Origin of the sequence: Klebsiella sp. 141198, assembly GCF_050600785.1 — a bacterium.
GTDB lineage: Bacteria > Pseudomonadota > Gammaproteobacteria > Enterobacterales > Enterobacteriaceae > Klebsiella > Klebsiella aerogenes.
In genome coordinates this window covers 169,779-631,151 of sequence record NZ_JAQIRM010000003.1, presented here as the reverse complement: position 1 = coordinate 631,151, position 461,373 = coordinate 169,779, and the positions used below count along the sequence as shown (strand labels likewise).

The window sequence follows — 461,373 nt, the reverse complement described above, 5'->3', positions numbered from 1 at the left end:
GCTGCAGGCGCTGAACGGTACGCTAAAGTTAAGCGAGAAGACGTTATCGTCATCGTATTCATCAGAATCGTTGCCATAACCGCCATCAACGTTTTTCGTGTGCGCATAGTTCAGCGAGTACGATACCGGCCCCAGCGTGCTGCTGAAGCCGAGGTTCAGCGAGTCGGCGTGCTGGCTGTTCCAGTAGGAGGCGTCATACATGGTCAGGGATAACGTACCGAAAGGCAGCGTCTGCGAGATAGTCACGTCGAAACGGTTACGTTCGCGACCGTTATCGATGGCGCTGTTGCCCGGGTCCCAATCATTGAGGAAATCCTGGAACGACAGATAACCGCGGGTTGAGAATTTGTAGCCAGCCACCGCAATATCGGTGTTGGTCTGCTGCAGCGTCTTGCTGTAGCGCACGCGGTACGACTGGCCGCTATGGTGTTCCATCTGCCGTATATTGTCCGGCTGCGGGACATCCGCCCACGACTGTGAAATATCAAAAGAGAGCGCCCCGGCGCTGCCGAGGTTAAAACCGGTACCGGCAATCAGGTTGGAGTATTTGTCTTCCGCCTGAATATAGCCGCCATACAGCGTCACGCCTTTACCGACGCCCCAGGCCGCCGATCCCTGGACAAAGTTAAAGTCTTCCGCCCGCGAATCCGAGCCGTCCTGGCGGGTTTTACCCGCCACCAGGCCATACTGCACCTGTCCTTCGCGCTGTAGCACCGGCAATGTGGCGTAAGGGACGATGAAGCTACTTTGCGAACCATCAGACTCCTTGATCACCACTTTCAGGTCGCCGGAGCTACCGGTCGGGTACATATCGCTGAATTCGAATGGCCCCGGCGGCACCGTAGCCTTATAGATGCTGTGTCCGTTCTGGTACACCGTGACCTCGGCGTTGCTGCGGGCGATACCGCGGATCACCGGCGCGAAGCCCTGCATGCTGTCCGGCTTCATATCATTATCGGAATACATCTGTACCCCGGTAAAACCCACGCTATCGAACACGCCGCCACGGGTGGTGCCCTGCCCGAGAACCAGTTGGCTTTTCAGAGATTTAATATCGCGGGAAGCGTAGGTGTACACCGAATCCCACTCACTTTCGGATTCAGAGTGGCTGTAGGTGGAATAGTTACGCAAACGCCACGCCCCCAGGTTCAGCCCCGGCTGTAGGCTGACGAACTGGTTGCTACTGTCCACGCCATTACGGTGGTGCAAATCCTGCTGACCAGAGACGCTGTAGTTAAGCAAACCGGCGGCAATACCTTCATCCCATCGCTCTGGCGAAACGTAGCCACGGGCGGTGTTGAGCAGGGCAACCTGCGGGATAGTGAGATCAAAGCGCTGATTCGCCAGATCCATTTTCTGTTCCAGACCCGGAATAGCCTGCAGGCTGGCGCACTCGCTGGCTTTGTCCTGTTCGCTAAAGTAGTTATCGACCCGCACATTCCAGGCTTTCAGCTCAGACACGCTCAGGCACGCTCCAACAACCTGCCCGGCGGTGGTGTTTTTGTCGTCCGACAGCTTGCGAAAGGAAATGGTTTTAGTATCCACCAGGCTACCGTTGATATAAATATCGACGTTATAGTCACCAGGCGGTACCTCATCTTTGGCAAACAGACTGAGATCCATCATTGGCCTCTCTGTACTATCCGTTTCCAAAAGACGAGGGTTAAAATGTTCCTGAGCATTGGTGCTGAAAGAACTGAAGGCAATACTGAGCCCCAGCCCTAAAGAAAGGACATAGGTATGCTTAACTTTTTCCATTATTACCCTGTATCCGTACGGGATACGTACCATGCCGATTAATATGAAGAGACTTTGTCCTGACCTTTCACGCCGTAATCATTAATCAGCGACCAGGTCACTTTGCCGTGGGAGGGGATCTTCCCTTCGGAAATATTCAGCGTGGAGAACGGTGCGACAAAATATTGGCCGCTGAGCGCATGATTATTAATTTCTATGCGGGAGAAGTTCATATAAAACGGCGTCGGGTTATTGACCTGCACACCGCCGACGGCCGGCTTCCATACCACTTTATTTGCACTGCTTTCCGGCGACTGGCCTTTGAGCGCAACCGGGCGATAGATCAGCTTAATTTTCGAATTGATGGCAATCTGCATGGTATTTTTGCCAGCAGAACTATCATCCGTAGCGGGAATACCTTTTACGTTTAGCCACAATAATGATTCGCGATCTTCCGCAACCGGCATCCCTGAACGAACAATACGGATCGACGCTTTTTTCCCGGCTTCGAGGCGAAACAGCGGCGGCGTAATAATCATAGTTTCTTTTTTCAGCGCGCTACCTTCGGCGGGACTGACCCAGGATTGCACAAGATTGGTAACTTTGTCCGAGTTTTCCACGGATAACGAGGCGGCCTGATGGGAGCCGTCAAAAATCACCCGCGTTCCGCCGGTAACGATACTGGCAGACGCATTCAGGCTGGCAACGGCGGCCACACAAAAAACAAAAGCTGCGATGGGTTTCATTATGCACTCACAAAAATATAAGGAGGGTTTCCCCTCCTTCAGGATTAGTTATAACGGACGTTATAGGTCACGACGGACTGAACCGTACCAGCAACAGCCTGATCAACAGCAATCATCGATGCGGTGTAGGTCTCGGTAGCAGAGCCAGAGTCCAGGGTAATAGGATCGTTGTCTGCATTGTTCTTCACGATGGTGCCATTAGAACCGCCTTGCTTCAGTTGAACGGCAACGTTTTGTGCAGCAGTGACACCAACCCCACTGGCAGTATTCGCGAAGTACGAGTCATCACCAGCCACCGGGTCAACCGGCGCAGAGAAGACAATATTGACATTGGACGCAGTCGGGCACTGGTCCAGATTAAAAACGAACTGTTTCGGCGCGCCGAGGTCACCTTTTGCTACCAAATCAGTTGCTGCCACGCTGCCCAGTTCAACGGTTGCATCCGGAGTACCGCCATCAACAGTGATATTGCAACCCGTCTCCAGCACTTCACCGTTAAAGGTAATGGTGTTAGATGCCATCGCTGCCGCGCTCATGCCAAAAGTCAGAACCAGAGCTGCGCCGATTTTAGTAAGTTTCATTCTTTAATATCCCAATAAAAATAATAAACATCGCAATTATTAACGCTGTCATCATGACAATCGAAAAGCATTATCACCAAACGCCCATTAAATAATGCACGTTCAGTGATAATGCTTATTAACTCGCTTCGAAAAAAATGGGCGTTAATATGTATTTCTAAATACTCGTTCGAGTCCATATTTAGACTACAAGATATTTACAGATTGATTCAAACTGGATGTATTTAATTAAAAACTTACGGAGGGTTGACTGTTTGAAAAAACGACCAGGGAGAAGAAAAAATGAGTAATGATAGCTGACAAGATGTGAATTATAACCATTAATGATTACGTCATTAGTTATAATCTAATTAAAAATACTTGTCACGCCCTTTAATTCTACATAAAAAGGCCCGGAATATCCGGGCCAGTCATTTAACGCTTATCTTCCGCCAACAGCGGTGGAATATGCGGCACCTGCGGCGCCTCATCAATATCTTTCTGCGTCATGCGAAACGCTTGCGGATAATGTTCACGGCTGGTACGACGCAGCGGTTCGGTATTACGCCAGGTATAGAGGCAGTGCTGGCACTGATAAACGATCCATACCCCTTTTACCGGCGACGTCGCCATCACTTCAATCTGTTCATCAGCGCAACGTGGACAAATCATCTTCTTCTCCTTATTTACGGTTGGCCAACATGGCGGTCAGTTTTTCAGCCCAGGCTTTGGTTTCCGGTAAATCCTGCACCGGCTGGCTGTAGTGACCGCGAAGGTCCGGCGCAACCGGGGTGGTGGCGTCGATAATCAGTTTGTCGGTGATCCCCGCCGGGCTGGAACCAGGGTCGAGCTCCAGTACCGACATGTTCGGCAACTGCACCAGGTCGCCCGCCGGGTTGACCTTCGAGGAGAGTGCCCACATCACCTGCGGCAGGTTGAACGGGTCGACATCTTCATCAACCATAATGACCATTTTCACGTAACCGAGGCCATGCGGGGTAGTCATCGCCCGTAATCCCACCGCGCGGGCAAAACCGCCGTAGCGTTTTTTGGTGGAGATAATCGCCAGCAGGCCATGGGTGTACATGGCGTTGACCGCCTGCACTTCCGGGAACTCGGCTTTCAGCTGCTGGTACAGCGGCACGCAGGTCGCCGGGCCCATCAGATAGTCGATTTCGGTCCACGGCATTCCGAGATACAACGATTCAAAAATCGGTTTTGTGCGATAAGAGACTTTATCGATACGCACCACCGTCATATTGCGGCCGCCTGAGTAGTGGCCGGTGAACTCGCCGAACGGCCCTTCAATTTCACGCTTGCGCCCTTCAATCACCCCTTCAAGGATCACTTCCGAGCCCCAGGGTACGTCAAAGCCGGTCAGCGGCGCGGTGGCGATGGGATACGGGCTTTCGCGCAGCGCGCCCGCCATCTCATATTCTGACTGGTCATATTTCAGCGGCGTGGCGCCCATCAGGGTAATAATCGGGTCGTTACCCAGAGTGATGGCAATGGGCAGATCCTCACCGCGCTCTTCCGCTTTATGCAGATGCAGCGCGATATCGTGCATCGGTACCGGCTGCAGGCCCAGCTTGCGCTTGCCTTTCACTTCCATCCGATAAATGCCGACGTTCTGTTTACCGAAGTTGTCCGGGTCAAGCGGATCGCGAGAAACCACGCAGGCTTTGTCGAGATAGAAACCACCGTCGCCATCGTTCAGGCGGAACAACGGCAGAATATCGAACAGGTTGATATCGTCGCCATCAACGGTGTTTTCCGCCCACGCTGGATTGGCGCGACGCTCCGGCGTTACCGGGAATTTATCCCAGCGGCGAATAAATTCATCAATCTGTTTTTTCACCGGCGTGTTTGGCGGCAGCCCCAGCGAAATCGCGTGGTTTTGCCAGGAACCGATGGTGTTCATGGCGACACGGGCATCGGTAAAGCCGCGAATGTTATCGAACCACAGCGCTGGCGCGCCGTCGCCGATGCGCCCTGTGGCGTTAGCGGCAGCGGCGAGATCCGGCTCGGCATTCACCTCTTCGCTAATTTTTAGCAGTTGCCCCTGCTCATCCAGCGCCTGCAAAAAGCTGCGTAAATCATCAAAAGCCATGACTAATTCTCCTGTGATAAATTCTCGACCGCGCGTAAGCCGTTCCAGCGGCGCGCTTTGCGGTATTCGAGACCGAACTGATCCAACACCCGGGTCACGATATGGTTGGTAATATCCTCCACCGTTTCCGGGTGGTTGTAGTAGGCAGGCATCGGCGGCACCATCGCCACGCCCATGCGCGACAGCGCCAGCATGTTCTCCAGATGAATGGTGCTCAGCGGCATTTCACGCGGCACCAGAACCAGCTTGCGCCCCTCTTTCAGCACGACGTCGGCCGCACGGCCGACTAACCCTTCCGCATAGCCTGCGCGGATACCTGCCAGCGTTTTCATGCTGCACGGGATAACAATCATGCCGTCGGTACGAAACGATCCTGATGAGATGGTCGCGGCCTGATCCGCCGGGCTATGGCAGAAGTCCGCCAGCGCGGCGACTTCACGAGCGCTATAGGGCGTTTCCAGCTCAATAGTGGTTTTTGCCCATTTCGACATCACCAGGTGCGTTTCCACATCCGGCATTTCGTTCAGCGCTTGCAATAGCGCGACGCCCAACGGCGCGCCGGTCGCCCCGGTCATCCCAATAATCAGTTTCATTCACTACCTCACACATTGTTCGTATGCGAACATTTGTATTAAAACTACGCTCATTTTTACGGGATCTCAATATCGTTCGTATACGATCCGCATCAATAATCAAAAAAATGAGATGTGAAAAGAAGCCGTAAATGCGGCTATCATAAAGGTGATATTTTTGTGACGGAGTGTTCATGGAGTTACGTAACGAGGCGTTCCACCTTCTGCGCCAGCTTTTTCAACAGCACACCGCGCGCTGGCAACATGAATTACCGGAACTGACCAAGCCGCAATACGCGGTGATGCGCTCGGTAGCCGAACATCCTGGTATCGAGCAGGTGACGCTTATCGAAGCGGCCGTCAGCACGAAAGCGACGCTGGCGGAGATGCTAAGCCGGATGGAAAAACGCGGGCTGGTGCGCCGCGAACACGATCCGACAGATAAACGTCGCCGCTTTGTCTATCTGACGAATGAAGGACAGGCGCTGCTCGCAAATTCCATGCCGCAGGGCAACCGTGTCGATGAAGAGTTTTTGAGCCGCCTTAACGAAGAGGAGCGCGCGCAGTTTTCCCGGCTGGTGCTGAAAATGATGGAAAGTAAAACCGCGGATTAAGCGGTTCGCTCGCGCAGAAAATCGATAAATGCCCGGACCTTGGTTGGCACATGCTGCGCGTCCGGGTAGACGGCGTATACCCCCTGAGAGGGAAAAATATACTCCGGCAATACCCGCACTAGCTCCTGCCGCGCGATGGCTTCAGCCACCAGCCACTCCGGGAGCAGCGCCACCCCGCTTCCCGCCAGCGCAAAGCCCATTAACGCTTGTGCGCTATCGGCTGAGATCCGCGGTGGTTGCGTAATTTCAAAAGCGATCGATTGCCCTTCGACGGTCAGGAGCTGCCAGCGTAGCGGGGTCGCTAAGCGCTCGTTAACAATCCACTCCGCCTGCGCCAGGTCGGCAAGCGTGCGCAGCGGATGTTTATCCAGCAAAACCGGCGAGGCCACGGGCACGATGGCGAAACGCGAAATCCGAGCCGCGTGATAGCGTGAATCGGCCAGGGTACCGAGGCGGATCGCGACATCAAACCGTTCAGAGATCAAATCCGCGTGATACGACGATGAGACGTGGCGCACCCGCAGCGCCGGATGTCGACGAGCGAATTCCGCCAGCGCCGGGATGATCACCTGCGCGCCATATTCCGGGGTGGTGGTGATCCGCAGTTCACCACTTAACCCGGTGTGGCTGGCGCGCACCTCGTCCTGTAAATTCTCCGCGGCTTTCAGCAGCCCAACGCCGCGCTGGTAAAACACCGCCCCGGCTTCGGTGAGCGTTAACCGGCGCGTCGAACGCAGAAGCAACGTCACCCCCAGCTCACTCTCAAGCTGGCGAACGTTAAAACTGACCACCGCTTTGGTCTGGCCAAGCGCCGTCGCCGCGGCGGTAAAGCTCCCGGCATCAACAACGGCGACAAACATGGTAACGCGCTGCAGGTTTAGCATTTGAATAGGGCTTATTGTCAAAAATTTTTAGACAGTATATCCCTGAAAAGCGCGTTTATCCGCCCCTGAGGCGCGGTTTACAGTAATCGCCTGCATTGCCTGCAGCTTAACCTGGAGTAAACATGAACCCATGGATTCAAGAAGTTATCGACGCCCACGTAATCATTGAACAATGGTTGGGCCGGAAAGAAGGTAGCGCGCAAGCGCTAATGAGCCGCTTTGCGCAAGAATTTACAATGGTCCCTATCAGCGGCGCAAAGATGGATTACCCAACGGTAAGCGGCTTTTTCCATAGCGCTGGCGGCAGTCGCCCGGGATTAAGTATCGTGGTTGATAATGCGCAGGTGTTGAGCGAATGGCATGACGGCGGCGCGGTGCTGTACCGCGAAAGCCAGACCCTGCCGGAACAAGGCGAAGTCGTGCGCTGGTCGACGGCGATATTTCAACGCATTGAGGGAAAAATCCTCTGGCGTCACCTGCAGGAAACCCGTATCGGTTAATACAAAGGAAAAGGCCCAATCGCTGGATTGGGCCTTTTTGAGAGAAAACGATTTATTCGCGGAATAGCGCTTCGATGTTTAGCCCCTGTCCCTGCAGGATCTCCCGCAGGCGGCGCAGGCCTTCCACCTGAATCTGACGCACGCGTTCGCGGGTCAGGCCGATTTCACGACCCACATCTTCAAGCGTTGCGGCTTCATATCCCAGCAGCCCGAAACGACGAGCCAGTACTTCGCGCTGTTTGGCGTTCAGTTCGAACAGCCATTTGACGATGCTTTGTTTCATATCATCGTCCTGCGTGGTGTCTTCCGGGCCGTTGTCTTTTTCATCGGCCAGAATATCCAGCAGCGCTTTTTCTGAATCACCGCCCAGCGGGGTATCCACTGAGGTAATGCGCTCGTTCAGACGCAGCATACGGCTAACGTCATCAACCGGTTTATCCAGCTGTTCGGCTATCTCTTCGGCGCTTGGCTCGTGGTCCAGCTTATGCGACAACTCGCGCGCGGTACGCAGATAAACGTTCAGCTCTTTCACAATATGGATAGGCAAACGAATGGTACGGGTTTGGTTCATAATCGCCCGTTCAATCGTTTGACGGATCCACCAGGTGGCGTAGGTTGAAAAACGGAACCCACGCTCCGGGTCAAACTTCTCAACTGCGCGGATCAGGCCGAGGTTACCTTCTTCAATCAGATCCAGCAGCGCCAGACCACGATTGCTGTAACGACGAGCAATCTTCACCACCAGACGCAGGTTACTTTCAATCATGCGACGGCGTGAAGCAACATCTCCACGTAGTGCGCGACGGGCGAAATAGACTTCCTCTTCGGCCGTCAGCAGCGGGGAATAACCAATCTCACCAAGATACAGCTGTGTCGCATCGAGAACGCGTTGGGTGGCGCCTTGCGACAGCAGCTCTTCCTCAGCCAGATCGCTATCACTGGGTTCCTCTTCTACTAAGGCTTTCTCGTCGAAAACCTCCATTCCGTTCTCATCAAATTCCGCGTCTTCATTTAAATCATGAACTTTCAGCGTATTCTGACTCATAAAGGTGGCTCCTACCCGTGATCCCTGAGCAAAGCACCTTCCGCGACCCATCACTAAACGACGCCGGAGTTATCCTCTTTATACCTCCACTGAAGGAGGCATATCGCGACCGCCCTGGCGCCTTTCATGGTGTTACGCTTATCCGTACTTTGCCAAATTATCGCTGCGGTAAGTACTGCAGCGGGTTGACGGATTTCCCCTTGTAACGAATTTCAAAATGTAATCTTGTTGAGCTGGTTCCGGTGCTACCCATGGTAGCGATTTTCTGCCCCGCTTTGACTTCCTGTTGCTCCCGAACCAGCATGGTATCGTTATGAGCGTAGGCACTCAGGTAATCATCGTTGTGTTTGATGATAATAAGATTACCGTAACCGCGCAGTGCGTTACCGGCATAGACGACGCGCCCATCGGCGGTCGCGACAATAGCCTGTCCTTTACTGCCTGCAATGTCGATACCTTTATTGCCGCCTTCCGCGCCGCTAAAGTTCTCGATAACCTTGCCATCAGTCGGCCAGCGCCATGATGAGATCGGCGAACTGGTAGACGTACTGCTTGCAGTCGGTTGGGTTGTGCTAACGGTTGATGGCGCCGTAACCGGAGCGACCGTTGTTGTGGTCGTTGCTGGTTTATTATTCGGCAACATCTTAGTAGCACTCTGTTCACCTGAAGATTCAGAATACGTAATAGTCGGTTGTGACGCAACCACTGCGGTGGATTTTTGTGCAGAAGTTGTGGTGGCCGTCGCACCGCCGCTTGCCTGCGCGCTAGCCTGAGATACCGGGTTTTCGCCGGTGATCGGCTGGCCTGCGGAGTTGCCGACCTGCAGCACCTGGCCCACGTTCAGCGCGTACGGCGCCGGGACGTTGTTGCGTTCCGCAAGGTCGCGGAAATCGTTGCCGGTGACCCACGCGATATAGAACAGGGTATCGCCGCGCTTAACGGTATAGGTACTGCCGCCGGTATAGCTACCTTTCGGAATATCGCCATATTTACGGTTGTAAACAATCTTACCGTTCACCGTCTGCACCGGTTGTTGAGCCATCGGCTGAACCTGAGTCGGCTGGGTCTGAATTGGCTGGGTCTGCATCGGTTGAATCGGCTGAGCCGGAGGAACTTGCTGCGCGCCGGAGGATGGCGGTGTAATCAGCATCCCGGAATTGGTGCTGGAGGACGCAGCGCCGCTTGCCGAATTCACCGGCGCAGGCGGATTATTGGTATTTGTACACCCGGCCAGCCAGAGTGAAACCAGTGACAACGCCGCAATACGGCTTACGGTAAATTTTGGGCTTCCCGCGCTCATTTATCCCCCAGGAATATGTTAACTGCCAATATCTTGCTTACCGGGCAGCGCCCGGCCAGGACACTGAAAAATGTGTCCACCCTACGCCTAAACTTAGGCAAAAAAAACCTGGAATAATCCGGGTTCAGGCCAGTTCCCCTCTGACGAGCGGAACAAAGCGAACGGCTTCGACGGTATCGATGAAAAATTCGCCGCCGCGGCGACGGATCCGCTTCAGGTACTGATGTTCTTCACCGACCGGCAAAACCAGCACGCCGCCTTCATCAAGCTGCGCCATCAGCGCGGCCGGAATTTCCGGCGGCGCGGCGGTGACGATAATCGCGTCAAAAGGCGCGCGAGCCTGCCAACCCTGCCATCCATCGCCATGACGGGTTGAAACATTATGTAAATCAAGTTGTTTAAGACGCCGACGCGCCTGCCACTGCAGGCTCTTAATCCGCTCAACCGAGCAGACGTGGTGCACGAGGTGCGCCAGGATCGCCGTCTGATAGCCGGAGCCGGTGCCGATTTCCAGCACCTTTGAGTCCGGCGTCAGTTCCAGAAGCTCCGTCATCCTCGCCACCATATAGGGCTGCGAGATAGTTTGCCCCTGGCCAATCGGCAGCGCGGTGTTTTCCCACGCCTTATGTTCAAAGGCTTCATCAACGAATTTCTCGCGCGGAACCTGCGCGATTGCCTCGAGGACTCGCTCATCGACGATGCCCTGAGTACGTAGCTGATTCAACAAACTTTCAACACGTTTACTTACCATTGCGTATCAACCCCGACGCGTTCTAACCAATCGGTTACCACCTCATGTGCCTGATGAGCGGTTAAATCGACATGCAATGGCGTGACGGAAACATAGCCTTCATCCACCGCCGCAAAATCGGTTCCCGGCCCGGCATCGCGCTTATCGCCCGGCGGGCCGATCCAGTACAGCGTATTGCCGCGCGGATCTTTTTGCGGAATGACCTGGTCGGCCGGATGCCGGTTGCCGCAGCGGGTCACGCGAATGCCTTTGATTTGCTCGAGGGGAAGATCCGGCACGTTGATGTTGAGGATCCGCCCGGTACGCAGCGGCTCGCGGCTTAACGCGCGCAAAATCGTGCACGTCACTGCCGCCGCGGTATCGTAATGTTGATAGCCGTTCAGCGAAACGGCGAGGGCGGGAAAACCAAGATGGCGGCCTTCCATCGCCGCCGCGACGGTACCGGAATAGATAACGTCATCGCCAAGATTGGGGCCCGCGTTGATTCCTGAGACCACGATATCCGGGCGCGGACGCATCAGCGCGTTAACGCCGAGATACACGCAGTCGGTCGGCGTGCCCATCTGGACGGCGATATCGCCATTTTCAAAGGTGAACGTACGTAGAGAAGATTCCAGCGTGAGCGAGTTTGAGGCGCCGCTGCGATTACGATCGGGTGCAACAACCTGGACCTCGGCAAATTCGCGTAAGGCCTTCGCCAGGGTTTGGATCCCCGGCGCGTGGATACCGTCATCGTTACTCAGCAATATTCGCATAGTCACCCGTTGTATTGATAAGTTCCCTTACCACGCTGGTGGCAAAACTTCCCGCTGGCAGCCAGAAGCGCAGTTCAACAGTGACATCATCCCACCAGTTCCAGCACAATTGCTGCGGATACAGCAGCATCGCCCGGCGCGCGGCTTCGACTTTTTCGCGCGCCAGCAGCGCCTGTAGCGACGTTTCTTCGGCTATCGCGGCTTGCTCGGCGGCCAGCGCGTCGCGTTGGCTGCCCCAGTCGCCGCAGCCCGGCAGCGCAGCGGTAATCATCAGCTCGCGGTTATCGACCCGCGCCTGCAATTCCGCCAACTCTTCGGTGGTTGCCACAAACCAGCTTCCGCGCCCCGCTAATTGTAGCGCATCGCCATCAACAACCTGATTAAATTCCGTTTTTTTTAATCTAATTGCAACTTGCTGATTAAACAACGCGCTGCGTGCCGCCGACAACCAAAAACTGCGTTTATTGCGATCGCGCACCGGCTCGCCGCTCTCGGCCCAGCGCAATGCGCCCTGCAGGTTACTGCCGCCGATACCGAAGCGCTGCGCGCCGAAATAGTTCGGCACGCCGGCGGCGGCTATCGCCTGCAAGCGCTTTTCGACATCGTCGCGATCGCTGATTTCCCGCAGGATCAGCGTGAACTGGTTGCCCTTCAGCGCGCCTAAACGCAGCTTACGCTTATGGCGGGCATACTCCAGCACCTGGCAGCCTTCGAGCTGAAATTTGCTCAGATCCGGCATCTCTTTGCCCGGCACGCGGGCGCACAGCCACTGTTCGGTGACAGCGTGCTTATCTTTTTGCCCGGCAAAGCTCACTTCGCGCGCATGGATTTTAAGGAATTTCGCCAGCGCGTCGGCAACGAAACGGGTGTTGCAGCCATTTTTCAGAATCCGCACCAGCACATGTTCGCCTTCGCCATCAGGGGCGAAACCGAGGTCTTCGACCACCAGAAAGTCTTCCGGATTAGCCTTCAGCCGCCCCTGGCCCAGCGGCCTGCCGTGCAGGTATGTTAAGTCATCAAAGGCGATCATTGCGCAGCCTTACGCAGCAGCGCCACCGCTTCACAGGCGATGCCTTCGCCACGGCCGGTGAAGCCAAGCTTCTCGGTGGTGGTCGCTTTCACATTGACGTCGTCCATATGGCAGCCGAGATCTTCGGCGATAAACACGCGCATCTGCGGGATATGCGGCAGCATTTTTGGCGCCTGGGCGATGATGGTGACGTCAACGTTGCCAAGGATATATCCCTTCGCCTGAATCCGCCGCCACGCTTCACGCAGCAGCTCGCGGCTATCCGCGCCTTTAAAGGCCGGATCGGTATCCGGGAACAGTTTACCGATGTCGCCGAGCGCCGCGGCGCCCAGCAGCGCGTCGGTCAGCGCATGTAGCGCGACGTCGCCATCGGAATGGGCGAGCAGCCCTTTCTCATAAGGAATACGTACCCCGCCAATAATAATTGGCCCTTCACCGCCAAAAGCGTGTACGTCAAAACCATGTCCAATTCGCATTAAGCCTTCTCCTGGTGTCGGGAACGGGTAAGGTAAAATTCGGCCAGCGCCAGATCTTCCGGGCGTGTTACTTTAATATTATCAGCTCGTCCGGCGACCAATTCGGGATGGAAGCCGCAGTACTCCAGCGCCGACGCTTCATCGGTGATGGTCGCGCCTTCATCCAGCGCGCGCGTCAGGCAGTCAAATAGCAGTTCACGCGGGAAAAATTGCGGCGTCAGCGCATGCCATAAATCATTGCGTTCAACGGTATGGGCGATCGCGGTTTTGCCCGGTTCGGCACGCTTCATGGTATCGCGCACCGGCGCCGCCAGTATGCCGCCGACGCGGCTGGTTGCGCTCAGCGCCAGCAGTCGCGAGAGATCGTCCTGATGCAGGCACGGCCGCGCGGCATCATGAACCAGCACCCATTGCGCATCCGCTAACGCTTTCAGCCCCGCCAGTACCGAATCGGCACGCTCGGCGCCGCCGTCAACGACGGTGACCTGCGGATGGTGGGCTAAGGGAAGTTGACTAAAGCGGATATCGCCGGGGCTAACGGCGATGACCACTCGCTGAACGCGCTCGTTCGCCAGCAGCGCGGCGACCGAATGTTCGAGAATCGTTTTGTTACCGATTGAGAGATATTGTTTCGGGCACTCCGTTTGCATACGGCGGCCAAAACCGGCTGCCGGCACCACGGCGCAAACGCCCGGAAAAGTGGCTGCCATATTGTCATCCTGGGCTTGTTTATCGATTATTCTGCGCAGAACCCTGATTGCGTTTTGATGCATCCGGCACCAGACGATAGAACGTTTCGCCCGGGCGGGTCATGCTGAGTTCATTGCGCGCGCGTTCCTCGATCGCCTCCTGACCGCCGTTGAGATCGTCAATTTCGGCGAAAAGCTGATCGTTGCGCGCTTTTAATTTGGCGTTAGTGGCCTGCTGAGCGGAGACATCGTCATTAACCCGGCTATAGTCGTGCAAACCATTTTTGCCAAACCACAGCGAGTACTGTAGCCAGACCAGCAAAGCTAATAATAGCAGCGTTAATTTACCCATCCTGCCCCCTGAAAAACGGCATCATCATCCCATAACTCGCCGGAGTACTCTACCCTGGCGCGCGGACGATGCCGCGTAACGCGGGGACTGTACCACATTTTTGCGATGGATACCCAGGCTTGATTCATCCCAAAAAGGCTATCCCAACAGCCAGAGGAACAGCAGACCAAACATTAGCCCGACGGTTAAAATCGTCGCGCAAACGCTGTAGATCAGTTTGCCGTCCAGTAATGAATGTAGCGCAATACCGACCACCACGGCGACCGGCATAATGGCAAGGAAGAAAGGCCAGGTATAGAGGAAGAAAAAGAGCGTATTACCGCCATACATGAGGAAGGGAATACCCAGCGCCAGCAGCCATGAAATAAAGCCCACGGCGGCGCCCGACAAAGACCAGGTGGTCTCGTCGCCGGCCGCCGGAGGCGGTTCTGAACGAATAATACTGAGGTTCTGGGTATTGCGCATATCGAATCCTGTTGACCGGGCGACCGGCACCCCTCGATGCCGTTGCCTTTTCAGGATCTGATAATATCGCTCTGTCGAAGCAGGTCTAATAGTTGGTGCACCAAATTTGTTACCAATTGTTCACCATTCAGATGAATTTCAGCGTTCTCCGGGGATTCATAGACCGAATCAATACCGGTAAAATTACGCAGCTCCCCTGCCCGCGCCTTCTTGTACAGTCCTTTCGGATCCCGCGTCTCACAAGTGGCCAGAGGAGTATCGACAAACACTTCGATAAAGCGTCCTTCCCCCAAACGCTCGCGCACCATCTGCCGTTCCGCTCGATGCGGAGATATAAACGCCGTCAATACAACCAGCCCGGCATCGACCATCAGCTTAGCCACTTCACCGACGCGGCGAATGTTCTCTTTGCGATCGTCGTCACTGAATCCCAGATCGCTGCACAGCCCGTGGCGCACATTATCGCCGTCAAGCAAATAGGTGCTCACGCCAAGCTCGTGCAGCGCCTCTTCCAGCGCCCCGGCGACGGTGGATTTACCCGACCCCGAGAGGCCGGTAAACCACAGCACCACGCCGCGATGGCCATGATGCTGTTCGCGCTGCTCGCGGGTGACAGGATGCGCATGCCAGACGACGTTTTCGTCATGCCGGGCCATTACTTACCTCCCAGCAGATCGCGCGCGTCCCAGTGCGGGAAGTGTTTACGAATCAATTGATTCAGCTCCAGCTCAAAGGCGCTGTACTGTGACGTCGGAGCCTGCGCCTGCAGGTGCGGTTCGTTGACCATTCCCGCGCCCACCGTCACGTTGCTCAGGCGATCGATAAAGATAAGCCCGCCGGTTACCGGATTGTCCTGATACGGATCGAGCACCAGCGGCTCGTCAAAGGTCAGCTCCACCAGCCCGATGCCGTTCAGCGGCAGGGTTTCGACTTCACGCTGGGTCAGATTATTGATGTCCACCTGATAGCGGATAGCGTCAACGCGGGCGCGGGTTTTCTTGCCAGCCACTTTAATGTCATAGCTCTGGCCCGGCGACAGTGCCTGTTCCGCCATCCACACGACGTCGATGCTGGCGCTTTGTACCGCAGGTAACGAGGCTTCAGCGTCAACCAGCAAATCGCCGCGGCTGATGTCGATTTCATCTTTCAGGACGATAGTGATCGCTTCCCCCGCTCCGGCCTGCGGCAGGTCGCCGTCAAAGGTGACAATACGCGCCACGTTCGACTCCACGCCCGACGGCAATACTTTCAGGCGCTGGCCAACGGTGACCGTACCGGAAGCGACGGTGCCAGAGAAGCCGCGGAAATCCAGGTTCGGACGGTTCACGTACTGCACCGGGAAGCGCAGCGGCTGGCTTTCAACCTCGCGCTGAATGTCAACGGTTTCCAGCACTTCCAGCAGCGTCGGGCCGCTGTACCACGGCATTTTATCGCTCTGGGTGGCGACGTTATCCCCTTCCAGCGCCGACAGCGGCACAAAACGGATATCAAGCTTGCCCGGCAGCTGTTCGGCGAAAGTCAGGTAATCTTCACGAATTTCATTGAAGCGCGCTTCGCTGAACTCGACGAGATCCATTTTGTTCACCGCGACCACCAGGTGCTTAATCCCCAAGAGCGTGGAGATAAAACTATGGCGGCGAGTCTGGTCGAGCACGCCTTTGCGGGCGTCAATCAGCAGGATCGCCAGATCGCAGGTGGACGCGCCGGTCGCCATATTACGGGTGTACTGCTCATGGCCCGGCGTGTCGGCAATGATAAATTTGCGTTTCTCAGTCGAGAAGTAGCGATAGGCGACATCAATGGTGATGCCCTGCTCGCGCTCGGCCTGCAGGCCATCCACCAGCAGCGCCAGATCCAGTTTCTCGCCCTGAGTACCGTGACGCTTGCTGTCATTGTGCAGGGAAGAGAGCTGATCTTCATAAATCTGGCGCGTATCGTGCAGCAGGCGGCCAATCAAGGTACTTTTGCCGTCATCGACGCTGCCGCAGGTCAGAAAACGCAGCAGGCTTTTGTGCTGTTGCGCGTGCAGGTAAGCTTCTACGCCGCCTTCATTAGCAATTTGTTGTGCAATCGTAGTGTTCATGGCGGCTCCTTAGAAATACCCCTGACGTTTTTTCAGCTCCATGGAGCCTGCCTGGTCGCGGTCAATGACGCGCCCCTGACGTTCGCTGGTGGTGGATACCAGCATCTCTTCAATAATTTCCGGCAGCGTTTGCGCGTTGGACTCTACCGCGCCGGTCAGCGGCCAGCAGCCGAGGGTACGGAAGCGCACCATCTGCTTTTTGATCATCTCGCCCGGCTGCAGATCGATACGGTCGTCATCGATCATCATCAGCATGCCGTCGCGCTCCAGTACTGGCCGCTCTGCCGCCAGATACAGCGGAACGATTTCAATATTTTCCAGGTAGATGTACTGCCAGATATCCAGTTCGGTCCAGTTAGAGAGCGGGAAGACGCGAATGCTTTCGCCTTTGTTAATCTGGCCGTTGTAGTTGTGCCACAGCTCCGGACGCTGATTTTTCGGGTCCCAGCGGTGGAAGCGGTCGCGGAAGGAATAGATACGCTCTTTAGCGCGGGACTTCTCTTCGTCGCGGCGCGCGCCGCCAAACGCGGCATCAAAGCCGTATTTGTTCAGCGCCTGCTTCAGGCCTTCGGTTTTCATGATATCGGTATGCTTGGCGCTGCCGTGAACGAACGGGTTGATGCCCATCGCCACCCCTTCCGGGTTTTTATGCACCAACAACTCACAGCCGTAGGCTTTGGCGGTACGGTCACGGAACTCGTACATCTCACGGAATTTCCAGCCGGTATCGACGTGCAGCAGCGGGAACGGCAGGGTTCCCGGATAAAACGCTTTGCGCGCCAGATGCAGCATTACGCTGGAATCTTTACCGATGGAGTACATCATCACCGGGTTAGAGAATTCGGCGGCCACCTCACGAATGATATGGATGCTTTCCGCCTCCAGTTGCCGCAGGTGAGTGAGTCGTTTTTGGTCCATAACCGTTCCTTAAGCCAGATTTACCACCGAAGAGTTAAACCCCTCGCTAGATGTTGTGTGTTGAAACCAGGCGAGCTGCTGATGCAGCTGTACCACTTCGCCCACCACCAGTAGCGCGGGCATTGGGGCATCTTTCGCCAGATGTTCGAGCTGTTGTAACGTGCCGGTCAGCGTCTGCTGATCCTCGCGGGTGCCGCGGGAAATCACCGCCACCGGGGTATTCGCGTCGCGGCCATGGGCGATCAGCTGAGCGCTGATGTCCGCCGCTTTCATGGTGCCCATATAAATCGCCAGCGTTTGTTGGCTCTTCGCCAGCAGCGCCCAGTCAAACGGCGCGCTGTCTGATTTATAGTGACCGGTGACAAAGACAGCGCTTTGCGCGTAATCGCGATGGGTCAGCGGGATGCCGGCATAGGCCGTCGCACCCGCCGCGGCGGTAACGCCTGGCACCACCTGGAACGGGATCCCGGCGGCAGCGGCGGCCTGCAGCTCTTCAGCGCCGCGCCCGAAGATAAACGGGTCGCCGCCCTTAAGGCGCACCACCGTTTTCCCCGCTTTGGCGGCCTCCACCAGCATCTGATTCGTTTCGTGCTGCGGCACAGAGTGCTCGCCCGCGCGCTTGCCAACGCAGATCATTTCGGCATCGCGGCGCACCAGTTCGCGCACGCTCTCGGTCACCAGGTGGTCATAAAACACCACGTCCGCCTGCTGAATCGCCTGCAGGCCGCGTAGCGTCAGCAGCCCGGCATCCCCCGGACCGGCGCCCACCAGAATAATTTCACCCACGCTGCGTTCCGGCCTGTCGAGTTCATCCTGTAGCGCACGTTCCGCCGCCGCATGGTTACCGGCCACCATCAGGCTGGCAAAACGCCCGGTGAAAACGCGCTCCCAGAAGCGACGACGCGCTTCGGTGGTGGTCAGACGGGTTTTCAGATGATGGCGCCAGTAGCTCGCCGTTTCGGCCAGCCGTCCAAGATTCGTGGGTAGTAGCGCTTCGATTTTTTCACGCAGAATGCGCGACAGCACCGGCGCCTTGCCGCTGGAGGAGATAGCCACCAGCAGCGGCGATCTGTCGACAATAGAAGGAAAGACGAATGAGCACAGTTGCTGGTCATCCACCACGTTCACCAGGCGGTAGCGCGCGTTAGCCGCGGCAAACACCCGCTGGTTGAGTTCACGATCGTCGGTTGCGGCAATCACCAGAAATACGTCGTCCACCTGCTGTTCATCAAAGGCGGTTGCCCGCCAGCTGATTTGCTGACGTTCAACCTGTTCAGCGAGCTCTGGCGACAGGACGGCGGCGACCACTTGTACCTTCGCCTGCGCCCGCAGCAAGAATTTAATCTTGCGGACGGCAATTTCACCGCCGCCGATAACCAGCACGGGTCTCTCTTTCAACTCGGCAAACAGGGGCAAGTAATCCACGGCGCAACAACTCTCTTACATTCAGCAATAGAAGGACTATAGGGGGCGGCTTTAAGCAAATGAAATTACGAAATGGAATGAGTTGTGACGCAAAAGAATAACGAGCTGGAAATCTAAATATCAAAAAGTGCTTAACGCGCGAGTTTTCCGCTATTTAAGAGCAAATGAAATTGTTTAAGCGGCGTCACAGTTTCATACTAACGCGGTCGAAATGTTTCGCTCGTGTAAGGACCCATTATGTTTTCCGCGATGTGCCGTCGTCTGCTTCCGCTGACGCTTGGCGCAGGTTTTGTCTTCTCCGCCGCCCCGGCATTCAGCGCTCTGGGCGACACCGCAAATACTCAGGCCCGCCATATTGCCACCGTCTTCCCCGGAAGAATGACCGGTACGCCGGCCGAGATGCTTTCAGCCGATTATCTTCGCCAGCAGTTTGCCCAGATGGGTTATCAAAGCGACGTGCGTAACTTTAATACCCGCTACATCTATACCGACAGCAACCAACGTAAGAACTGGCACAACGCCACCGGCAGCACGGTTATCGCCGCGCATGAAGGCCAGTCTCGCCAGCAAATCATTATTATGGCGCATCTCGATACCTATGCCCCGCAGAGCGATAAAGACGTTGAGAACAACCTTGGTGGCCTGACGCTGCAGGGTATTGACGATAACGCAATGGGGCTCGGCGTGCTGCTGGAGCTGGCGGAACATTTAAAGAACGTCCCCACCCGTTACGGCATTCGCTTTATCGCCACCAGCGGCGAGGAAGAAGGTCGCCTGGGCGCGCAAAATTTGCTGAAACGCATGAGCGAGGCGGAAAAGAAAAACACGCTGCTGGTGATTAATCTCGACAACCTGGTGGTCGGCGATAAGCTCTATTTCAACAGCGGGCGCAGTACGCCGGCGTCGGTACGCAAGTTGACCCGCGATCGCGCGCTGGCTATCGCCCGGAGTCACGGCATCGCCGCGTTCACCAATCCCGGGCTGAATCCGGAGTTCCCGAAAGGTACCGGCTGCTGTAACGACGCCAGCGTTTTTGACAGCGCCGGGATCCCAGTGCTCTCCGTGGAAGCGACCAACTGGTCGCTCGGTAAGAAAGATGGCTATCAGCAGCGCAGTAAAACCCGCAGCTTCCCGCAGGGTACCAGCTGGCATGACGTACAACTGGATAACCAACAATATATCGACAAAGCGCTGCCGGGAAGGATCGAGCACCGCGGGCGAGATGTCGTAAAAGTGATGCTGCCGCTGGTGAAAGAGCTGGCGAAGGCAGGCGCGCCTCATTCAGGAAAGTAGTCTCTCTTTTTTCGGATTGCGAGAATAGCGTCGCCCATTAACAATATTGTCTCTACTTAAGACGTTATGTCGTTTTAGCCAACATTAAGCGACGGCCTGGCAGGATGCCAGGCTTCTTAGCAAGGAATGCAACATGCCTTTACGCAAATTGTCTCTGGCTGTATTTCTGATCGCCGCGCTTGGTGCAGCCAGCGGCCACGCCTGCGAATCTCCATTGACGGAATGCCCGGACTATTTTTTTCTGACTAACCGCGAGGCCCGCCTGCTCGAATTGCCGCAGGGCAACTTTGCCTTTGCCAGCAGCCACCTGTTACCGCCCGACCCGCTCCTGCCGCAATGGCGCGACACCGCCAAAGATAAGCTCGCCACTTCCGCTCAGGGCGCCCAGCTGAAAGCGATCCTCGAGAGCGGCTCAGTAGAGGCCGCCGAGAAGATGACCGCGAACCTTCCCGCCGCCCAGCGCCTGTATGCGCTCGGCGCCGTTGCGTATGACGGCGATCGTGAACTAGCGCGTGAATATTTCCGCCAGCTGCTTGCGCTGCCAGCGGAGCGGCAAGGCGAATGGGGATTGAAAGCGCTTTTTGCGCTGGGGCAGGATTTAATCCAGGAGAATCCGCTAGCCAGCTTAAGCGATCTGGAAGCCTTGCCCGACACTAGAGATATTGAGGTTAGCCGTCCTGAATCAGCAGAGGCCTTTGCTCTCTTTCAGCAAATTATCGATGCTGTACGTAACGGCCAGGACGATCCGCAGTTACTTTCCCTGGCTAGTCTAGGGCAACAGGCCCGTATCGCGAGCGAAAGCGAAACGGACGCCTTTATCGATGAAGCCCATTTTTATGCCCGGCTGGCAGCGCAGGGATCGCTCTCCAGCAGCGTACGGCTATATCAAGTTGCCGAAAATATAAGCCATCCGGAAAATGAAGTTTTTCTGCAAAAGCATATTGCTGACCCGCTTATCCGGCAGTTGCTTATTGCCCATTTGAACGCCACTCCCGTTGATGCTTCAGCCAATGACGGCATCTTTCAGATTGGCGCTTACTACCCTAAAGTGGTGGCAGCGCTGTTAAAAGCGACCAATGATGATTTGCCTTCGGATGTTCATCTTATCGCCCTGGCCTACCGTTACGGGCAATATTCTACGGTTACGCAGCTATTACAACATGCGGAAGAGAATATGCTGACATCATGGCTGCGGGCTAAAATGGCATTGCGTGAAGGTGATGTAAAAAAAGCGACAGTCTGGTACGAAAAAGCGGCCAGCTCACTTCCCGTGGAAGGAGAGAATTGGGTAAACCCATTCTTCAATATGGCAATCGAGGAGTACTCATATGAGATTCCGAGTGAGCGAATTAGCGCCGAGCGAGCATTACTGGCGTTAAAAAATAATAACTACCCTCAAGCGATGGAGCTGTTGTATCGCCCAACATACTACTGGCGAGGCCCGTTCTGGATTGGCGAGCGGCTACTCACCATGGAAGAGTTAACGGCATTTGTAGACAAATATTTTCCGCCATCAGACTCGCCACAAACGCAAAATCCACAGCGCGATAAGGAAGATACATACGGTATCGAATTTCGCACCCTCCTCGCCCATCGCCTGATGCGCGATGGCCAGTATCAAAAAGCCTTACCCTATTTTGATAATCAGCAGGACCGCCAGCTTGCACAGTCATTTGTTGATACGCTTCCCGAAAGCGGCTCTAAAATCGACCAAGCCGAGGGCTGGTGGCAGGCTGCGGTCATTTTGCGCGAGCATGGCGACAACCTGATGAGCTATTTTTTGGAGCCTGACCAAAAGTATTTAAGTGACGCAAATACGTACCTGTCCTGCGCAGACGCCATAAACAATATCTCTGGAGTAAATTCATGGGTTGGTAGCGAGGAGCAATATCGCATACAGCAATCAGGAACCAAACCGTTTAACCATGTGGAGCATTATCGCTGGAGGGCGGCAAAATTTGCTGAAAAAGCAGCCAGTTTGCTTCCGCGTAAATCTCAGGCCTATGCCGCCATACTTTGCAATGCCAGCAGCTGGGTCTCGAGCGACCAACAATCGGTTAAGCGGCTGTACCAGCTTTACGTGAAAAACGGGGCGCCATTCCCCTGGGCTGAGAAATTTGGCCGACAATGCCCATCTCCGGATTTTTCTGAGCGAAAGGTTAGTGGGAAAAGCTAAAGAGTCGAGAATGAAATAGGAATGAGAAGTGGCGATCGTAACCTAAAACAAAACTACGGTTTATCCCCGCTGGCGCGGGGAACACAGACCGTTGGTAGCCTGGGCCAAATTGTTAGTCGGTTTATCCCCGCTGGCGCGGGGAACACCTATCCGCTTCAGCGCTAATAACCTTCTCCGCCGCTTTATCCCCGCTGGCGCGGGGAACACTGCTGATCGTCACGATTTAATGACGTCATCCACGGTTTATCCCCGCTGGCGCGGGGAACACAGAATACGCCGTTAATTCTCTCCTTCTTAATCCGGTTTATCCCCGCTGGCGCGGGGAACACCATTCCTCCAGACCTGCTGCAATTTTCAGGTACGGTTTATCCCCGCTAGCGCGGGGAACACCGCGTTCTGGTCTGGCCGTACCTGTTTAAGAACGGTTTATCCCCGCTGGCGCGGGGAACACCGCTGTCGCATCCGCGCCCGCTCACAATCTGACGGTTTATCCCCGCTGGCGCGGGGAACACCTGGAAGCCGCAACCAAAAAAGGGAAATAAGCCGGTTTATCCCCGCTGGCGCGGGGAACACATTTGCAGCCACTAAACAGCGCAAAATATACGCGGTTTATCCCCGCTGGCGCGGGGAACACTTGGCGATGATATCAAACAGGCTATTGACCAGCGGTTTATCCCCGCTGGCGCGGGGAACACCTGCCACACGTCCTCGGTTACCGGTTCCTCTGCGGTTTATCCCCGCTGGCGCGGGGAACACTTTTTCCGCCTGCTGCGTCAGGTATTCCAGGTCGGTTTATCCCCGCTGGCGCGGGGAACACAGGAAATTATTTGCAAATACGTGTGGGAGCGGCGGTTTATCCCCGCTGGCGCGGGGAACACGTCGACGACGTCCGAACGCGGATCCAATCCACCGGTTTATCCCCGCTGGCGCGGGGAACACTCAGATGAATTGAGTCCACACAGGCCAGAAATCGGTTTATCCCCGCTGGCGCGGGGAACACACTAAACATATATAACTGTTTTTTAATGTCTTTTTAAGACACCAACAATCTACCAACTTTATTCCAACAATTTCATATTATTAAAGAACATTCAACTCATTGATTTTCAATGGGAAGAAATGAAACCAGTCGTAAGCCATCCAAATCTACCGGCATGCGGCGGTTCTCTCCCCAGGTTTGAAACTCAAAACCAGATTCGCTGTTCGTTGCCCAGGCCATCACCACATTTCCGCAATCGCTAAGCTGTATCACCTGCTGCCAAATCATTTCTCGGATCCGCTTTGAGGTATCGCCAACGTAGACTCCCGCACGAACCTCCAGCAGCCAGATAGCGAGTCGCCCTCGCAGACGAGGAGGAACATTTTCCGTCACCACCATAAGCATACTCATCAGCCATGCCCTCGATGCCCGCTATCACCCATTGATTCAGGCTCCGGGATCGCCGGCGGCAGCATATCCGGCGGTGGTTGAGGTGGTTCGATTTCCCCTGCCGACAGCACCTCTTCAATCAACGGAATCAGTTTCTCGGTCAGTTGTGTGCTGCGGAAAATATCGCGACAGGCCAGCCTTACTTCTTTATCCGGTTCAGCAGGATGACGAGCGGCAATCTCAAATGCCTTGGGCACCACGGCATCAAATTTAATAATGTCAGCAATATCATAAACAAACGAAAGCGGCTTGCCGCTGTGGATAAAACCGATGGCTGGCGCATAGCCAGCCGCCAGTATCGCCGCCTCTGAAATTCCATACAGACACGACGTCGCCGCACTGATGCACTGGTTGACGATATCTCCTTTGGCCCAACCTTTCGGATCATAATTACGCCCGTGCCATTTCACGCCGTAACGCTTCGCCAACAGCGCATAGGTTTGGCGAACGCGAGATCCTTCAATGCCGCGCAGTTGTTCAACGGAACGCCGCGCGGGCGGCGCCTCGCGAAAACGCAGTTCATACATTTTGCGCACCACTTTCAGCCGCAAATCGTCATCCAGCGCCAGCTTAGCCTGGTACAACAGTTTGTCGGCCCGCGCGCCGCCGGGTTGCCCGGAAGAGTATACCCGTACACCGGCCTCCCCTACCCACACCAGCAGCGTCCCGACGGTCGAGGCCAGACGCACCGCCGCATGCGAAACCCGCGTTCCCGGCTCCAGCATAATGCAGGCTACCGACCCTACCGGGATATGGGTACGGATCCCGGTTTTGTCGATCAACACAAATGCGCCATCCAGCACATCGATCTGCCCATACTGGAGAAAGATCATCGACGTGCGATCTTTTAGCGGGATGGGATTTAGCGGCACAAAGGTCACTCGTCATCTCCGGGTTTGATCATCATCATTCCACAGCCGAAAGCCCGGCTTTTACCGTATCCCGACGCCAGCCGCTGCAAAAATAACGCTGGATCGTTAATCACCAGCGTGCCGGTATAGTCCACGCTGCTGAACTGGATCGTCTGGCGTGATTTTTCGCGGCGTATCAGCTGCTGACGATAAGCATCCACGTCGGTCTCCGCTAAAGTGAATCCACTTTGTTCACCCTGCCGGGTTAACCAGTCCAGCGCGGCCTGCCGTTGATGCGCCCAGATGTCCTTAGACTCAACGAGCCCTTTAACCTGCCGTTTGGCATCCATTAGCAAATCGTGGCGTTTGCCTGCTTTGCTAATCGTTGGGTTTGCCCGCAGGCTAAACCGCAATTTCTGCCCGACACGGAGCTGCGGATTGAACGCGCGGCTTTGGATCTCAAAAATCTCGCTCTTGGCAGGCAGCTGCGCTGACAGTACGAAGAAACGAAACGCCCCCTGTAGCTCTTCGCGCCGATACAAAAACTGCCGCTGTTGTTCTGCGGGAAAAAGCTGCCACAACCACTGGTGCATGACGTATTCACCGCGGTCCACCAGGTGCAATAGCTGTGGGGGAGAAAGCTGGCCGGTATGCAACGTTATTCTTGAGAGGTACACGTTTCCTCCTTGCTAAGCCAGGATCCCTGATTAACGGTACGCTCGCCAAATAGCCACTGCTGGCGGTTCAGCGGACAATCGCGACGGCGCAGTATTTTGTTCGCGACTAAACCGGCGTGCTCGCCCTCCCACCAGCATTGATCCTGCAACGGCCTCAGAGAAAGCCTCAATAGGCTAAATTTCTCCTGATACTGGCGATAAGCCTGGCGAAGTACATCCGCAGCGTGGCCCGCAAGCAGCAGCGGCATTAACGGTAGTGCCAACGGATGGCTTTTGCGCCCCAGATACAGCGGAAATACCGGATGGCGCAGCGCCTCCTGCAACTGCTCCAGCGTGTAAGGCGCATCCGGCGTAACCGCAACGGCAATCATCCACCAGGCATCGGTGTAATAATCGCGCCGGGAGATCAACGCGCTGAGCAATTCAGGATCCTGCAGCTCTTCACGGCGACTGAAATAGCGCGCGTTACGCACCTCTTTCGGCACCTGTACGGTGTGATAGTCTCGCGCCCAGCGCGGTTCGCTGCTGGCGCAGAGCAAAAAGGTATAGTGCTGGTTAAGGGCCCTTAACCGCTGCTCTTCTTCGCGGCGGATCCCTAATGACGCCGCCAACAGCCCCAGCAACGCAGACCGGGATGGCAGCTCATGGCTGTGGCGGACTTCGCCGGGGGCGTCCACGCCCCACGACGCCATCGGCCCATGAAGCTGAAAAACCAAATATTGGCTCATAAGCCGCCCCTTACGCGCAGATGAAATCAAGCACGTCGTTCATGCTTCCCTGCTTATTCATTACATCGAAGCGCTGAAATGCCGTCTGCTGCCCGTAGACCGTATTCATATTTTCCTGCAGGGTCGTAATGCGCTGCGCCGCGACACCCAGTTGATCGCCGCCATTAATAGGCTGATAAAATGCCGCCGCCAGTGAGCGCGGTTGCTCGGTACCTTTTTCCGCCAGCGCCCAGGACGCGTAGGCGCGGCTGGCGAAGCTGTTCTGTTTGCCGGTTGGAGAGACTTTTAGCGCTGCTTCGGTGAAGGCGCGTAGCGTTTTGTTCGCCAGTTCTTCATTACCATTGAGGTTTTTTACCAGCAGATCTTTATCAATGCAGATATAGGTATAAAACAGCGCCGAACCAAAACCCGTTTCGCCTAAGTGGCCTGCGCCAGCGTCTTCTGCCGATGCCTGGCGTAGATCATCTACGGCGGTAAAGAAATCATCTTCGACGATCGTTTCGCTGACACCGAACGCGTGCGCCACCTGGCAGGCAGCCTCAACGTTGAATTCCGGCTTATTGGCCAGCATGCGGCCAAACATGGCGATATCGACAGCCATACGGTCACGGCGTAACAGTGCGGCTTCCTCTTCCGTCGCCGGGCGTTTTTCTTCTGCCAAACGATGCGCCAGCGCTTTTACCGCCTCGAACTCTGCCGGGCTGATATGTGCCAGTTGCTCAGTTTCAGCATTCGTCAAATCGTCTTTTGGTTTCTTTTCTTCTTTTACCTTGCCAAAGCACTTGGCTATATTCTTGACGTATTCGACCGCTTTTTTCGGCTCAATACCTCGTTCCATCAGGATCTTCGCCGCCTCGCGGGCGATGCGGCCGCTGCGGATGCCAATATGACCGGCCAGCGCTTGCTCAAAAAGCTCGGAAGTACGCCATGCGCGTTTCAGGCTCTGCGATGAGATGCGCAAACGCGTCGCGCCGCCAAGCACAACGGTTTTCGGGGAACCGGTGTCGTCGCGGTTCAGGTTAGCGGCAGGATAAGCAGTCAGTAAATGAAGCTGAATAAAAGTCGTCATTTGAAGTTCCTTTTAAAATCATTCGGCATCGCCGGCCTGGTAATAGTCCAGCGCCCAGCGGATACGGATAAATTCGATTGGCCGCTGCTGACGGCGGCGGTGATTCAGTAAATCGTTTTGTTCCCTGCACCAGCGAAAGACATCATCTGCCAGCGACAACAAATTGACGGAGCCGTGCAGCAAACTTACCGCACGGCGCAGTTGGCGAAGCAGCTCGTCGGGGGTTTTGACCGCCGAAAGTCGGGCGAACCGCAACCTCGACATCACCGGGTTATCACCCGTTTTCTGTCCCAGTTGAGCGGCGAACGTCTGGCGTTCATCAATTGTTTTCACCTGCGCCGCCAGCGCCGCCACCAGCGCCAACGCGGTAAAGCGCCACTCCTTCCCCTCGGTATTCCACAGAGAATGCGTTTGCATCATCAGGGAGCGGAAGCCTTCCGACAAACAAACATCGTTCAGCGTCGCGCTACGCCGCAGGCTGGCCCGCAGCCCACGCTTCTCCTGCAGCTCTTCATGCCATTGACGCAGCGTGGCCTTATGTTCATCACTTACAACATTCATTGCGCAGCCTCCTGCTTTTTAGTCCTGGCGGCTTTTGCACTCTTCTTTTCGTCCGAAGTAGCGAAATATTTTTTTCGCGCGGTCATGCAGCGCGCCAGATCGTTGTTTTCATAGGGATTGGTAAAAACGCGATCGTCAAAGCAGCGACGAACGAATAACCACAACTCGCTTTGCCATTTATCCAGCCGCTCCTGCGCGGGTTGGCCATCCTCCAGTTCGTTGATGAGATTCAAAAAGCGCGGCTGGGTCTGGTTCCAGAAATCGATATCGATAAAGCTGAAGTCGCCGCGCGCGCCTTTGGGGTCGTCAAACCACGCCTCTTTTAGCGCGTTGCGCAGCAGGCTAAGCAGACGTATGGCGGTTTGCGTGGCTTTGCGTAAATGCGGGATCGTGCTTTCATCCATCAACAACGGGAAATGATGTTCGTACCAGCAGCGAATCTTCATGTTGTCGAAGTCGGCGCCGAATCCCCACAAGCCGGCTTTTATATTGTTGAGGCCGCGCGCGTTGAACGCCTTGACGACCAAGGCCGGGAATTCGCTGTTGTTTTCCGTTTGATTGTCCTGGCTTAACCCCAGCCAGTCGCGCCAGATAAGCCCGCCGGGCTGTGGTTTGACGGAAAAGAAGCCGCCATCGCCTTTCAGCGCCAGGCGATACGGCGTGAGCGGGTGGCGCCAGCCATCATAGTTTACGCCGTAGTTTTTGACCGCCATCTGACTGAGTAGCGCATCGCTTTCGCTGCCGCAGATATCGCAACTCCCTCGCTGGGTGGAGACGAAATCCAGACGGATACGGCGCGGCATTCCCCAGTACGCCTGCAGCTTATCAACCTGCTCAGGGGTGGTGATGGCGCTGGCCTGCTCGCTGGTGCGCGTCGGAGCAAGCCATGGGAAAACAGACTCATCCCAGGCGCCAGGTAACGGCATATCCGCGGCATCCTGCGGTAGTACGTTGAGCCACAACTTGCGCCACAATGGGGTGAGACGCTCACCTTTATACTCCTGCAGTTCGATAAGCGTGGTCAGCGGCCCGCCGCCGCGCAGCCCGGTGCGGTAGCCTTTGCCTCCCGACGGCGCATTAAGCTGCAGTGAGAATAACGCCAGCGCCGCGCAGTGCGGGCAAAAGCGCCCCGTGACGCCGCGTTTAACAAAATGGTCTTTATTAAACTTAATAGTCTGCGCGCCAGGAACATCCGGCAACAGAGAAGCAATCGGTATCTCACCCCCCGCTAACGAATCGAAATCCTGCATAAATGCGGGCGCATCCGGGCCAAACTGGAAGGCTGCCTCCAGCGGCGCTAATGCCGCGGCGAGCGTATCCGCGCATAACCCATCTTCCCAGATATCTTCCCAACCCTTGCGGTTTTTGGGCGCCATCGCGCTCTGCAACAGCCCCACCAGGAATTGCCAGGCAGCGCCTTGTAAATCCGCTCGCGTGGCGGCGATATCCACCACGTTTTCATCCGCCAACCCGATCGGCGCCAGCTTACCCGTGATGCCATCGCGATAACGGACCGGAAGCCAGGAAGTTGTTAAAAGAGAGAAACTATTCATGTGGTTAGCTGCTAGACCTCCATTATTCCGATTAATCCTTCACTGGCCGAATAACCGCAGGCGGGTGAATCCGTTACCATAATCACGATGGCGAAATCCGGGTTCTGGTGCTGCTCTACACACCACCGCTGTAGCGGTTCACCGTCCAGAAGCGCGAATTCTGACTTATGTTTACGCCACCAGCTTTCGCGTACCCGCAACATGCTCATTTCCCACGGATGCGCGCCGCAGGCATATGGCAGCAATTGCCCACCTTCGCTTTTCGCCAGCCACAGCGTGACTGATTCTTCCGCCAGGCGGGTCGAGAGTTTGTCAGCCAGGAAATCACTGCTATCGGGGCTATATCCCGGCTTAAAATTCAGGAGCATTTGATGGGCAAACGCGCGGTCGCAATAATATTTCGCCTGCTGCGTTTGCTCTGCTTTAGCTAATCCGTCGGGAATGGCGATATCTTCCCCGTAAACGGATTCAATCAACAATCGGGCAGATTGCGGCATCCGAATGGCCCCCTGCTGTCGCAAAACGCGCTGCGTCAGCCACAGACGGCCATGATCGGGATAGACATAAGCGCTGTTGGGCATCGCGCTGCTCAGCCACTCTTCCTGCGGCGCGTCATTCCATTGCGGAGCGAGGATCAGAAGCTGCGGCGCTGCACGCTCGTCTTTACCGCCGTCCTTCAGCCGACCGTGACGGTCGCGAATGTGGCGCTGTAGGCGGCCGGCACGCTGAATCAGTAAATCGATAGGCGCCAAATCGGAGATCATTTCGTCCATATCGATATCCAGGCTCTGCTCTATGACCTGGGTGGCAATGAGCACCCTACCCGCCCGTAGCGAGCAACCGCACTTACCAAATTGCGATAGCGTTTCCGTCTCAATTCGTTGGCGGTCATAAAAGGCGAATCGGCTATGAAATAAAGAGATTTTTTCGGCGGGAATCACGCCTCTCGCCAGCAGTTGGCGATAGATGCGCACGGCGTCGTCGATTGAATTGCGTATCCAGGCGATACAACGCCCTTCGCTGGCGGATTGCTCGATACGGGCAAGGCAGGCGTCTTCGTTATCCAGCCAGCCGATATCTACGCTGCGCTCGACCTCTTTGCGGGTCGCAACATGGCGGGAAATAATCTCCTGACCTGCGACTTGCGTCAGCCAGGGGTAGTCTTCATAACTCAATAACGGCGCGTCAGCGGTATAGCCGCTGCCGCGACTAAAGGCGGTCACAAGCTTTTCGCGCTGCTGTTGCGATAGCGTCGCGGAAAGCAGAATGACGCAATTGCCACTGCGCGCCTGTTGTTCAATCAGGCTTTCCAGGATCCGCGACATATAAGCATCGTAGGCGTGGATCTCGTCGGCCAGCAGCACTTTATTGTCAAGCCCCAGCAACCGCAGATTATTATGTTTAAAAGGCATCACCGCCATCATGGCCTGGTCGAGCGTACCGACGCCCACCTCCGCCAGCAGCGCTTTTTTATTGCTATCGGCAAACCATGCGGCGCAGCCCTGGCTAAAAGGTTGAGCATCATCAGGCTCTTCCGAACCGGAGAAATCGCCGGACCAGATGGTCTGATTAAAGCTATCCATCAAGCCGCGTGCGCTGTGGGCCAGCATCAGGCTTGGAAGCGCGCCGGGTTGATAGAGCGCCAGCCACGATTGCGCTAAACGCTCAAACATGGCATTGGCCGTAGCCATGGTCGGCAGACCGAAAAACAGCCCCTGCGCCTTTCCGGCAGACATCAAACGGTGGGTCAGGATTAACGCCGCCTCCGTTTTACCTGCGCCGGTAACATCCTCAAGGATAAACAACTGCGGCCCCGGTTGACTGATATCCAGATCCAGTACCGCCTGCTGAAGCGGCGTAGGGTGCTGAATAAAAGGAAATAATGCGTCTATTCCCCTAAATGGCGCAACCTCCGCTGCAGGCGGAAAAACGTGCATCGCTTGTTCTGCCTGCGAGTATGCCTTCCGCCAGTAAACTTCCAGCGGCATGCGTTGGGAAACTCGCGGGAAAAAGCGGGTCGAGGAGCCCGTCCAGTCGGCCAGCACGACCGCGGCGGAAATAAACCACGACAGCTGGTTGAACTGCTCAATACCTTCATCGTCATCCCAGCACGGCGGAATATTAACGCGCGGAAACAGCGCCTTAATGGCTAACAGAAAGTCGTGCGCCGCTTCAATATCAGCGGGAAGAAAATTATCCAGATCGCGCATCCCCACCGGTGGACGCCCATGGTGTCCGGTGGTTAACGGCATCCACATTGCAATAACGCGTTTAAGCTTTCGCGTAGGAAGCCGGGAGTTAGGGAATAGTTCAGGGCATTCGCTTAGACAGGTGTTCCATAACCAGTAACCCAGCGTTGAATGCGGTATTGTTTCATAGTCCCGACGGCTTTCGACAGTCGCGGCAAGATTGTCATTGGTATAGAGTTGCTGGAAGGAACGGGCAAACTTTCCACAGTCATGCCAGCATAATAACCAGGCAAAGAATTGAGCGGCAGCCTCAATATCGATGAGGCCCAAACGACGAAAATAATCCGCGAGGCCATAAATGTTATTCTTTACCATCCAGTAGCCCATCGCGGCTACATCCAAAGAATGCCAGCATAGCAGGTGATAATCGTCGCCTCCGCCAGCATCTCCCCGTCGGGTTTTCCCCCAGTGCTTATAAATTGACACGGCATATCCAGTGGTATAATAAAAATCGAATATGCAATTTACTCTTTTAAACCATTTAAAAGATGACCTCCCTCAATATAATTACTTATTATTCACACACATAAACAGCCATATAACATTCATAAAACCAATCAAACAACTGCATCAACACAAATATCATAACCAGGAAAACAGACATTCTTATGAAAAATGATATGAATCAGTCTAAACATCAAACAATGAAACCTCATTAATACAAAGATGATGTTATAGAAAAATATCATCTCTAAATTCACAAAACTCAACAATTCAAATTTCAGAATTATAAATTAACATTTAGCAATATCACCTACAAAAGCATTCACTCGGATTATTACTGACAATAAAAATCACCCGCCATCTTCGCCATCAACATACCCATAATAACTAATATGAGTTAAACACATTCTTCAAAAAAATGAGAGCAAAGCAAAGAAAACCATTCGACGTACTAAAGTGAATTTAGGAAAAACGAACAATATGTAAAATCAAAAAACGAACAAACACACGCATTCAGTTGAAATAAAAGGAATTTAACGACCTATAAAAAGAATAAAATTGAAGCTGATAAATAGAAATTCATATACCACACCCCTTAATCATAACCGTGCATGATTACATCACAATGTTGATGAAGACACCACATTGACTTGTTCATGTTAAGCGAATACATTTTATCTCATCGACAACACGCTATCTCAAAAAATAATAAGCCTTATTCCATTAAGCGTATAATTGATAACGTGACATTGCAGGTGTTTATAAAATTAATGGGTGCAATAAAATTAACACATATATTCATGTAACATAATTCATATACGCCAGTCGCAGGCAGCCCCATTACTTAAAAGGCCAATTAATAAAAGCCCGTTGATTTGATTATAGAAATTTAAAAACCTCTGGGATAAAGAACCATATAAAACATAGTCAGGATGGTTCTTTGAGTAATTAACTAAACCATTTGTATTACCGCGTATTAATGACTAATGCGTAATCTAGGGCTCCGGCCCTTAATTTTAAATCAGGATGAATTGTTATGAATAAAAAGGTTCTTGCTATAGCTCTGGTCGCTGCATTTGCAGGTATGGGTGTGGCTCAGGCAGCAACAAGCGTCACCGCGCAATCCGTTGCCACCTGGTCCGCAACCGCTAAAAAAGATACCACCAGCAAACTGGTTGTTACTCCGCTGGGAAGCCTGACTTTCCAGTATGCTGACGGCATCAAAGGCTTTAACACTCAGAAAGGTCTGTATGACGTCACCGTTGAAGGCGACACCACTGCAACTGGCTTCAAACTGACCTCCCGTCTGCTGACCAACACCCTGACTCAGCTGGATACTTCCGGTTCCACCCTGAGCGTGGGCATCGATTATAACGGCACCGCCATTGATAAGGCTTCCGATACCGTGATGATCGATACCGCGAACAACATTCTGGGCGGTAACCTGAGCGCCCTGTCCAACGGTTATAACACCGCGGGCCGTACCAGCGCACAGGACAGCTTCACCTTCTCCATCAACGGCGGCACCTCCGACGGTAAGACTGCTGTAACTGATTACAGCACCCTGCCGGAAGGTATCTGGAGCGGCGACGTTAGCGTGCAGTTCGACGCAACCTGGACCAGCTGATTTTTTTATATTGCATCAAGCAGGGGTCGCTCCCCTGCTTTTTCATGGATGAAATCATATGAAATATCGTCTTCTGGCAGTCTGTCTGTTTTTAAGCGGGATCGCTCCCGCCAGTGCGCTGGACGTGGGGGATATTTCCTCTTTTATGAACAGCGGCAGCAGTACGCTAAGTAAAGAAGTTAAGAATACGACCGATAGCGGTCGCCTGATTACTATTCAGCTTGAACGCCTCTCCTCCCCGCTGGAAGATGGCCGCGTGATCCCAATGTCATCGCGAGATGAAGTGCTACAAACTCCCGCCAGCCTGCTGATGCCGGCAAAGAGCAGCGAACAAATCCGCTTTTTCTATAAAGGCCCTGCCGATGACCAGGAGCGCTATTACCGCATCGTCTGGTTCGATCAGGCCCTGGGCGACGCGCAAAAAACCGGCGCCAGGCGCAATGCGGTAGCCACGGCTTCCGCCCGCATCGGCACCATTCTGGTCGTCGCGCCGCGCAAGGTGAACTTCCGCTATCAGTATAACAACGGCTTAATGACCAATACCGGTAACGCCACGTTGCGCATCCTGGCCTACGGCCCTTGCCTGAAGGCCGCCGACGGTAAGGAATGCAAAGAGAGCTATTTCCTGATGCCGGGCAAAGACCGCCGCTTCACCCGCGTAAATGTCGCAGATAAAAAAGGGCGAGTCGCGCTGTGGCAGGGCGAGCAGTTTGTACCAGTAAAATAGATTAATAACCATGGGATAGGGATATGTCCTCATTATGGAATCGTCATGGACGTCGTGTATTAATCACGTCCGGAATTGTCGTGTTTTCGTCTCCCTGTTTCGTTATGGCTGACGCAGAAAAAATATCGCAGATTGGCGGCGTTATTATTCCCCAAACGTTTCGCGTGGCGCTGCAAGACGGCATGAGCCTGCCGCTGTTTATTCACCTCGAAGGCAATAGTGGAACGCAGGACGACCAGCGCATCGGTAGCGCTTTTATCTGGCTGGATAACGGTAAGGTGCGCCTACGACAAATCCGTCTGGAAGATAAAGAGCAAAACGCCACCGTCAGCGATCAGATCAGGCAAACGCTGACGCAAATGGCGGATGAACCCTTTAACAAATCGCTGAGCATCCCGCTGTCCGCCGACGCTAAGCTTCAGTTCGACCTGCGCCGGCTACTGCTGCAGTTGGTGGTTAAAAAAGGGGCGCTTGGCACCGTGCTGCGCTCGCGTAGCGAAGATATCGGCCAGTCCAGCGTGGACGGCCTGAGCAGTAGCCTCACCTACAACCTCGGGGTCTACAACAACCAGATGAGCAGCGGCGGCGATAGCACCTCCAGCTATCTGTCATTGAACAACGTTATCGCATTGCGCGAACACCATCTGGTACTGGACGGTTCGATATACGGCGCCGGGACCAGCAATCAGAATCAGCAGTTGTATAAAGCAATGTACGAGCGAGATTTCGCTGGCCACCGTTTTGCCGGCGGTATGCTCGACACCTGGAATTTACAGTCGCTCGGCCCAATGACCGCCATTTCCGCGGGTAAAATATATGGCGCCTCTTGGGGGAACCAGGCCAGCTCTACGGTATTTGATAACAGCCAGTCGGTCACCCCGATCGTCGCCTTTTTATCCGCCGCCGGTGAAGTACATCTGAAGCGCGATGGCCGCCTGCTCAGCGTGCAGAACTTTGCGATGGGTAACCACGAAGTGGATACCCGCGGGCTGCCCTACGGGATCTACGATATTGAAGTTGAAGTCATCATTAACGGCCGCTCGGTCAGCAAACGCACGCAGCGAGTCAACAAGTTGTTCTCCCGCGGGCGCGGCGCGGGCGCGCCGCTGGCCTGGCAGGTATGGGGCGGCAGCTTCCATATGGACCGCTGGTCGCAAAGCGGCAGAAAAACACAAGAGGCGAAAGATACCTGGTTGGCCGGCGTGTCTTCCTCCGGCGCTATCAGCACCCTCAGCTGGTCCGCGACCGGTTATGGCTACGACACCAGCGCTGTGGCCGAAGCGCGCTTTACTCTGCCGCTGACCAACGCCATTAACGTCAATTTGCAAAATATGGCGGCCAGCGACGGCTCATGGAGCGCCATCAGCAGCGTGAGCGCTACGCTACCAGGCGGTTTCAGCTCTATTTGGGTCAACCAGGAGAAAACCTCGATTGGCGACACGCTGCGCCGTAGCGATGCCGATAACCGGGCCATTGGCGGCTCGTTAAACCTTGGTTCGCTGTGGTCAAAACTGGGTACTTTCAGCATCAGCTACAACGACGACCGAGAAAACAACAGCCACTACTATACCGCGGATTACTATCAGACTATCTATAGCGGCTCATTCGGCTCTCTGGGTCTGCGCGCCGGGATCCAGCGCTTTAACAACTCGGGAAGCAGCAGCAATAGCGGCAGCGATACCGGGAAATATATCGCCCTTGACCTATCTCTGCCGCTCGGCAACTGGCTCAGCGCCGGCATGTCGCACCAGAACGGCTATTCAACAGCTAACCTCTCCGCGCGTAAGCGCTTTAAAGAAGGCCCAATTCGTACCATCGGCGCCAATATGTCGCGGGCGGTTTCCGGCAATACCGGCGATGACAAAACCCTCAGCGGCGGCGCCTATGCGCAGTTCGAAACCCGCTATGCCAACGGCACGCTGAACGTCAACAGCGGCGCCGATGGCTATGTGAATACCAACCTGAGCGCCAGCGGCAGCGTCGGCTGGCAGGGAAAACATATCGCCGCCAGCGGCCGCACCGACGGCAACGCCGGGGTGATTTTCCATACCGGTCTGGAGGATGACGGTCAGCTGAGCGCCAAGGTTAATGGCCGCATCGTGCAGCTCTCCGGCAATCGCAACTATCTGCCGCTGTCGCCATACAACCGTTATGAAGTGGAACTGCAGAACAGCAAAAACTCGCTGGACAGCTACGACATCGTGAGCGGACGTAAAAGCCGCCTGACGCTCTATCCGGGCAACGTGGCGGTGCTGGAGCCGGAAGTGAAGCAGATGGTCACGGTGTCCGGGCGCATCCGCGCCGAGGACGGCAGCCTGCTGGCGAATGCCCACATCAGCAACCATATCGGGCGTACCCGCACCGACGATAACGGCGAGTTTGTGATGGATGTTGATAAGAAATTCCCGGTCATCGACTTCAACTACGGCAAAGGACAGAGCTGCGAAGTGGCGCTGGATCTGAACCAGGCGCGCGGCGCGGTATGGGTTGGCGACGTGGTGTGCAGCGGCCTGCAAAGCTATGCGGGCATGCAGGAAAAGGAAGATGGGCATGAAAGCTAATGGGTTGTTAGGGTTAATTTCGCAGAACACGCCGGATAACAGCGTGTGGTACGGCGACGTAAGCGCCTCAGGAGAAATTCATGTACAAACGACGTGGCGCGACAATAATTAGCCGCCTGCGGGCGGCAATTTGCCTGCTGGCGCTGGGTCTGCCGCTGGCCGCGCAGGCGATGTCGGTCGGTAATCTGACCTTCTCCCTCTCCCCGGAGGCGGCGTTTGCCGCCAAGCGGGTGCTGAACAACAACAAAAGCGCGCGCCTGTACCAGGTGTCGGTGAGCGCCATCGACCGCCCCGGCGGCAAAGAGGTGCGCTCCCGCCCGGCGGACGGCGAGCTGCTGTTCGCCCCGCGGCAAATAACCCTGCAGGCCGGAGAAGGCGAATATTTCAAATTTTACTACCACGGCCCGAAGGATAACCGCGAACGTTATTACCGGGTCATGTTCCGCGAAGTTCCCTCCTTTAACCACGTGGCGCGTAAGGCATCGGGTGCCGGCGTTAGCATGGAGCCGGTGGTGGTAATGGACACTATCCTGGTGGTGCGCCCGCGCGAAGCGAACTTCAAATGGACCCTCGACCGGGCGAGCGGCACCCTCAGCAATACCGGCAATACCTGGTTCAAGCTGCTGATTAAGCCGGGATGCAACACCACGGAAGAAGAAGGGGACGCCTGGTACCTGCGCCCTGGCGATGTCGTCCGTCAGCCGGGGCTACGCCAGCCGGGCAACCACTATATCGTCTATAACGAAAAATTTATCAAAATAACCGACGACTGCCCGGTGAAGTGAAATACCGGCGCGGTGATCGACATGGCAGGAGGCCAGTATGAAAATTAAAGGATTAGCAGGGTTAATGGCGCTGGTCGCGGCGCTGTACGCGGCGCAGGCCGGGGCGGCGACGAAAGTTGTCCAGGGGGCGAAGTCCAACGGCTTTTACTATATTGAGGACCAGATAGACGGCGGTTTCTTTGTAACCAACAACGGAACGCTTGAACCTGAAATCGGCGGGACGAACCACTGGATAAGCACCCTGGATTATGACAACGGCGGCGACGTATTTCTCCAGGAAACGCTGGGCTATATTAGCGCCAATAGTTTGAGTTTGAGGCAAAACACGACGAACCTGGGCTTGAGCGATATGTGGCTGGAAAACTCGCCGGTCTCCTATCCCATCGTGGGCCTGGTATGCGGTCATTTTAATGGTGGAGATTGCCAGAGTACTGGCACTACCCTTTCAGAGGCCACGGATGCGCAAGGCGTGTACGGCGCAAAGCCCTCGAATCTCGGTATAATATTCAGCCTGGACGGTGTTATGTCTGACGCCTTTTACTCCTACCTGCAGCAAATGGGCACAGGCGGAAGTTTCACCACCACCATTAATGAATGCGCCACTGTAAGTTCGAGCTACGACACCAGCGCCGGCGCCCGCTGTAAAGACCAGAGCGATGCGACATGGTACGCCACGGATGTCACCTACACCAAAGCCGGGCACCTGCGGCTGCTCAACACCAACGCCATGGATGAAGTCTTTATCAATAGCGACGGCGTCCCCACTCCCGGCGAAGGCAATACCAACTGCTGGGTGCAGACCGTCGGCGGTATTAACGGCCTCTCCTGTAAGATGGTGAACTATAGTCTGGAGAGCAACGGTTCAGGTGATAGTATCCGCTTCGCCCCGGTCATTAATAATCAAGCGTTGCTATCCTCAACGACCGTCGGCGATATGCAGTTCAGCCTTGACGGCAATAGCTGGAAAGCGGTGGATATGACCAGCCCCACGAAAGGAAGTTATTTTTCCAATTCTGCTTATTATTACACCCTAAATGAGCTAGCCTCTTCCAGCACAATATACGTTTTCTTCTCGCAGAATTTTTTCAAGAAGATGGTGGCTTCCGGCATCAGTGATATCGACAGCCGCGATATGCTCTATTTTCGTATGCTAAACGTAAAAGCTGACGCCCGCGTCACGCAAGGTGGCAGAGCCTTCGACTTTAACACCTCCAATTCACTGGAGATAAAACCCCGCGAATTCAGCATCAATATCTCCTCTGAAGACTACAGCGACGCCCCAACGCGCGAAGGCTACGTTGGCCGCGATGAACCCTCGCTGGACTTTAACTATATCGTTACCACCAGCGGTAAGACCGCCGCCGACGAGGTGCTGATTAAAGCCACCGGACCGACGCAGCAAATTAACGGCCGCGCCTACTGTATCTTCAGCGCCGACGACAGCACCATCAAGGTTCCCTTCCCGGCCACGCTCTCCTTCACCAAACAGGATGGCAGCATCAAGACCTATGACGCGGGCTGCGACGGCAGCTGGCGCGATATGACCGACGCGCTGTGGCTCACTTCGGCATGGACCGATATCTCCGGCGAACCCGGCGTTATGGAAAAAGCCACGGTGAAATTTTCGATTCCCATGAATGATGATATTTCGCAGAAAACGCTGGATAACAACGAGTGGTACGGCGACGTCAGCGCCTCAGGAGAAATTCACGTGCAGGCCACGTGGCGCGATATTAATTAACCTCCGGGCTGATTAAAGCCTGGAATTACTCTAAAAAATTGGTAAACAGAGCATTACCATGAAAATAAACCACTGGGGCATTTTGGGGCTGGCCGGCGCGTTATTTCACGTCGCGCCATCGGCTATGGCTGATACGCAGCAAACGACGTTATTCGTTGAAAATAATATCGACAGTAGCTTTTTTATTACTTACACCGGTAGCGAAGTTGTTATTTCCGGCTCCAACCGCTGGGGCAGCATGCGTTTGCGCTCGGCAGGATATCAAACTTCCCTCGGATATATTTCAGACAACCAATATTTTGCTACACAAACCGAGGGAGATTTATGGCTGGATAATCCGCCAATTTCCTATCTGATGACAGGACAAAGTTGTGATTCATATGGGCCGTCAGCCAGAAGCGGTTGTGATGAAAGCACCTCGACCCTACCCGGAGCTGTTGTGGAGAAGAACGGTATTTACGGTGCCAAAGTGGATACAAACCTCAGAGGGACCTTATCAGAGGCTTTTTACCAGTATATGCAGCAAATGCCAACCGGCAGCAGCTTTTCAATGGTGATGTATACCTGTGCGACAAGCACAACCTACGACCCGACGAGCACCTGGCGCTGTTCCCGGGTAGCCCCTTTCTATAGCTCTGCCACTGTAACTATTACTAAAAGCGCTCACCTTACGCTTATTAACACCAATTCTGTTGATGAAGTCTTTATCAATAGCGATGGCGTACCCACGCCCGCCGAAGGAAATACCAACTGCAAATTGCAAACCGTAGGCGCCCATTCAGGATTGGCCTGCAAGATGGTCTCTTATAGTCTGGACGGCGGTGGCGGGGCGCAAACCGTTCTGGTTTATCCGATGATCCTTAATAGTGCGCTGGCGGCAATTGTCCCTTCGCAGGGATCGTATGATATGCAGTTTAGTCTTGACGGCAGTACGTGGAAACCGGTGAGCAATTCGAGCGTACAGAGCTACACACTAGGGGAACTGACGTCGTCCAGCGCGATTTATTTCTTTTTTTCCGAAAGATTATTTAAAAAAATGGTGGAGTCAGGCATTACTGACACCGATAGCAAAGATTTGTTGAATTTACGCATCGAAAGGCCGAACGGCACTCCTACAATCAGTAGGATGTATGAATTTACCACGTCTAATTCACTGCTAATTAAGCCGCGCGATTTCAGTATTAGCATTACCGCTAAAGACTATAGCGACGCCCCTTCGCTTGCTGGTTACGTTGGCGAGGACGAACCCTCATTAGATTTTAACTACATTGTCACTACTACCGGTAAAACCGCCGCCGATGAGGTACTGATTAAAGCCACCGGCCCGACGCAGCAAATTAACGGCCGCGCCTACTGCATCTTCAGCGCCAACGACGGCAGCATTAAAGTGCCCTTCCCGGCTACGCTTTCCTTCAGCAAACAGGATGGCAGCATCAAGACCTATGACGCGGGCTGCGACGGCAGCTGGCGCGATATGACCGATGCGCTATGGATAACCTCGGCGTGGACCGATATCTCCGGCGAGGCAGGGACGATGGACAAAGCTACGGTGAAATTTTCTATTCCGATGAACGATGAAATTTCGCTGAAAACGCTGGATAACAATGAGTGGTACGGTGATGTCAGCGCCTCCGGAGAGATCTACGTTCAGGCCACGTGGCGCGATATAAATTAAGCCTTTGGCGGCTTTCGCCGCCAAGTCTGCCACATAACACTTAGCCTTCGTGTAATCCGCACTCGCGCTTGAGGCCAAAGAAGCGGGTCTCTTCTTCCGCCATACCGGGCTCCCATTTACGGGTGGTGTGAGTGTCACCGACGGACAAATACCCCTGCTCCCAGAGCGGGTGGTATTTCAGGCCGTGCTTTTGCAGATACTGATAAACCGTCCGGTTATCCCAGTCGATAATCGGCAGCAGCTTAAAGACGCCGCGCTGGATAGCCAGTACCGGTAAATGCGCCCGGCTGCCGGACTGCTCGCGGCGCAGGCCCGCGAACCAGGTGCGGGTATTGAGCTCCTTCAGCGCCCGGTTCATCGGCTCCACTTTGTTGATTTCATTGTACTTCTCAATGCCTTCAACGCCCTGCTCCCACAGTTTGCCGTAACGCGCTTCCTGCCAGGCGGCGCTTTCCGTCGCCCGGTAGACTTTAAGGTTCAGGTTGAGCTTCTCGGTCAATTCATCAATAAACTGATAGGTTTCCGGGAACAGATAGCCGGTATCGGTCAGGATCACCGGAATGTCCGGGCGCAGCTGGTTCACCAGATGCAGGCTGACCGCCGCCTGAATACCAAAGCTTGAAGAGAGCGCATAGTCGCCGGGCAGGTTTTCCAACGCCCATGCCACGCGTTCTTCGGCGCTGAGTTTTTCCAGCTGAGTGTTAACTTCCGCCAGCGCCATGACGCGTTCTACTTTCGGTAGCTCATTCAGCGCGTTTAGATCGAGTTTGGACATAGATTCCTCACTGTGTGCCTTGCCTGACGGCGCTTCGCTTATCAGGCCTACGCGAACGGTAGGCCGGATAAGGCATTCATGCTGCTATCCGGCAATTCAGGTTATTCCCAGAAATCACGCGCCGGGTCGAGCACCGGACGAATGATGCCCGCACGCACCGTAAAGTCGCCGAAGCCTTCACCCGCTTCGCGCTCTTTCGCCCAGCGCCCAACCAGCTCATCGAGCGAGGCCAGGATCTCCGGCTCGGTGATATTTTCGCGATACATCCGTGGGATGCGCGTCCCGCTGCGGTTGCCGCCGATATGCAGGTTATAGCGGCCAGGCGCTTTACCCACCAGGCCAACTTCCGCCAGCATCGCGCGGCCGCAGCCGTTCGGGCAACCCGTGACGCGGGTTACAATATGCTCATCACCGACGCCGTGCTGACTCATCACCTCTTCGACCTTGTCGATAAATGACGGCAGGAAACGTTCAGCTTCGGCCATCGCTAACGGACAGGTCGGGAACGACACGCAGGCCATTGAGTTCTCACGCTGCGCCGTGACGGCATTCATCAGGCCATGATCGCGCGCCAGTTTCTCAATCCGCGCTTTCTGATCTTCCGGTACGCTGGCGATGATCAGGTTCTGGTTGGCGGTAATGCGGAATTCACCTTTGTGAATCTTCGCGATCTCCAGAAGGCCAGTTTTCAGCGGGCGGCCCGGATAATCCAGAATACGGCCGTTCTCAATAAACAGCGTCAGGTGCCAGTTATTATCAATGCCTTTAACCCAGCCGATGCGGTCGCCGCGGCCGGTAAACTCGTACGGACGAATCGGTTCGAATTTGATCCCGGCACGACGCTCAACTTCCGCCTTGAAGGTCTCAACGCCGACGCGCTCAAGGGTATATTTGGTTTTCGCGTTTTTACGATCGGTACGATTACCCCAGTCGCGCTGGGTGGTCACGACCGCTTCCGCCACAGCCAGTGTGTGCTCCAGCGGCAGATAGCCAAACTCGCTGGCGGTACGCGCATAGGTTTTCTTATTACCGTGCTCGATAGACAAACCGCCGCCCACCAGCAGGTTAAAGCCGACCAGCTTACCGTTTTCCGCAATCGCCACGAAGTTCATGTCATTGGCGTGCAGATCGATATCGTTCTGCGGCGGGATCACCACCGTCGTTTTGAATTTACGCGGCAGATAGGTCTGGCCGAGGATCGGTTCCTCGTCGGTAGTGGCGACCTTTTCCTGATCCAACCAGATCTCAGCATAGGCGCGGGTACGCGGTAACAGATGCTCAGAGATCTTCTTCGCCCACTCGTAGGCCTCGGCGTGCAGCTGCGACTCAAACGGGTTCGAGGTGCACAGCACGTTGCGGTTCATGTCGTTGGCGGTCGCCAGCGCGTCCAGCCCAACAGAGTGCAGCATCTGATGCACCGGCTTCACATTCTTCTTCAGAATACCGTGGAACTGGAAGGTCTGACGGTTAGTGAGGCGAATACTGCCGTAGATGGTGTTATCCGCGGCGAATTTATCAATCGCCTGCCACTGTTTGGTGGTGATAACGCCGCCCGGCAGACGGCAGCGCAGCAGCATCGCGTGGCGCGGCTCCAGTTTCTGCGCCGCGCGTTCCGCGCGAATATCGCGGTCGTCCTGCTGGTACATGCCGTGAAAGCGGATGAGCAGGAAGTTGTCGCCTTTAAAACCGCCGGTCAGGCCGTCATTTAAATCTTCCGCAATGGTGCCGCGCAGGTAGTTGCTCTCGATCTTCATACGCTCGGCGTCGGAGAGTTTACCTTCGACCACCAGCGGGCCAGGATGTTTTTCGCTCATTAGTAGACATCTCGCTGATAACGGCGCTCAACGCGCAGCTCACTTAAAAATTCGTCCGCCGCTTCGGCGTCCATCGCGCCGTATTCGGCAATCACTTCCAGTAACGCCTGCTCGACGTCTTTCGCCATTCGATTGGCATCGCCGCAGACATAAATATGGGCGCCGTCGTTAATCCAACGCCACACTTCAGCCCCCTGCTCGCGCAGTTTGTCCTGTACATAGACTTTTTGTTGTTGATCGCGGGACCAGGCCAGGTCGATTCGGCTCAGCACGCCCTCTTTGACGTAGCTCTGCCATTCCACCTGATAAAGGAAATCTTCCGTGAAGTGCGGATTGCCGAAGAACAACCAGTTCTTCCCTTCCGCCCCTTCCGCTGCGCGCTGCTGCATAAAGGCGCGGAACGGCGCGATACCGGTTCCAGGGCCAATCATGATAACCGGCGTTTGCGGGTTAGCAGGCAGACGGAAGTTGTCATTGTGTTCGATAAAGATGCGCACTTCGCCATCTTCTTCCACGCGGTCAGCGAGGAAGCTGGACGCGCCGCCGGCGCGAGCGCGGCCTTCAATGTCATAACGCACGACGCCAACGGTGACGTGGACTTCGTTTTCCGCTTCCGCCTGCGAAGAAGCAATCGAGTAGAGGCGCGGCGTTAGCGGGCGCAGCAGGCCGATTAAGGCTTCGGCATCCAGCTGTGCCGGCGAGAAGCGCACCATATCGACGATAGGCGTCGTCGCGGCATAGTGCTGCAACTGCGCTTTATCGCCGACCAGCGGCAGCAGCGTTTCGCTGCGGGTCAGGGTGGCATAGTTCTCAACAATATTGGCGGTGTTGACCGTCAGCTCAAAATGCCACTCCAGCGCTTGCGCCAGCGGCAGCGTTTTGCCTTCTACCGTGACCGGTTCATCACCCTTAAGCCACAGCAGCTCCACCAGCTCTTTGACCAGCGCCGGATCGTTCTGATACCACACGCCTAGCGCATCTCCCGGCTGATAACGCAGGCCGGAATCACCCAGATCGATCTCGATATGACGGACGTCTTTTTCCGAATCGCGACCGGTTATTTTCTGATTCACAGCAAGCGTCGCCGTCAGCGGCGCTTCTTTGGTATACGGACTGGTATGAATTTCATTCACTGCGCCGCTGGTAGCAAGCTGGGCAGGCGCTGCCGTCGGCGCACGCGCTTTCAGCACATCCACTACGCGAGCGCGCCATTCCGCCGCCGCAGCTTGATATTCAACGTCGGCGTCAACGCGATCGAGCAGGCGTTCGCCGCCCAGTTCGGCCAGTTTGCTATCGAAATCTTTGCCGGACTGGCAGAAAAACTCATAGGAGGTATCGCCGAGACCAAACACCGCGAAGGCGGTGCCATCGAGCTTCGGCGCTTTCTTTGAAAACAGGAACTTATGCAATGCGACGGCTTCTTCCGGCGGCTCACCTTCACCCTGAGTCGACGTCACCACGACCAGCAGTTTTTCACCGGCGATTTGTTTGAATTTATAGTCGCCAGCGTTCACCAGTTTCACGTTCAGCTGCGCGGCCTGTAAATCGTCGCGCAGCGCTTCGGCAACCCGACGCGCGTTGCCGGTCTGCGAAGCGGAAATCAGGGTGATGGCCGGCGCTTCTACCGCCTGAACGGGCGCGCTTACCGCGGCGCCGGGCTGCTGATTCAGCATGCCCCAGAAGTAGCCGGACACCCAAGCCAGTTGGGTTGGCGTAAAGTCAGTCGTGGCCGCCTGTAGGCGCGCCAGTTGCTCCGGGTTTAGCGGCAGCAGATTGGAAGGTGGGGCCTGTGTCGTCATGCGTCGTTATGTTCCAGTAAGCAAAGCTGTTATTCACGCCCTGTCAGCGCGACAAAAACAGAAGAGATTGTAAGGTTAACGGCGGGCATACTAACAATTAAAGAAGGGATGGAAATATCAAATAACCAAATGGACTAACCTGTTTTAGTTATAGTTATTAACAACAAAAGCGATTAGTTAAATAATTGAAAAACAATAAATTAAATCATCCAAACACCACAAAAACGGCGATTTCGCGTTCAGGGCCGTTTTAGTTAATGCTAAAAAATGTACTTTCCGGTACCCTACGGCGGTTTTTTTCGTCCTGTTGAGAGTTAATGATGTCCACCACGCTGTTTAAAGATTTCACCTTCGAAGCCGCCCACCACCTGCCGCACGTACCGAAAGGCCACAAATGCGGTCGCCTGCATGGTCACTCTTTTATGGTGCGTCTGGAGATTACCGGTGAAGTCGATCCCCATACCGGGTGGATCATGGATTTCGCCGAGCTGAAAGCCGCGTTTAAACCGACCTACGATCGTTTAGACCACTATTACCTGAACGATATCCCAGGACTGGAGAACCCAACCAGCGAAGTGCTGGCCAAATGGATTTGGGATCAAATGAAACCGCTGGTTCCTCTGCTGAGCGCGGTAATGGTAAAAGAGACCTGCACCGCAGGCTGCGTCTATCGCGGCGAGTAATTCCCTGCCTTATCCGCCATCGGGCTGCTGCCATGGCGGTTTTCTATTTCATCCAACACCGTGTGAATCAGCGCACCAGATAGCCGCCATCCACTGCCAGAATATGGCCGTTGACGTAATCCGAGGCACGGCTGGCGAGGAACACAACGGCGCCCATTAAATCCTGCGCTTCTCCCCAACGGCCTGCGGGTATATGCGCCAACACGCGTCTGTTTTCCTTTGGGATACTACGGGTGATAGCGGTCATGGCGGTTTCATAATAGCCCGGCGCGATGCCGTTTACCTGAATATTATGCGGGCCCAGCTCATCGCAGTAGGCTTTGGTTAAGCCAGCCAGCGCATGCTTGGTGGCGGCATAGGCCGGCGACCAGCTGCCGCCGAGATAAGAAAACACCGAGCAGATATTAATAATCTTACCGCTTCGCCGCGGAACCATAATTTTCGCGGCTTCGTGGCTAAGCTCAAACGCTGCCGTCAGGTTAGTCTCGATCATCGGATCCCAGTCTGTGCGACCAAAGCGCAGCACCTTATTCAACTGGCAAATACCGGCATTATTCACCAAAACATCAACGGTACCGAAACGCTCGCAGCAGGCGGCGATAATACGCTGTGGCATACCGCCATCGGTGATATCCGCCAGCATGAATTCCATCTCAACGCCCTGCTGTTCGATAAGTTCTCGGGTTTGAGCGTGTTCTTCGCGCAGAGCAGGAATAAACAGATTCGCGCCGGCGGTCGCCAGGGCGACGGCAAAGGCCTGCCCCAGGCCGCTATTGCCGCCGGTAACGATAGCGGTTTTCCCCTTGAGCGAGAAGAAGTCCATAGAGAAGGCCGTGGGTGGATCAATTAGCTGCATGGTTAACTCGTTCCTTAAGTCAACGTATCAGCCGCCCGCCTCAGGCGGCTGAATTAACGCGCCAATGATAGCATTGCTGTCATTGGCGCGTATCTCAACACCATGCTGAAGTCGAGGGTTAAGATGAATTCATATATGAAGAAGAGAGCTGCCGGGCGGTGAGCACCCTACCCGGCAAAGAAAGCGGGGGTCAGGCGATGTTCAGATATTTATGCGTCTGCATGGATAACCGCCAGTTTCGGGCGATACAGGTCTCAATGCACAGCCGCGTGGCGTCTTCCTTTTGGCTAATCGGCTGTAATGCAATAATTCGCGGCTTTTCATCAGCCAGCGTTTCCAGCAGCTCATCAAGCGCTTCGATATCACGCACGCGGCCAACCGGATGCTTGATTTCATCGGCGCGCTGCAGCGCCTGCGACAGCACATCGTAGCCGCCGCGCATGTTCACTTTTGGCGAAACCGTGACCCAGGTATTGTGGCTGCAGCGGACTTCATGCGTGCCGCTGGTTTCAATCTGACAGCTGAAACCATTTTGCTCAAGCAACTCTGTCAACGGCGTGAGATCGTGAATACAGGGCTCGCCGCCGGTAATCACGACATGTCGGGCGGTCCATCCCTGACGGCCAATGATCGCCAGCAGATCGTCGCTGGTCGCCGGGCCCCATTTATCGCTCTCTTTGGTTTTAGCGAGGATACTAAATAGAGACACTTCCCGATCGGCCAGCTTATCCCAGGTATGTTTGGTATCGCACCAGGCGCAACCAACCGGGCATCCCTGCAAACGAATAAAAATGGCAGGCACGCCGGTAAAGTAACCCTCGCCTTGCAAGGTCTGGAACATCTCGTTAATCGGGTACTGCATAGTCATCTCTGTTCAGGTGGTAAAAAGGTATTATCGCAGATTCAGGCGCTCAGGTCTTGTCCTCAGCTGCGCTTACCAGAGCCCATTGTCAGCCGGGTGCAAGCCCTCTTTTTATATTAGTTAGCAAACTATGAAATAAGCACAAAATGTATTTACGATACATTGAGTATTATTTTAGCATGCATCGCGTCCAGTCATTAAGCCGCGCATTGATAACTTTCTTGCGACGTATCTTCTCGCGGATAAAGATGTAACAAAGAATGTTTTTCATGACCGTAACGGTCGTTATTTATTGCTGCTCAAACGAATAAAAAGAAACTATTAATCAAAGATGTACAAACCGATACATGAAACAATGAATCTTTTATCTACGCTCAGGGTCAAATTCAATTCACTTGATTTCCATAGCTTAAAATAAGCTTAAGAAACCGATTATTGCCGCCTGTTTTTATTTAATCTCCGTTTAATTTTCCGCGCCTAGAATCCAGTCGACCAACCATGAGAGACTGCATTCATGAATACATTATTAATTACAGGCGTTACCGGATTTCTGGGCGGAGCGGTATTAGAGAATATCCTTAATAATGAAAATGGGATTAATCTACTGCTCCTGGTGCGAGCCAATAACGATGAAGCGGCTCTGACCCGGGTGAAGGAAAACCTGCGTAAATTCAATATTGCAGAGGAGAAGCTGGCCGCATTAACCACCCGGCAGATCCTGCTCGGCGATTTGTCATCCCCGGAGGCATTTCTGGACGACCCCCGTCTGGAGCGGGTTACTCACGTTATCAACAGCGCTGCCGTTGCCTCATTTGGCAATAACCCGCTCATCTGGAAAGTAAATGTCGAAGGAACGTTCAAATTTGCTCAACGAATGTCCCGCGTGGTAGGACTACAGCGTTTTCTCCACGTCGGGACCGCGATGTCCTGCACCCCGGAGCCAGATTCACTGGTCGCAGAAAGCGCTGAATTCCGCGAGCACGCCGAGCATCTGGTGGAGTATACGCACTCCAAATCGACCATTGAGCGCCTGATGCAGGAGCAGTGTCCGACGTTGCCGTTAATCATCGCCCGCCCTTCTATCGTCGTTGGTCATACTCATCACGGCTGCCAGCCCTCCAGCAGCATTTTTTGGGTGTTCAGTATGGGGCTGATGCTGCAAAAATTCCTTTGTTCAATGGAAGACCGCGTTGACGTCATCCCGGTCGACTACTGTGCCGACGCGCTGCTAATGTTATTACAACGCCCGCTGGCGCGCGGTGAAGTGGTGCATATCTCCGCCGGTGAAGAGAATAGCGTCAAGTTTGCGGAAATCGATCGCGCGATGGCCTCGGCGCTGGAGCAAGCCCCGGTAGGCGACCGATACGCGCAGGTCAGCTATGAGACACTGGTAAAAATGCGCCGCGAGTTGAAGGATATTTTTGGCCCGTGCAACGAGCGCTTAATGCTTAAAGCGATGCGCCTGTATGGCGCCTTTGCGACGCTTAACGTCCGCTTCAGCAATGATAAACTGCTCAGCATGGGCATGCCCAAACCGCCGCGTTTCACCGATTATATCGACCGCTGCGTACAAACCACCCGCGGGCTTTCTATCCCGCAGCAAATGGCCGTCGATTTTAAGTAAACACGATGCGCAGGTAAAAAAAATGCCAGTCCGCAGACTGGCATTTTTATTTCACAAAAAGTCAGGATTACGCCTGGCCTTTGATCTCTTTACGACCGTTGTACGGCGCTTTTTCACCCAGAGCTTCTTCGATACGAATCAGCTGGTTGTATTTAGCAACGCGGTCAGAACGGCTCATAGAACCAGTTTTGATCTGGCCTGCAGCGGTACCAACAGCCAGGTCAGCGATGGTAGCGTCTTCAGTTTCGCCAGAACGGTGAGAGATGACAGCGGTGTAGCCAGCGTCTTTCGCCATCTTGATTGCAGCCAGAGTTTCGGTCAGAGAACCGATCTGGTTGAATTTGATCAGGATGGAGTTAGCGATGCCTTTTTCGATGCCTTCTTTCAGGATCTTGGTGTTGGTTACGAACAGATCGTCACCAACCAGCTGGATTTTGTCGCCCAGTACTTTGGTCTGGTATGCGAAACCGTCCCAGTCAGACTCGTCCAGACCATCTTCGATGGACACGATCGGGTACTGTTTGGTCAGTTCTTCCAGGAAGTGGGTGAATTCTTCAGAGGTGAAAGCTTTGTTGCCTTCGCCAGCCAGAACGTATTTACCGTCTTTGTAGAATTCAGAAGCTGCGCAGTCCATCGCCAGAGTGATGTCTTTGCCCAGTTCGTAGCCTGCTGCTTTAACCGCTTCAGCGATAACAGCCAGCGCTTCAGCGTTGGAACCCAGGTTCGGCGCGTAGCCGCCTTCGTCACCAACTGCAGTGTTCATGCCTTTGGACTTCAGAACTTTCGCCAGGTGATGGAACACTTCAGAACCCATACGTACGGCTTCTTTCAGAGTCGGCGCGCCAACCGGCTGAATCATGAATTCCTGGATGTCGACGTTGTTGTCAGCGTGCTCACCGCCGTTGATGATGTTCATCATCGGAACCGGCATAGAGTATTTGCCCGGAGTGCCGTTCAGTTCAGCAATGTGTTCGAACAGCGGCTGGCCTTTAGAAGCAGCAGCTGCTTTGGCGTTCGCCAGGGATACCGCCAGGATTGCGTTCGCACCGAAGTTGGATTTGTTTTCAGTACCGTCCAGGTCGATCATGATCTTATCGATGCCAGCTTGATCTTTAGCATCTTTACCCAGGACTGCCTGAGCGATCGGGCCGTTTACCGCAGCAACAGCTTTGGTTACGCCTTTACCCAGGAAACGGGATTTGTCGCCATCGCGCAGTTCCAGCGCTTCGCGGGAACCAGTAGAAGCACCTGACGGAGCAGCTGCCATACCGACGAAACCACCTTCCAGGTGTACTTCGGCTTCAACAGTCGGGTTACCACGGGAGTCGATGATTTCACGACCGATGACTTTAACGATTTTGGACATTAGGTTTTCCTCAGTACAAGTTAAACTAAAACTCCAGACAAACAATGCACCCAATTGGGTGCATTGCCGTTCTAACTCTTTTACTTCGCCTGACGCTTCTGGTACTCGCTCGCGGCTTTCACAAAGCCTGCAAACAGCGGGTGGCCGTCACGCGGCGTCGAAGTAAACTCCGGGTGGAACTGGCAGGCCACAAACCACGGATGGTTCGGCACTTCGATGATCTCGACCAACTGATCATCCCCGGAACGGCCCGCAACGCGCAGGCCGGCAGCTTCAATCGGTTTCAACAACATGTTGTTGACTTCGTAGCGGTGACGATGGCGCTCGGTGATTGTCGGCTCACCGTACAGCTGGCGAACCAGAGAATCATCACCCAGCTGGCACTGCTGCGCACCAAGGCGCATGGTGCCACCGAGGTCGCTCTTCTCGGAACGCACCTCAACGTTGCCTTCTTCGTCACGCCATTCGGTAATCAGCGCCACCACCGGGTACTTACAGTCTGGCACAAATTCCGTAGAGTTGGCGTTTTCCATGCCCGCTACGTTGCGCGCGAACTCAATCAGCGCAACCTGCATACCCAGGCAGATGCCCAGATATGGAATATTGTTCTCACGCGCATAGCGCGCGGTGGCGATCTTGCCTTCAACGCCGCGGTAGCCGAAGCCGCCCGGGATGAGGATCGCGTCCAAATCTTTGAGGATTTCGACGCCGCGCGTTTCAACATCCTGCGAATCAATAAGCTTGATGTTGACGGTCACGCGGTTTTTCAGACCACCGTGTTTCAGCGCTTCAATCACCGATTTGTAGGCATCCGGCAGTTCAATGTACTTACCGACCATACCAATGGTGACTTCGCCTGCCGGATTAGCTTCTTCATAGATTACCTGTTCCCATTCGGCCAGGTTTGCTTCCGGACAAGTTAAGCTGAATCGTTTACAAATATAATCGTCCAGACCCTGAGATTTCAACAGGCCTGGAATTTTATAAATGGAATCGACGTCTTTCAGAGAAATCACAGCCTTTTCCGGGACGTTACAGAACAATGCAATTTTTGCACGTTCGTTGGCCGGAACCGCGCGATCGGAGCGGCAAATCAGGATATCAGGCTGAATACCGATGGAGAGCAGCTCTTTTACAGAGTGCTGAGTCGGTTTAGTTTTGACTTCACCCGCTGCCGCCATGTATGGCACCAGGGTCAAGTGCATGAACAGGGTATGCTCACGGCCGATTTCTACTGCCATCTGGCGAATAGCTTCGAGGAACGGCAGGGATTCGATATCGCCTACGGTACCGCCGATTTCAACCAGCACCACGTCATGGCCTTCGCCGCCAGCCAGTACGCGCTCTTTGATGGCGTTGGTGATGTGCGGGATAACCTGTACGGTTGCGCCGAGATAGTCGCCACGGCGCTCTTTACGCAGAACGTCGGAGTAGATACGACCGGTAGTGAAGTTGTTGCGGCGAGTCATCTTGGTACGGATGAAACGCTCGTAGTGACCCAGGTCCAGATCGGTTTCAGCGCCGTCTTCAGTAACGAACACTTCCCCGTGCTGGATTGGGCTCATGGTGCCCGGATCGACGTTGATGTACGGATCCAGTTTCATGATAGTTACGTTGAGCCCACGGGCTTCAAGAATGGCTGCCAGGGAAGCTGCGGCAATGCCTTTACCCAGAGAGGATACGACCCCGCCGGTCACAAAAATATAGTTCGTTGTCATGCTGAACCTGAGAAGTTAGGGTAAAACGATGGAATAACCAGGACGGGAAAGTAGTATACCCGAACATGCGTGACGCCACAAACTTTCATTCTCCCCTCCTCTTCTTTCTACCAGCCGCACCTGCGTTGCGACTCGAACAACTCGAAGAGGCAGGCTACATGGTGTTTCAACAACATAACGGAATGAGAAAATAGCCGCTTTTGGCGAAATGTTTTTGACGTAAATCAAGCGCTTGTTATTTATAAAATCACACAAATAGCGCTTGATCACGAAAACTCGTTAGAGATCAGTTTCCTGGCGTTTTACTTCCTGCCACACTTCTTCCATGGTTTCGAGGTCAACGCCGGTCATTTCCAGGCCTCTGGCGGCGACAATACGCTCAACTTCGCGGAAGCGGCGCTCAAATTTGAGGTTCGCTTTCTGCAATGCGACCTCGGCTTTTACCCCTAAATGGCGGGATAAATTCACCGTGGCGAACAGCAGGTCGCCCACTTCTTCCTCGAGTTTAGCTTCATCAACCACCGCCTGCTGCGCTTCATGCATGACTTCATCTATCTCTTCATGCACTTTATCGAGCACCGGGCCAAGCGAGGTCCAGTCGAAGCCCACCGCCGAGCAGCGACGCTGAATTTTATGCGCGCGCATCAGCGCCGGCAGGCTATGCGGAATATCATCCAGCGCCGAGTGTTGCGCCTTTTCCGCTCGCTCCGCGCTCTTGATCTGCTCCCAGCGCGCCAGCACTTCCGCACTGTTCCCGGCTGAAGCATCGCCAAAAATATGCGGATGACGCCGTTCCAGTTTGTCGCTGATGGCGGCGCAGATATCGTTGAAATCAAAACGCCCTTCTTCCTGCGCCATCTGCGCATAGAACACCACCTGGAATAACAGATCGCCAAGCTCGCCGCGCAGATCGTCAAAATCTTCGCGCGCAATGGCGTCCAGCACTTCATAGGTCTCTTCAAGGGTGTAAGGGGCAATAGTGGCAAAGGTCTGTTCTTTATCCCACGGGCAGCCGTTTTCCGGGTCGCGCAGGCGGCGCATGATGCCGAGCAAGCGGTCAATTTGAGTCATGTGACAATCCTGGAAATTTAAAAAAAGGTAGGCCGGATAAAGCATTGATACCTTATCCGACGTTACGAAATTGCCGGATGGAGGCTTCGCCTTATCCGGCCTACGGACGAATTAACCGCCGTGCAGACGACGCGCGTCGATGACATCCGGCACCTGGTTCAGCTTGCCGAGCACCCGGCCCAACACCTGCAGGTTGTAGATTTCAATGGTCATATCGATGGTCGCCAGCTGCTGTTTGGTATCGCTGCGGCTGGCCACGCCCAGCACGTTCACCTTCTCGTTGGCAAGAATAGTGGTAATGTCGCGCAGCAGGCCGCTGCGGTCGTTGGCGACCACGCGCACCACCAGCGAATATCCCGCCGAATAGCTCTCGCCCCATACCGCATCAACGATACGTTCCGGCGCGTGAGACTGCAGCTCAGCCAGCTGATCGCAGTCGGCGCGGTGCACCGAGATCCCGCGCCCCTGGGTGATGAAGCCGACGATTTCATCACCGGGAATCGGCTGGCAGCAGCGGGCGATGTGATGCATCAGATTGCCAACGCCCTCAACCACCACCCGGCCATTGTCTTTGCTGCGGTTCTGCGGGGTATAGGTTTTCTGCTGCAGCTGCTTCAGCGCGGCCGCATCCTGCTCAGCGGCGCTCGGTTTGTTGAACTGCGCCTGCAGGAAGTTGACCATCTGATTAAGGCGAATGTCGCCGCCGCCGATAGCCGCCAGCAGTTCATCCAGTTCATTAAAGTTGTAGCGCGGCAGCAGATGTTTCTCGGCATCCTTCAGGCTGATGCCCAGATGCTCGAGCTCATCGTCAAGGATCTGCCGCCCGGCGAGAATGTTCTTGTCGCGATCCTGTTTACGGAACCAGGCGTGAATTTTTGAGCGCCCGCGGCTGGTGGTTACATAGCCGAGGTTCGGGTTCAGCCAGTCGCGGCTTGGGTTCGGTTGCTTCTGGGTGATTATCTCAATCTGATCGCCCATCTGCAGCTGATAGGTGAACGGCACAATGCGTCCGCCGATTTTGGCGCCGATGCAGCGGTGCCCGACATCGCTATGGATATGGTAGGCAAAGTCGAGCGGAGTTGAGCCCGCCGGCAGGTCAACCACGTCACCCTTCGGCGTAAACACGTAGACCCGGTCGTCAAAGACCTGGCTGCGCACTTCGTCGAGCATTTCGCCGGAGTCGGCCATCTCTTCCTGCCAGGCGATCAGCTTACGCAGCCAGGCGATACGGTCTTCATGGCCGCGACCGCCGCTCGCCCCGGCGCTGGCGCCCTCTTTATACTTCCAGTGCGCCGCCACGCCGAGCTCGGCGTCTTCATGCATCTGTTTGGTGCGAATTTGGATCTCGACCGTTTTCCCTCCTGGCCCGAGCACCACGGTATGAATAGACTGGTAGCCGTTCGGCTTCGGGTTGGCGACGTAATCATCAAATTCGTCAGGCAGATGACGATAGTGAGTATGCACGATCCCCAGCGCCGCGTAGCAATCCTGTAAACGTTCGGCGACGATACGAACCGCGCGCACGTCAAACAGCTCATCAAAAGCGAGATGCTTCTTCTGCATTTTGCGCCAGATGCTATAGATATGCTTCGGACGCCCGTACACCTCAGCTTTTACGCCTTCGGTTTTCATTTCTGAACGCAGATGGCCGACAAACTCATCGATGTAATGTTCGCGGTCGATACGGCGTTCGTGCAGCAACTTAGCAATGCGCTTGTATTCGGCTGGATGCAGATAACGGAAGCAATAGTCTTCCAGCTCCCACTTCAGTTGACCTATTCCTAAGCGGTTCGCCAGCGGCGCATAGATATTGGTACACTCTTTTGCGGCCAGTACGCGCTCATCTTCGGGTTCATCTTTTACCTCGCGCAGGTGAGCGATACGTTCCGCAAGCTTGATGACCACGCAGCGGAAATCATCGACCATCGCCAGCAGCATGCGGCGAATATTGTCGACCTGTTCTGAGGAGACGGTATCGGTGTGGGTGGCTTTGAGCTGGCGAATCGCCGCCATATCACGCACGCCGTGAATCAGGGTAACGACGGATTTGCCGACGCTCTCTTGCAGGACCTCTTCGCTGACAACATTGCCGTCCGCCAGCGGAAACAGTAAAGCGGCCCGCAAGGTATCGATATCCATATTGAGCATGGAGAGAATTTCTACCATCTCCACGCCACGCCATAACAGGAGATCTGCCTGCGGGTGTCCCTGCGTTGTTACGCGACAATAATCCCAGGTCTCGGCTAAGCGCTCACACGACTGCTGGCTGGAAATCCCCAGACTCGCGATCCATTTCTTCGGGTCAAACTCACCAGCTTTATTAAGATGTGCACTTCTTACCGCAACCATTGTCCTCTCCTTAAGGGACTCAGCCTACCGAAGTCAGCAAGCCATATTTTAAACCCGTCATCCTTCAGTCCACACCGCCATCAGGCATCTTCACTGTCGCCTCGATGCGGGCTGAACAATTTTATGTAAGCTCGCGTTCAAACAATACTATCGATTCCAGGTGCCCGGTGTGCGGGAACATGTCCAGCATCGCCAGACGTTGAATACGATATCCTGCCTGAAGCAACGCCTCACTATCGCGCGCCAGCGTCGCCGGGTTACATGAAACATAGACCACCCGCCGCGGAGCCAGCTTGATAATATGCGCCATCACGCCCGGCGCGCCGGCTCTTGCCGGGTCGAGCAGAATTTTATCAAAGCCATGCTTCGCCCAGGCCTGCCGGGTGACATCCTCTTCCAGGTTTTCATGAAAGAAAGTCACGTTCTGCAACCCATTGAGGGCGGCATTTTCTCGTCCCTTCGCCACCAGCGCGGGCACGCCTTCGACGCCCACCACGCTCGCCGCCGCTTTGGCCAACGGCAGGGTGAAATTGCCCATACCGCAAAACAGATCCAGAACGCGGTCCTGCGGCTGAATATCTAACCAGGCCAGCGCCGTACGCACCATCTTCTGGTTTACGCCATCGTTGACCTGGATAAAATCGCGCGGACTGAACACTAAGCGTAGTCCGTCTGACGTGTACCAGGGTTCATCGCCGCGAATATGTTCAAGTATCTCGCTTTGCGGCGCGAGGTACAGGGATAGACCGTGAGTTTGCGAAAAACGTTCCAGTTTTTCTTTATCCGCCGCCGTTAGCGCGGCGGTATGGCGTAAAACCATCAGCGGTCCATTGTCCGCCTGCACCAGTTCAACGTGGCCAAGTTGACGTTGTGATTGCAGGCTGGTTAAACACTCGCGCACCGCGGGTAACAACGCCTCAAGTTGGGGCACCAAAACAGGGCACTGCACCACATCGATGATTTCGCTGGAATTGGCCTTGCGAAAACCCATCTGCAGTTGTTGGGTCTTTGGCTGATAATTCAAGCTCAAACGCGCCCGACGACGGTAGCCCCAGGGTTCAGCGGCTATAATGTCGTCAACGTCACGTTTCATCAGGCGGGAGAGCGCGGCGCGCTTGCTTTGCTGCTGTAGTTCAATGCTCGCATGTTGCTGCTGACATCCGCCGCAGACGCCGAAATGCGGACAGCGCGGCGCGACGCGCTGTGGACTGTCGTTCAGGCGGCGTTTAACCTGAGCGCGGGCATACTGTTTTTTATCCTCTACCAGCACGACTTCCGCCTGCTCTTGCGGCAACAGGCCGGGGACAAACAGCGCCTTACCCTGATGACGGGCTACGCCCTGGCCAAAGGGATCAAGGTCATTTACCGTCACGGTTATGATCTGGCGCGTCGTCACACGCCGTTTTGCAGAGTAGAATTGCGCCATCGTAGAGGATTATCTCAAAAATATACTGACTCTATACATGAAATCATTCGGGCTACCAATGCAGAAGCCGTCTGAAGGTTGATATGTATATTCTCCCATAATGGAACCGCATGACCAACTACAGCCTACGTGCTCGCATGATGATTCTTATTCTGGCGCCGACCGTTTTGATTGGTTTGCTGCTCAGTATTTTCTTCGTCGCCCACCGCTATAACGACCTGCAGCGGCAGCTGGAAGATGCCGGCGCCAGTATTATTGAACCGCTGGCGGTATCCAGCGAATACGGTATGAATTTGCAAAATCGCGAGGCGATCGGCCAACTTATCAGCGTGCTTCACCGCCGCCATTCCGATATTGTGCGGGCCATTTCCATTTATGATGCTAAAAACCGGCTGTTCGTTACCTCTAACTTCCAGCTCGATCCGCGAGAAATACAGCTCCCGCGCGGCGCGCCCTTCCCTCGCCGCCTGAGCGTCACCCGCCACGGCGACATCATGGTGCTGCGCACGCCTATTGTGTCAGAAAGCTATCTGCCCGATGAGTCGCCGGAAAGCGATGCTAAAATGCCGGGCAACATGCTTGGCTATGTGGCGCTGGAGCTCGACCTTAAATCTGTGCGCCTGCAGCAGTACAAAGAGATATTTATCTCAAGCGTCATGATGCTGTTTTGTATCGGCATTGCGCTGATTTTCGGCTGGCGCCTGATGCGCGACGTGACCGGGCCGATTCGTAATATGGTCAACACCGTTGACCGCATCCGCCGCGGCCAGTTGGATAGCCGCGTTGAAGGTTTTATGCTCGGCGAGTTGGATATGTTGAAAAACGGCATTAACTCAATGGCGATGTCGCTTGCGGCATACCACGAGGAGATGCAACACAATGTCGATCAGGCGACCTCGGATCTGCGCGAAACGCTGGAGCAGATGGAGATTCAGAACGTCGAGCTGGATCTGGCGAAAAAGCGCGCCCAGGAGGCCGCGCGCATCAAGTCAGAGTTCCTTGCCAATATGTCGCACGAGCTACGAACCCCGCTTAACGGCGTCATTGGCTTTACCCGCCTGACGCTGAAAACCGATCTCAACGCTACCCAGCGCGACCACCTGACCACCATCGAACGTTCGGCGAATAATCTGCTGGCCATCATCAATGACGTGCTGGATTTCTCCAAGCTCGAAGCGGGCAAGCTGATTCTGGAAAGCATTCCTTTCCTGCTGCGCAATACCCTGGATGAAGTGGTGACCTTGCTGGCACATTCGGCGCACGATAAAGGCCTTGAGCTCACCCTCAACATCAAAAATGATGTCCCGGATAATGTGATTGGCGATCCGCTGCGCCTGCAGCAGGTGATCACCAATCTGGTGGGTAATGCGATTAAATTCACCGAGCACGGCAATATTGATGTGCTGGTTGAACAGCGGGCGATAAGCAATTCCAGAGTACAAATTGAAGTACAGATCCATGATACCGGTATCGGCATTCCGGAACGCGATCAGTCGCGGTTGTTCCAGGCCTTCCGCCAGGCCGATGCCAGTATCTCGCGCCGCCACGGCGGCACCGGCCTGGGGCTGGTTATCACCCAGCGTCTGGTCAAAGAGATGGGCGGCGATATCTCATTCCATAGTCAGCCGAACCGCGGTTCCACCTTCTGGTTCCATATCAGTCTTGACCTGAATCCGAACGCCATTACTGACGGTTTCGATACCCATTGCCTGGCGGGCAAGAAGCTGGCCTACATTGAAGCCAATGCTACCGCCGCGCAAAGCACGATGGAACTGCTGGCGACCACGCCGCTGGAAGTGGTCTACAGCCCGACGCTATCAGCGCTGCCGGATGCGCACTACGATATTTTACTGGCCGGTATTCCGGTGTCGATGCGCGATCTCAGCAACCAGCGGGATAAGCTGGTCCGCGCCTGCTCGCTATCCGAAACCCTGGTGCTGGGGCTACCTTGCCACGCGCAGGTTAGCGCCGAAGAGCTGAAAAGAAACGGTGTTACCGCCTGCCTGCTTAAACCATTGACCTCCACGCGGCTTTTCCCGGTGCTGATGGCCTCTTGCCGCGCGCAGCCGCCGGTGCCACAGCCCTATATCGATAGCGATAAACTGGCGATGACGGTAATGGCGGTAGATGATAACCCGGCCAACCTTAAGCTTATTGGCGCGCTGCTGGACGATCTGGTGCAGCATGTCATTCTGTGCGATAGCGGCCAGGATGCCGTAGAGCAGGCCAAACAGTCGCAGTTGGATCTCATTCTGATGGATATTCAAATGCCGGATATGGACGGTATTCGCGCCTGCGAATTGATCCGCCAGCTCCCGCATCAGCAGCAAACTCCAGTGATCGCGGTGACCGCTCATGCCCTTGAGGGGCAACGCGAGAAACTGCTGGCCGCCGGGATGAACGATTATCTGGCGAAGCCGATTGAAGAAGATAAGCTCAGCACCCTGCTGTTGCGCTATCAGCCCGGCATGCACGTCGCCGCCCCGCAAATCGCTGAACCGGTGGAGCCGGTTATCGATCATAACGTCACGCTCAACTGGCAGCTGGCGCTGCGTCAGGCGGCCATGAAACCAGACCTCGCTCGGGAGATGCTGCAGATGCTGCTCGCCTTTATGCCGGAGGTGCGCAATAAAGTTGAAGAACAGCTGGTTGGCGAGACGCCGGAAGGCCTGCTGGATTTAATCCATAAGCTGCACGGTAGCTGCAGCTACAGCGGCGTACCGCGGCTGAAAAAACTGTGCCATACCCTTGAAAGCCAGTTGCGCGCCGGTACCGCGCCGGAAGAGCTGGAGCCGGAACTGCTGGAACTGTTAGACGAGATGGATAACGTCGCCCGCGAAGCGTGCAAGATGGGAGTGTGATTCGGTGTTCCGGATCACGGCGCCACGGTCCGGTACTTGGTTGGTAGCCCCGGTAAGCGTAAGCGCCGCCGGGGAGGGTTCCCGGATCGCTGCGCTACGCGCCTTATCCGGGCTACAAATACCACTGCGCCGGCCGGGTTACCGCCTACCGCCCATCTGCAATACCGCGGCCACGTTACGTGCCGTCATCCGCACGTTGGCGGCGGCGTTCGCCAGCGCCTCTTCCAGGGTACAGACGGTATACAACACGCTAAAGACCGCATCCAAACCATGCTGATGCACGACGCCAACATCGGCGGTCAGGCTGCCGGCAATCCCAATCACCGGCACGTTGAAGCGTTTCGCGACCTTCGCCACCCCCACCGGTACCTTGCCGTGAATGGTCTGGCTATCGATACGCCCTTCACCGGTAATCACCAAATCGGCATCAGCCACTAGCTCTGCCAACCCCAGCGCGTCGGTCACAATCTCAATTCCCGGGCGCAGGTTGGCGCCGCAAAACGCATACAACGCCGCCCCCATACCTCCCGCTGCGCCGCCCCCTTCCAGGCTCAGCACGTCGATATCCAAATCGCGGGCGATAGTCTGCGCAAAGTGTTGCAGGCCGTGGTCAAGACGCTCAATCATCGCCGCCGTCGCCCCTTTTTGCGGGCCAAACACCGCGCTTGCCCCCTGCGGGCCGGTTAACGGGTTGGTGACGTCGCAGGCGACATCAATCCGGCAATCCGCCAATCTCGGATCCAACTCGCTAAGATCGATCCGCGCCAGCGTCTCCAGAGCGCCGCCGCCAGGCGCAATTTGCTGTTGCCCAGCGGTCAACAATTTCGCCCCCAGCGCCTGTGCCATACCGGCGCCGCCGTCATTGGTCGCGCTACCGCCGATACCAATAATAATCTGCGAAACCCCTGCATCCAACGCGTGACGAATCAGCTCGCCGGTTCCCCAGGAGGTGGTCAGTAGCGGATTACGTCGCGTGGGTGGCACGCTTTCCAGTCCGCTGGCCGCCGCCATTTCGATATAGGCGCAGCGCATATCGCCGGACAGGCCATAAAAGGCTTCGACCGGTTCGCCAAGCGGCCCGGTAACGCTGACCTGTACGATATGCCCTTGCGTCGCGGCAACCATCGCCTCAACGGTACCCTCGCCGCCGTCGGCAACCGGGACTTTAACGTACTCCGCATGGGGATAAATCTCGCGAAACCCCGTTTCTATCGCGGTAGCGACATCCAGCGCACTCAGGCTCTCTTTGTAAGAATCCGGCGCGATCACTATCTTCATAAGTGTCCTTAATATGAATAACCCCGGCGACCGGCAGTTGCCGACCCCAACAGGGTCGGCGTTATCTTAGCGAACCATGCAAGGACGTTTGTTATCAAAGGTCCAGTTCGGGATTAAATATTGCATCGCCATGGCGTCATCACGAGCGCCCAGGCCATGTTTCTTATATAGCTCATTAGCCTGCATCACGCGGTCCATATCCAGCTCAACCCCCAAACCTGGCGCCGTCGGCACTTGCACCATACCGCCTTTGATTTCAAACGGTTGTTTGGTCAGACGCTGGTTGCCCTCCTGCCAGATCCAGTGGGTATCGATAGCGGTAATTTTACCCGGCGCCGCCGCAGCCACATGGGTAAACATCGCCAACGACACGTCAAAGTGGTTATTGGAGTGCGAACCCCAGGTCAGGCCAAATTCATGACACATTTGCGCCACGCGCACCGAGCCCTGCATGGTCCAGAAGTGCGGATCCGCCAGCGGAATATCCACCGATTGTAACGACAGCGTATGGCCCATCTGCCGCCAGTCGGTGGCGATCATGTTGGTCGCGGTCGGCAGCCCGGTCGCCCGACGGAATTCGGCCATCACTTCGCGGCCGGAGAAGCCTTGTTCAGCGCCGCAAGGATCTTCCGCATAGGCCAGCACGCCTTTCAGCTGTTTACCTATCTGGATGGCTTCATCAAGCAACCAGGCGCCGTTCGGGTCGAGGGTCACGCGCGCATCAGGGAAACGCTTCGCCAGCGCGCTAATCGCTTCGGCTTCTTCAAAACCGGCCAACACCCCGCCCTTCAGTTTAAAATCATTGAAGCCATATTTTTCGTAAGCGGCTTCCGCCAGACGAACCACCGCCTCCGGCGTCATCGCCTCTTCATGACGAATACGGTACCAGTCGCACTGTTCATCCGGCTGGCTTTGATAATCCAGCGGTGTCGCGTGGCGGTTACCGACAAAGAACAGGTAGCCCAGCATTTCGACTTCGCTCCGCTGCTGGCCGTCGCCAAGCAGAGAAGCAACGTTCACGCCCAGATGCTGGCCCAGCAGATCCAGCAGCGCCGCTTCAATCCCGGTCACCACGTGAATGGTGGTGCGCAGATCGAAAGTTTGCAGGCCGCGGCCGCCGGCATCACGGTCGGCAAACTGGTTACGCACGGCGTTCAGCACATTTTTGTACTCGCCCAGCGTCTTACCTACCACCAGCGGCGCGGCATCTTCCAGGGTCTGGCGGATCTTTTCGCCGCCGGGGATTTCGCCAACGCCGGTATGCCCGGAGTTATCTTTGATGATAACGATATTACGGGTGAAGTACGGCGCGTGCGCGCCGCTGAGGTTCATCAGCATGCTGTCATGCCCGGCAACCGGGATTACCTGCATGGCAGTCACAATTGGCGTTGAAGATGATGTAGTCATAGCGTAATCCTTTTTAATTAATGACGGCCGAAAACGGGGCGTTTACGGTCGAATGTCCAACCGGGAATCAGGTACTGCATCGGGCCTGCATCGTTACGCGCGCCGCCTGGCAGCGCCTTATAGGCCTCATGAGCTTTATGCACCTGTTCCCAGTCCAGCTCCACGCCGAGTCCCGGCGCGTCTGGCACGGCGATTTTGCCGTTGATAATCTGCAGCGGATTTTGCGTCAGACGCGAATCGCCCTCCTGCCAAATCCAATGGGTATCGATAGCGGTCGGATTGCCCGGCGCCGCGGCGCCGACGTGGGTAAACATCGCCAGCGAGATATCAAAGTGGTTGTTCGAATGACAGCCCCAGGTCAGCCCCCAGTCATCGCACAGCTGCGCCACCCGCACCGCGCCCGAGAGCGTCCAGAAGTGCGGGTCCGCCAGCGGAATATCGACGGCGTTGAGCATGACCGCATGCCCCATCTCGCGCCAGTTGGTGGCTATCATGTTGGTCGCCACCGGCAGCCCGGTGGCGCGACGGAATTCGGCCATCACTTCCCGTCCGGAAAAGCCCTGTTCCGCTCCGCACGGATCTTCGGCATAGGTCAGGACATCCTGCAGACCTTTACACAGCGTAATCGCTTCATCCAGCAGCCAGGCGCCGTTCGGATCGACGGTAATGCGGGCGTCAGGGAAGCGTTTTTTCAGCGCGCGGGCGGTATCAATCTCCTGCTCGCCAGGTAACACGCCGCCTTTTAGCTTAAAGTCTTTAAAACCGTAGCGATCCTGCGCCGCCTCCGCCAGTCGCACCACCGCGTCGCTATTCAGCGCCTGCTGGTGACGAAGACGGTACCATTCGTGGTCGCCCGGCGTCCGCGCAAGATAGCCCAGATCGGTTTTTTCGCGGTCACCGATATAGAACAGGTAGCCCAGCACGGTCACCGCATCACGCTGTTTGCCCGGCCCCAATAGTTCGCAGACCGGGACATTCAACACCTTGCCAAGCAGGTCGAGCAGCGCGGCTTCCAGCGCCGCCACCGCATTGACTTTCAATTCGAAGGTCCATGCCCCTTTGCCGAAGGTGTCGAAATCCGCCGCCTGATTGCCTTTATGTACCTGCTGTACGACGCGGTTGAGGCGAGCGACCTCCTGTCCAACCACCTGGGGAATGGCATCGACCAACGTCTGGTAGATGACTTCGCCGCCGGGCGCTTCGCCGACGCCGGTATGCCCGGCGTTATCGGTTAACACCACTATGTTGCGGGTAAACCAGGCGTTATGCGCGCCGCCGATGTTCATCAGCATGCTGTCGTGCCCGGCGACAGGAATCACCTTCATTTCGGTAACGATTGGGCTGGATTGGGTATTCATGATTAACGCCCCGCAACCGGTTTAAGTTCGATACGTTTGATATCGCCAACCAGCACCAGGTAGCTGAGTACCGCCACCAGAGCGTGGATACCGACGTAAATCAGCGCGCCGTTGAAAGAGCCGGTGGTGCCGACGATATAGCCGATAGCGATAGGGGTGACGATGCCGGAAATATTGCCGAACATGTTGAACAGACCGCCTGAGAGGCCGCTAATCTCTTTCGGCGCGGTGTCCGCCATTACCGCCCAACCCAGCGCGCCAATGCCTTTACCGAAGAAGGCCATCGCCATAAAGCCGATGATCATCCATTCCACGTTGACGTAGTTACACATCAGCATGGTCATGGACAACAGCATACCCAGTACGATCGGCGTTTTACGCGCGATATTCAGCGAGCCGGTACGGCGCATCAACCAGTCGGAAATAATCCCGCCCAACACGCCGCCGACAAAGCCGCACACCGCCGGGATTGAGGCGACAAAGCCCGCTTTGAGGATCGACATGCCGCGCGCCTGCACCAGATAAACCGGGAACCAGGTGATAAAGAAGTAGGTTAACGCGTTGATGCAGTACTGGCCGATATAGATCCCGACCATCATTCGCGAGCCGATCAGTTGCTTGATTTGGCCCATTTTGACGTTAAAGGGCACCTTCTGCGCACTGCTCTTTTGATCCATATTGATCAACGCGCCGCCTTCGGCGATGTAGTCCAGCTCTTTCTGGTTAACGCCTGGGTGGTTATTGGGATCGTGGATCACTTTCAGCCACACGAAGCTAATGACAATACCCAATCCGCCCATAAAGAAGAAGACGTGCGACCAACCCACTTCATGGGTCAACCAACCCATAATCGGCGCGAAAATAACGGTGGCAAAATACTGCGCGGAGTTAAAAATCGATACCGCCGTCCCTCTCTCCTGCGCCGGGAACCAGGCGGCCACAATTCGGCTATTGCCAGGGAACGAGGGCGATTCGGCAAGGCCGACGAGGAAGCGCAGGGTAAACAGCGCGATGATAATGCCAAAACCGCTAAAGATATCGACGAAGCCCTGCAGCAGGGTAAATACGGACCAGATAAAGATGGACCAGAAATAGACGCGTTTAGAACCAAAGCGGTCAAGCAGCCAGCCGCCTGGGATCTGTCCGATCACATAGGCCCATGAAAACGCGGAGAAAACATAACCCATGCCAACAGGATCGAGGCCGATATCCCTGGCCATTTCAGAACCGGCAATCGACAACGTCGCGCGGTCGCCATAGTTAAAGGATGTGACGATAAACAGCATCACCACTATCCAATAGCGAGCATTGGTGCGCTTTTCAGCGGCGCTCGCAGCCTGACTTAATGAACTCATTGTTGTACTCCTGAATCATAGCGTTTAGCTACGTTCATTCTGAACAGCACAACCTGTAGGGTAATCAGAATGACGTGTTAGTGTTTTTTTCGTTATATCTGGCGTACTGCTTTTGTCACTGGCAGGAAAAGTATAAAAAGAGGCGTCGGCGGGCTCACCGTGCATATACACAGCTTTAGCGGGTGATACTGCGTTAGTTTGTGGCGTATGCCTAAGGTTGTGGGGAGTAGTTCACGGAAATGGAAAACCGTCGCCCGCTGATGGGTCGATGAACGACATTACCTTCAGAGTGTGAATCGGCTCTCTTGACGCCGGGGAAACGCAAAGAAAAAAGCCATAACGATGAAGTGGTTATCAGGCAGATGCCCGAAGCCGGGCGCGATGGAGAACGTTAAGATAACCCTGACCGTTTATCCGGCCACTGGCGGCTTAAGCGCGCCCTCTACGTAGGGAGAGGGCGTACTTAACATGATTACTCGAGCAGTTTAGCCCACGCTTCTACCCAAGAGTTGGAAACGCTTTCTGGTTCCGGGTCTTCGCTGGCGTCGATGGTGAGCATCTCGCCAATTCGACGCGCGCCCTGCTCCTGCAGCAGCGCATCAAAGGTTTTACCGCCGCCGCAGAAGTTAGCGTAGGTGCTATCGCCAAGCGCGATAATGCCGTAGCGCAGATGCGGCTGATACATATCTTTAATGCCTTCATACAGCGGAACGATGCTGTCCGGCAGATCGCCCTGCCCGGTGGTCGAGGTCACGACCAGCACGTATTTGCCGGTATAGGATTCCCAGTCTTTCACTTCCGGGTCCTCAAATACCGTCGCTTTATGCCCCAGCCCGCTCAGAATGGCTTCCGCCTCCTCGGCGACCAACAGCGAGTTTCCATACATCGTGCCGACAAAAATTCCGACTTCTGCCATAGTGATTATCTCCCTGGATTATCCGCGATACTCTCATCCTGACCGCTGTCGTCGGCAAACTCAACCCTTTCATTTAACGGGAGAAGCCCGCGCCAGCCAAACTGCGACAGCGCGCGCATCCAGACATCATCCAGACCCGCGCGAATCGTCAGCGGCTCGCCGGTAAACGGATGCGTTAATGACAGCTGACTGGCATGCAGCATCAGGCGATTACAGCCGAAATGTTCAGCGGCGCTGCGGTTTTGCCGTAGATCGCCATGTTTGCTGTCGCCGAGGATCGGATGGCGCAGATGGGCCAAATGGCGACGCAGCTGATGCTTACGCCCGGTTTTCGGCTCCAGCTCCACCAGCCCGTAGCGGGTGGTCGGGTAACGGCCGGTGGCGACCGGCATTTCTACCGTCGCCAGCCCGCGATAGTGGGTCACCGCCGGCTGCGGGCCTTTATCTTCACGAGCGAATTTATCGGCGATTTTGTCCAGCTCTTCTACAAGCGGATAATCCAGTACCGCCTCTTCAGTCAACCAGCCGCGAACGATGGCGTGATAGCGTTTTTGCATCTGGTGTTGTTCAAACTGCTGCGCCAGCAGCCTGCCCGCCTCGCTCGATAATCCCATCAGCAGCACGCCGGAAGTCGGCCGGTCCAGACGATGAGCGGTGAAGACGTGCTGGCCGATTTGATCGCGCACGGTCTGCATCACCACCACTTTCTCATCGCGATCCAGCCAGCTGCGGTGCACCAGCCAGCCGGAAGGCTTATTCACCGCCACCAGCCACTGGTCCTGATAAATAATCTCCAGCATCAGGCGTTTTCGTCCGCGAATAATGCATCCAGCAGCAGTAGTTCAGCCACGATAGCTTCGCGCGCCGGATGAGCTTTATCCAGCGCCATCTCGTAGTAGGGCGCGACGGCAAAGTTCTGCGGCAGCGGCATACCGCTGGCAATCAGTTGATGCATACGCGGGATAAGCACCCACTGTAGCCATTCCAGCGGCTCGAGCGTGTCCAGGCAAAACGGCTGCTCGCTGGCGAAAGCGCTGCTATCCGGCGCCTGTTCCTGCCAGTGGTTTGTTTCGCGCAGCAGCGCTTCAATGGCGTGCAGGCGATCGCGCACGCTAGCGTGAAGGGTCATGGGGAAACCTCGATGAATTGTAAACCGGGCGCAGGATAGCAAATCCGCGAGAGAAATAAAAAAAGGGAGCACTGTATAAACAGTGCTCCCGGTTCGTTTTGCAGCATTCCAGCTACATTGGTGCTCCCTGCTCGTCCTTGAAAACTTTTCCTGAGGTCTCCTGACCAAGTTCATCCATAAACTAGCGCATCCTGCTTTCACACCACCCCGATGTGAAATAACTTATCCCTAAGTGTGTCCAGATCTTCCTGATCCACCGTTCATCCTGAGCGGCTCTCGTTCTCCATCCTGGAGGTGTCCTTTACGCGTTCCTGCGTTATCCTTGCCTCATCCTGAAGCCTGTCCTTGCAACGCCATCCTGGCGGGTCCTGTAGAAGAGCCATCATCCTGATGTTCTCTTCATTTGCGACTTCCTGTCGACGTACATAGGATCACTGATTCCGCCTCTTCTTACAAGACTTACTACGACAATCTCTTAAGATTAGTGGCCAAACTAAAAGACCACATAATTACCAAATCATTTTATAACAATAAGTTAGATGTAATCACTACGTAAAAAATTGCTGAAAATGATGACGATCTCTTACAGGTCTTGTAAGAGATCTCTCACAAACCACCAGGGTAAATGGATTACAGAAGGGGCTCAAGCTGATTCAGGAAACTCGCAAGCGAGTGAGAAAGGGTCTCTCTTTTTCGGGTTCCGAGCGTCTCTTTAATGACTTCGCCGCTCAGGTTGCAGACCGAAATAACCTCCAGTTCGCTATCCAGCGTGGCGATAAACAGCGTCGGCGATAGCTTGAGGCGTTTTTGCACCACCAGGTGACCAATAAGGTTTTCCTGCACTCGCTGGAAATCATCCGGGCTCCAGGCCTGCAGCAAAGTAAGGTTCTGTGCCGCGAAGCGGGCGTGCATATCGCCAGCGAACTGAGTGGTATAATAACTATGAATTGGCTGTTGTACCACAATCTCCAGCGCTCGTTCAACTCCATCGAGATGGTGTTCTAACGTAAACGGCTGCGGCTGCCAGAAAACGGCATCGTCTTCACTGGCGCTAATACAGGGAGATGGGATGCCATAAAGGTCTTCGCTGCGCGGCAGGCTGGCATAACGCTGCTGCCAGGCATCGCAGTAACGTTGGGTAAATGATTGCAGCGCTTCTATGGTCTGATGATCCACCGGTTTCTCTCTTCACGTTAGACAGGATACACTTGGCATATAGTGTACCCGCTTTACTATGGTGAAACATGTCTTCTTACGATAATCATCAGGCGCTGGCCGGCCTGACGCTCGGTAAATCAACGGATTACCGCGATACCTATGACGCTTCGTTGCTGCAGGGCGTGCCGCGCAGCCTGAACCGCGACCCGCTCGGCCTGCACGCTGATAATCTACCGTTCCACGGCGCCGATATCTGGACGCTGTACGAGCTGTCGTGGCTGAACGCCAAAGGCCTGCCGCAGGTCGCCGTCGGCTACGTGGAGCTGAGCGATACCACCGTCAATCTGGTGGAATCGAAAAGCTTCAAACTGTACCTGAACAGCTTCAACCAGACCCGCTTCGCCGACTGGGAGGAAGTCCAGGCGACGTTGACCCGCGATCTCAGCGCCTGCGCCCAGGGCGAGGTCAAGGTTTCGCTGTACCGACTCGATGAGCTGGAAGGGCAACCGGTCGCCCATCTGCATGGCGCCTGCATCGACGATCAGGATATCGAGATTGATAACTATCAGTTCAGCGCCGACTACCTGCAGGATGCTGCCAGCGGCAAAGTCGTCGAAGAGACGCTGGTCAGCCATCTGCTGAAATCGAATTGTCTGATCACCCACCAGCCGGACTGGGGCTCGGTACAGATTCAGTATCGCGGGCCGAAAATCGATCGCGAAAAACTGCTGCGCTATCTGGTGTCGTTCCGCCACCACAATGAATTCCACGAACAGTGCGTCGAACGCATCTTTAATGATGTGCTGCGTTTCTGCCGCCCGGAATCGCTTTCCGTGTACGCTCGCTACACCCGCCGCGGCGGCCTGGATATCAATCCGTGGCGCAGCAACGGTGAATTCGTGCCGGCAACCGGCCGTCTGGCGCGGCAATAAGCGAAATTTTTCACACTTTGCGTGCGTTAACGCGTACGCAAGGTTGTGGAAAGACTACGGCCAGGGCTATTGTAATCACAGGAAGACGATAATCGTCCTGTAAGGAGTTCACTTGATTACACACGTTAGCCCGCTTGGTTCAATGGATATGCTGTCACAGCTGGAAGTGGATATGCTTAAACGCACCGCCAGTAGTGACCTGTATCAACTCTTTCGCAACTGCTCGCTTGCTGTGCTCAACTCGGGGAGCCTGACCGATAACAGCAAGGAGCTACTGTCTCGTTTTGAAAACTTCGATATTAACGTGCTGCGCCGCGAACGCGGCGTGAAGCTGGAACTGATCAACCCGCCGGAAGACGCTTTCGTCGATGGCCGTATTATCCGTTCCCTGCAGGCCAACCTGTTTGCCGTGCTGCGCGATATCCTGTTCGTCTACGGGCAGATCCACAACACCGTCCGCTTCCCGAACCTCGATCTCGAAAGCTCAATTCACATCACCAACCTGGTGTTCTCTATTCTGCGCAACGCCCGCGCGCTGCACGTCGGCGAAGCGCCGAATATGATTGTCTGCTGGGGCGGCCACTCTATTAATGAAAATGAGTACCTGTACGCGCGCCGCGTCGGTACCCAGCTTGGCCTGCGCGAACTGAACATCTGCACCGGCTGCGGGCCAGGCGCCATGGAAGCGCCAATGAAAGGCGCCGCCGTCGGCCACGCCCAGCAGCGCTATAAAGACAGCCGCTTTATCGGCATGACCGAACCTTCCATTATCGCCGCTGAGCCGCCAAACCCGCTGGTCAACGAACTGATCATCATGCCGGATATCGAAAAGCGTCTCGAAGCGTTCGTACGCATCGCCCACGGTATTATCATCTTCCCGGGCGGCGTGGGTACTGCGGAAGAGCTGCTTTATCTGCTGGGCATCCTGATGCATCCGGATAACAAATCACAGGTGCTGCCGCTTATCCTCACCGGGCCGAAAGAGAGCGCCGACTACTTCCGCGTGCTGGACGAGTTCATCATTCATACCCTCGGCGAATCGGCTCGCCGCCACTACCGCATTATTATCGACGATGCCGCGGAAGTGGCGCGCCAGATGAAAAAAGCGATGCCATTGGTCAAAGAGAGCCGCCGCGAAACCGATGACGCCTATAGCTTCAACTGGTCGATTCGTATTTCGCCGGACCTGCAGATGCCGTTTGAGCCAACGCACGACAATATGGCTAATCTCAAACTTTATCCGGACCAACCGGTGGAAGTGCTGGCCGCCGACCTGCGTCGCGCCTTCTCCGGGATTGTCGCCGGCAACGTGAAAGAAGTCGGTATTCAGGCCATCGAGAAATATGGCCCTTACAAGCTGCATGGCGATCCAGAAATGATGCGCCGCATGGACGATCTGCTGCAGGGCTTCGTTGCCCAGCACCGCATGAAGCTTCCGGGCGGCAGCGCCTACATTCCGTGCTACGAAATCTGCTCCTGATAACGTGATACCTCTCCCGGGCGGCGGTCGATACCCTGCCCGGGTACTCCCGCCCGCAATTTCCAGTTAATTAATTTTTCTAATTAATGATTCGTAGAGTTTCCACATAGCCAATCGTTTGCGTTTCCAAAAAGAGCAATAAAATTCACCATAAAAATAACATTATGGCGAAAAAACGTCGTTTACATCACTTTTTTGCAGCAAAAACCTCGTTATTTGGTAACAGAGCTTTTATCTCATGTGCTGCAAATGATAGCCTTCGCGCCACATTTATCTGGCTGATCACCATAAACAGACTGTTGGGCTAAAAACGTTCAGATTTAAAGTGGATTATTGCATTTGGGATCCCGATCACTGATGTATTTTCCATATAAATGTATCTTGCCGCCCAATTGTTACGGAGAAAATTTCTAAAAAACCGTAAAGCAACGAATTTCATATTATTTAATCGTTTTTATTTACTAGATTTTGTTGATTCCTCCAGGAGATACAGATGGAAACCACACAAACCAGCACTATCGTTTCGGGTGAAACCCGCAGCGGATGGCGCAAAACGGATACCATGTGGATGCTGGGCCTGTACGGCACGGCGATCGGCGCGGGCGTTTTGTTCCTGCCAATCAACGCCGGCGTCGGCGGTATGATCCCACTGATTATCATGGCTATTCTGGCCTTCCCGATGACCTTCTTCGCACACCGCGGTATGACCCGCTTCGTGCTTTCCGGTAAAAACCCGGGTGAAGACATCACCGAAGTGGTTGAAGAACACTTTGGCGTGGGTGCAGGTAAGCTGATTACTCTGCTCTACTTCTTCGCAATTTATCCGATTCTGCTGGTTTACAGCGTGGCTATCACCAACACCGTCGAAAGCTTCATGGCGCACCAGCTGCACATGACGCCGCCGCCGCGCGCCATTCTGTCCCTGATCCTGATTGTCGGCATGATGACCATCGTTCGTTTCGGCGAGCAGATGATCGTTAAAGCAATGAGCATCCTGGTATTCCCGTTCGTTATCGCGCTGATGATCCTGGCGCTGTATCTGATCCCACAGTGGAACGGCGCGGCGCTGGAAACCCTGTCGCTGAGCAGCGCGACAACAACCGGTAACGGTCTGCTGATGACCCTGTGGCTGGCGATCCCGGTGATGGTCTTCTCCTTTAACCACTCGCCGATCATCTCCTCCTTCGCGGTCGCGAAGCGTGAAGAGTACGGCGAAGGCGCTGAGAAGAAATGCTCCAGCATCCTGGCGCGCGCTCACATCATGATGGTGCTGACCGTTATGTTCTTCGTCTTCAGCTGCGTACTGAGCCTGTCTCCGGCAGACCTGGCGGCGGCGAAAGAGCAGAACATCTCGATTCTGTCTTACCTGGCGAACCACTTTAACGCACCGGTTATCGCCTGGATGGCGCCGATCATCGCGATGATCGCTATCACCAAATCCTTCCTCGGCCACTATCTGGGCGCTCGTGAAGGTTTCAACGGCATGGTGATTAAGTCTCTGCGCGGCAAAGGCAAAACCATCGAAATCAACAAACTGAACAAGCTGACCGCGCTGTTTATGCTGGTCACCACCTGGATTGTGGCCACGCTGAACCCGAGCATCCTCGGCATGATTGAGACCCTGGGCGGCCCGATTATCGCGATGATCCTGTTCCTGATGCCGATGTACGCTATCCAGAAAGTTCCGGCCATGCGCAAATACAGCGGCCACATCAGCAACGTCTTCGTTGTGATTATGGGCCTGATTGCCATCTCCGCGATTTTCTACTCTCTGTTCAGCTAATTCTCTTAAGACCTCCCCTCGCGCCGCTTAACGGCGGCGCGCTTTCCGACAGTACTGGAATACATCATGATCAGCGTATTCGATATTTTCAAAATCGGCATTGGCCCATCCAGCTCCCATACCGTTGGACCGATGAAAGCGGGCAAACAATTTACTGACGACCTGATTGCGCGCGGCCTGCTGGCCGACGTCAGCAAAGTCGTCGTCGACGTTTACGGCTCCCTGTCTCTGACCGGTAAAGGCCACCATACCGATATCGCCATTATCATGGGACTGGCCGGCAATCTGCCGGATACCGTCGACATCGACGCGATCCCGGGCTTTATTCAGGACGTTAACACCCACGGCCGCCTGCTGCTGGCGAACGGCCAGCACGAAGTCGCGTTCCCTGTCGACCAGTGCATGAATTTCCATGCCGACAACCTGTCTCTGCATGAGAACGGCATGCGCATTACCGCGCTGGGCGGCGACAAGGTGCTCTACAGCCAGACCTACTACTCCATCGGCGGCGGCTTTATCGTCGATGAAGAGCACTTCGGCCTGACCACCGAAGCGCCGGTTGCCGTGCCTTATCCGTACAAAAACGCCGCCGACCTGCAGAAACACTGCAATGAAACCGGCCTGTCGCTCTCCGGCCTGATGATGCAGAACGAGCTGGCGCTGCACAGCAAAGAAGAGCTGGAACAGCACTTCGCCGCGGTGTGGGAAGTGATGAGCGCCGGTATCGAGCGCGGCATCACTACGGAAGGCGTGCTCCCGGGCAAACTGCGCGTCCCGCGCCGCGCCGCCGCGCTGCGCCGCATGCTGGTGAGCCAGGACAATACTAACAGCGACCCGATGGCGGTCGTGGACTGGATCAACATGTTCGCGCTGGCGGTAAACGAAGAGAACGCCGCCGGTGGCCGCGTTGTCACCGCGCCAACTAACGGCGCGTGCGGTATCGTTCCGGCGGTACTGGCCTACTACGACAAGTTTATCCGTAAGGTGAACGCTAACTCTCTGGCCCGCTATATGCTGGTCGCCAGCGCCATTGGTTCGCTGTACAAGATGAACGCCTCTATCTCCGGCGCCGAAGTCGGCTGCCAGGGCGAAGTCGGCGTGGCCTGCTCGATGGCGGCGGCCGGTCTGGCGGAGCTGCTGGGCGCTAGCCCGGCCCAGGTGTGCATCGCCGCGGAAATCGGTATGGAACATAACCTCGGCCTGACCTGCGACCCGGTTGCCGGCCAGGTGCAGGTACCGTGCATTGAGCGTAACGCCATCGCGGCGGTCAAAGCGGTTAACGCCGCGCGTATGGCCCTGCGCCGTACCAGCGAACCGCGCGTGTGCCTCGATAAGGTTATCGAGACGATGTATGAAACGGGCAAAGATATGAACGCCAAGTACCGCGAAACCTCTCGCGGCGGCCTGGCGATGAAAATCGTCGCCTGCGATTAACGCCTCTGGCCCGGCACGCTTCGGCATGTCGGGCCAACTCTCCTCCAGCCCTGGCTCATTCTGCGAGCCTGCTTCCCGAACTTCGCTCTACCGATAGCCTCGCCTTGCCACCGATGTTACCCTTATAGCCTGAGAACAAAGGGAGGTATCTTGTGGCTGTTCATCTGTTAATTGTCGACGCGCTCAACCTGATCCGCCGTATTCATGCGGTACAGGGTTCACCCTGCGCGGATACCTGCCTGCACGCCCTGGAACAGCTTATCGTCCACAGCCAGCCGACGCACGCCGTGGCGGTGTTCGACGATGAAGACCGCGCCCACGGCTGGCGCCATCAGCGGCTGCCGGAATATAAAGCCGGGCGCGCGCCGATGCCGGAAACGCTGGAGGCGGAAATGCCGGCGCTGCGGGCGGCCTTCGAACAGCGCGGTATCCGCTGCTGGGCGCTGGCCGGCAGCGAAGCGGACGATCTGGCGGCCACACTCGCCGTTAAAGTTGCCCAGGCCGGGCATCAGGCGACTATTGTCTCGACCGATAAAGGCTACTGTCAGCTGCTGTCGCCGACCATCCGCATCCGCGACTATTTCCAGAAACGCTGGCTGGATGCGCCGTTTATCGCCAATGAATTCGGCGTGACGCCGGAGCAACTGCCGGACTACTGGGGTCTGGCGGGGATTAGCAGTTCGAAAGTACCGGGCGTTGCCGGAATTGGGCCGAAAAGCGCGGCGCAGCTGTTAACGGCTTATCAGGATTTAGAAGGCATCTACGCGCGGCTTGCGGATGTGCCGGAGAAGTGGCGTAAGAAACTTGAAGAGCATAAAGAGATGGCGTTTACCTGCCGGGAAATCGCCCGCCTGCAAACGGATTTACAGCTCGATGGCAACCTGCAACAGCTGCGTTTGCCATCCGCGTGATCCCCGGCCGCGCTGATTCGTGGCCGGGGCTGCTGAGCGCTAATTAGCGCTCGTCGCGGCGGCCGCCGACCGCCGCCCACAGGCGACGCACGTGTACGGTCACTTCTTCACGGTCGTGATACAGCTGACGGGCCTGAATCTGCGCGTTAATACCGTGCTCATCAAGCTGCGCCTGAATATAGGCCAGGTTTTGCGACACCTCTTCATAGCGCTTTTTCATCGGCAGCTTGAGGTTAAAAATGGTCTCGCGACACCAGCCGTTCACCAGCCACTGCGCCATTAACGCCGCCACCTTCGCCGGTTTCTCAACCATGTCGCACACCATCCACGAGATGTTGTTGCGGTTCGGACGATAGCGGAAGCCATCTTCACGCAGCCAGGTCACCTGCCCGGTATCCATCAGGCTCTGCGCCATCGGGCCGTTATCGACCGAAGAGACCCACATATTGCGCTTCACCAGCTGATAGGTCCAGCCGCCCGGACAGGCGCCGAGATCCACCGCGTACATGCCATTCGCCAGACGTTCGTCCCACTCATCCGCCGGAATGAAGACGTGAAACGCCTCTTCCAGCTTCAGCGTAGAACGGCTCGGCGCATCAGAAGGAAACTTCAGGCGCGGGATCCCCATATAAAACGGCGAGTTGTTATTGCTAAAGGAGTAGCCGGTATAGCAACAGCCGGGGGCGATAAAGAACACGTGCACCACCGGACGCTTTGGCGTTTCATAGTTGGTCAGCACGCCGGCTTCACGCAGCGCCGCGCGCAGCGGCACCGTGAACTTGCGGCAGAACTTCATCAGCTCCTTGCTTTCGTTGGTATCCGCCACCTCAACGCGCAGATCGCCGCCCTTTTCCACCACGCCCTGCAGCATGCCGACGATCGGCGTGATGCGGTCTTCCGGCGGCAGGTCGCGCAGCAGTTCGCCAACGACGAACATCTGGCGCGCGAAAATCAGCGAGCTAAACGGTAGATCGCGCACCAGCTTCTCGCCATCGCCCTGCTGATAGCACTCAAAAATCACATAGCCGGAGTCGTCTTTGACCCGGGCAAAACCAAATACCTCAAGGCGGGCTGCCTTATCGGTAATTTCTGCTGCGCACTCTTTCTCAAACCCGGGGCGACAATAGAGGACAACCTTATTCATGAACAACGCCCTTACGTTTCAGACGAATTGCACCAATTAACATTAATACCCAACCGGCAAGGAAGCAGACGCCGCCAACCGGGGTAACGAACGCCCACAGGCGTAAATGCGACAGCGCCAGGCAATATAAGCTGCCGCTGAACAACACGGTTCCCAGCGCCAAAAACACGCTGCTCCAGTAAAACCAGATGCTTATCCGCCGCTGCATGGCGACAGACAGGCCTAAAATCGCCAGCGTATGAAACGCCTGATACTCAAGGCCGGTGTGGATCCAGGCCATTTCGGCCGCACCCAGCGATTTACTTAATACGTGTGCGCCAAAGGCGCCCAGAGCCACAAAGATAAAGCCGCTGATGGCGGCAAAAATCAGCATAAAACGGCTGGTCATGTTGATACCCTACAAAGTCAGTTAACGCCTGGTCATCAGGCCGTTATTGTTCGTAACGAAAGCGGAATTTTTCTTGTTCGCTCGCCGCCTTCGCTAAAATCCACTGGCGGAAAGCGGCTATTTTACCCAGTTCAGCCTGACTGTCATGACAAACAAGGTAAAACGCGTTCTTACTGACCAGAACATCATTAAACGGGCAGACCAAACGGCCTGCTTCAATTTCGGACTGGGCCATAACGTTATTGGCCAGTGCGACGCCTTGTCCATGGATTGCCGCCTGCAGCACCATCGCGCTGTGGCTGAATATCGGTCCCTGTTGCACATTGATATGATTTAGACCCAGTTGCCGGGTATAAGTTTGCCAGTCGCGGCGAGACGCATCATGTAACAGCGTATGTTGCGCCAGATCGGCAGGCGTTTTCAACGCTTTGTCACCGGTTAACAACAACGGCGAACAAACCGGCAGTAAATATTCGGCGTATAGTTTTTCAACACGCAGCCCCGGCCAGTTGCCGCGGCCATAGAAAATCGCCACGTCGACGTCGTCGGCCAGTTTGTCTTCCTGACGGTCCACCGCCTGGATCCGCACATCGATCCCCGGATAAGCTGAGTTAAAGCTTGAGAGTCGCGGCACCAGCCACTGAATGGCGAAACTGGGCAATAAACTAACAGTTAGCGCTCCTTTCGCGCTGCGCGCCTGCAGTTTACGCGTCGCTTCGGTGAGCTGCGAAAAAATCTCTTTAATATCCTGAAAATAGCTTTGCCCCTCTTCCGTTAACAGCAGCGAGCGATTGCGTCGACGAAACAGCTTCAGGCCCAGAAAGTCCTCTAGTGACTTGATTTGGTGACTTACTGCGGCCTGCGTCACAAAAAGCTCATCGGCTGCGCGAGTGAAGCTCAGATGACGTGCGGCTGCATCAAAAACACGTAATGCATTCAGAGGTGGTAATCGCTTCGACATGGTTATTCTGACTGAGATGTTAACGAGTTTTAACAAATAGGAAACAACAGTTAACCTATTAGTTTTTTTTATCTGAGCCATTATAAATTGTCCGTTGAGGTTCTACCAGCAAATACCTATAGTGGCGGCACTTCCTGAGCCGGAACGAAAAGCTTTTTTTGGAATGCGTGTTCCAACAAGCTTTTGGCTTACGGTTGTGATGTTGTGTTGTTGTGTTTGCAATTGGTCTGGGTTTGCAGACCATGGTAGCAAGGCTACCTTTTCACTTCCTGTACATTTACCCTGTCTGTCCATAGTGATTTAATGTAGCACCGCAATGCGCGGTGCTTTTTTTTGCCGAAAAATCACCGTTCTCCCCGCCTCCTCGCTATCACCAGCCTTGCCCTAATGGGGAATTTGCGCGACGATCGTGATATCGATATGAGGAATTCCATGAACGCATTCAATCCCGCCCATTTCCGCGCCCAGTTTCCAGCCCTGGCGGATGCCGGCGTCTACCTGGATAGCGCGGCGACGGCGCTAAAACCGCTGGCCGTGATCGATGCCAGCGACCAGTTTTATCGCCTGAGCGCCGGCAACGTCCACCGCAGCCAGTTTGCCGCCGCCCAGCATCTTACCGAGCGCTACGAGGCGGCGCGCGAACGCGTCGCCAACTGGCTTAACGCGCCTTCCGGCAAAGATATCGTCTGGACCCGCGGCACCACCGAAGCCATCAATATGGTCGCGCAGAGTTACGTGCGCCCGCGCCTGCATCCTGGCGATGAGATAATCGTCAGCGAAGCCGAACACCACGCCAACCTGGTGCCGTGGCTGATGGTTGCCGAACAAACCGGCGCGCGGGTGGTCAAGCTGCCGTTGGGCGCCGATCGTCTGCCGAATGTCGCGCAACTCCCTTCGCTTATTTCTCCGCGCAGCCGGGTGCTGGCGATTGGCCAGATGTCTAACGTCACCGGCGGCTGCCCCGACCTGCAGCAGGCTATTGCTCTCGCCCATCAGGCGGGAATGATAGTGATGGTTGATGGCGCGCAGGGGGCGGTGCACTTCCCCGCCGACGTGCAGGCGCTGGATATCGATTTTTATGCCTTCTCCGCCCACAAGCTGTATGGCCCAACGGGTATTGGCGCGCTGTATGGCAAAAGCGACCTGCTGGCGGAGATGTCGCCGTGGCTCGGCGGCGGCAAAATGATTACTGAAGTCTCGTTCGATGGTTTTAAAACCCAGCCCGCCCCCTGGCGGCTTGAAGCCGGGACGCCCAACGTCGCCGGCGTTATCGGCCTCAGCGCCGCGCTGGAATGGCTGCAGGAGATCGATCTTGCACAGGCGGAAAACTGGAGCCGTAGCCTGGCGACGCTTGCGGAAGATGAACTGGCAAAACGGCCCGGCTTTCGTTCGTTCCGCTGCCAGGATTCGAGCCTGCTGGCCTTTGATTTCGAGGGCGTACATCATAGCGATATGGTTACGCTGCTGGCGGAGTCCGGCATTGCGCTACGCGCCGGGCAACATTGCGCGCAGCCGCTACTGGCGGCATTAGGCGTCAGCGGTACGCTGCGCGCCTCATTCGCGCCGTACAATACGCAAGATGATGTCTATGCGCTGGTACACGCTATCGACCGCGCGCTGGAAATACTGGTGGATTAATGATGACTTCCCAACCTTTAAGCGCCGCGCTCAGTGAAGCGATGCTGCGCCAGACCTTCGCCCCGCTGACCCAGTGGGAAGATAAGTACCGCCAGTTGATTTTAGTGGGTAAGAAACTGCCGCCATTAACGGATGACCAGCGGGCGCAGGCGAAAGAGATTGCGGGCTGCGAAAACCGCGTCTGGCTGGGGTATCAGGTTGATGCCGAGGGCAAGATGCGCTTCTTTGGCGATAGTGAAGGGCGTATCGTGCGCGGTCTGCTGGCGGTGCTGTTAGCCGCCTGCGACGGAAAAAGCGCCGCTGAGATTTTAGCGAAAGATCCGTTGGCGCTATTCGATGAGCTGGGTTTGCGCGGGCAGCTTAGCGCTTCACGCAGTCAGGGGCTGCAGGCGCTAAGCGACGCGGTGCTCGCCGCCGCCCGCGAGAACTAATTCAAACGCCGTCTCCCCGGCTTGCGCTACGCTGAGCCGGGCTACGGTTCTGCGCCCTCCGGGGAAACGCCTGCCGGGCTATTCCCCCTGACGCTGCGCTTTTGCCAACATCTTCTTCAACGCATGGGATACGGCGACAAAACCAAAGGTCGCCGTCACCATAGTCGCCGCGCCAAAACCGGAGGCGCAATCCATCCGCTTCGGCCCTTCCGCCGTGCTTTTCATTGCGCATACGCTGCCATCCGCCTGCGGATAAACCAACGCTTCGGTCGAGAAGACGCAATCGACGCCCAGCTTTCCTTTACTGTTCTTCACTACGCCGAACTGGCTTTTCAGACGCTCACGCAGTTTCGCCGCCAGCGGATCCTGAATTGTTTTCGCCAAATCGGCGACCTGGATCTGCGTCGGATCAATTTGCCCGCCGGCTCCGCCGGTCGTGACCAATGGGACTTTATAACGCCGGCACCAGGCGATCAGCGCCGCTTTTGGCCTGACGCTATCGATAGCATCGATAACATAGCTAAAGCCCGTTCCCAGGTATTCCGCTACGTTCTCCGGCGTGATGAAATCATCGATAACCGTAACCCGGCACTCCGGGTTAATGAGACGTATACGCGCGGCCATCACTTCCGCTTTCGCCAGCCCAACGTTGCCGCCAAGGGCGTGGATTTGGCGATTGGTATTGGTGACGCAGACATCATCCATATCAATCAGCGTAATCGCGCCAATCCCGGTTCGCGCCAGCGCTTCCGCCGCCCATGAACCGACGCCGCCGATCCCGACCACGCAAACATGTGCCTCGGCAAAACACTGCAGCGCCTTTTCGCCATATAAACGCGCCGTGCCGCCAAACCGCTGGCGCCAGGCATCGCTGATTACTACAGACATAAAACCTCAGAATAAAGTGGAGACCCCGGACCGGCGCGTTGCGCGGATCCGGGTTAGAAACATACGGACGTTTAAACGTTAACCGCTAAAGACGCTACCGGCGCCTGGCGCGTTTTTCAGTACCCACACGCGGCCATAGTGGTTATACCAACCGGCGCGATGACCCGCATCCGGGCCGATGCCCTGGTAGATATCGAAGTGCTGGCCTTTAATCGCCCCGCCGACATCCAGCGCCACCATCAGGCGTAGCTCGTATTGACCATTAAACTTACCGTTATTATCCAGCAGAGGCACCTCGGCCAGCAAGGTGGTTCCCGGAGGAATAATCGAACGGTCAGAGGCGACCGACGCGCGGCCAATCAACGGTACCGCGCTCGCTCCTTTCACCGGCGCGTAGGACTGCGGTTTAAAGAAGACGAAAGAGGGGTTCTGTTCCAGCAGCTCGCGGACTTCCGCTTCGCTATGCTTTTCGCCCCATTCACGGATCGCCTGCATCGACATATCTTCCCGCTTCACTTCGCCGCGGTCGATAAGCACTTTACCGATGCTACGGTAAGGCCAGCCGTTTTTCCCGGCGTAGCTGAAGAAGTTAAGCGGCGAACCGTCGCCAAAGTCGATATAGCCGCTGCCCTGAACGTCCATGATGAAGTTATCCATCAGCGAGTTGCTGTAGGCCAGCACGTAGTTATCGCTGAGCGCTCCGGCATAAATGCTGGCGCGGGAAGGCAGTTTGCCGTTTTTCGGCGGCATACGGTAAATAGGATACTGGAACTCGCCCTGGCGAGTGTGGCGGGCCTGCACGACCGGGGTGTAGTAGCCGGTAAACTGCACGTTGCCGTAGTTATCGGCCCCCTGCATCTGCCAGGCATCAATACCAAACTGGCGTAACGTGCGGGTATCGCCGCCGGAACGCAGCCACTCCTGAATCGCGTTATAAACGCTGCTCTGGCTATTATAGAGACGCGGAGAGGCGCTACGAATCTGACCAACCTGCTGAGAGAAGTCACCGGCGTTAATCGGCGCGCCGACCGCATCAGGTTGGTTTACCAATGAAAACGGCTGGGTAAACTTGCCATCACTATATTGCTGACCGCGATCGGTCGGTTTCGAGGAACAGGCGGCGAGCATCGCCAGCATTGCCCCCGTCGCTACATATTTTGCCCAACGTCCTTTCATGGTATCTCTTCTTTATTGCTGCTAAGCCTTAGTGCGTGATGAAGATAACAAACCCATGCGGCTAATGAAATGCGCGAAAGCGCGCCGCAGCCCAAATTGTGTAAAAATCCGCCCATCACTGTCTATTTCGCCGCCACTCCTTACAAAATTGACGATTTCTACGAAAAAAGGTTGCATCAGAACGCTAGCGGAGTATAGTGCGCTTCCACGGACGCGGGGTGGAGCAGCCTGGTAGCTCGTCGGGCTCATAACCCGAAGGTCGTCGGTTCAAATCCGGCCCCCGCAACCAATTAAAATCTGAAGTAAATCTACTCGATGGAAGAGTAGACGCGGACGCGGGGTGGAGCAGCCTGGTAGCTCGTCGGGCTCATAACCCGAAGGTCGTCGGTTCAAATCCGGCCCCCGCAACCAATTACAATCAGAAGCAAATTTACTCGATGGAAGAGTAAAGACGGACGCGGGGTGGAGCAGCCTGGTAGCTCGTCGGGCTCATAACCCGAAGGTCGTCGGTTCAAATCCGGCCCCCGCAACCAACACATTGAACACCCTAAAGGGTGTTTTTTTGTTTCTGCCATCCGTAAATACCGCTACAAAAAAAGCGCCCGAAGGCGCTATTTTTTTATCCGCGTCTGGCCAACGTCGCCCCATCGGCAAAGTAGGCTTTGATCCCCGCCAGAATCGACTCCGCCACTTCCTGCTGGAATTTCGCGGTCTTCAGTTTACGCTCTTCTTCGACGTTACTGATAAAGGCCGTTTCGACCAGAATTGAAGGAATATCCGGCGCTTTCAGTACCGCAAAGCCCGCCTGCTCCACCTGATTTTTATGCAGCTTGTTGATATTGCCCATTTTTTGCAGCACCGCCTTACCAAATTTCAGGCTGTCGGCGATGGTCAATGACTGCACCATATCGAACATGGTGTGATCGACGTAACGATCGCCGCTCTTGCTAACGCCGCCGATTAAGTCTGAGGCGTTCTGCGTTTGCGCGAGGTATTTTGCGGCGGTACTGGTCGCGCCCTTGGTCGAGAGCGCGAACACCGAAGAGCCGCTCGGCTGACGGCTGGTAAAGGCGTCGGCGTGAATCGAAACGAACAGGTCGGCACGCTGCTTCTGCGCCTTGGCGACGCGCACCTTCAATGGAATAAACACGTCTTCGTTACGGGTCATAAAGACCTTCATATTGCCTTCACGCTCAATGAGCGCGCGCAATCGACGGGCAATCTGCAGCACCACGTCTTTCTCACGAGTACGGTATTTACCAATCGCGCCGGAGTCTTCACCACCGTGGCCGGGATCGAGCATGATAACGATAGGACGATCGCGCCCGGCTTTCCCCGGCTGCGGCCCGCTCTCTGCCGGCGGTACCTGACGTTCCAGATCGCCTTTGTTGTAATCTTCCAGTAACGCCAGTAGCGGATCCTGCACATCGGTGGCCGTAGAGGGATAAAGGTCCATCACCAGACGCTCTTTAAAACCGGCGACCGGCGCCAGCGCAAACAGCTGCGGTTTGACGTTTTGTTTCAGTTCAAACACCATCCGCACGGTTTGCGGGTCGAACTGGCCCACGCGCGCGGATTTGATATACGGGTCGTCGTCGCGGATCTGCCCGCCCATCCCTTTCAGGACCGAATTCAGGTTAACGCCTTCAATATCAACCACCACTCGCTCAGGATTGCTTAACGCAAACTGCCGATATTTCAGTACATGATTGGATTCCACCGTGACGCGGGTGTAGGTCGACGACGGCCAGATACGCACCGCGACAACCTGCGCGGCGGCGGCCAAACCGACCGGACTTACACTCATTAACCACATGGCGCCCGCCCCTTGTAAAAAACGACGGCGGCTTAATCCCGACTTGTATCCCGACATGCCACTCCCAAGCAAAAAAACGCGTTTGAAGCCAAAATGAACAGATTGACCAGAAACTTTAACTAAAGCCGCATAACCTGTCATCTATAAAAGGGTAAACAAACTTTGACACCCAAGGTTTTGTCACAATGTTTTCGCAAATTAGTGACAAATTAGGGGTTGCGCCACGAAGCAAAACAGAATAAAAATACACTTATTACGAATAATCATGCATTGAGGGTTTGTCATGGTGAAGGAGCGTCGCACTGAACTGGTCGAGGGATTCCGCCATTCTGTTCCCTATATAAACGCGCACCGGGGAAAAACGTTTGTCATCATGCTGGGCGGAGAAGCCATCGAGCACGATAACTTTTCCAGCATAGTCAATGACATTGGCTTATTGCACAGCCTCGGTATTCGCCTGGTGGTGGTCTATGGCGCGCGTCCGCAAATTGACGCTAATCTCGCGGAACATCACCACGAGCCGGTTTATCACAAGCAGACCCGCGTCACCGACGCCAAAACCCTTGAGCTGGTGAAGCAGGCCGCCGGTATGCTGCAGTTAGAAATTACCGCCCGCCTGTCGATGAGCCTCGGCAATACGCCCCTGCAGGGGGCGCATATCAACGTGGTGAGCGGCAATTTCATTATCGCTCAACCCCTTGGCGTCGATGATGGTGTGGATTACTGCCACAGCGGCCGTATTCGCCGCATCGATGAAGAAGCCATTCATCGCCAACTGGACAGCGGCGCAATCGTGCTCATGGGCCCGGTCGCGGTATCCGTCACCGGCGAGAGCTTCAACCTCACTTCTGAAGAGATTGCCACCCAGCTGGCGATAAAGCTGAAAGCTGAAAAGATGATCGGCTTCTGCTCGTCGCAGGGGGTCTACGACCAACATGGCGAGATCGTTTCCGAGCTGTTCCCTAACGAGGCGCAGGCGCGGGTAGAGGAGCTGGAAGCGGAAGAAGACTATAATTCCGGTACCGTACGCTTCCTGCGCGGGGCGGTGAAAGCCTGCCGCAGCGGCGTGCGCCGCTGCCATTTAATTAGCTATCAGGAAGATGGCGCGCTACTGCAGGAGTTGTTCTCACGTGACGGCATCGGTACGCAGATCGTCATGGAAAGCGCCGAGCAGATCCGCCGGGCAACCATTAACGATATCGGCGGCATCCTCGATCTTATCAGCCCGCTGGAGCAGCAAGGCATTCTGGTGCGTCGCTCGCGCGAACAGTTGGAGATGGAGATAGATAAATTCACCATTATTCAGCGCGACAACACCACAATCGCCTGCGCCGCGCTCTATCCGTTCCCGGAAGAGAAAATCGGCGAAATGGCCTGCGTAGCGGTGCACCCGGATTACCGTAGTTCGTCACGCGGCGAGGTACTGCTGAGCCGTATCGCCGCCCAGGCGAAGCAGATGGGGCTCAGCAAGCTATTCGTGTTGACCACCCGCAGTATTCACTGGTTCCAGGAACGCGGCTTTACCCCGGTGGATATTGATTTGCTACCGGAGAGTAAAAAACAGATGTACAACTATCAGCGTCGTTCGAAGGTGTTGATGGCTGACCTCGGCTGACGGATACTCCCCCGGATAGCGGCTTGCGCCTTATCCGGGCTACCTGACTGCAAATAGGCATATCCCACGCCTTCAGAACAGTAATTTTGTTCTATCACCGCCACATCAGTGACACATTTCCAGCATCCGGGCTTTATTCCTGGTTTAATATCGATGTATATCTTTATCACTGCATCAACGCTATGATCCCTTCTAACGAATGAAATCCCAGAACATTATTGATAAACATGATGGATAATGCCTAAATCTGATAATTGGATTACTAGTCGATCGCGGAAGGTTGTTTCCACCATTGCTATATATCCATGGTTAATAATATTGATAGTACATATTAATCAGAGTCTCACCCCCGACAATTTTACGGAAGATGGATTACATCTACTGGCTCTTATCACTTTATTATCGATTATTAACCTTACACTTTCGCTTATCACTATCGGATGCATGAGCGTTTTTACATTGCTAAAACCGAGAAGGCTAAAAATCTATTTCTGCGCAATGAACACCATGTTACTTCTTTGGCTATATCTTTATACTTAACAGCAAATTACGATGTATTTTCGGTAAGAATAGTTCAAAAGCGCCATCAAGGACAGGTATAATTATGGAAAAGAAACCTAATTGGCTAATCAGACATATAAAGAAAATAACTTTCACAGTATCAATTTACCCGTGGGTTATTATTATTGCATTAATTTTGGATTGCTATCAGCATCCCATAAGCGGTTATGCGGCGATAGGTGAAGTTATGGCCATATTCTTTTTAAGCATAATTCTATCTGTTCTTAATTTAATTATATCATCAATCATTATCATCTCTGCCAAGAAATCAAAACCTCCGCTCGCCAAAGGCTCGCCTGCTTATTTTCTCGCCATGAATTCGATTTCAGCATCATGGATAATTCTTATGCTTTTATGGCAATAATAATCATAATGAGTATAGCATTAACTCTTTAAAGTATAATAATACATAAGGATATATACTTGTTATGGAAAAGAAAGGCAATTGGCTGGTCAGAAACATAGGATGCATTTCAACATTTATTGCATTGTATCCCTGGTTTTGCTTACTGCTGGTGCACTTAACGAATAATGGCGTTGCAGCATTTCTCGGCTATTTGATGGTTAGCTTTTTATTAGCTATAGCCAACTTAATCATTTCAACAATCATCATTATTATTGTAAAAAATTCCAAGCCACCACTAAGAAATGGTGCAACATTATATTTTTTATGCATGAATTCAATATCTGTGGCGTGGATGATATTAATGTCACTAATTTACTAAACAAATCAGACCAGAACGACTTCTTTAATTATATTAACAAGCCACTCCAAAAGATAAAGGTTAACAATGAAAAAGAAAACCAACGTAATTACCAGAAACATAAAAAAAATCACCGCCGTGATTTCTATTTACCCTTGGATATTATTACTTTTAGCAATGATGAACAGTGGACCGGCCTATGCAGCCCTTGCCGCTGCCGCTGCCGCTATGGTTATTCTTTTATTTATCGTTTTATCCATCGTTAATCTTATTATTTCAGTGGTAATTATTGTTATTGCTGATATATCAACACCAAGTACTCCCAAAAGCTACGTAGCCTATTTCTTTGCCATGAACTCAGTCTCTTTACTCTGGCTATTACTTTTATTTGCTTACTAATCAGAGGTGAAGAGCGTATTCACGCCCTTCCCCCCTACCCGTGTCCGGCGAAAATCTCCGCCAGGCCGCTGCGCCGTTCAGTCCGCGTCACGATGGCTTGCGCCAGTACCTGCTCGTCGGCGTAAAGCGACAGGCGCCGTTTGGCACGGGTTATCGCGGTATAAACCAGCTCGCGGGTTACCAGCGGTACGCTACGAGAAGGTAAGATCAGCGCCGCATGATCGAACTCCGAGCCTTGCGACTTATGCACCGTCATTGCCCATGCGGTATCATGTTCCGGCAAGCGGCTTGGCTGCACCGATTTAATACTGCCATCCGGCATCGGGAACCACACGCGAAGTTCGCCGTCCCTTTCCAGCGCAATACCGATATCGCCGTTAAACAGCCCCAGCGCGCTATCGTTGCGGGAAATCATCACCGGACGGCCATCGTACCAGCGTGAATGGCGCGGTAGCGTAATCGCCCGCTTACGGTGGAGCATCAGCTCCAGCTGTTCATTCACGCCGCTTACTCCATAAGGCCCTTCACGCAGCGCGCACAGCAGCTGAAATTCGCCAAAGGCGGCAATCATCTGTTCCGGCGCGGCCTGCTCGCGGCGAAGCTGCAGATAACGGCCGTAGCCCTCCTGCGCCGCCATCAGCATCGCTTCATACTCCTCGGTGGTACTGAGCGGCTGCAGAACGATATCCTCAAACGGCTGGCGTAACGTCGCTTTCACGTCCGCACGCGCACCGGCGTTGACCGCCCGCGCCAGGCTGCCGATACCGGAATGGCTGCCAAAGCGGTAGCTTTTTTGCAGCAGACACAGACTATCACGCAGCGCTCCGGCCATCTGCCCCTCGCCCGCCGGCACCGTTGCGCCAGTCAGCCGCGACAGCTCTTGCGCTCGCGCCGCGGTATAACCGGAGGTCGCCCAGGCACAGATATCGCCAAGCACCGCCCCGGCTTCCACGGAGGCAAGCTGATCGCGATCGCCGAGAAAGATCACCCGCCCGTGTTCCGGCAAAGCATCAATCAGGCGCGACATCATCGGTAAGTCGATCATAGACGCTTCGTCGACCACCAGCACATCCAGATGCAGCGGATTACCGGCGTGGTAGCGCATGCGCTGGCTACCGGGCTGCGCGCCCAACAGGCGATGCAGCGTACTGGCATCGGCGGGAACCAGCGCTTTTTGCTCCTCGCTAAGCGGAAGTTTTCTTAACGCCGCCCCAAGGGATTCCGTCAGACGCGCTGCGGCTTTGCCGGTCGGCGCCGCCAGCCGAATTCGACAACGCGGCGTGTCGTTGATCTGAATCAGCGCCGCCAGCAGCTTCGCGACGGTAGTGGTTTTTCCCGTACCCGGGCCGCCGGAGATCACCGAAATGCGCCGGGTCAGCGCCACCGCCGCGGCGACTTTTTGCCAGTCGATATCGTCGGTTACCGGAAAGAGTTCATTCAGGGTTGCCGTTAGCCGCTCTTCATCGACCTCAAGCACCCGGTTCGTCTCATTAAAGAAGCGGGCGACGGTGAGTTCATTACGCCACATGCGGTTCAGGTACAGCCTGTCGCCGCATAAAATCATCGGCGTCGGTTCGTCGCCGCGGCTCACCGCTGACGAAGAAAGCAACAATTGAGGCCAGTCCTGCGGCTCTCCGGCCATCGCCAGCAGCTGGTCACGGATCTCGCCGGCCTTGCCGCTTAGCGCTTCTTCAGCGTTGAGGCGCGACAGCGGCAGACAGACATGACCTTCTCCGGCATCCCGGCTCAGCAGCGCGGCGGCCAGCTTCACTGCCGGAGGGGCATCCTGCGCCACCATCAGCGCAAACTGAACGTCCAACGGTCGCAGCAGGCGCTGCTCGGCGGCGGCCAGCAGCAGTTCATCCATAGTCATGAGTCCACCTCCAGGGTAACGCCGGCAAATAGCGCGTCGAGACCGTCAATCAGCGGCTGCGCCGGACGGGTGGTGAAGATCCCCTGCCCGCCTTCCTGCCCATCCATGCCGCGTAAAAAAAGATAAATGACGCCGCCAAAGTGCCGCTCGTAGTGATAATCGGCAATACGGTGACGCAGATAACGATGTAGCGCCAGGCTATACAGCTGGTACTGCAGATCATAGCGATGCAGGCGCATCGCCTGGATCATCGCCTGCTGGGTGTAGGCTTCGCGGTCTTCGCCCAGCCAGTTCGATTTGTAATCCAGCAGGTAATAGCGGCCATCGTGACGAAATACCAGATCGATAAACCCTTTCAGCATCCCGCGGACCTGGCGGAAATCGAGCGCCGGGGTATCAGCCGACAACGGATCATAGCGGCGGATCAGCGCGTCCAACCGCAGCGGATCCAGCGGTTGTTCAATCGGTAGATAGAAGGCCATTTCCACCTGTTTATCCCGCGCGCCCAGCTGATTCAGAGCGATTTCCGCCCCCGGCAGGCGTGTTCGCAGCACGCCGTCCAGCCATTCGCTCAACACCGGCGCCCACTCTTCGCCAAAACCGTGCAACTGTAGTTTTTGCGCCATCCAGTCAACCGGTACCGGCTGGCTGAAATCAAGATCTTCAAACAGGCTATGCAGGAAAGTCCCCGGCGACGCGCCGCGCGGGAACTGATGAGGCGTGAGTTGCGGCTCTTCCGCCACCTCGCCCACGCCCGCGGCGTCGATATCGAGCCGCGGCAGCAGGTCCTGACCGGCGCTGGAACCATGCAGCTGCAGGCCGGAATAACTGGTCACCCGCCAGTCGTCCATAACCTGACGTTCAAGCGTCCGCGCCGAAAGCGGCGGTAGCGCGTTTTCCGGCGCCTGCCACGGCGTCTGATCCATGGTATCGGGAAGACATAACGCAATATCATCGTTGCACAATGCCTGTAGCCGCGCGGTCAATCCCGCCGCGTCCATCGGCTCGCCGTCCTGCAGCAGGCGGCCGAGGGCGCTATGATGAAAATCGCTGTTGCCAGGTTTGTCGCTACGACGGGTACTTAACGGCGCGATCCCGAGACTGCAGTGCCACACCGCGCGGGTCAGGGCGACGTACAACAGGCGTAAATCCTCCGCCAGGCGCTCGGCTTCCGCCAGCTCAAGGCTATTCTCCCCCTCTCCGAGGTCGAGTACCGCAGCAAAGGAATCGCGGTCGTGATAGAACGCCTGCTCCTGTTTGCGAAAGCGCGCAATAAAGGGCAGCCAGACCAGCGAATATTCCAGTCCTTTTGATTTGTGGATGGTGACGATTTGCACCAGGTGCTTATCGCTCTCCAGACGCATCTGCTGGCTGGAAGCATTGCTGTCCGGTTCGGCGATATGTTGCGTCAGCCAGCGCACCAGCGCGTGCTCGCTCTCCAGCTGATTCGCCGCCTCTTGTAACAATTCGCTGATATGCAAAATATCGGTCAAACGGCGTTCGCCGCCGTGGGTCGCCAGCAGGTTTTCGGCAATATGACGCGCCCCCATCAGCGCGCGCAGCATCGGCATTACGCCGCGCTGGCGCCAGATATGACGGTATTCACTGAACTCCTCTACCAGCGCATCCCAGGCACGTTCATCCTGATTGAGGTTTTCGATATCCTGCGCATTAAGGCCAAACATCGACGTCGCCAGCGCGCTGCGTAGCGTGTTTTCACGCTCTGGCGCCAGTACCGCCTGTAGAACCCACAGTAATTCCTGCGCTTCCGGGGTTTCAAAAACGCTGTCGCGGTTTGAGAGATAGACCGACGGGATCGACAAAAGCTGCAGCGCATCGCGAATGAGCGCCGCTTCGAGACGGTTACGCACCAGCACGGTGATATCGGAGGCGCGCACCGGCTCGGCTTTTTCGCCGCGCCACAGCAGCGCGCGCCCCTGCTGGCCGGCGCTGAGCCAGTCGCGGATCTGCGTCGCGCACAATTGCGCCATAAAAGACTGATAATCGCCAGAACCGACGGCTTCGCCAGGCATTAACCACATGTTCATCGCCGGGATCGGCTTCCCATCAATGGTAAAGCGCAACGTCTGATTTTTAGCGGCAGGCTTCACCGGCAAGAATGGGATCTCGCGGAACATGAATGGATTATCACTCAGGCCGAACAGGCGATTAACGCTCTGTACCATGCCCGGCGCCGAACGCCAGTTGGTATCCAGCGTATAGTGGGCAGCGACATCGCCGCGCGCTTTCATATAGGTAAAAATATCGGCGCCGCGGAAAGCGTAAATCGCCTGTTTCGGGTCGCCAATCAGCAGCAGGGCCGTATCCGGCTGACGGCGCCAGATGCGGCGGAAGATGCGATACTGCTGCGGGTCGGTATCCTGGAACTCATCGATCATCGCCACCGGGAAACGCTGACGAATAGCGCTGGCCAGCGCTTCGCCGCTGTCGCCGCGCAGCGCGTCGTCCAGGCGGCTGAGCATGTCGTCAAAGCCCAGTTCGCCTCGACGCCGCTTTTCGCGGGCGACCGCTTCGCGGATCTCCACCATCGCCCTGGCGATAACCAGATCGTTTAAGGTAAGCGGTGAGGCGAGCAGCGCTTCTACCGCGCTGAATAAGGGATGCAACGGTGGTTCGCCACCGTCTTTGGTGCGCTCAATGAGGAACGGTTGCGAGAATTTTTCCAGCGCATCAGGCAACTGATAACTCAGCGTTTCTTCCTGTGCCCAGGCGCTTACCTTTTCGATCCACTTGCCCTGGTTGCCGCGGTTGAACTTGCGGCGATCGAGCCCTGAGCTTTCCAGCACGTTTTCAATTTCACCCACCTGTTCTCGCCACTGCTGCTTCAGCGCATTGATACGTTCAAGGATTTGCTGATGGCGGCTTGCCAGCGTCTCTTCCGCGGGCGGCGGCGATTTTAGCTGCGGCGCTTCGCCCTGCAGCCAGCGGTCGATCGCCTTAAGCAGGTCACGCGGCCCTTTCCACTGTTCATGGATCACCGCGGCGATATCGCGCGGCAGCGGATAGCAGTGGCGACGCCAGAAGTCGGCGCAGGCCTGATAACGCAGGCGGGACTCGTCTTCGATCAGTTGCTGTTCAAACAACATGCCGGACTCGAAGGCGTTGAGGCTCAGCATTCGCTGACAGAAACCATGGATGGTAAAGACTGCCGCCTCGTCCATCTGGCGTTCCGCCAGCATCAGCGTTTGCGCCGCCTGGTTTTTATCGGCGATTTCCGCGAGCAAAGAGGCATAGAGCGGATCGCTGGCGCTTTCGCGCAGGCAGGCAATCCGTAGCTCGTGGATATTACTGCGAATACGTCCACGCAGCTCTTCCGTCGCCGCTTCGGTAAAGGTAACTACCAGCAGCTCTTCCACGCTGACCGGCCGGGGGAAAGCGGATTCTCCCCCCAGCCCCAGCAGCAGCCGTAGATATAGCGCGGCGATGGTAAAGGTTTTTCCGGTGCCCGCAGAGGCTTCTATCAGCCGCTCGCCCGTCAGGGGCAAGCGGAGTGGGTCAAGAGACTCAGCGGTTTCGGTCATTCATTCTCTCGCATCAGGGGTAAGGATTTCTGCAATGCGCTGACGCTTTCCCATACTTTACCGCCTTCAGGGGCGGCGTATTCCGTCTTGCCGTTCTGGCTGCCGGAAACCTGGGATAACAGTGCCATGCCTTGCGGATCCACCACCGTCTGATGGAAGAAATCGGCAAGTTTTTGCGGCGTCAGCAGTTTAATCTGAGCCACTACTTTATCACGTGAATCGAAGCGCATATTACCGCGATCGAAATCTTTGCTCAGCTTTGATGCTTCTTCGCTCAACGTTTGCGGCGCCTGCAGCATCTGGCTAATCGCCGCCTGCTGGATCTGAGCAAACTCTTCCGGTTTCATCGCCCGCAGTTTGGCTTCCGCCGTCGGGAAGAAGGCCTGGAAGCGCTGCCAGAGGAAAGCCGGCTGTTTATCGCTACTCTGTAACAGGAAGCCCATCCCCCACTGGCGGCCAACATTCATTGAGAAGGCGAAGACCGCATAGCCGAGTTGTTCTTCAGTACGTAACTGGTTATAGAACCAGGGCTGAATAATCTGCCCTAACAGCGAACTGGCGGCCATGCTGCTGTATTCATCGACGTTTGGCGGCGCGAAAACCGCCGCCAGCGCGGAGTCGGTGCTGCTGCCTGCTTTCTCAAACATCGCCAGCTGTTTGCTGTCGATCAGTACGTCTTTGTTGCGACACCACTCGTTGCCATCGGCGCCAAGCTGTTTTTGGATCTGGCGGGCCAGATCGGTGGACTGTCGGGCGCTCATGTTACCGATGACCAGCAGCTCCGGCCGCCCTCTTGCTTTCAGGTTATCGCGGTAGTTGATCACCTCTTTCAAGGTAATTGACGGCAGTAAATCGCGACGTGTTTTACGCTCGAAATAGGGTACCTGCGACAGCATCTGAATCGGCATGATCGCCTGGTCATAGGCTTTACCTTTGTCCGCCGAATCCATCATCTGGGCATACCAGGACTTCGCCTGCTCAAGCTGCTCTTCGGTCGGCGTATAGCTAAAGTAGCCGTCCAGCAGCGCGGTAAAGAGCTGCGGCAGGCGCTGGGTATAGCCATTGGCATTAACCATCAGACCGTTGTTGGCGCCGGTCGAGAAGCTTATCCCGCCTACCGCGGCCTGATTGCTAAGCTGGTCGAGAGCAATTCCGGCCAGGTAATCATTCAACGCGAACATCACCTGTCGGCGCGCGCTGTCCATCGCCTGCGGATTACGTAGCACCAGCGAGACGTCGGCCTTCGGTTCACTGGCAAAGTACTGGCTTGGCGCGTACACCACGCGCAGCGTCGGCTCATCGACGATAAGCTCCGGATGCGGGTACGCCTTATCGCTCTTAATCAGCGTGAAATCATCCGGAATATACGGGTTCAGCGTCGGCAGCTGCAGCTTGATGGCCGCAGATTTTTGCTGCCAGTCGGTGAAGGTCTGGGGGCTAATTTTATCAACCTGGTAAGGCGCGTTGACGAAATAAGCGGTTTTATTGTGCGGCTCATTCGGGCTGATGTACCAGATACGCGCATTTTGCGGCGTCATCATCGCCAAACGATCTTTAATCGCCTGGGCATCATAGCGGTCGGCGATATTAACCACGTCCAGTACGTGCTCTACCGGCACGCGAATCATGGTATCGGCCAGCCACTCCACATAATCCATATCGCGGCTAATCGACGGATAGCGGAAATCGAGCTCCAGCACGTGGGCTAATTCATCAAAGTAGCGCTTATCAATCCCCTGAGTACGCAGCAAATTCAGGTAGCTGAAGATAGCGGCGGTAACTTCATCGCGGTGCGCCAGGCCTTTATCGGTGAGGGTAGCGGAGATGGCCAGCACGCCGCTATTGCCGTTGACGGCCGGATCGGAATCCGCGCGAATCCCTTCCGCCAGCCCCTGCTTCTGCAGCCAGTCGGATAAGGTGCCAGGGCTGCGGTTGCCGATCATATAGGTCACCAGCTCATCGGTCTTGCTGCGAAACTGAGCGCTGTTGTTATCGATGCGGAATTCAACGCGCAGCACCTTACGCGGCATCGCCGGCACGTAGTGAATCACAATACCCTTCTGCGCATCGGTCACGACCGGTACGGTAATTTCCGGCTTACTGATGTCGTGATTTGGCACCCGTCCGTAGGTCGCGGCGGCAATGCTTGCCAACTCAGGCAGTGGCTTATTACTGTAGATGACCGCCTTCATCAGGTTTGCCGAGTACCAGCGGTCGCGGAAAGCGTGCAGCGCATCAAGCACCGGGCTACCAGGCTTGTCGCTCAGCGTATCGAGGTTACCGCCGGAGAATTGTGAAGCCGGGTGCGCAGGGTTGATGGTTTCGGCGCTCACCTGCGCCATGCGCATCCCGTCCCGGGTGCGCGCCATGGTCAATTCGGCGTTGACCGCGTTACGTTCGCGTTCGGCATATTTTTTATCCAGCAGCGGCGCGGCAATGGCATCGGCCAGCCGATCGACAGCGCCGTTGAGAGCATCGTTTTCCACTTCAAGGTAGAACGCGGTGCGATACGGCGCGGTGCTGGCATTATGGCTGCCGCCGTGCATTTTGAGGAATTCAGCAAGGCTGTCAGGCTGCGGATACTTCTGCGAGCCCATTAAGGTCATATGCTCGAGATAGTGCGCCAGCCCTTGATGATCGGCCGGATCCTGTAATGAGCCTACCGGCACCACCAGCGCCGACAGCGATTTTACCGCCTGCGGATCGGATACCAGCAGCACGACCATGCCGTTTTGCAGGCGAATGGCCTGATATTGACGGGGATCTTTTTCGCTTTTGCGGATGGTTTCCTGAATCGGTTGCCATCCGGTGTCTGCCTGACTTAACGGCGCCCAGAGGGCGACCACTACAACAAGAACTTTGAACCATAAACTGCGGGGCATTCACGGACCTCATCATTAACAAACTTCGCGCTGCATAGCGTCAGCGTGGATACCCATCATCAGGCAAAACGCCATCTTCAAGGTATTTACAACATCAGTCCGTGATTCGTTGCGCATAATAAATGAACAACCTTCTTTTGCGCAATTTTTATACTATTACAATTTTATTCGGACTGATGGAAACGAAATATCGGCAACAGATAACGCTGAGCCTGCGCGATAATCTCTTCATAGTACGCAGGCTCAAGAGTGCGCCACAGGCGTTGGTACCAGATATCGGCACCTTCGCCGCTCACCACCATATTACCTTCGTAGGCCTGAAGGAACTTACTGCGCGCTTTTTGTTGCGTTTCGTCATCCATTAACATGACATCCTTTTCCGCGTCGTAACAGGCTTTTAGCCACGCGCCGCCGCTTTCCGGCAACAGCAGTAGCGGTTTTGACATCCCCTGCAGGTAGCCTTCTACCAGCTCATTCAGGTACGCCTGCGCCTGCTCCGCCGCCAGTGGCGGGAAACGCCACTCGCCTTCTTTGCGCACGAACAACCGACTTTCGCCGAGACCGCCGCTAGCACAATAGACAAGATGTTCCAGCCAAAGTTGCACGCCCTGAGAGACGCTCAGCAGCGACGGTCGCCAGCGCAATAGCCCATCCGGCTGTACCTGCTGTAGCCAGCCAGTGAGATTGATACCGTTGCACTGTATGTCGATCTCCATACTTTGCGCGGGTTGACGACTGGCGATAACCCGCTCAGCCAGGTTCTGCATTTCCTGACGCTGCGCCTCCCATGCCAGTTCGCCAAACGCGCCAAAAGGCAGCTCACCCGCCGCACGAAAACGACGATACATCGCTGACGCATCCTGTTGTTCAATCAGCGTATTCAGCAACTGTTGGTTCAACTGGTAACGGCTTAGCCCTTCAAGCACGAAAGGCTCATCTTCGGGGATCTCGCTCTCTTCAGAGCGGAAATTCACCCGCAGACGCTGCTGGAAGAAAGCGCGCACCGGATGCTGCCAAAAGCGTAACAGCTGTTCGAACGGCAGCGTGTCGATATCGAGCGGCGCAAGCGGCTGGATAAATTCACTATGCGCCTCTCCCTGCTGGCTGGCGGCGGCCAGCCACTCTTTTGCATAGCTCTGATCTTCATCCGGCAGATAATTGGCGGCATCGAATGGCATACGCGTATGCAGATGGGTAATGTGCTCCTTAACGCGGCGTTCGCTGGCATCGCAGTCCAGCGCTTCATCGCCTTCAAGGCAGTGGCTCTGACCGATATAGTCAGCCAGTTCCTGTACCAGCACCGAAGGATAGCGCTCGCTGTTATCCTGAATTGAGCGGCCGATATAGCTGATGTATAGCTTCTGTTCGGCCGACATCAGCGCTTCCAGGAACAGGTAGCGGTCGTCGTCGCGACGGCTACGGTCGCCGCGCTGCGGTTTTTGGCTCATTAAATCGAAGCCCAGCGGCGCGAGTGTACGCGGGTAGACGCCATCGTTCATCCCCAGCAGGCAGACGACCTTGAAAGGGATAGAGCGCATCGGCATCAGGGTGCAGATATTCACCGGCCCGGCCAGGAAACGCTGGCTGATCCGCTGCTGATCGAGGCGCTGCGCCAGCTCATCGCGCAGCAGCGATAGCGGCACGGCAGCCCCGTACTGCGCATCCAGACCGCCATCGATGATGGCTTGCCATTGCTGTTCAATCAGCGCCAGCGCCGCTTCGGTGTCGCTATCCGGCAGGAAGAAATCCGTGAGTAGATCGCGGCACACCGGCAGCCACTCTGCCAGCGGGCGATCCTGCGCCAGACCGCGGCGCCACAGATTAAGCTGCATCAGTAACGACGCGAGATTCCCTACCAGTTCGGCAATCAGCCCGCTGGATTCATCATAGGGCAGCACCGACTGCCACTCGCCCTGGCTGCTGTCCATCGCATACCCCAGCAGCATACGCGTTAACCCAAAACGCCAGGTGTGCTGGCCGGTCGCCGGAAGATCCATTTCGCGCACGTTGTCGTCATCCATGCCCCAGCGTACGCCGGATTCATTGACCCACTGGCGCAGGTAGCGCAACCCCTCTTCATTAATATTGAAGCGCGCCGCCAGTACCGGCACATCCAGCAGCGCCAGCACATCTTCGCTGGCGAAGCGGCTGTCCGGCAGAGAAAGCAACGTGATAAACGCCTGTAACGCCGGGTGCGATTCCCGCGCCCGTCGGTCGGAAATCGCCCACGGCAGCCAGCGTTCGCCGCGCGCCGCGCCGAAAACCGCCTGAATATAGGGACTGTAGCTGTCGATATCGGCGACCATAACGATAATATCGCGCGGCGTCAGCGCCGGGTCTTCTTCCAGCATCGCCAACAGTCGGTCATGCAGCACTTCCACTTCACGTTGCGGGCTATGGCAGACGTGGATAGCCAGGCTGCGGTCGTCATTCGCCAGCGGACGCTTACTCTTACTGCTGGCGAACTCTTGCGCGGTGCGTCCCGCCACCGCGGCGTTGCGCAGTTCCAGAATATCGGCCTGGAGATTATGTAGCAGGTTATCGGGGGCGATATCGACAAAGGCGTCCAGCTCTTCATAGCGCTCCAGCCCTGCCAGCAGAAAGATATAATCGCGCCCGAGCTTGCCCCACGAGGCCAGCAGCGGATTGCCGACATCCTGCTCGCCATCATCATTAAACAATCCCGGCGCCTGTTCAGTGTCGCGGAACAGCGGCAGCTCGCGCGCCTCGCGGTGGTGGCGGCGCTGGCGCGACATCAGTTTGGCAAGAAACGCTGGATCTTTAATATCGCCCCAGTAGTAGCGACAGGGGTTGGTGAAGAGTACATAGACATCGACATGCTTACCCAGCGCCTGCAGGGCCTGCAAATACACCGGCGGCAGCGCCGAGATGCCGCAGATAAAGACCCGCGACGGCAGCCCGGCTGGCGGCTGGTCAGCATTTTCCAACGCGCTGATAAAGCGCTGGTACAGATTGGCGCGGTGCCACAGCGGTTGCCCAAGCTCTGCGGTGTATTCGACTAACGCTTTCCACAGCGGCGCCTGCCACTGCTGAGCGTCGCCCAGCCCGTCCACCCGTTCATCGGCCTCCCAGCGCATCAGCCACTCCGGGCGATAAACCAGATACTGGTCATACAGGTCGGCCACCCGCGCGGCAAGCTGGAACAGCTTACGTTTGTCGCTATCATCGCTCAGATAGTGGCGCAGTAATGTGAAGGCTTCATCGTCGAGATACTGCGGTAGCAGGGTCATCAGCTTCCAGCTCATGCTCTGTTTACTGAAGGCGCTCTCGCCGGGAATATCGTCTAGCACGCGAACGAACATATCCCAGATAAAGCTGGCCGGCAGCGGAAACTCGATATTCGCCGCAATACCGAAGCGCTTTGCCAGCGTCATCTGCAACCATTGCGCCATACCGGTACTTTGCACCAGCACCATTTCCGGCATGAAAGGGTCATCCAGCCGCTGGCGCTCGACGATAAACTCCATCAACGCTTCAAGCACATCCAGACGGTTTGAGTGGTACACCCTTAACATATTCGCTCCTGACTACTGATTTACCGGACAATGTAGCCGGTTCATCTGCACCCGCTTAGCGGCGGGCATGGTGATCGTTACCGTGATGCTGACACAACTTTGCCTGGATGTCTGCAAGCGGCTTATTTGCCCTTTCGCGGGCTGTGCCGGGGGAATGAGCTGGCTAAAGCGCCACGCTTCCCGCCACTGCTGGCGATAGGCGTTCAATTGAGCGGCGCCGCCGGCTAGCCCCCGATGATAACCGCCAAGCGCCGCGATGGTCATGATTAACAGCGCCATCGCTAATAATGTCTCCGCCAGGCTAAAACCGCGCTGGCGCGCTACGGCATCAGGCATAACGCACTCTCCTTTAACGGGCAAAAATCGCTCCATCCATGCGCTAAATAGCGCAGCTCGCCCTGTTCAACCCACGCTGACTGCCACAGCTGTACTGTACCGCTGCCGGCGATAAGCAGCGCGCGGCCATCATTAAAAAGCCGCAGGCATGCGCGCCAGCGTTGACTGTTTTCCAGTTGACACACCACAGCGCTTTGCAGCGGCCAGTTCACTCCTTTGCCCCACTGCAGCGCCGACTGCGCGGCGGCCGTATCGCGAATCGCCTGGGTTTCGGCGCTCACCTGCGCCAGCAGCGATCGCTGCTGCTGGTTCATTCCCTGCAGCAGCAGGCTGCCCAACGCCAGTAATAGCAGTACCATCAGTAGCGATGAAACTCCGCGCTGGCGTTTCACAGGTTGAACCCCGTTACCCGATATTGCGCCTCGGTGGAAATACGCGAGTCCGATTGCGCCTGCCCCCCCAGGGTAACGATAAGTTCAGGAGAGAACCCGCTTATCGCCTGCCGCTCAACGTGAAAACTCGTTACCGTTATGGCTGCGGGATTGGTCATTTTCTCCCAATTTTTACCGCCGCAGTCAGTGACGCCGCGCCGCGTTTCCAGCGCCCCATCGCGCAGGCGAAAACCGGTAGAATCGGCATCGGCCTCCGGCGCCAGCTCCCAAATGCCGTTGCCGTTACCATCCCAGCGAACAATAACGCACTGCCCGCCGTCGGCAATCACCAGCGCCTGACCATTACAGTGACCCGCGCAATATCCGGCGCGCTGCAAATGTTTGGCTAACGTATAGACCCGCTGCCATAGCTCATTTTCCAGCGCCTGCTGCTGCGTTTGGCGAAGAATCTGGCGCTGTAGCGCCGGAAGGAAACGAGCGGCTCCGAGCAGTAATACCGAGCCAATCGCCATAGCAATCAGCGTTTCAATGAGCGAAAAACCGCGCGCCGCTACTGGCATAATTCCTCCCCTTCCCGACACAGGCGTATGCGTCCCCAGTTAGAGACAACAATCCGCCACGCTTCGCCATCGCCTTGCAACAGGATATGTCCGGCCCAGGCGCTGTTGCGCAGGCCGTAAAAACCAATGCCCGCCGTCAAATGTTGCAGCGTAATTCCCGGCCATAGCGGCTGTAGGGTAAAAGGCGTTTTCGCGTGACAGTCAGCCTCCATCCCGCTTGCGCTCAGACACCAGCCGGCGGGCGATTGTCCGATGCTAATGACGCGGTCGCGGTTGTGCCAGTTGGCGTCATCGCGCAGCAGCACGAGATAATCGCGCACCTGGCAGGCGACCTGCCACAAGCGCTGTTGCTGTTGCCAGCGCTGCCAGCCGTACATACCGCTAGCGCTGAGGATGACCACCAGCATCATGGTGACCAGCATTTCAATTAGGGTGTAGCCATGCTGTCTGTTCATGGCGTCGAGTATGCGTTGCTCTGATTATCCATTCGAATGGTAAATCTACGGTTCGCGTCGCGGCTCGGGAAAAAATTCGCCAGTTGCAGGATATTGAGCGGCGTCAGAAATCAGGCTCGCAAAATTCTGCAAAGGGCATAAAAAAACCGGCGCTGCTGGCGCCGGTTTGTCATCACTACAGAGACGTTAAATCGCCACAGGCGCTTTAATTCCCGGATGCGGGTCATAACCTTCAATTTCGAAGTCTTCAAAACGGTAGTCGAAAATCGACGCCGGTTTGCGCTTAATGACCAGCTTCGGCAGCGGACGCGGTTCGCGGCTCAGCTGCAGGTTAGTCTGCTCCAGGTGATTGCTGTAGAGATGAGTGTCACCACCGGTCCAGACAAAATCGCCCACTTCCAGATCGCACTGCTGCGCCACCATATGCACCAGCAGCGCATAGCTGGCGATGTTGAACGGCAGGCCGAGGAACACGTCGCAGGAGCGCTGATACAGCTGGCAGGAGAGTTTGCCGTCGGCGACGTAGAACTGGAAGAACGCGTGGCACGGCGCCAGCGCCATTTTATCCAGCTCACCGACGTTCCATGCCGACACGATGATACGGCGGGAGTCCGGGTCATTTTTCAACTGTTCCATGACCGTGCCGATCTGGTCGATATGGCGGCCGTCCGGCGCGGGCCAGGAACGCCACTGTTTGCCGTAAACCGGCCCCAAATCGCCATTCTCATCCGCCCACTCGTCCCAGATGGTGACGTTATTTTCGTGCAGATAGGCAATGTTGGTGTCGCCCTGCAGGAACCACAGCAGTTCATGGATGATGGAGCGTAAATGACAGCGCTTGGTGGTCACCAGCGGGAAGCCTTCCTGCAGGTTAAAACGCATCTGATGGCCGAAGATAGAGATGGTGCCAGTGCCGGTGCGGTCATTTTTTGGCGTGCCCTCAGCGAGCACTTTCTGCATCAAATCAAGATACTGTTTCATGGTTCCTCAAGAGTTTTGTTGCTGCGGACGGTGACGATAAGCCCAAACCATCATAATGATACCCGCAAGCACCATCGGGATCGAAAGAATCTGCCCCATACTGATGTACTGCACCCAGCCGCCGGTAAACTGTGCGTCCGGCTGACGGAAGAATTCCACGATAATGCGGAACAGGCCGTAGCCAATCAGGAACAGGCCGGAAACGGAACCGGTCGGGCGCGGTTTACGGATAAACAGGTTCAGGATCAAGAACAGCACCACGCCTTCCAGCGCCAGCTCATAAAGCTGCGAGGCGTGACGCGGCAGCGCGCCGTAGGTATCGAATAATGATTGCCATTCCGGATGCGACGGCAGCAGCGCCAGATCCTCAGCGCGCGAGCCCGGGAAAATCATCGCATAATGGAAGCTCGGGTCAACGCGGCCCCACAGCTCACCGTTGATAAAGTTGCCCAGACGCCCGGCGCCGAGGCCAAACGGGATCAGCGGCGCGATAAAATCGGAGACCTGGAAGAAGGTACGCTTGGTGCGTTTGGCGAAGATAATCATCACCAGAATCACGCCGATCAGGCCGCCGTGGAACGACATGCCGCCATCCCAGACGCGGAACAGATATAGCGGGTCGCTAAGGAAGACCGGCAGGTTGTAGAACATCACATAGCCGATACGGCCGCCGAGGAATACGCCGAGGAAGCCCGCGTAGAGCAGGTTTTCCACTTCATTTTTCGTCCAGCCGCTGCCCGGACGATTGGCCCGACGGGTGGCCAGCCACATCGCAAAGACGAAACCAACCAGGTACATTAAGCCGTACCAGTGGAGAGAGACCGGTCCAATGGAAAATATTACCGGATCGAACTCCGGAAAATGCAGGTAGCCACTATTCATCTGTCACCATAAAGACTTGTTATTCCGCCGAAAGTGGACAGCGGTGATGATCCGTGCCCGCTTAAAACGGGCACTCCGAAGGAGGCGAATGATAGCATAAGCATGTAGTGCGATCCGCGCTGAACGTGTAAAAGATATGTATAAGGATGCTAACAGCGTGCGGTTGTTCCCCGGGCTCGCTACGCGGTGCCGTTTTTTTGTCGGGTGGCGGCTAACGCCTTACCCGACCTACGGCCGTGCGGCCTGCCTTTAATTTATTCACCATGATGGCTGACACTATTGGTGATGGCGATCTCAAAATGCCCCGGTGGCGATGCCGCCTACCAGGGGTACAGCGCGATGCGATTTGGTAGCCCGGAGAAGGCGCAACGCGCCGCGTCCGGGAAAACCCTTAAAAAGTTGCAAACCGATAACAGTATCTACGTTACCGTCCGCCGCGGATCAGGCCGCCGAGACCGCGGCGCTCCATAAATGCCGCCACCTGGTGGCGCACTTCCGTGGTCATCTGCGCTTCCAGACTGCGCCGTGACAGCTCCTGCGCTTCTTCGATATCGATACGGCGCAGCAGATATTTCACGCGCGCGACCGAACGGCCGTTCATCGACAAATGGCGATAGCCGAGGCCCACCAGGATGGTGACGCACATCGGGTCGCCGGCCATTTCGCCGCACAAGCGCAGATCGATACCAAAACGCTCGGCGTCATGGGCAATCATCGCCAGCGCCCGCAATACCGCAGGGTGCAGGCAGTCGTACATATTGGCGACGCGGGTATTATTGCGGTCGACCGCGAGGATGTATTGCGTCAGGTCATTGGTGCCGACGGAGATAAAGTCGATGCGGTTTGCCAACTGCGGCAGCATAAAGACCATTGACGGCACTTCCAGCATCACCCCAAGGCGCGGGCGCGGAATCGCGTAACCAATCATCTCTTCGACTTCGCGACTGGCGCGCTCGATCAGGCGGCGGGCTTCGTCAACCTCTTCGAGGCTGGTGACCATCGGCAGCAGGATGCTGAGATTGCCGGTGGCGGCATTAGCGCGCAGCATGGCGCGCACCTGGATCAAGAAGATCTCTGGCTGATCGAGCGTAATACGGATCCCGCGCCAGCCAAGGCACGGGTTCTCTTCGCTAATCGGCATATACGGCAGTTGTTTATCGGCGCCGATATCCAGCGTTCGCAGGGTCACGGGCTTGCTGTTAAACATCTGCAGCATGCCCTGATACTGGGCGACCTGCTCCTCTTCGGAGGGGAAGCCGCTTTGTAACATAAACGGAATTTCGGTGCGGTAAAGCCCGATACCATCGATAAAGCTGCCGAGTTTCTCTTCATGCTCCGGGCTCAGGCCGGCGTTGAGCATCACTTTTACCCGTTCGCCGCTTTTCAGCTCGGAAGCGCGTTCAAGATCGTCTTCCGCCAGCCGGCTCAGCTCGTTCTCTTCGCTGATTAACCGCTGATACTCTTGTAGCAGCACCGGTTCGGGATCGACCAACAGATCGCCGCGATAGCCATCAACGATCAACGTATGGCCATGCAGCAGTGACGGCTGAATGTCGGCGCCCATTACCGTCGGGATGCCCAACGCACGCACCATGATAGCCGCGTGGGAGTTGGCCGCGCCGTCGCGCACCACCACCCCGACTAAGCGGTCCTGCGGCACTTCCGCAAGCGTGGTTGCCGACAGTTCATCGGCCACCAGAATAATGCGCTCAGGCCAGGTATTCGGCCCCTGGGTGGTGTCGTCGAGATGAAACAACAGCCGCTGCCCGAGAGTACGCAAATCCCCCGCCCGCTCTTTAAGGTAGCCATCACTGAGCGCGGCAAACTGCTCGGCAAATTTCTCAATGACTTTTTTCACTGCCCATTCAGCGACGGAGCCTTTGTCGACTTCATCGAATAGCTCACGGCGCAGGCGCGCATCGGATAACAGGTGCGAATAGAGGTCAAAAATAGCCGCCGTCTCTTTTTGCGCTCCGGCGGCGTAGCGCTTGCTGTAGCGACGAAACTCATTCGCCGCCTCTTCCAGCGCGCCGGTGAGACGTTCGCGCTCGGAAGCGGTATCCAGCGTCGAGGCCTCGTAGACCTGCTCCATCAACGGCAGGCTGGCATCCATCCAGCCTTCGGCAATCGCCACCCCGGATGATGCCGGCAGCGCGCGGATGCGGGTCTGGCGATACTGCCCAAACAGCGCATTTAACTGCGATTGGGAGAGAATAGCGGCCATCTGGGTGGCGAGGGTGACAAGGAAGGACTCTTCGCTTTCATCGAACTGGCGCAGTTCGCGCTGCTGAACCACCAGCACGCCCAGCAGCTGACGCCGCTGGATAATCGGCACGCCAAGGAAGGCGCGGAAGCGTTCCTCCTTAACGGCTGGAATATACTTAAAGCTGGGATGTTTTTGCGCATCGGCCAGGTTGATAGGCTCGGCCAGACGCCCCACCAGCCCCACGAGACCTTCATCAAATGCGAGTGCGACTGTGCGCCCGCGAGGTTTTTTCAGCCCGCGCGTGGCCATCAGGTAATAGCAGCGTCGATCGTTGTCAGCCAGGTAAACCGAACAAACTTCCGTTTCCATCGCTTTACAGACATCCGTAACCAGGATATCCAGCGCCTCGTTTAAACGCGGCGCGCTGGCGACCTTCTCGACTATTTCTCGCAACCGAGTGAGCATAATGTGCGTGGCTTAACCTCTTTTACGTCGATAAGCAGGCGCGCTTTGCGGCTTGGGTGTGGTTTCAGCAAGCGACATCGTGACGCCCGCGAACTCTTTCATCACCCGGCGGTAAACGTCGCGCTTAAACGACACCACCTGACGAACCGGGTACCAGTAGCTTACCCATCGCCAGCCATCAAACTCAGGTGTACTGCTGGTTTGCATATTAATAGCCGTATCGCTGCCGACCAGTTGTAGAAGAAACCACTTCTGCTTCTGACCGATACAAACCGGCTTTGTGTCCCAACGCACCAAACGTTTAGGCAGCTTGTAACGCAGCCAGTTACGGGTCGAGGCCAGGATCCGCACATCTTTGCGGCTTAACCCAACCTCTTCGAACAATTCCCGATACATTGCCTGCTCGGCGGACTCGCCTGGATTAATGCCCCCTTGCGGGAACTGCCACGAGTGCTGACCATAACGCCGGGCCCACATCACCTGGCCCTGACGGTTACAAATTACAATGCCGACATTTGGGCGGTAGCCATCGTCATCAATCACCGGACTACCTCAAAATAAGCTTCAATGTGAATGATTGTTTCACACTCGTTGGAAACGGTAAACCACTCTCTGTGTGGCGTGATAACGAATAACATTTGAATAACTCACAGTAATCACCCGAGTTATAAACAGTGAACGCCATCCCCGGGCCATTTTATTCACTTTTTCTGTGGATAGAGTTGTGAAGAAGTACGGAATTAACCAGGGAAAACCCGGAGTAGTCCGAACGACGTAGAGATGGAACCATTTAATAATGACATACTATTCATTAAGTTATCATACTTCTCGCCGACAAATTACAGCATAACGTGATGATCATCACATATGCGATCCGGCAACTGATGAAAGATCGAACAATGCCGCTTTTATCCACAGATAAAGCACATTCGTCGGGCACATTTTGTCTAAAAATTCGATTTTCGTCGCACGTCAAGGCTGTAAATCGAACCAGTAGTGAGGCTTTTCCCCAGTTATCCCATTTTTCTGTGGATAACATGGTGTAAGATCCTGTTCATTGTCAGTGACCAGTTCTGGAAAACCCGTTTCCACTGTTTTCATAAACGGAAAAATGGGAGAAAAAACATATATAAATCATCATATTGGTATAGTTACCCATAAAAAGGTAAACTCTATCCACAACGCACAAAAATAGCGCTCATTTTTTAACCAGAGGTTTTCTATCATGCCAGCCATCGCTCCGCTTACCGCTCCGCCGCAAAGTCAGGAGCAACTTCTTGCTCAGGCCCAGCGGCTGGCGGGCTATTCGCTGGGTGAACTGGCGGCGCTGGCAGGGATCCCTATTCCTCGCGATCTGAAACGCGATAAGGGCTGGATTGGCATCCTGCTGGAGATTTGGCTGGGCGCCAGCGCCGGAAGCAAACCCGAGCAGGATTTCGCCGCCTTAGGCGTGGAGCTGAAAACCATTCCTATTGACCGTCAGGGCCGACCTCTGGAGACCACGTTTGTTTGCGTAGCGCCGCTAACCGGTAATAGCGGCGTGACCTGGGAAAGCAGCCACGTACGGCATAAGCTGCAACGCGTGCTGTGGATCCCGGTAGAAGGCGAGCGCGAAATCCCGCTGGCGGAACGCCGCGTCGGCGCGCCGCTGCTGTGGACGCCGGACGAGGAAGAAGATCGCCAGTTGCGCATGGACTGGGAGGAGTTGATGGATCTTATCGTGCTCGGCCAGGTTGAACGAATCACCGCCCGCCACGGCGAAGTACTGCAGCTGCGCCCAAAAGCGGCCAACAGCAAAGCGCTAACGGAAGCGATCGGCGCCCACGGCGAGCCGATCCTCACCCTACCGCGCGGCTTTTATCTGAAAAAAAACTTCACCGCCGCGCTGCTTGCGCGTCATTTTCTCTTAGGCCATGAATAATTTTTTGTTCTGCCATAACGCCTGCATATAATTACCACTTTATTTTTTGCAGGACTTTGAACAATGTTATTTGCATGGATAACCGATCCTAACGCCTGGCTGGCGCTCGGCACGCTGACGCTGCTGGAGATCGTTCTCGGGATCGATAATATTATTTTTCTCTCTCTGGTTGTCGCTAAGCTTCCCACCGCTCAACGCGCCCATGCGCGGCGTATCGGGCTAATGGGAGCCATGCTGATGCGTCTCGGCCTGCTGGCATCTATCGCCTGGGTCGTTAAGCTCACCAACCCGCTCTTCACCGTATTCGGGCAGGAGATCTCGTTTCGCGACCTGATCCTGCTGCTCGGCGGTCTGTTCCTTATCTGGAAAGCGAGTAAAGAGATCCACGAATCTATTGAAGGCGAGGAAGAAGGTCTTAAAACCAACGTCCACTCCTTCTTTGGCGCCATCGTGCAGATCATGCTGCTGGATATCATCTTCAGCCTTGATTCAGTCATTACCGCCGTGGGTCTCTCCGATCATCTGTTCATTATGATGGCCGCGGTGGTGATTGCGGTTGGGGTGATGATGTTTGCCGCGCGTCCGATCGGCGACTTCGTTGACCGTCACCCGTCGGTCAAAATGTTGGCGTTGTCGTTTCTGATCCTCGTCGGCTTCACCCTGATGCTGGAGAGCTTCGATATGCATGTCCCGAAAGGTTACATCTACTTCGCGATGTTCTTCTCCATTGCGGTCGAGACGCTCAACCTGATGCGCAATAAGAAAAACCCGCTGTAAGCCACAAAATTGCAGTCCGGAAGCGGGCTGCAATCCTTTTTAAGACTTTACTGCTTTTTATGTCTCACAAATCAGGCTATTAATATACTGGTACGAGGTGCGGCCATAAGAGAGGTAATGACGATGAAAAAATGGGCAGTATTGATTTCCGCCGTAGGACTGGCGTTCTCGGTTTCCGGTTGCAGCAGCGATTATGTCATGGCGACAAAAGATGGACGTATGATTCTTACCGACGGTAAACCGGCGGTTGACGATGACACCGGTTTGATAAGCTACGAAGATCAGCAAGGCAATAAAATGCAGATCAACCGCGACGACGTGTCACAAATTATTAAGCGTTAAGCTTTTTCGTCGGTTAACCGCATATTTTCCGACAACCACTGCCACAGAAAAGAGTCGGGATCCCCCTGCTATATCCCCAGGGCAGCCCCCTTCAGGATCTCCAGACCCGGCTTTTTTGATATTTTCCCTTTCTCTTTTTCTCTCCCTCTGCCATGTTGTTATTCCCATCAGCCTGCAAGCGCTTTGAAGTTTGTGGGGAGATAGTTTTGTCGGGAAACTCCTGACCTTGTTGATAAAAATAAGGAAGCCGGCTATGCAGTATCACCGTATCCCACACAGTTCTCTTGAAATCAGCACGCTGGGGCTGGGCACAATGACGTTTGGTGAACAAAATAGCGAGGCCGACGCTCATGAACAGCTCGACTACGCCGTAAGTCAGGGAATCAACCTGATTGATGTCGCCGAAATGTATCCTGTCCCGCCGCGCCCGGAAACCCAGGGTCTGACCGAAACCTACGTCGGCAACTGGCTGGCGAAACGCGGCAACCGCGAAAAGCTGATTATCGCCTCTAAAGTCAGCGGTCCGGCGCGCAATAACGACAGCAGCATTCGCCCGAATCACGCGCTGGATCGCAAAAACATTCGCGACGCGCTGCACGACAGCCTCAAACGTCTGCAAACCGATTATCTCGACCTCTATCAGGTACATTGGCCGCAGCGCCAGACCAACTGTTTCGGCAAGCTGGGCTATACCTGGAGCGACTCTGCGCCGGTGGTCACCCTGCTCGATACGCTGGAAGCCCTCACCGAATTCCAGCGCGCCGGTAAAATCCGCTATATCGGCGTCTCTAACGAAACCGCCTTTGGCGTCATGCGCTATCTGCATCTGGCCGATAAGCACGACCTTCCGCGCATCGTCACGATTCAAAACCCGTACAGCCTGCTTAACCGCAGCTACGAAGTGGGGCTGGCGGAAGTGAGCCAATATGAGGGCGTTGAGCTGCTGGCGTATTCATGCCTGGCGTTCGGTACGCTGACCGGTAAGTACCTCAACGGCGCGCAGCCGGCTGGCGCACGCAATACGCTATTTAGCCGCTTTACCCGCTACAGCGGCGTGCAGGCGCAGAAAGCGGTGGCCGCTTATGTGGACATTGCCAAACGCCACAATCTCGATCCGGCGCAAATGGCGCTGGCCTTTGTGCGTCGCCAGCCGTTTGTCGCCAGCACCCTGCTCGGGGCCACGACCATGGAGCAGCTCAAGACCAACGTCGAAAGTTTGCATCTTGAGCTGAGCGAAGAGGTGTTAGAGGAGATTGAGGCGGTGCATAAGGTGTATACCTACCCGGCGCCATAAGAGGGTAAAAACCCCGGGTAGCGGCTAACGCCTTACCCGGGCTACCGGAGAGCAGATATTTGTGAATCCGTCCCTCTCCGGCGATTATTTACGCCGTCCCCACCACCACAGCGCAGCGATGGCTAGCGCAAAGACCGCGCCAAATCCTATCCCCACGCCAACCGGCGGGATCCCAACGCTGACCGCCAACGAGTACAGCCCCAGCATGAGCAACATCGCCACGTTTTCACCAAGGTTCTGTACCGCAATGGCGTTACCTGCGCCAACGGTATGTTTCCCGCGCTCCTGCAGCAGCGCGTTCAGCGGCACGATAAAGAAGCCGCCACACACCCCAAGCAGTAGCAGTAGGCCAAATGCCGGTAGTAGCGACTGCTGTACCGCGAAGACGATCACCGCGACGCCAATCAATATCCCGGCGGGCATACAGCGCGAGACGGTTTCCAGCGTGACCAGCTTCGCCGCTGCGCCAGCGCCAACCACAATCCCGACGGCGACCATCGCATTGAGGTAGGTCGGCATCGCGTTACTGGTGATCCCAAGCGCCACCGGCACCCAAATCACCAGCAGGAAGCGCAGCGTCACCCCCGCCCCCCAGAACAAGCTGGTGCCCATCAATGAGAAACGCGTTTCACTATTACGCCACAACGTCTTACAGGCGCTGAAGAAGCTATGCGTCATCGGCCTGAAACGCCACGATTGTCCAGGACGAGCCGCCGGTAGTTTCGGGATCCACAGGTTAGCGACCACCGCGCCGCCATAAACCAGCGCACAAACGATAAGCGCCGCCAGCACGTGCCAGTCCGCAAGAATACCGCCCGCCATCGAGCCCAGCAGGATCGCCGCGATGGTCGACGACTCCATCAGTCCGTTAGCCTTCACTAACTTATCGCCGGTGGTCAGTTCGCCCAGAATACCGTATTTCGCCGGCGAATAGGCCGCCGCGCCAATACCCACCAGCGTATAGCCGATAAACGGATTGACGCCAAAGCAAATACACCCGGCGCCGAGCAGCTTCAGGCCATTAGCGACCATCATCACCCGGCCTTTGGCGAAGCTATCGGCAAATTGCCCGACAAACGGCGCAAAGAGAATGTAAGCGCCCACAAACAACATCTGCAATACCGGCTGACTCCACTCCGGATAGTAGAGCTGCTTCATCAACGCCAGGGTGGCGAACAGCAGCGCATTATCGCCGAAGGCCGACAGGAACTGGGCGCAGATCACCGCTATCATCCCTTTCGAGTACAGTGAAGCGTTAGTGTGCACTGACTCACTCATGTGTATGTTCCGCCTCTTCAACCATGCCTTTCAGGGTGACAAAGTCCGGCTTGCCGCTGCCCAGTACCGGCAGCTGTTTCAGCCAACGAATATCGCGCGGTACCGCCAGCTCCGGTACGCCGTGTTCACGCGCGTAGCGCAGCAGCTTTTCGCGATTGAGTTCATTATCGGTGGTAAACAGCACCAGCGCCTCGCCTTTGCTGGCGTCCTGCTTAATGGCCGTGGCGTGCATTTTGTCCGGCGAGACCGCCAAAGCGACCTGCTCGACCATCTCCAGCGAGACCATCTCACCGGCGATTTTGGCGAATCGCTTGGCGCGACCCTGAATACGAACGTAGCCCTGCTCGTCAAAGACGACGATATCGCCGGTGTCGTACCAGCCGCTCTCCACTTCACCGTGCTGGTTTTCCGCCGTCGGCGCTTCCAGCACGCCGGGGTTTTCTACCCGCAGATAGCCTTTCATGATGTTTGGCCCTTTCAACTGCAGGCGGCCCCCCTGCTCGATGCCCGGCATCGCCAGCAATCGGGCATCCATCCCCGGAAGAATGCGCCCGACGGTACCGACTTTCGCCGCCATCGGAACGTTGATGGAGACCACCGGCGCACATTCGGTCACGCCGTAGCCTTCAAGGATGCGCAGGCCAAATTTGTCCTGCCACAGCTGTTTGGTGCTGTCCTGCAGTTTTTCCGCCCCTGCCACCACATAGCGCAGACGATAAAAATCATATGGGTTGGCAAAGCGGGCATAGTTGGCGAGGAAGGTTGAGGTGCCGAACAACACGGTACAGTTACGATCGTAGACCAGCTCCGGCACCACCCGATAGTGCAGCGGGCTTGGATAGAGGAACACTTCCGCGCCGGTGAATAGCGGCGTCAGCAGGCCGACCGTCAGGCCGAAGGAGTGAAACAGCGGCAGCGCCGACATAAAGCGATCGTTGGCGGTAAAATCGGCGATGGTTTTAATCTGTTCCACGTTAGCCAGCAGGCTTTTATGGCTATGCACCACCCCTTTTGGGTTCCCCTCCGAGCCGGAGGTAAAGAGGATCATCGCCGCATCTTCCGGCTGCTGCTTGACCTGCGCCAGACGCGGCGCCAGCAGATGGCCAAATATCCACAGCTTGTCGGCGGTAGTGACATCGCCTTTCAGATCTTCCAGAAACACCCAGCGCACCTGAGTCAGCTGCTCCGGCAGGTGCCAGAGTTTGCCTTTATCGAGGAAGGTACGGGAAGTAAAAATGGTTTTGATTTCCGCGGCGGTAATCGCGCTGCTGAGTCCTTTGACGCCGGCGGTATAGTTCATCATTGCCGGGATACGCCCGCGGGCAATCGCGCCGAAAATCACCGCCGCGCTGATACCGGCGTTAGGCAGCATCAGGCCGATTTTCTCGCCCTGCGCGCTGTATTTTTCCAGAATACGCGCGACGAACAGCGTTTTGGTCAACAGTTTCCGGTAGGTATCCGGCTGGAAATTAATATCTTCCACGCAGTTTTTACGCGCGCCAAAACGGTCCTGCGCCGCCAGTAGCGACTCATACAGCGTTTCACGCGGGCGCACCGCCATGCGCGCTTCCATCATAATCTGGTGCAGCATTTCGCCGGCGATTTTTCGCCGATCGCGGGCGCGCGGCGCTTCCGGCATCGGCAGATGCGTCGGCGGCAGTAAATGGAGCTGAATACGCGGGAACAGACGGCGTTTTACCAGCCCCTTCAGACGGCTGAATGGCGTAAGTTCGGCGCCTTCGATTCGCAGCGGCACAATGGTCGCTTTCGACTTCGCCGCCACAAACGCCGCGCCGTCGTAGATTTTCATCAGCGAACCGCTTACCGAAATACGCCCTTCCGGAAAGATAACCACCGGGCGCCCCTGCTCAATCAAGCGCACCAGATGCTTAATTGACATCGGCTTGGTGGGGTCCAGCGGAACAAAGTCGATAAGCGGCGTCAGCGCCCGCATAAACCAGCGCTGGCTAATCGAGGTATAGACCGCAAACACTGGCCGAACGGGCAGAAAGAGCGCCAGTAAAATACCGTCGAGAAATGAGACATGATTTGGCGTAATTAATACTTTTTCCTGATAGAGCGCCTGAGTGTCTCCGGTCAATCGTACCCGGTACAATCCTTTGAACAGTAATCGAAAAAATCCCAACAGCATAACGACTCCGCGTGGCTGATTTAGTATTCCGAGCAGGTTACATGAGAAGGCGGGGAAAAGCAGTGTGGGGGAAGAAAATTCAGAATAAAAAAACCTGCGCATCCGCGCAGGTCGGTGCAAGATAATCAGTACGAAGTGCGTACTTAAGAAACTCACCAATCAATACCTCTGGGACCCTGATTGTCGCGTTTTTACCCGGGATCGCGCCAGCGCGAAAACGCAAGGGAATGAGCCTAAGTGCAACCAGGTATTACGATTCTCGCTATCTGTAACAGCATGAATAACAGGCAAAAAAAAACCTGCGCATCTGCGCAGGTTGGTGTAATTAAGTGGTCAACGTGACGTTGACTCCACCTATCAATACCTCTGGGATAGCCAGAGTATCAATGCAGCACTCAACGAAACCAGCGAACATTCGCAACAGCTAATCGCAAAGTGTAAGCAAAGATGAGAATTCTCTTTTCACCGTTGCATCCCACGCATTGTGCTGTGTAACTTTGTCACCGCTAATCCTTGTCTGCGTCACATTTGTATCAACCAGAATGGCCGTAGCCTTGAATCCGCTGCGCTTTCCCGTAACATAACTATCATGTAAACGCTTACCCTAAAAAAGGTCAGGTATGGCGACAATTAAGGATGTAGCCCGACTCGCAGGAGTCTCCGTCGCTACCGTCTCACGCGTTATCAACAACTCGCCAAAAGCGAGTGAAGCCTCTCGTCAGTCGGTAACGGCGGCGATGGAAACCCTGAACTACCACCCCAACGCCAACGCCCGCGCGCTGGCGCAGCAGTCAACGGAAACCATCGGTCTGGTGGTGGGCGACGTTTCCGATCCCTTCTTCGGCGCGATGGTTAAAGCCGTCGAGCAGGTGGCCTACAGCACCGGTAATTTTCTGCTTATCGGCAACGGCTATCACAATGTGCAAAAGGAACGTCAGGCAATTGAACAGCTGATCCGCCACCGCTGCGCGGCGCTGGTAGTGCACGCTAAAATGATCCCCGACGACGAGCTGGCGGGGCTGATGAAACAGATCCCCGGCATGGTGTTAATTAACCGCATCGTGCCGGGTTTCGAACAGCGTAGCGTGGCGCTCGATGACCGCTACGGCGCCTGGCTGGCGACGCGCCATCTGATTCAGCAGGGCCACAGCCGCATTGGCTATATCTGCTCTAACCACGCGATTTCCGATGCCGAAGACCGGCTGCAAGGTTATTACGATGCCCTGAAAGAGAGCGGCCTGCCCGTCAATGACCGGCTGGTCACCCTCGCCGAGCCTGACGAAAGCGGCGGCGAGCTGGCGATGACCGAGCTATTAGGCCGCGGCAGAAACTTTACCGCCGTCGCCTGTTACAACGATTCAATGGCCGCAGGCGCAATGGGGGTGCTCAACGATAACGGTATCGAGGTGCCGCAGGAAATTTCGCTGATTGGCTTCGATGACGTGCTGATCTCGCGCTACGTGCGCCCTCGCCTGACCACCGTGCGTTATCCGATCGTCACCATGGCGACCCAGGCGGCGGAGTTGGCCCTGGCATTGGCGGAACAGCGCCCGGCGCCGGAAATCACTCACCTCTTCAGCCCGACGCTGGTGCGCCGTCACTCAGTGATAACGCCCGCGGAAAGTGACAAGTCGTAGCGGTACAGGCTCACGGCGGTGGCCGGGTAATCCAGGCCCTCGCCGATATAGCGCCAGCCAAAGCGTTCGTAAAAGTCGCGGCAGGCGGAATAGAGATAAAGCTGCGGATAACCGCACTGGCGGGCATAGTCGATGACGTGCCGCTGCAGCTTCCCAGCCAGCCCCTGCCCGCGCGCCGTTTCGGCGACAAACAGTGCCGCCATCCAGGGAAACAGATCCTGACGGCTGAGCAAATCGCAACGCCACAGCCCTACGGTCCCCAGCAGCGCCTCGCCTTCGGTGGCGATAAAGGTCAGCGGCAGCGCCCCCGGCGTTTGGCTATGTTCAACAATACTGCTAAAAAACGCCTGCGGTAAGGCATCGCCGGCAAAAGCCTGCCATAGCCACTCCGCCACCTGCAGCCCATGCTGCGGCGCGGCGTACAACGGTTGAATCTGCATTTTTTCCCCCTGTGAATCGATGAATTCTAGCGCGCCGCGCCCGCCCGCGCATCAAGGGTCTGAAAATGCCTTCAACAGGATTTCCGCAAAAAGCGTGATCGCGATAGTCTTTGCCGTCGTCAGGTTCATATCCCTCTGAATGACTGTGATAAACTGCGCCCTATCACCGGTTATCAGGAATCGACGAATGGCAACAATGCTGGATGTCTCAATACGCGCAGGCGTCTCGAAAGCGACGGTTTCCCGCGTGTTGAACGGCACAGGTCAGGTAAAAGAGAGTACCCGTCAACAGGTCTTCAAAGCGATGGAAGAGCTGGGCTACCGGCCTAATTTTCTCGCCCGTTCGCTGGCGAATCGAACCAGCAACAGCATTGGCCTGGTGGTATCGACATTCGACGGTTTTTACTTTGGCCGCTTACTGCAGCAGGCCTCGCGTCAAACGGAAGCCTGGGGCAAGCAGCTTATCGTCACCGATGGCCACGATGCGCCCGAGCGGGAAGAAGAAGCGGTGCAAATGTTGGCCGACCGTCAGTGTGACGCCATCGTGCTCTACACCCGCCATATGAGCGAACAGAAAATCATGTCGCTTATCGAAACCATTGAAACGCCGCTGGTGGTGATCAATCGCGATGTTAGCCAGGCGCGGGAACGCTGCGTGTTCTTTGAACAGCAGGAAGCGGCGTTTCAGGCCGTCGACTATCTGATTTCCCAAGGGCATCGCGATATCGCCTGCCTGACCGTGCCGATGCATACCCCAACGGGTAAAGCGCGCCTGGCGGGCTACCGCAGCGCGCTGGAAAAACACGGAATTGCGTGGGAACCGGCGCGGGTCAAATACGGCGATTCAACGATGACCCGCGGTTATGAGCTGTGTCGGGAATTATTAGAAGAGAAAACGCCGTTTAGCGCGCTCTTCTCCTGTAACGATGATATGGCGTTGGGCGCCTCGAAAGCGCTATATCAGGCGGGGCTGCGCATTCCGCAGGACGTATCGCTCTTCGGCTTTGACGACGCTCCTAGCGCGAAGTGGCTGGAGCCGGGATTATCAACGGTTTATCTGCCGATCGACAATATGATTACCACCGCCATCGACCAGGCGATTAAGCTCGCCAACGCACAGCCGATCGAAACCATCCCGCCGTTCACCGGTACGCTGGTACTGCGTGAATCGGTGACGACGGGGCCATTCTTTAAATAAGCTCCAGCGCCAGCAGTTCTTCAATGGTCTGGCGACGGCGAATCAGGCGCGCGCTGCCGTTATCAAACAGCACTTCCGGTAGTAACGGGCGGCTGTTGTAGTTTGAAGACATCGATGCGCCGTAGGCGCCGGTATCGTGCAGCACCAGGTAATCCCCCGGCGAGACCGCCGGCAGCAGGCGAGTTTCCACTTTGCCGCCCTCCTGCTGGGTAAAGACGTCGCCGGATTCGCACAGCGGCCCCGCGACCACGGTTTCCAGCTGCGGCTCGCCGCTCAGGTCGCGCCCGTCCGCCGCCAGCGCGGTAATATGATGATAGCTGCCGTACATGGCCGGGCGCATCAGATCGTTAAAGCCGGCGTCGATCAGCACGAAGTGGCGGCTGCCCATCTCTTTCACGCTACGCACCTGTGATACCAGCACCCCGGATTCCGCCACCAGGAAACGCCCCGGTTCAATTTCCAGCTTCACCGGATGCCCCAGATGTTTGGCGATCTGCTCGCGCGCCGCATTCCACAGGCCAAAGTAGTGATCGGTATCGATCGCCTCTTCGCCTTCGTGATAGGGGATCGATAATCCGCCGCCGGCGGAGATCGCCTGCAGATCCTGACCAAACTCCACCACCTGGCGCACCATCGCGCCGCATACTTGCTCAAGATGACCGTAATCAACGCCGGAGCCGATATGCATATGGATGCCGACCAGCTGCAGCGAATGGCGGCGAATCACCTCCAGCGCCTGCGGCAGCTGGCTAAACCAGATACCGTGTTTGCTGTTTTCACCGCCGGTATTGGTCTTCTGGCTGTGGCCGTGGCCAAATCCTGGATTGACCCGCAGCCAGACGCGGTGGCCCGGAGAGACTTCACCCAGTTGGCTAAGCATATCCACGGATCCGGCATTCACTGGGATCTGTAACGCTTTCACCCGCTCGAGGGTCGCGCGATCGATCAGATCGGCGGTAAAGACGATATCGTCCGGATGCTGCACGGGATCGTAACCTGCCGCCAGCGCGCGTTCGATCTCGCCAAGCGACACCGAATCCACCTTCACGCCCTGCTCGCGCATCAGACGCAGAATATGAATATTGGAGCAGGCCTTCTGCGCAAAACGCACTACGTCAAACTGGCTAAGTTGGGCAATCTGGCGGCGGATAATCTGCGCGTCATAGACCCATACCGGGCAGCCGAACTCAGCGGGCAGGCGCAGTAGATTGTCGGCGGTCAGATCGGTATCGGTGGCGTTCAGCGAGCGTGGCATAAGGACTCCGGTGCGTGCGTGTGTTTGTCGATGTTTTTTCCGATTACGCCACAGCGGGAAGAGAATAAAAAATATCGTTTTGTCGCGAGTCTATGCAAAAATGATATGGCTATCTGATGCTAACCGGGAGCCGCCCATGCCTGCCGTCAACTTACGCCATATTGAGATTTTCCACGCGGTGATGACCACCGGCAACCTGACCGAAGCGGCGCGGATGCTGCACACCTCGCAGCCGACGGTCAGCCGTGAACTGGCGCGCTTTGAGAAAGTACTCGGGTTAAAGCTGTTTGACCGCGCCCGCGGCCGTCTGCAGCCGACGGTCCAGGGGCTGCGACTGTTTGAAGAAGTACAGCGCTCGTGGTACGGGCTGGATCGCATCGTTAGCGCCGCGGAGAGCCTGCGCGAATTCCGCCAGGGAGAGCTGTCGATAGCCTGTCTGCCGGTCTTTTCGCAGTCATTTCTGCCGCTGCTGCTACAACCGTTCCTCGCGCGCTATCCGGACGTCAGCCTGCAGATCGTGCCGCAGGAGTCGCCGCTGCTGGAGGAGTGGCTGTCCGCCCAGCGCCACGATTTAGGGTTAACGGAAACGCTGCATACGCCGGCCGGCACCGAGCGCACGCCGCTGCTGACCTTAAATGAGGTCTGCGTACTGCCACAAGATCACCCGCTGGCCGCGAAAACCGAACTCACCCCCGCCGACTTCCACGGCGAAAACTATATCAGCCTGTCGCGCACCGACAGCTACCGCCAGCTGCTTGATGCGCTGTTTATGGAGCACCAGGTAAAACGACGGATGGTGGTGGAAACCCACAGCGCGGCGTCGATCTGCGCGATGGTGCGCGCCGGAGCGGGCATTTCGGTGGTCAACCCGCTCACCGCCCTCGACTACGCTGAGAGCGGCGTGGTGGTGCGGCGATTCAGCGTCGATGTGCCCTTTACCGTCAGCCTAATCCGCCCGCTACATCGCCCCGGTTCCGCGCTGGTCGACGCCTTTGTCCAGCATCTGCAAACCAGCCTGCCGCGTATCGAACAGCCGCTGGCGGCGGTACTTAAGAGAGCATAAATTCCACCGCGTCGGCGGCATGGATCGCCGCGGTATCAAATACCGGCAGCGGGCTACTCGTTTCCGGTACCAACAGGCCGATTTCGGTGCAGCCGAAGATAACGCCTTCCGCCCCCTGCGCCGCCAGCGCCTCGATGACCTGCAGATAATAGTCGCGCGAGGCGTCGCTAAAGGTGCCGAGGCACAGCTCATCAAAAATAATCTGATTGATGCGCGCCCGATCGTCGGCCTGCGGGATCAGCGTCTCAATGGCAAACTGCTGCTGCAGACGGCCGCGATAAAAATCCTGCTCCATGGTGTAGCGGGTACCCAATAGCGCGACCCGACGCTGGCCTTTAGCGCTGATAGCCCGCCCGGTGGCATCGGCGATATGCAGGAACGGCACCTCGCAGCGGGCTTCAATCGCATCAGCCACCTTATGCATGGTGTTGGTGCACAGCACGATGCCCTCGGCGCCGGCCTGCTGTAGCCCCAGCGCCGCCGCGGCGAGGATCTCGCCGGCGCGATCCCACTCCCCTGCCGACTGGCAGGCTTCAATCTCATGAAAATCAACGCTATGAAGCAACAGGTTGGCGGAATGCAGGCCACCGAGCCGCGCTTTAATGCCTTCATTAATTAACCGGTAATAGGGAATGGTGGATTCCCAGCTCATGCCGCCCAGCAGGCCGATGGTTTTCATTATCTGCTCCTTTATGGTTTGCTCCAGTGAAGCAAACCTGCCGATAACTTTCCACTGTTGCTGTTGGGCGGCGGCCACATCAGAAGAAATATTTAAAGCGCACGCGCGCGCCATAGCGTTCGTCGGCGTTCCCGCCCTGCTGGGCCGACGAATCCAGCCATGAGGCATAGGCGCCGAGATAAATATTAAAGTTCGGCATATCCATGATATTCGGCAGTTGCCAGGAGGTATGAATCGTGTGGATGTCATAGCGGCCCGGCGTCAGAATCGCGCAGTCGCCATCGCACTCGCCGCTGACCCCCGCCATGTTGAACTGGTCGATTTTGTTGTGCGCGTAGATATATCCCAGCTCGACGCGATGCCACAGCGCGTTAATACCGGCGCTGAAATCCTCTTCATCCGCCGCGTCCAGATAAGCGGTGCTGAGATTCACCACCATGCCATCTTCGGCATCGGTTTTAAGCGTATTCCAGCTCATCGTCAGACCGTAACCGGTACGGCTGGACTGATCGACCCAGCGTCCATTCTGGTTTTGATAGCCATAAGCATTGTTCACCAGATTGCTCTCAACCGCCGCCGCCACCGACCACGGCCCGGACTGCCAGGCCGCCACCGGCCGCACGTAGACCACGTTTTTACGATTATCGAGCGCGTTGCCGTGGTAGTTTTGATCGACAAACAGCGAACTGCCGTCTTCCACCAGCGTGTTGAGCTCAAAGTACCAGTTATCGAGGTATTTGCTCAGCAGGAAATTACCGCCGCTGCTGCTACGCCCGCGCCCCTCTTTCATCATGTAGATATAACCGTAACCGTCGCTATAGAGATCGTTGGCGGTATTACCAGAGTATTCAATAAACGTATCCTGATTCAGCGGGAACATATCGTAGGCTTCAAAACGCCCCACTTTTATTTTCCAGTCATTTTCCTGACCAAAGAAAAATACGGCATCATCAAGATTCATTTTTCCGGTCATATCCGCCAGCGGCTGTACGCTAAAGCCGGAATATTTACCATTAGCGCCTTTACGTAAGCCATCGAACCCTAACAAAATACGCCCATTGATATCCCAACGTTCTTTATCCCCCGGCGCCCAGTTTTTATTCGCACTGGTTTTTACCGAGGTCAGGCTGCCGGTTCGGCTGGCGCCATCCATATTAAATTCAACATCACCGTAAAATTTTAAATCGACATCTTTATTCACCGCCAGCGCGGGCGCGGCAACCGTCGCGGGCGCAGGCACGCTGCTTTTAGCCGTCGCGCGCTCCTGCTGCTTCAGTTCGCGGATTTCCGCCTCGGCGTTTTGCGCCCGCTGCTCGGTGGCTTTTAAGCGCTGCTCCATCTGCGCCAGGCGCTCCTCAAGCGAAAGCGTTTGCTGCGCGCCGGCGGCGGGAATAAATAAAGACGAGATAAGACATCCAACCCAGATTTTATTCATCGTTAGACCCTGCTTATTATATATTAAAGGTATTGTTTTATTATTTTGGTAAATATTAAATACCCGCCAGCGATTGCTAACGGGTGATTCTGGTTAATGACTCTTTAATTAGATATTCCACGCTCCGCCATCAATTAATGCCGCACTGCCGCTCCAGGAAAATAAAGCTAATTCCCGGCGCCGGGCATCAGGATAAATACGGCTGCTGAGGCAGGCTTCGCCATCATTGACGAAAACCTCAACGGATGAGCTATCGAAAAATAGCCGCAGCTTCAACGCCGAACCGGCCGGTAACGCAACGCTGCGGGTGCCGCACAAACCATATTGCGGATAGCGGCGCTCCAGCACCAGACGCTGCATCTGATTGTCGACATATACCCTCAGCCCTTCGCCAAAGCTCAAACCGTACTGCTCGGCGCCGCTATTGGCCGTATCCCAATGCAGGTTGACCTCCATGGTTTCGCAGTGCTCTACCATCGTCAGTTGCTGATTCTTCAACGAACTGACCGGCCACGGGAACCAGTCGCGGCGCAGGCCTTCCACCTCTTTTGCCGGACGCATCAATAACCGATTATTCGCGCCGAGGCTTAACTCGCGCGGCAGCGACAGCATACCGGCCCAACCGTCCTGCTGCTCCGGCAGCGGCGACTCCCACATGTCCAGCCAGCCGATAACAATTCGTCGGCCATCGGGGGTGAGGAAGCTTTGCGGCGCATAGAAATCGTGGCCGCTGTCGAGTTCGACAAACGCCTCTTCGCGGACAAAAGGTTGCCCCGGCTGCCAGTCTCCCAGCAGGTAGCCGCTCTGGAATAAATTGCGCCGGGCAAAGCCGTCTGCGGCCATCCCCTGCGGCGAGAACATCAGCACCCGCTTGCCATCGAGTTCAAAGAAATCCGGGCACTCCCACATGTAGCCCATCCCCGCTTCGGCCTGGGCAAGAATACCGGCATCCTGCCAGTGGCGCAGGTCGGCGGAACGGTACAACCGCACCTGGCCGACGTCGTCTACCCGCGCGCCGACCACCATGTACCAGCTTTCACCTTCACGCCATACTTTCGGGTCGCGAAAATGGTGCATCCCCGGCGGGGTATCAATGACCATCCCCTGGCGCTCAAAATGGATGCCATCGCGGCTGGTCGCCAGACACTGGACCTGGTACAGATTATTTTCATCAGCGGGATCGCCATGAAATTTATGGCCGGTGTAGATAAGCGCCAGCGTATCACCATCAACCACCGCCGAGCCGGAGAAGCAGCCGTCTTTATCTTCCGGCCCTTCCGGCGCCAGCGCCACCGGCAGGTGTTCCCAATGCACAAGATCCTTGCTGCGCGCGTGGCCCCAGTGCATCGGCCCCCACTGGTTTGAATACGGGTGGTGCTGATAAAACGCGTGGTACCAGCCGTCGAACCATACCAGCCCGTTGGGGTCGTTGATCCAGCCCGCACGGGCCGCCAGGTGATAACGCGGATACCAGCGCGGGTTGAGATCCACGCTTTTCGTCTGCAGTTCCCGCTCCGCGTTACTAATGGAATACATCATATTCATTTCTCTTTTCAGTCAGATAGTGGATGGCTGCGACATGAGCGAATCCGAAGAGGCCTTATTGGATCGCAGCAGGAAGATGGAGATGAAGGTGGTACAGAACACCAGCAGTCCCATGATCAAATAGGAGTCGGCGAAACCGTATTTTTCGTAGCTATAGCCCGCCAGCGGCGACAGTACGGTGGCGATAACCGAACTGGTGCAGGCGAAACCAACCAAGTACAGGGTGGAAGAAAGGCGTTTATCAAAGTTCAGGCTGTTGTATTTAAAGATGGAAACCAGCAGCACCGGCAATTCCACGGCGTGCAGCAGTTTCGTAATCGAGATCAGAACCGGGCCTTCCACCAGCCCGGAGGCCACCATGCGCATCGCCATCACCATGCCGGCGAAGATCAGGCCGTTTTTCGCGCCAATACGATTGACCAGCCACGGGGCGCAGAACATCCCCGCCGCTTCGAGGAACACCTGGAATGAGTTGAGATAGCCATACATCGCGTTCCCTTCATGCAGCGTGGCGAACTGCGAAGAGAAATAGACCGGGAATTGCTGGTCGTAAACGCCGTAAATACAGGTGCCGACGACGAAAAACACCAGCGCCCAGAAGCGCGGCAGCGTCAGCAGGCGCAGCGCGTCTTCCAGCGTGACTTTACCGCCACTGACCGCCTCCTGCATGGCGTGCGGCGCTGAAGAAACCTTAAGCCGCGCCAGCAACATGAAGAAAACCAGACCGGAACAGCTGGCGACGGCGAAATTCAGCTGTGGGTTAATGTTGAACAGCAGCCCGGCGAAAAAGGTCGCCACCGCCCAGCCCAGCGATCCCCACATCCGCGCTTTACCGAATTCAAACTGGCTTTGCCGCGCCACGCGCTCGGTATAGGACTCCAGCACGCCAATGCCGCCGTTAAAGGTCAGGCCGATATAGATGCCGCCAAAAATACTGCCGAGCAGCACGTTGATTTTGAGCAGATAGCCAAACAGCAGATAGGCCGGCCCGGAAAGGATCAGTAAGACGGTGATATACCAGAGTAAATTTTTGCGCAGCCCCAGTTTATCCTGAATAAAGCCGTAGCAAATCTGGGCGAATAGCGCCGAGACCGACAGCACCGCGTAGATAATGCCGGTATCCCCGGCTTTCAGCCCTACCTCCTGATGTAGCCAGATGGAAAGCAACGAGCCGGAAGAAGACCAGGTAACAAAAAAGAAAAACAGTAAGGCACTGAGTAAGGGGTAGCTGTGAGAGTGATGTGTCTTCATCATGACATTCTCGTGTTGGAGTAATGTGCAAATGGTAACGTTAACAAAAAACAACTCTCATCTGGTTTTGTGACGATTCATGATGTTAATCACAAAAGTTAACGTTAACATAATGGAGATGAGATCGCGATCAACTATTCCTCGCCATGCTTCACCATCGGGCTGGGATAGACTATCGTATGATCCTTTTACATCAGCGACTTAGTTGTATACCGGAGTAATCACCATGGCATCCCTGAAAGATGTAGCGAAGCTAGCCAACGTCTCACTGATGACGGTATCCCGCGCGCTGAACAGCCCGGAGCGCCTGAAGGCGGAAACGCTCGCCCGCGTACAGGCAGCGATTGAACAGACCAATTACGTCCCCGACCTGTCGGCGAAGAAAATTCGCGGCGCCCGGGCAACGCCGAGCACCATCGGCGTACTGGCGCTGGACACGGTGACCACCCCTTTCTCGGTAGAGATAACGCTCTCTATCGAAGAGACGGCGCGGGCCCACGGCTGGAACAGCTTTGTGGTCAACATGTTCTCGGATGACAACCCTGATGCCATTCTCGACCTGCTACTTTCCCACCGCCCGGACGGCATCATTTACACCACCATGGGGCTACGCCAGGTTCCGCTACCGGCAAAATTGTTGACGCTGCCCTGCGTGCTGGCCAACTGCGAAAGCCTGAACGAGAACGTCGCCAGCTATATTCCGGACGATGAGCAAGGCCAGTACGACGCGGTGAAAGCGCTGCTGGCCGCCGGCTATCGCCGCCCGCTCTGTTTGCATCTTCCGGCCAGGCATCTGGCGACGATACGCCGCCGACAGGGGCTGGAACGCGCCTGCCGTGAGGCGCAGGTTGATCCGGATACGCTCGATCACTGCTATATGACCTACGGTGACGAACACTATCGCGATATTCCCGGCCAGCTGCTGGCCCATATTGAGCAGGGTAAACCGCGGTTTGATTCCGTGGTGTGCGGCAACGATCGCATCGCCTTTATGGTCTACCAGACGCTGCTGGCGCAGGGTTTGCGGATCCCGGAAGATGTGGCGGTGGTGGGTTATGACAATATGGTGGGGATTGGCGATCTCTTCCTGCCGCCGCTGTCAACGGTGCAACTGCCGCATTATGAAATTGGCCGCCTGAGCGCCCTACATATCATTAACGGCGACAGCCATCGGGATACCATTAAGGTTCCCAGCCCGTGGCTGCCGCGTGAATCCGTGTGATCAGTTGCCGATGTTACGCAGCTTTTCACCGGACATCAGCTTGCGTTCGATGTGCTCCAGCGTCACGTTTTTGGTTTCCGGGATCAGCCAGAAGGTCACGCCGATAAAGGCCACGTTCAGCGCGGTATAGAGCCAGAACGTGCCTGCCGCGCCAATCGCGTCCAGCAGCGTCAGGAAGGTCGCGCCAATAATCATGTTCGACACCCAGTTGGTAGTGGTCGAACAGGTGATGCCGAAGTCGCGGCATTTTAGCGGCTGGATCTCGGAGCACAGGATCCAGACTACCGGCGCGGCGCTCATCGCGTACCCGGCAATACACATCATAGTCATCCCCACCGATAGCCAGGAGAGGCCGCTGCCGGCGGTACCGTTATCAAACTGCATCAGGCAGTAGCCCAGCACCAGGGTGCCCAACGCCATCACGCTAAAGCCGATTTTCAATGCCGGTTTACGCCCGGCCTTGTCGACGGTAAACACCGCGATAAAGGTCGCGAACATGAAGGTCAGGCCGACCACCAGCGTGGCGATCATCTGCTGCTCGGTGGTGGTAAAGCCGGCCATTTTGAAGATCCGCGGCGCGTAATACATGATGATATTCATGCCGGTAAACTGCTGCATCGCCTGCAATAACATGCCAAGGAATACCGCCCGACGCACGTTGCGGTTCACTTTGAACAGCGCCCAGCCGCCCTGCTTGAGCTTCAGGCTTTCGCGGATTTCATTCAGCTCATCGCGCGCCTTTTCCGAGGTATCGCGCAGCATGCGCAGCACTTCTTCGGCCTCGATATGGCGGCCTTTTTCCGCCAGCCAGCGCGGGCTGTTAGGCAGGAACACCACCAGGATAATCAGCAATACCGCCGGCAGCGCCAGCACGCCAAGCATCGCCCGCCAGTTGCCGCTGTAGCTGAAGGCGGTATCGGATAAGAACGCCAGCACGATGCCAAGCGTGACCATCAACTGATACATGCTGATCATCTTGCCGCGAACGTTTTCACTCGCCATTTCAGAAAGATAGAGCGGCGCGGTATAAGAGGCGATACCGACGGCGACGCCAAGGACAATACGCGCCGCCAGCAGCATCTCGACGCTGGTGGCGAATGCCGAGCCGATAGAGCCCGCCACAAATAGCACCGCGCCGACCATCAGACTGTATTTACGGCCAAGACGGAAAGAGAGCCAGCCGTTGAACAGCGCGCCAATCGCCGCGCCAAGCATCATACTGCTGACCACCCACTCCTGCAGACGGCTGGATAAAACGAAATGATCGGTGATGAAAGGTAGCGCCCCGGCAATCACGCCGATATCAAGGCCGAATAACAAACCCGCCACCGCGGCGGCAATGGAGACAAACTGGTTCATGCGCCGGGTGTTGCGCTGCGCATTGGGGAGTAAACCCGGATCGGTGGTCAATGAAGTCATTTTTTTCCTGCCTCAACAGAGTATGCGTGCAGTGAAAGTACGGGATCGCAGGGCTAAGGTGTCAGGCGGGAGATGGCGAAGATATGGATAAAACGGCTGGTAGCATTGTTTTTGTGATGGACATTAAACTTTATCTTATGCAAAAAATGCTGTCCGTTCGTCAAAAAAACCCTGATGTATGGCGAGTATTTTATTTTCTATGACTAACGAGTATGGATTATTTAAACCTCATGATATGGACGATCATTGTTCAGAAAACAACCCGCCGGTTGGCGGGTTGTACGACTATGTCTGTTAGCGCGCCAGCCAACCGCCGTCTACCGCCACGGTGTAGCCGTTGATGTAATCGGATGCGCTGGAAGCAAGAAACACTACCGGACCCATTAAATCGCTCGGCAGCCCCCAGCGACCGGCCGGGATACGGTCGAGAATTTCCGCGCTGCGCTGTTCATCGGCACGCAGCTGCTGGGTATTGTTGGTTGCCATGTAGCCGGGGGCAATGGCGTTAACATTGATACTATGCTTCGCCCATTCGTTGGCCAGCAGGCGAGTTACGCCCATGACGCCGCTTTTCGAGGCGGTGTAGGACGGCACGCGGATCCCGCCCTGGAACGACAGCATGGAGGCAATATTGATGATCTTGCCGCCGTTACCCTGGGCGATGAAGTGCTTCGCCGCGGCCTGGGACATGAAAAAGACGCTTTTGATGTTCAGGTTCATCACGTCATCCCAGTCTTTCTCGCTGAATTCGATAGCATCCTGACGGCGGATCAGCCCCGCGTTATTGACCAGAATATCGATGTGGCCAAATTCCGCCACCGCGCGCTCAAGCAACTGCGGAATACCATCTATCTGCCGCAGGTCGGCGGTGAGGCTTAAAAAACGACGCCCCAGCGCGGTAACGCGCTCGATGGTTTCCGTCGGCTCAACGATATTAATACCGACGATATCGCAGCCCGCTTCCGCCAGCCCAACCGCCATGCCCTGGCCTAAACCGGTGTCGCAGCCGGTCACTACCGCGACTTTCCCCTGAAGAGAGAATGCATCAAGAATCATATCTGGTTCCTTTCTTTCACGGCCTGCTCACCACAGGCAAGGTTCTGAGGTTAAGAAGAACTCCTGGAACATCCCCATCATAAAAATAAAACAGAGTTCCGTTTTGCTAATGCTCACATAGTAGACCGCGGAAAAATCATTTTCAATGACAATTAAAACAACGTTTCATTTTTTATGATTAAAAATGATAAAAACGCAAAACGGATCACATCGCCAAGGAGCGGTGACCTGTGTAAACACTTAAAATACAACTGGTTAGCTTATCTTTGAAAAATAAGCGCAGAGAATGAAAATCAGGTAGAAAAACGAAGAAAGGAAGATCGGTGAGGATGATGGACCTCGCGCCAAAGACGGCGCGAGATCGTATTATGCGCGCTCCACCGCCAGCGCAACGCCCTGACCGCCGCCGATACACAGCGTCGCGAGCCCTTTACGCGCATCGCGCTTAATCATTTCATGTACCAGCGACACCAGAATACGGCAGCCGGAGGCGCCAATTGGATGGCCCAGAGCGATAGCCCCGCCGTTAACGTTAACCCGCCGTTCATCCCACTCCAGCACTCTGCCAACGGAAATCGCCTGGGCGGCGAAAGCTTCATTGGCTTCAATTAAATCCACTTCATCCAGCCGCCAACCCGCGCGCTCAAGACAGCGGCGGGTAGCGTGTACCGGCGCAATGCCCATTAGCGCCGGATCGACGCCGACGCTGGCGAAGGCGCGAATGCGCGCCAGAATCGGCAGCCCCAGCTCCTGGGCCTTTGACTCGCTCATCATCATCACCGCCGCCGCGCCATCGTTAATACTCGATGCATTACCCGCGGTCACCGACCCAAGCTGGTCGAAGGTCGGCATCAGGCTGGCTAACCCTTCAGCGCTGGCATCCATCCGCGGCTGCTCATCGGTATCCACCAGCCGTTTACTGCCGTTATGCTCGGTGGCGACTGGCACGATTTCATCGCGAAACCGCCCGGAGTCTATCGCCCGCCGCGCTTTTTGCTGCGAGCTAAGCGCCCAGGCGTCCTGTAATTCTCGGCTAATCCCATACTCTCGCGCCAGATTTTCCGCCGTTACGCCCATATGGTAATCATTGAAAGCGTCCCACAGCCCATCATGCACCAGGCTGTCGATAAGCTGGCTATTGCCCAGCTGCGCGCCGGTTCGGCTGTCGGTAAGCACATGCGGCGCGCGGCTCATGTTTTCCTGGCCGCCGGCAATCACTACATCCGCTTCGCCGCACTGGATGGCCTGAGTCGCCAGGTGCAGCGCTTTCAGTCCGGAGCCGCAAACGTCGTTGATGGTGATCGCCGAAACGGTATTCGGCAGCCCGCCGCGGATCGCCGACTGACGCGCCGGATTCTGCCCGGTGCCCGCGGTCAGCACCTGACCGAGGATCACTTCATCAATGCACTGCGGATCGATTCCGCTCCGCTCGACTAACGCCTTCACCACCACGCTGCCCAATTCCACCGCCGAGTGACGCGCCAGCGTTCCCTGAAAACAGCCGATGGGCGTACGCAACGCGCCGACGATCACGACATCTTTCATCCTTTACCTTCTGCGCAAAGAACCATCAATAGATGCCGTTATAGTAGAGAATTGTTATCAAAAAATTTCGCAATTGTTTAAAAAAAGTGAGGCGGTTCACAAAGTTCGCCGTCACGACTCGCGGCCTTGCCCTTCAAGGTGTTGGCGCAGCCAGCTGCCCGCTTCCCCCAGCGGTGCCCGCTTATTCCACAAGAGATCCACCGAGATCGACCGCGGCCAGCCGGCGATATTCAACGCTTTAAGCTTGCCGCTACCGGCGAACTCTTCCACTAGCGCGCAGGGCAAAATACACCAGCCAAAGCCCTGCACCGCCATACTCAGCAGCAGTAAATAGTTGGGCGCCGACCATACCTGGCCGCGAGAGGGATCCGGCGCGCTCTCAAGATAAGTGCTGAGACGCAGTTCACGCCAGCCGTGCAGATCATCCCAGAAAACCCGTTCCTGACCGGCCAGCGGATGCCCCGGCGCAACATAAATCCCCATTGCCGTTTGCAACGGTAAGCGCATGCTGCCGATCTCCATCGGATAGCTGTCCCTGGCTTCGATAAGCCCCACCTGCGCGCGCTCTTTTTGCAGCAGATCCACCACGTCTTCATCTTCGCCAATCAGACATTCAAACTCGGTATGCGGAAAACGCCGATCGAACTGTTCCAGCAAATTCTCCAGTACATCCGGGTGCAGAGTGTCCGACAAAACGAAGGTCAATCGCGGTTCAGTATTGCCAGATAAGGAGCGGGCAAGCTCATCCAGCCGCGAACTGGCGGCCAGTATTGCTTTCACATAGCCCAACACCTGCTCGCCCTGAGCGGTCAGCGTCGGCTGGCGAGTGGAACGATCGAACAGCACCACCCCAAGGTCGGTTTCAAGATTCGAAATCGCGGTACTGATGGTGGACTGGCTTTTACGCATCCGCCGGGCAGCGGCGGAGAACGAACCGCTGGCAGCGGCTTCTACAAAGGCGGTGAGAGCTTCGGGAGAATAATGCATAACCTATCTACTTTATCGATGGAATCTATCTTTTGTTTATCACATTTTTCCATAAAATGCCGGGTAAATCTGGATGACAGAACTAACACGAGGTATCCCAAAATGAAAACCAATAACCTGCAACGTAAGACGCTACTGGAACGCGTACTCCACGCGGCGAGCTTTGAAGGCCTCGCCACGTTAATTCTGGCCCCGACCGCTGCCTGGTTAATGCAGCGATCGGTGGTCGAAATGGGCGGCTTGGCCATTTTGCTCGCCACCATGGCGATGGTCTGGAACCTGATCTATAACGCCGCCTTCGACCGTCTGTGGCCGGTTTCACGACTGGCGCGTACGTTGTGGGTGCGCGCGCTGCACGCCATCGGCTTTGAGTGCGGCTTTATCATCATCGGCGTCACCGTCGTCGCGCTGGTACTCGGCGTGTCGCTGGTGCAGGCATTTATGCTGGAAATCGGCTTTATGCTGTTCTTCCTGCCCTACACCATGTTCTTTAACTGGGCGTGGGATACGCTGCGCGTGCGCGTCCTGAAGTATCGCCAGCCGCAGAGTCTGCCGAATAATTAACGTTCTCGATCGCGCGGATCGCCTAACCCTTTGGCGATCCGCAGGTTTATTTATCGCCGAAAACTATCACCGCAAACGATTCATAAATGTGGTAAATTGCACTCCTTTTTTTGGGTTATACGGTTGATAAATTCGCATAATGTCTAAAATTTGGTCTAAAGAAGAAACTCTATGGAGTTTTGCTCTATATGGCACTGCCGTAGGCGCCGGCACCCTATTCCTGCCGATTCAACTCGGTTCGGCCGGCGCCATCGTGCTGTTCCTTACCGCTTTGGTTGCCTGGCCGTTAACCTACTGGCCGCACAGAGCGCTGTGTCAATTCATCCTGTCGGCAAAAGTGGCGGCCGGTGAAGGGATCACCGGCGCGGTCAATCATTACTACGGCAAAAAAGTCGGCAATCTGATCACCAGCCTGTACTTTCTCGCCTTCTTCGTGGTGATCCTGATCTATGCCGTGGCAATCACTAATTCGCTGGCTGAACAACTGGCGAGACACGTGGCGATGACCCCTGGGATACGCGCTCTGCTGAGCCTCGCCGTGGTGCTGGTACTGAATCTGATCTTCCTGATGGGGCGCCATATGACCATCAAAGTGATGGGATTCCTCGTCTTCCCGCTGATTGGCTGTTTCCTGTTCCTCTCCATCTACCTGATTGGCAGCTGGCAACCGGAACACCTCACCAGTCAGATGCAGCTGAACGCAAAGACCTGGCACCAAATCTGGATCTCAATTCCCGTGATGGTTTTCGCTTTTAGCCATACGCCGATTATTTCGACCTTCGCTATCGATCAGCAGGAGAAATATGGTGAGCTGGCCATGGGTAAATGCAAAAAAATCATGAAGGTGGCCTACACCATCATCTGCGCCAGCGTGCTGTTTTTTGTCTTCAGTTGCCTGCTGTCCATTCCGCTGCCGTACATCGAAGCCGCGCGTAATGAAGGGGTGACGATTCTCTCTGCGCTCTCCATGGCGCCGGGCGCGCCGGGCTGGCTTGCAGTAACCGGCATTATCGTCGCGGTGGTCGCGATGTCGAAATCGTTCCTCGGCACCTATTTTGGGGTGATCGAAGGCGCCAGCGAGATCGTTAAAACGTCTCTCGGCCAGCTCGGCATTCGCAAGAGCCGCGCCTTTAACCGCGCCATGTCGATTATGCTGGTCTCGGCGCTGACTTTCATCGTCTGCTTTATCAATCCGAACGCCATCTCGATGATTTACGCCATCAGCGGCCCGCTTATCGCCATGATTCTGTTCATCATGCCGACGTTGTCGACGTATATCATTCCGGCGCTCAAGCCCTACCGTTCGCTGGGTAATCTCATAACCTTGATCGTCGGGCTGCTCTGCGTCTCGGTGATGTTCTTCAGTTAAATCGCTCTCGCGGCGACGCCTTCAGCGTCGCCGCACGTTCTGCCAACATTCTCGCCCATTACCTCTCCCTGACGGGATTACACTTACTCCTTGCCTATCATCGGAGGGAGTCATTATGTCCAACGTAACATTATCCGGGGTCGCAATCTTAGGCGACCGTCAGGTTTATCGGCTTGGATACGGCGCCATGCAGCTCGCCGGCCCCGGCGTATTTGGCCCGCCAAAAGATCCCGACGCCGCCATTCGCGTTCTGCAAGAAGCCGTCGCCGCCGGGGTGAATCATATCGATACCTCCGATTTCTACGGCCCGCATATCACCAATCAGCTAATTCGCCAGGCGCTGCATCCCTATGGCGATGATTTGTGTATCGTCACCAAGGTCAGCGCCCGCCGCGATGAGAAAGGCAACTGGCTACCGGCGATGTCGCCGGCGGAACTCACCCAGGCCGTCGAAGATAACCTGCGTAACCTCGGCCTGGAGAGGCTGGAGGTGGTTAATTTGCGCAGCATGCTCGGCACCCACGGCCCGGTGGAAGGTTCGCTGGAGGAACCGCTAACGACCTTACTGGAACTAAAAGCCCGCGGTCTGATTCGTCACATCGGTCTGAGTAACGTCACCGCCAGACAGGTTGCCGATGCGCAGAAGCTGACGCCCATCGTCTGCGTACAAAACCAATACAACATCGCTAACCGCGGTGACGACGCGTTAATCGACGCGCTGGCGCAGCAAAACATCGCCTACGTGCCATTCTTCCCGCTGGGTGGTTTTACGCCGCTACAGGCGCAGGAGCTTAACGAGGTTGCCGCCGGGCTCAACGCCACGCCGATGCAGGTGGCGCTGGCGTGGTTACTGCAGCGCTCGCCGAATATTTTGCTGATTCCGGGCACCTCATCGGTGGCGCATTTAAGGGAAAATCTCGCCGCCGCGACGCTTTCTCTGCCCGCCGAGGCGCTGGCGACGCTGGATAGCATCACCCGCTGATGGCGTCAACTCCCCCCTTTACGGCGTTTGTCGTAAAGGGTTATCCCCTTAATATTAAGCTGGAATTAGGCCATCTCTGCTGGCACTATATATCCTACAAATCGGGTTTTGCTGATTCCTTATCCGGGCAATAACCTTATAAATTGCATTGAGTTACGTTATTTCTTAGGCCTCCTAATTGGGAGGCTGTTGTCGTTTGTATTGTTCCATGGTTTTTGTTAACACTCTTGATTACAGGAAAAAACAATATCGGCTTCGACGTTTATACAAATCAATTTGGCCACAAAGATAGTCAATATCATCGAACGTTCACAAAAACATCTGGTTAACATAATCAGTATGTCGCTATTGCTGTAAAAAAAATTAACTATGCACAGTAACGATTCAACAAGGATTACCCATGATAGAGGGAACGATAAAAACCAGTAAGTATGAAATCATTGCTATTTTCAGAGAGGAACAGAGAAAGCAAACAGAGATAGAAATTTTCTTTAATAACAAAAGCATCAGTACTCAGATTGCGCGTGTCGATTTTGCCGAATTCCATATCCGCAGCGAGAGCAAAATCCCGGCGGGGAATAAATTCAAATTTATTCTGCATAGCGATTCAGGAAAGATCGAGTTCACCTCCCAGCGGCAGAAGAATTCCGCTGGCGGCGCGGAGAATAGCAATAAGGTGGCATTTGCGTTACCAGAATGCATCCAGGTTGTACAAAGACGACGAGATCCCAGATTTCGTTTGCGCGATGAGAATGATTTCTTTTGTCATGGCCGCCACAAAAATGGCGAAAACTATGCTTTTGATATCAAAGATATTTCTGATGGCGGCTGCGCGCTGATTGCGCAAAGTCCAAACCTGAAATTCCTTGCCAACAACTCAACGTTGAAAAACGCCATTCTGTCTCTGGCGGAATATGGCGAAATCACCGTTGATCTGGTTATCAAGAACGTGGCGATGGTCACGCTGGATAGCGAAGAGAAGAATCAGGAAAACTACTATCAGATTTCCTGTCAGTTTAAGTTCCGCCGCAGCGACGACAGGAAGAAAATAGAAAAAACGCTGATCGATTTGATTCTGGAAGCCAAGCGGAAGAAGAGAGTTTAATGCCCTTGAACAATATCTTGCTGTACACCGACGACAATATCATTGGCCAATCTATTCACGATTATCTGAGCGATATTCACCAGGATATCACCCAGGCCAGTTATCAGGACATCGTACAAGGGGGCGTCGCGCCCCTGGCTGAGACGGTGATCCTCAATATGATCCACAAGGATATATCCGCTGCCGATACGGTCGTATTACTCAACAAGCTGCGCTTTCATTTCTCGCGCTGTACATTGTTGGTATTGATGGTAAAAAGCGATATCGCCAATCTGTGCCGGGAATTAATAGATCTGGAAAACCTGTTAATCCTGACGGAAAAATCTTCCTTAGACGCATTTTCGGCAATTACCAGAACGCAGGATGAAAACCCACAGTCCCGGTATTTGCGCACGCAGCGAAAGCTGACGGCCAGAGAGCTGCAGGTACTGGAACTTATTATCGCCTGCAATAACAATAAGCGAATTGCCTCGCTGCTGAATATCGACCATAAGACGGTGCACAGCCATCGCATTCACATCATGAAAAAGTTGGGAATGAATAGCTCGCAGGTGATGCATAAGCAAATCGTCAATATGAATCACTGCTGAACGGGCATACCGCTGCCGGGTCTACAGCGCCAAACCAAAGTGTTGACGCAGCGCTCGCTTACCGGGCTCGCTAATTGTCACTTCTCGGTAGCCGGGCACCAGCATGAACCAACCTTTTTGCACGCCCCACTGCAACAAGGCAGCGCCCGCGGCACCACCAAGATGAAAACGGCGCTCGCTCCAGTCGAGGCAGGCGCAGCAGGCTTTGCGGCGGGAGCCGCCATCGCACGCAATACCTAAGCGGGCGAAATGCGCCTCCCCCGTCGCGGTAAGCGCTGCGCCATTAGCCGTGAGCCACGCTTGCTGTTGCAGAAAATCATAGATGGCGACGGCCACCTCACCCGCCAGATGATCGTAGCAGGTACGCGCCATACGCAGCGTCCCCGGCGTTCGTGTGGCCAGCGGCACCGCGCTTTTTCCGGCCATCGTCATCATATTTTCCAGCAATCCGGCGACATCACCACCCGCCAGGCGATAATAGCGATGCCGCCCTTGCGCCAGGCAGATCAGTAAGCGACTGCTGACTAACCGGCTAAGATGCGCGCTGGCGGTCGACGGCGAAATGTCCGCCGCGACGGAGAGCTCAGTCGCTGTCCATGCCCGGCCATCCATTAGCGCGCAGAGTATTTTCACTCGTGAAGGGTCAGCCATCGCCGAAGCAACCGCCGCCATCGCCACGGCCAGCGCTTCGTCATCATTAATCACAACCGCAGGTTGCAGCATAACGCCTCCACTTAATGTCGGTTACGCAGAGCGCGGACTCTGCATCTGATATTCACGCAGCACCTGCGCCACGCGAATCTGATAATCAGCAAAAATAGACTCCCGCCCTTCCCGCTGCGCCGCCTGATGACAAATATTGCGCTTCCAGTCCGCCACCGCCTGCTCATCCCGCCACCAGGACAGCGACAATATCTTCCCCGGCGCACTGAGGCTTTGAAAACGCTCAATGGCGATAAAGCCGTCGATAGTCTCCAGCAGCGGTTTCAGCTGTGCCGCCAGCGCAAGGTATCGTTCCTGCTGCACTGGCGTGACCTGTGCTTCAAAGAGTACCGCAATCATGGTTTTTTCCTCCAGTAACGAATGAAGCAGCACTGTAGCGCGCCGATGGCTAGCAATGCTTCGCCAGCGGGCGAAGTATCACCGTTACAGAAAGCCAAAAAACCACCAAACCATTCACACAATGAATGCCAAGCAAAATTCTGGCGAGGCTTAAACGCAGGTCAACGGAAATTAGCATTATCGAAGATGAGATATAACATTCTGTTTTTAAAGTTTTTTTCAATAAAAATTCCATTTGCAGTCATGCTACCGTCACAAAAATGTGATCTAAATCGCACTTTTTGCAACGTACGTTATAGTTAGCAGACTTATTATAAACCCATCGAAAGCACAACGCTTTCCACCATAAAAGTTAAAAGGATAAACACCATGAAAAACGTAAAATTACTTGCTGCTGCTGGTATGCTGTCTCTGGTTTCTTTCGCAAGCTTTGCGGCTCACCCGGTGAGCGTGACCTCTGATACCCTGGACAACGCAGAAGCAAAAATCGCTGCTATCGCTAAAGATCAGGGCGCCTCTTACCACATTACCGAAGCCTATACCGGTAATCAGGTACACATGACGGCGGAACTGTCTAAATAACCGAATGGTCGCAGAGGGAGCTGCCGGACAGGTCGTCTGAGGACGGCTGGTCTGGCTCCCGCCACGTAAAAAAACACGGCAATGTCGAGCCCCTTCATGGGGCTTTTTCACGTCAACGTTTCGCCAGCGCGCGCTGAATAGAGAGCACACTCGCCAGCACCACAATCAGCCCCGCCAACGCCATTCCCTCAATTCTCTGACCGAGAAAAATCCATCCCAGCAGTACCGCCGTCACCGGACTTAGCAGGCTCATTGCCGATACCGCCACCGGCGACAATCGACTGATACCGCGAAACCATAAGCCATACGCCAGCATCGCCCCGGCTACGCACAGCCAGACATAACCAGCGGCCTGTAATAGGGTGACGTTATGCAGCGGCGGGTCCACCAGCAGCGCGATAGGCAGTAAAACGATCCCGCCAATCAGCAATTGCCAGCCGGTCATCGCCACGACCGGCAACGATAGCGCCCAGCGCCGCGACAGCCAGGTGCCCAGTGCCATACTAACGGCGCCAAGAAAGGCGGCGCCGATACCTAACGAATCCAGCACCGTGCGCGGAGAAAGCAGCAACATCGCCATACCGATGATCCCGGCGCAGGCGGAAACCACCGCCAGCCACGGCGAACGCTGGCGATCCACGCACCAGGCCAGCAGCATCACCAGCAGCGGCTGAATCGCGCCGATCACCGCCGCCAACCCGCCGGGAAGACGATAAGCGGCGATAAACAGTAACGCCTGAAAGGCGCCGATATTTAATATTCCGGTGATGATCAGCTTCCACCACTCACCACGCTGCGGAAACTGACGGCTCCACAGTAACAACGCAATTCCGGCAGGTAATACCCGCAACAGCGCGGCGATAAAAGGACGGTCCGGCGGTAGGAACTGCGAAGTAACGATATAGGTGGTTCCCCAGATAGCGGGAGCCAGCGCGGTCAGCAGCAGATCGACCGCCAGATGACGAGTAAAAAAGGCCATGATTTTATCTTCATATCAAGTTAAATTGTGTAGCAAGTATGTATCGATAAATATCTTGATATCAAGATAAGTGAGCACGCATGGACAAATTACCGCCAACGGATGCCGTTGACCGCATTCTCGCCCAATGGCAGCGCGAGCGCCCGGATCTGGATTGCAGCCCGATGGGGCCAATCGGCCGCCTGAAACGCTGCGCCATGCTGCTGGAGCCGCGCGTTGAGACGGCTTTCATCAAACATTCTCTGGTACGCTGGGAGTTCGACATGCTGGCGACGCTGCGCCGCGCCGGCGAGCCATTCGTGCTGTCGCCGACCCAGCTCTTTTCGACACTGATGATTACCTCCGGCACGATGACCCATCGCCTCAAGGCGCTGGAAAAACGAGGGTTGATTACCCGCTTAGCAAATCCTCAGGATGCCCGCAGCATGCTGGTAGCGTTAACGCCAGAGGGACGAGCGCTGATCGATGAGGCGGTTGCCACCCACGTGGCGAATGAGCAACAACTGCTGGCGGGGCTTTCCGTCCCCCAACGCCAGCAGTTAGACGAGGCGCTGCGGGTATTGATGCGCCTGCTGGAAAACGACTAACATCCGGCGGCAATAAAATCGCCGTTGGCGCTGACCGGGATGACAGTTAGAAACAGCACTGTAGCAAACAAGATGAGCAGCACGCCGCCAATCATTTTCACCAACGGCACCAGCCAGCGTAGCTGACGGCTATCGGCGATAAACAAGTTGATCGCCCGATTGCGCGCATAGCGTACCACCAGCGACAATCCGAGGATTGAAAGCGCGGTGCCTAATGCCATGGTCATCACCGCGGCAATGCCCCAACTGACAATTCCCAGCGCATTAGCAAACATCAGGATCATGATTGCTCCGCTACAGGGACGCGCGCCAATCGCCAGCACGACGCCAAGGCGAGTTTTCCAGTCGACGCCGTGTAATTCGCGCCCAACGCCATGATGGCCACAGCCGCACTGTGCATCATGCCCATGCAAAGGCGTCACTGCGTTAATCGTCATTTTGCGCGGGCGCAGGCTTGCCTGCGCCCGGTAGATAACATATGCGCCAAAGGCGCCAATCATCAGGGCGCTAATTTTCTCCACGTACCAGCGGCTGGCGCTAAGGTCGCCAGAGGCCAGGTTCAGGCCAACCGCGAGGATAAAGACGAATAATATGGCGCTCACTCCCTGCATCAGGCTGCCAAGGAACGGGACAATCCGCGCTGCCGCCACGCTCTCCTGGTTGGTACTGAGGTACGTGGTGACGATGAATTTACCGTGCCCTGGTCCAATTGCGTGCAGCACGCCATAGAGAAATGCCCCAACCAGCAGCCAGACGCCGCCACTGTACTGGTTATCGTTGAGCTGCAACAGGTACATGACCAGGTAGCGATGCAGGGTAATTTGCATCGCCAGACACCACTGAATAAACGCTCCCCAATGGGCATGCAGCGTCATGGCGGCCCATAGCAGCGTAACCCCCAGCACGCCCGCCAGCAGCAAGCGTGTTTCGCGGCTTAAATAACGTATGGCTAACATAATGTCGTCACCTTTTAGAGGTCTCGCATTGTGCCGAAGTCAGCTTAATCACCTCAGCATCGCAGGGTCTTATTACAGCGTATTGCGTTTTGCAATAACCGCCAAATACGCATACCATCTGCACATTCTATCGTCGTCAGGCAAGGAGATGCTTGTGGATAAGACTCACTCTTCGACCCCGCCAGAGAGCCACGAAAGCCGCTTTCATAAAGAAGAGTTTCCCTTCTTTTGGGTGGTTAACGTTTACGCCCGTTATACCCAATTAATGGAAATCGAGCTCAAAAAAATCGACATCGACCTTTCCCGCTTTCGCGTACTGATGCTGGTGCATCAGTACCACCGCGCCAGTATTTCGCGGATCACCGAATATGCCGTTAGTAAGATGCCAACGGTGACCAAAATTGTTGGCCGTCTGCGCGATGATGGCCTGCTCACGACCCACGTTAGCGTCAGCGATGGTCGGGTCACCGAAGCGGAACTTACCGCCGCCGGTGAAGCCAAAGTTGCCGAAGCCCGGGCGTTAGCGGAAACCGTGTTTGCTAAAGCCTTCAAGGGCATCACCCCAGCGCAGGAAAAAAAGATGAATCAGGTGCTGGCGCTCATTCTGCATAATCTCGATGACTAATCCCCTGCAATAATAACCATTTTCTATAAATGGTTATTCTTTTTATTCTGCCCTCCCCTGCGTTTTTCGCACACTTTTTTATCATTTTTTTAACTTATATTTTTCATTTATTTTTGTGACGCCCCTCAAGAGATTAAAATTTAAACACATTTTTTTATCCATAAAAATCAATACATTAATAAAAATCATTGCCTTCATAGCGTCGTCTTATCATGAATTTCGATGTAAAAAACGGGTGACAAATTACTTGAAATTTCAAGTTTTACTGACAAGATTATCTCAAACGCCAGCGGGTCGTTTTTTAGTCATTTAGCGCGGTAATTATCACCCCTTACGGAGTTGTGAAACATGGTTACTGAACATCGTACAGAGACAGAAAACGCACAATCCGGGTTTATCTCGCGCTTTACCCTTGGCGACGGCGAGCTGACGTTTGCGGTCAAAGACAGCCTCGATATTGCCGGTTTCCCGACCCGCGCCGGCAGCCCGGTATTGCAGGATGCGCCGCCTGCCGTCCGCCATGCGGCCGTAGTCGCGGCGCTACTGGATAACGGCTGCCAGCTGCGCGGCAAAACGACCCTACACGAGCTGGCCTTTGGCGTTACCGGCATTAACCCGCATAGCGGTACGCCGCGTAATCCGCATTATCCGCAGTTAATCCCCGGCGGTTCGTCCAGCGGCTCTGCCGCCGTGATCGCGGCCGCTGAAGTCGACTTCGCCGTCGGCACCGATACCGGCGGCTCGGTGCGAATGCCCGCGGCCTGCTGCGGCGTGGCTGGCCTGAAGCCGAGCTTTGGCCGCCTGAGCCGCGCTGGCGTCATGCCGACTGAAAGTTCGCTCGACTGCGTCGGCCTGTTCGCCCGCGATATCGCCACATTGCGTCAGGCGCTGGCAAAAGCGCTGGGGGAATCAGTGCCTCCTGCGCGCCGGGAAGCCCCCGCGATAAGCTATCTGGCGGGCATGGCAACGCCGGAAATTGAGCAACTGATCGTATCACGTCTGCAGCAGGCGGGTCTGACATGGACTAGCGCTGAACTGCCGGGGTTCAACGAAGCGCATCAGGCCGGGCTTACGGTGATAAGCCAGGAAAACTGGCTGGCGTTTCACAACATTATCGACGCGCCGAATCTGGCGCCGGACGTCGCCCAGCGGATCCGCGCTGGCGCGGAGATCGGCCCTCAGCAGCGGCAGGCTGCGGAAAGCGTGCGTCAACAATTCAGCGCCGCGGTGGATGCGCAACTGGCGAAAACCCCGCTGATTCTGCTGCCGACCCTGCCAGAATGCCCGCCAACGCTGGAAGAAGCGGCGGATCCGCTCAAAGTGGTCAACCTGACTCGCCTGGTGCGCCCATTTAATTTAAGCGGTCATCCGGCCCTGAGCCTGCCGCTTGGCGAAGTTAATCATCGCCCGGTGGCTCTGCAATTAGTCGCCAATAAAAATAAAGAGTTCGATTTACTTAATTACGCTGAGTATTTGCTGGAAAAATTAAAATAATAAAACCGTACTTTCATTAACTGGAAGAGGCTAAATCGCATGTTAAACCCCTCTGCAACTTCGCGTGCGGAAAAGACCCTGCACGCCACGACAATAGAATTTGCCGAATTACTCGCGGATATTAAAAAACGCAGCGAGGAGTTCGAGCAGCAGAAATATATCTCGGCAGATATCATTTCCCGCTTTAAAAATATTGGTGTTTATCGCGCGCTGGTGCCAAAACGCTACGGCGGCGATGAAATATCACCTGCGGAGTTTTGTCAGTTAATTGAAACGCTCTCAACGGCGGACGGATCTGCCGGCTGGGTGGCGAGCTTCGGCATGAATCCGTTTTATCTTGGCGGCCTGCCGCCGAGCAGTCTCGATGAGCTTTACCGCCACGGGCCGGATATTGTCTTTGCCGGCGGGATCTTCCCGCCGCAAAAAGCGACGACTCAGGATGGCGGTTATCGCGTCAGCGGGCGCTGGAGCTTCGCCAGCGGCTGCAGCGGCGCCGAACTTATCGGCGTGGGCATTCTAACCGATGACGGTAGCGACCGTCCGCTACCGCGCATCGCGGTGCTACCCGCCGGGGAGTTCACCATCGATCCGGTCTGGAATACGGTCGGCCTCTCCGGTACCGGCAGCCATGACGTGGTGCTGAATAATGCCTTCGTGCCGCAGGAGTGGACCTTTATTCGCGGCGGCGAACTTAACCTCGAAGGCCCTTTGTATCGCTACCCGGTACTGTCGCTGGCCACTCAGGTGCTGTCGGTGGTCGCGCTGGGTATCGCCCGCGCGGCGTTATCGGAGATTTACGCCATTGCCGAACGACAAAGCTCGGTCACCGGCGCGCCGTGCCTGGCGGATCGTCAATTCGCGCAGATGGAAATCGCCCACTGCGAAGCGGAACTCCGTTCGGCGCGCTGCTGGTTCTACGACGCCATCGACGATGTCTGGCAGGCGATTCTGCGCGGCGATGAACCGGGAGAAGAGCGGATTAACGCCATGCGCCTCTCTTCCACCCATATTACCCGCGTCTCTGCTTCGGTCACCACCCGCGCGCTGAAACTGGCCGGGATGCCGGGCATTTCAATGCGCAGCCCGCTGCAGCGCTATGCCCGCGACTCCATGGTCATCACCCAGCACGCCTTTATGGGCGAGCTGACATACATCAACGCCGGCAATATGTTCTTCGGCCACTCGCCGCAGCCCGGCTATTTATAAGTCAACACGGAGCCGGTAATGAATGAAGAAATGCTGCAACGCCTCGAAAAGCTGGAAGCCGTGGTGCAGATCCGTAACGCCATCAGCCAGTATATGCATCTCTGTGATGATCTAACGCATCCGGATACCGCCCGAGAAATTGGCGCGCTATTTAGCGAAACGGCTATTTGGGAAGGTATCGGCGAATTATATCAACACAAGCTCGGGCGCTACTACGGCAGAGCGGCGATCGTCGGGATGATGAACGCTTATATTAGCGAGCCGTCGCACTTCGCCATCAACGTACATTATTTAACGGCCGAGCATATTCGCGTTGGCGAAAATAACCACGCGGTTGGCCGCTGGAAAATGCTGCAAGCTTCAACGTTTCGCCGCGGCGGCTCGCATTTAAATAGCGCGGAGCTCGTCATTGAATTTATTAAACAAGATCAACAGTGGTTAATTCATCATTTTACCACCCGTAATTTATTTAGCCGCCCGGTAGCTGACTGGCATTCGCTCGCCGATTTACCGGTGCCTGATGGTCATTAAAAGAGATATGTGGAGAGTGACAATGTCTGAATGTATTCCGGTAAAAAATATCGATACCAGCCATACCGCCGAAACGCTGGCGGCACTGGTGCAAAGCGACCGGGTCCATACCTGTCTCTATACTTCCGAGGAAATTTTCGACCTCGAAATCGACAACATTTTTAACCGTACCTGGGTATGGGTCGCCCACGAGAGCGAAATCCCTGACGCCGGCAGCTATAAATCCTCGATGGTGGGTACCCAGCCGGTGATCGTCGTGCGCGATCGCAAAGGCAATATCAACGTGCTGCTCAACCGCTGCCGCCACCGTGCCGCCACCGTTTGCGAACATCGCAGCGGGAAAACGAACGGTTTTACCTGCCCGTATCACGGCTGGGGCTATGGCCTCGACGGCGCGCTGCGCGGCGTGCCGCATCCGGAGAGCTACGGCGATACGCTGAACAAATCTGAGCTCGGCATGGTGCGCCTGCGCGTTGAAAGCTACGCCGGAATGATTTTCGCCAGCTTCAACCACGACATTGAGCCACTGACCGACTTCCTCGGCCCGGCGATGAAATGGATGGATCTGTTCATGAAACAGGGGGCTGGCTACGCGCTGCAGGCCACGGCCGCGCACCGTTTTCGCTTTCCCGGCAACTGGAAAATCCAGCTGGAAAATACCACCGACGGCTATCACTTCCCGATCGTTCATAAGTCGTTTTTAAGCTCGGTCGATAAACAGACCGAAGAGATGCTCAACTTCGTCGACGGCAAAGGTTTCGTGGAAGATCTCGGCAACGGCCACAGCGTGATGGTGATGATCCCCGAGCTTATCGATCTGGAAGACAATCTCGATGCGCCAATCCCGGAGCGCTTTAGCGAGCTGGCCCAGGCCCTGCGCGAGGAAGGCCACGACGAGCAGCAGGTGCGGCGTATCGTACGCGCGGTCGGCGGCAGCGGTTTTAACCTTAACCTGTTCCCCAATGTCGCCTGTTCAATGGCCTTCTTCCGCGTGCTGCAGCCGATATCGGTAAAAGAGACGGAAATTCATCACATGGTGCTGACCATGAAAGATGGCCCGGCGATCGCCAACCAGGCGCGCCTGCGGCTGCACGAACACTTCCAGGGGCCGATGGGCTTCGGCACCCCCGATGATTCAGAGGCCTGGGAGCGGGTGCAGCGCGGCGGCGGTGCGGGCGACGATCTGTGGATCATGCTCAACCGCGGCCTGCCCGGCGAAGTCCGCACCGCCGACGGCCTGCGCAGCGACGTCAGCGCCGAAACCGGCATGCGCGCCGCCTATCAACAATGGAAAAAGTACATGACCGCTGATAACCGGGGGCAATAATGAACACATCACCTATCCTCAACGCTGCCATTCAGTTTATTAACCTGGAAGCGGACCTGCTCGATCAAGGCGAATTCCGTGAATGGCTGGCGCTGTGGCGCACCGAGGGAATGTACATCATTCCCATCGACCAGCAGACCACCGATTTCGCCAACGTGCTCAACTACGCCTACGACAACCACGAGATGCGGGAAAAACGCGTGCAGCGTTTATACAGCGGCGAATCGATCTCCACCACCCCGCGCGCGCGCACTATCCGCATGAGCGGACGTTATCGCCTGCTCAGCGCCAGCGATGAGGTCGTCGAAGTACGCTGCGCCCAATTCCTTTACGAGTACCGCAAGGGCAATGAACAGCACTACGCCGCTGACGTCACCTGGACGCTGGCGCCGGAGGGCGACAGTTTCCGCATCCTGCAAAAGGTGGTGCGCCTGATTAACGGCGACGATTACCTGCATAGCATTGGCTACATCCTGTGAGGACTTTATGACACGTAGCGTACTTATTACCGGCGCGGCCAACGGCCTCGGGCTGGTTATTAGCCGCCATCTCTGGCAACAGGGCTATCAGGTGGCGATGGCCGACCTCAATCTCGATACGGTCACCCGCAGCGCGCAGGAGATCGATCCCAGCCAGCAGCGGCTGCTGCCGCTGGCGCTGGATATTCGCGAGCCGCAACAGTTCAGCGATGCGCTGGCGCAGATCCGCGCACGCTTCGGCGAACTCGACGTGCTGGTCAACAACGCCGCCTTAACCCTGACTACGCCGATCATGGAGATCGACGTAGAAGAATTCGATCGCGTCACCAGTACCAACCTGCGCGGTACCTTCGTCGGCTGCCAGACCATCGGCCGCTATTTCAGCCAGCGCCAGCAGGGCAGCATTATTAACCTCGCGTCGCTGGCCGGGCAAAACGGCGGCACCGCCTCCGGCGCCCACTATGCAGCCTCCAAAGGCGGCATTATTACCCTGACCAAAGTTTTCGCCCGCGCCCTGAGTAACGCCGGGGTGAGCGTCAACGCGATTGCGCCGGGGCCGCTGGATCTTCCTTCCGTTCGCGCCGCGGTGCCGGAAGAGAAAATGCCGGCGCTGCTGGAAATGATCCCGATGAAGCGGCTTGGCGATCCGCTGCTGGTCGCCCGCGCGGTAGAACTGCTGGCGGCGCCCTCCGCCACCTTTATCACCGGTGCGACCTGGGATATCAATGGCGGCATTTATATGCGTTAAGCCCTTCGCGGGTGGAGAAAAACTATGGCTGAAACATTGACGGTACGCGTCACAGAACGCGAAATTCAGGGAGCCGAGGTGGTAGTCCTGACGCTGGCCTCGCCGGACGGCGCTTCCCTGCCCTCGTTTAGCGCCGGGGCGCATATCGATCTGCATCTTGGCGATGGCATCGTGCGCCAGTATTCGCTGTGCGGCAGCGCCCATCACCCGCAGCGCTATCGGTTGGGGATCCTCAAGGATCGCGCCTCGCGCGGCGGTTCGCTGGCGGCGCATGCTTTACAGCCCGGCGACGAGGTGCAAATTAGCCCCCCGCGCAACCTGTTCGCGCTGGAGATGTCGGCGCCTCATAGCATTCTGATCGGCGGCGGCATTGGCATCACGCCGATGCTGGCGATGGCCGATACGCTATTTCGCGCCGGGAAATCCTTCGAAGTGCATTACTGCGGCCACAGCCGTGAGGGAATGGCGTTTCTGGCCGAGCTGGCGGATTGCCACTTTAGCGCGCACGTTCAGCTACATATCAGCGATGAAAACGGCAGGATCCGCCCTCAGGAACTCCTGACGCCTCATGCCGCCGCCGGCCACCTGTACGTTTGCGGTCCGGAGGGTTTTATGGCGTGGATTAATGAAACGGCGCAGGGGTGCGGTTTCAGCGCGGAGCGGCTGCATCAGGAGTATTTCAACCGCGAGGTCGAAACCAGCGGCGGCAGCTTTGAGGTTGAGGTTCCGGAACTCAACCTTAGCGTTACCGTCGGCGAAAACGAGACCATCGTCGCCGCGCTGCAAAAGGCCGGCATCAAAGTGAAAGTCTCCTGCCAACAGGGCGTCTGCGGCACCTGCCTCGCCAACGTTTGTAGCGGCGTACCTGACCACCGCGACGAGTATTTAACCGAAGAAGAACGCGAAGACAACGACCAGATCCTGCTGTGCTGTTCGCGGGCCAAAACCCCGCGGCTGGTTATTGAAGGCTTCGAATACGTCAAACTGAAATAACGGGTATGACTATGAACCTGACATCTGATTTTCGTAATGCCATGGCGCAACTGGGCAGCGCGATCACCATCATTACCACCGATGGCCCGGCGGGCCGCTTCGGCTTTACCGCCTCGGCGGTGTGTAGCGTGACGGATTCGCCGCCGACGCTGCTGGTATGCATGAACCGCTCGTCCTTCGCGCACGGCAAATTCCAGCACAACGGCGTGCTGTGCGTTAACGTGCTCTCCGGTCAACATCAGCAATTGTCCGGGATTTTCGCCAACGGCCAAATCCGCTCTGAAGAACGCTTCCTGCACGACGAATGGCTGGCGCTGGAGACCGGTTCGCCGGCGCTGGCTTCCGCCGTGGCGAACTGCGACTGCGTCATTGCCGACAGCCATGAAGTGGGCAGCCACAGCGTATTTTATTGCGAGGTCAAACAGATCCGCTTCGGCAACCCCAGCGACGGGCTGGTCTGGTTTAATCGCCAGTTCCACACCCTTAGCATGGCGTCGTGCCGTTAAGTTTCATCATAACCATAAAAACCCTGCCGACCCATCGCCCGGCGCCAGCAGGCGCCGCCTGATTCACCTGCACTGGAGTTAACCTTATGTCTGGAGCTGTGAGCGGTACAACGGTCCCCCCGGCGCAACCTATGCGCAAATTAATCATCGGGTCTTTTCTCGGCAACTCGCTGGAATGGTACGATTTTTTCCTGTACGGCACCGCGGCGGCGCTGGTCTTCGGGCCACTGTTTTTCCCCGCCACGAATGACCCGCTGCTCGGTTCATTTTTAGCCTTTTCCGGCTTCGCCATCGGCTTTATCGCCCGCCCGCTCGGCGGCGTGATATTCGGCCATCTCGGCGATCGCTACAGTCGCAAAATGACGCTAATCATCACCCTGACGCTGATGGGCGCCAGTACGTTCTTAATTGGCCTGCTGCCAACCTACGCCCACATCGGCGTGCTGGCGCCAATCGCCTTGATTACGCTGCGCTTTGTACAGGGAGTGGCTTCCGGCGGCGAATGGGGCGGCGGGGTGTTGATGCTCAGCGAAAACGCGCCGGAAAGCCAGAAAGGGTACTACACCGCCTGGAGCCAGGTAGGAGTCTGCGGCGGGTTTGTTCTTTCTTCGCTGGCATTCTATCTGGTACAGCTGCTACCACAGGAAGAGGTGATGTCGTGGGCGTGGCGTATTCCGTTTTTGCTCAGCTTGTTTATCTTTCTGGTCGGCGTCTATATTCGCCGTAACATCCAGGAAAACGCGGAATTCGTGGCGCGCAAAGCAGAAAACGACAGCCAAAATGAGGCCCATCATTTACCGGTACTCAGCGCCTTTAAAAATCATCCACGAGCGATATTGCAGGCGATCGGCCTGCGGCTGGCGGAAAACGGCGCGGTGTATATCTTCTTCACATTTTCAGTGGTCTATTGCAAACATATCGGCATCGACACCCGCGACCTGATCGCGGCGGTCACCATCGCTATGACGGTGGAGATCGCCACGATTCTCGGCTGGGGATGGCTTTCCGATCGCATTGGCCGTAAGCGGCTTTACTACATCGGCGTGATAGGCATGGCGCTGGTGGCCTTCCCCTTCTTCTGGCTACTGAATATGCACACCTTCCCGGCGATGCTGCTCGCCATGCTGTTGGCATTGCCATTGTGCCATGGCGCGATGATTGCCGCGCAGCCGTGTCTGATGGTGGATCTATTTCCGGTGGAGGTACGCTACACCGGGCTGGCGCTGGGACATGAGATTGGGGCGGTGATTTCCGGCGGTATTAGCCCGATGCTGGCGGTGGCTTTTCTCATGATGTGGGATAGCTATATCCCCATTGCGCTGATGCTGCTGGCTTTCGCGCTACTGGCGCTGGTGGCGCTGGTGAGTATTCGCCAGCAGCAGTTGCGACCTGAACCGGTCGCAACCACGTAAACCACGTACACCGCGCGCAAAGGAAGGCGCGCGGTACAGAGGGTTAGTTATTGTTCACCACGATAATGACCCGGCTTTTAATCGTACCGCCGCGGATATTCTCGCCATATTTCATCGGTTTGATTTGCAGATAGATCGGGTTGTTGCTGCCATGCCGGGCCTCCTCGTCGGAGTGATAAAGGAAACCGCTGCCGTACTGGAGTTCCCCGCCCTGGCTATCGCGCAGATGAAAACCGACTTCTCCGGCGCCGGTGGCGGCATCCTGATCGTCATTCTTCAATATTTTGCTGGTGCCGGCAAAGCCGGAGGCGGCGACAAAGTAATAATCAATTTTACCGGGCGTCAGTTCGAATACCGCCGACTCGTTCTGGCTACAGTCGATATCAACGCTTTCCATGCGATATTGCGCTTTGTCTTCTTTAATATCGAAGTAGCTGTAATCGCCCATATTGATGAGACGGCTCGGGACGTCAAAACCGCAGGTCATAATATTAATCTGCAGGGTGACGTTAAAGGTGTAATTGATGGTTATCACATGGCAATCTTTATTGCCTTTACAGTACTCAAAGCGCATCGAGTAAAGCAGTGGAAAGGATTCTCCTGGCCTCACCTGCGTCCCGACCGCCGCGCCTTCTTTAATCGTATAGCGAATACCGATCACGCTGTTGAAGATATCCGCTAAGTTATAACTCTGATTTTTTATGATATTACCATCCGCAAGCGCGTTGAGTTTTGCAGGATCGAGAGAAAACTCCATCACGTAGGTTTTACTGCCGACCACCACGTAGAAGTCTTTATTGTCAGGGGGCGACGATGCCACCGAGACGCTGACATTTTGCGTACTGTTGCAGATAAAGTGAAATCCGTCGGCCTGAATATCACTGTTTTGGACATTCAATTCACCGCTGGCCGCCAGCGGTTTAAATGTGTAATTACCACTAGCGTCAACCGTCAGCGATTTAACATCCGGGGTGACATCACAGTTCCCCGCCCGCGCTAAAAAAGAGCATAAGCTTAATACCAGCAAAATTATCCATTTCATGAAAATCGTCCTTTTAGCGGCAGACATAGGTCTTACCTTCATCAATGGTATGTTTAAATGTAATGGTGCAGTAATGGCCCTGCTGCTTATCGACCGCGATGGTTATCGACGGCGGTACGTTATCGGTGCGGATATACAGCATGCTGCCCTGACCGACGACGCCGACATTCTGTCCGTCGTTATCTTCAATTTCATAGCCAAATTTCAGCGGCGTACCGTCCGGGCGTTCGGCGTGAATAAGCCAGGGTTGACGTTGATCGGTATCGAAACGCGCCAGCACCACCGCGCCGCGGTACGGAGCGACCGCTTTACGGTTGCCAATCAACTCGGTTTTGCTCTGCGTATTGGCGGTATTCAGCAGTAACGAACTTTCGCGATAGGGCAATACATGATCGAAAATGACCGTTCCCTGACCGTTGGTGGTGCGATATTTCTGACCATTGACGAAAGCATTTTCCAGACCCGGCGCCTGAATAATGGCGAAGGTTTCCGATAGCTGGTTAGCGAAGTTGACGCCGCCGGACCAGGCTACCACTCCACCCGACAGGCTGCCGCTTGCCTGGGTATATTTCGACGACTGGCTGTAGCTGCCGCTCAGCGTCGCCAGCGGCGCGTTCCAGGTAAGGTTGCCGCCGGCGGTGGTTTCATGATTTTGCTGCTGCCGGCTAAAGTTCACACCATAATCAAACTGGTCTCGTTGGCCGCCGGTTCCGCTGATGCCGGTGTTATTGGAGGCAAAACCGTCGTTATCGAAAGTCGTCGAATTCGACAACGTCAGACGACGCGCCAGCACGCTATCACTCTCTCCCCAGATAAGCGGAATCGAAATGAAGAGGTTAAAGCGCTTATCTTCATGATGATCCTCATCATAGGTCTGGCTGGCCGAAATGGTCCAGGAAACCCGCTGCCAGTTATTAGTGTAGCTCAGTTGATAATCTTTATTGCTGCCGCTTTTTCCCCAGTAATCACGCCATAAAGCGCTCAGTGAGAAAGACCCTAATCCTTCCGGCAACGACTGGCTAATATTGGCGGAAAAACTATTTTTACGGCCAAAATCATAACGGTAATAATCATCAATGTTGTAAACGTCATTATCATCATGGTGATAACTATTACGGTTCTTCGCCCAGACATGATCGTTAAAGGTACGATAGTCGCTGGTTGAATAGCGATAAGCCGCCATACCGAAACGCGTTTTAGTCTGGGTGAGATATTTGTTGTAGGCAAGCTGATAACTTTGCCCTTCAAAAGTACCGTTATCCTGATCGCTGCGCGCCCAGGTACCGTCAACGGATACCGCGCCGAGATGAGTATTCCACCCGGTTCCCATAGTAAAAGCCTGATAGTCGGTACCGAGCATGGTACCGCCATACAGGGTCAGCAGGTTGTTCAGGCCATATTGATAGCTAGCCTGCATAAAGTCTTCCTGATTGCTGGCGCCTTCGATATGGCTGCGCCCGGCGGCAATGTCATATTTAGACACCCCCGGCTGCAACATATTAGGTACCGAGGAATAAGGCACGAGGTAGGTGGTTACCGAGCCGTCGGCTTCCCGGATAGTGACATCGAGATCCGCCCCGCCGCCGGCGAGTTGTAAATCGGCAATCGCGAACGGTCCCGGCGGCACCTCTTTCTGATAGACGGTGAAGCCGTTCTGCTCAATAGTCACCAGCGCGTTGCTCTGGGCAATCCCCTGTACGATCGGCGTAAAGTTCTGTTTTGAGTTTGGCAACATTTGCATGTCGCGGAACAGACGAACGCCGCGAAAGCGTACCGCATCGAAAATATCCGCTGAGGTATACATGTCGCCCGCGCGCAAGGTGCCTAAAATCGGCGCGAAGCCGCGTTCCAGATACAGGGTGTTGCTCTTCCAGTCGCCACCGCCGCTATCGGCCTTGCTGTAGGTGGCGTCAGAGTGCAACTGCCAGCTCAACAGGTTCAGCCCGCTGTTGAAACGGGCATAGGTGCTTTTGTTATTGCCGCTGTCTTTATAGTCGCTGTAATACTGGCTCAGATAATAAGAGGTATAGAGCGCGTTAACGCCGCGGTCCCAACTTTCCGGCGCGACGTAGCCGCGCTCAAGATCCAGAACGTAGGCCTGCGGAATTTCTAAATCAAGCTGAAAAATATTGATATTAAAGGTATAACTGCCGCTCCGCACCGCAGATTTTAGCGTCATACACTGGTTATCTTTCACCATCTGCGCGCTATCCGCTTTGATTCCCAGCTGATTTAATAATGCCGATGACAAGCAGGTATCATCCGGATTACTGGCGACTACGATTGGATATTTACCACGCCATTGTTTATTGACGTAAATATCCAATTCATATTCCCCAGGCAGCGGTTGATTATCCGCGAAGCGAAAGCTTGACGATTTCTCACCTTTCATTCCGCCGATCATAAAATTGGTATCAAAAGTCTCCTCAGCGGCCTGCAACTGGCCGGATAATAAAACCAACAATATCATTGAGGAAAGCGGCGTCATCCTTAACATGGCCAACTCCATTATTTATTATTTTACATTGAGCCTGTCGCTAATAAAGTTCCCATTATCATCAATCATCGTTAGCGAATACTGGCGGGCGAGATTATTTTTTAAAAAAACATCCTGACTGGATAACGGCGCAAGCATAACGCTGCGCTCATTGACTTTAACGTTACTGAGTTTAATTTCAGTAATCGTCAACCAATTTGCCGAACCATTGGCAATATGCAGAGCGTTTTTGCGCGAAGACAACGAAATACTTTTAAACGTATCTTTATTTACCGCCGCGATGCCTTTAGGGCGATAAAAAAGCTTAATACGGTTTTGCATGGCAAACCGTAGCGTATTCGCCCCCTCACTGCCTGGCGTATTCGGAGGAATATCGAGTACATTGAGATAAAACAGCGACTCTTTGTTCGCCGGAAGTTTGTTGGCTAACTTTTTAATTCGCAGCTGCTGACCGGAGTTACCCGTTATGCGCGCCACCGGCGGCGACAGCAGGAAAGGCACGTTGATTTTTTCCGGCGGCAACGAGGTATTGCCATCGTCTATCCACGACTGCACCAGTGAAGAGCGGGCGCCATGATTCATCAACTGTACGACCACTTCTTGTTTCTCAGCCGGATAGACAACCCGGGTACCGAAAATCACCACTCCGGCATGCGCGGGTTGCATAGCGATAAATAAGCCTGCTAATAAAATCCGTTTCATAGCACCACACCCTCAGCACAATAATTGCCGGCGAAACGCCGGCACAGGTCCTTACTCCGCAGATACGGCAATCGTTAACACCGAGCGGACTTCACCGGCGGTCACCGGAGTGGCGGCATCAATTCTGGCGTATTGCGCAGAGAAGTTCATTTGATAGACGCCATTGCCCACAGAAGTCACCGCCCGCGGCAAATTATTAACGTCATACATGGTATTTTCATTAATCTCCGAATCACCTAGTTTTAATTTAAAACCGACACCATTAGCAGAAGTTGTCGTCGCGATAGGATTAAGTACGCCGCCGGTAGTATAGGTCCCGCCGCTAATATCAATCGATTTCAATACTGTGCCTTCCGGGCAAACGATAGTTAATGGATCGCTACTGGTGGCGAAATTACCGGATAAGACGTCACCGGCCGCCATGCCGGCAAAACGGGTTGCATCAACATCAGCCAGCTGAATTGTACTGCTATAATCGGTTTCAAAACGACAGGAAGAATTAATAACATTACCAATAATAACTAACTCGCCCTGCTCTTCATTTGGCGCCGCAGCAAAAGCATTAACATTCATCAGCACGGTTGAAAATACTGCAGCAGCAATAATTGAACGCTTCATATAATATTCCTTTTATTAACAATTCCATTTAACTTCGCGGGGACTGAGAAAAATCTCATGCCGCGAGCATCGCACGGCTAAATACCCGCCACAACCTGATGAATAAGAATCGTTGATAAAAATCAAGGCAAATACTTAAAGCGAATGAGCCCTGATGCCATATACGTAATCTCTTTAGCGTAATAAGCTAAAATACGTAGCAACGAGAATAATAAAATGAGAATTTGCCGGGCGCGTTTAATAATAAACTAAAAAAAAGAGAATTCAGCACATTTTGTGTCGATTTACATAAGATTACGAACCACAATTATAACCTTCCGTTATTTATTTTTATATTTAAGGTTCCGACAATGAAAAAAATAATCCTGCCTCTGCTTACCGCCGCCCTGTTGCTGCCGCCCCTCAGCGCGCACGCCACCTACCGCGCGGAAAAACGCCAGGATGCTCGCGATATCCGTCAGGATGCGCGCCAGAGTGGACGTGAAGAAAAACGTGAATGCGTGAGAAATGACGATAAGAGCAATATGCGCTGTCGCGAAGATAAGCGTGAAAATCGGCGCGAAGGCCGCCGCGACGCGCGTGATGAAAAGTGGTAATTCGCCATTCTGATTGCCCTGCCTGCAGGGCATTAGCGGGAAGCGTTTAACGTCTCCAGTGGGAAAGGGCGATCCTGCACCACGGTTTTCATCACCAGCGTCGAGCGTAAATGCTGCACGCCGGGCATCGCCGATAGTTTGTCATCATAGAGTTTCTGAAACGCAGGAAGATCCCGGGTGACGACGTGCATCAGATAGTCCGGATCGCCAAACAATCGTTGCGCCAGCACAACCTGCGGGATCTCCGCCACCGCCTCCTCAAAAGCGCTGACCGCTTTCTTATCGCCCTCTTTTAACGTGGCGAACACGATAGCCAGAAAATTGAACCCCATTTTTCCCGGATCGAGATTGGCGCGATAGCCGGTGATTACCCCCTCTTGCTCCAGCGCGCGTAGTCGCCGGTGGCAGGGAGAGAGGCTCAAGTTTACCCGCTCCGCCAGTTCAGTTATCGACAGACGACCATCCGCCTGCAGCTCAGCAAGAATTTTTCGATCTATGCTATCCATTTGGAAGATTTTCTCTTTAAACGCCGGTTCAGGACATAACATTGAAAGCTCATTTCGCTTCTATGTCGATATTCTTTCTCACACGATAACCTAATTTTGCGAGTGTGTGATGCCTAATATCATTAAGGAGCGTTGCTGATGGAAATGAGCCTGATCGCCAGCTTCTGGGTAGTCTCGTTTCTGTTGATTATGACTCCCGGTGCCGACTGGGCCTATGCCATTAGCGCCGGTATCAACGGTCGTCGCGTGGTCCCGGCAGTGATGGGGCTGATGTCAGGTCATCTGCTGGCGACCATTGTCGTCGTCGCTGGCGTCGGCGTGTTGATCGCCGGCCATCCGCTGGCGCTATCAGCGATCACGCTGGCGGGCGCGGTCTATCTACTGTGGCTCGGGGTCATGATATTACGCCATCCGGCGGCGCCGAGCGCGGCGAAACAATCGGCTGGCAGCTGGAATAGATGGGCGGTTAAAGGGTTATGTATTAGCGGCCTTAATCCAAAAGTCTTTCTGTTGTTCCTCGCCCTGCTGCCACAGTTTACCGATCCCCACGGCAGTTGGCCGCTGGCACTGCAGATGTCGGCGCTGGGCGCGATGCATCTGATGACCTGTACGCTAATTTATCTGTTGGTCGGATACGGTTCACGCGCGGTACTGGCAGCCCGTCCGCAGGCGGCGAAGGGAGTAAGCATGGTTTCAGGGCTTATCATGATTGCCATCGCTATTATCCTGTTCTACCAGCAGTTAAGATAATTCGTAAGCGACGGCGCTCATAGGGTAACTTCTTTAGCGCCGCACCGTCTTACCAACTAATATAATCGTGGGTCACAGGTAGCTATTATGTTGCTAACCCAGGGAAGCTAGCTCATCTATTTCCATGAGCTCCTGAAGATGAATTATCTATGTATCATAAGCGGTTACGGCTGAGTGACCAACATCGATAACTTCCTAAAATTGCTGAAAAACTCCGATTAAGCCCCCCGTTAACTGATTACTTGAGCGGAAAATTCCGACTGCTCGATAATAAGTAAAATCTCTCTTTGAAACGTCTGCACATTTATTAACGCTATTCTCCCTACGATTTTTGCAGTATGGTTTAATCGCTGTTGTAGTGTTGCAGTGAATGCTAACAATCGCCGGACGCTGTTTGCCTACGGTAAAACATTTACGCAATACCAACCTGTTTATTGAGGCAATTATCCTCATGGATAACGGTCATAGCGTTATCCAGCCAGGACTCAGTTTATCAGCCGGTAGTCAATGACCTTGCTGTAAGCGCGCATACTCAAGAGGAGAAAGGATGAACAGGACGTGTAAACCCCCAGGAAAATCGATATACATCAAATGCCTGAGCGCATCGCATCAAAAATTCGCCAGCGCACTCCACTCCAACGGCGGGGAGACTTCATTATACCCACTGGATTTCGCGCAGCGTTACCGCGACACGGTCCTTGTTACTTGAGGAATATTAAAAACGATCCGCATCATGCTTACTTATAAAATGCGAAACCTATCTTCGGATCCTGTAATAGGCCAACCAGAGCCTATGGGATAGTAATGTACGCCTGCAATAGAAAGGGAACATAATGAAGAATAATAGCGAAATAAAAAAAAGGAACTTCCTGACTCAGAATGAAATCGAGTCACTACTTAACGCTGCCAATAGTGGACCACATGCTGCTCGTAATTATTGCCTGACATTGCTTTGCTTTATTCATGGATTTCGTGCCAGTGAAATTTGCCGACTGCGAATTTCGGATATTGATTTGCGTTCAAAATGTATTTACATCCACCGTTTAAAAAAAGGGTTCTCAACGACACACCCGTTGCTGAATAAAGAGATTCTGGCACTAAAGCGCTGGCTGGATATTCGTGATGAATATCCACAATCCACCAGCGAGTGGTTATTTCTATCACGTAAGGGTAACCCGCTTTCACGCCAACAGTTTTACCAGATTATTTCCGCCTCTGGCGATCAGGCAGGACTACCGCTGGAAATTCATCCGCACATGTTGCGTCACTCCTGTGGCTTTGCGCTGGCCAATATGGGCATCGATACGCGTCTTATCCAGGATTATCTCGGCCACCGTAACATTCGCCATACCGTCTGGTACACGGCCAGTAACGCCGGACGCTTTTACGGGATTTGGGATAAATCCCGCGAGAAGCAGAGAACGTCGCTTTTCCAGTAAGGTAACCTTACGCCACGGATGGCGTTTCGTTATCGGTGCATCGCATTTCCCCCTGCAGACATTGCAAACCCTTCCCACGGTCTGGCTGTTGCAAATTTGCTCTGTTTAGGCTGCGATAAATTGCAGCTTTCCTCATATATAGATTTTTTCTTGCGAAACATTAATAAAAATTAACCATACGTTAAATATGTTTATTGTTCTTAAAAGTTCTTATTTAGAACATGAAAAAAAACGTTCCTATGCACCTGTAATTCATCAGGATATTAGTTCGTTATTTATTGTTAAATTAATCCTTTCAGCACATGTTTTCCGTTCAATAAATAGCTGGCATTAACTTTTTTCCTTGCTATTTTATGCACCTGCCCGCGACCTTGCGCGGCTCTATTGTGGTAAAGAATAAAATAGATAAAAATAAGAATTATCGCGTGGCGATAATTTATGCATGTGTAAATGTAATGTGATACCTGTTTTGTCATTAGCCCCTTCAAATAATACGGCCTTTGCATTCAGATTGTTTTTTATCCAGCCAGGGATCTTTTTCCCAGGCTGTTCCTTGCGAGTAAACTTAAATTCAGGAGCTTAAAATTGTGAACCGACGTCGTTTTCTCACCGCCAAAGAAGTACAGGCAATGATGCAGGCGGCCCAGCACGGCCCAACCGGCGAACGAGATTACTGTCTGATCCTGTTGGCGTTTCGTCACGGGATGCGTATCAGCGAATTACTCGATCTGCACTATCGCGATCTCGACCTTAACGAAGGACGCATCAATGTCCGCCGCTTAAAGAACGGTTTCTCTACCGTACATCCGCTGCGTTTTGATGAACGCGAAGCGATAGAACGCTGGACGCAACAACGGGCCAACTGGAAAGCAGCAGGTAAAAGCGACGCGCTATTTATCTCGCGCCGCGGTACCCCGCTTTCACGGCAACAGGCTTATCGTATTATCCGCGCCGCCGGGGAAGAGGCAGGAACCGTGACGCATACGCATCCACATATGCTGCGCCACGCCTGCGGCTATGAGCTAGCTGAAAGAGGGGCAGATACCCGTTTGATCCAGGATTATCTCGGACATCGTAATATTCGCCACACTGTCCGTTATACCGCCAGTAATGCAGCGCGTTTTGCCGGGATATGGGAAAGAAACAACCTTTTAGAGGAAAATTTACAAGCGCGGAAGAAATAGGATAACCAATTGATAAAAAGGAAAATTTTTAAGATTGAACAAGTCAATTGGGGCCAAACTGTCTATATCATAAAAATGTTTTGTAATCTTTTGCAACTGACAAGTGCATATTTCATCAAAAAAAATCTTATCTGATTGATTTACATTAATTTCTATAACGACCTTTCTTTACTTATCCTCCTCCGACTATCTACCACACACTCACTTCTCAACATTGAACTCAAGCACGTCGTTTTTCCATACCCGGCAGAGCCGTAGTTTTTAAATCCATTAAATAAATAAAAATCAGTATATAAATCCAAGAATACACCAACACAAACAAAATAAAAGCCATAAATCCCGACGAGTCAAAATGGCCCCAATTGACTCATCAGTAGGGGCGAAAACTGTGCAGAACCGGCAGTCGCACCATTCGGCTGATTTATGGAATGCCTGGAAGGCAAAACGGCTGCCAATTTTGGTTCGTAATATCGATTTTGTTTAAAGGAAAACAGCATGAAAATCAAAACACTGGCAATCGTTGTTCTGTCAGCTCTGTCCCTGAGCTCCGCGGCGGCCTTGGCCGATACCACCACGGTAAATGGCGGTACAGTGCATTTTAAAGGAGAAATCGTCAACGCAGCCTGTGCAGTCGATGCCGGTTCTATCGATCAGACCGTTCAGTTAGGCCAGGTTCGTTCGGCAAAACTGGCTACCGCGGGCAGCACCAGCTCCGCAGTCGGTTTCAACATTCAGTTAGATGACTGTGATACCACTGTCGCGACCAAAGCCTCTGTCGCTTTCTCCGGTACCGCGGTTGATAGCACCAACACCAGCGTTCTGGCACTGCAGAGCTCCGCTGCTGGCGGCGCGACCAACGTCGGCGTACAGATCCTCGACAAAACCGGCACTCCGCTGGGCCTGGATGGCGCAACCTTCAGCGCGGCCACCACGCTGAACGACGGCACCAACATCATTCCTTTCCAGGCGCGTTACTACGCCACTGGCGCGGCTACTGCCGGTACTGCTAACGCAGACGCCACCTTCAAAGTGCAATACGAGTAATTCAAACATCAGACAGGGAAGCATTCCGGGCCAGGATGGCCCGTTATCCACTACGGGATTGGGGTGATAACGATGCAAGGCGTGAAGACAGGTCTGCTGATGTTTCTGCTTTCGCCGCTGGCGCAAGCCGGCAACCACTGGAACGTCACGGTCGCCGGGGGAAACATGCGTTTTCAGGGCGTCATCATCGCCGAGTCCTGCCGCGTTGAAGCCGGCGACCAGCAGATGACCGTCAATATGGGGCAGATCAGCAGCAATCGCTTTCATTCAGCCGGGGAAGATGCCAACCCCGTGCCATTCGATATTCACCTTCAGGATTGCAGCACCGCAGTCAGCCAGCATGTCGGCGTGTCGTTTCGCGGCGTGGCCGATGGCAAAAATCCGGATGTGCTCTCGGTTGGCGAAGGACCGGGTATCGCCACCGGCGTAGGCATCGCGTTATTTGATAATGAAGATCAATTGATTCCGCTGAATAGCCCGCCGGGCGCCTGGCGGCGGCTGTATACCGGCCCCACCACGCTACATTTTGTAGCCAAATATCGGGCGACCGGCAATCAGGTCACCGGAGGAGCGGCAAACGCGCAAGTTTGGTTCTCTCTGACCTATCAGTAATTAACCAGCAGACATCCGGAAACAGGAAACAACGGTGAGTACAAAAGGGGTAAACGTGAAAAAGAGACTGGGGATGACGCGCGGACTACTGGCGGGATTATTGATGATGGCCGCAAGCGGTTACTCCGCCTGGGCTCAGGCCGGCGTTGCGCTCGGCGCCACGCGGGTTATCTATCCGGCCGGGCAAAAACAGGTACAGTTAGGGGTAACCAATAATGATGACAGCAGCACCTATCTGATTCAGTCCTGGGTGGAAAACGCTGACGGCGGCAAAGATGGCCGCTTCGTGATTACGCCGCCGCTGTTTGCCATGCAGGGCAAAAAAGAAAATACCCTGCGCATCATTGACGCCACCAATAAACAACTGCCGCAGGATCGCGAAAGCCTGTTCTGGATTAACGTGAAAGCCATCCCGTCGATGGATAAATCCAAGCTGAGCGAAAATACCCTGCAACTGGCGATTATCAGCCGCATCAAGCTCTACTATCGCCCGGCGAAGCTGGCGCTACCGCCGGATCAGGCGGCGGAAAAGCTGAGCTTTAGCCGCAGCGGTTCGTCGTTAACGTTGACTAACCCTACCCCTTATTACCTGACCGTCACCGAACTTAACGCCGGCACTCGGGTGCTGGAAAACGCGCTGGTGCCGCCAATGGGTAAAACCTCCGTCAAGCTGCCGCCGGATGCCGGTAGCAACATAACTTATCGCACGATTAATGATTACGGCGCGCTGACCCCAAAAATGACTGGCGTGCTGCGTTAACACAGGTTTGGCCCGCCGGGCGGGCCATGCCGCGCATAACAATAAGAACTGACAGCCGGGCGAATTGAGACCGGAGGGACTATGTCACATCTCAAATATGGACTGGACCGTTTTGGTTCCCGCAGCGCCAGGCTCCGCCCACGCGCTATTTTAGCCATGGCGAAATTCCCCGTGGCACTCTGTTTTGTCCTGCAGGCGGGCCACGCGCAGGCTGAACTCTATTTTAACCCGCGTTTTTTGGCTGACGACCCTGCGGCGGTGGCCGATCTTTCCGGTTTCGAAAACGGGCAAGAGGTGCCGCCCGGCACCTACCGAGTCGATATTTATCTTAACGACGGCTTTATGACCACTCGCGATGTCACTTTTAACCGCGGCGAAAAAGGCCATGGGCTAAGCCCGTGTCTGACCCGCGGGCAGTTGGCCGGAATGGGGGTCAACACCGCGGCGGTGACCGGGATGAACGCCCTCGCCGCCGACGCCTGCGTGCCGCTGACCGAACTTATCACCGATGCCACGACGCGCTTCGACGTCGGTCAGCAGCGCCTGTATCTCACCGTACCGCAGGCCTTTATGGGCAACCGCGCGCGCGGCTATATTCCGCCAGAAATGTGGGATGACGGTATCAACGCCGGACTGCTGAACTACAACTTCACCGGCAACAACGTCCATAACGATACCGGCGGCAGCAGCAACTACGCCTATTTAAATCTACAAAGCGGCCTTAACCTTGGCGCCTGGCGACTGCGTGATAACACCACCTGGAGCTACAGCAGCGGCGGCAGCAGTTCCAGCAATGAGAACAAATGGCAGCATGTTAACACCTGGCTTGAGCGCGACATCACGCCGCTGCGCTCGCGTCTGACCCTCGGCGACAGCTACACCAACGGCGATGTTTTCGACGGCATTAACTTCCGCGGCGCCCAGCTGGCGAGCGATGACAACATGCTGCCGGATAGCCAGAAGGGCTTTGCGCCGGTGATCCACGGTATCGCCCGCGGCACCGCGCAGGTGTCGATCAAACAAAACGGCTATGAGATTTACCAGAGCACGGTCCCGCCGGGCCCGTTCACCATTAACGATCTCTATGCTGCGGGCAACGGCGGCGATCTGCAGGTGACGATTAAAGAAAACGACGGCACCAGCCAGGTCTTTAGCGTGCCGTGGTCAACGGTGCCGGTACTGCAGCGCGAAGGGCATACCCGGTACGCGCTGACCGCCGGCGAATATCGCAGCGGCAACGATCAGCAGGAAGAGCCGAAGTTCTTTCAGAGCACCCTGTTACACGGCCTGCCTGCGGGCTGGACTTTGTATGGCGGTACGCAACTTGCCGACCGCTACCGCGCCTTTAATCTCGGCGTGGGGAAAAACATGGGCGATTTCGGCGCCGTCTCGCTGGATGTCACCCAGGCCAACGCCACCCTACCCGACGACAGCGATCATCAGGGGCAGTCGATTCGCTTCCTCTATAACAAGTCGCTGAGCGATGTCGGCACCAATATCCAACTGGTGGGCTATCGCTACTCCACTAAAGGTTATTACAGCTTTGCCGATACTACCTACCGCCGGATGAGCGGTTACGACGTACAGACCCAGGATGGCGTGATCCAGGTGAAGCCGAAATTCACCGATTACTACAACCTCGCCTATAACAAGCGCGGCAAAGTGCAACTGAGCGTGACCCAACAGTTGGGGCGTACCGCCACGCTCTATCTGAGCGGCAGTCATCAGACCTACTGGTCGACCGGCAAGGCGGACCAGCAGCTGCAGGCCGGACTCAACGCGGCGGTGGACGACATCAACTGGACGCTGAGCTACAGCCTGACTAAAAACGCCTGGCAGCAGGGCCGCGACCAGATGCTGGCGGTCAACGTCAATATTCCGTTCAGCCACTGGCTGCGTTCCGACAGCAAATCGGTATGGCGGCACGCCAGCGCCAGCTACAGCATGTCGCACGATCTTAATGGCCGGATGACCAATCTGGCGGGACTTTACGGCACCCTGCTGGAAGACAATAACCTGAGCTATAGCGTGCAGACCGGCTATGCCAGCGGCGGCGAAGGCGATAGCAGCGGCACCGGCTACGCGGCGCTGAACTATCGCGGCGGCTACGGCAACGCCAACGTCGGTTACAGCCGCAGCGACGGTTTCAAACAGCTGTACTACGGCGTCAGCGGCGGGGTGTTGGCCCACGCTAACGGCGTGACCCTGAGCCAGCCGCTGAATGACACCGTGGTGCTGGTGAAAGCGCCGGGCGCCGGTGATGTAAAAGTGGAAAACCAGACCGGGGTACGTACCGACTGGCGCGGCTATGCGGTACTGCCTTACGCCACCGAATATCGCGAAAACCGGGTGGCGCTGGATACCAATACCCTTGCCGATAACGTCGATCTCGATGACGCGGTGGTGAGCGTCGTCCCTACCCACGGCGCTATCGTGCGGGCGGACTTCAAAGCCCACGTCGGGGTCAAGTTACTGATGACGTTGACCCATAACGGCAAACCGGTGCCGTTTGGCGCGATGGTCACCTCAGGCAGCAACCAGAGCGGCAGTATCGTGGCCGATAATGGCCAGGTCTACCTGAGCGGGATGCCGCTCGCCGGCAGCGTGCAGGTGAAATGGGGCGAAGGCGCGGACGCCAGCTGCGTGGCCAGCTACCGCCTGCCGGAAGAGAGTCAGCGGCAGGCGCTGAGCCAGCTATCGGCAGAGTGCCGTTAAGGAACGCATGATGATGAAAAAACCACTTAACCTGTTCGGCGCCGTCCTGACGCTGGTCTGCGCTAACGCCTTTGCGGCGGACAGCACCATCACCATCAGCGGCTACGTGCGCGACAACGCCTGCGCGGTGGCCACCGAATCGAAAGAGTTTACCGTCGATCTGATGGATAACGCCGCGAAGCAGTTTAACGCCGTCGGCGCAACCACGCCGCTGGTGCCGTTTCGTATCGTGCTGTCGCCCTGCGGCAGTTCGGTGACGGCGGTCAAAGTCGGCTTTAACGGCACTCCGGATAGCGACAATAACGACCTGTTAAAAATCGACGGCGGCGCCTCCGCGGCGGCGGGGATGGCGGTGCAGATCCTCAACGGCCAGCAGACGATGCTGCCGGTCAACGCGCCCTCTTCGTCGATCGCCTGGACCACCTTAACGCCGGGGCAGACCAACACCCTCGGTTTTTACGCCCGGCTGATGGCAACCCGCGTACCGGTGACTGCCGGTCACGTCTATGCTACCGCCACCTTTACCCTTGAATTCCAGTAACCGGAGGCTGAGATGAAAGCACACTACGCAGGATGGCTTCTGGCAGGCGCGCTGGCGTTAAACATTATCCCGCTGCAGGCCGCCGACATCACCATCACGGTGAACGGCAAAGTGGTGGCCAAGCCGTGTACGGTCTCCACGACCAATGCCAACGTTGACCTCGGCGATCTTTATACCTTCAGCCTGGTGTCGGCGGGTTCCGCTTCGGCCTGGCACAGCACCGCGCTTGATTTAAGCAACTGCCCGGTCGGCACATCGCGCGTCGTCGCCACCTTTAGCGGCACCGCGGACAGCACCGGCTATTACAAGAATCAGGGTACCGCAGGAAATATCCAGCTCGAACTACAGGACGACAGCGGCACCACGCTCAATAACGGGGCGCAAAAGTCGGTTCAGGTCGACGATAGCTCGCAGTCGGCGCGTTTTCCGCTGCAGGTTCGGGCCCTGTCGGTTAACGGCGGCGCCACCCAGGGAACCATTCAGGCGGTGATAAGCGTCACCTATACCTACGCCTGAGTCAGGAGAGTTTGTTTATGAAAAAAGTCATCGCTCTGTTAACCACCCTGCTGCTGATGGGCTGGTCGATTAACGCCTGGTCCTTCGCCTGTAAGACCGCCACCGGCGCAACTATCCCCATCGGCGGCGGCTCGGCCAACGTTTATGTCAACCTGACCCCGGCCGTCAACGTAGGGCAAAACCTGGTGGTCGACCTGTCGACGCAAATTTTCTGCCATAACGACTACCCGCAAACCATTACCGACTATGTGACGCTACAGCGCGGATCCGCCTACGGCGGCGTACTATCGAGCTTTTCCGGTACCGTAAAATATAACGGCACCTCTTATCCGTTTCCGACCACCACGGAAACCTCGCGGGTAATCTACGATTCGACCACCGATAAACCCTGGCCGACCGTACTCTATCTGACTCCGGTCAGTACCGCGGGCGGGGTGGCGATTACCGCCGGATCGCTGATTGCCGTGCTGATTCTGCATCAAACCAACAACTACAACAGCGACTCCTTCCAGTTCGTGTGGAATATATACGCCAATAACGACGTTGTCGTGCCGACCGGCGGTTGCGATGTCTCCGCACGCGATGTGACCGTGACCCTACCCGACTATCCGGGTTCGATGGCGGTGCCGGTCACCGTCCACTGCGCGCAAAACCAGAATCTTGGCTATTACCTTTCCGGCACCACCGCCGATAGCGCCAACTCCATTTTCACCAATACCGCTTCCGCTTCGCCGGCGCAGGGTATTGGCGTCCAGATGACGCGCAACGGTACCGTCGTTCCGGCCAACAGCAATGTCTCACTGGGTACAGTTGGCACTTCGCCGGTGAATCTCGGGCTGACCGCTACCTATGCGCGCACCAGCGGCCAGGTAACGGCGGGTAACGTCCAGTCGATTATTGGGGTGACGTTTGTCTACCAGTAAAGCCGATATCCCGCAGGCGACGACAGACTACATCCTGTCGCCCTGCGCCATGGCGGCGGCGGGATTAGCCCGCATGGTCGACGACGGTTGCCGCCAGCCTGTGTGGCTACAGCCGCGGATGCAGACCATGCTGTCGATATCTGCGCCAGCCGACGTCCGGCAAATCGTGGTTTTTCTGCCCGACGATCCCTGGTGGCTACTGTTCGTCCTGCGCGAAGCCGCCTGGTTACTCAACCAGGCCAAACGACCTTTGCCTATGGTGATCTTAAGCCGCAGCCCGGCGCCGTGGCTGTGGCAAACCTTACTGCACCAGGTCGGCGACCGCCGCCTGCTGGCCGCCGTACAGGCGGTCTCCTCCGATCTACCCTGCCGCCGTCTGGCGGCATTGCTGAAAGGCGGCCTGGTCGGCTACCCCGCCCTGCAACAGCTTTCTACCATCGAGGCACTGGCGCGCGGCAAGCCGCCGTCGGGCTTAAGCAAAATCGAACTTAACGCCACCCTCGCCCTGCTGTATGGCCACAGCATCACCAGTCAGGCGCAAATCCGCGGCGTTAGTCAGAAAACGCTCTACAACCAAAGAACCTCAGGACTAAATAAGATGGTGGAGTATCATCCGCATCTGGCGAGCCGGTTTCCGGGCAGCCGAAGCAAACGCGTTGCCGGTCAGAGCATCACTGCGCTGACTCCCTTCGAACGTGAGTTTATTCATGCCATTCATGGACGGCAGATCTTTCCGGTCTTTCAGCCGATTGTCGACGACCGCATACGCCTGCAGGGCATCGAGATATTATCGCGCTGGCGCAAAGATGGCGTGGTACTGCCACCGGGCGAGTTTCTACCGCATATCCACTCCGAATACGCCTGGCTATTACTGACCGCCTTTGTCCTGCAGGAAGCGGTGCAGAATATCAATCGCTATCAGGGCGAGTTCTATTTTTCGGTCAATATCCCTCCCTGTATCGCCTATCACGATAATCTTGCCCGTATGATGGAAACCGCCTGGCAACAACTGCAGAACCCACTGTGGGCCGACCGGCTGGTGCTGGAATTTGCTGAAACCGTCGATTTACAGCAGCAAGGAAAAGCGGTAGCGAATATGAGCAATATTCAGCAGCAAGGCTTTCGCATCTTTCTCGACGACTGCTTCTCGCACAGCAGCGTCATGTTCCCTGTGCGCACGGCGCGTTTTAGCGGCTACAAGCTGGATATGAGTATCGTCAATGATTTTCAGCGCGACCCGCACGCACTGGTGCTGATTAAAAGCCTGGTCTACTACTGCCAGCTGACGCAGAGCCGCTGTATTGCCGAGGGAGTGGATAGTCTGGAGAAATTTAATCAGCTAAAAGCGCTGGGGGTCGATCGTTTCCAGGGGTATCTGTTCTCACCACCGGTCACTCGCGAGCATCTGGGAGAGATCATTCAGCGCTTTTTACCGGATCATGCCACCTGCCGGTTGGCCGGGTGATCGCAGCACGGCGCCAGCCACAGCCGGCGCCGTATTTCAGGCGCGAATGTCGTCGTACTCGCGGGTGTTATCGAATTCGTGTTTGGCAAACGGGCACAGCGGAATGATTTTGCGTTGTTCCTGGCGCATTTTCTCGACCACTTTCGCTACCAGCTGTTTACCCACGCCCTGGCCTTTCAGGCTGGGATCGACATCGGTATGCTCAATAATGCTCAGATGTTCACCGGTTGGAACAAAGACAATTTCCGCCACCTGGTTTCCCTCGGCGTCATTAACGTAGAACTTGTTGTGGCCTTCCAGAATTTCCATCATTTCCTCGCTTATTTGTGGCGATACTTCAATGCGCCGCTGGGACAGGTATCGATCACTTTGACCACCGTCGCCACATCCACCTGATCGGGGATGATCCACGGTTTACGTTTAAGATTGAACAGCTTCGCGCTGCCGCGCACGCAGTTACCCGAGTGCTGACAGATATCGGTATTGAAATAGACATCTATCTTCTCGCCGGTATAGGCCCGGTAGCCCGCTTCCAGTAGTTCTTTATCCATGACATTGCCTCAGTATTTTTATTGTACTTACCTAAGAATAGCTCGCGGCATAGCCGCTGACTATGGAGAAATGAGAAACGCCCTATTTCAATTATTTCGCTAATGATAAAGCGACTTTTTAATACCTACGCGAAATTAAACTATTATCAGAGGATAACCATAACTCGGCTAAGCAAACCATCAGCGCTATAATTTAGGCGGTGTATACTCTAAATAATTCGAGTTGCAGGAAGGCGGCGACGCAGAGAATCCCCAGGAGCTTACTCCAGTAAGTGACTGGGGTGAGCGAGGAATGCCAACGCACATGCAACTTGAAGTATGACGAGTATATTGAGGGTTTATTTCGTCAACAACGAATAAACTCAATTGTTCAATGGCATGAACATTCAGGTATCTTCCTTTGAAGCAAATTGTAAAACGGGCGCGCCCGGCATTGTTATTACTTCTTTTGGCGGTCTCCGGTTGCTCTTTATCCCCCGCCATACCGGTATTAGGCGCAGCATTCCCCGGCTGGTTCTTCTGCTTTTTAGGCGGCGCATTACTGCTGATCCCTTGCCATATCTTGATTGCCCGTAAAGGCTGGCAGGCGCGCTTTTCCCCGCTGGTATTAAGTTACCTGGCGTTAATGTTTCTATTTGCCACTATTCTGTGGTTTCTTCTTTTCGCACATTAAATACCTATGACTCAATCCAGCCCAAGCGTTTTACGGAAAAAATGGCCCTTGTTGGCTCTCGTCCTCGCCGCCATTGTGGCGCTGATCGTGGTTATCTGGCAGTTACAGACTTCGCCGGAAACCAACGACGCCTACGTCTACGCCGACACCATCGACGTGGTGCCGGAAGTCAGCGGGCGAATCGTTGAAATGCCGATCCGCGATAACCAGCGGGTGAAGAAAGGCGATCTGCTGTTCCGCATCGATCCGCGCCCCTATCAGGCGATGCTGGACGATGCCAAATCACGGCTGGCGGCGCTTGATGCGCAGATTATGCTGACCCAGCGCACCATTAAAGCCCAGCAGTATAACGCCCAATCAGTGAGCGCCGCGGTAGAGCGTGCGAAGGCGCTGGTGAAACAGACCACCTCGACCCGTATCCGCCTGGAACCGCTGGTGCCGCAGGGATTCGCCGCGCAGGAAGATCTCGATCAGGCGCGCACCGCGGAAAAAGCCGCCCGCGCCGAACTGGAAGCCACGCTGCTGCAGGCCAAACAGGCTGATGCCGCGGTCACCGGCGTCGATGCGATGGTCGCGCAGCGCGCCGGGATCGTCGCGCAAATCGCCCTTGCGGAACTGCACCTGGAGTTCACCGAAGTTCGCGCGCCGTTTAACGGCGTAGTCATCGCCCTGAAAACCACCGTCGGACAATATGCTTCCGCCCTGAAACCGGTCTTCACGCTGCTGGATAACGACCACTGGTACGTGATTGCGAACTTCCGCGAAACCGATCTGCAAAACGTTCGGCCTGGCGTGCCGGCAACCGTGACGGTGATGACCAACCACAGCCGCCCCTTTGACGGCGTCGTCGATTCCGTTGGTTCAGGCGTACTGCCGGAGGGCGGTAGCGTCATTGGCGGGTTGCCGGTGATTCAGAAGAGCATCAACTGGGTACATGTGTCGCAGCGCTTCCCGGTCAAAATCGCGGTGAAAGATCCCGACCCGGAACTGTTCCGCATGGGCGCCTCCGCCAGCGCCGTGCTGCAGGCGAAATAAGGGTCCGGCATGCATAACTTCTGGTTGTTTCTGCAACGGGAACTCGCCGACGCGCCGGGGCGGGCCAACTATACCCTGCGCCTGACGCTGAGCTGCGCGGTGCTGATCACCCTGTTTATGACCCTGCAGATCCCGTTTCTCGCCGTAGCGCTGATCGTGGTGTTTTACGTCAGTCAGCCGAACATCCTGATGATTAAGCTGGGCAGCGTCCTGTTTTTTGTCACCATCAGCGTGGCGCTGGGGCTGGTGCTGCTGATCATCAAGTGGACCTATGATTTCCCGCTGATTCGCCTGGTCGCTTCGGTATGCCTGTTCTTTGGCGCGATGTATCTGATGCGCGTGCTGGGCAAACTCGGGCTGGCGTTTTTCGTGGTGGCGCTGGCGGTGATTTATGCCCAGACCTTCCCGTCAATGACCAGCCAAAGTGAAGTTCTGGTGCGCCTGCTGCTGTGGCTTTGGGTGGCGATCAATACCGCAACGCTGGTCACGCTCCTGGTCAACGCCTGCTTTCGCCAGGCCTTTCCCGGCTATCAATTCCGCGCTCAGTTGGTGGTGATGCAGCGGCAGGTCGCCGACGTGCTGACGCTAAACGCCGCGCCGCCGACCTTCAAAGAGATCGCCGGGCGTTTTAATCAGTTGCAAGGATTGTTTAAGCAGGCGCGCTTTGCGGCGCCGGAAATTGCCGCCGATCCGGCGCGCTGGCAGGCGCTGATGGCGACCACCCTGCGCTGCTATCACCTCGCGGCGCTGCTGCAACCGGGCGACGATCGCGCCGCGGCGCGCCAGCAGATAGCCACCGCGTTACAGGCGCTGGCGCCCTCGATGAACGAGGGTACGCCGTTTTCATTCTCCGCGCCGGCCATTGATGATCGCGGCGCCAATACGCGGATTTTACAAGAGATGGCTGATGTGCTGGCGAAACTGGCGCGCGGTGAAGCCATCGACCTGCCGCAGGGTGAAGCCGAGAAGTCGCCGCTGCTGCTGCCGGATGCCTGGCACAATCCCGCTTATCTGCATTTCGCCCTGAAAACCCTGCTGGCGACGCTGCTGTGCTACGTCTTCTATACCGCCGCGGACTGGCAAGGGATCCACACCATCATGCTGAGCTGCGTGATTGTCGCCCAGCCGGGGCTGGGGGCGACGATGCAAAAAACCTGGCTGCGTATCGGCGGCGCGCTGCTCGCCACGCTGCTGGCGCTATTGTTGATCGTCTTCGTACAACCGTGGACCGAGTCCATCGTCGGCCTGCTGGCGATGGTTCTGCCGGTAATGGCGCTCTCGGCGTGGATTGCCGCCGGCTCAGAGCGTATTGCCTACGCCGGGATCCAAATCGGCTTTACCTTCTCGCTGGCATTCCTCAGCTGGTTTGGTCCACTGACCAACCTGACGGAACTGCGCGACCGCGTCATCGGTATTTTGCTCGGTGTACTGGTCTCGTCGATCGTCCATCTTTATCTATGGCCGGATAGCGAAGCGCCGCAGCTGAAATCGCGGCTGGCGCAACTCTATCGCCAGATAGCCGACTTCCTGCGCACAAAAGATGATAAGCCGCAGATGGTGCCGCTGTTCCAGGCGCTGACCACCAGCGAAACGCTGCTGCATCGGGTCGCCGCCGAGCCGCTGGGCACTTTTGCGCATCCGTGGCCGCAGGCGAAATCCTGGCCGAGCAAAGCCACCTGGCAGCAGGCGCAGGAGATAGTCCGCCTGAGCGAGGGCTACCGGCTGTACGCCGCGCCGGGAGATCCCTTCTTAAGCCGCTGTGCCGAACAGTTACAGGCGTATGCCGATGATATTGAACGTCAGCAGCCGACGGCACTTGTTGCGCCGCCGGCTGCCGATCCGGCGAATCCATTCGGCGCACCGCTGACCGCTTTACTGGCCACCCTGCCGGACTGGTCAGACAAACCTTCTGAATTTACGCGACAGGCAGAACCGTCATGATAAAAATGGACGCCGTAGCACGTTTGCTGCGCTACTCACCGCTGGCTCTCGCCATGACTCTGTTGACAGGATGCGCGCTGATTCAGGACGATCCTGGCGAAGTGCCCATTGTTAATCCGCAACAGGCGCAGCTGGCGCAGGTGATCCACCTGGCGAATAGCGGCTGGCCGGCGGCCCGCTGGTGGGAGGGGTATCACGATCCCCAGCTCAATATGCTGGTAAACCGCGCGCTGCAAAACTCGCCGACCATGCAGGCGGCGCGGCTACGCATCTCACAGTCACAATCCACCGTCGAGCTGGCGCAGTCGGCAATGGGCGTGCAGGCGACCGCCGTGGCGGCGCAGAACCGGATGCGTATAACCGATAAATCCTTTAGCTGGCCCTACTCCTATTCTCTGCCGGTGGATAAAAACGGCCCGTGGTACACGCTCAATACCGTGGGCGTCGGCGCGACGCTGAATATCGATTTATGGGGCGCCGACCGGGCCCGCGTCGCGGCGGCTATTGGCGAAAAGAACGCTCGCCAGGCGGAAACCGCCGGTATCGAACTGGACCTTGCCAGCAGCGTGGCGCAGCTGTACTTCGCCATGCAGGCTACCTTCCAGAAGATCGTTCTGCTCCAGCAGCTAGAAGAAATTGCGCGGCTGTCGGTACAGGCGCATGAACACCGCACCCAGCGCGGCGTGGAGGATAGCGTCGATATCGCCAATGCGCAGGCGGAACTGCTTGGCGCGCAGCAGCAGGTGATTACCGCCCGCGGCACGCTGACCCAGTACCGCGAAACGTTGCGGGCGCTAATTGGCGCCGACGCGCAGAGTATGCCGGAGATCCACCCGGTCGCTCTGCCGGCGTTGCAGGAAACGCTGCCGGATTCACTCTCCTTCGAATTGCTGGCGCGTCGCCCGGATCTGCAGGCCCTGCGCGGTTATGTGACCGCTTCTATGAGCCAGGTCGATGCGGCGAAAGCGGCCTTTTATCCGCATTTTGATATTAAAGCCTTCTGGGGATATAACGCGCTGAGCGTCGGCGATCTGTTTAAGTCGTCCTTCCAGCAGATTAACCTGCTGCCGGGGCTGTATTTGCCGATATTCGATGGCGGCCGCCTGAACGCCAATCTGAAGTCGGTACGTACGGCGAGCAATATCCTGATTAAGCAGTACAACCAGGCGGTGCTGGATGCGGTACGGGACGTGGCGATAAGCTCCAGTCAGCTTAACGATCTCAACCAGCAGGTGGCGCTGCAGGAGCTGAAGGTGACGGCGGCGATGGCCACCACCCGCAGCGCCAGCGCCCATCACCAGCGCGGCCTGTTAAGCCGCTATGCCGCACAAGAAGCGCGGCGACCGGCCATCGCCCAGCAGCTGTTTTTGCTGGATATCCAGGCCCAGCGCCTTAGCACCGATATCACGCTGATTAAGGCCCTCGGCGGCGATTATCGCGGTCCGGCGGTGGGTTCCGAAGAACCGTAAGCCAGCGCATCGCGAGCAGGGAAATCCCCGGATAGCGGCTTACGCCTTATCCGGGCTACCGTTTCCATACTCTGCTTACTATAAAAAAGCCGGCGCTCAGCGCCGGCTTTTCATTGACCGCTTGCGCAATCAGGCATTGGTCGCCGGTTTTTGCTCGACGGATTTGCTGTTCTCCAGCATACGGCGCACCGGCACAATTAGCACGCACAACACCGCGGCGCAGATCAGCAGCGCCGTCGAGCAGCGGGCGAACAGATCCGGCAGCATATCCAGCTGGTCGGCCTTCACGTGGCCGCCAATCAGCCCCGCCGCCAGGTTACCCAGCGCGCTGGCGCAGAACCACAGCCCCATCATCTGGCCGCGCATTCTTTCCGGCGCCAGTAGGGTCATAGTTGCCAGGCCTATCGGGCTCAGACACAGTTCGCCCAGCGTCAGCATCAGAATGCTGCCCACCAGCCACAGCGGCGATACGCCGGCGCCGCCGTTGCTCAGCACGTTCTGCGCCGCCAGCATCATCAGGCCGAAGCCCGCCGCCGCGCACAGAATCCCGATAACAAACTTGGTAATGCTGCTCGGGCGCACGTTTTTGCGCGCCATTGCCGGCCATGCCCAGCTAAATACCGGCGCCAGCAGGATGATAAACAGGGCGTTAATCGACTGGAACCATACCGCCGGGATTTCGAAATCGCCGATCATGCGGTTGGTGTAGTCGTTAGCAAACAGGTTAAACGAAGTCGGTTTCTGCTCGAAGGCTGACCAGAAGAAGGCGGCGGAAACCAGCAGAATAAAGCAGACCAGCAGACGCGCGCGCTCTTTACGGTTAAGCCCCGCAAAAACAAACAGGTAGATGAAATAGAGCACCACCGACGCGGCAATCACGTACACCAGCATGCTGGCGACCACCACCGGGTTAATGACTATCACCCCCTGAGCAATCAGCGTAATCACCACCGCCACGCCGACCGCCAGCGCCAGCAGCCAGGCGCCAACGCCGTTTTTCTTCGCGACGGGACTATTCCAGGTGGAGTCGAGACCCACTTCGCTGTCGTAGCGTTTCATTGCCGGGACCGCGAAAAGGCGGAAAATCACCAGCGCCACCAGCATACCGATACCACCGATGCCGAAGCCCCAGTGCCAGCCGTGGGATTTAATCAGCCAGCCGGAAATCAGCGGCGCGATAAACGACCCCATATTGATACCCATATAGAACAGCGAGAAACCGCCATCGCGACGGCTATCGCCTTTCTTATACAGCGTACCGACCATCACCGAGATGCAAGTTTTAAACAGGCCGGAACCGAGCACGATAAACATCAGCCCGATAAAGAACAGGTTGTTGCCCATAAACGCTGACAGCGCAATCGACAGATGGCCCAGCGCGATCAGAATCGAGCCGTACCACACCGCTTTCTGCTGGCCGAGCCAGTTGTCCGCCAACCAGCCGCCCGGCAGCGCCGCCAGGTACATGGCGCCCGCGAAGATGCCGACGATGGCCGACGCGTTCTCACGGGCTAAGCCCATACCGCCGTCATAGACGGTGGCCGCCATGAACAGGATTAATAACGGGCGAATGCCATAAAACGAGAATCGCTCCCACATTTCGGTGAAGAACAGCGATCCCAGAGGGTAAGGGTGACCAAAGAAGGTCCGGCTTTCATTTTTGTTAACAGAGGAATGCATAACTTCTCCCAATAAGGCGATCTTAGCGCTTTGTCATGCCGAAAAGCGTATTGACCATTTTTTCTACCTGCCTATCATTCACACAGGCGTTAATTTTATTTAACCATTTGATAACCAGACGGTGGTTTTGTCTAGCCCCTGAGCGATATCTTTTAGATGAAAACTCGACCAGGCTCTCTTTTCCCAGATTTTATGTTGGCAATAAAGGGATAATGATTGACAGCGTTCTTTCGTACTACAGGAACCTCTTAATCCTTAATAAACATAATGTTAAGAGGGTAGAAGTCAGAAAGCCCCGAGTATACGACATATTTCCGTCATATGGCTGAAATAACGCAATGATTAACCGGCCATTATTCATTTTAACTACATTGCAATACAATATATTTACATATAAACAACAAACCAGTGAATAATGTTGGATAAGATCAAAATACCAGCTATTGATATCATAATGAGAGGCTATTAGTGATCGGCGTCACAGATTAAGTCTAAGCCGGATATAGAATATGCCATACCTTCAGTCAATCATTTGAAAGGTGTATATCATGGAAAACAATAACAGGATGATGCCACACATAAGGCGGACAACGCATATTATGATGTTTGCTCACCGTAACAGCTTCGATTTTCATTTCTTTAATGCCCGGTAGTCTTCCGACTACGGGCGCTTCAGCATACAGGTCTTCCTGCATCTTTTGTTGTTAATACAGGCATTCGCCTGTAGCTAACCGCGCTCGCCCTAATAAATCCTGCTATTTACCAGCCACCGGACTGGTAGGGTTTATTGCATCTCAAAAGGTACTCTACTGATATTTATTATATCAGCGGCAGACTATTACCTTTTGTCCGGCGTAATCAATTTCTCATTCGAGAAATTGAGGGCCTGCTATTATCTGAAAATAAAGAGATAACAATGACTGATTTAAAAATTGCCGTTAGCCGTACATGTCCAAACTGTTTTTCTACCCAGCGTAATATTGTCAATACTAGCGAAACCAACTTTATTGATGTGGCCGCGGTAGTATTAACCCTGGAAGATATCGAATGCGGTAAACTCGATGAGTTAAAGGCTACCGGCTATAACATCCCGGTATTTATCGCTATTAATAAAGAAGAAGTTGTCCCAGCCGAATATATGGCTTCGGTGCAGGGGGTATTTGAACACGACGAAACCCGCAACGACTTTTACGGCCGCCAGCTGGAAGCCGCTGCGCATAAATATGAAACCGAACTGCGTCCGCCGTTCTTTAGCGCGCTGGTCGATTACGTTAAACAGGGCAACAGCGCCTTTGACTGCCCGGGGCATCAGGGGGGGGAATTCTTCCGCCGTCATCCGGCCGGTAATCAGTTCGTCGAGTATTTCGGCGAGACGCTGTTCCGCTCCGACCTGTGCAACGCCGACGTCGCCATGGGTGACCTGCTGATCCACGAAGGGGCGCCATGCATTGCCCAACAGCATGCGGCAAAAGTCTTTAACGCCGATAAAACCTACTTCGTGCTCAACGGCACCTCCTCTTCTAACAAAGTGGTGCTCAACGCGCTGCTGACGCCGGGCGACCTGGTACTGTTCGACCGTAACAACCATAAATCCAACCACCATGGCGCGCTGCTGCAAGCCGGGGCGACACCGGTCTATCTGGAAACCGCGCGTAACCCGTACGGTTTTATCGGCGGTATCGACGCCCACTGCTTCGAGGAGCGCTACCTGCGCGAGCTGGTCGGTGAAGTGGCGCCGAATCGGAAACAGGATGCCCGCCCGTTCCGCCTGGCGGTGATCCAGTTAGGTACCTACGACGGCACCATTTATAACGCTCGTCAGGTGGTCGATAAAATTGGTCATCTGTGCGATTACATCCTGTTTGACTCCGCGTGGGTCGGCTATGAACAGTTCATTCCGATGATGGCTGATTGTTCGCCGCTGCTGCTGGAGCTGAATGAAAACGATCCGGGCATTCTGGTAACCCAGTCGGTGCACAAACAGCAGGCCGGTTTCTCCCAGACCTCGCAAATCCATAAAAAAGACAGCCATATCAAAGGGCAACAGCGCTATGTTCCGCATAAACGTCTGAATAACGCCTTTATGATGCACGCCTCCACCAGCCCGTTCTATCCGCTGTTTGCCGCGCTGGATATCAACGCCAAAATGCATGAAGGCGAAAGCGGCCGCAACATGTGGATGGACTGCGTCATGAACGGCATCAAGGCGCGTAAGCTGATCCTTGAAAGCTGTAAGCACATCCGTCCGTTTGTGCCAAAAATGGTCGATGGTAAACCATGGCAGTCATATGAAACCGCGCAAATCGCCGTTGACCTGCGCTTCTTCGAGTTTGGCCCAGGCGAACGCTGGCACGCCTTTGACGGTTATGCCGAGCATCAGTACTTTGTCGATCCGTGCAAACTTCTGCTGACCACCCCGGGGATCAATACCGCCAGCGGCGAATATGACGCCTTCGGCGTACCGGCCACCATTCTCGCCAACTTCCTGCGTGAAAACGGCGTGGTACCGGAAAAATGCGATCTTAACTCCATTCTGTTCCTGCTGACCCCGGCGGAAGATATGGCCAAACTGCAGCAGCTGGTCGCCCTGCTGGCGCGCTTCGATAAGCTGCTCGACGCCGATGCGCCGCTGCAGGAGGTTCTGCCGTCTATCTACAGCCAGCACAAAGAGCGTTATGCCGGTTATACCCTGCGCCAGCTGTGTCAGGAAATGCATGACCTGTACGCCCGTCACAACGTCAAACAGCTGCAAAAAGAGATGTTCCGTAAAGATCACTTCCCACGGGTGGTGATGAACCCGCAAGAGGCTAACTACGCCTATCTGCGCGGCCAGGTCGATTTGGTGCCGTTGCCGCAAGCCGAAGGCCGCGTGGCCGCTGAAGGCGCCCTGCCTTACCCGCCGGGAGTGCTGTGCGTAGTCCCGGGCGAAGTCTGGGGCGGCGCAGTGCTGCAGTACTTCACCGCACTGGAAGAAGGGATCAACCTGCTGCCGGGCTTCGCGCCGGAACTGCAGGGGGTTTATATCCAGGAGCACGATGGCCGTAAACAGGTCTGGTGCTATGTCATCGCGGAAAGCGAGAAACAAAGCGCGCTGCTGAAAGGGGAAACTGTATGAGCAAATCCAGTAACAAGATGGGAGTGGTACAGCTCACCATCTTAACCATGGTCAACATGATGGGCTCCGGCATCATCATGCTGCCCACCAAGCTGGCGGAGGTGGGGACTATCTCCATCATCTCCTGGCTGGTGACGGCGGTAGGATCGATGGCGCTGGCGTGGGCCTTCGCCAAATGCGGGATGTTTAGCCGTAAATCAGGCGGGATGGGCGGTTACGCCGAGTACGCGTTCGGCAAGTCTGGCAACTTTATGGCCAACTATACCTACGGCGTCTCGCTGCTGATCGCCAACGTCGCCATCGCTATCTCCGCGGTGGGTTATGGCACCGAGCTGTTCGGCGCCACCCTGTCACCGGTACAGATTGGCCTGGCGACTATCGGGGTGCTGTGGATCTGTACCGTAGCCAACTTCGGCGGCGCGCGCATTACCGGCCAGATCAGTAGCATCACCGTATGGGGGGTCATCATTCCGGTTGTCGGCCTGTGCGTTATCGGCTGGTTCTGGTTTAGCCCGACGATGTACGTCGAGTCCTGGAACCCGCACCACGTACCGTTCTTCGGCGCCGTTGGTTCGTCAATCGCCATGACGCTGTGGGCCTTCCTCGGTCTGGAATCCGCTTGCGCCAACACCGATGTGGTCGAAAACCCGGAACGTAACGTGCCGATCGCCGTACTCGGCGGTACCCTCGGCGCGGCGGTTATCTATATCGTTTCGACCAACGTCATCGCCGGGATCGTGCCAAACATGGATCTGGCTAACTCCACGGCGCCGTTTGGCCTGGCGTTTGCCCAGATGTTCACGCCAGGCGTAGGTAAAGTGATTATGGGGCTGATGGTGATGTCCTGCTGCGGTTCGCTGCTTGGCTGGCAGTTCACCATCGCGCAGGTCTTTAAATCATCGTCTGACGAAGGTTACTTCCCGAAAATCTTCTCCCGCGTCTCGGCTTCCGGCGCGCCGATTCAGGGGATGCTGACCATCGTTATCCTGCAAACCGGCTTGTCGCTGATGACCATTAGCCCGTCGTTGAGTAATCAGTTCAACGTGCTGGTTAACCTGGCGGTGGTGACTAACATCATCCCGTACATTCTGTCGATGGCCGCGCTGGCGATTATCCAGAAAATGGCCAATGTGGAACCGGGCAAAGCGCGATCCACCAACGTGATTGCCTTTATCGGTGCGGTATACAGCTTCTATGCGCTGTACTCCTCCGGCGAAGAGGCGATGCTCTACGGCGCGATTGTGACCTTTATGGGCTGGACGCTGTACGGCCTGGTATCACCGCGTTTTGAGATGAAAAACAAACACAGCTAATGCTGAAGCCGGCGGCGCGTCTGTCGCCGCCGGCGCTATCCGTGGCCGCTATTTGATATAGGAATCCAGCACCTTCAGCACCACGTCCAAATCCTCTTCACGTTTCACTTCATCGCCTTCATGAACGATATGCTCCGTCAGATGGCCCTTGATCACTTCACGCATTAGCCCGTTTACCGCTCCGCGAATAGCGGCAATTTGCTGCAGCACGGCGGCGCATTCGTGCGGCTCATCCAGCATCTTTTTCAGCGCGCTCACCTGCCCCTCAATCTTGCTGGCTCTGGCCTGCAGCTTCTTTTTATCCCGAATCGTATGCGACACGTTAACCTCACTGGCGAACTCAATGCCTCAATTATAGGTTTGCAATCTACTGGGGGGTAGTATCTTATACTGGGGGGGAGTAGAATCCCGTTCACCAACGACAACCTACTCTCTTCTTATGAACGAATTCTTACCTTTACTTCAGCAGGGCAATGCCTGGTTTTTCATTCCCAGCGCCATTCTGTTAGGCGCGCTACATGGCCTGGAACCGGGCCATTCAAAGACCATGATGGCGGCGTTCATCATCGCCATTAAAGGCACGGTACGTCAGGCGGTGATGCTGGGCCTCGCCGCGACCCTTTCGCATACCGCCATCGTCTGGCTGATCGCCTTTGGCGGCATGTATTTTAGCCAGAAATTTACCGCCGAAGCGGCTGAACCCTGGCTGCAGCTGCTTTCCGCGTTCATCATTCTCGGTACCGCAATATGGATGTTCTGACGCACCTGGCGCGGTGAACGTAACTGGCTGCAGGCCATGCAGGATCGGGATGCGCATCATCATGATGATGAAACGCAAATCGTCGACACCGGCCACGGTAAAATCGCCCTTTCCATCTTCGAAGAAGGAGAACCGCCGCGCTGGCGCATACGCACGCTAAGTGGCACCCGATGGGCCGCTGGCGATGTCTCACTGGCGACACGGCGCAGCGGGAGCAGCTTCGCGCAGATGTTCTCTTTTGTTGATAAAGGCGATTATTTAGAATCCGCGCAGACCATCCCGGAACCGCATGACTTTAACGTACGCCTGACGCTCGGCCACCAGCGCCATACCCACGATTATGATCTGGCGTTTCATGAACATCATCATCATGAACTGGACGGCCTTGAGGAAGGAAGTCAGGCCTATCAGGACGCCCACGAGCGGGCCCATGCGAACGATATTCAACGTCGCTTTGACGGCCGGGAGGTCACCAACTGGCAGATCTTACTGTTCGGCCTGACCGGCGGATTGATCCCCTGCCCGGCGGCGATCACCGTACTGCTTATCTGCATCCAGCTCAAAGCCCTGACCTTAGGTGCGACGCTGGTCCTCTCTTTCAGCATCGGTCTGGCGTTGACGCTGGTCACCGTCGGCGTTGGCGCGGCGGTAAGCGTTCGCCAGGTGGCCAAACGCTGGAGTGGTTTTAACACGCTCGCCCGTCGGGCCCCCTACTTTTCCAGCGTGCTAATCGGCGCGGTGGGGATCTATATGGCGATCCACGGCTATCTCGGCGTGAGAGGTTAATTTGAGATGAATTCAGCGCCGCGTGAGGTTGCGCGGCCTGACATTTCTGGGGAAGGATAGCAGCCCTTCAACATGCTACAGTTGGCGCTGGATGTATTTACTTCAGGAATGACTTGATGTCCGAGTTCCAGCGCCCACAGCTGACGTTGCCCAACGGAGCCGATAAACTGCTGCTCCACTCCTGCTGCGCTCCCTGCTCCGGGGAAGTGATGGAGGCGATTCAGGCCTCCGGTATCGACTACACCATTTTCTTCTATAACCCCAACATTCACCCGCAGAAAGAGTATGAAATCCGCAAGGAAGAGAATATTCGTTTTGCGCACAAACACGGTGTGCCGTTTATCGATGCCGATTATGACACCGATAACTGGTTCGCGCGGGCCAGGGGGATGGAATGGGAACCCGAGCGCGGCGTGCGCTGCACGATGTGCTTTGATATGCGCTTCGAACGCACGGCGCTTTATGCCTACGAGCACGGCTTTAGCGTTATCAGCAGTTCGCTGGGAATTTCACGCTGGAAGAACATGCAGCAAATCAACGACTGCGGCGAGCGCGCCGCCGGGCATTATCCAGGCATGGTCTACTGGGATTATAACTGTCGTAAACAGGGCGGATCCTCGCGGATGATCGATATCAGCAAGCGCGAGCGCTTTTACCAGCAGGAGTAATGCGGCTGCGTCTACTCGCTGCGCGATAGCAATCTGCACCGTAAATCCCAGGGCCGACCGCTCATTAAGATCGGCAAGCTCTATTATGGCGATGAAGGTGAATAGCTGAAGAAAAGGGAATGATGTGGAGAAATAACGGGCCAGCAAAGGTCCGTTGTTTAATAACTTCACATAGATTTCATACCCTATTTCCTGACACAATCTTACGGATGAGATAGTTCAACGCCACGGTCACAATCACCATCAACGTCAGCAAAACCCACAAGAAAGAGGGGTCGGCATCCCCATCGGCAAACCCCAACCCCGTGCTGTTCAAAAAATCGTTGCTAGTCCGGGATAAATAATCTAACAGCTATACATAATGACAGCGCGCTCTTAAAGTCAATATCCAGACTATGATATCGTCACGCATTGAGTATTCAAATAGTAACTGACGCGTAGATATGAACAATCATCGACACCCAAAATATTTACCTGATGAGTGTTGCAATTTTATTTGCTGGCGGGAGACCCGATTTAGTAAGTAAAATGCGATTGTTTTAGTGAACATAACCGTATTGAGGCATTTGATGCCTATCGCAATAAAAAACACCCCTAAAATAGCACCGATGAGATCGCCCGCATCATCACCTCCCCCCATAATGAAAGTAATAACAGCGAATAAAAAAAATGCTATTGCAATGATTCCTGTCCCAGCAATGACACATAAAAAAGATTTCAGACCTATTAACCGGCCTCGTGCAGTAAGAAACCCCGGAATACAAATCAATATGCTATACAAAACTCCCGAGGGAAAAGCCGCAGCCAGTATAGCATAATCAGGCCATCCATTAAGTCTGAAAATAATTTCCCACACGGTAATTTGCGGCATAACAAAGCAAAAAATAGCAAATAGTATTCCGCCCACCATTGGAATACTGAACGTATGTCCACCAACTCTCGCCCCTATATATTCGGTCAAACGCTGCTTAACCACCTCAAGTTGTCGGGGACTCATTGACGCAAGATTTTTTTCCACATCAATATTTAACACAAGGCTTTTTTTGATATGCTCAATCATTATGCCAACCAATTTTTATGTTAATGAAAAGGATTGTATTATCCCAATCACATATTGTCCTGTTTTTTTTAGATTGTGTGGATTTCTAACAGTTCCGGAAATGCCGCTCCCTGCAAATGCTGATGAGTTAACAATCACTTGCATCAACTCCCTTTGTAGAGTTCGTTGTAATGCTTCAGATGGAAATCGTTTAGGATAACGCCCCATTTCTATAGCAGCTTTTATGCCAGAGTTAGATATTCCCGGATTTTCATTACGAATGATTTCATAAGTAAGCCGCTTACGCTCAAATCTACTTAGGCCTCTGAGCCATGATAAAGCTTCTGCTGAAGATATTTTTTTCATCGTTTTCCACACTTCGATAGATTTCGCTAACCCAGCTCCGGCACCTGCAAGAGAAATGATATCAAGGATAGTAGTCGTAGTAAGATACCAATCCTGCGAATCAAGCCATGCTAAACGCTCTTCCCTACCTCTACTTATTGTCCATAATCTTCCCGCACCGATAAAACATTGCCCAACGGTAGCTACGCCGCTGGCAGCAATAACTCCGGCTACCAGCACCGATGCTCCAGCCGTAATGGGAAGTATCGCCGTTCCAGTAAGAGCAAGGGCTAATGTGATTACAGCCGCTCCGCATGAAAGTGCCGTTGATGTAATTTCGGTGGCCAGTGATGGTGCCTGAAGTGTCTTAACAATAGCTTTTGTGGAACCTTCTTGTGAGATATCACAAACCTTTGTGACAATAACATGACTTGCTATGCTTTGGGCCGAATTGGCAATCCGCCGGGAGGGTCTTACCAACCATTGGCTCACACCATTAGAATAAATAATACCAACTCGATTGAAATTCCGCGAACAGTCCAATTGTTTTGCTAGATCATGAAAATTAAAATCAACCGGACCTGGCCCTCCCCATGTTGCTGGTCTATCAAAAGGAGAGATATTGTGGAGGCCATCATGGCCAAAATAATATTCAACCATTGCATAAATCCTTTTTAGCTTTAACTTACTCCCACGAAAATGGTGGCATAAAATCCAACAAAACCAATATCACACCAACCAAATTTAGCCCGCCAATAAATATGACCATTACCAACTTCTTCAATATGTTATTAATTGAAGTATTACCCCCCTACTCTTTAAAGTAAATATCTATACTATTACAGAGCACTATCTTGAGAAGTTAAATGGTAACCAACTCCTGAGTTGTGAACAATCTTAGCGCACCTAAATGTTTTCCTAAAAATTCCAAAAAACCAAGGCATATTACATAAAGACGTAACAAAACTCAGAGGAGGCTTGCTTATTTTTCCTCTCAGTAAATTAGTGCCATGCGTCCATTAAACCAATATCTCTGTAATTATTACTCGAATCACTAACGCTTTTAAGCAATACGCCATAATCCATCCTATTTCCGCTAAGGATTATGGCGTTTGCGCTGATTAAAGAACCATATTCACCGGCGGTACCGCGCTTTTATCGATCTGTTTACCTAAGGCCTCCAGCGCGGACTGATACGGGCATAACGTGCCCACGCTGGTCTGCTGGCAATCAGGCTGACGCCACTCCTGTTGCAGCATCGGGTGCTGACGCTCCGGCATCTGCAGGCGTCGCAGGTCGTCCAGGCTTTGCGCCTGGAAATAGACGCGCAGATAACGTTCGCCATTTTTGCTGTTGCGCCAGCGCTCTATAACCAGACTGCTGCCCGGCGGAATATTGCCCCGGCTGTAGCCCGGCAACTGCCAGCTAAAATTCATCAGCGTGCGCACCATCGCGATATTGGTGTCATGGGCCACCAGCAGCAGCCAGCGTACGTTCGGCGCGGCGTCCGCTTTCACTCCGTCCAGCATCGCGTTGAGCAGCACCGAGCCGCGCTTTTGCGCGGTGTACAGCACGTCATTACTGAGATCGTAGTTTTCCGTTAACAGCGGCAGAATAGCTGTGATCTGGCTGGCGCGGGTAATCTTCCCCCACGCCAACTGGCTCAAGGGCAGGTTTTCACTCCAGCCCAGACGCAGCGTTTCAACCATATTGGCCATCACGCTCAGCCCGCTAATGGTAGTTTTACCGCTTTGGTTTTGCTCCACCTGCCAGGGCTTATCGAAAATGGGGCACGGTTTATCCTGTTGGCAAACCGCGGCTTTTAATAACTGGATCGTCGGCGCCAACGCCTGCCGACGCTTAGCCAGATCGCCGGCTTTCGCCTTCACTTCCGCCAGCTGGCGGACGGGATCGGTTTGCGTCGCGCTAAACTTGTCGGTCTGGAACAGCGGATCGGCATCGCCGCTGACATAATGAATCGCCACGCCGCAGCCGGGAAATGCCCCATCTACCAGCGCCTGCGCGGTTGCCCGGGTACGCTGTAGCGGACTGGCGCGAACATAAATATCCTCCGCGCTGGGACACTGCCCCTGTAGCAGGCCAAGCTGGCGATAATGCTGCCCTTCCGCGCGCCCTTTATTGGCGACCGCCGCATAGCCATGTCCGGTCAGCTCCCCATCGTGGGTGGTCCATTCAGTCCATGGACGCTGGGTCGCGGCTTCAATGGCTTCACGATTGCCGGGCGTTGGCGGGCGAATACCGTGGCGGCTTAACTCCACCACTTTTTCCAGTTGCCAGTTCGCCGCGACGGCGGATTGCATCGCCAGCAGCGGCAGCGCACAGGCGATAAACAGGCGTAAAAGGCCCTGATGTCTTGCAGGCATCATAAAATCTTCCTTATCGATTAATCAGTTATGAGGAGAATGAAGTCTGCCGTTCGACGGCATGGCGTCGGGCGACGATGGCGGCGGTGGTAAAACAGAGTAACGCGGAACCCAATCCGGTGCCTATCCAGAACAACGCCAGCGTGCTGAAATCATAAAGCGTTTTCCCGTTTTCGAGGATCGCGGTTTTATCGATAATGATCCCGGTCAGAAATTCGCCCAACCCCGCCCCGGCATAGCTGGCAATACCAATGGTTCCCAGCGCTGCCCCCGCCGCTTTGCGTGAAGAGATATCGACGGCGATCAATCCTCCGAGGAAACAGGTTAACGCGCCGATGGTCGCACCGAAGACGATCATCGCCAGGATGTCGGTGTAGTAATTATGCGGCGACCAGAGCATTAAGGCGAAACCCGCGGTGTTCAGCAGGCTGATAAATCCGGCCATGACGCTGCGATTGCGCGGGAAAAAGCGGTCAGAGAGCATGCCGGCGATGATGGTCCCGGCGATACCAGCGATCGCGTTAACGCCGATGATGCCAGAAGCCTCAAGGGTGGAATAAGCTTTATCCTGCTCCAGAAAGAAGATCCCCCACGAGTTCACCGCATAACGGTCGATATACATAAATGCCGATGCCAGCGCCAGCGTCCACAGCGCCGGGTTACGCAATGCCAGCAGTTGGTTTTTGAACACCGATCCCCGCGCTTCAGTCTCTTCCTGCGGTTCATCACGAATCACATTAATGGAGGGAAAGCCGCAGCTCTGAGGCGAATCGCGCATAAACAGCAGCAACAGCACCACGCCAGCGGCGCCAAGCGCAGCCGTGGAGAGGTAGCCCATTTGCCAGCCAAAACCCGCGATCACCGCGGCGATCACCATGTAGGTCATGGCCTCGCCGATGTTATGCGCCGTCGACCAGATGGCGTAAAACGTTCCCCGCTCTTTAAAGCCGTACCAGCGCGCCAGCGAAACCGCACAAGGGCCGACGCCCATCGACTGCGCCCAACCGTTGATCCCCCAAAAGATAGCCAGCAGCATGGCATTGGTGGTCATGCCCATCAGCAGGTTCATCCCGGCGCTGAGCAATAGACCAAGGCTCATGTAGCGCACCACGTTGGCATGATCGGCGATAAAACCGTTAACCAGTTTGCCGATGGCGTAGCTAAAGAATAGCGTCGAGCCAATCATCCCCAACTCCGTTGGGGTAATGCCTAATTCCACCAGCGCGCTTTTCGCCACGGTGAACGATAAGCGGCAGACGTAGAACGTCACGTAGGCCAGGGTCATAGCAATAAACGTTTGCCAACGTACCCGGCGAAAACGTTTTTCATCAAACGCGGCGCCCGCTTGCGGCGGCGACGCCCGGAAAAAATGAATAATTCCAGACATAATAGTTTCTCCGACGGTCGGAGGCTTGACTGATTGATGTGCTTCGTCCGTGAGGGTCGTTATCGTTACTGTGTAGGGTACATAATCAGAAACAGCCCGAACCTGTAAGGGTTAATGTAATGGTTGAAGGATCATCTTTTGTAGTTGGGGATACAGCGTTTGGCTGGCCAGCAGGAGGGGATTACCATGGCGAATCCCCTCTTGCGCCAGAAAGTCGTTGGCGACTCCCCCCGCTTCGCGCATCAACACCAGACCGGGTAAGGCATCCCACGGGTTCATGTGCGGTTCGTAGTAGCCAATCAGGCGCCCGGCGGCCGCCCATGCGCTCATCAACGCGCCGGAGCCATTGCGGATGAACATGCCGCCATCGCTGAGCAGCGCGTCAAGAAAAGGCAGGAATTGCGCCGGCGTCACCCGATGCGACGTTCCGACGCCCATCACCCCTTCTTTGACCGTTGCTGCGGGATGTGGGCGAATTGGCGTCTCATTGAGCCAGGCGCCATGGCCCCGTAGCGCATGGAACAGCTCACGATGGTTGGGATCGTAGACGACGCCAACCACCGGCTCGCCGTCAACGACGATCGCCAGCGACAAGCACCAGGTATGCAGCCCATTCAAAAAACAGCTGGTACCATCAATGGGATCAACCACCCATAGCACCCTGGCGTCCGGCATCTGCGTACCGCTCTCTTCGCCGAGAAAACCATCCTCCGCAAACGCATCAGTAATGCGCTGCTTAACAAAGGCTTCTACGCGTTTATCGGCCACGCTCACCACGTCCTGAAGGTCATTGCCCTTATGCTCTACCGCCAGCGCCTCGCGCTGCTGATAGTATTCGAAAGCCAGCTCGGCACCCGCTTTCGCCAGCTCGCAGGCCAGGCGATAGCGGGCCTGTAGCGCAGAGGAATCCAGTGATGTCATTATTTACTCCTTTTGCACACGTGTGCAATTTTATTTAAAAAAGCCCCGAAGAGCGCAGTGAGTGTGGATGGATTTTAGCGATAATTCTGTGATCGATTCATCATAAAATGAATTTTTCATTTAGCGCTATTACGAATTATTAATTTCACAGCGACTTCTCGGTGACGTGAAGGTTGATTGAATTTGGCGATCCGGCTAACCAGCATCTCCACCGCGTGATAAGCCAACAGCGTGGTGTCCTGCTGGATAGTGGTAAGTTGATAAGGCTGCCACTCCGCCTGGGGAATATCGTCGAAGCCAATAATTGCCGGAAGGACGGCCGCTGGATTATCCGCTCGTAGCCCATCCATCGCCCCAATCGCCAGCATATCGGTGGCGCAAAACAGCGCCTGCAATCCTGGCCTTTCCGCGGCGAGCCGGCGAGCGGCCGCAAAACCGGACTGATAACCGCCCGTTTCGCAGAAATGCGCCGTGACAGCCAGCCCGCTGGCATGGTGAATAAACCCCTCGTAGCGCTGCCGGGTGCTGAAATTGTCACGATTTTCGCCAATAAAACCGACGTCCCGGCACTGGCCTGCGTGTAACAGCTCAGCGGCCAGTTTCCCGCCGAGCGCGTTATCGCTGCTGACGCGGTCGCAACCGGGAAGTTCAGCATGACGGTTGATAAGCGTAACGGGAATTTTTCGCGCAAGATACTCCTCAGCCAGCTCCAGCGGCGGCGCGCCGGAGGTGATAATGACGCCAGCGACGTGATAGCTGAGAAGATGTTTTAGCGAAGGAGCTAACTGCTGCGGATCATCGGCGTTCATCAACAATGGCATAAATCCATGCAGCGCCAGCTGGTGGATCAGCGGCGCCAGCAGCTTACTGCGAAAAGGGTTATCGAACCCTGAAGTGATGATGCCGATAAAGTTGCTGCTGCCGGTGTTCATCGTACGGGCGATGATATTAACCTGGTAGCCCAGGGTTTCCGCGGCGGCCTGCACTTTGGCGCGGGTTTTCGGCGACACCGAGGCCCCAGGCGTGAAAGCGCGGGAGACGGCTGAACGGGAAACGCCGGCGAGTTTCGCCACGTCTTCTGCTTTAATCCATTTTTTATCGTTCATCACTTTGATTTTTCAGTGAAATTTATCCAACATAGATATATAGCTCAACACATTACCCTCGTCACGCTGTAGGCAATGTATTCCGAGACCACTTTGGCTTTCACTATACCCTGAATCGGGTCGGTGATGCCCGTCATCCGGCGCGGATAATGACATTTTTTATTATCACGTTAACTGCACAGAAGTATAAACTTTTCGTGATATTGTTTCTTTCGTTCGCGCACCAATTATAATTATTATCATGATAATTCATGAAGAATAAAAATGCGGTTAAAGAAGAAACACAACCAACTAAATTATAATAAACACAATCTTTCCCAGCACATAAAAAAATATAGCGACAACGTCCACACATCAATAATGCCCCTATATTTTCACGATATTAACTGCGTTATTTGAAATAAAGTAAGCGTGATGTGGAATAAAACTTAATAACAGGAAAAGGTCTATGTCAAAACTGGATTTCCGATCCCCAAATACCTGGCGCGCGCTGGCGTCCATCGCGGTCATCGTCGGGGCAACGGCGGCGGCATTCGCCTGGACCTCAGGCTGGCTGGGTTCGCGAACCACCAGCCAGTCATTAGTCCCCGATCCAGACAAGCCTTTTCCTGCCGGGTTTCGCCGGGCACACGGCAAAGGGATCTGTTTTACCGGGACGTTCGAGCCAGCCGCTCCAGCCGTTTCTTATTCCACCGCGCGGCTCTTTTCACAGTCGAAAACCCCCGTTGTAGGGCGATTCTCCATTGGCGCAGGTAATCCACACGCGGCTGATAATTCAACGAAAACCCTGAGCATGGCGCTGCTACTGAAAACGGACGATAAACAGCAGTGGCGCATGGCAATGAACAACGAGCCCTACTTCGCCACCCGAAACCCGGAGGGCTTTCTTGCCATGAAGAAGGCCACCGCCGTCGACCCGGCCACCGGTAAGCCCGATCCGCAGCGTCTCGCGGTATTTTTACAGGACTACCCGGAAGCCAGTAAATATTTACAGTGGGCGGCGCAAAAGCCAGCGCCAGGCGGCTTTGCCGGGGCGACATTTTATAGTATTAACGCTTTCTATCTCGTGAACGCCGACCGCCAGCGCCAGCCCGTACGCTGGATGATGCGGCCACGCGATCCATTTGTCTCTATCGCTGATGAACAGCGACAGAAAGCCGACCATAACTTCCTGTTCGAACAATTACAGCAGCGACTTTCTCAGCATCCTATTTACTGGGATTTGGTATTGCAACTCGCCCAAGCTGGCGACGCGGTGGATGACCCTTCGCAGCCATGGCCAAAGGATCGCCAGCAGGTCGTCGCCGGTACGCTCAAAGTCACCCAACTCGTCGCCCAAGCCGAAGGCGCCTGCCGTGACGTTAACTTTGATCCCTCCATCGTGCCTGCTGGAGTAGAGGTCTCTAACGACCCCGTCTTAAATGCGCGCTCTGGCGCCTATTCACATTCCTGGAGCCGTCGCGAACGGGAAATTGGCTACGGCAAAGCAACCGAAGCCGTGCAAAAACAGGAGGTTAAATGATATCGAATAAACCTGACCAAAGGCGCGCGCCGCAGCATTTCAACCTTCTGGCGAGATATCTGCATTGGCTGATGGCAATCATGATCCTGGCCATGCTGTTCATCGGCGCCGCTATGATGACTTCATTACACCATCGCATTTGGTTGGTGGATGTACATCGGCCATTGGGGATCGCTATTTTGCTGCTGGCGCTCATTCGCCTGGCCAACCGGTTTTATAGCCGGCCGCCACATCTTCCTGCGGAGCTCTCACGCTGGCAGGTGCTGGCGGCAAAAGCGTCACACTGGGCGCTATACGCGCTGATGCTGGCAATGCCATTGCTTGGCTGGGCACAACTGTCGGCTGCGGGCGTTCCGATAGTTATGTTTGAAGGACTTAACCTTCCGGCCATTACCCCGACCAGCCCGGCGCTTTTTGCCTGGTTTCACGACGCCCATCGCCTGTTAGCTAAACTGCTCTTTGCGGTGGTGTTGCTACATCTCTCGGCGGCATTAGTGCACGCATGGATATTCCGCGACGGCGTGTTTGCCAGCATGGCGAAAAGTACCAGCCGGTCCAGTAAACCACCTGCTGAGCGGTGAAACTTAATAACAAGATGCGTTGAAATAAAGATAAAGGGGCTTTTGCCCCTTATTTTTTGCATCCGAAAAATCAGCAGCCACTCACTATGGCGCTCACCTATAAAAATTAGCCCGTCCGTTATTTATTGCACAATCACCACTGACCTTGATGATTAAATAAAAAGGGGACGGAGTGAATTACCCAATCACTGTTTAAAAACTATACAGAAATTAATATATATTCGCGCATATCATTTTCAAAAAATGATGTAGATCATATTCCCGCACCTGCCCTGTGAAAAAATGCGCTTAATAACCAAGTAAGCATTTACTTAATACAGAGGGGATATATATGGGAAGCGTCAGCGCGGGTACTGCGCAAAAAATGGGGTTAACGGCACTAACCCTTGTGACCGCATCAAATATGATGGGTTCCGGTGTTTTTATGTTGCCGACCAATCTCGCCGGAGTGGGATATATTTCACTATGGGGATGGTTGTTTACTATTATTGGCGTAATTGCGCTGGCGTTGGTTTTCGCTAAAACCAGTCTTATTACCCCTCGCGCAGGAGGGATCGTGGCCTATGCCAGCGATGCGTTTGGCCCTTTCATCGGTTTTCAGACGACGGTTTGCTACTGGATCAGCGCCTGGATTGGCAACGTCGCGCTCCTCGTCGCCGGGGTCGGCTATCTGAGTTACTTCTTCCCGGCGCTGCATAATCCGGTTTACGGTTGTATCACCGCTATCGCTATTCTGTGGGCATTTATTGCCTTAGGCAGCCTGGGGGCTAAAACGGCCGGGCGCGCGCAGTCCTTCACCGCCAGCTGCATGCTGGTCGTCGTGCTGGGTGTGGGCATTGTCGGCTGGTTCTGGTTTGACCCGAAAATGTTCTCTGAAGTCTACAACGGGACGGGCAACAGCGACAGCTCAGCCATCGTCTCCGCGGCCTCCATTGCGCTGTGGGGTTTCTTAGGGGTGGAATCCGCCGTGGTCTCCAGCGGACAGGTGGAAAATCCTGAACGCACGGTGCCTCGCGCAACCGTATATGGTCTGCTGATTGCCTCCGTATGTTACGTCGGTAGCTGTACCGTTATCATGGGCCTGGTTCCCCACGCCGAACTGGTCAAATCTGCCGCCCCATTCGCCGATGCGGCACGCTATATGTTTGGCGATATGGCCGGCAACATCGCCTCCGCGCTGAGTATTATCGCCTGCTTTGGCTCCATTTCCGGCTGGTTGATTCTACAGTCAGAAGGGCCGCGGGCCGGGGCGAAACAGGGGTTATTTCCGCAGATTTTCGCCGAGACCAATAAAAATGATGTCCCGATGAAAGGTCTGATTATTTCTGGGGTGCTGATGAGTCTGGTGCTGTTACTGACGGCTTCCCCCGATCTCGCCAAACAGTTCCAGGTGGTGATTCTGATGTCGGTATTTGCCTCCCTGCTGCCTTATATGTATGCCATTATCGCGCTACCTATCATCATGGTTTCTAAAAAGCTCAACCGTGGACGTGGCTTTATGTTTTATTGCGTCCTGACTGTCATCGGTATGATTTACAGTATATTCGCCCTGCTCGGTTCGGGTACTGATTCCATTTTCTGGGGCACAATTATGATGATGGTAACCATTCCTCTGTTTTCTTTTGTCGCGGCCGGACGTAATAAAAAAGGCCAGGATATTCTTTACCTTCAAAAATAATATTTTATTCACCAACATAAATATGGAGATTCATATGTCTTTATCTATTGCCGATCAAAATAAACTTGATGCATTTTGGTCATACTGTGTAAAAAATCGCTACTTTAATATTGGCTACCCTGAATCTGCTGATTTTGATTACACCATGCTGGAGCGCTTCCTGCGTTTCTCAATTAATAACTGTGGTGACTGGGGGGAGTACTGTAACTATTTACTCAACTCTTTCGACTTTGAAAAAGAAGTCATGGAGTATTTCTCCGGCATATTCAAAATCCCCTTTGCGGAAAGCTGGGGTTATGTCACCAACGGCGGTACAGAAAGTAATATGTTTGGTTGCTATCTGGGAAGAGAGCTGTTCCCGGAAGGCACGCTCTACTATTCAAAAGATACTCACTATTCCGTCGCTAAAATCGTCAAACTGCTGCGTATCAAATCGCAACTGGTGGAATCTCAGCCAGACGGAGAAATGGATTATGACGATTTGATCAATAAAATCAGGACCTCAGGCGAACGCCATCCCATCATTTTCGCCAATATTGGCACAACGGTACGCGGCGCTGTTGATAATATCGCTGAGATACAGAAACGTATCGCTGCGCTGGGGATCCCACGTGAAGATTATTATCTACACGCGGATGCCGCGCTAAGCGGCATGATCTTGCCTTTCGTGGAGGATCCACAACCGTTTACCTTCGCGGATGGTATCGATTCGATTGGCGTTTCCGGACACAAAATGATCGGCTCTCCGATTCCATGCGGCATTGTGGTAGCCAAGAAAGCCAACGTCGACCGTATCAGCGTAGAGATCGACTACATCTCCGCCCACGATAAAACGATTTCAGGGTCACGCAACGGTCACACCCCTTTGATGATGTGGGCCGCCGTTCGCAGCCATACCGATGCCGAATGGCATCGCCGCATTGGTCACAGCCTCAACATGGCGAAATACGCCGTGGATCGCTTTAAAGCAGCAGGTATTGACGCGCTGTGCCACAAAAACTCCATCACGGTGGTCTTTCCGAAGCCTTCTGAATGGGTATGGAAGAAACACTGCTTGGCAACGTCCGGCAACGTGGCCCATCTGATCACCACCGCTCACCACCTGGACAGTTCCCGGATTGATGCGCTGATCGATGACGTGATTGCCGACCTGGCGCAACGGGCGGCATAAGAGTGAGCAGCGGCAAACTGCCGCTGCCCGCTGGACAATCTGGTGGGTTGCAGCGCCAACCGGAACCCGCCAGACCTGCACAGTATATGGGAATTTCGCATCAGGAGTCATAAACGATGAGTGCAAAGTTAAAAGCCATACGTGGTATGCGCGACGTACTGCCCGCCGAAACGCCAATCTGGCAATGGCTTGAAAATAAATTCCGTCGTCTGACCTACCGTTATGGCTACCAGGAGATCCGCTTACCCCTGCTGGAACCGGTCGCCTTATTCGAACGTGCTGTTGGCGAAGCCACAGATATCGTTGCCAAAGAAATGTACAATTTTACGGATAAAAGCGGCGAACAGATTACGTTGCGTCCCGAGGGGACCAGCGGCTGCATGCGTGCGGTGCTGGAAAATAATCTGTGTTACAACAAAACCCAGCGCCTGTGGTATCAGGGCCCGATGTTTCGCTATGAACGCCCGCAGAAGGGACGACTGCGTCAGTTCACGCAGTTCGGCGCTGAAGCCTTCGGCATGGCCGGGCCAGACGTCGATGCTGAAATGATTTTTATGGTCCGGGATTTGTTCCAGGAGCTGGGCCTGACCCCGCATGTCAGGCTGGAAATTAACTCCCTGGGCACGCCGGATGAACGGCGGGCGCATAAAGCCGCCCTTGTTGACTGGTTTAATGCTCATCGTGAGCAATTGGATGAAGATAGCCTTAAACGACTGGAAACCAATCCATTACGTATTCTCGACAGCAAAAATCCGACCATGCAGCCCATGCTGGAACAGGCGCCACGATTGCTGGATTACCTGTTCGAAGACTCCCGTCGCCATTTTTCGCTACTCTGCGAACTGCTCGATAAGGCCGACATTCCCTATACCATTAATCCCCGTCTGGTGCGCGGGCTGGATTACTACACCCGCACCGTGTTTGAGTGGGTGACTGATGAACTGGGTTCGCAGGGTACCGTCTGCGGCGGTGGCCGCTACGACGGCCTGGCGGAGTTATTCAATCCGAAGGCGTTGCCAGCCTGCGGTTTTGCCATCGGTATCGAACGCCTGCTGCTACTGATTCAGACCGTCAGCCAGAAAGATAATCCGTTGTGGCATTTTCACCCAGACGTGGTCATTACCAGTGAATGTCAGGATGATGGCCTGCGGGCCCAGATGCTGGCGGAGCTTCTGCGCCAGCGTATTGAGAAGTTAAGCGTGATGGTGGATTGCAGCGGCAACAAACTTAAACGCCAGCATCAAACCGCCCTACAAAGCCAGTGTCGCGCGATAATCACGCTGAATACCGACAATGAGATACGGCTATGGGACCTCGCCAGCTCCCGTCAAATGTCGCTCGAAGAGAAAGCGCTCATTGACTGGCTGCAACAGCACTGTCAGTAAACACGTCCAGATTGGGTACCGTGCGGCAGGACGGTACTCGTCGCGGCGCTTATCCCGCCTTCAGCATTTCACCCTGACACACAGCGAGATCCTTAAGCAGAGAACCGTGGACATGCCGAGAAAAAACAGATTATTTATTCCGGGGATGCCGCATCTGGCGCAGCTTCGCGGGCATAATGGCGAGGAGTTATTCCGCCACGAGGAGGATTACTCAGCCTTCGAACGGTGTATGCAAGACGCGGCGCAACGTTACGCCGTGTCTATTCACAGTTGGTCACTTGCCGTTCCACGTATCCTGCTGCTGGTCAGCGCTCCGGATAAACAGGCGCTGAGCCGTTTTATTCAGCATATCGGACGCAGCTATGTGCCTTATTATAATCGTCGTTACCAACGGCATGGCGCGTTGTGGGACAGCCGCTACCTATGCAGCCCGCTGGAACCTGAAACCTATTTCCTGGCCGTAAAACGCTTTATTGAATGTGACGAAGACGGGAGCCCGGGGTGCCATAGTCACGGTAATCTGCCTTCAGGTTTGATAGTTCCTCATCCTGCCTGGCTCAAGCTCGGTGAGAATGAGCAACAGCGACAGGCCCACTTCCAGGAGTTCTGCCGGCAACCGGTAAATCGGGCGCTGGTGACCAGAATCCGCCATGCACTGGCGCAAAATTGCCTGCTCGCCTCGCAAGCGTTGAGCCAGCAACTTGAAGCCCAGATGGAAAGGCCGCTGCGGGCAAGACATTGCGGCCGCCCGCGTAAATATGAATCCTCCCCGTCAGAACAGTGGACCTGGCTGGAACTTCAGGCTGAACAGTTTCTGCGCCAGCATGGCTATCAACAAATCAGGTTACCCTTACTTGAACATACATCGCTATTCGCCCCAGGCGGCCCGGTGATGGCCGACAAGGGAAAATTACGTGGCGATGGGACAACCGGATGTCTACGCCTGATGGCCGATAACCCTCATACCGCAGTAATGAGCCGGATTTGGTATTCCGGCGCCATGTTCCGTCAACGCTCCCTGGATGGAGATATCCGGCAAAATCATCAAATTGGCGTCGAAGCATTCGGCATGCCGGGCGTTGATATCGAACTCGAGCATCTGGTCATGCAGGCGGTTTTCTTCAGGCGTATTGGCCTCGGTGAAATGGCGGAACTGCATATTAATATGCTGGGTGACGAGCCCTCGCTGGCGGCTTTCCGCCGGGCGTTACGCGATTATTATCAGCCCATCGCGCATTTGCTGAACCCGGAGCAGCAGCACTGGCTGGAGAAACATCCGGAGTGGTTGATCCATCATGAGGATATCCTTCTTCAGCGTCTTGCTCCTGCGGCGCCCTGCCTGGCGGATTTTATTACCGTTGACTCCCGTCATCGGTTCCAGCGCCTTCAGCACGCCCTGACCCAAGCCGGTATTGCCTGGCAATACGATCCTGCGCTGTTTCCCGCCAATGACTATTGTCAGTTGGTCTTTGAATGGCGCAGCATTGCCATGGAGCGCGAGTTAATCATCAGCCGTGGCGGCCGATACGATGCCTGCGCCAGCCGTATTGCTGAAAAACCGGTTTCCGCCTGCGGTTTTGCATTCATGATGGAGCCGATTGTCACTCTGCTCGGTTATCGTCCACAACCCGCCAGAGCGCATCCGCCGACCGACATTGTGATTATTGCAGGCCAGCCTCGTGTGGCTGCTAAGGCAATGCTGCTCGGGCGTAGCCTGCGTCAGCAATTTCCCTATTTAAGCATCATCAACGACTGCTCTCCCCAACGAATCAGCACCCGCTATAAAAATTCCAGGCGCCTGGGGGCGAGATTTATTCTTGAAATCGAAGGCGACGGAGAAACGGTTATCCTCTCTGATTCACGGGACCATCGTATTAAGATTTGCACGCTTGATAACATCACCGATCGGCTCGCGCAGGTCGTTCTGGCTCAGTAGTGGGCGTGGGCCGATAAGAGGATTTGCTTATCTCACTCCATTATTTGATTAAAAGGACGTCGCGCATTCTGCAGCCATGGAATACGCCTATCATTCGGGTATAACAGACAAAAGCGCGTCGCCAGACGATGCGCCTCAGCCAGATCTCGCTGCTGTAAGGCCAGCAAGATCTGCGTGAAGGAGACATTCGGGTCCGGTTGAACACGCACATAGTCAGGCGCCCAGCGGCGAACGGCTGCCAGCCAACGCTCATCGCGGGTATGTTGGTATCGTTGTAGATACCCCATCTGGACATCAAACCGGTAGCGGGTGGCAAGCAGCCAGCCTCCTACAGGAAGAGATTCGGCCAGACGCCACTGTGTTGATTGTCGCTCCGCCAGCGTCAGTTGCTGCTGCGTATGCAGCGTGAGAAACAGCAATGGTGTGATGACAACAACCGCGATCAATGCCACGGCACGCAACAGCGTCGCCAGGGTGAACGGCAGCCGTGCCCCCTTTCGCCTACAGTCTGCGCAACGAAGCAACAAAATCAGCAGTAGCCAGTGTGGCGTTGACTGCCTGACGGGGTATTCCGTCAACATATGGATAACGACGGGTAGCGCCGCCACCAGGCAGGCGCGATGCCAGCGATTGCCGTATAGCCAGAGCCATAAACCACTCGCCATAAAACAAAGCGCCCCCAGCAATCCAATCAGCCCTCCCTCCACCAGCCACAGCGCCAGTTCGTTATGCGGATGCGAGATGCTACTCAGCCCCAACGGACCCGCGCGTTCAAGAAACACGGCGGCGAAACTGCCCACGCCCCATCCTGCCCACGGACGTTCGGCAAATAATGCCAGCGATGCTTTCAACACCGTCCAGCGCACCTGGGAGGTCGTCAGGTGATTAATCGTCACCACCGACAAGAAATGGCGAGCAAGCGCGCCCGCAATCATGCCTATCGCCAGCGGCAGCAGGAGTAACAGCAGCGTACGGCGCTGCGCAGGAAAAACCGCCAGCAGCAAGGCCTCGCCTACCGCCACAGACAGGTAACCGGTTTGCGACTGAGACTCATGTAGTACAAATCCCATTAGCACCAGAGCAATCGCGATGATAATTCGATATCCGCCACGTAGCCGTAAAAAGAGCAATGCTGACAGCAGCACGCCACACGCCGTGAAGCTGGCCATCAGATTAACCTGCTGAAAAATACCGTAGGGGCGCGTACCGCGCCGCCAGGCAAACTCCCAGTAATTCACCCCCGGCCAATGCCAGTATTGATAAGTAAACGCCAGACATTCGAGGACACTCGCGCCCCAGAGCAGAGCCAGCAGTACTGTCAGCGTGTTTGTCGTAAGCGGAATTTGCAACGTCGCCAAATAAACAAGCACGCCTCCCAGCAACGCCCCCGCGACCAGCAGCGCCTCGGACCGCCAAACCTCAGGCGTCAACAGACAAAGCAACGTTAGAATGAGTGCACCCATCGTAAACCCCGCTGCGGGTATAGTTATCCGCCAGCGTTGACGAGGTACCAGCATCGATGCGCTAGCTGCCAGCACAACGGCATAAATCCAGGCCGTAATATTTAGCGGCAACGACAAACCGCTACCGCCGTTATTCGGCCAGTAGAGATGCATTGCCCCGCCCCAGAACAGCAGACTGACAACGAGCAATACTTTCTGCGCCGGCAGCGGCGCAATACGATGCAATGCGTTCATCATGCTACTGGTAGTTCAGCGTCCAGGTCCCGCTGGCGCTGAAGGGGCCGTATTCGAGAGTCTGATTTTTTATCGCCGACGGTTCCGCCGCGACCCATGCCAAAAAGTTCAGCGTCATCGAGCCTTCAGTAATCTCTTTGACTGACGTGCTTTCATCAAGGCGGATTGCCGTACCATCCTCTTCGCTCATTCCAATGCCGATTCCGGAGGCGCCTTGTTCACTGCTATCCAGCGCCAGATGATCCGCCAACTCCGCATCCTCACGCCCGCTGAAAGTGACCGAGATCCCGCGAAAAACCTCAGGGTTGCAGTCGCGTAACTCAATGCTGAATTTTTTCGGCTTACTGCGCCCCGAGAGATAGAGATCCTGCGTCGCGATTTGCCCGAAATCGACCTCGATTTTGTCGCCTCCTGGCACAAGGCTGCAGGCCAACGCTCGAATGGTGCCGTGAAAATACATATCGCCGCCGACCAGCTTAGTGTCGGCCTGCGCCAAGCCGCCAAGCAGTAGCGCGCTGGTCGCGATTAACGCCGTAAATCTCATGGCATCCCCCTACTGAAACTGCGCGACAACGGTGGCAGAAGCTTCAAACTCACCTTCTTTAACGCTTCCCACGCCCGGTTTTGCCACCGGCGCGGCGGTAAGATTCCAGTCGCCCTGATTCTGGTAAAAACCCTTCACGTTGTAGAATTGATTGGGCACGACGGTGCCGCCGCTCGCGTCTTTAATCACGATGCCAAGGTCGTCGCGTTTTTGGCCACCGCTCAGCGTGCCGAGGAGATGATCGTTAAACCCCGCCGTGCCTGACGCCGTGGTAGTTTGTACGCCAAGATTAATGTTCAACGCGCCCTGATCGAAGCTCCCCCCCTCGCAGACCACATGAATGGGGATCGACTTGCTGTAGTTGGTGCCGTTGAGCCGGGCGGCGGAGCCTGGCAGATCGCCAAATTCAATGCTGATTTTGTCTCCCCGATTAAAGATGCATTTGTCCGGTACGGTAATGAGCCCGGATTTAATGACCACACGGGAAATTGGCGTTGTCGGCGTAGGTCCCGCGTTGCCCAGACGTCCAGCAACCTCCACCAGCGACTGAGAGGTAATATTGATGCCGTTAATAATGGGTTTAGTGACAATAAACGTCACTTTCCCTTTAGAGCCACTTTCAATGTTAGTAGCTCGCTCGTAGCCTTTGCGCTTTTTGCAGTTATGGTCGTTGTAGCGATTCGAAAAGTTGGTGAACGGCGCCTGAACATAGTTGTTATACCGCCCGGCGACCCATACCTGGACTTCCACATCCAGGTACTCATTCAGACGAAAACGGTTCGCTCCCTGATTAGAAGGCGGCATGGTGGTCGTGGTTGTGTAGTAAATCGGCTGTCGCGAGATGTCGGCCTGCTCACAATGAAAATCCACGACATACCAACTGCCCAAATTCCAGGTGAACGGATCCGTTCTGCCGCCCTCGTGGTTTTTGCTGACATCCAGCGAGCTCAGTTCAATATCGTACTGATGTGGCGAACCGCCCTGTGGTTCTCCCTCTCCGAGGGTAAATGCCTGCCCGGCCAGCGGACAGCCCGCCAGGGCGACCCACAGCAGTGCTTTGTGCAATACGCTCATAGATACTCCAGCTTAAGTCTGACCAGACCGTTAAAGTCGCCAGCGGTCACCTCCTGCCCAAAAGATTCCAGCGCGGCAAGAAAGTGAATCGCGTTATCGCCCGGTTTGAGGATCCACATGCGTTGCGGTTGATTCAGATGGATCAACTGGTTGCGTTCGGTCAGTAGCCGAATGCCCGCGCCGCGCACATCGCCGCGAATCCGCCCAAGATCGCTGTTTTCCGGCGCGCTTTCGGCCATCAGAGTCATCGAAACGCCACGCTCCACCGTACTGTGCGCCAGCTCAGGGAGCTCGCTGGTCTGCCCAGGGAAATCCTTTAACGTGTGCCCGGAGCCTTTTAAGCAGCCATTCAGGTGCAGCGTCACCAATACCGGATCGCTGCGATCGCCGCTCTGGCGAAAGCGGCTGGCGGAAATATCACCGAGATCGATGGTCTGATCGCGTGAAGCCATATCCAGCACGCACGGCGAAACGAATACCCGGCCATGAAAGCGGACGTTGCCATACTCGCCGGAAACGTTGCTCATATCATGGCGGCCGCTTGTGGCCTGAACCGAGCAGGCCATGCCTGCCATCAGCAGAGCGCAAAGCATCTTTTTCATTTACGAGTCCTTTACCGGGGCTGTTGCTCCATCGGCAATGCTTTACACACATTGCCTGTACAGCTGAATTTCAATTCAGGGTGACCGCCAAAATCGTTCACGTACATCATGCTGAACTGGCTGACGCTGGCATCCGAAACCTTGAAATCGAGGGAGGATTTCGGCGAGATCATAATCCCCGGGAAATCAGTCAGCCTGCCGCCGCCCTGGGCTTCAGGTTTGCGGCTTAAGCCGATTAAGGTGACGAAGTATGGCGTTGGGTTATCCACGGTCCAGCGCTGACCCTGTTTGTGAAAGGTCAGTTGGTTTTGCCACACGGCCCCCGGCGTTTCCGGCACGATAGCTGTCGGCCGATAGAACAATTTGATCCGCGACTGCATCGCCAACTGCAGTACGTTCGGCTTATCCGGTTTTGGCGGAATTTCACGCACGTTCAAATAGAACAGACTCTCGCGATCCTGTGGCAACGCGTTAATTCCGCTGGTTTTCGTCACGCGGGCGATTCCCTTCTGCCCACCGTTAATCCGTTGCAGCGGCGGTAAGACCATTAATGGCGAGGTAATTTTTGTTCCGTGGGCGTCCTCTACCCACGACTGAGCCAGAAAGGGAATACTCGGACTGGTGTTGGTTAAGTTCGCACTTACCGAGCGCGCATCACCGGTGATGATCATGCGGGTACGGTCGAGCGCAATTCCCGCCCATGAAGCATTGATCTGGGCAATAAAAAACAGGCCACAGGCCACGGGTTTAAGCCAACGGCGCGCGAAATTAAGAGATTTATTATTCATGACAAAATTCATTCAGGTTATTGAAATTATTCACAAGGCAACAGCACGTTACCTTCCGGGTTGATTTGTTGCGGCACCTGTAAGTGACACTGCGCACGACCGGCCCAGGCAACGGAAAGACGCTCGGACGGATTCACCCCCGCAATCCAGGCCATGCCGTTTTCCATCACCATGGCGACGCTGACGCCGTTGGCGTTAAACACTTCGGCGCCAAACGGCGGCACCGAGCCATCCTTCAGGCGCAGCAGTGCCATCATTTTTTGCCCCTGCGCGACGGCAAAGCGCTGGTAGCCAATGGCGCCTTCCGTCAGGGTGTTAGTCACGATCGCTTTGGTCGCGGAAATGTCCTCATCCATGGCGTCCACATCGATACGGGTATCAAAGCTGTGATAGCTGACGACGTCCGGTACAACAGCAATACCGAAACGATTTGAGTGCGCCTGTTCGCCGTTAAGCGGCACATTGGCAACGCCATCGGTATCAACCATCACTCTGGCGGTATTCATTGACGCCTGGCTGTTATGTAACGCCGCGCCGTGACGCGTCGCCGTAAAGCCGCCGCGTACCGTGCCGCCAACGGAGAAATAGCGTGATTGCTGCCAGCTGACGTTGGATTCCAGTTCCGCCATCATGCTGCGGTGCTGGTAATAGCCATCAAATGCCGTATGACCTTCCCCGGAACCCCCTGCGCGCAAGCGCCACGGATTGTTGCGATCGCGGTTATCGGAATACGAAACCATTTGGCTGGTCTGGTTACCGCTGTTCTGTAATTCATAATCCATAGAGCGGCCATCGCCCCATGGCACTGAAATTGAAAGCGAGAGACTGTCGTCCCGTTTGCCCTGATACTCAGAGCGATAAGCCGCAAGGTTGGCGCTGATCCCCTGGATACCCGCGAAGGAAAAACTGTGTCCCATCGATAACCCGTAACGATCCTGGGAACCGCGATCCCAATAGTTCTGGTGGGTATAGGTGAGGTAGAGCGTGGTCGCTAAATGCGGATCGTCAGCAAAAAAGGTTTTGTTGCCGGTAACGGTGTACATCTCTTTTTCGTTGCCGGCGCTGTTGTTACTTTCATACTGCTCGTCGAGAAACTGCGAGAAGGTGCGGAAGTTACGCTGTGAAAAGCGGTATCCGGCAAAGGTAATCGCGCTGTTGTACTCATCAAAGGTTTTGGCATAGCTGAGCTTAAAGGACATGCCTTTTTGTTCAGCCTGATGCTTCACCCGACTCACGGATTGCGTCGCATCGGCCGACAGCGCTCCCAGCCAGCTTAAATCCCGTCCAATCCCCATCGACCAGGCGTTGTAGCGCTCGCCGGTGAGCAACGCGCCCCCGTACAGTGACCATGCATTGCTCACCCCCCAGGAAAAATCGCCGCTATAAAACGCAGGGCCCTGAACGTCGTGGTTATAACGCGATGGCTTGCCGACCGCGGCGTTGTAGCGAACATAGCCCGGGCGCGTCAGGTAAGGAATATCAGCCGTATTGACCTGAAAAGTTTGTACGCTGCCATCCTGCTCTTCGACCCGCACATCCAACGTACCGCGTACCGAACCGTGCAGATCCTGAATATTAAACGGCCCCGCAGGAACGGTGGTTTGATAGATAACACGGCCCTGCTGACTGACGGTGACCTTCGCATTACTGCGGGCGATGCCGTGCACTTCAGGCGCGTAGCCCTGCAAATTTGGCGGCAGCATACGTTCGTCGCTGGCGAGGTTGACCCCGGTGAAGCGCACCGAGTCAAAAACCTGAGAATTGAGATAGATTTCGCCGACCGTCAGTTTTGCAGCCTGCATCGGTAACGGGCGATAAGCGTAGATCTGATCCCAGTCGATACGCCCATGATTACCATCTGAAGCGTAATTGGCCTGATACTGGCCACGAAAACGCCATGCGCCGAGGTTAAAACCTGTCTGCCCATAGCCGGACAGCGAGCGATAATGATCGCCGCCCTGTTCGTAATGCGTGGCCTGCCCTGAGATGCTGTAGTCAAAAATCAGCCCGGCGACGCCGTTATCCCAGCGCTCCGGCGGCGTCCAGTCTGGGTCGGTATATTTCATCCATGCCTGAGGCACGGTAATGTCCAGTACGCCTGCGCTATTATTCAGCGCCACACCCGGCAGGCGGGAAATGTCATAGCAGTTTGCGTTAAGCGGATGAATATGAGTCAGCGCCTCTTCTTTAAGCGCCAGTAATTCGAGTTGTTGCGGCGTCAGACACGCCATAGATTTATGTGAATTGGCCGGATCGGCGATATAACGGATTGACTGTTGAGGAATCTCCTGGCTGTTAATACGAACATCCAGCAGATATTCTCCGGGAGCCACAAAGTTGCCTTCGGAAAAACGCTGTAAATCGACATTGTGCCTGTCGCTGGCATCCAGTACGTCGGTATTAAATTCAATGGCCTCATCCGCTTCAGCCCATGAAGCGGCGCAGACCAGAGCAATAAAAAGCGCCAGACGTTTTTTATCTGTTTTCAGCGTGATCATTTTCGTTCGCAACCTTCAGATACCCGAATTGCAGTGCAGCTCAGAGATAATTCACAACAAAATGCGTGACCGCAGTAAATTCGCCAGATGTCATTCTTCCATCGCGGGAGATCAAATAAGCCGTAAATTTGAGCGTATTTTTTCCTGGGTTAAGTACATAGTCCGGTGATGGTTCGCCCAGGTGAATTTGCTGTCCTTTGCTGTCGTATATTTCTATCGCTAAATTTTCAGTTTCCGATTGCACGCTCAGATAATCTGGATTGTCGGTATCGGCTGCGCCGGAAAAAGTAATATTGGCGCGTTGAAACACATTACCGGGATGTTGAGAATCCCCTAGTGAGCATCCCAGCAAATGAATGCTGAAATCATGCGCAGATACTTTTTCAGGTTTTCCGGAAATATCTCTGGCTGAGAGGTCATCAAATTCAACCAGTAGCGACCGGTCGCGCGGATCGACATAACAAGCAGCTTCAATAATATTTCCCCGCATACGCATTTTTCCGGGCGTACTGACAAGACGTTGAGTGTCAGCCGAAACCCATGCAGGCGATATGAAGATAAAAAGCAGTAAAATACGCCATCCAGGCATAACCGCATTTCCTTTCAGTTATTCGCAGGAAGGGTTAAGCAGGCGCGTTAATGCGCCCGCTGCAGATCGTTACTGATAATCGATCTGGAAATTAACGGTAGATTCAAAATCACCCGGAGTTACCGCTGCAGATGCGTTGTTTGCCTGCAGGTAAGCGACGAAATCAATGTCGGTTTCGCCATCGGTAATGTTGACCTGAGAGGCAGCTTTACCCCACTCAACATCCTGGTTGCCGCTGTCAACCATACCGATGCCTGCGCCCTTGGCGGTACCAGAGGTGAAGGCGGCTAGCGCGTTGTTGTCTGCATCAATCGTTGCCGGGGTATAAGTCACGGTAGCGGTTTTTGCGACAGTCGTATCGCAACCCTGCAGAACGATTTTGGCATGTTTAACGCCAGCACGTTGGTTGTCTTTTAACTGAGAGGTTGGGATCTCGCCAAAATTCACCTGCACCGGGCTGGATTCTGGCGCCAGACCACATGCGGAATTAACGAGAGAACCGGTGAAGTGGATTTTACCGTTAGTCGGTTCAACATTTTTTGCAGCGAAAGCAGAAGATGCAGTAAAAGTCATTCCCGCCATCAGCGCACAGGCCACAGCCACGTTTTTCATTTTCATATTACTACTTAACCTTATATCTGTGTTTTGGTTATTTCGACGATCTATTTCCACAGACAATTCCTGTCCGGGAAAGCCCGATCTCGCGGTGGCGGCAGCGCATATCCTTGCAAACAATCCATCTCAAGCCGCACCGTATTTTGAAGTTCATTGGTATTCCATCAGAAATACCGTCCACAGTCGTTTACGCTGTTTCGGGGCTTATATTAAGTCGACGAAAAATTGACACAATGCCAAAATACGGAATCAATCAAACTCAGGAAATCGTGTTGCTTTCCCGCCTGCAGATCGATCTTTTACCTAAAAATCAGCCAAAAAACACGCAACTAACAGTGTTAATGTCTATTATTTATAGTTTTTATAGAGTTTTTAACTATCAACTATTTTTTAATTTAGAACAGATAACTGGCAGAATATATTTATAAAATATTTTTAAAAATTGAAAGGGATACCAAAAGTGAGTGCTGACAATAAGATAGTGAAAGAAAGGAAGGAGAATGAATGATTACATAAAGAATATTAAAATATTGTTATGTAAATGATAATAAATCGATCTATGGCACAACCTCTTTTTATAAATGAATTATGTTATGCTGTTGCTTCCCCCACTCGAATGCGAGATATCCTGCTTTAAAGGAGACATCAGTGATTTCTCATATACCAATAAACAAAATTAAATCCGTAATTATTAGTGATGGTTTAGTTTTCAGACCACTTAAAAATACCCTAAAAGACGTGGCATCTGGTGAAATAGCTACATTGAATAATGTGGCCACACAATTACTGCTCTATTTGTTGCAAAATGGTAAAGAGATATCTTCGCGCGATGAAATTCTGCTGAATGTTTTTCAGCAGAATGGCGCCAGAGCGACGGATGCGAATCTTAACCAGCACATTTCATTTTTGCGTAAAGCCATTACGTCAACAGGTCATCCTGCAGAACTCATCGTTACCATTCCTCGTATTGGATTTCGGATGGGCGACGTCAATATCAATATTCAGCAAATGGAAGAAGCGCAAACGGCCGCCAGAGTTGCCTATGTTGCATCGACGCCGAGGAGAAAGAAACCAAACCGATGGCCTGTCGCTATCACAGCGTTAATTACCAGCATCGCCGTGCTGGCGACAGCGTGGTTAACATGGATACCCAATCATATAGCCATGACGGACGCGGCTATCTTGCGCACCATCGACTACGAGCAATGCCGTGTACATATATTAGGAAATGCCCTCACAGACACGATAAGCGAAAAGAAAGCGCTGGATATTTTCAAGTCCGTGGGGATTAGCCCCAACTGCTCGCACCCTAAAGATCTGTATCTTAATACCTGGGCGAGCAACCATAACCTGGTTGATTGGTCGTTTGCCGCTGAATGCGGCCTCAACCTCGGCTATTACCATTGCATCAGCCAGTATCGCCATCATGAGGAATGATATGAAGCAGGAAAGCGATCACTCTTTTTTACTCTGGTCAGTCGTAATCGTCATTATTGGGCTGGCAGCAATCGCTTATTTGATTATCACTGGGAATGCTAAAAAACAAGAAATCAGTTTTTCCTGCTCCTCGGAATTCACGTCGATACTCGACATCCAGAATACCAAAAAGGAACTCCATGGAATCATGCTGATTACCAGCTACAACTCCGGGCACCTTTCATTATCAGTGCAAGGAAAGCTCAAAAGCGATGACGGCGAGTTTGCTGTAAACCGAAAATTGTTCTTTCGGTATGCTCGTCCGCTTGGACATACTGCCGGCGTTTTCATGCTCACTCCCGAGGGACGCGAAAAATCCCCCGATGATGAAGCAACGGACGCTGTCGATTATCTTTTCTTCGACGCTTACGAACGTGCCGACAAGCTGTATATGTTAAAGCGGCTGAATGAGGAAACGGTTCTTATTGGCGATAACTTTTCACCCCGCTTTGCCTGCGTAATGAATCACTTCGCAGATTAATCACCTTCTGGATATGCGTCGGGTTAAGGATGACCTGATGTATCTCTCTGAATCGCCACGGATGATCGGTCATAGAGTCAGCGCCCAGCTTTAGCAGATTCTTTTCAGGATGAAATCATCGCAAATCAGGAACTCGCGGCAGGCTTTGAGAAAAGCATTCTATCCGGTTGTCGATTCGGGGACGGCGTGCTCGCGCGGTTTCAATGTGGCATCGTCCAGGCGAACGCCGGGGAAGTCTGGCGGCAGTGGCTCAACATAACGAGCAGGCTCTTTATTTAGCCATTGCTCAGTCTCTGCGCGGCAGGTGTGGGTCTTACGGCCAATTCCGTTCGCCTCTTTGCATTCACGAAACGACATAACAGAATCGTCAGCGTTAAAGTAAAACTCTTCGGTCTGCGTATTAAACGCAGCCTGTACTAGCTTCCGCTTGATGGGGCATTGCTTATTACGCTAGTGACGCGCTCGCAGTCCTGCCCGTACTCCAGGACGTTTGAAACGTCGGACGATGAAAAATAGAGAATTACCATGTGGAGTCTCAGAGTTTGATTATGTGTTCGTTCCGCTAAAATCAGACGTTGGGAAAGCATTTCCTGTTGTCTTCGACCTTACTGCACGTAAAATGACCAGACACATTTTGGGAAGGAGTCTTTAATGGATATTGCGCTGCTCAACAGGGGCTGGAACAGAACATGGTCAGATACCATGGTGAATCTTGAAGCCCGGAAACTCGTCGAAACAGCAAACCGGCTGTCAGCATTCTATTTGCAAGATGGTCTTACACGAATCAAGTTTGTCGAAGAGATAAAACAGGTTGTAGATAAAGAATTTGAAACAGCACGACGAGCTAAAACCGATGAAGAATGCATTGCATGCATCAAGAATCTGCGTGCCGAAACAGATAATCTGCAAGAACAAGAACGCCTGTTAAGAACCAGAGCCGCCCAACTTTATGCAAAGATCGAGTTTGTCAGGGAAAACAATAAAATCGTCGGATACGTGATTTCGGCAATCCATATAGTGGTATCTGGAGCAGCATTATTTGGTGGGATGGTTATGATGTCCACTATGACCCCTATTGGAGTTCTTGCAGGAGCAGTTTTATTTGTTGATGGTATTAACGGTATAACAAAAGAAGCAAGCCATCTTCGCTATGGAGAACAATCCAAATCGGAAGGAATTTTTGCTGATGGCGCAATGGAGACCGCACAATTTATGGGGTTTAGCCCAAAAAGTGGATTAGCTCTTTATAATACGGTGACTCTAGGGGCGAGTGTCTATAGTATCTTCGGCTTAGCAAGGAAACCCGGAGCTTGGCGATTATTCCGTTGGCTGCCGCGTGATTACTACCGAAAAGTTGACACAATGAGCAAGCCTAAGCTAACGATGAAAATCGCTGGATATGGTGTCAAAGCGAAAGTCATTTTTGATCTTCTGGCTACTGATAACAGTACTAATTAAGATTTGTTCGCTCTACAGAATCGCCAAGATTTATAAGCAAGTACAGGCGGTTGTATAAAAATTGCAACCGCTGCGCCACAAGAAAGGCCAATAGCACCAGAGAAAACACTCTGCTCAGATGCGAACATCACAAGAAAAATGAATACAGCAACGCAACCGGATACAACCCACACGGCAAGAATAAATCGCCTGGCCAGGTCCCTGATTGCATTCCCCAACGTTCCACCATAGCTTTCAACGTTGTTCTTTATCTTCTTCAAATCCGATGGTGTAAAGCCAGAACTCAACAAAGCCTCATCAGTAACATCCATATTGTCCTCTCCGCATTTCTTAACTGGCAATGGCACACATAATCATACTGATGAATTTTACAGCTATCCACATGATGTTTGTGCAATGTATCAGATTTCAGACAATAGAAGCCATAACGCCCCGTTAGTGTGTAGTGGCACACTAAATTTGGCCACCTGATTAAAGGTGATATTCTCACCTCAACACAAAACAGGTGACTTAATGAACAAGAAAACTAAGAGTACTTTCCCCTGAGTTCAGGCTGGAATGTGCACAGCTGATTCTTGATAAGGGCTACTCATATCGACAAGCCAGTGAAGCGATGAATGTCGGTTCCACCACTCTTGAGAGCTGGGTACGCCAGCTCAGGCGAGAGCGCCAGGGATTACGCCCTCTGCCACACCCCTTACTCCAGACCAGCAACGTATCCGCGAGCTGGAAAAGCAGGTTCGCCGCCTGGAGGAACAGAATACGATATTAAAAAAGGCCACTGCGCTCTTGATGTCCGACTCGCTGAACGGTTCACGATAGTTGCCAGACTGAGCGACATTCACACGGTTGCCAGCCTTTATTCCGCTCTGGAAATACACCGCAGCAGTTGCCAATACCCATACTGCACAGACCGCTCCCTTCGACCGCTACAACTGTCATCTCTGTGGCAGTACGCTGCAATACCATCCGGAATACCAGACTGAACGCCCGTGGTTTGAACATGACTAACGTAATGTCGCCAGTAAAGTACTTATGACCTGCATATACCTTGACGCAAAGATGAAAGACAACATCAAATACAGAGAAACCAAGGATATACTGTCGAAACTGGAGCCAGTCCGTCTATCAGAGGCCGGCATTGTATTTTGTTTGGCAACGATTCTGATGGTGATAAACACTGCGTCAAATGCGGTACAAGAATTTAAAGGTCTGTCCCATGTTGATATAAAGCGTAGTGTTAACATCCCTATTGGTCAGTGACTAAATATACCGTGATGCGTATCTACGTCAGGCCATCACTGGCTGTAGTAAAAAAATCGGTGATTCGGCTGCAGAAAATTCATTTGAATACGATTCTATTGCATCGAGTTTAAGTCCAAAGCACTCCAGAAGTGACAGCAGCCTCTCAACTTGACCAAACACCCGAATATGAAGTGGGGCTATCTGTTTCCCGCTAGAATCAAATCCATTCTCAATAGCTGTTCTTTCCAGGCAAAACGAATTCATATTCTGGAATTTGCTGATACCAGCCGCCATCTTCTTCTCATCAACAAGGTCATACTGCCAACCGCCAGCTTTTGCCATTTCGATAGCATAGGTCAATCGAAGTAGATCCGGCATATTGTGAAGATCGCCGCTGCTCATAAGCCATAAATAATGCAGTTTCTGATTCAGACGTGCCCGAACGCCAAGTCGACGCCCCTGAGCAAGTAGCCAGTCTATGTGCTCAGTTAAATTTCTGGGGAATCTTTTCTGTTTTCTGGCATCGGCCAACCAGCGGATCAGAAATATATTTTCCTGCGCCTCGGTAATAACAAGCCGATCGTGTCGTTGAATGCCGAGAGCTACCAAAGCACACCAGGCTAGATGTCCAATATTGTTATAAGAAGAATCTTTGTTCATGCACAAAAGAACCAACGACATTAATGCTAAAAAGGAAACGTCCCTTGAGGGGACGTTTCCGGGCGATTACTCAAGGTCAGCGTGTCTCTTAAACATCGTGTCGCTGGTTTCACCGAGTTGGGCCATCAGCTCAAGCACGATAGCGTCATAGGTGATAAAGCAGAGTTGCTCAAAAGCCGATCCCATAGGCTGCGAAAAAGCACCTTCTTCGCGATCGTTGTCTTCTTTCACAGTTCCAGGCAATACAAGAGTACTTTTGGCCAGTTTGCCGATTGTGGACTCCGCTTTCATTGTGACAAGCGCCACATCCACGCCACAGGCTACGGCCTTCTGCGCCAGGCTCACCAGACTGCCGGTCTCACCGCTACCGGAGCCAATAATGACCAGGTCGCCCGGTTTCGTATGAGGAGAAGAAATTTCGCCCACTACGCTTACTGAGAAACCGAGGTGGAGAAGGCGGTTTGCAAAGCCGCGGATGGCGATGCCGCTACGACCCGCGCCCTGCAGAAAGATATGTTTGGCATTCTTAATCTGTGCGACGAATTGGGTAGCCTGGGCATCATCAATCTTCATCGCATTTTGCTGCAACTCGCGCAGGATACTTAAAGTATTTTGTTGAACGCTCATGTGATTCCCTCCCTTTAAGCGATGGTACGACCACCATCCATCAGAATGGTTTGCCCCTGGATGTACGAGTTGTCTTTATCAGCCAAAAAGATTGCAAGGTTTGCTACATCGTCAATGGTGCCAAGGCGGCGCACTGGAATTTTTTCCAGAACAGCATCAAGATCGGCCTGGGTAGGATAATTGACGCGCATCATTTCACCGGTATCAATCAGGCGTGGGGCGATAGCATTAACATTGACACCCTTAGGTCCCAGTTCTTTTGCCAGACCACGAATCAATCCTTCACCGCCAGCTTTACTGGCCGGGTAACTCACGCCACCGCCAGTACCGGAAAGCGCCGAGCCGGATGAGATATAAACGATAGAACCATGGTTAGTAGTGAAGTCGTCGTAGAATGCTTTAACGGTGTTAAACAGGCCAGTAAGGTTAATTGCAATCGTCTTATTCCACTCTTCAAAAGTGATGTTATTAACCTTATTAGCAAACGCCACACCAGCGTTTAATACCAAAATATCAATACGTCCGAAGGTTTGAAAAACCTGCTCACGAACGTTTTCCAGAGCTTTCGGATCGGATACATCGGTTTTAACGAATAAGGATTTAACATTACCGAAAGTTAACTCTTCGGCCGTCTTTTTACCATTTTCTTCGTTATAATCGACAATGACAGTATGAGCCCCACGGTCCGCGAATTGCTTAGCAATTCCTTTACCGATTCCATGTGCCCCACCAGTTACTAGCGCGACTTTACCTTCAAAATTACTCATTTCACTATACTCCTCAAAATCTCATGACAAAGGGGAGGACGACTCCCCTTTCAGGTAATTGGTGATTTAATCAATGCCATTAATGGCGTGTAGGGTTATTGTGTTTATTTGGCACCGAACTGCTATTGGATCGCTGCCCTTAATTTCTGATAGCTTTCTCTCGGTGCATCATTAAATAACGCGCCACCAACAACAATTAAATCAGCACCCGCTTCTTTTACCTTTTTAGCAATTTCAGCATTAACGCCGCCATCAACCTCAATCTGAATATTATGTCCGGCAACCATCTTTTTAGTATTCCTGATCTTCTCCAGACTTTTTTCAATAAATGTCTGACCAGGCTGACCTGGGTTGATGGTCATAATCAAGATATAGTCAATATCATCTAAAAGATATTCAATTACGTGTTCCGGGGTCCCCGGATTGAGTACTACACCGGCTTTGCGTCCGGCTTTCTTGATCTTCTGGATAATATAATGCACGTGCGGCGTTGATTCATAATGAACCGAGATCATTTCCGCCCCGGTTTTTATAACATCATCGATATGTCTTTCCGGGTTTGCCAGCATCATATGCACATCAAATGTCATTGAACTGGCTTTTTTCATTGCCGCAATTTGATTAGGACCGAAAGCTATATTGCTTACATAAGTGCCATCCATTAAATCAACATGCAGAATTTCTGTTTTTTCCGTTTCCAGAAACTGAATTTCTTCCTGCAAACGTAATATGTTTGCACCAAATATTGATGGTAAAATTTGTGCCATTTGAGTCAACTCCCTAAATTAATGCGTAACTGTGCTCAACCAGTAGGTCAGAATCTCCCATGGGCCGGTTAATACGAAGTCCGTACCCTGGCCATGCAGGCCGACGCCAGCACCGTTCAGGAACTGAGTTGCACCGGGCGCGACATATCCCCCCAGATACATAACCACTACACAGAACAGTAAGGTTGAGATAATTGAGCGAATAACGTTGCCATTACTGACCATGACGGTCATGGTCGTCATGTAGATAATTGACATCAATACGCCGATTGGGAATATCTGAATACCCGGTAAAACCAGCGCACAAAGCATTGTCAGGGGAATAGTAATAACGGTGACAGTAACCGTTGCCGGATCGCCAAGCGCAAGGGCGCAGTCCATTCCAATATTCAGTTCCGCATCTTTACCCATCTGCTTTTGCATGATTTCTTTAGCACTCTTACCTATCGGGTTAAGTCCTTCCATAAGGACCCCAACCACTTTTGGCAATAGCACCATGACGCCAGCCACGCCCATCGCCATTGGCACGATGGTTGTAATGGGTTGTTTGGTTAACAATCCCAGGAGACAACCGACAATCACGCCAATAATCGCGGGTTCACCGAATACACCCAGTCGTTTCTGAACGCTCTCTAAATCCACATCCAGCTTGTTTAAACCCGGAATGAAATCGATAATTTTGTTAACAATCCATGCAAATGGAAGTGTCCATCCGATGTGGATCATTGTGGTACAGGTCGTCCCCTCGAGGCCGTAGTATTTCTGCCATCTTGGCGCAATAAGATCGCCAATAAACAGTGCGGCTACGCTCAGAGCCACGGCGACACCCAACCCAAGGAAAAAGCTGTCAAAGACGAAATACGCAAGAGCCCCCGGAACCAGGAAATGCATGTAGTTCCAGATGTCCACATTAAGAGTTTTGGTAAGTTTCAGACGAACCAGGACCAAGTTCAGGATAATGCCAATAGGAATAACCATTGCGGCAAACGGGGCAACCCACGCAGCTGCGCCAACGGCAGGCCATCCAATATCAGCCACGGTGAACCCGCTGCCAATTTTTGAGTAATACGTAATTGCTGGCTGCAGGGCTGTATTTAGCAGCCCAACAACCAGTCCCAGACCGATGAAACCGATACCTACAGTGATGCCAGATTTAATGGCGGCACCCACTTTCATTCGAAAAACCAGACCTAAAAGGAAAATAACAAGCGGCAATATTGCTGTAGCGCCCATGCTTGTAATAGTAAACATGATGCTTTTTAACATTTCCATTTAACCATCCCCCGTCTTTTTTAGACTTTAGCCTTTGGAAATTTCGCTTAACAGTTCACCTAATTTTTTTCGCAGTGCGGCTTCGTTAATACCGGTAATAAAACCGGCGACGCTCATGTGCGGCTTACCAATATCACCTTTATAATTATTCGTCGTCAGGACCACATCAGCGCTTTGCATTTCAGAGGCCAGTTCGGACATGCTGCATTTATTAATCTTAAAGTTGGCAATGCCGTATTCAGCACAAACCGATTTAACTTCATCAGCGGCGAGTGTGGAGGTTGCGACACCGCTTCCGCAGGCTACGAGGATAGTAATCATGGTAAAATCTCCGGGTAATTGTTATTTAATTATCGTGTTAATAAACAATGCCTTTGCTTCTTCAGCGGGAAGCTCCAGCATCTGGTGGTAAAAATCAGCTAGCTGAAGATGGTTAAACAGCGCCTTCAACAACTGCAATTGATCTGCTGGTTGGGTAACAACCAGGTTGACAACCAGGCGAACCCACAATTTTTCATCGCCATCAGCCTGATTAACTTCTATTTCCTGTGGCAAACGAATGATATAAATCGCCGGGCTGACGGCGTGCTGGCTATCGCAATGGGGGATGGCGACAGCATAGCCGTCAAGTAAAATTCCAGTTGGATAGTCGGCTTCACGTTCACGCAGCGCTCGGAGGTAAGTCTCTCTTACAATCCCATCGGCCAGATGTTTCTGGTGAATATGCTCCAGCACTTCATCATAATTTTTGAATGCCGCCCCATCAGCGACATTGATAGAAATCGCACCCACTTTTTTCTCCTCACCTAACCACTTGCTCATGTGAGCATAACCCTAATCACATGAGCAGTTATAGCACATCAGTGAATTGCTGAAATGAGGAGCTTGCAAAAGTTATATCTTGATCACACAAAATCACATAAGCGCATCACTTGAAATGCTCATAAGAGCAAAAATGATAATTACCCAATGAACCACAAATATTTATATTGTTGATTTATAATTAATTTTATTAATTTGACTTATTTTTATGGTTTTTACGATGGCGATACTTCAAACGCTCTTATGAGCATGAAATTCTGATGGTTGTGATTTATGCGGGACAACGGCACATGAGATGTACCGTTATTGAATTTAGAATCAACAGGTTATCACTGTCGTATGTTTCGCAACTTCGGCAATACCGTCTTTATCAGCAATTTCATTAGTGATCAGCGCGGTAATCTCAGACCAGTCGCAGATCTTAAATAAGCTGCTGCGCTGGAACTTAGTGTAATCGCCCAGAATATATTTCTTCTCGGAATGGGCAATGATCGTTCGATCCAGAAAGGCATCTGAGGAGGAGGGAGTGGACGGGCCCGTCATATTGTTGAAGCCATCGGTGCCGATAAAGCATAGATCAACGTTAATGTCATTAATCATTGACACAGCCCACCCGCCAAAGACAGAAGAGCTTTTTTTCCTCAGTTCTCCGCCGAACAAAAAGACCTGGTTATCTGACTCGATCAGCACACTGGCCACCGGCAAAGAATCGGTAAAAATTTTAAAGCCAGATTTCATGCACAACAGATTAGCCAATTCATAGTTAGAACTCCCGGTACCAATAATCATTGAACTATTGGGGGGGATAAAATCCAGCGCTTTTCTGGCTATAGCTTGTTTGAAAGTACTGTTTTCTTTTTCCCTGACCTGGAAAGGATGTTCGACCGCCCCCTGCTTTAAGGTTGCGCCTCCATGGCTTTTAACCAGCAGCCCTTTTTTTTCAAGATGGGTGAGATCTTTGCGGATGGTTTCATAAGTGACCTCATACTTTTTAGCAAGATCGCTAACGTATACGGTACCAGCCGAAATAATCTCTTCAAGGATCAATTTTCTCCTTTCATCAACCAGGTACATCCTTCCCCCCCCCTATAACCTTTCAACTCAATGCCATGAAGCGAATCATAGCACACAAGATGCAAACAAAAACAAACTCAAGGAGAAGACAAGTTACCATCGGCCTGTGAGCAGTCATTCGCGAAAGTAACAGCCAAAAAAATAAAATATTTTTAAATCAATATATTAACAGGATTAAAGCGAGTTTGTTGTCTACAGCCTATGAGTCCTTCTTCTCTGAATGGCACAATAAAATTGGTGTAAATTAGTTTTTGTTTGTTTTTATTGGTTTTTAATTTAAATAAAATCAACGAGTTATGAATTTTGTGATTTTGATCTCAGTTGACAACCAATATTTACCAACAGCATACTTGGCTTAAGTTCTTTATGACAGGTTAGTTGAGATGAAAACGAAAATTGCAATCGCATGTGATGATGTAGGGTTTGATCGTAAGGAGGAGATTAAAAAGTACCTTGAAGAAGAGAAAAATGCTGATGTCGTGTACGATCCCGTAAAACGAAAAGAAGACGGTTTCAACAACTTCGCTCGTCTTGCGGATGAAATGGCAGGTGTTATTCAGCGGGACGAATGCCGCCTTGGTATCTACATTTGCGGAACCGGAATTGGCTTTACTTGCCAGATAAATAAGCACTGGGGGATTCGTGCTGTAGCCGTCACCAACCCCTACTCAGCCAAGCGAGCAAGACTCAGTAACAATGCTCAGGTGATTGGTCTTGGCTGCAGAGTTAATGATCTTGAATACACAAAAATGATCGTTGATGCCTGGTATGACAATGCGTTCGACTTTGCCACTGCAAGGGAAAATTCCAAAAAGAATCTACTCGAAGCAGAACGCAGCGACAACGCATTGCTGACGAAACCTGAAGATGTGCGATGGAATATGGGTTTCAGACCAGATGATGAGAAATCTGAGGGCTAATAAATGGAACTGATCACACAGTTTATCAATGACCTGGGTAACTTTATTTTTATACCGGTCATTTTCCTTGTGCTGATGAAACTTCTGGGGCGTCCGCTGTCGGAGTGTATTTCATCAGCCATTAAAGTCGGCATCGGTTTTATTGCATTAACCATGACCATCAAGCTGATGCTTGAAAAAATGCAGCCAGCGGTGACGGGGCTTGCTGAAGCCACCGGCTCCTCACTGAGCGCCATTGATGTTGGCGGCGCAGCCACCGCCGTAATGGGTTTTGGCTCAAGCATGGGGGCGATAATTATTCCTCTGTGCGTTGCGGTGAATATTGCCATGCTGGTGGCCCGTCTGACAGACTGCGTAAACGTTGACGTATTTAACCTTCACCAGAATGCCTCAATGGGGGCAATTGTTGGCGCTTACTCTGGCAGCTTCCTTTACGGTGTTCTTACGGCTGCATTGTTCCATGTCTGGGCGCTTATTGCGGCTGACCTGGGTGCTAAAAACAACGAAAAATTCTTCAACCTGCCCAAAGGTGTTGCCATCTCCCACCCGGTTGCAAACACCTATTTGCTGTTCGCTTATCCGTTTAACTGGATATACGATCGCATCCCTGGATTCCGTAATCTGAACGTTACGGCGGAAAGCATTCAGAAACGCTTTGGGATCCTTGGCGATCCGACCATGGTTGGTTTCATTATTGGTATTCTTCTTGGCTTCTGTGGTTATGGTTGGGAATCTCCATATCACACCATTATCGCCAGCCTGCAGTTGGGTATGTACCTTGCCGCTGTGATGCTCCTGCTGCCACGCATGACCTCAATCATGATGGAAGGTCTGGTTCCGCTCTCCAACGTGGCACGTAAGAAACTGGTTAAACGTTTCCCGGATCGTGAGATCACTGTCGGGATGGATACCGCACTGATAGTTGGTCATCCTTCAGTTATCGCGCCTGCACTGCTGCTGATCCCGGTCATTGTTATCCTCGCCGTTGTCCTTCCCGGCAACCGAGTGATGCCGCTGGGGGATCTCTCACAGTTCGTATTCTTTATTGCGTGCATGGTACCGGTTTTTAATGGCAACATTATTCGTACCTGGGTGACTTCCATCATCCTGTTTGGCGGCGGCTTATACATCGCATCCTGGATGGCTCCAGCAACAAATGAAGTGTTTCAGAAATTCGGCACTAATCCTGATGCCAGCGTGATGTACTCATCGCTTAACCCTTCAGCTAACCCGTTCACCGGTCTCTTTGCTGGACTCAGCCATATTGGCATCGCAGGTTATGCTCTCGCCGCTGTGTTGCTGTTGTCCGTAGGCTATTTACTCAAACAGAAAGCACGCCGTCAGTTGAAAACTGAGGCAGAAAAAACGGCTTAAAACTTCATAAGGTGATTGAAAATGAAAAAGATTTTAGTTGTATGCGGAAACGGCATAGCCTCCTCTTCCATCATGGTTTCTGTCCTGCAGGACTACCTGAAAGAACAGAATATCGAAGCGCAGGTAGATAAATCCTCATTGATGGCTTGCACCACGGACACATTTAACAGCTATGACCTGATTGTTTCTTCAACCAAGCTGGATAACCCAGGCATCACTACTCGTGTGATTGTCGGAGCGGGCCTGTTAACGGGATTGGGCGAAGATGAGATTTTTGATGCTGTTAAAGAAGAAATGCTTAAGTAGGTGAATGATGAAGCTTGAGATTCTGGTAAATGACGTTGAGGGTACGATCGCTGACTGGCATGCAGCAATTGAGTTTGCCGGCCAGAAGCTTTTGGAGAAAGGCTATATCACTCCCGAGTATATTCAGGCCTGCCTGGAGCGTGAGAAGACTTATCCAACTGGTTTATTGATGGCGAACGGTCAGGGCATTGCCATCCCGCATGCAGACTATACGCTGGTAAAAACCAACAGCATAAGCATTGTGCGTTTTGATAAAGGAGTCGTGTTTGGTCAGATGGAAGATGCTGACCTAACAGTTGAATGCAGCATTATGTTTAATCTCGCATTCGCCACCAGCGATCAGCATATGTCTGTGCTGCGTCGCCTCTTTACGCTCTTCCAGGATATTTCGTTCATCGAGTCGTGCCGTAATCTCAAAACGCACGAAGTCGGGAAATATGTCGAAGAGATGCTTGTAGCATCCTGATAAACAAAAGGCAGATATCCCCTATCTGCCTTTTTTCAATAAAAGAATGACCATCATGAAAAAGTACTCCCTCGTTTTGCACGAGTTATCCTCACTTGTCGATAAAATAGATGAGAAAGAATTTAACTCACTCGTTGATTCTATTATCACAGCCGGTCATGTATTCCTTGCCGGTGCTGGACGCTCAGGACAAATGATAAATGCTTTTGCCAACCGGCTGATGCACCTTGGCCTGTCCGTCAGCGTGGTAGGCGAAATTAGCTCTCCACATTCTCGCAAAAACGACCTGATGATCGTTGGTTCAGGTTCCGGAGAGACTCAACGCCTGATTAACCAGGTGAAAATAGCAAAGAACAATGGCGTGTATATCGCACTCATCACTACCGCACCAGATTCCACCCTGGCGGCCCTGGCGGATCACGTACTCACCATCCCGGCAGGTCACAGTGCCCAACCAATGGGCTCTCTTTTTGAACAGGCTTCTCTGCTGACCTATGACAGTATTGTGCTGTCATTAATGGCCAATCTTAATGAAACCAGTCAGACGATGAAGGAACGCCACGCCGATATTGAATAATACTGCCGAGGCGCAAAGCGCTAGCGGCTATTAATCCAGAAGTTTAATAGCCGTATCAAAATCAGTAATCAGTACATTCAGAAGACCTGATTTGAGAGAGGCAACTATACCTTCATATTTTTCGTCCCCTCCAGCCACACCAATCAGTTTCTTTGTGGCACGCAATTGATCTGTCGTAATGCCGAAACCCAGGCGGTTCAGCGGACTATCCAGAATTTCCCCTTTGCTATTTACCAGTGTTACGCATACATCAGCAGTAATGTCCTGGCTTATTAAAGACTCACGCCACGCTTCAGGGAATATATCGCATAGACTGGAAGAGCCCGTTTTCCAGGCCCCAATGCCCGTAATAACGACATCCATATTCGAGTAAAATTTTTGCGTATCCTGAACAGCCTGATCGTCAGCGAGTTTCTGGGCTAAACTTTCGTCATCCACCCACATGGGTACATACATCGGGTGCGCTCTTCCGTGGGAAATTGCGGCAACTTTGTGGATTAGATCAATCGGTCCCTGGCTAAATTCAATGCCAGGATGAACGCCAGAAAGCTGAACCACATCCAGAACAGGTAATGTCGTCAGTTGACTCACCGTACTTGAAAGAACCCGCCCCCAGGCCAGACCAAACTTCATACCCTCTTTGAGAATCTCACTCAAGTAGGTCGCCGTTATCCCTCCCAGCTTGACGTTCAATTGTTCCTGAGAAGACCAGGATTCAGAAACAGAGAGCACAACGGCATCCTGCAATCCGTATTTCTTACAGAGATTTTGCGCTATTTCCTCGTCCAGAGCCTGCTGTTTAGGGAAAGTAAATTTTACATACTCTTGCGCAATGGCTTCATCAATCAGGCGTGCAACTTTGAAGCGAGACAGACCGAGCTCCTCTGCAATTTCTACCTTCGTCTTCATCTCAGAGAAGTAACGCTTAACTACAAGAGAGTAGATAAAACGAGGATCGTAGTTGCGCAGCTTCGGATTTTTGTTCTCTTTTGGCATAGCGGTTATCCATACGTAACAGGAGGCATCATAAATTTGTTGAGCTATCCGCTCAGATGTAACACTCAAAAGAGTACACTTTTAATTGCTCATCAGATACTTATACTGGAGGGAATTTTGTATTTTGTGATGTAACACGCCCCCGTCTATGTACGGATAGCATCACGGAAAAGATTCAGCGCAAACAATGTAACACGGCTGCCGAAAGCGTTTTTATTGCAAGTTATTAGAAAGATCGTTGCCAGCCGCTAATTGAGACGCCAGTATCTTTTACCGTTGGGATTAACCAGCAGGTAAAGACCACCAACATCAGCGATGTTTGTAGGGCTTATCTTTAGGTTTTGCAGTTTCAACCTGACGAGCTGTCAGCTTCATTGGGGGTACCTCTCAACAGGGGGGACAATTACCCCCCCATCCATACCCCCACATTGAGCTTGCCCTTAGGGGAGTACAATTGAGTTCAATAGACTACCAGAATGCTATAACTGCTTATTTATAAAGGTAAAATTAAGTTTGGCAGACTTCAGGAGACTTGAGTTTGGAGCGGGCGAAGGGAATCGAACCCTCGTATAGAGCTTGGGAAGCTCTCGTTCTACCATTGAACTACGCCCGCGAAGAGGTGCGAAAAGCATTATAGACCTTACGCACCCTGTGGCAAGCCCGAATTGGGCTAACTGCTGATAAAATAACCTTTTAGCACTTAGGCTTACTGCCTTGCGGCGGCAGATAACGCAGCGGGTCGATGGCCGTGGCGCGATAGCGAATCTGGAAATGCAGCCGTACGGAATCGGCGTCCGTACTACCCATGGTCGCAATCTGCTGGCCAATCTTCACGCTCTGGCCGTTGTTAACCATCATCTTATCGTTATGCGCATACGCGGTGATGTAATCCTCGTTATGCTTAATCATAATCAGATTACCGTAGCCGCGCAGCTGGTTGCCGACGTAGACCACCTTACCGGCGCCGGCGGCGTAAACCGGCTGGCCGCGGGTACCAGCGATATCGATACCTTTATTGCCGCCATCGCGGGTGGAGTACGGCATCACCACTTTACCGCTGGTCGGCCAGCGCCAACAGCGCTGCCCCACCGGCGGCCATGAGGACTGCGGCACCGCCGATGATGGCGTTACGGAGGCTGTGCGGGTGCTGGAGGATTTTTTCCCGGCGGTACTGCTTTTTGCTTTCGAACCGCCGTTAAGTTTCAGCTTCTGTCCGACTTCAATAGTGTATGGCGGAGAGATGTTATTCAGGCGCGCCAGATCGCGTACGCTGGTGCCAGTGCTACGGGAGATCGCATACAGCGTATCGCCGCGCTTCACGGTATAGGTGGAACCAGAATCGGATGTACTGGAACAGCCGGCTAATACCAAGCTACCAAGCAGCATCATCGCGATATAAAAGCGTGTTTTCATCAGGCGTCCTGCACTCAACGGTTTCTCATCTCGGCATCATGGGCGAATATCATACCAGCCCGATGGACGATCCCCAATGTTCTACGCTTATTCTACGACCTCTACTCCCTTCGGCGCGCTAAATGGATAGCCTCCGGCGATAATATCCATCAACGCGGGGAGATACGACATCGACGGTAATTTCACTAGCGCCGGATAAAATATCTGTGGCGAGGGGAAGACATCAACCACATAGCAATGAGGCAGTTTTTCAGCATTCACTTCCGAGGATGGCAACAACGTCGCCGCTTCCAGTCCGCCCTCCAGCCAGTCGAGAATTACTCCTGGTTGGGTAATATGCATAATCACTTTCGCACTGACGCCGGATTTACGAAACAGATCCATCAGCATCTCATAGGTGCCGGAATCTTTCGCCCGGTGAAGCAGCACCAACGGCATCTTCGCCAGCGCGTTATAATCGAAGGGATTAGACGGCGGCTGCGGCAGACATTTTTTATTAATGACGGCTACCAATTTTATCGGGTCGAAGGAGACATAATCGAAACCCTCACTACGGTAGGGCCGCTGTATTAAGGCCAGGTCGATAGCGCCTTCATTTAATAACGTTTCCAGATGACTTGAATCGGTCACCGAGATATTTATTGCCGTTTCTGGATTTCGCCGATAGAGCTCCATTAATAAAGGCTGAAAATAGTTTTGATAAAGATGAGTTAAGCCAACGCGCACTTCCGCACGGGTCTTTTGCGCAATATCGGCCGTTTCCCTGGCGGTATCTTCCACCTGGCGTAATATTTCACAACCCTTACGATAAAGAAAATAGCCTGCTTCCGTTGGTTCAATACGGTTGCCGCGGCGTTCAAAAAGCGACACCTGCAGCTCTTCTTCCAGCTCCTGTATCCGCTTACTGAGCGGCGGCTGCGCCATGTTGAGCGATTTCGCCGCCTGGCTAACCGAGCCATGTTCGACCACCCGGCAAAAATAGCGTAAGCGTTTCAGATCCATTATCTAACCCCTCTTTATCTGCAGGTCAGTATTGCACTAATGGAATCAAATAAAAAGCCGCGGCAATCCCTCCATTTTAATTAATCATTTTTTAACAGCTTTTTAAATTAAACCTTTTTGATCTACTGACCATCCGGTAAACGGTATTTGTTTAATTAATCGAACAAAAATATTGTGCGGTTAGCGAAATTGCTTTCCCAAAGGAACACTCATGGCACACTCAGATAAAAAAGCGCCGTCGTCGGTGCATGATTTACGCTCTGCCCTGGCGCTATTAAAAACGCTACCTGGCGAATATGTTGAAACCGATACCGAAGTCGATCCCCACGCCGAGCTCTCCGGCGTTTATCGCTACGTGGGCGCCGGCGGTACCTGCCAGCGTCCGACGCGTAAGAACGGCCCGGTGATGGTATTCAACAACATTAAGGGCTTCAACGACATCAGCGTAGCCATCGGTCTGAACGGTTCACGCCAGCGCGTCAGCCAGTTCCTGCAGTGTGAACCGGCGAAACTGGGCCACCTGTTGAAGGACTCCGTTGAAAATGCCATTGCCCCGACCATGGTGCAGGGCGCGGCGGTATGCCAGGAAGTGGTGCACCTCGCAAGCGATGATGATTTCGATCTGCGCAAGCTGCTGCCTGCCCCAACCAACACCGAAGAAGACGCTGGCCCGTATATCACCATGGGCCTGTGCTATGCCTCCGATCCGCAAACCGGTGAATCCGATATCACCATTCATCGTCTGTGCGTACAGAGCCGTGATGAGCTCTCAATGTGGCTGACGCCGGGCCGCCATATCGATGCCTTCCGCATGAAGGCGGAAGCGGCGGGACAGCCGCTGCCGATCTCGATTAGTATCGGCGTGGACCCGGCTATCGAAATCGCCGCCTGCTTTGAACCACCGACCACCCCGCTGGGCTTTGATGAGCTAAGTATCGCCGGCGCGCTGCGCGGCCATCCGGTGGAGATGGTGCAGTGTAAAACCATTAATGAAAAAGCCATCGCCCACGCCGAAATCGTTATCGAAGGCGAACTGTTGCCGAACGTACGCGTGCGTGAAGATCAAAACACCAATACCGGCCGCGCCATGCCGGAGTTCCCTGGCTATACCGGCGAAGCCAAAGAGGCGATTCCGGTCATTAAAGTTAAAGCGGTTACCCATCGTATCAACCCCATCTGGCGCACCACCGTCGGGCCAGGCGAAGAACATGTCAACATGGCCGGGATCCCGACCGAAGCCAGTATTCTCGATATGGTAGAACGCGCCATGCCGGGCAAATTGCTCAACGTCTTCGCCCACTCGGCGGGCGGCGGCAAGCTGCTCGCGGTGCTGCAATTCAAAAAGTCGTCTCCAGCCGATGAAGGCCGCCAGCGCCAGGCTGCGCTACTGGCGTTCTCCGCCTTCCCGGAACTCAAACACGTTATTCTGGTAGATGAAGATGTTGATATTTTCGATAGCGACGACGTGCTATGGGCGATGCAAACCCGTTACCAGGGCGATGTCGATACCGTGGTGATCCCTGGCGTACGCTGCCATCCGCTCGACCCGTCGCAGGTGCCGGAATACAGCCCCAGCATTCTGCAGCAGGGAATGTCGTGTAAAACCATTTTCGACTGCACCGTACCGTTCCATCTGAAGCACAACTTTGAGCGCTCTAAGTTCAAAGCGGTTGATGTAAAACGTTTCCTGCCGGATTTCGAATAAGGGCAAATACCATGACACCACGCATCATCATTGGCATTAGCGGCGCTTCCGGATTCCAGTACGGCGTCAAAGCGCTGGAGCTTCTGCGGCCGCAGGCGGTAGAAGTGCACCTTATGGTCTCCAAAGGCGCGGAAAAGACCTGCGAGCTGGAAACGGACTACCGCTTAGACGAAGTGATGGCGCTGGCTGACGTGGTACACCCTATCAACCATCTGGGCGCATCTATCTCCAGCGGATCGTTTAAAACGCTGGGGATGTTAGTCGCCCCCTGCTCAATGCGGTCATTGGGCGCTATCGCCCACTGTCTCACCGATAATCTGCTCACCCGCGCGGCGGACGTGGTGCTGAAGGAACGCCGTCGGCTGGTGTTGTTAGCGCGCGAGACCCCGCTCAACCTCGGCCATATACGCAATATGGCGGCGGTTACCGAGATGGGCGGCATCATCTTTCCACCGGTTCCGGCGCTCTATCAACGCCCGCAAAGCGCAGATGACATTATTACCCATAGCGTGAACCGCGCGCTCGACCTCTTTGACCTTGAGGTCAATAACATCCCGCGCTGGGGTGAAGGCGCGCTGCATTACGCGTAACAGGAACTCGCAATGTTAATTGGTCCATATGTAAATGGTTCCGCCGTGATTATCGGCGGATTGATCGGCGCAATGGCCGGAGGCAAACTTCCGGAACGCGTCAAAACCGCGCTACCGATGACCTTTGGTCTCTGTTCGGTTGGCCTGGGCATCACCCTGGTGCTGAAGGTGAAATATATGCCGGCGGTAGTGCTGGCAATGGTACTCGGCGCTTTCCTCGGCGAACTGCTGCATCTGGAAAAACGCATCGGCAGCGCGGCGGGTTCAACACGTGGCTTGATTAATAAAGTTTTGCCGCCCGTTCAGGGGTTAGGTCATGAAGAATTCACCGAAAAATTCGTCGCTATCCTGGTGCTGTTTTGCGCCAGCGGTACCGGTATTTTCGGCGCCATGACCGAAGGTATGAGCGGCGATCCGTCAATCCTGTACATTAAAACGATCCTCGATCTGTTCACCGCCGGGATATTCGCAACCCTGCTGGGCTACGCGGTGATGACCATCGCTATCCCGCAGATCGTTATTCAGGTGGCGCTGGCGATGCTGGCGGTGTTTATTCTGCCGATGATCACCCCGTCAATGATGGCGGATTTCTCCTGCGCCGGTGGATTGCTGATGGTAGCGACCGGGTTGCGCATCTGTAACATCAAGCTTTTCCCTGTCGCCAACATGCTACCAGGGCTTGTTTTGGTAATGCCTTTCTCCCATTTATGGGCTACCCTAGTGGCCTGAGTACATGACCCGGCGGGTTTGTGCCGGGTCATTTATTTTTTTCAGGAGTCGTCATGGCCGGGGAACACGTCATTTTGCTGGATGAGCAAGATAAACCCACAGGTATGCTGGAGAAGTATGCCGCCCACACGCTCGATACCCCTTTGCATCTCGCATTTTCCTGCTGGTTGTTCAATGAGCAAGGCCAGTTCCTGGTCACGCGCCGTTCGCTTAGCAAAAAAGCCTGGCCCGGCGTGTGGACTAACTCGGTGTGCGGACATCCGCAACAGGGCGAGACCTTCGAACAGGCCGTCACCCGGCGCTGCCGCTTCGAACTGGGCGTCGAGATCGCTGATATTGCCCCCGTCCATCCGGCCTTCCGCTACCGCGCCGTCGCACCGAATGGCATCGTCGAAAACGAAGTGTGCCCGGTTTTTGCCGCACGCGTGGTCAGCGAGCTGCAACCGAATGATGATGAAGTAATGGGTTATCAGTGGGTTGAGCTGACGGAAATGTTAAGCGCGCTGGCCGCTACCCCGTGGGCCTTTAGCCCGTGGATGGTACTGGAAGCCCAAAACAAAAACGCGCGTCAGGCGTTAATAGACTTTGTCGCGCGTTTACGTGCGTAACCGCGAGTGACGAGCATTAAAGACCCAGGCTACGCCAGCGACGAACCTTGACATCAGACATAAAAAAACCCGGCAAGCCGGGTTTTTTGCTTTTCGCGAAGAGCGATTATTTCTGCGGACGCATCGCCGGGAACAGAATAACGTCGCGGATGGTGTGGCTGTTAGTGAACAGCATCACCATACGGTCGATACCGATGCCCAGACCGGCGGTCGGCGGCAGGCCGTGTTCCAGCGCGGTGACATAGTCTTCGTCGTAGAACATCGCTTCGTCGTCACCGGCGGCTTTCGCATCAACCTGATCCTGGAAGCGCTGCGCCTGATCTTCGGCGTCGTTCAGCTCGCTAAAGCCGTTACCGATTTCGCGGCCGCCGATGAAGAATTCAAAGCGGTCGGTGATTTCCGGGTTCACGTCGTTACGACGGGCCAGCGGAGAAACTTCTGCCGGGTATTCGGTGATGAAGGTCGGCTGGATCAGATGCGCTTCCGCCACTTCTTCGAAGATCTCGGTCACGATACGGCCCAGACCCCAGCTCTTCTCAACTTTGATGCCGATAGACTCAGCGATCGTTTTCGCGGAATCGAAGTTATCCAGATCCGCCATCTCGGTTTCTGGACGGTATTTCTTGATGGCTTCACGCATGGTCAGTTTTTCGAACGGCTTGCCGAAATCGAAAGTCTGATCGCCGTAAGGCACGGCAGTATTACCGAGGATGTCCTGCGCCAGAGTACGGAACAGGGATTCGGTCAGCTCAATCAGATCTTTATAATCCGCATACGCCATATAGAGTTCCATCATGGTGAACTCTGGGTTGTGGCGAACGGAGATCCCTTCGTTACGGAAGTTACGGTTGATTTCGAAAACGCGTTCGAAGCCGCCAACCACCAGACGCTTGAGGTACAGTTCCGGCGCGATACGCAGGTACATGTCCAGATCCAGCGCGTTATGATGGGTGATGAACGGACGCGCGGAAGCGCCGCCTGGGATCACCTGCATCATCGGGGTTTCCACTTCCATAAAGCCGCGGCCAACCATGAACTGACGGATGCCAGCCAGGATCTGCGAACGTACTTTGAAAGTGTTACGGGATTCGTCGTTGGAGATCAGATCGAGGTAACGCTGACGGTAGCGCGCTTCCTGATCCTGCAGGCCGTGGAATTTGTCCGGCAGCGGGCGCAGGGCTTTGGTCAGCAGACGCAGCTCGGTGCAGTGGATGGACAGCTCGCCGGTTTTGGTTTTGAACAGCTTACCGCGGGCGGCGATGATGTCGCCGAGATCCCATTTTTTGAACTGATCGTTGTAGACGCCTTCCGCCAGGTCATCGCGGGCGACGTACAGCTGAATGCGGCCGCCGACATCCTGCAGGGTAACGAAAGACGCTTTACCCATGATACGACGGGTCATCATGCGGCCAGCAACGGCCACTTCGACATTCAGCGCTTCCAGCTCTTCGTTTTCTTTGGCATCGAAGTCAGCGTGCAGTTGGTCAGAGGTATGGTCACGACGGAAATCGTTCGGGAATGCGACGCCCTGCTCACGCAGCGCAGCCAGCTTCTCACGACGGGTTTTCAGTTCATTATTAAGGTCAATTGCCGCGTCAGCGCCCTGTGCTTGTTGTTCAGACATGTTGGTTCCTCATAACCCTGCTTTCAAACTTGCTTCGATAAATTGGTCCAGGCTGCCATCGAGCACCGCCTGAGTGTTGCGGGTTTCCACCCCGGTGCGCAGATCTTTAATACGCGAGTCGTCCAGCACGTAAGAGCGGATCTGGCTGCCCCAGCCGATGTCGGATTTGTTATCTTCCATCACCTGCTTCTCGGCATTTTTCTTCTGCATTTCCAACTCATAAAGCTTCGCTTTCATCTGCTTCATGGCCTGGTCTTTGTTCTTGTGCTGCGAACGGTCGTTCTGACACTGCGTCACCAACCCGGTCGGGATGTGAGTAATACGCACCGCGGATTCCGTACGGTTAACGTGCTGACCACCGGCGCCGGAGGCGCGGTATACGTCGATACGCAGGTCGGCCGGGTTAATTTCGATATCGATATCGTCATCAACTTCCGGATAAACGAACGCCGAGCTAAAGGAGGTATGACGGCGGCCGCCGGAATCGAACGGACTCTTACGCACCAGGCGGTGAACGCCGGTTTCAGTACGCAGCCAGCCGTAGGCGTAATCGCCAATGATTTTGATGGTCACGGATTTAATGCCCGCGACTTCACCTTCGGATTCTTCGATGATTTCGGTCTTAAAGCCGCGCGCTTCCGCCCAACGCAGGTACATGCGCATCAGCATGCTGGCCCAGTCCTGGGCTTCGGTGCCGCCGGAACCGGCCTGAATATCAAGATAGCAGTCGGCGCTGTCATATTCGCCGGAGAACATGCGGCGGAACTCAAGCTGCGCCAGCTTCTCTTCCAGCCCGTCCAGCTCGGCAACCGCTTCGTTGAAGGTCTCTTCGTCTTCGGCTTCTACCGCCAGCTCCAGCAGTCCGGCGACATCTTCCAGACCCTGGGTCATCTGATCCAGCGTTTCGACGATAGCTTCCAGGGAAGAACGTTCTTTACCCAGCGCCTGTGCGCGCTCAGGTTCGTTCCAGACGTCCGGCTGTTCCAGCTCGGCGTTTACTTCTTCGAGACGCTCTTTCTTCGCATCGTAGTCAAAGATACCCCCTAAGAACGTCGGAGCGCTCCGTGAGGTCCTGAATGCGGTTTTTTACCGGATTTATTTCAAACATGGTCGGTTTCTTTTAATGGATTTGTCAAAATGCGGTGATAAGAGCGGAATTCTACCGGATTCGCGCCCTTATTAATACACTGTTGTCAATTTGGCCAGAGGTGATCGATGATCAGCTGCAGGCTACGGTTGCCGCGGAACTCGTTGATGTCGAGCTTGTAGGCTAACTGTACTTCACGCACGCCGTTATCCGGCCAAATGGAAGTATCGATGTTGAAGGCAATACCGTCCAGCAGCGGCCCGCCGTCAACCGGCTCGACCATCACTTTCAGGTGACGCTCGCCCACCAGCCGCTGCTGCAGCAGGCGGAAACGGCCATCAAACAGCGGTTCCGGGAACATCTGCCCCCATGGCCCGGCATCGCGCAGCATCTGCGCCACCTCCATGCTCATCTCCGCGGCCGCCAGCGGGCCATCGGAAACCACCTCGCCCTGCAATAATGCGGGATCCAGCCACTCGGTCACCAGCTCGCCGAAGCGCTGTTGAAACTCCTCAAAACGCGCCTCTTCCAGCGATAAGCCCGCCGCCATCGCGTGGCCGCCAAACTTCAGGATTAACCCAGGATAAAGCGTATCAAGGCGCTCCAGCGCATCGCGCATGTGCAGCCCCTGAATAGAGCGGCCAGAACCTTTGAGCGTGCCGTCGCCGGTAGGCGCAAAAGCGATAACCGGGCGATGGAAGCGCTCTTTAATCCGTGATGCCAGGATGCCGACCACCCCCTGATGCCATTGCGGATGGTACATCGCCAGCCCGCCGGGCAGGGTCTCGCTACTACGTTCCAGTTTCTGACACAGGGTCAGCGCTTCGGCCTGCATCCCCTGCTCAATCTCTTTACGCGTTTGATTGAGCGCATCGAGCTCGTTGGCCAGCACCCGCGCTTCGCCGATGTTATCGCACAGCAGCAGTGCAACGCCGACGGACATATCATCCAGCCGCCCCGCAGCATTCAGGCGCGGCCCGAGGGCGAAACCGAGATCGCTGGCGGCAAGCTTTTGCGGATCGCGGTTGGAAATTTCCAGCAGCGCTTTAATCCCTGGCCGACATTTTCCGGCGCGAATGCGGCTTAACCCCTGCCAGGTCAGGATGCGGTTGTTGGCATCTAACGGCACCACGTCCGCAACGGTGCCCAGCGCCACTAAATCCAGCAGCTCGGCAAGGTTTGGCGCGGCGATACCGCGGGCCTCGAACCAGCCGTTATCGCGCAGGAAGGTGCGCAGCGCCAGCATCAGATAAAACGCCACCCCGACCCCGGCCAGTGATTTTGACGGGAAGTCGCAATCGCGCAGGTTAGGGTTAACGATAGCTTCCGCCGCCGGCAGCGTATCGCCCGGTAGATGGTGATCGGTCACCAGCACCGGGATGCCGAGCGCATGGGCATGATCGACGCCGCTATGCGATGAAATACCGTTATCGACGGTCATGATCATCTGCGCGCCGCGCGCGTGCGCCTGATCGACCACTTCCGGGCTTAAGCCATAGCCGTCTTCAAAACGGTTCGGCACCAGATAGGAGACGTTGCCATAGCCCAGCGCGCGTAGCGCCAGCACGCTAAGGGCGGTACTGGTGGCGCCATCGGCGTCAAAATCGCCGACCACCACAATATGTAGCCCTTTCTGGAAAGCGTCATGCAGCATCTCAACGGCCTTTTCAACGCCGGTAAGCTGCGTCCATGGCAACATGCCTTTGACGCCGCGTTCCAGCTCCTGCGCGCTGCGCACGCCGCGGCTGGCATACAGCCGCTGCAGCAGCGGCGGCAGGTCGGCGGGAAGGTCGACGCCGTCAACCGCCTCGCGGCGGCGTAGTTGTATCTGTTGTTTCACGCGAATCAGTTACCGCTTGTCTGTTTTTGATGCTCGTCGAGGAAAGCTTTAAGCTCTTTCGGCCCCTGATAACCTGGTAGCACCATACCATTGCTGAGGACCATCGCCGGGGTACCGTTGACGCCCATCTGTACGCCAAGCGTGTAGTGTTTAGCGATATCCACATTGCAGCTCGCCGGCTGTACGCCCTTACCGTTCATGGCGTCATCCAGCGCTTTATTGCGATCTTTCGCACACCAGATCGCTTTCATGTCCTGCTCGGCCTGGCTTTGCAGCCCCTGGCGCGGGAAGGCCAGATAGCGCACGGTGATCCCCAGCGCGTTATAGTCGCTCATCTGCTCGTGCAGTTTATGGCAGTAGCCGCAGGTGATGTCGGTAAAGACGGTAATGACATGCTGCTCCTTCGGCGCTTTATAGACAATCATCTCTTTGGCTAAGGCGTTCAGCTTACCGACCAGCAACTGGTTGGTGACGTTAACCGGCTGCGCGCCGCTGACGTCGTACATCGGTCCCTGAATAATGTGTTTACCATCGTCAGTGACGTACAGCACGCCGCTGTCGGTAAGCACCGTGCTCATCCCGGAAACCGGCGACGGTTGAATATCGGTGCTCTGCACACCCAGTTTCGCCAGCGACTGTTTGATCGCCGCGCTATCGGCATGCGCCGCGCCGGAGAGTGAAGCCGCCAGCAGGGTGAACATCAATAAACCTTTTTTCATACTCAGTCCTTTTATTCAGCGCTCACGCCCGCGGGTGATGCTGTTGATGAAGTTGTCGTAAACGTTCGGTCGCCACGTGGGTGTAGATCTGCGTGGTGGAGAGATCGCTGTGTCCTAACAGCATCTGCACCACGCGTAAATCGGCGCCGTGATTGAGCAAATGCGTGGCGAACGCATGACGCAAGACGTGCGGGGAGAGCTTCGCGCTATCGATCCCCGCCAGTACGGCATAGTGTTTAATGCGGTGCCAAAAGGTCTGTCGCGTCATCTGCTGCGCGCGCTGGCTGGGGAAAAGCACGTCCGAAGCCACGCCGTTCAGCAGCCACGGGCGGCCGTATTCAAGGTAATTTTCTACCCATGACACCGCCTCTTCGCCCAGCGGTACCAGCCGCTCTTTGTTGCCTTTACCAATGACCCGCAGTACGCCCTGTCGCAGGCTGATATCGCTCATCGTCAGGCCAACCAGTTCAGAGACGCGCAGACCGGTGGCATACAGCACTTCCAGCATCGCCTTATCGCGCAACTCCAGCGGCTGCTCCACCAGCGGCGCCTGCAACAAACGCTCAACCTGCGCCTCGCTGAGATCTTTCGGCAGCCGCTGGGGCAGCTTCGGTGAAGCCAGCAGCGCGCTGGGATCGTCCGGGCGGATTTTCTCCCGGTACAGATGCTGGAAGAACCGGCGCACGGCGCTAAGCAGCCGTGCGGTACTGGTCGCTTTGTAGCCGCCGGTTTGCCGCTCGGCCAGCAGCGCCTGCAGATCGTCGCTGCCGACGCTCGCCAGAGTCAGCCCGCGATGATGCAGCCACTCCACGAGCATCGTCAAATCGCGACGATAGGCGCTGAGCGTGTTCTCCGCCAGATTACGCTCCAGCCAAAGGGCATCGAGAAACTGTTCAATTTGTGCCAGATCCTGTTTCACATCGGCCTCTTTGTTCGTTATACACCCTCATTATGCCTTAAGAGGCCGCCTTTCTGGTACACTGGGCGCAATTCACGGCAAGAATTGAGACGTTTACGCGATGAATATAGGTCTTTTTTACGGCTCCAGTACCTGCTACACCGAAATGGCCGCGGAAAAAATCCGCGATATCATCGGCCCCGAGCTGGTGACGCTGCATAATCTGAAAGATGACTCCCCCGCGCTGATGAGCCAGTACGATGTGCTGATCCTCGGCATCCCGACCTGGGATTTCGGCGAAATTCAGGAAGACTGGGAAGCGGTCTGGGAACAGCTCGACGCCTTAGATCTGAATGGCAAAATCGTCGCGCTGTACGGCATGGGCGATCAGCTTGGTTACGGCGAATGGTTCCTTGACGCACTGGGGATGCTGCACGATAAGCTGGCGACCAAAGGCGTGAAGTTTGTCGGCTACTGGCCAACCGAGGGCTATGAGTTCACCAGCCCGAAACCGGTTATCGCCGATGGCCAATTGTTCGTCGGCCTGGCGCTGGATGAAACCAATCAATACGACCTGAGCGATGAGCGCATCCAGAACTGGTGCGAGCAGATCCTCGGCGAAATGGCGGAGCACTTCGCCTGATCCTGAGTTAGTCGTGCGCCGGTTTTTGCAGCACCAGCCGGCGCAAATCCCGCCATTCCCCCGCATCCATGCTATCCGCCGCCACCCACAAATGCTGGCTACGACCGGTTTCCGCATGCTTCAGGCGCAGCAGCATACCGCTGCTGATAACCCATGGCGTCCCGACGATATCCCATTCCGTTTTTTGCCAACGTAAACGGGAATCGATCAACAGCTTAATTTCTCCCTGACAAGCGTGGATCCGCCGCTGGCTGCGCACGCAGTCAAACACCACCAGCGATAGCAACAGGAGCCAAATCGGGGTGTAGCTTAACGGCCAAGGCATGAGCAGCACTATCGCTGCCACCACCCCGTGCAGCAGCAGCGAGAACCACTGCGAACGCCAGGAAATACGTAAATCAGATTGCCACAGGACCACGTTCCCGATTCCGAGTCTGGATTAAATTAATCATCCGTTGAAGTTGCGCATCTGCCGGCTTGCCGTGATTCATCAGCCAGTTAAACAGATCCGGATCATCGTTCTCCAGCAAACGGATGAACAGGCGCTTGTCGTCATCGCTGAGCGTGTCGTACTCATACTCGAAAAACGGCATGATGGAGATATCGAGTTCGCGCATACCGCGGCGGCATGCCCAGTGGATGCGAGCTTTGTTGTTAATGTCCATGTTGTCCTTCCAGCATCAAGATATAGCTTAGTTTAACCCTTTTTAGGCACTTACTTTACAGTAATATCGCCTTGTGCGAGCAGCATTCCATAAAAGCCCAACATCCGGTTGGCTATTCACCGCATCCGGAGGGCACAAATGGCTTGCCGAAAGCGCTTGCATTGCACCATAGCTCTTTTACCATTAGTCATTCACTCTGCGTTAAGCTATTCAGGATATGACTATGGCTTTTACACCTTTTCCTCCGCGTCAGCCCTCTTCTTCCGCTCGTCTGCCGTTAACGCTGATGACGCTGGATGATTGGGCGCTGGCGACGATTACCGGTCCGGATGGCGAGAAGTATCTGCAGGGGCAGATCACCGCCGATGTCAGCCATTTAACCGCCGATCGGCATCTGCTTGCCGCGCACTGTGATGCCAAAGGCAAAATGTGGAGCAACCTGCGCGTCTTCCACCGCGACGGCGGTTTCGCGTGGATTGAGCGCCGCAGCCTGCGCGAAGCGCAGCTGACCGAACTGAAAAAATATGCCGTCTTCTCCAAAGTCACCATCGCCGCAAACGACGATCTGGTCCTGCTGGGCGTTGCCGGTTTCCAGGCGCGCGCCGCGCTGGCGCCGCTGTTCGCCGCGCTGCCGGATGCCGGTAAACCGGTGGTCACCGAAGGCGTGACCAGCCTGCTGTGGTTTGAACACCCTGCCGAACGCTTCCTGCTGGTGACCGATGCCGACACCGCCAACCGGGTGACGGACGCGCTGCGCGGCGAAGCGCAACTTAACAACAGTCAGCAGTGGCTGGCGCTGAACATCGAGGCCGGTCTGCCGGTTATCGACAGCGTAAACAGCGCGCAGTTCATTCCGCAGGCGACCAACCTGCAGGCGTTGGGCGGTATCAGCTTCAAGAAAGGCTGCTACACCGGCCAGGAAATGGTCGCCCGGGCGAAATTCCGCGGCGCCAATAAACGCGCGCTGTGGACGCTGGCGGGTACCGCCAGCCGGGTGCCGGAAGCCGGGGAAGATCTGGAGCTGAAAATGGGCGACAACTGGCGCCGCACCGGTACGGTGCTGGCAGCCGTACAGTTGGATGACGGAAGCCTGATGGTCCAGGTGGTGATGAATAACGATATGGAACCGGACAGCGTGTTCCGCGTGCGTGACGATGCCGGCAGCCTGAGCATCAAGCCATTGCCGTATTCGCTGGAAGAAGATTAAGGAACAGTTCCCGGCTTACGGCGCTTGCGCCTCAGCCGGGCTACCAGGCCGCAGAATATTGTAGCCACGGTAAGCGCAGCGCCACCGTGGAATTTTCAGGCCGCAGAATATTGTAGCCACGGTAAGCGCAGCGCCACCGTGGAAGTTTGATCAGGACTGGCCGACGTAAAGATAAATCGCCAGGAAATGACACACGCTGCCGCCGAGCACGAAACCGTGCCAGATAGCGTGGTTATAAGGAATACGTTTACAGACGTAGAAGATGACCCCCAGCGAGTACACCACCCCGCCAACCGCCAGCAGCGTTACGCCGCCCACCGCCAGCTTCACCGCCAGTTGATAGACTACGATAAGCGACAGCCAGCCCATCGTCAGATAGGTCACCAGCGACAAAATTTTAAAGCGGTGCGCGATAGTCAGCTTAAACAGGATCCCCAGTAGCGCCAGGCTCCAGATGACAATCATCAACCCCTTTGCCAGCGGCGAATTCAATCCCACCAGCAAAAATGGCGTGTAGGTTCCGGCAATCAGCAAGTAGATGGCGCAGTGGTCGAATTTCTTCAGCCACTGTTTCGCCCGCTGATGCGGGATAGCGTGATAGAGCGTGGAAGCGAGGAACAGCATAATCATACTGCCGCCGTACAGGCTGTAGCTGGTGATCGCCGTCGCGCTGGCGTTCGTGTCTACCGCCTGCACCAGCAGCAACACAAGGCCGACAATACCGAACACCAGCCCGATCCCGTGACTGATGCTGTTGGCAACTTCCTCTGCCAGAGAATATCCCTGAGTGATTAATGGTTTGCGAACCATATTTTGACTCCGTGAAAACAAGAACGCTTTCATTGCCCACTTAGGTTAACTGAGAATGATTCCAGTGAACACCTGTTAGCTAAAATAAAACGATGTATATTTGTAAACACATTAAAATCATAGTGTTACAACAATATTTCAACTAACAGTTGTGCTGGTTTTATTTAAAGGCGTTTGAATTCAATAACATAAAACCGATCTTCCGCAGGATAGATTTCACTGATGACCTGCCGCAGTTGTTCGAGGGTCATATTCTCCTGTTGAGCATGCTGTTCAGTTAGCGTGTCGAGGGTCACCGTCGAGGTCGCGGTAACGGCGATAGTGCAGAAGTAGCCGTCATCTTCATAGCGTCCGACGCGCAGCACATCACCGGGCTTAAAGTGCGACTCCGCCGCATCGCGAATGGTGATCGTTTTGCGCCCGGCGAGGATGTCGTCCTGAAAACGCTGAAAAAAGGTAATGTCATTAGCCTGCATGATATAATTCCGTCTTGGTCTTTATGAATTGTGAGTTCGCCACTGTGAGTATGTTCTCCCACGCCGCTGTCGCTAGTCTCAATAATCTTGAGATGATGGTCTACCACTACGTCATTAAGAATCGTGACAAAGTGATGTACATGACTATTCGCGAACTGGCCGAGGCCGCCGGGGTCTCCACCACTACCGTGTTGCGCTTCTGCCGCAAACTGCAGTGCGAGGGCTACTCTGAATTTCGCGTACGTTTTAAATTATATCTTGAGCAGAATGAGCCTCAACAGGCAAATATCGGCGCCAGCGAAATAATGAGCTTTTTTAAAAGCGTCAATAATGACGAGTTCGATCAATTGCTCGAACAAGCCGTCGATATTATTCTGTCCTCCGAACGTATTATTTTCGTCGGCGCCGGCACCTCCGGCGCGCTGGCGAAATATGGCGCGCGCTTCTTTTCCAACGTCGGGAAATTCAGCAACCATATTGACGATCCTTATTTCCCGGTCACCAATGACATGGCCCGCAATGCGCTGGCGATTGTGCTTTCCGTCTCCGGCGAAACCGAAGAGATTCTTCGCTTTGCCAGCCAGTTCAGTCTGCATCACTGCAAGGTGATGTCGATTACCAGCCATGAGCATTCGCGGCTGGCAAAACTGGCTGATTTCAATCTCTCCTGGCACGTGCCGCAAACGCGCATCGGCGGCGTTTACGATATTACAACGCAGATCCCGGTGATATATATTCTCGAAACCCTGGGGCGTAAATTAGCGCGCAAAATCGGCTAAAAATAACAGCCTGTTTTTCCGATGTAACATATTACCTTTAGCGGAATTTGTTATATCGTGACATTCAATTTCGCTTTGCTAGACTCAATCGCAATAGTTATTCATAGAGATTAGCAAAGATGAAAAAATTGACTCTTCCAAAAGACTTTTTGTGGGGCGGCGCGGTCGCCGCGCATCAGGTTGAAGGCGGCTGGAATAAAGGCGGCAAAGGCCCCAGCATCTGCGACGTTTTAACCGGCGGGGCGCACGGCGTGCCGCGCGAAATCACCCAACAGGTCGAGGCGGGTAAATATTACCCTAATCATGAAGCGGTTGATTTTTACGGCCACTACAAAGAAGACATCAAACTGTTCGCCGAGATGGGTTTCAAATGCTTCCGCACCTCTATTGCCTGGACCCGCATCTTCCCGCAGGGCGACGAAACTCAGCCGAATGAAGAAGGGTTGAAATTCTACGATGACATGTTTGATGAACTGCTGAAGTACAACATCGAGCCGGTGATCACCCTTTCCCACTTTGAAATGCCGCTGCATCTGGTCCAGCATTATGGCGGTTGGACCAACCGTAAAGTGGTCGATTTCTTTGTGCGCTTCGCCGAAGTCGTCTTTGAGCGCTATAAGCACAAAGTGAAATACTGGATGACCTTTAACGAGATCAATAACCAGCGTAACTGGCGCGCGCCGCTGTTCGGCTACTGCTGTTCCGGCGTGGTCTATACCGAGCATGAAAACCCGGAAGAGACCATGTACCAGGTGCTGCATCACCAGTTCGTCGCCAGCGCGCTGGCGGTGAAAGCGGCGCGGCGCATCAACCCGGAAATGCAGGTCGGCTGCATGCTGGCAATGGTCGCCCTCTACCCTTACTCCTGCAAACCGGAAGATGTCATGTTTGCCCAGGAGTCGATGCGCGAACGCTATGTCTTTACCGATGTCCAGCTGCGCGGTTACTACCCGAGCTATGTGTTGAATGAATGGGAACGCCGCGGCTTCAACATCAAGATGGAAGACGGCGACGCGCAGATCCTGCGTGAAGGCACCTGCGCCTATCTCGGCTTCAGCTACTACATGACCAACGCGGTGAAAGCCGAAGGCGGCACCGGCGATGCCATTTCCGGCTTCGAAGGTAGCGTGCCGAACCCGCACGTTAAAGCCTCCGACTGGGGCTGGCAGATTGACCCGGTTGGCCTGCGCTACGCCCTGTGCGAACTGTATGAGCGCTACCAGAAGCCGCTGTTTATCGTGGAAAACGGCTTTGGCGCCTACGACAAAGTAGAAGCCGACGGCAGCATCAACGATGACTACCGCATCGATTATCTGCGCGCCCACGTCGAAGAGATGATAAAAGCGGTGACTTATGATGGCGTTGATCTGATGGGTTATACCCCATGGGGCTGCATCGACTGCGTCTCCTTCACCACCGGCCAGTACAGCAAACGCTACGGCTTCATCTACGTCAATAAACACGACGACGGCACCGGCGACATGTCCCGCTCGCGCAAGAAGAGCTTTAACTGGTACAAAGAAGTCATCGCCAGCAACGGCGAGAATCTGTAATTAACCGCCCTCTCCCGGCCGGGAGGGGGCAAATCACTTATCCGCCAGACACTTCTTTACAGCTTTACCATTGCTAAAACGCGTTCGCCCGATAAGATAGGCCTCGTGAATATTTGAGGCGACCATGATTAAGCGACAACGCAAAGCCATTCTTCTTGTACTCCTTGCCTGCCTGGTGGTGCTGATCTGCACCGCCCAGAGAATGGCGGGGATGCATGCGTTGGTGATGAACGTCACGGCCGCCAGCCAATCCGCTCAACCTGGCCCAGATAATGCCGAGGCGCCGGTTTCCCCCTGCGAACTCAGCGCCAAGTCGCTGATGGCCGTTCCGCCGATGCTGTTTGAAGGGGCGCTATTAGCGATCGCTCTGCTGCTGGCGGTGCTGGCGGCCATCCCGCCGCGCATCGAGCGAATCTGGCCTCCCCGCGTCATTTCACCTCCCCGATTGCGGGTGCATCTACGATTATGCGTCTTCCGTGAGTGATTAATTCTCCTGACAGCTCAGGTTAATTTATTACTTACGGAGAAAATTTATGTTTATGGTATTCAGGCGACTGCTGGTCTGCCTGCTTTGGCTATGGCTGCCCGTCAGCCAGGCCGCCGATAGCGGCTGGCTGCATGTCGCCGACAATCAACACGCCAGCGTGCGCCTGCGGGCGCAAAGCGAAAGCAATGGCGACACCCGCCTGCTTTTAGACGTAGCGCTGGAAAAGGGCTGGAAAACCTACTGGCGTTCGCCGGGCGAAGGCGGCATCGCGCCGGCTATCACCTGGCGCACGCCGCTGGAGGTGAACTGGCGCTGGCCGACGCCGCAACGCTTCGACGTCGCGGGTATTTCCACTCAGGGGTATCACGGCGACGTTAGCTTCCCGATGACCCTGCGCGGCAAAATACCGCCGACGCTTAGCGGCGTACTGACGCTCTCTACCTGCAGCAATGTCTGTATTCTCACTGACTACCCCTTTTCGCTGGATATGACGGCTCCGGCGGGGGAGCAATTTAATTACGATTTCACCCGCGCGATGGGAACGCTGCCCCTGCGCGACGGTCTCACCTCGGCGCTTAGCGCCAGTTACGTCAGCGGTAAGCTGACGGTAACCGCCCGCCGCGATGCCGGTTGGCAGCAGCCAGCGCTGTTTATTGACAGCATGGAGGATGTCGATTTCGGCAAGCCGAGTTTTACCAGCCGCGGCGATACGTTGACCGCCACCGTACCGGTCACCGATAGCTGGGGTGAAGCGGCGCCGGATCTGAGCGGCAAAACGCTGTCGCTGGTGCTGGCCGATAGCGGTCAGGCGCAGGAAAGCCAAATCGCCATCGCCGCCGGCAGCGCCGCGCCGGGGCTGGCGTTAGGCTGGGTGCTGCTGATGGCGCTGGCCGGCGGGCTAATCCTCAATGTAATGCCGTGCGTGCTGCCGGTGCTGGCGATGAAACTCGGCTCGCTGGTGCAAACCGAACGTCGTGAACGCGGCGCGGTGCGGCGGCAGTTCCTCGCCTCGGTATGCGGGATCGTCGTCTCCTTCCTGGCGCTGGCGCTGATGATGACCGCGCTACGTTTAGGTAATCAGGCGCTCGGCTGGGGGATCCAGTTCCAGAACCCGTGGTTTATCGGCGCGATGGCGCTGGTGATGGTGCTGTTCAGCGCCAGTTTATTAGGGCTGTTCGAAATCCGTCTCTCCTCCAACGCCAGTACCTTCCTCGCCACCCGGGGCGGCAACGGATTAATGGGCCATTTCTGGCAGGGCGCCTTCGCCACCCTGTTGGCGACGCCCTGTACCGCGCCGTTCCTCGGTACCGCCGTTTCGGTGGCGCTAGTGGCGCCGCTGCCGCTGTTGTGGGGGATTTTCTTCGCCATGGGGATCGGCATGAGCCTGCCGTGGCTGCTTATCGTCGCCTGGCCGGGTCTGGCGCAACGACTTCCACGTCCAGGCCGCTGGATGAATCATCTGCGGGTGGTGCTGGGGTTGATGATGCTTGGCTCAGCGCTATGGCTGGTCAGCCTGTTGACGATCCACATCGGCCGTACGCCGGTGCTTACCCTGCTGGTGATTCTGGCCATCGTCCTGCTCCTGGCCACCGCCTGGCGCTACCGCTGGCGTACGGCGCTGCGAGCGGGCGCTCTGGCCATCGTGATAGCGGGCGCCGTCGCCTTTGTCGCACAACAGGACGGCCAGGGCCCGCGTCGCGACCGGGTTAACTGGCAGCCGCTCAGCGAGCAGGCTATCGCTAACGCCCTGGCGGAGCATAAACGGGTATTTATTGATGTCACCGCCGACTGGTGCGTGACCTGTAAAGCCAATAAATACAACGTGCTGCTGCGCGACGACGTCCAGCAGGCGCTATCAGAACCAGACTTGGTCGCCTTACGTGGCGACTGGAGCCGCCCCTCCGCCGACATTAGTCAGTTTTTAACCGCACGCGGCAGCGCCGCGGTGCCGTTTAACCAGATTTACGGACCGGGATTGCCGCAGGGACAGATTCTGCCTGCGCTGTTAGACCGCGAACAACTTCTCGCCACCCTGTCCGCCGCTAAAGGAAAATAACATGAGAGCTATCACCGCCTTATTGCTGCTGTGCGTATCGGCCTTCAGCTTCGCCGCCCCGGCGGAAGAACCACAATCGAACGGTAATGACCAGTTAGCCCAACTGCTGTTTAACGATCCGAATAGCCCGCGCACCGGCGCGAAAGCGCCGAAGCTCACGATCGTCTCGTTTACCGATTACAACTGCCCTTACTGCAAACAGTTTGATCCGATGCTGGAAAAAATCGTCCATGATAATCCGGACATCCAGCTCATCGTTAAGCTGCTGCCGTTTAAAGGGCAGAGTTCGGTGAATGCCGCTAAAGCCGCGCTCTCCACCTGGCGTCAACAGCCCGATAAGTTCTGGGCGCTGCATCAGCGGCTGATGGCGAAAAAAGGCTATCACGATGACGCCAGCATCGCCGCCGCGCAGAAGAAAACCGCCACCGATAGCGTGAATATTGATGACAAGACCATGGATTCGCTGAAAATGAACCTGATTTTGTCGCAGGTGCTGAATATTCAGGGCACCCCGGCGACCATCATCGGCGATCAGATGGTGGCCGGCGCAATCCCTGCTGAAGATCTGGAGGGGCTGGTGAAAGAACAGCTGGCGAAAGCCCGTGGCCAGTAAAATAAGGCGCTGGCTGCGCGAGCTGGCGTTATGGCTGCTGATTGGCGCGGCGGTGAGCCTGGCGGTGGATTATTTTCGCCAGCCCACGCTGCCGCAAAACTTCAGCGCCACATCGCTGCAGACACTCGACGGCAGAACGCTGGATCTGAACGCCATGAGCCAGCAAAAGCCGCTGCTGCTGTACGTCTGGGCGACCTGGTGCGGAGTCTGTCGCTATACCACACCGTCGGTGGCATCGCTTGCCGCCGACGGCGGCAATGTGCTGACGGTAGCCCTGCGTTCCGGCGATAACGCCGCGCTGGAGAAGTGGCTGACCAGGAAGAAAATGGCGCTGCCGACGGTAAATGATCCGAGCGGCCAGCTGGCCCGGCAGTGGGATATCCAGGTGACGCCAACTCTGGTGGTCATTTCTCAAGGCGAGGTGAAGTCGGTTACCACCGGCTGGACCAGCAGTTGGGGAATGCGCCTTAGGCTATGGCTGGCCTCCTGGTAGACCGTCGGGTTACCCGGCTCGCGTTGTTGGGTAGCACGGATAAGGCGTAGCCGCTATCCGGGAAGGTTTCCCCGGCTCGCGCTGCGCCGCCGGGCTATTGAACGATGGCCAGGGTTATTTACCGCCCGCCAGTTCGAGGAAGCTACCCGTCACATACGACGCTTTGTCGCTCAGCAGCCAGGCAATGGCCTGAGCGACCTCTTCCGGCTGGCCGCCGCGCTGCATCGGTAGCGAACTTTTCACCCGGTCCACGCGTCCCGGTTCGCCGCCGGAGGCGTGCATCTCGGTATAAATCAGCCCCGGACGCACGCCGTTTACCCGAATCCCCTGCGCCGCCACTTCCAGCGCCAGCCCGGTGGTCAGGGTATCTACTGCCCCTTTCGACGCGGCATAATCAACGTACTCCCCCGGCGCGCCAAGGCGCGACGCCGCCGACGAAACGTTAACTATCGCCCCGCCCTTGCCACCATGCCGATGCGACATGCGCTTTACCGCCTCGCGACAGCAAAGAAAGTATCCGGTGACGTTGGTGGCCAGCACGCGGTTAATACGCTCGGCGCTCAGGCTCTCTACCGTACATTGGGTAAACAGGATCCCGGCATTGTTGACCAACGCCGCCAGCGGTTCGCCCATGCGGTCAACCGCCTCAAACATCGCCATCACCTGCGCTTCATCGCTGATATCGGCCCGCAGCGCCGTGGCTTTGCCGCCAGATTCAACAATGGTATTGACCACTTCGGTGGCGGCTTTAATGTTGTGATGATAATTAACCGCGACGGTATACCCTTCCTGCGCCAGCAGCAGCGCCGTCGCCCGGCCTATGCCGCGGCTCGCGCCGCTAATCAGAGCTATCGCCATACCTTCCCTCCAAAAAATAAAGGCGCCGCAGCGCCTTTAAAAGTTTAGCTAATTCACCACTTACTGGTATTCGCTCATCGGGACGCAGGAGCAGAACAGGTTACGGTCGCCGTACACGTCATCCAGGCGTTTCACCGTTGGCCAGTACTTGTTGTGCAACCCAGCCGGGAATACCGCCAGCTCGCGGCTGTACGGATGGTTCCACTCGCTTACCAGCTCGCCCTGGGTGTGCGGCGCGTTCACCAGCGGGTTATCTTCCAGCGGCCATTCACCGGCTTTAACGCGATCGATTTCCGCACGGATCGCCAGCATGGCGTCAATAAAGCGGTCCAGCTCTACCTTGCTTTCCGATTCTGTCGGCTCAACCATCAGCGTCCCGGCGACCGGGAAGGACATGGTCGGCGCATGGAAACCAAAGTCGATCAGGCGTTTAGCAATATCCAGCTCGCTAATGCCGGTCTCTTCTTTCAGCGGACGAATATCGAGAATACATTCGTGCGCCACGCGACCATCGCGGCCGGTATACAGCACCGGGTAAGCATCTTTCAATCGGGTAGCGATGTAGTTGGCGTTGAGAATCGCGTTCTGGCTCGCCTGTTTCAGCCCTTCCGCGCCCATCATGCGGATATACATCCAACTGATCGGCAGAATGGAAGCGCTGCCGAAAGGCGCGGCGGAAACCGCGCCCTGACGGGTCAGCATGCCTTCAATCTGTACCACGCTGTGGCCCGGTACAAACGGCGCCAGGTGCGCTTTCACGCCGATAGGGCCCATACCCGGGCCGCCGCCGCCGTGCGGAATGCAGAAGGTTTTATGCAGGTTGAGGTGCGAAACGTCAGCGCCGATAAAGCCCGGAGAAGTGATCCCGACCTGGGCGTTCATGTTGGCGCCATCGAGGTAAACCTGACCGCCAAACTGATGCACTATCTCGCATACTTCACGAATGGTCTCTTCATACACGCCGTGGGTCGACGGATAGGTGACCATGATGCAGGAAAGATTCGCCCCTGCCTGCTCTGCTTTTTCACGCAGATCGGCAAGATCGATATTGCCGTTTTTATCGCAGGCCACCACCACCACCTGCATACCCGCCATCTGCGCGGATGCCGGGTTGGTGCCGTGCGCGGAGCTTGGGATCAGGCAGATATCGCGATGGCCTTCGTTGCGGCTTTCGTGATAGTGGCGAATCGCCAGCAGGCCAGCATACTCGCCCTGCGCGCCGGAGTTCGGCTGCATACAGACGGCGTCATAGCCGGTCAGTTTAACCAGCCAGTCAGAAAGCTGGGCGATCATCTGATGATAACCTTCCGCCTGCTCGACCGGGCAGAACGGGTGCAGCTCGGCAAATTCCGGCCAGGTGATCGGGATCATCTCCGCCGCGGCGTTCAGTTTCATGGTGCAGGATCCCAGAGGGATCATCGCCTGGTTCAGCGCCAGATCTTTACGCTCCAGCGCGTGCATGTAGCGCATCATCTCGGTTTCGCTATGGTAGCGGTTAAACACCGGATGGGTGAGGATCGCATCGTCGCGCAGCATCGCCGCCGGGATCGAACGACTATCCAGCGCCACGTCTTTATCCAGGGTATCGATATCCAGACCGTGATCGTCGCCGACGATGGCGCGGAACAGGTTCAGCACATCTTCGCGGGTGGTCGCTTCATCGAGCGTAATGCCAACCGCGCCGTGAATATCGCTACGCAGGTTAATCTGCAGCGCTTCGGCACGCGCCAGCACCGCGGCTTTATCCGCCACTTCGACGCAAAGGGTGTCGAAGTAGTGCGCATGGCGCAGCTTCAGCCCTTTCTTCTGTAGGCCGTCGGCCAGAATGTCGGTCAGGCGATGAATGCGGCCAGCGATACGTTTCAGGCCCGCCGGGCCGTGGAAAACCGCGTACAGGCTGGCGATGTTGGCCAGCAAAACCTGCGAGGTACAAATGTTGGAGTTCGCTTTCTCGCGGCGGATATGCTGCTCGCGAGTCTGCATCGCCATGCGCAGCGCGGTATTACCCGCCGCATCTTTCGATACGCCGATAATACGGCCCGGCATGGAGCGTTTGAATTCATCTTTCGCCGCGAAGAAGGCCGCGTGCGGGCCGCCATAGCCCATCGGCACGCCGAAACGTTGGGCGGAACCGAAGACAATATCGGCGCCCTGCTTGCCCGGCGCCGTCAGCAGCACCAGTGCCATAAAGTCAGCGGCGACGCTGACAATTACTTTGCGCGCTTTCAGCTCGGCGATAAGTTTACTGTAATCGTGGATTTCACCGGTGGTGCCGACCTGCTGCAGCAGCACGCCAAAGACATCCTGGTGATCGAGCACTTTGTCGGCGTCATCGACAATCACGTCGAAGCCGAAAGTTTCCGCGCGGGTGCGAACCACGTCCAGGGTTTGCGGATGGACGTCGGCGGCAACGAAGAAACGGTTGGCGTTCTTCAGTTTACTGACGCGTTTGGCCATCGCCATCGCTTCGGCGGCGGCGGTGGCTTCATCAAGCAGCGAAGCGGAAGCGATATCCAACCCGGTCAGATCCAGAGTGACCTGCTGGAAGTTGAGCAGCGATTCCAGACGGCCCTGGGATACTTCCGGTTGGTAAGGGGTATAGGCGGTGTACCAGCCCGGGTTTTCCAGCATGTTGCGCTGAATGACCGGCGGCAGTTGCACGGCGGTGTAGCCCATGCCGATGTAAGACTTGAAGCGCTTGTTGCGACCGGCGATCGCCTTCAGCTCCGCCAGCGCGGCGAATTCGGTAGTCGCGTCGCCCACCTGTGGTGGGGTCGCCAGCTGGATATCCTGCGGCACAATCTGGCCAATCAGGGCGTTAAGCGAATCCGCGCCGACGGTCTTCAGCATCTCTTGCTGCTGCTGAGCGTCCGAGCCAATGTGACGTTCAATAAAGGCGTCGCGGTTTTCAAGCTGACTTAAAGTCTGAGTCATGAGCGATGGTTCCTGAAACGTGCGGTGAATCGTGATTGTCTCTACTTACCTGAATTGCCCGGTGGCGCTAGCGCTTACCGGGCCTACAAAGTTCGTAGGCCGGATAAGCGCAGCGCCATCCGGCACACATTTATTCGTCTTCTAACAGAGCTTCATAGGCGGTCGCATCCAGCAGCGCGGCAACCTGCGCTTCGTCGCTGGCTTTAATTTTGAAGATCCAGCCGTCGGCATACGGGTCGCTGTTGACCAGTTCCGGAGAGTCGTTCAGCTCTTCGTTGACGGCAACGATTTCACCGCTAATCGGCGCGTAGATATCGGAAGCCGCTTTCACGGATTCGGCAACGGCGCAATCGGCGCCCGCTTCAACGGTGGCGCCCACTTCCGGCAGGTCAACGAAAACCATGTCGCCAAGCAGCTCCTGCGCGTGCTCGGTGATCCCGACGGTATAGGTGCCGTCCGCTTCTTTACGCAGCCACTCGTGTTCTTTGCTGTATTTCAGTTCTGCTGGTACGTTGCTCATCAATTCATCTCCAAAAAAGGGAAATCACACAATGGCTTTGCCATTGCGTACAAAACCAGGTTTAGTCACTTTTACCGGCATTTCACGGTTACGAATTTGCACCACCGCGGTTTCGCCAATCCCGGCCGGTACGCGAGCCAGCGCGATGCTGTAGCCCAGCGTCGGCGAGAAGGTGCCGCTGGTGATAATGCCTTCTTTTTGATTACCGTCGCTATCGGTAAAACGTACCGGCAGGCCGCCGCGCAGGACGCCTTTCTCGGTCATCACCAGGCCAACCAGCTGCTCGGTGCCTTTTTCACGCTGCATTTCCAGCGCTTCGCGGCCGATGAAGTTACGATCGGCGGGCTCCCAGGCGATAGTCCAGCCCATGTTCGCCGCCAGCGGCGAGACGCCTTCATCCATCTCCTGGCCATACAGGTTCATCCCGGCTTCCAGGCGCAGAGTATCGCGCGCGCCAAGACCACACGGCTTAACGCCGGCGTCCAGCAGACCGCGCCAGAAATCCGCCGCCTGCTCGTTCGGCATAGCGATTTCATAACCCGCTTCGCCGGTATAACCGGTGGTGGCGATAAACAGGTCGCCGGCCTGTACGCCGAAGAACGGCTTCATGCCTTCCACGGCCTGGCGCTGAGCGTCGGTGAACAGCGTCGCCGCCTTCGCTTTCGCCTGCGGACCCTGCACCGCGATCAGCGACAGATCGTCGCGAACGGTGATTTCAAGACCGTAAGGTTCGGCTTGTTCGGAAATCCAGGCGAGGTCTTTTTCACGAGTGGCGGAGTTAACAACGAGGCGGAAATAATCTTCAGAAAGGAAATAAACAATCAGGTCATCGATGACGCCGGCGGAAGCGGTTAGCATGCCGGTGTAGAGCGCTTTGCCTGGGGTGGTAAGCTTCGCCACATCGTTTGCCAGCAAATAGCGCAAGAATTCTCTGATCCGGCTGCCGTGGAAATCGACGATGGTCATATGCGACACATCGAACATCCCTGCATCGCCGCGCACCGCGTGGTGCTCATCAATCTGGGACCCGTAATGCAGCGGCATCATCCAGCCATGGAAATCCACCATGCGAGCGCCGCACAGCGTGTGTTGTTCATACAACGGAGTCTGTTGAGCCATCTTTTCCTCATCGAATAAAACGGAACCAGCCACGATATTGTCGGCGATTTTGCGCCACGAAATCCGGCGACGGCACCGCTTACGGACGCCGACGCAAACGTTCTCTTTTGCCTGAACTTACCACCGAACCCGGTGCTAAACCATAAGGTAAATCAGGACATCACATTAGCTTATGACCAAAGCGCGCCGGAAAGCCTACAGAGTTATTGACTGGAAAAAAGCGATTTATGCCACATAAAATTAACATGATGAGCCAACCAGTCAGGTGATGATGGTGTTTTATGCGATTTTACGGGCCTAATTTCTTTAACAAAAAAAAGAGCGCATTAATAAAACTAATGCGAAATAAGAGGTGAAATTAGAATATTTCAAATGAGGGAGAAAACCCGGCGCGCAGGCCGGGTAAAAGAAGTGTGACGGGGTTAACGTAACCAGGCGGGGAGATCGTTAAGGCCCATCGCCTGACGAATCAGCTGCGGTTTTACGCCAGGCAGCGAATCGGCCAGTTTGAGCCCCATGTCGCGGAGGAATTTCTTCGCCGGATGGCTGCCGGAGAACATTTCGCGGAACCCCTGCATACCCGCCAGCATCAGCGCGGCGCTGTGCTTGCGGCTGCGCTCATAGCGGCGCAGGTACAAATGCTGACCGATATCTTTACCCTGCGCGTGCAGGCGCTTCAGCTCGTCGATAAGTTCGGCGGCGTCCATAAAGCCAAGGTTTACCCCCTGCCCGGCCAGCGGATGAATAGTGTGGGCGGCATCGCCAACCATCGCCAGACGATGGGCGGCGAACTGACGCGCGTAGCGTCCGGTCAGCGGGAAAACCTGCCGATCGCTTTCAAGCTGGCAAAGGCCAAGGCGATTATCAAAAGCGATGTTCAGCGCCTGGTTAAACGCGGCTGCATCGGCCTGCTGCATCCGCTGCGCCTCCTCCGGCGACAGCGACCAGACGATCGAGCACAGATGCGGATCGCTAAGCGGCAGGAAGGCCAGAATGCCTTCGCCGTGAAACGCCTGACGCGCCACCGCCTGATGCGGCTCGGTGGTACGTATCGTCGCCACCAGCGCATGATGGCGATAGTCCCAGAAGGTCAGTGGAATATCGGCTTTATTGCGCAGCCACGAATTGGCGCCATCGGCGCCGACCACCAGCCGCGCGGTCAGCATGCTGCCGTCCTGCAGGCTCAGGAAGGCTTCGTTTTCGCCCCACGCCACCTGCTGCAGCTGCGCAGGCGCCAGCAGGGTAACGTCAGCGCAGCGCTGCGCTTTTTGCCACAGCGCGTGATGCACCACGGCATTTTCAATAATATGGCCCAGATGGCTAAAGCCCATGCTCTGGTCATCGAAGCTAATGCGGCCAAAGCTATCTTTGTCCCACACTTCCATGCCGTGATAGCAGCTGGCGCGCTGGGCGATGATTTCGCTCCAGACGCCCAGCTTATCCAGTAGCTTTTCGCTGGCGGCATTAATAGCCGAAACGCGCAGCGCCGGCGGCGCATCGGCGTCAAGAGGCTGCGGCGCCGCTTGTTCCAGCACCGCGACGCGCAGGCCGCTGCCCTGTAAACCACAGGCTACCGCCAGTCCCACCATTCCGCCGCCAACAATGGCAACATCAACACTTTGCACGTTCTACTCCTTAACGGGGAACCCAACCGAGGGTACGCTGCGCCAGCGCATCGCGCGCCGGGGTAAATAATTCCATCGCCATCAGACCGACGTTGCGCCCCGCCACCAGCGGCGCCCAACGGTTGGCAAAGAGATGCACCAGCCCATCGGTCACGCCGATGGTGGCGGCTTTATCATCCGCTCGCCGCGCCTGGTACCGGCACAGCAGAGAATAATTGCCCACATCCTCGCCGAGCCCGTGGGCGTCGGCAAGCAGTTCAGCCAGGCTCATCACGTCGCGCAGACCGAGATTAAAGCCCTGCCCGGCGATCGGGTGTAATGTCTGCGCCGCGTTGCCGACCAGCGCCAGACGGTGCGACACCGAACGGATGGCGGTGGTTAACGCCAGCGGATAGACGCTACGCTTACCGGCATGGGTAATGCGCCCCAGCCGCCAGCCGAACGCCTGCTGTAATTGCTGGCAAAAACGTTCGTCAGACCAGCTCAGCACCTCGTCGCGCCGCGACTGCGGATGGCACCACACCAGCGAACAGCGCCCTTGCGACATCGGCAGCATCGCCAGCGGACCGTGCTCGGTAAAGCGCTCGAAGGCGCGGCCTTCGTGCGGCAACGCGGTGCTAACGTTGGCGATAATCGCCAGTTGCTCATAGGACTGCTGCTGCCAGCTAATGCCGCAGCGGGCGCCCAGCGACGAACGCGAACCATCTGCCGCCACCAGCAGCTCACCGTTGATCGTTTCGCCGCTGTCGAGAGTGAGGCTGACGCTATCCTGGGTGCGGTTGACCGCTTCCACTTTCGCCGGACAGTGCAGGGTGACGCCCGGCGCCTCGCGCAGCAGGCTGAACAGCCGCTGGCCGACATCGTGGAGTTCAACCACCTGCCCTAGCGCCGACAGGCCATAATCGGCCGCCGCCAGGTTTACAAAACCGGCATGGCCGCGGTCGCTGACGTGTACCCGCTGGATAGGCGTCGCTCGTTTAGCAAGGTTCTGCCAGATACCGATGCGCGCCAGCTGCTGGCAGGTGCCCGCAGCCAGGGCTATCGCCCGATCGTCAAAACCAGGGTGGCGTGACGACGCCGGATCCTGCGCTTCAATCAGATGGACCGGCAGCGCACCGCCGGTCAAACGGGAGATGGCCAGCGCGAGCGTCGCGCCGGTCATCCCGCCGCCGACAATCAGCACGCTCATGACTGGCGCGCCGCCGCCATCAGCGCCTCGATCTCATCCGCCTTCTTCACCACGCTGGCGGTGAGATTTTCGTTGCCATCTTCGGTAATCACGATGTCATCTTCAATACGAATGCCGATGCCGCGATACTGCGCCGGTACGTCGGCGTCGGCGGCGATATACAGCCCCGGCTCGACGGTCAGCACCATTCCCGGTTCCAGGACGCGCGAACGGTCGGTGTCGTAATTACCGACATCGTGTACATCCAGACCCAACCAGTGGCTCAGGCCATGCATAAAGTACGGGCGGTGGGCGTTGTTGGCGATAAGCTCGTCAATCTCGCCTTTCAGGATCCCCAGCCGCACCAGGCCGGTAATCATAATGCGCACCACTTCCTGATTAACTTCATAAATAGAGGTACCCGGACGATACAGCTCCAGCGCGGTTTCCAACGATTCCAGCACGATGTCGTAGATTTCACGCTGCGGTTTAGTGAATTTACCGTTAACCGGGAAGGTGCGGGTGATATCGCCCGCATAGCCGCGGTATTCACAGCCGGCGTCAATCAGCACTAAATCGCCATCACGTAGTTCGGATTCGTTTTCGGTGTAGTGCAGGATGCAGGCGTTTTCGCCGCCGCCAACGATGGTGTTATAAGACGGGAAACGCGCGCCATGGCGGTTGAATTCATGGAGAATTTCGCCTTCCAGCTGATATTCGAACATGCCTGGGCGGCATTTTTCCATCGCCCGGGTATGGGCAAGGGCGGAAATCTCGCCGGCGCGGCGCATTACTTCCAGCTCTTCCGCGGATTTAAACAGGCGCATTTCATGCACCACAGGCCGCCAGTCGATGACGGAGTTCGGCGCCTGCAGGTTCTGACGTGAACCTTTACGCAGTTTTTCGAGGGCGTTAAACACAATTTCATCGGCATAGGCATATTCGCCCTGGGCGAAATAGATAGCGTCCAGGCCGTTGAGCAGTTGATACAGCTGCTGGTTGATTTCGCTAAACGCCAGCGCGCGATCGACGCCGAGTTTCCCCGGCGCGGCATCCTGTCCCAGACGGCGGCCAAACCAGATTTCCGCCGTCAGATCGCGAACGCGGTTAAACAGCACGCTATGGTTGTGCGTGTCATCGCTTTTGATCAGCACCAGCAGCGCTTCCGGTTCATTGAAGCCGGTGAAGTACCAAAAATCGCTGTTCTGCCGGTAGGGATATTCCGAATCTGCGCTGCGTACCGCTTCCGGCGCGGCAAAAATCAGCGCCGCGCTGCCCGGCTGCATCTGCGCCAATAATGCCTGGCGACGAGAAAGAAACTCCTGCTGTGTCATGACGCCCCCTGAATGTCGTTTTTATTTAGTGTAACGTTGGCTTGCGTACTTCCGGTGCGGTTGGCTGCTGGCGCGCGAAGGTATCGTGGCACAGTAACGCGGCGACGCGTACGTACTCAATAATCTCTTCGAGAGACATCTCCAGCTCTTCCTGGTCTTCATCTTCGTCGTAGCCGAGTTGCGCAATGTTACGCAGATCATCGATGGCTTCGCCGGTCTCATCCTTCACTTTATCCAGCTTCGGCTGGGTCACGCCAAGGCCTAACAGGAAATGGTTAACCCAGCCCGCCAGCGCGTCGGCGCGGTCGAAAACGCTGACGTTGTCGCCTTCCGGCATATACAGCTGGAACAGGAAACCATCATCTTCCAGCGAATCGCTGGTGGCGGAATGCATGCTACGCAGCGCCTGGGCCAGTTCATGACCAAAGGCAAGGCCTTCGTTGGTCAGGTCATGCACCAGCGGCTGCCAGCTGCTGTCGGTGTTGCCGCCGCAGAGGATGCCGCTTATCAAACCGTGCATTTCGGCCGGGGTTAATCCCACCCCTTGTTGGTTCAGTAACTGGTCTACATCGTTGTAACCAGGCATTTCGTTCTGTATAGACATGCGCATTCGTCATCGTTGGGAGGAATATTCATGATATGCTACCACTTTGGACCCTGGTGAACCAGAAAAGGGCTTGTATCCCCGCACCAGGGTAGCTATAGTGTCGCCCCTTCGCAGAGCCGGGCTCGGACGTGAAGGCAGCGCAGTCAATCAGCAGGAAGGTGGCATGTCTGCACAACCCGTAGATCTCCAAATTTTTGGCCGTTCACTGCGAGTGAATTGCCCGCCTGAACAAAGGGATGCCCTGAATCAGGCAGCTGAAGACCTTAATCAGCGGTTGCAAGATTTAAAAGAACGCACTAGAGTCACAAATACTGAGCAGCTGGTCTTCATCGCCGCGTTGAACATCAGCTATGAGTTGACTCAGGAAAAAGCGAAGACCCGCGACTACGCCTCCAGTATGGAACAGCGCATTCGCATGCTTCAGCAGACCATCGAACAGGCATTGCTTGAGCAAGGTCGCATAAGCGAAAGACCGGGGTCGAAGTTTGAATAACACTTTGTCGTTAACTGTGTTAGAGTAATCGCAAGAACAAAATTTCTCTGAGATGTTTGCAAGCGGGCCAGTCCCCTGAGCCGATATTTCATACCACAAGAATGTGGCGCTCCACGGTTGGTGAGCATGCTCGGTTCGCCCGAGAAGCCTTAAAACTGTGACGACGCATTCACCTTGAACCAAGGGTTCAAGGGTTACAGCCTGCGGCGGCATCTCGGAGATTCCCTTCTTAAGTTCGCATTATCCCCTCAACGTTGTTTTCGGCCTGTGCCGCCCTGTATTACACTTTCCCGTATCGTTTCGCCTGCTCGTAATGAGACCAGCATGACTATACAGCCCGATATCCCGCTCTCCAGACAGCAAATTCGCCAGCAGATCCGCGAGCGTAGACGCGCGCTTAGTGCCGAACAGCAGCAGCGCTTCGCCCTGCAGGCCGCTGAGCGAATGATGGCGTATCCGCCCGTCGTTCTCGCTCATACCGTGGCGCTGTTCCTCTCCTTCGACGGCGAGCTGGACACCCAACCGCTGATCGAGCAATTGTGGCGGGCGGGCAAGCGGGTTTATCTGCCGGTACTGCATCCGTTTAGCCCCGGTAATCTGCTGTTTTTGCATTACCATCCGCAAAGCCAGCTGATTTTCAATCGCCTGAAGATTTATGAACCAAAGCTCGACGTGCGCGACGTCCTGCCGCTGGCCGAGCTCGATGTGCTGATTACCCCGCTGGTCGCCTTCGATGCCAGCGGTCAACGTCTGGGGATGGGCGGCGGCTTCTACGATCGTACCTTACAGAACTGGCGGCAGTATCGCCTGCAGCCGGTAGGCTACGCCCACGACTGCCAGCAGGTGGATACCCTGCCGAGCGAACAGTGGGATGTCCCGCTGCCGGCGGTGATTACGCCAGGCAAAACCTGGCGCTGGTAGAGTGTTGTGCGGGTTCGAGAATTACGCCAGGAAGGCGTTAAAAAAATACGGGCAGGTATGCGACCTGCCCGTGAGGCAACAACAAATTAGTACAGCAGACGGGCGCGGATGGTGCCCGGGATCGCTTTCATCGCCAGCAGCGCCTGCTGCGCGACGTCGCCGTCGGCTTCGATATCAATTACCACATAGCCCATCTGCGGAGTCGTTTGCAGATACTGGGCGGCGATGTTGATGTTCTGCGCGGCGAAAATCTGGTTAAGCGCCGTCAGGATGCCCGGGCGGTTTTCATGAATATGCAGCAGACGGCGTCCGCCGTGCAGCGGCAGAGAAACCTCCGGGAAGTTCACCGCCGACAGCGTAGAACCGTTATCGGAATACTTCGCCAGCTTGCCTGCCACTTCCAGACCAATGTTTTCCTGCGCTTCCTGAGTTGAACCGCCGATATGCGGCGTCAGGATCACGTTATCGAATTCGCACAGCGGAGAGTTAAACGGATCGCTGTTGGTCGCCGGTTCCGTCGGGAAGACGTCGATGGCCGCGCCGGCCAGGTGTTTACGCGACAGCGCATCGCACAGCGCCGGGATATCGACCACCGTGCCGCGAGAGGCGTTGATCAGCAGCGCGCCCGGTTTCATCAGCGCCAGCTCTTCCGGCCCCATCATGTTTTTGGTGGAGGCGTTTTCCGGCACGTGCAGGCTAACGACATCGCTCATGTTCAGCAGGTCGGAGAGATGCTGAACCTGCGTGGCGTTGCCCAGCGGCAGTTTGTTTTCGATATCATAAAAATAGACGTGCATCCCCAGTGATTCCGCCAGAATGCCGAGCTGGGTGCCGATATGGCCGTAACCGATAATCCCCAGTTTTTTGCCGCGCGCTTCAAAGCTGCCTACCGCCTGCTTATTCCACACGCCGCGATGCGCCTTGGCGTTAGCTTCCGGCACGCCGCGCAGCATCAGCAGCAGCTCGCCGATGACCAGCTCAGCCACCGAACGGGTGTTCGAGAACGGGGCGTTAAATACCGGGATACCGCGCTTTGCCGCCGCATCCAGATCGACCTGATTGGTGCCGATACAGAAGCAGCCCACCGCCACCAGTTTTTCCGCCGCGGCGAAGATCTCTTCAGTCAGATGAGTACGGGAACGCAGGCCGATAAAATGGGCATCACGGATCGACGCTTTCAGCTCTTCAGTATCGAGCGCGCCTTTGTGAAATTCGATGTTGGTGTAACCTGCCGCACGAAGGTTATCGATTGCTTTTTGATGCACGCCTTCAACGAGCAGAAATTTAATCTTGTCTTTTTCCAGTGATACCTTAGCCATTTCCCCGTCCTGTTTTTATTGGTACTGATGTCGTGCTGAACAAAAACTCTTCCAGCAACATATCAAAAAAAACTATCGCGGCAATATGAACGTTTGCCTCGCCGACCTGAAGAAATATCACGTTGAAGCAAAAGACAGGACAAAACACCAGAAAGAGAATAGATGGCAGATTGTTACTCAGAAAGGTTACGTAAATGTGACACAAGTCACCAAATTAAGGCCATAGAAAAAAATTTAGGGGGAAGCGCGAAACTTCCCCCCGATCGTCTTATTTGTTGACGATGGTCTTCACGCCGTCGGCGGTACCGATCAGCGCCACGTCGGCGCCGCGGTTGGCGAACAACCCGACGGTCACCACGCCCGGAATACCGTTAATGGCGTTTTCCAGCGCGATAGCGTCAAGAATTTCCAGGCCGTGTACATCGAGGATCACATTGCCGTTATCCGTCACCACGCCCTGACGATATTCCGGGCGGCCGCCCAGCTTCACCAGCTGACGCGCGACGGCGCTGCGCGCCATCGGGATCACTTCAACCGGCAGCGGGAAGTTGCCGAGGATATCAACCTGCTTGGAGGCGTCGGCGATGCAGATAAACTTATCGGCAACCGAGGCGATGATCTTCTCGCGGGTCAGCGCCGCGCCGCCGCCTTTGATCATCTGCATATGGCCGTTAATTTCATCCGCGCCGTCAACGTAGATGCCCAGGCGGTCGACGGAGTTAAGGTCGAATACCGGGATACCGAGGCTTTTCAGCTTTTCGGTAGAGGCGTCGGAGCTGGATACCGCGCCTTCGATCTGCCCTTTCATGGTCCCCAGCGCATCAATAAAATGCGCCGCCGTGGAGCCGGTGCCGACACCGACAATGGTGCCCGGTTGTACATATTGCAGCGCTGCCCAGCCGACTGCTTTTTTCAGTTCATCCTGCGTCATGATTATCGTCCGAGATGTGAATACTTACCGCGCATTATAGAACATCGACGGATGAATTGTCCCTGCGATGGCGATCACACATCTGAGCAGACCATTTTCGTCTTTATCAAAAACAAATTTATGTCATAGTGCGGGTTAACGAAAAGTTATGGGGGTACGCCAGAATAATGAAACGACCGGACTACAGAACATTACAAGCGCTGGATGCGGTGATTAGGGAACGTGGGTTTGAGCGCGCCGCGCAGAAGCTATGCATTACACAGTCCGCCGTCTCACAGCGTATCAAACAGCTGGAAAACATGTTTGGCCAACCGCTGCTGGTGCGTACCGTGCCGCCGCGCCCGACCGAGCAGGGGCAAAAACTGTTGGCTCTGCTGCGCCAGGTTGAGCTACTGGAAGAAGAGTGGCTTGGCGATGAGCAGACCGGCTCCACGCCGCTGCTGCTGTCGTTGGCGGTCAACGCCGACAGTCTGGCGACCTGGCTGCTGCCGGCGCTGGCCAACGTGTTATCCGACTCCCCTATTCGCCTCAATCTGCAGGTTGAAGATGAAACCCGCACCCAGGAGCGCTTGCGCCGTGGGGAAGTGGTCGGCGCGGTGAGTATTCAGCCGCAGGCGCTGCCAAGCTGCCTGGTCGATCAACTCGGCGCGCTCGATTACCTGTTCGTCGCCTCGAAGGAGTTTGCGCAACGCTACTTCCCTAACGGGGTAACGCGTTCTGCGCTGCTGAAAGCGCCGGTGGTCGCCTTCGATCATCTCGACGATATGCACCAGGCGTTCCTGCAGCAAAACTTCGACCTGCCGCCGGGCAGCGTGCCCTGCCATATCGTCAACTCGTCGGAGGCCTTCGTGCAGCTGGCGCGCCAGGGCACCACCTGCTGTATGATCCCGCACCTGCAGATCGAGAAAGAGCTGAAGAGCGGCGAGCTTATCGACCTGACGCCGGGGCTGTTCCAGCGCCGGATGCTCTACTGGCACCGCTTTGCGCCGGAAAGCCGCATGATGCGCCGGGTGACCGATGCGCTTATTGATTACGGCCACAAGGTGCTGCGCCAGGATTAAACGGCGGGCATAAAAAAAGCCACTTCACTGAAGTGGCTTTTTTGTCGCTGCGGCTTACTGAGCCGGTTTCGGCGCTTCAGCTGGTTTCGCCGGCGCGGCAGGCGCGGCGGCCTGTGCTGGCTGCAGTTCAAAGACCACGTCAACCTGATCATCAAACTGGATGGTCGCCTGCTCGTAGGTTTCCTGGGCGGAGACCGGCGCGGCGTCAGCCGCCTTCATCATGCGAACCATCGGGCTCGGCTGATAGTTGGAAACATGGTAACGCACGCTATAGACCGGCCCCAGCTTGCTGTGGAAGCCAGCAGCCAGCTCTTGCGCCTGATGCACCGCATCATCGATAGCCGCTTTACGCGCTTTATCTTTATAGGCGTCAGGTTGCGCAACGCCCAGCGATACGGAACGAATTTCGTTCAGCCCCGCTTTCAGCGCGCCGTCCAGCAGGCCATTCAGCTTATCGAGCTGACGAAGGGTAACTTCAACGGTACGCACCGCGCGATAGCCCTTGAGGATGCTTTTGCCGTTCTGATAGTCGTAATCAGGTTGGGTACGCAGGTTTGCCGAGCTGATATCCTTTTTGGCAATGCCGCTCTTTTCGAGGAAAGAGAGATATTGCGCAACGCGATCGTCAGCCTGTTTTTTTGCCGATGCCGCATCTTTTGCCGCGACGTTAACTTCAATCGCCAGAGTGGCGATATCCGGAACCGCTGCAACGCTTGCTGTGCCTGAAGTCACAATGTGCGGGCCATCCGGCAATTCATTTGCCTGCGCCGCCATCGTGCTGAATCCGAGTGCTGCCGCCAGGGCTAAGACTTTTAACTTCACTGTCGTTTCTCCATCTTGCTTAGGTCGCCCATTTTAAGGACGCATGCCAGCTAGCTTAGCGCTTACGCGCGGAAAGTCCATCGGACTAAGCCTGGTTGATGAGCATCTGTATATGTTGCAGGCCATCTTTTGCCAACTGCAGGGCGATAAACCACATCACCAGCCCGACAAGCACGTTGATGATTCGCTGCGCCCGCGCGGTACGTAAACGCGGCGCCAGCCACGCGGCCAGCAGCGCCAGGCCGAAGAACCATAAGAATGACGCGCTAATCGTCCCCAGCGCGAACCAGCGTTTAGGCTCGACCGCCAGCTGTCCGCCGAGGCTTCCGAGCACCACAAAGGTATCGAGATACACATGAGGGTTAAGCCAGGTCACCGCCAGCATGGTGACGATAATTTTCCAGCGCCCTTGCTTCATGACCTCGGCGCTGGCCAGCTCGAGATTATTGCTCATCGCCGTCTTCAGCGCGCCGAAGCCATACCATAACAGAAAAGCGACGCCGCCCCAGGTGACCAGCGCCAGCAGCCACGGCGACTGCATCAGCAGCGCGCTACCGCCGAAAATTCCGGCGCAGATCAACGCCAGATCGCTAAGCGCGCACAACAGCGCAATCATTAAATGATACTGGCGGCGGATCCCCTGATTCATCACGAAAGCGTTTTGCGGCCCGAGCGGCAGGATCATCGCCGCGCCCAGCGCAAGCCCTTGAAAGTAATAAGATAGCATCGTTTAATTTTCCGGTTTCATCGTTAATGCCGGAGAATATAGCGTGTCGTCATCATTAGCGGAAATTGATAATTTTAATCATTAATAAGTAAAGCTAATACACAAAGACAAAAAAAAGACCGGCGGTGCCGGTCTTGTGCCATAGCAGGAAAAAATTACTGCGCTTTTTCCTGCTGATTTACCATGTGTACGTCCATCTGCGGATACGGGAAGCTGATGCCGTTAGCGTCGAAATCACGCTTAATGCGCTCCAGCACGTCCCAGTAGACGTTTTGCAGGTCGCTGCTTTTGCTCCATACGCGAACCACGAAGTTTACCGAAGAGGCGCCCAGTTCATTAAGGCGAACGGTCATTTCGCGATCGCGCAGAATGCGGTCATCGGATTCGATAATCGCGGTCAGCAGTTGTTTCACCTTATCGATATCGGCATCGTAGGAGACGCCGATAATAAACTCATTACGGCGCGCCGGCTCACGGGAGAAGTTAATGATATTGCCAGCGATGATTTTGCCGTTCGGCACCACCACGATTTTGCCATCGACGGTACGCAGAGTAGTGGAGAAAATCTGCACGTTCTGCACGGTGCCCGCAATGCCGCCGAGATCGACATATTCACCGGCGCGGAACGGGCGGAACATCACCAGCAGTACGCCTGCGGCAAGGTTCGACAATGACCCCTGCAGCGCCAGACCCACGGCCAAACCGGCGGCGCCCAGCACGGCAATCACTGAGGCGGTCTGCACGCCAACGCGGCCCAGGGCGGCAATCAGCGTAAAGGCGATAATCGCGTAGCGCACCAGCGCGGAGAGAAAATCGGCGACAGTTGCGTCGATCTTACGCGCCAGCATCAGGCGGTTGACGGTATTAGAAACGATGCGCGCCACGATCATCCCGATGATCAGGATAACGATAGCGGCAACGATGTTGACGGCATAGCTCAGCAGCAACTCCTGGTTGCGCGCCAGCCAGGTCCCGGCATGGTTGATGCTATCGACAACGTTCAAATCTTCCATTTAGTAATCCTTGGGTCATATCAAAAAAAAGCAAATGAGATCATTCTCACGAAAATGACCTTTTAAAGGTAAACAAAAACCACCGAAGATGCCATTTCTCAATCTGATCCAGATGAAACTAACGCAGCATTACGCTTGCGCAGGACGATCCACCATCCGCAAAAAACCGCTGACTAATGCCTCTTTGCGCTCGAACGCCCTGGCGATTTCACTGACGACTTTACCGCTGCCGGCATTCTTCCAGGCAACGGAGAGCGGCGAAGGCTGGCGGGGGTTGGCGACCGCACGGGCCACCAGCGCGCCGGACTCCAGGTAAGCGCGACACATCCGTTCCGGCAAGAAGCCGACCCCCAGGCCGCTAAGATGGCAGGCCAGCTTGGTGCTGAGATCCGGCACCTTGATCTCTTTTTGCCCATTGAGCAGCCAGGCGACACGACGCGTCAGAGTCCGCGATGTATCTTCAATATTAATTGCCGGATAGCGGCGTAGCGCATCGTCGGAGAGCACCGCCGCGGGATGAGTGGCAAGGGGATGATTCTGCGCCACCACAAACTGCCAGCGAATATCGCCGAGCGGCAATAAAGAGATATTGTTGGACAGGGATTCCGAGCCGGTGACGCCAATCGCCAGCTGGAAATCGTCGTATAGCAAAGAGTCCCAGACCCCCATATAGACCTGGCGGGAAAGCTGAAAGCGGGTAAAGGGAAACTGCTGATGTAGCCAGGTCAGGAGATCCGCGGCGCTTTGCGGCTGATACAGAAGATTATTGATAACGATATTAACCTGTCTTTCGACGCCGGCATTAATCTGCTGGAGTTCATCGGGCATCACGTCCAGCCAGTTCAACCACTGCCGACAGTGCTCAAGCAGATGTTGCCCGGCCAGCGTCAGGCTTACCGATCGGGTCGTGCGTAAGAAGAGCTGCGTTGCCACCTGCTCTTCCAGCGTTTTGATACGATAACTAATCGCCGCCGGCGTTTTGTGCAGCAGACTGGCCGCGCGGGAGAAACTCCCGGTCTCGGCGACCTGTATAAACGTGCGGATGGTTTCCTGATCGAGCATGCGTTCTCCTTGAATCCACTCTCTGTAACCAGTGCTGCGCGAATGCCATCCCCAGCAGGGTATCAGCCCCAGAAGTATGACCTACCGCCAGCAAACGCTGAATTGCCCGCTTAGGATCGCCGGTTGATTGCAGCCCGCGCATCACCTTAACCACCGGCAGCGAAAACTCGCCGCGCCTGGCGCTATTCAGATAGCTACAGCTTACCGAAGTTGTCAGCGAGGTAAGTTGATCCGCCGGGGGGATAAACGCGTGCAGGCGGTCAGAAAAACCGGCGCCGTGCAGCACCGCCAGCATCCCGGCGAGCATATCATCGCCGCTGGGGGTTAATCCTGGCCCATTGCCAATCAGCCATTCCCAGTCCGGGCGCTCGCCGCGCTGCCAGCGCTCAAGCTCGCCCATAATAGATGAATAAAACGGCCTATCCGCCAGCGGCTGATTGAGCGCGGCGCATAGTCCGCTCTGGCATGAATAAGCCGAAAGATTGAGAAGAAACGAGCGGCCGACGGGAAAGCGAAGTTTGAGCGTCCGACGCGGGCGGATGGCAACGCCCTCCCCCCAAAACAAGCGCCCTTGCTTAACCAGCCGCGGAAGATTAGCCAACTGCGCAAACTCGGTGCTGCTAAACAGAATACCCGTCGGGCCAATACCTTTACCGTAGCGAAACAGCGTCAGTAAAATCCCATCGGCGTGAACGAAATTAACCGCCTGTGAAAACTGACTATGGCGCTGCCACACGCCATCGGCTAACTGTTCAAGGCCGGTACAGGCCAGCGCATTGAGGGTTTTCATCGGCGTCTCTCCGGGGCGGCAGCGCCGCCCCTCTCACGACTCAGGCTGTGATGTGGTGCAGTTCGGCCAACGCTTCCAGCGCTTTCTCAAAGCACAGCAGCGGCGCGCGAACGGTTCCCGCCCCCACCTGGCCTATCCCCGCTTCGCGGTGGGCAATACCGGTATTGATAAGCGGTGTGATGCCGGTTTCCACGACCCGACGAACATCCAATCCCAGACAGGCGCCTTTGAAATCCCATGATGGGATCTGGAACAGCGGGTTGTTGGCAAGATAGATTTCAGACATCTCTTCCGATGTTTCCAGCGCCGCGCCCATGCCGCCAGCGCCGACGAAGCGCGTTACACCCGGTGCGGCAATCATCGCCGCGCCGCCTATGCCCAGCGTTTCGGTAATCGCGCTATCGCCGATGTCCGGGTTAGCATCCGCCTGGCTGTAGCCGGTGAAGAACAGCCCCTGCGGCGTATTCACCGGTGCGGTAAACCAGCGATCGCCAGTACCGCTAACGCGAATGCCGAACTCGCGGCCGTTGCGGGTCATGGCGGTCACCACCGAGCCGGCTTTGATTTCCGCCGCCGCATCCATCACCGCTTTGCTGTAAGCCATCGCCAGGTTGAGGAAGAACTGATCGGTAACGCTGAGGAACTGCAGCACGGCGACAATTTCCGCCTTTGGCCGATCCAGGCCGGCAATGACCGGCGACAGCGTGCGCAGCAGCAGCGACGAGGCGGCGATATTACGCTGGTGGAACTCATCGCCCATGGTAATCGCCTGCGCCATCATCGCCGTCAGGTCAACGCCGTTTTCCATTCGTGACAGCGCCTCCTGCAGCACCGGCGCGAGCGTGTCGCGCATCCAGCGCAGACGCGTTTGCACATCCTCGCCGTAGGCGCCGAAGCGCATCACTTTGCCGATCCCTTCATTCAGGTTACAGCAGGATTGGTTACCATGAACCACATCGCGCACCACCAGCACCGGCATGTTCGCCGAGGTGATCCCGCCCATCGGCCCCACCGCGCCCACGTGGTGGCAAGGGATGAATTCCACCTCTCCCTGCTCCAGCATCCGCACGGCTTCTTCTTCGCTCGTCGCCCAGCCTTCAAACAACTATGCGCCGATACAGGCTCCGCGCATCGGCCCGGTCATCTCTTGCCAGGCGATTGGCGGCCCGGCGTGCAGTAATTTACGTCCAGAAGATAGTTCAGCCACCGCCTCTTTCGCAGGACGGACGGCAACCCAATGCGGGCGCGCGGCTTTAATTCGTTCGATAATGGCTTCGTTAGCCTGTGCAATTGATGAGTACATATTCATACCTCTGAACTTAATGTAACTGCTTGAGTAAACTGGCGAGACGAGCGTTACCGCCGGCAACGGGCGCCCACTGATAATGCACCACCGGCGTACCGCTGCTTTGTAGATCCAGCGCGAAGCTGCGCAACCCGGCATTAATGACCTGCACGCCGTCGAGCAGCGGGTTATGCGCTGTCGATTCGCTCTGCGGCTGATGCTGCGTCAGGCTAACCGCCAGTAGCGTCGCCTCTTCGAGGGTTTCGACCACCGCAACCCCGGCATCGCGCAGGATGGCTATCTGCTCGCTACGGCCCTGCGGGTCGGCATCGGTGCCGGTCATGGTGGCGATGACCACCAACGGCGCGGCACGTTTACGCCGGACCTGCTCGATGGCCTCAACCACCGCCCCGGCCGGATCGGCGCAGGCGCCATAGCCCAACACCACATCCAGCAACAGCACGCCAACTTCCGGCATTGCCGCCAGCTTCTCAATTTCAATGCTACGGGTGGTTGGGTCGATCATCGGATGCGGTCTGCCGAGGGTGTAACTATCGTCGCCAAGGTCGACAATGCGATGCCCGCCGGCTTCCAGCATCACGCCCTCGGCGTGGCTGTCGCTGACCGGCACTTCCAGATGATCGGAGAGCAGCATCGCGGCCTCGGCGGCAAGGGTACCGCCAGCGTACAGGCCATAAATCCCCTTGCCTGCAACCTGCGGCTGGCTCTGCCGCTGTTGCGCTACCCGCATCAGCAGTACCGCCAGCTGCGCGGCGTCCGCCAGCGAGTTCGCCAGCCAGACGTTGCCCTCGCGGCGCTGCTCGGCACGGCTGCCGAGGAACAGCGCCACCACCGGTTTATTCTGTTTTTGCATGGCGGCAATGATGCGGGCACGCACCTGTGGCGAAGGCGGTTTGGAGACAAAAGCGATAACCTGCGTCGCGCTATCGGCCGCCAGCATCTCCAGCGCGGTCAGGGCGCTGATACCGCCGACTTCGGCACTGAGATCGCGCCCGCCAAGGCCGATGGCGTGGCTAATTCCCTGTTGATGCAGCGCCACCTGCGAGGTGATTTCCTGGATCCCGGTCCCCGATGCGCCGATGACGCCAATTCCGCCCTGCGGTAAAACGTTGGCAAAGGCCAGTGGACTGCCGGCGATCATTGCCGTTCCGCAATCCGGTCCCATCACAATGAGCCCCTTCTCGCGAGCCAGCGTTTTCAGTTCAACTTCTTGCTCCAACGGGACGTTATCGGAAAACAGCATCACGCTCTTATTGGCTAACAATCCCTCTTTCGCCACCCTGGCGGCGTACTCCCCTGCCACCGAAACCAGCAACAGATTCGCGTCCGGTAATTTCTGGCAGGCGCTCTCCCAGCGCCGCGCCTTGACCAGCTGCGTTGAGCTGCCTGATGCATTAGCGATAGCGCTCAGCTCTTTCTCTAACTGTTCACGGATTAAATCGAGAATTTCCGGCTGCGCTTCCTGCGTGCGAACTGCGACACAAATATCGTTGGGCGTCGCCTCGGCGAAATCCGGATGCCAGAATCCGGTCGACTCCAGCATCGATTTATTCGCCGGGGTGCCCATCATGACCGAAACCTGATCCACTTCCGGGCGTTCACTTAATTTTCGGGAAATAATCATCAGGCTTACGGAATCCTGAAAGCTTCCCTTTTTAATAAAAGCGTAAATCATTACCGCTACCTCTTTATGTGCGTTTTTCTTTTAAAAACAGCATAGCGACCAGACCAATGACCAGCAGCGCCGCGGAAACATAAAAACTCGAAGCCAGACTGCCGGTAATATCGCGCGCCGCCCCTGCAATAATTGGCGCCAGAATCGATGAGCTCATCCCGATAAAATTAAATAAACCAAACGCGGTGCTGTAATTGGTTTCATCGACGCTATCGGCGACCAGCGCCACCAGCACCGGATCCAGCGCCAGTTTGCCAACCAGGCCATACACGCACAGCGCCACGATGACGCCGGTCATGCTCGGCATCCAAATAATGGAAAGCATGCTGGCAATCGCCACCGGCACGAGGAATAAAATTAACGGTTTGCGGCGGCCTAATTTATCCGAGAGCCCTGAGAACAACAGCGCGCCGGGAATAGAGATCCACGCGACCAGCGACGAAATAAATCCGGTTTCGCTACCGGCAATACCGCGCTCGTTTTGCAGATAATAAGGAAGCCAGGTCAGAATAACGAAGAAACCAAACAGGCTGCAGAACACCATAATATAGGTCAGAATTAAATTACGATTCTTCAACAGATCGCTAAATTTACCTTTTTGTACCGGTTTGCCCTCAGCGTCGGCGGTGCGCTTTTTCTCTTTCACGAATAGCCAGATAGCAATCCCTACCAGCACCGAAGGTATCGCCATGGCATAAAACGGCATCCGCCACGAGTAACCCTGGTCATAGACCAGCCAGCTGGAGGTCATCAGACCCAGCGCGATGCCAAAGGCCATTCCGCTATTGATAATCGCGCTGCCCAGCGAGCGGAATTTTTTCGGGATCTGCTCGGAAGACAAGCCGTACTGCGGGCCATAATATGTCCCCTCGCCTGCGCCGGTGACCACGCGGGCAAACAGCAGCATATACCAGCTTTTTACCCAGCCGGTGACCGCGGTAAAAACGCCAAACAGAATAAACCCAGGCACCAGCACTTTTTTCTTACCGATTTTGTCCCCGAGGATCCCTGCCGGCACCTGTAGCAATGCATAAGAAAAATAGAATACGGAGTTGAGTACTCCTAATTGCGTTCCGCTTAAACCAAACTCTTTTTCCAGCTCACCCATCACCGGATTTAAAACCGTGCGATCGGCATACATAAATACCCAACCTAACCAGAAAAGAAATACCGTGACCCACCAGGCGGGTATTCCTTTTCTTTTGGTCACCTCGGTTACCTCATACGTTCCTGACATAAGCTATCTCCCGGCAATATTCACCTCAGGCCATCCCAGAGGATGGGTGAAGGATTGATGTTTTAACTCCGCTAACCATATCGGGGTAACCATGTATTTCATTTGAACAAAGTCACACAAAATCCATTGTTTTAAATTCCTAAAGACTGCTGACGAAATTATTAAAAAAAATCTAATAATCATCTTTAAAAACATTTAAATAAAACCAGCGAATATAATATTTATTAGCGAGATATTTTTTACTCTCGATAAAGTGGCGATCTCATCACATTACCTGGCCGCTAAAACGATATTTTTAGCGCACTTCTATAATTCAATGAGGTCATCATGAAAAAGAAAATCGTTATTGCGCTGGGTGGTAACGCACTGCTGCAGCGCGGAGAAGTGCTCAGCGCGGAAAATCAGCAGCGCAGCATTCAACTTTTTGCCCGGATGGCGGCGGAATTAGCCCGCGATTACCAACTGGTGATCGTGCACGGTAATGGCCCGCAGGTAGGATTGCTGGCGCTGCAAAACGCCGCCTATCAGGAATCTCCCGCCTGGCCGCTGGATATTCTGGTCGCGGAAAGTCAGGGGATGATAGGCTTCGCTATCGCTCAGGAACTGATGCAGTACGCCGGTGCGCCGGTCAGCACCCTGATGACGCGCGTAGAGGTGGCGGCAAATGATGACGCTTTCGCGGCGCCGGGGAAATATATTGGCCCGGTTTATCAGCCGCAGCAGCAGGCGGAGCTGGAAAAACGCTATGGTTGGCAGATGAAAGCGGATGGCGACTATATCCGTCGGGTGGTCCCTTCCCCCAGGCCGCTAAATATTGTTGATAGCGCGGCCATTCAGACGCTGATGGATGCCGGTCATCTGGTGATTTGCTGCGGCGGCGGCGGGATCCCGGTGGTTGCCGATACGCACGGTTACCGGGGAGTCGAAGCGGTTATCGATAAAGATTTGACGGCGGCGGCGCTTGCCAGCGCCATTCATGCCGACCACCTGCTGATACTGACGGATGCCGATGCGGTCTATGTTGATTGGGGGACGCCGCAGGCTCGCCCGTTACGTCAGGTCACCATTGCGACGCTCGCGCCGTTTGCCGCGCCGGACGGCGCAATGGGGCCGAAGGCGGAAGCGGTCATTCAGTTTGTCAAACAGACCGGAAATAACGCCTTTATCGGCGCGTTAAAGGATGCGCCACAGATATTAGCCGGGGAAAAAGGCACCTGCGTAAGTCGCTAAAAAAAAGGCTTCCCGCAGGAAGCCTTTTTTATGCCGGTAATGAAAGGAAACGCCGTTTCCCTTCGTTAGCTCGCAGCAAGCGAAATTACAGAACGTCGATCGCGTTCAGCTCTTTGAATGCCTGCTCCAGACGAGTCACCATAGAGGTCTGAGCGGCACGCAGCCATACGCGCGGATCGTAGTATTTCTTGTTCGGCTGGTCTTCGCCTTTCGGGTTGCCCAGCTGGCCCTGCAGGTAAGCTTCGTTCGCTTTGTAGTACTGCAGGATACCGTCCCAGGTCGCCCATTGGGTGTCGGTATCGATGTTCATTTTGACAACGCCGTAGCTGACGGAGTCTTTGATTTCCTGAGCGGAAGAACCGGAACCGCCGTGGAATACGAAGTTCAGGCTGTTGTGCGGCAGGTTGTGTTTCTTAGAAACATATTCCTGAGAGTCGCGCAGGATAGTCGGGGTCAGAACTACGTTACCCGGCTTGTAAACGCCGTGTACGTTACCGAAGGAAGCGGCGATGGTGAAGCGCGGGCTGATTTTGCTCAGCTCGGTGTACGCGTAATCAACGTCTTCCGGCTGGGTGTACAGTGCGGAAGCGTCCATGTGGCTGTTGTCCACGCCGTCTTCTTCACCGCCGGTGCAGCCCAGTTCGATTTCCAGAGTCATGCCCATTTTGGCCATACGAGCCAGGTACTTAGAGCAGATCTCGATGTTTTCGTGCAGGGACTCTTCAGACAGGTCGATCATGTGGGAAGAGAACAGCGGTTTGCCGGTGGCAGCAAAGTGTTTTTCACCCGCGTCCAGCAGGCCGTCAATCCACGGCAGCAGTTTCTTCGCGCAGTGGTCAGTGTGCAGGATAACCGGCACGCCGTAATGTTCAGCCATCTGGTGAACGTGATGCGCGCCAGAGATAGCGCCGAGGATAGCAGCACCCTGCGGAACGTCAGTTTTCACGCCTTTGCCCGCGATGAACGCAGCGCCGCCGTTAGAGAACTGAACGATAACCGGAGAACGAACTTTCGCAGCAGCTTCCAGAACGGCGTTGATGGAGTCAGTACCCACGCAGTTTACCGCTGGCAGAGCAAAGTTGTTTTCTTTAGCTACCTGGAACACTTTCTGAACGTCGTCGCCAGTGATGACGCCCGGTTTTACGAAATCAAAAATTTTAGACATGTTACTTAGTCCTGTATCTGTATCTTCGACCGTTGAAGAAGGTTCGCGAGCTGTACAAAATTGTACGTTAGCGCGCTGAAAAACAGGCGGGTTTCCCCGCCTGAACTAAATTACTGCTTAGCGCGCTCTTCGAGCATTGCTACTGCCGGCAGAACTTTGCCTTCCACGAATTCGAGGAATGCGCCGCCGCCAGTGGAGATGTAGGAGATTTTGTCAGCGATGCCGAACAGGTCAATCGCCGCCAGGGTGTCACCGCCGCCTGCGATAGAGAAACCTTCGCTGTCTGCGATAGCATTAGCGACAATTTCAGTACCTTTACGGAAGTTCGGGAATTCGAATACGCCAACCGGGCCATTCCACAGGATGGTTTTGGCATTTTTCAGGATATCAGCCAGTTTCTGAGCGGAAACGTCGCCGAGGTCCAGAATCTGCTCGTCATCTTTGATGTCGTTAACGGATTTCAGGGTCGCGGTGGCGGTTTCAGAGAACTCGGTAGCGACGCGAACGTCAGTCGGAACCGGGATATCGCAGGTGCTCAGCAGGCGCTTAGCTTCGTCAACCAGGTCCGCTTCGTACAGGGATTTACCAACGTTGTGGCCTTGAGCGGCAACGAAGGTGTTAGCGATACCGCCGCCAACGATCAGCTGGTCAGCGATTTTGGACAGAGAGTCGAGAACGGTCAGTTTGGTGGAAACTTTAGAACCGCCAACGATAGCAACCATCGGACGAGCCGGCTCTTTCAGCGCTTTACCCAGCGCGTCGAGTTCAGCGGCCAGCAGCGGGCCTGCGCAAGCGACATCGGCGAATTTACCGATACCGTGGGTGGAAGCCTGCGCGCGGTGCGCGGTACCGAAAGCGTCCATGACGAATACGTCGCACAGCGCAGCGTATTTCTTAGACAGTTCTTCGTCGTCTTTTTTCTCGCCTTTGTTGAAGCGAACGTTTTCCAGAACCACCAGTTCACCGGCAGCAACGTCAACGCCATCCAGGTAATCTTTAACCAGACGAACCGGGTTAGACAGTTTGTCTTTCAGGTAATTAACAACCGGCAACAGAGAGAATTCTTCGTTGTACTCGCCTTCGGTCGGACGACCCAGGTGAGAAGTAACCATTACTTTAGCACCCTGTTTCAGTGCCAGTTCGATGGTCGGCAGGGAGGCGCGGATACGCGCGTCGCTGGTCACTTTGCCATCTTTAACCGGTACGTTCAGATCAGCACGGATGAAAACGCGTTTACCTGCCAGATCCAAATCGGTCATCTTAATTACAGACATGGTGAATCCTCTCGTTGATTCTTGATAAAGTTTTGCAAGCGCCGCAGCGCCTTACCTGAAACCTTGCGCAGCCATCGCTAACGTCGTGTCGAGCATTCGGTTAGCAAAGCCCCATTCGTTATCGCACCAGACCAACGTTTTGATCAGATGCGCGCCACTGACCCTGGTTTGCGTACCATCAACGATGGCGCTGTGCGGGTCGTGGTTAAAATCTGTCGAGACCAACGGTAATTCCGTATAGTCAACTATACCATGAAATGCTCCCTGTGCTGCTTTTTGCAGCAACTGGTTGACTTCACAGGCCTTTACCGGTTTTTTCACCGTCACGCTCAGGTCTATTGCGGTGACGTTAATCGTCGGTACACGTACCGCGATCGCCTCAAAACGGTCGTTAAACTGCGGGAAAATACGGGTGATCCCCGCCGCAAGTTTAGTATCAACCGGAATAATTGACTGGCTGGCCGCACGGGTGCGCCGCAGATCCGGATGATAGGCATCGATCACCTGCTGGTCGTGCATCGCGGAGTGGATTGTCGTGACCGTTCCTGACTCAATGCCGTAGGCATCATCTAGCAGTTTAATGACCGGAATAATGCAGTTGGTCGTGCAGGAGGCGTTGGAGACAATGCGGTGCTCCGCGCGCAGTTCATCATGGTTGACGCCGAAGACTACCGTTGCGTCGAGATCGTTGCCGCCAGGATGTGAAAAGAGCACCTTCTTCGCGCCAGCCTGAAGATGGGCTTCGCCATGTTCACGGCTACCGTATACGCCGGTACAGTCCAGCACCACATCCACCGCCAGCTCCTGCCAGGGCAGCGCGGCGATAGAAGGCTCATGCAGTAGACGAATGACGTCATCGCCGACATACAGCTGTTCCCGCTCCTGGCGAACATCCCAGGAAAAACGGCCATGGCTGGTGTCGTACTTCAATAAATGCGCGATGCCTGCGGCATCCGCCAGTTCATTGATCGCCACCACGGTGATTTCCGCACGACGCCCGGATTCATACAAAGCGCGAACCACGTTGCGTCCTATGCGACCGAAGCCATTAATCGCGATGCGTATGGTCATAGGTCTCCTGCAAGGTTATCCCTGATTTGAGGTGGCTGACAGAGTAATCCAGCAACGCCTTTAGGGGAACCTTACCTGTCGCAAACTGCGACTGATTGATTAATTGTCGAACATTTATACGACTGAAACGCTTCAGCTAGAATAAGCCAAAGTCGGAATAAAAGGAATGTTTGTCCAGAGCAATAAACCAGCTATATGACTTGCGTCACATTTTCTTTGGAATAATTTACAGGGTAGTTACATGTTCGAGGAATAGTGCCTACAAAAAAACCGGGTGGCGAGATAAAAGCAAAACGGTAACCCAGGGGTTACCGTTTTTGGTGTTCACACCCTCTCCTGTGGGAGAGGGTTGAGGTGCGGGCATCAGCCCGCACCGTACCAGCGATTACAGCAGTGCTTTCGCTTTGGCAACAACGTTGTCAACGGTGAAGCCAAACTCTTCAAACAGCTGCTCAGCCGGCGCAGACTCACCGAAGGTGGTCATGCCAACGATGGCGCCGTTCAGGCCAACGTATTTGAACCAGTAGTCCGCGATACCGGCTTCTACCGCTACGCGGGCAGAAACGGCTTTCGGCAGTACGGATTCACGATAGGCCGCATCCTGCTTGTCGAACGCGTCGGTGGACGGCATGGAGACCACGCGCGCCTTCACGCCTTCGGCGGTCAGTTTGTCCCACGCGGCAACCGCCAGTTCCACTTCTGAACCGGTGGCGATGAAGATCAGTTCCGGCTGGCCGGCGCAATCTTTCAGCACATAACCGCCGCGGGCCACATTTGCCAGCTGCTCTTCGGTACGCTCCTGCTGCGCCAGGTTCTGACGGGAGAGGATCAGCGCGGTCGGGCCGTCCTGACGCTCTACGCCATATTTCCACGCAATCGCGGATTCAACCTGGTCACACGGACGCCAGGTGGACATGTTCGGCGTGACGCGCAGGGAAGCCACCTGCTCTACCGGCTGGTGAGTCGGGCCATCTTCGCCCAGACCGATGGAGTCATGGGTGTAGACCATCACCTGACGCTGTTTCATCAGCGCCGCCATACGTACCGCGTTACGCGCATACTCGACGAACATCAGGAAGGTAGAGGTGTACGGCAGGAAACCGCCGTGCAGCGCGATACCGTTGGCAATCGCGGTCATACCGAATTCACGTACGCCGTAATGGATGTAGTTACCGGCGGTGTCTTCGTTGATCGGCTTAGAGCCAGACCACAGAGTCAGGTTGGACGGCGCCAGGTCAGCAGAACCGCCGAGGAATTCCGGCAGCAGCGGGCCAAACGCTTCAATGGCGTTCTGCGATGCTTTACGGCTGGCGATCTTCGCCGGGTTCGCCTGCAGCTTAGCGATGAACTCGTTAGCTTTCGCGTCGAAGTCAGACGGCATTTCGCCTTTCATACGACGGGTGAATTCGGCTGCTTCCTGCGGGAAGGCTTTGGCGTAGGCGGCAAACTTCTCATTCCACGCGGCTTCTTTCGCCTGGCCGGCTTCTTTCGCATCCCACTGCGCATAGATGTCAGACGGGATTTCAAACGGAGCGTATTTCCAGCCCAGCGCTTCGCGGGTCAGTGCGATTTCCGCGTCGCCCAGCGGCGCGCCGTGGGAATCATGGGTGCCTGCTTTGTTCGGCGAACCGAAGCCGATGATGGTTTTGCACATCAGCAGGGACGGTTTGTCGGTGACCGCGCGCGCTTCTTCTACCGCGCGTTTGATGGCGTCAGCGTCGTGACCGTCAACGCCGCGCACCACGTGCCAGCCGTAGGCTTCAAAGCGTTTCGCGGTATCGTCGGTGAACCAGCCTTCAACGTGGCCATCGATGGAGATGCCGTTGTCATCATAGAACGCCACCAGTTTACCCAGTTTCAGGGTACCAGCCAGGGAGCACACTTCGTGAGAAATGCCTTCCATCATGCAGCCGTCGCCCATGAAGGCGTAGGTGAAGTGATCAACGATGTCGTGCCCTGGACGGTTAAACTGCGCCGCCAGCGTTTTTTCCGCGATAGCCATACCGACTGCGTTAGCGATACCCTGACCCAGCGGGCCGGTGGTGGTTTCCACGCCTGCGGTGTAGCCGACTTCCGGGTGGCCCGGAGTCTTAGAGTGCAGCTGACGGAAGTTTTTCAGTTCTTCAATCGGCAGATCATAACCGGTGAGGTGCAGCAGGCTGTAAATCAGCATGGAGCCGTGGCCGTTGGACAGCACGAAACGGTCGCGGTCGGCCCAGGACGGGTTCTGCGGGTTATGGTTCAGGAAATCACGCCACAGGACTTCGGCAATGTCAGCCATGCCCATCGGGGCGCCAGGGTGGCCGGATTTGGCTTTCTGTACAGCGTCCATGCTCAGCGCACGAATAGCGTTGGCAAGCTCTTTACGTGAGGACATTTTGACTCCAGTTCGGATGTTATAAGGCCATGCCCTTAACGACTTGACGAGAGCGCGTTTTGGGCTACGCCGGAAAAAAGTGTGAACAATGTAACCCAAGCGACAAAGCATGTACATGGAGCATCCTTTTGCCCATTAAGAAATCTCTGGAACACGTTGTGCTGCCGCGGAATCCACTCGCCCGGATCATGAGATACTATTTATACTTTGCACAGGACGAGGCGGGTCCGTCGTCGCCCATTATTCAGATAAAAAACCATAAGATTGTGGAAGATAAAAATGAAAATTCGCTCAACCCTTCTTGCCTTCGGGATCGCAGCAACATTAACCGGATGTCAGAACATGGACTCCAACGCCCTGCTGAGCTCGGGCGCGGAAGCATTCCAGGCCTACTCTCTTAGCGACGAACAGGTAAAAACCTTAAGCGACCAGGCGTGTAAAGAGATGGACGCCAAAGCTACTATTTCTCCGGCCAGCAGCGAGTACAGCAAACGCCTGAGCAAGATTGCCGCCGCGCTGGGCGATAACATCAACGGCCAGCCGGTCAACTACAAGGTTTATGAAACAAAAGACGTCAACGCCTTCGCGATGGCCAACGGCTGCATCCGCGTTTACAGCGGCCTGATGGACCTGATGAACGATAACGAAGTAGAAGCGGTTATCGGCCACGAAATGGGCCACGTTGCGTTGGGCCACGTGAAGAAAGGCATGCAGGTCGCGCTGGGCACTAACGCCGTGCGCGCGGCGGCGGCCTCCGCTGGCGGCATCGTCGGCAGCCTGTCTCAGTCGCAGCTGGGCGATCTCGGCGAAAAACTGGTGAACTCGCAGTTCTCCCAGCGCCAGGAGTCGGAAGCGGACGACTACTCTTACGACCTGCTGCGTAAACGCGGCATCAATCCATCGGGACTGGCCACCAGCTTCGAAAAACTGGCCAAGCTGGAAGCCGGCCGTCAGAGCTCCATGTTTGACGATCACCCGGCATCGGAAGCCCGCGCGCAGCATATTCGCGATCGCATGAAGGCCGACGGTATTAAATAAGCGACAGCGGGAGGCATTATTGCCTCCCTTTTTTATATACCCGTAAAAATATTTAGCCGCATCAATTGATAATTTAAGCGCACAAACCGTTAATTATTATCACAGCGCATCACAGCCAATTATTTTATGCCCGGCGATTCAGAAATATATTATTTGGTAAATTAAAAAGGCCACACACTATCTGGCTTCCAGAATCGTCTTTACCCGAATAATAAATAGTCCACCCCTTACTGCCTGGTACACGGCTCATGCGCCATACAGCCTGTTTCCGGCTGCAATAACTGCTCACACAATGATTGCTTTCGACATTATTTCAGGAGAATATCTGACTGGCAGTGATTCCCTTGAATATATCGACAGACAGAGAAGTGCCCTCAGTGAAAAAAGAATTACCATTAATCGCACTTGGCATTATTGCCGCCGCGCCGGCTTTCGCCAGCCAACAATCTACCAGTCAGGGCTTTATTGAAGACAGCCACCTGGATCTCTTTTTACGTAACGCTTATATCAAACGCGATTATCGCGATGGTTTGCCGGATAAAGCCGAATGGGGTCAGGGTATTATCGCTACCTTCGAATCCGGCTTCACCCAGGGACCGGTCGGCTTCGGCGTTGACGGCATTGCGCAGTACGCCGTGCGCCTCGACGGCGGTCGCGGCCGCAGCGGCGCGGGCGGTATCGACTTTTTCGCCCAGGATGATGATGGCCGCGCGAAGTCCGATTTAGCCAAATTCGGCGCTACCGCTAAAATGCGCTTCTCGAATACCGTACTCAGCTACGGCAGCCAGCGCCCGATGCTGCCTATCGTCTACGCCGATGACTCGCGGCTGCTGTACGAGAGCTATACCGGTACCATGCTGACCTCAAGAGAAATCGACGGTCTGGAAATTAACGCCGGTTATCTCACCGATCAGCAGCGCAAAAGCGACGATAGCCACAACAGCGGCCTGAAGAGCCTGACCTTTGGCGGCGCCAGCTATCAATTCAACGACCAGCTCAGCGGCGCGCTATACGCTACACACGTCGAGGACGTGCTGAATAAGCAGTATCTCGGCCTGAACTACAAGCAGCCGTTCGCCGCCGACCAGCAGTTGATTGTTGACTTCAATGGCTATAACTCGCGCTTAGATCAAGAATATGCCGACGCCAATGACACCGGGCGCAGCAACAGCATCTGGAGCCTGGCCGCCAGCTATATCTGGGATATTCATACCTTTAAAGTCGCTTACCAGCAAAGCAGCGGCAGCACCGGCTACCACTACGGTGGGTATCAGAATCAGGGCGGCGTCGGCGATGGCGGCAACACCATCTGGCTGGCTAACTCCTACTGGTCCGATTTTAACGGCGAGGATGAGCGTTCCTGGCAGGCCTCCTATGGCCTGGATTTTGCCGGACTGGGCGTACCGGGCCTGAGCTGGACCACCGCCTACGTTCGCGGCGATAACATTAAAACCGCCGAGACCAGCAACGGTAAAGAACACGAATGGTTCAACCAGGTACAGTACCAGGTGCAAAACGGCATGGCGAAAGATTTGAAATTGAGACTACGCTATTCGGTGCTGCGCGTTTCCAGCAACGCCAGCGACTATAACGTCAGCGGTAATGAGGTGCGGTTCTACGTCGAATATCCGTTTAACGTATTTTAACCGTGTAATGAACCCTCTCCTGCGGGCCGGCCCTCTCCCGGCGCGCAGGAGCAACCGTCCGGCGCCTTGATTAACCCCCTGTGCCGTGCGGTACCCTCTCCCCGGAAGGGAGAGGGTTGGGGTCACTGGATTATCATTAATACAGCGTCTTCTGCGGCGGGCCGGCAAAGCGCAGCGCGCCAATCTGGCCCATTTTCACTTCCACCACCGATGGCCCCGGCATCGCCAGCGCTTCGGTCATCACCGCCTGGAAATCCTCCGCCCGTTCCACGCTCCACGCCTGCAGGCCAATCGCCTGCGCCAACAGGGTAAAGTCCGGCGTGTGCAGCTCGTTGTAATACTGGCGGCCGCCGAAGTACTTATCCTGAATACCGCGCATCACGCCGTAGCCGCCATCGTTCATAATCAACAGCGTTACGTTGGCCTTCTCCTGCGCCAGGGTCGCCAGTTCGCCAAGGTTGAGGCTCAGGCCGCCGTCGCCGACCAGGCCGACCACTTTCCGTTGCGGATTGGCAATCGCGGTGCCCACCGCCATCGGTAGCCCCATACCGATGGCGCCGGCCAGAGAATGGATATTCATCAGCGGGCCGTGAGCGCGGAACAGGCGGCTGCCCCACAGGCTGCCGGAGACGGTAATATCGCGCACCAGAATGCCGTCATCGGGCAGCGCCTGCGCAATCGCGTCATTCAATTTAGCGTAAGCGCCGCACTGGTCGCGCAGCCCCTGCTCCGCCGCCTCTACCGCCGCTTTAAGCTGGCTATCCCAACGCGCATCGCCCCACATCCGGCCCTGCACCCGCGCTGCCAGCGCCGCTAATAGCGCCCGGCAGTCCGCCACCAGCGTGTTGTCCATCAGGTAGTTACGGCTGGCCGCCGCCGGGTCGATATCAATCTGCACCCGCGGCGTGGGCAGTTCCAACGTCCACGAGCGCGTTTCGTTACTGCGTAGCCGGGAACCAGCCACAAGTGTGAAATCACATTGTGAAATCAGCGCTTCAACCGCGGGAGAATTATGAAACGCGCGCAGGCTGGCGCGATGGCTGTCCGCCAGAATGCCGCGGCCGTGGGTACTGGAAATCACCGTCACCCCCGCATCCGCCAGCGTCTTCACCGCCTCGCCGCTCTCTAACGCGCCGCCGCCAAGCCACAGCAGCGGCTGCTTCGCCTGCTTAAGCTGCGCCCACAGCGTATCGACCAGCGACGCTTCCGGCTCAACCGCCGGAGCGCGTTTCAACGGCGCGGTCAGCAGTGAAAGCGGAATTTTGGCGCTCTGAATATCGATGGGGATTTCCACCGATACCGGGCCGCACGGCGGCGTTTGCGCCTCCTGAATCGCCTTATGCAGGATAGCCACCGCCTGGTTGGCGTTGCTAATGCGGTAAGCGCGCTTCGAACTGGCTTTCAGGAAGGTCAACTGATCGCGGGTTTCATGAATAAAACCGGTGTCGGCGTCCAGCCAGGCTTTTTCGACCTGTCCGGTCAGGTGTAGCAGCGGCGTACCGGCGTTCATCGCCTCAACCAGCGCGCCGACCGCATTACCCGCGCCCGCGCCGGTACTGGTCAGCGCCACGCCGAGCCCTGAAAAACGGCCGTGGGCGTCAGCCATGGTCACCGAGCCCGCTTCGCCGCGCGCCGGAACAAAGCGGATTTTTTCCCGCTGGCCGACGGCGTCGGCGATCGGCAGGTTATGGATAGAAATGACGCCATAAATGGCTTCAACGTGATACTGCTCCAGCGTTCTGGCGATGGCATCGCCGACGGTTATCATTTCGCTCATTGCTCACCCTTTCTCAGTCGCACCAGTGGTTGACGCTATTACCCGTCGCCAGATAAATGCTCTTTTGTTGCATCCAGGCTTTCAGCCCCTGGATCCCTTTTTCGCGGCCCAGACCGCTCTCTTTAAAGCCCCCAAACGGGGTCGAAATGGAGAAAACTTTGTAGGTATTGATCCACACCGTACCGGCTTCCAGTTGCTCGCTCAGACGCAGCGCGCGGCCGGTATCGCGCGTCCAGATCCCCGCCGCCAGCCCGAAGACCGAATCATTGGCCTCGCGGATCAGCGCCGCTTCATCGTGAAAACGCATTGCCACCAGCACCGGCCCGAAGATCTCTTCCTGGCAAACGCGGGCCTGATTGTTCAGCCCTTCAATGATGGTCGGCAGGAAATAGCTCCCCGCCGCCAGCGCCGGATCCGCCGGGATCTCGCCGCCGCATAGCACGCTGCCGCCTTCGCGTTTCGCCAGCTCGACGTACTCCAGCACGCTCTGGCGGTGTTTATCGTTGATCAGCGGCCCGACGTGGGTGCCAGCGCTGAACGGATGACCAATCCGCAGCCCTTGGGTTAACTCCAGCAGGCGGGCCATTAATTGCGGATACACTTTGTCATGAACAAACAGCCGCGAGCCGGCAATGCAGGCCTGACCGCCGGAGCTGAAAATGCCGTAGCAGATGCCCCGCGCCGCCTGTTCGATATCGGCATCTTCCAGCACGATGGTCGGCGATTTGCCGCCCAGCTCCAGCGACGCCGGGATCAGCTTTTCCGCCGCCACGTGCGCCAGGTGACGCCCGGTGGTAGTGCCGCCGGTAAAGGAAATTTTGCGCACCTTAGGATGGCGGGCCAGCGCATCGCCGATAATCGATCCTTTACCCGGCAGCACGCTCAGCAGTCCGGCGGGTAAACCGGCCTGCTCAAAGATCTTCGCCAGTTCCAGCGCCATGAGCGGCGTGGCTTCCGCCGGTTTGAGGATCACCGCATTTCCGGCGGCGATCGCCGGGGCCACCTTCTGCATTTCACTGGCGATCGGCGAGTTCCATGGGGTGATCGCCGCCACCACGCCCAGCGGCTCATAGCGGCTCAGGGTCAATAGATCCGCCTGCCGCGGCGTCGGCAGCTCGCCTTCAAGCAGTTCGCAGGCGGCGGCAAAATAGCGCGCCGTTCCCGCCGCGCTCATCACCAGCCCTCGCGCTTCCGCCAGCGGTTTACCGTTATCGCGGCTCTGCTTTTGGGTGAGCGCATCAAGCTGTGCTTCAATCAGATCGGCAACCTCATGCAAGATCTTCGCCCGCTGATGCGGCAGCATCGCCCGCCATGTAGGCTCCCGCCAGGCGCGGTCGGCGCAGTCGATCGCCTCCTGCAAATCATCGAGGCTTGCCGCATGCAGCGCCGCGTTAATAGCGCCCTCTGCCGGAAACAGGCTGTGCATTAAATTGCCGCCGCCGCGACGCCACTGGCCGCCGATAAAAATGTCTAATTCGTCCATCTCAGCCTCTCTGCGTTATGCCAGTTCACGGCAGGCGCGTACCGCGCTCAGTGCCGCGAGGGTCGATGTTTTCGGATTGCTGGCGAGCGGCAGGCCGCTCAGCTCCAGGTGAAACTCGCCGAACAGTCCTTCGGCGTGTAGCGTATGGGTGTTGCGTTGCGTCGCCGGATCGACCATCAGCTGTACCCGGGTCGCGTCAAGGCCGATACCGCCCAGCGCGATGGTTGCCGCCACGTTGGCATTTGCCGGGAATAGCCGCGCCGCCTCGCGGGCGCTGCCTTCAAAGAAAATTTGCGCTTCATTGACCGTGCTGAGGTCGATAAGCTGTTCGGCATAGCTGCCGCGCCAGCTGGCCGGGCTTTTACGCGACTGATAGGTCACTCGTTCAAGCCCCCCCTCTTTCGCCGCCGCCAGGCCGTCAATCCCGGCGACTGCGCCAGCCAGCAGCGTCAGCCTGCCGCCCGCCTGGCGTAAACGCTGTTCCAGTTCGCTGTCCGCCAGCGCGCCGGTGGAGATCACCGCCAGATGCCAGCCGCGCGCCAGCACCGCTTCGCCGTACTGCGCGACCGCCTGCTGGCTGGCGCATTCCAGCACCAGATCCGGCGTCTCTTCGCATTGCAGCGGATCGGTAAGCGGCGTCACCGTGTGGCCGAACTGCTGGCGGATCGCCGCATGATGCGATTCGCGGGCGACGATCCAACCCAACGTCACCTGCGGCGGCAGGCGTTCAATCACCGCCTGGGCCATCGCGCCATAGCCGATTAACATGACCTTTTTCATCATCTTTCCTTACAGATGGCGGCAGAAACCGCCGGAAACGTCCAGCGCCGCGCCGGTGGTAAAGGAGGCCAGCGGCGAAGCGAGGAACAGCAACGCCTGCGCCGGCTCCTGCGGCTTACCAAGACGCGCCATCGGGATCCCACGCTTACGGGCAATATCCGCGGTCCACTGCGGCCAACTCTGGCTCTTATCGCTGCGGTTTTCAAAACGGCGCTGCCACTGCCCGGATTCGACCATTCCCAGCAGGATGGAATTCACGCGGATGCCTTTCTCCACCAGCTCTTTCGACAGGGTCAGCGTCATATTGAGCAGCGCGGCACGGGCAGCAGAGGTGGCAATCATGTGCTCTTCCGGTTGCAGCGCCAGCAGCGAGTTCACGCAGGTAATCGAGGCGATATCCGACTGCTCAAGCTGCGGCTGGAAAGCCTTTACCGGGTTAATCACGCCGAACAGTTTCAGTTCAGCTTCGTGCAGCCAGGCCTCGCGCGGCGTATCGGCGAAGTGGGCGACATAACCCTGCCCGGCGTTATTAATCAGCATGTCGGCGCCGCCGAAACGCGCGGCGACCGCGTCAGCGAAGGCCTGAACTTCCGCTTCATTCAGTACGTCGCAGCGCCAGGAGAACACCTCGCCTTCTGGATATTCGTTTTGCAACGCCGCATGGGCGCTGGCCAGCCGATCCGGGTTGCGGCCGCAAAAGGCGACCTTCGCCCCTTCGCCCAGCAGCAGGCGCAGCGTTTCAAAGCCGATCCCTGACGAGCCGCCGGTGACTACCGCGACGCGTCCTTCAATTTGTGCATTCATCGCGCACCTCTTCCCCTATGCGTAAAAGCTGTTGATTAAAAAAGGTTTCGTTATCGAGATAGCTGGCATGTCCAGCCTGCGGGATGGCGATGTAAGGGGCGCCGTAACGCAGCGCCACTCCCTGCACCAGCTCCGGTTGGGTAATGGCATCCTGCTCGCCGCACCACACCGAGAGACGACCGCGATAGTCGGCGAGCCAGCGGTGGATGTCGTCATGCGCCAGCATCCAGGCGGCGGCGAGGTAACCTTCGCTACGCAGCCTGCGCATGCCTGCCGCCACCGTCGCCACATCGGCTTCGCGCGCGCCGGGGCGCAGCAGTTTTGCCGCCCGCCCCTGCGCCATCGCCTCGCCGCCCAGCGCCATCTGCTGTTGACGTCCCTGCCAGACTTTTTCCCGCTGCGCCGCCTCCGCCTGGCCGTATCCCTGCGCGACGTCGGCGAGTACCAGATAAAGCACCCGCTGCGGGTATTTCGCGGCGAAGGCGGCCGCCACCAGCGCGCCCAGCGAATGGCCGACCAGTATGGTTTGCTCTACTCCAGCGCGGTCCAGCATTCGCGCCAGCGCGTCGGCGTAATCACCAGCATCCGCCGGCGTTGCCGCCAGCATCGGGCTCTCGCCATAACCGGGCATATCCCAGGCCAGCACACGGTAGCCGGGAAGCGTCATCTGTTTATGCCAGGAGGCCGCGCCGGAACTGATGCCGTGCAGCAGCGTCAGCGGAATGCCGCTTCCTTGTTCACGAAAACCCGTCATCATCGCCCCTTAGGTACGTTTTACTTTTGCCAGCGGATGATCTTCCGGGTAGGTCGGAATATGCGGCTTATGGGTGCCGAGCATCACGCACATCAGCGCCTCTTCTTCGCCGTGGTTAAACAAACCGCGGTAGATTCCAGGCGGTACCGAGATCAGATCGCGTTCGCGCAGTACGGTTTCGGTATAGTTGTCGCCGTCCTGAATCATCAGGGTGATCTGCCCTTTGAGCATGAAGAACACCTCTTCTACGTCATCATGCAGGTGCAGCGGGCCTTCACATTTGGACGGCAACACCATGGTGGAGAAGGTGAAGTGCTCGGCCGGAACGGTGTTGGTATCACTGGCGACGCCGGTGGCGCCGGTACCGATGTAGCGCATCTGCGCGCGGCGATATTTCGGATCAAAATCGGCCTGGAATTTCAGCGCATTCCAGTCGTATTTACGGCCTTCAAAGCGCGCGATACGCGACTCCACCCACTCTTCCATCGTCAGATGGTCAGGTTTCAAACTCTGTTTTGCAGTTACGGTTGAATCAGTCATCGTTTTATCCTCAGTAACGTCTCAGCAGCGGCAGTAACAGGGCGCAGCCCACCGCCGCCATCACCGCCAGAAAAATCAGCCCGGAATCCATGCTATGGGTGAAGGCGATAAGCGCGCCCATCACCGCCGGCGATAGCGCCCCGGCAAAGTTTCCCAGCCCGTTGAAAATTCCACCCGCCGTGGCGCTGACCCGTGGATGGGTCGCTTTAGCCAGCAGCGCGAAAATGTTTGGCGCGCCGGTGCCCCACATAAAGGTGCTAAAGCTCATCGCCGCGATCACCGGCAACGGCGCGCTAAAATGCATCACCGCCGCCAGCCCGATTCCGGCGCCCGCCAGGGAAATAAAGCAGGCGGCGGCGCGCTTATCGACGCGGTCGGACAGCCAGGCGCCAATAATTTCGCCTAGCAACATGGCGATAAACGGCATCGACGACAGCCAGCCGGCGTGTTCCAGATGAATGCCTTTGCCTTTAATCAGGTAGCCCGGCAGCCAGCCGTTGATCCCCCACAGATAGGCGAGAAAGGCGATATTGAAGATGCAGATCATCCAGAAATGCGGACTCACGAAGAGCTCGCGCCGCGCGCTGCGGCGCACTTCCTGCGACGTTTTATCGCTGCCGACTTTCGCCTCCAGCTGCACGCCGCGCAGCCCGATGCGCACAAAAATCAGCACCGGTACCGTCAGCATCGCCATCACGAAAAAGGTGCTCTGCCAGCCGAAGGTATTGAGTAGCCAAATTGACAGCGGGAAACCCAGCGCCGCGCCAACCGGCGTGCCGAGCAGCCACAGCATGGTGGCGCGGGCCTGTAGCCGCTGCGGGAAGGTGTGGCGCACCACGGCGAACGCCAGCGGGAACAGCGGCCCTTCAGCGATGCCCAACAGGATGCGCAGCGTCACCATCAGCGCGTAGTTGTGGGTGAAGCCCATGATCACCATCAGGATGCACCACACCACCATCATTCCAGTTAGCAAGCGCAGCGGCGCAATCCGGTCGCCAAGGCCGCTTAATAACACTGACGAGAAGCCGTAGCTCAGCAAAAAGGCGCTCATCAGAATACCCAGCCGGGTGGTATCGAAATCGATCCCCATCGCCTGCTGGAAGTGGCTATCGGAAAACAGCGCGGCGATACTGATTTTGTCGAAAAACGCCAGCAGTACGCAGGCCAGCAGCGACAGCGGAATGGCCCAACGAACCGCCTTTTCAGGCGTGCGGACGCCCTCGCCGCTCGCCTCAGCAGGCGCGGCGTTAGTCTCTAATGTGGTCATTTCTCCCCCTTAAGGGTTCGCGTTAATTATCGCAATGACATCAGCGAGAAAGTCGGGTCAGCGAGCGGGACGTCAGAGAGATCCCTCCCCGCCGCCATCCAGCGCTTCGCCAGCTTCACGGTACGTGCATTATTGAAGGCCACCAGCTGCGTTAAACGTCCATCGGCGTTCAGCGAGAAGTAGAGCGCGCCCTGCGGCTCGTCACGCACGATGGTGCGGCTGCCCGCCTGCGGGATCCCCAGGATCTGAATATTGCGATCGTATTGATCTGACCACAGCCACGGCGCCTCGTCGTAGCCGCTGGCCTGCGGATCGAGCATCGCTTTCGCCGTCGCGATCGCCTGATTTTGCGCAAAGGCCCACGACTGAATGCACAGGCCGTATTGATGGTGCTGGGCGACATCGCCGGCGGCGAAAATCGCCGGATCGCTGCTGCGCCCCTGGGCATCGACTACAATTCCGCGCTCGACAGTGAGCCCGGCATCGCGCGCCAGTTCGAGATTCAGATCGACGCCGATCCCCACCACCACCGCGTCGAAGGTTTCCCGTTGGCCATCGCAGTGCAGCGTCGTCAGGCCGTTATCATCTTCCAGCTCCAGCGCGCCGCAGCCGCGGCGAATATCAACGCCCTGCCCGCGATGCAACTCATCCAGCGCCTGCGAGACCTCCATACTGACCGAGCGCATGCACAGCGCCGGCTGTTGTTCATAAAGGGTCACGGCTACGCCGCTTTTGCGCGCCGAGGCGGCGATTTCGAGGCCAATCCAGCCGCCGCCGACGATCGCCAGCCGCGTTGCCGATGCCAGCCGCTGCTTCAGACGCTGCGCGTCCTGCCAGTGGCGCAGGGTATAGACCTGCGGATGCTGCGCCCAGGCCTCGGACGGCAGCCGCGCGCGGCCGCCGGTGGCGATCAGCAGTTGGTCATACGCCAGCGTTTCTCCGTTGCTCAGCGCCAGGGTTTTATTTTGCCGATCGATCGATTCCGCGCGCAGCGGGCGGTACCAGCGCAGTTCCAGCGCCTGCTGCGCCTCGGCGCTGAATAACCGCGGCAGCGCCGGTTCGGCCTCCAGCAATGCCGCTTTCGACAGCGGCGGACGCTCGTAAAAATCCCATTGCTCTTCGGCAACCACGCAAATCTCGCCGCTAAACCCTTCATCACGCAGCGTTTTCGCTGCCCAGCCGCCAGCCTGGCCGCCGCCGATAATGACTATCCGCGCCGTCATACCGCCTCCGGTTTTTTCTGCTGGCGACGGGTATCGTGATCGATACCGCCTTCCACCGCCCATTCGGTAAAGGACACGAGTGAATGCTCAAGTTCGCGCGGCTGCCAGTTTTCCGTCAGATAGTCATCGTTGGTGTAGTACTCAAAAGCGCCGCCGGTCGGGCTGTTGACATACCAGAAGTAGGCCGAGGAGACCGGATGGCGGCCGGGGCCGATAAACGTGCTCCAGGCGTTTTTATTCATCGCAATGCCGCCGCCGATCACTTCATGAATATCCCGTACGGTAAACGCGACGTGGTTTAGCCCGCGCTTGCGGTTGGGCAACTGCAATAAGAAGAGGTTATGGTGTCCGCCGCGCACGCCGCAGCGCAGGAACACCGCGCGATTGATGTAGCGGTCTGACACCTGGAAGCCGAGTACTTCGCGATAGAAACTTTCCACCGCCGCCAGTTCTTCCACGAAGAAGACCACGTGGCCGACATTAATCGGCTGCGCGCGGTCGTACACCGGGCTCGGGGTGTCGATGCGACGCACATCGCCCCACTGGTTGATCGGTTCAACGTTCAGTTCAACCGCCGTTTGCTGGCTAACCTGCACCCGCAGCGTCATACCGTTAGGGTCGCGACACTCCAGCGCGCCGTCGATTTCACGGAAAGCGGGCTGGCGTTCCAGCTTCGGGCGCAGCGCATCCAGCGCCGCCCGATCCGCCACGCCCCAGGTCATGCGACGCAGAGTGTTGCCCGCCTCAAAGGCTGGCGGCAGGTCGGCGGCATCGGTCGGGTTAAGTTCGACCCGCGCGCCGCTGAGGGTGGTAAACGCGCGGCCGCTGGCGTCGCCGGTCAGGCCAAAATCGCGCATAAATTTGGCGCTGTGGTTCAGGTCGTCTACGCCAAATTCCAGCTTTTCAATTCCGGTAATACTCATTATTCGTCGCCTCTTTACCGTTCAGTCGCCCGAATTTGGGCGTAAAACATGCCCGACGCAATCAAGCGCCTGCTGTTAAGTTGTTGATTTAACTTGCCTGTGACAAATATCCGAGGAAGCCGGAAATTTTGTCCGCCGCCATACTGACGTCGTTCTGCAACCGTTCGCGATCGCTTTGCGGGATCTCGTCCGACGGCACCAGAATGCTGACGACCGCCGCCACCCGGCCGCTGCGGTCAAAGACCGGATAGACAATCGATGAGATGCCGTGGCGGTAGAACGATTCGCCAATCACGTAGCCGCGGGCTTTATCCTGCTGCACCATCTGCCACAGCGCTTCGCGGTCGTACAGCTGGCCCGGCGTATTGCCCGGCAGACGTTCATTCGGGAACAATTGTTCAAACTCGCTGCGGGAAACATCGGTCAGCAGCATGCGGCCAAGCGAGGTGCAGTGCACCGGTAGCCGCGTTCCGACGCTGACCTGGTTGATACGCGAACCGGCGGCGCTGACGCGGGCGATGTAGATAATGTCGCGGCCGTCGCGGATCGCCAGATGGCTGCTGCACTGGCTGATATCGCGCAGTTGCTCGATGACCGGCTGACCCACCTGAGCGACATCCAGTGAGGCGATATATTCAAAGCCCAGACGCAGTACGTTCATGCCCAGCGAAAAGGTATTGGTGCGGGCATTGCGCTCGAGAAAGCCCATATATTCCAGCGTCTGCACCACGCGATAGGCGGTCGCTTTCGGCATATCCACCAGCCGATGCAGCTCGGCAAAGGTCAGATCGCGATGCTGTTCGCCAAACGCCAGCAGCAGTTGTAAACCGCGCTCCAGACCCGGTACCAGGTACTTCACTTCCTGATCGTTCGCCATACCGCCTCACTTGTTAGTTAAAGACAAAACCGCCGTTGACCGGGATGAGCTGGCCGGTGATAAAGCGCGAAAGATCGCTCAGCAGCCAGACCACGCTGCCGGTGACATCTTCCGGCTGCTGAGCGCCGCTGAGCGCGCGGCCATTCTCATACAGCTGATGACGCTCGGCGGGAACGTATTCCGTGGCCTCAACGCGGGTCAGCCCCGGCGCGATGGCGTTGATACGGATCCGCTTTTCACCCAGCTCGCGGGCCATGGAGCGGGTCATCGCAATCACCGCGCCCTTACTAGCGACGTAGGCCATCAGCCGCGGCGCGCCCCACAGCGCGGTATCCGAAGCGACGTTGACGATTGCCGACCCTTCGCGCAGCAGCGGTACCGCCTCGCGGGTCACCAGCCAGGTACCTTTGACATTGACCGTCATCACCCGATCCCACAGGTCCGGATCGTAATCGATCATGTTTTTACCGCCGACGCCGGTGGCCATTGCCGCGTTATTGACTAAGCCATCGATAGGCCCCTGCGCGCCGATGGCGCTGAAGACCTGCTCGATCGACGCTTGACTGGCAAGATCGATGGCGTGGGATTCGATCTGATAGCCCTTCTGCTGCAGGCGATGAGCGCTTTCCGCCAGCTCCCCCTGCAGGATGTCGCACATCACCACCGTCGCGCCCTGCGCGGCGCAGGATTCGGCAAAGTGGTAACCGAGGCCGCGCGCCGCGCCGGTGACGACAATACGTTTACCGTTCAGCAGGCCGTTCATCAGGCGGCACCCTGCTGCGCTTCGCGAAGCGCTAACTGCTCTTTCGCCGCTTTCTGCATCATGCGGCGCAGGCGGGATAAACCGACGTCATGTTGATAGAGATATTCATGATCGCGGGCGTTCGGCGCCAGGCTTTCCAGCACCACGCGATCCTGTTCCAGTACTTCCCAGTGCAGTTTTTCCAGACGGTTGCGGTACATAAAGCGCCACAGATCGCGCTGCCAGCCTTGAACGCCGCGGATGCGCCAGAAGAAGACGCGGCAGTTGTCGTTATCTTCCGGAACCACCATGCCGACGATCCAGAAGTGGCCGCCCGGCCCGAAACGCTTTTTGTACGGAATAGACAGGCGCATCCAGTAGGCGCCGCTGTTGCCCAGTTCAACCCAGTCAAAGTTGACGCCGCTCTGCCCTTTTTTCTCGAAGATAAAGCCGGTTTTCGTCGGCTGCAGTACCATATCGGCTTTGCGATCGCCTTCCGCCATCGAGTGCGATGATGAATGCAGATAGGTGCCATGCATCGGATCCATCACGTTTTCCAGCGCGTACTGGTAGTTGCATTTCCACGCCGCGGTGCACAGGAAGTTACTGTATTTTTCGTGGTTGGCCAGTTCCTCCGGGAAGCTCAGTTCATCCGGCTGCTGGTCGGCGGTGACGCCGAACCACAGGAAGATTGCCCCGTGCGCTTCCTGCACGCTGTAGCTGCGCACGCACTGCTGGCCGACCAGCGGGCAGCGGTCAACCGCCGGGACGTCTTTGACTTCGCCGTTGCCGGCGACTTCCACGCCGTGATACCAGCAGGCGATACGATCGCCTAAGTTCCAGCCCATTGACAGGCGCGCGCCGCGGTGCGGGCAGCGGTCTTCCAGCGCCTGCACCTGGCCGTCTTTATTTCTCCAGACCACGATCTGCTCGCCGAGACGGGTAATGCCTACCGGCGCAGACTGCACTTCCCAGCTCGCCAGCACCGGATACCACAGGCCGCGCAATCCTTTATCAAGATAGTTTTGTACCGTTGTCGTCATCGCTGTGTCCTCAGTAGCCGTTAACCTGTAAAAATGCCTGGAAGCTGCTTTCGCTCCACGGTTCGCCCTGCTGGTCATGCATCCTGACGCCATTGAGGCCGCTCACCAGTTCACCGAGACTTTCCGCGCCCTGCTCGAACAGCGTTTCCAGGGTCGCGATAAGCTGCAGTTCCCAGTTTTCCGGCACCCGGCTGCGGGTTTGCCAAATCAGATTGTGATAGTCGCCAGGCTTATGGATATTGCCGTTTCCGCCTTCCGCCGGTGGCGTAAACTGGCGGCTTTCCGGTAGCGCCGGGTTGAAGTCCAGGGATTCGCTCATGCCACGTTCTCCTCGATAAAGGTAATCTGGATCTGATTGTCGTATACCCGCACCGGGTAACGATTAAGGTTGCGACCGCCGGGGCCATGCAGGCACTGGCCGGTTTTGACGTCGAATACCGCCTCATGCAGCGGGCATTCCACCTTGCCATCTTCGACAAAGCCCTGGCTCAGGAGCGCATAGGCATGAGGGCAAACGTCTTCCAGCGCGTAATATTCGCCATCAATCAGATAAATACCGATTTCCTTACCGTCGATATTGCCGCTATATGGAAAATCTTCCTGTACTTGCTCCGCGTCACATACGCCTATCCAGCTCATCGCAATCCTCCAGGCTTTTGTTTCATATATGAAACTCTGTTTCTTATTTAATACGGTCAATATAAAAGCGGCGAATGTTTCGTCAAGCGTTAATGTGACAAACTTGTTAATGAATGACTTTTAAATTAGCTAAGTGTGCAATTGATCACGAAAAACTGCATTCAGATGAAATGATGATATTTAAAGTGGTGATCCATTATAAATAAAAATGCCGATTTAAATTTCACACGCGACTATTGACTTCTTTTGCAGACGATCATTAAAAATGTGCAACGGCGGAAGCCATGGTGTTTCACCCATGAAACAATCATTTATTTAATCTTTTAAAAACAACGAGTTTCACTGGTGAATCATTTTACTTATGTAACTATTTCTGGCGTTAAAAAAATAATAACCGGTAATCATTAAATTAAGCGTGGAGACAACAAATGGCGGCAAGATGGCAAGGGGTAATAGCATTACTTTTGTTAATAATTATTTCCTACGTCGATCGGGTAAATATCTCGGTGATGATCCTTAACCCGGAATTTGCTGCCCATTTTCAATTAAATGAAAACAGAATGTTACAAGGCATGCTAATGACATGCTTTCTTCTGGGTTATGGATTTTCGGCATTATTATTAACCCCAGTTATAGAAAGTAAATGGCATTACCGCCAGGGACTCTTAAGCAGCATTGCTATATGGGCGCTGGTTTGCGCAGTTTCACCGCTGCTGGGCTCGCTCTTGGGGATGTTAATCGCGCGCATTGTTCTTGGCGTGGCGGAGGGACCGCTATTCTCACTGAAGACACGTTTTATCAACGACAACTTCGCCGCCGATGAAATAGGTAAACCGAATGCGGTGACCGCCCTCGGCGTATCGCTTGGGCTGGCGGTAGGCTTCCCGCTAGTCACCTGGTTGATGGCGCATGTTGGCTGGATCGGCTCCTTCTACGCGCTGGCGCTGCTTAACCTCCTGCTCGGCGGCGGATTAATCTGGCGGTTTCTTCCCGCGCCAAAAGTGACCGCACAGCGCGCGAAGCCGGGCTTCAGTCAGACTTTTGCCCTCGCCTGGCGTACGCCGCTGCTTGGCTGGATCCTGCTGGTGGAAATCGCCACGCTCAGCTATTTATGGGGAAGTAGCGCCTGGCTGCCCGCCTGGCTACGCGACGAGCACCACTTCTCGCTGCAGGCCACCGGCCTGCTGGCGGCAGTACCCTTTTTGTTAAGCCTGGGCTCAAAGTTTGTTGGCGGCGTGCTCCTCGACAAAATGCGCCCGGAGCAGGCGCCGCTGCTGTTTATTATCGGCGGCCTACTCACCGCCGGTTCCGTGCTGGCGCTGATGCTCAGCCAGCAGCCGGCGATGCTGGCGCTGTTTATGCTGGCGGCGAACGTTTTCTGGGGATTACAGGGGGCGGCGATCCCGGCGGTGGTGCAGCATCACGCCCCGCGCGAAGCGGTGGGCAGCGCCTATGGGATCATTAACGGCATTGGCAATATCTGCGCGGCGTTTATTCCGCTGCTGATGGGAGTGGTGATGAAATCGGTGGGATCGGTAAGTTCAGGTTTTTCCGTTCTGGTGGCATCACAGCTGATCACGCTGTGCGCCGGCGGCATACTGCTGCTGCGCATGCGTCGCGCAGCAGCAGTAAACGCTTAGCCTTTCTTCGCTGCCTGAATGTATAGCATCTCCAGCGCCAGAGTCGCCGCCGCCAGGGCGGTGATTTCAGACTGGTCATAAGCCGGGGCGACTTCAACCACGTCCATTCCGACGATGTTCAGATCCTTCAGGCCGCGCACCAGTTTGATCGCACGGTCAGAGGTCAACCCACCGATCACCGGCGTACCGGTACCTGGCGCAAATGCCGGATCCAGACAGTCGATATCGAAGGTCAGGTACACCGGCATATCACCGACGATTTGTTTCACCTGAGCGATGATGTCGTCGACGCTGCGGTCGTTAACCTGGCCCGCATCAAGCACGGTAAAGCCGTTATCTTTATCGAATTCGGTACGAATACCGATCTGCACGGAGTGGTTCGGATCGATAAGCCCTTCGTTCGGCGCGGTGTAGAACATGGTGCCGTGGTCGAATTCACAGCCGTTGGCGTAGGTATCGGTGTGGGCATCGAAGTGTACCAGCGCCATTTTACCGAAATGCTTGGCATGGGCGCGCAGCAACGGCAGGGTGACGAAATGGTCGCCGCCGAAGGAGAGCATGCGTTTACCGGCCGCCAGCAGTTTCTCCGCGTGCGCCTGCAGTTTCTCGCTCATTTCGCGAGCGTCGCCGAAGGCGTAGACCAGATCGCCGCAGTCCACGACGTTCAGGCGTTCACGCATGTCGAAGTTCCATGGGAAACGGTTGTGCTCCCAGGCGAGGTTGGTTGACACCTGACGGATCGCCGCCGGGCCATGACGGCCGCCCGCGCGCCCGGAGGTCGCCATATCAAACGGCACGCCGGTGATGACCCAATCCGCATCGCTTTCATACGGCATAAAGTTCATCGGCAGACGCAGGAAACCAAAAGCGTTGGATACCAGGGAGTTATCGTATTGATGACCTAAAGTGCTCATGGGTATGACCTCTTTTCACAGTCGTGGAACGTAAAAAATAAGTATAAAAAAACCCCTCCGCGTCGTTAGGCCCGACGAGGAAGGGTTTGAATTAGGTTACTGCTTATAAGGACAAATTATCGCCTGAAAACCGCCCGGCGGCAAGCGGGACGTTTATTTTTGACAAGGCGCCGGGGCGAAACCGTTCGCCGGGAAGGCCTGAGCCGAACACGGTGGAAGCGGCGCCGGCTTTTCTCCGCGTAAGGCGAAGGCGGCAAAGCCGATGATACCGGCGTTGCGCGTGTCCCCCTGAGCGGAATGGGCGGCATAAGATTGCGCAACATCAGAAAACTCAAACGCCGCTACGGTACGGTTATTTTTACGGAATCCTTTGATCGCCAGCGAGTCGCCGGCACGGATAATATAACCATTATTCTGGAGCGAACCGGCCTTGCCGCTCAGGACATCGAGACCATCCACGGTGGCAATAATTTCGTAATCCACGCGATGGCTATAATTACGAACATATAATTGATATTGTGTGCCAACGCGGGCCACAACAGCGTATTGCCATTTTCCGGTAGAATTATTATAGCTGCGAGTAATAGGGAGAGAGTTAAAATTAGCATCGCGTACCGCATATTCCAGATCGCTAATTCGAATGCTATACAGCTGGTCGAAACCGGTATGATATTGACCGGAATAATTAATCAATACGATTTCGTCAGGATGGGAATCCTGGCGTTCTGCGGACACGCCTTTAACCGTTGAGTGAACGTCGCTGCCCCAGCGGGTGGCGACATCGGTGGTAGACGCCGCACGGTCATGGTACACAGCCTGGCTCGAACAACCGCCTAATAATAAACCGATAATAAGACCGTACCGCGATATACTTTTCATATTCTGTCCCTGTTCCACTAAGTATTAATTCCTCGCGGCAGTGTACAGGCTATTATCGCTTTAAAAAGCATCCACTATATTTTTTCAGATTTCATTTATAAAAAAGGGTCGGTTTATTAACATAAACCGACCCACCAGCGGATTAGTCTTAGTTACTCATCTTCAAGATAAGTATATCCGTACAGCCCCGCTTCGAACTCTTCAAGGAACTGCTGCTGCAGCTCGGCGTCGAGACCGGTATTTTTCACCTGATCGCGGAACTGGGTCAGCAACGTATTCGGATCCAGCTGAACATACTGCAGCATATCCGCCACCGTATCCCCCTCATCGGAGAGCTCAACCTCAACGCTACCGTCCGGGAAGACGAAAACGTCTACCGCTTCGGTATCGCCGAACAGGTTGTGCATGTTGCCGAGGATCTCCTGATAAGCCCCGACCATAAAGAAGCCCAGCATTGGCGGGTTCTCCGGGTCGTATTCCGGCATCGGCATGGTGGTGGCGATCCCGTCGCCGTCAACATAGTGATCGATGGCGCCATCGGAGTCGCAGGTAATATCCAGCAGCACCGCGCGGCGTTCCGGCGACTTGTTCAGCCCTTCCAGCGGCATCACCGGGAATAGCTGATCGATGCCCCAGGCATCCGGCATCGACTGGAACAGCGAGAAGTTGACGTAGATTTTATCCGCCATACGTTCCTGCAGCTCATCGATGATCGGACGATGGGCGCGGTTGCTCGGATCGAGCTGTTTTTGTACTTCATGGCACATGTTCAGATACAGCTGTTCCGCCCACGCGCGCTCCTGCAGGTTGAAGGTGCCGGAGGAGTAGCCGATGTGGATATCGTGCAGATCCATCTGACTGTCGTGCAGCCATTCGCGTAGCGAGCGGCGGTTGCCGGTTTCGTGCATCTCCAGCCAGGTTTCCCACATGCTCTGCAGCGGACGCGCGGCGTCTTCCGCCGGCGGGGTCGCCTCGGTGTATTCGTTGCGCTCGACGCCGATAATGTTGGAAACCAGTACGGTGTGGTGCGCGGTCACCGCGCGGCCGGACTCTGTAATCACCGTCGGGTGCGGCAGGCCGTTCTCTTCACAGGCGTCGCCGATCGCCCAGATGATATTGTTGGCGTACTCATTCAGGCCGTAGTTCACCGAACAGTCGGACTGCGAGCGGGTCCCTTCGTAATCGACACCCAGACCGCCGCCGACATCGAAGCACTGAATATTAACGCCCAGCTTATGCAGCTCGACGTAGAAACGCGCCGATTCGCGCACGCCGGTGGCGATATCGCGAATGTTGGCCATCTGCGAGCCGAGGTGGAAGTGCAGCAGTTGCAGGCTCTCAAGATGGCCTGCCTCGCGCAGAATTTCGACCAGTTGCAGCACCTGCGTCGCCGCGAGGCCGAATTTAGATTTCTCGCCGCCGGAGGACTGCCATTTACCGGAACCCTGCGAGGCCAGACGCGCACGCACGCCAAGGCGCGGCACCACGTTCAGACGGGCGGCCTCTTCCAGCACGATGGCGATTTCCGACATCTTCTCGATGACCAGATAGACCTTATGGCCCATCTTCTCGCCCACCAGCGCCAGACGGATGTATTCACGATCTTTATAACCGTTACAGACGATCACGCTACGGGTCATCCCCGCGTGCGCCAGCACCGCCATCAGCTCAGCCTTCGAACCAGCCTCCAGCCCCAGCGGTTCGCCGGAGTGGATCAAGGATTCAATCACGCGACGGTGCTGGTTGACCTTGATCGGGTAGACAAGGAAATAGTCGCCGTTATAACCGTAGGATTCACGCGCGCGCTTGAAGGCGGCGTTAATCGAGCGCAGACGATGTTGCAGGATCTGCGGGAAGCAGAACAGCGCCGGCAGGCGTTGTCCCTGGGCTTCGCGCGCTTTGACCAGCTCGGCCAGGTCGACGCGCGCTTCCGGGACGTCAGGATCCGGGCAAACGCTGATATGGCCCAGTTCGTTAACGTCGTAATAGTTATTACCCCACCAGGCAATATTGTAGGTACGTAGCATTTTGCTGGCTTCCTGGGAGCTCATCGCAACCTCCTGCATGGAACGTAGTACACCGTGTTCGCCTGCTGACGAAAGCGAACCCAAAGACATGTCGTCAGACATAGCGAACCTCAACTTGTAATATTAACTACTATCGCAGTCGACAGACGCGATAACAACCCATGAACAGCCTTTAATCCCAGCAGATAGTGCTGGCACTGCAGCTGCGCGACCGGTTTCTTATTCATATATAGTAAAACACGTACCCGAAGCTGGTATGACAGCCCGGAGAAACCACGAGAAAACCCTTGCTCACGCAAGAGCGCCCTTGTTCAGTTTTCAAAAAGCCTGGAGGCCCTGGAATCCTGAGAAGCGCCGAGATGGGTAGAACATCGGCAGGTATGCACGAAAGAGATGCAGATTGCGGGATAGAATTGCGCGACAGAACGACGCGGCGAATCAGGCGAAAAACGTTGGTTCATTATCTGGTATCACCTCCACACTGCCCCGAAAAAGGCCAGCGACAAGCCAAAGCTATACCCGTCATACTTCAAGCTGCAGATGCGTTGGCTGCGTGCGTTCATCCCAGTCACATAGTTATCTATGCTCCTGGGAATTCGCGCCCTTGCCGCGTGACTCGGCCTTCGGCCTCGCCCCTACGGGGCCAGCGCAAGCGCTGTTCAAAACGGCTAGCCGTTTTGTCCTGCAACTTAAATTATTTAGGGTATATACATATCGTACAGCTGGCGAAACCGCCGCTGTGTAACAGAGTGCTTAACCCGGCTGGAAGTGGCGTCACGAGATGGGCTTCGTGCGCTTTTTTAATGAGCCGCGCGCGGCGTTTTATACCGAGAAGCGGGGTAAAATGCAAAATAAAAATACGCGTCTTGCCGGAGTTGTCAGGAAAAATTTCCACCACGCTTTTTCCATTAATGCGGGCGATGTCAAAAAAATGTGGAAATGCGATGAAGTTCTGACCTAAAATAGCCATCCAGAAGTTAATCCATCTATACTGATTAACACTCAGACTGCTCGTGTCACTACCTGCAAGCCTTGGTAGGGTCATCTATCAAAGCCTCTCTACACAACAGTATGAGCTACACGAATACTCACAGGTAAAATAAAACATGGCAAAACACCTCTTTACGTCCGAGTCTGTATCAGAAGGGCATCCAGACAAAATTGCTGACCAAATCTCCGATGCCGTGCTGGACGCGATCCTCGAACAGGATCCGAAAGCGCGCGTAGCCTGCGAAACCTATGTCAAAACCGGCATGGTTCTGGTTGGCGGTGAAATCACCACCAGCGCATGGGTTGATATCGAAGAGATCACCCGTAACACGGTGCGTGAAATTGGCTACGTGCATTCCGATATGGGCTTTGACGCCAACTCTTGCGCGGTCCTGAGCGCCATTGGTAAGCAGTCCCCGGATATTAACCAGGGCGTTGACCGTGCCGACCCGCTGGAACAGGGCGCGGGCGACCAGGGCCTGATGTTTGGCTATGCCACTAACGAAACTGACGTGCTGATGCCGGCGCCGGTGACTTACGCGCACCGTCTGGTACAGCGCCAGGCTGAAGTCCGCAAAAACGGCACCCTGCCGTGGCTGCGTCCGGACGCGAAAAGCCAGGTCACTTTCCAGTATGACAACGGCAAAATCGTCGGCATCGATGCGGTTGTGCTTTCCACTCAGCACGCTGAAGATATCGATCAGAAATCCCTGCAGGAAGCAGTGATGGAAGAGATCATCAAGCCGATTCTGCCGACCGAATGGCTGAACGCTTCCACCAAGTTCTTCATCAACCCGACCGGACGTTTCGTCATCGGCGGCCCGATGGGCGACTGCGGTCTGACCGGTCGTAAGATCATCGTTGATACCTACGGCGGCATGGCTCGTCACGGCGGCGGTGCGTTCTCCGGTAAAGATCCATCTAAAGTTGACCGTTCCGCAGCCTACGCGGCGCGCTATGTGGCGAAAAACATCGTTGCCGCTGGCCTTGCCGATCGTTGTGAGATTCAGGTTTCCTACGCCATCGGCGTCGCTGAACCGACTTCAATCATGGTCGAAACCTTCGGCACCGAAAAAGTGCCTTCTGAACAGCTGACCCTGCTGGTACGCGAGTTCTTCGACCTGCGTCCGTACGGCCTGATTCAGATGCTGGATCTGCTGCACCCGATCTACAAAGAGACCGCCGCTTACGGTCACTTTGGTCGCGAACATTTCCCATGGGAAAAAACCGACAAAGCAGCCCTGCTGCGCGAAGCGGCTGGCCTGAAATAAGCCACCCCGCTTGACTGCTTAAGGCCAGCCCCGCGCTGGCCTTTTTGTTGCCCTGAATCTCTCCCCCGACGTTTGACCGTCTTTGATCCATTTCCTTTCCCCACTTGATGAAAGCGATTACATATCTGCCGCAAGGGCGGGATCGTTCTAGCTACCCGCAGGCGCGAACTCTTTTCACAATGTTACATAACATGTCAAAAATCGCCGTTTCAGCCCATTCTTATTGGCGATATTTGCCTTTTATATCTATGATTTGAATGTGTTTTTACTGATTACATATCTTTACCTTAGTGTAACCGATTACACAGTCGTGATTGTAATCACGTTTTTTTGTCCTGCACTCCCCTACTCTAAGCATCGACAGAATCAATAACTCAACTGGAGGGCGTTATGCCTGACAACAAAAAACAAGGGCGTTCAAACAAGACGATGACGTTCTTTGTCTGTTTCCTCGCCGCGCTGGCCGGCTTACTGTTCGGCCTTGATATCGGCGTTATTGCCGGCGCCTTACCGTTCATTGCCAATGAATTCCAAATCAGCGCGCATACCCAGGAGTGGGTGGTCAGCTCCATGATGTTCGGCGCCGCCGTCGGCGCAGTGGGCAGCGGCTGGCTCTCTTTCAAACTTGGGCGTAAAAAAAGCCTGATGATCGGCGCGATCCTGTTCGTGGCCGGTTCGCTATTTTCCGCCGCCGCGCCGAACGTCGAAATCCTGCTGATCTCTCGCGTCCTGCTGGGGCTGGCGGTTGGTGTCGCCTCTTACACCGCGCCGCTGTACTTATCGGAAATCGCGCCGGAGAAAATCCGCGGCAGTATGATTTCGATGTACCAGTTATCGGTATTCTCGGCGCCTACCTCTCTGACACCGCCTTCAGCTACAGCGGCGCGTGGCGCTGGATGCTCGGCGTGATTATCATCCCGGCAATCCTGCTGCTGATCGGCGTAATCTTCCTGCCGGATAGCCCGCGCTGGTTTGCCGCTAAACGCCGTTTCGTCGATGCCGAACGCGTCCTGCTGCGCCTGCGCGATACCAGCGCCGAAGCCAAACGCGAGCTCGATGAAATCCGCGAAAGCCTGAAAGTCAAACAGTCCGGCTGGGCGCTGTTCAAAGAGAACAGCAACTTCCGCCGCGCGGTGTTCCTTGGCGTCCTGCTGCAGATCATGCAACAGTTCACCGGGATGAACGTCATCATGTACTATGCGCCGAAGATTTTTGAACTGGCGGGCTATGCCAATACCACTGAGCAAATGTGGGGCACAGTGATCGTCGGCCTGACCAACGTACTGGCCACCTTTATCGCTATCGGCCTGGTCGACCGCTGGGGCCGTAAACCGACGCTGATCCTCGGCTTTATCGTGATGGCCGCCGGTATGGGCGTACTGGGCAGCATGATGCATATCGGTATTCACTCTGCTACCGCGCAGTACTTTGCAGTACTGATGCTGCTGATGTTTATCGTCGGCTTCGCGATGAGCGCCGGCCCGCTGATTTGGGTACTGTGTTCTGAAATACAGCCGCTGAAAGGCCGCGATTTCGGTATCACCTGCTCCACCGCGACCAACTGGATTGCCAATATGATCGTCGGCGCCACCTTCCTGACCATGCTGAACTCTCTCGGCAGCGCCAACACCTTCTGGGTCTACGGCGGTCTGAACGTGCTGTTTATCCTGCTGACTATCTGGCTGATTCCGGAAACCAAAAACGTCTCGCTGGAACATATTGAACGCAACCTGATGCAGGGACGCCCGCTGCGCGAAATCGGCGCTCGCGATTAATCCCCTCTGTGCTTCCTCCCCTTTGGGAGGAAGCTTCTTCTTGCTCTCCCCCGCGCGGCGCACTATCCTCTGGCGCTATGAAAACACCCCGAATTCCCATCGCTATCCAGCAGGCCGTCATGCGTAGCCTGCGGGAGCATCTCGCCACCGCCAATCTCAAGCTGGAACGCCGCTATGCGGAACCGACGCTGGTTTATCAGCAGCGCGGCACCTCCGCAGGCACCGCGTGGCTGGAGAAAAACGAGATCCGCCTCAATCCAGTACTATTGCTGGAAAACCAGCAGGCGTTTATCGATGAAGTGGTACCGCACGAACTGGCGCATCTGCTGGTGTGGAAACACTTTGGCCGCGTCGCGCCACACGGTAAAGAGTGGAAATGGATGATGGAGGCCGTGCTGGGCGTCCCCGCCCGCCGCACCCACCGCTTTGAGCTCGATTCAGTACGCCAGAACACCTTCCCCTATCGCTGCCAGTGCCAGCAGCATCAGCTCACCGTCCGTCGTCATAACCGCGTGGTGCGCGGTGAAGCCAGTTACCGCTGCGTTCGCTGCGGCGATCTACTGGTGGCGGAAAAGTAACCACCGGAATTAATTAGAAACTTTCTGATCTGACTGATTGCATCTGACACCCTCATTCGCTACGTTGCGGGCTCGTTTTGACACGGAGTTTACGATGTCCCGTATGTATGTTTTTGCCGTCGCGTTGTTCAGCGTGGCAGCCAGCGGCCCGCTTGCGGCAGCTGGTATTCATAGTTTTTCCCAGGCGAAAGCCGCAGGCGTAAAAGTGAATGCCGACGTCCCCGGCGACTTTTATTGCGGTTGTAAAATCGACTGGCAGGGTAAAAAAGGCGTTATCGATCTGGAATCTTGCGGCTACAAAGTGCGTAAAAACGAGAACCGCGCCAGCCGGGTCGAATGGGAACACGTGGTTCCGGCGTGGCAATTCGGCCACCAGCGCCAGTGCTGGCAGGATGGCGGGCGTAAAAATTGCGCCAAAGATCCGGAATACCGCAAGATGGAAAGCGATATGCATAACCTGCAGCCTGCGGTCGGCGAGGTCAATGGCGATCGCGGCAACTTTATGTACAGCCAGTGGAACGGCGGCGATGGACAGTATGGTCAATGCGCCATGAAGGTGGATTTCAAAGATAAAGTCGCCGAACCGCCGGTACGCGCCCGCGGCTCGATCGCCCGCACCTACTTCTATATGCGCGACCGCTATCAGCTGACTCTTTCCCGCCAGCAAACCCAGCTGTTTACCGCCTGGGATAAGCAGTACCCGGTGACCTCCTGGGAGTGCGAACGCGATGAGCGAATCGCCAAAGTACAGGGCAACCATAATCCTTACGTCCAGCAGGCTTGCCAGGCGCAAAAGAGCTAACCTACACTAGCGGCAATTGTTAATTTGCAGCCGCCGTCTTCCCCGCCCAGGGGAAGGCGCTATCTGCGCGAAGAACGGAATATCAAGCATGCGCATTCCTCGCATCCACCACCCGGAACGCATTACCCCCGGCAGCCACATCGCCCTGAGCGACGACGCGGCAAACCACGTTGGCCGCGTCCTGCGCATGAGCAAAGGCCAGGAAATACAGCTGTTTGACGGCAGCAATCAGGTTTTTGACGCGGTCATCACCGAAGCGGGCAAGAAAAACGTCATGGTTGAGGTTATCCGCGGCCAGCTCGACGATCGTGAATCTCCGCTGCACATCCATCTCGGCCAGGTGATGTCACGCGGCGAAAAAATGGAATTCACCATCCAGAAATCGATCGAACTTGGCGTAAGCCTCATAACGCCACTGTTTTCCGAGCGCTGCGGCGTTAAACTGGATGCCGAACGCTTGCAGAAGAAGATTCAGCAGTGGCAGAAAATCGCCATTGCCGCCTGCGAACAGAGCGGCCGTAACGTCGTGCCGGAAATACGCCCGGCGATGCAGCTGGAAGCCTGGTGCGCCGAGGAAGAAAACGGCCTCAAGCTCAACCTGCACCCGCGCGCCAGCGCCAGTATCAATACGCTGCCGCTGCCGGTTGAACGTGTTCGCCTGCTGATTGGCCCGGAAGGCGGCCTGTCGGCGGAAGAGATAGCGATGACCGCTCGCTACCAGTTTACTGATATCCTGTTGGGACCGCGCGTTCTGCGTACTGAGACTACCGCGCTCACCGCCATCACCGCGCTGCAGGTGCGTTTTGGCGATCTGGGCTAAAATCTGGCGCAACAATCCGCAAACACGACAGCGCTAATGGAGAGAACAATGATCAAGCTCGGCATCGTGATGGACCCTATCGCATCCATCAACATTAAAAAAGACACCAGCTTCGCGATGTTGCTGGAAGCGCAGCGTCGCGGCTATGAACTCCATTATATGGAGATGAACGACCTGTACCTCATCAACGGCGAATCCCGCGCCCGTACGCGCACGCTGAGCGTCGAGCAGAATTACGACAAATGGTACGCGTTCACCGGCGAACAGGATCTGCCGCTGGCGGATCTCGACGTCATCCTGATGCGTAAAGACCCGCCGTTCGATACCGAGTTTATCTACGCCACCTACATTCTCGAACGCGCGGAAGAGAAAGGCACGCTTATCGTCAACAAGCCGCAGAGCCTGCGCGACTGTAACGAAAAGCTGTTCACCGCCTGGTTCTCCGAGCTAACTCCGGAAACGCTGGTCACCCGTAATAAAGCCCAGTTGAAAGCGTTCTGGGAAAAACACGGCGATATCATTCTCAAACCGCTGGACGGCATGGGCGGCGCTTCAATATTCCGCGTGAAAGCAGGCGATCCGAACCTCGGCGTCATTTCCGAAACCCTGACCGAACTGGGTAGCCGCTACTGCATGGCGCAGAATTATCTGCCGGCCATCAAAGACGGCGACAAACGTGTGCTGGTGGTAGACGGCGAGCCGGTGCCATACTGCCTCGCACGCATCCCGCAGGGCGGTGAAACGCGCGGCAACCTGGCCGCCGGCGGCCGTGGCGAAGCGCGTCCGCTGACCGAAAGCGACTGGGAAATCGCCCGCCGCGTCGGCCCGACGCTAAAAGCCAAAGGCCTTATTTTCGTCGGCCTGGATATCATCGGCGATCGCCTGACCGAAATTAACGTCACCAGCCCGACCTGCGTGCGCGAAATCGAAGCCGCTTTCCCGGACGTGTCGATTACCGGCATGCTGATGGACGCTATCGAAAAACGTATCAACAAATAAGCACTGGGAAGGGCAAACGCCCGCCCGTCAGGCGCCTCTCTGGCGCCTGTAAAACAAAGTGCATCGACACGTTTCTACTTTACCCGCATACTGGGTGTTGTTTTTTTAAACCAGGAACAGAACCTCTGACAATGAATTTACAGCATCACTTTCTGATTGCCATGCCTGCGCTACAGGACCCTCTTTTCCGTCGCTCCGTCGTCTATATTTGCGAGTACAACGACGATGGCGCCATGGGCATTATCATCAATAAGCCGCTGGAAAATTTGCAGGTGGAAGGGATCCTGGAAAAACTGAAAATCGCGCCGGTGGCGCGCAACCCGGAAATTCGCCTGGATAAACCGGTGATGGTCGGCGGCCCGCTGGCGGAGGATCGCGGTTTTATCCTGCACACGCCGCCGTCTGATTTTTCCTCCAGCATCCGTATCTCCGACAACACGGTGATCACCACCTCACGCGACGTGCTGGAAACCCTCGGTACCGATAAACAACCGAGCAACGTGTTGGTGGCGTTGGGCTACGCGTCGTGGGAAAAAGGGCAACTGGAGCAGGAAATTCTCGATAACGCCTGGCTTACCGCACCGGCCGATCAGAATATTTTGTTTAAAACGCCGATTGCCGATCGCTGGCGCGAAGCGGCCAAACTTATCGGTATCGATATCGTGACGATGCCTGCCGACGCGGGGCATGCATAATGAGCGGTACCTTTTTGAGTTTTGATTTTGGCACTAAAAGCATTGGTGTCGCCGTTGGGCAGCGCATTACCGGCACGGCGCGTCCGCTCCCGGCGCTGAAGGCGCAGGACGGCAAGCCGGACTGGAACATCATCGAAAAGCTGTTGAAAGAGTGGCAGCCGGAAGCGGTGATTGTCGGTCTGCCGCTGAACATGGACGGCACCGAACAGCCGCTAACCGCGCGCGCACGTAATTTCGCCAATAAAATTCATGGCCGCTTCGGCGTGAAAATCACCCTCCACGACGAGCGTTTAAGCACCGTCGAAGCTCGCGCCGGCCTGTTTGAACACGGTGGTTTTCGTGCGCTCAATAAAGGCAGCGTTGATTCCGCCTCTGCCGTGGTTATCCTCGAAAGCTATTTCGAACAGGGATACTGATCGGTAGCTCTGGGATGAAAGCGAAGCATGGATTCGCTTTTGCGCCGGGTGGCGGCTTCGCCTTACCCGGCCTACAAAACCCCTCGCTGGCATAACCCGTAGGCCCGCGCAAGCGTAGCGCCGCCGGGCAATCATGGCAGCGGACGCGGAACCGCTTTCGCGCCGGGTGGCGGCTTCGCCTTAACCGGCCTACAAAACCCCCGCTGGAGTAACCCGTAGGCCCGCGCAAGCGTAGCGCCGCCGGGCAATCAGTGACGCAGATGTTCATTCGCCCAGCTTACCGCCTGGGTTCGGTTCTTCACGCTCAGCTTGCGGAACACATTGTACAGATGGGTACGTACGGTGTTTTCGCTGATGAATAACGCGCGTGCGATATCCATATTTGTTGCGCCGCAGCGCAGCTCGTTGAGGATCTCACATTCACGCTCGGTCAACGGTGAGTTCTCCGTCGGCGCCGTGACCTGATCTGCAGAATACAGCGCCGGGTGCATCACGCTCAATTCAGCCGTCTGTTCACCATTCAATACGGCTTTGACGCCCTCAATTAAGCGCGATTGGTCGTCGTCATGACGGAATACGCCATATAACGCAGGCCATTGCGCCATTTCGTACAACTCATACTTTTGCGCGCTATTGATAATCAACAAACGCGGATTATCTGCCTGCACGCGAATAATATCTCGCCACACGCTATTCAATTTCTTATTGGAAACAGCAATATCAAACAATATTACGGAATCTTTTGCCAGGCGTTGAGTTAGCGGTTTGTTGATATTATGCAGAGTTACGTTTACGGATAGCTTCTCAGTCAACCACGCCGCAAATGCATTACTCTGAATGGATGGATGAGTAATGAAAGTCACCTGACGCGAATGCAGTAAATTCTCCGATAAATTAATCACTTGAAACTCTCCTTAGCAGTACCCCGCCATCTTAGCGGTTAAATTAACTGAAAATTAAACGTTCAATAATGTATTTATATTTTCAAATACAGTTTGGTTATTGAAACATCATTTCATGAGAATCTTCCTATTCCCGTAAACAGCATAAATCGAACCCCGCAAAAGTGTCAAAAGGTAATCCTACTTTTTTCCTGGTGAAGCGAGGTAAATGTAAGCCTGCTGTCATAACATTCATTATTTAGGCTTAGGTCGTACCACTTATTTGTATTATAAAAACATTTATCAAAACATTAATTGAACACTGAATTAACAATTTAATGAATACCAACTTGGTTTCATCTCTACGAGGGCAATAACTCACCTGCCGCTGCACGTTGTTGAAAACTCTGCGCAAAGGTTTGCATTCCTGCCTGCTGACCGGTTTGCATCACGCCGGGTAGCTGATGCGTTTTCCCTTCGCGGATCAAATTTGCCACCGCTGGCGTGTTCACTAAAAGTTCGTATAGCGCAACCCGACTGCCGGAAGCATTTGGCAACAATTTTTGCGCCGCCACAGCGCATAAGCTCCCTGCCAGCTGGCTGCGAACCGGCTCTTTTTCTTCCGCCGGAAACACATCCACCAGCCGCTCGATGGCCTGCGCCGCGCTGCGGGTATGCAGCGTCGCCAGCACCAGGTGCCCAGTTTCGGCTGCGGTCAGCGCCAGGCGGATAGTTTCGCTATCGCGCAGCTCGCCTAATAAGATGACGTCCGGGTCCTGACGCAGCGCTACGCGTAGCGCCGCCGCGAAGGAGGAGCAATGGCGGCCGATTTCGCGCTGCTGGATCAGGCAGTTCCTGCTGGCGTGAATAAACTCCACGGGATCCTCAAGGGTTAAAATATGACCATGGCGATGTTGATTGAGGTAGTCCACCATCGCCGCCAGGGTGGTCGACTTGCCGCTACCGGTAGCGCCGGTAACCAGGATCAAACCACTCTCTTCATTTAGCAATTCGCTAAGCGCGGCGGGCGCGCCCAAATCAACCAACTGTGGACATTGCTGCGGCAACAGACGCAAAGCTAGCGACAGGCCACGCGTGTGGGCAAAAGCGCTGGCGCGCAGCCGAGGCCCGTTCGGGAGAGCCAAAGCGAAGTCAACCTGACCATCGGCACGGCACTGCGCCAGCTGTGGGTCGTTAAGCCAGCGAGTGAGGATTTTCTCAACATCCGGCGCAGTAAACGGCGCAGGCTCAAGCTTTCCCATACGACGCCAGCGCGGCGGATACGCGCTGCACAGGTGTAGATCGGAGACGTTATGCTTTACACTAAGGGCCACGATTTCTTCCAGCTCCATAACTGATCCTCGGAATATGAACGATATTGCGCATAACCTGGCACAGGTCCGGGATAAAATCTCAGGCGCTGCCGCCCGCTGCGGCCGCGCTCCAGAAGAAGTTACGCTGCTTGCAGTGAGTAAAACCAAACCTGCGAGCGCTATCGAAGAAGCAATGGCCGCAGGACAGCGGGCATTCGGCGAAAACTACGTCCAGGAAGGGGTGGATAAAATCCGCTATTTCCAGCAGGCGGGCGCTAGCGGTCTGCAGTGGCACTTCATCGGCCCGCTGCAGTCCAACAAAAGCCGGCTGGTGGCCGAACATTTTGACTGGTGCCACACCGTCGACCGGTTGAAAATCGCCACCCGCCTGAGCGAGCAACGTCCGGCGGATTTACCGCCGCTGAACGTGCTGATTCAAATCAACATTAGCGATGAACAGAGTAAATCCGGGATCCCGCTGGCGGAGCTTGACGCTTTAGCCGCCGGTGTCGCCGCCTTACCGAACCTCCAGCTTCGCGGGTTAATGGCCATTCCGGCGCCAGAGTCAGAGTATGAAAGGCAGTTTGCCGTCGCCCAACAAATGGCGGTAGCATTCGCGCAACTGAAAACGCTCTACCCTTCGGTTGATACGCTCTCTCTGGGCATGTCGGATGACATGGAAGCCGCTATCGCGGCGGGAAGCACTATGGTGCGCATCGGGACCGCAATCTTCGGCGCGCGCGACTACAGCAAAAAATAAGGAATCTGAGGAACGCCATGAAGACGTTGACCTTCCTGCTCTCAACGGTCATTGAGCTCTACACAATGGTCATGTTGTTACGCGTCTGGATGCAGTGGGCGCGCTGCGACTTTTACAATCCGTTTTCGCAGTTCGTCGTGAAAGCGACCCAGCCTATCGTCGGGCCGCTGCGCCGGATTATCCCGGCAATGGGGCCGCTGGATAGCGCCTCCCTGCTGGTCGCCTTCGTGCTCTGCGTTATCAAGGCGATCGTACTGTTTATGGTGGTCACCTTCCAGCCGATTATCTGGATTGCCGCGGTGCTGATCCTACTGAAAACCATCGGTTCGCTGATTTTCTGGGTGCTGCTGCTGATGGCTATTATGAGCTGGGTAAGCCAGGGCCGCAGCCCGGTAGAATACGTGCTGATGCAGTTGGCCGACCCGCTGCTGCGCCCAATCCGCAACCTGCTGCCATCCATGGGCGGCATCGACTTTTCGCCGATGGTGCTGGTGCTGCTGCTGTACGTGATTAACATGGGTATCGCCGAGCTGCTGCAAGCTACCGGCAATGTCCTGCTTCCGGGGCTGTGGATGGCGCTATGAGTGCCGTTGAAGTCTGTGCTGACGGGCTGGTGCTCAGGCTGTATATTCAGCCAAAGGCCAGCCGCGACAGCCTTGTTGGTCTGCATGGCGACGAGCTCAAAGTCGCCATCACCGCCCCACCCGTCGACGGCCAGGCAAATGCTCATCTGGTAAAATATCTCGCTAAACAGTTCCGCGTCGCGAAAAGCCAGGTGCTTATCGAAAAAGGCGAACTGGGCCGTCATAAACAGATAAAAATCATTCACCCACAGCAGATCCCGCCCGCCGTCGCGGCGCTGGCTGACTAAACAGGATTGAATATGCAAAAAGTTGTACTCGCTACCGGCAACGCCGGTAAAGTTCGCGAGCTGGCCTCGCTGCTGGAAGATTTTGGCCTCGACGTCGTCGCCCAGACTGAGCTTGGGGTCGATTCCGCCGAAGAAACCGGCCTGACCTTTATCGAAAACGCGATCCTCAAAGCGCGTCACGCCGCGCAGGTCACCGGCCTGCCGGCCATTGCCGACGATTCGGGTCTGGCGGTGGATGCGCTGGGCGGCGCGCCGGGAATTTACTCCGCTCGCTACTCGGGTGAAAACGCCAGCGACCAGCAGAATCTGGAAAAGCTGCTGGATGCTCTACAGGATGTGCCCGATGAGCAACGCCAGGCCCAGTTCCACTGCGTGCTGGTGTATCTGCGTCATGCCGAAGACCCGACGCCGCTGGTATGCCATGGCAGCTGGCCGGGCGTGATTACTCGTCAGGCGGCGGGTAACGGCGGCTTTGGCTATGACCCGATTTTCTTTGTTCCGTCCGAGGGTAAAACCGCAGCGGAGCTGAGCCGTGAAGAGAAAAGCGCCATTTCCCACCGCGGGCAGGCGCTGAAACTGTTACTGGAAGCATTACGTAATGGCTAATTTGCCGCCTCTGAGTCTTTATATTCATATCCCGTGGTGCGTGCAGAAATGCCCGTACTGCGATTTCAATTCGCATGCGTTAAAGGGCGAAGTGCCGCACGACGACTACGTCCAGCACCTGCTTGCCGATCTGCGCCACGATGCGCCATACGCACAGGGACGTGAAATTAAGACTATTTTTATCGGTGGCGGTACGCCGAGCCTGCTTTCCGGCCCGGCGATGCAAACCCTGCTTGATGGCGTGCGCGCCTGCCTGCCGCTGGCGGCGGATGCGGAGATCACCATGGAAGCCAATCCTGGGACCGTGGAGGCCGATCGCTTCGTTGAGTATCAGCGTGCCGGGGTCAACCGTATCTCCATCGGCGTGCAGAGCTTTAGCGAGCCCAAATTGCAGCGTCTGGGGCGTATTCACGGTCCTGAAGAGGCAAAGCGCGCGGCGCGGCTGGCGAGCGGCCTGGGGCTGCGTAGCTTTAACCTCGATTTAATGCATGGCCTGCCGGACCAGTCGCTGGAAGAAGCGCTGGATGACTTACGCCAGGCGATCGCGCTGAATCCGCCGCATCTGTCGTGGTATCAGTTGACTATTGAGCCGAACACGCTGTTTGGTTCGCGCCCGCCGGTGTTACCGGATGACGACGCGCTGTGGGATATTTTCGAGCAGGGGCATCAATTGCTAAGCGCCGCAGGTTATCAGCAGTACGAGACCTCCGCTTACGCCAAACCAGGCTATCAGTGCCAGCACAATCTCAACTACTGGCGCTTTGGCGACTACCTCGGTATCGGCTGCGGCGCACACGGCAAAGTGACCTTCCCTGACGGCCGCATTCTGCGTACGGCAAAAACCCGTCACCCGCGCGGCTACATGGAAGGCCGTTACCTGGAGCGCCAGCACGACGTGGAGGCGGCGGATAAACCGTTCGAGTTCTTTATGAACCGCTTCCGCCTGCTGGAGGCCGCGCCGCGCGCGGAGTTCATCTTGTATACCGGCCTTGATGAGCAGGTTATCCGTCCGCAAATCGATGCCGCTATCGCCAAAGGCTATCTGCTGGAAGATGCGCAAAACTGGCAAATTACCGAGCACGGTAAGCTGTTTTTAAATTCGCTGCTGGAGCTGTTCCTCAGCGAAGAGTAATCCCTGCGGGCGGCGCATCGTCGCCCGTATCTTCCCCCTATATCCTCTCCCGCTACGGTCAAATTGACTGGCGTTTTTTTGTTCGCTTATTTGCAGCGAATCACAAAATCAGATCGACTTTTTTCCTTTTCTTGACTCATTTTTTGCACAGTGGTAATCCTGCTTCATCGGTTGAGCAAATGTAAAACCGAAGTATCCTGCATGTGAATTATTGGTAACTCTGATTAAAAAAAGTCTCTGTAACGTCGGCGCAACCCGGCGGGCTTAAGCCTATAAAAAAGAGGGTAACACAATGAATTACCGTAATATTTTTATCACACTCGCCGCACTATCCGGCACCATCACGGCTTCAGCCTGGTCTGCAGAGCCCGCCACCGTGGCCTTTTTAATGCCCGATCAGGCCTCTACCCGCTATGAGCAGCACGACTTCCCCGGTTTTAAGGCGGAAATGAGCAAGCTTTGCGCGGATTGTAAGGTCATTTATCAGAATGCCAACGCCAACGCGTCGCTTCAGCAGCAGCAGTTCAACTCGGTTATCGCCCAAGGGGCGAAAGTGATCGTCCTGGATCCGGTTGACTCTTCCGCCGCCGCCGCGCTGGTCGAAAACGCCCAGGCTCAAGGGGTTAAGGTCATCGCCTATGACCGCCCGGTGCCAAACAAACCGGCCGATTTTTATGTTTCGTTTGATAACGAGGGCATTGGCTACGCCATCGCGAAATCTCTCACCGACCATTTGAAAGCGAGCGGCGTGCCGCAGGATGCCGGTGTGCTGCAAATTAACGGTTCGCCAACCGATGCCGCCGCAGGGCTGATCCGCGACGGTATCCATCGCGGATTGAAAGAGTCCGGTTACAAAACGCTGGCCGAATTTGACACCCCGGAGTGGGCGCCGCCGAAAGCCCAGGAGTGGACCGCCGGGCAGGTTACCCGCTTTGGCGACAAAATTAAGGGCGTGGTCGCGGCGAACGACGGTACCGGCGGCGGCGCGATTGCCGCCTTTAAGGCTGCCGGCGTCCAGCCGCTGCCGCCGGTCACCGGCAATGACGCCACTATCGCCGCGCTGCAGCTGATCATCGCCGGCGACCAGTACAACACCATCTCCAAACCATCGGAGATCGTCGCCGCGGCGGCGGCCAAAGTGGCGGTTGATTTTATTCAGGGCAAAAAACCGCAGGCCAGCACCACCTTGTACAACACCCCTTCCCAGCTATTTACCCCGGAAGTGGTGACGGCCAAAAACATCAAAGCGGAAATCTTCGATAAAAAAATCCAGACCTGGGATCAGGTGTGTAGCGGCGAGTACGCCGCCGCCTGCCAGAAGTTAGGCATCAGCAAGTAACCTTTGCCCCTGCGCCCGCCGCGGCGGGCGCGATTTCGCCATGATTGAGGTCGTTTTGTATGCCGCAACAACAACACAACTCCGCCGCCGGGCGGCCAATACTGCAACTGCGCAACGTCTCTAAACATTTTGGCGCGGTGTCCGCGCTGACGGATATCGAATTAGAAGTCCACGCCGGCGAGGTGGTCGCGCTAGTCGGAGACAACGGCGCGGGCAAATCCACGCTGGTGAAGATCCTCGCCGGCGTCCACCAGCCGACCTCCGGCACCATTGAGTTTGACGGCAACCCCGTCACCCTCGATAGCCCCGGCAAAGCGCTGGAATACGGTATTGCTACGGTGTTTCAGGATCTGGCGCTGTGCGAAAACCTTGATGTAGTGGCAAACCTGTTTCTGGGCCATGAAATTTCGCCGTTCCAGCTCGATGAAGTAGCGATGGAAGTGAAGGCCTGGACGCTGCTGCAGGAGCTGGCGGCACGTATTCCGTCGGTACGCGAACCGGTGGCATCGCTTTCCGGCGGCCAGCGGCAGACCGTCGCCATCGCCCGTTCGCTGCTGCTGAACCCTAAAATCATTATGCTCGATGAGCCCACCGCGGCGCTGGGGGTCGCGCAGACCGCGGAAGTACTCAACCTGATTGAGCGCGTTCGCGAGCGCGGGCTTGGCGTCATCATCATCAGTCACAACATGGAAGACGTTCGCGCCGTCGCCGACCGTATCGTGGTGCTGCGTCTCGGGCGCAACAAAGGGATCTTCACGCCCGATGCTTCTAATCAGGATCTGGTCGCCGCGATCACCGGCGCGACGGAAAACGCCGTCTCACGCCGGGTTGAACGTAAATCACAGCCCACGACTTCCGGAGCGATGTAATTTTATGAACAGTAAGACCGCATCCCACACTGCGCTGGACCGCAGCGATGAGCGCGTTCGTCACGACGAGGGGCTGTTTGGCGCCCTGCGCGCGCAGATAACCCGCATCAAAACCGGCGACCTCGGTACCGCGCCGGTGATAGCCGGGCTGATTGTGATTTCCCTGGTCTTCACCTTTCTCAATCCGGTCTATATCGCGCCGAATAACCTGGTGAACCTGCTGTTTGACTGCGCGACGGTCGGGTTTATCTCGCTCGGCATCGTCTGCGTACTGATGCTTGGCGAGATAGACCTGTCGGTTGGCTCGATGAGCGGCCTGGCATCGGCTATCGTCGGCGTGCTGTGGGTGAACGCAGGATGGCCGCTGGCGGGAGCCATCGCCGTGGCGCTGGCCTGCGGCGTGGCCGTCGGGCTGGTCTACGCGCTGCTGTATAACCGCGTCGGAATGCCGAGTTTCGTCGCCACCCTCGCCGGCCTGTTGGCGCTGCTGGGCATGCAGCTGTATATCCTCGGGCCGAGCGGCAGCATTAACCTGCCCTACACGTCGCCGCTGGTGCGCTTTGGCCAACTGCTGGTGATGCCCGCCTGGTTCTCACACCTGATGGCATTGCTGCCAGGGCTGGCGATTATTGTCTTTGGTCTGAAAAAACGCTCGCGGCGCCTGGCGGCCAATCTTTCCGCCGAGGGAGTCAGCTCGCTACTGGCGCGCGCGATCGCGCTGACGATTATCTTCGAGGCCGCGGTGCTTTACCTCAATCAGGGGCGCGGTATTCCGTGGATTTTCGGTCTCTTTGTCGCCTGCGTGATGATCCTCAACTACGCGCTGAAACGGACAAAATGGGGTCGCTCGATGTTCGCGGTTGGCGGCAACCGTGAAGCGGCGCGCCGTTCGGGGATTAACGTGCGGGTGATTTATGTGAGCGCTTTTGTACTGTGTACCACGCTTGCGACCTTCGGCGGCATTCTCGCGGCGTCGCGACTGGCTTCCGCCAGCCAGCAGGCCGGCACCGGCGACGTCAACCTCAACGCCATCGCCGCGGCGGTGATCGGCGGCACCAGCCTGTTCGGCGGACGCGGCAGCGCCTGGTCCGCGCTATTGGGGATCATCGTGATTCAGTCGATTTCAAATGGGCTGACGCTGTTGAACCTGCCGTCATCGCTGCGCTATATCATTACCGGCGCGGTATTGGCGATTGCGGTCATCATTGATTCTCTGGCTCGCCGTTCACGCGTGTCGCACGGCCGGGCCTGAGTGGAGAAGAGCGCGGCCCAAAGGAATGCGGGCCGCGAAATCTTGATTATTTTAACGAGCCAACCAGCGCTTTGCGGCTCTCTTCCAGCGAGACCACCCGGCCGCAGACATCTTTGCCGAACTGCTGGAAATCCGCTTCCTGGTTTTTCCACTCATCCTGGATTGCGGTTTGCAGGCCGCCAAGACTGCCGAGAATGCCCTGCAGCGGATTGCCGCCGCCTTTGAGCACCGCTTTCGCGCCCATCTCGTTGATACTGTCCTGCAGAATGCCGCCCATCGCCTGATTCACTAGCTGTTGGCCATCGGCGCGAACCTGATCGATTGCTTTATAGTGGAAAGTCAGGCCATCGCTGCGACGTTCGATAATGCGGTTCATCTGTTCTTTCAGCTGCGCGTCCAGCTTGGTCAGGCGGCTATGCATACTGCTGCTGGCGCCGACCTGCTCGGTGATGATTTTATCCAGCGCCTTGCGGCCCTTTTCGACGCGCGAGCGCGCGCCGTCGTCAATCCACGGCAGGCTGCTGCGCAGACCGGCCTGATAATCTTGCGCCTGTTCGCGCTGGGCGGCGCTAAGGGCATAGGCTTTACCGTTAAAAGTCAGATTGCCGTCCGGCTTAATCACCAGATCGCCGTTTTCACCCTTCACCTGCACCTGCTGCGGGCTGAGGATCACATCGTCACGCGGCGTGACGCTACACTGGTAGTCCGCGTGGGCAGACAAAGCGGTGACGGAAAGCGCCACCGCCAGCAGCGTTTTGCGCATCTTTTTACTCCCTTAAGACAAATCGGGCCGGCAATTGCCGACCCTTGTCAAACTTAGTCCCACCAGACGTCAAAAAGTTCGCTGGTGCGCACATCCGCTAATTTACGATCTTCCAGCCACTTGCGAACGATGGCCTGATGCTCTTCGGTACATTTACCGATTTCCTGCATGCAGATGAGCCCTTCCCACGAGAGATAACCGCTGCCGTCAAAGGCCAGTTTGTTCGGCTCAATGACCTCTTCGATCAGATCGTTGACCGTCTGGTCGATCTGCTCTTCGCTGGTCCCTTCCGGGAAACGCCAGGCTACGGAGAAACCTAACTCCTGAAACTCGTCGATATGCATTTTTTTACGCAGACGACGGCTACGATTCTTGGCCATTATTTCACCCTCTCGAACATTAAGTCCCATACGCCGTGGCCAAGACGATGACCACGTTGTTCAAATTTGGTTACCGGGCGCGATTCCGGGCGCGGTACGTAATCGTTACTTTCCGACAGGTTACGATAGCCTTCCAGCGAAGACATCACTTCCAGCATATGCTCGGCATAGGCTTCCCAGTCGGTCGCCATATGGAAGACGCCGCCCAGCTTCAGCTTACTTTTCACCAGCTCGGCGAAAGGCGGCTGCACGATACGACGTTTATTATGACGCGCTTTATGCCACGGGTCAGGGAAAAACAGCTGCACCATATTCAGCGAGTTATCCGGGATCATAGTGTGCAGCACTTCGACCGCATCGTGACACATTACGCGCAGATTTTGTACGCCTTCTTCTTCCGCGGACGCCAGGCATGCGCCGACGCCCGGCGAGTGCACTTCAATACCGAGGAAGTTTTGCTCCGGTTTAGCTTTCGCCATCGCCACCAGCGAGGCGCCCATGCCGAAACCAATTTCTAAGGTGACCGGCGCTTCGCGGCCAAACAGGGCGGCGAAATCGAGCGGCGCATCGTTGAATTCAACGCCCATCACCGGCCAAATGTTATCCAGCGCATGCTGCTGCCCTTTCGTCAGGCGGCCCTGGCGACGGACGAAGCTACGAATACGGCGCAGCGGGCGACCGTTTTCATCGAATTCCGGAGAAATGACGTCGTTTTTCATAAAAGTTAAGTCTGCTTGTGAATGTGTTCGGAAAACGGGCATTATCCAAAGTTACCCGGCGGATGCAAGGGTTTACAGCCACTCGCCCTTGTGCTGCAATCTGCCACCCTGTAATCGCGATTCCGGAGCCGTAGCTTTGACTTTTCTCGCCGCGCAATTTTCAGCCCAGGTCCTGGACTGGTACGACAAATACGGCCGTAAAACCCTGCCCTGGCAAATCGCCAAGACGCCCTACAAAGTATGGCTCTCCGAAGTGATGTTGCAACAAACCCAGGTCACCACGGTTATTCCCTATTTTGAACGCTTTATGGCGCATTTCCCAACGGTTGTTGATTTAGCCAACGCGCCGCTGGATGAAGTGCTGCATCTGTGGACCGGCCTTGGCTACTACGCGCGGGCGCGCAATTTACATAAAGCCGCGCAGCAGGTCGCCACGCAACACGGCGGCGAGTTCCCGCAAACCTTTGAAGAGGTGGCCGCGCTTCCCGGCGTCGGGCGCTCGACGGCGGGGGCGATTTTATCCCTTTCGCTCGGTCAGCATTATCCGATTCTCGACGGCAACGTGAAGCGGGTACTCGCCCGCTGCTATGCTGTGAGCGGCTGGCCGGGGAAAAAAGAGGTGGAAAAACGGCTGTGGGAAATAAGCGAAGAGGTGACGCCGGCGCAGGGCGTAGAACGCTTCAACCAGGCGATGATGGATCTCGGCGCCATGGTTTGTACCCGCTCGAAGCCGAAGTGCGAACTGTGCCCGCTGAGTAACGGCTGCGTGGCCTACGCTAACCATTCATGGGCGGAATATCCGGGGAAAAAACCGAAGCAGACCATCCCGGAGCGCACCGGCTACTTCCTGCTGATGCAGCACGGCGACGAGGTGTTTCTTTCCCAACGTCCGCCGGTGGGTTTATGGGGCGGATTGTTCTGTTTTCCGCAGTTTGAGGATGAAGCCGGGCTGCGTGAGTGGCTGGCGCAACGTCAGATAAAGGCCGATAATCTGACGCAATTAACCGCCTTCCGCCACACTTTCAGCCATTTCCACCTGGATATTGTGCCGATGTGGCTTACAGTGCACTCATCTGGCGCATGCATGGATGAAGGTAACGCACTCTGGTATAACTTAGCGCAGCCGCCATCGGTCGGACTGGCGGCCCCCGTGGAGCGCTTGTTGCAACAGTTGAAAGCCGGAACGCCGGTCTAGTTTTTTCGGCTATAAAAGAGGATTGATTATGAGCAGAACGATTTTTTGTACTTTCTTGCAGCGTGAAGCGGATGGCCAGGATTTCCAGCTCTATCCGGGCGAGCTCGGTAAGCGCATTTACAACGAAATCTCCAAAGAGGCCTGGGCGCAGTGGCAGCATAAGCAGACCATGCTGATCAACGAGAAAAAACTCAGCATGATGAACCCGGAGCACCGCAAGCTGCTGGAACAGGAGATGGTGCAGTTCCTGTTTGAAGGGAAAGACGTTCACATCGAAGGCTACACGCCGCCGGAACAACAGTAAGGGCCTCACGGCCTTTACCAAACAAACACAACACGCACTCCCGGAATGATGAAAAAATACTTAGCGCTCGCGCTGATTGCGCCACTGCTCGTGTCCTGTTCCAGTTCCAATAAAAAAGGCGCCGAATATAACGAGGCCTGGGTCAAGGACACTAACGGATTCGATATCCTGATGGGCCAGTTTGCCCATAACATCGAGAACATTTGGGGGTATAACGAAGTTCTGCTCGCCGGGCCGAAGGACTACGTAAAATATACCGACCAGTATCAAACCCGCAGCCACATCAACTTTGATGCCGGTACGATTACCGTCGAGACCATCGCCGGGACCGATCCGCAAGGACGGTTACGCCAGGCGATTATCAAAACCCTGTTGATGGGCGATGACCCCAACTCTATCGACCTCTATTCCGATGTCGATGATATTCAGATTTCCAAAGAACCGTTCCTCTACGGCCAGGTCGTTGATAACACCGGTGAATCCATCCGCTGGGAGTGGCGCGCCGCGCGCTATGCCGATTATCTGCTGCAAACCCGCCTGAAGAGCCGCAGCAATGGCCTGCGCGTGGTCTATAGCATCACTATCAACCTGGTGCCGAACCACCTCGATAAACGTGCGCATAAATATCTCGGTATGGTGCGCCAGGCCTCGCGTAAATACGGCGTAGATGAGTCGCTGATCCTTGCGATAATGCAGACAGAGTCGTCGTTTAACCCCTATGCGGTAAGCCACGCGGATGCCATGGGGCTGATGCAGGTCGTCCAGCACAGCGCGGGGAAAGACGTCTTCCGCTCGCAGGGCAAATCCGGCCTGCCGAGCCGCAGCTATCTGTTTGACCCGGCGAATAACATCGATACCGGTACCGCCTATCTGGCGATGCTGAACAACGTTTATCTCGCCGGCATCGATAACCCCACCTCGCGTCGCTACGCGGTGATCACCGCCTATAACGGCGGCGCCGGCAGCGTACTGCGCGTCTTCTCCAGCGATAAAGTCCAGGCGGCGAACATCATTAACAGCATGGCCCCAGGCGACGTCTACCAGACGCTCACCACCCGCCATCCGTCGGCGGAATCGCGCCGTTATCTGTATAAAGTTAACACCGCGCAGAAAAGCTATCGCCGTAAGTAGCCCCTCTCCCGCAGGCCCGGACATCGCACCGGGCCTCTCTTTTTTACGACATACTTCGTAATATCTTTCGATTTTCTGCGGCAGTTAACAGAAGCTTGCAACCGCTGAATGATAGAATCGCATCAAAATAACGGTGGTTATGTTATTTAAAAAACATAACCAGCCCACATTCGTGAGGATAAATACATGAATCTTAAGCTGCAGTTAAAAATACTGTCGTTCCTGCAGTTCTGCCTTTGGGGGAGTTGGCTGACCACGCTCGGCTCGTACATGTTTGTTACGCTGAAGTTTGACGGCGCGGCCATCGGTGCGGTGTATAGCTCGCTCGGTATCGCCGCCGTCCTGATGCCAACGTTGCTCGGGATCGTCGCCGATAAATGGATCAGCGCCAAATGGGTGTATGCCATCTGCCACCTGGTCGGCGCATTAACGCTGTACCTCGCGGCGCAGGTCACCACGCCAGGCGAGATGTTCCTCGTGATCTTGCTTAACTCGCTGGCCTATATGCCGACGCTTGGCTTGATCAACACCATCTCCTACTACCGCCTGCAGTCGGCGGGGCTGGATATCGTGACCGATTTCCCGCCAATTCGTATCTGGGGCACCATCGGCTTTATCCTCGCCATGTGGGGCGTTAGCTTCTCGGGCTTCGAGCTTAGCCATATGCAGCTTTATATCGGCGCGACGCTGTCGGTCTTGCTGGCGCTGTTCACCCTGACGCTGCCGCATATTCCGGTCGCCAACGCCCAACGTAACCAGAGCTGGACCGAGATGCTCGGCCTGAACGCTTTTGCGCTGTTTAAAAACAAGCGTATGGCAATCTTCTTTATCTTTTCCATGATGCTCGGCGCCGAACTGCAAATCACTAATATGTTTGGCAACACCTTCCTGCACAGCTTCGATAAAGACCCGCTGTTCTCCGGTAGCTTTATCGTCGAGCACGCATCGGTCTTGATGTCGATTTCGCAGATTTCCGAAACGCTGTTTATCCTGACCATCCCGTTCTTCCTTAGCCGCTACGGCATTAAGAACGTGATGCTGATTAGTATCGTGGCGTGGATGCTGCGCTTCGGCCTGTTCGCCTTCGGCGACCCGACGCCGTTCGGTACCGTGCTGCTGGTACTGTCGATGATCGTCTACGGCTGCGCCTTCGATTTCTTCAACATCTCTGGTTCAGTGTTCGTTGAGAAAGAGGTACGTCCGGAAATCCGCGCCAGCGCCCAGGGAATGTTCCTGATGATGACCAACGGCTTCGGCTGTATCCTTGGTGGGATGGTGAGTGGCAAAGTTGTCGAGCACTTTACCGTTGAGGGGATCACTAACTGGCAAAGCGTGTGGCTGATTTTCGCCGCCTACTCGCTGGTGCTGGCCTTCGCTTTCGTGGCGCTGTTCAAGTATCAACACGTCAGACAGCCTGCCGCCGCGCGCCATCACGCCTGATTGGCAAAAGCAAAACGCCCCACCTGTTCGGCGGGGCGTTTTTTTTATTTCTTCAGCACATACCCATACAACCGCTTAATACCATCGGTATCCGTTTCGCTATAAACCCCCTGCAGCTCCGGCGAAAAGCCTGGCAGCATATTGACCCCCTCTTCCAGCGCGAGGAAGTAGCGCAGTACCGCGCCGCCCCAGATTTCGCCCGGCACCACGCACAGCACGCCCGGCGGATACGGTAGCGCCCCTTCCGCCGCGATGCGGCCTTCGGCCTCGCTCAGGCGCACCAACTCAACGTTACCGCGGATAAATTCACGGTTGGCGTCCTGCGGGTTCATCACCACCGGCGGGAAACTCTGCTTGCGGAACATCGCCTTTTGCAGGTCTTTAACATCAAAACTGACGTACAGATCGTGCATTTCCTGACACAGCTGGCGAATGGTGTAATCGCGGTAGCGAACCGGGTATTTGTGGTAAATAGTCGGCAATACCTCAGCAAGCGGCGAATCCGCTTCGATATGCTGTTCGAACTGGGCCAGCATCGCCACCAGCCGCGCCAGTTTTTCCGCGCTTTCCGCCGGCGTCAGCAGGAACAAAATCGAGTTGAGATCGCACTTCTCCGGCACGATGCCGTTTTCGCGCAGGTAGTGCGCCAGGATGGTCGCCGGGATGCCAAACTCGGTATAGTCTCCGCTATCGGCATCGATGCCCGGCGTGGTCAGCAGCAGCTTACACGGATCGACAAAGTATTGATTGTCAGCATAACCGCTAAAGCCGTGCCAGTTCGCGCCCGGCTCGAAGCTAAAGAAGCGACGTTCGCTGGCGATAGTCGCCGTCGAATGCTCCTGCCACGGTTTCCCGCCGACCAGCGGCGGCACAAATGGCCGCAATAATTTACACTGCGCTAGTATCGCTTTACGCGCTTCGATACCCAGCTCAACGCACTCCGCCCACAGCCGCCGACCGCTCTCTCCTTCGTGGATTTTGGCATTCACATCGAGCGAGGCGAACAACGGATAAAACGGACTGGTGGAAGCATGCAACATAAAGGCGTTATTCAGCCGCTTATGCGGGCAGAAACGCGCCTGGCCGCGCAGATGGTTATCTTTCTTGTGGATTTGTGAGGTCTGCGAAAAACCGGCCTGCTGCTTATGCACCGATTGCGTCACAAAAATGCCCGGATCGTTTTCATTGAGATCCAACAGCAGCGGCGAGCAGTCAGCCATCATCGGGATAAACTGCTCGTAACCGACCCACGCCGAGTCAAACAGAATGTAATCGCAGAGATGGCCGATTTTATCGACCACCTGACGCGCGTTATACACCGTGCCGTCATAGGTGCCCAGTTGGATCACCGCCAGACGGAACGGGCGCCGCGCGTCGGCTTTTTCCGGCGCCGCTTCACGGATCAGCTCGCGCAGGTAGGTTTCATCAAAGCAGTGGTCGTCGATGCCGCCGATAAAGCCGAACGGGTTACGCGCGGCTTCCAGATAGACCGGCGTCGCCCCGGCCTGGATCAGCGCGCCATGGTGGTTTGATTTATGGTTATTGCGATCGAACAGTACCAGATCGCCGCGGGTCAGCAGCGCATTGGTCACGACCTTGTTCGCCGCGGAAGTGCCGTTAAGCACGAAGTAGGTTTTATCGGCATTGAAGACTTTTGCCGCAAATTTCTGCGCGTGCTTCGCCGAACCTTCATGGATCAGCAGATCGCCGAGCTTGACGTCGGCGTTGCACATGTCGGCGCGAAAAACGTTCTCGCCGAAAAACTCGTAGAACTGGCGGCCCGCCGGATGCTTTTTAAAGAACGCGCCATGCTGATGGCCGGGACAGGCGAAAGTACTGTTGTCCATCTCAACGTACTGGCTAAGCGTATTAAAAAACGGCGGCAGCAGTTTCTCTTCATAGCCGCAGGCGGCCGCTTCCAGCTCCAGCCACTCCTGCTCTTTGCCGCTAATCACCGCGACGACCCCTTCCGGCTTATCCGTTTGTGTTTCGCTAAACAGATAGACCGGCAGATTGAATCCGCTGCGCTTGAGCAAGGCCAGGATACCGCTGCGGCTATCCGCCGCGGTGATGACGACCGCTGCCGCATCGGTAAAATCAGTGCTGTCCAGCGCCACAACCTGGCGATGGGTGGACAGACGGGAGACCAGCTCGCAGCTGGCGGCAATGTGCATAGATTTCATAAGCGCAAATGCCCGTATCGGGAGTGTAAAAATCTCAGGCAAAGGTGGAGCCTTGCCCAACGATGTGTCCGGGTCTGACGGAATTCAGCTCCGGCCGCCGGACATCAGTAAAAGCAGACGCGTCCGATCTTACTGTTGTCCTACAGTGAGCATACGTGGCCTTCACCGCATGGTGAACAGGGGGAGTAAGGAATGAGGCAAACCGCGCAGCAGTACGCAGCGGCAACGGCGATGTAATGGCGATGTCGTCATCCCGGCGGCCTCAGGGTAAAGAGGTGAAAATCCGCGCAATCATGGCACCTTTCCGAAAGTGGCGCAAGATGAAATCCATATGCATTCTCCCCACGTATCCGCAAGCCTTAGCGGCGAAACAACGTCATAATAATGCGGACATCAGGAATAATTAACAGGAGTTTACTTTGGTTATAGGGCCATTTATTAACGCCAGCGCGGTGCTTGTCGGCGGCGTACTGGGCGCGCTGCTGAGCCAACGATTGCCGGAACGGATCCGCACCTCGATGACCTCGATTTTTGGGTTGGCATCACTGGGGATTGGTATTTTACTGGTCATCAAGTGCGCCAACCTGCCGGTGATGGTGCTGGCGACGCTGGTCGGCGCGCTGCTCGGCGAAGTGTGTAATATGGAGAAAGGCATCAATACCCTGGTGAGCAAACTCCAGCAACTATTGTCGCCAAAGGGCAGGAAAAAGGCCTCGGCCCACGAGTCTTATATTCAGAGCTACGTGGCGATCATCGTGCTATTTTGCGCCAGCGGTACGGGCGTTTTTGGCGCCATGCGCGAAGGAATGACCGGCGACGCCAGCATCCTTATCGCCAAAGCGTTTCTCGATTTTTTCACCGCTACTATTTTCGCCTGCACCCTGGGGCTGGCGGTGTCGGCAATCTCGGTGCCAATGCTGCTGATTCAGCTGAGTCTGGCGGCCTGCGCCTCGCTTATCATGCCGTTGACCACGCCGATGATGATGGCCGACTTCAGCGCCGTCGGCGGTATGCTGCTGGTGGCGACCGGCCTGCGTATCTGCGGGATTAAGATGTTCGCGGTGGTCAATATGCTCCCCGCCCTGCTGCTGGCAATGCCGATTTCGGTCGCGTGGACGGCCTTTTTTGCCTGACGACGCGTGCTTTTACGGCAAAGTGGTGATAGATTGTGCAGTCTGCTGCGAAATTTATAAATTTCGTTGACGAGGCGCGGTGAATCAGGTTTAATGCGCCCCGTTGCCCGGATAGCTCAGTCGGTAGAGCAGGGGATTGAAAATCCCCGTGTCCTTGGTTCGATTCCGAGTCCGGGCACCACTATTTAAAGAACCCGCCCAAAAGGCGGGTTTTTGCTTTTCTGCGGCCGGACTCTCCATCGAACGTCGTCCCCTTCGCCGCCAACATAACCGCGTTAAAGCTGATGAACGACCTGCTGCAGAATGCCCATGTTAGACTGGTCCAATACCCGTTCATCCCAACCCATTTCTGAGCTCGAAACCGCAACACTCCAGGCTGAATTTGTACCCTTCGGCAGAATTTTGGCTCTGATTTCGTGGTTTACGGTAACAAAGTCCTGAGTGACCAAACGTTGAATAGGGGCCAGGTTTGCATGTACTACCTGACTTCCTGAACCGACACCAAAACGTAACGGATGTGACCTCATTTCATTGTTGAGCGCCGTTTCTGCTTTTGTCTTATCCGAATAGACTTTGTTGTTGAGGCCCTGGAAGAAATCATTCAGCTTGTTTCTTAGCTTGGCGATAGACTTGATGGTTTCGAGGAAATCTTTATTCGTCGCAACCTGAACATCGGAAAAATTATTACGGAGCAACGCCATCGCGCCAGCGGCCAGGCCGGTCGCGCCGACAGAAGATAACGCATAACGCGCTGCTATACCCGAAAGCGACGAACCCGCCTGCGAGGCGGCGATGGCGGCTGTACCTGCGCCAAAAGAAGCGAGCCCGCCAATGCCTGCCAGTATTTTACCGGCTACATCATAATAGCTTTTAGTCTGATCCCGGTAGACGTTACCGCCGTAACCATACATATGCGCAGGCGTTGTTCTGAAGCGATCAAAAAACGCGGCATGATTGCTCATGGTAGCAGTACGACGACTGGCCCCCGTCAGAGATTCCAGTTCGTATTCTTCGTCGCGTTGTCTTCTGGCAGGCTCTTTACTGGCAGAAAGCAACCGCTCATAGGTATCCATAATCGTGCGATCCGGAGCGTTCTCAAACTGACTCAATGTTCCTTTATCCAGTTCATTGACGAATGAAATAATAATATCCAGCTGCTCCGCGTCAAACCGGGAATGATCGGAGAGAACCGCATTTATCTCGGAGGTAATATCTGGCATTGCAGGCGCTCCAGCGTCGATTAAATTTCTTTATTCTGTTTGATATCCCAACCCGATTTAGTTTCTGCGCCTTTGGTCCCTTGAGAAGACTGCTCCCAATAATGCAGATTAACTTTAGATGCCTGAAACAGGTAATTCACCATAATAGTGTCGGTATGACCCACACCGCTAAAACTGGTTTTCGTCACCAGAACATCTTCAAGGACAACACGCGAATACTCAATTTGCGAGCCGCCGGCTTTGCAAATTGATAGTTCGACTTTAGCGACATGTTTACCGCTAGCGCAAAACTTGAGAACTGCTGGCGTTGCTTTATCTATCAATGCTTGTACCGAAAGGTCCTGAAAATTAACTTTACCCGCTCCGCCACCGCCGCCAACGCTCATATTCCCAGGCTGCTCAGCCGCCCAGCTAAATGACAAAACATCTATCCAATTTTTATGATTTGAGTCGTTAGATTCACCGGTTACCCCATCAACCTTCAGATACATATCAATAGCCATAACAGTCCCTATATTGCATGTTTTAAGAAAAGGAGCCCCCTAATAAGCTAGTTTAAATTTTGCAGATTTAAATGAAGAACACATTACACAAACAAAACCAGGAATAATCTCAGCATCAGTATTCGTTTTGCAAAAGGCTAACATTAACCTTAACGACTACCTTTTTAATCTCCTGCGGCAATGTCGTAATACATCCAGGTTTATGCGGCTCACCAGGCATAAATATCACGAAATTACCAGGCCGTAGCGTAATGGCCTGCTGATTTTCAATCGCATTACACAACTGATAATCCTCTTCAACATGTATCGCTTCGCACTGCTGTGCACAATTTACCATTCCCCACAGAATACGTTCTTCACCGCTTAGCAACAGTTGAATATCGATATATTGCGCATGCTGTTCCGATTTTTTACTTTCCGCTGGCTGGGTAGTAAATACCATGACATTCATAAAAATATCGTCACCGCGTAGATTGAAACGTCCAGGAGATTTCTCCTGTGGACAAGCGGCTACCGCCAGCATCAACGCTTCGGCTAAAACGGGATGTATCCCGGAGGCGGTTAGCGTTCCAATATCACCTGCTATCATGAGTTATTCTCCCGAGCCAGTAACACCGCTCCCAGCAATCCCGCGTCATGTCGGTAATGCGCGGGTTGTAACATTACGTGATATACCGACGGTTCCTGCGCAAGGTAAGCTCTCACCATCTCCAGATAACCTTCCGCCAGGCCGATGCTGCCACCGACCACCACGCGCTGGCAATCCGTTGTCGCTTTCACATCAGCAATCAACCTCGCTAACGTCTGTGCCGAATGATGAATAAGCCCAATAGCCTGCTCATCACCCTTCCCGGCACGGATGAAAATCGTTTTCGCATCACACCCGCTGAGTTCTCCTTGGGCTGCGGCCGCCATTCCACGTCCGGAAGCAACAGCCTCTACGCAGCCGCGCCGACCACAACCGCATAGCGGTCCACTCGGGTCCGCTAACGTATGGCCCAGATGGCCGGCGAGACCACCATCCCCGGTGATTAGCCGACCATTACTCACTACACCCCCCCCCACACCTGTGGATACCGTGATGAAAACCATGTCGCGACATTCATCCCCCAGAGCATGGTATTCCGCCCATGCCGCAGCTTGCGCATCGTTAACCGCCAGTGTGGGTAGGCCTGTGATTTTTTCCAGGGTCTGCGTCAGCGGAAAATGTTGCAAACCGCCCAGATTGTGGGGATTGATGGCCGACAGCACGCCGCCGCTAATTATTCCGGTAGAGGCAATTGCCACTCGCTGGGCGCGAGCAAACAACGGCACGATCAGCTCTTGCAGCGCCGAACATAGCGCTTCCGGCATTTTGCTGGCGGGTGTCGGCAACTCGCGGCGTTTAAGGAGGTTCAGGTCATCATCCACCAGCGCGGCGGCGAGTTTGGTTCCGCCGATATCAATAGCAAGCGTAGTCATGACACCGCCTTTTTTAACGCCGAGTTATACCACTGGCAGATATGCTCAAGACGAGTGATAGCGGAGCCAACGGTCACGGCCCATGCCCCCTGACGCATTGCAGTTGCCGCCTGCGCTGGGGTGTTATAGCGCCCCTCCGCAATCACCCGGCATCCGGCCTCGCTAAGTGTTTTCACCAGAGCGAAATCGGGTTCTTCCGGCGTTTTCGCCGTCGTGTAGCCAGAAAGCGTCGTCCCGATAATGTCGGCCCCCTGCTGCTGGCAAGCCATCCCATCTTCAAAAGTTGAACAGTCGGCCATCGCCAGCAAAGCATGTTGATGAATTCGCGCCAGCAGTGCCGCAACGGTAACCGGACGCAGGCGATCGGTACCATCCACGGCGATAATATCCGCCCCGCCTTGCGCCAGCGCATCAACATCGTCAAGGAACGGGGTGATCCGGACTGGCGAATCGTCGAGATCGCGTTTCATAATCCCGATGATAGGAATAGAAGCGACGGCGCGGGTGGCACGTAAATTCTCAATGCCTTCAATACGCAGCGCGACCGCCCCTGCCTGCTCCGCCGCCAGGGCCATCGCGGCGACAATCTCAGGCTTATCCAGCGGGCTATTTGGTACAGGCTGGCAGGAAACAATCAACCCACCAGATTGCGCAATGTTTTTATTAAGCTGTTCAAGTAGTGACATCATCATATCCTTAGGCAAACATTCGTGATTGGCCGGCGCCACGATTAATTTTTACTTTTCGCTAATATGCTTTTACCGCTACCAAACGGCACTGCGCCGCTAAACGGTTTGCCATCGATCGCATCATGGGTACGCATGGCTTCCGGGCGGATCCACCGCTGGACGCGGGTTGGCATATCAAGCCCGATAAGTAGGATCACCACGAAGGTCAGGCTAAAGGAGAGCGAACCCAGCGCGGTGCCTAAATCCAGGCGTTGAGCAATTAACGCCCCGAGAATCGGCGCTAACGCGCCGCCCAAAGCACCAACGTTGTAGGTAAACCCCAGACCCGCAGCACGCTGATCGGTTTCGAAATAACCGCCGATCAGCTTCGGTAAGATCCCTGAAATTCCTTGACCCAGCATTTGCTGGAAGAAAAGTAACAAACCGAGGATCCAGACATTTGTTCCGCCTATCGCAAATACCGGAATGATCAGCAGTTGTGAAGCCAGTAAACTGCAAACGTAAGCTTTACGGGTCCCCAGCCAGTCGCCGAGGAAACCGCCGACGCAGCAGCCGACGGCTGCACCAAAGCCGCTAAAGAACAATACGTTAGCAACAGTATGTGGATCATAGGCCAGTTCAGTTTTCAGATAAGTAGGCAGCAGCGCCTGAATCGGCCAGGAGTAGAGGAAAGCGAAGAGCACCACAACCATCAGCATCACGCCGGTCGGCCAGCGTTTACCGCTGCTTTGCACCATGAAACTGATGAAGATAATGGCGCATACCAGGCCCAGCAGCGCAACCAACCCGGCAATACGCGCCTCGCCGGCAAAGCAGTACCATAACGACGCGCCTGCCACAAAGGTCATGATGATGTTTAGCACCCGATGCTGGCCGCGATAGAGAATATCGACCATCGTACGTACCGGCGCTTTACCTTCGTGCTTATCTTTCCAGTCTTCCGCTTCCGGAATGTTTTTACGCAGCCAGAGGGCAAAAACGATGGGGACAATGCCGATGAAAAAGAGCGCACGCCAGCCCCAAACGGGCACCACCAGACTATAAACCTGCGCGGCGACGACGGCGCCAACCGAGAAGCCAGAGATCAGAAATCCACTCGCCTTGTTCCGCAAGTGTTTCGGCCAACTTTCAATAACATAGGTGGCGCTGGAGCCATATTCTCCCGCCATGCCCATCCCAATAACCAGCCGGGCAATAAAGAGAGAGGTGTAGCCAGGGGCAAAACCGCAGGCCAGCGTACCCAACGAAAAAAGAACAATGCTGGTCACCATCGCCAGGCGGCGACCGTAGCGATCCCCCATTGCCCCGAGCATCAAGCCGCCAAACCAGCGAGAGATAAAAGCGGCGGAAATCAGGCTTGCCGCCTGCACCGTCGTTAAACCGAATTCCCCCTGAACCTCAGTGAGCACCAGGGCGATTAAGACAAAATCAAAACCATCAAGCAAATACCCTAACCAGGCAGCGGAAAATGCCCGCCACTGCGCCCGGTTAAGATGACGATACCACGGGATATTCTGGGTTGTTGTACTCATGGTGAGTCTCCCGCGATGGGCTGCGCCCACTCGCTTTGGTATGAATTGAATATCGTTGTTGCCGGATGACGCCCGCTTCAGATGTCTGATTGAATCTCTCATCGAAAGCGCAGTTTATGAGCGTCTCCGGCGAGAAATCAGCCGCGCTCCTGCATTAACTGCTGCGCCAGCGCTTTCAATTCGGCCTGGAATTTATCCTCTACCGGCGCAAACGGTTTACGGCAGAGTGGTACGGAGAGCACATCCATATAGTGCAGCACCGTTTTCAGTCCACGGAATACGCCCACTTTGACTAACAGATCGATGACCTTATTACACTCATGCTGCAGCTGCTGCGCCTTCGCGGTGTCGCCCTCTTTCAGCGCCTGCACGATCCCCAGATAGCGCCAGGCCATAATGTTATAGGTACTACCGATCCCGCCGTCAGCGCCCGCCAGCAAGCCGGAAGCGAAAATTTCGTCATAGCCGTTGTAGAGCACCAGTTCCGGATGCGCGCGACGGATTTGCTCCATTTGATAGAGATCGCCAGACGTTTGTTTTAACGCGCCCACCCCCGGTAATGTCACCAGTTGGTTAATCTGCTCTAAGGTCAGTTTTACCCCACTCAGCGCCGGAATGTTGTAGACCACCATCGGTATCCCATCAGCAGAATCAATAATTGCGCGATAATGATCGCAGTGCTCTTCAAAGCTGAACGGGTAGTAGAACGGCGTTACCGCGGAAACCGCATCAAAACCATAGCGCTTAGCCGCCACCGCCAGCTGCTGGCTTTCCGCCGTACTGACGCAACCAACATGCGCAATTAAGGTAATTTTCCCTTTCGCCTCTTCCGCTACGATTTCAAGGACTTCTTCGCGCTCGGACAGGCTCTGAACGAAGGCCTCCCCGGTCGATCCGCCGACGTAAACCCCATCGACGCCCTGCTCAATATTGAAACGCACTAACCGACGCAGGCTCGCCCGATCGATGTTCTGCTGTGCGTCGAATGGGGTCAGAAGCGCGGGCATCACGCCACGTAAATGGCTAACCATATATACCTCGTAATGATGTTTGACTGGATTAACTGTGTACCTTTATACCTGTTATACCAGATCGTTTTTAAAGCAGTACAATAGGGAAAGCTTATTGTGCGATCGAGTTCACTAAACCGATCGCGAGGCAGGGATCATTTAGCGGATTTTTTGGATTTACCTAAGGCACGCCAGGTGGCGGAAACACTTTTGAGGTGGGTTTGCAACGCACGATCGGCTTCGTCCGGATCGCGATCGCGTATGGCGTTAAATATGGCGATATGCTCTTGAAAACTGACGTTATTGTGATGATGAAGCTCTTGCTCCGACACTTTCGGCCGCGCGGCGATTAGCCAGTCAAGCAAAGCAACATGCGTCGCCATAAAGATAGGGTTGCCGGGGATCTCCGCCAGCACGCGGTGGAAATCGACGTCTGAGCGAATAAATTGCGCGTTATCATCCAGCGACTGGCCGTTAATCTCCAGCGCCTTGCTTAACAGGGAAATCTGCTCATCCGTGGCGTTCTCAGCCGCATAGCGCACCAGGCTTGATTCGAAAAAAAGACGTAACTGCTCGAAATGCGCGATACCGCCAGGCGCGGAGAGAAAATCCTTCGCCAGCCCGGAAAGCTCGGAAATGATGGTGTCCGCCGACGGTCTCGAGACTCGCGCACGTTCGCCATTGTTGATTTGCACCAGGCCCTTACGCTTGAGCGCAGCCAGCGCTTCACGTACCGACGGGCGCCCGACGTTAAAAAACGCCATCAGCTCACGTTCGGAGGGAAGCTGTCCACCTTCGCCAAACTCGCCGCGACGAATCATCTGCTCCAACTCTTCTTCCACCATTTCAGACAACTTTTTGCGCGCCAGTGGGCGTCGGCGCAGGCTGTTGCCGATAGTTTCCTGGGTGTCATCTGACGAGTGATCGAACGCGCTCATAAGTATCGTTTAACCTGGAAAAAAGAGAAAAAGTTTCGCTTTTTCATCATATCACAAATCCTACACGGGTAATGAAGAGCGGTAAGCAGCCGCTTTCCGGAATAAAAAAAACAACCAATTGGCCTTTGTTCCTGCAGAACAACATCACTTACTGGAACCCATCGCCCCTCCTGAAAAGCTCACCTGCGATTTGTCCTATAAACGTTTACCCGTTCCATTAAGTTTTTACTTATCATTGCAATTTGCAAATGATATTGGTAATTATTCTCATTAGCATTTGCATTGGTGATTTATTTGGCAAGGTATACCGAGGCCGTAAGGGAACGAGCATCGTCTGAACAACGGCGCTTTGTCCCTTACCGACCCGCGAAGGCGACGCTATCAGGATGATGCGACACGGTGTCTTCAGGAATTACGGACATCGCCCAGCGCGTTGACCGGCCTCTCATCCGGCAAATGCGGCCTTACAAGCCGCCGTGGCAGTGCGGCGGGGCGTCAGACCGTTCATCAGGACAATGACGCGCAAGCGTTAATGGAAGTCGGGACAGGGAATTCCCGATTCGTCAGCGCGCGCTACGGATTCACCGCCTGCGATAGGGTCGCCGGCGTTGCCGTGCGCCGCGCTGGCGAAACTAAAAAATGGCGCAGCGCCAGGCACAGCCGGGTTAACGATAGTTAACTTCGCGCTGGCCGGCATATTGACTGCGTCGACTTCCTGAATTAGTTCGTCAAGCGGAGAGGGATTTTCTCATGCGTATTCTGTTTGTTGGCCCGCCACTCTATGGGCTGCTGTATCCGGTGCTGTCTTTGGCGCAGGCATTTCGCGTTAACGGTCATGAAGTGCTTATCGCCAGTAGCGGTAAATTCGCCCAAAAGGCGGCCGAGGCAGGGCTGGTGGTGTTCGATGCCGCGCCCGGCTTCGATTCGGAGGCCGATTATCGCCGTCGCGAGGCGCAGCGAAAGGAAAGTAACATCGGCACTAAAATGGGCAACTTCTCGTTCTTCAGCGAAGAGATGGCCGACCAACTGGTGGAGTTTGCCGGACACTGGCGGCCCGACCTTATCGTCTATCCTCCCCTCGGGGTCGTCGGGCCGCTGATCGCCGCCAAATACGATATCCCGGTAGTCATGCAAACCGTCGGCTTCGGCCACACCCCCTGGCATATCAAAGGTGTAACGCGCTCGCTCGCTGACGCCTACCGCCGCCACGGCGTCGAAGCTCCGCCGCAGGATATGGCGTGGATCGACGTGACGCCGCCGAGTATGAGTATCCTGCAAAACGATGGCGAACCGATCATTCCCATGCAATACGTGCCGTATAACGGCGGTGCGGTTTGGGAGGAATGGTGGGAACGCACGCCCGATCGCAAAAGGCTACTGGTCAGCCTGGGCACCGTCAAACCGATGGTCGATGGCCTCGATCTGATCTCCTGGGTGATGGATTCCGCCAGTGAAGTCGATGCCGAGATCATTCTGCATCTCTCAGCCAATGCGCGCTCCGATCTACGCGCGTTACCGTCAAACGTTCGCCTGGTTGACTGGATCCCGATGGGCGCCTTCCTCAACGGTGCCGATGGTTTTATCCATCACGGCGGCGCTGGCAACACCCTGACGGCGCTGCACGCGGGTATTCCACAGATCGTTTTCGGCCAGGGGGCCGATCGCCCAGTAAACGCCCGCGCGGTAGTCGATCGCGGCTGCGGGATCATCCCCGGCGACGGAGGTCTGTCGAGCAGCATGATCAATGCTTTCCTCGACGATCGCGCATTACGTACGGCCTCTGAAGAGGTGGCGGCGGAAATGGCGGCGCAGGCCTGCCCAACCGAGGTGGCGAAAGAACTGGCCGCCATGGCGCAAAAAAGGTAATGGCCGCCGTGGCGGATTTCATCTTTAAATTGACGGAGGAGGCTTAATGCCTGCGACTCACTCTCCCACACCCGCGCGGTCATGGATAATCCGCCTTGCGCGCGTGTGCTGGGAACGTAAGAAACTTAGCGCCATCGTAGTGGTGGCGTCGGTGTCGACCATTCTGCTGGCCGCGCTGACGCCGCTACTGACACGACAGGCGGTAAATGATGCGCTGGCGGGAAATCCTACCCACCTGCCGTGGCTGGCCTGCGGGCTGCTACTGATCGCCTTTTTGGATTTCATCGGTAACTATGTACGACGCGGCTATGCTGGCGAGCTATCGCTGTGGGTGCAGCACACCCTGCGAGGACGAGCGTTCGACAGTATTCAAAAGCTCGATGGCGCAGGCCAGGACGCGCTGCGTACCGGACAGGTGATTTCACGGACCAATAGCGATCTGCAGCAGATGCATACCCTATTGCAGATGGCTCCGGTACCGCTGGCGGTATTCACCTACTACATCGCCGGTATTGCCGTGATGCTGTGGATGTCGCCGGCCATGACGCTAATCGTGGTCTGCGTGCTGGCGTGTCTTGCCATTACCGCGCTGCGCGCCCGTCGCCGGGTATTCGCACAGACGGGGCTAGCTTCAGACCGGCTGGCGAATCTGACCGAGCACATGCGCGAAGTTCTGGCGCAGATCTCGGTGGTGAAATCCTGCGTGGCGGAACTGCGCGAAACGCGCTGGCTGGATCGTCAGTCGCGGCAGATGGTGCGCGTGCGCATCGGCGCGGCCATCTCGCAGGCGATGCCTGGCGCTACCATGCTGGCGCTGCCGGTGCTCGGGCAAATCGTTCTACTGTGCTATGGCGGCTGGTCAGTGATGCACGGGCGAATTGACCTCGGGACCTTCGTGGCCTTTGCCAGTTTCCTCGCTATGTTGACCGGACCCACCCGCGTGCTGGCGTCGTTCCTGGTGATCGCCCAACGTACCCAGGCATCCGTAGAACGGGTATTCGCTCTGATCGACACCCGTTCGCAAATGGTTGACGGTAGCGAAGCGCTCAATGGTCGCGTTATTGGCCTGCAGCTAGAAAAAGTGAACTTCGGTTATGGCGGCGGCAGCCGTATCCTGAGCGATGTTTCCTTCTCCCTACAGGCGGGTGAAACGCTGGCGGTAGTCGGCGCGTCAGGATCCGGTAAATCGACGCTGCTAATGCTGCTGGCGCGCTTTTACGATCCCAGCGCTGGCGATATTTGGCTACACACCAGCGCCGGTCGGCAGAACCTTCGCGATCTCAAGCTTGAGGCGTTACGCCGTCAGGTGGGGGTGGTATTTGAAGACGCCTTTCTGTTTGCCGGAACGGTCGCGGAAAATATCGCCTACGGCCACCCGCAGGCGACGATGGAAGATATTCGCCGCGCGGCGGCGGCGGCAGGCGCCAGCGAGTTTATCAATGCCTTACCAAAAGGCTTCGATACCCGCCTAACCGAGCGCGGCACTAACCTCTCCGGTGGACAGCGGCAACGCATCGCGTTGGCGCGGGCGCTGATTACCGCACCGGAACTGTTAATTCTCGATGACACCACATCGGCGGTAGATGCCGGTACCGAAGCGGAGATCAATGCCGCGCTGGGTCGTTACGCCGATGACCAACACATGCTGTTGGTGATTGCCCGCCGCCGGGCGACGCTGCGGTTGGCCAGTCGAATTGTGGTGTTGGATAAAGGGCAAGTGGTGGACATCGGCAGCCAGGCTGAGCTTGAGTCTCGCTGCCCGGCGTTCCGCGCGCTGATGACCGGCGACGGGGATTTCCTCGAACCTGGCGCCGGCGGCTGCCGCGATCTGTGGCCAACAACGCCAGAGATGCAGAACGAGGAGCCGCAAGCGTTGCCGGAAGCTGACGGCAACGGTTTTGTCGCCCGCATGACCCGCGTGCCGGAACAGGCGGTTCAACAGGCGCTGGCCGGAGAGGGGCGTAGATTTACCTCGCTGCTGCGGCCGGTGGCGTGGATGTTCATCATCGCCGCCCTGCTGATCGCGCTGGATTCTGCCGCTGGCGTCGGCGTGTTAATACTGCTGCAGCGCGGTATTGACTCGGGGGTTGCCGCAGGCGATATGGCGACTATCGGCGTCTGCGCCCTGCTCGCCCTGTGCCTGGTGGTTATAAGCTGGTGTTGTTATTCACTACAGACTATCTTCGCCGCCAGAGCGGCGGAGTCGGTTCAACATACGGTACGCTTGCGCAGCTTCGGCCATATGCTGCGTCTTGCCCTCCCCTGGCATGAAAAGCACGTTGATTCACGCCTGACCCGGATGACCGTCGATGTTGACTCCCTCGCCCGCTTTCTGCAAAACGGCCTTGCCGGCGCGGCCACCAGCCTGGTCACGATGTTCGCCATCGCCGCGGCCATGTTCTGGCTCGACCCCATTATGGCGCTGACGGCCTTAAGCGCGGTGCCGGTAGTCGCGCTGGCGACTTGGGTTTATCGTCGCCTGAGCTCTCCAGCCTATGCCCAGGCGCGCCTTGAAATCGGCAAAGTGAATAGCACTCTGCAGGAGAAAGTCTCCGGCCTGCGCGTCGTGCAATCCCATGGCCAACAGGAGCAAGAGGCCGCCCGGCTGCGCGCATTATCGGATCGCTTCCGCGCCACCCGCGTACGCGCGCAGAAATATCTTGCGGTCTACTTCCCATTCCTGACCTTCTGTACCGAGGCTTCCTATGCCGCCGTGCTTCTGGTTGGCGCATCGAGGGTGGCCGAAGGCGAAATGACCGCCGGGGTGCTGGCGGCATTCTTCCTGTTGTTGGGGCAGTTTTATGGCCCGGTACAGCAATTATCTGGGATTGTGGATTCTTTCCAGCAGGCGACGGCCAGCGGTAAACATATTGATGAACTGTTAGCGACCGAAGAGACAGAAAACGTCACCCCTTCTTCCACCCCGCCGGCCACGGGTGCATTACAGCTTGATGAAGTTACGTACCGTTATCCCGGCAGCGCTGAGCCAGCGCTGGACAAGCTCACCCTGACCATCCCCGCGGGCAGTGTCGTGGCGGTCGTTGGCCGCAGCGGCGCCGGGAAGTCGACATTGATTAAACTTATCGCCGGACTCTATTCGCCCACCAGCGGGACGATCGGCATTGGGGAACGACAGATGACGGCGACAACCCTTGCCGATTACCGCCGTCAGATCGGTCTGGTCGATCAAGATGTTGCGCTCTTTAGCGGCGATATTGCGGAGAATATACGTTATTCGCGGCCATCCAGCAGCAATGCCGAAGTGGAGATCGCTTCACGGCAGGCAGGCTTGTTTGAGCTGGTACGTCAGCTCCCGCAAGGTTTCCGCACGCCAGTCAATAATGGCGGCGCGGATTTATCCGCCGGACAACGTCAGTTGATTGCGTTAGCTCGCGCCCAGTTGGCGAATGCCCACGTCCTGCTGCTCGATGAAGCCACATCGCGCCTGGATCGCCGCGCGGAAGAGCGCCTCATGTCGTCGTTAACCGAAGTCGCCCGTGCCAGAAAGCGCCTGGCGCTAATCGTGGCGCACCGCCTGACCACCGCCCAGCGCTGCGATCTGATCGCCGTTGTCGATAAAGGGCGGCTCGCAGAATACGGTACCCACGAGCAATTACTTGCGGCGAACGGCCTCTATGCCCGCTTATGGCGCGATAGCGTCGGCCCGGCAGATGCACGCAACCAACACGACATAACGGGAGAAATCGTGGGATAGTGATGGTAAGAGTTAGACCTTAATCAACACGTCTAAAGCGGCTGTTCGCAGAACAGCCGCTTTAGCTATTTTTACTGGTAGCATGATTTTTCAAAGAGATAGAATGTTCAATATCAATCCACATCCGCCGTTTTCAGCGGCTATCGCCGGCCTGCGCCGCCAGTTGGCTACCGGCAACATTACCGATCTTTCTCATTTCTGGCAGCAGGCCGCATCGCTGCCGGTACCGCTAGTAACAACGGTGGACGGCGCAGCCGATGAACGTGAAGTCACTTTTTTGTGGCGCTCCCGCCATCCGCTCAGAGGCATTTATCTGCGATTAAACCGGGTAACCGACAAAGAACAGGTGGCAAAAGGGCTGATGACCCAGATTCCCGCAACGGATATCTGGACCCTGACGCTGCGCCTGCCGGCCAGCTATTGCGGTTCTTATTCACTGGTGGAGATCCCGCCAGGCACGCCGGAAGAGGTTGTTAATCAGCTTGGGAGCCGCTTTGCCGCACTCACCGGACAGGCCGATCCGCTCAATAAGACGCCGGGGATCGCTATTCGCGACGGCGTGCGGGAGTCGGTGCTGGCGCTTGATAACGCCCCCGCCCAGTCCGAATGGAGCGGAGGCCGCCACGTCGGCACCTTGCTGACCTCAGAACGGATCATTGCCGGGCAATCACGGCAGGTGCGCCTTTACCTGCCTGCTGTTGATAAGTCGCAGCCGTTGGGGCTAGTGGTGCTGCCCGATGGCGAAACCTGGTTCGATCATCTTGGGGTGTGCGCAGCCATCGACGCCGCGATCGATAGCCGCCGCATTGTTCCCGTGGCGCTGCTGGGTATCGACAATATCGATGAGCGCGAGCGAACTACGATACTCGGCGGGCGCAGCGAACTGATACGGGACGTCGCGGAACATCTCCTGCCGACCATTCGCCGCGAACAGCCGCGACAAAAATGGGCGGATCGCTCACGCACCGTCCTGGCCGGGCAGAGCCTCGGCGGCGTCAGCGCACTGATGGCCGCCCGCCATGCGCCGGAAACTTTCGGTCTGGTGCTCAGCCATTCGCCTTCCATGTGGTGGACGCCAGATGGCGGCAGTCGCCCCCATTTATTTAGCGCAACCGATACTTCTTGGGTCAGCGAACATGTGTTGTCTGCGCCGCCGCGTACTGTACGTATCCGCCTGTGTGTGGGCTCATTGGAAGGTTCGACGGTGCCTCACGTCCAGCGGCTTCATCAGCAGCTACAGGCGTCCGGCGTTGATAGTCATTGCGCCATTTACACCGGTGGGCACGATTACGCCTGGTGGCGCGGCGCCTTGCTTGATGGGCTCGGCTTACTGCAGGGTTGACTTGACCAGCAAGCGCTTTCAGGCAACTGTATGTGCTTTCTGAATAACTAAAATTTCACCTGCGGAAAAGGAATAATCATCAGATGTATGCCCGCGAGTCTCGCTCTACGCGCCCGCGCAAGGCGCTTTTTGCCGTTCTTTCTTGCCTCACCCTCAGCTATAGCGCTTCAGGCTTAGCAAAACCGGATATGCAGCCGTTGGGGCCCAATATCGCCGATAAGGGTTCAGCGTTTTACCACTTCAGCGTCAATCAGTTCGATTCCGCCGACGGCGCTCGCCACTATCGGGTATGGACGGCCATACCGAATAAAGCCGCGCCACCAACGGGCTATCCCGTGCTATATATGCTTGATGGTAATGCGGTAATGGATCGCCTGTCTGACGAACTACTCAAGCAGTTGGCGGCGCAATCGCCGCCGGTGATCGTCGCGGTCGGTTATCAGACCAACCTGCCATTCGATCTTAACGGCCGGGCCTACGACTATACGCCGGCAGTCAGAAAGAATAATGAAACATATGTTGGCCGCAAAAGCGGCGGCAGTGAAGACTTCCGTCAATTACTGGAAACGCGTATAGCCGCTAAGGCGGAGCAAGGGCTGAAAATCAACCCACAGCGCCGCGGCCTGTGGGGCCACTCATACGGCGGCCTGTTCGCGCTCGACTCCTGGCTTTCGTCCTCGTTCTTCCACTCATATTACAGTGCCAGTCCTTCGCTTGGCCGGGACAACTTTGCCCTGCTGAACCGAATCACGGCGGTCGAGCCCGCATCATATTGCGCCAAAAGCCTGGCCATCATGGAGGGGTCAGCGACGCCGGGTGATAACCGGGCAACGCACGCCGCCGAAGTGCTAACTAAAGTACATGCCACCCTCGCCACGCTGAAAGAGAAAGGGGTTAATGCCACCTTTTGGGATTTCCCTGGCCTGGGGCACGGGCCGATGTTTAACGCCTCATTCCAGAGCGCGCTGCTGGATATGAGTCGCGAGAAAGCGTCCAAACAGTATAGTTGTCCTTAACCCAGCATTGATACTGCCCGCGCGTTTGCGGGCAGTATACTGATGACGATGCGATCAGAATGTCGCCGTCACTCCGGCATAATAGGCCCGACCGGGTTCGTTATAGGTATTCGCCCCTTCGGATGAACGATAGATCTGTTTATCGAAGATATTGCTGACCCCCACGTTCAGACGCAGGTTTTTATTAATATCGTAATTAAAGTTGGTACCCACCAGCGAATAAGCGCCCAGCTCTTTACCCGACAGGCCGCCGGTATCTTCGCTGAGCGACTCCGCATGGGTACGCGGTTTTTGTCTACCATACAGCGTCCAGTTGACGCTGGCGGAAAATGCCTGGGTAATCGTCCAGTCCAGGGAGTTGTTGATGGTGTATTTCGGAATAACCGAGAGCGGATTGCCGGTATCTTTTTGTTCCGAGGTAATCATGTAAGTGGCGTTGGTATTCCATTTCAGACGATCCTTCACCAGCGGGAACGCCATACTGGCTTCAATGCCGTCCACTAACGCTTTACCGCCGTTCTGCCACTGGAGGATATAAGCGCCGGAAGCGGTTTGCCCGATAATATCATCGCCGGCCACAATCTTATTCTGATAATCGTTACGGAAATAAGTCACGCTGGCATGATAATCGTCGAGGGCAAACTCCAGGCCGATCTCTTTATTCACGCTGATTTCCGGATCGAGATCTTTATTACCAATCAGGTAGCAGCCGCCTGAAGTAATATCTTTAGGGCAACCGTTGCCTTTCGAATAGAGCAGATAGCCTTCGCTGGATTGATAGAGGTTTGGCGCTTTAAAGGTTCTGGCAATCCCGGCTTTAATTTTGAAGTAATCACCTAATTCCTGCGACAGATTCAAGCTGGGGCTAAAGTTGCCGCCGGACTCATTAAGATAATCAAAACGCAGGCCGGGAATAATATTGGTTCCGGGCGTCGGTTCAATATTATCTTCAAAATAGATGGCGCTAATTTGTGAATGATTTTTACTGCTGCGATCCGCCGCTGAACCGGGAATACCGCCAATGTTATTATCATTTACCGATAAACCAGTGGAAGAGGGATCGTCAAGCTCATCGCGGTTCCACTCCGCGCCAACGGTCAGAGTCTGATCGACCCATAGATCCAGCGGAATATTGAGTTCGCCGCTGGTGCGCCAGGAGGTCAGGCGGTTAGTGGTGAATTTCTCATCCGCCGAAATACGCCCTTCGCCGCCGCCGGATAAACCTTCATCCATACGGGTGTTATTGGTTTTTTCGTAATAGACTCCAAAGCGGCTTTGCCCCCAATCCCAGACCCCATTATGGGTAATACCGTAATTCTGCCGATACAGGCGGTTAGTCTCTGCGCCAGATTTCGCCAGGCTTTCGGTCACCGCGCTGGAAGAGCTATTTTGCGTATCGCCGGCGTAGATATTACCCTGACGGCTATATCCGGCTTCAAAATCGAGAATTTGCTGCGGATTCACTTTCCAGGAGACGACGCCGTTAATATCCTTGTTGCGTACCCCTTCGTGGCCGGCGGCGTTTTTCGTCCCCGCGGAAGAGTTAATATCCCAGCTGTCGGCATCGGTTTTATTCAGGTTGCCGTACAAACGCATCGTCAACGCATCGCCGGCCAGCGGCCCGCTCAGGCTAAAGTTGGCGCGTCGGGTGGCCCCTTCATCGCTGCTTTCCGGTTGGTTGGTGTATAACGAGAGCGAGCCATGCCAGTCATTGGTTGGGCGTTTAGTAATGATATTCACCACCCCGCCCGCCGCGCCGGAGCCATAGCGCGCCGCCGCCGGGCCACGAATGACTTCGATACGTTCAACCTGTTCCGGCGGTACCCAGTTAGTATCGCCGCGGGTATCACGCTCGCCGCGCCAGCTATAGCGTACGGAGTTACGCGAGGTCACCGGGACGCCATCAATGAGGATTAAGGTGTTTTCCGGCCCCATACCGCGAATATCGATTTGGCGGTTATTACCGCGGGTGCCTGACGCGCTGTTGCCGGTGAGGTTCACCCCCGGCATTTTGCGAATAATATCGGAGAGGTCGTTGACCGGAGGGTCCTTTTTAATATCTTCGCTGGTAATAATTGAAACGCCCGGCTGCTGCTTAAGTACTTGTTCTGCGGTGGCTTCAACGACCAGCGTTTCATCGCTATCGTCGGAAGATTTGGCGGCGGATAGCGGGCTATTCAGCCCTACCACAAGCGCGGTGAGCGGCCAGAGGATCTTGTTAATTCTCATACCTATTCCCTAATTCATGCCTAACTTAAAGTGGTTGTTCATTAAGCTCACATCCTTGCCAGGTATTAATATTGTTATTATGTTTTTATTATGAGAATGATAATTAATATCATTTAAGTGAGATTAAGGCAATCCTTGACGCGCTAATAACCAGGCGACATGAGAGGGCGCTACAAAAGTAAAAGGCGCCACTAAGGCGCCTTTAGCAGTCACTGGCTATTTTCCTCTACCACGGATAATAAATATGTTCCGCCTGTTCGCGCGCCGGCGCTTCATCGCCCTGTAACCGCGCCGCCAGGGTGAAAGCAAAATCAAATACCTTGCCCAGCCCCCGGCCGCTGAGCAGATTGCCGTCTTCCACAACGTCGGCATCCACGTACACGCCATCGCTCACCTGCTGCCAAAGATCGCCGGAACAGACATAGCGACGCCCCTTCAGCAGCCCATTGCCGCCCAGCACGCGGGCGGCGGCGGAGCAAATCGGGCAGATATATTTACCCGCTTCATCGTGGCGGCGAACGAAGGCAATGACCTCCGCGTTTTTCGCCAGATTAACACTGCCTTCCGGGCCGCCCGGCAACACCACGGCATCAAAGGTTTGATCGAAGCTGGCCTTCAAGGTGCTATCCGCTATCATCGGGATAGCGTGGTAGCTCACCACTTCGCGACTCTCGCCGCAGGCAATTGTCTGCACCGCAATATTCAGACGGCGCAGGATATCGATAGTGACTATCGCTTCCCCCTCTTCAAACCCGGGGGCTAATAACACGGCTACGCTTTTCATCTCGCTCTCCATTCCTTGAGGGTTACCAGTACGGGTACCAAATCTGTCGCAGCCGCGCCAGCAGCTCAAGATAGAAATAGTCCCCCCAGCTACAGCATTGATCGACGCCCTTGCCGCTGCCCATGTGATAAACCGAGTGTTGCAGCAGCCCTTCGGTAGGGTCATCGTCGTGGGCCAGGTAGTTATCGGTCAGCGACAGCGCAATGCGCAGCGCCATCTCTTCGTAATACGCGCGATTGGCGTCGAGCGTTGGCAGCGCCTTGACCAGCTCCAGCAGGCCGCAGGCGGCAATCGCCGCTGCCGAACTGTCGCGCACGGCATCGGTGCCGAGCAGCGCCAGATCCCAATGACAAACATCATCTTCCGGCAGACGGTTGAGGAAGTAGTGCGCCAGGCTGCGCGACAGTTCAACCATCTGCTTATCGCCGGTGTGCTGATAGCTCAGCAGGAAACCGTAAATGCCCCACGCCTGACCGCGCGACCAGCATGAAGTATCGCTGTAGCCCTGATGGGTGTTACCAAAGCGCGGCTCGCCGGTCTGCACATCCATATAGTAGGTGTGATAAGTCGAAGCGTCTTCACGCACGATATAGTTCGCCGCCTGCCCGGCGTGCGCCGTTGCCGCCTGCGCGTAGCGCGGGTCGCCGGTCTGCTCGCTGGCCCAGTACAGCAGCGGCAGGTTCATATTGCAGTCGATGATCATTCGCCCCTGCTGCTCCGGATCGTTTAAGTCGCCCCACGCCTGAATAATTTTGGCCGTCGGGTTAAAACGCTCCATCAGGCGCTCGGCAGCCAGCAGCGCCGACTGGCGAGCGGCTTCATTGCCGGTGAGCCGCCAGGCGCTGATGCAGGAGAGCGAATAAAGGAAGCCGAGGTCGTGAGTCGCGGTGTCGATACGCTGCTCAATACGCCGGGCGAACGACGGTAAATAGCGCTCGGCGGCTTCGCGGTAGCGCGCTTTGCCGGTCATCTCCCACGCCAGCCACAGCTGGCCCGGCCAAAAACTGGTGGTCCACTCTACGTTCTCGGTACGCGGCCAGATGCCGTTTTCACAAGCTTCGCCGGGGAACTTATCGCCGAAGGCAACGATATTTTTGTCGAGCTTGCGCGTCACGCGGTCCAGCGCGTCTTCCAGCTTCTGGCTCAACGCCAGGCGGTCAACCTGATGCAGTTCTATCGGCCGCAGCGCTTCGGTGATAACAGATTTGGTCATAACAACTCCTGAATTAATGTTTGGCCGGTTCAACCGAGGCGGTATCTAAAGCCGGAGTAAAGGGTCGTGAGGCATCGCGCTTCGACTGGCAGCGCGATAGCGTAAAAGCGGAAATCAGCGTAAACGTCAGGGCGCAGCAGCCCATCAGCAGATAGGTATGCTCAAAGCCGATTTTGTCGTACAGGTAACCCGCCGGCGGCGCGACCACAATCGATCCGACATAAATCATCGCCTGGTAACCCAGCAGGTACATCGTGGCGTTAACCCGACGATGGAAGTGTTCGGCGATGTATTTGAAGACTGAAATCAGCAGCAGCGCGATCTCGACGCCGTAAAACGGTTTGATGATGGAGATGACTATCGGGTCGTTGGTCAGGCCGGAGGCAATCAGCCGCGCCCCCACCACGCAGCCGCAGAACAGCAGGCCGCGCTTGGCGCCATAATGGTTCACCAGCCACGGGATAAACATCATCATCACGAATTCCATCCCCGACTGGACGGTACTCAGATAGCCGTACCAGGCGTTCCCTTGCTCTTTGGTGGCGAAGAACGAGACGAAATAGCGCGGGAACTGCTGCTCGGCGATGAACATCATCCACGCGACTCCGGCGACGTAGAGGCTGAACATCCAGAATTTGCGATTTTTCAGCAGCATCAGCACATCGGCAAAGACTATCTTATTCGCGGAAATGACGTTGTTATTGCGCAGTTGCTCATCACCGATTTTGAGGCTAATCAGCACCAGCAGCATCAGTACCGAGGTGCCGCTGCTGAGCAAAAAGTTAGCCAGCGGCGTGAAGTTAAACAGCAGTCCGGAGACCGAAGCCGCCATCGCCCAGCCCAGCGAACCCCACATTCTGATGCGGCCGAACTCCAGTCCGTACAGGCGGCTAAAGCGGTCGGCGTAAGATTCGGAAGCCGCCACCCCGGCGTACCAGCCAAGGCTCAAATACAGCGCGCCGATGATAATCCCCAGCGTCGCGTGGCTTTGCAGCAGCGGCTGGTACACCAGCGCGAAGAACGGCGCCATCAGCGCGGAAATGGCGCAGACAAAATAGAGCAGCCACTTACTCATGCCGATTTTGTCCATGATGTAGCCGTACACCGGTTTCAGGACCACCGCGAAAACACCATTAATGGCGAACACGCTGCCGATGGTAATGCTATCGAGGCCTACCTTCTGGCTCAGCCACAGCGCGTACAGGCCAAAACTGGATGACCAGGTGAAGAAGTAGAGAAAAATAAAGGTACTCATTTTGTACTGCGCGGCGCGTACGGACGATGATGTGCTCATAGCGATGCCTCCGGGGCCAGAACGAGCGTCGTTTCTTGTCGTGCCGTCACGAAGCGTACCGCGTCATCGCTAATGAAGGCCTGTGGGCAGTGTTGCGGTTCGAAGTCGGCGGCATTCCCCGCCCATACCGCGCTTACCAGGCAATGCGTCCCCGCATCGAGCTCGCCGCGCAGCACCGGCACCGCCGCACGTTCGGCGAACAACAGATTGCTGTTCGGCGGAGTCAGCACCGTCTCGCCGCGGCGGGCGTGCGGATGTAAACAGAAAATCGCCGAGATATCGCGGGCGTTGCGTAAGCAGCAGGCGCCGTCACTCTCTTGCGCCTGCGGCAGCGGACGATTCGCCAGGCTAAAGCCGCCTTCCGCGCAATCCAGCGCGCGCTGGGTAGTTATGCGATGGACGCGCAGCTGCCAGTCGCCCCGCGCCAGTAGCCAGCTATCAATCACCACGTCGCGCCACGGCAGCCAGCGGCTGTAAATAGTGCCATCAGCGGTGACCACCTGCTCGCATTCGCGGCGGCCGCGCCAGTAGTTATCCTTTTCGGCCAGCAGCAGCATCGAATCGGGAGCGGCATGGTTCAACCCGTAGCGCCCCCGCTCAATGGTGAAACCAAAGCGGGTGGAGTAGGCAAATTTGCAGTATTTCGCCTCGGTATTAACGAAGTTGTTCAGCTCCAACTGGCCGGAAGTCAGCATCCACAGGTGATCGGCCTGATGTACCAGCACCTGATCCGCATGGGCTATTGTGTGCTGCGCGGGCAGCGGCGGCAGCGGCAGTTCAGCCGCCTGCCAGAAGGCGTCGCCCTCGCCTAACGCCAGCACCAGCATGGTTTTCAGCCCCCAGTACGGTGAACCCGGCGCGTTGTAATCTTCCGCCATCGCCAGGTTCGGGTAGCTGTAGCCAACGCTCAGTACGCCGTCGCGGTCGAACATCGGCTGCTTCAGCCACCAGCGCAGGTGGCGCAACACGATGCCTTTCATCACGCCCGGCGAAAAGACTTCCAGCCCGGCGAAGGCCGCCGCGCTCCAGAACGCCGCTTCGGCAAAGCGATAGGTCAGACTACGGCCGAACGGGATCGCCGCGCCGTCATCGGCAAAGAAATGGATGAAGTCAGAGGAGAAACGCGCGGCCCGCTGACGCAGATCCGCACAACGTCGCGGATCGACATCGGCCATCAGCTTCGCGTAAATCAGGCCATAGAAATGGAAACCCATCGAGATGTAGTAGTCGCGCGGTCGGCCCGGGCCATCCGAGTACCAGCCATCGCCGAGGTAGTAACGTTCCATGGCGGCGAAATGATCTTCCCGCGCCTGCGGATTGGTCGGCATACCGCAATAATGAAAGCCAACCTGCACCAGAATCGGAAAGAAGTGCCAGTTATTATCCGGGATATCCTGGGTCTCGCACTGCTTTAACCAGCGCCATAAGTTCTCTTTTTCCGCAGCAGTGAAGTGCGCCAGTACGGTTTCGCCCGCCAGCGCCAGCAATAATCCGTAAGCCGCCATCTCGACAATGCGTTGATCGTAAGGCGCGACTTCGCCCCAGTAATCGGCATGCTGCGGATTGGTGCCGTTTTTTATCGCCTGTAAATAGAAGGAGAAATACTGCGGCTCGCTGCCGCCAGCCAACAGCGGCGTCACACCCCACAGCAGGCGGGAAAAGGTTTCCATGCTCGCGACCTGCTGGCCGTAGTGAGCGGTGAAGTTCGCTAAATCAATGCGGCTGGCGTCGTTTTTAAAATAAGGCGCCACCGCGTTCAGCATTTCATTGACCAGCCGTAGCACCTCTTCCCGGCTTATCAGTGGGTTATCCAGATGAATGTTTTCAGGTTGCACAGGGTCCTCCCGCATAACACGAGGATAGAGGTAAGTTATTGTTATTAGGCTTTTATCAAGCCACGTGTGCGACGTCTGGATGAAGAGTAACCGCTTTTATTCCCGGCGCTGAGTGAGCGGACTCACAAAATTAAACCGCCATTTCATTTTTGCTGGATTTTGTCGACCGCGCGGAGGATAAATTGCAAATGATGGCGTAAAAATTTAAATCTGTTGTCCTGGAGGCAAAATGGGCGAAGCGCAACTGCTGGAACGTATTACGCTCGATCGGCAGGCCATTTCGTTTAATCGCATGTATACCACCAGCGTGCTTTACTACCACTGGCATCAATGCGTTGAATTGCTTTATATTTCCAGCGGCTACGGCATCGTGGTGGTGGATAACCAGCACTACACCGCCCGTCCTGGGCGATTATTTATCTTCCCGCCCTTCCGTTTGCACAAAGTGCAGGTCGATCATAGCGATAAAAATCCTTATCACCGCACCACCATGCACATTGAGCAGTCGGTCGTTGAGAGCGCGCTCAGCGCTTTCCCGCGCCATCAGGCCCAGTTCGCAGCGCTGGCCGCCAGCAATCTGCCGGCGCAAATTTACGACCTCAGCGAGCACGCGGCATTTATCGAAAGGATCCTTGAACAGTTTCAGCGTCTGGAGGATAACGAGCAGACCACCGCCTGCGAGGTGGCGTTTTTGATGATGCAGCTGATGACGTTTCTACCCGAGCAGCCGCAACGCTACCCGCCGCGCCAGCAGACCGTCGCCTCGCGGATTATGAACTGGATCGAAGCCCACTATGCCAGCAAGTTTTCTCTTGACCAGCTGGCTTGCGACCTCGGACTTTCGCGCAGCTACACCTCGCGGGTTTTTCGTCAGCAGACCGGCGGCAATATCCATGAATATTTGCTCACCCGGCGAATAAAACGCAGTTGCGATCTGCTACGTAATAGCGATGAGAGCATTGATGCCATCGCATTAGCGGTGGGATTTGGCGAGGTGACCTACTTCATTACCTGTTTTAAAAAGATGATGCGCCAGACGCCGCTGCAGTACCGTAAGGCCAGCCAGCGGCGCTCCGCTTTATAACTTAATCCATCGCCTGCTTGAGGCCAACCTGACGGCGACGCCAGGCGCTATCGCGGCTCGCCAGCCAATAGTACAGCGGCGAGGTTACCAGCAGGCCAACCAGCCAGGAGAGATCGGCGCCGTTAAACCACGCCGAGACCGGGCCGACGTACAGCGGGGTATTCATAAACGGGATCTGCACCAGGATGCCGATGGCGTAGGCCAGCAGCGCGTGCGGGTTGTAACGGCCATAGATACCGCCATCCACCTGAAATATCGAGTTAATATCGTAGTTGCCCTTGTGAATGGCGTAGAAATCGATCAGGTTAATCGCGGTCCACGGCACCAGCACCACCAGCAGGGCCAGGACCAGATCGATAAAGTGGCTGATAAAGTCCGCCGAGGCGAAGATCGCCGCCGCCACGCAGCAAATAAGCACGATGACCGACAGCAGCGCGCGGCTGCGGCTGCCGGGGATCCAGCGCCACAGAAAGGTTTGCACCAGGGTTATCACCGACATCACCGCGCCATACAGATTAAGCGCGTTATGGCTGATGACGCTCAGCAGGAACAGCACCAGCATCAACGGGCCTATCGCACCGGTCGCCAGCTTTACCGCATCCATGGTTTCCAGCCCCACCGGCGTTGCCAGCACCGCTACCGCGCCGAAAATAAACGACAGGCTGGAACCGAGCGTCGAGCCAAGGTAGGTGGTCCAGAACGTCGCGGCGACGGGCACATCCGCCGGCAGGTATCGCGAATAATCAGAAACATACGGGGCGAAGGCAATCTGCCACAGCGCCGCCAGCGACACGGTGGCCAGCCAGCCCGAGAAGGAAAAGCCGCCGCGGGTTAAGAAATCGGCGGTATGCAGATGAGTGAAGATGTAGCCAAAGCCGACCATAATGCCGATACCCAGCACCCAGGTGCCGATTCGGTTGAGAATATGAATACATCGGTAGCCGATAATGCCAATCACGCAGGATCCTACCGCACCGATCACAATCCCCACCGGTAGCGGAACCGCGGGGGCGATGCCGTGCAGCGACTGCCCAGCCAGCACGATGTTCGAGGCAAAGAAGCCGACGTACATCACCCCGGCGATCGCCACCACCAGCAGCGAACCAAAAGATCCAAACTGCGCGCGGCTCTGGATCATCTGCGGGATCCCCATCTGCGGCCCCTGCGCCGAGTGCAGCGCCATCAGCGCCCCGCCGACCAGATGGCCGACTAAAATCGCAGCGATCCCCCACAGCAGATTCAGGTGAAAGATCTGTACCCCCAGGGCGCCAGTAACGATCGGCAGCGGCGCGATGTTGCCGCCAAACCACAGGGTAAAGAGATCGCGGGTTTTACCGTGGCGATCTTCCGGCGGAATATAGCCAATAGTGTGCTTCTCAATAAGCGGCGGCGATGATTCTTTGGTCGGCATAGCATTCTCCAAAGTCAGGAACCATTAATAATGGTTGTGATGTGCAGGTGTTTTTATGTTTTGGAGATAATGCGCATTATTTAGCGAAAGGGTAAATTACTTTGTTTATGGCTACAGAAAATAAAAAAACTAATTAGCCCGGCAGGACGCCGATAAATATCATAAAAATTTATCATAACCGTTCCGGTAAGATTAAATAATGATATTTTCAACGCAGCGGTAAGTTGTCAATTAGTCATCCAGAATAAATAATCGCGAGGCGGTGAATTTATGGCGGATAATAAAATACGGGCCGTTATTCAGGCCCGTATTATGTGATAAGTTAAAACTCAAACGGCTAGCGCTTAACTAAAAAACTTACCTTTCAGTAGATTAAGCCCTGCGGAGACCAGGTCGCCCTGGGCCGGCGCTTCGCCCTGCGGCGACAGGCCATCGACGATTTTTGGCAGGTATTCCGCAATCAGCGATGAGGCGGTTTGCGAATCAACGCCCAGTTTGGCGCCGAGATCCTGCAGCGCAGGCGAGCCGAACACCGAGGTAATCTGATCGCTGTTCACCGACATATTACTCTGCTGACTAAGCCAGGACTCGACGATTTCACCTAAGCCGCCGCTGCGGAATTTTTCCAGAATCCCCTGGATACCGCCCTGCTGTTCAATCCAGGCCATGATCGCCTGAAGTTGTTCAGCCTTGCCAGCCTGCCCGCCAAGCACGCCGCCGATTTGATCTAATAATCCCATTACAGACTCCATCAAAACGTTGCTATTAATCCCTGATTCACGGCTTACTTCGCCGGGATAATCAGCACCTGCCCCGGATAGATCTTATCGGGATGCTTCAGCATCGGTTTATTGGCTTCAAAAATACGCTGATAGTCATTGGCGGAGCCATACATCGCTTTCGAGATGGCGCTGAGGGTATCACCGGATTTAACCGTATAGTAACGACTTTCCGCTCCGCTCTGCGTCACAGTAACGCTATCGTTGACCTGGCCAATCCCGGTTACGTTACCTACCGCGACCAGAATTTTTTCCTTATCTTCCTGTGAGCCGACGTCGCCCGTTACCGTCGCGGTACCATCGTCCGCTACGGCAATATTGACCTTTTCGGCACCAGGCAGGTTAAGACTATCAATATGTTTTTTCAGCTTGTCAGCCTGATCTTCCTTGCTGGAGCCGGAGACGGCATCCCAGATCTTCTCGCCCGCTTCTTTCACAAAACTTAATAATCCCATCTATCCATACCTCCATTACTGTTTCACGATGAATGCTTTCATCAGACACGATAATCATAGCTTATAAATACCGTTCACTTCCTTTAACAAATGTTCGACGAAGCGGGTAAGTTTCGGTAACGGGCGCAGATCCTGGCGCCACAGCAGGTGTATCGGCCTCGGTTCCGGGGTGTAATTTTGTAAAATACGCACCAGTCGGCCATTGGCTAAATCTTCCGCCAGCAGCACTTCCGGCTGCAATAACAGCCCGGCGCCGGCCACCGCCGCCATACGCAGCGCGTAGCCATCGTTGCAGCGCAGCACCGCGTCGCGCTTCCAGCGCACCTCTTCCGCAGCGCCCGGCAGCCGCCACTCGTTGCGCGCGGTCCACACCGTATGCGAAAGACACTGATGCCCGGCTAAATCAGCGGGGGTTTGCGGGGTGCCGTGGCGCGCCAGATAATCCGGCGCCGCGCAGATCGCCATACGATAGGGAGCGAGATATTTCGCTACCAGATCGGTACGCTGGATGTCGCCGATGCGAATCGCCAGATCGATTCCCTCATCTACCAGGTCCACCATGCGGTTCGTCAAATCAAGCTCGACGCGTACCTCCGGCCAGGCCTGCAGAAAGGAGGCGGTCAGCGGCGCGATAATGCTGGCGCCGAAAGAAACCGGCGCGCTCACCCGTAGCGTACCGGCAGGGGCCAGCCGTAGCCTTTCAACCGAACGCTCGGCATTCGCCACCTGCTCTAGTACCCGTCGGGCCTCGTCAAAATAGACTCGCCCGGCATCGGTCAGGCTTTGCCGACGGGTATTTCGCTCCAGCAGGCGGGTGCCGAGCTGGCCTTCAAGTAAGGCGATATATTTGCCGACCATCACCGCCGACATCTCAAGACGCGCCGCCGCGCCGGTGAAGCTACCGCACTCCACCACCGCGACAAACGTCTCCATTCCACGCAGCTTGTCCATATTACAAACCCCTGGTTAGCAATCATCTAACTTTTAGCCAGTTTATCCGACAATCGATTAATTAAAGAATAGAGGCTCACTTCACTGAGGAGTTTGCGATGAAAATTATCGTTATTGGCGCCAGCGGTACCGTTGGCCGCGCGGTTGCGGAAGAACTGAGCCGCCAACATGAGGTTATCCGCGTTGGCCGGACCCACGGCGACGAGCAGGTTGATATCACCTCGCAGCACAGCGTGCAGGCGCTGTTCGAGAAAATTGGCCCGGTCGATGCCATCGTCTCAGCAGCCGGTAGCTTATACTTTGGCCCGCTAAGCACGATGACCGACCGCGATTTTGACCAGGGACTGCAGGATAAACTGCTGGGGCAGATTCGTCTCGCCCTCACCGGCCAGCATTATCTTAACGATGGCGGTTCCATCACCCTGATCAGCGGCATCGTCGCCGATGAACCCATCGCTCAAGGGGTGAATGCCACCACCGTTAACGCCGGACTGGCTGGCTTCGTTCGCGCCGCCGCCTGTGAATTACCGCGCGGGATCCGCATTAACCTGATAAGCCCCACCGTGCTCAGTGAATCCGTCGAAGCCTATGACGGCTTTTTCCCCGGTTTCTCCAGCGTATCGGCCGCAGCGGTGGCGCAGGCCTACCGCCGCAGCGTCGAAGGGATCCAAAGCGGGCGGGTTTATAAAGTCGGTTATTAATTATTTTCGGGCAGGATGTCGCATTCCTGCCCTTATATTGATTATCTGTTGGTTATTGTGAAGCGCCTCGCATAACGCCCTTTTCCCTATTGTTTGTATGACTTTAGGTTACTCAATACGACAATTCTAATGTCATGATGTATCAGCTAATTATTTTATTTCCCCATTATTTTATGGGGTCAAACATCTATCTCATTAGACCATAATAAAAACAGTGAATTGTTATTTCTCCCTACGGTTCATCATTCTAATCCCTTCGCAATATGGCAGAGTTTTATCTGCCCGATAAAAAACCATCAGCGGGTTTGCCAGTAAAAAATTAAGCACGAAGCATAAAACTCTAAAAAAAACTAAACGCACAAATGCAGCGTTTTTCCAGCGCCGGGTAAAGCAGTTTTTTTATATCCAGCACCGATATTTTTTGTCATTTCGCAAATGATACAGAGTTGTAAAAATGGTGAATGAAATGTTGTGATGAGTAGATTAGCTGTACTCCTCATTGAAATATCACTCTTACGCTGATGAAGACCAAAATAATGAGAGAGCACCATGACAAAACATCAATCTGTTAATGTCGAGAATCTTGAAAGTAATACCATCAGACCTATCCCCTTAAATATGCGCCACGGCAAGCCAGGCGATCTTTTTACCATTTGGTTTGGCTCCAATATTATGCTGTTAACGGTCATCACCGGCGCGATGTCGGTGACGATTTTCCACCTTTCCTTTTTATGGTCAGTGATTGCGCTATTTATCGGCAGCCTGGTCGGCGGGCTCTTTATGGCGCTGCATTCGGCGCAGGGTCCAAAACTAGGGGTACCGCAAATGGTCCAGACCAAGGGGCAATTTGGCTCCTATGGTTCGGTACTGGTGGTCTCCATCGTCGTACTGATGTATATCGGCTTTACCGCCTCCAGTCTGGTGCTCGGCGGGCAGTCGATGCACGCGATTTATCAGCCGATGAACTCGGACATCGGGATTATCGTGGTCGGCGCGCTAAGCCTGTTCGCCACCATCTTTGGCTATAAGATCATCCACTCCTACGCGCGGATCATGTCGTGGATTTCCGGCATCGTACTGGCGGCAACCTTCGTGTGGATAGTCTTCATCCACGGCCTGCCGGGCGACTTTGTCGACCGCGGCGGCTTCAACATCGTCGGTTTCCTCGGCGCCGTCTCTATCGCCGCGCTCTGGCAGCTGGCCTATGCGCCGTATGTCTCTGACTATTCCCGCTATATGCCCTACAGCACCAACGATAAAAGCGTCTTTTACGCCAGCTATTTTGGCTGCATTCTCGGCTCCTATTTGCCGATGGTGCTCGGGGTACTGGTGGCGATTTGTATCGGTAATGACGATATTATTCAAGGGATTATGGATCTGACCGGCAGCATGGGGGCGATAGTGATTATCGTACTGGCGCTGGGGATCGCCGCCACCAACTCGATGATGCTGTACTGCGGCGTACTCTGTACCCTGACGCTCGGCCAGACCTTTATCGACGGCTGGTCGCCGATGGCGCGGGCACGCATTATCACCGCTATTTTGACCATGCTGCTGGAGATATTCCTCGCTATCTATGGCCAGGAAAATTTCCTGCTAATCTACACCAACTTTATTACCGTGCTGTTGTATGTGCTGGTGCCGTGGACGGCAATTAATCTGGTCGATTATTATTTAGTGGCCCATGGCGAATATCACGTTGAGTCTTTCTTTAAACGCGATGGCGGTATTTACGGCTACTTTAATGCAACGGCAATATCCTGCTATATCCTCGGTATTCTGGTCGAAGTACCGTTTATGTCGACCTCAATTTATACCGGGCCAATCGCCCTCTCCTTCGGCGGCGCAGATCTCTCCTGGATTATAGGTTTATTGGTGGTCTCACCGGTCTATTATTATTTCTCGAAAGCGAAGAGTGTTAAAAGCATGGCTTTTGCTAAAGAGAAGATTTAAAGCCCACAAGAAAGCGCGCCGCCTTTGCGGCGCGCCGGCGTTTAAGCTGACATCCAGCGGCAGAGGTTTTTCAACATCTGCGCGCACTTTTCCAACTGCGCCTCGCTAACAAATTCATCCGCCTTATGCCCCTGCTCCATACTCCCCGGACCACAAACAAGCGTGGCCACGCCGGCCTCATCAAACAATCCGCCTTCGGTGCCAAAAGCAACCGTTGAAAAATCCTCGCATTCGGCCCACTGCGCCAGCCAGCCGGCGAACGCCGAATGCGGGTCGCTCAGCAGGCCGGGATACTGGCTGAGCGGTTGAAAGGTAATAGCCGATCCCGCCGCCTTCGCGCGCATTTTTGGCAACAACTCGCCTTCGGCATACGCCTGCAGCGAGGCCAGGGTGTCATCGACCGACACATCCGGTAAATGGCGAATTTCAAAATCGAACTGACAGTGCTGCGGTACAATATTCAACGCCGCGCCGCCCTTAATCACCCCCACCTGCAGGGTGCTGAAAGGCGGATCGAAACGCGAATCCTTGCGAAGCGCAAGCTGCTCGCCCAGCTCGTCCAGGCGGCCAATCAGCTTTGCCGCCCAGGCAATCGCATTCACGCCATCAGGCGCATAAGCGGAGTGGCAAGCGTGGCCGTGAACATCGCAGCGCATCGCCAGCTTCCCCTTGTGACCATTGACCGGGCGCATCTCCGTCGGCTCGCCGATGATGCACATCGCCGGTTTCTCTGCCGACGCCTGCAGATGGGCGACCAGGCTGCGTACGCCAAGACATCCCACCTCTTCATCGTAGGAAAAAGCCAGGTGCAGCGGCATGCGTAGCGGTTGGGCGAGAAAATCAGGAATGGCGGCCAGTACACAGGCGAGGAAGCCTTTCATATCGGCGCTACCGCGGCCGTAGCAGCGGCCATCGCGTTGCGTGAGGGCAAAAGGGGGAACCGTCCATGGCTGGCCGTCAACCGGCACCACGTCGGTGTGGCCGGACAGCATAACGCCGCCGGGCCCCGCAGGGCCCAGTCGTGCATAGAGATTAGCTTTTCTCCCTTCCGCATCATAAAAGCGCTGCGTTTCGATTGCGAAGCCGTGGAGATAATCGGCAATATCGTCGATCATCGCCAGGTTCGATTCGCGGCTGGTGGTGTCAAACGCCAGCAGCCGCGCCAGAATATCCTGTAATCGACTATTCATCGCCGGGTACTCCGTAACTGGGAGCCTCCCGCGGATCGAGCGCGCGCGTCACGTAAGCCTGCATTTGCGGTTCATAGGCCTGCCACAGCGCCGCCAGCTCGCCAATCGGGTCCGTTTCACTCCAGTCAACGCGCAGATCCACCAGCGGCCAGGAGTAATCATCCACCACCTTTACCGCCGCCGAATGGACCGGCCCGGCCTCGCCGCCCTCTGCTACACCGGCCTGCAGCGCGGCAACCAGTCGCGTCGCCAGCTCGCCTTCGGTTTGCGAAAACGTTGCCGCCATCGCGGCAATCACCGCTTCAGATGCCAGCATATTACCGCCGGCGATACAGTTATCGCCCTGCACAACATGCCAGGTCCCCAGCGTTTTATCGCCGCTGAACCACGCGGTCTGGCCGCTGGCGTCGATGGCGATAATCTGCCGATAGCGGCTAAAATCATCTTCCGCCAGCGCCCGGCGCATCGCTTTCTCCGCCGTCAGCCCCTGCTCCATCTGCGCCAGAGTGAGTTGCCCCAGCGCCGGTAAGGTAATGTTCTGGCTCGATACCGCCCCTACCCCCGCCTGCAGCCACGGGCAGCGGGCGCCGACGGCAATGCTTGAAGAGCTGATCGCGATACCAAACTGCCCGCTTTCCGGGCAGCGTGCGGCAATCGAAAATGTCATTCTGCCTCCTTATTTCGCCACGTCATCAGGGATGACGGCGATAACATCGATTTCCATTAGCCACTGCGGCTGCGCCAGCGCGGAAATCACCAGCCCGGTGGAGATCGGGAACACGCCTTTTAGCCATTTTCCTACCTCCTGATAGACCGGTTCGCGATAGCGCGGATCGATAATATAGGTGGTGGTTTTGACGATATGCGACAGATCGCTACCCGCCTCTTCCAGTAGCTGTTTGACGTTTTTCATCGCCTGTTCCGCCTGCGCTCTAGGGTCGCCAAGGCCCACCAGATTGCCGGCAAAATCCGTCCCTACCTGGCCGCGAACGTAGACGGTATTACCGGCGCGCACCGCCTGACATAAATCATTGTCCAGCGTCTGATTAGGGTAAGTCTCTTTGGTATTGAACATCCGAATACGAGTATGGGTCGGCATAATGGTTATCCTGTTCAGTAAGTCATGATTAACGCTGGCTGGCGTCTTTGTACTGGCTATATTTACGGCGGGTAGCGATATGGTCGGCGATATGCTTCGCGTCGTGCCAGACGCCCCAGATAAAGGTTGATCCCCGGCGCGATAACCACGGCAGGCCGAGGAAGTAGACTCCCGGTTCGCTGGAGACGCCGCGCTGATGCTGAGGACGGCCCTGTTCGTTGAAAGCGTTGACGTTGAGCCAACTGTAGTCCACCGCATAGCCGGTGGCCCAGATAATGGTGTTAATCCCCGCCTGCGCCAGATCGAGCGACAGGATCGGCGACGTCATGCAGTCCGGGTCCGCTAAGAATTGCCGTGCGGCGGGCTCTTCCGGTAAATCCAGGCCATTGGCGGCGATGTAAGCATCGGCGGCATCCAGCAGCGCCAGGTAGTTTTCATCGCCGAGGCGAATATTTTCGACGAGATTATTTTTAAAGGAGACGGTGCCCCCAGCGAAGGATTCGGTGAGACCAACCAACGTGATACCGCGATGCGCCAGCTCGCGGAAATCAACCGTGTGGCCGCCGTGCGCGCCGCTAACCGCGATGGTAACGTGCTCTTTACCGGGTTCGCTGGCCGGCGCATCCCACAGGCCTAATACCCCCAGCCACCAGCAGAAATCCCGGTTACGATAGGCGCGCGGCGGGCGATCATGGGCGCCGACCGACAGATAAACCTTGCGGCCCGCGCGCTGCAGTTCATCGGCGATTTGCACGCCGGACGAGCCCGCGCCCACCACCAGCACCGCACCTTCCGGCAGTTGCTGCGGGTTGTAATATTTCGCCGAATGAATTTGATGGATGGCGCTGTCGCGCGGGGCGATCGGCGGAATAACCGGCTTCTGGAACGGCCCGGTCGCCGCGACAATATTCAGCGCTTCAATCACGCCGTCGGTGGTTTCAATGGTAAACCCCGGACGACCGTGGTTACGCACCGCGCTTTTGACTTCCACGCCGGTACGGACCGGAAGATTAAACTCGCGCACATAATCGACAAAGTATTGCGCAACATCATCCTTGGCAATAAAGGCATCGGGGTCGCCGCCTTTAAACTCCATGCCCGGAAAACGGTCATGCCACGCCGGGCCGTTCGCCACCAGCGAATCCCAGCGGCCGGTACGCCATGCTTCGGCAATGCGATTCTTTTCCACGACCAGATGCGAAATACCCTGTTTGCTCAGGTGCTCGCTCATAGCGATCCCGGCCTGCCCCCCGCCAACAACCAGCGTCTCGATTTGTATTTTTTCTACGGTCATATATGTGTCCTTCGGATGATGTTCTGCTCATGACCGAGGTTAATAAACCGTTATACACAGGTAAATTATTATAAATTTAGTACCTGAGAATAAAATAATGATGCAGCGGTCTCCCCCTGCCTTCAGGCCATTTCCGCCACGCGAATACGCAGTATTTATTTTTCAGGCATGAGATTTTGAAAGGAAAAACAACCATGACTTTCGAGGCTCATAAAAATATCGTCAGAGCTTCGTTTTTTTATAGGCAATAAAACGCAGAAAATACTACATGAATATATTTACCCGCGCTAATGGCGGGTAAATTTGCTCATTCAGGCGACTTTCACTTCTTGCTGCGGTGGGCTCAACACCGCATTGCGGCAATATTCCATAAACAGTTTGGTGGGTTTAGTCGGTTCACTACTGCGCAGGTGCGCCATTACCAGCGCCGAATTCGCCATCTCATCTTGAATTTCCACACAGCGAACCTGCTGGCCGTCATAGGTCATGTCATTCACCGGACGCGTTACCAGCACCGAGAAGCCCAGCCCTTGGCCGACCATGCAGCGCACCATCTCAATCGACGGCGAACTGTAGGCCACCTGCGGGTTGTAGCCCTTATCTTTGAAAATGCTGATGAAGTAGTTTTTGCTCGGCACCACATCCAACAGGATCATTGGCAGATTGCTCAGCTCCGACAGCCGCACGGCGTGCCGCTGGGCCAGCGGATGGTCTGCCGGTAACAACGCATAGGGCTTCTGCGGCGCGTTGAGGCTCTCGGTATAAATCGAGGTATCCAGTTCGAGGTCATAGAGAAAAGCCAAATCAAAACGCCCGCGGTGCAGGCCGTGAGCAATCTCGTGCTGCTCGCCGTCGTAAATTTTAATGGTGATTTCCGGATAAATTTTCTTAAACCCGGCCATCAACGATGGCATATACAGCGGCGCGGCGGTCTCGAAACAGCCGATGGAAATAATCCCGGAGACCAGCTCATTATCGGCCTTCGAGTTTTGCTCGAATTGATAAGAGAGCCGCAGCAGTTCTTTGGCTTTTTCATAAAAACGCTGCCCGCTCGGGGTCATTGATACCCCCTGGGCGTGGTGGCGAATAAAAAACTGCTGCTCAAACATATCTTCCAGCGTCTTCACGGCAATGGAAATTGACGGCTGCGCGATATGCAGCTGGCGTGAGGCTTCAGCAATACTTTCCGCCTCGACGACGGCAACAAAGTATTTGAGCTGTTTCAGGGTGAAATGGGGCATGTGATACCTTATTTTTTATCATCAAGGAGGCAGGCTGGTTAGCTTTAAACGATGAATACCCTGGCCTGCAACCCTCTGCCGTGAAAAAGATCAACAATCCGACAGCGATCAGATTTTTACAGAAAATTAACAGATACCTGGCGAAAAAATTGCGAGCGCCGGAGGATTGTACTTCGGCCAGTATAAGCAGGATGAGAAAAAACAAGGCATATAACTACCTTATATTACAACGTATTAATTATGCTTACGCTCACTAAAACGCGCTGGTGAGGTCGAACGTTTCATCGTTATTCATTTTGCCTTAACTAGTATTTATGTTCTCAATATTTTTATTTGAGAATATTTAATATTGCCAAAACCCACCGGGCCCCTTCGTTATAGAAAACGGACCGCAAATAAAAACTCTTTGCATTACAGCTTATTGAAAAATTGCACCTCCCCGATTTTTGAACGCCATCACAACGCACGACCTCCCGTCCTCGATCACAGAAAATCGCCAATCCTGACTAACAACGATTTTTATAGAGGTAGCCTCAATTTTTAGTCCTTTCTCGCCGCATTGGCCTCCTGCATCATGAACTCAAAGAAACAAATAAATAACAATTACGCAACATGCGAAGGAGAAGGTTCATGTCTGATAGAAACTTTTGGCAGCGCAGGCTGCAGGAGCAGCGCTTTATCAGCCACGCCATTATCGATGGTCAACCGTACGTCGCGAAAAGCCGTAAAGTCTGCCCCGCCATTAATCCAGCCAGCAATACGCTGCTGGCGGAAGTCACCTCGCTGCAGGCGGAAGATATCGATATTGCCGTCGCCTCCGCGCGCCGCGCGTTTACTTCCGGCGTCTGGTCGGGGCTGGCGCCGCAGGAGCGTAAACGCGCGCTGCTGCGCCTCTCGGCGCTGATCCTTCAACATCGCGAAGAGCTGGCGCTGCTGGAGAGCGTCAGCATGGGGAAACCGGTCAACGATGCGCTGAACATTGATGTACCCGGCGCCGCGCACATCCTCAGCTGGTATGCAGAAAGCGTAGATAAACTCTACGATGAGGTGGCTCCCGCCAGGCCCGGTGCGCTGGCGACCATTACCCGCCAGCCCATCGGCGTGGTTGCTGCCATCGTGCCGTGGAATTTCCCGCTCGACCTCGCCTCCTGGAAGTTGGGTCCGGCGCTGGCCGCCGGCAATAGCGTGATCCTCAAACCTTCGGAAAACTCGCCGTTTAGCGCCCTGCGTCTGGGCGAACTGGCGCTGGAGGCCGGTATTCCGCCAGGCGTGCTTAACGTGGTGACCGGGCTGGGAACCGAAACCGGGAGCGCGCTGGGACTGCATCACGATATCGATGTCATCGCCTTCACCGGCTCAACCGCCGTCGGCAAAGCCTTTATGGCCTATTCGGCCCAGTCCAATCTGAAACAAGTATGGCTGGAGTGCGGCGGCAAGAGCGCCAATATCATCTTCGCCGACTGCCAGGATCTCGACCTGGCCGCTGAAAAAGCAGCTTTCGGTATTTGTTTTAATCAGGGCGAAGTCTGCTCTGCCAACTCTCGCCTGCTGGTTGAGCGCCCGATTTACGCGGCCTTCATTGCCAAACTACAGGAAAGAATGCAGGCCTGGGCTCCGGCGCATCCGCTCGAGCCGCAAACCCGCATGGGAGCGATGGTCAGCGCCGCGCATGCCGAAAAAGTGATGGCGGCTATCCGCCGCGCGCAAGACGAGGGCGCAACGCTGCTTACCGGCGGTCGTACGGTGGAAATAGACGGCGTCGCCAACTACGTTCAGCCAACGCTGCTGACCAACGTGAACGAAGAGATGGCGCTGTGGAAAGAGGAGATCTTCGGCCCGGTGCTGGCCGTTTGCGCCTTCGATAGCGAGCAGGAGGCGGTTCATCTGGCGAATAACCATATCTATGCGCTGGCCGCCTCGCTATGGACCGACAATCTGCACCGCGCCCATCGCGTCGCCGCGCAGCTGACCGCCGGAACAATCTCGGTAAATACCGTCGATGCGCTGGACGTCACCGTTCCCTTTGGCGGCAACAAGCAGTCGGGCTTTGGCCGCGATCTGTCTCTACATGCCTTTGATAAATTCACCAGCCTCAAAACCACCTGGTTTCAGTTTCAGCAGACAGGAGAGACGAAATGACTAATCCAAGCAATCAGAACCGTTCGACGTCCGATTACCAACATTCAGATGCGGCTCACCATATTCACGCCTTCCTGGATCAAAAAGCGCTGAACGCCGAAGGGGCGCGCGTCATGGTACGCGGCGAAGGACTTTACCTGTGGGACAACGACGGGAATAAATACCTCGATGGAATGTCCGGCCTGTGGTGTACCCAGCTGGGCTACAGCCGCCAGGATCTGGCGGACGCCGCCGCGGCGCAGTTTGCCAAACTGCCCTATTACAATATGTTCTTCCACACGACCCACCCGGCGGTGATTGAGCTTTCCGAGCTACTGTTCAGCCTGCTGCCGCCGCACTACAGCCACGCTATCTACACCAACTCCGGCTCGGAATCGAATGAGGTACTGATTCGCACCGTTCGTCGCTACTGGCAGATCCTGGGTAAGCCGGAGAAAAAGGTGATGATTGGCCGCTGGAACGGCTATCACGGCTCCACGCTGGCGGCAAGCGGGCTCGGCGGCATGAAGTTCATGCATGAAATGGGCGGCGTGATCCCGGACGTTGCCCACATCGACGAACCCTACTGGTTTATGCACGGCGGCAACCTGACGCCACAGGAGTTCGGCCTGCGCTGCGCCCGCCAGCTGGAAGAGAAGATCCTTGAGCTGGGCGCGGAAAACGTCGCCGGTTTTATCGCCGAGCCGTTCCAGGGCGCCGGCGGTATGATCTTCCCGCCGGAAAGCTACTGGCCGGAAATCCAACGTATCTGCCGGCAATATGACGTGCTGCTGTGCGCCGATGAGGTGATTGGCGGCTTTGGCCGTACCGGCGAGTGGTTTGCGCATCAGTACTTTGGTTTTGAACCGGATACGCTGTCGATTGCCAAGGGGCTAACCTCCGGTTACGTACCAATGGGCGGGCTGGTACTGAGCAAACGCATGGCGGAAGTGCTGGTGGAAAAAGGCGGCGTTTTCCCACACGGCCTGACCTATTCCGGCCACCCGGTGGCGGCCGCGGTGGCGATTGCCAACCTGAAAGCCTTACGCGATGAAAACCACGTTACCCGAGTTCGTACCGATAGCGGCCCCTATCTGCAAAAAACGCTGCGCGAAGTGTTTGAAAATCATCCGCTCATTGGCGAGGTGCAGGGAGCCGGGCTGGTGGCTGCCCTGCAGTTTGCTGAAGATAAAGCCACTCGCAAACGCTTTGCCAACGAGAACGAACTGGCCTGGCGCTGTCGCACCATCGGCTTTGAAGAAGGGGTGATTATTCGCTCGACGCTGGGGCGCATGATCATGGCGCCGGCGCTGATTGCCGGACATAGCGAACTCGATGAACTGGTTGAAAAAACCAAGCGCGCCGTTGACCGCACCGCGAAAGAGATTGGCCTGCTATAAATATTATTACGTACCCTCTTTCATAAATAACCCGCTATATGCGGGTTATTTATGAAGTTTCGAATAATTAACTAGTGCCGGCGGTGAAATGCAAAATTAAATATATCGGCGATATTAGCGATGAATATCGTCGTGTACAGTAGTTTGTTGTATTTGATTTTTTGAAATTGTGAATTTTTATGCTTATTAAATATCTCCCGGTATGCGCACTGTGTATCGGTCTGCTGCCAGGCGCGCTCTTTGCCAAGACGGAGGAAGTTAAAACCAACGCCGAGAAATCGGCGGATGACCCGACTAAAGTGACCACCAAATTCGGCGTGACGTGGTCAGATAACTACGATCTGGACGACAGCAATCTCGCATTTTCCGGCTCGCTGGCCTTTGACGAAGCGCGGAAACTCAATGTGCGTATTAATAGCGACGCCACGGAATGGCGCGTCGGCGGTTCATGGCTATTTCCCATTGGTATTTTTAACTTTAACTTTGGGAAAAATGTTTATCCCGATGACTCCTCACAAACCAACTATTCTATCGGCACGTTCCTGCCGCTCAGTTATTTTGGCTTTGAACCAGCAGGCTTCCAAATATTCCCGATGGCCGGTTATACCTATAATACCGGCGACCATATGGCCTGTAATAAGGATCAACATAGCGCCTGTTCGCAGTCGGGTTTTAACGGCATGCCGTCGCCGGAGAACGGTTTTGAATCGACGAATATCTCCGGCAGCAGCGGCTATCTCGGCGCATTTGTCCTGAAACCACTGAGCGCCGATCTGCGCCTGTTAGGTTTCGCCGGGGGAGCGTATGGCTCGAAAAACGAGGATGGCGATAACTATAAAGGTTATTTCGCCGGGGTCGGCGTGGGATATAACCTGACCGAGCACAACTCGGTGAAATTTATGACCTACGTGCAGGATAACAACACCTATCTCAATGAAGCCGAAAAGCGCTTCCTGTTCTCCTGGCAGTATCAGCTTTAAGACGGTGAGCGGGGGCATCTGGCCTCCGCTTCTGCATACGCTCCCACTCTGGTTACGATTGCGCAAAGACAGGCTTTCTGGTGATGTGTAAAGTAGCAAAAAAATGTTGATCTGATACGAACAAGCTTTTATTTTGCTGCTAGTTTTCAAACTGAGATGAAACTGATGCCTACTATTATCGCCAGTAGTATGAAAGAAGCTAAAGAACTTGTTAATGCCAGAAAGTACCGGGAAATAGTACTGAACTTCGATGTTGACGCTGATGATTTTTTCACCCTTGCAACAGCGCAGCATGACACCAAAATCACCATTGCAAACAAAAATAGCCACTCACCGGTTACATTAGAAAAATAATAAAACCCCTGAGGAAATTTTTATGTTGTTGTTTATTGGCACTATTGCTGTCGCTTTTCTCTCTTCTCTGATGCTTATCTGGCTTGACGATCGCATCGCCGAGCAGGAGTAATCCCTCCCCCGATTTAAAGCTCTCCGCACCGGTCATCGGTGCGGAGACAAAAGATTACAGCGATTTAGCCAGACGTTCGACGGCGGTCAGCAGACCGGCTTCAGAAACCGTCGAATAGGAAAGACGCAGGGTGCGAGTATCCGGATTATCGTTGTAGAACGCTTCGCCAGGTACGTAAACCACGCCGTTTTCCAGCGTCTTATTCAACCACGCCATGGTATCGAACGGATAGCGGAAGCGGGCCCACAGGAACATTCCCCCTTCCGGGCGGCTAAACTCAAGATGCTCGCCAAGACGGCTTTCCAGTGCCTCGGCCAGCGCCACGCACTTCTTGCGGTAGTCTTCGCGGATCAGGGCGATCTGATTGTTCAGGCGATTCATTCCCAGATACTCAGCGGTGATAACCTGAGAGAGCATATTAGTATGCAGATCCGCCGCCTGCTTCACGATCACCGCCTGGTGCGCCAGCCATTCCGGCATCACGATCCAGCCAATACGCATTCCCGGCGCGAGGATCTTGGAGAACGTGGAGGTGTACACCACCCGATCCTCACAGCCTTGTTCGATCGCATGTTGATACAGCGGACGCCGCACTTTATCGGTGAAGCTGATTTCGCCGTAGGGATCGTCTTCGATGATCACAAAATCATGTTGCTTCGCTAGCGCCACCAGCCGCTGGCGACGATCGTCGCTGAGGGTTTTACCGCCAGGGTTGCCAAATGTCGGCACCAGATAGACCGCTTTAACCTTAGTGGTTTCCAGCAGATCGGCCAGTTGTTCAACCAGCATGCCGTTATCGTCGGTATCGACGCTCAGGATATTCGCCTGCGCCAGCTGGAATACCTGCAGCGCGGCAAGGTAGGTCGGACGTTCAACGACGACCGCATCGCCCGGATCGAGCAGCGTGCGGGCGACGATATCCAGCGATTGCTGCGAACCGGAGGTGATATACACCTGGCTTGCCGAGCAGGCCACGCCGCGCGACTGGCAGATTTCGCTCACCGCCTGGCGCAGCGGCGGATAACCTTCGGTAAGGCCGTACTGGAACGCATCATTAAAACGTTCACTCATCACCTTTTGCACCGCGAGGTTGAGACCTTCGGTATCAAACAGTTCCGGAGCCGGAATACCGCCGCCAAGCGAAATGACGCCAGGCAGTTTACTGTGTTTGAGAAGTTCGCGGACGGCGGAGGGCTTAAGTTCACCCGCGCGGGCGGCGAGGCGCCGATCGTGCATATGCTTTTCCTTTTCTGTCTTGTTGTTGTGTTAGTTGTACGTTGAAGCTTTGCAGGTGCCGGGCAGCGATGCTAGCCGCTGCCCGGTTTGCGGCCGTTACTCGTTGTCTTTCAGTACGACTAACGGCTCAATATCGCTCTCTTTCTTCACCACCAGCGAATCATCGCCGCGCAGGCAGGTTCCGCCATAGTTGCCGCCCACCGTAAAGGTGCACACCTGGATGTACTTGCCGTCAACCTTCGGCAGACACCACAGCTGCTGGTAAATATTTTTGCGATCGACAAATTGCCCGCTGGTCTGATCCAATACCTCATCGTGCGGGCTTATCAGATCGATGTTATTACCGCAGCGCCCGGAGATCGGTTTGACCGCATAACCGGTTTTCGCCAGCTCGTCATTGACCACAAAATCGGTATCCAGCAGATAACGATGATGCGGGAACAGCGACCACAGCACCGGCAGAATCGCCTTGTTGCCGGGTATAACCGTCCACAGCGGTTCGAATACCAATACTTCAGGGCGCAGCAAGACGTCAATCAGGCGCACCTCATTTTGCGGATGACCGGTACGAATCGGCACCGCCGCATACTCTTCGGCGCTGACTTCACGCACCTGCTCGATGGCGGTTTCCCATGCCCAGGTCTTCCACACGCAGTTAACCAGGCGGCCATCGCCGTCGATAAGCTGTCCGGCAGCATCCCAGCGCAGCTCATCAAGACCGAAGAGAATTTTGCTCTCAAAGCCCGCCTCGGTTAGCGAACGCTGAATAAACTGGGCGTGGTAGTTCTCTTCAAGATCCTTATCCTGCATGATATGCACGAACGGCCGCGCGCGGCTGTGTTTCCACGCCCCCGCCAGCTCCTCCAGCAGATTTTCCGCCGGATTATGGCCGGTACCGCGATAGCCCTGTTTCAGCCACTGTTCGAGGATCAATCCACCTTCCGTATGGCAAGAGGCAGAGTCGGCGTTGTATTCGTACACCTTCAGCCCGCGCTCGTCCATGCAGAAATCCATGCGCCCGGTAATCATATGATGTCGGCGGCGCTGCCACGAGAGGCGCAGGCGCGGCCAAAGGATTTTCGGAATATCGAACAGCGCCAGCAGGTTGTCATCCTTCATCACCTTATCAGTGGCGTGCAGATACATCAGGTGCAGTTCGTTAGTCGCTTTAATCAGCTCCTGTTCGGCGCTCTCGCTGATGGTGAAGTACTGGTAGGGATCCTGATTGATGAAATGACCGTTGGCTTCAACATAGGCCTTTTGCAGCGCGTCTTTCTCATTGAGCCAGTTACCGCGGAACTGGCCCTTATTCGGCAGCCGCGCGCCGCTGATTTTCATCTCCTCGCCCGGCAGCACCGGCTGCGGCAGGCTGTGCTCGGTATCGGCGGTCTGGATCATCCAGCCTAAAATTTCGGTATCGGTAAAGGTATCTTTGATGGTGTAGACGCCGTCTTTCACTTCCAGCGTCAGCTCGCGGGTCCACTGCTGGCCCTGCGGCAGCGGCGCGTGAATGACGTTTTGCTCGGCGATACGGACCTTATTCCCTACCAGTTGCGTAATCACCGCCACGTGGCCGGTATGTTTAAACTCGCCGCCTTTCTGCCAGATTAGCAGCGAGCCGGCGATCGGCGGACGACGCGAGCCGTTGGCGAAGGCCTGCAGGGGAAGAATGTTGTCATTCACCACTTCGCGCAGAAAGCGCAGCGAGAAGATTTCATAAGCCATACCGACATCGGTAAAGACAAAGCCGTAGGTGAGGAATAAAAAGCGCCGCGCGAACTCTACGCACTGCCATTTATGCCCCATATACTCATTGCCGATATAGCTGCGGAAAGCGGCGTCATCCGGATAATCTTGTGGATTTAAGCTACTGTAATTCGAAGAATAAATTGCCACGCCGCCCGGCGCGTAGCCTAAAAGCGTGCCGAAAGGGGCGTCAATACTGGTCGATCCTTTACTCATTTAGCCTGACCTCAAATTAATGCAGCCCGGGCAGTTGGCGGAACAAAACTCCCTCTTCTTATCCTGCCGCAGGCACTTACCAGACAGAGGTGAAAAGATGATACCACTCATTCGATTCGCTAAACGTGCCCTTATAGAAAATAACCCGGCGTCTATTGGCAAAAGTGATATTGTTAGCCAACACATAACAAAAAACATCACTACATCAGGAGTCGACAATGAGCGCACCTTCGCATCTCAATGCCCAGCCGCTGGTCTGGGGACACGGCCCGCGGACTTTTGAAGTATTCCTCGAACCAACCTGTCCGTTTTCCGTTCGCGCCTTCAATAAACTCGATGAATTGCTGGATGAAGTGGGCGCCGAGAACGTCACGATTAAGATTCGCCTGCAGTCCCAGCCGTGGCATCTGTTTTCCGGGGTGATAGTGCGCTGCGTGCTGGCCGCCTCCACCCTGCCGCACGGCAGAGAGCAGGCGCACAAAGTCCTGCAGGCGGTTGCCGATCATCGTGAAGAGTTTGAATTCACCGACCACTGCAGCGGGCCGAATATGAATACCACTCCGCAGCAAATTATCGAGCGCCTTGAACGCTACAGCCACGTGTCGCTGGCGGCGGCATTTGCCCGCCCTGAGCTGCAAAACGAAATCAAATGGCACAGTAAATACGCCCGCCAGAATGGCATCCATGTATCGCCGACGTTTATGGTCAACGGTCTGGTGCAGCCTGACCTCGGCAGCGGCGATGACGTCAGCGTGTGGGCCGCACGGATTATGGCCTGAGATTAGCTGCTAGACTTTTTTGTACACCTCACTATTTTTGTACACCTTACTAAAGAGGCAGGTCAGTATGTCCGACAATCACTACCAACCACCGAAAGTATGGGAATGGAAACAGAATAACGGCGGCGCATTCGCCAATATCAACCGTCCGGTTTCCGGCGCGACGCATGAGAAAGTGCTGCCCGTTGGCAATCACCCGCTGCAGCTCTATTCGCTGGGCACGCCGAACGGGCAGAAAGTGACTATCATGCTGGAAGAGCTGCTGGCGCTGGGCGTGGCTGGCGCTGAATATGACGCCTGGCTGATTCGTATCGGCGAAGGCGATCAGTTTTCCAGCGGCTTTGTCGAAGTGAACCCAAACTCGAAGATCCCGGCGCTGAGCGACCACTCCACCACTCCGCCGACCCGGGTATTTGAATCCGGTAGCATCCTGTTATATCTGGCGGAAAAATTTGGTTTCTTCCTGCCGAAAGACCCGGCCGGGCGCACCGAAACGCTGAACTGGTTGTTCTGGCTACAGGGCGCAGCGCCGTTCCTCGGCGGCGGCTTCGGCCACTTCTATAACTATGCGCCGGTGAAAATCGAGTACGCGATCGACCGCTTTACTATGGAAGCGAAACGTCAGCTCGACGTGCTGGATAAGCAGTTGGCGCGCGGGCGCTTTGTGGCCGGAGAAGAGTACACCATTGCCGATATGGCTATCTGGCCGTGGTACGGCAACGTGGTGCTGGGCAACGTCTATAACGCCGCGGAATTCCTCGATGCCGGCAGTTACGTTAACGTGCTGCGCTGGGCGCAGGACGTGGGCAATCGCCCGGCGGTGAAGCGCGGACAGATGGTTAACCGCACCAATGGCCCGCTCGACGAACAGTTGCACGAGCGCCATGATGCCCGCGATTTCGACACCCAGACCGAAGACAAACGCCAGGCGTAATGCCCCTACCCGGCGGCGCGAGGCTGCCGGGTAAGTTGTCACATCAGTGCTTTACCTTGGTCAGGCGATCGAGATAGCCCATCACAAAGGCTGACAGCACAAAGGTGAGATGGATAATGACGTACCACATCAGCTTGTTATCCGGCACGTTCTTCGCATCCATAAACACCCGCAGCAGGTGAATGGAAGAGATAGCCACAATCGACGCCGCCACCTTGTTTTTCAGCGATGTCGCATCCATTTTGCCAAGCCAGTTGAGCTTCTCTTTGCCTTCGTTAATATCCAGCGTCGAGACGAAGTTCTCATAACCTGAAAACATCACCATCACCAGCAGCCCGCCCACCAGCGTCATATCGACCAGCGAAAGCAGCGTCAGAATCAGATCCGACTCGCTGACGCTGAAGATATGCGGCAGGATGTGGAATATCTCCTGAAAAAATTTTATCGATAGCGCGATAAGCCCCAGCGAGAGGCCGAAATAAACCGGCGCCAGCAGCCAGCGCGAAGCATAAATAGCGTTTTCCAGAAAGCGTTCCATAAGGTCCTGTCAGTTTGTAAAAATGGCCGCCATTATATCGCAGCTGGCCCATATCAAAACGATACGCAGTCGGTAGGGAAATAAAAAAGGCCAACACTGTGTTGGCCTTTCGGGAGAAATCCTGGGGGAAATTACTTCGCTTTGACGGTCTCTTCGCCCACCAGACCAATTTTCAGGTAACCGGCCTGATGCAGCGTATCCATCACTTTCATCATCGTCTCGTAGTCGACGGTTTTGTCGGCGCGGAAGAACACGGTGGTGTCTTTCTTACCCTGAGTCAGCGCGTCCAGCGAGGCAATCACGCTCTCTTCGGTCACCGGATCGTTGCCGAGGAACATCGATTTGTCCGCCTTCACCGACAGGTAAATCGGTTTTTCCGGACGCGGCTGCGGCTGGCTGGATGAGGCCGGCAGGTTGACTTTGACGTCCACGGTGGCCAGCGGCGCCGCCACCATGAAGATAATCAACAGCACCAACATGACGTCGATAAACGGCGTGACGTTAATATCGTGCATTTCGCCGTTATCATCGAGGTTTTCGTTAAAATGCATCGCCATAGCGGATCAACCTACCCGTAATTTCTGCGCCGGACGCAGCGGCTGAGAACCACTGGCGTTCAGGTCAAGGTCACGGCTTTGCAGCAGCATAATCTGCGCGGCCACATCGCCGAGAGACGCTTTGTAGCTGGCAATCATGCGGGCGAAAACGTTGTAGATAACCACCGCCGGAATCGCGGCAAACAGACCAATGGCCGTTGCCAGCAGCGCTTCCGCGATACCCGGCGCGACAACCGCCAGGTTAGTCGTCTGCGTTTGCGCGATACCGATAAAGCTGTTCATGATGCCCCAGACGGTACCAAACAGACCGACGAACGGGGAAATAGCGCCGATGGTTGCCAGATAACCATTTCCGCGGCCCATGTAGCGGCCAACCTGCGCCACGCGACGCTCAAGGCGGAAACCGGTACGTTCTTTAATGCCTTCGTTGTCATCCACGCCTGCCGACAGTTCCAGCTCATTATTGGCTTCGTTAATCAGCTGAGTGGTCAGGCTTTTAGCATGGAATCCATTCGCGATAGTGTTAGCCTGATCGAGAGAACGCGCTTCGCTGAGCTGCTGCTGCTCACGCTTGAGGCGACGCTTGCTGGACAACATTTCGGCACCCTTGCCGAAGAAGATAGCCCAGGTGACTACTGAAGCCAGAATCAAGCCAATCATCACAACCTTAACGACAATATCGGCGTGATGATACATACCCCAAACGGAGAGATCCGCCTGCATCAAATTATTACCCACACTGTTTCTCCAGGACGTCAATCACAAAAACTGAGCATAATAATATCAAAACGACATCGAATTGATAGTGGTTCTCATTAGTATTTACACTGTGCAGCAAATCACGTTTATTTTCTTTGCGCTTACGCAGTAAAAAAGCGGCTGACGCCGGTTTCGGGAAAATTTTTGCCTGTATCGTTTGCGGCCCGGTACACAAACCGGTATTCATGGTAGTTTAGACGTCCAGACGTATAAAAACAGGTTTCTATAACATGGCTGATAAACATCTTGATACCGCGCTGGTCAACGCCGGGCGCCGCAAAAAATATACTCAGGGTTCGGTGAATAGCGTTATCCAACGCGCCTCATCGCTGGTGTTCGATACCGTCGAGGCTAAAAAACACGCCACCCGTAATCGCGCCAAAGGCGAGCTGTTTTATGGCCGCCGCGGCACGCTGACCCACTTTTCGCTGCAGGAAGCCATGTGTGAACTGGAAGGCGGCGCCGGCTGCGCCCTCTTCCCCTGCGGCGCGGCCGCGGTCGCCAACACGATTCTGGCCTTCGTCGAACAGGGCGACCACGTGTTAATGACCAACACCGCCTATGAGCCCAGCCAGGACTTCTGCACTAAGATCCTCGCGAAGCTCGGGGTGACGACCGGCTGGTTCGATCCGCTCATCGGCGCGGATATCGCCAACCTGATTCAACCCAATACTAAAGTCGTGTTTCTGGAATCCCCCGGCTCGATCACCATGGAAGTGCATGATGTGCCGGCCATCGTCGCCGCCGTGCGCCGCGTCGCGCCGGAAGCTATTATCATGATCGATAACACCTGGGCGGCAGGGGTGCTGTTTAAAGCGCTCGATTTTGGTATCGATATCTCTATCCAGGCGGCAACGAAATATTTAATTGGCCACTCCGACGGAATGATCGGCACCGCAGTGGCCAACGCCCGCTGTTGGGAGCAACTGTGTGAAAACGCCTATCTAATGGGCCAGATGGTCGATGCCGACACCGCATATATGACCAGCCGCGGTTTACGCACGCTTGGCGTCCGCCTGCGCCAACATCACGAAAGCAGTCTGCGCGTCGCCGAATGGCTGGCGCAGCACCCACAGGTGGCGCGGGTCAATCATCCGGCGCTGCCGGGCAGCAAGGGCCACGAATTCTGGAAGCGTGACTTCAGCGGCAGCAGCGGCCTGTTCTCTTTCGTTCTCAATAAGCGCCTCACCGACGCCGAGCTGGCAGCCTATCTGGACAACTTCAGTCTGTTCAGCATGGCCTACTCATGGGGCGGGTTCGAATCGCTGATCCTCGCCAACCAGCCGGAACATATCGCGGCCATCCGCCCCGAGGCGGAAGTGGATTTCAGCGGTACCCTTATTCGACTGCACATAGGTTTAGAAAATGTTGACGATCTGCTGGCGGATTTAGCGGCAGGCTTCGCGCGTATCGTGTAAAGTGACAGGAAGTGGCAACAAAAGCGGACGCTTTCAGAAAAGCGGCCGCTTTTGTTGCGCCCGAGATCAAGGTGCTCGGGCCGCTTCAGGAGTACACTAGTCGAAAAACGGTACCACTTAGGAAAGTCCATGGTTGTCATTCAAGAGATTGTCGCCGCGCTGTGGCAACATGATTTTGCCGCATTGGCAAACCCTCACGTTGTGGGTTTTGTATATCTGGTCATGTTCGCGACCCTGTTTCTGGAAAACGGGCTGCTGCCGGCTTCGTTTTTACCGGGCGATAGCCTGTTGCTGCTCGCCGGCGCGCTAATCGCTAAAGGCGTCATGGATTTTGTCCCCACTCTCGCCATCCTAACCGCTGCCGCCAGCCTCGGCTGCTGGCTGAGCTATTTACAGGGGCGCTGGCTGGGTAATACCAATATGGTGAAAGGCTGGCTGTCGCATCTGCCGCACAAATATCACCAGCGCGCCACCAACATGTTTGATAAACACGGCCTGCTGGCGCTGCTGGCCGGGCGCTTTTTGGCGTTTGTCCGCACCCTGCTGCCAACCATGGCGGGCATTTCCGGCCTGCCGAATCGTCGTTTCCAGTTCTTTAACTGGCTAAGCGGCCTGCTGTGGGTTGGCGTCGTCACCGGTCTTGGCTATGCGCTGAGCATGATCCCGTTCGTGAAAAACCACGAAGACCAGGTCATGACCTGCCTGATGGTGCTGCCGATCGCCCTGCTGGTGACTGGCCTCGTTGGTACGGTTATCGTCGTTATCAAGAAGAAATACTGCAGCGCCTGATTCACTCGCCCCAGATGTCCCAAAGTCCCCGGTAGCGCTAACGCCTACCGGGGCTACAGGCGCCGCATCCTTATCAAATCCCCTGCATTGTGCGAATACGCGCGGCATCTTCACCCGGTGTAATACCAAAATAGCGTTTAAACTCACGGCTAAACTGCGAGGCGCTTTCATAGCCGACGCGCATCGCCGCCGCGCTGGCTTTCATACCGTCATGGATCATCAGCATTCTGGCCTTATGCAGGCGATAGGTCTTCAAATACTGCAGCGGCGAGGTGCTGGTAACCGATTTAAAGTTATGGTGAAACGCCGAAACGCTCATATTCGCTTCCGCCGCCAGCTGGTCGACGCTGAGGTTTTCGGTGTACTGGCTTTCAATACGCTTCAAAACGCGGCTAATCAGACTAAAGTGCGTCTGTCGGCTGACCAGCGCCAGCAGCGCGCCGCCGCAGGGGCCAATCAGGACATGATAAAGGATCTCGCGAATAATCTGTTTGCCGAGAATGCGCGCGTCCAGCGGCCGCTCCATCACGTCTAACAGGCGTTCCGCCGCGCAGAGGATCTCTTCCGATAACACCGCCGAGTTGATCCCGCTGGAGGCGACCGACGGCTGAAAAAGCTCATCTTCGCCGATATCCATCAGCAGCTCCTGCAACTGCAAAATATCGACATTCAATCGCATTCCCGCCAGCGGCACTTCCGGAGTCGCGAAGGTTTCGCATTCGAACGGTAGCGGGACGGTTAACAGTAAGTATTCGTTGGTGTCATAACGGAAGGTTCGTTCATTGATATAGCCAATTTTATGGCCGGAAAAGAGAAAAACGATCCCCGGCTGGTACATCACCGGCGTACGGGTGCCCGGCTGCGTCCCGTACAGCAGACGGATATCCGGCAGCAGTTCACTTAGCATTTCTTGCTTATCTTTCAGCTTGTTAACTTTATCTGTTAATAGCTGGCATATCTCGGCACGGTTCATTTTCGCTGCTTCTCCGACGACTTTTCTACAAGCTTATTGTGCGTAGTTTCCTTCTTTTTCTCCAGCCCAATGGAGAAATGGGCAAGACAATGGCAGGAATGTGCATTGAGAGGAAACGGTCGCAGGAACACAATAGCCGCCATCGGGCAGAGAGTCGTCCTTTCTGCCGGGAGTTTCATCTTTATGAGGGCACCAGCCATGAATAACTTCAATTTACATACCCCAACCCGCATTCTGTTCGGCAAAGGCGCCATCGCCGATCTGCGCGAACAAATCCCAGCCGGCGCTCGCGTGCTGGTGACTTACGGCGGCGGTAGCGTGAAGAAAACCGGCGTACTGGATCAGGTACTGAGCGCGCTGGCTGGCTTTGACGTGCTGGAGTTCGGCGGGATTGAGCCAAACCCGTCTTACGAAACGCTGATGAACGCGGTGAAAATCGCTCGCGAAGAGAAAGTGACCTTCCTGCTGGCGGTTGGCGGCGGTTCGGTGCTTGATGGCACCAAGTTTATCGCCGCGGCCGCGCACTATGACGCGAATATCGATCCGTGGGAAATTCTGGAAACCTACGGCAACAAGATTGCCAGCGCCATTCCGATGGGCTCGGTATTGACCCTGCCGGCGACCGGTTCCGAATCAAACAAAGGTGCGGTTATCTCGCGTAAAACCACCGGTGATAAACGCGCGTTTATGTCCGAACACGTTCAGCCGGTCTTCGCGATCCTCGATCCGGTTTACACCTACACCCTGCCGCCGCGCCAGGTCGCTAACGGTGTCGTTGACGCTTTCGTCCATACCGTTGAGCAGTACGTGACCTACCCGGTTGACGGCAAAATTCAGGACCGTTTCGCCGAGGGCATTCTGCTAACGCTGGTGGAAGATGGCCCGAAAGCGCTGCAGGAGCCGGAGAATTACAACGTGCGCGCCAACATTATGTGGGCGGCGACGCAGGCATTGAACGGCCTCATTGGCGCAGGCGTGCCTCAGGACTGGGCGACGCATATGCTCGGCCACGAACTGACGGCGATGCACGGCCTGGATCACGCTCAGACGCTGGCTATCGTGCTGCCGGCGCTGTGGAATGAGAAACGCGATACCAAGCGCGCTAAGCTGCTGCAGTACGCCGAGCGCGTGTGGAATATCACCGAAGGTTCCGAAGAACAGCGTATCGATGCCGCTATCGCCGCAACCCGTAGTTTCTTCGAGCAAATGGGCGTGCCGACTCGCCTTTCCGATTATGGTCTCGACGGTAGCTCCATCCCGGCGCTGCTGGCGAAGCTGGAAGAGCACGGCATGACTAAGCTTGGCGAAAATCAGGATATCACTCTGGACGTCAGCCGCCGTATCTATGAGGCTGCCCGCTAAGTTATTCCCGCCTGATTCACCTCTCCTTACGTTAAACAAACGTCAAGGAGAGGTGTTTTTACTACCGTTTTTAGCTATTTCGTCCAGACTTAATGCTACCCCTCGGCGGATTTTTGACGCTGAGTTCATTAACAGGAGGAAGGCATGACACATCCAACCGTTATTAAACTACACGACGGCAACCTGATGCCGCAGCTGGGTCTCGGCGTGTGGAAAGCAGGCAACGAGGAAGTCGTCTCCGCCATTCATAAGGCGCTGGAAGTCGGTTATCGTTCTTTTGACACCGCCGCCGCGTACCAAAATGAGGCTGGCGTCGGCAACGCGTTAAGCAGCGCGGGCGTCAATCGCGATGAGCTCTTCATCACCACCAAACTGTGGAATGACGATCAAAAACGGCCGCATGACGCGCTAAAAGAGAGCCTCAGCAAGCTGAAATTGGACTATGTGGATCTCTATTTAATCCACTGGCCGGTGCCAGCGATAGGCCATTACGTCGAAGCCTGGCAGGCGCTGATCGAACTACAGCAGCAAGGGCTGGCAAAAAGCATCGGGGTGTGTAATTTCCAGGTGCCGCATCTGCAAAAGCTGATCGATGAAACCGGCGTCGCCCCGGTGATCAACCAGATTGAGCTGCACCCGTTAATGCAGCAGCGTCAGCTACATGCATGGAACGCCACCCACAAAATCCAGACCGAATCCTGGAGCCCATTAGCGCAGGGCGGCAAAGGGGTCTTCGATCAGAAAATTATTCACCATCTGGCGGATAAATACGGCAAAACGCCGGCGCAAATCGTCATTCGCTGGCATCTCGACAGCGGACTGGTGGTAATCCCGAAATCCGTCACGCCATCGCGTATCGCGGAAAACTTTGACGTCTGGGACTTCCGTCTCGACAAAGACGAACTCAGTGAAATCGCTAAGCTGGACCAGGGCAAACGTCTCGGCCCCGACCCGGACCAGTTTGGCGGTTAATCCCCTTCACTTTTGCCTTTAGCGCCGCACGGCGCTAAAGGCTTTCGCAAATTAAATGTATATCCTCAGGCTCCAGAGCAAACAGCTCCGGGTCGGGCTCATCAATTAAACGACACCCCTGTGAGAGATAAAAATCAACGGTACTTTTATTGGGAATGGACGAAATATACAGGCCGGACGCGCCCAGATCAGGAAGCTGCTGCAGCGCATAATCAAACAGACGCCGTCCCCATCCCTGGCCACGCTGCGCCGCGCCCACATAAAAGAATAGCAGTTGGCGTAGATCGCCCTTTTCACCCCGTGGCAAGGCATCAATCGCCGCCGCGGCAATGATTTTATCCTGTTCGAAAAAGGCGAAAAAAATACCGCCGCGATCGTAGCAGGCCTCGTGAATAGGCGTATAAACCTGGCGATCGTGAGGATCCCAACCTCGCACATCATAATATTGCGAGTACGCCTGAAGCCGGCCATTATCGAGCTTATAAAGGGTGTCGATAATTTCACTGCGATCTATCTCCCACAACATTTCCAGCTGCTGTCGTGACAGGATTACCGGCGTCATTATCGTTCTCTCTCCTTATATGACAGCTTTCCCCCGGCGAGCGAACCCGCCGGGGAAGCGTCTTAGCGGGACGCCGTCTTCGGCTTAATACGCTTTTTCGCGCCCGGCGCGGCCGGCGTCTGGCGCTGATGCGCAACCGGCGTATGCTTCGTCAGCGCCGGACGGGTATGGCGGTTCTGGCGACGCGCTTCACGCATCTCGTCAAGGGTCGGCGCCGGTACCAGGCAGTCACGGCGTGAACCAATCAGATGCTTTTTACCCATCGCTTCCAGCGCCTGACGGATCAGCGGCCAGTTTGCCGGATCGTGATAGCGCAGCAGCGCTTTATGCAGACGGCGCTGTTTGTCGCCCTTCGGCACCACCACGTCTTCGCTCTTATAGCCGATTTTACCCAGCGGGTTCTTGCCGGTGTAATACATGGTGGTTGAGTTCGCCAGCGGCGACGGATAGAAGTTCTGTACCTGGTCGAGACGGAAGCGATGACGTTTCAGCCACAGCGCCAGGTTCACCATATCTTCATCGCGCGTCCCTGGGTGGGCGGAAATAAAGTACGGGATCAGGTACTGTTCTTTACCCGCCTGCTTCGAATAGGTATCAAACAATTCTTTAAAGCGGTCATAGCTGCCCATGCCCGGCTTCATCATCTTCGACAGCGGCCCCTCTTCGGTATGCTCCGGGGCGATCTTAAGGTAGCCACCGACGTGGTGGGTCGCCAGCTCTTTGATATAGCGCGGATCCTCTACGGCGATGTCGTAACGCACACCCGATGCGATAAGGATTTTCTTGATGCCTTTCAGGTCGCGGGCGCGACGGTACAGATTAATCGTCGGCTCATGGTTGGTATCCATGTGCGGGCAGATATCCGGGTAGACGCAGGAGAGGCGGCGGCAGGTCTGCTCAGCGCGCGGCGATTTACAGCGCAGCATATACATATTGGCGGTTGGGCCGCCAAGATCGGAAATAATGCCGGTAAAGCCGGGGACCGTGTCGCGAATCGCTTCGATTTCATTGATTATCGAATCTTCGGAGCGACTCTGGATGATGCGCCCTTCGTGCTCGGTGATCGAGCAGAAAGAACAACCACCGAAGCAACCGCGCATGATGTTAATGGAGAAGCGAATCATCTCGTAGGCCGGGATACGCGCATCGCCATAAGAAGGATGCGGCACACGCTTGTACGGCAGCGCAAAGACGCTGTCCATCTCTTCAGTCGACAGCGGGATCGCCGGCGGGTTAACCCAGATATAACGCTCGCCGTGCTTTTGCATCAGCGCGCGGGCGCAGCCTGGGTTGGTTTCATGGTGCAGAATGCGCGACGCGTGAGCGTACAGCACTTTGTCGCCTTTGACCTTCTCAAAGGAAGGCAGCAATACGTAGGTTTTTTCCCACGGTTTTGGCCGCGGCGGCTGCACGACAACGGCTTTGGCCTCAGCTTTTTTCGGCGCCACCGGTTTGTTGTCTGCGCACGGCAGGTCTTCACCGTACGGATGCGGAATCGGGTCGATTTTGCCCGGCGTATCCAGACGCGTGGAGTCAACGCCGCTCCAGCCCGGCAGTGCTTCCTTTACCATGATCGCGGTATTACGCACATCGCGAATATCGCCGATGGCCTCGCCCATCGCCAGACGATGCGCCACTTCTACCAGCGGGCGCTCGCCGTTGCCGAACATCAGCATATCGGCTTTTGAATCCACCAGCACCGAGCGGCGCACGGTATCGGACCAATAATCGTAGTGCGCGGTACGGCGCAGGCTGGCCTCAATACCGCCGAGGATCACCGGCACGTCTTTCCATGCTTCTTTACAGCGCTGGGTATAAACCAGCGTCGCGCGGTCCGGGCGCTTACCCGCGACGTTGCCGGCGGTATAAGCGTCGTCATGGCGCAGCTTACGGTCGGCGGTATAGCGGTTGATCATTGAGTCCATATTGCCCGCGGTCACGCCGAAGAACAGATTCGGCTTACCCAGGCGCATGAAGTCTTCTTTGCTGTTCCAGTCCGGCTGGGAGATGATCCCTACGCGGAATCCCTGCGCTTCCAGCATACGGCCGCAGATAGCCATACCGAAGCTTGGATGGTCGACGTAGGCGTCGCCGGTCACCAGAATAATGTCGCAGCTATCCCAGCCAAGTTGATCCATCTCTTCACGCGACATCGGTAAAAATGGCGCAGGGCCAAAACAGGCAGCCCAGTATTGCGGCCAGGAAAATAGGTCACGATCCGGCTGGATCAGGGATATTGCGCTCATATTGCTTCCGGGGAAAATGATAAAAAAATAACCAAAAGGGCGTGGATTATAAGCCGGAATGATAGTGGAAATGAAGGAGGATTTTCTCAAACCCTGACCGTGTTGCGGCCAGGGTTACGGATATTACGGCGCCGGATTCACCAGAATCTGGCCAATCGAGCCGCGGTCGGCGAGCTCCAGCGTCTGGCTCAGGTACTGGAACGGGAAGTGCGGCCAGGAAGGCTGGTTATAATACACCAGCAGTTCTACCTGCCCGTCGATCCATACGGTATCTTTCCAGCCACGGTCTTCCGGGAACGGCATCGTTCCATTAACGTTACGGATCTGGAACATCACGCCTTCAATATGGAACGACTGCGGGCGGTCGGCGCGCACGGTCCAGCGCTCCCAGGTACCCTGCTGGGCGGTGATATCAATACGCTGCGGATCCCACAGTTGGCCATTGATGCCGGGGTCGTCGCCGAGCGTAATATCGCGGCTGCGCAGCGGCGTGCCGGAGAGCAGCTCGGTCGGCAGCAGCCGCACCGGCAGGCTATCGGTAACCAGCGGCAGCAGCCCGGTCGGACGCAGCGTCAACACCAGCGTGGAGATCAAAATGCTCGACGGCTCGAAGAAACCGCGGATACGGTCGACGATGCTCGCCGCTTCGCCGCAGGTAATCGACACTTCATCGCCGTTGGTCATATCCACCAGAATTTCTCGCCGCTCGCCGGGGGCCAGCGACAATTGCTTAAGTGAGACCGGCGCCGGCAGAAAGCCCTGATCGCCTGAGATAACGTGCAGCAGACGACCATCGCTCATCTGCAACTGATAGCGGCGCGAGTTAGAAGCGTTCAGCAGACGCAGTCGTACCCAGCCGCGTGAGACTTCGACATAGGGCCCCTGCGCGCCGTTGACCAACAGAGTATCGCCCACGAAACCACCGCTGCCCGGTTCGCTATATTCCGGAGTACCGAAGTTATCCAGCCGCTTATCCTGAATAATCACCGGGAAGTCATCAACGCCATAATGATTAGGAATTGGCAGATTCTTGCTGACTTCATCTTCTACCAGCCACATTCCCGCCAGGCCGTTGTAAACCTGTTTCGCCATCCGGTTCGGGGTATTCGCCTGATACCACAAAGTGGCCGCACTCTGGCGAATCGGCAATACCGGCGCCCAATCCGCATTCGGCGACATCATGCGCGCCGCGCCGCCAATCAGCGGGCCCGGCACCTGCAGGCCGCGAATCGTCATGGCGACATTTTCGGTCAGGCGGTTACTGTAGATAAGTTTGACGTCATCGCCATTCCAGACGCGAATGGTCGGCCCCAGGTAGCGGCCATTGATGCCCCATACCGGCGCGCGCGTGCCCTGGGTAAATGACCAATGAGAACGTTGCAGGGTCAGAAACAGCGGCTGACCGCGACGGGATTCCAGCAGAGGCGGAATGGGGAGCGCCGGCTGCTGGCCGGCGGCATGAGCCTTCAGCGGCGCGGCGCCCGCGCACAGCGCTACACCTGAAGCCTTAATAAACTGACGCCGACTGAGTGACATATTAACTCCATGAAATACTGACAATGCAAAAAGGGAATTCGTTTCCCGCCAGCAATACGCTCGCGTTCGCGGCGTTTCCTGTATTATTTCTTTCCAGCCGCTTCGCGCTCGGCCACTTCTTTATCCAGCTCGGCGATTTTTGCGGACATCAGCTCGCGGCAGTGTGTCGCCAGCGCGCGCACATTATCTTTACCGTACTGGCTGGTATCGACCGGCGGCAGCATCTCGACAATCACCAGACCGTTGTTCCAGCGATTGAGTTTAATTTTGTTCGATGTATTCGACACGCATACTGGAATAATCGGTACGCCAGCGGCGATGGCCGCGTGGAACGCGCCGGTTTTAAAGGGCAGCAGACCGCGGCCGCGGCTGCGGGTCCCTTCCGGGAACATCCAGAACGAAATTTTACGCTTTTTAAACGCATTCACTACTTCGGCGATAGTGCCGTGCGCTTTGGTTCGGTTATTACGGTCAATCAGCAGGTTGCCCGTCAGCCAGTAAAGCTGGCCAAAGAACGGGATCCACAGCAGGCTTTTTTTCCCTACGGTAACCGTCGGCGGCTGCACGATATTTGACGCTGTCACCATATCATAGTTGTTCTGGTGATTAGCGATGTAGATCGCATTGCCGTAGCTTTCCGCATCCGCGGGCTTACGCAGTTCGACTTTCAGGCCGAATACCGGGGACAGACGGCCAAACAGATGACCAAACGTCGCGACGTGCTTAGGGTTGCGCGGGCTGAACAAGCAGTAAAGACTGCCAAATATGCACACCACGATGCAATAAATGACAACAAAAATTAGTCGAAAAATAAATAACATAGCTTCCTCTGAAACCCAAACCGCTTAGCGTTATACCCGTTGAATCACAGGTTCAGGACACCGCTGCCCTCTCAACGCGGGGCGGAAAATTTCCGCCCCTGGAGGACATGTTAATCGCAATGCCTGAATAAACAACGATTTTGCGGCAAATTTTCGCATCCTCCAGCCGGGTGAAGGATGCGGGTCTTACTCTTCGCTGTCGCCAGCCGAGGCGCGGCGCGGGGAGTCGATCTCCACGCGGTCGATTTTCTGCAGGCCGCGCATCAGCGAACCGCGACGGCCGCGCTCGCCGGTGACTTTTTGCAGCTCTTCCGGCCGCAGTTTGATCTTACGCTTGCCGACATGAATGGTCAGCGTGCTCTGCGGCGGCAGGACAAACAGATGCGCCAGCCCATCCTGGCCGGAGGCGGCTTCCGCCGACGGAATGTTGATAATCTTGTTGCCTTTGCCTTTCGACAGCTGCGGCAGATCGCTCACCGGGAACATCAGCATGCGCCCGGCGTTGGTGATCGCCAACAGCATATCGGCATCGTCTTCAATGACCAGCGGCGGCATCACATGCGCGTTGTCCGGCAGCGTAATCAGCGCCTTACCGGCGCGGTTGCGCGCCACCAGGTCGTTGAAGGTACAGACGAAACCGTAGCCGGCATCGGAAGCCATCAGCAGCTTCTGATCGTCTGCCTCCATCAGCATATGTTCTACGCTGGCGCCCGGCGGCAACGTCACTTTACCGGTGACCGGTTCGCCCTGGCCGCGGGCGGAAGGCAGCGTAATCGGGTCGATGGCGTAGCTGCGACCGGTGGTATCAATGAATACCACCGGCTGGTTGCTCTTGCCTTTCACCGACGCTTTCCAGCTATCGCCGGCTTTGTAGCTCAGCCCCTGCGCGTCGATATCGTGACCTTTGGCGCTACGCACCCAGCCCATCTGCGACAGAACGATAGTGACCGGCTCGGACGGCAGCATATCGTGCTCGCTCATCGCCTTCGCTTCTTCGCGTTCGCGCAGCGGCGAACGGCGGTCGTCGCCGAAGGTATCGGCATCGGCCTGCAGCTCTTTCTTCAGCAGGTTATTCATCTTGCGCTCGGAGGCCAGAATCGCCTGCAGCTGATCGCGCTCTTTTTCCAGCTCGCTCTGCTCGCCGCGGATCTTCATCTCTTCCAGTTTGGCGAGATGGCGCAGTTTTAATTCCAGAATCGCTTCCGCCTGGGTTTCGCTGATGCCGAAGCGGGCAATCAGCGCCGGCTTTGGTTCATCTTCGTGGCGGATTATCTCAATCACTTCATCAATGTTGAGGAACGCGACCAGCAAACCTTCGAGGATGTGCAGGCGCTTGAGGACTTTTTCCAGCCGGTAGTTCAGGCGGTTACGCACGGTATCACGACGGAAGGTCAACCACTCCGTCAGGATTTCGAGCAGATTCTTCACCGCCGGACGGTTGTCCAGGCCGATCATGTTGAGGTTGATGCGGTAGCTCTTTTCCAGATCGGTGGTGGCGAACAGGTGGTTCATCACCTGCTCCATATCTACGCGGTTGGAACGCGGCACGATCACCAGACGGGTCGGGTTTTCATGATCCGATTCATCACGCAGATCATCAACCATCGGCAGCTTTTTGTTACGCATCTGCGCGGCGATCTGCTCCAGCACGCGCGCGCCGGACACCTGATGCGGCAGCGCGCTAATCACCACCGCGCCGTCTTCTTTCGCCCACACGGCGCGCATCCGTACCGAACCGCGGCCGTTCTGGTAGATTTTGCGAATTTCCGCGCGCGGGGTAATGATTTCCGCTTCGGTCGGGTAGTCCGGCCCCTGCACGATATCCAGCAGCTCATCGAGGGTGGTTTTCGGTTTTTCCAGCAGCGTAATCGCCGCCTGCGCCACTTCACGCAGGTTGTGCGGCGGAATATCGGTCGCCATACCAACGGCGATGCCGGTGGTGCCGTTCAGCAGGATGTTCGGCAGACGCGCCGGCAGCATTTTCGGCTCCTGCAGCGTACCGTCAAAGTTCGGTACCCAATCGACGGTGCCCTGACCCAGTTCGCTGAGCAGCAATTCGGCGTATTTCGACAGGCGGGATTCGGTGTAACGCATCGCCGCGAAGGATTTCGGATCGTCCGGCGCCCCCCAGTTCCCCTGGCCGTCTACCAGCGGATAGCGGTAAGAGAACGGTTGCGCCATCAGCACCATCGCTTCATAGCAAGCGCTGTCGCCGTGCGGGTGATATTTACCCAGCACGTCGCCGACGGTGCGGGCGGATTTTTTGAACTTGGCGCTGGCGTTCAGGCCCAGCTCGGACATTGCATAGACAATGCGGCGCTGAACCGGCTTTAAGCCATCGCCAATAAACGGCAATGCCCTGTCCATGATGACGTACATGGAGTAGTTCAGGTAGGCATTTTCCGTGAATTCATGTAGCGCGAGGCGCTCTGCCATATCGCTCATTAATCGTGGATCCTCAATCTGGGACGCGGCCATTGCGGCGGCAAAACTACCCGCGATAATACCCGATCTCACGCCCTGAGTCACAGGAAGTGAGATCGGTTAAAGAGGATGAGGATATCAATCAGGCTAGCGGCAAATAAATATCGGTGCGGAGTTCATGCTCGCCAACTTCATGCACAAAATTGAGGTAGCGGAAGTACACCGGAAAATCCCTTAGCGTCTCCCCGGCGGCGGGTAGCCAGTCGCGATAGAGGAACCAGACGCTTTGCGCCAGCGTGTCCAGCGAACCGTGGTGGCGGGCCACGGCGCAACGGCCTGCCGGGATCTCGCCGTTAATCACGCCAAACGCGTTTTCGCTAATCGGCCGATCGACGGTACCGCAGATATCAAAACGAAATGCGTCGCCTGGCGTTGTTTGCGGATCGTCCCAGGCAATGCCCCAGGTTTCGCTAGTGGCGACTGGCGACAGCCCGCTCGTTTTACGCCATGCGATAAAACGCGCGGCGGTGGCGTTGACCAGGTCCGGGCTCCCGCGATGTTGTAGTATGGCGACCCTTGTAGCTGGAAATTGAATGATGTTTACGTCCATCGAAGTTTGCTCCTGTAGCGTATGTTTCGGTACGCGTCGATGCCACTCGGCCCAATCCGGTCGCTGACGGAACTGAGTCGGGCTTTGATCAAACGCGGTACGGAAGGCGCGACTGAACGACTCCGAATTTTGAAATCCGGCATCAAGGGCAATATCGATGATTTTATCGTGCGGGTTGAAGGCCAGGCGCCAACAGGCGCGCCGCAGGCGTAACCACTGAATATACCGGTACAGCGGAACGCCGGTATACGCGCTAAATTGCCGGTGAAAATGGTAAGGCGAGCTATACGCAATCGCGCTCAGCGCCTCCAGCGTTAGCGGCTCATCAAGATGATTCTCAATGTACAAACAGACTCGCTGAAAACGCCCGACGTACGCCGGGCTGGCCTTAATATCGTTCATCGTCTCCTCCACGCGACATACTCTGCCAGAGCGAGGATAGCGATTCCTGACCAATCTTGCGCACTATCCGGCACGTACCTTATGGCGTGATTTTACGGATCTGCTTCACGTCGATCTCTACCGAGTTCCAGTCTTTATCGACTTCACCCTGAATTTCTACCGTATCCTGCGGGCCGACGGTCACGCCGTTCCAGCGCTTATGGTCGATATCGACGTTCACCACGCCGGAGGCATCCTGGAATTTATACAGATCATCAGAGATGCGCTCGACGATTTTACCGCGCAGGGTCACCCAGGTGTCATCACGCAGCGACTTGGCGTTCGCCACGGTGGTCACCGCGCCGCTCGGCCCGGTGAAGCCGCCGGCCTGCGTAGTAGCGGTAGTAGACGGTCCGGTGAATCCCCCCTGCCCGGCGGCCAGTACCGGCATGGAAACCAAAGCAATAATCGCGGTCATCGCAGCAATTTTTTTCATCTTATATTCTCCCTTATGTGTTGATATGGCTCCTATTACGCCTGACAAAACTTAACGACTTCTTAAGCGGAAAAAAGAAATTTTAATGCTGTACATCCCCTGCTTCAACGCGGTTTACTGCGCAAAGAAACGGGATCGTCGGAGGGAAACATGCGCATATTATTGGTGGAAGATGACAAACTGATCGGTGACGGTATCAAAGCCGGGCTGAGCAAAATGGGCTTCAGCATCGACTGGTTCACCGCAGGCCAGGAGGGCAAAAACGCCTTATATAGCGCCCCTTATGACGCCGCGATACTTGACCTGACTCTCCCCGGCATTGACGGTCTCGATATTCTGCGCGAATGGCGCGATAAAGGCCGTAATGAACCCGTGCTGATCCTCACCGCCCGCGACGCGCTGAGCCAGCGGGTCGAAGGGATACAGCTTGGCGCCGATGACTATCTGTGTAAACCCTTCGCCCTGATTGAGGTAGCGGCGCGTCTCGAGGCGCTGATCCGCCGCGCTCACGGCCAGAGCAGCAGCGAGCTACGCCACGGTAAGGTGACCCTCGACCCGAACCGCTTAACCGCCAGCCTCGACGGCGAAAGCCTGGCGCTAAAGCCGAAGGAGTTCGCCCTGCTGGAATTGCTTATGCGCAACGCCGGGCGCGTGTTGCCGCGTAAGCTTATCGAGGAAAAACTCTATAACTGGGACGACGAGGTCTTCAGTAACGCCGTGGAAGTTCACGTCCACCATCTGCGGCGCAAACTCGGCAGCGGTTTTATCCGTACCGTGCACGGCATCGGCTATACCTTGGGTGACGCATGAAACGACTCGCCCGTTTAAGCCTGCGCCTGCGCCTGACGCTGCTGTTTGTCCTGCTCACCAGCGCCGCCTGGGGGATCGCCAGCGTTATCGCCTGGCAGCAGACCAGCGAAAAGCTGGATAAGCTGTTTGATACCCAACAACTGCTCTTCGCCCGCCGCCTGAGCGCGATGAATGTCGATGAGCTGCAGGCGCGACCGGCGCAGATCCGCGAAAAGAAAAAAGTTAAACACGGCCATCTTGATGATGACGCGCTGGCCTTCGCTATCTTCACCCGCGACGGGAAAATGGTGCTCAACGATGGTGAAAACGGCGAAGATATTCAATGGGGATCGCAACGCGAAGGCTTCAGTGACGGCTATCTGCGCGGCGATGACGACGAATGGCGCTTCTTGTGGTTGACCACCGCCGATGGCCGACATCGTATCGCCGTCGGTCAGGAGTGGGATTATCGCCGGGAGATGGCGGTGGATATCGTCACCTCGCAGCTCACGCCGTGGCTGGTCGCGCTGCCGCTGATGTTCCTGTTACTCATTGTGCTATTAAGCCGCGAGCTGGCGCCGTTGAAGAAACTGGCTCGAACCCTGCGCCAGCGCGCGCCGGACTCGGCGGAACGTCTGTCGGACGACAAAATCCCTTCAGAAGTTCGCCCGCTGGTCGATGCCCTGAACCAACTGTTCAGCCGTACCCACGAAACCATGCTGCGCGAGCGCCGCTTTACCTCTGATGCCGCCCATGAGTTGCGCAGCCCGCTGGCGGCGCTGAAAGTGCAAACCGAAGTTGCCCAGCTTTCAATGGACGATCCTGAAGGTCGGGATAAAGCGTTGGCGCAATTACATCAGGGCATCGACCGCGCTACCCGACTGGTCGATCAATTACTTACGCTGTCGCGGTTGGATTCCCTGGCGCAACTGGATGACGTGCAGCCGGTCGCCATCGACGACCTGCTACAGTCGGCGGTGATGGAGATGTATCACCACGCGCAGCAGTCCGCCATTGAGCTACGCCTGCATCTGAATGCCAGCAATATCGTCCGTACCGGCCAGCCGCTGCTGCTAAGCCTACTGGTACGCAACCTGCTGGATAATGCCGTGCGCTATAGCCCGCGCGGTAGCCGGGTGGATATTACGCTTTCCGCCCGCGAGTTCCGGGTTCGCGACAATGGTCCAGGCATTAGTCCGCAAGCCCTGGCGCGCATTGGCGAGCGTTTTTATCGTCCGCCGGGCCAGGACGCCCCCGGCAGCGGATTAGGCTTATCGATCGTTCGCCGCATCGCCTCGCTGCACGGTATGCGGGTTGATTTTGCTAACGCGCGCGGCGGCGGCTTCGAGGCGCGCGTTTACTGGTAGCCGCATTATTGCCAAAAATGCAAAAGACTTTGCACATTTTGCTCATTTTACTGCCCCGCTTCGCGGGGTAAAATTGCCGACAAATTTAATAGATTGAGGGCAAAAAATGAGCAATATCCTGATTATCAACGGGGCGAAAAAATTCGCTCACTCTAATGGCCAATTAAACGACACCCTGACCGAGGTCGCGGATGGTTATCTGCGCGACGTCGGGCATGATGTTAAAATCGTCCGCGCGGAAAGCGAGTACGATGTAAAAGAAGAAGTGCAGAATTTCCTGTGGGCCGATGTGGTTATCTGGCAGATGCCGGGCTGGTGGATGGGCGCGCCGTGGACCGTGAAAAAGTACATGGATGACGTCTTCACCGAAGGCCATGGTTCTCTGTACGCCAGCGATGGCCGTACCCGCTCCGATGACAGCAAAAAATATGGCTCCGGCGGATTGATTCAAGGCAAACAGTACATGCTGTCGCTGACCTGGAATGCGCCGATGGAAGCCTTCACCGATAAAGATCAATTCTTCCACGGCGTCGGCGTTGATGGCGTTTACCTGCCGTTCCACAAAGCCAATCAGTTCCTTGGCATGAGCGCGATGCCGACCTTTATCGCCAACGACGTGATTAAAATGCCTGACGTTCCCCACGTCATCGCAGAATATCGCAAGCATCTGGCCGAGATTTTTGGTTAACTAGATGTCTACACTCGCTGTTATTCAAGTCACTAACCTTGAAGTATGGCGAGTTTACACACAGAAGGAGTTGAGTTAACCATGTTAACAGTGATTGCCGAAATTCGTACTCGTCCGGGCCAACACCACCGTCAGGCGGTACTGGATCAGTTCGCTAAAATTGTCCCAGTGGTACTGCAGGAAGAAGGCTGCCACGGCTACGCGCCGCTGGTTGACCACGCCGCCGGCGTGAGTTTCCAGACTTCCGCCCCGGATTCGATCGTCATGGTCGAGCAGTGGGAAAGCGTCGCGCATCTTGAAGCGCATCTGCAAACGCCGCACATGAAGGCTTACGCTGAAGCGGTCAAAGGCGACGTGCTGGAAACCAGCATCCGCATTCTGCAGGCTGGCGTATAAGCCCGGCAGAAGTAAAAAAGGGAGCCTCAGGCTCCCTTTTTCGCATCTGGCGGCTGACGTCGGCTTAGGCTTCGAGATCCGCCATATCGCCTTTTTCCTGCAGCCAGTTGCGACGGTCTTCAGAACGCTTCTTGGCCAACAGCATATCCATCACCGCGGTCGTTTGCTGCTCGTCTTCATCGGTGATGATGAGCTGCACCAGGCGGCGGGTGTTCGGGTCGAGCGTGGTTTCACGTAGCTGCATCGGGTTCATCTCGCCCAGCCCTTTAAAGCGCTGTACGTTCGGCTTACCCTTCTTACGCTTCAACTGCTCCAGCACGCCGGCTTTTTCTTCTTCCGTCAGCGCGTAGTAAACCTCTTTACCCAGGTCGATACGATACAGCGGCGGCAGCGCGACGTACACGTGCCCCTCTTTCACCAGGGTACGGAAATGCTTCACGAACAGCGCGCACAGCAGGGTAGCGATGTGCAGACCATCCGAGTCGGCATCGGCGAGAATACAGATTTTACCGTAACGCAGCTGGCTTAAATCATCGCTATCCGGGTCGATACCAATCGCCACCGAAATGTCGTGCACCTCTTGCGAAGCGAGAACTTCATCGGAAGAGACTTCCCAGGTATTCAGGATCTTGCCTTTCAGCGGCATGATCGCCTGATATTCACGGTCGCGCGCCTGTTTCGCTGAACCGCCCGCAGAATCCCCTTCGACGAGGAACAGTTCGGTGCGGTTCAGGTCCTGCGCGGTGCAGTCCGCCAGCTTACCCGGCAGCGCCGGGCCGCTGGTGAGCTTTTTGCGCACCACTTTCTTGGCGGCGCGCAGGCGACGCTGAGCGCTGGAAATGGCCATTTCCGCCAGCAGCTCCGCAGCCTGTACGTTCTGATTCAGCCACAGGCTGAAGGCGTCTTTAACCACCCCGGAGACGAATGCCGCGCACTGACGCGACGACAGACGTTCTTTCGTCTGCCCGGCGAACTGCGGATCCTGCATTTTCACCGACAGTACGTACGCGCAGCGATCCCAGATATCTTCCGCCGACAGCTTCACGCCGCGCGGCAGAATATTGCGGTATTCGCAAAACTCGCGCATCGCGTCGAGCAACCCCTGACGCAGACCGTTAACGTGCGTACCGCCCTGCATGGTCGGGATCAGGTTTACGTAGCTTTCAGTCAGCAGTTCGCCGCCTTCCGGCAGCCACAGCAGCGCCCAATCCACCGCTTCCGTTTCGCCGGAGAAGTTACCGACAAACGGTTTTTCCGGCAGCAGCGGCAGGCCATTGACCGCCTCGCACAGATAATCATTAAGGCCGTCCGCATAGCACCAGCGCTGTTCGCTGTTGTTCACCTGGTCGCGGAAAACAATTTCCACGCCCGGGCACAGCACCGCTTTCGCTTTTAACAGGTGAGTTAGCCGCGAGACGGAGAAACGCGGGCTATCGAAGAAGCTTTCATCTGGCCAGAAATGGACGCTGGTCCCGGTGTTGCGTTTACCGCAGGTGCCGGTGACGCGCAGGTCTTCAACTTTTTCCCCGTTCTCAAAGGCGATGCTGTAGACCTGGCCATCGCGGCGCACGTTGACTTCCACGCGCTTAGACAAGGCGTTGACGACAGAAATCCCCACCCCATGCAGGCCGCCGGAGAACTGGTAGTTTTTGTTGGAAAACTTACCGCCCGCGTGCAGCCGACAAAGGATCAGCTCAACCGCCGGAACCCCTTCTTCCGGGTGGATATCAACCGGCATCCCGCGCCCATCGTCGATAACTTCCAACGATTGATCGGCATGAAGGATGACCTCCACGCGTTTGGCGTGACCAGCCAGTGCTTCATCCACACTGTTATCAATAACTTCCTGACCAAGATGGTTAGGACGGGTTGTGTCGGTGTACATTCCCGGGCGGCGGCGAACCGGCTCAAGCCCGGTGAGTACCTCAATGGCATCAGCGTTATATGAAGATTGCGTCATGGTGTGTATTCGTAGGTCGTTCTGAACCGCTTAGCGCAGGCCCAGAAAATCGATAATCTGGGTGAAATGATCTTCAAAGCCAACAAATGCGTGATTACCGCCCTCCTCGACCGTTTGACGGCAGGAGGCGAAGTAGTCAACAGCCTGGCGGTAATCAAGCACTTCATCGCCCGTTTGCTGCAATAACCAGATAAGGTCAGGCGCTTCCAGCGGGTCGATATGCATGACTTTAAGATCGTAAATATGGCGAGACTCTAGCACATATTGCTGCCCGGTGTACGGATTCTCATTAGGGCCAAGAAAATTGTTCAGCAGTTCAAATGGCCTCACCGCCGGGTTAATCACCACCGCCGGCAGCATAAAACATTGCGACAGCCAGGTGGCGTAGTAGCCGCCCAATGACGACCCCACCACGCCTAACGGCTCGCCGCCGTGCTCCAGCACGATAGCTTCCAGCATCTCTGCCGCCTGCGCCGGGAAAGCAGGCAGTTCCGGCACCACCATGTTAATTTCCGGGTGCTGCTGCGTCAGCCACGTTTTCAGCGCCGTCGCTTTTGCCGAGCGCGGCGAGCTGTTAAATCCGTGCAGATAAAGAAGAGTAGACATCAGTATCCTTCTGAAGCGATATCCGGGTGAAACTCGGCGCCGCTGAGACGACAGACTTCAGTCGTCAACGCGCCATCGGGATGCAGCTCAAGCCAGCGCCAGCCAGGAGAGACGGTATCGAGGGTGAAATTAGCGCAGTGCGGCTTAAACTGTACGCAGGTCGATGGCGTCGCCATCATCCGCCGCCCGTTCCAGTCGAGATCCAGCTCCTGGTGAATATGGCCGCACAGCAGGTGCTTAACCCGCGGATAGTTGCTCAGAATGTGATCTAACGCGCCGGCGTTGCGCAGGCTATGCTGATCGAGCCAGCTACAGCCCGCCGGCAGCGGATGATGATGCAGTAACAGCAGCGTGTAGCGCTCTGGTTCCGCATTCAATTGATGCTCAAGCCACTCCAGTTGGAAATCGCTCAGCTCGCCGTGAGGCACGCCAAAGACCTGGCTGTCCAGCAGCAGGATTTGCCAATGGTCGCCCAACAGGACGCGTTTTGCGGGGGAGATGCCGGCATCGTGCAGCGTGCTGTACATCGCCGGCTGGAAATCATGGTTTCCCGGCAGCCAGACGCAGGGTGCGGCAAAGCTCGCGATGCCTTCAGCGAAATGCTGATAGGCCGCGGCAGAGTGGTCTTGCGCCAGATCGCCTGTTGCTACAATCAGGTCGCATTCACGCTGTGAGGCATGTATCGCATCCAATACAGCCTGATAACTTTCCCAGGTATTGATACCCAACAGCGTTTCATGTTTTTCAGCAAACAGGTGAGTATCAGTAATTTGTAATATCCTGACTCTGGCCTCACCAGCCAGAGGTAGGTTTAACAGGCTTTCCAAATGGTGTCCTTAGGTTTCACGACGCTAACAAACCGGAATCGCCATCGCTCCATGTGCTAAACAGTAACGCAGCCAGTCGGCCAGAAACTGATTAATTTGATGCTTTTCGTCGCGTTGATGCAACTTTTTATTAGGATAATCATATCTCGCTTTGAAGCGAAAAATCTGCTGACTTGAACACACTTCAGCCACCATGGCGTCGTGGTACAGGCGCACCGTCATTGACGGCAGGCTCCAGTAGCTCACCGCAGGCATAGTCTGTTCTATTGTCACTAATGTAGTGTAGCGGGTCGATTCGACCACCGTTAATCGGTATTGCGCCGCACCCACCTGATAGTTCGCCATATCGCCAACCGCCTCAGTGCGAGGCAACAGGCGGCGCAGCTGGGCGAAATTGGTTTCGCACAGGCGCATCATTTCCGGGAAGTCAGGTGTATAACGCTTCATATTATTTCCACTCGTTTCGTAAGCTATGATAATGCAGCTGCAGCCATTGCAGGGCGATGACAGAAGCCGCGTTGTCGATTTTCCCCTCTTCTACCCACTGGTAAGCCTGTTCCCGGCTCACCACATGCACCCGAATATCCTCGTTTTCTTCGGCCAGGCCGTGAATGCCTTTTGCCGTCGATGCATCAACTTCGCCCACCAGGATCGATAACCGCTCGCTGGTGCCGCCTGGGCTTGCCAGATAGCTTAATATTGGTTTGGTGCGCCCAACTTCAAGCCCGGCCTCTTCCAGCGCTTCCCGGCGGGCGACATCTTCTACCGTTTCGCCTTCTTCTATCATCCCGGCGACCATTTCCAGCAGCCACGGGCTCTCGCTGGTATCATAGGCGGCAATGCGGATCTGCTCGACCAGCACAACTTCATCACGTACCGGGTCAAAGGGTAGCAAGACGGCGGCGTGCCCGCGCTCAAAAATTTCGCGGGTAACCTCGCCGCTCATCCCGCCGTTAAACAGGCGATGGCGAAAACGATACAAATCGAGCGAAAAAAAACCGCGATAGAGCGTTTCCCGTGCAATAATTTCTACATCGTTTTTAGAGAAGGTAATTCCCTGCTGATTAGGTTTGCTCATTGTCTGTGTCCTGCTCATCCGAAAGTAGGGATTTATAGGCCGTTTGGCTACCGTTTTACAGCCCGTATGTTAGATTGGTGCAAATTACCGCCCTATGGCACGTAACGCCAACTTTTTACGGCGACAGAGTCGATACAATCAGCGATTATTTTTAGAATTTGAGTAGCGCTAAATGCTTCACAACAAGGAATGCAAATGAAGAAACTTTTTCCCATCCTTATCGGCCTGGGCCTGACTGGCTTCAGCGCCATGAGCCAGGCAGAGAACCTGTTGCAGGTTTATCAGCAGGCGCGTATTAGCAACCCTGATCTGCGTAAATCGGCAGCCGATCGCGATGCTGCATTCGAAAAAATCAACGAAGCGCGAAGCCCATTACTGCCGCAACTCGGTCTGGGCGCGGATTATACCTATACCAGCGGATTCCGTGATTACAAAGACCGGAACTCCAACGTCACCAGCGGTTCACTGCAGTTAACGCAAACCCTGTTCGATATGTCGAAATGGCGCGCGCTGACCCTGCAGGAAAAAACGGCGGGCATTCAGGATGTCACCTATCAGACTGACCAGCAAACGCTGATTCTGAATACCGCGACGGCTTACTTTAAAGTTCTGGCCGCTATCGATACGCTCTCCTATACCGAAGCCCAGAAACAGGCCATCTACCGCCAGTTGGATCAAACCACTCAGCGCTTTAACGTGGGCCTGGTTGCCATCACCGACGTGCAGAATGCCCGCTCGCAATACGACGCCGTGCTGGCAAATGAAGTCACCGCGCGTAACGACCTCGACAACGCCGTTGAAGAGCTTCGTCAGGTCACCGGCAACTACTATCCGGAGCTGGCGTCGCTGAACGTTAACGGCTTCAAAACCAATAAACCGCAGGCGGTGAACGCGCTGCTGAAGGAAGCGGAAAACCGTAACCTGTCGCTGCTGCAGGCGCGTCTGAATCAGGATCTGGCGCGTGAGCAGATTCGCCAGGCGCAGGATGGTCATTTACCTACTCTTGATTTGAACGCTTCTACCAGTGTCTCTAATAACCGTTACAGCGGTTCCAAAAACATCTCCCCGGACGCTGATATCGGGCAAAACACAGTCGGCCTGAACTTCACCCTGCCGCTGTATCAGGGCGGGATGGTTAACTCACAGGTGAAACAGGCGCAGTACAACTTCGTCGGCGCCAGCGAGCAGTTGGAAAGCGCGCACCGCAGCGTGGTGCAGACAGTGCGTTCGTCGTTTAACAACGTGAACGCCTCCATCAGCAGCATCAACGCCTACAAACAGGCGGTGGTCTCTGCGCAGAGCTCCCTGGATGCGATGGAAGCGGGTTATTCGGTGGGTACGCGTACCATCGTTGATGTGTTGGATGCAACCACCACGCTGTACAACGCCAAGCAGCAGCTCTCCAACGCCCGTTATAACTACCTGATCAACGAGCTGAACATTAAGTCTGCTCTTGGTACGCTGAACGAGCAGGATCTGATTGCGCTGAACAACACGCTGGGTAAAGCGATTCCGACTTCACCAGACAGCGTCGCGCCGGAAAACCCACAGCAGGACGCCGCTGCTGACGGTTATGCGAACACCGCCTCCGCACAGCCGGCTGCCGCCCGTACGACGAAGACCAGCGGTTCCAATCCGTTTAGTCACTAATCGTTGAACGCGATGACGCCTCGTCTGGCCTTCGGCTCAGGCGGGGCGTAAAACGTAAGACAACGTAAAGACCCCCGCTTTTCCCCTCTTTCGCTTCATTTTCCACCACTCATACTCTATCCTGAGCGTTGACAAACGCACTACCACTGGGTCCTGGAAGACAAATATGAAACGGACAAAAAATATTAATCATGCGTCGTTCCGCAAAAGCTGGAGCGCTCGCCACCTGACGCCGGTCGCCCTTGCCGTCACCGCCGTCTTTATGCTCGCCGGTTGCGAAAAAACTGACGAGACGGTTTCTCTGTATCAGAACGCCGATGACTGCTCCGCGGCTAACCCAAGCAAAGCCGCAGAGTGCACCACCGCCTACAATAACGCGGTGAAAGAAGCCGCGCGCACCGCGCCGAAATACGCCAGCCGTGAAGACTGTGTCGCCGAGTTCGGCGAAGGCCAATGCCAGCAGGCGCCGGCTCAGGCGGGCGTCGCCCCGGAAAACCAGGCGCAGGCGCAAAGCAGCGGCAGCTTCTGGATGCCGCTGATGGCCGGTTACATGATGGGCCGCCTGATGGGCGGCGGCATGGCCGCGCAGCAGCCGCTGTTTAGTTCGAAAAACCCGGCCAGCCCGGCCTACGGCCAGTACACCGATGCCAGCGGTAAGAGTTACGGCGCGGCGCAACCGGGTCGTACCATGAACGTGCCGAAAACCGCGATGGCGCCGAAGCCGGCCACCACGACGACCGTCACCCGCGGCGGTTTTGGCGAATCCGTTGCTAAGCAATCGACGATGCAGCGTAGCGCCGCGGGCTCCAGCTCCTCTTCACGCTCGATGGGCGGTTAAGCGGCATGGAAAGAATCAGCATTACCGAGCGCCCGGACTGGCGCGAGAAAGCGACCGAGTATGGCTTCAATTTTCACACCATGTACGGCGAGCCGTACTGGAGCGAAGAGGCCTACTACAAGCTGACGCTGGCGCAGGTTGAAAAGCTCGAAGCGGTCACCGCCGAGCTGCATCAAATGTGTCTACAGGTCGTTGAGAAAGTGATCGCCAGCGACGAGCTGATGACCAAATTCCGCATCCCTAAACACACCTGGGGCTTTGTGCGTCAGTCGTGGAAAACCAACCAGCCGTCGCTGTACTCGCGTCTGGATCTGGCCTGGGATGGCGTGGGCGAGCCGAAGCTGCTGGAGAACAACGCGGATACGCCAACCTCGCTATATGAAGCAGCGTTCTTTCAATGGATCTGGCTGGAAGATCAGCTTAACGCCGGTAATCTGCCTGCCGACAGCGATCAGTTCAACAGCCTGCAGGAAAAACTGATTGAACGCTTCGGCGAGCTGCGTGAACAGTTTGGCTTCCAGCTGCTGCATATGGCCTGCTGCCGCGATACCGTTGAAGACCGCGGCACCGTGCAGTATCTGCAGGACTGCGCGGCAGAAGCGGGCGTCGCCACCGAATTCTTGTATATCGAAGATATCGGTCTTGGCGAGAAAGGCCAGTTTACCGATTTGCAGGATCAGGTCATCGGCAATCTGTTCAAGCTTTATCCGTGGGAATTTATGCTGCGCGAGATGTTCTCCACCAAGCTGGAAGACGCCGGCGTACGCTGGCTGGAGCCTGCGTGGAAGAGCATTATCTCCAATAAAGCGCTGCTGCCGATGCTGTGGGAAATGTTCCCCAACCACCCTAACCTGTTGGCGGCTTACTTCAGCGAAGATAACCATCCGCAGCTTGAGAAGTACGTCATTAAGCCGATTTTCTCCCGCGAAGGCGCTAACGTGTCGATCGTTGAAAATGGCAAAGTGGTGGAAGCAGTGGAAGGCCCATACGGGGAAGAAGGCACTATCGTGCAGGAGTTTTATCCGCTGCCGAAATTTGGCGATAGCTATACGCTGATTGGCAGCTGGCTTATTAATGACCAGCCTGCCGGGATCGGCATCCGTGAAGATCGGGCGCTGATCACCCAGGATCTTTCGCGTTTCTATCCGCACATTTTCGTCGAATAACGGCAAACCCCGGCAACCTGAGTGGCCGGGGTTTTTTCATGTGCGATAGCTGCCGTTACGCGGCGCCCACCACCACCGACAGCATACTTAGCGACCCCATCTCCATCCCTTCGACCGGGATCGTTATCGGCTCTTCGCCATCCCACGCCCCCAGAATATAGAGTAGCGGCAGGAAGTGCTCGGCCGTTGGGTTAGAGAGCGATCCGCCTTCATGGCTTAAATAGTTCACCAGCGGATGCGCGTCGACCGGCCCTTTCCAGGTTAAATTCGCTTTCACATAGTCGTTAAACGACTCAGCCCACGGATACGGCGTACTTTCGCCATGCCAGCGTGCGGTGCGCAGGTTATGTACCACGTTGCCGCTCGCCACCAGCATAATGCCTTCATCACGCAGCGACGCCAGCTTACGCCCCATCTCCAGATGCCACGCCGCGGGCTTGGTGCTATCGATACTTAACTGAACCATGGGAATATCGGCATCAGGGTACATTTTGATCAGCACGCCCCACGAACCGTGGTCAAAACCCCACGCCTCTTTATCGAGGGCAACGGGTACCGGCGCCAGCAGATCAACCAGATGCTGCGCCAGCTCCGGCGATCCCGGCGCAGGGTAATGCGTATCGTATAAGGCCTGCGGGAAACCGCCAAAATCATGAATGGTTTTCGGCGCTTCCATCGCCGTCACGCCCGTCCCGCGGGTAAACCAGTGCGCGGAGATAACCACGATAGCCTTTGGACGCGGCAGCGTTTCGCCGAGATGACGCCAGGCGCGGGTATAAATATTATCTTCCAGCACGTTCATCGGGCTACCATGGCCTAAAAACAACGCTGGCATACGGGTACGGGACATGATGGTATCCTTCAGTAGGGAGTATTTGATTCCTTCACATTACGCGCTTTTAGCCGCAGATAAACTCAGATAAGCGTGATGATCATCATCAGAAAATTTGAAGGTGAAAAATATCTTCCATTTACCCGCAGAGAAAGCATATTAGCTCGCCCCAGAAACAACAAAGCCCACCGTAACGTGGGCTTGTCATCAAAGCAGCGGCAACTTAGCTGGCTTTGCGATCGTGCTCGCGGCGGTAAGCCACCAGGTCTTCAATGGTGACCACGGCCATGTTGTGCTGCTGAGCGAACTTGATGCACTCCGGCGCGCGCGCCATGGTGCCATCGTCGTTAGTCAGTTCACAGAGAACGCCTGCCGGTTTAAAGCCCGCAAGGGTCACCAGGTCGATGGTCGCTTCAGTGTGGCCGCCGCGGGTCATTACGCCGCCTGGCTGCGCGCGCAGCGGGAAGACGTGGCCCGGACGGTTGAGATCGGAAGGTTTCGCGCCATCGGCAATGGCGGCGCGCACGGTCGTGATGCGGTCAGCGGCGGATACGCCGGTGGTTACGCCTTCTGCCGCTTCGATGGTCACGGTAAAGCCGGTACCGTAGGCGCTGGTGTTGTTCTCCACCATCATCGGCAGGTCAAGCTGCTTGCGGCGGTCTTCGGTCAGGCACAGGCAGACAATGCCGCTGCCGTGACGAATGGTCAGCGCCATTTGCTCAACGGTCATGGTTTCGGCGGCGAAGATCATATCGCCTTCGTTTTCACGGTCTTCATCATCAAGCACCATCACACCGCGGCCTTCGCGCAGTGCGTCTAAAGCGTGTTCCACACGTTCAAAAGCGGTACCAAAAGAAGAAAGGAGCGTCTGATTCATGGTAAAAAAACCTCATTAAAATTATGGTTACCAGAATCAGGGCAGTCTTAGGAGTGCCGGTTTAGCGGCAAAAGTCAACGCAAGCGGATCGTAATCCGACTGAGCCGTTACTCTCTCCCATCCGGACTTTAACCGTCGGCCCCGGAATTACACCGGATCTGCTGACCTTCCCGTTTTCACAGGAAGCGCTCGCGGGCTTTCAACGCATAGGTTGATTTACCGCCGGTGGGGAATTTCGCCCCGCCCTGAGAATAAGCGAGATAACTATAACGCCATTAACTATCTTCATCAATGGCTACTCGCTATACATCTGACATTTGTGGTTTATAGGCGCTCCCGTTCGCACTACAATGAACGGTAACTAGACCAGCGCAGGAATCCGCCATGATTGACCCGAAAAAAATTGAACAAATCGCCCGCCAGGTCCATGAATCGATGCCGAAAGGCCTTCGCGATCTTGGAGATGACGTAGAAAAGAAAATCCGCCAGGTACTGCAATCGCAGTTAACTCGCCTGGATTTGGTCAGCCGCGAAGAGTTCGATGTGCAAACACAGGTTCTGCTGCGCACCCGCGAAAAGCTGGCTTTACTTGAGCAGCGCATTAGCGATCTGGAAAGCCGCTCAGCTGCCCCGAAGAGCGAAGAACAGCAATAAAAAACGGGCCTGATGGCCCGTTTGAGATTGATGACAAATCTCATGCAACCTTTGCACTTACAGATTGCAGCAGATGAAAAACATGGAAAATCAATTTATTGATTTTCGGCTGATAACCACAAAGAAGGAAAAACCACGCTTTTTCCTTCTTTGTCAGCAGTCTGACGGGCCTGATGGCCCGTTTTCATTTGGCTTAGTGCTCTAGCTCGGCCGTGCTATTCACCTGGCGACAATAAAGCTCATAGCGCTGGCAAAACCATTCACGATGTTCCTCATCCATATTGCCGACAATAGCCTGAAGATCAACCGAGTGGCCCTGTGCGTGCATCCTGGCGAAACTACGTGCCAGAAAATCGAAGTTCTTCATAGAATACATATCGTTATGGTTCATCCGCATACTCCTTCAGCCGTTGGCGTTCTGATTGGTCATATGCCTTTTACTAGCTTCAGTATTTACGCTTACCTTAACGTAATTTGTACGAAAAATGCGCTTAACCAGATTATTTATTGCGCTAAATCATAAACACCATCATTAGATCTAAAAATGTGATCTCACGCTCTGTTGCGGGTTTCCTCACATTCTGTCGACGCCCCCCCCTCTGACACCATTCAGCACAATAATTTATGCCACTAAATATTTTCCTAAATATAAAAAACACGATGAGTAATGACGTTATGATCTATTTTATTTTCCAGTTTATTGATAAAGTTAATTGCGGCGATTAGGTTTTTATTTGCAATACTTCCGTGAATAAGGAGAGCCATGGATTTACTTTCCGAATACAACAACCCTTATCTATTTGCTTTATCATTTGTCATAATGATTGGATTGTTAGAAATCATCTCTCTTATTTTTGGACATCTATTATCCACCGTTATTGATGCTCACTTGATTCATTTCGAATCGTTATCCTCCGGCAATATAGGACAGGCACTTCATTATCTAAATATAGGGCGAATTCCGGCGCTGATTGTTCTCTGCCTGCTCGCGGGTTATTTTGCTTTTTTTGGGATCATCGCCCAACACGTAACGGTCAACCTCACCCACTCACCTTTGAGTAATATGCTGTTAGCCCCTATCTGCTTGTTGTTAGCAGGTATCGCAGTACATTACACAGGAAAGACGATCGCCCCCTGGCTGCCTCGGGATGAAACGACGGCAATGACGGAAGATGATTTTATTGGCAACATGGCAATTATCACCGGCCATAGTGCTAAACATGGTTGGCCATGCGAAGGGAAATTCACCGATAAATTTGGCCAAACGCATTACTTATTACTGGAGCCAGAGGAAGGCAAAGAGTTTAAAAAAGGGGATCGCGTTCTTATCGTTCTCAGGCTGACCCCAACACGGTTCCTGGCCGAACTGAATCCCTGGCCACATATTTTATAATATAAAAAGGAGATTTTTTCATGGATAGCTTGAGCAATTTATTGCCCTCGTGGATGTTTACTTCCGGCATCGCGGTAATAATCCTATTAATCATCGGTATTATTTTCGCCAGACTCTATCGTCGGGCTTCAGCAGAACAAGCATTTGTCCGGACAGGGCTTGGCGGGTTAAAAGTGGTAATGAGCGGCGGGGCTATCTCAATGCCTATTTTCCACGAAATCATTCCGATCAATATGAACACGCTGAAACTTGAGGTTAGCCGTTCCAGCGCCGATAGCCTTATCACCAAGGATCGCATGCGCGTGGATGTCGTCGTCGCCTTCTTCGTCAGAGTGAAGCCCTCCGAGGAAGGCATCGCGACGGCGGCGCAAACGCTGGGCCAGCGTACATTATCACCGGAGGATCTGCGCATTTTGGTCGAGGATAAATTCGTTGATGCCCTGCGCGCTACGGCAGCGCAGATGACCATGCATGAGTTACAAGATACCCGTGAAAACTTTGTGCAGGGTGTGCAAAACACCGTTGCCGAGGACTTATCCAAAAACGGCCTGGAATTAGAAAGCGTCTCGTTAACCAACTTCAACCAAACGTCCAAAGAACATTTCAATCCCAATAACGCCTTTGATGCCGAGGGCTTAACGAAACTCACTCAGGAGACGGAACGCCGTCGGCGCGAACGTAATGAAGTTGAGCAAGACGTTGAAGTCGCTGTGCGGGAAAAAAACCGCGATGCGCTGGCGCGTAAACTCGAGATTGAACAACAAGAATCCTTCATGACGCTTGAGCAGGAACAGCAGGTGAAAACCCGTACCGCTGAGCAAAACGCTAAAATTGCCGCCTTTGAAGCTGAACGCCACCGTGAAGCTGAGCAAACGCGTATCCAGGCTGAGCGTCAGATCCAGGAAAGCGAAATTGAACGTGAGCAGATTGTGCGCACGAAAAAAGTGGAAGCCGAGCGGGAAATCCGCATTAAAGAAATTGAGCAACAGCAAGCGACGGAAATTGCAAACCAGACGAAGTCTATCGCCATCGCCGCAAAATCAGAACAGCAGTCTCAGGCGGAAGCGCGGGCTAACGAAGCATTAGCCGCTGCCGTTAAAGCGCAGCAAAATGTTGAAACCACGCGACAGACCGCGGAAGCCGACCGTGCAAAACAGGTTGCATTAATCGCCGCCGCGCAGGATGCAGAAACTCAGGCCGTCGAATTAACCGTACGGGCAAAAGCGGAAAAAGAGGCCGCTGAGCTGCAGGCAGCGGCCATCGTCGAACTGGCGGAGGCAACCAAGAAAAAAGGTCTGGCGGAAGCTGAAGCGCAACGCGCGCTCAACGATGCCATTAACGTATTGTCCGATGAGCAAACCAGCCTGAAGTTCAAACTGGCGCTGCTGCAATCGCTGCCAGCGGTTATCGAGAAATCTGTTGAACCGATGAAATCGATCGAAGGTATCAAGATTATTCAGGTCGACGGTCTCAACCGCAGCGGAAGTGCGGAAAATACCGGCGTAAGCGCAAGCGGCGGCAATCTGGCAGAGCAGGCCCTATCGGCGGCGCTAACCTACCGCGCCCAGGCGCCGCTAATTGATTCACTGCTAAATGAAGTTGGCCTTTCAGGATCTTCTTTAGCTTCGCTGGCAGCGCCATTAACCGCGTCGATACCCGAAACCGCGCCGACAAACGAAGCAACGCACTTCATTGCCGTTCCGCAAAATCAACCCTCTCAGCCATCTACGATCCCGGCCGAATAAAAAGCGCCCCCTATAACGGGGGCGCTTTATGCCAAACCCGGCGACGTTATCGTCCCGGGTTTAACCTTTATCAACCATAAGACAAGGCGATTACTTATCGCTATCTTTCTGAATCTTCTTGATAATATTGGTTGTCGAGCAGCCATCTTCAAAGTTGAGCACCAGCACTTCTCCGCCGTTGGCCCATACCTCTTCGCTGCCGGCAATTTGCTCCGGCTTGTAATCGCCGCCTTTCACCAGCAGATCCGGCAGGATCCCGGCAATCAGCCGCTGCGGAGTATCTTCTTCAAATGACACCACCCAGTCGACCGCTTCCAGCGCTCCCAGCACGATCATCCGCTGTTCCAGCGGGTTAACCGGGCGGGTTTCACCTTTCAGACGTTTGGTTGAGGCATCGCTGTTGACGGCGACGATCAGTCGATCGCCCAGCTTGCGCGCATTGGCCAGATACGAGACGTGGCCCGCGTGCAGAATGTCAAAGACGCCGTTGGTCATCACCACTTTTTCGCCACGCTTACGCGCCGCGGCAACCGCCTGTTTCAGCTCTTCTTCGCTCATCACGCCAAACCCGGTATCGGCACGCCCGCGCACCGCATTTTCCAGCTCGATTGGCGAAACGGTGGAAGTCCCCAGCTTGCCAACCACCACACCGGCCGCGGCGTTAGCGAAATAGCAGGCCTCTTCCAGCGTGTTGCCCGCCGCCAGCGTCGCCGCCAGCACGCCGATAACCGTGTCGCCTGCGCCGGTGACGTCATACACTTCCTGCGCCTGGGTCGGCATATGCAGCGGCGGACGACCCGGCTGCAGCAGCGTCATACCCTGCTCGGAGCGCGTTACCAGCAGTGCGGAAAGCTCGAAGTCAGCGATGATTTTCATCCCGCGTTCGACGATTTCTGCTTCATCCTTACACTTTCCGGCGACCGCTTCGAATTCAGACAGGTTCGGCGTCAGCAGCGTTGCCCCGCGGTAGCGTTCAAATTCAGTGCCTTTCGGATCAATCAGCACCGGAACGCCAGCATCACGCGCCAGCTTAATCATGGTCTGCACGCTGGCCAGCGCGCCTTTCGCGTAGTCTGACAGCACCAGCGCGCCGATTGAACCCAGCGCCTGCTGAATACGTTCATGCATCGGCTGTGGATCGACCCCGGAGAAGCCCTCTTCAAAATCGAGGCGGATCAGCTGCTGGTTGCGCGACAGCACGCGCAGTTTGGTGATGGTCGGATGCGTCGGTACCGACACGAAATCACACTTCACTTTTACGTCAGCCAGCGCTTTGCTAAGCGCGCGTGCGGCATCGTCGATACCGGTCAGGCCGACCAGACGAGAAGTCGCGCCGAGCGAAGCAATGTTCATCGCCACGTTAGCCGCGCCGCCAGGGCGTTCTTCGATATTTTCCACCTTCACCACCGGCACCGGGGCTTCCGGGGAAATACGGCTGGTAGGGCCATACCAGTAGCGGTCCAGCATCACATCGCCTACCACCAACACTCCTGCACGTTCAAACTCTGGCAGCGTTACTTTCATTACTCTCTCCTGCGAGATGCAAACTTTGCGCGCGATAATAGCACACCCGATTTGTTAATTAAGCCATCAACCACTTCTGCCAGCTGGCGCTCACCTGCTGGCGTTCACCGTCAAAGGCATCCGGCGCAACGTGGCCCGGCTGCTCCTGCAGCGCCAGATGGTGCAACGCATCGCGTAGCGTGGTGTAGGCATGGGTAAGCGCCCGCGCTTCTTCCTCATCCATGATGTCGTTCTGCGCCAGCAGTTCCAGAATACGCACATTATCGGACCAGCGCGTCAGCTTCGGCTTTTCATGCGCGTAGCGCAGCACCAGGTACTGGGTGATAAATTCAATATCGGTGATCCCGCCGGCATCGGCTTTGATATCAAAGCGATCGCGCTGCTTATTGCCGAGATGGGCGCGCATCTTTTCCCGCATCTCACGTACTTCGGTTTGCAGCGTCGCGCCTTCACGCGGAGTGGTCAGGATATCGCGGCGGATCGCATCGAAGCGCGCCTGCAGCGCCGGGTCGCCATACACCACCCGGGCGCGAACCAGCGCCTGATGTTCCCAGGTCCAGGCTTCATTGCGCTGATAATCGGCGAAGGCGTCGGCGGTAGTCACCAGCATGCCCGCCGCGCCGGATGGACGTAAGCGAGCGTCCACTTCATACAAGATGCCCGACGAGGTGCGGGTGCTGAAAAGATGCATGATCCGCTGGGCAAGGCGCAGATAGAACTGGCGGCCATCGATTTCTCGCTCGCCGTCGGTCATCACCTCCATTGGACAGTCGTGGAGGAAGACCAGGTCGAGGTCGGAACTATAACCCAGCTCCCAACCGCCGAGTTTACCGTAACCTACTACCGCAAAACCGCGTCCCTGACGGTCGCGCAGATGGGTCGGCTGGCCGTAGCGGGCGACCATCTGTAGCCACGCCTGCTGAACTACCGCATCGATCATCGCCTCGGCAAGCCAGGTTAAGTGATCGCTCACTTTCATCACCGGTAGCGTGCCGGCAATATCGGCGGCGGCGATGTGCAACAATTGCGCCTGTTTAAACTGACGCAGCGCTTCCAGCTGCTGTTCTTCGTCTTCTTCCGGCACGCGCAGCAAATACTGGCGCAGCTCGTCGCGGTACGCATCGGTCGCCGTCGGTTGATAAAGCGTGTTCGGATCCAGCAGTTCGTCCAGCAGCAGCGGGTGGCGCGCCAGCTGACTGGCAACCATCGGCGAAGCGGCGCACAGGCTAATCAAGTGTTTTAACGCGCCGGGGAATTCGCTGAGCAGCTCCAGATAGGTGGTACGGGTGACGATTCCGGTCAGCAACGGGGTGATTCGCGCCAGCGGCAGCGGCGCATCCGCCCGCGAGCAGACCTCGCTGAGCAGATGCGGCATCAGCTGGTCGAGTACCTGCCGCCCGCGTGGGCCGATGGTGCGCCGGTCGAGCTCTTTGCGAAAATCAGCGATCAGCGCCAGCACGCTGCGCCGATCGTTGTCGTCAAGATGCGCCAGCGCCGGCGTAGTGTCGTCTTCTTCCAGCGCGTCCTGCCACAGTTCGCGCCAGTACTCTTCCAGTTGTTCATCCGGCGATTGCGCCTCGTCGTCGCCGATAAGCTCGTTAAAGACGCGACGCACGCGGCACATCTGCTCTTCAAGCTGTGCGCTGAGCGTCTGCCAGTCGGCGACGCGCATCCCCCACGCCAGACGCGCGCGGTTAAGCTCATCCTGCGGCAGGGTTTGGGTTTGCTCGTCGTTAATGCTCTGCAGCAGGTTTTCGAGACGGCGCAGGAATAGGTAGGCTTCGCGCAGCTGGGCGGCATCGCCTTCCGGCAACAAATGCAGCTCGTCAATCGCCGCCAGCGTCGGCAACAGAGCGCGCTGCTGCAAGGCCGGTTCGCGACCGCCGCGGATCAGCTGGAAAACCTGAACGATAAATTCAATTTCGCGGATGCCGCCCGCGCCAAGCTTGATGTTGTCTGTCAGGCCGCGGCGGCGCACTTCACGGGCGATCATCCCTTTCATATTACGCAGTGACTGAATAACGCTAAAATCGATGTAGCGGCGGAAGACGAACGGACGCAGCATGGCGCGCAGTTCGTTGGCGTGCTCGCCGTCGTTATCGCCCATGATCCGCGCCTTTACCATCGCGTAACGCTCCCAGTCGCGCCCCTGCTCCTGGTAATAATCCTCCAGCGCCGCAAAGCTCAACACCAGCGGGCCGCTGTCGCCAAATGGTCGCAGACGCATATCCACGCGGTAGACGAAACCATCCTGCGTCGGCTGATCGAGTACTTTGATTAACCGCTGGCCCAGACGGGTAAAGAACTGGCCGTTATCCAGCTCGCGACGCCCGCCCTGGGTGGCGCCGTGTTCCGGCCAGGCAAAAATCAGGTCGATATCGGAAGAGAAGTTAAGCTCGCCGCCGCCCAATTTCCCCATGCCCAGGATCATTAGCGGCTGCGCTTCGCCCTGCGCATTGCACGGCGTCCCCCACTCCCGGCAGCAGGCGGCGTACAGCCAGTCGCGGGCGGCGACGATTAAGGTCTCCGCCAGGGCGCTGAGCTGCTGCAAACTGCTCTCTTCGCTCACCAGCAGCAGCGCCTGCGCCCAGGCGATACGCACCATTATCCGGCGGCGGAACTGGCGTAGCTCGCGCATCAGCGCGGCCTCGTCAGTCACGTTTTGTAGCTGTTCCGCCAGCCAGTCGCCGTAATGGCGCCATTCGTCGGCCTGCGGCGGCGCGCTTTCCAGTTCAGCCAGCCACTGCGGCTGAGCGACCAGACTCTGTTCAACAAACTCGCTGAACGTCATCACCGACTGCGCCTGCGAACTTAACGTTTGCAGGGGAAAATCTGCCGGAAGCCGGTTTACAACCGTCTGCCAGTGCTGCTGTAACTGCGAAGAAAGCGCCATTATAGGGGTCTCCCTGGCCTGAAATTATCGTTTTCCACTATGCAGCCAGAATGGTTCCGCGGCCAGCGCCTGACGACGGAAATATTCGATGACGCTGCGGTCATTGTTCTCGATAGCGCGGCGCACCTCTTGCCAGTTTTCCAGCCAGGCCTCGGCGACCTCGGCATAGGCGCTGGAAAGCAATTGAATACTGTCGATCTCGCGCGCCAGACGCGTGAGCCGATCGCTATAGTCGTCCTGCGTCTGCTGGAAGTTGCTTTTCAGATCCGCCGCGGCTCGCGACAGCTGAATATCGGCAAAGCGTTTGAACGAACCGGCGATTTTCTTTTGCCCCGCGTCGTTGAGGAACGAACGCCAACCGCGGGTAACCAGCCATTCGGTCAGCAGCAGTTTGGCGCCAACCGTGGCGCGGTTGAACAACGCCGCTTCGGCTTTCTCCGCTCCGTCCAGCGCCGCTTCGGCCTCAGTGAGCGATTCACGCAACTGTACGGTGGCTTTTCGCGGCACAATGCCGCCAAACAGCACCAGCGCATGGCGTACGCGAGCCATCGCCCGCTGGATTTCACGTTTAGCGGCCGCGTTGCCCCGGTTCCAGACTTCATCATGATAGAGCCAGTGCGCCAGCGCGCTTTCCAGCGCCGCTTCCAGCCCCTGCTCGACGCTGGCTTTGGCCGCCACGCCTACTACCGTTAACGGTTTAACCGGGCGCGCTTCGTTGCCCTGCGCCAGCTGATAGCCACGCGCCGCTTTACTCAGGCTGCCCTGGCGCAATACGCCGGTTGCCAGTAAACGTCGCGCCAGCGCCAGAATGTCGGCGGTATCGCCGCTCAACAGCTCAAGCTCCAGTTCGCAAATGGCTTCCTGATGCTCACCGGCTTTGACGTCGCCAAGGTCAAGAGCTATCTCAATCTGGCTATCGCCCTCTTTCACCACCCATTTTTCACGGAGGAAATCAGTGCTAAACAGCGGCTGCACATTTTGCGCCAGTTCTGCCGGCAATTGCCCCTGCGGCCAGACTTCAGCCGGCAGCTTATCCAGCGCCAGCTCAGCTTTTTCCAGCGGAATATTGTATTCCGGACGCTGATGCAAACCGCCCACCACCCGACCGGCAATTTTCAGCGTCATTTCATAGCGCTCCCGATCGCCGCGGATCCGCAAGCCCATGTCGTGACGACGCAGCCAGTTATCGGCGGTTTCGTAGTAAATATTCAGCAGTTGACCTGCCGGTGTGTGCTTCGCGTCCAGCGTATTGAGATGCTGGCGCAGCGCCTCAACGCCGTCGTGGGCAACGATAAACTTCAGTTCGATTTCTTGAGCCATGGCTGAATTCTTCCACCTGATAAGCGTCGCCGGGAAAATGCGGCGAACTAATGACGATATTTTTTGTCAGTAAATAGTATTTTGCGGCGAATCGCCATGCAATGCGCATTTGCCAGCTGCATTTGGATGATTCCGATTGTGGCGGAAAACTTTGCGTCGCTCTGGCGATGCCACTACTATCGTTCAACTTTTTATGACCAAACGATGACCTGATGCCAAAATTACGCCTTATTACCTTTACATTGCTAGCGCTTAGCGCCGCTACGGCGGTTCACGCAGAAGAAAAGCGCTACGTTTCCGATGAGCTGAACACCTGGGTTCGCAGCGGTCCTGGCGATAACTATCGTCTGGTCGGCACCATTAACGCCGGCGAAGCCGTCGACGTTCTGCAAACCAATGACAGCACGAATTACGCGCAGGTACGCGACAGCAACGGCCGTACCGCCTGGATCCCGCTGAAAGAGCTGAGCAACGAGCCCAGCCTGCGCATTCGCGTGCCGGATCTGGAAAATCAGGTCAAAACGCTGACCGACAAGCTGAACAACATTGACGCCACCTGGAACCAGCGTACCGCCGACATGCAGAAAAAAGTCGCCGGTAGCGATGGCGCGATCAACGCTCTGAAAGAAGAGAACCAAAAGCTGAAAAACGAGCTGGTTGTCGCTCAGAAGAAGGTGAACGCGGCGAATCTGCAGCTTGATGATAAACAGCGCACCATTATCATGCAGTGGTTTATGTACGGCGGCGGCGTGCTTGGCGTCGGTCTGATCCTTGGTCTGGTGCTGCCGCATCTGGTACCGAGCCGCAAGCGTAAAGACCGGTGGATGAACTAATTCGTCTTCTCTGCCAGACTTACGTATCATCTTGCGAAAAGTCGATGCGGGAGAAACAGGCGTGAAGATTTATTTGGTCGGTGGTGCGGTACGAGATGCGTTATTAGGACTACCGGTCAAAGACAGAGACTGGGTGGTGGTTGGCGCCACGCCCCAGCAGTTGCTCGACGCGGGCTACCAGCAGGTAGGCCGCGATTTTCCCGTGTTTCTTCACCCGCAAAGCCGTGAAGAGTACGCCCTCGCGCGTACCGAACGTAAATCCGGTTCCGGCTATACCGGTTTCACCTGTTATGCCGCCGCTGACGTCACCCTTGAGCAAGATCTTCTGCGCCGCGATCTCACCATTAACGCGCTGGCTCAGGACACTGACGGTCAGATTTACGACCCATATGGCGGCCAGGCCGATTTACGCCAGCGCCTGCTGCGCCACGTCTCCCCAGCCTTTAGCGAAGATCCGCTACGCGTACTGCGCGTCGCGCGTTTTGCCGCACGCTATGCCCATCTCGGTTTTCGCATTGCCGATGAAACCATGGCGCTGATGCGCGCGATGGCGGACGCCGGCGAACTGGCGCATTTAACCGCGGAGCGGGTATGGAAAGAGACGGAGAACGCGCTTAGCACCCGTAACCCGCAGGTCTTTTTCCAGACCCTGCGCGACTGCCACGCGCTGAAGGTTCTGTTCCCGGAAATCGACGCCCTGTACGGTGTACCCGCGCCGGCCAAATGGCATCCGGAAATCGATACCGGCGTACACACCCTGATGACGCTCACCATGGCGGCGATGCTATCGCCGGCCATCGACGTCCGTTTCGCCACCCTGTGCCACGATCTTGGTAAAGGTTTAACGCCCAAAGAGTTCTGGCCGCGCCACCACGGCCACGGCCCGGCGGGGGTAAAGCTGGTGGAACAGATTTGCCAGCGCCTGCGGGTGCCGAACGATATCCGCGATCTGGCCAGACTAGTCGCCGAATTCCACGATCTGATCCACACCCTGCCGATTCTGCAGCCAAAAACCATCGTGAAGCTGTTTGATAGCATCGATGCCTGGCGCAAGCCGCAGCGTGTACAGCAAATCGCCCTCACCAGCGAGGCCGACGTGCGCGGGCGTACCGGTTTTGAGTCCTGTGATTATCCGCAGGGGCGCCTGCTGCTTGAAGCCTGGGAAGTGGCGCAGTCGGTCTCCACTAAAAAAGTCGTAGCGGAAGGTTTCAAAGGACCGGAGATTCGCGAAGAGCTGACGCGGCGCAGAATTGCGGCCGTGGGGCAGTGGAAAGAACAACGTTGCCCCCAGCCGCAAGGCTGAGGGCCTGGGCCTTAGAAGAAGACCACGTAGACGGCTGCCGCGACGATAAAGCGGTAGATTGCAAACGGAATAAACGAAATACGTTTAATCAGCTGCAGGAAGGTTTTAATCGCAATCAGCGCCACGATGAACGCCATGATAAAACCGACGGCGAACATCGGAATATCCCCGGCGTTAAGGAAGCCGATGCTCTTGTAGACGTCCAGCACGGTGGCGCCCATCATCATCGGCACCGCCAGCAGGAAAGAGAACTCGGATGCCGCATAGCGGCTAACGCCCATCAGCATACCGCCGGAAATGGTCGCCCCGGAGCGAGAGAAGCCAGGCCACAGCGCCAGACACTGGAAGCAGCCGATGGCGAACGCCTGACGATAGGTCATATCGTCAATCCCCACCGCGCGCGGTTGTTTCGGTTTGAACAGTTCCGCCGCGATCAGCAGGAAGCCGCCGACAATCAGCGCGTACATTACGTTAACCGGGTTAAACAGCGATTTAATCAGGTCATGGAACACCAGCCCCAGTACCACAGCCGGGATCATGCCTAACAGGATATGAATCAACGACAGACGCCCGCTGCCTTCGCCTTCATGCACCGGCGGGCGGCCAAAATGAATGCCGATCAGGCCAAACAGACGACGCCAGAACACCACGACGACCGCGAGAATAGATCCTAATTGAATTACGACTTCAAAAGTATTGGCGGTATCCCCTTCAAAGCCAAGGAGATGACCAACAATAATCATATGTCCCGTACTGGAAACCGGTAAAAACTCCGTCAACCCTTCAACCACACCCAAAATTGCCGCTATCAGCAGCGAGTGTAAATCGCCCATTCAATAAACCCTTAAAAGAAAAAGTAAAATTAAAATCCAGGCACTAAGACCGGTATAAAACAAATTTGTTTAAACATTATGACGAGAAACGTTTTGTTTCAGATTACTGCCACGTTCAATGATTACGCCAACGTTGGCCGCACGAGCCACCGCGCCAGGCTTGCTGACTTTAATCCGCACCCACGGAGAATTAAATTTTTGCAGCAGGAGATCGGCTATCTCTTCCGCCACCCGCTCGACCAGCGCAAAACGCCCGCCCTCGACGTGGTTGATAACCAACTCGCTGATATCAGCATAGCTCAGGCAATCGCTAACATCGTCGCTGGCGGCCGCTTTGCGGTTATCCCACGCCATTTCGATATCGAACACTAACTTCTGTTCGATGGTCTGTTCCCAGTCGTAAACACCGATAGTGGTGATTACCGAAAGTTGCTCTATAAATACAATATCCATCACGACCTGCCTGCTTTTTGGCTAAACCGGATACCACTTCCGGCGAATTATGCGTATTATCCACAGATGCAAAGACATCCCCTAAAGAATTCACGTGTCCTGACAGCGGCGACGCGGCAAGATTTCGGGAACATAGCAGCATCACTATGTAACCTATCGCGCAAAGAAAGCCAACAAACTGTTAACACGAAAATGGGTGGGGTTCTAACGACATTTTCAAAATGGAACAGCTGATGAGTGCAATCGCGCCTGGACTAGTTATCCTCGCCTACCTCTGCGGCTCAATTTCCAGCGCCATTCTGGTATGCCGTCTTGCTGGTTTGCCCGACCCTCGCGATAGCGGTTCCGGCAACCCTGGGGCGACGAACGTACTCCGAATTGGCGGCAAGGGAGCAGCCGTAACGGTATTAATTTTTGATGTCCTGAAAGGGATGCTGCCGGTTTGGGGCGCTTGGGCGCTCGGCTTGACGCCATTCTGGCTCGGGCTGGTGGCGATCGCCGCCTGCGTCGGCCATATCTGGCCGGTGTTCTTTAATTTCCGCGGCGGCAAAGGCGTGGCAACCGCATTTGGCGCTATCGCGCCCATCGGCTGGGATCTCACCGGCGTGATGGCTGGCACCTGGCTGCTGACTATTCTGCTCAGCGGGTATTCCTCGCTGGGCGCTATCGTCAGCGCGCTGGTCGCCCCTTTCTACGTCTGGTGGTTCAAGCCGCAGTACACCTTTCCGGTCTCGATGCTCTCCTGCCTGATCCTGCTACGCCATCACGACAACATCCAGCGCCTGTGGCGCCGTCAGGAAACGAAAATCTGGTCACGCTTTAAGAAGAAGAAAAAAACGCCAGAGCAGAAATAATCTCCACGCCCGGCCGCCTGTGCCGGGCTTCTTTGCCCCCACAAACGCATTCTATTTCCCACTTTTTTAGCCAATCATAGCGGCAAAAGAGAAAACCAAAGATAATCCTTTCACTACAATGACTTAGTTATGAGTTATAACCAAAAGTGATTTTTTCGTCCCCGCGTCGCTGTTTACTCTGAAGATCTTTATAAGAGAAAAAAGCACAACACCATGACTGATGTAATTAACGCGGCGCCAGCGGCAACCTCTGCGTCGCCCGGCGGGGAAGTAAAATGGATCGGCAGCGCGGCGGACGTCTCGCGCCTCATCAATGAAGGCAGCAGCGGGCGCAATAACGCGCGTATCGTCATGGGAATCGCCCTCGGCGGTATTTTCCTTGATGCCTACGATCTTGGCTCGCTGGCCTTCGGCCTGAAAGATATTACCCGGGAATTCAACCTGACGCCTGCCGGTACCGGGATGGTCGCCTCGGCCATCACCTTCGGCGCTATCGTTGGCGCGCTGCTCGGCGGTTACTTGACGGACAAAATTGGCCGCTATCGCGTGTTTATGGCGGATATGCTGTTCTTCGTGGTAGCGGCAATCGCCTGCGCGCTGGCGCCGAATGAATACGTCCTTACTGGCGCGCGCTTCGTGATGGGCCTCGGCGTCGGGATCGACCTGCCGGTGGCGATGGCGTTTCTCAGCGAATTCGCGAGGCTCAAAGGGCCCGGCAACAAGGCGGCCAGCGTGGCGATGTGGTGCCCCACATGGTACGCGGCAATCAGCATTTCATATCTGCTGGTACTCTTTTTCTATGCCGTCTTGCCGGAAAGCCATAGCGACTGGCTATGGCGGATTATTCTTGGTTTTGGCGCCATCCCGGCGCTGGTGATTATCGCTATCCGTAGCCGCTACATGAGCGAATCGCCGGTGTGGGCCGCCAACCAGGGCAACCTGCGTGAAGCTGCGTCTATTCTACGCCAGGCGTACAACATCAATGCACACGTTGCCCAGGACGCGCTGGAAAAACCGGCGCCCAAAGTTCGTAGCGCCCAATGGAGTAACTATCTGCGCCTGTTCCGCGGCGTCTACCTGCGCCGCACCACGCTTTCTACCCTGCTGTCGGTGGTTTCCTCGTTTGCCTATAACGCCGTCGCGTTCGGTCTGCCGGTAATCATCTCCAGCTTCTTCGTGCAGTCAATGTTGACGACGATTTTGATTTCGCTGGCGCTGAATTTGCTGTTCGCTTTCGTAGGAGGGATGCTGGCGGTACGCCTGGTACCGCGCTTCGGCGCCTGGCGGATGTCGCTGGCGGGTTATGGCTGCCAGCTAACGGCGCTGCTCGGCCTGGCGCTGATTGGTCGCCCTGATGGCGCAGGCGAAGGCGTCGCCGCCGTGGCGATGTTGGCGCTGTTCCTTTTCGGCCAGGGGTTTGGCCCCGGCGCACACACTATGACCTTCGCCTCGTTAAGCTATCCGACATCGCTGCGCGGCGTTGGCGTCGGGCTCAACCAGACGCTTATGCGCGGCAGCTCAACGCTTTCTTTATTCCTCTTCCCGCTGCTGGTCGCCGCGCTGGATACCCGCGTTTTCTGGATCATCGCCGCGGCGCCGCTGATTGGGCTATTGTCGCTGCTGGCGATACGCTGGGAGCCGTCAGGCTACGACATCGACGCCGAGGATTATCAGCAGCCTTAATCCACGCGTAAAAAAGCCGCCTCGATGGGCGGCTTCTTTGTGGTTATCAGGCGGCCGGCAGTTCCGCCAACGGCCAGCGCGGCCGCACGGTAACGCCGAGTCCGGCATTGGCGCCGCCCTGCAGGCGGACCATCCCGGCGTAAGCGATCATCGCGCCGTTATCGGTACAGAACTCAGGACGGGCATAAAACACTTCGCCGCCGCGTTTGCTCATCATTTCCGCCAGCTTCGCGCGCAGCGTACGGTTAGCGCTTACGCCCCCCGCCATCACCAGACGCTTAAAGCCGGTTTGCTCCAGCGCGCGGCGGCATTTAATCATCAGCGTATCGACCACCGCGTCTTCAAATGCGCGGGCGATATCGGCACGGGTTTGCTCATCGTCGCCGTTGTTACGAATGGTATTAGCGGCGAAGGTTTTCAGGCCGGAGAAGCTAAAATCGAGCCCCGGACGATCGGTCATTGGCCGCGGGAAAACGAAGCGGCCTTCCGTGCCCTGAGACGCCATTTTCGACAGCATCGGCCCGCCGGGATAATCCAGCCCCAACAGTTTCGCCGTCTTATCAAAGGCTTCGCCAGCGGCATCATCGATTGACTCGCCCAGCAGTTCATACTGACCAATGCCGGTGACGCTAATCAACTGGGTGTGACCGCCTGAAACCAGCAGAGCGACGAACGGGAACGCCGGCGGGTTATCTTCCAGCATCGGCGCCAGCAGGTGTCCTTCCATATGGTGTACCGGAATCGCCGGCACGTTCCAGGCGAACGCCAGCGAGCGGCCAACGGTCGCGCCGACCAGCAGCGCCCCCACCAGGCCAGGGCCTGCCGTATAGGCAACGGCATCAATATCTTTCGCCGTCAGACCCGCTTCTTTAAGCGCCGCCTGAATCAGCGGAACGGTCTTACGCACGTGGTCGCGCGACGCCAGTTCAGGCACCACGCCGCCGTAGTCGGCGTGCAATTTCACCTGACTATACAGCTGGTTGGCTAACAGACCTTGTTTATCGTCGTAAATGGCGATGCCGGTTTCATCGCAGGATGTTTCAATTCCCAGTACACGCATGAGTTGTTTTACCTCGTTTCAATACCGCGCAGTGTAGGACCAATGACCGGCGATGTAAAACTTTGCTCACCCCTGGTGTTCTCTTCGTGTATACTCCTCACCCTTATAAAAGTCCCCTTTCAAAAAAGGCGCCGGTGCTTTACAAAGCAGCAGTAGTTGCAGTAAAATTCCGCACCATTTTGAAATAAGCTGGCATTGCGGCCAGCGGCAAACCGAATTAATCAAAGGTGAGAGGCACATGCCGGTAATTAAAGTACGTGAAAACGAGCCGTTCGACGTAGCTCTGCGTCGCTTCAAGCGTTCCTGCGAAAAAGCAGGTGTTCTGGCGGAAGTTCGTCGTCGTGAGTTCTATGAAAAACCGACTACCGAACGTAAGCGCGCTAAAGCTTCTGCAGTGAAACGTCACGCGAAGAAACTGGCTCGCGAAAACGCACGCCGCACTCGTCTGTACTAATCTGTTGAGAGCGAAGCTCTCAATTCAGACCGAGTTGTAGTTGTAAGGCCGTGCTTCCGAAAGGAATGCGCGGCTTATTTTCGTTTATGCATTAGCAGATACACGAGATCGTTCAAACTGTCTTCAGGCGACATATCGAGGCCGTTTGCAGGATGCAGTGTATAGATTACGGGGCATATGGCTGGACGAATCCCACGCGTATTTATCAATGACCTGCTGGCGCGCACCGACATCATCGATCTGATCGATGCTCGGGTGAAGCTGAAAAAGCAGGGCAAGAATTATCACGCGTGTTGTCCATTCCATAACGAAAAAACCCCCTCCTTCACCGTCAACGGTGAAAAGCAGTTTTACCATTGCTTCGGCTGCGGTGCGCACGGCAACGTCATCGACTTCCTGATGAACTACGACAAGCTCGAGTTCGTCGAAACCGTCGAAGAGCTGGCCGCCATGCACAACCTTGAAGTGCCCTATGAAGCAGGTAATGGACCGAGCCAGATAGAACGGCATCAGCGGCAGAATCTTTATCAACTGCTGGACGGTCTGAACACGTTTTACCAACAGTCTCTGAACCAACCCGCCGCCGAACTCGCGCGCCAGTATCTGGCAAAACGCGGCTTAAGCAGCGAGGTGATTACCCGCTTCGCAATAGGCTTCGCTCCCCCAGGCTGGGATAACGTTTTAAAACGTTTTGGCGGCAATCAGGAAAACCGCCAGTCGCTTATTGATGCGGGCATGCTGGTCACCAACGATCAGGGGCGCAGTTACGACCGCTTCCGCGAACGGGTAATGTTCCCGATCCGCGATAAGCGAGGCCGGGTGATTGGTTTTGGCGGGCGCGTGCTGGGCGATGCGCTGCCAAAATACCTGAACTCCCCGGAGACCGATATTTTCCATAAAGGCCGCCAGCTGTACGGCCTGTATGAAGCGCAGCAGGATAACGCCGAACCTCAGCGTCTGCTGGTGGTCGAAGGCTATATGGACGTCGTCGCGCTGGCGCAGTACGGCATTAATTATGCCGTGGCCTCGCTGGGCACCTCGACGACCGCCGACCACATTCAGCTGTTGTTCCGGGCGACCAATCAGGTCATCTGCTGTTACGACGGCGACCGGGCTGGCCGCGACGCGGCATGGCGCGCGCTGGAAACGGCGCTACCGTATATGACCGATGGCCGCCAGCTACGCTTTATGTTTTTACCTGACGGCGAAGACCCGGATACGCTGGTGCGTAAAGAGGGCAAAGAGGCGTTTGAAGCGCGGATGGAGCAGGCTCAGCCGCTCTCCACGTTTTTGTTTAATAGCCTGATGCCGCAGGTCGACCTGAGCACTCCGGACGGGCGCGCGCAGCTGAGTACGCTGGCGCTGCCGCTGATAACCCAGGTGCCGGGCGAAACGCTGCGCATCTATTTGCGTCAGGAGCTGGGCAACAAACTGGGCATTCTGGATGACGCCCAGCTTGAACGTTTAATGCCGAAACAGGCGGAAAATAGCGCTCAACGCCCGGCGCCGCAGCTAAAACGCACGACCATGCGTATACTTATAGGGTTACTGGTGCAGAACCCCGATCTGGCGCCGCTGGTTCCGCCCTTAGCCGGTCTGGATCAGCAAAAGATGCCAGGGCTTGGTTTATTCAGCGAACTGGTCAATACGTGTCTGGCGCAGCCAGGTCTGACCACCGGGCAACTTTTAGAGCAGTATCGCGGGACAAATGAAGCGGCAACCCTTGAAAAACTGTCGATGTGGGACGATATAGCAGATAAGGATATCGCTGAACAAACCTTCACCGACTCGCTCAACCATATGTTTGACTCACTGCTGGAACTGCGACAAGAAGAGTTGATAGCTCGCGATCGCACACATGGTCTAAGCAGTGAGGAGCGCCGGGAACTCTGGACTATCAGCCAGGAACTGGCCAAAAAATGAATTTAACGGCTTAAGTGCCGAATATCGCTCGGGAAGCCCCCGACAGCCGCGCTGAGGCGCAGCGGCAATAATATAAGTACGCCCTCGCTTTAAATGTTGGCAGTTCGTCTGCCTGCACCAATCAAACGAATTAAGTGTGGATACCGTCTTATGGAGCAAAACCCGCAGTCACAGCTGAAGCTTCTTGTCCAACGTGGTAAGGAGCAAGGCTATCTGACCTATGCCGAGGTCAATGACCATCTGCCGGAAGATATCGTCGACTCCGATCAGATCGAAGACATCATCCAAATGATCAACGACATGGGTATTCAGGTGATGGAAGAAGCACCGGATGCCGATGATCTGCTGCTTGCTGAAACCTCCAATAATACCGATGAAGACGCGGAAGAAGCGGCGGCCCAGGTGCTGTCGAGCGTTGAATCTGAAATTGGCCGTACGACCGACCCGGTGCGCATGTACATGCGCGAAATGGGTACCGTTGAACTGCTGACCCGCGAAGGCGAAATCGACATCGCTAAACGCATCGAAGACGGGATCAACCAGGTCCAGTGCTCCGTTGCGGAATATCCGGAAGCCATCACCTATCTGCTGGAACAGTACGACCGCGTCGAAGCTGAAGAAGCTCGCCTGTCTGACCTGATCACCGGCTTCGTCGATCCGAACGCTGAAGAAGATATGGCGCCGACCGCCACTCACGTCGGTTCCGAGCTGTCTCAGGAAGAGATGGACGACGACGAAGATGAAGAAGAAGATGATGACGACGACAGCAGCGATGATGACAACAGCATCGACCCGGAGCTGGCCCGCGAGAAATTCGCCGAGCTGCGCACCCAGTACGAGCTGACTCGCGACACCATCAAAGCGAAAGGTCGCAGCCACGCCGCCGCGCAGGAAGAGATCCTCAAGCTGTCCGAGGTCTTCAAACAGTTCCGCCTGGTACCGAAACAGTTCGATTACCTGGTCAACAGCATGCGCAGCATGATGGATCGCGTTCGTACTCAAGAACGTATCATCATGAAGCTGTGCGTTGAACAGTGCAAAATGCCGAAGAAAAACTTCATCACCCTGTTCACCGGCAACGAAACCAGCGAAACCTGGTTCAACGCCGCCGTGGCGATGAACAAGCCGTGGTCCGAGAAGCTGCATGACGTTAAAGAAGACGTTCAGCGCGGCCTGCAGAAACTGCAGCAGATTGAAGAAGAAACCGGCCTGACCATCGAGCAGGTTAAAGATATCAACCGTCGCATGTCCATCGGCGAAGCGAAAGCCCGCCGTGCGAAGAAAGAGATGGTTGAAGCGAACTTACGTCTGGTTATTTCTATCGCCAAGAAATACACCAACCGCGGTCTGCAGTTCCTCGACCTGATTCAGGAAGGCAACATCGGTCTGATGAAAGCGGTAGATAAGTTTGAATACCGTCGTGGTTACAAGTTCTCCACCTATGCGACCTGGTGGATCCGTCAGGCTATCACCCGCTCCATCGCGGATCAGGCGCGCACCATCCGTATTCCGGTGCATATGATTGAGACTATCAACAAGCTCAACCGTATCTCCCGCCAGATGCTGCAGGAAATGGGCCGCGAGCCGACGCCGGAAGAACTGGCTGAACGCATGCTGATGCCGGAAGACAAAATCCGTAAGGTGCTGAAAATCGCCAAAGAGCCGATCTCCATGGAAACGCCGATCGGCGACGATGAAGATTCGCATCTGGGTGACTTCATCGAGGATACCACCCTCGAGCTGCCGCTGGATTCTGCGACCACCGAGAGCCTGCGTGCGGCAACACACGACGTGCTGGCGGGCCTTACCGCTCGTGAAGCGAAAGTGCTGCGTATGCGTTTCGGTATCGACATGAACACCGACCACACGCTGGAAGAAGTGGGTAAACAGTTCGACGTTACCCGCGAACGTATTCGTCAGATCGAAGCGAAGGCGCTGCGTAAACTGCGCCACCCAAGCCGTTCTGAAGTGCTGCGTAGCTTCCTCGACGATTAATCGTCGCGCTGCAAAGAGAGTAAAAAGCTCCCCGCGGGGAGCTTTTTTTATGCCTGCGATTCGGGCGCCATCACCGCCCTCGTCCCGCCAGCGCCTCATCCAGTTCGCGATAGGCTTCAACCAGCTTGTCCAGCGTCGCCCGGTTTAAACCGCTGGGATTGGGCAGCACCCAGATTTCAGTTTCACCGATGGTCGCTTCCTGACGTCCCCACTTTGCGCCACGCACCCTGAACGCCTGCTCATAGGCCTGCTTGCCGAGTACCGCCAGCGCCTGCGGCTGATAGTCCTGGATTTTGCTTATTAGCTCCTGCGCGCCATTGCGCAGTTCCAACAGGGCAACCTCGCTGGCCTGCACCGTCGGCCGCTCAACCAGCATGGTGATACCGCAGCCGGTATCCAACAGATGCTGCTCCTCTTCCGGCTTCAGCTGCCGCTCGGTGAACCCCGCCTGGTGAATGACCTTCCAGAATCGATTGCCGGGATGGGCAAAATGAAACCCCGTATGCGCGGAGGACTTCCCCGGATTGATGCCGCAAAAGACCACCCGTAGCCCCGGCGCCAGGATATCGCTAATCATAATTTCTCCGGCTGAATGACTAAAAAGCTGATTATAAAGGATTGAAAATGCATTGTTTATAAAAACAGCAGCCGAGCGCTTTACGCTGGATTGCCGCGTGCAGTTACATTATAATCCCTCGCCACGGCCCCTTAGCTCAGTGGTTAGAGCAGGCGACTCATAATCGCTTGGTCGTTGGTTCAAACCCAACAGGGGCCACCAAATTTTAGCTTTAAAATCATATAATTAAGCCACTCGAAAGAGTGGCTTTTTCTTTTCTGGCTCGCAATTGGCAGCAAAATGGCGATCTCAAACATTTCCGACGACTCTTCTTTGAGGCGACCTACTCCTGACGCATTCACGCGAGCAGAACATCCGGCTTATTGTCCCCACACTAAACACGACACATTTTAGTTTTAAAATCATACAATTAAGCCACTCCACGAAGTAGGTTTTTTCCTGAATTCAGTAATGGTTGTGCGATTGTTTCCAGCCATTTTGCTGTTCACGCAAAAAATTTTAGCGCTTCACAAATAAAAAATGAAACATCGTTCCAACAACCTCTTGTTTTATCAACAATTCCTGCCTATTTTTCGCAAAAAACGACGTCCTCGTAGGGCAATAAAATATCGGCAAGGCTCACAAAATATAAACGCAAAATTTTTTCGTATTGCGCATATGAAATGCGTAGTGATTTAATTCTTATAGCCAAATCATCCTTACAGATAGAATGAGAATAAAAATGGAAAAGCGTCCACTGAATAAAAATATTGATTTACTGCTGCGCGGATTTACTGAATTAAAGGATAACGGGCGGTTTAATGAACCCAATCTTGACGGTAGCGCCGGCGATTATATTTCATTTTCCAGTTGGGAATGGCCGCAGGGCGTAGGGCTATTTGGTCTGGTACGTTTATGGGAGAACACGAAGTCTGATGAGCTATATCAAATTATCGACCAGTGGTTTCAGGGAAATATCGAAAAAGGCCTACCAGGCCTGAACGTCAATACCACCGCGCCGATGCTTCCCCTCTCGCTTTTCTGGTCCCATCATCGGCAACCGCACTACCAGCAGGTGCTGGATAACTGGGCAAACCGCGTGATGACGGAACTACCGCGTACGCCGGAACAAGGCTTCCAGCATGTGGTCTCCGACGGCATTAACGACATGGAGATCTGGGACGACACGCTGTTTATGGTGGTACTGTTCCTCGCGCACTACGGTACGGTTTCCGGGCGCCAGGAGCTGGTAGATGAAGCCGTTCGGCAGTTTCTGCTGCATGCGCGCTATCTCAACGATCCGCAGACCGGCCTGTGGTACCACGGCTGGAGCTTTGTCGAGAACAGCAACTTTGCCAAAGCCCGCTGGGCGCGTGGTAATGCGTGGATCACCGTCGGTATACTCGAATTACTGGAACTAGCCGACGTAGGCGCGGGCGTTCGGGAGTACCTGATAGAGTGCCTGAAAAAGCAGGTTAATACGTTAATCGATCTGCAGGCTGCTAATGGCGCCTGGCACACCCTGCTCGACCATCCTGACTCTTACATTGAAATTTCCGCGACTGCCGGTTTTGGCTATGGCTTATTAAAAGGCGCCCGTCTTGGCATTGGCGATGAACGATGGCTACAGGCGGGTATGAAAGCACTGGCGATTGTTCAGGATAATATTGATGGCGCAGGAACGGTGCACAATGTTTCTTATGGCACGCGAATGGGGCGCACCCTGCAATTTTATAAAGACATTCCATTACAACCTACCGGTTATGGGCAGGCCTTAGCAATATTATGCCTGAGCGAAGGTTTGCGCCTGACTGATAATAAATAAAATAGATTCCTTCTCTATTTGGAGAAAGTAATAATGACTATCGAATATAGTAATTTTAATTTAACGGCGGGTAACGCCGTGCGCTACTGGCAGCTATCCGATATTACCAGTTTACGCTATGACACGGTGGACACGCCGATGGCTGGCGAAATGGACCCGTTTTTCTTTTTAAGCAAACATAAAAACTTCATTCCACATACCTACCCGTGCCGCGACGATTTTCGCCGGCACTTTGCTGAAAAAAAACCGCAGCCTTTCGCCAGCGCAAACTACTCACGCTGGTGGTTCCCTTTTGCTTCCGACAGGGTCGATCTCTCCGGCTTTTGGTTCCGTCCAACTCGGGTCGGCGCCTGGGCCAGAACGCTGCTCGATTGTCCACAGGCGGGCGAGTATCGTTTTCGCCTCTCCACCTGTGGCGGCGCGCTGCTAAAGCTGAACGGCGAAGAAGTGCTCTGGATGGCGGATTATCAGCGCAACCTGGAAAACCAGCGTGAATTCAGCCTGTCGTTACAGGCGGGGAAAAATGAGCTGGAGCTGTGGTTTGATGACTTAGCCGAACGCGATATTCGCTTCTTTTTCCAACTCGACTACCTTGACGGCGAGCCGCTGCGTATTGCGTTGGCAACGCCGCTAACCGATGCGCAGGTCAAAGAGATGGAACAGCTCCTGGACGGCGTTTCCTTTGAACATCCGGTATATAACCGCGGCACCATTCGCCTGGTATTTCCTCAGCCCGCGTCGACGGACTACGGCCTGCGCGTCAACGTGCTGGGGGATTTTATCTCGCTGGATGAACCGGTCACGCTCGATAGCCGACTGTCCGCCGGCGAGTCGCTGGTCGCCATTGCCGAAAGCGAAGCTATCCCCGCGGACTTCCGCAATTTCAACATCACGCTGCAACGTGAAGGGTTCAAGATTAGCCGCACGCTGGGCGTCGAAATCTGCCACGCCGACCGCCAGACGGCGATCCCGGCAACGCTGGAAGCACGTATTGCGCAAGCGCTGGAGGTGGTCGCTCATGAAGGTGAATACAGCAGCGTCAAAGCGCTGGCGCGCCTGGCCTGCGGCCTGAACGATGAGCAAACCCAGCAAATGCTGGATGGCGTTCTGCCGTCGGTGCTCGACTGCCACGATTGTGCCGACTTTACGCTTGTGCCGCTGCTGTGGTGCCGGACGGTATGGGGCGACAAGATCGACCCGGAGGTTCGCGGGCGCATCGATGACGCGATTCTGCGTTTCCGCTACTGGATGGACGAACCCGGCAACGATGTACAGTGGTACTTCTCTGAGAACCATGCCCTGTTGTTCCACACTGCGGCGCTGCTGGCGGGCAATCTCTTCCCGGACGCGACTTTCACTCGTTCCGGGCGCAGCGGACGCGAGCAGGCGGCGGCGGGTAAAGCGCGGGTTATCAGTTGGCTGGACCATTTCGAGCAGTGTGAAATGGCCGAATGGAACTCAGCGCCCTACTTCCCCATTGATTTAAAAGGTCTCACCGCACTGGCGGCACTGTCCGGCGACGCGCAAATAAGCCAGCGCGCCATCGCGGCAATCACACGCTTGCTGGCGCAGATTGCCCGCTCCGCCCACCAGGGTTTTCTGACCGCCTCGCAGGGACGTTCTTACGAACACACCCTACGCGCCGGACGCTCTCTGGAACTGGCGGCGATTTCGCGTCTGCTGTGGGGCAAAGGTAACTATGGTTGTCGTTTCCATGCGCTGCCGCAATTAGCCCTGCTGCTGCGTGATGGCCTGCTCACCCTTCCGGCGGAACTAGCAGAAGTTGCCGCCTGGCAAAAAGAGAGCGCCATTGAGTGGTGTTTTGCCCAGGGCGCCAACCGGATCGCCAAACTCTATCACTACAAAAACCGCCATGCGGCGATGGGGTCCATCGCCGGCTATCGCTGGGGAGAATGGGGCTATCAGGAGACGCCGTTCCATTTACGTCTGGGCAACCAACCTGAAGCGCAGATCTGGATCAACCATCCAGGCGAGACCCTGCACGGCGGATTCGGTCGCCCCTCCTACTGGGGCGGCTGCGGCACGCTGCCGCGCGTGCAGCAATATCGCGGGCTGGCGGTGCTGACTTTCAATCTGCACGCCGATCAGCCTGACTTTACTCACGCCTGGCTGCCGCAAAGCCAGTTTGATGAGGTCGTTATTAGCGGCCAGCGCGCGGCGGTACGCAGCGGTGACGGTATGGCGCTGCTGGTGGGTAATCAGCCGTTTGAAACGGTGAATACGGGGCCAACCCGCGGCTGCGAAATACGCCTTAACGGGCAACAAACCCGCTGGCTGGTTCGCATCAACGATCGAGTCGATAGCTCCCTCGAGACCTTCAGCGCATGTTTCAGCGACCTGACCATGATGCAGCATGACGACGGCAGTATTGAAGTGAACGATCCGCAGTACGGAACGGTGCGCTTCCTGGCCGATGGACGAGTGAGCGCCGAGAACCGCACGCTGGACCCACAGCAGTGGAGCGTCGTGGGCAGCAGCCGTGAACTTCCTCTGTAACCAACGCCCGGCAGAGACCGGGCAAGGAAAATAATAATGGATACGCAAATCGACAAACAGGCTGTGCCTTCCGGGCAGGCCTCTGATGATGTTAATCCGAATACGCTGCACAATCCCGCTCGCGAAATGGCTAAACCGAAAAGCAACTATCGCTGGGTCATCTGTTCCATGCTGGTGTTTGCCACGACGGTTAACTATATGGATCGCCAGATCCTCGGTCTGCTGGCGCCGATGCTGCAAAAAGATATCGGCTGGACGCAAATGGAATATAGCTGGCTGGTCAATGCGTTTACCGTCGCGTATGGCGTCGGCACGCTGGTATGCGGGCGAATTATCGACAAACTGGGAACCAAAATCAGCTATGCGGCGGCGATGGTCGTCTGGAGCGTCGCAGCGATGGCGCATGCGGTCGTCGGTTCGGTGGCGGGGTTTGCGCTGGTTCGCGTCCTGCTTGGGCTAGGCGAGTCCGCTAACTTCCCGGCGGCGATGAAGGTGATTGCCGAGTGGCATCCAAAAAAGGAACGCACGCTGGCGACCGGCATTCTTGGCGTCGCGGTCAATATCGGCGTGGTTATCTCGCCTGCGCTGATTCCGCTTATCGCAGTGCATTACGGCTGGCACGGCGCGTTTTTAATTCTCGGCGCCATTGGCTTACTGTGGCTGATTCCCTGGTTCATCGCCTTTGGCCCGGTGAAAGCGAAGGCCAGCGCCGAAGAGCAGGCGTGGATTGCTCAGGATAAAGAAGAAGCCGTCAGCGTTTCGGCCATTAAATGGACGCATCTGCTGGGCTATCGCCAACTGTGGGCCGTGGCATTAGGCAAAATGTTGACCGACCCAATCTGGTGGTTCTTCCTCTTCTGGCTGCCAAAATGGCTCAACGAATCCCGCGGTATCAACATGGAAGGTCTGGGATTGCCGTTAATCGTTATTTATCTCTTCGCCATCGTCGGCAGCCTCGGCGCAGGCTGGTTACCCGGCAAATTGATGAGTAAAGGATTTAGCACCGCCAGCGCACGTAAACTCACGATGCTGATCTGCGCCTGCCTGGTCCTGCCGATTTTCGCCGCCACCCAGGTCGAAAATCTGTGGGCCGCCGTCGCGCTGGTCGGGTTAGCTGCGGCGGCACACCAGGGGTGGTCTGCCAACATTCTGACCTCGGTATCCGATCTGTTCCCGAGCGCAGCCGTCGGTTCGGTCGTGGGGATTGGCAGTACCTTCGGGATGATCGGCAGCGTGATCTTCTCTACGGTGATTGGCGCCGTGCTTGAAGCCTCTGGTAACTATTGGGCGCTGTTCGCCATCAGCTCTGTGGCTTATCTGCTGGCATGGGCGATTATGTATTTACTGTTAGTGCCGAAGATGGAACGGGCTAAATTCGACTAACCCGTTCCCTTTGCCGGTGGCTCGTATCAGGCGATACGGGCCACCGATTGACGTTCGACGATGGCGCACGCCAGCTCAACCCGCCTTGGAATTTCGACACTACCCGCAATCATATCCTGCAGCAGCTCCAGCGCCAGCGTGCCGATTTCGTGTACCGGAAGGTGAACGGTAGTCAACGGCGGTGTGGCAAACTCCGCCTGCGGCAGGTTATTCATACCCACCACCGAGATATCTTCCGGCACGCGCAGTCCTAAGGCCCGCACGCCGTTGATCGCGCCGATCGCCAGCGAATCATTGGCGCACAGTATCGCCGTACACTCGCGCGGAGTATCACGGAAACGCGCGATCACCGCCTGCTCCGCCAGCTCCGGCAGCCAGTCGGTAACCGTCAGGATCCGCGAATCGTCGCACAACAGCTGGCGAGCGCGCATCGCTTCCCGCCAACCATCCTCACGCTGTTCAATGGTTCGCCTGCCTGGGTGGGTTAAAAAAAGAATGTCGCGGTGGCCACGCTCGAGCAAATATTCACAGGCCATGCGCGTGGCCGAACGGTTACAGGGCAGCACGCTGGACAAGCGCATTAACGGATCGTCGGTATTCACCAATACCGCCGGTTTTTTCAGGTTCGCCACCGTATTCAGAAAGCCGCTGTCGTCCACCGTCAGCGCCAGCACACCACCTACGTCCGCTTCTTCCAGCAGCGCCTGCAGAGCGCCGTTGTCATTATCGCTGAGCTGATGAGTAATGAGATCAACGCCCAGCACCTTCGCTCGCTCTTTTAACCCTTGCAGAACGTACCAGCTAAACTGATAGCGGTTGTAATCCAGCATCGCTACTTGTGAAATAGCCAGCACAATCCGCGCGCCGCCCAGCTCCTGAGCCGGCGTATATCGCATGGCCCGCGCCACTTCCTGAATACGCGTGCGCAGTTCGTGGCTGACCCCTTTTTCGCCCGATAGCGCCCGCGACACGGTACTGAGCGAGGTACGACAACGGGTAGCGATATCCTCCAGCCGCACGCGGCGATAGCCAGCATCGCGATCTGCCTGATTATCTGATTTACTCATCTCTCATCCTTTCTGACACCGCGCGCTACTCGGCGTAAAAATGAAAATCGCCGCGACTGGCGAATAATATGCAGTACTCAGTGTAGCCATTGACGCTGCCCAAACGACTTAGCGCACCACGGCACGATAAGCCATTTTTTACCCGGCATCGATTCAGAATCGCGAATTTGTGATCGTCAGCCGCACTATCCTGCCATTGCTACCGCTCACTCGCTAATCCTGTAACAGCATGAAGATTTTGATATCGATGATTATATTTTTATTCAATTAGGGTGTGGATTATTCTGTTGTTTAAAAACCTGCCATCATATTTATAAATATAATATTTATATTACCAGCCCTAAAGATTATCGAAACACCCGATGCTCTATATTCAGCCTCCTTCACTTATAGCGCTTCCCACATATAAAACCAGTGGGTGGCATCCCGACAAACGGTGCGGAACATCGCAGCGGAGACCAGCTGATAGCGGCGGTCCTGAGATTTCGCTGGTGTATAAGCGCACACGTAGCGCCCGCTATTGGCGTCGGGCAGCCCCTCTTTAACCGACATCCAGGGGAGAATCAGCTGCTCCGGCGGAACGCCCGCCGAGATGGTGTCGATCACTTCATGCGCCAGCGCCCGGGCGTCGCGGCTATAGGGGCCAACTACAACCTGTTCACAGTGTCTGAGTAAATGTTCCATTAATTATCGCTTCCTTTTATTGAGTCTCTATTTTCCCTTAATTATTGCAAAGATATCATTGGAAATAACTATTATTTAATAGGGTTTAATGGTGCTTATTTACTTAAAAATAAATTTTTAATACGAAACTATAATGACTCGCATTTATATCTTATTGATATAAAAAAGCCATTATCCGCTATCTCCGTATCAACATAGCTGAATAATGGCTAATTTCCACAATAACGTCTTATGCGCAATTGGCCGTGAACTCTACCGGCAAGTCGCCATAAAACCAGCCATCGTCCTGTTGGGTGAGATCGACGCGGATAGTCTTCTTCTCGCCAAACAGAAACTGCTTCACCAGTACCTTACGGGTAAAAACGCCGCCGACGTTAATACGCACGCCGTTGTGCTCAACCTTCTTAACCCGAATGGTTCTGCTGGAATAATCTATTTGAATATCAACATGTTCTCCGTGACGAGCAATAAAAGCCGCGATCCTGACATGCCCCCCATTTTTGGAGAAAGAGATAAACGGCTGACTCTTTCTACCGCGCCTTCCCTTTTCTATATTAATGAAGTTGTTTACGTCAGAGCGCGCTGCACCATTGAACACAAAGAAGCCTCCCTTCTCAGCAAAATCGTATCCCTTAAAACGAAAAAACAATGGTTTATTTCACTAGCAGGATGAATTTATGACAGAATAATTGACTGCATTTTAGAGATTTACACAGACAAAATCAAACCCGCTAAATGCCATTGCAGGGCAACTATCTCCCCATTCTCATCGCGGTAAAAGAAACACGACGGGCAAGATCCCGCACGGTAACTGGCTTCGGCGAGACCTTTTCCCCGCCCAGCGTCCAAGCGTAATGAAGAGTAAAGTAATCCCTGGATCTGTTAGACGGTCTCTGCGACCCTGAAATGAAGTTCGTGCAACAACAGAAGGTTAAAATTTATCCGGCAGCTCGTGCACAATATCGACCAGTTCGCCGTTTTCCATTTTGATATATCCTCCCTCCTTTAGCTCGGCAAGGATTTTAAAAAGGTAGCTGCGCGACATTTTGGTTCTTTTCAGAATAAAGCTAGCCAGGCTTCTATCATGCAATACTCCTTCATCCTGCTGTTTTTTGTAACGGTAGATCATCGATTTAATCGTATCGTAGCGTGAAGGTAAATTCTTTTCGTGATGTGCATCAATAATCAACGATAGCTGAAATGCCATGATTTCCATCAGATAAGCAAACCGTTCGCGTTGAATAAAATAGTGTTCAAACGCTTCTTTATCACAGGTCACTATTTTGACATTTTTCTTTGCGGTATATTTTAGCGATAGCGCCGGACCATAGTTTTCAATAATCCCCAAGATCATACCGCGTATCCCTTTGCCAATCTGCAGCATATCTCGCGTTTTACTCAGGACACCGCGTTTACTCGCGGAGCCAAAGCCCACGTTGTATTCCACTTCTATCGCAATAATGCCTTCCACTACAATGACGACTTCGCCAGGCTCAATTCTGAAAACGCCATTGTCTTTGATGATTCGCGGCTGGTTTGCCGAGATCAGAGGTTGAATCAACTCAAGGTCGCTGGCGACAACATGGTTATATTGATCAATAACGTCGGCATAAGTCGTTTTCATGTTGCCTCATTAATTAGCATTTATTTAATGCATGCAAAAATAGTCTGATAAAGTTAACCCTGTCAATTAAAGATAGCATTTTTAGTTCATCCCGCCATTTATTTCAGTCCGTTTAGAGACTCCTCTCTCGTATCAATCTGGATGCCTGAATAAAATACCAACACCGACGAGAACCCTAACCCGGTTTCGCCCACTGAAGCGTCTAATTTATTTTTAATAATAAACACCCTTGTAATTTAAAAATAAATTAGACGCTTCGTTAACAATCTATTTTTCCAGACCATTTAGAAAGCCGGAAAAATAAAAGGATAGCGAGCTATGTTTAAAAATATTCCCTTTAAGAGAACAATGTTGGCCAGTATGCTGACATTAGCTTCCGGCGCGGTGACCGTTGCTCACGCAGCCGACGCAACAGCGCAGAAGCAGGATGCTAAAAAGCCTAACATCGTAGTTATCTTTGGCGATGATATCGGCTACCTGAACCTGAGCACCTACAATCAGGGTCTGATGGGCTACCAGACGCCAAACATTGACAGCATCGCCGCGCAGGGCGCGAAGTTTACCTCCTACTACGCCGAGCAGAGTTCCACCGCCGGTCGTTCCGCGTTTATTACCGGCCAGATGCCGTTCCGCACCGGGATGAGTAAAGTCGGTATGCCGGGAGCGCCACAGGGTCTGCAGAAAGAAGATCCGACCATCGCCAACGTCCTCAAGCAGCTGGGCTACGCCACCGGCCAGTTCGGTAAAAACCACCTTGGCGATCGCGATGAATTCCTGCCGACCGCGCACGGTTTCGATGAGTTCCTCGGTAACCTGTATCACCTGAATGCCGAAGAAGAGCCGGAAAACCCGGATTACCCGAAAGATCCCAACTTCCGCAAACAGTTTGGCCCGCGCGGCGTGATTAAGAGCACCGCTGACGGCAAGATCGAAGATACCGGACCGCTGACCGTGAAGCGTATGGGCACCGTAGATGAAGAGACTCTGGCCGCCAACAACGACTTTATGGCGCGCCAGGTGAAAGCCGGTAAGCCATTCTTTACCTGGTTCAACACCACCCGCATGCACAACAAAACCCACCTCAAAGACGACAGCGTTGGCGTCACCGGGTTGGGAACCTATGCCGACGGCATGGTTGAGCACGATAAAATCGTCGGCCAGGTACTACAGAAGATTAAAGACCTCGGTATCGAAGATAACACCATCGTTATCTACACCACCGACAACGGCCCGATGACCGCCACCTGGCCGGACGCAGGCGAAACTCCGTTCCGCGGTGAGAAAAACACCGGCTGGGAAGGCGGCTTCCGCGTACCGGCGATGATCAAGTGGCCAGGCCACATCAAACCGGGCACCGTGGTGAACGATATGTTCGCCAGCTATGACTGGTTCCCGACGCTGGTTGCCGCCGCCGGCGACAGCAACATCAAACAGGAAATGCTGAAAGGGTATAAAACGCCGTCCATCACCTACAAGGTTCACCTTGATGGCTATAACCAGCTCGACTTCCTGCAGGGCAAAGGAAAAGACCAGCGTAACGAATTCTTCTACTGGAGCGATGACGGCGATCTGCTGGCGATGCGTCAGGGCCGCTGGAAGATCCACTTTATGATCCAGGAACATACCGGTCTCGATCTGTGGCGCTATCCGTTCACCAAACTGCGTACTCCGCTGATCTTCGATCTGAAAGTCGATCCGCTGGAGAAAGGTTCCGACGGCATGGGCTACGACACCTGGTTCTACGATCGTCTGTTCCTGCTGGGCGGCGCGCAGAAGTCGGCAAAAGATATGCTGGCGACGTTTAAAGAATTCCCGCCGCGTCAGAAGCCGGGCTCCTTCACCGTCTCCGATGTCAGCGCAATGCTCGATAAGAGCGCAAGCACCGGTAAGTAACGGTAGTCCATCTCCCAGGGCGGTTCGCCGCCCTGTTTTCTTCTCGCCTTACCCTCGACCTGACTAATCCGGGAGTTATTTATGAAACACAGCACCACCGTGCCTGTTAACGCATTACCTTCGGCAAAAAAGTACGCGGGTAACGGCCCCGCCTACCAACGTCGCTTTCATGTGATGGCGAAACCCACCGGCTCGGCCTGTAATCTCGATTGCAGCTACTGCTTTTACCTGCACAAAGAACACTTACTCCAGCAGGAAAAACGCCGCTACATGAGCGATGAAACGCTGGAAAACTTTATCCGCCAGTACATCGACGGACAGGATGGAGAACAGGTGGTCTTCTCCTGGCAGGGCGGCGAACCGACCCTGATGGGACTGGAGTTTTTCCACAAAGTGGTGAAATTCCAGCAGCAATATAAAAAGCCCGGCCAGCGGATCGAAAACGATCTGCAAACCAACGGTATCCTGATTAACGATGCCTGGGCTGAATTCCTCAAAGCGAATCATTTCCTCGTTGGCTTGTCGATTGACGGCCCGCGAGAGTTGCACGACCGCTATCGCATTACCCGCAGCGGTAAACCAACGTTTGATAAAGTGATGGCCGGCGTCGACGCCCTGAAACGCCATGGCGTTCCATTCAATGCGCTGGTGACCGTCAACCGCACCAACGCCCGTTTCCCGTTAGAGGTTTACCGCTTTGTTACCCGCGAACTGGGGGCGACCTACGTGCAGTTTAACCCCTGCGTCGAACCGGTGGACTTTACCCAGACCGCGCCTCATTTCTGGCGTGATGACAGTATCCCCACCGTCGGCAGCCGCCGCGCGCGCCCCGGCGATTTAGACGCTATCGTCACCGACTGGTCAGTCGACCCGGACGATTGGGGACGCTTTTTGATAGCAACCTTCGAAGAGTGGGTGAACAACGACCTTGGCCGCGTCCAGGTCAATCTGTTCGAAACCGCCGTCGCCCAGATGATGGGCATGCCGGCGCAAATTTGTACCACCGCGGAGTTTTGCGGCAAAGGGCTCGCGGTCGAGAAAAACGGCGATGTTTTCTCCTGCGACCACTACGTCTATCCGGAGTATCAAATCGGCAATATCGCCGATAACAGCCTGGCGCGAATGGCTTTCTCCGAACGTCAGCAGGCTTTCGGTATGGGTAAATGCGACACGCTGCCCCAGCAGTGCAGGCAGTGCCCTTACCTGAAGCTTTGCCACGGCGAGTGCCCGAAAAACCGTCTGGTGCTCACCACCGACGGCGAAGCCGGCTTGAACTATCTCTGCCCGGGCATTAAGGCCTTTTTCAACTATGCCGAGCCGATTCTGGCGGGCATTGTCACTCTGGTGAAACGCGATTTTAAAGGAGTTAGCCGATGAGCCTGCGCGATAAAATATTACAGCTGGAGCAGCGCATGAACGCGCAGGTGCTCGGCCAGCAAAACGTCGTGCGAATGCTGATCATCGCCCTGCTCTGCGATGGGCATATCCTGCTCGAAGGGCTGCCGGGGCTGGCGAAAACCCGCGCCGTCCGCGAGCTGGCGCGGCATATCGTCGGCGAGTTTCGCCGTATCCAGTTCACTCCGGACCTGTTGCCCTCGGATATTACGGGCAGCGAGATTTATCAGCAAAATGCCAGCCGCGAAGAGGAGCAGTTTCGTTTTCGCCCGGGACCGGTATTCGGCAACGTGATTCTGGCGGACGAAATCAACCGCGCCTCGGCCCGCGTGCAGTCGGCGCTGCTGGAGGCGATGGAAGAGCGCCACGTCACCGTGGCGGGCAAAAGCTGGCCGCTGCCGGGCGTGTTTATGGTGCTGGCGACGCAGAACCCCGTCGACCAGGAAGGCACCTGGCCGCTACCGGAAGCCCAGCTCGACCGCTTTCTGATGAAGGTACAGGTCGACTATCCATCGAAAGAGCATGAGCAGCAGGTGATGCAGCTGGTTCGCGCCGAGCAGCAGACAAAATATGGCGTAGCGGCAAAAACCGCCCCCGCGCCAGAAGCGGAATCACTGCGGTTCAGCCAACAAGAGATCGCCTCCTGCTGGCAGGAGATAAGCGCCATCCACGTCGCGCCGATTATCGAAACCTGGATAGTCGAACTGGTCAACGCCAGCCGCCAGCCGCAGCACATCAGCGAACAATTAGCCAGTTATCTGGCTTACGGCCTGAGCCCGCGCGGCACCTTAGCGCTGGAGCGCTGCGCCCGCGCGCAGGCCTGGCTCGCGGGACGTGACGCGGTTCGCCCGGAAGACGTGCGCTTTATCGCGCCGGCGGTGATGCGCCACCGCTTGATGCTAAGCTATCAGGCCAGCGCCGATGGTTGCAGCGCCGACGACGTCATCGCCATGCTGCTCAACGCCGTGGTGATCTGATGAGCGACCTCTGCGTGAATCGCCAGATGCTGCTCGACCTCGCGCCGCAGGCGCGGTTGATGGTTAACCCACCGGGACAGATCCCGCCGGGGGCGTTGTCCGGCGAACGCGCCTCCCGCCAGCAGGGGCGTGGGCTCAACTTCGACAGCCTGCGTCGTTATCAACCCGGCGACGACATACGCATGATCGACTGGCAGACGACCGCCCGTCTACGTACGCCGTGGGTGCGCCAGTACAATGAAGAGCGCGAACGCCCGGTCTTTTTGCTGGTCGACCAGCGATTAGATATGCATTTCGCCACCCGCGGGCAAACTAAAGCCAGCGCCGCGGCCAAAATCGCCGCGCTGCTGGCCTGGCGTAGCCATCACGATGGCGATCGCCTCGGCAGCCTGGTATTTAACGATACCACGTTGGCGCTACACCCCTGCCGCGCCCCGCGTAGCACTCTACCCGCGCTGCTGGACGATCTGACGCATTACAACCAGTTGCTGGCGCAGCAATATCCTCACGAGACTGAGCGTACGCAGACGCTTTCGCAGGCGCTACAGCGCGCGGTCAGCACGATTCCGCGCGGCGCCTGGGTCGCTATCCTCAGCGATTTTCACGATCTCGACGCCCCAGCTCAGGCCATGCTGGCGCATCTGCGCCGTCGCTGCGAGGTCAGCGCATTTGTGCTGTTCGACGACTTACATCTTCGCCTGCCGCGCTCCGGCACGCTGGCCGCCTGCTACGGCGGGCGCAGCGCCAGCGTCACCCTCACCTCCGCGCTCAGCACCGATATTCGTCAACACATCATCGGTCGGCTGGCGCGTCAGCAGCAGCAACTTAACCAGTTGGGTATTCGGGTTAATCATCTGACGGTAACTCAGGACCTGCTGCGCCAGTTACAAAAAGGGCTTTAAATGTTTGAGAAAGGCTATGCGGTGCCGGAGCTACTAACGCCCGCGCTGCCCCCCGCCCCCAGCTGGTTTCCGCTACCAATCGGCTGGCTGATTCTGCTCGCGATTGCCGTAGGCCTGGCGGGGCTGTTCCTGCTTATCCGCTACGCCCGCTGGCGGCGCAACCGCTGGCGACGAGAAGCGCTGCTGGCGCTCAATCATCCGCATACCGTCGATAGCTGGATGCAGCTGATTAAACGCGTGCAGATGGTCCACCAGCCGCGCCAGATGGTTAGCCAAACGCTGGCGCCGGAAGCCGTGCTGGCGTCGTTGACGCTGGATGCTGACCTGCGCGACCAGCTCATCGCCCGCTACTGCCGGGCCGACAACGCCCTGAACGACCAGCAGACGGCGCGGCTTCGCGCTCAGTTGGCGCAGTGGCTAAAGGAGCTTCCACATGTCTGAATGGCTCGCCCACATTGATTTCGCCTGGCCCTGGGCCGCGCTACTGCTGGCGCTGCCGCTGCTCACTCGTTTTCTCCCGCTACCGGCAAAAACCACCGACGAGCGCGTGCGGGTACCGTTTTTACCCTCGCTCATTGACGCGCTACAGCTCGATACCCGGCCAAAACGCGGAAATGGGGCCAGCGCCGTGCTGTTCTGGCTTATCTGGTCGCTGCTGGTTTGCGCGCTGGCGCGGCCGGAATACCTGACGCCGCCACAATATATTACCAGGCCGATGCGCGACATCGTGCTGATCCTCGATGTCTCCGGGTCAATGGCGAAAAATGACGTCCAGGGCGGTAATACGCGTCTGCAGGCGGTACAGCAATCGGTACGCAAGTTTATCACCGCCCGCCAATCCGACCGCATCGGCATGGTCATCTTCGCCAGCAAAGCATGGCCCTTCGCCCCGATAAGCGAAGATAAACAGGCGCTGCAAACGCGCATCAATCAGCTAGCGCCGGGCATGATTGGCCAGCAAACCGCTATCGGCGATGCGCTGGGCGTGGCGGTTAAGGTGCTGGAAAATGGCCCCGATAAGCAGGCCGATAAGCTGGCGATTTTACTCACCGATGGCAATGATACCGCTTCGCAGCTATTGCCTGAACTGGCGGCAAAGCTTGCCGCCGATCACCATGTCCGGGTTCATACCATCGCCTTTGGCGACCTCAGCGATACCAGCAAAGACAAAGTCGATTTGCCGCTACTGCAGCGCATCGCGAAAACCACCGGCGGCCAGAGCTGGACCGCCGCGCATTCCGGCAGCGCGCTGGATAGCGTCTGGCAACAAATCGACGCCCTCACTCCGGCGCAGGTCAAAAGCCTCGGCTGGTCCTGGCATCAGGCGCTCTATCCGTGGCCGCTCGCCGTCGCGCTGCTATTGCTACTGCTGGCCGCCTGCGGCCGTGTCCTCAGGGAGAAAATGGCATGAGCGATTTTCACTTTCTCTATCCGTGGCGCTTAACCGCGCTGCTGCTGTGTCTGCTGGTGGCCTGGCTTCCTGGCTACGGCGCCTCCGCCTGGTCCACGCTAATGGATAAACCCTTTCGTGCGTTGATTATTCAACGCCGTCGCAGGCTAACCCGGCTGCTGCCGTGGCTACTCACACTCGGCGTCGTGGCATTGGCGGGCCCGAGCTGGCAGCGTGAACTACCGGCGGCGCTCACCCCGCAAAGCAACGTGATGGTAATACTGCAGCAGGATCTGGCGATGTATGCCCAGGATCTTCCCCCCTCGCGCCATCAGCGCATGCAGCATAAAATCGCCGCGCTGATGCAACGGCAGCCCGGTTCACATTATGGTCTGGTGGTTTACAGTAGCCAGGCCTTTCTCACGACGCCACTGACGCAGGATCCGCAGTTTTATCAGCTGTTTCTCAACGCCCAGTCGCCCTCTTTGCTGCCGGAAGGTAGCGGTTCCGCCCTGCCGCAGGCCGTCGCACTGGCGTTAAAAAATCTGCCCATCGCCAAAGACAGCCCGCGTAGCCTAATCCTCGTTGCCGATACCCTGTCGCCTGCCGATATCACCTGGCTGAAAGGGCAACATCTACCGCTGCAAATTTGGGTCCCCGGCACCGCCGCGGGCGGCACGCTGCCGGATAAGTACGCCAGCCTCGGCATCGATACCCGACTAAACGTCGATCGTTTCCGTCAGCTGCGCGACGCCGGGATCCCGGTGACGCTGGCCAGCGATGATGGCGACGATCTGCCGATCATCGCCAGCCACATTCAACAATCGGTGACTCAGCAAAATAATGCCCGCCAGGATCTGCACTGGAAAAACAGCGGCTACCTGCTGATCGCGCCGATGCTGTTCCTGCTGCTGTTCTGGCGACGCCAGTTACTGATGGTAGCGCTTCTATTTCCCGCGCTGCTGTGGTCGCCGCACAGCGATGCCGCCTGGCTCGATGCCTGGGTTCGCCCGGATATCCTGGGACAGCACGCCTTTAACCGCGGCGACTACGCCGCTGCCGCCGGGCACTATCGCGATCCGTTATGGCAAGGTATCGCCTGGTATCGGGCAGGCGACTATCCTGCCGCCGCCAGCGCGTTTCGCGCCGCGCCGCCAAGCGCGGAAACCTTGCTGTGGCTGGGTAACAGCTATGCTCAGCAAAAGCAGTGGCAACAGGCGCTCGACAGCTACGATCGCGCCCTTTACCTACACCCTGACTGGCCCATGGCGCTGCAAAATCGCGACAAAATCTCGCAGATCGTAATGCGCATTCGTCAGCAGGAGCGAGAGCGCCAACAGGCGCAGGGCGATGCGATGGACGATGGCCCGGATAAGCTGGTCCACGATCTGCAGAAAAATCAGGGCATCGATCAGCAGCAAATCGGCGCCATCGCCGGGGAGAGTCCGCAGGTTAATCAATGGTTTGATGCACTGGAGGTTTCGCCAACGGGGCTACTGAAAAGCCTGTATCGCAACGGCTCAGGAGATACCACGCCATGAACAAAGCGCTACTTTTTCTGCTGGTTGCCGCGCTTCCCGCGCATGCGGCGATGGACATCACCCGTGAACTGGAAGCGCCGACGCAGATCGTCCCCGGCCAGCCGGTTCGGGTGGCGATCACCTGGTGGACCGATAGCTGGTTTAACCCGCCGCCGCAGTGGCCCGAGTTTGCCGTCAAAAACGGCGAACTCCTGAATACTGCGTTGCCTTCACAGCTGGTGACGCGCAAAAAGAACGGGATCGTCTGGAGCGGCATTCGCCTTGAACGTCAGGTCAGCGCCTGGCAGCAAGGCGTGCTACGCCTGCCGGCAATCGACATTACCGCGACCTCCGCCAATCAGGCGCCAGTCACGGTGCATCTTCCGGCGCTGGAACGCCCGGTACACTGGCCTGCCAATACCACTCAGGCGGACCATTTTTTACCGGCCAGCCAGCTGACGCTCAGCCAGCAAATTCAACAGTACCACGCGGGGAAAGACGCCACGCTGCGGGTCGGCGATGCCGTTGACCGTATCGTGACCGTCGAGGCGCGGGATGCGCTGCCGGGGCAAATTCCACCGCTGCTGTACGCCATTAGCGGTAGCGAGAGCCAGCGTCTGGCGCCGGTCAGTGAACCATTAAAAAGCGAGCGCGGCGATGTTATCGGCGCCCACCGGGTGGAGCGACTGCGCTATTTGCCCAGCCATAGCGGCACACTGACGCTACCGCCGATTAGCTTGCGCTGGTGGGATACCATTAATCATCAATGGCGAACGGCGAAGCTGACGGGAGAAACGTTGAACGTCGCCGCGGCGCGACAAGGCGGCGCGGAGCAAACGCTGCGCGGTACCACGGGAATGGTCTCCTGGCAGAGCCTGATGTGGATAATGATTGCTGCCGCGGCGGCCGGTGGGGGATGGTTTGGCCGCCGCTGGTTTTATCGAACGCTTCTCGGCATCAATCGGCGCTGGCGGCGTTTCTGGCAGCCGCAGCCGTTACCGCCGCTGGCCCCTTAGGCAAAGCACTTCCCGGCGGTTGACCGGATACTATTCGTAGGCCGGATAAGGCGCAGCCGCCATCCGGCAAAAATACGGTTCCGAACTCACCGCCATTGCCCTCCGGCGTTTTTTATTTCGCCTTACACTGCGCCGGGTCGTAGACCGTCTTCCAGTCCTGCTGCATATCGACGACTGCCCAGCCCTTCTGTTTCGCCTCGGCCAATCCTTTCACCAGCTTGCCGCTGGCGGAAGGATGGCTATCGTAGGCGTACTCCCGCGCCGCATCGGTATGGTGGACCAGCAGCTCAAAGGTTTTATAGTTCGGGTTGGCTGCGGTGTACTGCAGCATCGCCAGATCGCCGTCGCTGTTGCCGAAAGCCGCAACCGGGCGCTGGCCCATAAACAGGTGGATCGCCACCGGTTTGGCCGCGGCGTCATCATTGAATGCGCCTTTCATCGTTTTGCGAAGCTGGGTGCCATTGTCCGTCAGACTAAACTCGCTGAGCGCGAACGAACCGATAACCTGCTCCGGCGGAATACCGTACATTTTCTCCGACACTACGCGCATGAAGTCAATTCCGCCGCCGGAAACGATCCACGTTTTAAAACCATTGGCGCGCAGATAGTCCAGCAACTGGCGCATCGGCTGATATCCCAACTGGTCGTAGCGACAGCCGGTACGTTTATCCTGATGGCTGTCAAACCATGCGCTGACTCGCTGACTAAACTCTTCGGTGGTCATGCCGCTATGGGTTAACGCCAGCAGCTTGAGTAGCCCTTTTTCACCGCCCGCCGCTACCGTTTTCAAATCATTGTTCAGTACCGCCGCCACCAGCGGATCTTTTTGCCATTGCGGATGTTCCGGCGCCAGTCTTTTCACTTCATCCACCGCGAACTGCAGTTGGAAAGTCAGCGGCGCTTCCGGCCACAGGGTGCCGTCGTTATCGAAAACCACATAGCGCTTATCCAGCGGAATAAAGTCCGCCCCGCCTTCACGCGTCGCCCCCTGCACCCATTGCTCAATCGCCTGTTTAGCAGGGGTATCTTTCCATGCCGGCAGCATATCGGTGGCTGCCGCGCTGGTGAAGCTCAATATCAGCATGCTGAGCAGTACTGTTTTTTTCATTGTTTATCCTTCTTATTCCACCGCCTAAAGCCAGACCTACTTCAGCATGGCGGCAATCTTCTCAAGCGTCGGTTTAACCGTCGCGTAAAAATGGCGAAACCCAGGACACAAGTAATTGAGCCCCTCTTCGCCATCCGGGGCGCGCACGATGCGGTTTTTCGGGCATTCTCCCCAGCATAAATTCAGATGCGGGCAGCTTTTGCAGTAGGCGGGCAGCGTCTCTTTCTTGCCCATCCCAAACACTTTCTGCCGCTCGGAAAAGACCATATGCGCCAGCTTATGCGCCTTAATATTGCCAAGCTTATATTCCGGGTAGACGTAGTGATCGCAGGAGTAGACGTCGCCGTTTTTCTCAATCGCCAGCGCCTTACCGCAAAACGGCGCGGTGATGCATAACTGAGATGGAAGCCCCATAGTCTGTACCACGGCGGTTTCGAACAAATTCACCTGCACGCGGCCCAGATCGTAGGTCACCCACTCATCAAAAGCTTCGGTCAGAAAATGTCCCCAATCGTCCGGATCCACCGACCAGTCGGTGACGATAGAATCCAGATCGCCCGGTTTCGCCCGGCGGCTGCCGGTGATGGGGATCGTCTCTTCGCGCCAGAACTGCGGCGCGGTAGTTTTAAACTCGGCGGCCTCTACGCAAGGCGTAAACTGGATATAGGTGGCGCCGAGTTCGCGGGTAAGAAAACGATATACCTCGCGCGGGAAACGGGCATTCACCCGGTTAACGACTGCCAGCGCGTTGAACGGCACGCCGTGGCGCTTCAGCGCCGCGACCCCTTCCATGACCTTATCGAAGGTCGGCTTGCCGCTTCGCGTCACGCGGAAGCGATCGTGGATCTCGCGCGGGCCATCGATCGATACCCCGACCAGGAAGTTATGCGCCTTTAAGAAGGCCGCCCACTTATCGTTAATCAGCACGCCATTGGTCTGCAGATCGTTCTCAATGCGCTGGTGCTTCGGCTGATATTTCTTTTGCAGCTCAACGACCTTTTCGAAAAACTCCAGCCCCATCAGGGTTGGCTCGCCGCCCTGCCAGGAGAAAATAATCTCTTCGCCGTCCTGGCTTTGGATGTACTGACGAATGAAATTCTCCAGTACCTCGTCGCTCATTCCTTTGTCGTGCGGCTGATGCAGAAGCTGCTCTTTATGCAGATAAAAACAGTATTGACAGTCCAGGTTGCAGGTGGAGCCGCTGGGTTTCGCCATCATGTGATAGCGGCGTTTATAGGCGGGCAGATAGCGCCCCTGGTTCTGTAATGGCGTTAATGGAATGGTGGTGCTTTTTTTCATCGACCAGAACCTATCTCTAGAATGCTCACAACAGCAAAAGGCCCGGACATCTCGCCCGGGCCAACGTCATTTTAATTACCGGTCGGCATCGCCAACTGGAACCCTTCTTTTTGTAACTGCTCGCGGATATTACTAAAGCGTTGATACTGCGACAGGGTAATCGGCCCACTGTAGGCTTCGCTCTGCGGCTTACGCGGCGGATACTCGACGTAGGTTTTCATCAACTTAGTGATGGCTTCATTGAAGGTCACCAGCGTCCAGGTATGCTCGGTATAGTTGTTCATAAAGATATCGTAGCGTTCCTGCGGATCCTGCCAGAGGTCGAAAATCTGCGGCACCGTTGCGACATAGGACTCCGGCCCTTTCCAGCCGAGGTTGGAATCCACCGCCAGGCCGCCGGTTTTCGCGCCGTTATCGCCGCGCAGGTTAAACACCGCCTTATAGTGGCCGACGCGTGCCGCCCCCGGGGTCAACTCGTTTTCAGTGAAGTAGAACCAGGAGGTACGGGGATCTTTACCCGTGCCAAACAGTACCGGTGAAATATCGTAGCTATCGAAGATAATCGGCTGCCCGGCGCGGTCTTTGGTCGGTAATTTAACGCCGGCCACTGAAGCAAAGGTTGCCATCAGATCGAGGCCGCCAACGATATCGTGGTTACGGCTGTGCTCTTTAATCTTGCCCGGCCACCAGGCGATAGCCGGAACGCGGCTGCCGCCTTCGCGGTCAGTGCCTTTGGTACCGCGGAATGGCGTATAGCCGGCATCCGGATAAACGTCCTGCCAGGCGCCGTTATCGGTGGTCCATACCACAAGGGTGTTTTTATCGATCCCCAACTCACGCAGCTTATCCATGATATGGCCAACGCGGGCATCCATTTCCACCATCGAGTCGGCGTATTTGCTCTTCGACATCGACTTACCGACGTAATCCGGATCCGGCATGTTCGGCTGGTGGTTCTTCATAAAGTTGATGCTCATGAAGAACGGTTCGGAAGATTTTGCATTTGCTTCGAGATAGTCCAGCGAGGCCTTCTCGACATAGCGGTCGAAGAATGGGATCCCGACCACGCCCTCTTTGCCATCAACGACCGGGGTATTCACATACTGGCCGTTAATTTTGAACTCTTCCTTCGGCGCTTCGCCCGCCTTGCCGGAGAGCGCGCCGCGGGTGACGCGGGCAAACATTTCACGCAGTTGCGGATCCATATCCGGGAACCAGGTCGGGTCGGCATAGGTATAGGCGTTCAGGTGATAGAGGCCGACGTATTTCATTTCGTCGTAGCCCTGCGCGTTTGGTAACGCGTAATCGGCTTCGCCGAGGTGCCACTTACCGGTAAAGAAGGTTTTATAGCCGCCGGTTTTCAGTACCGAGGCCAGCGTCCACTCTTCTTTCGGTAAACCGCCGCCTTGCCCCTGGAAAGCCACGGTGGTCATACCGCTACGGTTGGGAATGCGCCCGGTCTGCATCGCCGCGCGGCCCGGCGTGCTGCTCGGCTGGCCGTAGAAGTCGAAAAAGGTCATCCCCTCATCGGCCATTTTGTCGAGGTTTGGCGTCGGCATACCGCGGCCTTCGCCGCCGCCGTAGACGCCGAGGTCGCCATAGCCGGTATCGTCAGAGACGATCAGGATAATATTGGGCTTCTTTGCCGCACCATCGCTGGAGCCAGCCGCATTTTGATCGGCGGCATTGGCCGTCGCGCCGGGTAATAACGAACCGGCGGCAAATGCCAGCACGCCGATACCCTTGTATTTTTTATTCATCTTCAAACCTCATTGCTCAGAATGCGCCTGATTTAACTTACGATTTAGCTAAAGTCAGGCAGGCGTTGTCAGATTAGATAAGTCTCAATATGAGATGAGCGACATCGGCAAATATTCTTGTCGCTACTGAGGCGATTGCGCTTAAGTGAAGTAGAGAAAGCAATAAAAATCCACAGGTTCTGGTTTTATTTTTTAATTTATGCAAAGCGCATCACTATCACCGTTTCGCTAAAGAAACCCGCCGCAAAAGCAATATTATCATTCAATATTTAAGTGGATTCTTAGTTACTAAAAATAGAAGCCCAACTACCCACTAAAACAGTCTAAGTGAGTGTTTTAAAAAGAGCGATAGATCAGTCCGTTAACGGACTCTAAAAGTGTCGTCTGCTATCTGGCGCCAGCTTTTAAATTTAGATATTTTGTATCAGGCGTAATTCCGCGCCGTTAAAATATAAAGTATCGCCACTGCAAAATAGCAAAGAGTAATTAAGCGGTAGAATTGAGTCTGGAGAGAAGATGAGTCGTATTCAAACGCCCTATTCCCACATCATCGATGAATATAATAAGATGATTTCAAAGAATATAAAGGCGATAGACTCGTTAGCTCTCAGCAATAATATCCGCAAGATTGCCGATGAAACACATTTCACTCTGAGTACAGGCGAGATTATTATTGTTCTTGAAGGCGTTATTGCCGTTGAGATGCAGGAGCACAACTTTATTGTCGCCCCAGGAAAAGCAAAAACCCAGCCGAAAAAGTTGTTTCAGATCGGTAAAGGCATCAAAGGGATGTTTTTCGGTATCGTCGAGAATTATGGCCCGGGCATTCAGTTGCACTATACCGCCAAAAAAAATGTCAAAGTGTTCAGCTGTAATCTCGAATACTTTGAGAAACATTTTACCCAGCCCGATAAATTTACCTTTCTGATGAACATGATGGCCATCACGTTGGCGTTTTTGCTCGATGCGCATGACGAAAGAGCTATTGGCACCCGCTATTTTGTCATTCGCTCCATGATTTATCGTTATCTCAAACAGAAAAATGAAGGCGTATTACACGATCCGAGCCTGGCGAACTTTATCCTGCGACGCACCAAAATGTCGCGTAGCTATCTGTTTCAGGTACTTTCCGATCTGAAAAACGGCGGCTATATCACGATGAAAAACGGCGAGCTCGTCGATATTGTCAACGAGCTGCCGGAAAAATATTAACGCCGTTGGCTTAACTCTTATCCTGCCCCCGGCGCTTAAACTGCCCGGCGTCGATGTCGTACTGCTTCATCTTGCGCCACAGCGTGGTACGGCCAATATTCAGCAACTGCGACATCTCCTGTACCCGGCCGCTGGTCACTCGCGCCGCCTGGATAATCGCCTCTTTCTCGATGGCGCTGAAAGACAGGCTTGATGGTAGTAATGAGGACGCCGTTTCGCTGCCCGGCCGGGTAGAGAAGAGATGCTCGGGGAGATTGCTTAAGCGGATATGACCGTTATCGCTACTCATCGCGATATTCTCAATAATGCTATTAAGCTCAAAATCGTTGCCTGGCCACGGGTAGGCCACCAGTTGCGCCAGCGCGTCGTCATCCACCTTCAGGCGCGATGAAAAGCGTTTTTCCAGCCGACGCAGACGGCTATGCACTAACGAAGGAATACTGCCGCGCCGCGCCCGCAGCGGCGGAATGACGATTTCAAACGAATGTAGCGCATAGTAAAGCTGGCGGCTAAAGCGGTTCTGCTCCACCAGATTGGCGAGGTCGACGGTGGTGGTGGCGATCACTTTCACATCCACCGGAATCAGCCGCCGGGCATCAAGACGCGTCAGCACGCCCTGTTTTATCACCTGCAGCAGCGCCGACTGCAACTCGGGGGCCAGATACTCTATTTTTTCCAGGAAAAGCGTGCCGCCGTTGGCCAGTTCGAGTCGGCTGAGGCGGCCATTTTCATCGTCGGTTGGCGCGCTGCCCATAAAATCCTGGCCCAGTACGCTGTCGGCGTACAGCTGGCAGTTAACCGAAATATACGGGCCCGGCGCCCGTTCGCTTTCGTTATGGATCGCCTGGCTCAGTAATTCTTTACCCACCCCTTCCTCGCCGCACAGCAGCACCGGGAAAGCGCCGCGCGCCGCCTGACGGCCAAAGTGGATCAGCCTGCGGGTTTCCGGGTCATCCGCCGACATCTGTTCGAAGGTATGGCTCACTTTGCCCAATTGGCTGGTCATTAATTGACGCATCTGCTCCACCGGGTGGAGCAGTAAAATGAAGCTATTGCCCTGCTCCTCCACGATAGGCTTCAGGGTGATCACCGCGTCGATAAATTGATGCTGGCTCTCAAAGGTCACTTCCACATGATTAAGGCCGCGGGCCTGTTTAATCGCGCGGCGCAGCAACGCCGGCAGGGTCAGCAGCTCATTGATATTTCGCCCCTGGCTGGCCTGGGTATCGAGATGGAGCAGCGTGGCCGCCTGCACGTTGAGAAACTGCAGCACTCCCTGCTCGTTCCACGCCATCACCCCGTCGTCCATACTTTCCAGCAGGCCGTACATTTGATTAAGGTGGCGGTTAGATTCCGCCAGCAGGCTGTCGGTAAGCAGCGAGTTACCCACTTCGCGGGCGATGGCCAGCGTCAGCGACAGATCCGCCGGGGCCCACTCTTCGCGCAGGCAGCATAGCGAAATCGATCCAAACAGACGGCCATGGTTATCGAATACCGGCGTCGAACTGAACGACCAGCGCCGCAGCGCCTGCTTAAAGTGCTCGTCCCCTGCGGTGTTGACCGGCTGTCCGAGCATCGAAGCCAGCGACAGCGCGCAGGTGCCGATAATGCTCTCCGCGCAGTAGCTGCCGTCGCGAAATCCCAGCTCCGCCAGTTGTTCCAGGGTCTGAGGATTGCCACAGCGGCTCAGAATACAGGCCGACTCATCAAGGATGAACAGCGCGCAGGGGCGGTTGGCCATAAACTCCCACGCATCTTCCAGCGCTGCCTGGCCGATGGTAAGCAGCGCGGTTTTGCGACGGCAGATCGATTCAAAGGTCAGCCCCTGTGCCTGATGCGGCGCCTGCCAGGTTTCCCGCTGCATAAATTTGCTGCAGCGATGCCACGACTGGCTGATAACGGCTGAAACTTCATTTTCCGCGCCCTGAGTCTGAGCTGTCATATCCCTTTTCCGCTGGAGTTAACACAGTTAAAACGACAAAACCCTCCGGCAGCGGGTGCCGGAGGGGAAAGTTCATGCCGCATTATGCTGCGGCGTCTCGGTCAGGCGAAAACGAATTAACGCGCCAGCCACTGCTGCCCAAGCAGGTCAGCGGTAAGGATGGCGGCATAGACGCTATCCGCGGTGACCGGGAACGGCATATTGTGGATGGTTTCGCCTTCCGCGCAGGTGGCTTTCGCGACCGCGTGGATTTTGCTTTCGATACCCTCTTTCACGCCCATCTGCGCAAGGGTGATCGGCAGGCCGACTTTTTCACAGAAGCCCATCACGGTTTCGATCTCTTCCAGCGGGCTGTTTTGTAGTACCAGCTGCGCCAGGGTGCCGAAAGCGACTTTTTCGCCGTGATACAAATGGTGGCACTCTTCAAGAATGGTGAAACCGTTGTGAATCGCGTGCGCGCCGGCCAGGCCGCTGCTCTCAAAGCCGATACCGCTCAGATAGGTGTTGGCTTCGACAATGCGCTCCAGCGCATCGGTCACCACTCCAGCCTGAGCCGCCAGACGTGCTTTTTCGCCTTCCGCCAGCAGCGTATCATAGCACAGGCGCGCCAGGCTCAAGGCCGCCGCCGTGGACTGCCCGCCCGCCATGCTGGTGGCTCGCGCATCGAAGCAGGCCTTGGCTTCAAACCAGGTGGAGAGCGCATCGCCCATCCCGGCCACCAGCAAGCGTACCGGCGCTTTGGCTATAATCGCCGTGTCCATCACCACCATATCCGGGTTTTTCGGGTAGATCAGATACTCTTCAAACTCGCCTGCCTCGGTGTAGATAACCGACAGCGCGCTGGTCGGCGCATCGGTTGAAGCAATTGTCGGGATCACCACCACCGGCAGCTTCTGGTAATAGCCGATCGCCTTCGCGGTATCGAGGGTTTTCCCGCCGCCGATACCCACCACGCCACGGCAGCCGTGCTGCTTAAGAATGGCGATCAGGCGGTTGATTTCCGCATGGCTGCACTCGCCGTTAAACCGTTCCGCATGGCAGCTAATATTGTGGCTATGCAGGCCGTTCAATACTTTGTCGCCCGCCAGCTTCATCACGAAGTCATCGGCGATAACAAAAAAGCTGTCGGCCAGGTTTTTAGCGTATTCGCCAAACAGCATGGCGGCATCAGGTCCCTGGAGATATTTGGCTGGAGATTGAATAACTTTTAGCATTCCTTTCACCCTCAAATAAGTGCGTATGTTGACACGGGAGCCCAGGCCGTCATGCCGCGGCGCCTGATATCAATGGCGCTTACAGCCACGCTGCCGGAGCGATGCATCCACTGTAGGGCGAGCCGCGGCGAAAAAAATTTTTCCCTTTTTTGTTCTCTTCTGAAACAGATAAAAAAATAATGCGTTTCACATTGAAACAATGTGACTGAAAAAGCGATGGGATTGCGATCGCGATCGGATCATTTTGGCAAAAAAGCCGCTATCGTCTCCCCTCTTTAACGCAGAAAATCGGCTCAACGCGGCACAATGGCGAAAAAAATCATCATTGTCCCCGCTCTGATAGCAGAAAAAAACGGACAAATTATTAGCGCTGGCTCGCATTTCTGGTGTTTATCGGTGAATAACGTTCCATAAAGGAACAAAAATCATTTTCTACGTTCCGTTATGGAACCAATTTTGACGGCATTTTATTTTGTGCCCGCTCAGCCAGAATCACTACATCGCCGGGCTACCCTTATAGACAGGCGACCTCCCCTACCCTACGGAGCATAAACAATGAAAAAACTGATTAACCGTGTGGAAGATGTACTGAGTGAACAGCTTATCGGCCTGGCGAAGGCGCATCCTGAACTGACGCTGCACCAGGACCCGGTCTATGTAACCCGCTCCGATGCGCCGGTCGCCGGCAAAGTGGCGCTGCTCTCCGGCGGCGGCAGCGGACACGAACCGATGCACTGCGGCTACATCGGCCAGGGCATGCTTTCCGGCGCCTGCCCGGGGGAAATTTTCACCTCGCCGACGCCGGACAAAATGTTCGAATGCGCGATGCAGATTGACGGCGGCGAAGGCGTCCTGCTGATTATCAAAAACTATACCGGCGACATCCTGAATTTTGAGACCGCTACCGAGCTGCTGCACGAAAGCGGCGTTAAGGTCACCACCGTCGTGGTGGATGACGACGTGGCGGTAAAAGATAGTCTCTATACCGCCGGACGCCGCGGCGTCGCCAATACCGTGCTGATTGAAAAACTGGTCGGCGCCGCCGCCGAACGCGGCGACTCGCTGGAAGCCTGCGCTGAACTGGGCCGCCGTTTAAATAACCTTGGCCACTCGATTGGCATCGCGCTGGGCGTCTGCACCGTACCGGCCGCCGGACAGCCCTCCTTTACCCTGAAAGACGATGAGATGGAGTTCGGCGTCGGCATCCATGGCGAGCCAGGTATCGACCGCCGCCGCTTCAGCTCGCTCGACCAAACCGTCGATGAAATGTTCGATACCCTGCTGGAAAACGGCGCATACAGCCGCACGCTGCGCCAGTGGGATAACGTCAAGGGAGCGTGGCAGGAAGTGAAACAGAGCAAAACCGCGCTGCAAAACGGCGATCGGGTTATCGCGCTGGTCAATAACCTCGGCGCCACCCCGCTTTCCGAACTATACGGCGTTTACAACCGCCTCGCCCAGCGCTGCGAAGCCTCCGGCATTGTGATTGAACGCAACCTCATCGGCAGCTACTGCACCTCGCTGGATATGGCGGGTTTCTCCATCACCCTGCTGAAAGCGGATGATGACACGCTGGCGTTATGGGACGCCCCGGTCCATACCCCGGCGCTGAACTGGGGAAAATAAGGAGCACGACATGTCACTGAACAGAACGCAAATCGTCGACTGGCTGTACCGCTGCGGCGACATTTTCACCAAACAGAGCGATTTTCTCACCGGCCTTGATAAAGAGATCGGTGATGCCGACCACGGCCTCAATATGCACCGCGGCTTCAGCAAAGTGGTCGAAAAGCTGCCGTCGATCGCCGATAAAGACATCGGTTTTATTCTCAAGAATACCGGGATGACGCTGCTTTCCAACGTCGGCGGCGCCAGCGGTCCGCTGTTCGGCACCTTCTTTATCCGCGCCGCCCAGGTCACCCAGGCGCATCAAAGCCTGACCCTCGACGAACTTTATCAGATGATCCGCGAAGGCGCGGACGGCGTCGTCAACCGTGGTAAAGCGGAGCCGGGCGATAAGACGATGTGCGACGTCTGGCTGCCGGTAGTGGAATCCCTGCGTCATTCCAGCGAGCAGCATTTGTCTATCCCTGCCGCGCTGGATGCCGCCTGCGAAGTGGCCGAGCGCGCCGCCCACGCCACCATCACCATGCAGGCCCGTAAAGGCCGCGCCAGCTATCTCGGCGAGCGCAGCATCGGGCATCAGGATCCCGGCGCGACCTCGGTGCTGTTTATGGTTCAGATGCTGGCTGCCGCCGCCAAAGAGTAAGGAAATCGCGATGGTAAACCTGGTTATTGTTTCTCATAGCGCCCGGCTGGGCGAAGGTGTCGGAGAACTGGCCCGGCAGATGTTAATGAACGATGGCTGTAAGCTGGCGATCGCCGCCGGGATCGACGATCCCGACAGCCCGATCGGCACCGATCCGATTAAAGTCATGGAGGCGATCGAATCCGTCGCCGACACCGACCATGTACTGGTGATGATGGATATCGGCAGCGCCCTGCTCAGCGCCGAAACCGCCCTCGATCTACTCGATCCGGCGATTGCGGCAAAAGTGCGGCTGTGCGCCGCGCCGTTGGTCGAAGGGACGCTGGCGGCCACCGTCAGCGCCGCCTCCGGCGCCGGAATCGACAAAGTTATCGCCGATGCCATGAACGCCCTGGAAGCCAAGCGGGTTCAGCTGGGTTTACCTTCGCACACGCCTGACGCCGCCGCCCCAACGTTTGCTGACGACGGCGACGCTAAATCGGTTTCAGTCATTATTAACAATCACAACGGCCTGCACGTGCGTCCGGCATCAAAGCTGGTCGCCGCGCTGGCGGGTTTTAACGCCGACCTGGTACTGGAGAAAAACGGCAAATGCGTCACCCCGGACAGTCTGAATCAAATCGCTCTGCTGCAGGTGCGCCGCCACGATAAGCTGCGCCTGCTGGCTCGTGGTCCGGACGCCGATGCCGCGCTGGCGGCGTTTCAGGCGCTGGCCGCTGATAACTTCGGCGAGTCGCCGGAGGCGCAACCGACAGCGGAACCCGCCATACCTGCGCGTGTTGAAGGCGCCGCCCTGCTTTATCCGCTGGCGGCGATCCAACCGGCGCTCCCCACCGCCGCCGACATCGCCCGCGAGCAGCAGCGCCTGCGCCAGGCGATCGACCAGACGCTGGTCGATCTCAATGCTCTCACCGAGCTGGCGGAAAACAAATTTAACGCCGATATCGCGGCGATCTTCGCCGGCCATCACACCTTGCTCGACGATGAAGATCTGTTTGATGCCGCCAACGATCGCCTGCTCACCGAACAGTGCTCGGCGGAATGGGCGTGGCATCAGGTGCTGATGGAGCTCAGCCAACAGTATCGCCAGCTGGATGACGCCTACCTGCAGGCGCGCTATATCGATATCGAAGATATTCTGCAGCGCACGCTACGCCATCTGCAGGGTATTAAGGAAATACTGCCAACTCCCAGTGAGCCGACGATTATTATCGCCGACAATATTTATCCCTCGACCGTACTCCAACTGGATGCCAGCAAGATCACCGGCCTGTGCCTGCGCGACGGCAGCGAACAGGCCCACGGCGCGATTATCGCCCGCGCGGCGGGGATCGCCTGGCTATGCCAGCAGGGCGAAGCGCTGAATGATATTGAGCCTGGCGAAGCCATCGCGCTCGATATGCGTCAGCAACGTCTTATTCGTCGCTAAATCCACTTTGACCATTACCCGCCTCCGGAGGGTGAGTTTTCGCTTACTGATCAGGAACCACTATGTCTCAATTCTTTTTTAACCAGCGCGCCAGCCTCGTTAACGACGTGATCGAGGGAACCATTATTGCCAGCCCGTGGAACAACCTCGCCAGGCTGGAGAGCGACCCGGCGATCCGCGTGGTGGTGCGCCGCGATCTGAATAAAAACAACGTGGCGGTGATTTCCGGCGGCGGCTCCGGCCATGAACCGGCGCACGTCGGCTTTATTGGTAAAGGCATGCTGACCGCCGCGGTCTGCGGCGATCTGTTCGCCTCGCCGAGCGTCGACGCGGTACTCACCGCGATTCAGGCGGTGACCGGCGAGGCGGGCTGTCTGCTGATCGTTAAAAACTACACCGGCGATCGGCTTAACTTCGGCCTCGCGGCGGAGAAAGCGCGCCGTCTTGGCTATAACGTAGAGATGCTGATCGTCGGCGACGATATTTCGCTGCCGGATAACAAACAGCCGCGCGGCATCGCCGGGACCATTCTGGTGCATAAAGTGGCGGGCTATTTCGCCGAGCGCGGCTTCAACCTCGCCACCGTCCTGCGTGAAGCGCAATACGCCGCCAACCATACCGCCAGCATCGGGGTGGCGCTGGCCAGCTGTCACCTGCCGCAGGAAGCGGAAAGCGCGCCGCGCCATCAGCCCGGCCACGCCGAGCTGGGGATGGGCATCCACGGCGAACCGGGAGCTTCGACGATCGCGACCCATAACAGCGCGGAAATCATGCAGATTATGGTAGAGAAGCTGACCGCCGCCCTACCTGAAACCGGCCGCCTGGCGGTGATGCTCAATAATCTCGGCGGCGTGTCGGTGGCCGAGATGGCGATTCTGACCCGCGAGCTGGCCAATACCCCACTCCATGCGCGCATTGACTGGTTGATTGGTCCGGCTTCGCTGGTAACGGCGCTGGATATGAAAGGCTTCTCGCTGACCACTATCGTGCTGGAAGAGAGCATTGAAAAGGCGCTGCTGTCGGATGTCGAAACCGCCAGTTGGCAGAAGCCGGTGCAGCCGCGGGCCGTTAATATCATGCCGTCCGCGCTCGCCAGCGCACGCGTCGCCTTTACGCCATCGGCCAACCCGCAGGTGGGCGATTACGTGGCGCAGGTGACCAGCACGCTCTCCGGCCTCGAAACCCATCTCAACGCGCTGGACGCCAAAGTGGGCGACGGCGATACCGGCTCCACCTTCGCCGCCGGCGCGCGCGAGATTGCCGCTCTGCTGCAACGCCAGCAACTGCCGCTCAATGATTTACCCACGCTGTTCGCGCTAATCGGCGAACGCCTGACGGTGGTAATGGGCGGCTCCAGCGGCGTATTGATGTCGATTTTCTTCACCGCCGCCGGGCAGAAGCTGGAGCAAGGCGCCAGCGTGGCCGAAGCGCTGAATGCGGGTCTGGGGCAGATGAAATTTTACGGCGGCGCCGATGAGGGCGACCGGACAATGATTGACGCTCTACAGCCGGCGCTGGCGGCGCTGCTGGCCGAACCGGATAATCTGCAGGCCGCTTTCGCCGCGGCGCAGGCCGGCGCGGATCGCACCTGCCAGTCGAGCAAAGCCGGCGCCGGCCGCGCCTCCTATCTCAATAGCGAGAGCCTGCTCGGCAATATGGACCCCGGCGCCCACGCGGTGGCGATGGTGTTTAAGGCGCTGGCGGAACGCTAAGCCTCACCCGGTAGCGCTGCACTTACCGGGGCGACATAACACCACTGAAAGGTAGCCCGGATAAGGCGCAACGCGCCGCTATCCGGGTTTACCGTTCTATCTATTATTTGCTATGCCAGTACGCCTGCGAGCGCACCAGTTGCTGATCGATACTCGGCTCCTCAAAGCGCGCCAGCAGCGATTTCACCACTGCGCCTTCACCGGTCAGCCAGATAAAATAATCGTCTGACGGCACCTTAACCTGTGCCAGACGCTCGGCAACGAACCCCGGATTGTGGCCCACCACCCATTCGATATTAAAGCCGTCGAGATCCGCCAGATAATCTTTATACGAAGCATCCGCGACGGTGACGATGGCCGTCACCTGCGGCGTCACCGGCAGCTGACGTAATCCCAGCAGGCGACGGCGCAGCGCCGGCATGCCCGACTCGTCACAGACATAAAGCTGCCAGGCGTAATCTTCCGGCACCACCAGCGAACCGCGCGGCCCGCCGATCACCAGCTTATCGCCGACGTTGGCTTCCAGCGCCCAGCGGCTGGCAATACCGCCATCGTGGATATAAAAATCGTAAGCCAGCTCATGGCGTTCGGCATCGTACAGCGGCGTGTAGTCGCGGGTCGCCGGGCGCACGCCCTCGCCCCAGTTAATGCCTTCGTCGGTCACTTCCGGCGGCGTGAATACGCTGCCCGCCTGCGGGAAAAACAGTTTGGTGTGGTCGTCAAAACCTTGTGAAACAAAGCCATCCAGCGCCTCGCCCCCCAGCACGATCCGCTGGAACGCCTGGCCGATACGCTCAACGCGCAGCACGGTTAATTCGCGAAAACGTAGTTCGTTACGCACGCGCTGCGGATATTTTACTTGATTAATTGTGGTCATCCGTCGTCGCCTTGGTGAAGGGTAAATAGATATATCTAAACTCAGTGCAAATGATAATGATTGCTATTAATAAAAATGGCAAGTTTTTTTTGATATAAAGCGAGAGAAAGTCACAATAAAGCAAAAATCAAAAACAAATTCATTTAAATCAATTAATTAAAAATAAAATATTGTCTTTTATTATTTTTTAGATATAAATTAGATATATCAAAAAGACAGGAGGCATCGATGCGACATCATCACGAAGAGGGCCACGGCGAACAGGGCCGTCGCGGCGGCGGACGCCGCCAGCGTTTCTTTGGCCACGGCGAATTGCGCCTGGTGATCCTCGATATCCTTTCGCGCAACGCCAGCCACGGCTATGAGCTGATTAAAGAGATTGAGGCGCTGACGCAGGGCAATTACAGCCCCAGCCCCGGCGTTATCTATCCGACGCTCGACCTGCTGCAGGATCAGGGATTGATTAGCGTAGAAGAGGAAAATGGACGTAAAAAAATCGCTATCACTGAAGAGGGACGCCGCCTGTGCGCCGAAAGCGGCGAGCAGTTAAGCCAAATTCAGACGCGCCTGCAGGAACGCATGGTCGGCTGCGAATTGCGCAAAAATCCGCAGATGAAACGCGCGCTGGAAAACTTTAAAGCGGTGCTGGACCTGAAGGTCAACCAGCAGAGCATCAGCGACGCGCAGTTGAAACAGATCATCGGCGTGATTGACCGCGCGGCGATGGAAATCTCCCAACTCGATTAACCTCTCGCACCACAATGGTTCCCAGGCTGCTCCATCACACAGCGGCCTGCACCACCCCACGTCATACCGCTTCACACCCCAACGGCAGTTTATCTTGCGGCCTCAGGAATAAAACGTGCCAATATTTAAGTTATGAGATTAAATTTCGCACAATTGCGCCTTAACTTTGCGTTTATCCCGATTTTCATCGTCGCTGCCAGGCTGGCGTAATCCCTGCAATACTTAATTCAGTATCATGTGATACGCCCCCCCAGGAGCACATTTTGAACAGGTTACCTTCCAGCGCATCGGCTCTGGCCTGCAGCGCGCACGCACTGAATCTCATTGAGAAGCAATCGCTCTCCCATGACGAAATGAAAGCACTGAACCAGGAGGTGAGAGAATACTTTAAAGAACATGTGAACCCGGGGTTTCTGGAGTATAGAAAATCGGTCACAGCCGGCGGGGATTACGGAGCCGTAGAGTGGCAAGCGGGAGGGTTAAATACGCTTGTCGACACCCAGGGACAGGAGTTTATCGACTGCCTTGGTGGGTTTGGCATCTTCAATGTAGGGCACCGTAATCCAGTTGTGGTATCCGCCGTCGAAAATCAACTCGCGAAACAACCGCTTCACAGCCAGGAGCTGCTGGACCCGCTGCGGGCGATGCTGGCGAAAACGCTGGCGGCCTTAACGCCCGGTAAGCTCAAATACAGTTTCTTCTGCAACAGCGGCACGGAATCCGTGGAAGCGGCTCTGAAGCTGGCAAAAGCCTATCAGTCTCCGCGCGGCAAATTTACCTTCGTCGCCACCAGCGGCGCGTTCCACGGTAAATCGCTCGGCGCGCTGTCGGCCACCGCGAAATCGACCTTCCGTAAACCGTTTATGCCGCTACTGCCGGGCTTCCGTCACGTGCCGTTCGGCGATATTAACGCCATGCGTTCCATTCTGAGCGAATGCAAGAAAACCGGTGATGACGTCGCGGCGGTGATCCTTGAGCCTATCCAGGGCGAAGGCGGCGTGATCCTGCCGCCGGCGGGTTACTTACCGGCGGTCCGTAAACTGTGCGACGAGTTTGGCGCGTTGCTGATCCTCGACGAGGTACAGACCGGCATGGGCCGCACCGGCAAGATGTTCGCCTGCGAGCATGAAAACGTGCAGCCGGATATTCTGTGTCTGGCTAAAGCGCTCGGCGGCGGCGTAATGCCGATCGGCGCGACGGTAGCGACGGAAGAGGTCTTCTCGGTGCTGTTCGATAACCCATTCCTGCACACCACCACCTTCGGCGGCAACCCGCTGGCCTGCGCGGCGGCGCTGGCGACGATCAACGTCTTGCTCTCGCAGAACCTGCCGGCGCAGGCGGAGCAGAAAGGCGATCTGTTGCTGGACGGCTTCCGTCAACTGGCGCGCGAATATCCGGATCTGGTGAATGAAGTCCGCGGGAAAGGCATGTTGATGGCTATTGAGTTTGTCGATAACGAGATTGGCTACAACTTTGCCAGCGAGATGTTCAGACAGCGGGTGCTGGTCGCCGGGACGTTAAACAACGCCAAGACGATCCGCGTTGAACCGCCGCTGACGCTCACCCTCGAGCAGTGCGAGCAGGTACTGAAGGCAGCGCGCAAGGCGCTGGCGGCACTGCGCGTTTCGGTCGAAGAGACATAATTCACACCCGACCCTCTCCCGTCGGGAGAGGGTATTTTCGCGTTATACCACCCGCACGCCCGCCGGCATGACGCGTTCCGGCGTCAACAGCACGCTTTCGCTTTCATCCTCGGTTTCCGCGCATAGCAGCATGCACTCAGATGTTTCGCCACGCATTTTGGCTTTCGCCAGATTACACAGCACCACCACCGTTTTCCCCAGCAGTTCCTCTTCGCTATAGTAGGGCACCAGGCTGGTGACCGTCTGCAGCGTGCGGTCGCCGACATCAATCCGCGCGATATACAGCTTGTCGGCATTGTCATGGCGTTTCACCTCGACAATCTTGCCGACGCGCATCTCCAGTTTGGCAAAATCAGCGTAAGCTACGGTATCCATCTCTCACCTCCAGTAAATTTTTACTAAAAGATAGCAAGTTTTTGCCGTTCGTCTGCATAATGCTGATAATAATGCTACTTCTGTCACGCTATCGCCGGGGAAAACGGCCCTCGCGCGCTGGCGTTTTTTACTGAAATAAGGTGCAGGACGCGACGCTTGCTTTACAATAGATGAGCAAACATGGGCAACGTCCGATAAAGGAAAAAGATGGCAACGCTAAAAGACATTGCGACCGAAGCGGGTGTTTCGCTGGCGACGGTTTCCCGGGTGTTAAACGACGATCCCACCCTGAACGTAAAAGAAGAGACCAAGCATCGCATTCTCGAGATTGCGGAGAAGCTGGAGTATAAAAGCAGCAGCGCGCGTAAAACGCAGGTCCTTCCCGTCGGCCATCATCATATCCTGGCGCTGTACAGCTATCAGCAAGAGCTGGAAATTAACGACCCTTACTATCTCGCCATTCGCCACGGTATTGAAACACAGTGCGAAAAGCTCGCTATCGAACTCACCAACTGCTATCTCAATAACACCCTGCCAGAGCTGAAAAAGGTCACTGGCGTATTGATTATCGGCCAGCCGACGCGCGAGCTCCGCGAGACCGCCAGCGCGCTGACCGACAATATCTGCTTTATTGATTTTCACGAAGCCGGCAGCCCGTACGATGCGGTGGATATCGACCTGGTACGTATCGCTAAAGAGGTGGTCGACTTCTTTATCCAGCAGGGCGCGTCGCGTATTGGATTTATCGGCGGCCAGGACCAGCCCGGCAAGGCCGATATTCGCGAAGTGGCGTTTGTGGAGTACGGTCAGTTGAAGGGCGTGGTTTCAGCCGATGATATCTGGCGCGGCGGTTTTTCCAGTTCTTCCGGTTATGAGCTGGCGAAGCAGATGCTGGCGCAAACGGAGTTTCCGCGGGCGCTGTTTGTCGCCTCGGACTCCATCGCCATCGGCGTGCTGCGCGCCATTCACGAACGCGGGCTGGCGATCCCGGAAGATATTTCGCTGATTAGCGTCAACGATATCCCCACCGCGCGCTTTACCTTCCCGCCGCTGTCAACGGTGCGGATCCACTCCGAAATGATGGGAAGTCAGGGGGTGAACCTGCTGATCGAGAAGGCCCGCGATGGCCGCGCCCTGCCGCTTAACGTTTTTGTTCCCAGCGTGTTGAAGCTGCGCGGCACCACCCGTTAATCCAACCCCATCCCGGCGGCGCTGCGCTTGGCCGGGCTACCGGTCCTGGCCGGAACGCCATTCTGTAGGCCGGGTAAGGCGAAGCCGCTACCCGACACAAAAGCGGCTCCATACCCGCATCCTGTTACCCGGCGGCGCTACGCTTGGCCGGGCTACCGGTCCTGGCCGGAACGTCATTCTGTAGGTCGGGTAAGGCGCAGCCGCCACCCGACACAAAAGCGGCTCATTTTGTGATCGAGTTAAAGTAAATCATCCCTGGCGATTTTATTTAGTAAAAGTTTTACTAAAATGAGTTTTATCTTATTAAGCCGTTCAGGGAGGCGATATGAATCGCTGGGAAAACCTTCAACTCACTCATGAAAACAGGCTGCCGCCGCGGGCGTATTTCTTCTCTTACGACTCACTGGCCCAGGCGCGGACCTTCGCCCGCGAAACCAGCAGCCGCTTCCTGTCCCTCAGCGGGCAGTGGAACTTCCGCTTCTTCACCAACCCGCTGCTGGTACCGGAGAGCTTTACCTCATGCTATCAGAACGAGTGGGGGCCGATTACCGTACCGGGCATGTGGCAGATGGAAGGCCACGGCCAGCTGCAGTACACCGACGAAGGTTTCCCCTTCCCCATCGACGTGCCCTATGTCCCGACCGATAACCCGACCGGCGCCTACCAGCGCCTGTTCACCCTCGGCGACGGCTGGCAGGGCAAACAAACCATCATCAAATTCGATGGCGTCGAAACCTATTTCGAAGTTTACGTTAACGGCCAGTACATCGGCTTTAGCAAAGGCAGCCGCCTGACCGCCGAGTTCGATATCAGCGCGGTGGTGCAAACCGGCGACAACCTGCTGTGCGTGCGCGTGATGCAGTGGGCGGACTCCACCTATATTGAAGATCAGGACATGTGGTGGTCGGCGGGCATTTTCCGCGACGTCTATCTGGTGGGGAAAAATCCGCTGCACGTGCAGGATTTCACCGTGCGCACCGATTTTAACGATGACTACATCGACGCGACCCTCTCCTGCCAGCTGACGCTGGAAAACCTGGCTCCGCAGACGGCGGCGGCGACGCTGGAATATACTCTGTTCGACGGCGAAAAGGCGCTTTATTCGGGCAACGTTGGTCAACTGCAGGTCAGCCAGCAGCTAAACACCGGCTTCACAATTGATGTGAGCGCGCCGCAGCAGTGGTCGGCGGAAAGCCCGTATCTCTATCATCTGGTGCTGACGTTAAAAAACGCCGCCGGCGAGGTGCTGGAAATCATCCCGCAGCGCGTCGGTTTCCGCGATATCAAAGTGCGTGACGGCCTGTTTTATATTAATAACCACTACGTGATGCTGCACGGCGTAAACCGCCACGATAACGATCATCTGAAAGGCCGCGCGGTCGGCATGGATCGCGTGGAAAAAGATCTGCTGCTGATGAAGCAGCACAACATCAACTCGGTACGCACCGCCCACTATCCGAACGACCCGCGTTTCTATGAAATGTGCGATATCTACGGATTGTTCGTGATGGCGGAAACCGATGTGGAATCCCACGGTTTCGCCAACGTCGGCAACCTCAGCGCCATCACCGACGACCCGGCCTGGGAACACATCTACGTTGAGCGCATCGTGCGCCACGTGCACGCGCAGAAAAACCATCCGTCTATCATCATCTGGTCACTGGGTAATGAATCCGGCTACGGCTGCAACATCCGCGCTATGTACCACGCCACCAAAGCGCTGGATGATACCCGGCTGGTGCACTACGAAGAGGACCGCGATGCCGAAGTAGTGGATATCATCTCCACCATGTATACCCGCGTACCGCTGATGAACGAATTCGGCGAGCATCCGCATGAAAAACCACGCATTATTTGCGAATACGCCCATGCGATGGGCAATGGTCCCGGCGGATTAACTGAATATCAGAACGTTTTTTACCAGCACGACTGTATCCAGGGCCACTACGTGTGGGAATGGTGCGACCACGGGATTCAGGCCACCGACGATAACGGCGCGGTGTGGTACAAATTCGGCGGCGATTACGGCGACTACCCGAACAACTACAACTTCTGCCTTGATGGGCTGATTTTCTCCGACCAGACGCCGGGGCCGGGCCTACGCGAATATAAACAGGTCATCGCCCCGGTAAAAGTACAGGCGCGGGATATCTGCCGCGGCCAATTGCGGGTGGAAAACAAACTGTGGTTCTCCACTCTCGATGACTACACCCTGCGCGTAGAAGTCCGCGCCGAGGGCGAAACGCTCTCCAGCCAGTTGCTGAAAGTGAAAGACCTGGCGCCGAACAGCGGCCGCGACCTGCAAATCGCCCTGCCGCAACTCGACGAGCGTGAAGCTTTCGTCAACATCATGGTGACCAAAGATTCGCGCACCCCGTATAGCGAAGCCAATCACGATATCGCCGTCTATCAGTTCCCGCTTAAGGCGCGGACCGCCGCGCGAACTCCGCTGTTAAACGCCAGCGCCACCCCGCTGCAGATTGCCGATGAACGCCTGAACTACACCATCAGCGGCCATAACTTCCGCGTGGTATTCAGCAAGGTCAGCGGCAAACTGAGCGAATGGCAGGTCAACGGCGTCGATCAGGTAACCCGCGAGCCGAAGATTAACTTCTTCAAGCCAATGATTGACAACCATAAACAGGAATACGAAGGGCTGTGGCAGCCGGCCCACCTGCAGATAATGCAGGAGCATCTTCGCGAATTCAGCGCTGAAATAGAGGGTGAAACGGTGGTGATCACCACCCGCAGCGTGATTGCGCCGCCGGTGTTCGACTTCGGTATGCGCTGCACCTATCGCTGGCAGATTACGCCACAGGGCCACATCAACGTTGAGCTGGCCGGCGAGCGCTACGGCGAATATCCGCACATCGTCCCGTGCATCGGCTTTATGCTGGGCATTAACGGTGAGTTCGACCAGGTGAACTACTATGGCCGCGGGCCGGGCGAGAACTACGCCGACAGCCAGCAAAGCAACATCATTGATATCTGGCATACCACCGTCGACGATATGTTCGTCAATTATCCGTTCCCACAGAATAACGGTAACCGTCAGCACGTGCGCTGGGCATCGTTCAGCGACCGCCACGGCAGCGGCCTGCTGGTCGTTCCGCGCAATCCGCTCAACGTCAGCGCCTGGCACTTTACGGCAGAAAACCTGCACGCCGCCCAGCACTGCAACGAACTGCAGCGCAGTGATGACATCACCCTGAATATCGATGCGCAACTGCTCGGCCTCGGCTCCAACTCCTGGGGCAGCGAAGTGCTGGATAGCTGGCGCGTCTGGCTCAACACCTTCAACTATGGCTTTACGCTGCTGCCGCTGGAGGGCGGATGCGGCACCTCGCAGGTACTGGCGAACCATAGCTTCGGCGCCGGTTTCTTTTCCCCCGTTGCACACAGCGAGGCTGAACAATGAGAATTCTCGATAATTTAGAACAGTTTAAGCAGGTTTATCATAGCGGCCGCAAATGGCAGCGCTGCGTGGAAGCCATCAATAACATCGACAACATCCGCCCGGGCGTGGCGCATTCCATTGGCGATTCGCTCTCCTATCGGGTGGAAACCGATAGTACGACCGATGCGCTATTTGTCGGCAACCGCCGCTACTTTGAGGTGCACTATTACCTGCAAGGGCAGCAGAAAATCGAGTTTGCCGCCAAAGAAAATCTGCAAACCGTCGCCTGCTACCGCGACGAAACCGATCGCGAATACCTGAAAGGGATCGGTGAAACGGTGAAGGTTCATGAAGGGCAGATGGTGATTTGCGATATCGACGAAGCCTACCGCTTTATCTGCGATGCGCCGGTAAAAAAAGTGGTGCTGCGAGTCACGGTTGAAGACGGCTACTTCCTCAATAAGTAAACCCGCGTTAAGCGACAAGGGAGGTCAACGGGTACGCCCGTTGGCCTTTCGGTTCCAGCCCGCTGCGGCGGGTAGATGAATGATTGGAGGACGTATGTCCGAATCTGTACGTGCCAAAATCGGCAAGTTCGCGCTGCTATCGATGGCCTTTACCGCCGTCTTTAACGTGCGAAATATCGTCAATAATAACATTGAGTTAGGGCTCAGTTCCGCGCCTATCTTCTTATTTGCCACTATCGTTTATTTTATCCCGTTCGTGTTTATCATCGCCGAATTCGTCTCGGCCAATAAACACTCTGAATCCGGGATGTACGCGTGGCTGAAGCAGCCGCTGGGCACTCGCGCCGCCTATCTTGGTTCCTTCCTCTACTGGTTTGTGAACCTGTTCTTTTTCCTCTCGCTATTGCCGAACGTGGTGGCCTACGCCTCGTATGCGATCACCGGTTACGCGATCCCCTTCTCGCCGATGGTGACCTCGCTTATCTCCATCGTGCTGTTCGCCATGGCCACCCATATATCCACCAAAGGGGCGACCTGGTTGGGGAAAATTTCCGAATGTGTGGCCTACGGCGTGTTCGCTTTGTTCGCGATTTACGTCGTCGGCGCGCTGACCGCGCTGGGTTCCGGTCACGTCCCGGCGCAGCCGATTACCCTGGCGGCGATGGAGCCGACCATCAACTGGGCGACGCTCGGTATTATGTGCTGGATTTTCCAGGCCGCAGGCGGCGCGGAAACCGTTGCCGCCTACCTCAACGACACCAAGGGCGGGCAGAAATCCTTTATTAAAGTCATCATCACCGCCGGGGTGCTGATTGGCGGTATGTACGCCTTAGGTTCGCTGCTGGTTAACGTCTTTGTCGCCCGTGAAAACCTGACCTACGCCGGCGGAATGGTGGAAATCTTTACCGGTCTCGGCGCCTACTTCCACATTTCTGAAGCGCTGATGGGCCGCTTCGTCGGCATCATCCTGTTTATCGCTATCTTCGGCAGCATGATGATGTGGACCGCCGCGCCGGTCAAAATCCACTTCTCGGAAATCCCGAAGGGTATCTACGGCCAGAAAACCACCGAGCTGAACGCCCACGGCGTGCCGGTACGCGCCGCCTGGTGGCAGTTCCTGTTCGTTTTCCTGATGTTGATTGTTAACGGCTTCGGCTCCGCCAGCGTGCAGCAGATGATGAACACCGCCATTAATCTCACCGCCGGTACCGCCATGCTGCCGCCGCTGTTCATCATGGCCGCCTACTTCTTCTTCCGCTGGAAACACGATGACACGCCGCGCGACTTCCGTATGGGCTCAAGAAAAGTGGGCATGAGCATAGTCACCATGTTGATGGTCATTTTCGTCATCAGCATGACTGCTTCGGCCTTCCCGCCGGGCGTCGATCTGGTTAACGCTTTCTTTATCAACGTCTTTATGACCGCGGTCTTCTCCGGCCTGGCGTGGTGGTGGATCACCCGCTTTGAAAAAAAGCAGCAACGTCTGCGCGCCGCGGCGCCGGTTAACGCTGCTGCCGCCGGTAAATAACGTTCCTGTCGTCCCGTCAGCCCCTCGTCGGCTGGCGGGATTTTTTTATCCCTCGCCTGATTACGTATTACTCAACCTTTTTCGTGATCGAGTTAAAGCTATTCGGTTTCTTTACTTCTATTTACTAAAACTTTTACTAAAATCGACATTAATTCTTAACTACCTCTACCCTACAAACAACACAACCCCCTTCAGCGACCCTCTGAAGGACAATGTGTGGAGATGTGTTATGTCTGATACTAAACGTAATACCATCGGCAAGTTCGGCCTGTTATCGCTGACCTTTGCCGCCGTTTACAGTTTCAATAACGTCATCAACAACAATATCGAACTGGGGCTGGCGTCGGCGCCGATGTTCTTCCTCGCCACCCTGTTCTACTTCATTCCGTTTTGCCTGATTATCGCCGAGTTCGTATCACTGAATAAAAACTCCGAGGCCGGAGTTTACGCCTGGGTGAAAAGTTCGCTCGGCGGCCGTTGGGCGTTTATCACCGCCTATACCTACTGGTTCGTAAACCTGTTTTTCTTCACCTCGCTGCTGCCGCGCGTAATCGCCTATGCCTCTTACGCCTTCCTCGGCTACGAATACATTCTGACGCCGTTCGCCACCACCGTGTTGAGCATGGCGCTGTTCGCTTTCTCCACCTGGATCTCCACCAACGGCGCGAAAATGCTGGGGCCTATCACCTCCGTCACCTCATCGCTGATGCTGCTGCTGACGCTCTCTTATATTCTGCTGGCCGGTACCGCGCTGGTGGGCGGCGTGCAGCCAGCGGATCCGATCACCGTCGAGGCGATGATCCCTAACTTCAACTGGGCGTTCCTCGGTATTACCACGTGGATCTTTATGGCGGCGGGCGGCGCGGAATCGGTGGCGGTGTACGTCAACGATGTGAAAGGCGGCTCTAAATCCTTCGTCAAAGTGATCATTCTCGCCGGGATCTTTATCGGCGTGCTGTACTCGATCTCCTCCGTACTGATCAACGTCTTCGTCAGCAGCAAAGAGCTGAAGTTTACCGGCGGATCGGTGCAGGTGTTCCACGGCCTGGCGGCTTATTTTGGCCTGCCGGAAATTCTGATGAACCGCTTCGTCGGCCTCGTTTCGTTTACCGCGATGTTTGGCTCGCTGCTGATGTGGACCGCCACCCCGGTTAAAATTTTCTTCTCGGAAATTCCCTCCGGCATCTTTGGTAAAAAAACCGTCGAGCTCAATGAGAACGGCGTCCCGGCGCGCGCGGCCTGGATCCAGTATCTGATCGTCATTCCGCTGATGATCATCCCGACGTTGGGATCCAACACCGTGCAGGATCTGATGAACACCATCATCAACATGACCGCCGCCGCTTCCATGCTGCCGCCGCTGTTCATCATGCTGGCCTACCTCAACCTGCGCCGCAAGCTCGACCATCTGCCGCGCGATTTCCGCATGGGCTCGCGTACTACCGGCATCGTGGTGGTATCCATGCTGATTGTGATTTTCGCCATCGGTTTCGTCGCCTCAACCTTCCCAACCGGCGGCAACATCCTGACCATTATTTTCTACAACGTCGGCGGGATCGTGATTTTCCTTGGCTTCGCGTGGTGGAAATACAGCAGATACGTCAAAGGATTAACCCAGGAACAACAACAAATAGAAGCGGCTCCGGCTTCCCATACCTCTTAAATACCTTAAAAAAATGAAAACTAACTCTTACTTATACGGGGCACTCGTTGCCCTGGCTTTTTGCGCCCCTGCGGCGGCCGCTGAGACCGTCCATCCGGCCGAGCACGACGATACCAAAACGCCGGAATTAACCACCACCTCCTACCGCTTTTACGGCGAATTGGGGGTTGGCGGTTACATGGATTTAGAAGGCGAGGATAAACATAAATACAGCGATGGCACCTATATCGAAGGCGGGCTGGAGGTCAAAAACGGCCACTGGTTCGGGCTGATCTACGGCGAAGCCTGGACGGTACAGGCCGATAGCCAGGGCAATGCCTGGACGCCCGGCCACAGCTGGGGCGGCGTGGAAGGCGGCCTTAACCGCCTCTATGGCGGCTATAAAACCGATAACAACACCGAGATCATGCTCAGCCTGCGCCAGGACTCGTCGCTGGACGACCTGCAGTGGTGGGGCGACTTTACCCCCGATCTGGGTTATGTGATCCCCAATACCCGCGACATCATGTACGCGCTGAAGGTACAAAACCGCAGCGGCGATTTCCGCTATAGCGTCACCGCCACGCCGGCCGGGCATCACGATGAAAGCAAGGCCTGGCTGCACTTCGGCAAATATGATCGCTATGACGATAAGTACACCTACCCGGCAATGGTCAACGGCTACGTGCAGTACGACATCGTCAAAGATGTCACCTGGATGAACGGCCTTGAAGTGACCGACGGCACCGGACAGCTATTCCTGACCGGCGTTCTGTCGCCCAATCTGGCCTTCCGCGCCTGGCACCATACCGGCCGCGCCAAAGGGCTGGATGTTCCCGGCAGTGAAACCGGCTTTATGGCCAGCGCCATGTATGAAGCCTTAAGCGGGCTCTACTTCTCCACCGCATACAGCTACGCCAAACACCGCCCGGACCACGCCGCTGATGAAACCACCGCATTTATGCAATTTGGCATCTGGTACGAATACGGCGGCGGGCGTTTCGCCACCGCCGCCGACAGCCGTTTTTACACCAGCAACGCCAGCGGCGACCCGAGCGACAAAATTTTCCTGATGCAATACTTCTACTGGTAACAAGGAGCCGAGATACCATGAACCTCACCACTACGCTGACGCCGCTGGCCTGCGCGCTGATGCTGAGTTTTTCCGCCCACGCCGTCACCGCGCAGGCGTTTAAAAACGTCATCGACCGCAGCGGCGCGCCGCAGTATATGCAGGATTTCGACGCCGACGACCACCAGCGCTTCAACCCCTTTTTCGACCTCGGGGCGTGGCACGGCCACCTGCTGCCCGACGGCCCGGCGACCATGGGCGGCTTCCCCGGCCCGGCGCTGCTGACCGAAGAGTACATCAACTTTATGGCCACCAACTTCGATCGCCTGACGGTGTATCAGAACGGCAAAAAGGTCGATTTCACCCTGCAGGCCTGGAGCCTGCCCGGCGCGCTGAAACAAACGCTGACCGCCCCCGGCGTGAAGGTGGAGATGACGCTGCGCTTCGCCAGCGCCCACACTTCACTGCTGGAGACCAAAATCACCAGCAACACTCCGCTAAAGCTGGTGTGGGATGGCGAACTGCTGGAAAAACTGGCCGCCAAAGAGGGTAAAGCGCTATCGGACAAAACCATTGATGAAGCCTTCCCGGACTATCAGCGCCGTCTGAGCGCCACGCCCGACGGCCTGACGGTCAGCTTTGGCAAGGTTCGCGCCGCCTCCGACCTGATGACCTCCGGCGAATCGCAGTATCAGATCCACCGTTCGCTGGTAACCGAGACCCGTATCGACGGCCACCGCTTTACCAGCAGCGCGGAGATCCGCGGCTCCACCACCCTCTACACCACCTATTCGCACCTACTCACCGCGGAGCAAGCGCAGCGGGAAAAAGCGCAGATCCGCGATATTCTGGCGCGCCCGGCTTACTATCTCACCGCCTCCGAACAGCGCTGGGACGGCTATCTGCAAAAAGGGCTCAGCAACCCCGACGCTACCGCCGAACAGACCCGCGTGGCGGTGAAAGCTATTGAAACGCTCAACGGCAACTGGCGCGCGCCGGGCGGCGCGGTGCATTACCATACCGTCACCCCATCCGTGACCGGCCGCTGGTTCTCCGGCAACCAGACCTGGCCGTGGGATACCTGGAAACAGGCCTACGCCATGGCCCACTTCAACCCGGATATCGCCAAAGAGAATATCCGCGCCGTCTTCTCCTGGCAGATAAAAGCCAATGATAAGGTGCGCCCGCAGGATGCCGGATTTGTGCCCGATCTGATCGCCTGGAACCTGAGCCCCGAGCGCGGCGGCGACGGCGGCAACTGGAACGAACGCAACACCAAGCCAAGCCTCGCGGCCTGGTCGGTGATGGAGGTATATAACGTCACCAAAGATAAAGCGTGGCTGGAAGAGATGTATCCGAAGCTGGTGGCCTATCACGACTGGTGGTTGCGCAATC

416 protein-coding genes, 6 tRNA genes, 1 other RNA gene, 8 pseudogenes, 1 CRISPR repeat array and 1 riboswitch (2 of these 433 running past the window's edge) are annotated in these 461,373 nt (G+C 55.5%); of the genes and pseudogenes, 194 read left to right on the top strand and 237 right to left on the bottom strand.

Features of this window, described 5'->3' with window-relative positions:
- From PGR10_RS12900 to PGR10_RS12875, 6 genes are all read right to left on the bottom strand, one after another.
- A protein-coding gene (locus tag PGR10_RS12900) for a fimbria/pilus outer membrane usher protein (protein WP_430923577.1) crosses the window boundary here: on the bottom strand, positions 1 to 1,758 show its 5' portion. Its footprint begins 834 nt before the window's first position; only the first 1,758 of its 2,592 coding nucleotides appear in the window; the start codon lies at positions 1,756 to 1,758; its stop codon lies beyond the left edge, outside the window.
- Between the two features lie 38 nt (positions 1,759 to 1,796).
- Positions 1,797 to 2,483 carry a fimbria/pilus periplasmic chaperone gene (locus PGR10_RS12895; RefSeq protein WP_430923576.1) on the bottom strand — a complete coding sequence of 229 codons (687 nt, stop codon included), beginning with the start codon at positions 2,481 to 2,483 and terminating at the stop codon, positions 1,797 to 1,799.
- Between the two features lie 44 nt (positions 2,484 to 2,527).
- Entirely contained in the window at positions 2,528 to 3,064 is a 537-nt protein-coding gene (locus PGR10_RS12890) for a fimbrial protein (protein WP_015703287.1), read from the bottom strand.
- Between the two features lie 414 nt (positions 3,065 to 3,478).
- Positions 3,479 to 3,715: a non-oxidative hydroxyarylic acid decarboxylases subunit D gene (locus PGR10_RS12885; protein WP_087858570.1), complete on the bottom strand. Its 237-nt coding sequence runs from the start codon at positions 3,713 to 3,715 to the stop codon at positions 3,479 to 3,481.
- Between the two features lie 10 nt (positions 3,716 to 3,725).
- Complete coding sequence (locus tag PGR10_RS12880; RefSeq protein WP_045361374.1) at positions 3,726 to 5,153, bottom strand: non-oxidative hydroxyarylic acid decarboxylases subunit C; 1,428 nt, start codon at positions 5,151 to 5,153, stop codon at positions 3,726 to 3,728.
- A gap of 2 nt (positions 5,154 to 5,155) precedes the next feature.
- Positions 5,156 to 5,746, bottom strand: coding sequence for a non-oxidative hydroxyarylic acid decarboxylases subunit B (locus PGR10_RS12875; RefSeq protein WP_087858571.1), 591 nt, complete (start codon positions 5,744 to 5,746; stop codon positions 5,156 to 5,158).
- Positions 5,747 to 5,919: 173 nt separating this feature from the next.
- Between PGR10_RS12875 and PGR10_RS12870 the strand changes: the two genes are divergently transcribed.
- Complete coding sequence (locus tag PGR10_RS12870) at positions 5,920 to 6,339, top strand: MarR family winged helix-turn-helix transcriptional regulator (RefSeq protein ID WP_087858572.1); 420 nt, start codon at positions 5,920 to 5,922, stop codon at positions 6,337 to 6,339.
- Here the strand turns inward: PGR10_RS12870 and PGR10_RS12865 are convergent.
- A complete protein-coding gene (locus tag PGR10_RS12865) occupies positions 6,336 to 7,223 on the bottom strand; it encodes a LysR family transcriptional regulator (protein WP_308958024.1) in 888 nt (295 codons plus the stop codon). The genes PGR10_RS12870 and PGR10_RS12865 overlap by 4 nt on opposite strands.
- Positions 7,224 to 7,345: 122 nt before the next feature.
- On the opposite strand from PGR10_RS12865, the gene PGR10_RS12860 reads away from it, so the two are divergent.
- Entirely contained in the window at positions 7,346 to 7,723 is a 378-nt protein-coding gene (locus PGR10_RS12860; RefSeq protein ID WP_015703291.1) for a DUF4440 domain-containing protein, read from the top strand.
- 52 nt (positions 7,724 to 7,775) lie between these two features.
- On the opposite strand, the gene rpoS is transcribed toward PGR10_RS12860, so the two are convergent.
- The 13 genes from rpoS to cysG form a co-directional block, all read right to left on the bottom strand.
- A complete protein-coding gene (rpoS, locus tag PGR10_RS12855) occupies positions 7,776 to 8,768 on the bottom strand; it encodes an RNA polymerase sigma factor RpoS (protein WP_015703292.1) in 993 nt (330 codons plus the stop codon).
- A 157-nt stretch (positions 8,769 to 8,925) separates the two neighbouring features.
- The gene (gene nlpD, locus PGR10_RS12850; protein ID WP_045361378.1) at positions 8,926 to 10,068 is read right to left on the bottom strand and encodes a murein hydrolase activator NlpD; all 1,143 of its coding nucleotides are present in this window, start codon (positions 10,066 to 10,068) and stop codon (positions 8,926 to 8,928) included.
- A gap of 124 nt (positions 10,069 to 10,192) precedes the next feature.
- Complete coding sequence (locus PGR10_RS12845) at positions 10,193 to 10,819, bottom strand: protein-L-isoaspartate(D-aspartate) O-methyltransferase (RefSeq protein WP_087858575.1); 627 nt, start codon at positions 10,817 to 10,819, stop codon at positions 10,193 to 10,195.
- Positions 10,813 to 11,574, bottom strand: a complete 762-nt coding sequence (gene surE, locus PGR10_RS12840; RefSeq protein ID WP_015369987.1) for a 5'/3'-nucleotidase SurE — start codon at positions 11,572 to 11,574, stop codon at positions 10,813 to 10,815. Before surE ends, PGR10_RS12845 begins: the two co-directional genes overlap by 7 nt.
- Complete coding sequence (gene truD / locus PGR10_RS12835) at positions 11,555 to 12,604, bottom strand: tRNA pseudouridine(13) synthase TruD (RefSeq protein ID WP_113372928.1); 1,050 nt, start codon at positions 12,602 to 12,604, stop codon at positions 11,555 to 11,557. The genes surE and truD overlap by 20 nt, the downstream gene beginning before the upstream one ends.
- Positions 12,601 to 13,080 carry a 2-C-methyl-D-erythritol 2,4-cyclodiphosphate synthase gene (gene ispF / locus PGR10_RS12830; RefSeq protein ID WP_015369985.1) on the bottom strand — a complete coding sequence of 160 codons (480 nt, stop codon included), beginning with the start codon at positions 13,078 to 13,080 and terminating at the stop codon, positions 12,601 to 12,603. The genes truD and ispF overlap by 4 nt, the downstream gene beginning before the upstream one ends.
- Positions 13,080 to 13,790, bottom strand: a complete 711-nt coding sequence (ispD, locus tag PGR10_RS12825; protein ID WP_047039060.1) for a 2-C-methyl-D-erythritol 4-phosphate cytidylyltransferase — start codon at positions 13,788 to 13,790, stop codon at positions 13,080 to 13,082. Before ispD ends, ispF begins: the two co-directional genes overlap by 1 nt.
- A 19-nt stretch (positions 13,791 to 13,809) precedes the next feature.
- A complete protein-coding gene (gene ftsB / locus PGR10_RS12820; RefSeq protein WP_015369983.1) occupies positions 13,810 to 14,121 on the bottom strand; it encodes a cell division protein FtsB in 312 nt (103 codons plus the stop codon).
- A 138-nt stretch (positions 14,122 to 14,259) separates the two neighbouring features.
- Positions 14,260 to 14,586: a DUF3561 family protein gene (locus tag PGR10_RS12815; protein WP_047044281.1), complete on the bottom strand. Its 327-nt coding sequence runs from the start codon at positions 14,584 to 14,586 to the stop codon at positions 14,260 to 14,262.
- Positions 14,587 to 14,636: 50 nt separating this feature from the next.
- Entirely contained in the window at positions 14,637 to 15,242 is a 606-nt protein-coding gene (cysC, locus tag PGR10_RS12810; protein WP_087858577.1) for an adenylyl-sulfate kinase, read from the bottom strand.
- Entirely contained in the window at positions 15,242 to 16,669 is a 1,428-nt protein-coding gene (cysN, locus tag PGR10_RS12805; RefSeq protein WP_113372929.1) for a sulfate adenylyltransferase subunit CysN, read from the bottom strand. The genes cysC and cysN overlap by 1 nt, the downstream gene beginning before the upstream one ends.
- 9 nt (positions 16,670 to 16,678) lie before the next feature.
- Entirely contained in the window at positions 16,679 to 17,587 is a 909-nt protein-coding gene (cysD, locus tag PGR10_RS12800) for a sulfate adenylyltransferase subunit CysD (protein WP_015369979.1), read from the bottom strand.
- A gap of 9 nt (positions 17,588 to 17,596) precedes the next feature.
- A complete protein-coding gene (gene cysG / locus PGR10_RS12795; RefSeq protein ID WP_213793693.1) occupies positions 17,597 to 19,003 on the bottom strand; it encodes a siroheme synthase CysG in 1,407 nt (468 codons plus the stop codon).
- Positions 19,004 to 19,249: 246 nt separating this feature from the next.
- Between cysG and PGR10_RS12790 the strand changes: the two genes are divergently transcribed.
- Positions 19,250 to 20,305, top strand: a complete 1,056-nt coding sequence (locus PGR10_RS12790) for an aminopeptidase (RefSeq protein ID WP_113372931.1) — start codon at positions 19,250 to 19,252, stop codon at positions 20,303 to 20,305.
- Between the two features lie 133 nt (positions 20,306 to 20,438).
- Positions 20,439 to 22,481: a hypothetical protein gene (locus PGR10_RS12785; protein WP_430923575.1), complete on the top strand. Its 2,043-nt coding sequence runs from the start codon at positions 20,439 to 20,441 to the stop codon at positions 22,479 to 22,481.
- A gap of 56 nt (positions 22,482 to 22,537) precedes the next feature.
- Positions 22,538 to 23,481: direct repeats of the CRISPR family, unit length 29 nt; unit sequence CGGTTTATCCCCGCTGGCGCGGGGAACAC.
- Positions 23,482 to 23,577: 96 nt separating this feature from the next.
- On the opposite strand, the gene cas2e is transcribed toward PGR10_RS12785, so the two are convergent.
- From cas2e to cas3, 8 genes are read right to left on the bottom strand one after another with little or no spacing between them, the layout of a single operon-like run.
- Entirely contained in the window at positions 23,578 to 23,871 is a 294-nt protein-coding gene (cas2e, locus tag PGR10_RS12780; RefSeq protein ID WP_047044269.1) for a type I-E CRISPR-associated endoribonuclease Cas2e, read from the bottom strand.
- Complete coding sequence (gene cas1e / locus PGR10_RS12775; RefSeq protein ID WP_430923574.1) at positions 23,871 to 24,791, bottom strand: type I-E CRISPR-associated endonuclease Cas1e; 921 nt, start codon at positions 24,789 to 24,791, stop codon at positions 23,871 to 23,873. Before cas1e ends, cas2e begins: the two co-directional genes overlap by 1 nt.
- Entirely contained in the window at positions 24,788 to 25,438 is a 651-nt protein-coding gene (gene cas6e / locus PGR10_RS12770) for a type I-E CRISPR-associated protein Cas6/Cse3/CasE (RefSeq protein WP_113372934.1), read from the bottom strand. The genes cas1e and cas6e overlap by 4 nt, the downstream gene beginning before the upstream one ends.
- On the bottom strand, positions 25,420 to 26,166 hold the full coding sequence (gene cas5e, locus PGR10_RS12765) for a type I-E CRISPR-associated protein Cas5/CasD (protein ID WP_430923573.1): 747 nt from the start codon (positions 26,164 to 26,166) through the stop codon (positions 25,420 to 25,422). Before cas5e ends, cas6e begins: the two co-directional genes overlap by 19 nt.
- Before the next feature lie 10 nt (positions 26,167 to 26,176).
- Entirely contained in the window at positions 26,177 to 27,235 is a 1,059-nt protein-coding gene (gene cas7e / locus PGR10_RS12760; RefSeq protein WP_430923572.1) for a type I-E CRISPR-associated protein Cas7/Cse4/CasC, read from the bottom strand.
- Between the two features lie 18 nt (positions 27,236 to 27,253).
- Entirely contained in the window at positions 27,254 to 27,796 is a 543-nt protein-coding gene (gene casB / locus PGR10_RS12755) for a type I-E CRISPR-associated protein Cse2/CasB (protein ID WP_047044258.1), read from the bottom strand.
- On the bottom strand, positions 27,793 to 29,349 hold the full coding sequence (gene casA / locus PGR10_RS12750; RefSeq protein WP_430923571.1) for a type I-E CRISPR-associated protein Cse1/CasA: 1,557 nt from the start codon (positions 29,347 to 29,349) through the stop codon (positions 27,793 to 27,795). Before casA ends, casB begins: the two co-directional genes overlap by 4 nt.
- Positions 29,350 to 29,360: 11 nt before the next feature.
- Positions 29,361 to 32,024, bottom strand: coding sequence for a CRISPR-associated helicase Cas3' (cas3, locus tag PGR10_RS12745; protein WP_430923570.1), 2,664 nt, complete (start codon positions 32,022 to 32,024; stop codon positions 29,361 to 29,363).
- A gap of 1,054 nt (positions 32,025 to 33,078) precedes the next feature.
- Here cas3 and ecpA point away from each other — a divergent pair.
- The 7 genes and pseudogenes from ecpA to PGR10_RS12710 all read left to right on the top strand — a co-directional run bounded on the left by ecpA (position 33,079) and on the right by PGR10_RS12710 (position 41,158).
- A complete protein-coding gene (gene ecpA / locus PGR10_RS12740; RefSeq protein WP_047044252.1) occupies positions 33,079 to 33,669 on the top strand; it encodes a common pilus major fimbrillin subunit EcpA in 591 nt (196 codons plus the stop codon).
- Positions 33,670 to 33,727: 58 nt separating this feature from the next.
- The gene (locus tag PGR10_RS12735) at positions 33,728 to 34,396 is read left to right on the top strand and encodes a hypothetical protein (protein ID WP_087858585.1); all 669 of its coding nucleotides are present in this window, start codon (positions 33,728 to 33,730) and stop codon (positions 34,394 to 34,396) included.
- A gap of 23 nt (positions 34,397 to 34,419) precedes the next feature.
- Entirely contained in the window at positions 34,420 to 36,957 is a 2,538-nt protein-coding gene (locus PGR10_RS12730) for a CS1-pili formation C-terminal domain-containing protein (protein ID WP_430923569.1), read from the top strand.
- Positions 36,958 to 36,973: 16 nt separating this feature from the next.
- A pseudogene (locus PGR10_RS12725) lies at positions 36,974 to 37,069 on the top strand (hypothetical protein); the annotation flags it as partial.
- On the top strand, positions 37,038 to 37,742 hold the full coding sequence (locus tag PGR10_RS12720; protein WP_430923568.1) for a fimbria/pilus periplasmic chaperone: 705 nt from the start codon (positions 37,038 to 37,040) through the stop codon (positions 37,740 to 37,742). The pseudogene PGR10_RS12725 and the gene PGR10_RS12720, both read left to right, overlap by 32 nt.
- Before the next feature lie 37 nt (positions 37,743 to 37,779).
- Positions 37,780 to 39,483, top strand: a complete 1,704-nt coding sequence (locus tag PGR10_RS12715) for a hypothetical protein (protein WP_213317166.1) — start codon at positions 37,780 to 37,782, stop codon at positions 39,481 to 39,483.
- 58 nt (positions 39,484 to 39,541) lie between these two features.
- Entirely contained in the window at positions 39,542 to 41,158 is a 1,617-nt protein-coding gene (locus PGR10_RS12710) for a fimbrial adhesin EcpD (RefSeq protein WP_430923567.1), read from the top strand.
- 40 nt (positions 41,159 to 41,198) lie between these two features.
- Here the strand turns inward: PGR10_RS12710 and cysH are convergent, their stop codons facing one another.
- From cysH to cysJ, 3 genes are all read right to left on the bottom strand, one after another.
- Positions 41,199 to 41,933: a phosphoadenosine phosphosulfate reductase gene (cysH, locus tag PGR10_RS12705; RefSeq protein ID WP_032709016.1), complete on the bottom strand. Its 735-nt coding sequence runs from the start codon at positions 41,931 to 41,933 to the stop codon at positions 41,199 to 41,201.
- A gap of 101 nt (positions 41,934 to 42,034) precedes the next feature.
- Positions 42,035 to 43,747, bottom strand: coding sequence for an assimilatory sulfite reductase (NADPH) hemoprotein subunit (gene cysI, locus PGR10_RS12700; protein WP_087858591.1), 1,713 nt, complete (start codon positions 43,745 to 43,747; stop codon positions 42,035 to 42,037).
- The gene (gene cysJ / locus PGR10_RS12695) at positions 43,747 to 45,546 is read right to left on the bottom strand and encodes an NADPH-dependent assimilatory sulfite reductase flavoprotein subunit (RefSeq protein WP_113372945.1); all 1,800 of its coding nucleotides are present in this window, start codon (positions 45,544 to 45,546) and stop codon (positions 43,747 to 43,749) included. The genes cysI and cysJ overlap by 1 nt, the downstream gene beginning before the upstream one ends.
- Before the next feature lie 317 nt (positions 45,547 to 45,863).
- Between cysJ and queD the strand changes: the two genes are divergently transcribed.
- Positions 45,864 to 46,229, top strand: a complete 366-nt coding sequence (queD, locus tag PGR10_RS12690) for a 6-carboxytetrahydropterin synthase QueD (protein WP_015369973.1) — start codon at positions 45,864 to 45,866, stop codon at positions 46,227 to 46,229.
- A gap of 67 nt (positions 46,230 to 46,296) precedes the next feature.
- Here queD and PGR10_RS12685 read toward each other — a convergent pair whose 3' ends face one another.
- Both PGR10_RS12685 and queE read right to left on the bottom strand, forming a co-directional pair.
- Positions 46,297 to 47,085 carry an SDR family oxidoreductase gene (locus tag PGR10_RS12685; RefSeq protein WP_087858593.1) on the bottom strand — a complete coding sequence of 263 codons (789 nt, stop codon included), beginning with the start codon at positions 47,083 to 47,085 and terminating at the stop codon, positions 46,297 to 46,299.
- Positions 47,086 to 47,275: 190 nt separating this feature from the next.
- Entirely contained in the window at positions 47,276 to 47,947 is a 672-nt protein-coding gene (gene queE / locus PGR10_RS12680) for a 7-carboxy-7-deazaguanine synthase QueE (protein ID WP_087858621.1), read from the bottom strand.
- Between the two features lie 514 nt (positions 47,948 to 48,461).
- Between queE and PGR10_RS12675 the strand changes: the two genes are divergently transcribed.
- Positions 48,462 to 49,571: an SDR family oxidoreductase gene (locus tag PGR10_RS12675; protein ID WP_430923566.1), complete on the top strand. Its 1,110-nt coding sequence runs from the start codon at positions 48,462 to 48,464 to the stop codon at positions 49,569 to 49,571.
- A gap of 67 nt (positions 49,572 to 49,638) precedes the next feature.
- On the opposite strand, the gene eno is transcribed toward PGR10_RS12675, so the two are convergent.
- The 5 genes from eno to rlmD form a co-directional block, all read right to left on the bottom strand.
- Entirely contained in the window at positions 49,639 to 50,937 is a 1,299-nt protein-coding gene (gene eno, locus PGR10_RS12670; protein WP_015369968.1) for a phosphopyruvate hydratase, read from the bottom strand.
- A gap of 80 nt (positions 50,938 to 51,017) precedes the next feature.
- Entirely contained in the window at positions 51,018 to 52,655 is a 1,638-nt protein-coding gene (gene pyrG, locus PGR10_RS12665; protein ID WP_015703305.1) for a glutamine hydrolyzing CTP synthase, read from the bottom strand.
- Between the two features lie 279 nt (positions 52,656 to 52,934).
- Entirely contained in the window at positions 52,935 to 53,726 is a 792-nt protein-coding gene (mazG, locus tag PGR10_RS12660) for a nucleoside triphosphate pyrophosphohydrolase (RefSeq protein WP_015703306.1), read from the bottom strand.
- Between the two features lie 111 nt (positions 53,727 to 53,837).
- The gene (gene relA, locus PGR10_RS12655) at positions 53,838 to 56,075 is read right to left on the bottom strand and encodes a GTP diphosphokinase (protein WP_047078980.1); all 2,238 of its coding nucleotides are present in this window, start codon (positions 56,073 to 56,075) and stop codon (positions 53,838 to 53,840) included.
- A gap of 121 nt (positions 56,076 to 56,196) precedes the next feature.
- Positions 56,197 to 57,501, bottom strand: a complete 1,305-nt coding sequence (gene rlmD, locus PGR10_RS12650) for a 23S rRNA (uracil(1939)-C(5))-methyltransferase RlmD (protein ID WP_087858595.1) — start codon at positions 57,499 to 57,501, stop codon at positions 56,197 to 56,199.
- A 110-nt stretch (positions 57,502 to 57,611) separates the two neighbouring features.
- Between rlmD and barA the strand changes: the two genes are divergently transcribed.
- Positions 57,612 to 60,362, top strand: a complete 2,751-nt coding sequence (gene barA, locus PGR10_RS12645; protein WP_087858596.1) for a two-component sensor histidine kinase BarA — start codon at positions 57,612 to 57,614, stop codon at positions 60,360 to 60,362.
- A 138-nt stretch (positions 60,363 to 60,500) separates the two neighbouring features.
- On the opposite strand, the gene PGR10_RS12640 is transcribed toward barA, so the two are convergent.
- From PGR10_RS12640 to syd, 8 genes are all read right to left on the bottom strand, one after another.
- On the bottom strand, positions 60,501 to 61,640 hold the full coding sequence (locus PGR10_RS12640) for a glycerate kinase (protein WP_316424795.1): 1,140 nt from the start codon (positions 61,638 to 61,640) through the stop codon (positions 60,501 to 60,503).
- A 66-nt stretch (positions 61,641 to 61,706) separates the two neighbouring features.
- Positions 61,707 to 63,047: a glucarate dehydratase gene (gene gudD, locus PGR10_RS12635; protein ID WP_087858598.1), complete on the bottom strand. Its 1,341-nt coding sequence runs from the start codon at positions 63,045 to 63,047 to the stop codon at positions 61,707 to 61,709.
- Between the two features lie 17 nt (positions 63,048 to 63,064).
- A complete protein-coding gene (locus PGR10_RS12630; RefSeq protein ID WP_087858599.1) occupies positions 63,065 to 64,405 on the bottom strand; it encodes an enolase C-terminal domain-like protein in 1,341 nt (446 codons plus the stop codon).
- A 2-nt stretch (positions 64,406 to 64,407) separates the two neighbouring features.
- Positions 64,408 to 65,760, bottom strand: coding sequence for an MFS transporter (locus PGR10_RS12625; protein ID WP_087858600.1), 1,353 nt, complete (start codon positions 65,758 to 65,760; stop codon positions 64,408 to 64,410).
- A 472-nt stretch (positions 65,761 to 66,232) separates the two neighbouring features.
- Positions 66,233 to 66,676, bottom strand: coding sequence for a flavodoxin (locus PGR10_RS12620; protein WP_430923565.1), 444 nt, complete (start codon positions 66,674 to 66,676; stop codon positions 66,233 to 66,235).
- Positions 66,677 to 66,681: 5 nt separating this feature from the next.
- On the bottom strand, positions 66,682 to 67,476 hold the full coding sequence (gene truC, locus PGR10_RS12615) for a tRNA pseudouridine(65) synthase TruC (protein ID WP_015703313.1): 795 nt from the start codon (positions 67,474 to 67,476) through the stop codon (positions 66,682 to 66,684).
- Entirely contained in the window at positions 67,476 to 67,805 is a 330-nt protein-coding gene (locus tag PGR10_RS12610; protein WP_113372950.1) for a YqcC family protein, read from the bottom strand. Before PGR10_RS12610 ends, truC begins: the two co-directional genes overlap by 1 nt.
- 630 nt (positions 67,806 to 68,435) lie before the next feature.
- A complete protein-coding gene (gene syd, locus PGR10_RS12605; protein ID WP_032712431.1) occupies positions 68,436 to 68,981 on the bottom strand; it encodes a SecY-interacting protein in 546 nt (181 codons plus the stop codon).
- Positions 68,982 to 69,049: 68 nt separating this feature from the next.
- On the opposite strand from syd, the gene queF reads away from it, so the two are divergent.
- The 5 genes from queF (at position 69,050) to xni (ending at position 75,503) form a co-directional block, all read left to right on the top strand.
- On the top strand, positions 69,050 to 69,895 hold the full coding sequence (gene queF / locus PGR10_RS12600) for an NADPH-dependent 7-cyano-7-deazaguanine reductase QueF (protein ID WP_087858602.1): 846 nt from the start codon (positions 69,050 to 69,052) through the stop codon (positions 69,893 to 69,895).
- 112 nt (positions 69,896 to 70,007) lie between these two features.
- Positions 70,008 to 71,375 (top strand): nucleotide 5'-monophosphate nucleosidase PpnN, encoded by a 1,368-nt coding sequence (gene ppnN, locus PGR10_RS12595; RefSeq protein ID WP_430923564.1) that lies wholly within the window; start codon positions 70,008 to 70,010, stop codon positions 71,373 to 71,375.
- A 493-nt stretch (positions 71,376 to 71,868) separates the two neighbouring features.
- The gene (locus tag PGR10_RS12590; RefSeq protein WP_087858603.1) at positions 71,869 to 73,158 is read left to right on the top strand and encodes an HAAAP family serine/threonine permease; all 1,290 of its coding nucleotides are present in this window, start codon (positions 71,869 to 71,871) and stop codon (positions 73,156 to 73,158) included.
- 66 nt (positions 73,159 to 73,224) lie between these two features.
- Positions 73,225 to 74,592 carry an L-serine ammonia-lyase gene (locus tag PGR10_RS12585; RefSeq protein WP_213793485.1) on the top strand — a complete coding sequence of 456 codons (1,368 nt, stop codon included), beginning with the start codon at positions 73,225 to 73,227 and terminating at the stop codon, positions 74,590 to 74,592.
- 152 nt (positions 74,593 to 74,744) lie between these two features.
- On the top strand, positions 74,745 to 75,503 hold the full coding sequence (xni, locus tag PGR10_RS12580) for a flap endonuclease Xni (protein WP_430923563.1): 759 nt from the start codon (positions 74,745 to 74,747) through the stop codon (positions 75,501 to 75,503).
- 43 nt (positions 75,504 to 75,546) lie between these two features.
- Here xni and rlmM read toward each other — a convergent pair whose 3' ends face one another.
- Genes rlmM through gcvA form a run of 3 tightly spaced genes read right to left on the bottom strand, consistent with a single transcriptional unit; the run spans position 75,547 to position 77,996 of the window.
- Complete coding sequence (gene rlmM, locus PGR10_RS12575) at positions 75,547 to 76,647, bottom strand: 23S rRNA (cytidine(2498)-2'-O)-methyltransferase RlmM (protein ID WP_015369947.1); 1,101 nt, start codon at positions 76,645 to 76,647, stop codon at positions 75,547 to 75,549.
- Positions 76,640 to 77,035 carry a DUF423 domain-containing protein gene (locus tag PGR10_RS12570; RefSeq protein WP_015369946.1) on the bottom strand — a complete coding sequence of 132 codons (396 nt, stop codon included), beginning with the start codon at positions 77,033 to 77,035 and terminating at the stop codon, positions 76,640 to 76,642. Before PGR10_RS12570 ends, rlmM begins: the two co-directional genes overlap by 8 nt.
- Before the next feature lie 43 nt (positions 77,036 to 77,078).
- Positions 77,079 to 77,996, bottom strand: coding sequence for a glycine cleavage system transcriptional regulator GcvA (gene gcvA / locus PGR10_RS12565; protein WP_015369945.1), 918 nt, complete (start codon positions 77,994 to 77,996; stop codon positions 77,079 to 77,081).
- A gap of 432 nt (positions 77,997 to 78,428) precedes the next feature.
- Here gcvA and csdA point away from each other — a divergent pair, with 432 nt between their 5' ends.
- On the top strand, positions 78,429 to 79,634 hold the full coding sequence (gene csdA, locus PGR10_RS12560) for a cysteine desulfurase CsdA (protein ID WP_430923562.1): 1,206 nt from the start codon (positions 78,429 to 78,431) through the stop codon (positions 79,632 to 79,634).
- On the top strand, positions 79,634 to 80,065 hold the full coding sequence (gene csdE / locus PGR10_RS12555) for a cysteine desulfurase sulfur acceptor subunit CsdE (RefSeq protein WP_395226583.1): 432 nt from the start codon (positions 79,634 to 79,636) through the stop codon (positions 80,063 to 80,065). The genes csdA and csdE overlap by 1 nt, the downstream gene beginning before the upstream one ends.
- A 78-nt stretch (positions 80,066 to 80,143) precedes the next feature.
- On the opposite strand, the gene tcdA is transcribed toward csdE, so the two are convergent.
- Together tcdA and mltA are read right to left on the bottom strand one after the other, a co-directional pair.
- Entirely contained in the window at positions 80,144 to 80,953 is an 810-nt protein-coding gene (tcdA, locus tag PGR10_RS12550; RefSeq protein WP_430923561.1) for a tRNA cyclic N6-threonylcarbamoyladenosine(37) synthase TcdA, read from the bottom strand.
- Between the two features lie 78 nt (positions 80,954 to 81,031).
- Positions 81,032 to 82,129, bottom strand: coding sequence for a murein transglycosylase A (mltA, locus tag PGR10_RS12545; RefSeq protein WP_045377497.1), 1,098 nt, complete (start codon positions 82,127 to 82,129; stop codon positions 81,032 to 81,034).
- Between the two features lie 212 nt (positions 82,130 to 82,341).
- Here mltA and PGR10_RS12540 point away from each other — a divergent pair.
- The 3 genes from PGR10_RS12540 (at position 82,342) to PGR10_RS12530 (ending at position 82,662) form a co-directional block, all read left to right on the top strand.
- A tRNA-Met gene (locus PGR10_RS12540) sits at positions 82,342 to 82,418 on the top strand.
- Between the two features lie 45 nt (positions 82,419 to 82,463).
- Positions 82,464 to 82,540, top strand: a tRNA-Met gene (locus PGR10_RS12535).
- A gap of 45 nt (positions 82,541 to 82,585) precedes the next feature.
- Positions 82,586 to 82,662, top strand: a tRNA-Met gene (locus tag PGR10_RS12530).
- 86 nt (positions 82,663 to 82,748) lie between these two features.
- On the opposite strand, the gene amiC is transcribed toward PGR10_RS12530, so the two are convergent.
- Positions 82,749 to 84,002 (bottom strand): N-acetylmuramoyl-L-alanine amidase AmiC, encoded by a 1,254-nt coding sequence (gene amiC, locus PGR10_RS12525; RefSeq protein WP_015703319.1) that lies wholly within the window; start codon positions 84,000 to 84,002, stop codon positions 82,749 to 82,751.
- A 226-nt stretch (positions 84,003 to 84,228) separates the two neighbouring features.
- On the opposite strand from amiC, the gene argA reads away from it, so the two are divergent.
- The 4 genes from argA to PGR10_RS12505 all read left to right on the top strand — a co-directional run bounded on the left by argA (position 84,229) and on the right by PGR10_RS12505 (position 87,224).
- Positions 84,229 to 85,560, top strand: coding sequence for an amino-acid N-acetyltransferase (gene argA / locus PGR10_RS12520; protein WP_430923560.1), 1,332 nt, complete (start codon positions 84,229 to 84,231; stop codon positions 85,558 to 85,560).
- Positions 85,561 to 86,164: 604 nt separating this feature from the next.
- On the top strand, positions 86,165 to 86,485 hold the full coding sequence (locus tag PGR10_RS12515) for a hypothetical protein (RefSeq protein ID WP_430923559.1): 321 nt from the start codon (positions 86,165 to 86,167) through the stop codon (positions 86,483 to 86,485).
- 64 nt (positions 86,486 to 86,549) lie between these two features.
- Positions 86,550 to 86,846 (top strand): hypothetical protein, encoded by a 297-nt coding sequence (locus PGR10_RS12510; RefSeq protein WP_213793490.1) that lies wholly within the window; start codon positions 86,550 to 86,552, stop codon positions 86,844 to 86,846.
- 66 nt (positions 86,847 to 86,912) lie between these two features.
- Entirely contained in the window at positions 86,913 to 87,224 is a 312-nt protein-coding gene (locus PGR10_RS12505; protein ID WP_430923558.1) for a hypothetical protein, read from the top strand.
- Positions 87,225 to 87,258: 34 nt separating this feature from the next.
- Here the strand turns inward: PGR10_RS12505 and recD are convergent, their stop codons facing one another.
- The 12 genes from recD to rppH all read right to left on the bottom strand — a co-directional run bounded on the left by recD (position 87,259) and on the right by rppH (position 105,877).
- Complete coding sequence (gene recD / locus PGR10_RS12500; RefSeq protein ID WP_430923557.1) at positions 87,259 to 89,097, bottom strand: exodeoxyribonuclease V subunit alpha; 1,839 nt, start codon at positions 89,095 to 89,097, stop codon at positions 87,259 to 87,261.
- Entirely contained in the window at positions 89,094 to 92,639 is a 3,546-nt protein-coding gene (gene recB, locus PGR10_RS12495; RefSeq protein ID WP_430923556.1) for an exodeoxyribonuclease V subunit beta, read from the bottom strand. Before recB ends, recD begins: the two co-directional genes overlap by 4 nt.
- Positions 92,636 to 95,521, bottom strand: coding sequence for a pitrilysin (ptrA, locus tag PGR10_RS12490; protein WP_430923555.1), 2,886 nt, complete (start codon positions 95,519 to 95,521; stop codon positions 92,636 to 92,638). The genes recB and ptrA overlap by 4 nt, the downstream gene beginning before the upstream one ends.
- Before the next feature lie 164 nt (positions 95,522 to 95,685).
- A complete protein-coding gene (gene recC, locus PGR10_RS12485) occupies positions 95,686 to 99,057 on the bottom strand; it encodes an exodeoxyribonuclease V subunit gamma (protein WP_430923554.1) in 3,372 nt (1,123 codons plus the stop codon).
- A 12-nt stretch (positions 99,058 to 99,069) separates the two neighbouring features.
- On the bottom strand, positions 99,070 to 99,393 hold the full coding sequence (locus PGR10_RS12480) for a prepilin-type N-terminal cleavage/methylation domain-containing protein (RefSeq protein ID WP_087858615.1): 324 nt from the start codon (positions 99,391 to 99,393) through the stop codon (positions 99,070 to 99,072).
- Positions 99,378 to 99,785 carry a DUF2509 family protein gene (locus PGR10_RS12475; protein ID WP_213316465.1) on the bottom strand — a complete coding sequence of 136 codons (408 nt, stop codon included), beginning with the start codon at positions 99,783 to 99,785 and terminating at the stop codon, positions 99,378 to 99,380. The genes PGR10_RS12480 and PGR10_RS12475 overlap by 16 nt, the downstream gene beginning before the upstream one ends.
- Positions 99,782 to 100,345: a prepilin peptidase-dependent protein gene (locus tag PGR10_RS12470; protein ID WP_430923553.1), complete on the bottom strand. Its 564-nt coding sequence runs from the start codon at positions 100,343 to 100,345 to the stop codon at positions 99,782 to 99,784. Before PGR10_RS12470 ends, PGR10_RS12475 begins: the two co-directional genes overlap by 4 nt.
- Positions 100,336 to 100,800: a prepilin peptidase-dependent protein gene (locus PGR10_RS12465; RefSeq protein ID WP_430923552.1), complete on the bottom strand. Its 465-nt coding sequence runs from the start codon at positions 100,798 to 100,800 to the stop codon at positions 100,336 to 100,338. Before PGR10_RS12465 ends, PGR10_RS12470 begins: the two co-directional genes overlap by 10 nt.
- A gap of 186 nt (positions 100,801 to 100,986) precedes the next feature.
- Positions 100,987 to 101,781 carry a thymidylate synthase gene (gene thyA, locus PGR10_RS12460; RefSeq protein WP_045373795.1) on the bottom strand — a complete coding sequence of 265 codons (795 nt, stop codon included), beginning with the start codon at positions 101,779 to 101,781 and terminating at the stop codon, positions 100,987 to 100,989.
- A gap of 6 nt (positions 101,782 to 101,787) precedes the next feature.
- Complete coding sequence (gene lgt / locus PGR10_RS12455) at positions 101,788 to 102,663, bottom strand: prolipoprotein diacylglyceryl transferase (protein ID WP_087858619.1); 876 nt, start codon at positions 102,661 to 102,663, stop codon at positions 101,788 to 101,790.
- 424 nt (positions 102,664 to 103,087) lie between these two features.
- On the bottom strand, positions 103,088 to 105,334 hold the full coding sequence (ptsP, locus tag PGR10_RS12450; protein ID WP_047078964.1) for a phosphoenolpyruvate--protein phosphotransferase: 2,247 nt from the start codon (positions 105,332 to 105,334) through the stop codon (positions 103,088 to 103,090).
- Positions 105,335 to 105,346: 12 nt separating this feature from the next.
- Positions 105,347 to 105,877 (bottom strand): RNA pyrophosphohydrolase, encoded by a 531-nt coding sequence (gene rppH, locus PGR10_RS12445; protein WP_015703328.1) that lies wholly within the window; start codon positions 105,875 to 105,877, stop codon positions 105,347 to 105,349.
- Positions 105,878 to 106,330: 453 nt separating this feature from the next.
- Between rppH and PGR10_RS12440 the strand changes: the two genes are divergently transcribed.
- From PGR10_RS12440 to PGR10_RS12420, 5 genes are all read left to right on the top strand, one after another.
- The gene (locus PGR10_RS12440) at positions 106,331 to 106,495 is read left to right on the top strand and encodes a hypothetical protein (RefSeq protein WP_430923551.1); all 165 of its coding nucleotides are present in this window, start codon (positions 106,331 to 106,333) and stop codon (positions 106,493 to 106,495) included.
- Between the two features lie 64 nt (positions 106,496 to 106,559).
- Positions 106,560 to 107,255 (top strand): DNA mismatch repair endonuclease MutH, encoded by a 696-nt coding sequence (gene mutH, locus PGR10_RS12435; protein ID WP_101705384.1) that lies wholly within the window; start codon positions 106,560 to 106,562, stop codon positions 107,253 to 107,255.
- Between the two features lie 63 nt (positions 107,256 to 107,318).
- Complete coding sequence (locus PGR10_RS12430; RefSeq protein WP_430923549.1) at positions 107,319 to 108,032, top strand: TerC family protein; 714 nt, start codon at positions 107,319 to 107,321, stop codon at positions 108,030 to 108,032.
- Positions 108,033 to 108,155: 123 nt separating this feature from the next.
- Complete coding sequence (locus PGR10_RS12425) at positions 108,156 to 108,374, top strand: YgdI/YgdR family lipoprotein (RefSeq protein ID WP_004867116.1); 219 nt, start codon at positions 108,156 to 108,158, stop codon at positions 108,372 to 108,374.
- Between the two features lie 253 nt (positions 108,375 to 108,627).
- A complete protein-coding gene (locus PGR10_RS12420) occupies positions 108,628 to 109,668 on the top strand; it encodes an NADP(H)-dependent aldo-keto reductase (protein ID WP_430923548.1) in 1,041 nt (346 codons plus the stop codon).
- Positions 109,669 to 109,752: 84 nt separating this feature from the next.
- Here PGR10_RS12420 and lplT read toward each other — a convergent pair whose 3' ends face one another.
- Positions 109,753 to 110,946: a lysophospholipid transporter LplT gene (lplT, locus tag PGR10_RS12415; RefSeq protein ID WP_430923547.1), complete on the bottom strand. Its 1,194-nt coding sequence runs from the start codon at positions 110,944 to 110,946 to the stop codon at positions 109,753 to 109,755.
- Positions 110,939 to 113,098, bottom strand: a complete 2,160-nt coding sequence (gene aas, locus PGR10_RS12410; protein WP_113372967.1) for a bifunctional acyl-ACP--phospholipid O-acyltransferase/long-chain-fatty-acid--ACP ligase — start codon at positions 113,096 to 113,098, stop codon at positions 110,939 to 110,941. Before aas ends, lplT begins: the two co-directional genes overlap by 8 nt.
- 620 nt (positions 113,099 to 113,718) lie before the next feature.
- Here aas and galR point away from each other — a divergent pair.
- On the top strand, positions 113,719 to 114,735 hold the full coding sequence (gene galR, locus PGR10_RS12405) for an HTH-type transcriptional regulator GalR (protein ID WP_213793501.1): 1,017 nt from the start codon (positions 113,719 to 113,721) through the stop codon (positions 114,733 to 114,735).
- On the opposite strand, the gene PGR10_RS12400 is transcribed toward galR, so the two are convergent.
- Positions 114,696 to 115,175 (bottom strand): GNAT family N-acetyltransferase, encoded by a 480-nt coding sequence (locus PGR10_RS12400; protein ID WP_430923546.1) that lies wholly within the window; start codon positions 115,173 to 115,175, stop codon positions 114,696 to 114,698. The two genes, galR and PGR10_RS12400, sit on opposite strands and share 40 nt — an antisense overlap.
- Positions 115,176 to 115,371: 196 nt before the next feature.
- Here PGR10_RS12400 and PGR10_RS12395 point away from each other — a divergent pair, with 196 nt between their 5' ends.
- Positions 115,372 to 116,373 carry a LacI family DNA-binding transcriptional regulator gene (locus PGR10_RS12395; protein WP_162750124.1) on the top strand — a complete coding sequence of 334 codons (1,002 nt, stop codon included), beginning with the start codon at positions 115,372 to 115,374 and terminating at the stop codon, positions 116,371 to 116,373.
- On the opposite strand, the gene lysA is transcribed toward PGR10_RS12395, so the two are convergent.
- Positions 116,366 to 117,628: a diaminopimelate decarboxylase gene (gene lysA, locus PGR10_RS12390; RefSeq protein WP_087859681.1), complete on the bottom strand. Its 1,263-nt coding sequence runs from the start codon at positions 117,626 to 117,628 to the stop codon at positions 116,366 to 116,368. The two genes, PGR10_RS12395 and lysA, sit on opposite strands and share 8 nt — an antisense overlap.
- A gap of 136 nt (positions 117,629 to 117,764) precedes the next feature.
- On the opposite strand from lysA, the gene PGR10_RS12385 reads away from it, so the two are divergent.
- Positions 117,765 to 118,691, top strand: coding sequence for a LysR family transcriptional regulator (locus PGR10_RS12385; protein WP_087859682.1), 927 nt, complete (start codon positions 117,765 to 117,767; stop codon positions 118,689 to 118,691).
- On the opposite strand, the gene PGR10_RS12380 is transcribed toward PGR10_RS12385, so the two are convergent.
- The 4 genes from PGR10_RS12380 to PGR10_RS12365 form a co-directional block, all read right to left on the bottom strand.
- Complete coding sequence (locus tag PGR10_RS12380; protein WP_087859683.1) at positions 118,678 to 119,370, bottom strand: aspartate/glutamate racemase; 693 nt, start codon at positions 119,368 to 119,370, stop codon at positions 118,678 to 118,680. The two genes, PGR10_RS12385 and PGR10_RS12380, sit on opposite strands and share 14 nt — an antisense overlap.
- 79 nt (positions 119,371 to 119,449) lie before the next feature.
- Positions 119,450 to 120,805 (bottom strand): carbohydrate porin, encoded by a 1,356-nt coding sequence (locus PGR10_RS12375; RefSeq protein WP_430923545.1) that lies wholly within the window; start codon positions 120,803 to 120,805, stop codon positions 119,450 to 119,452.
- Positions 120,806 to 120,913: 108 nt separating this feature from the next.
- Positions 120,914 to 122,344, bottom strand: a complete 1,431-nt coding sequence (locus PGR10_RS12370; RefSeq protein WP_213793505.1) for a glycoside hydrolase family 32 protein — start codon at positions 122,342 to 122,344, stop codon at positions 120,914 to 120,916.
- A gap of 18 nt (positions 122,345 to 122,362) precedes the next feature.
- Positions 122,363 to 123,604, bottom strand: coding sequence for an MFS transporter (locus PGR10_RS12365; RefSeq protein ID WP_045373827.1), 1,242 nt, complete (start codon positions 123,602 to 123,604; stop codon positions 122,363 to 122,365).
- A 223-nt stretch (positions 123,605 to 123,827) separates the two neighbouring features.
- On the opposite strand from PGR10_RS12365, the gene PGR10_RS12360 reads away from it, so the two are divergent.
- Positions 123,828 to 124,823, top strand: coding sequence for a LacI family DNA-binding transcriptional regulator (locus tag PGR10_RS12360; protein WP_087859686.1), 996 nt, complete (start codon positions 123,828 to 123,830; stop codon positions 124,821 to 124,823).
- Here the strand turns inward: PGR10_RS12360 and araE are convergent, their stop codons facing one another.
- The 4 genes from araE to PGR10_RS12340 all read right to left on the bottom strand — a co-directional run bounded on the left by araE (position 124,824) and on the right by PGR10_RS12340 (position 129,830).
- The gene (gene araE / locus PGR10_RS12355) at positions 124,824 to 126,242 is read right to left on the bottom strand and encodes an arabinose-proton symporter AraE (RefSeq protein ID WP_015369908.1); all 1,419 of its coding nucleotides are present in this window, start codon (positions 126,240 to 126,242) and stop codon (positions 124,824 to 124,826) included.
- A 294-nt stretch (positions 126,243 to 126,536) separates the two neighbouring features.
- Positions 126,537 to 127,298, bottom strand: a complete 762-nt coding sequence (gene kduD, locus PGR10_RS12350; RefSeq protein ID WP_430923544.1) for a 2-dehydro-3-deoxy-D-gluconate 5-dehydrogenase KduD — start codon at positions 127,296 to 127,298, stop codon at positions 126,537 to 126,539.
- Between the two features lie 366 nt (positions 127,299 to 127,664).
- Positions 127,665 to 128,843, bottom strand: a complete 1,179-nt coding sequence (locus tag PGR10_RS12345) for an acetyl-CoA C-acetyltransferase (protein WP_045396653.1) — start codon at positions 128,841 to 128,843, stop codon at positions 127,665 to 127,667.
- Between the two features lie 111 nt (positions 128,844 to 128,954).
- A complete protein-coding gene (locus PGR10_RS12340) occupies positions 128,955 to 129,830 on the bottom strand; it encodes a LysR family transcriptional regulator (RefSeq protein ID WP_087859688.1) in 876 nt (291 codons plus the stop codon).
- Between the two features lie 102 nt (positions 129,831 to 129,932).
- On the opposite strand from PGR10_RS12340, the gene PGR10_RS12335 reads away from it, so the two are divergent.
- The 5 genes from PGR10_RS12335 (at position 129,933) to PGR10_RS12315 (ending at position 134,440) form a co-directional block, all read left to right on the top strand.
- The gene (locus tag PGR10_RS12335; RefSeq protein ID WP_087859689.1) at positions 129,933 to 130,394 is read left to right on the top strand and encodes a multidrug/biocide efflux PACE transporter; all 462 of its coding nucleotides are present in this window, start codon (positions 129,933 to 129,935) and stop codon (positions 130,392 to 130,394) included.
- Positions 130,395 to 130,533: 139 nt separating this feature from the next.
- Positions 130,534 to 131,763 carry an amino acid permease gene (locus PGR10_RS12330; protein ID WP_430923543.1) on the top strand — a complete coding sequence of 410 codons (1,230 nt, stop codon included), beginning with the start codon at positions 130,534 to 130,536 and terminating at the stop codon, positions 131,761 to 131,763.
- A gap of 115 nt (positions 131,764 to 131,878) precedes the next feature.
- Positions 131,879 to 132,745 carry an aldo/keto reductase family oxidoreductase gene (locus PGR10_RS12325; protein ID WP_213316502.1) on the top strand — a complete coding sequence of 289 codons (867 nt, stop codon included), beginning with the start codon at positions 131,879 to 131,881 and terminating at the stop codon, positions 132,743 to 132,745.
- Positions 132,746 to 133,145: 400 nt separating this feature from the next.
- Entirely contained in the window at positions 133,146 to 133,850 is a 705-nt protein-coding gene (locus tag PGR10_RS12320) for a flagellar brake protein (RefSeq protein WP_045396640.1), read from the top strand.
- 5 nt (positions 133,851 to 133,855) lie between these two features.
- On the top strand, positions 133,856 to 134,440 hold the full coding sequence (locus tag PGR10_RS12315; RefSeq protein WP_045396712.1) for a helix-turn-helix transcriptional regulator: 585 nt from the start codon (positions 133,856 to 133,858) through the stop codon (positions 134,438 to 134,440).
- A gap of 21 nt (positions 134,441 to 134,461) precedes the next feature.
- On the opposite strand, the gene PGR10_RS12310 is transcribed toward PGR10_RS12315, so the two are convergent.
- On the bottom strand, positions 134,462 to 135,163 hold the full coding sequence (locus PGR10_RS12310) for an ArsR/SmtB family transcription factor (RefSeq protein ID WP_113372974.1): 702 nt from the start codon (positions 135,161 to 135,163) through the stop codon (positions 134,462 to 134,464).
- 21 nt (positions 135,164 to 135,184) lie between these two features.
- Positions 135,185 to 135,502, bottom strand: a complete 318-nt coding sequence (locus tag PGR10_RS12305; protein ID WP_430923542.1) for an antibiotic biosynthesis monooxygenase family protein — start codon at positions 135,500 to 135,502, stop codon at positions 135,185 to 135,187.
- A 369-nt stretch (positions 135,503 to 135,871) separates the two neighbouring features.
- Here PGR10_RS12305 and PGR10_RS12300 point away from each other — a divergent pair, with 369 nt between their 5' ends.
- Positions 135,872 to 136,084, top strand: coding sequence for a YdgH/BhsA/McbA-like domain containing protein (locus tag PGR10_RS12300; RefSeq protein WP_015369896.1), 213 nt, complete (start codon positions 135,872 to 135,874; stop codon positions 136,082 to 136,084).
- A gap of 112 nt (positions 136,085 to 136,196) precedes the next feature.
- Here the strand turns inward: PGR10_RS12300 and PGR10_RS12295 are convergent, their stop codons facing one another.
- Positions 136,197 to 137,063: an EamA family transporter gene (locus PGR10_RS12295; RefSeq protein WP_087859694.1), complete on the bottom strand. Its 867-nt coding sequence runs from the start codon at positions 137,061 to 137,063 to the stop codon at positions 136,197 to 136,199.
- 80 nt (positions 137,064 to 137,143) lie between these two features.
- Between PGR10_RS12295 and PGR10_RS12290 the strand changes: the two genes are divergently transcribed.
- The gene (locus tag PGR10_RS12290) at positions 137,144 to 137,650 is read left to right on the top strand and encodes a MarR family winged helix-turn-helix transcriptional regulator (protein ID WP_087859695.1); all 507 of its coding nucleotides are present in this window, start codon (positions 137,144 to 137,146) and stop codon (positions 137,648 to 137,650) included.
- Here the strand turns inward: PGR10_RS12290 and PGR10_RS12285 are convergent.
- Positions 137,647 to 138,606, bottom strand: coding sequence for a nickel/cobalt transporter (locus PGR10_RS12285; RefSeq protein WP_213793511.1), 960 nt, complete (start codon positions 138,604 to 138,606; stop codon positions 137,647 to 137,649). The genes PGR10_RS12290 and PGR10_RS12285 overlap by 4 nt on opposite strands.
- A gap of 148 nt (positions 138,607 to 138,754) precedes the next feature.
- Here PGR10_RS12285 and PGR10_RS12280 point away from each other — a divergent pair, with 148 nt between their 5' ends.
- The 10 genes from PGR10_RS12280 (at position 138,755) to PGR10_RS12235 (ending at position 147,927) form a co-directional block, all read left to right on the top strand.
- Positions 138,755 to 139,231: a MarR family winged helix-turn-helix transcriptional regulator gene (locus tag PGR10_RS12280; RefSeq protein WP_228302288.1), complete on the top strand. Its 477-nt coding sequence runs from the start codon at positions 138,755 to 138,757 to the stop codon at positions 139,229 to 139,231.
- A 348-nt stretch (positions 139,232 to 139,579) separates the two neighbouring features.
- The gene (locus PGR10_RS12275) at positions 139,580 to 140,725 is read left to right on the top strand and encodes an amidase (protein WP_430923541.1); all 1,146 of its coding nucleotides are present in this window, start codon (positions 139,580 to 139,582) and stop codon (positions 140,723 to 140,725) included.
- 39 nt (positions 140,726 to 140,764) lie between these two features.
- Positions 140,765 to 141,931, top strand: coding sequence for an acyl-CoA dehydrogenase family protein (locus PGR10_RS12270; protein ID WP_430923540.1), 1,167 nt, complete (start codon positions 140,765 to 140,767; stop codon positions 141,929 to 141,931).
- 18 nt (positions 141,932 to 141,949) lie between these two features.
- Positions 141,950 to 142,462, top strand: coding sequence for a nuclear transport factor 2 family protein (locus PGR10_RS12265; RefSeq protein ID WP_430923539.1), 513 nt, complete (start codon positions 141,950 to 141,952; stop codon positions 142,460 to 142,462).
- 22 nt (positions 142,463 to 142,484) lie between these two features.
- Positions 142,485 to 143,789 (top strand): aromatic ring-hydroxylating oxygenase subunit alpha, encoded by a 1,305-nt coding sequence (locus PGR10_RS12260; protein WP_430923538.1) that lies wholly within the window; start codon positions 142,485 to 142,487, stop codon positions 143,787 to 143,789.
- A complete protein-coding gene (locus PGR10_RS12255) occupies positions 143,789 to 144,268 on the top strand; it encodes an aromatic-ring-hydroxylating dioxygenase subunit beta (RefSeq protein ID WP_045396614.1) in 480 nt (159 codons plus the stop codon). The genes PGR10_RS12260 and PGR10_RS12255 overlap by 1 nt, the downstream gene beginning before the upstream one ends.
- Positions 144,269 to 144,275: 7 nt before the next feature.
- Positions 144,276 to 145,016 carry an SDR family NAD(P)-dependent oxidoreductase gene (locus PGR10_RS12250; RefSeq protein ID WP_430923537.1) on the top strand — a complete coding sequence of 247 codons (741 nt, stop codon included), beginning with the start codon at positions 144,276 to 144,278 and terminating at the stop codon, positions 145,014 to 145,016.
- A gap of 24 nt (positions 145,017 to 145,040) precedes the next feature.
- A complete protein-coding gene (locus PGR10_RS12245; protein WP_430923536.1) occupies positions 145,041 to 146,009 on the top strand; it encodes a PDR/VanB family oxidoreductase in 969 nt (322 codons plus the stop codon).
- An 11-nt stretch (positions 146,010 to 146,020) separates the two neighbouring features.
- Positions 146,021 to 146,515, top strand: coding sequence for a flavin reductase (locus tag PGR10_RS12240; protein WP_015703350.1), 495 nt, complete (start codon positions 146,021 to 146,023; stop codon positions 146,513 to 146,515).
- A 131-nt stretch (positions 146,516 to 146,646) separates the two neighbouring features.
- A complete protein-coding gene (locus PGR10_RS12235; protein ID WP_087859704.1) occupies positions 146,647 to 147,927 on the top strand; it encodes an MFS transporter in 1,281 nt (426 codons plus the stop codon).
- Positions 147,928 to 147,970: 43 nt separating this feature from the next.
- On the opposite strand, the gene PGR10_RS12230 is transcribed toward PGR10_RS12235, so the two are convergent.
- The 4 genes from PGR10_RS12230 to PGR10_RS12215 are packed head-to-tail and all read right to left on the bottom strand — an operon-like array spanning position 147,971 to position 152,786.
- Positions 147,971 to 148,969, bottom strand: a complete 999-nt coding sequence (locus tag PGR10_RS12230) for a hypothetical protein (protein ID WP_087859705.1) — start codon at positions 148,967 to 148,969, stop codon at positions 147,971 to 147,973.
- 13 nt (positions 148,970 to 148,982) lie between these two features.
- Positions 148,983 to 151,466, bottom strand: a complete 2,484-nt coding sequence (locus tag PGR10_RS12225) for a fimbrial biogenesis outer membrane usher protein (RefSeq protein WP_430923535.1) — start codon at positions 151,464 to 151,466, stop codon at positions 148,983 to 148,985.
- 18 nt (positions 151,467 to 151,484) lie between these two features.
- On the bottom strand, positions 151,485 to 152,168 hold the full coding sequence (locus tag PGR10_RS12220; RefSeq protein ID WP_015369880.1) for a fimbria/pilus periplasmic chaperone: 684 nt from the start codon (positions 152,166 to 152,168) through the stop codon (positions 151,485 to 151,487).
- 51 nt (positions 152,169 to 152,219) lie between these two features.
- Positions 152,220 to 152,786 carry a fimbrial protein gene (locus tag PGR10_RS12215; RefSeq protein ID WP_430923534.1) on the bottom strand — a complete coding sequence of 189 codons (567 nt, stop codon included), beginning with the start codon at positions 152,784 to 152,786 and terminating at the stop codon, positions 152,220 to 152,222.
- A gap of 350 nt (positions 152,787 to 153,136) precedes the next feature.
- On the opposite strand from PGR10_RS12215, the gene PGR10_RS12210 reads away from it, so the two are divergent.
- Positions 153,137 to 153,382, top strand: coding sequence for a hypothetical protein (locus PGR10_RS12210; protein ID WP_430923533.1), 246 nt, complete (start codon positions 153,137 to 153,139; stop codon positions 153,380 to 153,382).
- 32 nt (positions 153,383 to 153,414) lie between these two features.
- Here the strand turns inward: PGR10_RS12210 and PGR10_RS12205 are convergent, their stop codons facing one another.
- The gene (locus tag PGR10_RS12205; RefSeq protein ID WP_032706451.1) at positions 153,415 to 153,888 is read right to left on the bottom strand and encodes an Lrp/AsnC family transcriptional regulator; all 474 of its coding nucleotides are present in this window, start codon (positions 153,886 to 153,888) and stop codon (positions 153,415 to 153,417) included.
- 138 nt (positions 153,889 to 154,026) lie between these two features.
- Between PGR10_RS12205 and PGR10_RS12200 the strand changes: the two genes are divergently transcribed.
- From PGR10_RS12200 to PGR10_RS12150, 11 genes are all read left to right on the top strand, one after another.
- Positions 154,027 to 154,638 (top strand): LysE family translocator, encoded by a 612-nt coding sequence (locus PGR10_RS12200; RefSeq protein ID WP_087859711.1) that lies wholly within the window; start codon positions 154,027 to 154,029, stop codon positions 154,636 to 154,638.
- Between the two features lie 833 nt (positions 154,639 to 155,471).
- Positions 155,472 to 156,077 carry a tyrosine-type DNA invertase gene (locus PGR10_RS12195; protein ID WP_087859712.1) on the top strand — a complete coding sequence of 202 codons (606 nt, stop codon included), beginning with the start codon at positions 155,472 to 155,474 and terminating at the stop codon, positions 156,075 to 156,077.
- 587 nt (positions 156,078 to 156,664) lie between these two features.
- Positions 156,665 to 157,261, top strand: a complete 597-nt coding sequence (gene fimE, locus PGR10_RS12190) for a type 1 fimbria switch DNA invertase FimE (RefSeq protein ID WP_087859713.1) — start codon at positions 156,665 to 156,667, stop codon at positions 157,259 to 157,261.
- A 495-nt stretch (positions 157,262 to 157,756) separates the two neighbouring features.
- Positions 157,757 to 158,305 (top strand): type 1 fimbrial major subunit FimA, encoded by a 549-nt coding sequence (fimA, locus tag PGR10_RS12185; protein ID WP_045373910.1) that lies wholly within the window; start codon positions 157,757 to 157,759, stop codon positions 158,303 to 158,305.
- Between the two features lie 72 nt (positions 158,306 to 158,377).
- Positions 158,378 to 158,917, top strand: coding sequence for a fimbrial protein (locus PGR10_RS12180; protein WP_123273292.1), 540 nt, complete (start codon positions 158,378 to 158,380; stop codon positions 158,915 to 158,917).
- 73 nt (positions 158,918 to 158,990) lie between these two features.
- A complete protein-coding gene (locus PGR10_RS12175; RefSeq protein WP_183269119.1) occupies positions 158,991 to 159,677 on the top strand; it encodes a fimbria/pilus periplasmic chaperone in 687 nt (228 codons plus the stop codon).
- Positions 159,678 to 159,758: 81 nt separating this feature from the next.
- Entirely contained in the window at positions 159,759 to 162,392 is a 2,634-nt protein-coding gene (locus PGR10_RS12170; protein WP_087859717.1) for a fimbrial biogenesis usher protein, read from the top strand.
- 10 nt (positions 162,393 to 162,402) lie between these two features.
- A complete protein-coding gene (locus PGR10_RS12165; protein ID WP_015369866.1) occupies positions 162,403 to 162,933 on the top strand; it encodes a fimbrial protein in 531 nt (176 codons plus the stop codon).
- 12 nt (positions 162,934 to 162,945) lie between these two features.
- Positions 162,946 to 163,449: a fimbrial protein gene (locus PGR10_RS12160; RefSeq protein WP_087859719.1), complete on the top strand. Its 504-nt coding sequence runs from the start codon at positions 162,946 to 162,948 to the stop codon at positions 163,447 to 163,449.
- Between the two features lie 17 nt (positions 163,450 to 163,466).
- Positions 163,467 to 164,372: a fimbrial protein gene (locus PGR10_RS12155; protein ID WP_087859720.1), complete on the top strand. Its 906-nt coding sequence runs from the start codon at positions 163,467 to 163,469 to the stop codon at positions 164,370 to 164,372.
- Positions 164,359 to 165,837: an EAL domain-containing protein gene (locus PGR10_RS12150; protein WP_430923531.1), complete on the top strand. Its 1,479-nt coding sequence runs from the start codon at positions 164,359 to 164,361 to the stop codon at positions 165,835 to 165,837. The genes PGR10_RS12155 and PGR10_RS12150 overlap by 14 nt, the downstream gene beginning before the upstream one ends.
- A gap of 36 nt (positions 165,838 to 165,873) precedes the next feature.
- Here PGR10_RS12150 and PGR10_RS12145 read toward each other — a convergent pair whose 3' ends face one another.
- Together PGR10_RS12145 and yjdI are read right to left on the bottom strand one after the other, a co-directional pair.
- Complete coding sequence (locus PGR10_RS12145; RefSeq protein ID WP_015369862.1) at positions 165,874 to 166,146, bottom strand: GNAT family N-acetyltransferase; 273 nt, start codon at positions 166,144 to 166,146, stop codon at positions 165,874 to 165,876.
- Between the two features lie 11 nt (positions 166,147 to 166,157).
- On the bottom strand, positions 166,158 to 166,388 hold the full coding sequence (gene yjdI / locus PGR10_RS12140; RefSeq protein WP_015369861.1) for a 4Fe-4S mono-cluster protein YjdI: 231 nt from the start codon (positions 166,386 to 166,388) through the stop codon (positions 166,158 to 166,160).
- Between the two features lie 400 nt (positions 166,389 to 166,788).
- Here yjdI and PGR10_RS12135 point away from each other — a divergent pair, with 400 nt between their 5' ends.
- From PGR10_RS12135 to PGR10_RS12120, 4 genes are read left to right on the top strand one after another with little or no spacing between them, the layout of a single operon-like run.
- A complete protein-coding gene (locus PGR10_RS12135; protein ID WP_015369860.1) occupies positions 166,789 to 167,061 on the top strand; it encodes a YtcA family lipoprotein in 273 nt (90 codons plus the stop codon).
- Between the two features lie 6 nt (positions 167,062 to 167,067).
- Positions 167,068 to 168,096, top strand: a complete 1,029-nt coding sequence (gene mdtN, locus PGR10_RS12130) for a multidrug transporter subunit MdtN (protein ID WP_032709079.1) — start codon at positions 167,068 to 167,070, stop codon at positions 168,094 to 168,096.
- A gap of 9 nt (positions 168,097 to 168,105) precedes the next feature.
- Entirely contained in the window at positions 168,106 to 170,037 is a 1,932-nt protein-coding gene (locus PGR10_RS12125; RefSeq protein ID WP_430923530.1) for an FUSC family protein, read from the top strand.
- 5 nt (positions 170,038 to 170,042) lie between these two features.
- Positions 170,043 to 171,506 (top strand): MdtP family multidrug efflux transporter outer membrane subunit, encoded by a 1,464-nt coding sequence (locus PGR10_RS12120; protein ID WP_430923640.1) that lies wholly within the window; start codon positions 170,043 to 170,045, stop codon positions 171,504 to 171,506.
- Between the two features lie 129 nt (positions 171,507 to 171,635).
- Here the strand turns inward: PGR10_RS12120 and PGR10_RS12115 are convergent, their stop codons facing one another.
- Complete coding sequence (locus PGR10_RS12115; RefSeq protein WP_213191955.1) at positions 171,636 to 173,186, bottom strand: peptide MFS transporter; 1,551 nt, start codon at positions 173,184 to 173,186, stop codon at positions 171,636 to 171,638.
- 548 nt (positions 173,187 to 173,734) lie between these two features.
- Between PGR10_RS12115 and speFL the strand changes: the two genes are divergently transcribed.
- The 3 genes from speFL to potE all read left to right on the top strand — a co-directional run bounded on the left by speFL (position 173,735) and on the right by potE (position 177,614).
- Positions 173,735 to 173,839 (top strand): leader peptide SpeFL, encoded by a 105-nt coding sequence (gene speFL / locus PGR10_RS12110; protein ID WP_006819052.1) that lies wholly within the window; start codon positions 173,735 to 173,737, stop codon positions 173,837 to 173,839.
- 263 nt (positions 173,840 to 174,102) lie between these two features.
- Complete coding sequence (gene speF, locus PGR10_RS12105) at positions 174,103 to 176,301, top strand: ornithine decarboxylase SpeF (protein ID WP_015369855.1); 2,199 nt, start codon at positions 174,103 to 174,105, stop codon at positions 176,299 to 176,301.
- A complete protein-coding gene (gene potE / locus PGR10_RS12100) occupies positions 176,298 to 177,614 on the top strand; it encodes a putrescine-ornithine antiporter (RefSeq protein ID WP_015369854.1) in 1,317 nt (438 codons plus the stop codon). Before speF ends, potE begins: the two co-directional genes overlap by 4 nt.
- A 48-nt stretch (positions 177,615 to 177,662) precedes the next feature.
- On the opposite strand, the gene rcnR is transcribed toward potE, so the two are convergent.
- Positions 177,663 to 177,935: a Ni(II)/Co(II)-binding transcriptional repressor RcnR gene (gene rcnR, locus PGR10_RS12095; RefSeq protein WP_015369853.1), complete on the bottom strand. Its 273-nt coding sequence runs from the start codon at positions 177,933 to 177,935 to the stop codon at positions 177,663 to 177,665.
- A gap of 118 nt (positions 177,936 to 178,053) precedes the next feature.
- Here rcnR and PGR10_RS12090 point away from each other — a divergent pair, with 118 nt between their 5' ends.
- The 3 genes and pseudogenes from PGR10_RS12090 (at position 178,054) to PGR10_RS12080 (ending at position 179,933) form a co-directional block, all read left to right on the top strand.
- On the top strand, positions 178,054 to 178,374 hold the full coding sequence (locus PGR10_RS12090) for a nickel/cobalt efflux transporter (protein WP_430923529.1): 321 nt from the start codon (positions 178,054 to 178,056) through the stop codon (positions 178,372 to 178,374).
- A gap of 36 nt (positions 178,375 to 178,410) precedes the next feature.
- Positions 178,411 to 179,160, top strand: a complete 750-nt coding sequence (locus tag PGR10_RS12085; protein ID WP_430923527.1) for a nickel/cobalt efflux transporter — start codon at positions 178,411 to 178,413, stop codon at positions 179,158 to 179,160.
- 116 nt (positions 179,161 to 179,276) lie between these two features.
- Positions 179,277 to 179,933: pseudogene (locus PGR10_RS12080) on the top strand (epoxyqueuosine reductase QueH).
- Between the two features lie 346 nt (positions 179,934 to 180,279).
- On the opposite strand, the gene PGR10_RS12075 reads toward PGR10_RS12080, so the two are convergent.
- The 6 genes from PGR10_RS12075 to PGR10_RS12050 form a co-directional block, all read right to left on the bottom strand.
- Positions 180,280 to 180,888 carry a hypothetical protein gene (locus tag PGR10_RS12075; RefSeq protein ID WP_430923526.1) on the bottom strand — a complete coding sequence of 203 codons (609 nt, stop codon included), beginning with the start codon at positions 180,886 to 180,888 and terminating at the stop codon, positions 180,280 to 180,282.
- 15 nt (positions 180,889 to 180,903) lie between these two features.
- The gene (locus PGR10_RS12070) at positions 180,904 to 181,872 is read right to left on the bottom strand and encodes a hypothetical protein (RefSeq protein WP_162750119.1); all 969 of its coding nucleotides are present in this window, start codon (positions 181,870 to 181,872) and stop codon (positions 180,904 to 180,906) included.
- A 461-nt stretch (positions 181,873 to 182,333) separates the two neighbouring features.
- Complete coding sequence (locus PGR10_RS12065) at positions 182,334 to 183,599, bottom strand: histidine phosphatase family protein (protein ID WP_430923525.1); 1,266 nt, start codon at positions 183,597 to 183,599, stop codon at positions 182,334 to 182,336.
- A gap of 25 nt (positions 183,600 to 183,624) precedes the next feature.
- Positions 183,625 to 184,983, bottom strand: a complete 1,359-nt coding sequence (locus PGR10_RS12060; RefSeq protein ID WP_430916747.1) for an MFS transporter — start codon at positions 184,981 to 184,983, stop codon at positions 183,625 to 183,627.
- A gap of 111 nt (positions 184,984 to 185,094) precedes the next feature.
- Complete coding sequence (locus tag PGR10_RS12055) at positions 185,095 to 185,904, bottom strand: inositol monophosphatase family protein (protein ID WP_087859732.1); 810 nt, start codon at positions 185,902 to 185,904, stop codon at positions 185,095 to 185,097.
- 116 nt (positions 185,905 to 186,020) lie between these two features.
- The gene (locus tag PGR10_RS12050) at positions 186,021 to 186,977 is read right to left on the bottom strand and encodes a LacI family DNA-binding transcriptional regulator (protein ID WP_161798778.1); all 957 of its coding nucleotides are present in this window, start codon (positions 186,975 to 186,977) and stop codon (positions 186,021 to 186,023) included.
- 481 nt (positions 186,978 to 187,458) lie between these two features.
- Between PGR10_RS12050 and PGR10_RS12045 the strand changes: the two genes are divergently transcribed.
- From PGR10_RS12045 to PGR10_RS12020, 6 genes are all read left to right on the top strand, one after another.
- Positions 187,459 to 188,532, top strand: a complete 1,074-nt coding sequence (locus PGR10_RS12045; protein WP_430923524.1) for a catalase family peroxidase — start codon at positions 187,459 to 187,461, stop codon at positions 188,530 to 188,532.
- The gene (locus PGR10_RS12040; RefSeq protein WP_113372999.1) at positions 188,529 to 189,113 is read left to right on the top strand and encodes a cytochrome b; all 585 of its coding nucleotides are present in this window, start codon (positions 188,529 to 188,531) and stop codon (positions 189,111 to 189,113) included. The genes PGR10_RS12045 and PGR10_RS12040 overlap by 4 nt, the downstream gene beginning before the upstream one ends.
- A 331-nt stretch (positions 189,114 to 189,444) precedes the next feature.
- Entirely contained in the window at positions 189,445 to 190,791 is a 1,347-nt protein-coding gene (hdcC, locus tag PGR10_RS12035; protein WP_045373958.1) for a histidine-histamine antiporter, read from the top strand.
- Between the two features lie 34 nt (positions 190,792 to 190,825).
- Positions 190,826 to 191,962: a histidine decarboxylase gene (locus PGR10_RS12030; protein ID WP_015369839.1), complete on the top strand. Its 1,137-nt coding sequence runs from the start codon at positions 190,826 to 190,828 to the stop codon at positions 191,960 to 191,962.
- Positions 191,963 to 192,078: 116 nt separating this feature from the next.
- Positions 192,079 to 193,347, top strand: a complete 1,269-nt coding sequence (gene hisS, locus PGR10_RS12025; protein ID WP_113373000.1) for a histidine--tRNA ligase — start codon at positions 192,079 to 192,081, stop codon at positions 193,345 to 193,347.
- A gap of 112 nt (positions 193,348 to 193,459) precedes the next feature.
- Positions 193,460 to 195,283, top strand: a complete 1,824-nt coding sequence (locus tag PGR10_RS12020) for an ATP phosphoribosyltransferase regulatory subunit (protein WP_162750125.1) — start codon at positions 193,460 to 193,462, stop codon at positions 195,281 to 195,283.
- Positions 195,284 to 195,315: 32 nt separating this feature from the next.
- Here PGR10_RS12020 and PGR10_RS12015 read toward each other — a convergent pair whose 3' ends face one another.
- The 8 genes from PGR10_RS12015 to PGR10_RS11980 form a co-directional block, all read right to left on the bottom strand.
- On the bottom strand, positions 195,316 to 196,983 hold the full coding sequence (locus PGR10_RS12015) for a Wzy polymerase domain-containing protein (protein ID WP_430923523.1): 1,668 nt from the start codon (positions 196,981 to 196,983) through the stop codon (positions 195,316 to 195,318).
- A gap of 1 nt (position 196,984) precedes the next feature.
- Positions 196,985 to 197,524: a fimbrial protein gene (locus PGR10_RS12010; protein WP_087859738.1), complete on the bottom strand. Its 540-nt coding sequence runs from the start codon at positions 197,522 to 197,524 to the stop codon at positions 196,985 to 196,987.
- Positions 197,525 to 197,533: 9 nt separating this feature from the next.
- Positions 197,534 to 198,598 (bottom strand): fimbrial protein, encoded by a 1,065-nt coding sequence (locus tag PGR10_RS12005; protein ID WP_087859739.1) that lies wholly within the window; start codon positions 198,596 to 198,598, stop codon positions 197,534 to 197,536.
- Positions 198,595 to 199,200 (bottom strand): fimbrial protein, encoded by a 606-nt coding sequence (locus PGR10_RS12000; RefSeq protein WP_113373002.1) that lies wholly within the window; start codon positions 199,198 to 199,200, stop codon positions 198,595 to 198,597. The genes PGR10_RS12005 and PGR10_RS12000 overlap by 4 nt, the downstream gene beginning before the upstream one ends.
- Positions 199,201 to 199,211: 11 nt before the next feature.
- Entirely contained in the window at positions 199,212 to 199,988 is a 777-nt protein-coding gene (locus tag PGR10_RS11995; RefSeq protein ID WP_087859741.1) for a fimbrial biogenesis chaperone, read from the bottom strand.
- 26 nt (positions 199,989 to 200,014) lie between these two features.
- Positions 200,015 to 202,486: a fimbria/pilus outer membrane usher protein gene (locus PGR10_RS11990; protein WP_430923522.1), complete on the bottom strand. Its 2,472-nt coding sequence runs from the start codon at positions 202,484 to 202,486 to the stop codon at positions 200,015 to 200,017.
- A gap of 40 nt (positions 202,487 to 202,526) precedes the next feature.
- Positions 202,527 to 203,075 (bottom strand): fimbrial protein, encoded by a 549-nt coding sequence (locus PGR10_RS11985; protein ID WP_430923521.1) that lies wholly within the window; start codon positions 203,073 to 203,075, stop codon positions 202,527 to 202,529.
- A gap of 69 nt (positions 203,076 to 203,144) precedes the next feature.
- Positions 203,145 to 203,693 carry a fimbrial protein gene (locus PGR10_RS11980; RefSeq protein ID WP_015369827.1) on the bottom strand — a complete coding sequence of 183 codons (549 nt, stop codon included), beginning with the start codon at positions 203,691 to 203,693 and terminating at the stop codon, positions 203,145 to 203,147.
- A gap of 645 nt (positions 203,694 to 204,338) precedes the next feature.
- Between PGR10_RS11980 and PGR10_RS11975 the strand changes: the two genes are divergently transcribed.
- Both PGR10_RS11975 and PGR10_RS11970 read left to right on the top strand, forming a co-directional pair.
- Positions 204,339 to 205,127 carry a winged helix-turn-helix domain-containing protein gene (locus PGR10_RS11975; protein ID WP_430923520.1) on the top strand — a complete coding sequence of 263 codons (789 nt, stop codon included), beginning with the start codon at positions 204,339 to 204,341 and terminating at the stop codon, positions 205,125 to 205,127.
- A 1-nt stretch (position 205,128) separates the two neighbouring features.
- Positions 205,129 to 205,647 carry a hypothetical protein gene (locus tag PGR10_RS11970; protein ID WP_045391971.1) on the top strand — a complete coding sequence of 173 codons (519 nt, stop codon included), beginning with the start codon at positions 205,129 to 205,131 and terminating at the stop codon, positions 205,645 to 205,647.
- 159 nt (positions 205,648 to 205,806) lie between these two features.
- Here PGR10_RS11970 and PGR10_RS11965 read toward each other — a convergent pair whose 3' ends face one another.
- On the bottom strand, positions 205,807 to 206,004 hold the full coding sequence (locus tag PGR10_RS11965; RefSeq protein WP_430923519.1) for a hypothetical protein: 198 nt from the start codon (positions 206,002 to 206,004) through the stop codon (positions 205,807 to 205,809).
- Positions 206,005 to 206,298: 294 nt separating this feature from the next.
- Here PGR10_RS11965 and PGR10_RS11960 point away from each other — a divergent pair, with 294 nt between their 5' ends.
- Positions 206,299 to 207,105 carry a DUF4225 domain-containing protein gene (locus PGR10_RS11960; RefSeq protein ID WP_430923518.1) on the top strand — a complete coding sequence of 269 codons (807 nt, stop codon included), beginning with the start codon at positions 206,299 to 206,301 and terminating at the stop codon, positions 207,103 to 207,105.
- Here PGR10_RS11960 and PGR10_RS11955 read toward each other — a convergent pair.
- Positions 207,102 to 207,416 (bottom strand): hypothetical protein, encoded by a 315-nt coding sequence (locus tag PGR10_RS11955; RefSeq protein WP_430923517.1) that lies wholly within the window; start codon positions 207,414 to 207,416, stop codon positions 207,102 to 207,104. The two genes, PGR10_RS11960 and PGR10_RS11955, sit on opposite strands and share 4 nt — an antisense overlap.
- A gap of 166 nt (positions 207,417 to 207,582) precedes the next feature.
- Between PGR10_RS11955 and PGR10_RS11950 the strand changes: the two are divergent.
- A pseudogene (locus PGR10_RS11950) lies at positions 207,583 to 208,004 on the top strand (transposase); the annotation flags it as partial.
- Between the two features lie 391 nt (positions 208,005 to 208,395).
- Here the strand turns inward: PGR10_RS11950 and PGR10_RS11945 are convergent.
- The 8 genes from PGR10_RS11945 to PGR10_RS11910 all read right to left on the bottom strand — a co-directional run bounded on the left by PGR10_RS11945 (position 208,396) and on the right by PGR10_RS11910 (position 214,339).
- The gene (locus PGR10_RS11945; protein WP_430923516.1) at positions 208,396 to 209,010 is read right to left on the bottom strand and encodes a DUF2913 family protein; all 615 of its coding nucleotides are present in this window, start codon (positions 209,008 to 209,010) and stop codon (positions 208,396 to 208,398) included.
- A gap of 66 nt (positions 209,011 to 209,076) precedes the next feature.
- Positions 209,077 to 209,637 carry a 6-phospho-3-hexuloisomerase gene (gene hxlB, locus PGR10_RS11940; protein WP_430923515.1) on the bottom strand — a complete coding sequence of 187 codons (561 nt, stop codon included), beginning with the start codon at positions 209,635 to 209,637 and terminating at the stop codon, positions 209,077 to 209,079.
- A 14-nt stretch (positions 209,638 to 209,651) separates the two neighbouring features.
- Positions 209,652 to 210,404 (bottom strand): SDR family NAD(P)-dependent oxidoreductase, encoded by a 753-nt coding sequence (locus PGR10_RS11935; RefSeq protein ID WP_072124470.1) that lies wholly within the window; start codon positions 210,402 to 210,404, stop codon positions 209,652 to 209,654.
- A 122-nt stretch (positions 210,405 to 210,526) separates the two neighbouring features.
- Positions 210,527 to 211,171 carry a ribulose-phosphate 3-epimerase gene (gene rpe, locus PGR10_RS11930; RefSeq protein ID WP_430923514.1) on the bottom strand — a complete coding sequence of 215 codons (645 nt, stop codon included), beginning with the start codon at positions 211,169 to 211,171 and terminating at the stop codon, positions 210,527 to 210,529.
- Between the two features lie 18 nt (positions 211,172 to 211,189).
- Positions 211,190 to 212,443 (bottom strand): PTS transporter subunit IIC, encoded by a 1,254-nt coding sequence (locus tag PGR10_RS11925; protein WP_430923513.1) that lies wholly within the window; start codon positions 212,441 to 212,443, stop codon positions 211,190 to 211,192.
- A gap of 27 nt (positions 212,444 to 212,470) precedes the next feature.
- Positions 212,471 to 212,764 (bottom strand): PTS sugar transporter subunit IIB, encoded by a 294-nt coding sequence (locus PGR10_RS11920; RefSeq protein ID WP_000628511.1) that lies wholly within the window; start codon positions 212,762 to 212,764, stop codon positions 212,471 to 212,473.
- A gap of 21 nt (positions 212,765 to 212,785) precedes the next feature.
- A complete protein-coding gene (gene gatA / locus PGR10_RS11915; protein WP_430923512.1) occupies positions 212,786 to 213,265 on the bottom strand; it encodes a PTS galactitol transporter subunit IIA in 480 nt (159 codons plus the stop codon).
- 318 nt (positions 213,266 to 213,583) lie between these two features.
- Complete coding sequence (locus PGR10_RS11910) at positions 213,584 to 214,339, bottom strand: DeoR/GlpR family DNA-binding transcription regulator (RefSeq protein ID WP_163359205.1); 756 nt, start codon at positions 214,337 to 214,339, stop codon at positions 213,584 to 213,586.
- Between the two features lie 383 nt (positions 214,340 to 214,722).
- Between PGR10_RS11910 and PGR10_RS11905 the strand changes: the two genes are divergently transcribed.
- The 5 genes from PGR10_RS11905 to hxlB (PGR10_RS11885) are packed head-to-tail and all read left to right on the top strand — an operon-like array spanning position 214,723 to position 217,982.
- Entirely contained in the window at positions 214,723 to 215,259 is a 537-nt protein-coding gene (locus PGR10_RS11905) for an RpiB/LacA/LacB family sugar-phosphate isomerase (RefSeq protein ID WP_000850102.1), read from the top strand.
- Positions 215,260 to 215,262: 3 nt separating this feature from the next.
- Entirely contained in the window at positions 215,263 to 216,633 is a 1,371-nt protein-coding gene (locus PGR10_RS11900; protein WP_289642465.1) for a PTS galactitol transporter subunit IIC, read from the top strand.
- Positions 216,634 to 216,654: 21 nt separating this feature from the next.
- Positions 216,655 to 216,939 (top strand): PTS sugar transporter subunit IIB, encoded by a 285-nt coding sequence (locus tag PGR10_RS11895; protein WP_000723161.1) that lies wholly within the window; start codon positions 216,655 to 216,657, stop codon positions 216,937 to 216,939.
- Positions 216,940 to 216,946: 7 nt separating this feature from the next.
- Positions 216,947 to 217,405 (top strand): PTS sugar transporter subunit IIA, encoded by a 459-nt coding sequence (locus PGR10_RS11890; RefSeq protein ID WP_025106014.1) that lies wholly within the window; start codon positions 216,947 to 216,949, stop codon positions 217,403 to 217,405.
- A 55-nt stretch (positions 217,406 to 217,460) separates the two neighbouring features.
- Positions 217,461 to 217,982: a 6-phospho-3-hexuloisomerase gene (gene hxlB / locus PGR10_RS11885; protein ID WP_430923511.1), complete on the top strand. Its 522-nt coding sequence runs from the start codon at positions 217,461 to 217,463 to the stop codon at positions 217,980 to 217,982.
- A 30-nt stretch (positions 217,983 to 218,012) separates the two neighbouring features.
- Here hxlB (PGR10_RS11885) and PGR10_RS11880 read toward each other — a convergent pair whose 3' ends face one another.
- The 5 genes and pseudogenes from PGR10_RS11880 to PGR10_RS11860 all read right to left on the bottom strand — a co-directional run bounded on the left by PGR10_RS11880 (position 218,013) and on the right by PGR10_RS11860 (position 221,393).
- The gene (locus PGR10_RS11880; RefSeq protein WP_430923510.1) at positions 218,013 to 218,978 is read right to left on the bottom strand and encodes a sugar-binding transcriptional regulator; all 966 of its coding nucleotides are present in this window, start codon (positions 218,976 to 218,978) and stop codon (positions 218,013 to 218,015) included.
- A gap of 254 nt (positions 218,979 to 219,232) precedes the next feature.
- Positions 219,233 to 219,353: pseudogene (locus PGR10_RS11875) on the bottom strand (Arm DNA-binding domain-containing protein); the annotation flags it as partial.
- A 164-nt stretch (positions 219,354 to 219,517) separates the two neighbouring features.
- A tRNA-Gly gene (locus tag PGR10_RS11870) sits at positions 219,518 to 219,591 on the bottom strand.
- A gap of 80 nt (positions 219,592 to 219,671) precedes the next feature.
- Positions 219,672 to 220,391 (bottom strand): amidase activator ActS, encoded by a 720-nt coding sequence (actS, locus tag PGR10_RS11865; RefSeq protein WP_047065369.1) that lies wholly within the window; start codon positions 220,389 to 220,391, stop codon positions 219,672 to 219,674.
- A gap of 87 nt (positions 220,392 to 220,478) precedes the next feature.
- A complete protein-coding gene (locus PGR10_RS11860) occupies positions 220,479 to 221,393 on the bottom strand; it encodes a LysR family transcriptional regulator (protein ID WP_430923509.1) in 915 nt (304 codons plus the stop codon).
- A gap of 211 nt (positions 221,394 to 221,604) precedes the next feature.
- Here PGR10_RS11860 and PGR10_RS11855 point away from each other — a divergent pair, with 211 nt between their 5' ends.
- Genes PGR10_RS11855 through idi form a run of 4 tightly spaced genes read left to right on the top strand, consistent with a single transcriptional unit; the run spans position 221,605 to position 225,025 of the window.
- Positions 221,605 to 223,098: a UbiD family decarboxylase gene (locus PGR10_RS11855; RefSeq protein WP_015369801.1), complete on the top strand. Its 1,494-nt coding sequence runs from the start codon at positions 221,605 to 221,607 to the stop codon at positions 223,096 to 223,098.
- An 11-nt stretch (positions 223,099 to 223,109) separates the two neighbouring features.
- The gene (locus PGR10_RS11850) at positions 223,110 to 223,688 is read left to right on the top strand and encodes a UbiX family flavin prenyltransferase (protein ID WP_430923508.1); all 579 of its coding nucleotides are present in this window, start codon (positions 223,110 to 223,112) and stop codon (positions 223,686 to 223,688) included.
- Between the two features lie 12 nt (positions 223,689 to 223,700).
- On the top strand, positions 223,701 to 224,417 hold the full coding sequence (locus tag PGR10_RS11845; RefSeq protein ID WP_004144724.1) for a DUF554 domain-containing protein: 717 nt from the start codon (positions 223,701 to 223,703) through the stop codon (positions 224,415 to 224,417).
- A gap of 53 nt (positions 224,418 to 224,470) precedes the next feature.
- Positions 224,471 to 225,025 carry an isopentenyl-diphosphate Delta-isomerase gene (gene idi / locus PGR10_RS11840; RefSeq protein WP_087859747.1) on the top strand — a complete coding sequence of 185 codons (555 nt, stop codon included), beginning with the start codon at positions 224,471 to 224,473 and terminating at the stop codon, positions 225,023 to 225,025.
- A gap of 106 nt (positions 225,026 to 225,131) precedes the next feature.
- Here idi and lysS read toward each other — a convergent pair whose 3' ends face one another.
- From lysS to xerD, 5 genes are all read right to left on the bottom strand, one after another.
- Positions 225,132 to 226,649 carry a lysine--tRNA ligase gene (lysS, locus tag PGR10_RS11835; protein WP_430923507.1) on the bottom strand — a complete coding sequence of 506 codons (1,518 nt, stop codon included), beginning with the start codon at positions 226,647 to 226,649 and terminating at the stop codon, positions 225,132 to 225,134.
- A 9-nt stretch (positions 226,650 to 226,658) separates the two neighbouring features.
- A protein-coding gene (gene prfB, locus PGR10_RS11830; RefSeq protein ID WP_096335406.1) for a peptide chain release factor 2 occupies positions 226,659 to 227,757 on the bottom strand; the annotation gives its coding sequence in 2 pieces (ribosomal slippage) (positions 226,659 to 227,681 and positions 227,683 to 227,757; 1,098 coding nt in all).
- A gap of 85 nt (positions 227,758 to 227,842) precedes the next feature.
- Positions 227,843 to 229,576: a single-stranded-DNA-specific exonuclease RecJ gene (recJ, locus tag PGR10_RS11825; RefSeq protein WP_430923505.1), complete on the bottom strand. Its 1,734-nt coding sequence runs from the start codon at positions 229,574 to 229,576 to the stop codon at positions 227,843 to 227,845.
- 5 nt (positions 229,577 to 229,581) lie between these two features.
- Complete coding sequence (dsbC, locus tag PGR10_RS11820; protein ID WP_087859749.1) at positions 229,582 to 230,295, bottom strand: bifunctional protein-disulfide isomerase/oxidoreductase DsbC; 714 nt, start codon at positions 230,293 to 230,295, stop codon at positions 229,582 to 229,584.
- A gap of 22 nt (positions 230,296 to 230,317) precedes the next feature.
- On the bottom strand, positions 230,318 to 231,214 hold the full coding sequence (xerD, locus tag PGR10_RS11815; RefSeq protein WP_103825677.1) for a site-specific tyrosine recombinase XerD: 897 nt from the start codon (positions 231,212 to 231,214) through the stop codon (positions 230,318 to 230,320).
- A gap of 100 nt (positions 231,215 to 231,314) precedes the next feature.
- On the opposite strand from xerD, the gene fldB reads away from it, so the two are divergent.
- Positions 231,315 to 231,836: a flavodoxin FldB gene (gene fldB, locus PGR10_RS11810; RefSeq protein ID WP_015369793.1), complete on the top strand. Its 522-nt coding sequence runs from the start codon at positions 231,315 to 231,317 to the stop codon at positions 231,834 to 231,836.
- A 7-nt stretch (positions 231,837 to 231,843) separates the two neighbouring features.
- Here fldB and PGR10_RS11805 read toward each other — a convergent pair whose 3' ends face one another.
- Together PGR10_RS11805 and sdhE are read right to left on the bottom strand one after the other, a co-directional pair.
- Positions 231,844 to 232,254 carry a protein YgfX gene (locus PGR10_RS11805; RefSeq protein WP_015369792.1) on the bottom strand — a complete coding sequence of 137 codons (411 nt, stop codon included), beginning with the start codon at positions 232,252 to 232,254 and terminating at the stop codon, positions 231,844 to 231,846.
- Complete coding sequence (sdhE, locus tag PGR10_RS11800) at positions 232,235 to 232,501, bottom strand: FAD assembly factor SdhE (protein WP_015369791.1); 267 nt, start codon at positions 232,499 to 232,501, stop codon at positions 232,235 to 232,237. Before sdhE ends, PGR10_RS11805 begins: the two co-directional genes overlap by 20 nt.
- A gap of 223 nt (positions 232,502 to 232,724) precedes the next feature.
- On the opposite strand from sdhE, the gene ygfZ reads away from it, so the two are divergent.
- Positions 232,725 to 233,708 (top strand): tRNA-modifying protein YgfZ, encoded by a 984-nt coding sequence (gene ygfZ / locus PGR10_RS11795; protein WP_087859750.1) that lies wholly within the window; start codon positions 232,725 to 232,727, stop codon positions 233,706 to 233,708.
- A 150-nt stretch (positions 233,709 to 233,858) separates the two neighbouring features.
- Here the strand turns inward: ygfZ and trhA are convergent, their stop codons facing one another.
- Both trhA and yqfB read right to left on the bottom strand, forming a co-directional pair.
- The gene (trhA, locus tag PGR10_RS11790) at positions 233,859 to 234,518 is read right to left on the bottom strand and encodes a PAQR family membrane homeostasis protein TrhA (protein WP_008806429.1); all 660 of its coding nucleotides are present in this window, start codon (positions 234,516 to 234,518) and stop codon (positions 233,859 to 233,861) included.
- A gap of 164 nt (positions 234,519 to 234,682) precedes the next feature.
- A complete protein-coding gene (gene yqfB / locus PGR10_RS11785) occupies positions 234,683 to 234,994 on the bottom strand; it encodes a N(4)-acetylcytidine aminohydrolase (protein WP_015369789.1) in 312 nt (103 codons plus the stop codon).
- Between the two features lie 50 nt (positions 234,995 to 235,044).
- Between yqfB and PGR10_RS11780 the strand changes: the two genes are divergently transcribed.
- From PGR10_RS11780 to PGR10_RS11755, 6 genes are all read left to right on the top strand, one after another.
- Positions 235,045 to 235,773, top strand: a complete 729-nt coding sequence (locus PGR10_RS11780) for a MurR/RpiR family transcriptional regulator (protein WP_087859751.1) — start codon at positions 235,045 to 235,047, stop codon at positions 235,771 to 235,773.
- Positions 235,774 to 235,892: 119 nt separating this feature from the next.
- A complete protein-coding gene (gene bglA / locus PGR10_RS11775; RefSeq protein WP_087859752.1) occupies positions 235,893 to 237,326 on the top strand; it encodes a 6-phospho-beta-glucosidase BglA in 1,434 nt (477 codons plus the stop codon).
- A 124-nt stretch (positions 237,327 to 237,450) separates the two neighbouring features.
- A complete protein-coding gene (locus PGR10_RS11770) occupies positions 237,451 to 237,810 on the top strand; it encodes a copper resistance protein (RefSeq protein ID WP_015369786.1) in 360 nt (119 codons plus the stop codon).
- A gap of 49 nt (positions 237,811 to 237,859) precedes the next feature.
- Complete coding sequence (locus PGR10_RS11765) at positions 237,860 to 239,869, top strand: protein-disulfide reductase DsbD family protein (RefSeq protein WP_213793551.1); 2,010 nt, start codon at positions 237,860 to 237,862, stop codon at positions 239,867 to 239,869.
- A 1-nt stretch (position 239,870) separates the two neighbouring features.
- Entirely contained in the window at positions 239,871 to 240,482 is a 612-nt protein-coding gene (locus tag PGR10_RS11760) for a DsbA family protein (protein ID WP_113373025.1), read from the top strand.
- Positions 240,472 to 240,975, top strand: coding sequence for a protein disulfide oxidoreductase (locus tag PGR10_RS11755; RefSeq protein WP_430923504.1), 504 nt, complete (start codon positions 240,472 to 240,474; stop codon positions 240,973 to 240,975). The genes PGR10_RS11760 and PGR10_RS11755 overlap by 11 nt, the downstream gene beginning before the upstream one ends.
- Positions 240,976 to 241,089: 114 nt before the next feature.
- On the opposite strand, the gene PGR10_RS11750 is transcribed toward PGR10_RS11755, so the two are convergent.
- From PGR10_RS11750 to PGR10_RS11715, 8 genes are all read right to left on the bottom strand, one after another.
- Positions 241,090 to 241,833: an SDR family oxidoreductase gene (locus PGR10_RS11750; RefSeq protein ID WP_045392005.1), complete on the bottom strand. Its 744-nt coding sequence runs from the start codon at positions 241,831 to 241,833 to the stop codon at positions 241,090 to 241,092.
- Between the two features lie 60 nt (positions 241,834 to 241,893).
- Positions 241,894 to 244,767 (bottom strand): aminomethyl-transferring glycine dehydrogenase, encoded by a 2,874-nt coding sequence (gene gcvP, locus PGR10_RS11745; protein ID WP_015369781.1) that lies wholly within the window; start codon positions 244,765 to 244,767, stop codon positions 241,894 to 241,896.
- Positions 244,768 to 244,897: 130 nt separating this feature from the next.
- Positions 244,898 to 245,287, bottom strand: coding sequence for a glycine cleavage system protein GcvH (gcvH, locus tag PGR10_RS11740; protein ID WP_015703428.1), 390 nt, complete (start codon positions 245,285 to 245,287; stop codon positions 244,898 to 244,900).
- Positions 245,288 to 245,311: 24 nt separating this feature from the next.
- On the bottom strand, positions 245,312 to 246,406 hold the full coding sequence (gene gcvT, locus PGR10_RS11735; protein WP_020077972.1) for a glycine cleavage system aminomethyltransferase GcvT: 1,095 nt from the start codon (positions 246,404 to 246,406) through the stop codon (positions 245,312 to 245,314).
- Positions 246,407 to 246,828: 422 nt separating this feature from the next.
- Positions 246,829 to 248,031 carry an FAD-dependent 2-octaprenylphenol hydroxylase gene (ubiI, locus tag PGR10_RS11730; protein ID WP_430923502.1) on the bottom strand — a complete coding sequence of 401 codons (1,203 nt, stop codon included), beginning with the start codon at positions 248,029 to 248,031 and terminating at the stop codon, positions 246,829 to 246,831.
- 10 nt (positions 248,032 to 248,041) lie between these two features.
- Positions 248,042 to 249,220 (bottom strand): 2-octaprenyl-6-methoxyphenyl hydroxylase, encoded by a 1,179-nt coding sequence (gene ubiH / locus PGR10_RS11725; RefSeq protein WP_087859759.1) that lies wholly within the window; start codon positions 249,218 to 249,220, stop codon positions 248,042 to 248,044.
- The gene (pepP, locus tag PGR10_RS11720) at positions 249,217 to 250,533 is read right to left on the bottom strand and encodes a Xaa-Pro aminopeptidase (RefSeq protein ID WP_087859760.1); all 1,317 of its coding nucleotides are present in this window, start codon (positions 250,531 to 250,533) and stop codon (positions 249,217 to 249,219) included. Before pepP ends, ubiH begins: the two co-directional genes overlap by 4 nt.
- 25 nt (positions 250,534 to 250,558) lie before the next feature.
- Entirely contained in the window at positions 250,559 to 251,137 is a 579-nt protein-coding gene (locus tag PGR10_RS11715; protein ID WP_015703432.1) for a YecA family protein, read from the bottom strand.
- Between the two features lie 166 nt (positions 251,138 to 251,303).
- Between PGR10_RS11715 and zapA the strand changes: the two genes are divergently transcribed.
- The 3 genes from zapA to PGR10_RS11700 all read left to right on the top strand — a co-directional run bounded on the left by zapA (position 251,304) and on the right by PGR10_RS11700 (position 252,554).
- Positions 251,304 to 251,633, top strand: a complete 330-nt coding sequence (gene zapA, locus PGR10_RS11710) for a cell division protein ZapA (protein ID WP_004205298.1) — start codon at positions 251,304 to 251,306, stop codon at positions 251,631 to 251,633.
- 41 nt (positions 251,634 to 251,674) lie between these two features.
- Positions 251,675 to 251,858: non-coding RNA, 6S RNA (gene ssrS / locus PGR10_RS11705), on the top strand.
- A gap of 99 nt (positions 251,859 to 251,957) precedes the next feature.
- On the top strand, positions 251,958 to 252,554 hold the full coding sequence (locus PGR10_RS11700; RefSeq protein WP_045392020.1) for a 5-formyltetrahydrofolate cyclo-ligase: 597 nt from the start codon (positions 251,958 to 251,960) through the stop codon (positions 252,552 to 252,554).
- An 86-nt stretch (positions 252,555 to 252,640) separates the two neighbouring features.
- Here the strand turns inward: PGR10_RS11700 and serA are convergent, their stop codons facing one another.
- Complete coding sequence (gene serA, locus PGR10_RS11695; RefSeq protein WP_015369774.1) at positions 252,641 to 253,873, bottom strand: phosphoglycerate dehydrogenase; 1,233 nt, start codon at positions 253,871 to 253,873, stop codon at positions 252,641 to 252,643.
- 268 nt (positions 253,874 to 254,141) lie between these two features.
- On the bottom strand, positions 254,142 to 254,804 hold the full coding sequence (rpiA, locus tag PGR10_RS11690) for a ribose-5-phosphate isomerase RpiA (RefSeq protein WP_015369772.1): 663 nt from the start codon (positions 254,802 to 254,804) through the stop codon (positions 254,142 to 254,144).
- A 167-nt stretch (positions 254,805 to 254,971) separates the two neighbouring features.
- Here rpiA and argP point away from each other — a divergent pair, with 167 nt between their 5' ends.
- Complete coding sequence (gene argP / locus PGR10_RS11685) at positions 254,972 to 255,865, top strand: DNA-binding transcriptional regulator ArgP (RefSeq protein ID WP_008806448.1); 894 nt, start codon at positions 254,972 to 254,974, stop codon at positions 255,863 to 255,865.
- Between the two features lie 54 nt (positions 255,866 to 255,919).
- Here the strand turns inward: argP and PGR10_RS11680 are convergent, their stop codons facing one another.
- The 8 genes and pseudogenes from PGR10_RS11680 to PGR10_RS11645 all read right to left on the bottom strand — a co-directional run bounded on the left by PGR10_RS11680 (position 255,920) and on the right by PGR10_RS11645 (position 264,497).
- Positions 255,920 to 256,687 carry an oxidative stress defense protein gene (locus tag PGR10_RS11680; RefSeq protein WP_087859762.1) on the bottom strand — a complete coding sequence of 256 codons (768 nt, stop codon included), beginning with the start codon at positions 256,685 to 256,687 and terminating at the stop codon, positions 255,920 to 255,922.
- Between the two features lie 85 nt (positions 256,688 to 256,772).
- Positions 256,773 to 257,414, bottom strand: a complete 642-nt coding sequence (argO, locus tag PGR10_RS11675) for an arginine exporter ArgO (RefSeq protein ID WP_015703435.1) — start codon at positions 257,412 to 257,414, stop codon at positions 256,773 to 256,775.
- Between the two features lie 155 nt (positions 257,415 to 257,569).
- The gene (locus PGR10_RS11670; protein ID WP_015369769.1) at positions 257,570 to 258,427 is read right to left on the bottom strand and encodes a small-conductance mechanosensitive channel MscS; all 858 of its coding nucleotides are present in this window, start codon (positions 258,425 to 258,427) and stop codon (positions 257,570 to 257,572) included.
- Between the two features lie 129 nt (positions 258,428 to 258,556).
- On the bottom strand, positions 258,557 to 259,489 hold the full coding sequence (gene allS, locus PGR10_RS11665; protein WP_032706364.1) for an HTH-type transcriptional activator AllS: 933 nt from the start codon (positions 259,487 to 259,489) through the stop codon (positions 258,557 to 258,559).
- Complete coding sequence (locus tag PGR10_RS11660; RefSeq protein ID WP_430923501.1) at positions 259,389 to 260,279, bottom strand: DUF2877 domain-containing protein; 891 nt, start codon at positions 260,277 to 260,279, stop codon at positions 259,389 to 259,391. Before PGR10_RS11660 ends, allS begins: the two co-directional genes overlap by 101 nt.
- A 40-nt stretch (positions 260,280 to 260,319) precedes the next feature.
- Positions 260,320 to 261,582, bottom strand: a pseudogene (locus PGR10_RS11655) (DUF1116 domain-containing protein).
- Positions 261,583 to 261,598: 16 nt separating this feature from the next.
- Positions 261,599 to 263,260 carry an acyl-CoA synthetase FdrA gene (locus tag PGR10_RS11650; protein ID WP_430923500.1) on the bottom strand — a complete coding sequence of 554 codons (1,662 nt, stop codon included), beginning with the start codon at positions 263,258 to 263,260 and terminating at the stop codon, positions 261,599 to 261,601.
- 13 nt (positions 263,261 to 263,273) lie between these two features.
- The gene (locus PGR10_RS11645; RefSeq protein WP_047044047.1) at positions 263,274 to 264,497 is read right to left on the bottom strand and encodes an MFS transporter; all 1,224 of its coding nucleotides are present in this window, start codon (positions 264,495 to 264,497) and stop codon (positions 263,274 to 263,276) included.
- Between the two features lie 327 nt (positions 264,498 to 264,824).
- Here PGR10_RS11645 and PGR10_RS11640 point away from each other — a divergent pair, with 327 nt between their 5' ends.
- Positions 264,825 to 265,727: a carbamate kinase gene (locus PGR10_RS11640; RefSeq protein WP_430923499.1), complete on the top strand. Its 903-nt coding sequence runs from the start codon at positions 264,825 to 264,827 to the stop codon at positions 265,725 to 265,727.
- 85 nt (positions 265,728 to 265,812) lie between these two features.
- Here PGR10_RS11640 and fbaA read toward each other — a convergent pair whose 3' ends face one another.
- From fbaA to tkt, 4 genes are all read right to left on the bottom strand, one after another.
- A complete protein-coding gene (gene fbaA / locus PGR10_RS11635) occupies positions 265,813 to 266,892 on the bottom strand; it encodes a class II fructose-bisphosphate aldolase (protein WP_004144748.1) in 1,080 nt (359 codons plus the stop codon).
- 110 nt (positions 266,893 to 267,002) lie between these two features.
- Positions 267,003 to 268,166: a phosphoglycerate kinase gene (gene pgk / locus PGR10_RS11630; RefSeq protein ID WP_087859766.1), complete on the bottom strand. Its 1,164-nt coding sequence runs from the start codon at positions 268,164 to 268,166 to the stop codon at positions 267,003 to 267,005.
- Between the two features lie 51 nt (positions 268,167 to 268,217).
- Positions 268,218 to 269,237, bottom strand: a complete 1,020-nt coding sequence (epd, locus tag PGR10_RS11625; protein WP_015369761.1) for an erythrose-4-phosphate dehydrogenase — start codon at positions 269,235 to 269,237, stop codon at positions 268,218 to 268,220.
- Positions 269,238 to 269,622: 385 nt separating this feature from the next.
- A complete protein-coding gene (gene tkt, locus PGR10_RS11620; RefSeq protein WP_213793561.1) occupies positions 269,623 to 271,614 on the bottom strand; it encodes a transketolase in 1,992 nt (663 codons plus the stop codon).
- Positions 271,615 to 271,893: 279 nt separating this feature from the next.
- Here tkt and PGR10_RS11615 point away from each other — a divergent pair, with 279 nt between their 5' ends.
- The gene (locus tag PGR10_RS11615) at positions 271,894 to 272,652 is read left to right on the top strand and encodes a M48 family metallopeptidase (protein ID WP_015703437.1); all 759 of its coding nucleotides are present in this window, start codon (positions 271,894 to 271,896) and stop codon (positions 272,650 to 272,652) included.
- A gap of 377 nt (positions 272,653 to 273,029) precedes the next feature.
- A complete protein-coding gene (locus PGR10_RS11610; RefSeq protein WP_430923498.1) occupies positions 273,030 to 274,298 on the top strand; it encodes an OprD family outer membrane porin in 1,269 nt (422 codons plus the stop codon).
- A 136-nt stretch (positions 274,299 to 274,434) separates the two neighbouring features.
- Here the strand turns inward: PGR10_RS11610 and PGR10_RS11605 are convergent, their stop codons facing one another.
- The 14 genes from PGR10_RS11605 to PGR10_RS11540 all read right to left on the bottom strand — a co-directional run bounded on the left by PGR10_RS11605 (position 274,435) and on the right by PGR10_RS11540 (position 287,150).
- Positions 274,435 to 276,075, bottom strand: a complete 1,641-nt coding sequence (locus tag PGR10_RS11605; protein ID WP_430923497.1) for a thiamine pyrophosphate-binding protein — start codon at positions 276,073 to 276,075, stop codon at positions 274,435 to 274,437.
- 13 nt (positions 276,076 to 276,088) lie between these two features.
- Entirely contained in the window at positions 276,089 to 277,558 is a 1,470-nt protein-coding gene (locus tag PGR10_RS11600) for an aldehyde dehydrogenase (RefSeq protein WP_430923496.1), read from the bottom strand.
- 15 nt (positions 277,559 to 277,573) lie between these two features.
- Positions 277,574 to 278,338, bottom strand: coding sequence for an aspartate dehydrogenase (locus PGR10_RS11595; protein ID WP_087859770.1), 765 nt, complete (start codon positions 278,336 to 278,338; stop codon positions 277,574 to 277,576).
- 9 nt (positions 278,339 to 278,347) lie between these two features.
- Positions 278,348 to 279,142 carry an SDR family oxidoreductase gene (locus PGR10_RS11590; RefSeq protein WP_015703442.1) on the bottom strand — a complete coding sequence of 265 codons (795 nt, stop codon included), beginning with the start codon at positions 279,140 to 279,142 and terminating at the stop codon, positions 278,348 to 278,350.
- Complete coding sequence (locus tag PGR10_RS11585) at positions 279,126 to 279,896, bottom strand: alpha/beta fold hydrolase (protein WP_316424735.1); 771 nt, start codon at positions 279,894 to 279,896, stop codon at positions 279,126 to 279,128. The genes PGR10_RS11590 and PGR10_RS11585 overlap by 17 nt, the downstream gene beginning before the upstream one ends.
- A 9-nt stretch (positions 279,897 to 279,905) precedes the next feature.
- Positions 279,906 to 280,436 carry a cupin domain-containing protein gene (locus PGR10_RS11580; RefSeq protein WP_430923495.1) on the bottom strand — a complete coding sequence of 177 codons (531 nt, stop codon included), beginning with the start codon at positions 280,434 to 280,436 and terminating at the stop codon, positions 279,906 to 279,908.
- Between the two features lie 10 nt (positions 280,437 to 280,446).
- Complete coding sequence (locus PGR10_RS11575; RefSeq protein WP_213793566.1) at positions 280,447 to 281,703, bottom strand: MFS transporter; 1,257 nt, start codon at positions 281,701 to 281,703, stop codon at positions 280,447 to 280,449.
- A 26-nt stretch (positions 281,704 to 281,729) separates the two neighbouring features.
- Positions 281,730 to 282,926 carry an NAD(P)/FAD-dependent oxidoreductase gene (locus tag PGR10_RS11570; RefSeq protein ID WP_430923494.1) on the bottom strand — a complete coding sequence of 399 codons (1,197 nt, stop codon included), beginning with the start codon at positions 282,924 to 282,926 and terminating at the stop codon, positions 281,730 to 281,732.
- On the bottom strand, positions 282,923 to 283,849 hold the full coding sequence (locus tag PGR10_RS11565; RefSeq protein WP_009308624.1) for a VOC family protein: 927 nt from the start codon (positions 283,847 to 283,849) through the stop codon (positions 282,923 to 282,925). The genes PGR10_RS11570 and PGR10_RS11565 overlap by 4 nt, the downstream gene beginning before the upstream one ends.
- Before the next feature lie 88 nt (positions 283,850 to 283,937).
- Positions 283,938 to 284,726 (bottom strand): IclR family transcriptional regulator, encoded by a 789-nt coding sequence (locus tag PGR10_RS11560; RefSeq protein ID WP_015703447.1) that lies wholly within the window; start codon positions 284,724 to 284,726, stop codon positions 283,938 to 283,940.
- A 13-nt stretch (positions 284,727 to 284,739) separates the two neighbouring features.
- Positions 284,740 to 285,489: an SDR family oxidoreductase gene (locus PGR10_RS11555; protein WP_015703448.1), complete on the bottom strand. Its 750-nt coding sequence runs from the start codon at positions 285,487 to 285,489 to the stop codon at positions 284,740 to 284,742.
- Positions 285,489 to 286,511, bottom strand: a complete 1,023-nt coding sequence (locus PGR10_RS11550) for an aromatic ring-hydroxylating dioxygenase subunit alpha (protein ID WP_316424733.1) — start codon at positions 286,509 to 286,511, stop codon at positions 285,489 to 285,491. Before PGR10_RS11550 ends, PGR10_RS11555 begins: the two co-directional genes overlap by 1 nt.
- 10 nt (positions 286,512 to 286,521) lie before the next feature.
- Positions 286,522 to 286,830 carry a recombinase-like helix-turn-helix domain-containing protein gene (locus tag PGR10_RS11545; protein ID WP_045379565.1) on the bottom strand — a complete coding sequence of 103 codons (309 nt, stop codon included), beginning with the start codon at positions 286,828 to 286,830 and terminating at the stop codon, positions 286,522 to 286,524.
- Complete coding sequence (locus PGR10_RS11540) at positions 286,827 to 287,150, bottom strand: Rieske (2Fe-2S) protein (protein WP_004151769.1); 324 nt, start codon at positions 287,148 to 287,150, stop codon at positions 286,827 to 286,829. The genes PGR10_RS11545 and PGR10_RS11540 overlap by 4 nt, the downstream gene beginning before the upstream one ends.
- Positions 287,151 to 287,578: 428 nt before the next feature.
- Here PGR10_RS11540 and PGR10_RS11535 point away from each other — a divergent pair, with 428 nt between their 5' ends.
- The gene (locus PGR10_RS11535; RefSeq protein ID WP_430923491.1) at positions 287,579 to 288,790 is read left to right on the top strand and encodes an MFS transporter; all 1,212 of its coding nucleotides are present in this window, start codon (positions 287,579 to 287,581) and stop codon (positions 288,788 to 288,790) included.
- Here PGR10_RS11535 and speB read toward each other — a convergent pair.
- From speB to PGR10_RS11505, 6 genes are all read right to left on the bottom strand, one after another.
- On the bottom strand, positions 288,787 to 289,704 hold the full coding sequence (gene speB / locus PGR10_RS11530; RefSeq protein WP_047080345.1) for an agmatinase: 918 nt from the start codon (positions 289,702 to 289,704) through the stop codon (positions 288,787 to 288,789). The two genes, PGR10_RS11535 and speB, sit on opposite strands and share 4 nt — an antisense overlap.
- A gap of 153 nt (positions 289,705 to 289,857) precedes the next feature.
- Positions 289,858 to 290,583, bottom strand: a complete 726-nt coding sequence (locus PGR10_RS11525) for a hypothetical protein (protein ID WP_430923490.1) — start codon at positions 290,581 to 290,583, stop codon at positions 289,858 to 289,860.
- A gap of 152 nt (positions 290,584 to 290,735) precedes the next feature.
- On the bottom strand, positions 290,736 to 292,712 hold the full coding sequence (gene speA, locus PGR10_RS11520) for a biosynthetic arginine decarboxylase (protein ID WP_020077953.1): 1,977 nt from the start codon (positions 292,710 to 292,712) through the stop codon (positions 290,736 to 290,738).
- A gap of 8 nt (positions 292,713 to 292,720) precedes the next feature.
- Complete coding sequence (gene yqgB / locus PGR10_RS11515) at positions 292,721 to 292,837, bottom strand: acid stress response protein YqgB (RefSeq protein ID WP_015369741.1); 117 nt, start codon at positions 292,835 to 292,837, stop codon at positions 292,721 to 292,723.
- Positions 292,838 to 292,921: 84 nt separating this feature from the next.
- Complete coding sequence (locus tag PGR10_RS11510) at positions 292,922 to 293,071, bottom strand: hypothetical protein (protein WP_430923489.1); 150 nt, start codon at positions 293,069 to 293,071, stop codon at positions 292,922 to 292,924.
- Between the two features lie 233 nt (positions 293,072 to 293,304).
- Positions 293,305 to 293,580, bottom strand: coding sequence for a hypothetical protein (locus PGR10_RS11505; RefSeq protein WP_430923488.1), 276 nt, complete (start codon positions 293,578 to 293,580; stop codon positions 293,305 to 293,307).
- Positions 293,581 to 293,716: 136 nt separating this feature from the next.
- On the opposite strand from PGR10_RS11505, the gene metK reads away from it, so the two are divergent.
- The 8 genes and pseudogenes from metK to ruvX all read left to right on the top strand — a co-directional run bounded on the left by metK (position 293,717) and on the right by ruvX (position 300,956).
- Positions 293,717 to 294,871, top strand: coding sequence for a methionine adenosyltransferase (metK, locus tag PGR10_RS11500; protein WP_430923486.1), 1,155 nt, complete (start codon positions 293,717 to 293,719; stop codon positions 294,869 to 294,871).
- A 390-nt stretch (positions 294,872 to 295,261) separates the two neighbouring features.
- Positions 295,262 to 296,646, top strand: a pseudogene (locus PGR10_RS11495) (sugar porter family MFS transporter).
- Between the two features lie 77 nt (positions 296,647 to 296,723).
- On the top strand, positions 296,724 to 297,224 hold the full coding sequence (locus PGR10_RS11490; RefSeq protein ID WP_430923485.1) for a SprT family zinc-dependent metalloprotease: 501 nt from the start codon (positions 296,724 to 296,726) through the stop codon (positions 297,222 to 297,224).
- A gap of 94 nt (positions 297,225 to 297,318) precedes the next feature.
- Positions 297,319 to 298,026 (top strand): deoxyribonuclease I, encoded by a 708-nt coding sequence (gene endA, locus PGR10_RS11485; RefSeq protein ID WP_015369737.1) that lies wholly within the window; start codon positions 297,319 to 297,321, stop codon positions 298,024 to 298,026.
- An 88-nt stretch (positions 298,027 to 298,114) separates the two neighbouring features.
- On the top strand, positions 298,115 to 298,846 hold the full coding sequence (rsmE, locus tag PGR10_RS11480) for a 16S rRNA (uracil(1498)-N(3))-methyltransferase (protein WP_213793572.1): 732 nt from the start codon (positions 298,115 to 298,117) through the stop codon (positions 298,844 to 298,846).
- Between the two features lie 48 nt (positions 298,847 to 298,894).
- A complete protein-coding gene (gene gshB, locus PGR10_RS11475; RefSeq protein WP_045392071.1) occupies positions 298,895 to 299,845 on the top strand; it encodes a glutathione synthase in 951 nt (316 codons plus the stop codon).
- Positions 299,846 to 299,976: 131 nt separating this feature from the next.
- A complete protein-coding gene (locus PGR10_RS11470) occupies positions 299,977 to 300,540 on the top strand; it encodes a YqgE/AlgH family protein (RefSeq protein WP_045392076.1) in 564 nt (187 codons plus the stop codon).
- A complete protein-coding gene (gene ruvX, locus PGR10_RS11465; protein ID WP_015369733.1) occupies positions 300,540 to 300,956 on the top strand; it encodes a Holliday junction resolvase RuvX in 417 nt (138 codons plus the stop codon). Before PGR10_RS11470 ends, ruvX begins: the two co-directional genes overlap by 1 nt.
- A gap of 248 nt (positions 300,957 to 301,204) precedes the next feature.
- On the opposite strand, the gene PGR10_RS11460 is transcribed toward ruvX, so the two are convergent.
- Both PGR10_RS11460 and PGR10_RS11455 read right to left on the bottom strand, forming a co-directional pair.
- Positions 301,205 to 301,858: a LuxR C-terminal-related transcriptional regulator gene (locus PGR10_RS11460; RefSeq protein WP_087859779.1), complete on the bottom strand. Its 654-nt coding sequence runs from the start codon at positions 301,856 to 301,858 to the stop codon at positions 301,205 to 301,207.
- A 341-nt stretch (positions 301,859 to 302,199) separates the two neighbouring features.
- Positions 302,200 to 303,189, bottom strand: coding sequence for a type IV pilus twitching motility protein PilT (locus PGR10_RS11455; protein WP_430923484.1), 990 nt, complete (start codon positions 303,187 to 303,189; stop codon positions 302,200 to 302,202).
- 16 nt (positions 303,190 to 303,205) lie between these two features.
- Between PGR10_RS11455 and PGR10_RS11450 the strand changes: the two genes are divergently transcribed.
- From PGR10_RS11450 to PGR10_RS11415, 8 genes are all read left to right on the top strand, one after another.
- Positions 303,206 to 303,910 carry a YggS family pyridoxal phosphate-dependent enzyme gene (locus PGR10_RS11450; RefSeq protein WP_047043378.1) on the top strand — a complete coding sequence of 235 codons (705 nt, stop codon included), beginning with the start codon at positions 303,206 to 303,208 and terminating at the stop codon, positions 303,908 to 303,910.
- Positions 303,911 to 303,927: 17 nt separating this feature from the next.
- Positions 303,928 to 304,494 (top strand): YggT family protein, encoded by a 567-nt coding sequence (locus tag PGR10_RS11445; RefSeq protein WP_015369729.1) that lies wholly within the window; start codon positions 303,928 to 303,930, stop codon positions 304,492 to 304,494.
- Entirely contained in the window at positions 304,491 to 304,781 is a 291-nt protein-coding gene (gene yggU, locus PGR10_RS11440; RefSeq protein ID WP_087859781.1) for a DUF167 family protein YggU, read from the top strand. Before PGR10_RS11445 ends, yggU begins: the two co-directional genes overlap by 4 nt.
- A 12-nt stretch (positions 304,782 to 304,793) precedes the next feature.
- The gene (locus tag PGR10_RS11435) at positions 304,794 to 305,387 is read left to right on the top strand and encodes an XTP/dITP diphosphatase (protein ID WP_047044090.1); all 594 of its coding nucleotides are present in this window, start codon (positions 304,794 to 304,796) and stop codon (positions 305,385 to 305,387) included.
- Positions 305,380 to 306,519: a radical SAM family heme chaperone HemW gene (gene hemW, locus PGR10_RS11430; RefSeq protein WP_430916798.1), complete on the top strand. Its 1,140-nt coding sequence runs from the start codon at positions 305,380 to 305,382 to the stop codon at positions 306,517 to 306,519. Before PGR10_RS11435 ends, hemW begins: the two co-directional genes overlap by 8 nt.
- A 292-nt stretch (positions 306,520 to 306,811) precedes the next feature.
- Positions 306,812 to 307,858: an ABC transporter substrate-binding protein gene (locus PGR10_RS11425; RefSeq protein WP_430916800.1), complete on the top strand. Its 1,047-nt coding sequence runs from the start codon at positions 306,812 to 306,814 to the stop codon at positions 307,856 to 307,858.
- 59 nt (positions 307,859 to 307,917) lie between these two features.
- A complete protein-coding gene (locus PGR10_RS11420; protein WP_004181271.1) occupies positions 307,918 to 308,727 on the top strand; it encodes an ATP-binding cassette domain-containing protein in 810 nt (269 codons plus the stop codon).
- 4 nt (positions 308,728 to 308,731) lie between these two features.
- A complete protein-coding gene (locus tag PGR10_RS11415) occupies positions 308,732 to 309,979 on the top strand; it encodes a sugar ABC transporter permease (RefSeq protein ID WP_430923483.1) in 1,248 nt (415 codons plus the stop codon).
- Between the two features lie 46 nt (positions 309,980 to 310,025).
- On the opposite strand, the gene PGR10_RS11410 is transcribed toward PGR10_RS11415, so the two are convergent.
- From PGR10_RS11410 to trmB, 3 genes are read right to left on the bottom strand one after another with little or no spacing between them, the layout of a single operon-like run.
- Positions 310,026 to 310,742, bottom strand: a complete 717-nt coding sequence (locus tag PGR10_RS11410; RefSeq protein WP_087859784.1) for a DUF2884 domain-containing protein — start codon at positions 310,740 to 310,742, stop codon at positions 310,026 to 310,028.
- A 53-nt stretch (positions 310,743 to 310,795) separates the two neighbouring features.
- Positions 310,796 to 311,122: a YggL family protein gene (locus PGR10_RS11405; RefSeq protein ID WP_015369722.1), complete on the bottom strand. Its 327-nt coding sequence runs from the start codon at positions 311,120 to 311,122 to the stop codon at positions 310,796 to 310,798.
- On the bottom strand, positions 311,122 to 311,841 hold the full coding sequence (gene trmB, locus PGR10_RS11400) for a tRNA (guanosine(46)-N7)-methyltransferase TrmB (protein WP_045392086.1): 720 nt from the start codon (positions 311,839 to 311,841) through the stop codon (positions 311,122 to 311,124). The genes PGR10_RS11405 and trmB overlap by 1 nt, the downstream gene beginning before the upstream one ends.
- Positions 311,842 to 311,977: 136 nt before the next feature.
- Here trmB and mutY point away from each other — a divergent pair, with 136 nt between their 5' ends.
- The 4 genes from mutY (at position 311,978) to PGR10_RS11380 (ending at position 315,911) form a co-directional block, all read left to right on the top strand.
- Entirely contained in the window at positions 311,978 to 313,036 is a 1,059-nt protein-coding gene (gene mutY / locus PGR10_RS11395) for an A/G-specific adenine glycosylase (RefSeq protein ID WP_113373044.1), read from the top strand.
- Positions 313,037 to 313,064: 28 nt separating this feature from the next.
- Entirely contained in the window at positions 313,065 to 313,340 is a 276-nt protein-coding gene (locus tag PGR10_RS11390; RefSeq protein WP_045392090.1) for an oxidative damage protection protein, read from the top strand.
- 48 nt (positions 313,341 to 313,388) lie between these two features.
- Positions 313,389 to 314,471: a membrane-bound lytic murein transglycosylase MltC gene (gene mltC, locus PGR10_RS11385; RefSeq protein WP_015369719.1), complete on the top strand. Its 1,083-nt coding sequence runs from the start codon at positions 313,389 to 313,391 to the stop codon at positions 314,469 to 314,471.
- A 186-nt stretch (positions 314,472 to 314,657) separates the two neighbouring features.
- A complete protein-coding gene (locus PGR10_RS11380; RefSeq protein WP_087859785.1) occupies positions 314,658 to 315,911 on the top strand; it encodes a nucleoside permease in 1,254 nt (417 codons plus the stop codon).
- A 44-nt stretch (positions 315,912 to 315,955) separates the two neighbouring features.
- On the opposite strand, the gene PGR10_RS11375 is transcribed toward PGR10_RS11380, so the two are convergent.
- A complete protein-coding gene (locus PGR10_RS11375; RefSeq protein WP_430923482.1) occupies positions 315,956 to 318,094 on the bottom strand; it encodes an ornithine decarboxylase in 2,139 nt (712 codons plus the stop codon).
- Positions 318,095 to 318,513: 419 nt separating this feature from the next.
- Here PGR10_RS11375 and PGR10_RS11370 point away from each other — a divergent pair, with 419 nt between their 5' ends.
- On the top strand, positions 318,514 to 319,227 hold the full coding sequence (locus PGR10_RS11370; protein WP_045379610.1) for a DUF554 domain-containing protein: 714 nt from the start codon (positions 318,514 to 318,516) through the stop codon (positions 319,225 to 319,227).
- A gap of 105 nt (positions 319,228 to 319,332) precedes the next feature.
- A tRNA-Phe gene (locus PGR10_RS11365) sits at positions 319,333 to 319,408 on the top strand.
- Positions 319,409 to 319,502: 94 nt separating this feature from the next.
- On the opposite strand, the gene PGR10_RS11360 is transcribed toward PGR10_RS11365, so the two are convergent.
- The 8 genes from PGR10_RS11360 to nanR form a co-directional block, all read right to left on the bottom strand.
- A complete protein-coding gene (locus PGR10_RS11360) occupies positions 319,503 to 320,447 on the bottom strand; it encodes a transcriptional regulator (protein ID WP_113373046.1) in 945 nt (314 codons plus the stop codon).
- A gap of 20 nt (positions 320,448 to 320,467) precedes the next feature.
- Positions 320,468 to 320,950, bottom strand: coding sequence for an Hcp family type VI secretion system effector (locus PGR10_RS11355; protein WP_015369713.1), 483 nt, complete (start codon positions 320,948 to 320,950; stop codon positions 320,468 to 320,470).
- A 115-nt stretch (positions 320,951 to 321,065) separates the two neighbouring features.
- Positions 321,066 to 321,539 (bottom strand): N-acetylneuraminate anomerase, encoded by a 474-nt coding sequence (gene nanQ, locus PGR10_RS11350; protein ID WP_015703464.1) that lies wholly within the window; start codon positions 321,537 to 321,539, stop codon positions 321,066 to 321,068.
- Positions 321,536 to 322,411 (bottom strand): N-acetylmannosamine kinase, encoded by an 876-nt coding sequence (gene nanK, locus PGR10_RS11345; RefSeq protein WP_113373047.1) that lies wholly within the window; start codon positions 322,409 to 322,411, stop codon positions 321,536 to 321,538. Before nanK ends, nanQ begins: the two co-directional genes overlap by 4 nt.
- Complete coding sequence (locus PGR10_RS11340) at positions 322,408 to 323,097, bottom strand: N-acetylmannosamine-6-phosphate 2-epimerase (protein WP_113373048.1); 690 nt, start codon at positions 323,095 to 323,097, stop codon at positions 322,408 to 322,410. The genes nanK and PGR10_RS11340 overlap by 4 nt, the downstream gene beginning before the upstream one ends.
- A 44-nt stretch (positions 323,098 to 323,141) precedes the next feature.
- Positions 323,142 to 324,632 (bottom strand): MFS transporter, encoded by a 1,491-nt coding sequence (locus PGR10_RS11335; protein WP_113373049.1) that lies wholly within the window; start codon positions 324,630 to 324,632, stop codon positions 323,142 to 323,144.
- A 137-nt stretch (positions 324,633 to 324,769) separates the two neighbouring features.
- Positions 324,770 to 325,663: an N-acetylneuraminate lyase gene (gene nanA / locus PGR10_RS11330; protein WP_015703468.1), complete on the bottom strand. Its 894-nt coding sequence runs from the start codon at positions 325,661 to 325,663 to the stop codon at positions 324,770 to 324,772.
- Between the two features lie 134 nt (positions 325,664 to 325,797).
- Positions 325,798 to 326,580 (bottom strand): transcriptional regulator NanR, encoded by a 783-nt coding sequence (gene nanR / locus PGR10_RS11325; RefSeq protein WP_015369707.1) that lies wholly within the window; start codon positions 326,578 to 326,580, stop codon positions 325,798 to 325,800.
- 750 nt (positions 326,581 to 327,330) lie between these two features.
- Here nanR and iroB point away from each other — a divergent pair.
- The 4 genes from iroB to PGR10_RS11305 all read left to right on the top strand — a co-directional run bounded on the left by iroB (position 327,331) and on the right by PGR10_RS11305 (position 334,519).
- A complete protein-coding gene (gene iroB / locus PGR10_RS11320; protein WP_113373051.1) occupies positions 327,331 to 328,446 on the top strand; it encodes a salmochelin biosynthesis C-glycosyltransferase IroB in 1,116 nt (371 codons plus the stop codon).
- 46 nt (positions 328,447 to 328,492) lie between these two features.
- Positions 328,493 to 332,161, top strand: a complete 3,669-nt coding sequence (gene iroC, locus PGR10_RS11315) for a salmochelin/enterobactin export ABC transporter IroC (protein ID WP_430923481.1) — start codon at positions 328,493 to 328,495, stop codon at positions 332,159 to 332,161.
- 103 nt (positions 332,162 to 332,264) lie between these two features.
- Positions 332,265 to 333,503, top strand: coding sequence for an alpha/beta hydrolase-fold protein (locus PGR10_RS11310; protein WP_430923480.1), 1,239 nt, complete (start codon positions 332,265 to 332,267; stop codon positions 333,501 to 333,503).
- An 83-nt stretch (positions 333,504 to 333,586) separates the two neighbouring features.
- On the top strand, positions 333,587 to 334,519 hold the full coding sequence (locus PGR10_RS11305; RefSeq protein WP_430923479.1) for an alpha/beta hydrolase: 933 nt from the start codon (positions 333,587 to 333,589) through the stop codon (positions 334,517 to 334,519).
- A 54-nt stretch (positions 334,520 to 334,573) separates the two neighbouring features.
- On the opposite strand, the gene iroN is transcribed toward PGR10_RS11305, so the two are convergent.
- The 5 genes from iroN to PGR10_RS11280 form a co-directional block, all read right to left on the bottom strand.
- Positions 334,574 to 336,748, bottom strand: a complete 2,175-nt coding sequence (gene iroN / locus PGR10_RS11300; RefSeq protein WP_430923478.1) for a siderophore salmochelin receptor IroN — start codon at positions 336,746 to 336,748, stop codon at positions 334,574 to 334,576.
- 226 nt (positions 336,749 to 336,974) lie between these two features.
- Complete coding sequence (locus PGR10_RS11295; protein WP_113373056.1) at positions 336,975 to 337,532, bottom strand: DJ-1/PfpI family protein; 558 nt, start codon at positions 337,530 to 337,532, stop codon at positions 336,975 to 336,977.
- Positions 337,533 to 337,554: 22 nt separating this feature from the next.
- Positions 337,555 to 338,745, bottom strand: coding sequence for a glycoside hydrolase family 88 protein (locus tag PGR10_RS11290; RefSeq protein WP_395226642.1), 1,191 nt, complete (start codon positions 338,743 to 338,745; stop codon positions 337,555 to 337,557).
- 13 nt (positions 338,746 to 338,758) lie between these two features.
- Positions 338,759 to 340,039, bottom strand: a complete 1,281-nt coding sequence (locus PGR10_RS11285) for an oligosaccharide MFS transporter (RefSeq protein WP_015369698.1) — start codon at positions 340,037 to 340,039, stop codon at positions 338,759 to 338,761.
- Positions 340,036 to 341,874, bottom strand: a complete 1,839-nt coding sequence (locus tag PGR10_RS11280) for a DUF2264 domain-containing protein (RefSeq protein ID WP_430923476.1) — start codon at positions 341,872 to 341,874, stop codon at positions 340,036 to 340,038. Before PGR10_RS11280 ends, PGR10_RS11285 begins: the two co-directional genes overlap by 4 nt.
- Before the next feature lie 229 nt (positions 341,875 to 342,103).
- Here PGR10_RS11280 and PGR10_RS11275 point away from each other — a divergent pair, with 229 nt between their 5' ends.
- Positions 342,104 to 342,958 carry an AraC family transcriptional regulator gene (locus PGR10_RS11275; RefSeq protein WP_015369696.1) on the top strand — a complete coding sequence of 285 codons (855 nt, stop codon included), beginning with the start codon at positions 342,104 to 342,106 and terminating at the stop codon, positions 342,956 to 342,958.
- Between the two features lies 1 nt (position 342,959).
- On the opposite strand, the gene PGR10_RS11270 is transcribed toward PGR10_RS11275, so the two are convergent.
- The 4 genes from PGR10_RS11270 to PGR10_RS11255 form a co-directional block, all read right to left on the bottom strand.
- The gene (locus tag PGR10_RS11270; RefSeq protein ID WP_047055790.1) at positions 342,960 to 344,369 is read right to left on the bottom strand and encodes a purine-cytosine permease family protein; all 1,410 of its coding nucleotides are present in this window, start codon (positions 344,367 to 344,369) and stop codon (positions 342,960 to 342,962) included.
- 344 nt (positions 344,370 to 344,713) lie between these two features.
- Positions 344,714 to 345,139 (bottom strand): YidB family protein, encoded by a 426-nt coding sequence (locus PGR10_RS11265; RefSeq protein WP_373431800.1) that lies wholly within the window; start codon positions 345,137 to 345,139, stop codon positions 344,714 to 344,716.
- Between the two features lie 14 nt (positions 345,140 to 345,153).
- Positions 345,154 to 345,603 (bottom strand): peptidoglycan-binding protein LysM, encoded by a 450-nt coding sequence (gene lysM, locus PGR10_RS11260; protein ID WP_015369692.1) that lies wholly within the window; start codon positions 345,601 to 345,603, stop codon positions 345,154 to 345,156.
- A gap of 54 nt (positions 345,604 to 345,657) precedes the next feature.
- Positions 345,658 to 346,554 carry a LysR family transcriptional regulator gene (locus PGR10_RS11255; RefSeq protein ID WP_015369691.1) on the bottom strand — a complete coding sequence of 299 codons (897 nt, stop codon included), beginning with the start codon at positions 346,552 to 346,554 and terminating at the stop codon, positions 345,658 to 345,660.
- A 98-nt stretch (positions 346,555 to 346,652) separates the two neighbouring features.
- On the opposite strand from PGR10_RS11255, the gene PGR10_RS11250 reads away from it, so the two are divergent.
- Together PGR10_RS11250 and PGR10_RS11245 are read left to right on the top strand one after the other, a co-directional pair.
- Entirely contained in the window at positions 346,653 to 347,255 is a 603-nt protein-coding gene (locus PGR10_RS11250) for a short chain dehydrogenase (RefSeq protein WP_087859799.1), read from the top strand.
- A gap of 549 nt (positions 347,256 to 347,804) precedes the next feature.
- Entirely contained in the window at positions 347,805 to 349,208 is a 1,404-nt protein-coding gene (locus PGR10_RS11245; RefSeq protein WP_308957733.1) for a purine-cytosine permease family protein, read from the top strand.
- A gap of 41 nt (positions 349,209 to 349,249) precedes the next feature.
- On the opposite strand, the gene argE is transcribed toward PGR10_RS11245, so the two are convergent.
- From argE to PGR10_RS11220, 5 genes are all read right to left on the bottom strand, one after another.
- Positions 349,250 to 350,398, bottom strand: coding sequence for an acetylornithine deacetylase (argE, locus tag PGR10_RS11240; RefSeq protein WP_430923474.1), 1,149 nt, complete (start codon positions 350,396 to 350,398; stop codon positions 349,250 to 349,252).
- Positions 350,391 to 351,065 (bottom strand): DUF1028 domain-containing protein, encoded by a 675-nt coding sequence (locus PGR10_RS11235; protein ID WP_015703481.1) that lies wholly within the window; start codon positions 351,063 to 351,065, stop codon positions 350,391 to 350,393. The genes argE and PGR10_RS11235 overlap by 8 nt, the downstream gene beginning before the upstream one ends.
- Positions 351,066 to 351,074: 9 nt before the next feature.
- On the bottom strand, positions 351,075 to 351,497 hold the full coding sequence (locus PGR10_RS11230; RefSeq protein ID WP_087859803.1) for a RidA family protein: 423 nt from the start codon (positions 351,495 to 351,497) through the stop codon (positions 351,075 to 351,077).
- Between the two features lie 28 nt (positions 351,498 to 351,525).
- Positions 351,526 to 352,791, bottom strand: coding sequence for a flavin-containing monooxygenase (locus PGR10_RS11225; RefSeq protein ID WP_015703482.1), 1,266 nt, complete (start codon positions 352,789 to 352,791; stop codon positions 351,526 to 351,528).
- A 311-nt stretch (positions 352,792 to 353,102) separates the two neighbouring features.
- Positions 353,103 to 354,032, bottom strand: a complete 930-nt coding sequence (locus PGR10_RS11220) for a LysR substrate-binding domain-containing protein (protein WP_015703484.1) — start codon at positions 354,030 to 354,032, stop codon at positions 353,103 to 353,105.
- Positions 354,033 to 354,662: 630 nt separating this feature from the next.
- On the opposite strand from PGR10_RS11220, the gene PGR10_RS11215 reads away from it, so the two are divergent.
- The 4 genes from PGR10_RS11215 (at position 354,663) to PGR10_RS11200 (ending at position 358,884) form a co-directional block, all read left to right on the top strand.
- Positions 354,663 to 356,171, top strand: coding sequence for an aldehyde dehydrogenase (locus PGR10_RS11215; RefSeq protein ID WP_316424714.1), 1,509 nt, complete (start codon positions 354,663 to 354,665; stop codon positions 356,169 to 356,171).
- The gene (locus PGR10_RS11210; RefSeq protein ID WP_108684040.1) at positions 356,168 to 357,550 is read left to right on the top strand and encodes an aspartate aminotransferase family protein; all 1,383 of its coding nucleotides are present in this window, start codon (positions 356,168 to 356,170) and stop codon (positions 357,548 to 357,550) included. Before PGR10_RS11215 ends, PGR10_RS11210 begins: the two co-directional genes overlap by 4 nt.
- A 179-nt stretch (positions 357,551 to 357,729) precedes the next feature.
- The gene (locus PGR10_RS11205) at positions 357,730 to 358,530 is read left to right on the top strand and encodes a hypothetical protein (protein ID WP_430923473.1); all 801 of its coding nucleotides are present in this window, start codon (positions 357,730 to 357,732) and stop codon (positions 358,528 to 358,530) included.
- A gap of 165 nt (positions 358,531 to 358,695) precedes the next feature.
- Complete coding sequence (locus PGR10_RS11200; protein ID WP_047078357.1) at positions 358,696 to 358,884, top strand: hypothetical protein; 189 nt, start codon at positions 358,696 to 358,698, stop codon at positions 358,882 to 358,884.
- 166 nt (positions 358,885 to 359,050) lie between these two features.
- Here the strand turns inward: PGR10_RS11200 and PGR10_RS11195 are convergent, their stop codons facing one another.
- From PGR10_RS11195 to PGR10_RS11185, 3 genes and pseudogenes are all read right to left on the bottom strand, one after another.
- Positions 359,051 to 360,232 (bottom strand): PLP-dependent aminotransferase family protein, encoded by a 1,182-nt coding sequence (locus PGR10_RS11195; protein WP_213793595.1) that lies wholly within the window; start codon positions 360,230 to 360,232, stop codon positions 359,051 to 359,053.
- A 96-nt stretch (positions 360,233 to 360,328) separates the two neighbouring features.
- Positions 360,329 to 362,194 carry a bifunctional glutathionylspermidine amidase/synthase gene (gene gss, locus PGR10_RS11190; protein ID WP_271032112.1) on the bottom strand — a complete coding sequence of 622 codons (1,866 nt, stop codon included), beginning with the start codon at positions 362,192 to 362,194 and terminating at the stop codon, positions 360,329 to 360,331.
- Positions 362,195 to 362,270: 76 nt separating this feature from the next.
- Positions 362,271 to 362,392 (bottom strand): annotated as a pseudogene (locus tag PGR10_RS11185) (hypothetical protein).
- Positions 362,393 to 362,412: 20 nt separating this feature from the next.
- Between PGR10_RS11185 and PGR10_RS11180 the strand changes: the two are divergent.
- Both PGR10_RS11180 and yghU read left to right on the top strand, forming a co-directional pair.
- Entirely contained in the window at positions 362,413 to 362,973 is a 561-nt protein-coding gene (locus tag PGR10_RS11180; protein WP_015703498.1) for a DsbA family protein, read from the top strand.
- A gap of 67 nt (positions 362,974 to 363,040) precedes the next feature.
- Positions 363,041 to 363,907, top strand: a complete 867-nt coding sequence (yghU, locus tag PGR10_RS11175; protein ID WP_430923472.1) for a glutathione-dependent disulfide-bond oxidoreductase — start codon at positions 363,041 to 363,043, stop codon at positions 363,905 to 363,907.
- A 43-nt stretch (positions 363,908 to 363,950) separates the two neighbouring features.
- Here yghU and PGR10_RS11170 read toward each other — a convergent pair whose 3' ends face one another.
- The 3 genes from PGR10_RS11170 to exbB all read right to left on the bottom strand — a co-directional run bounded on the left by PGR10_RS11170 (position 363,951) and on the right by exbB (position 365,740).
- On the bottom strand, positions 363,951 to 364,445 hold the full coding sequence (locus PGR10_RS11170) for a TIGR00645 family protein (RefSeq protein ID WP_015369672.1): 495 nt from the start codon (positions 364,443 to 364,445) through the stop codon (positions 363,951 to 363,953).
- A 131-nt stretch (positions 364,446 to 364,576) separates the two neighbouring features.
- The gene (gene exbD / locus PGR10_RS11165; RefSeq protein WP_015369671.1) at positions 364,577 to 365,002 is read right to left on the bottom strand and encodes a TonB system transport protein ExbD; all 426 of its coding nucleotides are present in this window, start codon (positions 365,000 to 365,002) and stop codon (positions 364,577 to 364,579) included.
- 6 nt (positions 365,003 to 365,008) lie between these two features.
- Positions 365,009 to 365,740 (bottom strand): tol-pal system-associated acyl-CoA thioesterase, encoded by a 732-nt coding sequence (gene exbB / locus PGR10_RS11160; RefSeq protein ID WP_015369670.1) that lies wholly within the window; start codon positions 365,738 to 365,740, stop codon positions 365,009 to 365,011.
- Between the two features lie 251 nt (positions 365,741 to 365,991).
- Here exbB and metC point away from each other — a divergent pair, with 251 nt between their 5' ends.
- Complete coding sequence (gene metC / locus PGR10_RS11155; protein WP_015369668.1) at positions 365,992 to 367,179, top strand: cystathionine beta-lyase; 1,188 nt, start codon at positions 365,992 to 365,994, stop codon at positions 367,177 to 367,179.
- A gap of 129 nt (positions 367,180 to 367,308) precedes the next feature.
- Positions 367,309 to 367,968 (top strand): DedA family general envelope maintenance protein YghB, encoded by a 660-nt coding sequence (gene yghB / locus PGR10_RS11150; RefSeq protein ID WP_015369667.1) that lies wholly within the window; start codon positions 367,309 to 367,311, stop codon positions 367,966 to 367,968.
- Between the two features lie 73 nt (positions 367,969 to 368,041).
- Here the strand turns inward: yghB and PGR10_RS11145 are convergent, their stop codons facing one another.
- Positions 368,042 to 368,941 (bottom strand): AraC family transcriptional regulator, encoded by a 900-nt coding sequence (locus PGR10_RS11145; RefSeq protein WP_015703501.1) that lies wholly within the window; start codon positions 368,939 to 368,941, stop codon positions 368,042 to 368,044.
- 198 nt (positions 368,942 to 369,139) lie between these two features.
- Between PGR10_RS11145 and yqhD the strand changes: the two genes are divergently transcribed.
- Both yqhD and dkgA read left to right on the top strand, forming a co-directional pair.
- A complete protein-coding gene (gene yqhD / locus PGR10_RS11140; protein ID WP_087859813.1) occupies positions 369,140 to 370,303 on the top strand; it encodes an alcohol dehydrogenase in 1,164 nt (387 codons plus the stop codon).
- Between the two features lie 144 nt (positions 370,304 to 370,447).
- Entirely contained in the window at positions 370,448 to 371,275 is an 828-nt protein-coding gene (gene dkgA, locus PGR10_RS11135) for a 2,5-didehydrogluconate reductase DkgA (RefSeq protein ID WP_430923471.1), read from the top strand.
- A 34-nt stretch (positions 371,276 to 371,309) separates the two neighbouring features.
- Here dkgA and PGR10_RS11130 read toward each other — a convergent pair whose 3' ends face one another.
- The 7 genes and pseudogenes from PGR10_RS11130 to PGR10_RS11100 form a co-directional block, all read right to left on the bottom strand.
- Positions 371,310 to 371,837 (bottom strand): GNAT family N-acetyltransferase, encoded by a 528-nt coding sequence (locus tag PGR10_RS11130; RefSeq protein ID WP_316424710.1) that lies wholly within the window; start codon positions 371,835 to 371,837, stop codon positions 371,310 to 371,312.
- 25 nt (positions 371,838 to 371,862) lie between these two features.
- A pseudogene (locus PGR10_RS11125) lies at positions 371,863 to 374,173 on the bottom strand (YgiQ family radical SAM protein); the annotation flags it as partial.
- Between the two features lie 33 nt (positions 374,174 to 374,206).
- The gene (gene ftsP / locus PGR10_RS11120) at positions 374,207 to 375,619 is read right to left on the bottom strand and encodes a cell division protein FtsP (protein ID WP_087859816.1); all 1,413 of its coding nucleotides are present in this window, start codon (positions 375,617 to 375,619) and stop codon (positions 374,207 to 374,209) included.
- An 83-nt stretch (positions 375,620 to 375,702) separates the two neighbouring features.
- Positions 375,703 to 376,440 carry a 1-acylglycerol-3-phosphate O-acyltransferase gene (gene plsC, locus PGR10_RS11115; RefSeq protein ID WP_087859817.1) on the bottom strand — a complete coding sequence of 246 codons (738 nt, stop codon included), beginning with the start codon at positions 376,438 to 376,440 and terminating at the stop codon, positions 375,703 to 375,705.
- 186 nt (positions 376,441 to 376,626) lie between these two features.
- Entirely contained in the window at positions 376,627 to 378,885 is a 2,259-nt protein-coding gene (gene parC, locus PGR10_RS11110; RefSeq protein WP_430923470.1) for a DNA topoisomerase IV subunit A, read from the bottom strand.
- 121 nt (positions 378,886 to 379,006) lie between these two features.
- Complete coding sequence (locus PGR10_RS11105) at positions 379,007 to 379,876, bottom strand: AraC family transcriptional regulator (RefSeq protein WP_113373072.1); 870 nt, start codon at positions 379,874 to 379,876, stop codon at positions 379,007 to 379,009.
- Positions 379,877 to 379,955: 79 nt separating this feature from the next.
- Positions 379,956 to 380,351, bottom strand: a complete 396-nt coding sequence (locus PGR10_RS11100; RefSeq protein WP_047065630.1) for a YgiW/YdeI family stress tolerance OB fold protein — start codon at positions 380,349 to 380,351, stop codon at positions 379,956 to 379,958.
- 150 nt (positions 380,352 to 380,501) lie between these two features.
- Here PGR10_RS11100 and qseB point away from each other — a divergent pair, with 150 nt between their 5' ends.
- The 4 genes from qseB (at position 380,502) to PGR10_RS11080 (ending at position 383,591) form a co-directional block, all read left to right on the top strand.
- Positions 380,502 to 381,161: a quorum sensing response regulator transcription factor QseB gene (qseB, locus tag PGR10_RS11095; protein ID WP_430923469.1), complete on the top strand. Its 660-nt coding sequence runs from the start codon at positions 380,502 to 380,504 to the stop codon at positions 381,159 to 381,161.
- Positions 381,158 to 382,507 carry a quorum sensing histidine kinase QseC gene (qseC, locus tag PGR10_RS11090; RefSeq protein WP_430923468.1) on the top strand — a complete coding sequence of 450 codons (1,350 nt, stop codon included), beginning with the start codon at positions 381,158 to 381,160 and terminating at the stop codon, positions 382,505 to 382,507. Before qseB ends, qseC begins: the two co-directional genes overlap by 4 nt.
- A gap of 106 nt (positions 382,508 to 382,613) precedes the next feature.
- Complete coding sequence (locus PGR10_RS11085) at positions 382,614 to 383,195, top strand: NAD(P)H-dependent oxidoreductase (protein WP_020077910.1); 582 nt, start codon at positions 382,614 to 382,616, stop codon at positions 383,193 to 383,195.
- Positions 383,196 to 383,276: 81 nt separating this feature from the next.
- The gene (locus PGR10_RS11080) at positions 383,277 to 383,591 is read left to right on the top strand and encodes a putative quinol monooxygenase (protein ID WP_015369654.1); all 315 of its coding nucleotides are present in this window, start codon (positions 383,277 to 383,279) and stop codon (positions 383,589 to 383,591) included.
- Positions 383,592 to 383,655: 64 nt separating this feature from the next.
- Here PGR10_RS11080 and parE read toward each other — a convergent pair whose 3' ends face one another.
- The 5 genes from parE to nudF are packed head-to-tail and all read right to left on the bottom strand — an operon-like array spanning position 383,656 to position 388,062.
- Complete coding sequence (gene parE / locus PGR10_RS11075) at positions 383,656 to 385,551, bottom strand: DNA topoisomerase IV subunit B (protein WP_015369653.1); 1,896 nt, start codon at positions 385,549 to 385,551, stop codon at positions 383,656 to 383,658.
- Between the two features lie 30 nt (positions 385,552 to 385,581).
- Positions 385,582 to 386,157, bottom strand: coding sequence for an esterase YqiA (gene yqiA / locus PGR10_RS11070; RefSeq protein WP_087859821.1), 576 nt, complete (start codon positions 386,155 to 386,157; stop codon positions 385,582 to 385,584).
- Positions 386,157 to 386,984 (bottom strand): 3',5'-cyclic-AMP phosphodiesterase, encoded by an 828-nt coding sequence (gene cpdA, locus PGR10_RS11065; RefSeq protein ID WP_087859822.1) that lies wholly within the window; start codon positions 386,982 to 386,984, stop codon positions 386,157 to 386,159. Before cpdA ends, yqiA begins: the two co-directional genes overlap by 1 nt.
- A gap of 24 nt (positions 386,985 to 387,008) precedes the next feature.
- The gene (locus PGR10_RS11060) at positions 387,009 to 387,431 is read right to left on the bottom strand and encodes a DUF1249 family protein (RefSeq protein ID WP_015703512.1); all 423 of its coding nucleotides are present in this window, start codon (positions 387,429 to 387,431) and stop codon (positions 387,009 to 387,011) included.
- Position 387,432: 1 nt separating this feature from the next.
- A complete protein-coding gene (nudF, locus tag PGR10_RS11055; protein ID WP_015369649.1) occupies positions 387,433 to 388,062 on the bottom strand; it encodes an ADP-ribose diphosphatase in 630 nt (209 codons plus the stop codon).
- Between the two features lie 195 nt (positions 388,063 to 388,257).
- Here nudF and tolC point away from each other — a divergent pair, with 195 nt between their 5' ends.
- From tolC to PGR10_RS11040, 3 genes are all read left to right on the top strand, one after another.
- Positions 388,258 to 389,712, top strand: coding sequence for an outer membrane channel protein TolC (gene tolC, locus PGR10_RS11050; protein ID WP_087859823.1), 1,455 nt, complete (start codon positions 388,258 to 388,260; stop codon positions 389,710 to 389,712).
- A gap of 166 nt (positions 389,713 to 389,878) precedes the next feature.
- On the top strand, positions 389,879 to 390,550 hold the full coding sequence (locus PGR10_RS11045) for a DUF1190 family protein (RefSeq protein WP_015369647.1): 672 nt from the start codon (positions 389,879 to 389,881) through the stop codon (positions 390,548 to 390,550).
- A 5-nt stretch (positions 390,551 to 390,555) separates the two neighbouring features.
- Positions 390,556 to 391,716, top strand: a complete 1,161-nt coding sequence (locus tag PGR10_RS11040; protein WP_015703515.1) for a glutathionylspermidine synthase family protein — start codon at positions 390,556 to 390,558, stop codon at positions 391,714 to 391,716.
- A 55-nt stretch (positions 391,717 to 391,771) separates the two neighbouring features.
- Here the strand turns inward: PGR10_RS11040 and ygiD are convergent, their stop codons facing one another.
- Complete coding sequence (gene ygiD / locus PGR10_RS11035) at positions 391,772 to 392,566, bottom strand: 4,5-DOPA dioxygenase extradiol (RefSeq protein ID WP_087859824.1); 795 nt, start codon at positions 392,564 to 392,566, stop codon at positions 391,772 to 391,774.
- A 205-nt stretch (positions 392,567 to 392,771) separates the two neighbouring features.
- Positions 392,772 to 393,425, bottom strand: a complete 654-nt coding sequence (gene ribB / locus PGR10_RS11030) for a 3,4-dihydroxy-2-butanone-4-phosphate synthase (protein WP_015703517.1) — start codon at positions 393,423 to 393,425, stop codon at positions 392,772 to 392,774.
- 105 nt (positions 393,426 to 393,530) lie between these two features.
- A riboswitch (FMN riboswitch) is annotated at positions 393,531 to 393,682 on the bottom strand.
- 127 nt (positions 393,683 to 393,809) lie between these two features.
- Between ribB and ubiK the strand changes: the two genes are divergently transcribed.
- The gene (gene ubiK, locus PGR10_RS11025) at positions 393,810 to 394,079 is read left to right on the top strand and encodes a ubiquinone biosynthesis accessory factor UbiK (protein WP_015369643.1); all 270 of its coding nucleotides are present in this window, start codon (positions 393,810 to 393,812) and stop codon (positions 394,077 to 394,079) included.
- Between the two features lie 193 nt (positions 394,080 to 394,272).
- Here ubiK and glgS read toward each other — a convergent pair whose 3' ends face one another.
- A complete protein-coding gene (glgS, locus tag PGR10_RS11020; protein ID WP_087859826.1) occupies positions 394,273 to 394,470 on the bottom strand; it encodes a cell surface composition regulator GlgS in 198 nt (65 codons plus the stop codon).
- Here glgS and PGR10_RS11015 point away from each other — a divergent pair.
- The 3 genes from PGR10_RS11015 (at position 394,462) to PGR10_RS11005 (ending at position 397,217) form a co-directional block, all read left to right on the top strand.
- Positions 394,462 to 394,602, top strand: a complete 141-nt coding sequence (locus PGR10_RS11015; RefSeq protein WP_183269116.1) for a hypothetical protein — start codon at positions 394,462 to 394,464, stop codon at positions 394,600 to 394,602. The genes glgS and PGR10_RS11015 overlap by 9 nt on opposite strands.
- 240 nt (positions 394,603 to 394,842) lie before the next feature.
- Positions 394,843 to 395,472 carry an OB-fold-containig protein gene (locus tag PGR10_RS11010; protein ID WP_430923467.1) on the top strand — a complete coding sequence of 210 codons (630 nt, stop codon included), beginning with the start codon at positions 394,843 to 394,845 and terminating at the stop codon, positions 395,470 to 395,472.
- A gap of 20 nt (positions 395,473 to 395,492) precedes the next feature.
- Entirely contained in the window at positions 395,493 to 397,217 is a 1,725-nt protein-coding gene (locus PGR10_RS11005) for a flotillin family protein (protein WP_259678471.1), read from the top strand.
- Between the two features lie 90 nt (positions 397,218 to 397,307).
- On the opposite strand, the gene hldE is transcribed toward PGR10_RS11005, so the two are convergent.
- The 3 genes from hldE to PGR10_RS10990 are packed head-to-tail and all read right to left on the bottom strand — an operon-like array spanning position 397,308 to position 402,954.
- Positions 397,308 to 398,741 carry a bifunctional D-glycero-beta-D-manno-heptose-7-phosphate kinase/D-glycero-beta-D-manno-heptose 1-phosphate adenylyltransferase HldE gene (hldE, locus tag PGR10_RS11000; RefSeq protein ID WP_015369639.1) on the bottom strand — a complete coding sequence of 478 codons (1,434 nt, stop codon included), beginning with the start codon at positions 398,739 to 398,741 and terminating at the stop codon, positions 397,308 to 397,310.
- Positions 398,742 to 398,799: 58 nt separating this feature from the next.
- A complete protein-coding gene (gene glnE, locus PGR10_RS10995) occupies positions 398,800 to 401,637 on the bottom strand; it encodes a bifunctional [glutamate--ammonia ligase]-adenylyl-L-tyrosine phosphorylase/[glutamate--ammonia-ligase] adenylyltransferase (protein WP_430923639.1) in 2,838 nt (945 codons plus the stop codon).
- Positions 401,638 to 401,658: 21 nt separating this feature from the next.
- A complete protein-coding gene (locus PGR10_RS10990; protein ID WP_213793606.1) occupies positions 401,659 to 402,954 on the bottom strand; it encodes an inorganic triphosphatase in 1,296 nt (431 codons plus the stop codon).
- Between the two features lie 212 nt (positions 402,955 to 403,166).
- On the opposite strand from PGR10_RS10990, the gene PGR10_RS10985 reads away from it, so the two are divergent.
- Both PGR10_RS10985 and PGR10_RS10980 read left to right on the top strand, forming a co-directional pair.
- Positions 403,167 to 403,787: a TIGR04211 family SH3 domain-containing protein gene (locus PGR10_RS10985; protein ID WP_087859830.1), complete on the top strand. Its 621-nt coding sequence runs from the start codon at positions 403,167 to 403,169 to the stop codon at positions 403,785 to 403,787.
- A 61-nt stretch (positions 403,788 to 403,848) separates the two neighbouring features.
- Entirely contained in the window at positions 403,849 to 405,090 is a 1,242-nt protein-coding gene (locus PGR10_RS10980; RefSeq protein ID WP_213793607.1) for a multifunctional CCA addition/repair protein, read from the top strand.
- A gap of 11 nt (positions 405,091 to 405,101) precedes the next feature.
- Here PGR10_RS10980 and bacA read toward each other — a convergent pair whose 3' ends face one another.
- Complete coding sequence (gene bacA, locus PGR10_RS10975) at positions 405,102 to 405,923, bottom strand: undecaprenyl-diphosphate phosphatase (RefSeq protein ID WP_087859832.1); 822 nt, start codon at positions 405,921 to 405,923, stop codon at positions 405,102 to 405,104.
- A gap of 69 nt (positions 405,924 to 405,992) precedes the next feature.
- Positions 405,993 to 406,376 (bottom strand): bifunctional dihydroneopterin aldolase/7,8-dihydroneopterin epimerase, encoded by a 384-nt coding sequence (gene folB, locus PGR10_RS10970; protein ID WP_020077905.1) that lies wholly within the window; start codon positions 406,374 to 406,376, stop codon positions 405,993 to 405,995.
- A 233-nt stretch (positions 406,377 to 406,609) separates the two neighbouring features.
- Between folB and plsY the strand changes: the two genes are divergently transcribed.
- Positions 406,610 to 407,230, top strand: a complete 621-nt coding sequence (gene plsY / locus PGR10_RS10965) for a glycerol-3-phosphate 1-O-acyltransferase PlsY (RefSeq protein WP_015703522.1) — start codon at positions 406,610 to 406,612, stop codon at positions 407,228 to 407,230.
- 213 nt (positions 407,231 to 407,443) lie between these two features.
- Positions 407,444 to 408,913, top strand: a complete 1,470-nt coding sequence (locus PGR10_RS10960; protein WP_430923466.1) for an MFS transporter — start codon at positions 407,444 to 407,446, stop codon at positions 408,911 to 408,913.
- A 46-nt stretch (positions 408,914 to 408,959) separates the two neighbouring features.
- On the opposite strand, the gene tsaD is transcribed toward PGR10_RS10960, so the two are convergent.
- Positions 408,960 to 409,973 carry a tRNA (adenosine(37)-N6)-threonylcarbamoyltransferase complex transferase subunit TsaD gene (gene tsaD, locus PGR10_RS10955; RefSeq protein WP_032712539.1) on the bottom strand — a complete coding sequence of 338 codons (1,014 nt, stop codon included), beginning with the start codon at positions 409,971 to 409,973 and terminating at the stop codon, positions 408,960 to 408,962.
- Between the two features lie 238 nt (positions 409,974 to 410,211).
- Between tsaD and rpsU the strand changes: the two genes are divergently transcribed.
- The 3 genes from rpsU to rpoD all read left to right on the top strand — a co-directional run bounded on the left by rpsU (position 410,212) and on the right by rpoD (position 414,345).
- On the top strand, positions 410,212 to 410,427 hold the full coding sequence (gene rpsU, locus PGR10_RS10950) for a 30S ribosomal protein S21 (protein WP_001144069.1): 216 nt from the start codon (positions 410,212 to 410,214) through the stop codon (positions 410,425 to 410,427).
- A 177-nt stretch (positions 410,428 to 410,604) separates the two neighbouring features.
- Positions 410,605 to 412,350: a DNA primase gene (gene dnaG / locus PGR10_RS10945; protein WP_430923465.1), complete on the top strand. Its 1,746-nt coding sequence runs from the start codon at positions 410,605 to 410,607 to the stop codon at positions 412,348 to 412,350.
- 150 nt (positions 412,351 to 412,500) lie between these two features.
- Complete coding sequence (rpoD, locus tag PGR10_RS10940; RefSeq protein WP_087859835.1) at positions 412,501 to 414,345, top strand: RNA polymerase sigma factor RpoD; 1,845 nt, start codon at positions 412,501 to 412,503, stop codon at positions 414,343 to 414,345.
- 70 nt (positions 414,346 to 414,415) lie between these two features.
- Here the strand turns inward: rpoD and mug are convergent, their stop codons facing one another.
- Positions 414,416 to 414,922, bottom strand: coding sequence for a G/U mismatch-specific DNA glycosylase (gene mug, locus PGR10_RS10935; RefSeq protein ID WP_049056296.1), 507 nt, complete (start codon positions 414,920 to 414,922; stop codon positions 414,416 to 414,418).
- A 125-nt stretch (positions 414,923 to 415,047) separates the two neighbouring features.
- Here mug and PGR10_RS10930 point away from each other — a divergent pair.
- The 4 genes from PGR10_RS10930 to PGR10_RS10915 all read left to right on the top strand — a co-directional run bounded on the left by PGR10_RS10930 (position 415,048) and on the right by PGR10_RS10915 (position 420,626).
- Positions 415,048 to 415,123 (top strand) — tRNA-Ile (locus tag PGR10_RS10930).
- A 520-nt stretch (positions 415,124 to 415,643) separates the two neighbouring features.
- The gene (locus PGR10_RS10925; RefSeq protein WP_213316642.1) at positions 415,644 to 416,726 is read left to right on the top strand and encodes a glycoside hydrolase family 88/105 protein; all 1,083 of its coding nucleotides are present in this window, start codon (positions 415,644 to 415,646) and stop codon (positions 416,724 to 416,726) included.
- Positions 416,727 to 416,759: 33 nt separating this feature from the next.
- Positions 416,760 to 419,243 carry a hypothetical protein gene (locus PGR10_RS10920; protein WP_430923464.1) on the top strand — a complete coding sequence of 828 codons (2,484 nt, stop codon included), beginning with the start codon at positions 416,760 to 416,762 and terminating at the stop codon, positions 419,241 to 419,243.
- Between the two features lie 36 nt (positions 419,244 to 419,279).
- On the top strand, positions 419,280 to 420,626 hold the full coding sequence (locus tag PGR10_RS10915; RefSeq protein ID WP_080941171.1) for an MFS transporter: 1,347 nt from the start codon (positions 419,280 to 419,282) through the stop codon (positions 420,624 to 420,626).
- A gap of 26 nt (positions 420,627 to 420,652) precedes the next feature.
- Here PGR10_RS10915 and PGR10_RS10910 read toward each other — a convergent pair whose 3' ends face one another.
- From PGR10_RS10910 to PGR10_RS10895, 4 genes are all read right to left on the bottom strand, one after another.
- Complete coding sequence (locus PGR10_RS10910) at positions 420,653 to 421,693, bottom strand: LacI family DNA-binding transcriptional regulator (RefSeq protein ID WP_430916848.1); 1,041 nt, start codon at positions 421,691 to 421,693, stop codon at positions 420,653 to 420,655.
- A 387-nt stretch (positions 421,694 to 422,080) separates the two neighbouring features.
- Positions 422,081 to 422,377, bottom strand: coding sequence for a hypothetical protein (locus PGR10_RS10905; protein WP_087859854.1), 297 nt, complete (start codon positions 422,375 to 422,377; stop codon positions 422,081 to 422,083).
- 229 nt (positions 422,378 to 422,606) lie between these two features.
- Entirely contained in the window at positions 422,607 to 422,975 is a 369-nt protein-coding gene (locus tag PGR10_RS10900; RefSeq protein ID WP_308957746.1) for a hypothetical protein, read from the bottom strand.
- A gap of 333 nt (positions 422,976 to 423,308) precedes the next feature.
- A complete protein-coding gene (locus PGR10_RS10895) occupies positions 423,309 to 424,001 on the bottom strand; it encodes a helix-turn-helix domain-containing protein (RefSeq protein WP_113373092.1) in 693 nt (230 codons plus the stop codon).
- 318 nt (positions 424,002 to 424,319) lie between these two features.
- On the opposite strand from PGR10_RS10895, the gene PGR10_RS10890 reads away from it, so the two are divergent.
- The 8 genes from PGR10_RS10890 to PGR10_RS10855 all read left to right on the top strand — a co-directional run bounded on the left by PGR10_RS10890 (position 424,320) and on the right by PGR10_RS10855 (position 433,094).
- A complete protein-coding gene (locus PGR10_RS10890; protein WP_113373093.1) occupies positions 424,320 to 425,894 on the top strand; it encodes an arylsulfatase in 1,575 nt (524 codons plus the stop codon).
- A gap of 81 nt (positions 425,895 to 425,975) precedes the next feature.
- Positions 425,976 to 427,271 carry an anaerobic sulfatase maturase gene (locus PGR10_RS10885; RefSeq protein WP_430923463.1) on the top strand — a complete coding sequence of 432 codons (1,296 nt, stop codon included), beginning with the start codon at positions 425,976 to 425,978 and terminating at the stop codon, positions 427,269 to 427,271.
- Positions 427,268 to 428,266 (top strand): AAA family ATPase, encoded by a 999-nt coding sequence (locus PGR10_RS10880; RefSeq protein ID WP_430923462.1) that lies wholly within the window; start codon positions 427,268 to 427,270, stop codon positions 428,264 to 428,266. Before PGR10_RS10885 ends, PGR10_RS10880 begins: the two co-directional genes overlap by 4 nt.
- Positions 428,266 to 429,168: a DUF58 domain-containing protein gene (locus tag PGR10_RS10875; RefSeq protein WP_430923461.1), complete on the top strand. Its 903-nt coding sequence runs from the start codon at positions 428,266 to 428,268 to the stop codon at positions 429,166 to 429,168. The genes PGR10_RS10880 and PGR10_RS10875 overlap by 1 nt, the downstream gene beginning before the upstream one ends.
- Positions 429,169 to 429,609 (top strand): DUF4381 family protein, encoded by a 441-nt coding sequence (locus PGR10_RS10870; protein ID WP_316424694.1) that lies wholly within the window; start codon positions 429,169 to 429,171, stop codon positions 429,607 to 429,609. It begins immediately after the preceding gene.
- Positions 429,602 to 430,579, top strand: coding sequence for a VWA domain-containing protein (locus tag PGR10_RS10865; RefSeq protein WP_316424693.1), 978 nt, complete (start codon positions 429,602 to 429,604; stop codon positions 430,577 to 430,579). Before PGR10_RS10870 ends, PGR10_RS10865 begins: the two co-directional genes overlap by 8 nt.
- Entirely contained in the window at positions 430,576 to 432,099 is a 1,524-nt protein-coding gene (locus tag PGR10_RS10860) for a tetratricopeptide repeat protein (RefSeq protein ID WP_430923460.1), read from the top strand. Before PGR10_RS10865 ends, PGR10_RS10860 begins: the two co-directional genes overlap by 4 nt.
- Complete coding sequence (locus PGR10_RS10855) at positions 432,096 to 433,094, top strand: oxygen tolerance domain protein (protein ID WP_430923459.1); 999 nt, start codon at positions 432,096 to 432,098, stop codon at positions 433,092 to 433,094. Before PGR10_RS10860 ends, PGR10_RS10855 begins: the two co-directional genes overlap by 4 nt.
- 112 nt (positions 433,095 to 433,206) lie before the next feature.
- On the opposite strand, the gene PGR10_RS10850 is transcribed toward PGR10_RS10855, so the two are convergent.
- The 3 genes from PGR10_RS10850 to PGR10_RS10840 all read right to left on the bottom strand — a co-directional run bounded on the left by PGR10_RS10850 (position 433,207) and on the right by PGR10_RS10840 (position 437,261).
- The gene (locus tag PGR10_RS10850) at positions 433,207 to 434,202 is read right to left on the bottom strand and encodes an HAD family hydrolase (RefSeq protein ID WP_430923458.1); all 996 of its coding nucleotides are present in this window, start codon (positions 434,200 to 434,202) and stop codon (positions 433,207 to 433,209) included.
- Positions 434,203 to 434,238: 36 nt separating this feature from the next.
- Complete coding sequence (locus PGR10_RS10845; protein WP_113373101.1) at positions 434,239 to 435,501, bottom strand: anaerobic sulfatase maturase; 1,263 nt, start codon at positions 435,499 to 435,501, stop codon at positions 434,239 to 434,241.
- Positions 435,502 to 435,572: 71 nt separating this feature from the next.
- A complete protein-coding gene (locus tag PGR10_RS10840; RefSeq protein WP_113373102.1) occupies positions 435,573 to 437,261 on the bottom strand; it encodes an arylsulfatase in 1,689 nt (562 codons plus the stop codon).
- Positions 437,262 to 437,777: 516 nt separating this feature from the next.
- Between PGR10_RS10840 and PGR10_RS10835 the strand changes: the two genes are divergently transcribed.
- Positions 437,778 to 438,473, top strand: a complete 696-nt coding sequence (locus tag PGR10_RS10835) for a helix-turn-helix domain-containing protein (protein ID WP_063446155.1) — start codon at positions 437,778 to 437,780, stop codon at positions 438,471 to 438,473.
- A gap of 10 nt (positions 438,474 to 438,483) precedes the next feature.
- Here the strand turns inward: PGR10_RS10835 and dhaR are convergent, their stop codons facing one another.
- Both dhaR and PGR10_RS10825 read right to left on the bottom strand, forming a co-directional pair.
- Positions 438,484 to 440,415 (bottom strand): dihydroxyacetone kinase operon transcriptional regulator DhaR, encoded by a 1,932-nt coding sequence (gene dhaR / locus PGR10_RS10830; RefSeq protein WP_087859867.1) that lies wholly within the window; start codon positions 440,413 to 440,415, stop codon positions 438,484 to 438,486.
- Positions 440,416 to 440,531: 116 nt separating this feature from the next.
- Positions 440,532 to 441,629 (bottom strand): glycerol dehydrogenase, encoded by a 1,098-nt coding sequence (locus PGR10_RS10825; protein ID WP_007372182.1) that lies wholly within the window; start codon positions 441,627 to 441,629, stop codon positions 440,532 to 440,534.
- A 555-nt stretch (positions 441,630 to 442,184) separates the two neighbouring features.
- Between PGR10_RS10825 and dhaK the strand changes: the two genes are divergently transcribed.
- The 4 genes from dhaK (at position 442,185) to PGR10_RS10805 (ending at position 447,039) form a co-directional block, all read left to right on the top strand.
- A complete protein-coding gene (gene dhaK, locus PGR10_RS10820) occupies positions 442,185 to 443,255 on the top strand; it encodes a dihydroxyacetone kinase subunit DhaK (protein ID WP_430923457.1) in 1,071 nt (356 codons plus the stop codon).
- 10 nt (positions 443,256 to 443,265) lie between these two features.
- Positions 443,266 to 443,898: a dihydroxyacetone kinase subunit DhaL gene (gene dhaL, locus PGR10_RS10815; protein WP_007372179.1), complete on the top strand. Its 633-nt coding sequence runs from the start codon at positions 443,266 to 443,268 to the stop codon at positions 443,896 to 443,898.
- A 10-nt stretch (positions 443,899 to 443,908) separates the two neighbouring features.
- Complete coding sequence (gene dhaM, locus PGR10_RS10810; RefSeq protein WP_430923456.1) at positions 443,909 to 445,327, top strand: dihydroxyacetone kinase phosphoryl donor subunit DhaM; 1,419 nt, start codon at positions 443,909 to 443,911, stop codon at positions 445,325 to 445,327.
- Positions 445,328 to 445,389: 62 nt separating this feature from the next.
- Positions 445,390 to 447,039, top strand: coding sequence for a glycerone kinase (locus PGR10_RS10805; protein WP_430921373.1), 1,650 nt, complete (start codon positions 445,390 to 445,392; stop codon positions 447,037 to 447,039).
- 103 nt (positions 447,040 to 447,142) lie between these two features.
- Here PGR10_RS10805 and PGR10_RS10800 read toward each other — a convergent pair whose 3' ends face one another.
- On the bottom strand, positions 447,143 to 447,916 hold the full coding sequence (locus tag PGR10_RS10800) for a siderophore-interacting protein (RefSeq protein ID WP_271032083.1): 774 nt from the start codon (positions 447,914 to 447,916) through the stop codon (positions 447,143 to 447,145).
- A gap of 228 nt (positions 447,917 to 448,144) precedes the next feature.
- Here PGR10_RS10800 and PGR10_RS10795 point away from each other — a divergent pair, with 228 nt between their 5' ends.
- A complete protein-coding gene (locus PGR10_RS10795; protein WP_032712554.1) occupies positions 448,145 to 448,663 on the top strand; it encodes a PadR family transcriptional regulator in 519 nt (172 codons plus the stop codon).
- A gap of 263 nt (positions 448,664 to 448,926) precedes the next feature.
- The gene (gene ygjG / locus PGR10_RS10790) at positions 448,927 to 450,306 is read left to right on the top strand and encodes a putrescine aminotransferase (RefSeq protein ID WP_047043175.1); all 1,380 of its coding nucleotides are present in this window, start codon (positions 448,927 to 448,929) and stop codon (positions 450,304 to 450,306) included.
- 42 nt (positions 450,307 to 450,348) lie between these two features.
- On the opposite strand, the gene PGR10_RS10785 is transcribed toward ygjG, so the two are convergent.
- Positions 450,349 to 450,681, bottom strand: a complete 333-nt coding sequence (locus PGR10_RS10785) for a tRNA-binding protein (protein WP_015369597.1) — start codon at positions 450,679 to 450,681, stop codon at positions 450,349 to 450,351.
- Positions 450,682 to 450,888: 207 nt separating this feature from the next.
- On the opposite strand from PGR10_RS10785, the gene ebgR reads away from it, so the two are divergent.
- From ebgR to ygjK, 7 genes are all read left to right on the top strand, one after another.
- Positions 450,889 to 451,872 carry a transcriptional regulator EbgR gene (ebgR, locus tag PGR10_RS10780; protein ID WP_113373109.1) on the top strand — a complete coding sequence of 328 codons (984 nt, stop codon included), beginning with the start codon at positions 450,889 to 450,891 and terminating at the stop codon, positions 451,870 to 451,872.
- Between the two features lie 325 nt (positions 451,873 to 452,197).
- Positions 452,198 to 455,290 carry a beta-galactosidase subunit alpha gene (gene ebgA, locus PGR10_RS10775; protein WP_430923455.1) on the top strand — a complete coding sequence of 1,031 codons (3,093 nt, stop codon included), beginning with the start codon at positions 452,198 to 452,200 and terminating at the stop codon, positions 455,288 to 455,290.
- On the top strand, positions 455,287 to 455,736 hold the full coding sequence (locus PGR10_RS10770) for a beta-galactosidase subunit beta (protein ID WP_004900777.1): 450 nt from the start codon (positions 455,287 to 455,289) through the stop codon (positions 455,734 to 455,736). The genes ebgA and PGR10_RS10770 overlap by 4 nt, the downstream gene beginning before the upstream one ends.
- 94 nt (positions 455,737 to 455,830) lie before the next feature.
- Positions 455,831 to 457,264, top strand: a complete 1,434-nt coding sequence (locus PGR10_RS10765; RefSeq protein WP_430923454.1) for an amino acid permease — start codon at positions 455,831 to 455,833, stop codon at positions 457,262 to 457,264.
- Positions 457,265 to 457,493: 229 nt separating this feature from the next.
- Complete coding sequence (locus PGR10_RS10760) at positions 457,494 to 458,927, top strand: amino acid permease (protein WP_015369594.1); 1,434 nt, start codon at positions 457,494 to 457,496, stop codon at positions 458,925 to 458,927.
- 13 nt (positions 458,928 to 458,940) lie between these two features.
- A complete protein-coding gene (ygjJ, locus tag PGR10_RS10755; RefSeq protein ID WP_049056307.1) occupies positions 458,941 to 459,999 on the top strand; it encodes a protein YgjJ in 1,059 nt (352 codons plus the stop codon).
- Positions 460,000 to 460,016: 17 nt separating this feature from the next.
- On the top strand, positions 460,017 to 461,373 hold the 5' portion of the coding sequence (ygjK, locus tag PGR10_RS10750; protein ID WP_430923453.1) for an alpha-glucosidase. Its footprint extends 995 nt past the window's final position; the window shows 1,357 of its 2,352 coding nt (coding positions 1–1,357); the start codon lies at positions 460,017 to 460,019; the stop codon falls past the right edge of the window.

Bases quoted from the DNA above. Each gene is read 5' to 3' on its own strand.
- PGR10_RS12365 (WP_045373827.1), bottom strand. From the start codon at position 123,604: ATGATGAAGACACATCACTCTCACAGCTACCCCTTACTCAGTGCCTTA.
- PGR10_RS11925 (WP_430923513.1), bottom strand. From the start codon at position 212,443: ATGGAAATGTTAAAAAGCATCATGTTTACTATTACAAGCATGGGCGCT.
- amiC (WP_015703319.1), bottom strand. From the start codon at position 84,002: ATGTCGGGATACAAGTCGGGATTAAGCCGCCGTCGTTTTTTACAAGGG.
- PGR10_RS11145 (WP_015703501.1), bottom strand. From the start codon at position 368,941: ATGAACCGTGCCGAGATATGCCAGCTATTAACAGATAAAGTTAACAAG.
- PGR10_RS11995 (WP_087859741.1), bottom strand. From the start codon at position 199,988: ATGAATAATAAATCTCTTAATTTCGCGCGCCGTTGGCTTAAACCCGTG.
- relA (WP_047078980.1), bottom strand. From the start codon at position 56,075: ATGGTTGCGGTAAGAAGTGCACATCTTAATAAAGCTGGTGAGTTTGAC.
- gcvT (WP_020077972.1), bottom strand. From the start codon at position 246,406: ATGGCTCAACAGACTCCGTTGTATGAACAACACACGCTGTGCGGCGCT.
- tsaD (WP_032712539.1), bottom strand. From the start codon at position 409,973: ATGCGTGTACTGGGAATTGAAACATCCTGCGATGAAACCGGCATCGCC.
- PGR10_RS12375 (WP_430923545.1), bottom strand. From the start codon at position 120,805: ATGAATAAAATCTGGGTTGGATGTCTTATCTCGTCTTTATTTATTCCC.
- PGR10_RS10845 (WP_113373101.1), bottom strand. From the start codon at position 435,501: ATGAAAAAAAGCACCACCATTCCATTAACGCCATTACAGAACCAGGGG.
- ribB (WP_015703517.1), bottom strand. From the start codon at position 393,425: ATGAATCAGACGCTCCTTTCTTCTTTTGGTACCGCTTTTGAACGTGTG.
- mltC (WP_015369719.1), top strand. From the start codon at position 313,389: ATGAAAAAATACTTAGCGCTCGCGCTGATTGCGCCACTGCTCGTGTCC.
- lysM (WP_015369692.1), bottom strand. From the start codon at position 345,603: ATGGGATTATTAAGTTTTGTGAAAGAAGCGGGCGAGAAGATCTGGGAT.
- lysS (WP_430923507.1), bottom strand. From the start codon at position 226,649: ATGTCTGAACAACAAGCACAGGGCGCTGACGCGGCAATTGACCTTAAT.
- PGR10_RS11935 (WP_072124470.1), bottom strand. From the start codon at position 210,404: ATGAGTAATTTTGAAGGTAAAGTCGCGCTAGTAACTGGTGGGGCACAT.
- PGR10_RS11560 (WP_015703447.1), bottom strand. From the start codon at position 284,726: ATGGCGAACGATCAGGAAGTGAAGTACCTGGTACCGGGTCTGGAGCGC.
- PGR10_RS10960 (WP_430923466.1), top strand. From the start codon at position 407,444: ATGACTGATGTAATTAACGCGGCGCCAGCGGCAACCTCTGCGTCGCCC.
- PGR10_RS12170 (WP_087859717.1), top strand. From the start codon at position 159,759: ATGTCACATCTCAAATATGGACTGGACCGTTTTGGTTCCCGCAGCGCC.
- PGR10_RS11040 (WP_015703515.1), top strand. From the start codon at position 390,556: ATGGAAAGAATCAGCATTACCGAGCGCCCGGACTGGCGCGAGAAAGCG.
- bglA (WP_087859752.1), top strand. From the start codon at position 235,893: ATGAAAAAATTGACTCTTCCAAAAGACTTTTTGTGGGGCGGCGCGGTC.
- PGR10_RS11375 (WP_430923482.1), bottom strand. From the start codon at position 318,094: ATGAAATCTATGCACATTGCCGCCAGCTGCGAGCTGGTCTCCCGTCTG.
- PGR10_RS11250 (WP_087859799.1), top strand. From the start codon at position 346,653: ATGAAAATTATCGTTATTGGCGCCAGCGGTACCGTTGGCCGCGCGGTT.
- allS (WP_032706364.1), bottom strand. From the start codon at position 259,489: ATGCTCGATCAGGAAACCATCCGCACGTTTATACAGGTCGCCGAGACC.
- PGR10_RS12070 (WP_162750119.1), bottom strand. From the start codon at position 181,872: ATGGTTGAATATTATTTTGGCCATGATGGCCTCCACAATATCTCTCCT.
- mdtN (WP_032709079.1), top strand. From the start codon at position 167,068: ATGACTCAATCCAGCCCAAGCGTTTTACGGAAAAAATGGCCCTTGTTG.
- PGR10_RS11470 (WP_045392076.1), top strand. From the start codon at position 299,977: ATGAATTTACAGCATCACTTTCTGATTGCCATGCCTGCGCTACAGGAC.
- PGR10_RS11455 (WP_430923484.1), bottom strand. From the start codon at position 303,189: ATGGAGCTGGAAGAAATCGTGGCCCTTAGTGTAAAGCATAACGTCTCC.
- PGR10_RS10805 (WP_430921373.1), top strand. From the start codon at position 445,390: ATGTCTCAATTCTTTTTTAACCAGCGCGCCAGCCTCGTTAACGACGTG.
- PGR10_RS12290 (WP_087859695.1), top strand. From the start codon at position 137,144: ATGGACAAATTACCGCCAACGGATGCCGTTGACCGCATTCTCGCCCAA.
- hisS (WP_113373000.1), top strand. From the start codon at position 192,079: ATGAGTGCAAAGTTAAAAGCCATACGTGGTATGCGCGACGTACTGCCC.
- PGR10_RS12160 (WP_087859719.1), top strand. From the start codon at position 162,946: ATGAAAGCACACTACGCAGGATGGCTTCTGGCAGGCGCGCTGGCGTTA.
- PGR10_RS12215 (WP_430923534.1), bottom strand. From the start codon at position 152,786: ATGAAGCGTTCAATTATTGCTGCTGCAGTATTTTCAACCGTGCTGATG.
- PGR10_RS12480 (WP_087858615.1), bottom strand. From the start codon at position 99,393: ATGCCTGATGCCGTAGCGCGCCAGCGCGGTTTTAGCCTGGCGGAGACA.
- PGR10_RS11645 (WP_047044047.1), bottom strand. From the start codon at position 264,497: ATGTCAGGAACGTATGAGGTAACCGAGGTGACCAAAAGAAAAGGAATA.
- galR (WP_213793501.1), top strand. From the start codon at position 113,719: ATGGCGACAATTAAGGATGTAGCCCGACTCGCAGGAGTCTCCGTCGCT.
- PGR10_RS11010 (WP_430923467.1), top strand. From the start codon at position 394,843: ATGGATTTACTTTCCGAATACAACAACCCTTATCTATTTGCTTTATCA.
- PGR10_RS12340 (WP_087859688.1), bottom strand. From the start codon at position 129,830: ATGCATTATTCTCCCGAAGCTCTCACCGCCTTTGTAGAAGCCGCTGCC.
- PGR10_RS11310 (WP_430923480.1), top strand. From the start codon at position 332,265: ATGTTCAATATCAATCCACATCCGCCGTTTTCAGCGGCTATCGCCGGC.
- PGR10_RS10985 (WP_087859830.1), top strand. From the start codon at position 403,167: ATGCCAAAATTACGCCTTATTACCTTTACATTGCTAGCGCTTAGCGCC.
- endA (WP_015369737.1), top strand. From the start codon at position 297,319: ATGTCCCGTATGTATGTTTTTGCCGTCGCGTTGTTCAGCGTGGCAGCC.
- PGR10_RS10920 (WP_430923464.1), top strand. From the start codon at position 416,760: ATGACTATCGAATATAGTAATTTTAATTTAACGGCGGGTAACGCCGTG.
- PGR10_RS11105 (WP_113373072.1), bottom strand. From the start codon at position 379,876: ATGAACGATATTAAGGCCAGCCCGGCGTACGTCGGGCGTTTTCAGCGA.
- PGR10_RS10910 (WP_430916848.1), bottom strand. From the start codon at position 421,693: ATGAGTAAATCAGATAATCAGGCAGATCGCGATGCTGGCTATCGCCGC.
- PGR10_RS12870 (WP_087858572.1), top strand. From the start codon at position 5,920: ATGGAGTTACGTAACGAGGCGTTCCACCTTCTGCGCCAGCTTTTTCAA.
- ispD (WP_047039060.1), bottom strand. From the start codon at position 13,790: ATGGCAGCCACTTTTCCGGGCGTTTGCGCCGTGGTGCCGGCAGCCGGT.
- PGR10_RS12040 (WP_113372999.1), top strand. From the start codon at position 188,529: ATGATATCGAATAAACCTGACCAAAGGCGCGCGCCGCAGCATTTCAAC.
- PGR10_RS11005 (WP_259678471.1), top strand. From the start codon at position 395,493: ATGGATAGCTTGAGCAATTTATTGCCCTCGTGGATGTTTACTTCCGGC.
- PGR10_RS11765 (WP_213793551.1), top strand. From the start codon at position 237,860: ATGTTTATGGTATTCAGGCGACTGCTGGTCTGCCTGCTTTGGCTATGG.
- PGR10_RS10880 (WP_430923462.1), top strand. From the start codon at position 427,268: ATGAGCCTGCGCGATAAAATATTACAGCTGGAGCAGCGCATGAACGCG.
- PGR10_RS12005 (WP_087859739.1), bottom strand. From the start codon at position 198,598: ATGAGCGTATTGCACAAAGCACTGCTGTGGGTCGCCCTGGCGGGCTGT.
- cas2e (WP_047044269.1), bottom strand. From the start codon at position 23,871: ATGAGTATGCTTATGGTGGTGACGGAAAATGTTCCTCCTCGTCTGCGA.
- PGR10_RS10795 (WP_032712554.1), top strand. From the start codon at position 448,145: ATGCGACATCATCACGAAGAGGGCCACGGCGAACAGGGCCGTCGCGGC.
- PGR10_RS12325 (WP_213316502.1), top strand. From the start codon at position 131,879: ATGTCCAACGTAACATTATCCGGGGTCGCAATCTTAGGCGACCGTCAG.
- PGR10_RS11235 (WP_015703481.1), bottom strand. From the start codon at position 351,065: ATGACATTTTCGATTGCCGCACGCTGCCCGGAAAGCGGGCAGTTTGGT.
- PGR10_RS12845 (WP_087858575.1), bottom strand. From the start codon at position 10,819: ATGGTAAGTAAACGTGTTGAAAGTTTGTTGAATCAGCTACGTACTCAG.
- PGR10_RS11575 (WP_213793566.1), bottom strand. From the start codon at position 281,703: ATGACCACATTAGAGACTAACGCCGCGCCTGCTGAGGCGAGCGGCGAG.
- PGR10_RS10765 (WP_430923454.1), top strand. From the start codon at position 455,831: ATGTCCGAATCTGTACGTGCCAAAATCGGCAAGTTCGCGCTGCTATCG.
- barA (WP_087858596.1), top strand. From the start codon at position 57,612: ATGACCAACTACAGCCTACGTGCTCGCATGATGATTCTTATTCTGGCG.
- PGR10_RS11230 (WP_087859803.1), bottom strand. From the start codon at position 351,497: ATGCCGACCCATACTCGTATTCGGATGTTCAATACCAAAGAGACTTAC.
- speF (WP_015369855.1), top strand. From the start codon at position 174,103: ATGACTGATTTAAAAATTGCCGTTAGCCGTACATGTCCAAACTGTTTT.
- ebgR (WP_113373109.1), top strand. From the start codon at position 450,889: ATGGCAACGCTAAAAGACATTGCGACCGAAGCGGGTGTTTCGCTGGCG.
- tolC (WP_087859823.1), top strand. From the start codon at position 388,258: ATGAAGAAACTTTTTCCCATCCTTATCGGCCTGGGCCTGACTGGCTTC.
- PGR10_RS12590 (WP_087858603.1), top strand. From the start codon at position 71,869: ATGGAAACCACACAAACCAGCACTATCGTTTCGGGTGAAACCCGCAGC.
- nanR (WP_015369707.1), bottom strand. From the start codon at position 326,580: ATGAGCGCGTTCGATCACTCGTCAGATGACACCCAGGAAACTATCGGC.
- PGR10_RS10860 (WP_430923460.1), top strand. From the start codon at position 430,576: ATGAGCGATTTTCACTTTCTCTATCCGTGGCGCTTAACCGCGCTGCTG.
- PGR10_RS11670 (WP_015369769.1), bottom strand. From the start codon at position 258,427: ATGGAAGATTTGAACGTTGTCGATAGCATCAACCATGCCGGGACCTGG.
- PGR10_RS12280 (WP_228302288.1), top strand. From the start codon at position 138,755: ATGCTTGTGGATAAGACTCACTCTTCGACCCCGCCAGAGAGCCACGAA.
- PGR10_RS10825 (WP_007372182.1), bottom strand. From the start codon at position 441,629: ATGCTAAAAGTTATTCAATCTCCAGCCAAATATCTCCAGGGACCTGAT.
- PGR10_RS10870 (WP_316424694.1), top strand. From the start codon at position 429,169: ATGTTTGAGAAAGGCTATGCGGTGCCGGAGCTACTAACGCCCGCGCTG.
- ispF (WP_015369985.1), bottom strand. From the start codon at position 13,080: ATGCGAATTGGACATGGTTTTGACGTACACGCTTTTGGCGGTGAAGGG.
- PGR10_RS11285 (WP_015369698.1), bottom strand. From the start codon at position 340,039: ATGAGCACATCATCGTCCGTACGCGCCGCGCAGTACAAAATGAGTACC.
- PGR10_RS12420 (WP_430923548.1), top strand. From the start codon at position 108,628: ATGCAGTATCACCGTATCCCACACAGTTCTCTTGAAATCAGCACGCTG.
- PGR10_RS11305 (WP_430923479.1), top strand. From the start codon at position 333,587: ATGTATGCCCGCGAGTCTCGCTCTACGCGCCCGCGCAAGGCGCTTTTT.
- PGR10_RS11100 (WP_047065630.1), bottom strand. From the start codon at position 380,351: ATGAAAAAAATTGCTGCGATGACCGCGATTATTGCTTTGGTTTCCATG.
- PGR10_RS11405 (WP_015369722.1), bottom strand. From the start codon at position 311,122: ATGGCCAAGAATCGTAGCCGTCGTCTGCGTAAAAAAATGCATATCGAC.
- PGR10_RS11340 (WP_113373048.1), bottom strand. From the start codon at position 323,097: ATGTCACTACTTGAACAGCTTAATAAAAACATTGCGCAATCTGGTGGG.
- pgk (WP_087859766.1), bottom strand. From the start codon at position 268,166: ATGTCTGTAATTAAGATGACCGATTTGGATCTGGCAGGTAAACGCGTT.
- PGR10_RS10800 (WP_271032083.1), bottom strand. From the start codon at position 447,916: ATGACCACAATTAATCAAGTAAAATATCCGCAGCGCGTGCGTAACGAA.
- PGR10_RS10835 (WP_063446155.1), top strand. From the start codon at position 437,778: ATGAGTCGTATTCAAACGCCCTATTCCCACATCATCGATGAATATAAT.
- kduD (WP_430923544.1), bottom strand. From the start codon at position 127,298: ATGATTCTTGATGCATTCTCTCTTCAGGGGAAAGTCGCGGTAGTGACC.
- hemW (WP_430916798.1), top strand. From the start codon at position 305,380: ATGGCTAATTTGCCGCCTCTGAGTCTTTATATTCATATCCCGTGGTGC.
- parE (WP_015369653.1), bottom strand. From the start codon at position 385,551: ATGACGCAATCTTCATATAACGCTGATGCCATTGAGGTACTCACCGGG.
- PGR10_RS10925 (WP_213316642.1), top strand. From the start codon at position 415,644: ATGGAAAAGCGTCCACTGAATAAAAATATTGATTTACTGCTGCGCGGA.
- argO (WP_015703435.1), bottom strand. From the start codon at position 257,414: ATGCTATCTTATTACTTTCAAGGGCTTGCGCTGGGCGCGGCGATGATC.
- PGR10_RS12090 (WP_430923529.1), top strand. From the start codon at position 178,054: ATGAACGAATTCTTACCTTTACTTCAGCAGGGCAATGCCTGGTTTTTC.
- cysI (WP_087858591.1), bottom strand. From the start codon at position 43,747: ATGAGCGAAAAACATCCTGGCCCGCTGGTGGTCGAAGGTAAACTCTCC.
- PGR10_RS12285 (WP_213793511.1), bottom strand. From the start codon at position 138,606: ATGTTAGCCATACGTTATTTAAGCCGCGAAACACGCTTGCTGCTGGCG.
- nanK (WP_113373047.1), bottom strand. From the start codon at position 322,411: ATGACTACGCTTGCTATTGATATCGGCGGAACCAAACTCGCCGCCGCG.
- yqiA (WP_087859821.1), bottom strand. From the start codon at position 386,157: ATGTCTACTCTTCTTTATCTGCACGGATTTAACAGCTCGCCGCGCTCG.
- PGR10_RS11700 (WP_045392020.1), top strand. From the start codon at position 251,958: ATGACTATACAGCCCGATATCCCGCTCTCCAGACAGCAAATTCGCCAG.
- PGR10_RS12265 (WP_430923539.1), top strand. From the start codon at position 141,950: ATGAATGAAGAAATGCTGCAACGCCTCGAAAAGCTGGAAGCCGTGGTG.
- ecpA (WP_047044252.1), top strand. From the start codon at position 33,079: ATGAATAAAAAGGTTCTTGCTATAGCTCTGGTCGCTGCATTTGCAGGT.
- PGR10_RS12235 (WP_087859704.1), top strand. From the start codon at position 146,647: ATGCGCAAATTAATCATCGGGTCTTTTCTCGGCAACTCGCTGGAATGG.
- PGR10_RS11490 (WP_430923485.1), top strand. From the start codon at position 296,724: ATGAAAACACCCCGAATTCCCATCGCTATCCAGCAGGCCGTCATGCGT.
- casB (WP_047044258.1), bottom strand. From the start codon at position 27,796: ATGAATGTTGTAAGTGATGAACATAAGGCCACGCTGCGTCAATGGCAT.
- PGR10_RS11015 (WP_183269116.1), top strand. From the start codon at position 394,462: ATGGTTCATCCGCATACTCCTTCAGCCGTTGGCGTTCTGATTGGTCAT.
- PGR10_RS12000 (WP_113373002.1), bottom strand. From the start codon at position 199,200: ATGAAAAAGATGCTTTGCGCTCTGCTGATGGCAGGCATGGCCTGCTCG.
- PGR10_RS11080 (WP_015369654.1), top strand. From the start codon at position 383,277: ATGTTAACAGTGATTGCCGAAATTCGTACTCGTCCGGGCCAACACCAC.
- epd (WP_015369761.1), bottom strand. From the start codon at position 269,237: ATGACCATACGCATCGCGATTAATGGCTTCGGTCGCATAGGACGCAAC.
- serA (WP_015369774.1), bottom strand. From the start codon at position 253,873: ATGGCTAAGGTATCACTGGAAAAAGACAAGATTAAATTTCTGCTCGTT.
- PGR10_RS12570 (WP_015369946.1), bottom strand. From the start codon at position 77,035: ATGACCAGCCGTTTTATGCTGATTTTTGCCGCCATCAGCGGCTTTATC.
- PGR10_RS12075 (WP_430923526.1), bottom strand. From the start codon at position 180,888: ATGATTGAGCATATCAAAAAAAGCCTTGTGTTAAATATTGATGTGGAA.
- PGR10_RS11380 (WP_087859785.1), top strand. From the start codon at position 314,658: ATGAATCTTAAGCTGCAGTTAAAAATACTGTCGTTCCTGCAGTTCTGC.
- nanQ (WP_015703464.1), bottom strand. From the start codon at position 321,539: ATGATAGCAGGTGATATTGGAACGCTAACCGCCTCCGGGATACATCCC.
- PGR10_RS11880 (WP_430923510.1), bottom strand. From the start codon at position 218,978: ATGCCAAAAGAGAACAAAAATCCGAAGCTGCGCAACTACGATCCTCGT.
- PGR10_RS12585 (WP_213793485.1), top strand. From the start codon at position 73,225: ATGATCAGCGTATTCGATATTTTCAAAATCGGCATTGGCCCATCCAGC.
- ygiD (WP_087859824.1), bottom strand. From the start codon at position 392,566: ATGTCCCGTACCCGTATGCCAGCGTTGTTTTTAGGCCATGGTAGCCCG.
- PGR10_RS11960 (WP_430923518.1), top strand. From the start codon at position 206,299: ATGGATATTGCGCTGCTCAACAGGGGCTGGAACAGAACATGGTCAGAT.
- surE (WP_015369987.1), bottom strand. From the start codon at position 11,574: ATGCGAATATTGCTGAGTAACGATGACGGTATCCACGCGCCGGGGATC.
- rpsU (WP_001144069.1), top strand. From the start codon at position 410,212: ATGCCGGTAATTAAAGTACGTGAAAACGAGCCGTTCGACGTAGCTCTG.
- ubiH (WP_087859759.1), bottom strand. From the start codon at position 249,220: ATGAGCGTGCTGATTGTCGGCGGCGGGATGACCGGCGCGACGCTCGCG.
- yghB (WP_015369667.1), top strand. From the start codon at position 367,309: ATGGTTGTCATTCAAGAGATTGTCGCCGCGCTGTGGCAACATGATTTT.
- ptsP (WP_047078964.1), bottom strand. From the start codon at position 105,334: ATGCTCACTCGGTTGCGAGAAATAGTCGAGAAGGTCGCCAGCGCGCCG.
- PGR10_RS11550 (WP_316424733.1), bottom strand. From the start codon at position 286,511: ATGACGACAACGGTACAAAACTATCTTGATAAAGGATTGCGCGGCCTG.
- PGR10_RS11980 (WP_015369827.1), bottom strand. From the start codon at position 203,693: ATGAAAATGAAAAACGTGGCTGTGGCCTGTGCGCTGATGGCGGGAATG.
- PGR10_RS11890 (WP_025106014.1), top strand. From the start codon at position 216,947: ATGAAGCTTGAGATTCTGGTAAATGACGTTGAGGGTACGATCGCTGAC.
- PGR10_RS10840 (WP_113373102.1), bottom strand. From the start codon at position 437,261: ATGAATAAAAAATACAAGGGTATCGGCGTGCTGGCATTTGCCGCCGGT.
- idi (WP_087859747.1), top strand. From the start codon at position 224,471: ATGGCCGGGGAACACGTCATTTTGCTGGATGAGCAAGATAAACCCACA.
- PGR10_RS12715 (WP_213317166.1), top strand. From the start codon at position 37,780: ATGAAAATTAAAGGATTAGCAGGGTTAATGGCGCTGGTCGCGGCGCTG.
- csdE (WP_395226583.1), top strand. From the start codon at position 79,634: ATGATGACTTCCCAACCTTTAAGCGCCGCGCTCAGTGAAGCGATGCTG.
- PGR10_RS11415 (WP_430923483.1), top strand. From the start codon at position 308,732: ATGAACAGTAAGACCGCATCCCACACTGCGCTGGACCGCAGCGATGAG.
- PGR10_RS12240 (WP_015703350.1), top strand. From the start codon at position 146,021: ATGAACCTGACATCTGATTTTCGTAATGCCATGGCGCAACTGGGCAGC.
- speA (WP_020077953.1), bottom strand. From the start codon at position 292,712: ATGTCTGACGACATGTCTTTGGGTTCGCTTTCGTCAGCAGGCGAACAC.
- dkgA (WP_430923471.1), top strand. From the start codon at position 370,448: ATGACACATCCAACCGTTATTAAACTACACGACGGCAACCTGATGCCG.
- PGR10_RS11985 (WP_430923521.1), bottom strand. From the start codon at position 203,075: ATGCCTGGATGGCGTATTTTACTGCTTTTTATCTTCATATCGCCTGCA.
- hdcC (WP_045373958.1), top strand. From the start codon at position 189,445: ATGGGAAGCGTCAGCGCGGGTACTGCGCAAAAAATGGGGTTAACGGCA.
- PGR10_RS11900 (WP_289642465.1), top strand. From the start codon at position 215,263: ATGGAACTGATCACACAGTTTATCAATGACCTGGGTAACTTTATTTTT.
- PGR10_RS12145 (WP_015369862.1), bottom strand. From the start codon at position 166,146: ATGGAAATTCTGGAAGGCCACAACAAGTTCTACGTTAATGACGCCGAG.
- metK (WP_430923486.1), top strand. From the start codon at position 293,717: ATGGCAAAACACCTCTTTACGTCCGAGTCTGTATCAGAAGGGCATCCA.
- PGR10_RS12685 (WP_087858593.1), bottom strand. From the start codon at position 47,085: ATGCAGCTAATTGATCCACCCACGGCCTTCTCTATGGACTTCTTCTCG.
- PGR10_RS12030 (WP_015369839.1), top strand. From the start codon at position 190,826: ATGTCTTTATCTATTGCCGATCAAAATAAACTTGATGCATTTTGGTCA.
- rpiA (WP_015369772.1), bottom strand. From the start codon at position 254,804: ATGACGCAGGATGAACTGAAAAAAGCAGTCGGCTGGGCAGCGCTGCAA.
- dhaK (WP_430923457.1), top strand. From the start codon at position 442,185: ATGAAAAAACTGATTAACCGTGTGGAAGATGTACTGAGTGAACAGCTT.
- PGR10_RS11360 (WP_113373046.1), bottom strand. From the start codon at position 320,447: ATGCCAGATATTACCTCCGAGATAAATGCGGTTCTCTCCGATCATTCC.
- PGR10_RS11270 (WP_047055790.1), bottom strand. From the start codon at position 344,369: ATGCCGACCAAAGAATCATCGCCGCCGCTTATTGAGAAGCACACTATT.
- plsY (WP_015703522.1), top strand. From the start codon at position 406,610: ATGAGTGCAATCGCGCCTGGACTAGTTATCCTCGCCTACCTCTGCGGC.
- rpe (WP_430923514.1), bottom strand. From the start codon at position 211,171: ATGGCACAAATTTTACCATCAATATTTGGTGCAAACATATTACGTTTG.
- PGR10_RS12640 (WP_316424795.1), bottom strand. From the start codon at position 61,640: ATGAAGATAGTGATCGCGCCGGATTCTTACAAAGAGAGCCTGAGTGCG.
- truD (WP_113372928.1), bottom strand. From the start codon at position 12,604: ATGATCGCCTTTGATGACTTAACATACCTGCACGGCAGGCCGCTGGGC.
- argA (WP_430923560.1), top strand. From the start codon at position 84,229: ATGGTGAAGGAGCGTCGCACTGAACTGGTCGAGGGATTCCGCCATTCT.
- ubiK (WP_015369643.1), top strand. From the start codon at position 393,810: ATGATTGACCCGAAAAAAATTGAACAAATCGCCCGCCAGGTCCATGAA.
- PGR10_RS11590 (WP_015703442.1), bottom strand. From the start codon at position 279,142: ATGAATGCACAAATTGAAGGACGCGTCGCGGTAGTCACCGGCGGCTCG.
- iroN (WP_430923478.1), bottom strand. From the start codon at position 336,748: ATGAGAATTAACAAGATCCTCTGGCCGCTCACCGCGCTTGTGGTAGGG.
- PGR10_RS12125 (WP_430923530.1), top strand. From the start codon at position 168,106: ATGCATAACTTCTGGTTGTTTCTGCAACGGGAACTCGCCGACGCGCCG.
- PGR10_RS10890 (WP_113373093.1), top strand. From the start codon at position 424,320: ATGTTTAAAAATATTCCCTTTAAGAGAACAATGTTGGCCAGTATGCTG.
- PGR10_RS12790 (WP_113372931.1), top strand. From the start codon at position 19,250: ATGTTTTCCGCGATGTGCCGTCGTCTGCTTCCGCTGACGCTTGGCGCA.
- lysA (WP_087859681.1), bottom strand. From the start codon at position 117,628: ATGCCACGCTCGCTGAACGCCACCGATACCGATCTGACCGCCGACAAT.
- PGR10_RS11770 (WP_015369786.1), top strand. From the start codon at position 237,451: ATGATTAAGCGACAACGCAAAGCCATTCTTCTTGTACTCCTTGCCTGC.
- PGR10_RS12890 (WP_015703287.1), bottom strand. From the start codon at position 3,064: ATGAAACTTACTAAAATCGGCGCAGCTCTGGTTCTGACTTTTGGCATG.
- potE (WP_015369854.1), top strand. From the start codon at position 176,298: ATGAGCAAATCCAGTAACAAGATGGGAGTGGTACAGCTCACCATCTTA.
- PGR10_RS11540 (WP_004151769.1), bottom strand. From the start codon at position 287,150: ATGAGCTGGATAGGCGTATGTGACGCGGAGCAAGTACAGGAAGATTTT.
- PGR10_RS12625 (WP_087858600.1), bottom strand. From the start codon at position 65,760: ATGAGTTCATTAAGTCAGGCTGCGAGCGCCGCTGAAAAGCGCACCAAT.
- PGR10_RS10855 (WP_430923459.1), top strand. From the start codon at position 432,096: ATGAACAAAGCGCTACTTTTTCTGCTGGTTGCCGCGCTTCCCGCGCAT.
- PGR10_RS12885 (WP_087858570.1), bottom strand. From the start codon at position 3,715: ATGATTTGTCCACGTTGCGCTGATGAACAGATTGAAGTGATGGCGACG.
- yjdI (WP_015369861.1), bottom strand. From the start codon at position 166,388: ATGGATAAAGAACTACTGGAAGCGGGCTACCGGGCCTATACCGGCGAG.
- PGR10_RS11615 (WP_015703437.1), top strand. From the start codon at position 271,894: ATGAAAATTCGCTCAACCCTTCTTGCCTTCGGGATCGCAGCAACATTA.
- PGR10_RS11290 (WP_395226642.1), bottom strand. From the start codon at position 338,745: ATGACCAAATCTGTTATCACCGAAGCGCTGCGGCCGATAGAACTGCAT.
- PGR10_RS12020 (WP_162750125.1), top strand. From the start codon at position 193,460: ATGCCGAGAAAAAACAGATTATTTATTCCGGGGATGCCGCATCTGGCG.
- PGR10_RS12260 (WP_430923538.1), top strand. From the start codon at position 142,485: ATGTCTGAATGTATTCCGGTAAAAAATATCGATACCAGCCATACCGCC.
- PGR10_RS12115 (WP_213191955.1), bottom strand. From the start codon at position 173,186: ATGCATTCCTCTGTTAACAAAAATGAAAGCCGGACCTTCTTTGGTCAC.
- bacA (WP_087859832.1), bottom strand. From the start codon at position 405,923: ATGGGCGATTTACACTCGCTGCTGATAGCGGCAATTTTGGGTGTGGTT.
- mutH (WP_101705384.1), top strand. From the start codon at position 106,560: ATGCCAGCCATCGCTCCGCTTACCGCTCCGCCGCAAAGTCAGGAGCAA.
- PGR10_RS12735 (WP_087858585.1), top strand. From the start codon at position 33,728: ATGAAATATCGTCTTCTGGCAGTCTGTCTGTTTTTAAGCGGGATCGCT.
- cas7e (WP_430923572.1), bottom strand. From the start codon at position 27,235: ATGACGACTTTTATTCAGCTTCATTTACTGACTGCTTATCCTGCCGCT.
- PGR10_RS11295 (WP_113373056.1), bottom strand. From the start codon at position 337,532: ATGAAAAGCGTAGCCGTGTTATTAGCCCCCGGGTTTGAAGAGGGGGAA.
- PGR10_RS11045 (WP_015369647.1), top strand. From the start codon at position 389,879: ATGAAACGGACAAAAAATATTAATCATGCGTCGTTCCGCAAAAGCTGG.
- cas5e (WP_430923573.1), bottom strand. From the start codon at position 26,166: ATGAGCCAATATTTGGTTTTTCAGCTTCATGGGCCGATGGCGTCGTGG.
- PGR10_RS12710 (WP_430923567.1), top strand. From the start codon at position 39,542: ATGAAAATAAACCACTGGGGCATTTTGGGGCTGGCCGGCGCGTTATTT.
- PGR10_RS12270 (WP_430923540.1), top strand. From the start codon at position 140,765: ATGTTAAACCCCTCTGCAACTTCGCGTGCGGAAAAGACCCTGCACGCC.
- PGR10_RS12300 (WP_015369896.1), top strand. From the start codon at position 135,872: ATGAAAAACGTAAAATTACTTGCTGCTGCTGGTATGCTGTCTCTGGTT.
- PGR10_RS12220 (WP_015369880.1), bottom strand. From the start codon at position 152,168: ATGAAACGGATTTTATTAGCAGGCTTATTTATCGCTATGCAACCCGCG.
- gatA (WP_430923512.1), bottom strand. From the start codon at position 213,265: ATGAGCAAGTGGTTAGGTGAGGAGAAAAAAGTGGGTGCGATTTCTATC.
- PGR10_RS11545 (WP_045379565.1), bottom strand. From the start codon at position 286,830: ATGAGCGAATCCCTGGACTTCAACCCGGCGCTACCGGAAAGCCGCCAG.
- lplT (WP_430923547.1), bottom strand. From the start codon at position 110,946: ATGAGTGAGTCAGTGCACACTAACGCTTCACTGTACTCGAAAGGGATG.
- nlpD (WP_045361378.1), bottom strand. From the start codon at position 10,068: ATGAGCGCGGGAAGCCCAAAATTTACCGTAAGCCGTATTGCGGCGTTG.
- PGR10_RS11450 (WP_047043378.1), top strand. From the start codon at position 303,206: ATGAACGATATTGCGCATAACCTGGCACAGGTCCGGGATAAAATCTCA.
- PGR10_RS12225 (WP_430923535.1), bottom strand. From the start codon at position 151,466: ATGTTAAGGATGACGCCGCTTTCCTCAATGATATTGTTGGTTTTATTA.
- rpoD (WP_087859835.1), top strand. From the start codon at position 412,501: ATGGAGCAAAACCCGCAGTCACAGCTGAAGCTTCTTGTCCAACGTGGT.
- PGR10_RS11525 (WP_430923490.1), bottom strand. From the start codon at position 290,583: ATGAAAAGTATATCGCGGTACGGTCTTATTATCGGTTTATTATTAGGC.
- PGR10_RS11180 (WP_015703498.1), top strand. From the start codon at position 362,413: ATGAGCGCACCTTCGCATCTCAATGCCCAGCCGCTGGTCTGGGGACAC.
- PGR10_RS12395 (WP_162750124.1), top strand. From the start codon at position 115,372: ATGCTGGATGTCTCAATACGCGCAGGCGTCTCGAAAGCGACGGTTTCC.
- PGR10_RS11275 (WP_015369696.1), top strand. From the start codon at position 342,104: ATGGGCGAAGCGCAACTGCTGGAACGTATTACGCTCGATCGGCAGGCC.
- PGR10_RS12425 (WP_004867116.1), top strand. From the start codon at position 108,156: ATGAAAAAATGGGCAGTATTGATTTCCGCCGTAGGACTGGCGTTCTCG.
- qseB (WP_430923469.1), top strand. From the start codon at position 380,502: ATGCGCATATTATTGGTGGAAGATGACAAACTGATCGGTGACGGTATC.
- fldB (WP_015369793.1), top strand. From the start codon at position 231,315: ATGAATATAGGTCTTTTTTACGGCTCCAGTACCTGCTACACCGAAATG.
- zapA (WP_004205298.1), top strand. From the start codon at position 251,304: ATGTCTGCACAACCCGTAGATCTCCAAATTTTTGGCCGTTCACTGCGA.
- fimA (WP_045373910.1), top strand. From the start codon at position 157,757: ATGAAAATCAAAACACTGGCAATCGTTGTTCTGTCAGCTCTGTCCCTG.
- cysC (WP_087858577.1), bottom strand. From the start codon at position 15,242: ATGGCCCGGCATGACGAAAACGTCGTCTGGCATGCGCATCCTGTCACC.
- casA (WP_430923571.1), bottom strand. From the start codon at position 29,349: ATGAATAGTTTCTCTCTTTTAACAACTTCCTGGCTTCCGGTCCGTTAT.
- PGR10_RS11130 (WP_316424710.1), bottom strand. From the start codon at position 371,837: ATGACGCCGGTAATCCTGTCACGACAGCAGCTGGAAATGTTGTGGGAG.
- queE (WP_087858621.1), bottom strand. From the start codon at position 47,947: ATGCAGTACCCGATTAACGAGATGTTCCAGACCTTGCAAGGCGAGGGT.
- PGR10_RS12045 (WP_430923524.1), top strand. From the start codon at position 187,459: ATGTCAAAACTGGATTTCCGATCCCCAAATACCTGGCGCGCGCTGGCG.
- nanA (WP_015703468.1), bottom strand. From the start codon at position 325,663: ATGGTTAGCCATTTACGTGGCGTGATGCCCGCGCTTCTGACCCCATTC.
- PGR10_RS10770 (WP_004900777.1), top strand. From the start codon at position 455,287: ATGAGAATTCTCGATAATTTAGAACAGTTTAAGCAGGTTTATCATAGC.
- mug (WP_049056296.1), bottom strand. From the start codon at position 414,922: ATGATTAGCGATATCCTGGCGCCGGGGCTACGGGTGGTCTTTTGCGGC.
- hldE (WP_015369639.1), bottom strand. From the start codon at position 398,741: ATGAAAGTAACGCTGCCAGAGTTTGAACGTGCAGGAGTGTTGGTGGTA.
- PGR10_RS12245 (WP_430923536.1), top strand. From the start codon at position 145,041: ATGGCTGAAACATTGACGGTACGCGTCACAGAACGCGAAATTCAGGGA.
- tcdA (WP_430923561.1), bottom strand. From the start codon at position 80,953: ATGTCTGTAGTAATCAGCGATGCCTGGCGCCAGCGGTTTGGCGGCACG.
- PGR10_RS11195 (WP_213793595.1), bottom strand. From the start codon at position 360,232: ATGCACGATCGGCGCCTCGCCGCCCGCGCGGGTGAACTTAAGCCCTCC.
- PGR10_RS11715 (WP_015703432.1), bottom strand. From the start codon at position 251,137: ATGTCTATACAGAACGAAATGCCTGGTTACAACGATGTAGACCAGTTA.
- PGR10_RS11425 (WP_430916800.1), top strand. From the start codon at position 306,812: ATGAATTACCGTAATATTTTTATCACACTCGCCGCACTATCCGGCACC.
- rpoS (WP_015703292.1), bottom strand. From the start codon at position 8,768: ATGAGTCAGAATACGCTGAAAGTTCATGATTTAAATGAAGACGCGGAA.
- PGR10_RS12230 (WP_087859705.1), bottom strand. From the start codon at position 148,969: ATGAAATGGATAATTTTGCTGGTATTAAGCTTATGCTCTTTTTTAGCG.
- speB (WP_047080345.1), bottom strand. From the start codon at position 289,704: ATGAGCACTTTAGGTCATCAATACGATAACTCCCTGGTATCCAACGCT.
- PGR10_RS11660 (WP_430923501.1), bottom strand. From the start codon at position 260,279: ATGAAAACCCTCAATGCGCTGGCCTGTACCGGCCTTGAACAGTTAGCC.
- PGR10_RS11760 (WP_113373025.1), top strand. From the start codon at position 239,871: ATGAGAGCTATCACCGCCTTATTGCTGCTGTGCGTATCGGCCTTCAGC.
- PGR10_RS12175 (WP_183269119.1), top strand. From the start codon at position 158,991: ATGACGCGCGGACTACTGGCGGGATTATTGATGATGGCCGCAAGCGGT.
- PGR10_RS12165 (WP_015369866.1), top strand. From the start codon at position 162,403: ATGATGAAAAAACCACTTAACCTGTTCGGCGCCGTCCTGACGCTGGTC.
- PGR10_RS12310 (WP_113372974.1), bottom strand. From the start codon at position 135,163: ATGCTGCAACCTGCGGTTGTGATTAATGATGACGAAGCGCTGGCCGTG.
- PGR10_RS11750 (WP_045392005.1), bottom strand. From the start codon at position 241,833: ATGGCGATAGCTCTGATTAGCGGCGCGAGCCGCGGCATAGGCCGGGCG.
- PGR10_RS11255 (WP_015369691.1), bottom strand. From the start codon at position 346,554: ATGGACAAGCTGCGTGGAATGGAGACGTTTGTCGCGGTGGTGGAGTGC.
- PGR10_RS12730 (WP_430923569.1), top strand. From the start codon at position 34,420: ATGTCCTCATTATGGAATCGTCATGGACGTCGTGTATTAATCACGTCC.
- csdA (WP_430923562.1), top strand. From the start codon at position 78,429: ATGAACGCATTCAATCCCGCCCATTTCCGCGCCCAGTTTCCAGCCCTG.
- mazG (WP_015703306.1), bottom strand. From the start codon at position 53,726: ATGACTCAAATTGACCGCTTGCTCGGCATCATGCGCCGCCTGCGCGAC.
- PGR10_RS12200 (WP_087859711.1), top strand. From the start codon at position 154,027: ATGGAAATGAGCCTGATCGCCAGCTTCTGGGTAGTCTCGTTTCTGTTG.
- PGR10_RS12250 (WP_430923537.1), top strand. From the start codon at position 144,276: ATGACACGTAGCGTACTTATTACCGGCGCGGCCAACGGCCTCGGGCTG.
- fbaA (WP_004144748.1), bottom strand. From the start codon at position 266,892: ATGTCTAAAATTTTTGATTTCGTAAAACCGGGCGTCATCACTGGCGAC.
- metC (WP_015369668.1), top strand. From the start codon at position 365,992: ATGGCTGATAAACATCTTGATACCGCGCTGGTCAACGCCGGGCGCCGC.
- plsC (WP_087859817.1), bottom strand. From the start codon at position 376,440: ATGTTATTTATTTTTCGACTAATTTTTGTTGTCATTTATTGCATCGTG.
- ygfZ (WP_087859750.1), top strand. From the start codon at position 232,725: ATGGCTTTTACACCTTTTCCTCCGCGTCAGCCCTCTTCTTCCGCTCGT.
- PGR10_RS11965 (WP_430923519.1), bottom strand. From the start codon at position 206,004: ATGTCGTTTCGTGAATGCAAAGAGGCGAACGGAATTGGCCGTAAGACC.
- PGR10_RS11355 (WP_015369713.1), bottom strand. From the start codon at position 320,950: ATGGCTATTGATATGTATCTGAAGGTTGATGGGGTAACCGGTGAATCT.
- PGR10_RS11895 (WP_000723161.1), top strand. From the start codon at position 216,655: ATGAAAAAGATTTTAGTTGTATGCGGAAACGGCATAGCCTCCTCTTCC.
- PGR10_RS11920 (WP_000628511.1), bottom strand. From the start codon at position 212,764: ATGATTACTATCCTCGTAGCCTGCGGAAGCGGTGTCGCAACCTCCACA.
- cysH (WP_032709016.1), bottom strand. From the start codon at position 41,933: ATGTCCAAACTCGATCTAAACGCGCTGAATGAGCTACCGAAAGTAGAA.
- PGR10_RS11390 (WP_045392090.1), top strand. From the start codon at position 313,065: ATGAGCAGAACGATTTTTTGTACTTTCTTGCAGCGTGAAGCGGATGGC.
- PGR10_RS12120 (WP_430923640.1), top strand. From the start codon at position 170,043: ATGGACGCCGTAGCACGTTTGCTGCGCTACTCACCGCTGGCTCTCGCC.
- PGR10_RS12345 (WP_045396653.1), bottom strand. From the start codon at position 128,843: ATGAAAGATGTCGTGATCGTCGGCGCGTTGCGTACGCCCATCGGCTGT.
- PGR10_RS11410 (WP_087859784.1), bottom strand. From the start codon at position 310,742: ATGCGCAAAACGCTGCTGGCGGTGGCGCTTTCCGTCACCGCTTTGTCT.
- PGR10_RS12195 (WP_087859712.1), top strand. From the start codon at position 155,472: ATGAAGAATAATAGCGAAATAAAAAAAAGGAACTTCCTGACTCAGAAT.
- mltA (WP_045377497.1), bottom strand. From the start codon at position 82,129: ATGAAAGGACGTTGGGCAAAATATGTAGCGACGGGGGCAATGCTGGCG.
- PGR10_RS12865 (WP_308958024.1), bottom strand. From the start codon at position 7,223: ATGCTAAACCTGCAGCGCGTTACCATGTTTGTCGCCGTTGTTGATGCC.
- PGR10_RS12335 (WP_087859689.1), top strand. From the start codon at position 129,933: ATGAAAACCAATAACCTGCAACGTAAGACGCTACTGGAACGCGTACTC.
- PGR10_RS10915 (WP_080941171.1), top strand. From the start codon at position 419,280: ATGGATACGCAAATCGACAAACAGGCTGTGCCTTCCGGGCAGGCCTCT.
- PGR10_RS12860 (WP_015703291.1), top strand. From the start codon at position 7,346: ATGAACCCATGGATTCAAGAAGTTATCGACGCCCACGTAATCATTGAA.
- parC (WP_430923470.1), bottom strand. From the start codon at position 378,885: ATGAGCGATATGGCAGAGCGCCTCGCGCTACATGAATTCACGGAAAAT.
- queF (WP_087858602.1), top strand. From the start codon at position 69,050: ATGTCTTCTTACGATAATCATCAGGCGCTGGCCGGCCTGACGCTCGGT.
- pyrG (WP_015703305.1), bottom strand. From the start codon at position 52,655: ATGACAACGAACTATATTTTTGTGACCGGCGGGGTCGTATCCTCTCTG.
- PGR10_RS11215 (WP_316424714.1), top strand. From the start codon at position 354,663: ATGTCTGATAGAAACTTTTGGCAGCGCAGGCTGCAGGAGCAGCGCTTT.
- PGR10_RS11955 (WP_430923517.1), bottom strand. From the start codon at position 207,416: ATGGATGTTACTGATGAGGCTTTGTTGAGTTCTGGCTTTACACCATCG.
- gudD (WP_087858598.1), bottom strand. From the start codon at position 63,047: ATGACTACATCATCTTCAACGCCAATTGTGACTGCCATGCAGGTAATC.
- recD (WP_430923557.1), bottom strand. From the start codon at position 89,097: ATGACTATGGATGAACTGCTGCTGGCCGCCGCCGAGCAGCGCCTGCTG.
- iroC (WP_430923481.1), top strand. From the start codon at position 328,493: ATGCCTGCGACTCACTCTCCCACACCCGCGCGGTCATGGATAATCCGC.
- eno (WP_015369968.1), bottom strand. From the start codon at position 50,937: ATGTCCAAAATCGTTAAAGTCATCGGTCGTGAAATCATCGACTCCCGT.
- folB (WP_020077905.1), bottom strand. From the start codon at position 406,376: ATGGATATTGTATTTATAGAGCAACTTTCGGTAATCACCACTATCGGT.
- PGR10_RS12720 (WP_430923568.1), top strand. From the start codon at position 37,038: ATGTACAAACGACGTGGCGCGACAATAATTAGCCGCCTGCGGGCGGCA.
- PGR10_RS11420 (WP_004181271.1), top strand. From the start codon at position 307,918: ATGCCGCAACAACAACACAACTCCGCCGCCGGGCGGCCAATACTGCAA.
- PGR10_RS11585 (WP_316424735.1), bottom strand. From the start codon at position 279,896: ATGACGGGTTTTCGTGAACAAGGAAGCGGCATTCCGCTGACGCTGCTG.
- PGR10_RS11570 (WP_430923494.1), bottom strand. From the start codon at position 282,926: ATGACGGCGCGGATAGTCATTATCGGCGGCGGCCAGGCTGGCGGCTGG.
- PGR10_RS12360 (WP_087859686.1), top strand. From the start codon at position 123,828: ATGGCATCCCTGAAAGATGTAGCGAAGCTAGCCAACGTCTCACTGATG.
- PGR10_RS12210 (WP_430923533.1), top strand. From the start codon at position 153,137: ATGAAAAAAATAATCCTGCCTCTGCTTACCGCCGCCCTGTTGCTGCCG.
- PGR10_RS10760 (WP_015369594.1), top strand. From the start codon at position 457,494: ATGTCTGATACTAAACGTAATACCATCGGCAAGTTCGGCCTGTTATCG.
- PGR10_RS12055 (WP_087859732.1), bottom strand. From the start codon at position 185,904: ATGACATCACTGGATTCCTCTGCGCTACAGGCCCGCTATCGCCTGGCC.
- PGR10_RS12015 (WP_430923523.1), bottom strand. From the start codon at position 196,983: ATGATGAACGCATTGCATCGTATTGCGCCGCTGCCGGCGCAGAAAGTA.
- PGR10_RS12610 (WP_113372950.1), bottom strand. From the start codon at position 67,805: ATGACCCTTCACGCTAGCGTGCGCGATCGCCTGCACGCCATTGAAGCG.
- cysN (WP_113372929.1), bottom strand. From the start codon at position 16,669: ATGAACACTACGATTGCACAACAAATTGCTAATGAAGGCGGCGTAGAA.
- glgS (WP_087859826.1), bottom strand. From the start codon at position 394,470: ATGAACCATAACGATATGTATTCTATGAAGAACTTCGATTTTCTGGCA.
- PGR10_RS12505 (WP_430923558.1), top strand. From the start codon at position 86,913: ATGAAAAAGAAAACCAACGTAATTACCAGAAACATAAAAAAAATCACC.
- PGR10_RS11435 (WP_047044090.1), top strand. From the start codon at position 304,794: ATGCAAAAAGTTGTACTCGCTACCGGCAACGCCGGTAAAGTTCGCGAG.
- trmB (WP_045392086.1), bottom strand. From the start codon at position 311,841: ATGAAAAACGACGTCATTTCTCCGGAATTCGATGAAAACGGTCGCCCG.
- ebgA (WP_430923455.1), top strand. From the start codon at position 452,198: ATGAATCGCTGGGAAAACCTTCAACTCACTCATGAAAACAGGCTGCCG.
- PGR10_RS12785 (WP_430923575.1), top strand. From the start codon at position 20,439: ATGCCTTTACGCAAATTGTCTCTGGCTGTATTTCTGATCGCCGCGCTT.
- PGR10_RS12010 (WP_087859738.1), bottom strand. From the start codon at position 197,524: ATGAGATTTACGGCGTTAATCGCGACCAGCGCGCTACTGCTTGGCGGC.
- PGR10_RS11905 (WP_000850102.1), top strand. From the start codon at position 214,723: ATGAAAACGAAAATTGCAATCGCATGTGATGATGTAGGGTTTGATCGT.
- PGR10_RS12305 (WP_430923542.1), bottom strand. From the start codon at position 135,502: ATGATTGCGGTACTCTTTGAAGCACAGGTCACGCCAGTGCAGCAGGAA.
- PGR10_RS11535 (WP_430923491.1), top strand. From the start codon at position 287,579: ATGGCGGCAAGATGGCAAGGGGTAATAGCATTACTTTTGTTAATAATT.
- argE (WP_430923474.1), bottom strand. From the start codon at position 350,398: ATGAATAGTCGATTACAGGATATTCTGGCGCGGCTGCTGGCGTTTGAC.
- PGR10_RS12385 (WP_087859682.1), top strand. From the start codon at position 117,765: ATGCCTGCCGTCAACTTACGCCATATTGAGATTTTCCACGCGGTGATG.
- PGR10_RS11845 (WP_004144724.1), top strand. From the start codon at position 223,701: ATGTTAATTGGTCCATATGTAAATGGTTCCGCCGTGATTATCGGCGGA.
- PGR10_RS11565 (WP_009308624.1), bottom strand. From the start codon at position 283,849: ATGAGTATTACCGGAATTGAAAAGCTGGAATTTGGCGTAGACGACCTG.
- PGR10_RS11225 (WP_015703482.1), bottom strand. From the start codon at position 352,791: ATGACCGTAGAAAAAATACAAATCGAGACGCTGGTTGTTGGCGGGGGG.
- gss (WP_271032112.1), bottom strand. From the start codon at position 362,194: ATGAGTAAAGGATCGACCAGTATTGACGCCCCTTTCGGCACGCTTTTA.
- PGR10_RS11910 (WP_163359205.1), bottom strand. From the start codon at position 214,339: ATGTACCTGGTTGATGAAAGGAGAAAATTGATCCTTGAAGAGATTATT.
- araE (WP_015369908.1), bottom strand. From the start codon at position 126,242: ATGACTTCATTGACCACCGATCCGGGTTTACTCCCCAATGCGCAGCGC.
- PGR10_RS11850 (WP_430923508.1), top strand. From the start codon at position 223,110: ATGACACCACGCATCATCATTGGCATTAGCGGCGCTTCCGGATTCCAG.
- PGR10_RS11650 (WP_430923500.1), bottom strand. From the start codon at position 263,260: ATGATTTACGCTTTTATTAAAAAGGGAAGCTTTCAGGATTCCGTAAGC.
- PGR10_RS12675 (WP_430923566.1), top strand. From the start codon at position 48,462: ATGAATACATTATTAATTACAGGCGTTACCGGATTTCTGGGCGGAGCG.
- PGR10_RS12400 (WP_430923546.1), bottom strand. From the start codon at position 115,175: ATGCAGATTCAACCGTTGTACGCCGCGCCGCAGCATGGGCTGCAGGTG.
- PGR10_RS11505 (WP_430923488.1), bottom strand. From the start codon at position 293,580: ATGGCTATTTTAGGTCAGAACTTCATCGCATTTCCACATTTTTTTGAC.
- PGR10_RS12205 (WP_032706451.1), bottom strand. From the start codon at position 153,888: ATGGATAGCATAGATCGAAAAATTCTTGCTGAGCTGCAGGCGGATGGT.
- PGR10_RS12515 (WP_430923559.1), top strand. From the start codon at position 86,165: ATGGAAAAGAAACCTAATTGGCTAATCAGACATATAAAGAAAATAACT.
- PGR10_RS11595 (WP_087859770.1), bottom strand. From the start codon at position 278,338: ATGAAAAAGGTCATGTTAATCGGCTATGGCGCGATGGCCCAGGCGGTG.
- recB (WP_430923556.1), bottom strand. From the start codon at position 92,639: ATGACCGAAACCGCTGAGTCTCTTGACCCACTCCGCTTGCCCCTGACG.
- truC (WP_015703313.1), bottom strand. From the start codon at position 67,476: ATGCTGGAGATTATTTATCAGGACCAGTGGCTGGTGGCGGTGAATAAG.
- PGR10_RS11200 (WP_047078357.1), top strand. From the start codon at position 358,696: ATGCCTACTATTATCGCCAGTAGTATGAAAGAAGCTAAAGAACTTGTT.
- PGR10_RS11060 (WP_015703512.1), bottom strand. From the start codon at position 387,431: ATGAAGCGTTATACACCTGACTTCCCGGAAATGATGCGCCTGTGCGAA.
- PGR10_RS12470 (WP_430923553.1), bottom strand. From the start codon at position 100,345: ATGCCAGTAGCGGCGCGCGGTTTTTCGCTCATTGAAACGCTGATTGCT.
- PGR10_RS12510 (WP_213793490.1), top strand. From the start codon at position 86,550: ATGGAAAAGAAAGGCAATTGGCTGGTCAGAAACATAGGATGCATTTCA.
- ygjJ (WP_049056307.1), top strand. From the start codon at position 458,941: ATGAAAACTAACTCTTACTTATACGGGGCACTCGTTGCCCTGGCTTTT.
- ftsB (WP_015369983.1), bottom strand. From the start codon at position 14,121: ATGGGTAAATTAACGCTGCTATTATTAGCTTTGCTGGTCTGGCTACAG.
- PGR10_RS12320 (WP_045396640.1), top strand. From the start codon at position 133,146: ATGATAGAGGGAACGATAAAAACCAGTAAGTATGAAATCATTGCTATT.
- dsbC (WP_087859749.1), bottom strand. From the start codon at position 230,295: ATGAAAAAAGGTTTATTGATGTTCACCCTGCTGGCGGCTTCACTCTCC.
- ruvX (WP_015369733.1), top strand. From the start codon at position 300,540: ATGAGCGGTACCTTTTTGAGTTTTGATTTTGGCACTAAAAGCATTGGT.
- PGR10_RS11210 (WP_108684040.1), top strand. From the start codon at position 356,168: ATGACTAATCCAAGCAATCAGAACCGTTCGACGTCCGATTACCAACAT.
- queD (WP_015369973.1), top strand. From the start codon at position 45,864: ATGATGTCCACCACGCTGTTTAAAGATTTCACCTTCGAAGCCGCCCAC.
- PGR10_RS10875 (WP_430923461.1), top strand. From the start codon at position 428,266: ATGAGCGACCTCTGCGTGAATCGCCAGATGCTGCTCGACCTCGCGCCG.
- qseC (WP_430923468.1), top strand. From the start codon at position 381,158: ATGAAACGACTCGCCCGTTTAAGCCTGCGCCTGCGCCTGACGCTGCTG.
- nudF (WP_015369649.1), bottom strand. From the start codon at position 388,062: ATGAGCAAACCTAATCAGCAGGGAATTACCTTCTCTAAAAACGATGTA.
- PGR10_RS12380 (WP_087859683.1), bottom strand. From the start codon at position 119,370: ATGAAAACCATCGGCCTGCTGGGCGGCATGAGCTGGGAATCCACCATT.
- PGR10_RS12815 (WP_047044281.1), bottom strand. From the start codon at position 14,586: ATGCGCAATACCCAGAACCTCAGTATTATTCGTTCAGAACCGCCTCCG.
- PGR10_RS11220 (WP_015703484.1), bottom strand. From the start codon at position 354,032: ATGCCCCATTTCACCCTGAAACAGCTCAAATACTTTGTTGCCGTCGTC.
- PGR10_RS12295 (WP_087859694.1), bottom strand. From the start codon at position 137,063: ATGGCCTTTTTTACTCGTCATCTGGCGGTCGATCTGCTGCTGACCGCG.
- argP (WP_008806448.1), top strand. From the start codon at position 254,972: ATGAAACGACCGGACTACAGAACATTACAAGCGCTGGATGCGGTGATT.
- PGR10_RS12630 (WP_087858599.1), bottom strand. From the start codon at position 64,405: ATGAATACCCAATCCAGCCCAATCGTTACCGAAATGAAGGTGATTCCT.
- PGR10_RS11245 (WP_308957733.1), top strand. From the start codon at position 347,805: ATGACAAAACATCAATCTGTTAATGTCGAGAATCTTGAAAGTAATACC.
- PGR10_RS12895 (WP_430923576.1), bottom strand. From the start codon at position 2,483: ATGAAACCCATCGCAGCTTTTGTTTTTTGTGTGGCCGCCGTTGCCAGC.
- PGR10_RS11860 (WP_430923509.1), bottom strand. From the start codon at position 221,393: ATGGATCTGAAACGCTTACGCTATTTTTGCCGGGTGGTCGAACATGGC.
- PGR10_RS10905 (WP_087859854.1), bottom strand. From the start codon at position 422,377: ATGGAACATTTACTCAGACACTGTGAACAGGTTGTAGTTGGCCCCTAT.
- aas (WP_113372967.1), bottom strand. From the start codon at position 113,098: ATGCTGTTGGGATTTTTTCGATTACTGTTCAAAGGATTGTACCGGGTA.
- speFL (WP_006819052.1), top strand. From the start codon at position 173,735: ATGGAAAACAATAACAGGATGATGCCACACATAAGGCGGACAACGCAT.
- PGR10_RS11970 (WP_045391971.1), top strand. From the start codon at position 205,129: ATGAAGCAGGAAAGCGATCACTCTTTTTTACTCTGGTCAGTCGTAATC.
- lgt (WP_087858619.1), bottom strand. From the start codon at position 102,663: ATGAATAGTGGCTACCTGCATTTTCCGGAGTTCGATCCGGTAATATTT.
- PGR10_RS10895 (WP_113373092.1), bottom strand. From the start codon at position 424,001: ATGAAAACGACTTATGCCGACGTTATTGATCAATATAACCATGTTGTC.
- PGR10_RS11780 (WP_087859751.1), top strand. From the start codon at position 235,045: ATGTTCTCCCACGCCGCTGTCGCTAGTCTCAATAATCTTGAGATGATG.
- gcvP (WP_015369781.1), bottom strand. From the start codon at position 244,767: ATGACTCAGACTTTAAGTCAGCTTGAAAACCGCGACGCCTTTATTGAA.
- PGR10_RS10990 (WP_213793606.1), bottom strand. From the start codon at position 402,954: ATGGCTCAAGAAATCGAACTGAAGTTTATCGTTGCCCACGACGGCGTT.
- PGR10_RS12065 (WP_430923525.1), bottom strand. From the start codon at position 183,599: ATGATGCCTGCAAGACATCAGGGCCTTTTACGCCTGTTTATCGCCTGT.
- dnaG (WP_430923465.1), top strand. From the start codon at position 410,605: ATGGCTGGACGAATCCCACGCGTATTTATCAATGACCTGCTGGCGCGC.
- PGR10_RS12255 (WP_045396614.1), top strand. From the start codon at position 143,789: ATGAACACATCACCTATCCTCAACGCTGCCATTCAGTTTATTAACCTG.
- exbD (WP_015369671.1), bottom strand. From the start codon at position 365,002: ATGGCGATGCATTTTAACGAAAACCTCGATGATAACGGCGAAATGCAC.
- PGR10_RS12275 (WP_430923541.1), top strand. From the start codon at position 139,580: ATGGTTACTGAACATCGTACAGAGACAGAAAACGCACAATCCGGGTTT.
- yqhD (WP_087859813.1), top strand. From the start codon at position 369,140: ATGAATAACTTCAATTTACATACCCCAACCCGCATTCTGTTCGGCAAA.
- rlmD (WP_087858595.1), bottom strand. From the start codon at position 57,501: ATGGCGCAATTCTACTCTGCAAAACGGCGTGTGACGACGCGCCAGATC.
- PGR10_RS11170 (WP_015369672.1), bottom strand. From the start codon at position 364,445: ATGGAACGCTTTCTGGAAAACGCTATTTATGCTTCGCGCTGGCTGCTG.
- PGR10_RS10850 (WP_430923458.1), bottom strand. From the start codon at position 434,202: ATGAAAAAAACAGTACTGCTCAGCATGCTGATATTGAGCTTCACCAGC.
- PGR10_RS11580 (WP_430923495.1), bottom strand. From the start codon at position 280,436: ATGACTGATTCAACCGTAACTGCAAAACAGAGTTTGAAACCTGACCAT.
- PGR10_RS11335 (WP_113373049.1), bottom strand. From the start codon at position 324,632: ATGAGTACAACAACCCAGAATATCCCGTGGTATCGTCATCTTAACCGG.
- PGR10_RS11600 (WP_430923496.1), bottom strand. From the start codon at position 277,558: ATGGACGAATTAGACATTTTTATCGGCGGCCAGTGGCGTCGCGGCGGC.
- dhaR (WP_087859867.1), bottom strand. From the start codon at position 440,415: ATGACAGCTCAGACTCAGGGCGCGGAAAATGAAGTTTCAGCCGTTATC.
- hxlB (WP_430923511.1), top strand. From the start codon at position 217,461: ATGAAAAAGTACTCCCTCGTTTTGCACGAGTTATCCTCACTTGTCGAT.
- PGR10_RS12155 (WP_087859720.1), top strand. From the start codon at position 163,467: ATGAAAAAAGTCATCGCTCTGTTAACCACCCTGCTGCTGATGGGCTGG.
- PGR10_RS10885 (WP_430923463.1), top strand. From the start codon at position 425,976: ATGAAACACAGCACCACCGTGCCTGTTAACGCATTACCTTCGGCAAAA.
- PGR10_RS11640 (WP_430923499.1), top strand. From the start codon at position 264,825: ATGAAAAAGAAAATCGTTATTGCGCTGGGTGGTAACGCACTGCTGCAG.
- PGR10_RS12060 (WP_430916747.1), bottom strand. From the start codon at position 184,983: ATGTCTGGAATTATTCATTTTTTCCGGGCGTCGCCGCCGCAAGCGGGC.
- sdhE (WP_015369791.1), bottom strand. From the start codon at position 232,501: ATGGACATTAACAACAAAGCTCGCATCCACTGGGCATGCCGCCGCGGT.
- PGR10_RS12880 (WP_045361374.1), bottom strand. From the start codon at position 5,153: ATGGCTTTTGATGATTTACGCAGCTTTTTGCAGGCGCTGGATGAGCAG.
- iroB (WP_113373051.1), top strand. From the start codon at position 327,331: ATGCGTATTCTGTTTGTTGGCCCGCCACTCTATGGGCTGCTGTATCCG.
- tkt (WP_213793561.1), bottom strand. From the start codon at position 271,614: ATGTCCTCACGTAAAGAGCTTGCCAACGCTATTCGTGCGCTGAGCATG.
- PGR10_RS11555 (WP_015703448.1), bottom strand. From the start codon at position 285,489: ATGAACGGCCTGCTGAACGGTAAACGTATTGTCGTCACCGGCGCGGCG.
- PGR10_RS11855 (WP_015369801.1), top strand. From the start codon at position 221,605: ATGGCACACTCAGATAAAAAAGCGCCGTCGTCGGTGCATGATTTACGC.
- yqgB (WP_015369741.1), bottom strand. From the start codon at position 292,837: ATGAATAAGAAACCGGTCGCGCAGCTGCAGTGCCAGCACTATCTGCTG.
- actS (WP_047065369.1), bottom strand. From the start codon at position 220,391: ATGAAAACACGCTTTTATATCGCGATGATGCTGCTTGGTAGCTTGGTA.
- PGR10_RS11605 (WP_430923497.1), bottom strand. From the start codon at position 276,075: ATGAGCGAAATGATAACCGTCGGCGATGCCATCGCCAGAACGCTGGAG.
- recC (WP_430923554.1), bottom strand. From the start codon at position 99,057: ATGTTAAGGGTGTACCACTCAAACCGTCTGGATGTGCTTGAAGCGTTG.
- yqfB (WP_015369789.1), bottom strand. From the start codon at position 234,994: ATGCAGGCTAATGACATTACCTTTTTTCAGCGTTTTCAGGACGACATC.
- PGR10_RS12875 (WP_087858571.1), bottom strand. From the start codon at position 5,746: ATGAAACTGATTATTGGGATGACCGGGGCGACCGGCGCGCCGTTGGGC.
- gcvH (WP_015703428.1), bottom strand. From the start codon at position 245,287: ATGAGCAACGTACCAGCAGAACTGAAATACAGCAAAGAACACGAGTGG.
- PGR10_RS10785 (WP_015369597.1), bottom strand. From the start codon at position 450,681: ATGGATACCGTAGCTTACGCTGATTTTGCCAAACTGGAGATGCGCGTC.
- PGR10_RS10865 (WP_316424693.1), top strand. From the start codon at position 429,602: ATGTCTGAATGGCTCGCCCACATTGATTTCGCCTGGCCCTGGGCCGCG.
- rsmE (WP_213793572.1), top strand. From the start codon at position 298,115: ATGCGCATTCCTCGCATCCACCACCCGGAACGCATTACCCCCGGCAGC.
- yghU (WP_430923472.1), top strand. From the start codon at position 363,041: ATGTCCGACAATCACTACCAACCACCGAAAGTATGGGAATGGAAACAG.
- gshB (WP_045392071.1), top strand. From the start codon at position 298,895: ATGATCAAGCTCGGCATCGTGATGGACCCTATCGCATCCATCAACATT.
- cysJ (WP_113372945.1), bottom strand. From the start codon at position 45,546: ATGACGACACAGGCCCCACCTTCCAATCTGCTGCCGCTAAACCCGGAG.
- PGR10_RS12620 (WP_430923565.1), bottom strand. From the start codon at position 66,676: ATGGCAGAAGTCGGAATTTTTGTCGGCACGATGTATGGAAACTCGCTG.
- cysD (WP_015369979.1), bottom strand. From the start codon at position 17,587: ATGGACCAAAAACGACTCACTCACCTGCGGCAACTGGAGGCGGAAAGC.
- PGR10_RS12180 (WP_123273292.1), top strand. From the start codon at position 158,378: ATGCAAGGCGTGAAGACAGGTCTGCTGATGTTTCTGCTTTCGCCGCTG.
- PGR10_RS12085 (WP_430923527.1), top strand. From the start codon at position 178,411: ATGCAGGATCGGGATGCGCATCATCATGATGATGAAACGCAAATCGTC.
- PGR10_RS11945 (WP_430923516.1), bottom strand. From the start codon at position 209,010: ATGAACAAAGATTCTTCTTATAACAATATTGGACATCTAGCCTGGTGT.
- PGR10_RS11510 (WP_430923489.1), bottom strand. From the start codon at position 293,071: ATGAACCAACGTTTTTCGCCTGATTCGCCGCGTCGTTCTGTCGCGCAA.
- PGR10_RS12370 (WP_213793505.1), bottom strand. From the start codon at position 122,344: ATGATGTATTCCATTAGTAACGCGGAGCGGGAACTGCAGACGAAAAGC.
- dhaM (WP_430923456.1), top strand. From the start codon at position 443,909: ATGGTAAACCTGGTTATTGTTTCTCATAGCGCCCGGCTGGGCGAAGGT.
- PGR10_RS11205 (WP_430923473.1), top strand. From the start codon at position 357,730: ATGCTTATTAAATATCTCCCGGTATGCGCACTGTGTATCGGTCTGCTG.
- pepP (WP_087859760.1), bottom strand. From the start codon at position 250,533: ATGACACAGCAGGAGTTTCTTTCTCGTCGCCAGGCATTATTGGCGCAG.
- rlmM (WP_015369947.1), bottom strand. From the start codon at position 76,647: ATGAATAAGGTTGTCCTCTATTGTCGCCCCGGGTTTGAGAAAGAGTGC.
- yggU (WP_087859781.1), top strand. From the start codon at position 304,491: ATGAGTGCCGTTGAAGTCTGTGCTGACGGGCTGGTGCTCAGGCTGTAT.
- PGR10_RS11990 (WP_430923522.1), bottom strand. From the start codon at position 202,486: ATGATCACGCTGAAAACAGATAAAAAACGTCTGGCGCTTTTTATTGCT.
- hxlB (WP_430923515.1), bottom strand. From the start codon at position 209,637: ATGAGCGTTCAACAAAATACTTTAAGTATCCTGCGCGAGTTGCAGCAA.
- ptrA (WP_430923555.1), bottom strand. From the start codon at position 95,521: ATGCCCCGCAGTTTATGGTTCAAAGTTCTTGTTGTAGTGGTCGCCCTC.
- dhaL (WP_007372179.1), top strand. From the start codon at position 443,266: ATGTCACTGAACAGAACGCAAATCGTCGACTGGCTGTACCGCTGCGGC.
- PGR10_RS12430 (WP_430923549.1), top strand. From the start codon at position 107,319: ATGTTATTTGCATGGATAACCGATCCTAACGCCTGGCTGGCGCTCGGC.
- thyA (WP_045373795.1), bottom strand. From the start codon at position 101,781: ATGAAACAGTATCTTGATTTGATGCAGAAAGTGCTCGCTGAGGGCACG.
- gcvA (WP_015369945.1), bottom strand. From the start codon at position 77,996: ATGTCGAAGCGATTACCACCTCTGAATGCATTACGTGTTTTTGATGCA.
- PGR10_RS12330 (WP_430923543.1), top strand. From the start codon at position 130,534: ATGTCTAAAATTTGGTCTAAAGAAGAAACTCTATGGAGTTTTGCTCTA.
- PGR10_RS11445 (WP_015369729.1), top strand. From the start codon at position 303,928: ATGAAGACGTTGACCTTCCTGCTCTCAACGGTCATTGAGCTCTACACA.
- PGR10_RS11085 (WP_020077910.1), top strand. From the start codon at position 382,614: ATGAGCAATATCCTGATTATCAACGGGGCGAAAAAATTCGCTCACTCT.
- trhA (WP_008806429.1), bottom strand. From the start codon at position 234,518: ATGGTTCGCAAACCATTAATCACTCAGGGATATTCTCTGGCAGAGGAA.
- PGR10_RS12465 (WP_430923552.1), bottom strand. From the start codon at position 100,800: ATGAACAGACAGCATGGCTACACCCTAATTGAAATGCTGGTCACCATG.
- ftsP (WP_087859816.1), bottom strand. From the start codon at position 375,619: ATGTCACTCAGTCGGCGTCAGTTTATTAAGGCTTCAGGTGTAGCGCTG.